The sequence below is a fragment of the Ramlibacter sp. PS3R-8 genome (genome assembly GCF_037572435.1).
Classification (GTDB): Bacteria; Pseudomonadota; Gammaproteobacteria; order Burkholderiales; family Burkholderiaceae_C; genus Ramlibacter.
Genome location: NZ_JBBHGT010000001.1, coordinates 113,081 through 568,744, shown reverse-complemented (window position 1 = coordinate 568,744; position 455,664 = coordinate 113,081). Strand labels below are relative to the sequence as shown.

Here is a 455,664-nt window from a genome sequence, read left to right as displayed (position 1 = left end):
CATTCCCTCCTGCAGAGAAGTCACCGCAGCGACGAGCCCCGGTGGCTTCCAGCCCTCGCACACCCACGATTACCAGCGGATGAACTGCACGACCAACGGGTTCATCAGCACGGAGCGACCCACCCGGGAAACCAATACAGGTGCCGGCACGTGGCGCGTGGGCCCGGGGAACACCTTGGTCATCACTCCCTCCGACGGGCCTGGAATCACCGTGTACCTCGTGCAGGGCGGGACAGTCGGTTTCAGCGTGTCCGCGCAGGACGAGTCCGACTCGCAAGCGACGGGCTCGCTGTTCGAGATGCTCGCTCTCATCAAGCAGTAGCGAGCGGCTCAGCTCGCTGCGGCCACCAGCGTCTGCGTGTACGGGTCCTGGGGATGCTGCAGCACCTGCTCCACGGTGCCGGCCTCCAGGATCACCCCGTCCCGCATCACCAGGACGTCGTGGGCCATCGCCCAGATCACGTCCACGTCGTGGGTGATCAGCAGGTAGGACAGGCCGCGCTCTTTCTGCAGCCTCTGCAGCAGCTTGAGCACCTGCTTCTGGATCGTGACGTCCAGGGCGCTGGTGGGCTCGTCCAGCACCAGCAGCCGGGGCTGCACGATCAGCGCACGGGCAATGGCAAGCCGTTGCCGCTGGCCGCCGGAAAACTCGTGCGGATAGCGACCGAGCAAGCCCGGAAACTGCGCTTCGCCCAGGCCCACTTCGTCCAGGGTCCGCAGCACCTGGACGCGGCGCTGCTCCAGGGACAGGCCGGGCTCGTGCACCAGCAGGCCCTCGCCGACGATTTCCTCCACGGTCATGCGCGGCGACAGGGAGGAGAACGGGTCCTGGAACACCACCTGGACCAGCCGGCGGATGGCACGGTTGGCCGCTGCATCGGGCCCCCATCGCTTGCCCATCACCTGGAGCTCGCCACCGTGCGGAATCAGGCCCAGGGCGGCCAGCGCCATCGTCGACTTGCCGGAGCCCGATTCGCCGACGATGCCCAGCGTGCCTCCCGCCGGCACCTGGAACTGCGCGCCGTGCACCGCCACGAATTCGCCGCGGCGGAACCAGCCTCTGAAGCCCGGGATCGGCACCGGATATCCCACGCGCAACGCGTCGGCCTGCATCACCGGCGGCTCGCCGGCACGAGGCTCCTGCACGTCGCGCACCGGGCGGCTCTCGATCAGCTTGCGCGTGTAGGGATGCTGCGGGGCGTGGAAGACCTGGCCGACCGGTCCCTGCTCCACCACGTGCCCGGCCTCCATGACCGCCACGCGGTCGGCGAAACGCCGCACCAGGTTGAGGTCGTGCGTGATCAGCAGCACCGCCATCCCGGTTTGCCGCTGCAGGTCCGCCAGCAGCTCCAGGATCTGCAGGCGCAAGGTCACGTCCAGTGCCGTCGTGGGCTCGTCGGCCAGCAACAGGCGCGGCTTGCAGGCCAGGGCCATCGCAATCATGGCGCGCTGCCGCTGCCCGCCGGACAGCTGGTGCGGGTAGCTGGCGGCGCGTCGGGCCGGCTCCGGGATGCCGGTGGCGGCCAGGGCCTCGATCGCTGCGTCCCATGCCTGCCGCGCGCTCAGAGCCTGCTTGATCTGCAGCACCTCGGCGATCTGGTCGCCGACGGTGTAGACCGGGTTCAAGGCGGTCATCGGCTCCTGGAAGATCATCGCGATGTCGCGGCCCCGGATGCCGAGCAGCTCGCGCTCGGACGCCTGCAACAGTTCGACCGGGCTGGCGCCGGGGGTGGCACTGGCCAGGCGCGCGGAGCCGGTGATGTGCGCGTTGTGGACCAGCCGCACCAGGCTCAGCGCGGTGACGGTTTTGCCCGAGCCGGATTCGCCGACCAGCGCCAGCTTCTCGCCCGGCGCGATCGACAGGTCGACGCCACGGACGACTTCCTTGCCGCCGAAGGCGACCCGCAAGTCCTTGACATCCAGCAACGGGGTCGTCATGCGATGCCCTCACCCCGGCCCACTCCCGCAAGCGGGAGAGGGAGAGAACGGCGCTGCGCGTTCTTCATGTATCGGCCTTCCGCGGGTCCAGCGCATCGCGCAAGGCATCGCCCATGAACGTCAGGAGCAGCAGCGTCATGACCAGCACGCCGAAGGTGGAAAGCGAGATCCACCAGGCATCGATGTTGTTCTTGCCCTGGCTCAGGAGCTCTCCCAGCGACGGCGTGCCGGGCGGCACGCCGAGGCCCAGGAAGTCGAGCGACGTCAGCGCCAGGATCGAGGCGCTCATGCGGAACGGCAGGAAGGTGATGACCGGCGTCATGCTGTTCGGCAGGATGTGCTTCCACATGATCCGGCCATTGCCGACGCCCAGCGCCCGCGCGGCGCGCACGTAGTCCATCTGCCGGTTCCGCAGGAACTCGGCCCGCACGTATTGCGACAGCCCCATCCACCCGAACAGCGACAGCAGGATCAGCAGCAGCGAGACGCTGGGCGCGAAGATCGCGCTGAAGATGATCAGCAGGTACAGCTCCGGCATGGAGTCCCAGATCTCGATGAAGCGCTGGAAGGCGAGGTCGGTCTTGCCGGCGAAAAACCCCTGGATGGCGCCGGTGACGACGCCGATGAGCACGCCGACGGCGGTCAGCGCCAGGGCGAACAGCACGCTCAGGCGAAAGCCGTAGATCAACTGCGCCAGCATGTCGCGACCGCGATCGTCCGTCCCCAGCAGGTTGTCCCGCGTCGGCCTGGAGGGGTTCGGTTCCTTGGCGAAATAGTTCAGCGTCCTGGGCCCATACGGGTTGGGCGCGTACAGCGCCCAGTTGTCGCCCCGTGTCAGCTGCTGCTGGATGAAGGGATCCAGGAAGTCGGTCTCGGTCTCGAAGTCGCCACCGAACGTTTTCTCCGGGTATGCCTGCAGCATCGGGAAATAGAAACGTTGCTCGTAGCGCACCAGCAGCGGCTTGTCGTTGGAGATCACCTCCGCGAACAGGCTCAGCACGACCATGGTCACGAACAGCGACAGGCTCCAGAAGCCCAGCCGGTTCTTGCGGAAGCGCCGCCAGGCGCGACGGCGCGGCGACACGTGCACCCATGGTGGCAGGACGTCTGGCCCCCTCGCGGGCGCCGGCGGAACCGGCTTTGCCGGGCCGCTCGGCGCGCCCCCCTCAGGGGGGAGGCGGCCGTAGGCCGCTTCGGGGGGGTCAGTCAAATTTGACACGCGGATCGATCCAGACGTACATGAGGTCGCTCATCAGCTTGGTGAGCAGCCCGATCAGCGTGAACAGGTAGAGGGTGCCCAGCACCACCGGGTAGTCGCGCCGGATCACGCTGTCGTAACTGAGCAGGCCCAGGCCGTCCAGCGAAAACAGCGTCTCGATCAGCAGCGAGCCGGTGAAGAAGGCGCCCAGGAAGGCCGCCGGGAAGCCCGCGATGATCGGCATCAGCGCGTTGCGGAACACGTGCTTCCACAGCACGCGGCGCTCGTCGAGGCCCTTGGCGCGGGCGGTCAGGACGTATTGCTTGCGGATCTCCTCCAGGAAGGAGTTCTTGGTCAGCATCGTCGTGACGGCGAAGCTGCCCACCACCATGGCGGTGACCGGCAGGGCGATGTGCCACAGGTAGTCGACCACCTTGCCCGCGACGCTGAGCTCCTCCCAGTTGCCGGAGGTCAGCCCGCGCAGCGGGAACCATCCCAGCTGGCCGCCGAAGATCACCAGCATCGCCACGCCGAGGACGAAGCCCGGGATGGCATAGCCGACCAGGACGATGAGGGTGGTGAGCAGGTCGAAGCGCGTGCCGGCGCGCACGGCCTTGGCCACCCCCAGCGGCACCGCGATCAGGTAACTGATGAAGAAAGTCCAGAGTCCCAGGCTGATCGAGACCGGCAGCTTCTCCCGGATCAGCGTCCAGACGTCCTTGTTCTGGAAGAAGCTCCTGCCCAGGTCGAAGCGGGCGTACTGGCCCAGCATCTGCAGGAAGCGTTCGTGCGGCGGCTTGTCGAAACCGTACAGGGCCTTGATCTGCTCGATGCGCTTGGGGTCGACGCCCTGCGCGCCGCGGTAGCTGAAAGCGCCGCCGCCCTCCCCGCCACTGCCGCCGCTTGCGCCGGCCCGGGCTTCCGCCATGTACTGCTCCACGGGCCCGCCGGGAACGAACTGGGTGACGATGAAAGTGATCAGCAGCACGCCCAGCAGCGTGGGCAGCATCAGCAGGAAACGCTTGAGGATGTATGACGCCATCAGTGGCTGGCCTGCTGCGGTTTGGCCCACCAGGTGTCGATGGCCCAGCCTTCGCCTTGCGCGTACGCGGGCATGCTGGCGGTGGGCTGCAGGCGCCAGGCGTTGTAGACCAGGCGGTGCGTGCCGGCCGTCCACTGCGGGATCAGGATGTGCGAATGCATGATCACGCGCTCCAGCGCGCGGCATGCGGGCAGCAGCTCCGCCTTGGTCTGCGCGCTGGTCATGCGCCGCAGCAGTTCATCGACGGCGGGATTCTGGATGCCCGTGAGGTTTCCCGAGTCCTCGACTTCGGCCGACTTGCTGCCGAACAGGTCCACGTAATCCTGTCCCGGCGTGTTCGTCCCCGGGTAGTTGATGGAGATGATCTCGAACTGCTTCTTCTGGAAGCGCTGCTGGTACAGGGCGAAGTCCACCGGCCGGAAGGTCAGGCCCACGCCGAGTTTTTCGAGGTTGCGCATCCAGGGGGTCACCACGCGCGCGCCGGTCTCCGCGCTGTCCAGGTATTCCAGCACCAGCGATTCGCCCTTGGCATTGCGCAACTTGCCGTCCGTCACCACCCAGCCCGCCTCCCGCAGGAGCTCTCGCGCCTTGCGCAGGTTCTCGCGCAGGGAACTGCTGCCGTCGGTGCGCGGCGGCACGTAGGCGGGGCCGAAGGCGGCCTCCGGTATCTTGCCGCGCCACGGCTCCAGCAACGCCAGTTCCTCCGCCGAGGGCAAGCCGGACGACTTGCAGTCGGTGTTGCCGAACAGGCCCGTCACCCGCTGGTACGAGTTGTAGAACATCTGCCGGTTCATCCACTCGTAGTCCATGGCCAGCCCGAGCGCCTCGCGGACGCGCGGATCCTTGAGCTTGGGATTGCGGATGTTCAGCACATAGCTCTGGAAACCGGAAGGCAGCTGGTGCCGGAACTCGCCCTTGACCAGCTCGCCGCTCTTGAAGCGGCGGCCGTTCACCCGGCGGGCCCAGTCGCCGGCGGAGAAAAAGCGCATGAGGTCGAACTCGCCGGCCTTCACGGCCTCCAGCCGCGCCGTGGCGTCCTTGTAGATCTTGACGGTGATGCGATCGAAGTTGGAGGTGCCCTTGCGCACGTTCAGGTCGCGCGCCCAGTAGTCCGGATCGCGCAGGTAGGTGATGTCACGACCGAAGACGACCGGCCCGATCTTGTACGGGCCGCTGCCGATCGGCAGGTCCATCACGACTTCGTCGAAGCGCTTGGCCTTGCCGTCCACCATCCCCCACTTGCGGCTGAAGATCGGCACGCCTCCCACCGTCAGGGGCATCTCGCGGTTCTTGCGCTTGAAGCGAAAGCGCACCGTGCGCTCGTCCACCACGTCCAGTCCGTCCAGGTCTTCCAGCGCCGTCTTGTAGGAAGGCGAGGTGTAGGGCCCGAGCAGGGTGTCGAACGTGTGTTTCACGTCGGCGGCCAGCACCGGGTCGCCATTGTGGAAGCGGGCCTGCGGACGCAGCCGGAAGGTGGCCGACAGGCCGTCCGCCGGCACGTCCACGTCTTGCGCGAGCAGTCCGTAGCCGGAGCCGACCTCGTCCTGGGCGCCCGCCAGCAGGCTGTCGAACATCAGCGCCGACAGGTACGCAGGCGGCGAGCCCTTGATGGTGAACGGGTTGTACTTGTCGAACGTGGAGTACCGCAGGTTGCTCACCAGCCGCAGTTCGCCGCCCTTGGGGGCCTGCGGGTTCACATAGGAGAAGTGGCCGAAACCGGGCGGATATTTCAGGTCGCCCCAGAGCGCATAGCCGTGGGCTGCCCAGGCGGCCGGGGCCAGCACCCAGGCCAGCAGGAGAAGCAAACCTCGCATGCGACAATTCTGCCGAGTTTTTACTTGCGAGAGTTCCATGGGCTTCCTGTCTGGAAAGAAATTGTTGATCACCGGGGTGTTGTCGAACCGGTCGATAGCGTATGGAATCGCCAAGGCGTGCCACGCACAGGGCGCGGAACTGGCGTTCAGCTACGTGGGCGAGCGCTTCAAGGAGCGGATCACGGAGTTCGCGGCGGATTTCGGCTCCACCCTGATCTTCGACTGCGACGTCGGCGACGACGCGCAGATCGCGAAGCTGTTCCAGGACCTGTCCGCCACCTGGCCCAAGATCGACGGGTTCGTCCACAGCATCGGCTTCGCGCCGCGGGAGGCGATCGCCGGTGACTTCCTGGAAGGCCTCTCGCGTGAATCGTTCCGCATCGCCCACGACATCAGCGCCTACAGCTTCCCCGCCATGGCCAAGGCGGCCCTGCCCTACCTGAATGACAAGTCGGCGCTGCTCACCCTCACCTACCTGGGTGCGCTGCGGCTGGTCCCCAACTACAACACGATGGGCCTCGCCAAGGCCTCGCTGGAAGCGAGCGTGCGTTACCTTGCCGGCTCCCTCGGGCCCAAGGGGATCCGCGTGAACGGCATCAGCGCCGGCCCGATCAAGACGCTGGCGGCCAGCGGCATCAAGGATTTCGGCAAGCTCCTGTCGATCGTCGCGAGCGCGGCGCCCCTGCGGCGCAACGTGACGATCGAGGACGTCGGCAACGTGGCCGCCTTCCTGCTGAGCGACCTGGCGGGCGGTGTCACCGCGGAGATCACCTACGTGGACGCCGGCTTCAGCCAGACCGCCATCGCGCTCGACGCGTGAAGCGGGCGGGCCGTGCCCGCTGGACCTAGCGCTCGACGCAATCCGCGTAGTACTCGACCTTCCCCGCGTCGTCCACCACCGAGACCAGGCCGTGGATGTCGGTTTCGAAGCCGGGGCATTCCAGGTTGAAGGCGCGGGCGAACTTCAGGTAATCCACGATCTTGCGGTTGAACACTTCGCCCGGGATCAGCAGCGGGATGCCGGGCGGGTACGGCGTGATCAGGGCCGTGGTGATGCGGCCTTCCAGGTCATCGATCGGCACCCGTTCGACCTTGCGGTGGGCGATGTGGGCGAAGGCGTCGCTCGGTTTCATCGCCGGCTGCAGGTCGCTCAGGTAGATGTCGGTGGACAGCCGCGCGATGTCGTACTTGGCGTACAGCTCGTGGACGTACTGGCACAGGTCGGCCAGGCCCATGCGCTCGTAGCGCGGGAACTTCTGGCAGAACTCCGGCAGGATCTTCCACATCGGGTGGTTCTTGGCGTAGTCGTCCTTGAACTGCTGCAGCGCGGACAGCAGCGTGTTCCACCGGCCCTTCGTGATGCCGATGGTGAACAGGATGAAGAAGCTGTAGAGGCCCGTCTTCTCGACGATGACGCCGTGCTCCGCCAGGAAGCGCGTGACGATCGAGGCCGGGATGCCGGTCTTGGCGAACTTGCCGTTCAGGTCGAGGCCCGGGGTGACGATGGTGGACTTGATCGGGTCCAGCATGTTGAAGCCTTCGGCCAGGTTGCCGAAGCCGTGCCACTTGGCGGTGCGGGCCTCGCCCTTGATGATCCAGTCGTCCGGCTTGCCGATGCCCTCGTCGACCAGCTTGTCGGGGCCCCAGACCTTGAACCACCAGTCCTTGCCGTACTCCTGGTCCACCTTGCGCATGGCGCGGCGGAAGTCCAGCGCTTCCATGATGGATTCCTCGACCAGCGCGGTGCCGCCGGGTGGCTCCATCATGGCCGCCGCCACGTCGCAGCTGGCGATGATGGCGTACTGCGGGCTGGTGGAGGTGTGCATCAGGAACGCCTCGTTGAACATGTGGCGGTCCAGCTTGTTCTCCACCGCGTCCTGCACCAGCACGTGGCTGGCCTGGCTGATGCCGGCCAGCAGCTTGTGGATGGACTGGGTGGAATACACCAGGGACTTCTGCGGCCGCGCCCTCTTCTTGCCCATCGCGTGGAAGTTGCCGTAGAAGGGATGGAAGGTCGCGTGCGGCAGCCAGGCTTCGTCGAAGTGCAGCGCCTCGACGTAGCCATCCAGCATCCCCTTGATGGTCTCGGTGTTGTACAGGACGCCGTCGTAGGTGGACTGGGTCAGGGTCACGATGCGCGGCTTGACCGTCTCCGGGTCGACGCCGGCCAGCAGCGGGTTGGCCTTGATCTTGGCCTTGATCGCCTCGGGCGAGAACTCGCTCTGCGGAATCGGGCCGATGATGCCGAAGTGGTTGCGCGTGGGCTTCAGGAAGACCGGGATCGACCCGGTCATGATGATCGCGTGCAGGATCGACTTGTGGCAGTTGCGGTCCACCACCACCACGTCGCCCGGCGCCACCTCGTGGTGCCAGACCATCTTGTTCGACGTGCTGGTGCCGTTGGTGACGAAGAAGCAATGGTCGGCGTTGAAGATGCGGGCCGCGTTGCGCTCGCTGGCTGCCACCGGGCCGGTGTGGTCGAGCAATTGCCCGAGTTCGTCCACCGCGTTGCAGACGTCCGCCCGCAGCATGTTCTCGCCGAAGAACTGGTGGAACATCTGGCCCACCGGGCTTTTCAGGAAGGCCACGCCGCCGGAGTGCCCCGGGCAGTGCCATGAATAGGAGCCATCTTCCGCGTAATCGAGCAGCGCCTTGAAGAAGGGAGGCTGGATCCCCTCCAGGTAGGACCGGGCTTCGCGCAGGATGTGGCGCGCCATGAACTCCGGCGTGTCTTCATACATGTGGATGAAGCCGTGGAGCTCGCGCAGGATGGCGTTGGGCAGGTGCTGCGACGTCTTGGTCTCGCCGTACACGTAGATCGGGACGTCCGGGTTCTTGCGCCGCACCTCGGAGATGAAGTTGCTCAGGTTCAGCACCGCCGGGTCGAGGTCCGGACCCGGGGTGAACTCCTCGTCGTCGATCGACAGGATGAAGGCGCTGGCGCGGCTTTGCTGCTGCGCGAACTGCGACAGGTCGCCGTAGCTGGTGACGCCCAGCACCTCCGAACCTTCGGCCTCGATCGCCTGCGCCAGGGCGCGGATGCCCAGGCCGGACGTGTTCTCCGAGCGGTAGTCTTCGTCGATGATGACGATGGGGAAGCGAAACTTCATGGGCAGGCGGTCCAGGGGCTAAAAGGCGAACGAAGGGGCGAAGTGTATGAAATCCGGGGCGGCGGATGCGCCGCCCGACGGGTTTTCGCCCACAATCCGCGCAAAGGGGACTTATGGCTGACTCCACGCTCTGGTGGCTGCTGGCTGGCGGCGCGGTGGCCGCCGAACTGCTCACCGGCACTTTCTACCTGTTGCTGCTGGCGCTCGGGGCTGCCGCCGGCGCCCTGGCGGCGCATGCGGGCGGCGGGCTCGCGACCCAGCTGGTCGCCGCGGCGGTCGTCGGCGGCGGCGGCGTGGCGGTCTGGCACGCCGTGCGCAGGCGCGGCCCGGCCGGCGCAGGCGAGAACACCAACCTGAACCTGGACGCCGGCGAGCCGGTGCACATCGACGCCTGGGGCGCGGACAACACCGCCACCGTGCGCTACCGCGGAACGGTGTGGATCGCCGTCCCCGCCGGCGGCGTGCCGGGCGGGACCGGCGCCCACCGGGTGCGCGAGGTCAGCGGCAGCCGGCTGGTGGTCGAGAAGATCTGAACAAAACCAAAAGAGGGAACCCGGCATGACGTCCATCGGCATCGTCCTGATCATCATCGCGGCCATCTTCACCTTCCGGGCGCTCAAGGTGGTGCCGCAGCAGAACGCCTGGGTGGTGGAGCGCCTGGGCAAGTACCACAGCACGCTCACGCCGGGGCTGAGCATCCTGATCCCGTTCGTGGACCGGGTGGCCTACAAGCACAGCCTGAAGGAGATCCCACTGGACGTCCCCAGCCAGGTTTGCATCACCCGCGACAACACGCAACTGCAGGTGGACGGCATCCTGTACTTCCAGGTGACCGATCCGATGCGGGCGAGCTACGGCTCGTCCAATTACATCGTGGCCGTCACGCAGCTCGCCCAGACCTCGCTGCGCAGCGTGATCGGCAAGCTGGAACTGGACAAGACCTTCGAGGAGCGGGACATCATCAACGCGCAGGTCGTGCAGGCCATCGACGAGGCGGCGCTGAACTGGGGCGTGAAGGTGCTGCGCTACGAGATCAAGGACCTGACGCCGCCCAAGGAGATCCTGCACGCCATGCAGGCTCAGATCACGGCGGAGCGCGAGAAGCGCGCCCTGATCGCGGCCTCGGAAGGCCGGCGCCAGGAGCAGATCAACATCGCCACCGGCGAGCGCGAGGCCTTCATCGCGCGGTCCGAGGGCGAGAAGCAGGCCCAGATCAACAAGGCACAGGGCGAGGCGGCGGCGATCATCGCCGTGGCCGAGGCCAACGCGGATGCGATCCGCAAGGTGGCCGAAGCGATCCGCCAGCCCGGTGGCGAGCTGGCGGTGCAGTTGAAAGTAGCCGAACGCGCCGTCGACGCGTTCGGCAAAGTGGCGGAGGACTCCACCACAACCTTGGTGATTCCAGCCAACATGAGCGAGGTCTCCGGGCTCATTGCGTCGGCGATGAAGATGATTTCCGGCACGCGCGGCCCCTTGGTCGCAGGCGAACCCGCTCAGTCGTCGGACTCGCGGTTCGGGCGGTAGTGGCCCAGCGGGCTGGGGCGCGAGCGCAGCCCGGCCGGCAGCAGGTCCGTGAACATCGAACTCAGTTCCTCCACCTTTTCGAACGCGGCGGCTTCCCCGTGGATGCGCGCCAGCAGCCCCATCAGCTCGCCGCGCATGAACCAGAGCGACTCCAGGTCGGCCGCATAACGGATCCGGCGGGCCAGCCGCAGTGACCTCTCGCCGCTGTCCTGGGAAGCCAGCTCCAGCATGTTCTGGCGGATGTCTTCCAGGTTGATCGGCTGTTCACCGTGCGAGCGCGGCGACTCCGTCGGTGCGTGCACGCTGCTCAGCATCGCGTAGATGCTGTTCCTGAGTTTGGGCATGAACCAGCGCATGGGGGAGTCCTTTCGAATCAGCCTGCCCCGCCGGGGCTGGTGAGGGGGGTCGGGGGGGTGAGGTCGAGGAGTTCGGCCACGGCCACGTCGGCCAGCCGGGGGGGAACAGGCGCGCCCGCTGCGATGTCCTGCAGCCGGTCGAAGGTGAAGAGCACGCGGGCGCCGCTGCCGTCGCGGCGCGGCACGCCGTAGGTCACGCGCTGGCGCTGGACCGGCGGCAGCTTGCCCAGGAGGGTGCGCGTGGACAGGATGGTCCCCATCCGGCCGCAGCGGGACAGCTGCTCGGCGCGATCCGCTGCTTCGCCCAGCACGCGCAGTTCCGCCGGTGCCCCGACGGCGCCGATCCACTCGCGGCCCTCGTCGACACCCACGTTCATGCACAGCTCGACGTCCCAGCCCTTGCGGGCCTGCCAGCGGCGGCTCACGCGGCGCATGGCTTCGCGCGCCTGCTGGGCGGCGGCCAGTGCGTTCCACAGGTAGCTGGTGTCCGAGTCCGAAGCGAAATACCAGACCAGCACTTCGCCCGGCTGCCGACCGGGCCGGCCGCCATGGCTGCGGTAGATCTGCTCCAGCTCCGCCCACACTTCGTTGAGCAGCTCGAAATACTCCTGGGCCGTCAGCTTCACCCACAGGCTCGTGGCGTCCTGCAGGGTGGCCACCAGCACCGCCAGCGGCATGTTGGTCAGCGAGCCGGGCTGCGGCGCCGCTGCCGCCGTCGCAGCCGTCGGGCGCCCAGCGGCGGCAGTTCTGCCCGCGGCTTCGCCCGGCACGGTAGCCGGCGCGGGGCCGAAGGCGAACAGCACCGCCTCGCGAAAGTGCACCGCATAGAGCAGCCGCGCGGGCAGCGTGCCCGTGGCCGCAAGGCGCGCCTGCGTCACCAGGCCCGCATCCGCGCGCCGGGTGGCGGCGTAGAGCGAACGCAGTTCCTCGGCCTGGTCCTGCAACAGCCCGCGGAACAGTTCCTCCGTGCGGTGCGCGCGGTCCTTGGCGACTTCCAGGTGGAAACGAACGATGGCGTCGCGGCCGCTGTCCGCGTCCAGGTCCATCAGATGGCGGAAGACGTTGTCGGTGGAATCGTCGGACGCGCCGAGCGGCGACAGGGGGCTGGTGTGCGTCTGCTCGTTCTGCCAGACCAGGCGAAAGCTGTCGTCCACCAGGTAGGCCGGGTAGTGCACGTCTCCCACGAACATGGTGAGCGTGGGGTCTCCCGCGAACACTGCGGCGCGCGATACGGGAGGCGGCGGCAGCGCGCGCGTGGGCGGCGCGTCCGGCAGCGCCGGGGGATCGAGTGTTTCTGCGCCGGGCTGGGCGCCGAAGTGACCGGAGATCCGCGTGATGCTCCAGCCTTCTCGCTTCAGCCGCTGGATGGTCTCGATGCGCGTGATCGTGTCATCGGGGAAATAGCCGATGCGGGGCGCGTCGCCGTGCTCAGGACCTGGCGGCAGGACCTGTGGCCGCGGCACGAGGCCGCTGGCGATGTAGTTGTTGAGCGTGGCACGCGAGATGCCGGTCCGCTCGATGATCTCCTTGCTGGTCAGCAAGAGCGCCCCTTGGTTATCTGTCTAAGACAGAGAGTACATCTGTCTAGACACACATGCAACTGTCTAGACAGTTATGTGTCCGAGTGACAACGAGGGTTAACACTGGTGCTGAGTCATATTTGGACAGTCCTATTTGGTGGCTTGGACAGTTCATTCTTGAAGCGGAGCACCTGTCGAAATGGCAAGATCCGGTTGCCTCGCTCAAGGAGAAGTCGATGGACCCGCAAACCATGCTTCGCACCGCAATCGTGTTGCTTGTCCTTACCGCTGTCGGCGGCTTGGTGATGGCGGGAATTCGCTTCAGCGGCCGGCCGAATCCACCCAGCGCGATCGCGATGCTCCACGGCTTGCTGGCGGCAGCAGGCCTCACCCTGGTGCTTTACGCCGGCCTCACCGCCGGCATGCCTGCGGGTGCGTGGGCCGGAGTCGCCCTCCTCCTTGCCGCGGCGCTCGGGGGGATGGTGCTGAACCTGCGCTATCACGTGGAGCGCGTCGCCCTGCCGATCTGGCTGGTTCTGGGGCATGCGGCGGCCGCGGCCGTCGGCCTGGCGGTGCTCGGAATTGCCGGGTGGAACGTGGGCGCAGGTTGACCGGGACGCTTGGTGCAGGCGAAGGCTGTTCAAGCAATGTGCGATGGCGCACCGCCATGCAAAAACCCGCCAAGGGCGGGTCTTCGTGGAGCAACTGGCGGAAGGGGCGGGATTCGAACCCGCGGAGGGCTATTAACCCTCACACGCTTTCCAGGCGTGCGACTTAAACCGCTCATCCACCCTTCCTACAGAGGCCGCGATTGTATCAGCGCGGCACCCGCGGCCGGACCGGTTGGCCCCGCGGCGTCACACGGTGGCGACCGACTTGCGCGCCTTGTTCGGGTCCGCGATCATCGTCAGCAGCAGGTCCACGTCGGCGGGCTTGACCATGTGGAAGTCGAACCCCGCCTGGGCCGAGCGCGACCGGCTCTCGGCCTCGCCATACCCCGTCAAGGCGATCAGCAGCGCATCTCGTGACTCCGGCTGCGCGCGCAATCCGTGCGCCACCTCGAAGCCGTTCATCCCGGGCAGCCCGATGTCCAGCAGCACGACGTGGGGGCGAAACTCGCGCGCGAGCGCCAGAGCCGACTGGCCTTCGTGCGCCACCTTCACTTCGAAGCCTTCCATCTCCAGCAGCGTCATCAAGGTTTCCGCGGAGGCCGCCAGGTCGTCGACCACCAGGATGCGGGAGGAGGTCCCGCGCGGCCCGGCCGGCCTGTGCGTGACCATCGGCGCGGCGCCAGTGCCCTCCTCCGTGCCCAAGCGCGCCGGCAATGCCACAGACACCCGCGCACCCTTGCCCAACCCTTCGCTGGTGGCCCACACCCGGCCACCGTGCAATTCGACCAGGTGCTTGACGAGAGTGAGGCCGATGCCCAGGCCGCCCTGGGAACGATCGAGCGACTGGTCGGCCTGGGCGAACAGGTCGAACATGTGCGGCAGGAACTCGGCCTCGATGCCGGCGCCCTCGTCCTGCACGGAAACCTGGAGTTCCCCGTCCGCGAAGGCCGCCTCCAGCCGGATGCGGCTGCGCAGCGGTGAAAACTTGCTGGCGTTGTTGACCAGGTTGGACAGCACCTGGGACAGCCGGTCCGGGTCGCCATCGAGCTCCACCGGCACCTGCGGCAGGACGACGTCGAGCACCTGCTCGCGCGCGCCCAGGCGCGGCGCACTGGCCTCCACCGACCGCTCGATCCAGGTCCCCAGCTGCAGGACCTCCGGCTTCACGGCCACCTTGCCCTGCACGATGCGTGACACGTCCAGCAGGTCGTCGATCAAGCGCGCCATGTGGTCCGCCTGCCGGCCGATCACGTCGCGCGCCCAGCCCAGCTTCGGCGGCAGCGATTCCGCGCTGGCGAGGATGTGGACGGCGTTGCGGATCGGGGCGAGCGGGTTGCGCAGCTCGTGGGCGAGCATCGCCAGGAACTCGTTCTTGCGCCGGTCCGCCGCCTGCACGGCGGAATACAGCCGCGCGTTTTCCATGGCGATCGAGGCGCGGCTGGCGAATTCGCGGATCAGCGCCTGGCGGGTCGCGCCGAACTGCTCCGCGTTGCCCAGCAGCGCCAGCGCGCCGCGGATCTCGTCACCGGCCATCAGCGGGCAGATCACCGCCGCGCGACCGTCGTCCTTGCGCCAGAACCTGAACTGCTTCTCCCGGACGACCGCGTCGGCCGCCGCCCTCAACTCGGGAGTGAAGACTTCGGGGTCGTCCGCGCGGGGCGCCGGATGCATTTCCAACCGGCGCACGCCGCCATCCTTGTCGGGAATGCCCAGGATGGCGCGATCCGCCAGCGCGGGCACACACAAGTCGAGCATCGCTGCGATCGTGTCGTCCAGGTTCAGTGAGCGGGACAGCACCTGGCTGGCTTCGGCCAGGAAGTCCGCACGCCGGATCGCCGCTTCGGCAGCGGTCCGGGCGGCCTCGGACCGCGCGAGCTCCTCGCGCTGCAGCGCCTGCTTTTGCAGCTGGCGGTTCATGCGGAACAGCTCCACGAAGACGCGCACCTTGGAGCGCAGCACCTCCGGCACGACCGGCGACGGGATGTAGTCGACGGCGCCCAGCGCGTAGCCGCGCCGCGCCTGCAGCTCGTCCACGTACGCCGTGATGAAGACGATCGGCGTCTGGGCCGACTTCTTGTACTGCCGGATGAGGCTGGCCGTTTCCAGCCCGTCGATGTCGGGCATGTTCACGTCCAGCAGGATGACCGCGAATTCCATCTCCAGGATGAATTTCAGCGCTTCCTGTCCCGACCGGGCGCTCACGATGTTCTGGCCGAGTTCCTCCAGGATGGTGCTGAAGACGACATGCTTTTCCGCCAGGTCGTCCACCACCAGGATGTTGACCTTTTCGGTCGGCTCCTCTTGGCCCGTGCTACTCGCCACCAGGTGTCCTTTGATCAGTCGGGGACAGGGCACGCTTCGCCGTGGTCTGTCCCCAAAGCCCTTGGATTATTGCTGCAACCACGCCCGCAGCACCGCCAGCAGGTCCGGCGTGTTCACCGGCTTGGCCAGGTAGTCCCAGGCGCCTGCCTCGATGCACTTCTCGCGGTCGCCCTTCATCGCCTTGGCCGTCACGGCGATCATCGGGAGATTGCGGCCCTGGGGCAACTTGCGGATCTCCTTCATCGTGGCCATGCCGTCCATCTCCGGCATCATGATGTCCATCAACACGACCTCGATGCCGGGATCGTTGGCCACCCGGTTGATCGCCTCGCGCCCATTGTCCGCCCAGACGATGTCCATGCCGTGCTCTTCCAGCACGGTGGCGAGGGCGAAGATGTTGCGCATGTCGTCGTCCACGATCAGCACCCGCTTGCCGGTGAGCGGCTTGGCGGACTCGTAGACGTGGTCGATGACAGTGCGCTTGGCCTCCGGCAGGCGCGACAGGTTGCGATGCAGGGCGATGAGCGCGGCGTCGAACAGGCGGGCCTCGCCGTGCACCTCGTGGACGGTGACGCTGTCGTCGGAATGCCACTGGTGCCGGGCGCCGCCCTCCCCTCGATACAGGATCAACGGCAAGGGCCCGATGCCGGCCTGGCCGCTGATGGCGCGACGGAAGTCGCGCGGGTCGACGCCGGCGAACCCATCCTGCAGCACCACCGCGTCATAGCGGTTGTCGTCCAGCGCCTGCAGCAACTGTTGCGGGCTCACCACCTGGGTCACGTCGATCTGCTCGCCTTCGATCTGCGCCAGCAGGCCACTGCGGACTTCCGGGTCGTCCACGGCCAGCAGCAGCGTCTTCTGGGGGCGGGCCACGTATTCGTGCAGCTTCTCGAGCATGCCGTCGAGCACTTCCTTGGAGCGGATCGGCTTCTCGAGGAAGGCCAGCGCCCCCGACTTGAAGGCGCGGTCCTTGCTGTCGTCCGTGGAGATGACGCACACCGGCACATGGCGCAGCGCCAGGTCGTGCTTGATGCGGTCGAGCACGCGCCAACCGGCCATGTCCGGCAGGTGCATGTCGAGCGTCACCGCCGACGGCTTGTGCTGGCTGGCCAGGGTCAGCGCGCCCGCACCCACCGTCGACACCAGTCCCTTGAACCCCTTGCCGCGCGCCGCATCCAGCAGGAAGCGGGCGAAGGCCAGGTCGTTCTCGACGATCAGGAGCACCTGGTCGCTGGACTCGATGTTGTCGCGGTCGTCATTGGCGACGTTGTCCGAGACGACCTCGTCCTCCTCGTCCGCCACTTCCCTCGAGCCGAGGTCGGCCGCACGCGCCGCGGGTTGCGGCGGCGGCGACAGGCGCTTGGGCGTCGTCGTGATCGTCTGGTCGGACCGGAAGTCGGTCGACACCCGCCGCGCCGTGCGGGTGGCCATGTAGACCAGCGGCAGGAACAACGTGAACGTCGAGCCCTGTCCCGGTGCGGAGACGAGGCGGATCTCGCCGCCGAGCAGCTTGGACAGCTCGCGCGAAATCGCCAGGCCGAGGCCGGTGCCGCCGTACTTGCGGCTGGTGGAGCCGTCGGCTTGCTGGAAGGCCTCGAAGATGATCTGCTGCTTGTCCGGCGAGATGCCGATGCCGGTGTCGGACACCGAGAACGCCAGCACCTGCTGGGCGCGGTTCAGGTCCTCGTTGTCGTTGCTCCAGCCGGCGAACACCTCCTCGACCTGCAGCGTCACGTGGCCCTGGTGGGTGAACTTGAAGGCGTTGGACAGCAGGTTCTTCAGGATCTGCTGCAGGCGCTTGGCATCCGTGACCATCGAGCCCGGCAGGTTGAGGCCGGTGCGGACGGTGAAGTCCACGTTCTTGGCTTCGGCCACGTGGCGGAAGGTGCGCTCCACGTACAGCTGCAGGTCGGACAGGCGCAGGTCGTTGACGTCCACGACCACCGTGCCGGACTCGATCTTGGACAGGTCCAGGATGTCGTTGATCAGCATCAGCAGGTCGTTGCCGGACGAGTGGATCGTCTTGGCGAACTCCACCTGCTTGGGCGTGAGGTTGCCCTCGGGGTTCTTGCACAGCTGGTCGGACAGGATCAGCAGCGAGTTCAGCGGCGTGCGCAGCTCGTGCGACATGTTGGCCAGGAACTCGGACTTGTACTTGGACGTCAGGGCCAGCTGCTTGGCTTTCTCCTCCAGGGCCTGACGGGCCTGTTCCACTTCCGCGTTCTTGCGCTCCACCTCCTGGTTCTGGTGGGCCAGCAGGCGGGCCTTCTCCTGCAGTTCCTCGTTGGTCTGCTGCAGTTCTTCCTGCCGCGACTGGAGCTCCTGCGCCAGCGACTGCGACTGGGCCAGCAGGTCCTCCGTCCGCATGTTGGCCTCGATCGTGTTGATCACGATGCCGATCGATTCCGTCAACTGGTCCAGGAAGGCCTGGTGGGTCGGATTGAAGCGCTCGATGGAAGCGAGCTCGATCACGCCCCGCACCTGCCCTTCGAAGATGATCGGCAGCACCAGCACGTTCAGCGGCGCCGTCTCGGTGAGGCCGGATGCGATCCTCAGCGTCTCGGGGAAGCTGGAAGTCAGCATGATCTTCTTCTTGTCGAAGGCGGCCTGGCCGACCAGGCCCTGGCCGAGATCGACTTCCTTGCCGTACGCGCCGTGGCCGTCGGAGGCATACGACGCCATCAGGCGCAGCTTCGGCTGCTCCTGCGTGTAGCGCAGCACGTAGAACTCCGCCTGCTGCGCGCCCACCACGGGCGCCAGCTCGGACAGGATCAGGTGGCCCACCGCGACCAGGTCGCGCTGGCCCTGCAGCATCCGCGAGAACTTGGCCAGGTTGGTCTTCAGCCAGTCCTGCTCGGTGTTGACCTGCGTGGTGTCCTTCAGGTTGCGGATCATCTCGTTGACGGTGTCCTTCAGCGCGGCCATCTCGCCCAGAGCCTCCACCGTGATCGAACGCGTCAGGTCACCCTGCGTCACGGCCGTCGCCACCTCGGCGATCGCCCGCACCTGCGTGGTGAGGTTGGCGGCCAGCTGGTTCACGTTTTCCGTCAGGCCCTTCCAGGTGCCCGCGGCGCCCGGCACCTTGGCCTGGCCGCCCAATTTGCCTTCCACGCCCACTTCGCGCGCGACGGTCGTCACCTGGTCGGCGAACGTGGCCAGCGTGTCGGTCATGCCGTTGATGGTGTCGGCCAGCGCCGCCACCTCGCCCTTGGCCTCCACGGTCAGCTTCTGCTCGAGGTCGCCGTTGGCCACCGCGGTCACCACCTTGGCGATACCACGCACCTGGGAGGTCAGGTTGCCGGCCATGAAGTTCACGTTGTCGGTCAGGTCCTTCCAGGTGCCGGCGACGCCCTGCACATAGGCCTGCCCGCCCAGTTTTCCTTCGGTGCCCACTTCCCGCGCCACCCGCGTCACTTCGGAGGCGAACGACGACAGCTGGTCCACCATCGTGTTGATGGTGTTCTTCAGTTCCAGGATCTCGCCCTTCACGTCCACCGTGATCTTCTTGGACAGGTCGCCGGCCGCCACCGCCTTGGTCACGTCCGCGATGTTCCGCACCTGCGAGGTCAGGTTGCCGGCCATGAAGTTCACGTTGTCGGTCAGGTCCTTCCACGTGCCGGCCACGCCCTGCACGTAGGCCTGGCCGCCCAGTTTTCCTTCGGTGCCCACTTCCCGCGCCACCCGCGTCACTTCCGAGGCGAAGCTTCGCAGCTGGTCCACCATGGTGTTGATGGTGATCTTCAGCTCCGAGATCTCGCCCTTCACGTCCACCGTGATCTTCTTGGACAGGTCGCCGGCGGCCACGGCCGTCGTCACCTCGGCGATGTTCCGCACCTGCGCGGTCAGGTTGCCGGCCATCGAATTCACGTTGTCGGTCAGGTCCTTCCAGGTGCCGGCCACGCCCTGCACGTCGGCCTGGCCGCCCAGTTTTCCTTCGGTTCCCACTTCCCGCGCCACCCGCGTCACTTCGGAGGCGAAGGAGCGCAGCTGGTCCACCATCGTGTTGATGGTGTTCTTCAGTTCGAGGATTTCGCCCTTCACGTCCACCGTGATCTTCTTGGACAGGTCACCTGCCGCCACGGCCTTGGTCACGTCCGCGATGTTCCGCACCTGCGCGGTCAGGTTGCCGGCCATCGAGTTCACGGAATCCGTCAGGTCCTTCCACGTGCCGGCCACACCCTGCACGTCGGCCTGGCCACCCAATTTGCCTTCGGTACCCACTTCGCGCGCGACCCGCGTCACCTCCGAAGCGAACGAGCGCAGCTGGTCCACCATCGTGTTGATGGTGTTCTTCAGTTCGAGGATTTCGCCCTTCACGTCCACCGTGATCTTCTTGGACAGGTCGCCGGCGGCCACGGCCTTCGTCACATCGGCGATGTTCCGCACCTGGCCCGTCAGGTTGCCGGCCATCGAGTTCACGGAGTCGGTCAAGTCCTTCCACGTGCCAGCCACGCCCTGCACGTCGGCCTGCCCGCCCAGCTTGCCTTCGGTACCCACTTCGCGGGCCACCCGCGTCACTTCCGAAGCGAACGAGGACAGCTGGTCCACCATGGTGTTGATGGTGTTCTTCAGCTCCAGGATTTCGCCCTTCACGTCCACCGTGATCTTCTTGGACAGGTCGCCGGCGGCCACGGCCGTCGTCACCTCGGCGATGTTCCGCACCTGGGAGGTCAGGTTGCCGGCCATGAAGTTCACCGAATCGGTCAAGTCCTTCCACGTGCCGGCGACGCCCTGCACGTCGGCCTGGCCGCCCAGTTTTCCTTCGGTACCCACTTCCCGCGCCACCCGCGTGACTTCGGAAGCGAAGGAGGACAGCTGGTCCACCATCGTGTTGATGGTGTTCTTCAATTCGAGAATTTCACCTTTCACGTCCACGGTGATCTTCTTGGACAGGTCACCGGCGGCCACGGCCGTCGTCACCTCGGCGATGTTCCGAACCTGCGACGTCAGGTTGCCGGCCATGAAGTTCACCGAGTCCGTCAAGTCCTTCCAGGTGCCGGCCACGCCCTGCACGTCGGCCTGGCCGCCCAGCTTTCCTTCCGTGCCCACTTCGCGCGCCACCCGCGTCACTTCGGAGGCGAAGGAACGCAGCTGGTCCACCATCGTGTTGATCGTGTTCTTCAGCTCGAGGATCTCGCCCTTCACGTCCACCGTGATCTTCTTGGACAAGTCACCGGCGGCCACCGCCTTGGTCACGTCGGCGATGTTCCGCACCTGGGCGGTCAGGTTACCGGCCATCGAGTTCACGGAATCGGTCAGGTCCTTCCAGGTGCCGGCAACGCCCTGCACGTCGGCCTGGCCACCCAATTTGCCCTCGGTGCCCACTTCGCGCGCCACCCGCGTCACTTCCGAAGCGAAGGACCGCAGCTGGTCCACCATCGTGTTGATGGTGTTCTTCAGTTCCAGGATTTCGCCCTTCACGTCCACCGTGATCTTCTTGGACAGGTCACCTGCCGCCACGGCCTTGGTCACGTCGGCGATGTTCCGCACCTGCGAGGTCAGGTTGCCGGCCATGAAGTTCACCGACTCGGTCAGGTCCTTCCAGGTGCCGGCCACGCCCTGCACGTCGGCCTGGCCGCCCAATTTGCCTTCGGTGCCCACTTCGCGCGCCACCCGCGTCACCTCCGAAGCAAAGGAGCGCAGCTGGTCCACCATCGTGTTGATGGTGTTCTTCAGTTCGAGGATTTCGCCCTTCACGTCCACCGTGATCTTCTTGGACAGGTCACCCGCGGCCACGGCCTTGGTCACCTCCGCGATGTTCCGCACCTGGGCGGTCAGGTTGCCGGCCATCGAGTTCACGGAATCGGTCAAGTCCTTCCACGTGCCGGCCACGCCCTGCACGTCGGCCTGCCCGCCCAGCTTGCCCTCGGTACCCACTTCCCGCGCCACCCGCGTCACTTCCGCGGAGAAGGTGCCCAGCTGCTGCACCATCTTGTTGATGGTCATGGCGGTGCGCAGGAATTCGCCTTCCAGCGCGCGGCCGTCGGCCTCCAGGGCCATGGACTTCGACAAGTCGCCCTGGGCCACCGCGCCGATCACGCGCGCCACTTCGGACGTCGGGTGCACCAGGTCGGAGATGAGGGAGTTGATCGACTCGGCGGAGTCGCGCCAGAAGCCGCCCACGCTCGGCATGGCGGCGCGTTCCTTCAGCTTGCCTTCCTTGCCCACCACCCGCGACAGGCGCGCCAGTTCCTGCGAAATCCGCACGTTCTCGGTGACGACGTCGTTGAAGACATCGGCAACCTTGCCGAACAGCCCGGACCAGTCATGCGGCAGTTCCGCGCGCATGCTGCCCTTCTTCAGGTCGGTCAAGGCCGCCAGCATGGTGCGCGTGCGCTCGGCGCCGAGTTCCACCTCGTCGAGCAATGCATTCACGCTGCCCACGCTCTCCTGCCAGAAGCCCGTGAGCTTGTCGTCGTTGACGCGGCGGCCGGCGCGGGCACCGCTGTGCGGGCCGCCGGCGACGGACTTCAGCTTCTGGATGGAGCGGGCGGTCTGGGCAGAAAGGTCGTTGAATTCAGCCGCGATCTTGCCGAACAGCCCGTCCCATTCGGTCGGAAGGCTCACACCCTGCTCGCCCCGCCTGAAGGCGGACAGCGCCTTCAACACCTGCTTCAGATGGTCCCCGTCGCGATGCTCGGCAGCAGGCAGTTTCGCGAGTACTTCCATGTCATTCCCCCATTGGTAAGCAACTGTTGGCGGAACCAACAGGACGAGGGAGGGTACCGGTTTCGACGCGCACCTTCAACCCGACAGGAAAGCGCGATGGCCCGCAAACCCAATGCTGGCGCGGGCTGTAGGACCACGCGCACACGATGAGTTGGGCTGGGCCTACGCGCGCGCGGCGCGCGAGCGACAGGTATCCATCAGTGAAGCGGAAACAAGAAAGCCGCCCGAAGGCGGCTTTGGCCGATACACCGCGTTACCGCGGATCAGCAGATTACATCGGGTTCTTCACGCCGCCCTTGTACGTGTAGAGCGTGGTCGAGGCGTTCTTCAGCTCGCCATTCGACTCGAAAACGATCGTCGATGTCACGCCCTTGAAATTGGTCTTGGCCAGTTCCTTGGTGTAGACCTTCGGGTCGACCGAGTTGGCGCGCTTCATCGCGTCGACCAGGACGAACGTGGCGTCATAGGTGTAGGGGCTGTACACCTGGAACTGGTTCGGGTACTTCTTGTCGTACTTTTCCTTCCAGGCCTTGCCGCCGGGCATCTTGGCCAGGGAGGCACCGCCTTCGGCGCAGATCACGTTGTCCAGCGTCTTGGCGCCCGCTGCCAGCTTGATGATCTCGCTGGTGCAGATGCCGTCGCCGCCAAAGTACTTGACGTTGGCCAGGCCCAGCTGCTCCATCTGGCGCAGCATGGGGCCGGCTTGCGGGTCCATGCCGCCGTAGAAGATGGCGTCCGGGTTCTTGGACTTGATGGTGGTCAGGATCGCCATGAAGTCGGTGGCGTTCGTGTTGGTGAACTGCTCGTCGACGACCTGCATGCCCTTGGACTGGGCGGTCTTCTTGAACACTTCGGCGACGCCCTGGCCGTAGGCAGTGCGGTCATCGATGATCGCGACCTTCTTCAGCTTCAGGGTGTCGGCCGCGTACAGGGCCAGCGCGGCGCCCAGGGCGTTGTCGTTGGCGATGATGCGGTAGGTGGTCTTGTAGCCGGGCTTGGTCAGGCCGGGGTTGGTGGCCGCGCCGGTGACGTGGGGGATGCCGCAGTCGTTGTAGACCTTGGAGGCGGGAATCGTCGTGCCCGAGTTCAGGTGGCCGACCACGCCGGCGACCTTGGCGTCGCACAGCTTCTGGGCGGCGGCCGTGCCCTGCTTCGGGTCGGCGGCGTCGTCTTCAGCCTGGATCTCGAACTTGATCGTCTTGCCGCCGATCTTGATCTTCTGCGCGTTCAGGTCCTCGATGGCCATGCGGACGCCGTTTTCGTTGTCCTTGCCATAGTGAGCTTGCGCGCCGGACAGCGGGGCGACGTGACCGATCTTGACGACCTGCTCCTGGGCCGCGGCCAGGCCACTGGCCGCTGCAATGGCCATGGCGACCGTCAGTTTCAGTTTGAATTGCATGAGAACCTCCAGATATAGGATTTAGTTGAGAGCCATTGCATGCTCAACGGGTGGCGACGTTATCGCAATTTCCAGGCCCGGGCCATAGGGAAAGGTCTAGGTCGTCAGCGATTTGCAGTCTTGGCGATCTCTTCGGCGACAGCTTCGGCCACCAGCTGGCGCACCGCCACCTCAAGCCGCTCACGCAGCAGGGGGGTCAGTTGTGCGGTCTGTTCGACGACCACGGAGGCGATCGCCTCCCGTACGCGCCGGTCGAGCGCCAGGTCGACCCGCTGCAGCACGCGCTGCACAAGCTGGTCCTGGGACAGCGCAGGCGACGACGAGGGCCCCAACGGGGCCGGGCCCGAGTGCACGACCTGGGTCAGTGTCGGCACGAAGCGCGGCGGGGTGCGATTGGCCATCAGCTCGACTCCCGTGTCACCGCGTCGTACTTCCGGATGGCGTAGCCCCGGGAAGCGTAGTGTTTCCAGCGCGTTCGCGCTTGCTGGCGGTCGGTCTCGTCCTGGGTCACGATTTCGTTGAGCCTCTCGAATTTCTCGAATCCCTCGGGCACGGCCCCTCCCAGGTTGACCAGGATGTCCTGGTGGGGAGCACCCCGCACCTGGTCCGCCAGGACCACCGGCGAGGCCTGCAGCACCTGCGGCTCCGCGGTCGCCGCGTGGCAATGGGGGATGAAGTCGGTCGCGGAGAAGCGCCACAGCTCCTCGTCCAGCTGTTGCAACAGCGGGCCGCCGCCGGTCACCACCACCTTCGCGCCGGTGCCGGTGGCCCGGCGGACCAGCCGGCACACATACGCCAGCGGGTCCGGCACGTTGAAGTGGAAGGTGACCTCCGTCATGCCTTGGCGCGCGACCGGCCGCCCTTGGCGGCGGCCTTCCGGGGCGTCGCTGTGACGGCCCTGCCCTCCTGCGCCAGCAGGAATTCCAGCAGCAGCCCGACCGGCCGGCCGGTGGAGCCCTTCGACGCGCCGCCCTTCCAGGCGGTGCCCGCGATGTCCAGGTGGGCCCAGGGATAGTTCTGGGCGAAGCGATGCAGGAACTTGGCCGCCACCACCGCGCCGGCGGCGCGGCCGGCCACGTTGGCAACGTCGGCGAAATTGGTCTTCAGCCCTTCGGCGTATTCGTCGTCCATCGGCAGGCGCCAGCACGGGTCCAGCGCCGCATCGCCGGCGGCGAGCAGCTGGTCGGCCAGGTCGTCGTCGGTGGCGAACATTCCGCTGCGCACCCCGCCCAGGGCGACTACGCACGCGCCCGTTAGCGTGGCGATGTCGATCACCGCGCGCGGCTTGAAGCGCTCCGCGTACGTCAGGGCATCGCAGAGGATCAGGCGGCCCTCGGCGTCGGTGTTCAGCACCTCGATGGTCTGGCCGCTCAGGCTGGTGAGGATGTCGCCGGGCTTGTAGGCGCTGCCGTCCGGCATGTTCTCGCAGCTGGGAATCAGGCCCACGACATTCAGCTTCGGCTTCAGTTCGGCCAGCGCGCGGAAGGTGCCCAGCACGCTGGCCGCGCCTCCCATGTCGTACTTCATCTCGTCCATCTCGGCGGACGGCTTGATCGAGATGCCGCCGGTGTCGAAGGTGATGCCCTTGCCGACCAGCACCACGGGCGCCTCGCCCTTGCCGGCGCCGTCGTAGCGCATCACGATGAAGCGCAGCGGCTCGGCCGAGCCCTTGGCGACGCTGGCGAAGGAGCCCATGCCGATCCGGGCCACTTCCTTGGGTCCCATCACTTCCACCGCGAAACCGTGCGCCTTGCCCAGGCGCTGCGCCTCCTCGCCCAGCCGCGTGGGGGTCGCGTAGTTCGGCGGCAGGTTGCCCAGTTCGCGGGCGAACTCGATGCCCACCGCGGCGGACCGTGCACGCTGGAACGCCTGCCGGTGCGCGGCAGCGTCGGCGACCCCGATCACCACTTTCTTCAGCTCGCGCCCTTCCGGCTTGGACTTGGTGGCCACGTACACATAGCTGCTTTCGGCGGTGCCGCAGACGGCGGCGCGGACGGCGGCGTCGCCGCTGCCCGCCGGCAGCACGATGACCAGCTTCTTGGCCGCGGCGGAGCGCAGGGCGCCCGCTGCCGCCTGCACCGCGGCATGCACGCGCTTGCCGGAGCCGTCGCCAGCGCCGACGAACATCACCCGGGTGGCGGCCACGCCTTCGGGCCGGTAGGCATGCAACATCTTCCCGGGCTTCGGCTCCAGGTCGCGCGCGGCGAGCGCGGCGGACACGAGGCGGGAGACCGGATCACGGCCCTTGGCCTGGAAGCCCTCCGTCACCACCACCAGCAGCACGTCGCATTTCTCCGCGGCTGCGCCGGCGAGGTCGAGGGTCTTGAGTTCGAAGTCCATAATCCGTTGTTGTTCACGGCGCAAGGCGCCTCGGCCGCCGATGTTATTCCATTCAACCGTCCGCAAGGAGCTGGCGCGCAGTTTCGGCGCCTCGCTCGTGGTGCTGGTCACCATCGTCATGACCATGACCCTGATCCGCACGCTGGGCCTGGCCAGCCGCGGCAGCGTGAACCCGGAAGAAGTATTGATGGTGATGGGCTACGTCGTGCTCGGCTACCTGCCCACCATCCTGACGCTGTCGCTGTTCATCGCCATCGTCGGCACGCTGTCGCGCATGTACCGGGACAGCGAGATGGTCATCTGGTTCAGCGCCGGCCGCGGCTTGTCGGCCTTCGTGCGGCCGCTCTTCGGCTTCGCCTGGCCGGTGTTGCTGGTGATCGCCCTGCTTTCGCTGGCCATCTGGCCGTGGGCCAACCAGCAGACCCAGGAACTGAAGGACCGCTATGGCAGCCGGGGCGACCTGGAGCGGGTGGCGCCGGGCCAGTTCCAGGAGTCGGCCAGCGGGCGGCGGGTGTTCTTCCTGGACAAGGACACGCCGGACAACAAGTCGGGCCGGAACATCTTCATCTCCAGCGTCGAGAAGGACAAGGAGACGGTCACCTCGGCGCGCACCGGCCGGGTGGAAACCGTGGGCGACAGCCAGTTCCTGCTGCTGTCCAATGGCCAGCGGCTGGAAAACTCGCTCAAGGGCGAAGGGTTGCGCATCAGCGAATTCGAACAGCACGGTACCCGCGTGGACAGCGCCAAGCTGGCCGTGCAGGCCGACAGCCCCATCAAGACGCGGACGACGCTGCGGCTGATCCGGGAGCCCACGCCCGTGAACCAGGGAGAGCTGGCGTGGCGCCTGGGCATGGCGCTGGCGGCGCTGAATTTCGTGATCCTGGCGGTGACGGTGTCCAGCGTGAATCCGCGCGTGGGCCGCAGCGGCAACCTGGTGTTCGCCCTCTTCGCTTTCGTCGTCTATTTCAACCTGCTGAACCTCGGGCAAAGCTGGATAGCCGGCGGCCGCGCGGGCTTCTTCACGTTCATCCTGCTCCTGCATGGGGGCATCTTTGCCGCCGCCGCCCTCTGGCTGGCCAAGCAGCACAACAACTGGATGGTCGCCCCACGCCTGCGCCGGTTGCGAGGTCGCGCCGCATGAGGACCATCCGCCGGCTGGTGTTCGTCGAGGTGGTGCAGGCCGTGGCCTTTGTCAGCCTGGGATTCCTGGCGCTGTTCTTCTTCTTCGACTTCGTCGAGGAGCTGGGCAACCTGGGCCGGGGCATCCAGGCCTATCGCATGACGCAGGCCCTGGCCTATGTCGCCCTGCGCGTGCCGAACCACCTCTACGAACTGCTGCCGATCGCCGTGCTGATCGGCACCATCTTCGTGATGGCGCGCTTCGCGCAGAGCTCCGAGTACACCATCCTGCGCACCAGCGGCCTGGGTCCGTGGCGCGCGCTGCGGGCCTTGCTGCTGCTGGGCCTGGGCTTCACCGTGCTCACCTTCGCCACCGGCGACTACCTCGCTCCGCTCAGCGACCGGACCGCCCAACTGCTGAAAGCGCGCCTGAGCGGTGGTGTTTCGGTCGGCAGCACCGGCGCATGGCTGAAGGAGCGCCAGCGCTACTTTTCCTACAACGTGAACGTCGGCGGGCTCAATGCCGACGGCCAGATGCGCAACGTGAGGATCTTCGAGGCCGACTCCCGCGGCTTCCTGGTGTCCCTGACGCAGGCGCCGCGCGGTCGGTTCGACGAGGGCGCGTGGATCCTGCAGGACGCGGACCGGACCGAATTCACCAGTGCCGAGGTCGAGCCGGCGCGCGTGCTGCGCGTGAAGTCGCCGACGCTGCGGTGGCCCACCGAGATCACCCAGGAGATGGTGTCGGTGGCGCTGCTCAAGCCGGACCGCATGAGCACCATCGCCCTGTTCCAGTACGTGCGGCACCTGGAGGCGAACTCGCAGACTTCGCAGCGTTACGAGATCGAGTTCTGGCGCAAGGTCTTCTATCCGCTGTCGTGCCTGGTGATGGTGGTGCTGGCGCTTCCCTTCGCCTACCTGCACTTCCGCCAGGGCGGCATCACCACTTACGTGTTCGGCGGGGTGCTGATCGGCATCAGCTTCTTCCTGCTGAACAACGTGTTCGGCTACATCGGCAACCTGCAGAACTGGCGGCCCTGGGTCGCTGCGGGGGCGCCGGGATTCCTCTACACGCTGTTCTCGCTGGGCGCGTTCGGCTGGCTGGTCCTGAGGCGCTAGTGACGCAGGCCGTCATCCTGTTCGGGCACGGATCGCGCGACCCGTTGTGGCGGCTGCCGATGGAAGCTGTGGCCGCGCGGCTTCGGGCCATGCAGCCGAAAGTGCCAGTGCTCTGCGCCTATCTCGAACTGGACACGCCCACGCTGCCGGAAGCCGCGACGCAGCTGGTGGCGCAAGGCGCGCGCGACGTCAGGATCGTCCCGATGTTCCTGGGCACCGGCCGGCACGCGCGCGAAGACCTGCCCAGGCTCCTGTCACAGGTGCAGGCCGAGCACCCGCAGGTCACGTTTTCGTTGCAGAAGTCGATCGGAGAAGACGCTCGCGTGATCGACCTGATCGCAAGGATTGCATTGGAATAAGAGAGATTGGCATAATGAATCTCTTTCTTAGAATAAATCCGGTATGAATCTGCATCAGTTTCGCTTCGTCCAGGAGGCGGTACGGCGGAACCTGAACCTCACCGAGGCGGCAAAATCGCTGCACACCTCGCAGCCGGGCGTGTCGAAGGCCATCATCGAGCTGGAGGAAGAACTCGGCGTCGAAATCTTCGCCCGCCATGGCAAGCGGCTCAAGCGCGTGACCGAGCCGGGCCAGCACGTGCTCAAGAGCATCGAGCTGATCATGCGCGAGGTCGGCAACCTCAAGCGCATCGGCGAGCAGTTCAGCGCCCAGGACAGCGGCACCCTCTCCATCGCCACCACCCATACGCAGGCGCGCTATGTGCTGCCGGTTCCGGTGGCCAAGCTGCGCGAGGCTTATCCCAAGGTGAGTGTCAGCCTGCACCAGGGCTCGCCGGACCAGGTGGCGCGGATGGTGATGGACGAAGTGGCGGAAATCGGCATCGCCACCGAATCGCTCTCGGATTACGGCGACCTCGTCACCCTGCCGTGCTACGAGTGGCAGCACGTGCTGGTGCTGCCGCAGTCGCACCCGCTGGTGAAGAAGGAACGCATCACCATCGAGGACATCGCCGCGGAACCGCTGGTGACCTACCACCCGTCCTTCACCGGCCGCACCCGCATCGATGCCGCGTTCGCCCAGCGCAAGCTGACGCCGCGCATCGCGCTCGAGGCGATCGATTCCGACGTGATCAAGACCTACGTCCGGTTGGGCCTGGGCATCGGCATCGTGGCGGAGATGGCGGTGCGCGACGACGGCAGCAACAACGACCTGGCGGTGCGGCCGCTGGGCACCCTGTTCGGGCACAACCTGGCGCGCGTCGCCTTCAAGCGCGGCGCCTACCTGCGAAACTTCGTTTACCGCTTCGCCGAGCTGCTGTCCGATCGCCTGGACCGCAACCTCATCGCCAAGGCGATGACGGGCCAGGGCACCGACTTCGACATGTGACTGTCGAACCGCTGCGATTCGGCGTCGCAGCGGTCGCCATCACAGCGGATCGACGAGCCAGGCGCGGACGTGCTTTGCCTTCAGTTTTTGCTTGAGCGCCTGCTGCACGGGGGCGTGGCGCAACACCTCCCCCTGGATGATGAACAGCTTCGCCTCGACCGGCGCTTCGTCGACGATCATGGCGCAAAGCTCGTCGACCAGGTTGTTCTCGACCAGGTAGTCGCCGAGCTTGGCGATGTTCAGCGGCCAGTTCTTGCCGAACTGGCCCGTGAGCGCCTGTGACATCGGCCGCCATTGCTGGGCCTCGTCGAGGATGAGCCTCTTGAGGACCGCATCGGTCGGATAGGCCGGAACCCCTTTCGCCTCGAACTGGAACGAGAGACTGGACTTGCCCTTCTTGGAGCGGCCGCCGATGAGCATGGCCACCGACTGGTGCGGCGTGCAATGGAAGACGTACCGGTTCACCGGATCGCCCTTTTGATCCACGCTGCGACCGACCGCCCGCACGGCGTAATCCTGCAACAGATCGTTCAGGAGGTAGTCGCGCGTCGGATAACGTTTCACGCCATCCCAGCGCTTGACGGTACGCCACGCCCGCACCCCAGGCTCGTTCATGAGTCCGCACTCGAGGACCAGCACGCCGTTGGGGTTGAGGTGGGTGGCGAGCTTTTTCAGCAGCGCCAGCTGCTCGCGCTCGTAGTGGATGGCCGAGAGGAAGAAGATGACATCGAACTTCTCGTCCGGGATGTCCCACCAGGACGCCTTCATGAATTCGGCCTCGGGACAACGCTGCCGGGCGCTCTCGACCGCCTCCTGCTTGAAGTCGACGCCAAGCACGCGGCGCGCGCCCTGGCGCACCGCCTCCATGCAGAAGAAGCCCTCGTTGCAGCCGATGTCGAGAACCGCCTTGTCCTTCAAGGGGGGCTGGGCCGGATCGGGCCGCGGCAGGTCGCCGAGTCGCAGCGCCTCGAGCTTTTCGTTCGACTTCGACCCGCCGGTGCCGTCGAAGTCCTGGTACGAACGCTTCGGCTTTGCCGCCCCGGACTTCGCCACCTTCGACTTCGCCGCCGCGGGCTTGGCCGCCGCCGGCTTCGGTGCACGGGCCGGCCGTTGCAGCACTGTCAGCGCGTTCCAGCCTCCGGCCTTGGACGAGGACACCTTGAGGTTTGCCAGTTCTGCCGGATCGATCTGGTTCGAAAGCTGGATGTCGAAACCATGCGTGCCTTCCGACTTCAGGACAGCGGCAACGTCGGCGCGATGGATGTCGGCCACGCCTTCCGCGACGACGGTGTCGCCCAGCGAGACACGCACGGTAGCTGGACCTTTTCGCGCTGGATCGTGCGGGGCCCAGCCCTTCACACGTTGTTGCGAAACAAGCTCAACGCAGCCAGCCATGTCAATCCTCTGAAAATCAAAACCGTCAATTCTAGCCCGAACGCATTGCCTGCCTCCGTGCGGATTCCCGCCTCGGTGCGCAGGGACAGCCGCGGGATGAACAAGCGCACGATTCATGCGGAGAACAGCGATCCGATTAGCTCATACACTTGGAAAGACCCGCCGAATCGACAAAGCCCATGAGCACCCTGGACCGCACTCCGCCCCTGCAGACCAAGTTCCCCACCATCGGGACCACCATCTTCACCGTGATGTCCGCCCTCGCCGCCGAGAAGGGCGCCGTGAACCTGGGCCAGGGCTTCCCCGACTTCGACTGCGACCCGAAATTGCTGGATGCGGTGACGGACGCCATGCGCAAGGGCCTGAACCAGTATCCGCCGATGACGGGCGTGCCCGCGCTGCGCGAAGCCGTGGCGGCCAAGATCGAAGCCCTGTACGGCCGCAAGTACGACGCGGCCACCGAAATCACCATCACGGCGGGCGCGACGCAGGCCATCATCACGGCGGTGCTGGCCATCGTGAAGCCCGGCGACGAGGTGATCGTGCTGGAGCCCTGCTACGACAGCTACGTGCCCAACATCGAGCTGGCCGGCGGCGTGGTGGTCCGCGTGCCGCTGACGCCCGGCACCTTCCGCCCCGACTTCGCGAAGATCGGCGCCGCCATCTCGCCGCGCACCCGCGCGATCATCGTCAACTCCCCGCACAACCCCAGCGCCACCGTCTGGACGCGCGCGGAGATGCTGCGGTTGCAGGACCTGCTGGCGCCCACCGACATCTTCGTCATCAGCGACGAGGTGTACGAGCACATGGTGTTCGACGGCCAGCTGCACCAGAGCGCCGCCCGCTTCCCCGGCCTAGCGGCGCGCTCGCTGATCGTCTCGAGCTTCGGCAAGACCTATCACGTGACCGGCTGGAAGATCGGCTACGTGGCCGCACCGGCGGCGCTGACGGCGGAATTCCGCAAGGTGCACCAGTTCAACGTGTTCACGGTGAACACGCCGATGCAGTTCGGCCTGGCCAGCTATATGGCTTCGCCCGAGCCTTACCTGCAGTTGTCGGCGTTCTACCAGCGCAAGCGCGACCTGTTCCGGGAGGGCATCGCACGCACCCGGCTGAAGCTGCTGCCCAGTGAAGGCACGTATTTCCAGTGCGTCGACATCTCCGGTGTCAGCGACCTGAAGGAAGCCGACTTCTGCAAGTGGCTGACCAACGAGTTCGGCGTCGCCGCCATCCCGATGTCCGCGCTCTACGTGGACGGCGATGACCAGGGCATCGTGCGGTTCTGCTTTGCCAAGAAAGACGAGACGCTGCGCAGCGCGCTGGACCGGTTGGCCAAGCTCTGACCGCCAAACCCGAACAGCCGGACGCAGAAGGCGCAAAAGTTACGCAGAAGGCGCAGAAGGCGCAGAAGGACATCCAAAACCTTTTGTTGGTTTTCCTTTTTGCGTCTTCTGCGTAGTTTCTGCGCCTTCTGCGTCCGGTTGTTGGAAGTTCCTCAGCACTGGATCGCATTGCGGCAGAACTTGTCCAGTTCCCGCACCACCGACTGACCGCGCACCGCGTTCTTCGCTTTCGCGCCCACGTCCAGCGAAAGCTTCATCTCGTACTTGCGGAAGAATTCGTCGAACAGCTCGCCGCCGAGCGTGCCGTAAGCCGTCAGGGTGTCGGCCTTCGGTTCATGCGCCAGGAGCACCGCGCACAGCGGCTGCTTCGCCGGCCCGGACAGCACTTGCGCCCCCTTGGCGGGGTCGTACTGGCTGTGCTCCGCGCAGCAGTGGATCAACCCGTCCTGCACCCCGCGCTGCGCCCGCGTCTTGCGAAAGCTGATGAAACTTACCTCCCGCGTCGGGTACACCAGCTGGTGCGCGCAGATCGCCGAGAACGCGACGATGCTGCGTTGGCGGCCGACGCCGCCCGGCCAGTTGTAGGCGCTGCGATCCTGCGTCACCAGCGCGTGCGGCGCGACCGGCCGTCCCAGGTCCAGCAGGAACACCGGCGTGGCCTCGAACGGATAGTGAAAGACGTAGTTCAGCTGCGGCTTCAGCTCCGACGCCCGCAGTGGATCCCCGCGCTCGTTGACCAGCATCGCGCGCCCATACTCCTTGGGCACCGCGTTGGCGGCCCAGGCCGGGACACCAGCCACCGCGCCGGACAGGCCGGCGGCACCGGCGGTGCAGGACTCCAGGAAACAGCGTCGATCCATGGCAAACCTCTCGTGATCCCACACGGTAGCCCGCCAGGCGGGCCGCAGGATATCGGGCTTTGTACCGACGACCAAGGTTCGCGCGGCAGTCCCGTCAGCTTTGCAGCTGGTCCCAGACCTTTTGGAGGCGCTTCAGGCTGACAGGTTGGGGCGTGCGCAATTCCTGCGCGAAGAAACTGATGCGCAATTCCTCCAGCAGCCAGCGGAAATCCTCCATGCGCTCGTCCACGGCCCCTTTGCGCTCGGCCACCAGCCGCCAGTAACGCTGCTCCTGCGGCCGGAGTTCGGCCAGCCGGGCGGCGTCGCGCGCGGGGTCGGCTCGCAACTTGTCGAGCCGCAGCACGATGCCTTTCAGGTAGCGCGAAAGGTGCTGCAGCCGCAGCCATGGCGTGCTCGACAGGAAGCGTTTCGGCACCAGCCGCTGCAGTTGTTGCGCGGCATCCGCGGTGGCTTCCGGCTGGATCCTGGTGTCCTTGATCTTGCGTGCCGCTGCGGCGTAGTCGGCCAGGACGACGCCGGCCAGCCGCGCGACCTCGTTGGCAATCAGCGTCAGCCGGCCCCGGCCCTCGTCCAGCCGCCGCTGGAAATCCGCGGCGTTCGCCGGCAAGGGGTCGAGCATGAAGGCGCGATCGAGCGCCACCTCGAGGACTTGCTCCCGCAGTTCCTCCAGCGTGCCGAGCGGCATGAAGGCCACCGCCATCTTCTGCAGGTCCGGGAGGTTCTTTTCCAGGTACTTCAGGGCGTCGCGCAGTTGCAGCGCGAACAGGCGCCGCAGGCCGGCGCGGTGTTTCGCCGCGGCAACGTCAGGCTCGTCGAACACCTCGATGGCCACGGCGTCGCCCTTGTCGATGAGCGCCGGGAAGCCGACCAGGCTGGTGCCGCCCTTGCGAACCTCCATGAGCTCGGGGAGTTCGCCGAAGGTCCAGGCGGTGTACTTCTGCTCGGCGCTCGCTGCGGAAGTTCCTCCTCCCCCCTTTGGGGGGAGGCCGGGAGGGGGGCGCCGCGTGTCAGCACTCGACGAAGTGCCTCCACCCTGCCCTCCCCCAGAGGGGGAAAGGACAGAGGTTACCTTCAACCCCGCCAACGCCTGGAACGCGCCGCGCGCCTGTGCGCCCAGCTCCGCCTTCAGCGCACCGAGGTTGCGGCCCATGCCGAGTTGCCGGCCATTTTCGTCCACCACCCGCAGGTTCATGAACAGGTGTGCGGGGACCATGTCCAGCTTGAAATCGGTGCGCTTGACGTCCAGGCTGGTCGCATCGCGTACCACCTTGAGCAGGACGTCCGTCAACCCGCCGTTCGCCCAACGCTCGGGGGTCGATAGTTCCGCGGCGATGCGCGCCGCGGACTCCGGCAGCGGCACGAAGCGCGAGCGCGGCTTTTGCGGCAGGCTTTTCAGCAGCGCCTGCACCTTGTCCTTCAGCATGCCCGGCACCAGCCATTCCGCGCGTTCCTCGCTCACCTGGTTCAGCACGAACAGGGGGACCGCCACGGTCAGGCCGTCGCGGGCATCGCCGGGCTCGTGCAGGTAAGTGGCCGAACAGTCGACGCCTCCCAGCTTCACGATCTTCGGGAACGCGTTGCTGGTGATGCCGGCCGCCTCGTGCCGCATCAGCTCGTCGCGCGTCAGTTTCAGCAGCTCCGGCCGGCCGCGCGCCGCCTCGCGGTACCACGCCTCGAAGGTGGCGCCGCTGTGCACGTCCCGCGGCACCTGCTGGTCGTAGAAGGCGTAGATCAGTTCCTCGTCCACCAGCACGTCCTGCCGGCGCGCCTTGTGCTCCAGCTCCTCCACCTGCTTGACCAGCTTCTGGTTCGCGGCCAGGAAAGGCAGCTTCGTTTCCCACTGCCCCGCGACCAGGCCTTCGCGGATGAAGATCTCGCGCGCGCCGTGCAGGTCCGCACGGGCGAACGGCACGCGGCGGCCGCTGTAGATCACCAGGCCGTACAGCGTCGCGCGCTCGAGCGAGACGACCTCGGCGGCCTTCTTCTCCCAGTGCGGGTCGAGCAACTGCTTTTTCAACAGGTGGCCGGCGACCTCCTCCACCCACTGCGGATCGATGTTGGCGATGCCGCGGCCGAACAGGCGCGTGGTCTCCACCAGTTCGGCGCACACGATCCAGCGGCCGGGCCGCTTCTTCAGGTGCGCGCCGGGGTGCCGGTAGAACTTGATGCCGCGCGCGCCGAGGTAGGCCTCGTCGTCCTCCAGCTTGAAGCCGATGTTGCCGAGCAGCCCCGACAGCATCGCCTTGTGCAGCTGTTCATAACTGGCGGGCTGGCCGTTCAGCCGCCACTTGTGCTCGGTGACCACCGTCAGCAACTGGCTGTGCACGTCGCGCCATTCGCGCACGCGCCGGACGTTGATGAAGTTCTGGCGCAGCAGCTGCTCGTACTGGCGGTTGGAGAGCTTGTGGTGCGCGCCCTCGAGCGAAGTGCCCCCTCTCCCGCTTGCGGGAGAGGGTTGGGGTGAGGGCCTGCCCCCCCGCGCCTCATCCAGCCATTGCCACAGCCGCAGGTAGCCCGAGAACTCGCTCTTCTCGTCGTCGAACTTCGCGTGCTGCTGGTCCGCCTGCGCCTGCAGCTCCATGGGGCGGTCGCGCACGTCCTGCAGCGCGAGCGCGGAAGCAATGACCAGCACCTCGTGCAGCGCGCCGCGCTCGCGCGCTTCCAGGATCATGCGTCCCACGCGCGGATCCAGCGGCAGGCGGGCCAGCTCGGCGCCCATGGTCGTGAGTTCGTTGTCGTCGTCCACGGCGCCCAGCTCGTTGAGCAACTGGTAGCCGTCGGCGATGGCGCGCCGCGAGGGCGGGTCGAGGAAGGGGAAGTCCTCGACCACGCCCAGGCGCAGCGACTTCATCCGCAGGATCACGCCGGCCAGCGAGGAGCGCAGGATCTCGGGATCGGTGAAGCGCGGGCGGCCGGCGAAGTCCTGCTCGCCGTAGAGGCGGATGCAGATGCCGTTGGCGACGCGGCCGCAGCGTCCGGCCCGCTGGTTGGCCGCCGCCTGGCTGACCGGCTCGACCAGCAACTGCTCCACCTTGCTGCGAAAACTGTAGCGCTTCACGCGCGCCGTTCCCGTGTCGATCACGTAGCGGATGCCCGGCACCGTGAGCGACGTCTCGGCGACGTTGGTCGCCAGCACGATGCGCCGCCCGGCGTGGCTGTCGAACACCCGCTCCTGCTCCGCCTGCGACAGGCGGGCGAACAAGGCCAGCACTTCCGCATTGCGTGTCAGCGGGTCGTGCGCAAGGTGCTTGCGCAGGTGGTCGGCCGCCTCGCGGATTTCGCGCTCACCGGGAAGGAAGACGAGGATGTCTCCTGGCGCATTGCCGCGCCAGAGTTCGTCGACCGCATCGGAAATGGCGTCGTTCAGGTCGAAGTCGCGCGACTCCTCGAAGGGGCGCCAGCGCTGCTCCACCGGAAACATGCGGCCCGAGACGTAGATGACCGGCGCGGGTCCCTCGGCGGACGCGAAGTGCTGGGCAAAGCGCTCGGCGTCGATGGTCGCGGAGGTCACCACGATCTTCAGGTCCGGCCGGCGCGGCAGCAGCTGGCGCAGGTACCCGAGCAGGAAGTCGATGTTCAGGCTGCGCTCGTGCGCCTCGTCGATGATGATCGTGTCGTAGGCCTTGAGCAGCGGGTCGGACTGCGTCTCGGCCAGCAGGATGCCGTCGGTCATCAGCTTGACCGAGGCGTCGCGCGCCAGCCGGTCCTGGAAGCGCACCTTGTAGCCGACCACTTCGCCCAGCGGCGTCTGCAGTTCCTGCGCAATGCGCTTGGCCACGCTGGATGCGGCGATGCGCCGCGGCTGCGTGTGGCCGATCAGCCGGCCCTTGCCCTCCGGCGCGTTCAGCCGGCCGCGGCCCATCGCCAGCGCGATCTTCGGCAGCTGCGTCGTCTTGCCCGAGCCGGTTTCGCCGCAGACGATCACCACCTGGTGCGCCGCCATCGCGGCCATGATCTCCTCGCGCCGCGCGGAGACGGGCAGGCTTTCGGGAAAGGTGATGTTCAACGGAGCGGGCAAGACGGCACGGCGGGCAAAGTCCGTGATTATCCCGCGCCGGCGGGCGCCTCAGGCCGCGGAGGCTGTGGCCGCGCCCGCAGGACCGGGCCGTTCGGTGTCGCCGGGCAGCAGCTCGGCGATCTGGCCTGACGCCGGATCGAAGAAGGCCAGGCGGCTGGGGTAGCTCCAGGCCGTGCGCGCCATGGCCCGCGCGGTGGCGACCGCGTGCGAGGGCCGCACCTGCGTGTTCGTCAGGAGCACGCCGACACCGGCTTCGGCGACCCAGGAGGTGTTCGGCCCGTCCAGGCCGGCGGGGTCGCTGCGCGTGCTCAGGGTGACGGGCCGGACCAGCCGCTCGCGGATGCTGCCGGCCAGCTGGGCCAGGTTGTCCAGCCGCGCCGGGCTGCGCACCAGCAGCAGGAAGCCGTCTTCGCCGAGCCTGCCCATCTCCACGTTCTGCGGGACGCAGCGGCGCAGGCGTCCGGCGCAGACGAACAGCGCGTGGTTGAAGGCGGCGCGTCCGTGCAGGTTCTCCAGTGCATAGAGATTGCCGATGCAGATGGCAATCACCCCGATGGGCCGCGCGTCCGCCCCGCGACCGAAGAAGGCCTCCCCCACCATCTGGCCGGTTTCGCTGTGCGAGCGCATGCGCGTGACCGGGTCGTAACTGGGGCCGTGGGACATCACCTCGGCGAGCTCCAGCAGGTAGGAGTAACGCGCCCAGAGCACGGCCGCAATCACGCAGAGATACGCCACGCCCGAGAGCGCCGCCACCGCGTGGACCGGCCAGGCCGTCGGCCGGGTGAGCGCGATCCAGCTCAGCGACGCAATGGCCACCAGCATGAACACGAGTCCGGCGACGAAGGACCAGCCGCCGCGATCGCCGCGGCGGGCGCCGCGCACGGTGACGACCAGCATCGCGCTGCCGACGCCGAAGGCCGCCATCGAGCTGATGGCCAGCGCCTCCCCCGGTTCCAGCATCCAGCCGGCCAGCAGCACCACCGCCGCCGCCGCGAACAGCAGCAGGAGAGCCACGCGGCCCACCGCGCGCTGTCGCAGCATGCCGAAGGTGGCCATCAGCATCAGCGCCAGCAGCACGGCGCTGGCCACGGCGACGTGCGCCAGCACGCGCGCTTCCACGGCGCCTTCGATCGGCAGCCAGCCCAGGTAGGCGACCACGAAGCCGGCGGAAGTCAGCGACGTCAGGCCCGCCATGAGCGCGACGCGCCGCTGCGAGCGGGCGAATGCGGCGAGCGAGATCACCAGCATCAGCGTCGCCGTGCAGAAGAACGCTCCCCAGAAACCTGCCGCCACCCTGTCCATGCGGGGAAGATAGCGCAAAGGGCCGCGCGCGTCGCGTGGCTAGGTGCCGGGAACCAGACTTCCCGGCTGGGTGGTGAGTTCCGCGATCCGGCCGGCCTGCGCATCGTAGAAAGCCAGGCGGCTCGGATACGTCCAGGCGGTGCGCGCCATGGCGCGTGCCGTCGTCACGGCCTGCGAAGGGCGCACGCCGGTGCTGGTGGCCAGCACCCCGATGCCGATCTCGGCCACCCACGCGGTGCCCCCCGCCTCCAGCCGCGCGGGCTCGCTGCCGGTGCTCAGGGACACCGGCCGCACCAGCCGGTCGCGGATGTGCCGGGCCAGCGCGCGCAGCTCCGTCAGGTCCGAAGTGGTTCGCACCAGCAGCAGGAAGCCGTCGTCGCCCAGGCGCCCCATCTCCACGGCCTGCGGCACGCAGCGCCGCAGGCGTCCGGCGCACACGAACAGGGCATGGTTGAAGGCGGCGCGGCCGTGCAGGTTCTCCAGCGCATACAAGTTCGACACGCAGATCGCCAGCACGCCGATGGGACGCGCTTCGCCGTCGCGGCGGAAGAAGACGTCGCCGACCAGCTGCCCCGTTTCGCTGTGCGAGCGCATGCGGGTCACCGGGTCGTAGCTGGGTCCGTGCGCCATCACCTCCGCCAGTTCGAGCAGATAGGAGTAGCGCGTCCACAACGCCAGCGCCATGACCGACAGGTACGCCATGCCGGCGAGGGCGCTGGCCGCGTGCACCGGCCACGGCGCGCCGCGGTCCATCGCGATCCAGCTCAGGCCCGCCACGGCGATGAGCATGAAGGAGACGCCCGATACGCTGGTCCACGCCAGGCGATCACCGCGCAGGGCGCTGCGCAATGCAACCACCAGCATGACGCTGCCGACACCGATGGCCACCACGGAACTCAGGGCCAGCGCCTGGCCGGCATCCAGCAGCCAGCCCGCGCCGATGACCGCGGCCCCCAGCAAAGCCAGCCCGGTCGCCACGCGGCGCGCCGCGCCCGCCTGCCGCAACAGGCCCAGCAGGGACAGCAGCATCAGGGACAGCGTGGTCGCCGCGACGATGGCCACGTGCGCGAGCACGCGAGCCTCCGCCGCGCCGGCGACCGGAAACCAGCCGAGATACGCTGCGACGAAGGCGGCCGATACCATGGCGGACAGGCCCGCCATCAGCGCCACGCGGCGCTGCGAGCGCAGGAAGACTGCCAGCGCGGCCAGCAGCATCAGCGTCGCCGTGCCGAAGAATGCGCCCCAGAACCCCGCCGCCAGACTGTCCATCCCCGCACGATAGCGCAAAGCCCGCGCGGCGGCCTCGGCGATCGCAGGGGGGCTCCCTTACACTGTGCCGTCCCTATCGCCCGAGCGCCGACCTGCAACGATGTCAGCCATCTTCAATTTCACCTTCGTGCCCTGGTTCCGGTCGGTGGCGCCGTACATCCACATGCACCGGGGCAAGACCTTCGTGGTGGGGCTGGCCGGCGAAGCCGTCGCGGCGGGCAAGCTGCACCACATCGCGCAGGATATCGCCTTGATCCAGAGCATGGGCGTCAAGGTGGTGCTGGTGCACGGCTTCCGTCCGCAGGTGAACGAACAGCTCAAGGCCAAGGGCCACGCCGCGCGCTATTCGCATGGCATGCGCATCACCGACGAAGTGGCGCTGGACTGCGCGCAAGAGGCCGCCGGGCAGCTGCGCTACGAGATCGAGGCGGCTTTCAGCCAGGGCCTGCCGAACACGCCGATGGCGGGCTCCACGGTGCGCGTGATCTCCGGCAACTTCATCACCGCGAGGCCGGTGGGCATCGTCGATGGCGTGGACTTCCAGCATTCGGGGCTGGTGCGCAAGGTGGACGTCGGGGGCATCAGCCACTCGCTGGACTTCGGCGCCATGGTGCTGCTGTCACCCTTCGGTTTCTCGCCCACCGGCGAGGCCTTCAACCTGACCATGGAGGAGGTCGCGACCAGCGTCGCCATCGCCCTGCAGGCCGACAAGCTGATCTTCCTCACCGAGATTCCCGGCGTGCGCGCGCAGCCGCTGGAGCCCGAAGGCGAGGACAACCCGATCGACACCGAGCTGCCCCTCGCCGCCGCCGAGCAGCTGCTGGCCAGCCTGCCCGCCGCGCAAAATCCTTCCGACACCGCGTTCTACCTGCAGCATTGCGTCAAGGCCTGCAAGGCGGGCGTGGAGCGCAGCCACATCATCCCGTTCTCGGTGGACGGCTCGTTGCTGCTCGAGGTCTACGTGCACGACGGCATCGGCACCATGGTCGTCGACGAGAAGCTGGAGGAACTGCGCGAAGCCACGGCCGACGACGTCGGTGGCATCCTGCAGCTCATCGAACCGTTCGAGAAGGACGGCACGCTGGTCAAGCGGGACCGCACCGAGATCGAGCGCGACATCGCCAACTACACGATCATCGAGCACGACGGCGTGATCTTCGCGTGCGCGGCGCTCTACCCCTACCCCGAGGCCCGCACCGGCGAGATGGCGGCGTTGACGGTGTCGCCGCAAAGCCAGGGCCAGGGCGACGGCGAGAAGGTGCTGCGGCGCGTGGAGCAGCGCGCCAAGGCGATGGGGCTGGACAGCATCTTCGTGCTCACCACCCGCACCATGCACTGGTTCCTCAAGCGCGGTTTCGTCCAGGTGGACCCGGACTGGCTGCCCGAGGCGCGCAAGCGCAAGTACAACTGGGACCGCCGCAGCATGGTGTTCGTGAAGAAACTCACCTAGACCGACAGCGGCAGCGCCGCCGTCCGACACCGGCTGGCCCGCACCGCCCTTAGCTTGGGCGCATGGACCGATCCTCCCTGCGCGACGAAGCCCTGCTGCGTGACCTGCGCGCGCACCTGCGTGCCCTTCCCTCTTCGGCTGCGGATGACCCGGCGCTGGTGCAACGGCTGGCGCGCGCCCGGCTGGCCCTGCTCGGCGAAGCTTCGCACGGCACCCATGAGTTTTATGACGAGCGCGCAGCGCTCAGCCGCAAGCTCGTGACCGAGCATGGCTTCCGGGCCGTCGTCGTCGAGGCGGACTGGCCGGATGCCTGGCGCGTCAACCGCTACGTCCGCGGCGTGTCCGGCGATCCGGACGCCGGCTCCGCGCTCTCCGGCTTCGAGCGCTTTCCCACCTGGATGTGGCGCAACACCGTGGTGCGCGACTTCGTCGAGTGGCTGCGCGAACACAACCGCGCCCTGCCCGCATCACGGCAAGTGGGCTTCTACGGCATGGACCTCTACAGCCTGTTTGCTTCCAGGAAGGCGGTGCTCGACTACCTGGACCGCATCGATCCGGAGGCTGCGCGGCGCGCGCGCAGCCGCTACGCCTGCTTCGATCATTTCGGCGAAGACAGCCAGGCCTACGGCCATGCCGCCAGCTTCGGCCTGAAGCCGAGCTGCGAGGACGAGGTGATCCAGCAGCTGCGCGAGATGAACCGGCGCGCCGCCGAACTGCTGGCGGCCTCGCGCGAGGACCGCGCCGACGCCTTCCACGCGCAGCAGAACGCGCGCCTGGTGCGCAACGCGGAGGAGTACTACCGCACCATGTTCCACGGCCGCGTGTCCTCGTGGAACCTGCGGGATAACCACATGGTGGAGACCCTGCAGGCGCTGGAAAAGCACCTGGCCACCGGCGGCGGCTCAACGAAGATGATCGTGTGGGCGCACAACTCGCACCTGGGCGATGCCAGCGCCACCGAGATGGGCGACCGGGGCGAATGGAACGTCGGCCAGCTCGTGCGCGACCGCTGGGCAGGAGACGCGGTGCTGGTGGGCTTCAGCACCCACCACGGCACGGTCACGGCGGCTTCGGAATGGGACGGCGTCGGCGAGCGCAAGCGGGTGCGGCCGGGGCTGGAGGGAAGCTATGAAGACCTGTTCCATCGCGTGGACGTGGAGCGGTTCTGGCTGCCGCTGGACCAGCCGGCGCTGGCGCGGTTGCTGTCCCAACGTCGCCTGCAGCGCGCCATCGGCGTCATCTACCAGCCGCGGACCGAGCGCATGAGCCACTACTTCCACACCCGGCTGCCTGCCCAGTTCGACGCGATGATCCACATCGACGAAACGCGGGCGCTCCAGCCGCTGGTGGCCGAACCCGCCTGGCATGCCGGCGAGCCGGCCGAGACCTGGCCTTCGGGACTGTGATCAGGCCGCGAGCGGCGCGCTGGCCACCCGGGGCGCGGGTCGCCGCCATTGGCGCAGGAACACCAGCGCGCCCACCACCACGAAGATGACGAACCACACGAAGGACCAGTTGGCGATCGAGCCGCCGAGGAAGGTCCAGTCGATCTTGGTGCAGTCGCCGCTGCCGCGGAAGATCATGGGGATCGCGCGCTTGAGCGGAAAGGTCTCGATCATTCCGTAGAAGTCCCGCCCGCAGGAGGCTATCTCCGGGGGATACCACTGCAGCCAGCTCTGGCGGGCGGCGACGAAAGCGCCGAAGCCCGCCGCCAGCACCATCAGCAGCCCGCCGGCCATGTGCGCCAGGCGCCCGCGCAGCGCGGCGGTGACCGCGGCGACGAGGGCGACCAGGACCAGCGCATAGCGCTGCACGATGCACATCGGGCAAGGCTCCAGGCCCACCACGTGCTGCAGGTACAGGCCGAACGCGAGCATGGCGACGCAGGCGAGCGCCACCGCAGCGAGCACGCGGCGCGGCGCCGTCTCGAACCATCCCATCACATTCGCGCTCATCGTCTTTCGCCCTCCCGGCAACTCGTTTGCGACTCAGATGCCGGCGCCGGTCTCCACGAACACCCGCGCCCGGCGCGGCGTCACCACCAGCATTTCGCCTTCGCGCAGCCCCATGTCCCGGAATTGCTCCGCGGAAATCTGGGCTTCGATGATCGATTCCGCCGCGGCATTGTCCCCTGCTTTGTTCTCGTCGGCCTGCAGGAGTTCCAGCCGGGCCACCGGGCCGACGACGATCGCCCGCGTCAGCCTGGCCACGATGCCGCGCGACTTGCCCGCGGCGTCGATGCCCGCGCCGGGCGCGTAGCGCTGCACCTCCAGGTCGTGCGGCCGCACATAGGCGGATGCCTTGGCATTCTGCGCATCGGCGTGCTCGGGGGAAGCCAGCTGCAGGCCGTCCAGGTGCACCTCGCCCTCGTGGGCGCGGCCGCGAAACAGGTTGACGTCCCCCAGGAAGCCGTAGACGAAGGGGCTGGCGGGATGGTCCCACACCTCCTGCGGCGAGCCGACCTGCTCGATGTCGCCGGCGTTCATCAGCACCACCCGGTCGGCCACCTCCAGCGCTTCTTCCTGGTCGTGCGTCACGAAGATGCTGGTGACGTGCAGTTCGTCGTGCAGCCGGCGCAGCCAGCGGCGCAGTTCCTTGCGCACCTTGGCGTCCAGCGCGCCGAAAGGCTCGTCCAGCAGCAGCACGCGCGGCTCCACCGCCAGCGCGCGGGCCAGTGCGATGCGCTGCCGCTGGCCGCCCGAGAGCTGCGAGGGAAAGCGGTCGGCCAGCCAGTCCAGCTGCACCAGCTTGAGCAGGTCGTGCACCTTCTGCTGGATCTGCGCCTCGTTCGGGCGCTGCCCACGCGGTTTGACGCGCAGGCCGAAGGCCACGTTCTCGAACACCGACATGTGCCGGAACAGCGCGTAGTGCTGGAACACGAAGCCCACCTGCCGTTCGCGCACGTGGACATCGGTCGTGTCCTCGCCGGAAAACAGGATGCTGCCGGCATCGGCGGTCTCGAGGCCGGCGATGATGCGCAGCAAGGTCGTCTTGCCGCAGCCCGATGGCCCCAGCAGCGCGACCAGTTCGCCCGACGCGATGTCCAGGGTCACGTCCTTCAGGGCCTTGAAGTCGCCGAAGTTCTTGCTGACGTTGCGGATTTCAATGCTCATGATGTGAGGGGCTCCAGCGCCCGCGGGCGCTCCGGCGGCAGCTCGGACGCCGCCTTCATGTCTCGTTCCTGCTTCCACTCCGCCACCGACTTCACGGCCAGGGTCACCACGGCCAGCAGCGCCAGCAGCGACGCCACGGCGAAGGCCGCCACCGACTGGTATTCGTTGTAGAGGATCTCCACGTGCAGCGGCATCGTGTTGGTCTGGCCACGGATGTGGCCCGAGACCACCGACACGGCGCCGAACTCGCCCATGGCGCGCGCGTTGCACAGGATCACGCCGTAGATCAGGCCCCACTTGATGTTGGGCAGCGTCACGTACCAGAAGGTCTGCCAGCCGGTGGCGCCCAGCACGATGGCGGCCTGCTCCTCGTCGTTGCCCTGCGCCTGCATCAGCGGGATCAGCTCCCGCGCGATGAAGGGGAAGGTGACGAAGACGGTCGCCAGCACGATGCCGGGCACGGCGAACACGATCTTGATGTCATGTTCCGCCAGCCACGGGCCGAACCAGCCTTGTGCACCGAAGACCAGCACGTAGATCAGGCCGGCCACGACCGGGGAGACGGAGAACGGCAGGTCGACCAGCGTGGTGAGGAACGCCTTGCCCTTGAATTCGTACTTGGCGATGGCCCAGGCGGCGGCCACGCCGAACACCAGGTTCAGCGGCACGGCGATGGCGGCCGTGATCAGCGTGAGGCGGATCGCGGACCAGGCCTCGGGCTCCTTCAGCGCCTCGAAGTACGCCCCCGCGCCCTTGCGCATCGCCTCCGTGAACACGGCAGCCAGGGGCAGCAGCAGGAACAGGAAGAGGAAAGCGAGCGCCACGCCGATCAGCGTGCGGCGCACCCAGGGCGCCTCGGTGGTGGTGACGCGCCGGCGCGTGAGATCGGTGGCCATCCGTTCAGCCTCCCGAGCGCTTGCGCTGCCAGGACTGCAGCGCGTTGATCACGAGCAGCATCAGGAAGGAGAACAACAGCATCACCGTGGCCACCGCCGTGGCGCCCGCGTAGTCGTACTGTTCCAGCTTGCTGATGATGATCAGCGGCGTGATCTCCGACACCATCGGCATGTTGCCGGCAATGAAGATCACGGAGCCGTATTCACCGATCGCCCGCGCGAACGCCATCGCGAACCCGGTCAGCAGCGCCGGCGCGATCGCCGGGAAGATCACCTTGGTGAAGGTCTGCAGCCGCGTCGCCCCCAGGCACATGGCGGCCTCTTCCAGCTCCTTCTCGGACTCCTCCAGCACGGGCTGCACCGTCCGCACCACGAACGGCAGGCCGATGAAGATCAGCGCGATGACCACGCCGTTGCGATTGAAGGCGAGCTGGATGCCCAGGGGCTCCAGGTACTGGCCGATCCAGCCGTTGCCGGCGAGCAGCGCCGTCAGCGAGATGCCGGCCACGGCGGTGGGCAACGCGAACGGCAGGTCGACCAGCGCATCCACGATCCGCTTGCCCGGAAAGGTATAGCGCACCAGCACCCATGCCACCAGCAACCCGAACACCACGTTCACCAGCGCGGCAATGAAGGAGGCGCCGAACGTCAGGCGGTACGAGGCCAGCACGCGCGGCGAGGTGACCGCCATCCAGAACTGGTCCCAGCTGAGGGTGAAGGTCTTCAGGACCAGCGCCGACAGCGGGATCAGGACGATCAGGCCCAGGTAGAAAAGCGTGTAGCCCAGCGTCAGGTTGAAGCCGGGCAGCACCTTCCGGTTGGTCCCGCGGGTGGACCCCGCCGCGAGGGGCAGCGGCGCGGCGATGCTCGCGCCGCTCATCTGACGGTGTAGATCTTGTCGAACTGGCCGCCGTCGTTGAAGTGCACCTTCTGCGCATCCGTCAGGGAGCCGAACAGCTCCTGCACGGTGAACAGCTTGATCGCCTTGAACTTGTTGCCGTTCTTCTTCAGCACCGCCTCGTTGGTCGGGCGGATGTTGTGCTTCGCGGCGATCTCCTGGCCCTCGTCCGAGTACAGGAAGTTCAGGTAGGCCTTGGCGAGGTCCGCCGTGCCCTTCTTGGCGACGGTGCGCTCCACGACCGCCACCGGGTTCTCCGCGATGATGCTGATCGAGGGATAGACGACGTCGACCTTGGCCTCGCCGAACTCGCGGTTGACGGACTCCACTTCCGATTCGAACGTGATGAGCGCGTCGCCGATGTTGCGCTGCAGGAAGGCCGTGGTCGCATCGCGGCCGCCACGCGCGAGCACCGGCACGTTCTTGAACAGCTTGGCGACGAAGTCCGCCGCCTGGGCGTCGGTGCCGCCCTTCTTCTTGACGTAGCCCCAGGCCGCCAGGTACGCATAGCGCCCGTTGCCGCCGGTCTTCGGGTTGACCACCACCACCTTGACATCCGGCTTGAGCAGGTCGTCCCAGTCCTTGATGCCCTTGGGGTTGCCATTGCGAACGAGGAACAGCATGGTGGACGTGGTCGGCGCCGCGTTGTGCGGGAAGCGCTTGCCCCAGTCCTTGGCGACCACGCCGCGCTCGGCGAGGAACTCGATGTCGGTGGTGGTGTTCATCGTCACCACGTCGGCATCCAGCCCGTCGGCCACCGCGCGGGCCTGCGCGCTGGAGCCGCCGTGCGCCTGCTCGATCTTCACGTCCTTGCCCGAGGTTTTCTTGTACCAGGGGACGAAGGCGGCGTTGATGTCCTTGTAGAACTCGCGCGCGACGTCGTAGGAGACGTTCAGCAGCGTCTGCTGCGCGGAGGCGAAACCGCTGGCCGCGAGGGCGATGGAGGCGAGGACGATCTTGAACTTGTTCATGCTTTTATCGGTTCGGCTGCGGCGTCATGCGCAGGTAGGGACGGACGGCCCGGAAGCCCTTGGGGAAGCGCTCGGCCAGCTCCTTCGGGTCCTGGATGCTGGGCACGATGACCACGTCGTCGCCCTGCTTCCAGTTGGCGGGCGTGGCGACCTTGTGGCTGTCGGTCAGCTGCAGGGAGTCTATGACACGCAGGATCTCGTCGAAGTTGCGGCCGGTCGAGGCCGGATAGGTCAGCGTCGTGCGAATCACCTTCTTCGGGTCGATGATGAACACGCTGCGCACCGTGGCATTCACCAGCGAGTTCGGGTGGATCATGTCGTACAGGGTGGCGACCTTCCTGTCGGCGTCCGCGAGGATCGGGAAATTGACCGTGGTGTCCTGCGTCTCGTTGATGTCCTTCACCCAGGCGTGGTGCGAAGCCACCGGGTCGACGCTGACGGCTATCGGCTTGACGCCGCGCTGGGCGAACTCGCCGGCCAGCGCGGCGGTCTTGCCGAGCTCGGTGGTGCACACGGGCGTGAAGTCGGCAGGGTGCGAAAACAGTACCACCCAGGAGTTGCCCGCCCACTCGTGGAAGCGGATCGTGCCGGCCGTGGAGTCCTGCGTGAAATCGGGCGCGGTATCGCCCAGGCGCAAGGTGCTCATCTTCTGTCCTTCGGGAAAGAGTGATTGTCCAACGCGCTCCTTACTCCACCAACGAATATCTCGTTGTTTGTTTATACCCGGATCGTCTAAGGCCGGTCACAGGAGCGGGCGCAGCTCCCGTGCCGCCTCCAGCAGGACGGGCAGCAATTCATTCTCGACGGTCCTCGGGTCGAGCCGCCGCCGCGTGGTGACCACGTTGAGCGCGGCGACCGCCTGCCCTTCCATGTTCCGCAGTGGCACCGCCGCGGCATGCACGCCCAGCTCATGCTCTTCGTCCGCGACGCAGTAGTCCTGGCGCCGCACTTGTTCGATCAGCGCGCGAAAGCTGCGCGCATCCACTACCGTGTGCGACGTCATGCGGGCCAGCTCGCGCCCTTTCATCCAGTCGTTGAAGTCGCGCCGGGACTTGGCTGCCAGCAGGATCCTGCCGGTCGAGGTGGCGTGGGCCGCCATGCGGGCGCCCAGGTGCAGCCCGTAGGCCATCAGGGCCGAGCCGCTGCGCGCCACGATCACCACCTGGTCGCCGTCCAGCACCACCGCCGAAAAGGACTGCCCGGTCTGGCCGGCCAGCCGATTCAGCGTGGGCTGGATGATGCGGGGCAGGCGCGAGGAGGCCAGGTAGCTGCCCGAGAAGCGCAGCACCTTGGGCGCCAGCCAGAACCAGCTGCCATCCGTCTCCAGGTAGCCCAGGTGCGCCAGGGTCAGCAGGTGCCGGCGCGCGGCGGCGCGGGTGAGGCCGGCGCGCTCGGCGGCCAGGGTGGCATTCAGCCGCTGCCGCTGCGTGTCGAAGCTCTCCAGCACGGCCAGTCCCTTGGCCATGCCGGCGATGAAGTCGGCGCGGGCGATCGGCATGTGCTGGAGCGAGTGCGCGATGATCGCACAACGTGCGCAATCATCGCACAACCGCCGCGCCGCGCCCCTGTTCGCGCCCGGCCCCAGCGCCTAAGCTGGGGGCAGGAGACCACACCATGAAGACGCGCACCCAGGTTGCCATCATCGGCGCCGGCCCCTCCGGCCTGCTGCTGGGCCAGCTGCTGCACAAGGCAGGCATCGACAACATCATCCTGGAGCGGCAAAGCGGCGCCTACGTGCTGGGCCGCATCCGCGCCGGCATCCTGGAACAGGTCACGGTGGACCTGCTGAAGGAAGCCGGCGTGGGCGAGCGGGTGCAGCGCGAAGGCGTGGTCCACCACGCCATCGAACTGGTGTTCGCGGGAGCCCGGCATCCCATCGACGTACACGGGCTCACGGGCGGCAAGGTGGTCACGGCGTATGGGCAGACCGAGCTCACGCGCGACCTGATGGATGCGAGGCAGGCGCAGGGCCTGCCCACCGTGTACGAGGCAGGGGACGTCAGCGTGCACGGCTTCGACGGCGACCAGCCCGTCGTGCGCTATCGCAAGGACGGCGCCGACCACGAAGTGCAGTGCGACTTCATCGCCGGCTGCGACGGCTTCCACGGCGTCTGCCGCGCCAGCGTGCCCAAGGACGCGATCACCGAGTACGAGAAGGTCTACCCGTTCGGCTGGCTGGGCGTGCTGGCGGACGTGCCGCCCGTGTCGCCCCATGCCATCGTGTACGGCAACAGCGACCGCGGCTTCTCGCTGTGCTCCATGCGCAGCATGACGCGCAGCCGCTACTACGTGCAGTGCCCGCTGGAGGACAAGGTGGAGGAATGGAGCGACCAGCGCTTCTGGGACGAATTGCGGCGCCGGCTGGACCCCGAGCTCGCCGCCAGGGTCGTGACCGGCCCCAGCATCGAAAAGAGCATCGCGCCGCTGCGCAGCTTCGTGGCCGAGCCGATGCGCTTCGGCCGGTTGTTCCTGGCCGGTGACGCGGCGCACATCGTGCCGCCTACCGGCGCCAAGGGACTGAACCTCGCGGCGACGGACGTGAAATACCTGGCCGGCGCCTTCATCGAGTATTTCGGTGACAAGAGCGCGGCCGGCATCGACACGTACTCACAGCGCGCCCTGCGCCGCATCTGGAAGGCGGAACGCTTCTCGTGGTGGCTGACCAACCTGATGCACCGCTTCCCGGACACGCAGGGCTTCGGCCAGCGCATGCAGGAAGCGGAGCTGGACTACCTGGTCAACTCCAGGGCGGCTTCGACGGCCCTGGCGGAGAACTACGTGGGCCTGCCGCTCTGACGGAACGTTCTACGGACGGGAGCCGAAGCCGGACGCAGAAGACGCAGAAGCTGCGCACGCAGAAGACGCAAAAGATCCTTTGGATGTCCTTCTGCGTCTTCTGCGCAACTTCTGCGCCTTCTGCGTCCGGATGTCCGCTTTCCGGATGTCCGCTTTCCGGATGTCCGCCTCAATCCGCGAACTTGCCACCCGCCCGGATCACCGGACCCCACTTGTCGATCTCGTTCTTCAGGTGCGCCTGCAGTGCCTCCGGCGTGTTGGTGCGGTCTTCGACGATTTCCGCACCCAGGTCGTCCATGCGCTTGACGACGTTCGGGTCCTTCAGCGCGGCGCGCACGGCCAGGTTCATGCGGTCGACGATGGCCTTGGGCGTGCCCTTGGGCGCGTAGATGCCGTGCCACACCACCACCTCGAAGTCCTTCAGGCCCTGCTCGTGCAGCGTCGGCGCCTGCGGCAGCACCTTCACGCGGCTCTTGGTGGTCACGCCATAGAGCTTGACGTTGCCGGCCTTGATCTGCGGCACGGTCTGCGTCGTCTGGTCGCACATCACGTCCACCTGGCCGCCGAGCAGCGCGTTCATCGCGGGGCCGGTGCCCTGGAACGGCACTTCCGTCAGCTGCACGCCGATGGCGCGCTGGAACATCATCCCGCACAACTGCGACACGGCCCCGAGGCCGGCGGTGGCCAGGTTGATCTTTTCCTTGTTGGCCTTGATGTACGCGACCAGCTCGTTGAAGTTGTTGGCCGGGAAGTCCTTGCGGGCCAGCAGCGTCATGGGCACTTCGACGGCTTGCGACACGAACTCGAAGTCCTTCATCGCGTCGTAGGAGAGCTTGCGGTACAGCGCGGTGGAAGTCGCCATGCCGTTGTGGTGGATGAAGAACGTGTAGCCGTCCGCCGGCGACTTGGCCACGTGGGCCGCGGCGACGTTGCCGCCGGCGCCCAGCTTGTTCTCCACGACCACGGTCTGGCCGAGGCTCTGGCTCATGGTGGCGGCCAGCGTGCGGGCCACCACGTCGGTCGGCCCGCCGGCGGCGAAGGGGACGACCAGCGTCACCGGCTTGGTCGGCCAGGCGCCTTGCGCCTGGGCAAGGGCCGCCGAGGCCAGGCCCAGCATCGTGATCATGGTGCGCTTGAACTGCATCGAATGTTCTCCTGTGGATGGCGGCGCCGGGGGCGCCAGCCGTGAAGCGAGCGTAGCGGCGCGGGCTGCGCACTGCATCGGGATGTACCCCAGCCGGGGCTCTGCTAGCCTTGCGGGCCATGACCCAAGCCTTCTCGCCGCTGCACGGAGTGCGCATCGTGAGCCTCGCGCTCAACCTGCCCGGGCCGGCCGCGTTGATGCGCTGCCGCCGCATGGGCGCGACGTGCACCAAGGTGGAGCCGCCGTCGGGGGACCCCATGGGGCACTACAACCCGCAGGCCTATGCGCAACTGCACGAGGGCGTGAAAGTCCTCAGCGCGGACTTGAAGACGGCCCAGGGGCAGGCGGCGGTCCACCGCACGTTGTCGCAGGCCGACGTGCTGCTGACGTCGTTCCGGCCTTCCGCGCTGCAAAAGCTCGGCCTCGGCTGGAAGGAACTGCACGGGCGCTATCCGGGCCTCAGCCAGGTGGCGATCGTGGGCGCCCCGGGTGCGAGGGCGGAAGAGCCGGGTCACGACCTCACCTATCTCGCCGACAACGGGCTGGTGCCGGGCCTGGAGCTGCCCGCGACGCTCTATGCCGACATGTCCGGATCGGTCATGGCGTCGGAGGCGGTGCTGCAGGCTGCGATGCGCAAGCATGAACGCTACGCCGGCAGTGGCGACCCGCACCCGGAAGGCGTGTATCTCGAAGTCGCGCTGTCCGATGCTGCCGCGTACCTGGCGCTGCCGCGCACGTGGGGGTTGACGCAGCCGGATGGCTCCGTCGGTGGAGCGCACGCGGGCTACCGGGTCTATCCCTGCAAGGATGGAAGAGTCGCGGTGGCCGCGCTGGAACCGCACTTCGCGGCGGGGCTGTGCGCGGCAGCAGGCGTTGCGGCAGCGGACATGAAGGCGATGTTCGCAAAGGACACGCATGCGGCGGTGGCTGCGTTCTTTGCAACCAGGACGTGCGCGGAGCTGGATCGGCTGGCGGTGGAGAAGGACCTGCCGATCCATGCGATGACGGCCTGAGGGTGGCGGGGTCGCTGGCGCGAACCCGCCCTACGCGACGGCGGGATTCGCCGGCGCGAACCGCCCGACGCGACGGCGGGATTCGCCGGCGCGAACCGCCCGACGCGATGGCGGGATTCGCCGGCGCGAACCGCCCGACGCGATGGCGGGATTCGACGGCGCGAACCGCCCGACGCGATGGCGGGATTCGACGGCGCGAACCGCCCGACGCGATGGCGGGATTCGACGGCGTGAACCGCCCGACGCGGATGGCGGGTCGACGGCGTGAACCGCTCGACGCGGATGGCGGGTCGACGGCGTGAACCGCTCGACGCGGTGACCGTGGCTTTCGTAGGGCGGGTTCGCGCCAGCGACCCCGCCGTTCCACTTATTTGCTCTTGCGCGGCGGCAGGCCGGTGTGCTGCGTCAGGACGCGGCCCTTGACCGGCTGACGCGAAGTCGAGTTCTTCCGCCGCGGGCTCGCATAGCTCCCGTCCGTCATCGGCTGGTACGTCGGGATCAGGTGGTGCTTGCCGTTGCCGATCAGGTCCGAGCGACCCATCGCCTTGAGCGTGTCGCGCAACAACGGCCAGTTGTTCGGGTCGTGGTAGCGCAGGAAGGCCTTGTGCAGCCGCCGGCGGCGGTCGCCCCGCACGATGTCGACCGTCTCGCTGTCGCGCGTCACCTTGCGCAGTGGGTTGCGGCCCGAGTGGTACATGGCCGTGGCCGTGGCCATCGGGCTGGGGTAGAAGGTCTGCACCTGGTCGGCGCGAAAGCCATTGCGCTTGAGCCACAGCGCCAGGTTCATCATGTCCTCGTCGCTCGTGCCCGGGTGCGCAGCGATGAAGTACGGCACGAGGTACTGCTTCTTGCCCACTTCTTCCGAAAACTTCTCGAACATGGCCTTGAAGCGGTCGTAGCTGCCGATGCCCGGCTTCATCATCTTGGTCAACGGGCCCTGCTCGGTGTGCTCCGGAGCGATCTTCAGGTAGCCACCCACGTGGTGCTGCACCAGTTCCTTCACGTACTCGGGCGACTGGACGGCCAGGTCGTAGCGCAGGCCGGAGCCGATCAGGATCTTCTTGATGCCCTTGAGCGCGCGGGCCCGCCGGTAGATGTCGATCAGCGGCCCGTGGTCGGTGTTCAGGTTCTGGCAGATGCCCGGGTAGACGCAACTCGGCTTGCGGCAGGCCGCCTCGATCTCGGGCGTGCGGCAACCGATGCGGTACATGTTGGCCGTCGGGCCGCCGAGGTCGGAGATGACGCCGGTGAAGCCTTCGACCTTGTCGCGGATGTCCTCGACCTCCTGGATGATCGAGTCCTCGCTGCGGCTCTGGATGATGCGGCCTTCGTGCTCGGTGATCGAGCAGAAGGTGCAGCCGCCGAAGCAGCCGCGCATGATGTTCACGCTGAAGCGGATCATCTCCCAGGCGGGAATCTTCGTCGGGCCGTCGTGGCGCCCGTTGGCGTCGGCGTAAGCGGGATGCGGCGAGCGTGCGTACGGCAGGCCGAACACGTGGTCCATCTCCGCCGTGGTCAGCGGGATCGGCGGCGGCGTCAGCCACACGTCGCGTCCCGCGTGCGCCTGCACCAGCGACCGCGCGTTGCCCGGGTTCGTCTCCAGGTGCAGCACGCGGCTGGCGTGCGCATAGAGAACGGGGTCCGACTTGACCGCTTCGTAGGAGGGCAGGCGGATGACGGTGCGGTCGCGGTTCAGGCGGATGCGCGGGTTCGGCATGAACTGCAGGGGCTGCGCTCCACCGCCCTCACCCCTGCCCTCTCCCGCAGGCGGGAGAGGGAGCGAGGTGCCCTCTTCCTTGGCGCACGTCTCACCCTGCGCCTTCGCTGCATCTGCAGTGGTCAGGTAGGGATTGACGTGATCCTCGACTCGGCCGGGCGTGTCAACGCTGGTGGAATCGATCTCGAACCAGCCCTCGGGCGTCGACCGGCGCACGAAGGCGGTGCCGCGCACGTCCGTGATGTTCTCCACCGGCTCGCGCGCGGCGAGGCGGTGGGCCACCTCCACGATCGCGCGCTCGGCGTTCCCGTACAGCAACAGGTCGCACTTGGCGTCCAGCACGATGCTGTGGCGGACCTTCTCCGACCAGTAGTCGTAGTGGGCGATGCGGCGCAGGCTGCCTTCGATGCCGCCGAGGACGATGGGCACGTCCTTGAAGGCTTCGCGGCAGCGCTGGCTGTACACGATCGCGGCGCGGTCCGGCCGCTTGCCGCCCACGTCGCCCGGGGTGTACGCATCGTCGCTGCGAACCTTGCGGTCGGCGGTGTAGCGGTTGATCATCGAATCCATGTTCCCGGCGGTGACGCCCCAGAACAGGTTCGGTTTGCCGAGCGCCTTGAAGGCCTCCGCGCTGTGCCAGTCCGGCTGCGCGATGATGCCCACGCGAAAGCCCTGCGCCTCCAGCACGCGGCCCACGACCGCCATGCCGAAGCTCGGATGGTCCACGTACGCATCGCCCGTCACCAGGATCACGTCGCAGCTGTCCCAGCCGAGCGCATCCATTTCCTTCCGGCTCATCGGAAGGAAAGGGGCCGGGCCGAACCGATGCGCCCAGTACTTGCGATAGCTGGTGATCGGTTTTGCGGCGCGCGCGAAAAAGGAAACGTCGACGGGGGCGTTCATGCGATTCGTGGGGGGAACCGCGCATTTTAGGTGGCGCGCGCTCTCCGGCTGTCCGCAAGGCTATTCCTTTCGGCTGAGGCAGGGCCTTCAGAGAGGCTCCGACGCCACACACAACTTGCAACAACCAGGGCCCGCTGTCATCCTGACCACCTCAACCGTGGAGAGGCAGCCGCATGCGGAATCTGAAGGTCGTCGCCAGGCTGGCATTGGCGTTCATCGTCCTGCTGGTCATCTCGCTGGTCAACATGGGGGTGGCTTTCAACGGCCTGCGCGAGCTGGAGCGGCATGGCAGCCAACTCGAGCGCGAGAACATCGCGCTGCTGAATGCATCGGCAGCCATGCGCACGGCGCAACTCAACCAGGCCGTGGCGATCCGCGATTACGTGGGCCAGGCCGACTCCGAGCGGCAGGCTACCGCCTTCAAGGCGCTGCAGGCGAGCGACAAGGCCTATGCGGAAGCCGCCGCGACATTGCAGCGCCTGGGCGAGGGCGAACAGGCCGACAAGCGCATTCGCGAACTCGCCAGGAAATTGAAGGGCGCCAACGCGCCCGTCTCGGCCAAGCTGCGGGAGGCCATGGACCAGTCGGACCAGGCCGAGTACGCACCGGCGCAGGCGATTCTCTACAACGAGATCCGCCCCCTCCAGGCCGCCATCGGCGCCGACCTGAACGGGCTGGTGGAGATCACCACCGCGCTCGCGCACGAGCGGGCGGAGGCCGGCCGGCAGCAAGCCGCGAGCACGGAGTTGCGGCTGGTCCTGTTCATCGTGTTCGGCATCGCGCTGGGCGTCGCCGCGACCTGGCTCATCACGCGCGGCATCGTGCGGCCGCTTCACTTCGCCGTGCGCACGGCCGAGCGCGTCGCCGAGGGAGACCTGCGGCAAACCGTCACCCGCTTCCACCGGGACGAGACCGGGCGGCTGCTGATGGCACTCGGGAGCATGCAGGGCCGCTTGAACACCCTCGTGCGCGGCATTCGCGACAGCGCCGGCGCCGTGAGCGGCGCATCCAACCGCATCTCGGCGGGCAACACCGAACTGGCAGCGCGCACGGAGGAGCAGGCGGCGTCGCTGGAGGAAACCGCGGCCAGCACCGAGCAGTTGACGGCCATCGTCAAGCAGAACAGCGAAGGCGCCACCAAGGCCAGCCAGCTCGCACAGGAGGCCTCCGCCCTGGCCGAGGGCAGCGGCCAGAAGGTCCAGGGCGTGGTACGGACGATGGAGGGCATCCACCAGTCCTCCCGCAAGGTGGCCGACATCGTCGGTGTCATCGACGAGATCGCGTTCAAGACCAACCTGCTGGCGCTGAACGCGGCGGTGGAGGCGGCCCGCGCCGGCGAACAGGGGCGCGGCTTCGCAGTCGTGGCCGCCGAAGTGCGGATGCTGGCGCAGCGCAGCGCCGAGGCCTCCCGGGACATCAAGCAGCTGGTCGCGGCCGCCGTGGGCCAGGCCCAGCAAGGCAGCGCGGCGGCGACGCAGGCCGGGGATTCGATGGCCAGGGTGGTCCAGGTGGCGCACGAAGTCGCGCAGCTGGTCTCGGACATCGCGCGAGCCAGCAGCGAGCAGCGCGCCGGCATCGAACAAGTCAACTCCACGATCGCGCAGATGGACTCAGCCACGCAGAGCAATGCCGCGCTGGTCCAGGACATCAACGGCACGATCGAATCGCTGCTGGCCGAGGCCTCCGAACTGGTCGCCGCCACCCATCGGTTCCGCCTCGACGAACAAGACGGCGGCGTCGATGCGGACGTGACCGTGATGGAGCTCCCGACCCTGCAGCCGCTGGCTTGGCAGGGCTCGTGAACGGCTAGCCGTCGGCGGCTTCGTCCTGCAGCCGCTGCTGCGAACGGGCGATCAGTTCCAGCACCGGGGCGGCCTGGTCGCTGCGCGCCATCAGCGCGACGCAGACCATGGACAGCATGAGCTCGCTGCGCTGCGGCCCGACGGCGTCGAGCGCGTTGCACAGCGCGGTGTAGCTGATGTCGAGTTCGGCGTCGGTCATGGTGAAAGTCCTTTGCGCCGCAGGGCGTCGAACAAGTTCCCCGGATCCAGCCCGCGCCAGCGCCCGAGCACGTAGCCGTCGGGCCGCACCAGGACCAGGCCGGTGGCCCCGGCGTCGGGCAGGCCGTAACGCTCGCGCGCCTGGCCGCCGGCATCGGCTTCGGGCGGGATGTCCAGCACGGCGATGCCGCGCCCGGCGAGATCGGCCAGCGCCTGGGGCAGCGGTCCGTCGCCGAACACCAGGCAGGTGAAGTCGGTGCCGAAGCATTGCGTCAGGTGCAGCGGTCCCCGCGGCCCGTTCACCAGGGCTTCCGGCGCGGGCATGCCGGGCGCGGCGGCGTCATGCGCCCAGGTCCCCTGCTGCGCTTCGTTCAGGCCGGAGGCGAGGTAGGCGACCGGCGCTGACTGCCGGGGGTTGATCAGCGGCCGCACCGCAGGCTCGTCCAGCGCCACCCGCAGGGTGGCTTCCCGCAGCAGGCGGAAAGCGAAGTTGGGAGGCGCCATGAATTCCGTGCTCTTGGCGCCGTACGCGATGTTCTCGTGCGCGGCTTGCACGCGCTCGGACGAATAGGTGTCGAGCAGCGCCGGCGACGCGCCCCCGCCGAGCACCAGCGCCAGCTTCCAGGCCAGGTTGGCCGCATCGTCCAGGCCCGAGTTGAGGCCGCGCACGCCGAAGATCGGCACCAGGTGGGCCGCGTCCCCGGCGAACAGCACGTTCCGTTCGCGATACGAGCGCAGCGTCAGGCACTTGGCGTTGTACATCGAGGCCCACTGCAGCTCCCACGGCTCGTGCTCGCCGATCATGGCCAGGTGGCTCTGCACCCTCGGCAGGATGTTGTGCGGCTGGAGCGCCTCGTCGGCGTCCTCCCCGTCACGCAACTGGTAGTCGATGCGCCAGATGTCGTCGGGCTGGCGGTGCATCAGCAGGGTCGAACCGGGGTTCGAAGGCGGATCGAACCACGCCAGCCGTTCCACCGCGCGATGGGTCTTCTGGCGGATGTCGACGATGACGTAGCGGCCTTCGTACTGCATGCCTTCGAATTGCAGCCCCAGCAGGTCGCGCACCGTGCTGCGGCCACCGTCGCAAGCCGCGACGTACCCTGCCCGCACCCGCGACCGGCCGGCGGCCGTGTCGACGTCCACGACGACACCGTCCCTCACCTGTTCGACACCGGCCACGCGGGCCGACCAGGCCACCTGCACCAGCTGCGGCACTTGCTGCAGCGCCTGGTGCACGAAGGCTTCCACGTGGAACTGCTGGATGTTGACCATCGGTGCGAAGCGCTGCGTCGGCTCGCTGGGCATCTCGAAGCGAAGCACTTCCTGGTTGCGCCAATAGCTGCGTCCGCCGGTCCATGGCAGCGCCTTGGCTTGCAGGGCGGCGCCGGCGCCGGCCGTCCACAGGATTTCCTGCGAGCGGCGCGAGATGCAGATCGCGCGGCTGCCGGTGCAGTAACCCGGATCCGCCTCGACCACCAGGCTGCGCACGCCGTGCCGCGCAAGCAGCGCCGCCAGGGTCAGGCCCACCGGCCCGCCGCCGGCGATGAGCACCGGCACCGATGCCGGCAACGCATCCGATGCTTCCACGCGCCCTCCTCAGTCAGGTCCGGGCGCAACTCTAAGCCACTCGCCGGCCGGGCGGGGCTCGTGCCGTTCAGCGGTCCTTGGGCAGCTTGCCGCGCGCGGCTTCCAGCTCCCAGGGGCTGGCTTCCACATTCGGGCCGTCGGGAAACGACTGCGCGCCCTGGTCGACGCCGGGCCGCGGACGTGCGCCCGGCACACCCGCCGGCACCTGGGCGCCCGCTTGCCCCACGATGCTCTCCGCGCCGGTGGGCGGCTGCTGCGTGGCCTGGTCTCCCAGAGTCTTGTTGCCGCAACCGTCGGCGTTGCCCGGGTTGTCGTTGCTGCCCCGGTCGGGATTGGGGCCGATGCTGGTGTTGGTGCTCATGCCCGAACTCTAGGGAGGCACGCGAGGGCCGGTTGCAAGCTGGCCCGCCGGCCAGCTGTAGGACGTGCCTGCGCTTCGCTAGACTGGCCCGGGACGACACGGAGAACGCGATGCCCAGCTACAGCACCCTGCAGATCGAGAAGGACGCCAAGCAGCCGCGCGTGGCGCGCCTGCTGCTGAACCGGCCCGACCGGTTGAACGCGATCAACGAGGAGATGCCGCGCGAAATCCGTGCCGCGGTGGACTGGGCCAATGCCGACGACGAGGTGCACGTCATCGTCGTGGAAGGCGCGGGCAAGGGGTTCTGCGGGGGCTACGACCTGGCGCAGTTCGGCCAGGGCGAGATCGACCATCCCTGCCAGCAGGAACGCACGCCCTGGGACCCGATGGTCGACTACGCGTACATGAAGCGCAACACCGAGGACTTCATGAGCCTCTGGCGCAGCCCGAAGCCCACCATCGCCAAGGTGCACGGCCACGCAGTCGCCGGCGGCAGCGACATCGCCTTGTGCTGCGACCTGCTGGTGATGGCGGAGGATGCCCGCATCGGCTACATGCCCACGCGGGTCTGGGGCTGCCCCACGACGGCGATGTGGACGTACCGGCTCGGCCCGACCCGCGCCAAGCAGATGATGTTCACCGGCGACACCATCGACGGCAGGACCGCATTGGCTTGGGGTCTCGCCAACGATGCGGTGCCGGCCGCCGCGCTCGAGGGCGCGGCGATGGCGCTGGCGCAGCGCATCGCAGGGGTGCCGCGCAGCCACCTCGCGATGCACAAGATGGTGGTCAACCAGGTGATGCTGAACATGGGGCTGGAGCAGTCGCAGGGCCTGGCCACCTTGTTCGACGGCATCACCCGGCACAACCCGGAAGGCCTCTGGTTCCGCCGTTATGCGCAAGCCGAAGGGTTCAAGGCCGCCGTGGCCTGGCGCGATGGCGGCCAGCCCATCCCCGAGGGGGACGAAGCGCGCCAGCGCATCCGCGACCTGGAGCGCGAGCGCAAGCCCCGCTGAGTTTCGCGAGCGCTACAGGTAAAGGTCGAGATCCCCGCCGGGGTGGTCCAGGGCCAGCGTCGACATGTCGCGCTCGGAATCCTCGAAGTCGGCGTCGGCGCCCAGCCCGGCCGGCCGGGTGTCAGCCCCCGCGGTGTAGGCCTCCGGCGAAACCACGATGCCCCCGATGACGGCGGTCGCGGCCACGTCGGCTGCGCGCGCCGGCTGGGAGCCCAGCGGGGTGCACCACAGGCGCCCTTGCGCGCGGAAAAAGGCCAGCGTGCATTGGCCGCTGACGATGCCGATGCGCAGGCGCACGTCGCCGGCGAAGCGCTGCAGTTCCATGGCCATGCTCATGGCCGCGCCCGGTTCCTCGAACGTGACCAGCGCGGCCGCATCGACATAAGGGTCGAGGTGGCCATCGTGGCGCGCATTGATGCGCTGCAGTTCCTGGTAGAAGCCTTCGGTGGCGCTGCCCGGCTGGCCTACCGGCGTCTGCGCATCCACGTGGACCAGCGTGAGGTGCCGCTGCTCGAAACGGATGCTGTCCCGTCCGGTGCCGAGGATCAGTTCCTTCCAGACTTTCGGCGGCAACTGGTGCAGCACCTTGTCCGAAAGCGCTTCCAGCAGGAAAGCGTTGCCTTGGGTCTGGTCCATTTGTTGGCTCCCGTATCCGACGTAACCAGATGAAAACAGAATGAGCTCATCTGCGGAATAGGGAAAAGTGGACGCAACCCTAGGGAATACACCTATGCAGGACCCCTTGGCGGACGGACGGTTTTACCTCCCCAGGTCCAGGTCCACCCAGGTCGGCGCGTGGTCGCTCGCTTTTTCCTCCCCCCGGACCCACTTGTCGACGCCGGCACCGCGCAGCGCCGGCGCCAGTGCGCGATTGAGCAGGAGATGGTCGATGCGCAGCCCGGAGTCGTGCTGCCAGTGCTGGCGGAAGTAGTCCCAGAAGGTGTAGATCGCCGCGTCGGGGTGCAGGTGGCGGATCGCATCGGTCCAGCCCTGCGCCAGCAGGCGCTGGTAGCACTCGCGGGTTTCCGGCTGCAGCAGCGCGTCCTTTTTCCAGGAGCGCGGGTTGTAGATGTCCCGGTCCGTCGGCACCACGTTGTAATCGCCGCACAGGATGACCGGGTGCTTCGAGTCGACCAGCGTTTTCGCATGCGCGATGAAGCGCTCGAACCACGCCAGCTTGTAGTCGAACTTGGGGCCCGGTTGCGGGTTGCCGTTGGGCAGGTACAGGCAGCCCACCACGATGCCGTTGATGGCCGCTTCCAGGTAGCGGCTCTGCTCGTTGTCTTCATCACCCGGCAGGCTGCGCCGGATCTCCACCGGCTCCGTGCCGCGTGCCAGGATCGCCACGCCGTTCCAGGAACGCTGGCCCTTCCACAGGGGGTGGTATCCGGCCTGCCGGATTTCGTCGGCGGGAAACGCCTCGTCGAGCGCCTTGAGCTCCTGCAGGCAGGCGACATCGGGCTGTTCGCGCTCGAGCCAGCGCAGCAGGTGCGGCAGGCGGGTCTTGATGCCGTTGACGTTGAAAGTGGCGATCTTCATCGGTGCGGCTCGATCCTACAGAGGCGAGGCCGGCCGCGGGGTAGATTGCCGCTCAGCGCTTGCCCAGCCGCTTGCGGCTGAAGGCCTCGGCGCCGCCGCTGCCACCACCATCCGGGAAATCATGCGCATCCAGCTTCTTCCTGCGCTTGGAGATCGGCGCTTCGACGAGCGTGCTCGACGAGTTCTCGCCGTGATCGGGCTTCGCCGGGACGGACGACGTCGGGCGTTCGCCGAGCTTCGCGCGGCTGGAGCGGGTGTCGCTGGATTTCATGCCCCCAACTTAAACGTTGCTGCCCGGATGCCGATGTCGGACAAGCCCGCGAAGCGCGCCATGAACACGGCCCGTGCCTGCCTGCTCGCCTGCATCGCCGCGGCCGCTGCGGCGCAGGCCGACGACCCGCTGAAGTCGCCCGCGTGCGCGCAGGCCATCGCGAGCCTGCAATCGGCCCGCAACGCCGGCGCGGAGACCATCGCGATCGAGGAAAGGCGCAGCGCTGCGGCAGCCATCTGCCTGGGCAGCGCAGCGCCGCCGCAGCGGCCCGGACGCGTGATGCAGCCACCCGTTGCGGTGCCGCCGCCGCAGATCGATCTGCCGGTGCCGGTCGCACCGCTCCCGCCCCTGGTGCCGGCCCCGCCGCCCGTGGCGATCGGCAGGCCCCCTGCGCCGGCCCTGTGCGATGCGGGCGGCTGCTGGTCCAGCGACGGCACCCACCTGCGGCACGTCGGCCCCAACCTCATCGGCCCCAACGGCCTGTGCACCCAGCAGGGCGTGCTGATCGCCTGTCCCTGACGCGCCCTGCACGGGCTGCCTGCGCCGTCCTACAGGCCCGGGCCAGCCGCTTGCCTACCTTCGATGGGTTGCCCCCTGGGCGAAGGAATCCGCATGCCCGCACCCACAAGTTCACGCACCCTCTGGAAGGGCGCCATCAGTTTCGGCCTGGTCCACATCCCGGTGACGCTGCACTCGGCCACCGCCGAGAACCGCATGAAGTTCAACCTCCTGGACAAGTCCACCATGACCCGCGTGGGCAACCAGCAGGTGAACAAGGGCACCGGCGAGTCCATGCAGCGCGAAGAGATCGTCAAGGGCTTCGAGGTCGAGAAGGACCAGTTCGTCGTGCTCTCCCCCGACGAGATCAAGGCGGCCCTGCCGCGCTCGACGCAGACGATCGACATCGAGGCTTTCGTCGACCGCGAGCAGATCGCCAGCGTCTACTTCAACAAGCCGTATTTCGTGAGTCCGGCGGGCAAGGGCGGACAAAAGCCGTTCGCGCTGCTGCGCGAAACGCTCAAGCGCACCGGCAAGGTAGGCATCGCCAAGGTGGTGATCTCGACCAAGCAGCACCTCGCCATGTTGATTCCGCACGGCAACGGACTGGCGCTGAACCTGCTGCGCTGGTCCGACGAAGTGCGCGACACCGCGGGGCTGGCGTGGCCGGGTGAGGACGTCACCGTCAGCGCGGCCGAACTCAAGATGGCCGAGCAATTGGTGGATGCCATGGCGGGGGACTGGCAGCCGGACCTGTTCCACGACGAGTTCCGCGAGAAATTGATGGCGCTGGTGGAGGAGAAATCCAGGGAGGGCGGGCTGCGCACCGTCGCCCCGCTGCCGGGCGAAGATGTGCAGACGACGGCCGAGGTCATCGACCTGACCGAGCTGCTGCGGCGCAGCCTGAAGGGCAACGCCAGGACCGCCGCCGCCCCGGCTGCGCCGGCCGCCGCGAAAAAGGCCTCCGCCAAGCGCGAGGAAGCCGCGGCCAACGACGAAGCGGCGCCGCTCAAGAAAGCAGCCGCGCGCAAGACCCCGCCGACGGCGCGAGCCAGCGCCAAGCCGGCGACGCGGCGCAAGACGGGCTGACCTCGGCGGCCATGCGGGTGCGGCGCGCCGTGCTGACGCTCGCTGCGGCGGCGGCATGCGGCATCGCGGGCTGCAGTGACGACGGCGGCGGCGCTGGCGCGCGCACCGCGGTGATGGGAGGCAGCGATGGCAACGGCCGGCAGGAGCGCCGGCCAGTCACCGATGGGCGCGGCCGGGAGATTCCGCCGCCGCACCTGCCGGCCACGACCGCTGCGCGCGTGGTGGCCGCCGGCCAGGAGAACGCGCTGGCCGTGTGGATCCAGGACGGCCGCCCGTTCGGCGCAGCCTACGCCCCGGGCACCGGCTGGTCCGCGCCACGGCCACTGGAACAGATCCACGGCCACGCGAGCGATCCGGAACTCGTGGCCAATGCCGCCGGCGCCGGCATGGCGGTGTGGCGTCAAACCGTGGGCAGCATCCTCAGCCTGCGCTTCAGCCGCTTCGATCCGGTGGCAGGCTGGAGCGTTCCGGACGTCATGCCCGGCGCCCTGCCCCGTCCACCGGGCCAGGCTTCACCGTTGCGGCTGCACATGGACGCGGCCGGCGACGTCACCGCGCAGTGGCCGAGCGGCTTCGATGCCAACGAGATGCAGCTCTCCCGCTACACGGCGGCTCGGGGCTGGTCGCCCGCGGTCAGCGAGCGCGTGGCGACCGAGTCGCCTGCGCCGGCTGGGTCGCGCCGGACTGCCGCGCCTCCGTGACGAGCCAGTCGGCAAAGGCGCGTGCCGCGGGATTGTGCTGCGCTTGCGGGGCGAGCGTGACGAAATAGCCGCGCCGCGAGGCCGCCGGCGTGCGGAAGGGGGCGACCAGCCGCCTTTCGCGCACCAGGTCGGCCAGCAACGGCAGCCGGCCGATCACCACCCCCTGCCCCGCCACGGCCGCCGCGACGGCGTCGGTGTAGTGGGTGAAGCGCACGGTGTGGGCCAGTTGCACGCTCGCCAGTCCCATCAGTTGCAGCCAGGGTTCCCAGTCCACCGTCAGCGAGCCGTCGTGCATGTCGATGGTGAGCAGCGTGTGCTGCTCGAGGTCCGCCGGCGTGCGCAGCGGCCGTGCGCGATCCTTGAGCAGTTGCGGCGCGCACATCGGCTGCACCTCCTCCTCGAACAGCACCGGCCCGACGCCCTGCCCGGCAGGCATGAAGCGCACGGCGAGATCGACGTTGCCGCGTTCCAGGTCCACCAGCTCCAGCGTTGCCGCCACCCGCACTTCCACCTCGGGCTGCGCCGCGGTGAAACGCGCCAGCCGCGGGATCAGCCAGAACGAGGCGAAGCCGGGCGTGCACGTCACGGTGACCTGGCGGCGGGCGGACTGGCTGCGCACGCGCGCGGCGGCGTCGCGCAGCCGCTCCAGGCTGTCCTCCACCGCGCGGCGCATGATGCGGCCCGCTTCGGTGAGAGCCAGCGCGCGATGACGCCGCTCGAACAGCGCCGCGCCGACGCTTTCCTCGAGTTGCTGCACCTGACGGCTGACCGCCGACTGCGACAGCGCCAGTTCGTCCCCGGCGCGCGTGAAACTCAGGTGCCGCGCGGCCGCCTCGAACGTCTGCAGCAGGTCCAGCCGCAATTGCCGCGAGCGCGGCACCGGCGCCGCGTTCGCATTCCCGTCACGCATGCGTGGCATGCAAATTCACCGTTTCTGCCATGGGGGCCGGGGCAGTATATTCATTCGCAGGTTGCATGCAAAGGAGCCCGCGATGAACCTCACCACCACCCATGCCCTGCCCGCGCGGCAGCTGTTCAGCGTCGCCGATGCATCGGCCGTGCGCATCGTCTGCACGGCAGGCTCGCTGTGGCTCACGCTCGACCATGACCAGCACGACGTGGTGCTGGAAGCCGGCGACGCCTACGAAACGGGCGACCGTCGCCGGGCGCTCGTCTACGCTTTCGAGCCCTCCACCTTCGAGCTGGTGCCGCAGCCTCAGCCGAGCATGCGCCGCAAGCTGGCGAAGAACAGCTCCGACTGCAGCCGCTCGCCCAGCGTCTGGGCGGCCACGCGGGCGGCCAGCTCGGTCTGAACCGGCAGCAGCGGCCGCCCCGTGGACTGCGCGAGCACCTGCGCCTGGCAGGCGCGCTCCAGGTAATAGAGGTCGTCGAACGCGTGATCCACGCGTTCGCCGCACACGATCACCCCATGGTTGCCCAGGAAGGCGACGTCGGCGCCGTGCATCGTGCGGGCGATGCGCTCGCCTTCCGAGGCATCGAGCGCCAGGCCGTTGTAGTTGGCGTCGATCGCCACCCGCCCATGAAAGCGCATGGCGCCCTGCGACAGCGTGGTGTCCAGCCCGCGCAGGTCGGTCAGCGTGAGCGCGGTCGCGTATGGCATGTGGGTGTGCATCACGCAAACCTTGCCCGCGATGCGATGGACGGCGGCATGGATGAACATGGCCGTGGGTTCCACCGGATGCCGGCCCGCCAGCTGGCGGCCTTGCGCGTCCACCAGGACGATGTCGTCCTCCCGCACCTCGCTCCAGTGCAGCCCGCGCGGGTTGAGCAGGAACCAGTCGGGCTGCTGCGGCAGCGCGACGCTGAAATGGTTGCAGACCCCCTCGCCCAACCCATGGTGCGCGGCGGCGCGCAGCGCCAGCGCGAGGTCGGCTCGCAGGCTGCGCACGGCAGGGTCCAGGAACAGCGATGGGGCGGCAATGTCGGGCATGGTGTCCTCCTCCCGCGCATGGTAGCCCTGGCGCCGGGGCGCGCGTTCGCAGGGATGGGGCCTTGTCCTACCCAGGGACGGGACGCCCGGCTGACATGCAAGTCCTGGCCCAGCCGTAGTCTCTGCCGGACACACAAGGCAACCGTGGCCAAACGCAGCATCAAGGCAGCACCCGAGAAGGTGCCCCGCCCGCCGGAGACAAAGCCCGCATGGGCGGCCGATCGTCATAGCGGCGAGGGTGCGGCGAGCGCCCTGGAAACCCTGCAGAAAATGGAGAAGAGCCGGGTCGCCGGCCAACCCGCGGAGCCGCGGGTCGATCCTTTGCAAGACTGACTGCCTTCAAGCCCGCGCCACGGGCAGGTCCTGCCAGCACGTCGTGTACTGCGGCGTGCGCCGTTGCTGCTTCATCGTCCAGCTTCGCGCGTCCCCGCCGAGCCCCGCACTTGCCACCTGCACGGTGCCGCGGCCATAGCGATCGTTCAGGCGATCCAGTGCCGCCATCAGCCGCCCGCCCGCCTCACGTTGCGCATCCGCCTCCAGCCCGAGCTCGCCCTGCTCCACGCCGGCGTCCTGCAGGTCCAGCAGCATGACGCCGGCCTTGTGGATGCGGTAGCCGGGCTGCCAGATGGACACCAGTGCCCGCAGGGCAGCCTGCGTGATGCTGGCCGTGTCGTCGCTGGGGCGCCGCAGGGGCACCGTGGCGCTGCGCGCGTACTGCCTTTCGGAGCGGCGGAACGGATTGGTGTGGATGAACACCAGCACCTGCCCCGCGCGCCCGTGTTGCAGGCGCAGCTTGAACGCGGCGCGGCCTGCGTATTCGCTCACCGCCTCCTGCAGCGGGCCCAGGGTTCGCACCGGCTCGCCGAACGCGCGCGTGCATGCGACCTCCCGCTTGCGCGGCGGGACGTCCTCGAGACCGATGCAGGACACGCCATGCAGCTCGCGCACCGTGCGCTCCACCACCACGCCGAAACGGCGCCGCAGCGAAACAGCGTCGGCGCGCGCCAGGTCGAGCGCGCTGCGGACGCCGTCGCCTTCGAGCTGGCGGCCGATCCGCGGGCCGATGCCCCACACGTCGCCCACGGCGGTGGCCGCGAGGACGTGGTCGCGCGTGCAGCCGGCCGGCAGCCGGCCCAGGTCGCACACCTGCGCCAGCGCGGCCGGGTAGCTGGCCCCGGGCCGGCGTTCGGCGTCCTTGGCAACGTGGTTGGCCAGCTTGGCGAGCGTCTTGGTCGGCCCGATGCCGATCCCGCAGGGGATGCCGATCCACTGCACGAGCCGTTGCCGCACGCGCGACGCGCGCTCGAGGAGGTCGCCGCGCACCCCGTCCAGGCTGACGAAGCATTCGTCGATGGAGTAGATCTCCTGCGCCGGGCCGAGGCCGGCCGCGATCGCCATCAGGCGGTTGCTCATGTCGCCGTAGAGCGTGAAGTTCGCCGACAACGCCACCACGCGGTCTTCGCCGAGCCTGGCGCGGATCTCGTGGAACGGCGTTCCCATGCGGATGCCGAGCGCCTTGGCCTCGTTGCTGCGGGCGATGGCGCAGCCGTCGTTGTTGGACAGGACCACCACCGGCCTGCCGTTGAGGCTGGGCCGGAAAACGCGCTCGCAGCTCACGTAGAAGTTGTTGCCGTCGAGGAGTGCGTACATGGTCGCACTGTATATGTACACAGCCCGCCGGGGCGTCTGTGCCAGTCCATTCCAACGTGATCTTGCTGCCGTGTCCTACAACGCGCCTGCGCCGAGTCTGACAGCATCCAGCTCATCCAATTTCCTGCGTCGAACGCCCCTCGCGTCTCCTGAAGTTTGCAATTCGCCGAACCTGCCCTGCTGGAGCCCGGTCTCCATGCCCCGCTGGCCGCCCTGCGCGCCGCCACCCGCGACCATCACCTCCGACTCGACCGCCTGATGGACTTGCGTCTGCTCGGCGACGCTGCGCGTTATGCGACGGTGCTGCAGGCGTTCGACGGCTTCCTGTCCGCGTGGGAGTCGACGGTGGCGGCGGGCTTGCCGGCCGCCCGGCAACCCTGGCTGCAAGCCCGGTCGCGCCGGCATTTCGTGGCGCGCGACCTGCAGGTCCTGGGCATCGCGGCGTCGACGCTGCCCGTGCAACTCACTCCCATCGCCACCGGGGCCGCGGCCTGGGGCTCCCTCTACGTCATGGAAGGTTCGGCCCTGGGCGGGCGGGTGATCGCGCGCGCGCTGGCGGCACAGGGCCTGCGGCCCGACACGGGGGCCGCCTACTTCCACGGATGGGGCGAGTCCACCGGCCCCATGTGGCGCGAATTCCGCCAGCTGCTCGAGCAGGAACTGGCGACGCCTGCGGCGGTCTCGCTGGCTTGCGCCGGCGCGTGCGCGACTTTCGACGACTTCTCCGCCCTGCTGGAGGGCGCACTGGCATGAGCGCGCTCCCGCTGCCCGACTTGTCGCAGTGCGCCGACGAGCCGATCCGGCTGCCCGGCGCGATCCAGCCCCACGGACGCATGGCCGTGCTCCACGCGCACGACGGACGCCTGCTCGCCTACAGCGCCAACTGGCCAAGTGCCGCCGCGGCCCGCGATGCGCTGCGCGCCCTGGCGCCGGATGCGGCCCGGCTGCCATCCGGCCACTCGCCCGCGTGGATCGGCACGGTGCCGCTCGACGGGTGCACCTTCGACGTCGGCGCGCACCGCCAGGGCGACACGCTGGTCCTGGAGTACGAGCCTGCCGGCCCGGCCGCCAGCATGGACGCGCCCATCTACTCCGTCGCACGCGACTTGTTGCCGCGCCTGCAGCAGGCGGACTCGGTCGTGCGACTGTGCGAGATCGTCGCGCAGGAAATGAAACGCCTGACCGGCTTCGGCCGTTGCCTGGTCTACCGTTTCGACTCCGACGGTCACGGCGAAGTGCTGGCGGAGCGCGCCGATCCCGGCTACCCGTCGTACGCCGGCCACCGCTTCCCCGCGTCGGACATTCCGCAGCAGGCCCGCGCGCTCTATCGCATCAACCACGTCCGCGTGATCCCGGACGCAAACTACGACCCCGTCCCGCTCGTGCCGGCGAGCGACGGGGTGGAAGCAGGCGCCCTGGACCTGAGCTTCGCCGCGCTGCGCAGCGTCTCTCCGGTGCACCTGGAGTACATGCGCAACATGGGCACGCTGGCGTCGATGTCGGTCTCCATCGTCGCCCGCGGACGTCTCTGGGGACTGGTTTCCTGCCACGACCACGAGGCGAAGCACCTGACACTGCAGACGCGGGTGGCGTGCGAGCACCTCGGGCGGCTGCTGTCGCTGCAGATCCAGGCGCAGGAAGCCAATGCGGACGTGGCCCAGCGCCTGTCGCTGCACCAGCGCGTGCTGCGGCTGGTGGCGATGATGGCCGAGACCGACGGGACGCTGCAGCAACTCGTGGAACCCGACCACAACCTGCACGCGCTCGCGGATGCCGCAGGTGCGGCCGTCGTGCTGAACAACAGTTGCTGGACGGTCGGCCAGACACCGGCTGAGGACGAGGTGCGCAAGCTTGCGCACTGGGTGGTGGAGCGGGGACAGGACGTGTTCAGCAGCGACCGCCTGGCCGAGGTCTATCCCGGCGGCGCCGGCCTCTTGCCGGGCTGCGCGGGTGCGCTGGCAGTGTCCATCTCGCAGGTGCATCGCCACGTCGTGCTGTGGTTCCGACCCGAGCTGGTGCAGACGATCCAGTGGGCCGGCGACCCCCGCAAGACGGTGCCTTCGGACGGCCGCATCCATCCCCGCAAGAGCTTCGAAAGCTGGCAGGAACGCGTGCGCGGGCGCAGCGCGCCCTGGCTGGTGGCGCAGCACGCCGCCGTGCTGGAACTGCGCCAGGCGCTGCTCGCGCTGGTGCTGCGGCGGGCAGAGGAGATGGCGGGCCACGCCCTGGAACTGGGACGCGTCAACAAGGAACTGGAAGCCTTCAGCTACACCGTGTCGCACGACCTGCGGGCGCCGATGCGTCATATCGCGGGTTACGTGGACCTGGTGGTCGGGGACAACCCCCAGCTCGACGAGCGCGCGCTGCGCTACCTCCAGCATGTCAAGGGCGCCGCCTCGTATGCCGGCCAGCTGGTCGATGCATTGCTGGATTTCTCCCGCCTGGGTCGCGCTGGCATGCGGCCGGCCTGGGTGGACACCGGACCGCTGGTGGAGGACCTGATCGCCGAAATCCGGGCACAGGAAACGGGCCGCCGCATCGAATGGCACCTGCAGGCCCCGCTGCCGCGCCTGTGGGCCGATCCGCTGCTGCTGCAGCTGGCGCTGCGCAACCTGCTGTCCAATGCCGCCAAGTACACCCGCCATCGCGAGACGGCGCAGATCCGCGTCGCGGCCGTCTCGGTGCCGGCCGGCACCGGGCTGGAAATCCAGGACAACGGCGTCGGCTTTCCGATGAAATATGTGGGCAAGCTGTTCGGGGTGTTCCAGCGGCTGCACGGCACCGAGGAGTTCGACGGCACCGGCATCGGCCTGGCCAACGTCAAGCGGATCGTCGAGCGCCACGGCGGCAATGTCTGGGCGCGCGGCGAAACGGATGCCGGGGCCACCTTCGGCTTCGTGCTGCCCGCTCCCGCTTCCACCAGAAGCGACGCCGCAAGCGTCTTGAAGAACGAGGAAGGTTCCTGATGCTCAAACCCATCCTGCTCGTGGAGGACGATCCTCGCGACCTGGAACTCGCGCTGGTGGCGCTGGAGCGCAGCCAGCTGGCCAACGAGGTCATCGTGGTGCGCGACGGCGAGGCGGCGCTGGACTACCTGATGCGAAGCGGCGAGTACGCGCAGCGCCCGGAGGGCAATCCTGCCGTCATCCTGCTGGACCTGAAGATGCCCAAGGTGAACGGCCTGGAGGTGCTGCAGACCGTCCGCAACACCGATCGGCTGCGCAGCGTGCCGGTGGTGATGCTGACTTCGTCGCATGAGGAAACCGACGTCCTGCGCAGCTACCAGCTGGGCGTGAACGCGTATGTCGTCAAGCCGGTGGAGTTCAAGCACTTCGTCGAGGCGATCGCCGACCTGGGCATCTTCTGGGCCGTGCTCAACGAACCGCCGCCGGGATCCTTGCGTTCGGCGAGGCGCCGGCATGAATGAGGCGGCGGCCGATCCGCGCGCCCTGCGCGCCCTGCTGGTGGAAGACTCGCGGCTGGACGTGGAACTGCTGCGCGTCCAGCTGGAACGCGCCTACCCCAACGTGGATCTGCAGGTGCTGCGGCAGGAGGATGCCTTCTGCCAGGCCCTGGACCGCGCGTCCTTCGACGTGATCCTGTCGGACTACGAGCTGCCCGGCTTCACCGGCGCCGACCTGCTGGATCACCGCAATGCCCGCGCGCCGGACACGCCGTTCATCTTCGTGTCAGGCGTCATCGGCGACGACAATGCGGTGGAACTGCTCAAGCGCGGCGCAACCGATTACGTGAGCAAATCGCGCCTGGCGCGCCTGGCTCCGGTGCTGCGCCGGGCCCTGCGCGAAGCGGACGACCGGCGCGGCCGGGACGACGCCGAGCGGCAACTGCGCCGCGCGGGCATCACGTTCGCCAAGGTCGTCGACAGCCTGCGCGACTACGCCGTGATCCTGCTGGACGACGCCGGCCGCATCCACTTCTGGAACCAGGCGGCGCGCGACGTCTTCGGCCACGAGGCATCCGAGGTGCTTGGCCGCTCGGCTGCGCTGCTCTTTCCGCCCGAGGACAGCCCGGAGGAGGCCTGGCGCGCCGAGATGCAGCGGGCGCGCGAGCAAGGCAAGGCGGGCGACGACCGCTGGCTCGTCGCGCGGGATGGGCGCCGGTTGTGGGCGGAGGGCGTGCTGACGGCCCTGGAGGACGACAAGGGGTTGCGCAGCGGGTTCTGCAAGCTGGTGCACGACCGGACCGAAGGCTACCTGGCGGAGCAGGCGCTGCGCGCCGCCAAGGAGGAGGCCGACCGGGCCAACCAGGCCAAGGACCGCTTCCTGGCCGTGCTGTCGCACGAACTGCGCACGCCGCTGGCGCCGATCACCACCGCCGTCCACGTGCTGGAGAAGGCCGCCAAGGTCGACGAGCGCCATCGCGACCTGCTGCCGATGATCCGGCGCAATGTCGCGCTCGAGGCGCGCCTGATCGACGACCTGCTGGACCTGACGGCCATCAGCGCGGGCAAGGTCAGCCTGCATCCCGCACGCGTCGACATGCACCAGCTCACGCACGCCGTCGTCGAGATGGTGGCCCAGGCGCTGCAGGACAAGGCGATCGAGCTGGAACTGCGGCTCGAGGCGCCCGCGCCGTGGGTCGATGCGGACCAGGCCCGCATGCAGCAGGTGCTGTGGAACATCGTCCGCAACGCCATCAAGTTCACGCCGGCCGGCGGCCGCGTGGTGCTGCGGTCGTGGGATGACGGCGGGCTCTTCACCCTCGCCTGCACCGACTCGGGCATCGGCATCGCGGCCGAAGCGCTGCCGCGCGTCTTCAACCCCTTCGACCAGGCCGACGAAGAAGTGTCGCGCCGGCATGGCGGCCTGGGCCTCGGCCTGGCCATCGCGCAAGGGTTGATGCACCAGCATGGCGGCGGCATCCGCGCCGAAAGCGACGGGCGCGGCCACGGCGCCACCTTCACCATCACCCTCCCCCTCGCCAACGCCGGGTCGGTCGCGTCCCCGGCGCCGCGCGCGGAGAGCTCCCTGGTCGCGGCGGCGCGGACGCGGCTGCTGCTGGTGGAGGACAACGAGGATGCGGCCATGGTGCTGGCCTTGTGCCTGCAGGAGTACGGCTACATCGTCCACCACGTGAGCACCTGCGCCGATGCCCTGGCCACCGCGCGGGCGTCTTCCTTCGATGCGGTGCTCACCGACCTGGGCCTGCCGGATGGCAGCGGGATCGATGTCGGCAAGGCCCTGTCCCGCGAACTTCCGGTCGTCGCGCTCAGCGGCTACGGCAGCGAGCAGGACCTCGTGCGTTCGGCGCAGGCGGGATTCGCCGCGCACCTGGTCAAGCCCGCGGATCCCGCGCAGGTGCACGCCACCCTCACGGAAGTGCTGTCGCGTCCCGGCGACGCCTGAGTTTCGTAGGGCTTCGCAAGCACAGCGGGAAGCGCACGTCGGACGGCCGTTGCCGTCCGGGTCTTACAGCCGGGCTTTCACGGGCCTCCCACAATTCGCAGCACCAAATCAATCAAGGGAGTCTAGCCATGCGTAAATCTGCTTTCGTGATCGCCGGCATCGTGTCCGCCGCCTCCATCGCCCTCGTCGGCTGCGATGTCCAGAAGACCCAGGAAGGCAACGTGACGGCGCCGAAGTTCGAAGTGTCCAAGACCAAGGAAGGCGACGTGACGCTGCCGAAGTACGACGTCACCGCGCCGAAGGTGGACGTGACGACCGAGCAGAAGACCGTGGACGTGCCGAAGGTCGGCGTGTACACCGAAAAGGAAACGCTGACCGTGCCGAAGGTCAACGTGACCCCTGCCAATGAAGTGAAGGCCGCCGAGAAGAAGTAAGCAAGTCTTGCGGCATGGCCGCAGGGTTTCCGAGGGCCGCGTTGCGGCCCTTTTTCATGCTGGGGGAAAATGGGGCATGTGCAACCGTTACCGGCCCGTCAGCGTGACCGTCGTGCGCGACGTGTTCGGCTTCACCCTGCTCGAAGAGCCACAGCCCCTGTATGCCACCCAGGGCATCGGCCCCTGGCAGCAAGGACCCTTCATTCGCGCCGGCTCGGCCGTCGTCGGCCAATGGGGGCTCATCCCCTGGTTCAGCCCCGCGCGCCGGCCCACCGGTCGCGGCGGGCGGCCGATCAGCACCAACAACTGCCGCATCGAGACGGTGGCCACCGCACCCAGCTTCAAGGGGCCCTGGTCGCGCGGCCAGCGCTGCCTGGTGCCCGCGGTCGACTACGACGAGCCTTACTGGGGCAGCGGACGCAACGTGTGGTGGCGCTTCGCGCGGCGCGACCAGGCGCCGTGGGCACTGGCCGGACTCTGGAACGAATGGACCGATCCGCAGACCGGCGAGGTGGTGGCGAGCTACACGCTGCTCACGCAGAACTGCGACGCGCATCCGCTGCTCAGTCGCATGCACAAGCCGGACCCCGCCTTGCCGGCCCACGCGCAGGACAAGCGCTCCGTGATCCCGATCGAGCGGGAGCACTGGGACCAGTGGCTGAACGGCAGCGTCGAGGACGCGATGGCGCTGGTGCGCCTGCCACCGCCGGAACTGTTTGCGCACGGCCCGGCGGACCCGGCGCTGCAGGCCACGCTGCCGCTGCTCAGCGAAACTTCTTGACCGCTCCGGTCACGACGCCGCAGATCGACAGCGTCTGGCCTTCGCGCAGCAGGATGTCGGGAAAGGTGGGATCGGCCGCCACGAGCTTGATCCTGCCGGCGCGCTGGTGCAGGTACTTGACCGTGAAGTCGTTGTCGATCTCCGCCACGACGATGTCGCCGTGAACCGGATCCAGCGCGCGATTGACGATCAGGATGTCGCCGTCGGCGATGCCGGCGCCCAGCATCGAACTGCCGCGCACCCGCCAGAAGAAAGTGGCGGCGGGATGCGTGATGAGAAGGTCGTTGAGGTCGTGGCGCTTGACCGAGAAGTCGTCCGCGGGCGACGGGAAGCCTGCCCGCACCGTGCCTTGCACCATCGGCAGCCGCAGCGCGGGTCCGGCGCGATAGAGCCAGGGCGCTGCGCCGGTGTCACTGTTCATTTATCCAGTATAGCGGCCGCCTTGCACGCCGTGGTTGCGAACCGGCAAAACGTTCGCGTGTAGGACCGCGCGCCGACTCGCGCAGGACAACTCCGGCAACTCGGCACCTGCGCCCCGACGAGGTTGGATGCACCTTAGACTTCCGCCCAGCGCGCCTTGTGCGTTTGCCTGCCGGTCCCCGTGCCACACAACAATTTTCCCGCCCACATCCTCCTCGTCGACGACCAGCCCGCCAACCTGCTCGCGCTCGAAGCCGCGCTGGGATCGCTGGGCGTCAACATGGTGCGGTCGATGTCGGGCCCACAGGCGCTGAAGGAACTCGAGACCCGGGATTTCGCGGCGGTGCTGCTGGACGTGCGCATGCCCGGCATGGACGGTTTCGAAGTGGCGCGGCAGATCCGCGCGCGGGCGCGGACGCGCTTCACGCCGATCCTCTTCGTCACCGCCGGCGACGATCCCGACGAGGCGATGCTGTCGGCCTATGCGCTCGGCGCCGTGGACTTCCTGGCCAAGCCGCTGCGGGCCGAGGTGCTCAAGGCCAAGGTGAGCGTGTTCGTGGAGCTGTATCGCAGCAAGGAAGAACTGCGCGCCCGCGACCGCCGCGACTTCGAGCAGCGCCTCGAGGCCAAGGAGGAGCGCTATCGCGCCCTGTTCGAGTCCATCGACGAGGGCTTTTGCGTCATCAAGCTGCAACGCGATGCACGCGGCAAGGTCGTGGACTACCAGTTCGAGGAAGCGAACGAGGCGTTCAGCATGCATACCGGCTTCCAGGATGCCGTGGGCAAGCGCATCAGCGAGCTCGTCCCCGATCACGAGGACGATTGGTTCGGTGTCTATGACCGGGTGGCGCAGACCGGCGAGGCGACCCGCTTCGTCCAGGAGGCCAAGGCCTGGAAGCGCTGGTTCGACATCTACGCGAGCCGCCTGGGGGGACCGGGCAGCGACCTCGTGGCCGTGCTGTTTTCCGACATCACGCAGCGCCTGCTCGCGGAGCAGGACATGCGGCGGCTCAACGAGGAACTCGCGCAGTCCAACCGGCGCAAGACCGAGTTCCTGGCGACGCTGGCGCACGAGCTGCGCAACCCGCTGGCGCCGCTGTCGAACGGCCTGCACCTGATGCGCATGGCGTCCACCAAGCCGGAACTGTTGGAGAAAACCCGGCAGATGATGGAGCGCCAGGTCCAGCACATGGTGCACCTCGTCGACGACCTGCTGGACGTCGCCCGCATCAGCACCGGCAAGGTGGAACTGCGCCGGCGCATCATCGACCTGAAGGAGGTGGTGGCCACGGCCGTCGAGACCAGCGCCTCGCTGATCAACTCCGGCGGCCACACGCTGTCGGTGGACCTGCCGCCGCAGCCGCTGCCGATGGACGCCGACCCGACGCGCATCGCGCAGGTGGTGAGCAACCTGCTGAACAACGCCGCCAAGTACACGCCGGAAGGCGGGCGCATCGCGCTGCGCGTGCGGACCGAAGGCCAGCAAGCGGTGCTGTCGGTCACCGACACCGGCGTCGGCATCGATGCGGATGCGATCTCCAAGGTCTTCGAGATGTTCGCCCAGGTGCCTGGCGGCGCCAGCAAGCCGCAGGGCGGGTTGGGGATCGGCCTGTCGCTCGTGCAAAGCCTGGTCGGCTTGCACGGCGGCACGGTGTCGGCTTCCAGCCCGGGCACCGGCCAGGGCAGCACATTCACGGTGCGCTTGCCGCTGGCCCCCGCAGTCGCACCCAGCGCGGGCGTCGCACCGCCGGTCGAAGGCGACAAGCCGGACCAGCTGCACGTGCTGGTGGTGGACGACAACACGGACGCCGCCGAAAGCCTGGGCGTGCTGCTGGACATCGAAGGCCATGCGGCGCATATCGCGCACACCGGCGCAGAGGCGTTGCAGGTTGCGCAGTCGCAAGCCCTCGACGTCGTGTTCCTGGACATCGGGCTGCCGGACATGAGCGGCTACGACGTGGCGCGCCGCCTGCGCATGCTGCCCGGCATGCAGAAGACGCTGCTGGTGGCGCTGACCGGTTGGGGAACGCAGGACGACCGGCAGCGCACGCGCGACGCCGGCTTCGACCGCCATCTCACCAAGCCTGCGGAACTGCCCGCGGTCGAGGAACTGCTGCGCGTCGCGGCGCAATCGCGCTGCGCCTAGGCAGGTTCCTGCCGCGCCTCACAGGCGCGGCAACAGCCCGCGCACCATCTCTTGCAGTTCGGACGCCACGGGCGGCACCGCCTCGGCGCCGTCGGCAGCGGAGCGCGCCTTCCGCCAGAACTCCTGCAGCGCTTCGCGGCGCGCTTCGACGGCGGCGATGACGTCGCTGCGCCAGCCCGCCGGCGGCGCTGACTCGCCCTGCCGGATGCCGCGGTGCGCGACCGCCAGGTACGCCAGCAGCAGGCTCTCGGCCACGTTCTGCAGCAGCTCGTCGCCGAGCTGCACGTGCGGCTGCCCGCCCGGCGCGGTGCGGTTCTTCCACGCTGCCGCCACGTAGGCGGCCCCGCCGCCGATCACCGCTCCCAACGCGGCCGCGGCACCCAGGGTGAGTCCGCCGGTCAGCAGGTCGATCCCCGCGCCCATGGCCGCTCCGGTCGCTGCGCCGGCCATTCCCGCTTGCGGCGTGTCGACCGTGCGTTGTTCGGTGAAGCCGCTCTCCAGCCGGGCCGCCGCGACGACGGCGACCGGGCTGCCGGTGCGGTGCAGCTGCACCAGCCGCGCGAACACGTCGGCCTCGCCGGCGCGCACGCGCTCGAGCAAGGCCGCGCGCGCCGCTTCGCGCGCGCGTTGCGCCGCCTCGCGCTCGGTGGTGTTCACCAGGTGTCGCAGGCCCACTGGCGCGTTGCCCACTTCCTCGGTGTCGCGCGCCGCGCGCACCAGCTCGGTGGCCAGCACCCGCATGGCCTCGCCGAAGCGCACGGCATGGCGATCGTGCCAGGTGGCGGCCAGCCGCTCGAACCCGGCGCGCTTGCTGGTGGCGATGCGGGCCGCGGCGGCATCCAGCAGCAGCGCGTCGCACATCCAGTGCGAGGTGCTTGCCTCCAGCGGCAGCACGTCGGCCGCGATGCCCAGCCGGCGCACGGCGTCTCGGTACAAGGCCGCGTCCGCCGGCGCCAGCACCAGCGCGGGTTGCGCCACCCAGTGCAGCAAGCGCGTGGCGGCTTCCATGTCGCCGACGCGCTGCGGCAGCAGGATCATCAGGTCGGTCTCCGCCAGCGAAGACTGCACCGCGTCCGGGAGTCGCGCGGGCGCGGGTGCCTTGAAGCGCGCCAACAGGTCCTGCAGCCACGCCTGGGCCGCCATCGCGCTGCCCGCCACGGCGGTGGCGGCGGGCGCCGGCGGCCGGAAGCCGTCGGGCACGTCGAAGACGCGCAGCACGTCACCCTTGGCGGTGCTCAGCACCGTCCACGCGGACCCCGGCTCCGGCGGCGCACGGTCGGCGACCTCGTGCAGCATCCGCATGAGCGGCTCGCGCGCCGGACCGGCGCCGAGGATGCCGATGGTGATGCGCGCCGGACTCACCCGGGCCAGCACCTGCACGAAGTACGGGTCGCGCAGGTCGATCCGCACCGCCCGGCCCTGGCTGCGGCGCCGCCACGCAGCCACGGACGCCAGCAGCAGGCGCGGCAACACCACCAGCAGAGCCAGCAGCACGACGTACATCCAGACCCAGCGCCTGGCCTCTTCCACGCCGATGGCGGCACCGGAGCGGAAGGCCATGCGCTGCAGGTCGGCCACGCTGAAGGCCTCGAACGGCAGCCACGCCACGACGGGAGCAAACAGCAGCTGCAGGAAGGCGTGGACCTGCTCCACCCCGAGCAGCGTGCTTTCCCAGCCGACCCGGTACTCGCGCACCACGCCGCCGGCGACGATGGAGATCATCAGCCCCACCGCCCAGCCGGCCGCACAGAGATGCATCAGCTGCTTCCACCAGAGCCATTGCTGGGCGCTGGTGGCCTGCAGCCATTGGTGCTGGAAGCGGGCCAGGACGTCCGTGCGCAGGCGCCCGGTGCGGCGGCCGTTGCCTCGCACCCCGCTGGCCCAGCGCTGCAGGCGCGCCAGCGGGAACTGCGGCGCGATTCGCGCCGGCAGCAGCACGGAGACGACGAGGAGCAGGTAGATGGCCAGGTTCCACGCGATCACGCCCAGCAGCGGGGGCGACAGCATGTTCACCTGCTGCGGGTTGTCGATCCGGTCGATCGCCGCGCCCAGCACGCACACCGCCAGCGGCAGGCCCGCCATCAGCCAGTTGCGCCAGGGCTCCGGGTCCTGCAAGGCGGCGACGCGCGGGTTGCGGTTTTCCACCGCCGCCAGCATGCGGCGGGCGCGCTGCTGCAGGTATTCGGCGTGATCCACACCGCCGGTCGACGGGCGGATGGCGGCGAGCGCATCCCGTTCCAGCTGGTCCCGCTCCACTTCGCTCAGCAGCTTGCCCTGCGTGTCGACGTCCTCGATCGCACGTACCAGCACCAGCTGCCGCGCGCTGGCTTCATCGAGATGCAGGATGCCGTCTTCCACGTCACCCCGAGTCTAGGCGCATCCGCGCCGGCCGGGTCAGCGGGCCTGGCGCAGGAACCGGCGAACGTTGTCGGGGTCGTGCCCGACGTACGCGACGGCATGTTCCAGCTCGGCCTCGCTGCAGCCCAGCCAGTTGCACCAGTTGCGCCGCTCCCAGGCGGGCTCCAGGTGGATGAGCAGCTGGTCGCTGTCGGTGCTCTTGCCTGCGTCTTCGGACATGGTGGAATCCTCCTTGGCCTTTGAATGCAGGGTAGGCTGGCGTCATCGCTGGCGCGGCAAGACAAGCGAGCGCGCTGCCGTGCGACGCCGGTTTCGCTGGATGTAGGACGCAATGAAGGGCCAACGACCGTCACGGGTGGTTACGCCGCGCGCAGCGGCTAAACTGGTCCGATGTTCCAGAAAACCCTGCTGATCCTCGCGATCGCCGTCGCCTGCACCAGCGTGCAGGCCCAATCCACCCCCGCCAAGAAAGAGCTCGCCGCCCGCATCGTGAAGGCGCAGCAACCCGGCATCGACCAGCTCGCCCGCGGCCTCGTCGAGGAGCCGGCGCTCGAGATGATGGCGCGCGCCAGCGCCGCCCTCCCCGCCCGCGTCGCGGCCGACCGCCGCGAGGCCGTGGCCAAGGACATCCAGGCCGATGCGCGCAAGTTCGTGGACGAGACCATGCCGATCGTGCGCGAGCGCGCGGCGCGGCTGGCGCCCTCCACCGTCGGCGCGCTGCTCGAAGAGAAGTTCACCGAAGACGAACTCAAGCAGATCGCCACCATGCTCGAATCGCCGGTCTTCGCCAAGTTCCAGCAGCTCGGTGGCGACATGCAGAAGGTGCTGGCCGAGAAGGTGGTGGCCGAAACCCGTCCCCAGATCGAGCCGCGCGTTCGCGCGCTCGAGGAAAGCATCGCCCGCCGCCTGGGCATCACCCCCAACGCAGCCGGCGGCGCCGCGGCACCGGCGCCGCAAGCCGGCGCCAGGCCGCCCGTCCCCAAGAAGTAACCGGCAACGTTCCAGCAAAAAGGCGGCCTGCGGCCGCCTTTTTTCATGCGCCGGGGGTGCTCAGGCCGCGTCGGGCGCCGGCGTCTGTGCCGCCGCGCCGTTCAGCCCCACCTTCGAATCGAAGTTGAAGCACGCGGCCTCGAACGAGCGGATCTCGAACAGCGCGTCCTTCAGGCTCATCTCGCCCTGGTCCATCAGCTTGCCCGCCAGGTGTTCGGTCAGCGGCTTCAGTCGCGCCAGCGTGGCCTTGGTTTCGCTGTACAGGCGCTCGCTCTGCAGCTCCATGATGGAGCGGGTCTCGTCATCGACGGTGCGCGAGGCCGACTCGTTCAGGGCGCCGAAATTCAGGCGCGTCTTGCGGTACATGCCCATCTCGGCGACCGCGTGGTGCAGCAGCTTGGTCACGCGGGTGATGTCGTTGTGGGCCCCGTTGGTCGTGCCTTCCTCGCCGAAGAACAGCTCCTCGTTGGCCATGCCCCCGAGCAGCACGCGCACGTCGTGCTCGATGTCGGACTTGGTCTTGAGCAGGTTGGACCCCTGCTTGTGGAACACGAAGCCGAGCGCGTTGTTGCGCGGATTGGCCTTCAGCGAGATCTTGATGGTCTTCATCTCCGCCTGCAGCTTTTCCCAGTCGCTGCCGGCGCGCTTGCGCTCCAGCTCGAAATCCACCAGGAAGTGGCCCCACTCGTGGATGGCGATGATGCGGCGGTCGCGCTCGCGCTCCTTGGTGGTGTTGGTGTTGACGTTGCCCACCATCACGCGCTCCGCGGCCCGCATCAGGGTCTCGGTGTCGATCAGCTCGCCGGCCTGCACCGCGGTGATCCCGGCCTGGTTGACGATGGTCTCCAGGTCCGCCGGGCTGCGGCCCTCGGTGACCTCCACCAGGTGGCGCATGTCCAGGGTGTTGACGACCTTCTCGGAGCGCTGGCTCAGGTAGTGCTCGATGATCGAGCGGCGCTCTTCCTTGTTGGGCAGGCGGAAATCCACCTTCATCTGGAAGCGGCGCAGCATCGCCTCGTCCATCGGCATCGTTTCGCTGTTGAAGTTGGAGGCGACGATCCAGATGATCTCGGCCTCGGCCTTGGTGCGCACGCCGTCCAGGATGGCCAGCAGCATGTTCTGCGTGTCGTCGTCGAACTTGCGGTTGCCCCCGCGCTTCATGAACAGGTCCTGCGCCTCGTCCAGGAACACGATGCAGCGCTTGCGGCGCTTGGCCATGGAGACGATGCGCGACAGCGTGTTGGCGCCGCCGCCGACGAAGCCCGTCTCGAGGTTCACCGCCGAATGGAACAGGATCGGCAGGTTCAGCTCCTTGGCCAGGTAGCTCGCCAGCTTGGTCTTGCCGGTGCCGGCCGGGCCGCTGAACATCACGTTGAACGGCTTGTTGATGCCGTACTCGGCGTACGCGGCGCGCCGCTCGTACTGGTCCTTGATCTGCCGCACTTCCTTCTTGATGTCGTCCATGCCGACCAGGTCGCCGATCGAGCCATGCACCTGGCTGGGTTCGATGAAGCGCAGCGACTTGAACTGGCCCTTCAGGTGGAAGGCGAGGAAGCCGAGCAGGCCCAGCGTCAGGGCCGCCGACAGCGCGCCGCTCACGCCGGCCTTCCAGCCGTCCTTTTCGGACTGCGGCCTGGCGCCGGCAAAGCGTTCATCCAGCTTTTCCAGCATGCCGAGGCTGGTGGCGGTGAGTTCGCCGCGCGGGATGAAGACCAGCTTGCCGCCCCAGCTGGCGGTGACGGCCTTGTCCGCGAAGATCTTGGTTTCCATGTCGCTCGGGTAATAGGCGTACTGCTTGCCGCCCGACTCGATCAACAGGATGCGCTCCGAGATGTTCCACATCAGCGGCTTGTAGACCACCGTTATGCGCTCCACCGTGTTCTGTTCCAGGAAGCCCAGCACCGAACCCGTGCCGAACACGACGGGCATCGCCTCGTCCAGGGTCCACAGGGATTCGCCGCCGGACTGTCCGGCCATCGTCTTCACCTGCTGGGCCACCGCGGCCTGGCGCTGCCAGAGCACGAAGGAATAGGTCCCCGTCACGGGGATCAGGACCGCCACTGCGAGCACCAGCGCCTTCATGCCGATGGACTGGATCGAGAACCAGTCCGACAGCCGGGCCGCCAGTTTCCTGATGCTGAGCCAGACGTTCGGGTTGCCGGCAGCTGCGCCGGAGGTGTCGGCGGCGTCTTCCTTGGCGGTGAGTTCGGACATGGTCTTCCTGTCGAAGAGGCCGTCGCGCAACGCGCGCCGGCGGGCAAGATGGGTCTGGCAAGCGACCCGATGCAGAGGGCCTCTCTTGTCAGAGTCATCCTACAGAAAGGGTTCCGCAGACGCGATAAGAGATGTCAGCTTCGCGTTGGGCTGACTTCCAGCTCGTGACAAATTCACGCAGGGTGGTGTTGGCAAAGCGCTGCACCGCGCGCGGGCCCGCCGATTCACGGGAACCCGGCACGCTCCGTGCACTCTCACACTGTGAGCCGGGTTCTTTTTCAAGTTTCTTTCCCGGCTACTTATCCCCTCGGGCAGCAGTGCCCCAGGGGATTTTTTATGCCTATTCCATGACGACCAGGTTGCGGGTCTGCGGGTCGGTCGTGATCTCCCTGACGCGATCGTCGGGGCCGAAGACCACCTGGAACTCGGCGAAGCTGCTCAGCCAGTAGCGCCAGACCCGCGCATCCAGGTGCGGGTTCTCGCTGGCCATCGGATAGCCCAGCGACATCAGCACCTGTTCGCGCGTCATGCCCGGCATCACGCGTGCCGTCTCGACGGCCCTGCGGACCTTCGGCGCGTAGCCGGCCATCTTGCGCTTCGGATCTTCGGCGACGACGTAGCGCTGCGCGAACGAGGTCAGGTCGAGGCTGCGGCTGTAGTCATTGCCGATCGCCTGCTTGCCGTCGGGAAACTCCACCAGCACGCGCTGGCGCCCGAAGCCGGTCACCTTGATGGGCGTGCCGGCCGGGATCATCCGCTTGCCACCCTCGGCGTAATTGGAATCCGAAATCCACTTGCCATCGGTGCGCATGTTGCAGCACAGGAAGCCTTCGGCTGGCTGCGGCAGCGGCTGCGCGAGGGCAGCCAGGGGGGCGGCAGCCAGCAGGCCGGCCAGGGCGATACGAGCGATCACGGGATCCTCCTCCGGTCATTCTTGAGCCGCCATCGTGTCTGCCGCTGACAAGAGTGGTCAACAACTTTGGCACCGTGCGTCGCGCGCCAGTCACTCCCCCACGCGCAGCGGCTCGGCCCGGGACCCGGCCGCGAGCTTTTCGGCTGCTTGCCAGAAAGCCTCGGCGTGGACTCCCAGGGGCGCCGCATCGCGGTACAGGCGAATCTCCACGGGGATGCGCCAGTGCGCCGGTCCGCTCACCTGCAGGCGCTGCGCCTGCAGGTCCTCGTGCACCAGCGACTGCGGCAGCCAGGCGAGGCCCCGCCGATCGAGCGCCATGCTTCTGAGCACCGAGGCCAGGTGCGCCGTGAACACCGGCTGCAACCCGGCGTGCGCGAGCTCCGCCCCGAGCACCTGCCGCACGATGCGACCAAGGCCTGACTCGTCGCTGAAACCGAGCAAGGCACGGGCCGGCGCGCCCGGCGCATGCAGCGGCAGCAGCCAATCGCTGCCGATGGCCAGCGAGCGGGCGCCCGCGGCGTCGAGCCCGCCGGATGCGCCGGCGAGGCCATGCGCGATGACGAACTGGACCTGCCGCTGCGCCAGCAGCGCCTCGCAATGCTGCAGCACGTCGGACACCAGGCGGACCTGGCCGAGCACGGCATGCGGCTCCAGCGACTGCAGCCAGCGTGGCACGAAACTGAAGGACAGCATGTGCGTGGCCGCCAGGCGCAGGGTCGACGCGTTCGCCTCGGCAGTCGCGCGCGCCTGTGGCGGCAGTCGGCCCACGCGCGCCAGCAGGTCCTCGGCCTGCGGCCGGAACCATTCGCCGGCGGCGGTGAGGCGGGCCGGCTGCGTGCTGCGGTCGAACAGGTCGGCGCCCAGCCACTCCTCCAGGGCGCGCACCCGGCGGCTGAACGCCGGCTGGGTCATGTGCCGCTCTTCGGCCGCGCGCGAGAAGTTGCCGCTGGCGGCGAGCGCGAGGAAATCCTCGAGCCAGGAGAAGTTCATGACCGGTGCCCTGCCGGCATGGAAGGCGAGAAAACCGGCATTGGCGCGGTCAGGCGCGATTCGCGATGATCCCTGCTCCAAGGAGCCACCATGAAGATCGTCGAAATCCGCGAGAAGACCGTCCCCATCAGTTCCCCCATCCGCAATGCGTACATCGACTTTAGCAAGATGACGCTGAGCCTCGTCGCCGTGATCACGGACGTGGTGCGCGACGGCAAGCCGGTGGTCGGCTACGGCTTCAATTCCAACGGCCGCTACGGCCAGGGCCAGCTGATGCGCGAGCGCTTCCTGCCCCGCGTGATGGAGGCCGAGCCCGATGCGCTGCTCGACGCCCGCGGCGTGATCGACCCGCACAAGGTGTGGGACACCATGTTCAGGAACGAGAAGCCGGGCGGCCATGGCGAGCGCTCGGTGGCGATCGGCACCATCGACATGGCGGTCTGGGACGCGGTGGCCAAGATCGAGGGCAAGCCGCTGTTCCAGTTGCTGGCCGACCGTTACGGCGACGGCAGCGTCGACCGCAAGGTGTTCGTGTATGCGGCGGGCGGCTATTACTACCCGGGCAAGGACGATCGCCAGCTGAAGGACGAGATGCGCAGCTATCTGGACCGCGGCTACTCGGTCGTCAAGATGAAGATCGGCGGCGCCTCGCTCGACGACGACCTGCGCCGCATCGACTCCGTGCTGTCGATCCTGCAGGACGGCCAGCGCCTGTGCGTCGACGCCAACGGCCGCTTCGACCTCGACACGGCCATCGCCTATGCGAAGGCGCTCTCGCAATACAACCTGTTCTGGTACGAGGAAGCAGGCGACCCGCTCGATTTCGAACTGCAGGCGGCGCTGCGCAACTACTACAAGAATCCGATGGCCACCGGGGAGAACCTGTTTTCGATGCAGGACGCGCGCAACCTGGTGCGCTATGGCGGCATGCGCCCGGACCGCGACTGGCTGCAGTTCGACTGCGCGCTCTCGTACGGCCTGGTGGAATACCTGCGCACGCTGGAGATGCTCGCGCAGCACGGCTGGTCCGCCAGCCGCTGCGTGCCGCACGGCGGCCACCAGATGTCGCTGAACATCGCCGCCGGCCTCGGCCTGGGTGGCAACGAGTCCTATCCCGACCTGTTCCAGCCTTACGGCGGTTTCCCGGACGGCGTGAAGGTGGAGGACAGCTACGTGACGATGCCGGACCTGCCTGGCATCGGCTTCGAGGGCAAGTCCGACTTGATCCGCGAGATGCGCGCGCTGTCGGATTGAGGTCGGGCGACCGCGAAAAGCGGATGCGCAGGAAATATTCCTAGCCACCCCCGGCAACGCCTTAGGGCAGGCGGGGCCGCTGCCGCTCGTCCTCGTCGAATGACCGGTCGCACCGCCGAGCCGGTGCCATGTGTCAGCCGAGGTAGGTGCATGTGACGACGTGTCACCGGAATCGCTGCTGTTCGCGGCCAAACAACGGTCGCGTGCGGCCGGCCTGCTTGCCGCCGACGCCGTCTTCTTCCACAGTCCGCCGCAACAAGACGAACGGGAGAAGGAATGACGACAAGCAGGCACCCAGCGCTTGAATGCGGCGCCGACATCCGTGCTGCGCGACGCGCATTCCTGGGGCTGCTTGGCGCGGGTGGCATGGTGGCCGCGTGCGGAGCCGTCGCCGCCGGCGACGCCCGCAAGCAGGCCGAAAGGCCGTGGCGCATGCTCGTCAACGAAGCGGTGACGGGCGAGTCCAACATCTTCGTACTCACGTCGCGCTACCAGCCGCTGTCCGAATACATCACCGGGCAACTGCGCGCCCACCCCGTCATCAACGTCGAGCCGACGGTGGACATCCAGCGCTTCCTCACCATCGCCCGCTCGCCCGTGAAGCCCGAGCTGGTCTTCGGCAAATCGGTGAACCAGCTGGCGAAGCTGGTGCGCGACGAGCACTACCAGCCGCTCGTGCGGCGCGCCGATGCCTACAAGGCCGCTTTCATCGTGTCGAAGGACTCGGCCATCCTCACGCTGGCCGATGTCGGCCGCACGCGGGCCAAGGTGATCATGCCGGACGAGTTCGCGGCGACGACCGCGGTCGCGCGGGCGGAATTGCGCCGGGTCGGGGCAGACGGCGCGCAGGTGGTGCACACCCGCTACCAGGAAGCAGTGGCGCAGCAGATCACCCATGGATTCGCGCAGGTCGGCGTGGTCAATCCCACGATCGCGCGCAAGTGGGCCGAAGGCGGCGGCCGCGTGCTGGCCGAGACGCAGCCCGTCGTGAACTGGTCGATCCTCGCGGCTCCCACGCTCGCGGACGCCGACGTGGCGCTCCTGCGCACTGCATTGCTGGCCATGAACACGCAGTCCCCCGCATTGCTCGCCACGCTGGGCATCAAGCAATGGGCGGCCGCCGAGAGGCAGGACTACCTGGCCTTGCTGGATTACACGAAGGAGTGAGAAGCATGAACCGCAATCGAACCTTGCCGCGCCTGCTGGCCGGCGCGCTGGCGGCGGCCGCCTGGTGGACCGCGCTGCCGGCCGCCGCGCAGCAGCCGGCGCCGGTGCCGCCCGAGATCCAGTCGATGGCCGCGGCCATCGCAGGTGAACTGGCGGCGCGCTGCCCGCTGGCGGAGGCGAACGACGTCGCGGCATTCGAACACTGCCGCTCCGCGCTGTATGGGGACAGCAAGCTGCGCAGCCACCTGCAGCCGGTGGTGCTGTGGGGCCGCCAGAGCACCAATGCAAACGCCACGCTGCGCCAGACCAACCTGACGCAGTTCGCGCCCGACACGTGGACCCACCTGTACGCGCCGCTGTTCATGTTCAACGGCCGCTACCAGGTGGAGTGGGTGCCGCACGAGCGGCAGTACGTGGTGCGGCTGGAGGCGGCCTTCCGCAACCGGCTGGCGCCGGGCCAGTTCCCGTACCCCTTCTGGCACGAAGAGGCGAAGTGGTCGATGTACCAGAACGCCAACGGCTTCCTGCTGTGGGTGCATCCGCACACCGGGCGCATCCAGGCGGCCCAGTTCACCGACCGCGCCGCCAACCCGCCGCTGCACGCCGTGCGGCCGGTCCAGCACAAGTTCGAAGGGAAGTGGCTGTGGACCGACGGAGGCGGCCGCGTGCAACCCGCGGTGACGCTGTTCGACGGCCTGTACCGGCCCGAGAACCCGTACCTGCCCGCGCTGGACCGGCAGTACCGCGACCTGGCGCTGCAGATGCGCGAGTCGCAGTGCACCAGCTGCCACGTGCCCAACAACCCGGACAAGATGAGCCGCCTGGTGCTGCTGTCGACGCCCGCCCATGCCGCCGGCGAAATCGACCGCCTGATCAAGTCCGTGCGCGAGGACAAGATGCCGATGGACGAGTTCCGCAACAGCTATGCGCTCAAGCCGGAAGACAAGAAGTGGCTGCTCGAGAGCGCGGAGGTGTTCAAGTCCACCGTGCAATCGGCGCGTGCCTGGGAAGCCGAAGCGGCCGGCCGCGACCGCCCGGTCGCGCTGAAGCCCGCTCGCGCCATGCAACGCCCGGAGGTGTCCCAATGAATGCCCTGCCCCCGTCCCCCCGCCTGCATCGGCGCGACGTGCTGCGCGCCCTCGGCGGCGCCGCCCTCTGCGCGGTCCCCGCGGGGTGGGCGCAGTCCCCCACCAGCACCCGCCTGCTGATCAACGAAGCCGTGACGGCGGACCTGAGCATCTCGATGCTGGCGGTGCGCTATCGCAACTGGGCCGACTACCTGTTGCCGTCCCTGAAGACCCGCAGTGTGATGATCGATCCGATCATCGACATCCGCCGCTTCGTGCAGCAGGCGGTGGCTGACGAGAAGCCGATGGTGGTTTTCGGCAAATCGGTCAACCAGCTATCCAAGCTGGTGCGGGACCACGGCTACCAGCCGCTGGTGGCGCGTTCCGATCCGTACCGCTCCGCCTTCATCGTGCCGAAGGACTCCACGATCCGCGACCTGCACCAGCTCGGCGGCCGCAAGTTGCTGATGCCCGACGAGTCCTCCGCCACGGCGGCGGTGGCCAAGGCCGAACTGCGGCACCGCGGCGTGCGCGACCCCTTCATCTCCTACACGCGCTTCCAGGACAGCGTCGCGGCGCAGGTGGCCAGCGGCCTGGCCGAAGCCGGCGTGGTGAACCCCACCATCGCGCGCAAGTGGCGGGAGGCCGGCGGAATGGTGATCGGCGAGACGCAACCGGTGGTGAACTGGTCGGTGCTGGCGTCCCCGAAAGCGCCACCCGAACTGGTGGCGAAGTTGTCCGAGATGCTGCTGGCGATGAACTCGCAGCCGGCGCTGCTGGCCGACATCGGCGTGAAGCAGTGGCAGAAGGCCGATCGCAAGGAGTACCTCGCCCTGCTGGAGTACACCGGCGAATGAAACCCGCGCTGCGCACCACCCTCGGGGCAGCCGCGGTCGTCGCCGCCGCGATCGCCGCCGCTTACGCCACGCCCGCTGCCGCGCAGTTCGCGCGTCCGGATGAAGCCGTCAAGTACCGCCAGGGCGCCTGGCTGGTGATGAATCACCACTTCACGCGCATCGGCAACATGGCCCGCGGGCGGCTGCCCTTCGACCCGCGGACCGCCTTGCAGGACGCGGAAATCGTGGCGGCGCTGGCGCGCACGGCACCCACCGCGTTCGGTCCGGGCACCGACACCCCGGGCGACCACGCCCGCCCGGAGATCTGGAGTGAAACGGCGCGCTTTCGCGAACACGGCGAGCGCCTCGTCGCCGAATCGGGCCGCCTGCTCGCCGCCGCCAAGACGCAGGACCTGGCGCAGATCAAGGCCGCCTTCGGGCCCGCTGCGAATACCTGCAAGGAGTGTCACGATGCCTATCGCAGTCAATAACGCCGGCTACGGCGTCCTCGTTCCCCTCGCCCCGCCGTCGACGGCACAGCCGGAGGCGCGCAGCGCCGCGGGCGGTCTCGTGCGCGTCCGTGTGTGGGATCTGCCGACCCGCACCTTCCACTGGGCCCTGGCCGCGTCGCTGGCGGGCCTGGCCGCCACCGGTTACGCCGGCGGCGCCTGGATGGAGTGGCATGCGCGCCTGGGCAGCGTCACGCTGGCGCTGCTGCTGTTCCGCATTGTCTGGGGCTTCATCGGGGGCAAATGGTCGCGGTTTGCCAGCTTCCTTCCCACGCCGGGCCGCGTGCTCGCCTACCTGCGCGAGCAGGACGATCCGCGCCAGCACGCCGGACACAATCCGCTGGGCGCGCTGTCGGTGCTGGCGATGCTGGCCGTGGTGATGGCGCAGCTGCTGACCGGCATGGCCGGCGACGACGGCGGCGGCTTCACCGGCCCCCTGAACGACCGCGTCTCCCAGGCAGTCGGCGCGATCGCGAACGTGCTGCACAAGCAGATCGGCCAATGGTTGCTGCTGGCGCTGGTGCTGCTGCACGTGGCAGCGATTGCTTTCTACCGCATCGTGCGCCGGCAAAAGCTGGTGCAGGCGATGGTCGACGGCGACCGGCTGCTGCCGGCGCGGGCCTCGGTGCCTGCGTCGCGAGACGACGCCGTGACGCGCGCCAAGGCCTTCGCGGTGCTGTGCGCGTGCGCGGCGCTGGTGGGCTGGCTGGTCGGCTACTGAAGCGGCAAGCCGCTCAGGCGCCGGTCGACCGGAACAGCACCAGCGACAGGGCGATCGCCGCCGGCAGCGCCTGTACGAACAGGATCTTGCGGCTGGCCGTGGCCGCGCCGAACAGGCCGGCCACCAGCACGCACACCAGAAAGAACACCTTCACCGGCTGGTTGTCGGCGACCAGCCCCCACATCAGGCCGGCCGCCAGGAAGCCGTTGTAAAGCCCCTGGTTGGCGGCAAGCACCCTGGAGGCCCTTGCCGCTTCCAGCGTCTGCCCGAACGCGCGCAAACCCGCCGGCTTGTCCCAGAGGAACATCTCCAGCACCAGGAAGTACAGGTGGAGCGCGGCGACCAGCGCCACCAGGATGTCGGAGAGCAGGTTCATGGGGGGATTATCGGCACGCGGCGCCCACAACTGCCGAGCATCCACTGTCGAGCACCCCCTCGGGGCGCCCTTGCCAAGGCCGGGCATGTAGGACCTCGCCGCAATCGTGTAACGCGCCGCCACAGCGGCCCCGCGCCGTCGCACACTCCCGCCCAAGCCAGCAGCACAGGGAGTGCACATGGAAAGGATCTGGGGGCCCGTCAACGGCTTCTACCTCGCCGCCTACGCAGCGCCAGTGGGTGATGGCGACCGCTATGCCAGCTATGCGAAGGTGTGCTGGACGCAGCCGGACAGCTACTGGGACGGCGACTGCGCCTTCAAGGTGTTCGGGGGCGAGAACCATCGTTCGCAAGAGGAGGCGCTGGCGGCGGTGGCACGGGACGCGCGCAACGAGATTTCATGCCTGCCGCGGCACGCCAGGGCGCTCGCCGCGCAGCGCCAGCGCGACCAGGTTCCGATCCCGCGACTGTTCGTCACGTCCTTCTTCCGCCACCGGATGGCATGAGCGCGCTGCTCTTTTTGTAGCAGCAGCCCCACATCCGCCTGCAGCATGCAGCCATTTGCTGGACGCCCGGGGGGCGAAGCTATGAAAATCGTAGCGATGGCCGAGACCATGCCCACCTACTACGACCTGCTGCAGGTCGAGCGCGACGCGACACCCGAGCGCGTGCGCGCCGCCTACCGCAAGCTGGCGCAGAAGTACCACCCCGACAAGATGCCGGACAACGTGAACGCGGTCCGCGCGATGGCGGCGATCAATGCCGCTTATGAAGTGCTGTCCGACGGGCAACGCCGCGCGGAGCACGACTTGTGGATCCGGCGGGCCGGGCGCACTGCGGCGCCGCTCCCATGCGCACCCGAAGTGCCCAAGGACCTGTGGGACGTCCTGCATCCGGCGACCAGCTGGCCCTGGTACCTGCTGTTCGGGACATTCGTGGTGGCGTTCGGCACCGTGGCCACCGCCGTCTACCTGACGGCCATGCCCGCGCGGGCGGCGAGCGTGCCGTCCGCCGATTCCTGCCGCGCAGCCATCACCGCGCCGACGCAACCCTGCCGGCCCCGCTCCTGAGGCGTGGCTGGGTCACGGCGCGCCCAGGCCCGCCGCCTGGCGCGCATGCAACTTGGCCGCGATGTATTCACCGTGGGTGACGTGCAGCAGCCCGGCGACCTTGGAGATGACGTGGTTCTCGTTCGCATCGAGCGCGCCGTCGGCGAACGCCACCGACCACATGAGCTCGACGATCCGGACCTTCTGCGGATGGCTGAACCTACCATTGAGCGTGGAGGTGAAAGCGAAGAAATCGTTGGCCGTGCGCGCGTGGCTCTCGGCCAATTCGACCAGGCGCGCGAGTTCGTCGGGCCCCAGCGTGAACTTGCGCCGCAGCGCGGCCTGCACGGCCTCGCGCTCCCCGGGGCGCACTTGCGGATCCGCCCGCATCACCTCCACCAGCAGCACCGCGGTGGCAAGCTGCAAGGCATGTTCCTCGTCCGCCGGGGAAGCGGCCGCGGGGGAAGCGAAGGCGTTGAACAGGTCCTGGAGCGCGCGCAGCATGGCGGCATTCTGCCCGCTGGCAGGCAACCTTCAGTGGGAGAGGGTTCGCCAGAACAGCCGCGTCGCCTCCAGTCCCGCGGGCGTCCAATGCTGCGCGGGTGACATCGCGCGAACCAGCATCGCGCTGCGGCCCGCATCGTCGGCGTCACGCAGCTGCCGGCGGAAAATCTCCAGGTCCGGATCGAGCGTGTCGATGTCGTCCTCCGGCAGCGGGCGGGCGTTGCGGACCACCGCGCGAAAGGTCGCGCGGCGGCGCGTGGCGCCCTCGGGCGCCGCTTCGGTGTAGGGACGGCCGTCCGCGCTGGCGGCGCCCCGGATCCAGTCGTGCAGCACCTGCAGCTCGTAGCTGCTGAAGACGCCGAACATCTCGGCGCGCTCGCCCTGCAGCAGCGACCAGAAGCGGCTGTTCTCGACCGGCTCGCCGAAGCGGATCCAGCCGGCCTGCCGCAGCGCCTGCACGAAGTCGCCGATCTCCTGCGGCTGGCGCAGCCAGTCGTTGACGCTGCGCCCCGCCACCCGGCAATAGTCGGAATGCGCGCCACCGCCCGCCCTGGACTTCTGCGCCAGGATGCGCAGCGCCTCCTGGCCGATGTGGAAGCTTTCGATGACGTCGCCGGTTCCCAGGCCCGCATCCGCCAGCTTGCAGCCCGCCTGCACGCGGCGCCAGAAGGCGCCCCCATCCTCCAGCTTGGGCAGCATGTCCAGCACGGCCTGGCAGGCCCGGCGCGCGTGGCCGGTGTCGCCGTTGTCGACGGTCACGTGCAAGGTGAAGTAGTAGGGGTCGATGCCGAGTTCGTTGAGCTCGTACGCCGTCACCAGCAGGTGCAGCGGCAGCTGTTCGTAGCCGAGGTTGAAGCCGATCACTTCCGGCAGGAAGTCTTCGGCATTCCAGCCCAGCGCCAGCTGGATCACGCCCTGTTCGTACAGCGCATCGGGCAGGTCATCGAGTGGATCGAGCGCGTGGCGCGCCAGCAGGCTGCGATACAGCACCACGTGGTTCTTGTCGATCGCGCCTTCGCCCAGTTCCTCCACGTACGTGCGCACCAGGTCCGACAGCCTCGGGTTGCGCCAGTGCGCCAGCAGGCCGTAGAGCCAGGCGCCGTCCACCAGCTTGGTCGGGGCGACGCAGCGCAACACGTACAGTGCGTGCGCGCGATTGGTGAAGAAGCGGCGGGGGCCGCCGGCCTTGCGCTCCTTCAGGTAGGCAGCGTAGCTCTCGTGCACGCGTTGTGTGTTGCCCTCCATCCAGGCGAGCAGGTCATCCGGCGAGGCGGGCAGGCCGGAGTCGGCCGCTTCCAGCGCGTTCAGCTTGGCTCGCAGGACTTCCGCTGCAACGTGCCGGAGTCCGGCGTCAGGTTCGCGCGCAGCCAGTTCCTGGTAGAGCGCCTTGTAGCCGGTGAGGTGGTGACCGCCGGGGGCCGCCTGCAGCTGGCGCCATTCTTGTTGTCCGATATGCATGCGACCACTCTGGCGGTTGTGGGGGGAATAGGTATCGGGACGCGGCGCGGTGTGCCGTGGGGAGGCTCCTACGCTCGTGCAGGATAGTCGTCCGTCAACCGCCTGGCGCTACCGTTGGACCACCAGGGCTACCGCGGCTATGCGCTCCGCATCCGCGTACGCTGGCTCTTCCAGCTCCTCGCCGAACACGTCGGGATCCATCTCCCGATAACTCCACGGATGACCCGCGGCTTCGAGCTCCGGACGCAGCGCGTCGAACAGCGGATCGCCGCCCTCCCCCATCACCGCACCGGTGTACAGCACCAGCCGCCCGCCGGGTGCGAGCTGCTCCACGCCCTCGCGCACGATGCGAGCCGACAGCGCCTCGCCCCAGCGGCCGCCGCCGTGGCGGTACAGCCGTTGCTTGTCGTCGTTGAGGTACGGGGGATTGGCGATGATCAGGTCCCACGGACCCTGAATCGCGTGGAACAGGTCGCCCTGCGCCAGCGCGGCCTCGCCGCACCCCGCTGCCGCGGCATTGGCGCCCGCGAACGCCAGCGCGCGATGGTTGATGTCGGTGAGGGCGAGGCGTGCCTTGGCGTCGCGCGCGCAGAGCGCCGCCGTGATGCCGCCGGCGCCCGTGCCGCACCCGACGTCGAGGATGCGCGCGCCCGCGGCCAGCGGCTGCCTGCGCAGTTCCTGCTGCACGAGGTCGACGAACCGATAGGTGTCCGGTCCGAAGAACACCGCGTCTTCCTCCAGCGTCGGAAACGCCGAATGCGCGAACAGCTCATCGCCCAGCGTCGAGAAGCGCACCGCGCTGCGCAGCAGGCCGCCCGGCGCCGGCTGCAACAGGCCGGCCGCACGCAAGGGGTCGGTGGCCGCGGCGGGGAGCAGCGACGCCGGGAATGGCCGGCTCCAGCCGAACACGTCGCGCAAGCTGCGGGCGACGCGGTTTTCGGCGCGGGCGTTCACGCGCGCGTGCGTCGCCGGCGTGACGGTGGTGAAGCGGTAGCCTTCGCCTTGCAGCCAGCCGGCCAGGCGCAGCAGCGCGGGCTGGAGCGCGGGATCGGCTGCGGTGGGTGCGGACATGGCCACTTATTTCCCGCCCAGGCCCATGGCCCGCGTGATCACTTCCTTCATGATCTCGTTGGTGCCGCCGTAGATGCGCTGCACCCGTGCGTCCGCATAGGCCCGCGTGATCGGGTACTCCCACATGAACCCATAGCCGCCATGCAGCTGGACGCATTCGTCCATGACCTTGCATTGCAGGTCGCTCGTCCAGTACTTGGCCATGCTGGCCGTCGCGGTGTCCAGCTGGTCCGCCAGTACCAGCTCCAGGCACTTGTCGACGAAGACGCGCGCGACCTGGACTTCGGTCTGCAGTTCGGCCAGCTTGTAGCGCGTGTTCTGGAACGCCGCCACCGGCTGGCCGAAGACGCGGCGGTCCTTGACGTACTGCACGGTCCAGTCGATCGCCGCCTGCGCCGCGGCGACCGCGGTGATGGCGATCTGGATCCGCTCCCAGGGCAGCTGCTCCATCAGGCAGACGAAGCCGCGGTTTTCCAGCGGCGCGCCGCCCAGCAGGTGCGTGGCCGGCAACTTCACGTCGTTGAAGAACAGCTCGGAGGTGTCCTGGGCCTTCAGGCCCAGCTTCTTCAGCCGCTTGCCGGTCTCGAAGCCCGGCATGCCGCGCTCCACCACCAGCAGGCTGGTGCCCTTGGCGCCGGCCTCCGGGTTCGTCTTGGCAACGACGATCACCAGGTCGGCGTGCCAGCCGTTGGTGATGAAGGTCTTGCTGCCGTTCAGCAGGTAGCTTCCATCGGGTTGTTTCAGCGCGGTGCTGCGGATGCCTTGCAGGTCGCTGCCCGCGGCCGGCTCGCTCATCGCGATGGCGCCCACCATCTCGCCGCTCGCCAGCTTCGGCAGCCAGCGTTGCTTCTGTTCCGGCGTGCCGTAATGGAGGATGTACGGGGCGACGATCTCGCTGTGCAACCCGAAGCCGACACCGGTGAAGCCGCCGCGGGCGAGCTCCTCCATCTGGATCACCGAATAGAGCTTGTCCACGCCCGAGCCGCCGTACGCCTCGGGCATCGTCGGGCACAGGTAGCCGTTGGCGCCGGCCTTGCGCCACAGCTCGCGGTCCACGTAGCCGGCCTCTTCCCAGGCCTCGTGATGAGGAGCGACTTCCTTGTCGACGAAACGGCGGAAGGCGTCGCGGAAGGCATCGTGTTCCGCGGAAAAAAGGGTTCGTTCGATCATCTGGATTCCAAAATGAAAACCGCCGCCCGGAGGCGGCGGACTCGCGCACTTTAATGCCTTACTTCTTGGTCGACACGGGTGCGGGTGGCAAAGGCTGGCCGCCGGGGCCGGCCTTGAAGGTCAGCGGGCTTTCGGCCAATTGCTGGCCTACGCCGGGCCTGGACCAGTCGCAAACGCCGGTGGAAAACAAGGCGTTCAACCGGCTCCACTGCGTCGCGCTGAAGACCACGTCGCCATAGTCAGCTGCCGCAAGCGGCTTCAGCTGGCACTTCAGGACATCTTCTGCGCGGGGCCCGCCGGCGACCTGGCGTGGCGACAGCGACGGCTTCAGGAACGGGTCTGCGTCGCACGCTGCCTGGTCGTAGACCTTGCTGGCTTGCGTGGTGTCGTTCGAAAGGAGGCAGAAATCCTTCGTGCCGTCCGGACGCGTGGCGCGCACCTTCTGTTCGACGGAGAGCGTCGACGTGTCGGCCACGAGCGCGTTCAGCCATTGGTCCATCTGGTTGAACGCGTCCAGGGCCACTGCTGCCGTTGGCGACAGGCCGGTACGGGCGAAGCGCCAAAGGGCCTGGTTGCCGTAGTCACCGTAATCGCGCTGGATGCGGTCGCGCACGGCGAAGCTGAACCACTGGTGGTGAATGGGAATCGAGCTCGGGCCAGTCGTCGGGAAGGTGATGTTGGAGTCGTCCCAGCCCCGCATGTCGATGATGGCGGTCTTGGCCAGCTGCTTGCCGGACGCCACGATGCCGGCGCGGTAAGCGGTCTCGAGCGCGACCGTATCACCGGTGCTGCGGGCAGCCCGCGCAGTCGAGTCGCGGTCGATGCCTCCCACCAGTTCGTTGAGGGTCACGAACTCCTCGGCAGTGATCACGTGGTCCTTCAGCGCCTTCAGGCCGTACTGCACGCCTTCGTTGTCACGCGTATCGTTCGCGGCGGGACCGCTGCCGGCCTTGCCCCAGATGGACTCGGCCCAGGACCACGCGTTGCAACGCGGCAGGTGCGCCGTGTTGACCGGATCGGCCGGGTTGTACACCGCACTGTTGGGCAGTTCGCAGTTGTTGGTGGGCGCGCCGCTGTTGAACGGAATGCCGTTGGCGCCGACGAGGCGGGGCGTGAAGATGCCCGCCCTGCCGTTGTTGCCGAATGCATTGAACCAGCCATGGCAGGCGGAGGGATCGACGTGGCCGTTGATGGCTGCCTTCTTCGCGTTGACTTGCGCTGGCGTCAGGCCCGTCCACAGGGCCGACATGGGCGGCTTCACGTAGGCGTCGATCAACAGCACGCAATCGCCGACCTCCATCGAGGTGGTCTCCGAGTCGGGATACGTGCAGGTCGTGATCACGCCATCCAGCAAACCGGGGCTGATGGAGGCGTTCATGTTCGAGTTGATCGAACCGCCGGAGCAGCCGTTGCCGAGTGTGTACTTGATCTCGCCGTAGGTGTCGGCGATGTGCTCCTTCATCATCATCGTCGTCTCGCTCATCAGCACCCGGTTGGAGTTGCGGGAGGAGTCCGTCATGCTGTTGGAGACGATCAGGAAGCCCCGCTTGAGCTGTTCTTCCTGCGAGGCCCAGTTGGTCGCGGGGCGCGCCTGGCGACGCGGCTGGCCGGTGCTGGCGCCGAAGGTGTAATACACCTTGCCGTTCCACTGCGCCTGGGGAGCCACCGGGTCCCACGGCTGCGCCGGGTTGTACAGGACCGCGAGGTCATAGATGCCGCGGTTCATGGTGCCGCGCTCCAGCCTGACGATGAACGGAACGGTCTGGCCGTTGTCGGTGGTCGTGGTCGCGATGCTCGCCGCCGGTGTTGCCGGCGTGTACGGCTGCCAGCAGGAGTTTGCCGGCGGCGTGGCCGTGGGCAGCGACGTGGAGCACGTGCCGGCCGCGGCGGTCGTCCGGTAATACAGCTTCGTCTCGGTCGGGATGTTGCAATGCGGGTCCGGGTCGCCGCTCAACCCGCTGGCGAGCGTCGTCGGCGTATTCCCGACGCCGGGAACAGGAACCGGGGTGGCGCAATAGAACGGCGTGATATGCGCCCCCGACAGCACCGGCCCCTGCCTGGGCGCATTGGTCACCACCAGCCGCGCGCCCGGCCCGCCGCGCACGGTGGCCTCGATGACGTTGTCGCCATTGACCAGGCCCGTGACCAGGCCCTGCACGGTCCGCTTGCCCGTTTCGGCGAACGCGCTCGTGACGTCCGTGCCGTTGCGGGTGATCTTCAGGACGCCGGAGTTGATGGTTCCGGGCGGCGCCGTCACCTCGATCATCGCGTCGCCGCCGCTGACCAGGTCCGCGCGGTTGTTGACGGTGCGGATCCTGAACGGCGTGTTGTCGTTCCTGTCGTTCCTGGGCGCCATGGAGGCCGTCGGGCCCGGCGGCGCCGCGGTGTCGCCACCGCCTCCGCCGCAAGATACGAGAACCAGGGTGGCGAGCGCGACGGCGCCAAGCCGCCATGCACCGATGCGCGGCGCAGCGTGGATTGCAAGCAAGGTTTGTCTCCTGAGGGGGGGACCCGCTCGGGACGGCGGGCTGCGTCCATTTGGAACGCTTTTCGCAAGCGGCGCGCATGCGAAAAACCCGCAAGTCGTCACCTGCGCGACACGCAGCGTGCGAATTTCACCTATTGCGCGAACGGGCTTCCGGACTCACGTCCGCGCATTGGCCATGCACTGTCGCACCACGCGCACATAGTTGCCGAAGAAAACCTGCTCCAGCGTCGCAGCCGGCAATCCACGCCGCACCAGGTCGTTCGCCACGTCGCGCAGGTCGTCGTAGTCGTTCATCATCCGGTTCGGCCACACCCCCTCCATGTCGGTGCCGAAGGCGACGTGTTCGGGCTCCAGCAGCTCGCACATGCGCAGGATCTCGTCCGCGTAAGTGCTCTTGCTGTTGACGGGGTAGCCGGCGGAGGAGCGCAAACACCACAGGCCGACCACGCCGCCGCGCGCCGCGATCTTGCGCGCGTGCGCGGGAGACAGCGAGCGCGCGATGTAGCCCGGGTCGGCAAACGTACCGCCGGCTGGCGACACCCACGAATGGGACCAGACAGGCGCTGCGTCGCTGGCATCCAGCGCCGCATCCACCAGCGCCGGCGTGCCGTGGGCGAGGTCGACGACGATGCCCAGCCGCCGACATTCCGCCACCACCTGGGCGCCCAGCGGCGTGAGCCCGCCGTGAGACGGCGCCGCCGTCTGGTGGTCGCCGAGCGGGCTGCGGATGTAGTGCACCAGTTGCAGGTGGCGCACGCCGCGCGCGTGCGCCGCGGCCAGCCGCTGCACGTCGCCTTCCAGGAAATTCGCGGACTCGCACGCCAGCAGCACGCGGGCCTCGCCCATTCGTGCGGCATCCAGGTCCGCCACGCCCAGCGCCTTGGCAAGTTTCCATTCCGCCAACCGGGCTTCGTAGCCATTCACCAGGCCGTTCCAGTACTCCCAGATCGCGCCGGGCTTCGGCTCCGAGACCTGCCGCAACGGCCCGCTGCCAGTGCTGATCCACGGGCGATCGTCGACCACCGACCAGGCCAGCAGCGCGATGCCGTTGTCCTTCATGTGCCGCGCGAGGTCCAGGCCGAACAGGCGCGGCAGGAACATCCCGTAATGGGAGTGCATGTCGGCCAGCAAGTGGCGGCCGGCGGCGGGGGTGCCCTGGGCGACGGCGGTCCCACCCAGCGCCGCGGCAGCCAGCATGCCGAACTGCCGGCGCCGCATCGGAAAGTCACGCATGGCAAAGTCCTCCTCGACTGTCGCCATTCTTGCAGAGCATGGCGGGAGGCGCTGCATATACTGCGACGAAAGCTGGAGACCCCCATGACCGAAGCCTATGTTTACGACGCCATCCGCACGCCGCGCGGCAAGGGCAAGAAGGACGGCAGCCTGCACGAGGTGAAGCCCGTCAACCTGCTGGCCGGCGTGCTCGCCGAGCTGCAGCGCCGCAACGACTTCGACACCGGGCAGGTGGACGACGTCGTGATGGGCGTCGTGTCGCCGATCGGGGAACAGGGATCGGTCATCGCCAAGGTCGCCGCGCTCAAGGCGGGCTGGGACTGGCGCTGCTCCGGCGTGCAGCTGAACCGCTTCTGCGCCTCGGGGCTGGAAGCAGTGAACATGGCAGCGCAGAAGGTTCGCTCGGGCTGGGAAGACCTGGTGGTCGCCGGCGGCGTCGAAAGCATGAGCCGCGTGCCGATCGGTTCCGATGGCGGCGCCTGGGCGCAGGACCCGGAAACCAATTCGGCGACTGCCTTCGTGCCGCAGGGCATCGGCGCCGACCTGATCGCCACGCTGGAAGGCTTTCGCCGCGAGGACGTGGATGCCTTCGCGCTCGAATCCCAGAAGCGCGCCGCGCGTGCCCGCGAAGGCGGCTTCTTCGCCGGCAGCGTGGTGCCGGTCAAGGACTTCCTCGACCAGACGATCCTGGACAATGACGAGTTCATCAAGCCGCACACCACCATGGAAGGCCTCGGCTCCCTGAAGCCTGCCTTCGAGCAGCTCGGCGCGATGGGCTTCGACCAGGTGGCGATCAGCCGCTACCCCCAGGTGGAGCGGATCGTGCACGTGCACCACGCCGGCAATTCCTCCGGCATCGTGGACGGCGCCGCCGCGGTCCTGATCGGCAGCGAGGCCGCGGGCAAGACGCACGGCTTCAAGCCGCGCGCACGCATCGTGGCCGCCGCGCTGTCCGGCGCGGACCCGACCATCATGCTCACCGGGCCGATGCCGGCGGCGCGCAAGGCGCTGGCCAAGGCGGGCCTGACCATCGACCAGATCGACCTGTTCGAGGTCAACGAAGCCTTCGCGGCCGTGCCCATGCGGTTCATGAAGGAGTTGGGGGTGCCGCACGAGAAGGTCAACGTCAATGGCGGCGCCATCGCCATGGGCCACCCGCTGGGGGCCACCGGCGCCATGATCCTCAACACCCTGGTCGACGAACTGCACCGCCGCAAGCTGCGTTACGGCATGGCCACGCTGTGCGTGGGCGGCGGCATGGGCATCGCCACCATCGTGGAGCGCATCTGATGGCCGCGATGAAGACCATCCGCTACGAACTCGCCGACGGGATCGCCACCCTCACCTTCGACGAGCCCGGCTCGCCGGTGAACACGATGTGCGAGCAGTGGCAGCACGACCTCGGCGCCGCCGTGCGGCAGGTGCTGGCGGACAAGGACGCGATCCGCGGCGTCGTGCTGGCATCGGCCAAGACGACGTTCTTCGCCGGCGCGGACCTCAAGGGAACGATGCGCCTGCAGGCGAGCGACGGGCCGCGCGTGTTCCGCGAGATCGAGGAGATGAAGCGCAACTTCCGCACCCTCGAGACGCTGGGCAAGCCGGTGGTCGCGTGCCTGAACGGAGCGGCACTCGGCGGCGGCTGGGAGGTCGCGCTGGCCGCGCACCATCGCGTCGCGGTCGACAACCCGAAGATCCAGTTCGGCCTGCCCGAGATCACGCTGGGCCTGATCCCCGGCGCCTCCGGCATCACCAAGATGACGCGCCTGCTGGGCCTGATGGGGGCGCAACCGCACATCCTGGAAAGCAGGCTGTTCTCGCCGCGCGAGGCGATGGAGCTGGGGCTGGTGCACGAACTGGTCGACACCGCGGAAGGCCTGCGCCCCGCCGCGCTCGCCTGGATCGCTGCCCATCCGCAGGCGCAGCAGCCGTGGGACGCCAAGGACTACCGCATGCCCGGCGGCACGCCGAGCAACCCCAAGATCGCCGGCATGCTGGCGGTGGCGCCCGCCGCGCTGAAGCAGAAGACCCGCGGGCTCTACCCCGCACCGGAATACGCGCTGGCCTGCATGGTGGAAGGCGCGCAGGTGGACTTCGACACCGCCCTGCGCATCGAAAGCCGCTACCTGGCGCGCTTGATCACGATGCCGGTGGCGAAGAACATGATCAACACGTTCTTCTTCAACATGAACGCGATCAAGTCCGGCCAGTCGCGCCCGCGCTGGGAAGGCCGCTTCAAGCCGCAGAAGGTGGGCATCCTGGGCGCCGGCATGATGGGCGCGGGCATCGCGTATGCGCAGGCCGGCCGCGGCATCGCGACGGTGCTCAAGGACGTCTCGCAGGACAAGGCCGAAGCGGGCAAGGCCTACAGCCTGAAGCTGACACAGGCGCGCGTGGAGAAGGGCCGCATGAGCCCGCACGACCAGGCCGCCCTGCTCGCGCGCATCACCGCGACCGAATCGACGAAGGACCTTCAGGGTTGCGACCTCGTCATCGAGGCGGTGTACGAGAACCGCGAGCTGAAGGCGAAAGTCACCAAGGAGGCGGAGCCGATGCTGGCGCCGGTCGGCTTCTTCGCCAGCAACACCTCCACGCTGCCGATCGGCGGACTGGCCAAGGCCAGTGCGCGCCCGGAGAAATTCGTCGGCATCCACTTCTTCAGTCCCGTCGACAAGATGAAGCTGGTGGAGATCATCCGCGGGCCGTCGACGGACGACGAGACGGTCGCCCGCGCCTTCGACTACGTGCAGGCGCTCGGCAAGATCCCCATCGTGGTGAACGACGCGCGCGGCTTCTTCACCAGCCGGGTGTTCGGCACCTTCGTGATGGAGGGCGCGGCCATGGTGGGCGAAGGCATCCCCGCCGCGGTGGTCGAACAGGCCGGCTTGCAGTGCGGCATGCCGGTGGGACCGCTCGCCGTGCTGGACGAGACGGCGCTGTCGCTGTCGGTGCACGTGCTGGACCAGACGCGCGCCGACTACCGCGCCGAGGGGCGCACCTACATCGCCGCGCCCGGCGAACTGCTGGTGGAACGCCTGGTCAAGGAGTTCGACCGCAACGGCCGTGCGGCCGGCGCGGGCTTCTACGAATACCCCGAAGAAAAAGGCGCGAAGAAGTTCCTGTGGCCCGGGCTCGCCGAGCTGTTCGGCAAGCCGGGCGTGACCTGGAACATGCAGGACCTGAAGGACCGCCTGCTGTTCCGCCAGTCGGTGGAGACGGCGCGCTGCCTCGCGGAGAACGTGCTGACCAGCGTGCACGACGCCAACATCGGTTCGATCTTCGGCATCGGCTTCCCGGGGTGGACCGGGGGCGCGATGCAGTTCATCTACGGCATCGGGGTCGATGCGTTCCTCCAGCGTGCGAAGGAGCTGGCATCCCATTACGGGCCGGGCTTCGCGGTATCGCCCGAAGTGGAAGCGGCGATTCGCAAGCACCAGCCGAAGTGGTGAGCCTCAGCGGGTGGCTTGCTCGATGTAGCGGGCCAGCAATTGCACCTGCGCTTCCGTCAGTTGCGGGAAGGCCGGCATCTGCCCGATGCCGTTGCGCAGGGCCTTCACCACGCGCGCGGCGTCCGGCTTGAGTTCATCGAGCGATGGGCCGACCGCGCCCGCGGCATCCGCGTCCTTGAGCGTGTGGCACACGGCGCACGACGGCACGACCTCCTTGAACAGTCGCCGCGCCTGGTCGTCGCCGAAGGCCGGGCCGGCAAGGCCCAGTGCCACCAGGCAGGCGGCCCCGGTAGTGCGAACCCGCATCACGCCACGGTGATCGGAAAGGCGTGCGAGCGCCAGCCGCTGTTCAGGTAGCCGCCGGCGTTCGACGGCGTGGTTTCGACCTGCCAGTTGAACCGCGAGTCCTGGGCGCGTGACGCCAGCATGTACTGGCCGGGCTGCAGCTGGATCGGCAGCACGAATTGCCGCCAGGCAAAGCGTCCGAGGTCCGGCCCGACGAAGCGCGCCTCGTGCCAGGTCTGGCCGCCGTCGAGGGACACGTCCACGCGGCGCACCGGGCGCGTCGCACCCATCGCGACGCCGTGCACCTGCACCAGGCCGGCCTTGACCGGGCCGCCGTCGGAGGTGGGTCCGTTGATCCAGGACTTCACGTCCATTTCCCAGACGGCCGGCTGCGAGGGGTCGCCCTTCACGCCGGGGGGCGACATGCGATAGCCGGTCTTCTGGATGGCCGCATCCGACTCGGTGGCCCCGAAGGCCAGCCGCTTGACGTACTTGATGTTGTTGACGCCGCTGTAGCCGGGAACCACCAGCCGCAGCGGTCCGCCATGCGCATGCGGCAGCGGCTGCCCGTTCATTTCCCAGGCCAGCATGGCGTCATCCATCGCCTTCACCGGCACCGAACGCTCCACCATCACGCTCTTGGGGTCGATCCCCGCCGGCAGCGTTTCGCCGCCGGTGCCCGTCATGAAGCGCGCGCCGTCGGCCAGCCCGCCCAGGGCAGCGACGACGCTGCGCACCGGGACACCGCTCCAGATCACGCAGCCCGCCGCGCCAACCGTCCACTTGGTGCCGCTCGGGCTGTCGGCGAAATAACCGCGTCCATTGCCGGAACACTGCAGCACGGTGGCGACGGTTTCCAGGCCCATGCCCTTGAGGTCGGCGACGCTCAGCGTGCGCGGCTGCCGCACGCCCTCGACGGACACTTCCCAGGCATCGCGGTTCGCGACGATGGAGACGTCCGGGGCCGGCAGGTTGTTGCGGATGTAGAGCCGATCGGACGGCGTGATGATGCTGGTGCCGAACGCGGACTTCTTCGTCTCGATGGTCGTGGCCGTGTGCACGATCATCTGGTTGGGATCCTTCCAATTCACGTACGGCGGCAACGGTCGCGGCTGCGCGGCGGTGGGCGTGCCGGCGGGGGCGGTCTGTGCGTGGCCAACGCGGGCCAGGGTGGCGCCGGCGATGGCGGACGCGGTGCCGGCCAACAGGCCCCGGCGGGACCAGCGGGGGGTATTGCTCATTTGGCTCGTCTCCTCTCCTGTTTCGTACCCCGCGAAGCATAGGGCGGTTGCGATGGCCGTCCTTAGGGAAAAACACCATTCCTTGACTCAGGCAACTAATTGCACCGACACTTCCTGCATGCCTCACGGTGCCCGTTCGATCCCGCCGGCCGACGTCAAGGCGGTTCGCGCGTTCAACCGTTTCTACACGCAACGCATCGGGGTCCTCAAGCGCTACCTGGACACGGACTTCACGCTGACGGAAGTACGGGTGCTGTACGAACTGGCGCACCGGCCGCCGCTGGCTGCGCGCGACCTGGTGCGGGAGCTGGAGCTCGACGCGGGCTACCTGAGCCGGATCCTGCGCCGCTTCGACGACAAGGGCTGGGTGCAGCGCGAGCCGGCGCCCCACGACGGCCGCCAGAGCCTGTTGCGGCTGACCGAGACGGGCCACGCGATCTTCGCGCCGCTGCAGCAGAAATCGCGGGATGAAGCCGCGGCGCTCCTCGCAACCATCGCACCTGACCAGCGTCCGCACCTGATCGACGCGCTGCAGACCGTGCACCGGCTGCTCGAGCCGAAGGCCGCCACCGCGCCCCAGGTGGTGCTGCGCGACCCGCGCCCGGGGGACCTGGGCTGGGTCGTGCAGGTGCACGGCGAGCTCTATGCGCGCGAGTACGGCTTCGACGCCACGTTCGAGGCGCTGGTGGCCGACATCGCCGCGAAGTTCCTGCGCAACTTCGACCCTGGCTGCGAGAAAGGCTGGATCGCGGTGGTGGACGGCAGGCGCATGGGGTGCGTATTTCTCGTGCGCAAGTCAGCGACGGTGGCGCAGTTGCGGCTGCTGATCGTGCGGCCGCAAGCGCGCGGCCTCGGCCTCGGCGCCACCCTCACCGACGCCTGCATCGCATTCGCGCGCGCCAGGGGCTACCGCAAGATCATGCTGTGGACGCAGAGCAACCTGGTGGCCGCCCGCGCGATCTACCAGGCACGGGGCTTCGTGCTGAAGCAAAGCGATCCGAACAGCGCGTTCGGCCAGGAGCTGGTGAGCGAGGTCTGGGAGCGCAAGCTCTGAACGCCGCCCTGCTCGCAGCCGCCGGCGCCGGCGTGCAGGTCGGCGCGGCCATCGTGGCCTCGCGCTTCGTCGTCGACACCGTGCCGCCGCTGACGCTGGCGATGCTGCGCTATGCCATCGGCTTCGCCTGCCTGCTGCCGTTCGCGCTGCTTGTCCTGCGGGGGCCGCGACCGGCGCCGCCCGTGCGCGACCTGTTGGCGATGGCGGCGCTCGGCACGGGGCAGTTCGGCATCCTCATCGCGCTGCTCAATTTCGGGCTGCAGCATGTCGCAGCCGCGCCCGCCGCCCTGATCTTCAGCCTGTTCCCGCTGCTGACGCTGCTGCTCGGCGCAGCGCTGGGCCGCGAGCAGGTGCAGCCACGGCTGCTGGCCGGCGTGCTGGTCTCGATCGCCGGCGTGGCGCTGGCGCTGGGTCCCAAGCTGCAGGCCGCCTCCGGCGGTCATTGGTGGGGCGAGGCCGCGGTGTTCGCTTCGGCATGCGTGGGCGCCCTGTGCAGCGTGCTGTACCGGCCTTACCTGCAGCGCTATCCGACGGTGCCGGTGTCGGCCTTCGCGATGCTCGCGTCGGTGCTGTTCCTCGCGTTGGCCGCGCTGGCCGAAGGCTGGCCGGCGCGCGTGACCGCCGTGCCCGGCGTGGCCTGGGCCGCGGTCGCCTTCATCGGGGTGTCCAGCGGCGTGGGCTACTTCTGGTGGTTGTATGCGCTCAAGCACGAGTCGCCGACACGGGTCACGGCCTTCCTGGCCCTCAACCCGGTGACCGCCGCCGTGCTGGGTTGGCTGCTGCTGCGCGAGCCCTTGCCGCCCCGATTGCTGGGTGCGGTGGCGCTGATCGCCGCCGGCCTGGTGCTGGCGACCCGCGCGCCGTCCGGTGAACGACAGGCACGGGCGGGATAATCGGCGCATGTCTTCCCCGATCGACGCCGGCGCCACGCCGCCGCCCGCCGCCGGCCGGCCCCGCTCGCTGACCGATCTGTTCGTCTCCTTCACGCTGCTCGCCCTGCAGGGCTTCGGCGGCGTGCTGGCCGTCGTCCAGCGCGAACTGGTGGAGAAGAAGCGCTGGCTGACGCGCGAGGAATTCATCGAGGAATGGTCTGTGGCCCAGATCATGCCGGGCCCCAACGTGATCAACCTGTCCATCACCCTGGGGGCGCGCTACTTCGGCCTGCGCGGGGCGCTGGTGGCCCTGGCGGGAATGCTCACCCTGCCCCTGCTCGTGGTGCTGGGACTGGCGCTGGTCTATGCCGGGTTCGCCGACAACCCGCACGTGGGCGGCGCGTTGCGCGGGATGGGCGCGGTGGCCGCAGGGCTGATCATGGGCACGGGCCTCAAGCTGATGTCCGCCCTGCAGAAGAACGTGCTCGGCATTCCGCTGTCGGCGCTGCTGGGCGTGCTGACCTTCGCCGGCATTGCGCTGCTCAAGCTGCCGCTGGCGTGGGTGCTCCTCCCGCTGGGCGCGATCGGCTCCTTCCAGGCCTGGCGGATGCTCCGATGAACCCGATCGTCATGCAGGCCGGCGACTGGGTGGCGCTGCTGGTCCACTACCTGTCCCTGTCGCTGCTTTGCGTCGGCGGGGCCATCAGCACTGCGCCGGACATGCACCGGTTCCTGGTCCAGGAGAAGGCATGGCTGACGGATCCGCAGTTCAGCGCCTCGATCGCCATCGCCCAGGCCGCGCCGGGGCCCAACGTGCTCTTCACCGCCCTGATGGGATGGAACGTCGGCCTCAATGCCGGCGGCCTGGGCGCCGCGGCGCTGGGCATGGCGCTCGCGTTGGGCGGGATCATGCTTCCCAGCTCCGTGCTGGTGTACCTCACGGCGCACTGGAGCCATCGCAACCGCGACCTGCGGGCCGTGCGGGCGTTCAAGCAAGGCATGGCGCCCCTGGTGGTCGCCTTGCTGGTGGCAACGGGCTGGATCCTGGCGACCGGCAACGGGTACGCACTGGCCAACTGGCCGGGCTGGGCCATCACCATCGTCACGGCCTTGCTCGTCTGGCGCACCCGCCTGCACCTGCTCTGGCTGCTGGGGGCCGGAGCGGTGCTGGGCTGGATGGGCTGGGTGTAGCGTCCCCGGCTACAGCGGCCGGACCTCGACCTTGCGCCACTTGATGGTGCCGCGGCCCCATTGCAGCGCGATCGGCCCGCTGGCGAACTTGCTGTCGCGGATGTCCACGGTCTTCACGCCGTTGAAGACCACCACCAGGTGGTCCCCCCGCGCGGTGAGCTCGAAGGTGTTCCACCTGCCGCCCGCGCGGGCGAAGGGCTGCGCCACGGGCGCGAACCTCACGATGGCGCCGGTGGCATACGTCGGGTCGGGCCGCTGGTCGAAGATGTTGGCCTCGTAGCAGCTCTCGTCCGTGATCTGCACGGGGTTCTGGCAGCGCAGGAAGATGCCGCTGTTGGCGTCGTCGCTGGCCCAGAATTCGGCGCGCAGCATGAAGTCGCGGTACGAATTGCGTGTCACGAGGTAGCCGGGGTTGCTGCCACCGGACATCGCCTGGATGGCGCCGTCGGAGGCCGTCCAGTTGGTGTCGCCGACGCGGTTGAAGTTTTCCATGCCGCGCGTGCCGTCGACCAGCGACGTCCACCCCGTCATCGAGCCTGTCGCCGCGCAACCGCCAAGGGCCGCGGCAAGCGTCGTGGCCGCCAGGGACGCGAAGGTGCGTTTGCTCATCGTTGTCTCCTTTCGGTGGACCCATGCGCCTCGGCCTGGGGGCAACATCTTGCGGGGCTTTGGGGGGCAGCGCAAGCGGGGCTCAACGCGGGTTCTCGAAGAAGACGTAGCTGCCGAAGCCGCCGATTTCGAAGTAGACCTTCTTCTCGGTGGGGTCGGCCACGAAATTCAGGTTCTCGTCCAGCACGCCGTAGCCGTAGCGATAGGCGCGCGATTCGTTGTCGCTGGTGCCGAGGGCGGTGCTCAACTTGTCGACGCGAATGAACCGTCGCACCACCTTGTCACCCGCATACACCTCCAGCACGCCGTTGGTCCCGGTCCAGTTCTGCACGCCGCGGCCGAACTGGTTCTGCTGCTCCTGGGTGCAGCCCACCGCCAGCGCGGCGGCGCCAAGTGCCCACCATGTCCTGTTCATTTCATTCCTCCAGCAAATCAGGCAACAACAGGGCCGACGTCCCGCGCAGTACAGCGTCCGCTGCATCGTCGAGGGCGCTCGGTTCCGGATTGATCACGACGACCCGCCCCCGGGTGGCGCGGGCCAGGCCGGCGGCGGGGTAGACAACGCCGGACGTGCCCACGACCAGCATCAGGTCGCAGGCCCCGGCGGCGGCTTCCGCGGCTGCGAGCTCCGCCTCCGGCAGCATCTCGCCGAACCAGACCACGGCAGGCCGCCGCTGGTTGCCGCAGGCCGGGCAGCACGGCGGCCGGCCCTCCTGCAGGCGGGCCGGGTCGCAACAGCGCCGCGGCGGCTCCAGCCACTTGTCCTGGGCCAGGTTGCCGTGCAGCGCCAGCACGCCGGGCGAGCCGGCGCGCTGGTGCAAGCCGTCGACATTCTGGGTCACCACCAGGAGCCGTCCGGGATGGCGCTGCTGGAAGGCCGCCACCGCGAGATGGCCCGCATTCGGCTGCACCCGGGCCACGCCTTCCCGGCGCGACTGGTACCAGTCCCACACCAGGCGCGGGTCGGCGCGGAACCCTTGTTCGGTGGCCAGGTCCTCGGGCCGGAAGTCGGCCCAGAGACCGGCCTGCGCATCGCGGAAGGTGGGCACGCCGGACTCGGCGCTCATGCCCGCGCCGCTGAGCAGCACTATGGTGCGCGCGGCGCGCAGCCACTGGCGCACCTCGGCGGTGTTCACGTGCGCTGCCGGACGGCCTCGTACAGGCAGATGCCGCTGGCGACGGACACGTTCAGGCTCTCCACGGCGCCCAGCATCGGGATCGACACCAGCGCGTCGCAGGTCTTGCGCGTGAGCTGCCGCAGGCCCGTGCCCTCGGCGCCGAGCACCAGCGCAGTGGCCACCTTCAGGTCGGACTGGTACACGGTGTGGGTGGCGTCGTCGGACAGCCCCAGGCACCAGATGCTGCGCTCCTTCAATTCGCCCAGCGTGCGCGCGAGGTTGGTCACCATGAAGTACGGCACCGTCTCGGCGGCGCCGCTGGCAACCTTGGCGACCGTGGCATTCACGCCGACCGCATGGTCCTTCGGCGCGATGACCGCGTGGGCGCCGGCGCCGTCGGCCACGCGCAGGCAGGCGCCCAGGTTGTGCGGATCGGTCACGCCGTCCAGCACCAGCAGCAGCGGCGGCCCGGAAACGGTGTCGAGCAGGTCGTCGAGCGAGGTGCTCATGGCGACCGCCTCCGCGCGCGCCACGACGCCCTGGTGGCCGGCGCTGCCGGCCAGGCGCGACAGCCGCAGCCCGTCGGATTCGATGGTCTTGATGCCCGCCTCCTGCGCCTTCTGCAGGAACTGGCGCATCCGCGCGTCGCGCCGCGAGGCATCGACGTACAGCTCGATGATGGAATGGGGAGCGGTGCGCAGGCGCACGCCGACGGCGTGGAAGCCGAACAGGACCTTGGGGGCGGACATGCGGCGATTATCCGGCGACGGCCTGGCTGTCCTGGCTGGCGATGCGCCCCGCCTCGATGGTGATGCGGCGCTCGCAGCGCGCCGCAATGGCCTGGTCGTGCGTGACCAGCACGAGGGTGGTGCCCTGTTCGCGGTTCAGGTCGAACATCAGCTGCATGACTTTTTCGCCGGTGGCGAAGTCGAGGCTGCCGGTCGGTTCGTCCGCCAGCAGCACCGCCGGCTGCACGACGAACGCCCGGGCCAGCGCCACCCGCTGCTGCTCACCGCCCGAAAGGACTTTCGGATAGTGGCCCAGCCGTTCGCCCAGGCCGACCCGACCGAGCATGTCGCTGGCTGCCTTGCGAGCGTCGCGCCGCCCGGCCAGTTCCAGCGGCAGCATCACGTTCTCCAGGGCAGAGAGATTGCCCATGAGCTGGAAGCTCTGGAACACGAAGCCGACCTGCCGCGCCCGCAGTTCCGCGCGGGCGTCTTCATCCAGGGCGAACAGGTCGTGGCCGGCCAGCCTGACCGTGCCCCGGGTGGGCGTGTCCAGGCCCGCGATGATCGACAGCAGCGTGCTCTTGCCCGAGCCGGAGGCGCCGACGATGGCCGCGGTTTCCCTGGCCGACAGGGAGAAATCGATATCCCGCAGAATGTCGAGGGTGCCGGTGGAATCGGTCACCGATTTGTGGACGTGATCGACGGAAATGATGGATTCAGACATGCGGGTTTCGAAGTGGACGCGGCGTGATTTCGTCGCCGCCGGCCTGGTGGCCTGTCATGGCGGCTGGGCGGCGGCGGCTGGCACCCCGGTGGTCCTGGTGGTGGGCGACTCGCTGAGTGCGGAGTATGGCCTGAAGCGCGGGACCGGGTGGGTGGCCCTGCTGGAGCAGCGGCTCGCCAGCGACAAGATCGCGGCCAGGGTGGTCAACGCCAGCATCAGCGGGGACACCACGTCCGGCGGGCGGTCGCGCCTGCCTGCGCTGCTGCAGCAGCACAAGCCGACCCATGTGGTCCTGGAACTGGGTGCCAACGACGCCCTGCGCGGACTGCCGCTCGCCGGCACCGAGGACAACCTGGCCGCGATGACGCAAGCGGCGCAGACAGCCGGCGCGCGCGTGCTGCTGGTGGGCATGCAGGTGCCGCCGAATTACGGCACCGATTACACCAACCGATTCTCGGGGCTGTTCGCGAAGGTCGCGAAGGAGCGCAAGGCGGCGCTGGTGCCCTTCCTGCTGGCCGGTGTCGCGGATGTCGCGGACCCGACCAGCATGTTCCAGGCCGATCGCATCCATCCGAAGGCCGAGGCGCAGCCGCGCATGCTGGACAACGTCTGGCCGGAACTCAAGAAGCTGTTGCGATGAGCGTGCGCCCCATCAGTGCGGCGGACGCCATCGGCCGCCTGCAGGACTTCGACGCCGTGATCGATGCGCGCAGCGAGAGCGAATACGCGGAAGACCGCCTGCCCGGCGCGATCAACTGGCCGTCGCTGGACGACGCGCAGCGGCACGAAGTGGGCACGCTGTACAAGCAGGTGAACCCGTTCGAGGCGCGCAAGCGCGGAGCCTCGCTGGTCGCCGCCAACATCTCGCGCCACATCGCCCGCGACGTGATGGACAAGCCCAAGGGCTGGAAGCCGCTGGTGTACTGCTGGCGCGGCGGCCAGCGCAGCGGGTCGCTGTCGCTGGTGCTGGGCCAGATCGGCTTCAATGTGCACATCGTCGAGGGCGGCTACAAGGCGTTCCGCGCGGCGGTGCTGGCGCAGTTGCCCGAGCTGGCGCGCTCCCTGCAGTACCGCGTGGTGTGCGGCCCCACCGGCTCCGGCAAGACGCGCTTGCTGCAGGCACTGGAGGCCGCCGGGGCGCAGGTGCTGGACCTCGAGGGACTGGCGAGTCACCGCAGCTCCGTGCTGGGCATCATTCCCGGGCAGCCGCAGCCGACGCAAAAGCGCTTCGACACGCTGGTGTGGGAGAAGCTGCGCAGCTTCGAACCGGCGCGCCCCGTGTTCGCGGAGAGCGAGAGCAAGAAGGTCGGCAACCTGGCGGTGCCCGATGCGCTGATGGAGGCGATGCGGGCCAGCCCGTGCCTTCGATTGGACCTGGCCGACGACGAGCGCGTGCGGCTGCTGCTGGAGGACTACGCCTTTTTCAGCAGCGACCGCGACCTGTTCTGCGGCCGGCTCGACGCCCTCGTGCAGATCCGCGGGCGCGAGCAGGTGCAGGCGTGGCAGGCGCAAGTGCGTTCGGGGGACATCGAAAGCGTGGTGCGCGAGCTGCTCGTGAAGCACTACGACCCGGGTTACGCCAGTTCCACGAGCCGCAATTTCAAGGCGTTCGGTCAGGCGCAGCCGATTGCGCCGAAGGACAGGTCGCCGGAGGCGATGGCGGAGCTGGCGCGGGAGTTGGTGGCGTCGTGACATATGCCGGGGTCGCTTCGCGAACCCGGCCTACGGGCACGGTTACGGCCACGCAATCCGTCTCCGAACCCGCGTCGTGACACATGCCGGGGTCGCTTCGCCAACCCGGCCCACGAGGTCACGCCGGATTCGTAGGTCGGGTTCGCGCAGCGACCCCGACACCACGGCTCACCCCCGCAACGCCCCCATCGCCTGCTCGAGATCCGCCCGCAGGTCCTCCACGTCCTCCAGCCCCACCGAAAACCGCACCAGCGTCCCCTTGTGCGGCCATGCCCTGCGCATCGACGGGATGTCGTACGGCACCACCAGGCTGATGGGTCCGGCCCAGGAATAACCCAGCTTGAACAGCTTCAGCGCGTCGCAGAACGCATCCACTCGCGCACTGCCGTAACGCGCGTCGAACACCACCGAGAACAAGCCTGCGGCCATCCCGTCCTCGCCGCACAGCGCCCGCCAATGCTCGTGCCCCGGCGATGAGGGAAAGGCCGGATGCAGCAACTGCGCGATCTCGGGCCGTGACTGCAGCCAGCCAGCCAGCGCGCGCGCGCTGCGGTCATGGGCGCGGTAGCGCACTTCGATGCTGGGCAGAGACCGCAGCACCGCCTCGACATCATTGGCGCCGACACCAAAGCCCAGGCGCATGTGCGTGAGCTTGATCTTCTGGTGCAGCGCATCGTCGCGCGTGACGACGCTGCCCATCAGCACGTCGCCGCCGCCGCTCGGGTACTTGGTCAGCGCCTGCACCACGATGTCGGCGCCGCTGCCGGCAAGGAAGCGGTCGCCGCGTCCCAGGTCGAAACCGTTGAAGGCCAGTCCGGCGCCCCACGTGTTGTCCAGCGCGGTCGTCACGCCGCGCTGGCGGCACACCTGCGCGAGATGCGCAAGCGGCGCGAACTCCATCGTCACGGAGCCCGGAGCCTCCAGCCAGACCAGCTTCGTGCCGGGACCGATGCGCGCCTGCAGGTCCGCGGGATCCATCGGGTCGTACAGGGCGTAGCGGATGCCCCAGCCCTTGAGTTCCGCCTCGGCCAGGGCCTTGGAAGGTCCATAGGCATTGTCCGGGAGCAGCACCTCGTCGCCACTTTTCAACAGGGCCAGGTTGACGGCGGCGATGGCGGCCAGGCCGCTGGGCACCAGCACGCATTGGCTGCCGCCTTCCAGCGCCGCGATCCGCTCCTCGAGCATGAAGGTGGTCGGCGTGCCGTGCAGCCCGTAGGTGTAGCCCGTCTTGTGCTTCCAGTCGCGCGCGCGGATGGCGGCGACGTTCGGGAAGATGACGGTGGACGCCTTGAAGACGCCCGGCTGCGGCGCGGCGAACCCGGCGGGCGGGACGTAGGGATGGTGGATGAGGTCGGTGACCGGCTTGCTCATGGCTGCATGGTACCTATGCGAATGAAAGCGGACAGCCGGACGCAGAAGGCACAGAAATTACGCAGAAGGCGCAAAAGAAAACCAGATTGAATGTTCTGCGTCTTCTGCGTGGCTTCAGCCTTCTGCGTCTTCTGCGTCCGGCAATCCGGCTTTCAGACTTTCCACTTCTCGAGCAGCTTCTCCGGGCGCATGGAGTCGTAGCTCTCGAACGGCTGGTGGATCCACGGGTTGGTCGGCAGGAACTCCACCGAATAGTCGGAGGTGAACTTCGACAGGCCCTTGGTCCACAGCACCGCGGTGCGCAGCTCGGTCACCTTGCTGTACTTGGTGCGCACCATCTCCACGACCTTTTGCAGCGTCAGGCCCGAGTCCGCGAGGTCGTCGACCAGCAGCACCTTGCCGGCGATCTCGCCCTTCGGCGTGGTGATGTAGTGGGCGATGTCCAGGTGCCCTTGCACCGTGCCGGCCTCCGCGCGGTACGAACTGGTGGACATGATGGCCAGCGGCTTGTCGAAGATGCGCGAGAGGATGTCGCCCGGCCGCATGCCCCCGCGCGCCAGGCACAGGATGGTGTCGAACTCCCAGCCGGACTGGTGGATCCTGATCGCGAGCTTCTCGCAGAGGTTGTGGTACTCGTCGTAGCTCACGTACAGGTGCTTGCCGTCTTCCGTCAACATGCTCAAGTTCCTCTTCAGTCCGCCAGGTAAGGATGGCGCTTCATGATCGTGTGGTCGCGATCGGGGCTGGTCGAGATGATATCGACCGGCACGCCGGTCACCTGCTGGATGCGCTGCAGGTACAGGCGCGCGTTCAGCGGCAGCTTGTCGTACTGGGTCACGCCCACCGTGGACTCGCTCCAGCCGTCCATCTTCTCGTACACCGGCTTGCAACGGCTGATCTCGTCGGCGCCGAGCGGCAGGATGTCGATGTGCTCGCCGTCCAGCTCGTAGCCGGTGCACAGCTGCAATTCGGCGATGCCGTCCAGCACGTCGAGCTTGGTGATGCACAGGCCGGACAGGCCGTTGACCTGCGCGCTGCGCTTGAGCAGCGCGGCGTCGAACCAGCCGCACCGGCGGAAGCGCCCGGTCGTCACGCCCTTCTCCGCGCCGACGGTGGAGAGGTGGTAGCCGACCGTGCCGGGGGTCGCCCAGTCCAGTTCGGTGGGAAACGGGCCGCCGCCGACGCGCGTGCAGTAGGCCTTGGTGATGCCCAGGATGTAATGCAGCATGCCCGGCCCGACCCCCGCGCCGGCGGAGGCATTGCCGGCCACGCAGTTGCTGGAGGTGACGTACGGATAGGTGCCGTGGTCCACGTCCAGCAGCGTGCCCTGCGCGCCCTCGAACAGCAGGTTGTCGCCGTGCAGGTGCGCCTCGTTCAGCTCGCGCGACACGTCCGCCATCATCGGCCGCAGGATCGCCGCGTGGCGCATCGCCTCGTCGAACACCTCCTGGTAGTCCAGCGGCGGGGCTTGCAGGTACTGCGTGAGCATGAAGTTGTGCAACTCCATCAGCTCCTTGAGCTTCTCGCCGAAGCGCTGCGGGTGCTTGAGGTCCTGCACGCGCAGGGCCCGGCGCGCGATCTTGTCCTCGTAGGCCGGTCCGATGCCGCGGCCGGTGGTGCCGATCTTCTCGGTGCCGCCCTTCTCGCGGAAGGTCTCCCGCGCGATGTCCAGCGCCGCATGGAACGGCAGGATCAGCGGGCAGGCTTCACTGATGCGCAGGCGCGAGCGCACCTCCACGCCGGCCTTCTCCAGCCCCTCGATCTCTTCGAGCAGCTTGGCCGCCGACAGCACCACGCCGTTGCCGATGTAGCACTTCACGCCCGGCCGCATGATGCCGCTCGGGATGAGGTGCAGCGCGGTCTTCACGCCGTTGATCACCAGCGTGTGGCCGGCGTTGTGGCCGCCCTGGAAGCGCACCACGCCCTGCGCCATCTCGGTCAGCCAGTCGACCAGCTTGCCCTTGCCCTCGTCGCCCCACTGGGTGCCGACCACGACCACGTTGCGGCCCTTCGTCTTCGTCATGACTTGCTCTTCGCAGAAAAAATGATTCGGGAGGTTCAGAGGGGGCGCACGGCCCAGCGGCCGCCGGCGTCGCGCGCCAGTTCGCGGTCGCAGTGGAACTCGTCCACTTCGCTTTCGTGGCCCGGCAGCACGCACACCACGGTCTCGCCGTCGCCGCGCAACGCGGCGATGGCGGCACGCAGGGCGACGGCGTCCTTGCCCGTGTCGAGCCACGGCGCGCGGATCGCCGCCTTCAGCGAGCGGGTGGCCGCCACGCCCACCAGTTCCTTGACGTCCAGGCTGAAGCCGACGGCGGGCCGGTTGCGGCCGAACACGGCGCCGACCTCGTCGTAGCGTCCGCCGCGCACCAGCGCGTCGCTTGCGCCGGGCGTGTAGATGCCGAAGCGCATGCCGCTGTAGTAGGCATAGCCCCGCAGGTCGGCCAGGTCGAAGCGGATGGACGCGCCTTCGACATGCGCGGCGAGCCAGCGCAAGCTGTCCAGCGCCTGCTGCGTGAGCTTGGACTTCGGCAGCACGCGGGCCGCCTCGTCGAGCACCTTGTCGCCTCCGTACAGCCCGATCAGGGCCTGCAGGCCGTCGCGCGACGCGGCGGGAAAGTCCTTCGTCAGCGTCGCCAGGCCGGTGGCGTCCTTCGTGGCGAGCGCCGCGTGCACCTGCGCGAGCCGCGAGGCATCGGCATCCACGCCGGACAGCAACGAACGCACGATGCGCGCGTCGGCCATGTCCACCGTCAGCGGGCCGACCTTGGTGGCCTTCAGGCAGTCCAGCGCCAGCAGCAAGGTTTCGAGGTCGGCTTCGAGGCCGGCGTGGCCGTAGATCTCCGCGCCGAACTGCACCGGCTCGCGGGTGGCGTGCGGGCGATCCGGGCGGGTGTGGAGCACGGGCCCGCAGTAGCACAGGCGGGTGACGCCCTGGCGATTGAGCAGGTGGGCGTCGATGCGGGCGACCTGCGGCGTGGTGTCCGCGCGGATGCCCAGCATGCGGCCGGAGAGCTGGTCGACCAGCTTGAAGGTCTGCAGCCCCAGCGCCTCGCCCGTCCCCGTGAGCAGCGACTCCAGGTGTTCCAGCAGGGGCGGCATCACCAGCTCGTAGCCGTAACCACGCGCGGTGTCCAGCAGTTCGCGGCGCAGTTCTTCGATGTGCCGGGCCTCGGAAGGCAACACATCGGCGATGTGATCCGGCAGGAGCCAGGCGGACATGGAGGAACGGGAGGCTGTTAAAACGGTGATTGTACCGGGGCTGAATTGCGTTGCCGGGCAAGCTCATCCACCGGGACTGTCCGTGCAGATGAATGCAGAGGACGCGGAAGTGCGCAGTCCTCTGCGTTCCTTTTCGCTGGGCGTCTCGCCTAGCTAACGAACCAGAGCGTGATCACGCCCAGCAGGATGCTGGTGAGCCCGAAGAAGCGCAGTTGCCCGTCGCGCAACTGCAGCAGCTTCAGGAAGGTCTGGCGCCAGCCCTGCGGCGACAGGAAGGGGAACAGCCCTTCCAGCACGAGCACCAGGGCGCACGCGGACCAGAGAACATTCCAGTCCACGCGCGCTACCGGCGCGGAGCCTGGGCCGGTGCCGCCGCGCCGCCGCTTCCGCTGCCGCCGCTGCGGAACGCCCGGAAGAACTCGGTGCCGTTCGGGTCGATCACCAGCACGTCGCTCTTCTTGCTGAAGCTGGTCTTGTACGCCTCGAGGCTGCGATAGAACTGGGCGAACTGCGGATCGCGGCCAAAGGCCTCGCCGTACAGGGACGCGGCCTGCGCATCGCCCTCGCCCTTGACCTTCTGGGCGTCGCGGTAGGCGTTGGCGATGGCGACCTCGCGCTGCCGGTCGGCGTCGGCGCGGATCTTCTCGCCCTCGGCCGCGCCGGTGGAGCGCAGCTCGTTGGCCACCCGCTTGCGCTCGGCCTCCATGCGGCGGTACACCGACTCGGTGATCGCATCCACGTAGTCGGCGCGCGTGATGCGCACGTCGATGACGTCGATGCCCCAGGGCTTGGAACCCCCCTTGACCACCTCGATCACCTCGCGCCGCACGTCCTGCATCAGCTGCTCGCGCCGGGACGACAGCAGCTCGCGCACGGTGAAGCGGTTCACCTCTTCCTGCAGCGCGTTGCGCACCACGCGATTGAGCTGGTTGTTGCCCGCGGCCTCGTCGAGGCCCACGTTGCGGATGTAGGCCAGCGGGTCGGTGATGCGCCAGCGCACGAACCAGTCGATGACCACGCGCTGCTTCTCCGCGGTGAGCATGGGTTCCGTGTCCGCGCTGTCCAGGGTCAGCAGGCGCTTGTCGATGTAGCTCACGTTCTGCAGCGGGGGCGGCAGCTTGAACTTCAGGCCGGGTTCGCTGATGACCTCCTTGACCTGCCCGAGCGCGTACACCACGCCGAACTGGCGCTGGTCGACGACGAAGAGCATGGAGCTGAGCAGGGCCAGCAGGACCAGCAGCGACGTGATGATGAAACCGATGCGGTTCATGGCAGCCTCCGCCGAGCCGCCTCAAGGAGGCTGGGCGCCCCCCTGGGGGGCCGCGGATTCACGAAGTGAGGAGCTTGGGGGGTCACTTATCTTCCTTCGCGGTCGCGGTTGCGGCCGGTGTCGCGGGTGCGCGCGTCCGCGGCGGATGGGGGCACCGGCACCGGCACCACGGCGGGCGCGGCGGGTTCGGCGGGCGAGGCGGGGCCGGCCTGGGCCGCCTGCTGCATGATGCGGTCGAGCGGCAGGAACAGCATGTTGCCGCCCTGGCGCGATTCGACCAGGACCTTGGTCACGTTGCCGTAGATCTGCTGCATGGACTCGATGTACAGGCGGTCGCGCGTCACCTGCGGCGCGCGCTGGTATTCCGCCAGCAGCAGCTTGAAGCGCTGCGCATCGCCCTGGGCCTGCGCGACGATGCGGGCCTTGTAGCCCTCGGCCTCCTGCGCCAGCCGCGACGCCGCGCCGGTGGCGCGCGGCACCACGTCGTTGGCATACGCCTGGGCCTCGTTCTTGGCCCGCTCGCGCTCCTGCGCGGCGCGCAGCACGTCGTCGAAGGCGGCCTGCACCTGCTCGGGCGGACGCACGCCGCCTTGCTGCAGGTTGATGCCCACGACCTCGGCGCCGATCTTGTATCGGTCCAGGATGGTCTGCATCAGCACCCGTACGCGCGGGCCGATCTGGTCGCGCTCCTCGGCCAGGGCGGTGTCCATGCGCATCTTGCCCACGACCTCGCGCACCGCCGTTTCGGCGGCCTGCACCACGGCTTCCTGCGGGTTCTTGCTTTCGAACAGCCACGCGCGGGCGTCGTTCAGCCGGTACTGGACGCTCATCTTGATCTCGACGATGTTCTCGTCCTCGGTCAGCATCGCCGACTCCTTGAGGCCGGTGGCCCGGATGACGGCGTCGCGGCCGACATCGACCGAGCGGATCTGCGTGACGTTCACCACTTCATGGCGCTCGATCGGGTACGGCAGCCGCCAGTTGAAGCCGGCGCCGACGGTGGAGTTGTAGCGCCCGAAGCGGGTGATGACAGCCTGCTGGCCTTCCTGCACGATGAAGATGCCGGTGCCCATCCAGATCACCACCACCACCACCGCGATGAGGCCGGCGCCGACGCCGGCGCTCTTCATGTCGGGCTGGAAATTGCCGTTGCCTCCGCCGCCGAAGCCGCCGCCGCCGCGACGGCCGCCGAACAGCCCGCCGAGCTTGCGGTTGAAGTCACGCCACAGCTCGTCCAGGTCGGGCGGGCCCTGCTTCGGGCCCTTGTCCTTGCCGTCGGGGCGCTGGCTTTCGTTCTTGTCGTCGCCACGGCCCCAGCGCGGGTCGTTCAGGTTGAACATGCCCCGGATGCGGCCGGCGGCGACGGCCAGGCTGCGGGAAAAAAGGTTCATGCGTTCGGGTCTCTCTCGGTAGTCGGCTGCCGCATTGTGCCCAATCGGCCGGTGGTCAGGATGAGGTGGGGGTTAGGGGGGCGGGTTCGGCCGGCTCCGCCGGGGGCCGGGCCGCGGCGACGATGCGCACCAGTTCGCGCCGCAGTTCCGGCAGGCCCGTGCCCGACTTGCTGCTGGCGAACACCCGCGGGGACTGCGTGCCCTCCACCTCGAAGCGGTCCACCAGGTTGCGCGGCTGCTGCTCCGGCGCAAGTGCGTCGATCTTGTTGAACACCAGCAGCTGCGGCACGTCGCCGGCGCCGATCTCGTGCAGCACGCGCTGCACTTCATCGATCTGTTCCGGATGGTGCGGGTTGGAGGCGTCCACCACGTGCAGCAGCAGGTCGGCATCGGCGGCTTCCTGCAGCGTGGCCTGGAAAGCGTCGATCAGGCCGTGCGGCAGGTCGCGGATGAAGCCGACCGTGTCCGACAGCGATACCGACCGGCCGCCGGTGCCGGCGCCGTCCGCATCCTGCAGGAACAACTGGCGGGTGGTGGTGTCGAGCGTGGCGAACAGCTGGTCGGCGGCATACGCGCGCGCCTTCACCAGCGCGTTGAACAGGGTGGACTTGCCCGCGTTGGTGTAGCCGACGATGGAGATGGCGAACGTGTCGCGGCGCTCGCGCTGCCGCCGCTGGGTGGCCCGCTGGCGCTTGACCTTCACGAGCCGCTCGCGGGTGCGCTTGATCGAGTCGTCGATCATCCGGCGGTCCAGCTCGATCTGCTTTTCGCCCGGGCCGCCGCGCACGCCGGCGCCGCCGGTCTGCCGCTCCAGGTGCGACCAGCGCCGCACCAGCCGCGTGCTCAGGTAGCGCAGGCGCGCCAGTTCCACCTGCAGCTTGCCCTCGTGGCTGCGCGCGCGCTGGGCGAAGATCTCCAGGATCAGCATGGTCCGGTCGTTGACCGGCATGTCCATGTGCTTTTCCAGGTTGCGCTGCTGCGCGGGGCTGAGCGACTGGTCGAACAGGATCTCGCTGGCGCCGGTTTCCTCGGCCAGCGCCTTGATCTCGTCGGCCTTGCCCTTGCCGACGAACAGCGCGGCATCGGGCGCCTTGCGCTTGCAGGCGACGCGGGCGACGGGGTCCATGCCCGCGGTCTGGGCCAGCTGGCCCAGCTCCTCGAGTTCGGCGTCGAAGTGGGGAAATCCGAGGTCCACCCCCACCAGGATGGTGGCGGCGGCCGGGCGTTCAGGCGATGCGGTCAATCCGGCAACCAGGAGGGAAAGAGGATGCGCCCCGCGCAGCGGGACGGTCGGGGCGGCCGGTTCAGGCGGCGGGGGCTTCGCCGGGTTCGGCGGCCGAGAAGTTCACGGCGCGACCCGGAACGATGGTGGAAATCGCATGCTTGTAGACCATCTGCGTCACGGTATTGCGCAGCAGCACGACGTACTGGTCGAAGGACTCGATCTGCCCTTGCAGCTTGATGCCATTGACGAGGTAGATGGACACCGGCACGTGCTCGCGCCGCAGCGTGTTCAGGAAGGGGTCTTGCAGCAGCTGCCCTTTATTGCTCACGATATTCTCCGTGTTCCGGCGTTGTTGGAACTTGCACATTACCACAGCAAGCAGGATGCCGGGAACGCTCCAGTTGCAGCCGTCCGAGCGGAAAACAAGACCGCCAGGCGGTGTTTCCGCCGGATGCGCCTATTCCTTGTCGGCGTACGGATTCTTGGAGGTGCGCAGCTCGATGCGCAAGGGCGTCCCGACGAGGTTGAACTCCTTGCGGAAGCGCCCTTCCAGGAAGCGCTTGTAAGCGTCCGTCACGTGCTCCAGCGAGTTGCCATGCACCACGATGACCGGCGGGTTCATGCCGCCCTGGTGCGCGTAGCGCAGCTTGGGGCGGAACATGCCCGCCCGCTTGGGCGACTGGAACTGCACCGCCTCCGCCAGCAGCCGGGTGAGCACCGGCGTGGTCATCTTGGTCATGGCGGCCTTGTGGGCCTGGGCGATGGAAGCCCACACCGGACCGAGGCCCTGCCGCTTCTTCGCCGAGATGAAATGCATTTCGGCGAATTTCAGGAACGGCAGGCGCTGCTCGATCTGCCGCCGCACCAGTTCGCGGTTGTAGTCGTCGATGGCGTCCCACTTGTTGACGGCCAGCGCCACCGCGCGCCCCGACTCCAGGATGTAGCCGGCGATGTGGGCGTCCTGGTCGGTCACGCCCTGCTCCGCGTCGAGCAGCAGCAAGACGACGTTGGCGGACTCGATCGCCTGCAGCGTCTTGACCACCGAGAACTTCTCGATGGCTTCGAACACCTTCCCCTTGCGGCGCAGGCCGGCGGTATCGATCAGTTCGAACTTCTGTCCGTTGCGCTCGAAGGGCACGGAGATGGCGTCGCGCGTGGTGCCGGGGAGGTCGAAGGCCACCAGCCGCTCCTCGCCGAGCCAGGCATTGATGAGCGTCGATTTCCCCACGTTGGGGCGGCCGGCGACCGCCAGCTTGATGATGCCGCTTTGCTGCTGCTCCGTGGACTCCTCGTCTTCCGGCAGGTCGAGCGGCTCGAACGCGGCATCCACCATGCTGCGGATGCCCTGCCCGTGCGCCGCCGAGACGGCGTGGACCTCGCCGAGCCCGAGCTCGTAGAACTCCGCCAGCTGCACGCCTTCCAGCATGCCTTCGGCCTTGTTGGCGACCACCAGGGTCGGCTTGCCGAGCTTGCGCAGGTAGTTGGCGATGTCGTGGTCCTGCCCGGACACGCCGGCACGGGCATCGACGACGAACACCACGACGTCGGCCTCGGCCACGGCCTGCTGCGTCTGCTTGGCCATCTCCTTGTAGATGCCCTCCTCCGCCTTCGGCTCGAAGCCGCCGGTGTCGATGACGATGAACTCGTAGCGGCCGTGGTGCGCGTTGCCGTAGTGGCGGTCGCGCGTCAGGCCCGCGTAGTCCGCCACGATGGCGTCGCGTGACTTCGTCAGCCGGTTGAAGAGCGTCGACTTGCCGACGTTGGGGCGGCCCACCAGGGCCATCACCGGCTTCATGCTTTGCCTCGTTCCGTCTTACTGCGGCGCGAAGCCGTAGACGCCGCCATTGCGCGTGACCACGACCAGCGTGTTGCCGGCGGCGGTGGGCGCGGCGGCCATGCCCGACCCGTCCGTGGCCAGGCGGTTCAGCAGCGTGCCGTCTTCCCGCGACAGCAGGTGGACGAATCCGAAGCTGTCGCCGACGACGACCGAACGCCCGAGCGCCAGCGGCGTCCCGACGCCGCGATGCAGCAGCGTGTCGTTGGTCCAGGTGCGCTGGCCGTTGTCGCGGCGCCAGCCGACCACGATGCCCGTGCTCTCGGTGCCGTAGATGGCGGCGGCGTCGCCGTGGATGCCCGCGGAGCCGCTCGCCCGCTGCGTCCACACGGCACGGCCGGCCGCGGCGTCCACGCACCCGACGGCGGCCTGGAAGGCCCGGGCGCAAATGGAGTCGTCCACCCGGCTGACGCGGCCCACCAGGTCCACCAGGCGCTCGACGTCGTTGATGCCGCGGGCCGTGGCGATCGGGGCATCCCAGCGGGCCGTCCCGTTCAGCGGGTTCAGCCCCGACAGGCGCCCGCCCTGCCCGACCACCAGCGTGTCGCGCACCGCGAGCAGCACGCCGGGTTCGCGCAGCACCAGCGGCTCGCCCTGGCGCTGCTGCGTCCACAGGCGGCGGCCCGTGGCGCCGTCGAAGGCGCTGATGGTGCGGTCGCCGCCCAGCACGAAGACGCGGGCGCCCGCCACCAGCGGCGGCGTGTACGACAGCGCATTGAGCTTCTGGCGCCACAGTTCCTTGCCGGCCGACAGCGCGACCAGTTCGTTGTTGCGCGTGACCACGGCGGCCGTGGTGCCGTCGCTGCCCACGCCCGCGGCCAGCGGCGCGCCGGCACTGGCGCGCCACAGTTCGCGTCCGGTGTCGGCGTCCAGCGCGATCACGGCGCCGCCGCTGTCGGCGACCATCGCGGTGTTGCCATGGACGGCGACCACCAGCGGGAAATCGATCTTGCCGATGCTTGCCTTCCAGGCCTCTCGCACCCCGATGAGGTTGGGATTCGGCCTGAGTTCGGCCGGCTTCGGCTTTTCGGGGCCCGTGAAAGGCACCCAGGACGGCAGCACGGAGCAGCCGGCGAGCACGGCGGCCGCGGCCAGCAGCGGGAGCACGCGGGTGCCCATCATGGCTTGGCCGCTGTGTCGGCAGCCTTGAGCGACTTCGCGTCCACGCCCAGCGCGGTCAGCTTCACTTCCACCAGGTTGCGGTAGTCGGTGTCGGCGGCGAAGCCGCGCCAGGCCTTCGTGTACTCCGCCTTCGCCTCGTTCTTCTTGTTCTGCAGGTTGTAGATGTCGCCGCGGCGGTCGGCGGCGAGCGCCTCGAACTGCTTGGGCATGCCGGCGGCGAGCTGCTTCAGTGCCTCGTCGTAGGCCTTGGTCTCCACGAGCATCGCTGCCAGCCGCAGGCGGGCGATGGCCTGGTAGCCCTCGTCCGCGGCATCCTCGGCCACCCACTGGAGGGCGGCGCGGGCGGCATCGGGCTTGCCCTTTTCCGCCAGGGTGCGTGCCGCCAGCAGCGCCGCCTGCTGGGCGTAGCTGGTGCGGCCGAACCTGTCCTGCATGTCCTTGAGCGCCTGCTCGACGCGCGCCGTGTCGCCGCCGACGGCGGCGCGCTCCACTTCGTCGTACAGCGCCGACGCCTGCACCGCCTGGCGACGCTCCCAGTATTGCCAGCCGTTCCATGCGGCGAACGAGCCGAATACGGCGATCAGGAACCAGCTGATCAGGTTGCCGTACTGGTTCCAGAAGTGCTTGAGGTCGTCAAGCTGCTCCTGTTCTTCGAGGTCGAGTTGTCTTGCCATGTGCTGCCCGGTTTGCGGGCGATTGTAGTTAGGTCAGGGCCGAAGCCCACGAGGCGATGTCATCGAGCGGCCGCAGTTGCTGGGCGCCGGCGCCGTCGCGCAGCGCCTTGACGGTCACCATGCCCTGCGCCAGCTCGTCCGCGCCGAACACCAGCGCGAAGCGCGCGCCGCTGGCGTCCGCGCGCTTGAACTGGGACTTCATGCTGCCGGGGCCGTCGCTGCCGCCGGCATGCTGCTGCACGCCGACGCCCGCGGCGCGCAGGGCTTCCAGGGTGGCCACCACCTGCGGCAGCGGCGCTCCCGGCGGTACGACGGCGTAGGCGCTGGGCCCCGCCGGCGGCACCGGGACCTTCAGCTCCTGCAGCAGCAGCAGCAGCCGCTCGATGCCCAGGCCGAAGCCGACGGCGGGCGACGGCTTGCCGCCCAATTGCTCGATCAGCCCGTCGTAGCGGCCCCCGCCGCAGACCGTGCCTTGCGCGCCGAGCTGGTCGGTCACCCACTCGAACACCGTCAGGTTGTAGTAATCCATGCCGCGCACCAGCCGCGGATTGACCCGGTAGGCCAGGCCCACGGCATCCAGCACCGCGCGCACCGCGTCGAAGTGCGCGAGCGATGCCTCGCCGAGGAAATCGATCAGCTTGGGCGCGGCCTCCACCATCGCCTGCATCGCCGGGTTCTTGCTGTCCAGGATCCGCAGCGGATTGCTTTGCAGGCGGCGCCTGGAGTCCTCGTCGAGCAAGCCTGCATGCTGCTCGAAGTAACGCACCAGCGCCTCGCGGTGGGCGCGGCGCTCGTCCGGCTGGCCGAGGCTGTTGATCTCCAGCCGCACGTCGCGGCCCTCGACCAGCCCCAGCTCGCGCCACAGCGCGCGCGCCACGAGGATCATCTCGGCGTCGACGTCCGGGCCGGCGAAGCCCAGCGCCTCCACGTCCAGCTGGTGGAACTGGCGGTAGCGGCCCTTCTGCGGCCGCTCGTGGCGGAACATCGCGCCGATGGTCCACAGCCGCAGCGGGCCGTTGTACAGCGCGTTGTGCTCGATCATCGCGCGCACGATGCCGGCGGTGGCCTCGGGGCGCAGCGTGAGCTTGTCGCCGTTCATGGCGTCGGTGAAGGAATACATCTCCTTCTCGACGATGTCGGTCACTTCGCCCAGGCCGCGCACGAACAGCGCGGTGGGCTCGACGATGGGCGTCAGCAGGTACTGGTAGCCGTAGCGGCCCAGCACCGTCCGCACCGTCGACTCGAACCATTGCCACAGCCCCGAGTCCGGCAGCTTGTCCGTGCGCGGCACGGAGGCCGGCAGGATGTCGTTCATGCCCTTGACGGCAACGAGCTTTTCCGCCTTCCGCGCGGCGGGGCTGGTCTCAGTGGTCATGTCTCAGGCGGTCTCGGCGACGTGGCCGAACCGCTTCTCGATGTAGTTCTCGACGATCTGGTGGAATTCGGCGGCGATGTTCTCGCCGCGCAGCGTCAGCGCCTTCTGGCCGTCGATGAAGACGGGCGCGGCCGGCGCTTCGCCCGTGCCCGGCAGGCTGATGCCGATGTCGGCGTGCTTGCTTTCGCCGGGGCCGTTGACGATGCAGCCCATGACGGCCACCTTCATCTTCTCGACCCCGGGATATTTGGCGCGCCACACGGGCATCTGCGCGCGCAGGTAGTCGTCGATCTGCTTGGCCAGCACCTGGAAGGTGGTGCTGGTGGTGCGGCCGCAGCCGGGGCAGGCGGTCACGCTCGGCACGAAGCTGCGCAAGCCCAGCGCCTGCAGGATCTCGGCGGCGATGACCACCTCCTGCGTGCGCGACTCGCCCGGCTGCGGCGTCAGCGACACGCGGATGGTGTCGCCGATGCCCTCCTGCAGCAGCAGGCCCAGGGCCACGGACGATGCAACCGTGCCCTTGGTGCCCATGCCGGCTTCGGTCAGGCCCAGGTGCAGCGGGTAGTCGCAGCGGCGCGCGAGTTCGCGGTACACCGCCACGAGGTCCTGCACGCCGCTGACCTTGCAGGACAGCAGGACCTGTTCGTGCCGCATGCCGAGTTCCTCGGCCAGCTTCGCGGACCCGATGGCGGAGGTGATCAGCGCCTCGTACATCACCTGCCGGGCCTCCCAGGGGGCGGCGCGCGCGGCGTTCTCGTCCATCAACTGCGCCAGCAACTCCTGGTCCAGGCTGCCCCAGTTGACGCCGATGCGCACCGGCTTGTCCCACTTCAGGGCGGCCTCGATCATCTGCGCGAACTGGCGGTCCTTCTTGTCGCCCTTGCCCACGTTGCCCGGGTTGATGCGGTACTTGGACAAGGCCTCGGCGCACGCCGGGTAATCCGTGAGGAGCCGGTGGCCGTTGTAGTGGAAGTCGCCAATGAGCGGCACGGCGATGCCCATGCGATCGAGCTGCTCGCGGATGTAGGGCACCTGCGCGGCCGCCTCCGGCGTGTTGACCGTGATGCGCACCAGCTCGGAGCCGGCCAGCGCCAGTTCCTTGACCTGGATGGCAGTGCCGATGGCGTCGACCGTGTCCGTGTTGGTCATGGACTGCACGCGCACCGGCGCGGCGCCGCCCACCGTGACCACGTTCGTCCCCCAGGCGACGCGGGCCTGGCAGGAACGGCGCGCCGCGGGGGCGGCCGGTGCCACGGGGAGACAGGGATCCAGCATGGAAGGCCTACTTCACCTCGAAGCGGGCGACGTTGTCCCGCGCCAGGGGCGCCAGGTCGTACGGCTTGCCGCGCACCTGCACCTCCGTCTGCTTGGCGTCGCCCACCGTCACCGACAGCGGCAGCTTGCCGGTGGCGGCGGCGCTGTCGCCCGCGGTCATCAGCTTGCGCAGCACGGTGGCGCCGCCGGCATCGGTCACGTGCACCCAGGAGTCGCCACGGGTGCGGAAGACGATGATGCCGTCGGCGACAGGCACGCCGGCCGCAGGGCCGGTGACGACGGCAGCGGCACTCGCGGGCGCCGCGGGACCCTGCGCAGCGGCGGTGACGGAGGTCCGGGCGGCGCCCGGCGCAGGCGCAAGCGACGCTGCAGTCGCCGGTGCCGCGGCGGAAGCCGATGCCGGCAACGCGGCGGGGCTGGCGGGAGCCGGCGCGCTGAGGGAATTGGTGACCTGGGGTTCGGCCGGTGCCGCAGCGCCCGCCGGAGGCATCACCGGATCCGTGCTGGCCGACGGGCTGGCCGTGCCGCCCTCCTCGCGCGCGATCGGCAGGAAGATCAGCACCACGGCGCCAAGCAGCAAGGCGATGACGGCGAGCACCACCGGCCGCTGGAGCTGGTCGAGCACACCCGGATTGGGCCCGTCCCCCGGCGCGCGGAACGGCGCGTTGATGCCTTCGCGGTCCTGCACCAGGCGGGGCTGCGCCGTCTGCGGCAGGCGCTGCAGCACCGGCTGGGGATCGACCTTGAGCGTGCGGCACACGCTGGACGCCAGCGCCCGGACGAACACGGCGTCGGGCAGCAGGTCGTAGCGGTCCTCTTCCAGGGCCTCGAGCTTGCGCGCGGGCACCTTCAGGTTGGCCGCGAGGGTGGCCAGGTGCAGGCCCGCGGCCTCGCGCGCCTCGCGCAGCAGCGTTCCCGCCGTCACCGTATCGGTCGCCGCCCCGGCTTCACTCATCGAACGCCCTCCGCTCGAGCGACGCCCGCTCGCGCGACTGCGGGTAGCGCTTGCGCAACTGCTCGCTCAGCTGGTTCAGGGCCGCCATGTCGTTCATCCGCTGCTCCACCTTGATGCCCAGCCACAGCGACTCCGCGTTGGCCAGGTCGGTGTTGTTCAGCCGCCGGATGTAGAACTGGGCGCGCTCGTATTCGCGGCGCTGGTACAGCAGCTGGGCCAGGTTGTAGCCGGTGATCGGGTTGCCGGCGTCCAGCTCGTAGGAACGCGCCAGGCTGCGCTCGGCTTCGGCGCGATTGCCGGCCCGGGCCTGGCACAGGCCCTGCGCCATCAGCGTCTTGGAGCGGCCCGGGTACAGCGGGTTGGACAGCGCCGTGTCGAAGGAGCGCTGCGCCTCGACGTGCCGGTTGGACTGGCACAGCATCCAGCCGTAGTTGTGGTGGACGTCGGCGTCGCGCGGGTTCAGCGCCAGCGCCCGGCGGAAATTCTCCTCCGCCAGCCGGTTGTCGCCCAGGCGCATGTAGACCAGGCCGCGCAGGTTGTAGGCATCGGGCAGCGTCGGGTCGATCGCCACGACCTGCTTGATCTCGTCGAGCGCGATCTCCGTCTTGCCTTCGCTGAAGTAGCCGGAAGCGAGCTCCATGCGGATGCGCGCGCGGCGGCGGTTGTCGGGTTCGTCCGAGGGCGTCACGACCTCCACCCCGGTTTGCTGACTCTGTGGTTGCTGCGGCGCCGCGCAGCCCGCCAGCAGCGCCATCGCCACCGAGCCGGCCGCCGCGGCAGCCAGCAGGCTGGCCCTCCAACGGCATTGCGCCGCCATGGCATTGGTCATGTTTCCCTCGCCTCCTTCTGCGTCTCCATCGGCACTGGCTTGAGCATCACAGTGCGTTGCTGTGCGATGCGGCGGTCCACGCGGGTACGGTCCTGGACGTCACCGGCCAGCTGCCCGCAGGCAGCGTCGATGTCGTCGCCGCGCGTCTTGCGCACGGTGGTGACGATACCAGCATCGTTCAGGATTTTCGCGAAAGCCTGCACGCGCTGTTGCGGCGAACGCACCAGCCCGGACGCGGGAAACGGGTTGAAGGGGATCAGGTTGAACTTGCAGGAGATGCCCTGCCCGCCGTGCGACTGCACCAGCCGCGCGAGCTGCTCCGCGTGCTCGGGCTGGTCGTTCACGCCATCGAGCATGCAGTACTCGAAGGTGATGAAGTCGCGCGGTGCGTGCTGCAGGTAGCGCTGGCAGGCATCCAGCAGTTCGGCGAGCGGATACTTCTTGTTGAGCGGCACGAGCTTGTCGCGCAGTTCGTCATTCGGCGCGTGCAGCGACACCGCCATCGCCACCGGGCAGTCTTCCCCCAGGCGGTCGATCATCGGCACCACCCCGGAGGTCGACACGGTCACGCGCCGGCGCGACAGGCCGTAGGCGTGGTCGTCGAGCATGACGCGCAGCGCGGGCACCAGCGCCGCGTAATTCTGCAGCGGCTCGCCCATGCCCATCATCACCACGTTGGAGATGACCCGCTGCCCGCCGGTCTTCAGGTGGGCGCGCAGGAAGTGCTCGGCGAACCAGAGCTGCGCGACGATCTCGCCGGCGCTCAGGTTGCGGGAAAAGCCCTGGTGGCCGGTGGAGCAGAAGCGGCAGCCGACCGCGCAGCCGGCCTGCGAGGAAATGCACAACGTGCCCCTGTCGTCCTCGGGTATGAAGACCGATTCGACGGCGTCGCCGTTGCCCACGTCGAACAGCCACTTGATGGTGCCGTCGGCGGATTCGTGCTGGGTGATCACCGGCAGGCCCTCGATGCGGGCGCTGCCTTCGAGCTTGTCGCGCAGCGACTTGGCCAGGTCGGTCATCTGGCCGAAGTCACGGGCGCCCTTCTGGTGGATCCACCGGAACAGCTGGGTGGCGCGGAACCGCTTTTCCCCCAGCGAGGCGCAGAAGGCGGCCAGACCCTCGAGGTCGTATTCGAGCAGGTTGGCCGTCATTTCATCTTCAGCGGGAATAGATGCTCATCGCCGGGAAGAAGAAGGCGATTTCGTTCTTCGCGGTCTCGGCGGCGTCGGAACCGTGCACCGCATTGGCGTCGATGCTGTCGGCGAAGTCGGCGCGGATGGTGCCCGGAGCCGCCTTCTTGGGATCGGTCGCGCCCATCAGGTCGCGGTTCTTCAGGATCGCGCCCTCGCCTTCCAGCACCTGGATCATCACCGGGCCGGAGATCATGAACGTCACCAGGTCCTTGAAGAAGGGACGCTCCTTGTGCACGCCGTAGAACTGCTCGGCTTCCTGGCGCGACAGGTGCGCCATGCGGGCGGCGATGACCTTCAGGCCGGCGGCTTCGAAGCGCGCATAGATCTGGCCGATCACGTTCTTCGCCACGGCGTCGGGCTTGATGATGGAGAGGGTGCGTTCGATGGCCATGCTGGGATTTCCTGAGCTTGATGTTTTAGGGTTTTGCCGGAAGCAAAAAGTTCGGCAAAGCCCGCAATTCTAGCGGGCGGCGGTGTTCCGGTCGTGATGAAGGGCTGCTTCAGCCGCGGCCGCGGCCGCCGCCGCCACCCCCGCCGCCGCCGCGGCGGGGACCGCCCCTGCCACCGCCGCCGCCGCCACCACCGCCGGGCATGCCGCCCGGACCGCGACGCTGCCGGTTGAAGCTGTCGGCGCCGATGTAACCCAGCGACGTCTTCATCGGGTCGGGTTGGTTGGCGCCACCGCCGCCACCGCCGCCTGCGTTGCCGCCGCCCGGGCCCGACTTGCGCCGGCCCTGGCCTGGCTGCCCCTGGCCCTGGCCCTGGTACTGGCGCGGAACCGGCCCGCCCTGCGGCCGCGGACCGTCGCCACGCGGAGCGCCGCCCCGGCGCTTGTTGCGTCCGCCGCCCCGGCCGCCTTCGTCGCGGCCCTGCTCGCGCGGCTGGGGCCGCCCCAGCCCGGGGGCGCCGACGGCGCTGCCCAGCGCGCCGATGTCGCGTTCATCAAGCTCGAGCCAGGAGCCGCGCTTCAAGCCGCGCGGCAGCACCATGGCGCCATAGCGGATGCGGATGAGGCGGCTGACGGCATGGCCGACCGACTCGAACAGGCGGCGCACCTCGCGGTTGCGGCCTTCGTTGATCGTCACGCGGTACCAGACGTTGGAGCCTTCGCCGCCGCCGTCGTCGATGGAGCCGAACTGGGCCCGGCCATCGTCGAGGTTCACGCCCTCCAGCAGGCGCTGCTTCTCGTCGTTCGACAGCGCGCCGAGGACCCGCACCGCGTATTCGCGCTCCAGGCCGAAGCGGGGGTGCATGAGCTTGTTGGCCAGTTCGCCCGAATTGGTGAACAGCAGCAGCCCTTCGGTGTTCAGGTCCAGCCGGCCGACCGATTGCCACTTGCCCTGCTGCAGCTTCGGCAACTTGCGAAACACCGTGGGGCGGTTCTGCGGGTCGTCGGTCGTCACGACCTCGCCGACGGGCTTGTGGTACGCGATCACGCGCGGCGGCGGCGGCGCGATGCGCACGCGGATCGGCTTGCCGTTGATCTTGATCTGGTCGCCGAACTGGATGCGCTGGCCGATGTGCGCCGGCTCGTTGTTGACCGAGATGCGGCCTTGCGTGATCAGCTGTTCCATCTCCAGCCGCGAGCCCAGGCCGGCCTGGGCCAGCACCTTGTGCAGCTTGGGCGTCTCCGGTTGCGGTGACAGCACGCGCTTGGCCGCGCCGGCTTCGGGCGCTTCTTCCTCGGCGTCGAAGCGGCCGGTGACGATGTCCTCGAAGCGTTCCTGCGGTGCCACTGCCGGCAACGCGGACGCCTCCGCCTCGGGGTCCGGTCGGCGTCGCATGCGCTGGCCCGGCGCCGTGTTGCCGTCGACGTCGGAGTCGGCCTCGTCATCGTCCTCGTCGTGGTCCGCCGCGCCCTCCCGCCGGCCGTCCTCGGGGAGATCGTCGGAAGGCGTGCGGGCGATGGCGTCGTCGGGGTGGGTCATGCTTCGGGTCTCGTTTCCGGGTCGGCTGCGGTGTCTTCGATCGCCAGTTCCGGCTGGGGCATCACGGACTCGGCCAGCGCCTCGAAGACGCCTTGCTGGGCGGGACTCTGCAGCTCCGGCAGCTGGTCCAGCGACGCCAGCCCCAGGTCGTCCAGGAACTGCCGCGTGGTGGCGTACAGGGCGGGGCGGCCGGCCGCCTCGCGGTGGCCGATCACCTCGACCCATCCACGGTCCTCGAGCTGCTTGAGGATCTGGGTGTTGATCGTCACGCCGCGGATGTCTTCCATGTCGCCGCGCGTCACGGGCTGGCGGTAGGCAATGATGGCCAGGGTTTCGAGCACGGCACGGCTGTAACGCGGCGGCTTCTCGGGGTGCAGCCGGTCCAGGTACTCGCGCATCTCCGGCCGGCTCTGGAAGCGCCATCCGGTGGCCACGCACACCAGCTCCACGCCGCGTTGCGCCCACTCGTCCTGCAGCTGTCCCAGCAGGTCCTTGATGGTGTCGGCCCCGAGTTCGTCACCGAACAGCACGCGCAGCTCACGCACTTGCAGCGGCTGGTGCGTGCAGATCAGGGCGGTTTCGAGGACGCGCTTGGCATCCGTCGTATTCATGGTTTCGTCGTGAAAGTGGCGCCGGGGTGGCGCGGCTTTTCTGGGCCTGGGCTGTTCTGGTGGTCATCGCCGCGGCGCGGGCGCTCGAGCGGGTCCGCGGCGGGACGCGCCATCGTGGGCGACCACCGCAGGCTGGCCGGTGAGCCATTCGGGTTCATTGTAACGCAGCCCCCACGCGGCCCAGCCGGGCTGCAGGTCCGGCGGCAGCGGCGCGTGGAAGCTGTGCGCCGCGCCCGTGACGGGATGCGCGAAAGCCAGCCGGAATGCGTGCAGCGCCTGGCGCGGCACGGCCGCGGACACGGCCCCGCCGTACAGGACGTCGCCCACGAGGGGATGGCCGATGTGCGCCATGTGCACGCGGATCTGGTGGGTGCGCCCGGTCTCCAGCGTGCAGACCACCGCGCATCCGGCTTCGGCCTGCTGCCACAGGCGCACCCCGGTGGCCGCCGTCTTGCCGGGGTGCCGCTGCAGGTCGACCACGGCCATGCGCAGGCGGTTGCGCGGGTCGCGTCCGATCGGGGCTTCCACGCGGCGCTGGTCCGCGCCCTGCCACGGCCGATGCGCAAGCGCCAGGTACTGCCGCGCGACCTCGCGCGCGGCGATCATCTCGACCAGCCGGTCCATCGCGGCGCGCGTGCGCGCGACCACCATCAGGCCGCTGGTGTCCTTGTCCAGGCGGTGCACGATGCCGGCGCGTGGCAGGTTGCGGGCGCCGGCATGGCGGGCCAGCAGCGCATTGAGCAGCGTGCCGCTCCAGTTGCCCGGCGCCGGGTGCACCACCAGGCCCGCCGGCTTGTCGACCACCAGCAGGTGTTCGTCCTCGAAGACCACCGGGATCGGCAGGTCCTCCGGCTGGAAGGCCTGGCTTTGCGGCGTGGGGCGCAGCTCGATTTCCAGCCGGTCGCCGGCGCGCACGCGCTGCGAGGGCTTGGTCACCACCGCGCCCTGCAGGCGCAGCGCGCCGGCCTCGATCAACTGCTGCAGGTAGCTGCGCGAGAACTCCGGCAGCAGCAGGGCCAGCGCGCGGTCGAGCCGCTCGCCATGCTGCGCGCGCTCGATGGCGAGCGCGCGCATCTCGGCATCGGCAGCGGTCTCGTCGACGAGTTCGTCGGCGGCTGGCAGGAGGTCGGTCGATATAATGGTTTGTTCCTGACTGGAGAGTAGCGCGTGGAGTTTCGAGGCAAATTATCGGTGGTCCCCGCCCTGCTCGCCGCATCCGTGCTGGCGGGTTGTTCCGCCCTGAAGGAAGAGGACAAGACGGCCTCCTGGAGCCCGAACCGCATCTACGCGGAGGCCAAGGACGAATTGAACTCGGGCGCCTACGACAAGGCGATCCCCCTGTACGAGAAGCTGGAAGGCCGCGCGGCCGGCACGCCGCTGGCGCAGCAGGCGCAGCTGGAGCGCGCCTACGCGCAGTACAAGGCGAACGACCAGGCGCAGGCCATGGCCACGCTGGACCGCTTCATGAAGCTGCACCCGGCAAGCCCGGCGATGGACTATGCGCTGTACCTCAAGGGCCTGGTCAACTTCAACGACAACCTGGGCATCTTCTCCAGCCTGACGCGGCAGGACCTGTCCGAGCGGGACCAGAAGGCGGCCAAGGAATCGTTCGAGGCCTTCCGCGAGCTGACCACCCGCTTTCCGGATTCGCGCTACGCGCCGGACGCGCGCGCCCGCATGACGTACATCGTCAATTCGCTGGCGCAATACGAGGTGCACGTCGCGCGCTATTACTTCACCCGTGGCGCCTACGTGGCGGCGATCAACCGCGCCCAGTCCGCGCTGACGGATTACCGCGACGTGCCGGCGCTGGAAGAGGCGCTGTACATCATCGTGCGTTCGTACGATGCGCTGGGGATGCCGCAGTTGCGCGACGACGCGCGCCGGGTGATGGAGAAGAACTACCCGGGCAGCGAGTACCTCAGCAAGGGGTTCAAGTCGAGCCAGCCCTGGTGGAAGTTCTGGTGAGCTGAAGGCGTCGGGGTGCGGCTGTCGCCGCAACCCGGCCTACGGGTGGGCGGCGAGCATCGCCAGCGCGTCCTCGAAATCCGCCTCGTCGTTCAGGCGGCGCATCGGCGGCAAGGCATTCACCAGCCGCTTGCCGTATCCCATCTGCACCAGCCGCGTGTCGCAGACCACCAGCAAGCCCTGGTCCGTCTCGCGCCGGATCAGGCGGCCGGCGCCCTGCTTCAGCGCCACGGCCGCCTCGGGCACGAAGTAATCGTTGAACGGGCTGCGGCCCTGCGATTCGAGGCGCAGCCCGCGCGCCTCCACCAGCGGGTCACCCGGCGGGGGGAACGGCAGCTTGTCGATGATCACCAGCTGCAGGGCCTCTCCCGGCACGTCCACGCCTTCCCAGAACGACGCCGATGCGACCAGGATGCAACCGGGCCGCCCCTCGCCCTCGCCCTCGCGGAAACGCTCGATCAGGCGCCGCTTGGGCCACTGGCCCTGCACCAGCACCTCGATCTCGCGCGAGCCGTCGAAGCGCGCCTGCAGTTGTTCGCCGATGGCGCGCAACGCCCGCAGCGTCGTGGTCAACACCATCGTGCGCCCCCCGATCCGCTGCGCGGCGCCCGCCGCGAGCGCGCCGACGGCCTGGCTGTGCCCAGGATCGTTGGGCCGCGGGATCTGGCGCGGCACGTACAAGCCCGCCTGCGATGGATAGTCGAACGGGCTGGCCACGCGCAGCACCTCGGCCTCCGCCAGGCCGCACGGCTCGGTGAACCAGGACAGCCGCGCATCGTCCCCCAGCGTCGCCGAAGTGAAGATCCAGGCGCGCTGGGCCGCGGACGCGTCGTCGCTGCCCGCCTTGAGCAGCTTGTGCTGCACGGCCTTCGCGATGTCCAGCGGCGACTCGACCAGCCGCAGGTGCGTGCCGGCGTCCAGCCAGCGCACCGAGCCCGGCTCGGCCTCGTGCTCGAAGGCCTGCACCCGCTGCGCCAGGCCCATCGCGCGCTCGTGCAGGCGAACGAAGTCGGGCGCGATCTCGCTCACCGTGGCCAGGCCCTCGGCGGCGTGCTGCAATGCGGTCGACAAGGTCGCAAGCGCATCGAGCCAGCTCGCTGCGTGCACGCCTTCGGGCGCCGGCCCCGTCCAGCGCACGCGGCTTGCCGGGGGCGTGCGCCCGATGGCCAGGCGCAGGTCGCGCGCGGCCCGTTCGGTCCCGGCCGCGAGCGCCTGCCAGTCCACCAGCCCGCGCGCGAATTGCAGGCCGGCGCCCAGCATGTCGCGCGTGAAGTCCAGCACCTGCCCGGTGCCCACCTGCTGGCCGAGGAACTGCACGCCCGTCTCGTTCAACTGGTGCGCCTCGTCGAACACCACCACCCGCACGGAGGGCAGCAATTCGGCCATGCCGGACTCGCGCACCGCCAGGTCGGCGAAGAACAGGTGGTGGTTGATGACGACGACGTCCGCGGCCAGCGCCTCGCGCCGCGCCGCGTTGACGTGGCAGTTGCGGAACTTCGGGCACTGCGAGCCCAGGCAGTTCTCGCGCGTGGACGTCACCAGCGGAATCACGGCGGAGCGTTCGTCCAGCCCCGGCATCTCGGCCAGGTCGCCGCTGCGGGTGGCCTGCGCCCATTCCTCCACCTTGGCCAGCGTGCGCACGGCGGTGCGGTCCGGCAAGGTCGCGTCCTGGCGCGCGAGTTCCAGGCGGTGCAGGCACAGGTAGCTGGCGCGCCCCTTCAGCAAGGCCATGCGCACGGGCAGCCCCAGCGCCTCGGCCAGGCGCGGCAGGTCGCGGGCGAACAGCTGGTCCTGCAGCGTCTTGGTGGCGGTGGACAGCAGCACGCGCTCGCCGCTCAGGAGGGCGGGCACGAGGTACGAGAAGGTCTTGCCGACGCCGGTGCCGGCCTCCACCACCAGCGCGCCACCATCGGCGATGGTGCGGGCCACGGCCATCGCCATCTCGGTCTGGCCGCCGCGCGGACGGAAAGCCTCGGCCGCGCGCGACAGCACCCCGCCCGGCACGAAGGCCTCGCGCGTGAGATCCTCCAGGCGCTGCGCGTCGGCAGCCGTCCAGCCGGGCGCCGCGCCGGCGTCCTCGTGGCGGCCGGGCGACGCAACTGCCGATTCCGTCATCACGCGGGTTCTTTGGGGTCGAGGGCGAGTTCGAGCCTGGCGATCTGGTCGCGCATCGCCAGCCGGCGCTTCTTCAGGCGGCGCATCATCAGTTCGTCCACGGGTTGCTGCTGCGCCGTGCGGTCGATCAGCGCGTTCAGGTCGGCATGCTCCATGCGCAGCTCGATGAGGCGCCGTTCTGGGGAATGCAGGTTCGAGTCCAAAATCAAAAACCGGGGCGCCGCTTGCGGGATCATTCGATAATACGTCTTTCGAACGAAATGATCGAGCGCATGCCCAGTGCCGCCACCACGGATTCCACGTCCAGCAAAGGCTACCGCCTCACCGCCTCCACCGGCATCCACAAGGGTGACCGGGAATACCAGCAGGACCAGATAGCGCTGCTGGCGCACCCGCGCATCAACGGCTGCGTCCTCGGCGTGGTGGCCGACGGCATGGGCGGGCGCAGCGGCGGACGCAAGGCATCCGACCAGGTGATGATGACCTGCAAGCAGCTGTTCGACCGCTATTCCCCGGACCACGACGACGCGCCCTCGCTGCTCAAGCAGATGGTGCAGGAGTCGCACCTGGTCATCAAGCTCACCGCGATCTCCTCCGAGCAGGAGCCGCACAGCACCATCGCCGCCTTCCTGATCAATCCCAACGGCGAATGCCACTGGGTGCACGCCGGCGACTCGCGCATCTACCACTTCCACAGCAACCGGCTGGTCAAGCGCACGATGGACCATTCGTACGTGCAGACGCTGGTGGAACGCGGCGAGCTCACCGAAGACGAAGCCAACGTGCACCCGCAGTCCAACATCCTCATGGGCTGCCTCGGCGCGGAGGACGATCCGCCGGCGGACCTGCACTTCATCGAGATGCTGCGCCCCGGCGACACGCTCCTGTCGTGCAGCGACGGCGTGTGGCACTACTTCAGCCCGGAAGAACTGGGCTCGGTGCTGTCCTCGCTCTCGCCGCGCGAGGCGACCGAATTCCTGATCGAGAAGGCGCGCGCGCGCGCGCACGGCGGCGGCGACAACCTGTCGCTCGTGATCGTCAAGTTCGAACCCCTAGGAACCTGAGGCCGGCAGCTCCGGCACCGGCAGGGCCGAAGCCGCCGGCCTGGAGCGCTTGGCGTTGCGCGCGCGCACCACGGCCTTGTGCGCCTCGGCTTCGCGCAGCCGCTGCTCGTAATCCTGCCGATTCTTCGCGGCCTCTTCGGGCGTGGGCCCCGATGGGTCCGGCAGCACCTGCTTGCGAGGCGAGCCCTGCGGCCCCGACGGGCCCTTGGGCGCCCGCTCGGCCTGCGGCTGCGATGCGCGCGCCGCTTCGGCAGCGCGCTTTTTTTCCAGCGCGGCGGCGCGCTCCTCGCGCTCCTTTTGCTCGCCGGCCGCGCGCTCGCGCCGCTTCTCGTCGTCCCGCTCCTTCTGCGCCTGGCGCTCCGCGAGGTCGCGCTGGCGCTGCTCCTCGCGCCGCCGCCGCTCCATGTCGTTCACCGCGTTTTCCTGCCGGCGCAGCTCCGCCAGCCTGGAATTGCGCTCGCCCGTGACGCGACGCATGCAGTCGGTCACGGCGAACTTCGCCCGGCAAGCCTTCTGCTCCTCGGAAAAGCGCGACTCCACCGCGGCACGCTCTGCCTTGATGCGCTCGCGCTGCACGCCGAACTCCTGTTCCTGCGCGCACGCGCCACCCGCGGCGACCATGACCATGGCGGCGGCGAGGCAGGGCAGGAACTTCATGTCAGGCGGGTGTCGACGGTTCGGTGTTCCAGGGCCAGGAATTCGGCGGACTGCATTTCGTTGAGGCGGGACACGGTGCGCGGGAACTCGTGGGCCAGCGGGCCTTCGGTATACAACGCCTCCGGGGGCACCTCGGCCGACAGGATCAATTTGACCCGCCGATCGTAAAGGACGTCCACCAGCCAGGTAAACCTGCGCGCCTCCGATGCCAGCCGCGCCGACATGCGCGGCACGTCGCTGAGCAGCACCGTGTGGAACTGCGTGGCGATTTCGAGGTAGTCGTTCTGCGAGCGGGGCCCGCCGCAGAGCGTCCTGAAGTCGAACCACACCGCGCCACCCGCCTTGCGGCGCGCGAGGATCTCGCGGTGCTCGATGTGCAGCACGCGGTCCTCGTCGTGGGACTCGGCCAGCCGCGAGAACGCCTCGTTCATTTCCGCATCCGCCTTCGGGCCCAGCGGCGTGTGGTACAGCTTGACCTGCTCCATCGTGCGGCGCCGGTAATCGGTGCCGTTGTCCACGTTGATCACTTCCAGCTTGTCGTTCAGCAGCGCGATGGCGGGCAGGATGCGGTCGCGGTGCAGGCCATTGGGATACAGGTCGTCGGGGCGGAAGTTGGAGGTGGTGACGAAGCCGACGCCATTGTCGAACAGCGCGTCGAGCAGCCGGTGCAGGATCATCGCGTCGGTGATGTCGGCGACATGGAATTCGTCGAAGCAGATCAGGCGATAGCGTTTCGCCATCCGTGCGCCGAGTTCGTCGAGCGGGTTCACGGTGCCCTGGAGCTCGGCGAGTTCGCGGTGCACCTCGCGCATGAACTCGTGGAAGTGCAGGCGGGTCTTGCGCACCACCGGCACCGCCTGGAAGAAGCAGTCCATCAGGAAGCTCTTGCCGCGCCCCACCCCGCCGAACATGTAGACCCCGCGCGGGATGTCGGGGCGGTTGATCAGCTTCTTGAATGCGTTGGAGCGCTGCTCCTTGTACGCCGTCCATTCGCTGCAGCAGCGGTCGAGCGCCTCGACCGCGCGCAGTTGGGCGGGGTCGCTCTGGTAGCCACGAGCTTTCAGTTCAGCGTCGTAGACGGAACGGACGCTCATCCGAACTCCCAACAACCGGACGCAGAAGGCGCAGAAGTTGCGCAGAAAACGCAGAAGGACATCCAAAACCTTTCTTTGGTTTTCTTTTGCGTCTTCTGCGTCACTTCTGCGTCTTCTGCGTCCGGCTGTCTGGTTTTCAGAAGTTGAGAGTCCGTTTATCGACTGCCAAAGCCGCTTCCTTCGTCGCTTCGGACAGCGAAGGATGCGCATGGCAGATGCGGGCGATGTCTTCGGCGGAGGCCTTGAACTCCATCGCCACCACGGCTTCGGAGATCAGTTCGCTGGCCATCGGGCCCACGATGTGCACGCCCAGGATCTCGTCGGTCTTCGCATCCGCCAGGAACTTGACCATGCCGGTCGTGTCGCCGAGCGCACGCGCCCGGCCGTTCGCCAGGAAGGGGAAGGTGCCCGCCTTGTACTGCACGCCGTCCGCCTTGAGCTGCTGCTCGGTGCGGCCGACCCAGGCGATCTCCGGGCTGGTGTAGATCACCCAGGGGATGGTGTTGAAGTTCACGTGCCCATGCTGGCCCGCGATCCGCTCGGCCACGGCGACACCTTCTTCCTCCGCCTTGTGCGCCAGCATCGGCCCGCGCACGACGTCGCCCACCGCCCAGACGTTGGGCAGGTTGGTGCGGCACTGGTCGTCCACCGCGATGGCGCCTCGCTCGTCCAGCTTCAGGCCGACGGCTTCGGCGTTCAGGCCGATGGTGTTGGGCACCCGCCCGATCGACACGATCAGCCTGTCCGCCTGCAGGGTCTGCGCTTCGCCCTTGGCCGACGTGTAGGCGACGGACACGCCGGTCGAGGAAGTCTTGACTTCGCCCACCTTGACGCCCAGCTCGATCTTCAGGCCCTGCTTGTCGAACGCCTTCTTCGCTTCCTTGGCGATCTGTTCGTCCACCGCGCCCAGGAAGGTCGGCAGCGCTTCCAGCACCGTCACCTCGGCGCCGAGTCGGCGCCACACCGAGCCCATTTCCAGGCCGATCACGCCGGAGCCGATCAGCACCAGCTTCTTCGGCACCGCGGGAATGCGCAACGCGCCGTCGTTCGACAGCACCTTGTCCTCGTCGAAGGGAACGCCGGGCAGCGCGCGGGCGTTCGATCCCGTCGCCAGGATCACATGCTTGCCGACGACGGTTTCTTCACCGACCTGGATCTCGTAGCCTTGCGCTCCCGCCTTGGCGAAGGCGCCGCGGCCATGGAAGAACGCGATCTTGTTCTTCTTGAACAGGTACAGGATGCCGTCGTTGTTCTGCTTCACGACGGCGTTCTTGCGGCCCAGCATCTTCGCCAGGTCGAGGCCGAGGCCGGACACGTTGATGCCGTGCTCGGCGAAGTGCTTGCCGGCGTGCTCGAAGTGTTCGGACGACTGCAGCAGCGCCTTGGACGGGATGCAGCCGACGTTGGTGCAGGTGCCGCCCGGGGCGGGGCCGCCCTTTTCGTTCTTCCACTCGTCGATGCAGGCGGTGTTGAAGCCCAGCTGGGCCGCGCGGATGGCGGCGATGTAGCCGCCGGGGCCGCCGCCGATGACGACCACGTCAAACTGTTTGGACATCTTCGTCTCCTCAGATGTCGAAGAGGAGGCGGGCCGGGTCTTCCAGCGCTTCCTTCATCGCCACCAACCCCAGCACGGCTTCGCGGCCGTCGATGATGCGGTGGTCATAGGACATGGCCAGGTAGTTCATCGGGCGGACGACGACCTGCCCGTTCTCCACCACCGCGCGGTCCTTGGTGGCGTGCACGCCCAGGATGGCCGATTGCGGCGGGTTGATGATGGGCGTGGACAGCATCGAGCCGAACACGCCGCCGTTGGAGATGGAGAAGGTGCCCCCGGTCATCTCCTCGATGCCCAGCTTGCCGTCGCGCGCCTTGGCGCCGTACTCCGCGATCTTCTTCTCGATGTCGGCAAAGGACATCTGGTCGGCATTGCGCAGGATCGGCACCACCAGGCCGCGCGGCGACCCCACCGCGATGCCGATGTCGAAGTAACCGTGGTAGACGATGTCGTTGCCGTCCACCGACGCGTTGATCACCGGGTACTTCTTGAGCGCGTGCACGGCCGCCTTCACGAAGAAGGACATGAAGCCGATCTTGACGCCGTGTTCCTTCTCGAACTTTTCCTGGAAGCGCTTGCGCATCTCCATCACCGGCGCCATGTTGACCTCGTTGAAGGTGGTCAGGATGGCGTTGGTGGACTGCGACTGCAGCAGGCGCTCGGCGATGCGGGCGCGCAGGCGCGACATCGGCACGCGCTGCTCGGGGCGATCGCCGAGGTCCGGCTGCGCCGTCGGCGAGGCCACCTGCTGCAGCGCCGGCTTCGCGGCGGCCGCTGCGGGAACCGGTGCAGCCACGGCCGGCTTGGCGCCACCGGCCAGCGCGCCGATCACGTCGCCCTTGGTGACGCGGCCATCGCGGCCCGTGCCGGCCACCGACCCGGCCGCCAGGCTGTTGTCGGCCATCATCTTCTGCGCGGCCGGCATCGCGAAATCCGACTTGGAGCCACCGGTGGCCGCCGCGGGCGCGGCCGTCGCTGCGGCGGGTGCCGCTGGCGCCGGCTTGGCGGCGGCAGGCGCGCCGGCGGCGGCCTTGCCTTCGGTGTCGATCCGGGCAATCAATTGTTCGGCGACCACGGTGCCGCCGTCGGCCACCACGATCTCCGCCAGCACGCCCGCGCTGGGCGCCGGCACCTCGAGCACCACCTTGTCGGTCTCGATCTCGATCAGGATCTCGTCCTGCGCCACGGCCTCACCGGCCTTCTTCTTCCACTGCAGCATGGTCGCTTCGGCAACCGATTCGGACAGCTGCGGGACCTTGACTTCGACGATTGCCATTTGTTGTTCCTTGATTTCACGCGCGCGCGGTGACCGGCCGTTCAGGTCCGTGTCGACCGCGCGCAGATATTTCCGCGCAACGCGTCGGAAATATCGCTATTTGGAAAGAATGAAGCCCTTCAGCTTCGCAAACGCCGCATCGACCAGCGCCTTCTGCTGCTCGGCATGCAGATGCGAGTAACCGACGGCGGGGGACGCGGAGGCGGCGCGGCCCGCATACCCCAGCTTCTGCCCTTCGTTCATGTTCTCGTGGATGTTGTGCTGGATGAAGAACCACGCCCCCTGGTTCTGGGGCTCGTCCTGGCACCACACCAGGTCGGTGGCGTTCGGGTACTTCTTCAGCTCCGCTGCGAAAGCCTTGTGCGGGAAGGGATAGAGCTGCTCGACGCGGATGATCGCCACGTCGTCGCTGTCCTTCTCCTCGCGCTTCTTGGCCAGGTCGTAGTAGACCTTGCCCGAGCACACCACGACGCGCCTGACCTTGTCGCCCTTGAGCTCCTTCTGGTCCGGGATGACCGTCTGGAAGGCGCCCTTGGTGAACTCGGACAGCGGCGAGGTCGCGTCCTTGTTCCGCAGCAGCGACTTGGGCGTCATGATGATCAGGGGCTTGCGCAGGCTGCGGATCATCTGGCGGCGCAGCAGGTGGAAGATCTGGCTGGCCGTGGTCGGCTGGCAGACCTGCATGTTGGTGTCGGCCGACAGCTGCATGAAGCGCTCCAGGCGCGCCGAGCTGTGCTCCGGCCCCTGCCCTTCATAGCCGTGCGGCAGCATCAGCGTGATGCCGTTGACGCGGCCCCACTTCACTTCGCCGGAGGCGATGAACTGGTCGATGACGACCTGCGCTCCATTGGCGAAGTCGCCGAACTGCGCTTCCCAGATCACCAGCGTGTGCGGGTCGTTGGAGGCGTAGCCGTACTCGAAGCCGAGCACCGCCTCTTCCGACAGGATCGAGTCGATGCAGACGAAGGGCGCCTGGTTCTCGGCCACGTGCTCCAGGGGGATATAGGTGCCCACGTCCCACTTCTCGCGGTTCTGGTCGTGCAGCACGGCGTGGCGGTGCACGAACGTGCCCCGTCCCACGTCCTCGCCGGACAGGCGCACCGGATAGCCCGACGCGACGAGCGAGGCATAGGCCATGTGCTCGCCCATGCCCCAGTCGACGTTGACGTCGCCCCGGCCCATGGCGGCGCGGTCTTCCAGCACCTTCTTCACCAGCGGATGCACGGTGAAGTTCTCCGGCACCGTGGTGATGCGCTCGGCCAGGCGCTTCCACTCGGCCAGCGGAATGGCGGTGTCGGCGGCATCGGTCCACTTGCGTCCCAGGAAGGGCGCCCAGTCGACGGCGTACTTGCTCTTGAAGTTGGACAGCACCGGATCCACCGTGTGCTTGCCCTGGTCCATGGCGGCGCGGTAGGCCTTGGCCATGTCGTCGCCCAGCGTGTCGCCCATGCCCTGCGCGGACAGCTTGTCGGCGTACAGGCGGCGCGTGCCCGGGTGGGCGGCGATCTTCTTGTACATCAGCGGCTGGGTCAGGGACGGCGTGTCCTGCTCGTTGTGGCCCAGCTTGCGGAAGCAGACGATGTCGATGACGACGTCCTTGTTGAACTCCATCCGGTATTCGAGCGCCAGCTGCGTCGCCAGCACCACGGCCTCCGGGTCGTCCCCGTTCACGTGCAGCACCGGCGCCTCGATCATCTTGACGATGTCGGTGCAGTACAGCGTGGAGCGGGCATCGCGCGGGTCCGATGTGGTGAAGCCGATCTGGTTGTTGATGACGATGTGCACCGTGCCGCCGGTGTAGTAGCCACGCGTTTCGGCCAGCGCCAGCGTCTCCTGCACCACGCCCTGGCCGGCGATGGCGGCGTCGCCGTGCACCAGCACCGGCAGCACCTGCGAGCCGCGCGCATCGGCGCGGCGGTCCATCCGCGCGCGCACGGAACCCTCGACCACCGGATTGACGATCTCCAGGTGCGAGGGATTGAAGGCCAGCGACAGGTGCACCGGGCCGCCGGGCGTGCTGACGTCGGAGCTGAAGCCCTGGTGGTACTTCACGTCGCCGGCGGGCAGGTCTTCCTGCGCCGTGTGGTCGAATTCGGCGAACAGGTCCTTGGGCATCTTGCCCAGGGTGTTGACCAGCACGTTCAGGCGGCCGCGGTGCGCCATGCCGATCACGATCTCCTGCACGCCCTTGGCGCCGGCCTGCTGGATCAGTTCGTCCATCGAGGCGATGAAGCTCTCGCCGCCTTCCAGCGAGAAGCGCTTCTGGCCGACGTACTTGGTGTGCAGGAACCGCTCCAGGCCCTCGGAGGCCGTCAGCCGGTCGAGGATGTGGCGCTTCTTCTCGGTGTTGAACTGCGGCTTGCTGCGGATCGACTCCAGCTTCTGCTGCCACCAGCGCTTGTGGCCCTGGTCGCTGATGTACATGTACTCCGCGCCGATCGTGCCGCAGTAGGTCTCGCGCAGCGCGTTGAGCAGCTCCCGCAGGGACATGCTGTCCTTGCCGAAGAAGGTGTTGCTGGTGTTGAACACCGCTTCCTGGTCGGCGGCGCTGAAGCCGTAGAACGCCGGGTCGAGCTCCGGGATGTTCTCGCGCTCGGTGCGCTTGAGCGGGTCGAGGTCGGCCCAGCGGCAGCCGACGTTGCGGTAGGCGGCGATGAGCTGCTGGACGGCGGTGCGCTTGCGGGCCAGCTCGAGGTCGGCGCCGGCGGCCACCACCACACGGGTGCCGCCTTCCTTGGCGCGCTGGGCGAAGGCGTTGATGACGGGCAGGTGAGGCACGTCCTTGGCGTTGCTGCCGTCCACCGCCGCGACGTGCTGGAGCGCGTCGAAATAGTCGCGCCAGTTGTCGGGCACGCTGCCGGGATTGGCGAGGTAGTTCTCGTACATCTCCTCGACATAGGGCGCGTTGCCGCCGAAGAGATAGGAATTGCCGTTGTAGGCCGTGTAGACGGAGCTTTGGTCGCTCATCGGTGCGCTACTTTCCGCTTCCCTGCAGGAAGCTAGAGCTGGTTTAAGAAACCTTCCGCGACACGGCTGGACCGGTTAGCGGATGCGACTGTGGGAGGAAGGCCCTGGTTGCGAACGAGATTGTGCCACCGAATCCGGGGGCCGTAGGTCGGGTTCGCGCAGCGACCCCGACAGCACTATTGCAACAGGTCCCGGATCTGCTGCAAAGCCGCCGGGTCCTCGATGGTGGTCAGGTCGCCCGGGTCGCGGCCCTCGCAGACGGCCTGGATGGCGCGGCGCAGCAGCTTGCCGCTGCGCGTCTTGGGCAGCAGGGTGACGAAGCGCACCCGGGCCGGGCGCGCCACCGAACCGAGCGTATCGTCCACCCGCTTCATCACTTCGCCTTCGAGCTTCAGCCGCGCCGCAGCGTCGGTCAGCAGCGAGGTGTCCCTGACCACCGCGAAGGCCATGGCGACCTGCCCTTTCAGGGCGTCGGCGACACCGACCACCGCGACTTCGGCGATGTTCGGGTGGCCGGAGATGCTCTCCTCGATCTCGCGCGTGCCCAGCCGGTGGCCCGCTACGTTGATGACGTCATCCGTGCGGCCCAGGATGTAGAAGTAGCCGTCGGCGTCGCGAATGCCCCAGTCGAAGGTGCTGTAGACCTGCTGGTTCGGGATGCTCGACCAGTAGGTCTGCACGTAGCGTTCGTCGTCCCGCCACACGGTCTGCATGAAGCCGGGCGGCGTCGGACCCTTGATCACCACCACGCCCTTCTCGCCCGCCTTCGTGAGTTCCTCGCCTGTGCCTTCGTGCACCAGCCGTACGTCGAATCCGTACATCGGCACGCCCGGGCTGCCGAACTTGCTGTCCTGCCGGTCGACTCCGTTGGCAATGGTCAGGATCGGCCAGCCGCTTTCCGTCTGCCAGTAGTTGTCGATGATCGGGACGCCCAGGCCGTCGCTGATCCAGCGGGCGGTGGGCTCGTCCAGGGGCTCGCCGGCCAGGAACAGCGCCTTCAGGCTGGCGAGGTCGTATTTCTTCAGGAACGCCGGGTCCTGCTTCTTCAGCACGCGCACCGCCGTCGGCGCGCTGAACATGCCGGTCACCTGGTACTTCTCCACCAGGCTCCACCAGACGCCGGCGTCCGGACGGATCGGCAGGCCCTCGTACAGGATGGTCGCCATGCCCGCGATCAGCGGCCCGTAGACGATGTAGCTGTGGCCCACCACCCAGCCGATGTCGCTGGTGGAGAAAAAGGTCTCGCCCGGCTCGCCGAGGAAGATGTGCTTCATGCTCGCCGCCAGCGCCACGGCGTAGCCGCCCACATCGCGCTGCACGCCCTTGGGCCGGCCCGTGGTGCCGCTGGTGTAGATGGTGTAGCTGGTGTCCGTGGCATCCAGCCACTCGCACGCCACCTGGTCATGCCGGTGGCGGTCCGCCAGGGTCGCCCAGTCCTGGTCACGCCCGGCCACCTTGTCCATGGGCGCGAGGCCGCGATCGACCAGCAGGACCGACTGCGGCTTGTGCTTCGACAGCCGGATCGCTTCGTCCAGCAGCGGCTTGTAGGCGATGACCTTGCCGGCGCGCGATCCGGCGTCGGCGCTGACCACCACGCCGGGGGTGAAGTCCTCGATGCGGGAGGCCAGCGACACCGACGCGAAGCCGCCGAACACCACCGAGTGGATGGCGCCCAGCCGGGCGCAGGCGAGCATGGCGAACACCGCCTCCGCGATCATCGGCATGTAGATCAGGACCCGGCCGCCCCGCCCGACGCCCAGCGAGCGCAGCACCGCGGCCATCCGCTGCACCTCGTGGTGCAGTTCGCGGAAGTTGTAGACCCGCTCTGCCCCGGTCTCGGTGGAAACGTAGATCAGCGCCGGCTGGTCGGCGCGCGCGGCGAGGTGGCGGTCCACGGCGTTGTGGCACAGGTTGGTCGTGCCGCCCGCGAACCAGCGGTAGAACGGCGGCCGGCTGGCATCGCACACCTGCCGCGGCGCCTCGCGCCAGTCGATCAGCCCCGCCTGCTCGGCCCAGAAGGCGTCGCGGTCTTCCAGGGAGCGGCGGTAGAACTCGGCATAGCCCATCGGATGATCTCCTCGGCCTATTTGACGATGTCCAGCACGTCCCTGAAACGGGGATGTCCCGCATCCTTGAGCCATTCGAAAGCCACCATCTCGGTGGTGACCAGTTCCGCGCCCGCTGCCGCGAGCCGGTCGAAGGCGGCGTCACGATTGCGTTCGCTGCGCGAGCTGCACGCGTCGGTGACCACCCAGACATCGAGCTCCTCCTCGATCAGCCCCAGGGCTGTCTGCATCAGGCACACGTGGGCTTCGCATCCCGCCAGCACGATGGTGTCACGCGATGCCGGTGCCGGCGCCGCCTTCTGCAGGTGCCTGGGCAGGCTGCGGGCATTGCCGCCGGCCGGCCCGGCCTTCGCGGCCGGACGCAACCGCGGCAACAGGACCTGCGAGCCGTCGAAAGCCATCTTGGACAGCAACCGGCCCGCCACGAAGGGCTGCAGCGATTCCACGGTCCCGCCGAGCCCGGACGGGTTTTCCTCGGTGGCCCACAGCGGCACCTGCAACAATTGCGCAACGCGCGCCAGCCGGATCGCGTTGGCGAGGACGCGTTCGCCCTCGTGGATGGCGGGCATGAGCTTGTGCTGGTAATCGACCAGCACGAGTTGCGATTCTTCGGCTTCCAGCAGCATGGGCATTCCTTTGCCCGCCATTATTCCCCCCCATTAGGGAACTGCCCTCATGCGACGGCGGGACACGAAGATACACTCTGCGACCGATACCCATGCCCAGCCGTGCCGTCAGTGATTCCTCCCCCGTCCGGCTGCTTTGCGTTGAGGACAACCCCGACGACGTGGAGCTGATGGGCATCGCGCTGGAACGCGCGGATCCCCATCGCCGCTACGAACTGCAACGGGTCGACAACGCCGCCAGCTTCGTGGCCGCCCTCGATGGCGACTGGGACGTGATCCTGTGCGACTTCAACCTGCCGCGCTTCTCGCCGTATGCGGCCTTGCAGATCCTGGTCACGCGCCGCTCCAGCCTGCCGCTGATCGTGCTGACCCGCGCGATCGGCGAGGAAGCCGCCGTGCACGTGTTGCGTTGCGGCGCCAAGGACTACCTCACCAAGGACAAGCTGGGCACGCTGCCGCAGATCATCGGGCGGGTGCTCGAGGAACGCCGGCGCCAGCGCGAAAAGGAGCGGCTGGACGCCGAACTGCAGGGCGCCTATGCGCGGCTGAAGGAGCTGTCGGCGCGCTTCGTGCTGGCGCAGGAGCGCGAGCGCTCGATGATTTCACGGGAGCTGCACGACCAGCTCGGGCAGACGCTGACGGCGGTCGTGATCCACCTCCATGCGGCGGAGCGCGCCCCGGAGCGCGAGGTCGCGCGCAAGCACGGCGCCACGGCCGCGGAGCTGGCCGGCGGCGCGCTGCAGCAGTTGAAGACGCTGTCGTTCTCGCTGCGGCCGGCTCAGCTCGACCTGCTGGGGCTGGTCCCCGCGGTGCAATCGGCCATGCAGCGCATCGCGGAGCCGGCCGGGCTGGCCATCGAGCTCACCACGCGCGGCAAGGAGCCCAAGACACTGGAGGAAAATGCTGCCGTCGCCGTGCGCCTGGTGCAGGAGGCCCTGACCAACACCGTGCGGCATGCGGGGGCGACGCAGGTGCGCGTGCGGCTTCGCTTCCTGCCGCGCGGTCGCATCAGCGTGCTGATCGTCGACGACGGCGCCGGCTTCGACAAGGCGGCCATTCTCAACGGCCGGCAGAGCGAGAGAAACATCGGTCTCTACGGCATGATCGAACGCACGGAACTCGCCGGCGGCACGCTGCACATTCGCACGCGGCAGGGGCGGGGCGTGGCTATCCGCGCCGTGCTATGACAACTAGAATCACAAGGCTTTCATGATCCAGAACATCAACCCGCCCTTCCCCATCCAGGTGGTGCTGGCGGACGACCACGACCTGGTGCGATCGGGCATCAAGGCGCTGTTGTCCACGGTGGAGGGCGTGCAGGTGATCGCGGAAGCCCGCAACGGTACCGAACTGCTCGCCTTGCTCGACTCGGTGAAGCCGGACGTCGTGATGACCGACATTTCCATGCCCGGCATGGACGGCATCACCGCCATCGCCGAGATCCACACCCGGCATCCCCAGGTGAAGGTGCTGGTGCTCTCGATGTACGACACGGTGGACTTCGTCAAGCGCGCCGTCGCCAACGGCGCCTGCGGCTACCTGATGAAGGACGCCCCGCCATTCGAGCTGGAACAGGCCCTGCGCAGCGTGATGGCCACCGGCAGTTATTTCAGCGCCGCCGTGGCGCAGCGCCTGCTGCAGCCCTCCGAACCCACGGTCGACGATGAACTGACGCAACGCCAGGTGGAGATCCTCACGCTCATCGCGCAGGGCAAGTCCGCCAAGGAGATCGCCTTCGAACTCGGCCTGAGCCCCAAGACCGTGGACGTGCACCGCGCCCGCATCATGGAGCGCCTGCGCCTGAACGACATCGCGTCGCTCACGCGGTACGCGGTGCGCAAGGGCCTCATCAAGGCGTAGTCAGGCTTCGTTCAAGGCAGCACCCGCACCAGCTTGCCGTCGCTCGCATCCGTCAGCAGGTACAGCAGGCCATCGGGGCCTTGCCGCACGTCGCGCACGCGCCCGATCCCTTCCAGCAGCTTGTGCTCGCGCAGCACCTTGCCGCCGCCGAGTTCGATGCGGTCCAGGTAGCCGAACTTGAGCGAGCCGACGAACAGGTTGCCGCGCAGCGCCGGTCCATAGCGGTCGCTCGTGAGGAAGGCCATGCCGGAGGGCGCGATCGAAGGCACCCAGTAGTGCAGCGGCTGCTCCATGCCCGCCTTCTGCGTGCCCTCGCCCATCTTGCCGCCGCCGTAGTTCTCGCCATGCGTGATGACCGGCCAGCCGTAATTGCGGCCCGGTTGCGCCAGGTTGATCTCGTCGCCGCCCTGCGGCCCGTGCTCGATCACCCACAACGCGCCATCCGGGCCGAGGCTGGCCGCCTGGGCGTTGCGGTGACCGTAGCTCCAGGTTTCCGGCAGCGCGCCGGCGCGTCCGACGAAGGGGTTGTCCTTCGGCACCCCGCCGTCCTTTTGCACCCGCACGACCTTGCCGTGGTGCGTGTCGAGCCCCTGGGCGTCGTCGCGCCGCGAATTGCGCTCGCCCAGGGCCAGGAACAGCGTGCCGTCGCGGGCCTCCACGATGCGGCAGCCGAAGTGCATCCGGCTCTCCACCTTGGGTTTGGCGCTGAAGATGACCTGGACGTCCTGCAGCGAACGCTGGTCGTCGGCCAGCCGGGCCCGGGCCATCGCCGTGCTGTTGCCGCCGGCGCCGGGCTCGGAATAGCAGAAATACAAGGTGCGGTTGGTCGCGAAGCCGGAATCCAGCACCACGTCCAGCAAGCCGCCCTGCCCGCCTGCAGCGACTCGCGGCACCCCCGCCAGAGGCTCAGACATCCGCCCTTGCGGGTCGACCACCCGCATGCGGCCGGGCCGCTCCGTGACCAGGAACCGGCCCTCCGGGAGAAAGGCCACCGCCCACGGGTTTTCGAGGCCCGTGGCGATCGTCTGCGCCCGCAACGGCTGGGCCTGCGCCCCAAGAGCCGCCAAACCTGTGAAAATGACCGCGACGGATGCCAGCGAGCCCCAGAGCCTGCGGCGAATGAATCGGGAGTGGCCTTGCATGGTGGCGACCATTGTTGCCTGAACGCGCGGACCACGGGGCCACGCGGTTTTGTGCAGCATTCCCGATACAAATCAAGAACTTGGAATGCATTGTTCACTTGACTCCCGGCTCAACCGGAGACTACTCTCCAGCTTCATGAGCCGATGGCTGAGCTTGATCTTCGTGCTGGCCGCTGCCAGCGCACAAGCATCGCCGTCCTCCGCGGAGGACGACGTCGGACGCTTCATGGCCGAAAAACGCCTGGTCGACCGGCTGGAGGAAGCCCGCCAGGTGATGGGCGAGCGCGTCACGGAACGCGCCAGCCAGGTGGCCCACCGGGCCTCCGAACTGGTGGTCACGGCGATGGGATTCCTGGGCGTGCCCTATCGGCGCGGCGGCAACTCCGTGGACGGCGGCGGTTTCGACTGCAGCGGCTTCGTGAAGGCGATCTACGAGCAGACCGTCGGCCTGGTGCTGCCCCGCCGCGCGAACGAGCAGGCGGCCGCCACCCTGGCCATCGAGCGGCGCGAGCTGCAACCGGGCGACCTGGTGTTCTTCAACACCCTGCGGCGCACCTTCAGCCATGTGGGCATCTATATCGGCGACAACAAGTTCATCCACGCCCCCAAGCCGGGCGCCCAGGTGCGCGTCGAGGACATGGACGTGAGCTACTGGGCCAGCCGGTTCGATGGCGCGCGCCGGGTCGTCACCCGGCAGGAGCCCGCGGCTCCGCGCACGCCCTGAGGCAATTGCGCGATTCCCGCATGGGCCGCGCCAGGCCGCTGCGCCGGCGGGGCTTCACCCTGATCGAACTGCTGGTCACCCTGTCGGTGGTCACGATCCTCATGCTGGCGGCGCTCCCCAGCTTCATCGACAAGACCGTGCGCGCCCAGGTCGCGGAGGCGCTGCCCCTCGGTGAGCTCGGCAAGCCGCCGGTGCAGGCTGCCTGGCTGGCGTCGACGCCGCTGCCGGCGGACAACGCGGCAGCAGGCCTGCCGCCGCCCGAGAAGATCGTCAACGAACGCGTGCAGTCGGTCACCCTGGAAAACGGCGCCATCCACATCGCCTTCGGCAACCGCGCGCACAAGACGCTGCAAGGCAAGGTGCTGACGCTGCGGCCGGCCGGCGTGGACGAGGCCCGCGTCGTGCCGCTGGCATGGCTGTGCGGCCGGGCGCCCGCGCCGGACAAGATGATCGCGTTGGGGCAGGACCGCACCACCGTACCGGTGGGGATGCTGCCCGTGCGCTGCCGCTAGCAGCGCCGCGCAGCGTTCACTTGCGCGCCGGCGGGACGTCGGTGCAGGTGCCGTGGGCGATCTCGGCGGCCATGCCGATGCTTTCGCCCAGCGTCGGGTGCGGATGGATCGTCTTGCCGATGTCGATCTCGTCCGCGCCCATCTCGATGGCCAGCGCCACCTCGCCGATCATGTCGCCGGCATGCGTGCCGACGATGCCGCCGCCGACGATGCGGTGCGTCTGCGCGTCGAACAGCAGCTTGGTGAAGCCCTCGTCGCGGGTATTGGCGATTGCCCGGCCGGAGGCCGTCCAGGGGAAGTGGCCCTTCTTGATGGCGATGCCTTCCGCCTTGGCCTGGTCTTCGGTGAGGCCCACCCACGCGACCTCGGGGTCCGTGTAGGCGACGCTGGGGATCACGCGGGCGTTGAACGTGCTCTTCTCGCCGGCGGCGGCTTCCGCGGCGACGTGGCCCTCGTGCACCGCCTTGTGCGCCAGCATCGGCTGGCCGACGACGTCGCCGATGGCGAAGATGTGCGGCACGTTGGTGCGCATCTGGATGTCCACCGGGATGAAGCCGCGGTCCGTGACGGTGACGCCCGCCTTGTCCGCGCCGATCTTCTTGCCGTTGGGGCTGCGGCCCACGGCCTGCAGCACCAGGTCGTACAGCTGCGGCTCCTTGGGCGCCTGTTCGCCCTCGAATCGCACCAGGATGCCGTCCTTGGTCGCCTCCGCGCCGACGGTCTTGGTCTTCAACATGATGTTGTCGAAGCGCGGCGTGTTCATCTTCTGCCACACGCGCACCAGGTCGCGGTCCGCGCCCTGCATCAGGCCGTCGAGCATTTCCACCACGTCGAGCCGCGCGCCGAGCGTGGAGTACACCGTGCCCATTTCCAGGCCGATGATGCCGCCGCCGAGGATCAGCATGCGCTTCGGCTCGGTCGCCAGGTCGAGCGCGCCGGTGGAGTCCACCACCCGCGGGTCCTGCGGCATGAACGGCAGGCGCACGGCCTGCGAGCCGGCGGCGATGATGGCGTTGCGAAAGCGGATGACCTGCTTCTTGCCCGTGGTCTCGGCGCCGGTGCCCGTCGTTTCCTGCACCTCGAGGTGGTGGGCATCGAGGAAGCTGCCGTTGCCGCGCACCACCGTCACCTTGCGCATCTTCGCCATGGCCGCCAGGCCGCCGGTGAGCTTGCCGACCACCTTGTCCTTGTGCGCCTTGAGCATGCCGCGGTCGATGGTCGGCTTGCCGAAGCTGATGCCCAGCTTGTCCATGTGGCTCGCCTCGTCGATCACGGCGGCCACGTGCAGCAGGGCCTTCGACGGGATGCAGCCGACGTTGAGGCACACCCCGCCGAGCGTGGCGTAGCGCTCGACGATCACCGTCTTCATGCCGATGTCGGCGGCGCGGAAAGCGGCGGAGTAGCCGCCGGGCCCGGCGCCCAGGACGAGCATGTCGCATTCGAGGTCGACGCCGCCGCTATAGCTCCCCGCAGGGATGGGCGCGCCACCGCCCTCACCCCGGCCCTCTCCCGCTGGGGCGGGAGAGGGGGTTTTCTTCTCTCCCTGGGGAGAGGGTTGGGGTGAGGGGCTGGCCGCGGCGCCGCTGACTTCGACCGTCAACAGCACCGTTCCCTCCGCCACCTTGTCCCCCACCTTCACCCGCAATTCCTTCACCACCCCCGCATGGGTGGAAGGAATTTCCATGGAGGCCTTGTCGCTTTCCACGGTCACCAGGGACTGTTCGAGCTTGACGGTGTCGCCGGGCTTCACCAGCACCTCGATCACGGACACGCTCTCGAAGTCCCCGATGTCGGGAACCTTCACTTCCGTCGCGGCGGTCATTTTTGTTCTTTCGCTTTCACCGTGAAGAGGTCGCACGGCAGCGCCGAGTTGCGGTCGAACTCGCAACCGGCGTCGATGCCCGCTTCCGCCACTTCCTTCGCGGTTTTCGCCTTGGCGTAGGCGGCATGCATCGCACCCAGCGCAAAGCTGCGGCCGGACCCGATGCCCCAGAATTCCTTGAACTCGAACACCTCGCGGTAGCTGTACAGCCCGTAGATGCCGCTCGGATTGGCGATCACCACGCTGAACTGGCTGGACTCGTACGGATCGCTGTCCTCTTCCTTCGTCTGCAGGAAGAAGTTGTCCTTCAGGTACGGGTGCAGCTTGGTGAACGTGTCGAAGACATCGTCCTTGCTGCTCAGGCGCAGGATCTCGCGCGGCATCGAACCCATCGCCTTGCGCAGCACCGGGAAGTGGGCCACCGTCCCGGCCATGCCGATGAAGCTGGTGCCCTCGTCGGTCTCCACCTTGAAGATCTTGGTGTTGTTCTCGAAACGGTGCGCCAGGCGGGTGTCGCCGAAGGTGACCAGGGTATCGGCCGCGATGGCGATCTGCCCCGCTTTCTTCACCACCACTACAGTTGTCATCGACTTTTTGTTCTTAGAGAAGGACGCGACGGAAGTCCGCCAGGATCTGCCCCAGGTAGGCGTTGAAGCGCGCCGCCGACGCGCCGTCGATCACCCGGTGATCCCACGACAGCGACAGAGGCAGCATCAGCCGCGGCTGGAACTGCTTGCCATCCCACACCGGTTCGGTCTGGGACCTGCACACGCCAAGGATAGCGACTTCCGGCGCGTTGATGATGGGCGTGAAGTACCGGCCGCCGATACCGCCGAGTGACGAAATAGTGAAAGTGGCGCCCGACATTTCGGCAGGGCTGAGCTTGCCGTCGCGCGCCTTCTTCGCCAGCTCGCCCATTTCCTGGCTGATCGCGAGCACGCCCTTCTTGTCGGCATCCCGGATCACCGGCACCACCAGCCCGTTGGGCGTGTCCGCCGCGAAGCCGATGTGGTAGTAGCCCTTGACCACCAGGTCCTCGCCGTCGAGCGAACTGTTGAAGTCGGGAAACTTCTTCAGCGCCGCGACGCAAGCCTTGATCAGGAAGCCCAGCATCGTCACCTTGACGCCGGACTTCTCGTTCTCCTTGTTCGTGAGGACGCGGAAAGCTTCCAGCTCGGTGATGTCGGCGTCGTCATGGTTGGTGACGTGCGGGATCAGCACCCAGTTGCGGTGCAGGTTGGCCCCGCTGATCTTCTTGATGCGCGACAGCGGCTTGCGCTCGACGGGACCGAACTTCGTGAAGTCGACCTTCGGCCACGGCAGCAGGCCCAGCGCCTCGCCGCCCCCGCCGCCGGCCGGCGCCTTGGCCGCGGCAGCCTTGGTGCGCGCATCGCCCGCCATCACCGACTTGGTGAAGCCCTGCACGTCTTCCTGCGTGATCCGTCCTTTCGGGCCGGTGCCCTTGACTTCCTGCAGCGGCACGCCGAGTTCGCGCGCGAACTTGCGCACGGAAGGCGACGCGTGCGGCAGCGTGCCGGTGGGGGTGGCGGGTTCGTGCGGCGGGAGGGCGGCGGTGGGAGGCGTGCGGCTGCCCTCAACCCGGCCCTCTGCCGCTGCAGCGGGAGAGGGCGCAGGGGAAGCAACCGGACTTCCTCCCTCTCCCCTCGGGGGAGAGGGTTGGGGTGAGGGGCCGGCCGCGGCACTGCCCTGACCCTGCAACACCGCCAGCAGATCCCCGATATTGATCTTGTCGCCGACCTTCACCTTCAGTTCCTGCACCACGCCGGCCGCGGACGACGGGATCTCCATCGACGCCTTGTCCGACTCCACGGTCACCAGCGACTGCTCCGCCTTCACGGTGTCGCCCGGCTTGACGAGCAATTCGATGACGGCGACGTCCTTGAAGTCGCCGATGTCGGGGACCTTGATCTCGATCCTCTGGCTCCCTCCCCCACCGGGGGAGGGTTGGGGTGGGGGCGCTGGGGGCGCTTGGGGTGCCGGGGCCGCTGCAGCTTTCGACGGCGCCGCTGTCGCAGGGGCAGGGGAAGAAGATGCCGCAGCACCCTCCGCCTCCACCATCGCAATCACCGTCCCCTGCTTGACCTTGTCACCGATCCTGACCTTCAGCTCCTTCACCACGCCGGCGTGGCTGGAGGGGATTTCCATCGACGCCTTGTCGGACTCCACGGTCACCAGCGACTGCTCCGCCTTGAGCGTGTCGCCGGGCTTGACCAGCAGTTCGATGACGGCGACTTCCTCGAAGTCCCCGATGTCGGGGACCTTCACTTCGACGAGGGCCATGTTTCTTGTTCTCCGTGGCCCGAGCGCGGGCCTTCTCGTTGTTCGGGGGGACGGGCGTCAGGCGTACAGCGGGTTCAGCTTGTCGGCCTTGATGCCGTAGCGGTGGATGGCTTCCGCCACCTTCGCCACCGGCACCGCGCCGTCCTCGGCCAGCGCCTTGAGCGCCGCCACCACGATGTAGTGGCGGTTGACCTCGAAGTGCTCGCGCAGCTTGCTGCGGAAATCGCTGCGGCCATAACCGTCGGTGCCGAGCACCTTGTACGCGCGGCCCTTGGGAATGAAGGCGCGGATCTGGTCCACGTACTGCTTGATGTAGTCGGTGGAGGCCACCACCGGGCCGGCATGGCGCTCGAGCTGCTGCGTCACGAAGGGCACGCGCGCCGCCGCCGTCGGGTGCAGCAGGTTGTGGCGATCGCAGTCGAGGCCGTCGCGGGCCAGCTCGTTGAAGCTCGGGCAGCTCCACACGTCGGCATGCACGCCCCACTCCTTGGCCAGCAACTCCTGCGCGGCGATGGACTCGCGCAGGATGGTGCCCGAGCCGAGCAGCTGCACGCGCAGCTTGCCGGCGTCGCCGGGCTTGCACAGGTACATGCCCTTGACGATCTGCTCCTCGGTGCCGGGCTGCAGGCCGGGCATGGGGTAGTTCTCGTTCAGCAGGGTGATGTAGTAGAAGACGTTCTCCTGCTTCTCCACCATGCGCTTGAGGCCGTCCTGCATGATCACGGCGACTTCGTGCGCGAAAGTCGGGTCGTAGCTGACGCAGTTGGGGATCGTCCCCGCCATCACGTGGCTGTGGCCGTCCTCGTGCTGCAGGCCTTCGCCGTTGAGCGTGGTGCGGCCCGACGTGCCACCCAGCAGGAAGCCGCGCGCCTGCATGTCCCCGGCGGCCCAGCACAGGTCGCCCACGCGCTGCAGCCCGAACATCGAGTAGTAGATGTAGAACGGGATCATCACGCGGTTGCTGGTGCTGTAGCTGGTCGCCGCGGCGATCCAGCTGGCCATGCCGCCGGCTTCGTTGATGCCTTCCTGCAGGATCTGGCCGTTGACCATTTCCTTGTAGTAGGAGACCTGGTCGCGGTCCTGCGGGGTGTAGTTCTGCCCCTCGTGGTTGTAGATGCCGATCTGGCGGAACAAACCTTCCATGCCGAAGGTGCGCGCCTCGTCCACGAGGATCGGCACGACGCGGGGGCCAAGCTCCTTGTCGCGCAGCAGCGCGGTGAGGAAGCGCACGTAGGCCTGCGTGGTGGAGATCTCGCGGCCTTCCGCGGTCGGGTCCGTGACGGCCTTGAAGGCGTCGAGCCCCGGCACCTTGAACTGCTCGTCGGACTTCGCGCGGCGCTTCGGCAGGTAGCCGCCCAGGGCCTTGCGGCGCGCCTGCAGGTACTGCATCTCGGGCGTGTTCGCGTCCGGCTTGTAGAACGGGATGTCGGCCAGCTTGTCGTCGGGGATCGGGATGTTGAAACGGTCGCGGAAGATGCGGATGTCGTCGTCGTCCAGCTTCTTGGCCTGGTGGGCGATGTTGCGTCCCTCGCCGGCCTTGCCCATGCCGAAGCCCTTGACCGTCTTGATCAGCAGCACGGTCGGCTGGCCCTTGGTGTTCACCGCCTTGTGGAAAGCCGCGTACACCTTCTGCGGATCGTGGCCGCCGCGGTTCAGGCGCCAGATGTCCTCGTCGCTCATCTTGGCGACCATCTCCAGCGCCTTCGGGTGCCGGCCGAAGAAGTTCTTGCGCACGAAAGCGCCGTCGTTGGCCTTCATGGCCTGGTAGTCGCCGTCCAGCGTCTCCATCATGATCTTGCGCAGGATGCCATCCTTGTCGCGGGCCAGTAGCGGGTCCCAGTAGCTGCCCCAGATCAGCTTGATCACGTTCCAGCCGGCGCCGCGGAACTCGCCTTCGAGCTCCTGGATGATCTTGCCGTTGCCGCGCACCGGGCCGTCCAGGCGCTGCAGGTTGCAGTTGACGACGAAGATCAGGTTGTCCAGCCCTTCGCGCGCAGCGACGCCGATGGCGCCCAGCGATTCCACTTCGTCCATCTCGCCGTCGCCCAGGAAGGCCCAGACCTTGCGGTTCTCGGTGTTGGCGATGCCGCGGGCGTGCAGGTACTTCAGGAAGCGGGCCTGGTAGATCGCCATCAGCGGGCCCAGGCCCATGGAGACCGTGGGGAACTGCCAGAAGTCGGGCATCAGCTTCGGGTGCGGATAGCTCGAGAGCCCCTTGCCGTCCACTTCCTGGCGGAAATTCAGCAACTGCTCCTCGCTCAGCCGGCCTTCCAGGAAAGCGCGGGCATAGATGCCGGGCGAGCTGTGGCCCTGGATGTAGAGGCAGTCGCCGCCATGGTCCGCGCTCTCGCCGTGCCAGAAGTGGTTGAAGCCCGCGCCGAGCATGGTGGCCAGCGACGCGAAGGAACTGATGTGGCCGCCGAGGTCACCGCCGTCGGCGGGATGCAGGCGGTTCGCCTTGACCACCATCGCCATCGCGTTCCAGCGCATGAACGCGCGCAATCGCTCCTCGATCTCCAGGTTGCCGGGGCAGCGTTCCTCGTCCTGCGGCTCGATCGTGTTGACGTAGCCGGTGGTGGCCGAGAAGGGCATGTCGATGCCTTGCTGGCGCGCCTCCTCGAGCAGTTGCTCCAGCAGGAAGTGCCCGCGCTCGCGGCCCTCCGCGGCGATGACGGCCGACAAGGCATCCACCCATTCGCGCGTCTCCTGCGCGTCTGCGTCGTTGGCTGCCGAGCCGAACAGGTTGTCGGGCTGTGCGGACATGTTGTTTGTCTCCTGGGGTTCGTGAATTTAGTACGGCCAGCCCGCACGCGGCGGGAGTGTCGCATAACTTCCGCTAGATTTCAAATGGTGCCACTCAGTTTCATAATGTGAATTGCCTTGGACGGCACCTTTCATGCGTGCGTTGCAGGCATGCGCGCCTCCCCGCCTAAACTACCACCACTGATGCAAGACTCTCCCGCCTCGGAACTGCCCTCCGAGGAACCCATCCCCGACTGGTGGCGCCACTGGTGGCGCCGGCAGACGCCGACCCGGCAGGATCGCTTCGCGATGCTGGCGCCGCTGGCGGCGGTGGTGCTGTTCCTCGCCGCCATCATCTCCGCGTTCTGGTACTTGAGGCTGGAGGAAATGGACCGCGAGCAGGAGGCGGTCCGCCGGGACGTCGAGTACGCCCAGCAGCGGCTGAGGTTGCGGCTGCTGGAGCGCCAGGAGCAGCTGATGCGCATCGCGCGCGACATCTCCAACAAGGAGGTCGACGCCGAGGAGTTCGTGGTGCGCTCGGAGTCGATGCTGGCCCAGTACCCCGAGCTGCTCATGCTGACCTGGATCGACGAGCGGCGCCGCGTCAAGGCGGGCTACGCGGCGCCGAGCCTGAGCTCCAACCAGACCCGCAACAAGGGCGAGGTGCTGCGGCCGGGCGAAACCGAAACCATCTACAGCCTGGCGCGCGACCTCCAGCAGCCGGTGTACTCGCAGCCGGTGGCCGGGCCCGACAGCTCGGGGCTGCTGCAACTGCACGTGCCGCTGGCCGACCAGGGCAAGTTCGCCGGCATCATCCTCGGCGAGTACTCCATCGACGGCCTGCTGCGCTACGGGGTGCCGGCCGAAGTGTCGGCCAAGTACGCGGTGGCCTTGCTGGACGCCAAGGGCCGCATCATCGCCGGCAATTCGGTGCCGCCACGCAACCCGGCCACCCAGTTCCTGCCGTGGGCCGCGCAGCCGAACGAATACGAAGTGCCGGTCTCGCCGGTGGGTAACGGCCTGCTCGTGCGCGCGCAGGCCTACCGCACCGGCCTGGGCGTGATCGGCAGCGGCCTGTTCTGGCTGGTGGGCGCCCTCTCGGCGATGACCGCCTGGATGCTCATCGCCAACTGGCGCCACACGCGACGGCGCATGCAGGCGCAGCAGGCGCTGATGGCCGAGACCAACTTCCGGCGGGCGATGGAGAACTCGATGCTCACGGGCATGCGGGCGCTCGACATGCACGGCCGCATCACCTACGTCAACGCCGCGTTCTGCCAGATGACGGGCTGGAGCGAGGCAGAGCTCGTGGGCCGCACCCCGCCCTTCCCCTATTGGCCGGAAGAGGACCGCGAGCTGCTGGCAGCGCGGCTGGACGACGAGCTCAAGGGCCGCACGATCCAGGGCGGCTTCCAGGTGCGCGTCAAGCGCAAGGAAGGCAGCCTGTTCGACGCGCGGCTGTACGTCTCGCCGCTGGTGGACGCCAAGGGCCACCAGACCGGCTGGATGACGTCGATGACCGACATCACCGAGCCCACCCGCATCCGCGAGCAGCTGCAGGCTTCGCACGAACGCTTCACGACGGTGCTGGAAGCGCTGGACGCCTCGGTGTCGGTGGCGCCGCTGGGCAGCGAGGAGCTGCTGTTCGCCAACAAGCTGTACCGGCTGTGGTTCGGCGGCCGCGCCGGCGGCCACCTGCAGATGGTGGCCCAGGCCGGCACCAGCGAGCACCCCGCGGCCACGCAGGATTCGCTCGACAACGTGGACTCGCTGGTCGGCCTGCCGACGAACACGTTGATGACCGCGGCCTCCGAGAACGCGGAAATCTTCGTGCCGGAACTCGGCAAGTGGCTGGAGGTGCGGTCACGCTACCTGAACTGGGTGGACGGCCGGCTGGCGCAGATGGTCATCGCCACCGACATCACTTCGCGCCGCGTGGCCGAGGAACTGGCGGCCGCGCAGGCGGAACGCGCGCAGTCCGCCAGCCGCCTGATCACCATGGGCGAGATGGCGTCCAGCGTGGCGCACGAGCTGAACCAGCCGCTGACGGCCATCAGCAATTACTGCAACGGCCTCATGTCGCGCATCAAGGGGCGGCAGATCAGCGAGGAGGACATGCTGGCGGCGCTGGACAAGACGGCGCGCCAGGCGCAGCGCGCGGGCCAGATCATCCAGCGCATCCGGTCCTTCGTGAAGCGCAGCGAGCCGAACCGCACTCTGTCGGACGTGAGCGTGATGGTCAGCGAGGCGATGGAGCTCGCCGACATCGAGCTGCGGCGGCGCAACGTGCGCATGTCGCACTACGTGGCCGCGCGCCTGCCGCACCTGATGGTGGATCCGATCCTGATCGAGCAGGTGCTGATCAACCTGCTGCGCAATGCCGCGGAAGCGATCGAGCAGGCGGGCCGCCCGCCGGGCCGGCGCAGCGTGGAACTGCGCGTGGTGCCCAAGCAGGAAGGCGTGCAGAGCGTCGTCGAATTTTCGGTGCTCGATTCCGGCGCAGGCCTGGCTCCCGAAGTGATGGAACGGCTGTACGAAGCGTTCTTCTCGACCAAGGCCGAGGGCATGGGCATCGGCCTGAACCTGTGCCGCACCATCGTGGAGTCGCACCACGGCAGGATGCAGGCGGAGAACATCTACAATGGCAGCGAAGTCTCGGGGTGCCGCTTTTCCTTCTGGATACCGGTCTCGGGTGCTACCAATCCGATAGTGGGCAAGGACGCCGGGGTGACAACGATATGAGGCGCCGGGCCGCCCCAAGCCGAATTGAACCGGAGCGCGAAGTGCGGAGGTTTTACGAATGTCTCTGATTCCCAAGAAGGGCACCGTGTACGTTGTCGACGACGACGAAGCCGTGCGCGACTCCCTTCAATGGCTGCTCGAAGGCAAGGATTACCGCGTCCGCTGCTTCGACTCCGCCGAGTCCTTCCTGGCCCGTTACGACCCGCGAGAGGTGGCCTGCCTGATCGTCGACATCCGCATGGCCGGCATGACCGGCCTCGAGTTGCAGGACCGGCTGGTCGAACGCAAGTCTCCCCTGCCCGTGGTCTTCATCACGGGCCATGGCGACGTGCCGATGGCGGTGAACACCATGAAGAAGGGCGCGATGGATTTCATCCAGAAGCCCTTCAAGGAAGACGAGCTGGTGAGCCTGGTCGAGCGCATGCTGGAGCGGGCCAAGGACACCTTCGCCGATTTCCAGAGCGCCGCCAGCCGCGACGCCCTGCTGTCGAAGCTCACTTCGCGCGAAGCCCAGGTGCTCGAGCGCATCGTGGCCGGCCGCCTGAACAAGCAGATCGCCGACGACCTGGGCATCAGCATCAAGACGGTGGAAGCGCATCGCGCCAACATCATGGAAAAGCTGAACGCCAACACGGTGGCCGACCTCCTCAAGATCGCCCTGGGACAGCAGCCGCCCAAGGGTTGAGAATCGGATACCGGACGCAGAAGACGCAGAAACTGCGCAGAAGGCGCAGAAGGCGCAGAAGAATCCATCAAGGTTTTTTTGACTCTTCTGCGTCTTCTGCGTAACTTTCGCGCCTTCTGCGTCCGGCTGTTTTGACTTGATTTTCATGACTGCGCAAATCATCGATGGCAACGCGCTTGCCAAGCAGGTCCGCGCCGAAGCCGCGGGCCGCACCCAGGCCCTGAAGGCGCGCGGCATCCAGCCGCACCTGGCGATCCTGCTGGTGGGCGACGACCCGGCCAGCCAGGTGTACGTGAAGCACAAGGTCGCGGACAGTGAGCAGACCGGGCTGCACGCGGCGCTGGAGCGCCACCCCACCACGCTGCCCGAAGCCGACCTGCTGGCCCGCATCCGGGCGTTGAACGACGACCCGTCGGTGCACGGCATCCTGGTGCAGTTGCCGCTGCCCAGGCACATGGACAGCCACAAGGTGATCGAGACGATCTCGCCGGCCAAGGATGTCGATGGCTTCCACGTCGCCAGCGCCGGCGCGCTGATGGTCGGCCAGCCGGGCTTCTGGCCCTGCACCCCCCATGGCTGCCTGAAGATGCTCGACTCCATCGGCTACGACCTGAAGGGCAAGCACGCGGTGGTCATCGGCCGCAGCAACATCGTGGGCAAGCCGATGGCGATGATGCTGCTGGGGCGGGATGCGACCGTGACGATATGCCATAGCCGCACCAGGGACCTGAAGGCGATGACGCTGCAAGCGGACGTCGTCGTGGCGGCGGTCGGCAAGCGCAATGTGCTGACGAAGGACATGGTCAAGCCGGGCGCCGTCGTGATCGACGTGGGCATGAACCGCAACGACGAAGGCAAGTTGTGCGGGGATGTCGACTTCGAAGGCGTCAAGGAAGTCGCAGGCTGGATCACCCCGGTGCCCGGCGGCGTGGGCCCGATGACCCGGGCGATGCTGTTGATCAACACTTTGCAAGCAGCGGAACGCGCCAGCGTTTAAGGCCAACAACCGGACGCAGAAGGCGCAGAAGTTACGCAGAGGACGCAGAAAAAGCCAAAAGGGTATTTGGGCTTCTTTTGCGTCTTCTGCGTAACTTCTGCGTCTTCTGCGTCCGGATGTTGGGTTTGATCGCCGCCATCACGATTGCCAATCGGTGGCTGACATTGAAGAGCGCCCATCTGTCGCAAAATGACCAGCATGAGCAACCCCCTCCTCGACTTCAAGGACCTCCCCCTCTTCGACCAGGTGCGCCCCGAGCACGTCGCCCCGGCCATGGACGAACTGCTGGGCCAGGCGGACCAGGCGCTGGCCGCTGTCACGCAGGCTGACTTTGCCGCCGACTGGGGCGCCATCGCCCGCGTGCTCGACGTCGCCACGGAGCGCTTGAGCCGCTCCTGGGGCATGGTGGGTCACCTCAACGCTGTCGCGGACACCGCGGAGCTGCGCGCCGCCTACAACGAGGCGCTGCCCCGCGTCACCGAGTTCTGGACGCGCCTGGGCTCCGACGAGAAGCTCTACGCCAAGTACAAGGCGATCGACCCGGCCAAGCTCACGCCGGAGCAACGCCAGGCCCACAAGAACGCCTTGCGCAATTTCACCCTGTCCGGCGCCGAACTCGTGGGCGCCGCCAAGGAGCGCTTCGCGCAGATCCAGGAGCGACAGGCCGAGCTGAGCCAGAAGTTCAGCGAGAACGCCTTGGACTCCACCGACGCCTTCTCCTACTACGCGGGCGAAGACGAGCTCGACGGGGTGCCCGCGGACGTCGTGCAGGCCGCCCGCGCGGCGGCGGAAACGGAAGGCCGCGAGGGGTACAAGCTGACGCTGAAGATGCCCAGCTACCTGCCCGTGATGCAGTTCGGCCGCAACCGCACGCTGCGCGAGCGGCTGTACCGCGCCTACGTCACGCGCGCCAGCGACCAGGGCGACCCGAAGTTCGACAACACACCGCTCGTGCGCGAGATCCTGGCGCTGCGGCGCGAGGAAGCCAGGCTGCTCGGCTTCGACAATTTCGCCGAAGTCTCCGTGGTCGCCAAGATGGCGGAGTCGCCCAAGCAGGTGGTCCAGTTTCTGCGCGACCTCGGGCATCGCGCCCGTCCTTACGCGCAGAAGGACGTGGACGACATGCGCCAGTTCGCGCTGCAGGAACTGGGCATCGCCGATCCGCAGGCCTGGGACTGGGCGTTCATCGGCGAGAAGCTGAAGGAAGAGCGCTACGCGTTCAGCGAACAGGAGGTCAAGCAGTACTTCACCGCGCCGAAGGTCATGGCCGGCCTGTTCAAGATCGTCGAGACGCTGTTCGAGGTGGTGATCCGCCGCGACCACGCGCCCGCGTGGCACCCGTCGGTGGAGTTCTACCGCATCGAGCGGGAAGGAGAACTGGTCGGCCAGTTCTACCTGGACCCCTCCGCCCGCACCGGCAAGCGGGGCGGCGCCTGGATGGACGACGTGCGCGCCCGCTGGCTGCGCCCCGACGACGGCCGGGTGCAGACGCCCATCGCGCACCTGGTATGCAACTTCGCCGAAGGCGTGGAAGGCAAGCCGCCGCTGCTGACGCACGACGACGTGATCACCCTCTTCCACGAATGCGGCCATGGCTTGCACCACATGCTGACGCGCGTGAACGAGCGTGACGTCTCGGGCATCAGCGGCGTGGAGTGGGATGCGGTGGAGCTTCCCAGCCAGTTCATGGAGAACTTCTGCTGGGAATGGGGCGTGCTGAAGCACATGACGGCGCATGTCGACACCGGCGAGCCGCTGCCCCGCGACCTGTTCGACAAGATGCTGTCGGCCAAGAATTTCCAGAGCGGCCTGGCGACCTTGCGGCAGATCGAGTTCGCCTTGTTCGACATGCTGTTGCATTCTGAACACGATCCGGCCGGCGATTTCATGGCCCTCATGCAACAGGTTCGCGACGAGGTTTCCGTGCTGCATCCGCCGGCTTTCAACCGCATGGCGCACACTTTCAGCCACATCTTCGCCGGCGGCTACGCGGCAGGCTATTACAGCTACAAATGGGCCGAAGTCCTCAGCGCCGACGCCTATGCCGCTTTCGAGGAAACAGCCGGTAAGGACGGTATGCCGAGCGTTGCCACCGGCCGAAAATACCGGCAGGCCATCCTGGAGGCGGGCGGCAGCCGGCCGGCGATGGAGTCGTTCAAGGCCTTCCGCGGCCGCGAACCGACGCTCGATGCCTTGTTGCGGCACCAGGGGATGGCCTGACACAATGAGGTGAAGAACGGGGGGTATCAGATGCTGTCTGTGCAACTGGCCGCAGGGGCCGCGATCCTGGGCTGCGCCGCGCTGTGCGCCTTGCCGGCTTCGGCGCAGGTTTTCCGCATCGTCGGGCCCGACGGCAAGGTGACTTTCTCCGACCGGCCGCCGCCGGACGGCAAGGCCAAGGCGGGCAACTCCGTCCAGATGCCGGCCGCGCCGGGCTCCAGCACGGCGACCTTGCCGCTGGACCTTCGCAACGCCGCCACCCGCTTCCCCTTCACGCTGTACACCAGCCGCGATTGCTCGCCGTGCAACTCGGCGCGCAGCTTCCTGTCGCAGCGGGGCGTTCCCTTCACCGAGCGGACGGTCACCACGCAGGAGGACATCGACGCCCTGCAGAAGATCGCCGGCCAGCCGCGCGTGCCGTTCGCCACCCTGGGCGGGCAGCACCTGGCGGGTTTTTCCGAATCCGAGTGGACGCAGTATCTCGATGCGGCGGGCTATCCGAAGACGTCGCAATTGCCGCCGACGTTCCGCAACCCGCAGCCCTCGGCGCTGGTGCCCGTGCAGGTGCGGGAGGCCGCGGCGCCCGAGGCGCCCGCTCCGGCGCGCGCCGAACTGCCGTCGCGGGATTCGACCCAGTCGCCGGCCAACCCGACCGGCATCCGCTTCTAGTACGCGATCGTCTGCACGCCGCCAGGGGTGGCGAGCAGGCACACCGCGGCCTTCTGGTGGGCGAACACGCCCACCGTGACCACGCCGGGCCATTGGCTCACCTGCGTCTCGAACGCCAGCGGCTCCCGCACCTGCAAGCCGGTCACGTCCAGGATGTGCTGCCCGTTGTCCGTGACCAGCGGCTGGCCGTCCTTCAGGCGCACTGTGGCGGTGCCGCCTTGAAGCGCGAACTGGCGCACCAGGCGTTGCGTCGCCATCGGGATCACTTCCACCGGGATGGGGAAGCGGCCGAGCACCTCCACCCGCTTGGAGTCGTCGGCGATGCAGATGAAGCGCCGCGACTGCGCGGCGACGATCTTCTCGCGCGTGAGCGCCGCGCCGCCGCCCTTGACCATGTGGCCGCGCCCGTCGATCTCGTCGGCGCCATCGATGTAGACCGCCAGCTCGCCCACCTCGTTCAGGTCGAACACGCGCACGCCGATCGCCTGGAGCCGCTCCGTGGACGCAACGGAGCTGGACACGGCGCCGGGCACCTGGTCCTTCATCGTGGCCAGGGCCTCGATGAACTTGTTGACCGTGGAGCCGGTGCCGACGCCCACGATCTCCCCCGGCACCACGTACTTCAGCGCCGCCCGGCCCACCAATGTCTTGAGTTCATCCTGCGTCACGCACAATCCCCGGTTGACTGTCGAAGCCGGAATTATCGGATGTCCCTCCTCCCCTACGCCCTCGCCCGCCCCTTCCTGTTCGGCCTGGAGCCGGAAACCGCGCACGAACTGACCCTCGGCTCCCTCGAGCGGATGCAGCGCACGCCGCTGCAATGGGCCTACCGCAACGGCTTCGTGCCCGACCCGATCGAGCTGGCCGGCCTGCGCTTCCCCAACCGCGTCGGCCTGGCCGCCGGGCTGGACAAGAACGCCCGCTGCATCGATGCGCTCGGGGCCATGGGCTTCGGCTTCGTCGAGGTCGGCACCGTGACGCCCCGGGCGCAGCCGGGCAACCCGCGGCCGCGCATGTTCCGCCTGCCGGACGCCAACGCGCTGATCAACCGCCTCGGGTTCAACAACGAAGGCCTCGACGCCTTCGTCGCCAACGTGCAGCGTTCGTCGTTCCGCGCGCAGGGGCGCTTGCTGGGACTGAACATCGGCAAGAACGCGGCCACGCCCATCGAGGACGCCACCGGCGACTACCTCGCCTGCCTGGAGGGCGTCTACCCGCACGCGGACTACGTCACCGTCAACATCTCCAGCCCGAACACGAAGAACCTGCGGGCGCTGCAGGGCGACGAGGCGCTCGATGCGCTGCTGTCCGCGGTCGCGGGACGGCGCGAGCAACTGGCGGCGCGGCACGGCCGCCGGGTGCCGGTGTTCGTCAAGATCGCGCCCGACCTGGACGCGACGCAGGTGGAGGTGATCGCCGCGACGCTGCGCCGCCATGCCATGGACGGCGTGGTCGCCACCAACACCACCATCGCGCGCGACCGCGTGCAGGGCCTGGCGCACGCGCAGGAAGCCGGCGGCCTGAGCGGCGGCCCGCTGCTCGATGCCAGCAACCGCGTGATCGCGCAGTTGCGCGCCGCGCTCGGCAGCGATTTCCCCATCATCGGTGTCGGCGGCGTGCTGGGCGCGGCCGACGCCTTGTCGAAGCTGCGCGCCGGCGCGGACGTGGTGCAGGTCTACACCGGCCTCATCTACCGCGGCCCGGCGCTGGTGGACGAGATCGCCCGCGCGTTCAAGCTGGACGCAGCAACCCGGCGGTGACTTCGGCGATCGCGAGCGCGCTGGTCAGGCCGGGCGATTCGATGCCGAACAGGTTGACGAGACCGGGCACGCCGTGCAGGGCGGGGCCGTCGATGCGAAAGTCCGCGGCCTTCTCGTGCGGCCCGTGGATCTTCGGCCGCACGCCGCTGTAGCTGGGAGCCAGCGCGCCATCCGGCAAGCCGGGCCAGTAGCGCCGGACCTCGGCATAGAAGGCATCGGCGCGTGCGGGATCGACGCGCCAGTCGATCTGCTCCGGTGAGCCCACGTCGAGCCATTCGAGGTCCGGCCCGAATTTCGCCTGCCCCCCGAGGTCCAGCGTGAGGTGCGTGCCGAGGTGCGCATCGGAAGGGGCCGGATAGATCAGGTGCGTGAATGGCGCCTTGCCGGACAGCGCGTAGTAATTGCCCTTGGCGAACCATTCGCGCGGGACGAAGCGGGCGTCCAGTCCTTCGAAGCGCCGCGCCAGTGCGCAGGCGTGCAGCGACGCCGAATTGACGACCACGCCGGCGGCCAGCTCGGCGCCGTCGGCGAAGCGCAGCACGTGCGGCTGCCCCGCGCGCGCGGACAACGTGGCGGACACCACCTGCGTGCCCAGCGCCACCATGCCGCCGGCGCGCTCCAGGTCACCCTGCAAGGCCAGCATGAAGCCATGGCTGTCGACGATGCCGGTGGTGGGTGAATGCAGCGCCGCAATGCAGCGCAGCGCGGGCTCCATGGCCTGCGCCTGCTCCTTCGACAACCAGGCGACGGGCACGCCGTTCGCGGCGGCGCGGTCCTGCAAGCCGCGCAGCGCCTGCGCCTCTTCCTCGCTGTTGGCCACCGTCAGCTTGCCGCAGCGGCGATGGTCCACGCCATGCGATGCGCACAGCGCGTAGAGCAGGTCCTTGCCCCGCACCGACAGCCTGGCCTTCAGCGAGCCGGGCGTGTAGTACAGCCCGGCGTGGATCACCTCGCTGTTGCGCGAACTCACGCCTTGCCCGATGCCGGGCTGCGCCTCCACCACGATCGTCTCGCGGCCGCCTTGCGCCAGCGCGCGGCCCGCGGCCAGGCCGACCGCCCCCGCGCCGATCACGACGGCATCGACCCGGTCCATCAGCGCAGCGTCCGCGGGTCCGTGGTGAGCAGGCGCTGCACGATCTCGCGCAGGTGGCCATGCAGGCGGTCGAAACCGGTGTGGGTCTGCAGGGTGGCCTCGTCCATGTACAGCTTGCGGTTGATTTCCACCTGGATGCTGTGGCGGCCGGCCTCCGGCTTGCCGTAGCGGCGCACCAGCTCGACGCCCTTGTACGGGTGGTTGTATTCCACGTCGTAGTCCAGCGCGCGCAGCCAGTCGCACAGCAGCCGCGACAGGGCCGGCGACGCGGTGGTGCCGTCGCGGTCGCCGATCACGAAGTCGGCGTGCACGAGCCCCGGAAAGTCGGTGGAGTGGCTGGTGGACACGGCCGGCATCGAATGGCAATTCAGGTGGATGCTGTAGCCGTGCCGCGCGTGGGCCGCTTCGATCGCGCCGGCCACGGCGGCGTGGTACGGCTGCCAGCAATCGGCGATGCGCTGCCGCACCTCGGCGGCCGTGAGCTTGCGGTCGTAGATGTCCAGGCCCTCATCGGTGCAGCGCCAGATGAGCCCCTTGCCGAGGCGGATCTTCGACAGCACCGCGGGGTCGTCGGACAGCGGTTCGTTCCATGCGTCGGCCAGCAAGCCGACGTCGAGTTCGGTGGTGTTGCGGTTGGCGTCGAGGTAGCTGCGAGGAAACAGCGCTTCGATCCAGGCGACGCCGAGCGACGGCGCGAAGTCGTAGAGCTTTTCGACGTGGGTGTCCTCGGCGCGCCGCAGCGTGGCGAGATCGACAGCGGGCCGAAAATCTGCCGGATAGTCCACGCCGCTGTGCGGCGAATCGAGCACCACGGGGGCGCTGCCCGGCAGGTAGCGGATCAGCGAAGCAGGCATGCCCCGATTGTCCCCGACAAACATGCCTGGGACCGCCGGAGGGAATCAGCCGCCGTATTCCTTGCGCAGCAACTGCGCCGCCTGCACCATGGCACTGAGCTTGCCCTGGGCCACCGCGCGCGGCAGGTACTTCATGCCGCAGTCGGGCGCCAGGACCACCTGCTCGGGCGCCACATGCTCCAGTGCGCGGCGAACGCGCTTGGCGACTTCCTGCGGCGACTCGACGTGCTCGTCGGACAGGTCGAGGCAGCCCACCAGCACCTGCTTGCCTTTCAGCTCACGCAGCACCTTGGTGTCCAGGTGCGACTGCGCGGTTTCGATCGACACCTGCTTGCAGCTGCAGCCGGCCATCTCCGGCAGGAAGGAGTAGCCGGTCGGCCGCTGGTGGATGATGGCGGCATAGCCGAAGCAGATGTGCACGCAGGTCGTGCCTTGCACCCCCTCGAGTGCGCGATTCAGTGCGGCCAGCCCGTACTGCCGCGCCTTCTCCGGCCGCGCCTGCATGTAGGGCTCGTCGATCTGCACCACGTCGGCGCCCGTCGCGAACAGGTCCTTGATCTCGGCGTTGACGGCGACGGCGTAGTCCATCGCGGCCTCCGCCTCGTCCTTGTAGAAGTCGTTCTGCGCCTGCTGCAGCATCGTGAAGGGGCCCGGCACCGTGATCTTCGTCATGCGCGTGGTGTTCGCCTTCAGGAAGCGCAGGTCGTCCACCTCCACGGGCCGCCGCCGGCGGATGCGCCCGACGATGCGTGGAACCGGGTTGGGGTGGCCGGAACGGTCGAGCGCCGTGCCCGGGTTGTCGAGGTCCACGCCCTCGAGCGCCGTTGCAAAGCGGTTCGAATAGCTCTCGCGGCGAATCTCGCCGTCGGAGACGATGTCCAGGCCGGCGTCCTCCTGCGCCCGGATGGCGATGAGCGTGGCGTCGTCCTGCGCCTGCGACAGGTACGGCTCCGGCAGCCGCCACAGTTCACTCGCGCGCACCCGGGGCGGAAAGCGGCCGGCCAGCTTGGCGCGGTCGATCAGCCAATCGGGCTGGGGGAAGCTGCCGACGATCGTTGTGGGAAAAAGCAAGGCGTCTCCTTGGGGGTGGGTGGCTCCAATCTGGCACAGTGCACGGTCCGGCGCAATGCCGCCTGCGCTAATGACATGTGCCGCCAGAGGTGCATATCGACTGCGGACTACACAAGCTTCGTCCGTTTGGGGCGATGCGAAGCCCAGCCGGTGGGTAGAGTTCGCGCAAGGAACAAAGCCACGATGCGCACACCCCGCAAAAGAACCTACGCCCTGGCCGTCCTGCTTGCCGCCCTGATCGCCGCGGGCGCGCTGGTGCCCCTGGCCTGGCAGGATCGCCAGGCACAGCCGCTCCCAGCCACCGTCACGACCTCCGACCCGGCTGCGGCCCCGTCTGGGGCTCCAGCGCCGGCCGTGTCGCCGGACAACCAGGCTGCCGCCCCGGCGGCCGGGACCGAGGAGGTGCCGGCGGAAGAGGCGGAAACCGACCGCAGCAACAACGCGGTGGGCCCCTCCGGCCCCACCTTGTCTTTCGGCCGCGCTGCCGGGCTGCACCTGGCGCCGGACCCCCTGAAGCTCAGCTCCAGCGCCGCGCTGGTGGTCGACCGCACCACCGGCGAAGTGCTGGTGCGCAAGAACGACCAGGCGATCCTGCCCATGGCATCGCTGACGAAGCTGATGACCACCCTGCTGGTGGTGGAAGCCAAGCAGCCCATGGACGAAGTGCTGACCATCACCGATGACGATGTGGACCGGGAACGCCACAGCCGCTCGCGCCTGCGCGTGGGCACCAGGCTCACGCGCGAGGAGGCTCTGCGCCTGGCGTTGATGTCCAGCGAGAACCGCGCCACCCACGCGCTGGGGCGGGCCTACCCCGGCGGCTTGCCCAAGTTGCTGGAAGCGATGAACGCACGGGCCCGCAAGCTGGGCATGGCGAACACCACCTACGTCGACCCCACCGGCTTGTCCAACGGCAACCGGTCCACGGCGCGCGACCTGGCGCTGCTGGTCGGCGAGGCCTCGAAGGTCCCCTTGCTGCGCGAGTTCTCCGTGGAAGAGGACCATGTCGCGACGCTGGGCGGCCGCACCTTGCAGTACCGCAATTCCAATCGCCTGGTGCGCAACGATGCGGCGGGCTGGGACATCGAACTGCAGAAGACCGGCTACATCGTCGAAGCCGGGCGCTGCCTGACCATGCTCACCAAGGTGGCGGGGCACGAACTGGTGATGGTGATGCTGGACGCCGACTCCAACGGCGCGCGGCTGGCCGATGCGCAGAAGCTGCGCCGCTGGGTGGTGGCACAGAACGGCTGGCACGACACCCTGGCCGCCGAGAGGCCGCGGGCCGCGCCGCGCCAACGGGTCATCGCTTCGCGGAAGAAGCCCGAGGCCTCCGCCAAGGGCAAGACCGCCATCGCCAGGGCCGAACCGAAGACCGGAGCCAAGAAGCGCAGCGCGCGAACCGCGGTGGCGAAGAAGGAGCCGTCGCCCAAGGAAGGCCGCGTGCGCCACACCTTTGCCTCTGACAAGGACGAACCGAAGAGCTAGGAGGAATTTTCTTAAGGGGATACGGTTCACCGCTTATGGCCGGGCTGCGCCCGTTTCCCGAAACTGGGCTTTCGTTACGGGAGACCCCATGATTCCTGCCAAGACTGCTTCCGGCCACCAGGTGTTGAAGGACCGCTCGGTCAGCCTGACCCCGCGCCAGCGCGCCGCATTCATCCTCATCGACGGCAAGCGCAGCGTCGATGACGTGTTGACGGCGACCAGTGCCGCGGGGGTGACCCGGGCCGACATCGAACTGCTGTTCCAGCTCGGCGTGGTCGCTGCCGGCGGCACCCAGCCCGTCACGCCGTCCGCCAATGACGAGACACCGCGGCACGCCACTGCGCAAGAGCGCTACACCGCGGCCTACCCGGTGGCCGCCAGGCTCACCGCCGGGTTGGGCCTGCGCGGCGTGCGACTGAACCTGGCCGTCGAAGCCGCGGGCAGTTTCGAAGCCTTGCGGGCGCTGGCGCCGAAGATCCTCGACGCTGTCGGCACCGAAAAGTTTGCCGAGCTCGACGCCGCGTTGCGCGGCCGCTAGCGCGTCCGGCCTTCCCGTTCGTCGCCCATTCGGCGCAAGCGCGCGCGCTGAAGCCCGCAATCCTGAAAAAGTCCCTGCCTGAGCTTCGAACTTAGAGGTTTCCTACATCTCCATCGGAAGCCTCCTACACAAGTCAGCCAACAGGGACTCATGCATATCCATACCACCGCCGCCTGGACCGCCGTCATGCTCTCCGTGATCGGCGTGGGTGGTTTTGCCGGCGAGTGGTCTCAGGTTGCCGTCGATGGGGTCGCCCCCGTCGTCGCGGTTGCCACGGCGGCCGCGACGCCTGCCGGCACCACCGCCGCCGCGGCTGTCGCCGCGGTGAAGCCGGCCGTGGTGTCGATCGCCTTCAACAGCGAAGAAGAGCTGCGCGCGAAGATGAAGTGGGTCGCGGTGAAGTACGGCGGCGAGCGGGTGCAGACGCTGGACGAAGAGTCCTGCCTCCTCCTGGCCCAGGCCGCGGCGGAGCGCGCAGGATTGCACAAGGTGGGCCTGTCGTACGAAGACGTCTACGGCCTGATCAACGCAGAGACGTCGTGGATCCCGCGCAGCGGCATGGGCAAGAACGGCGTCGCCAGCATGGGCCTGGCGCAGTTCGAGCCGCGCACCGCCAAGGGCCTGGGACTCAAGGACCCCAACGACCCGGTGCAGGCCGTGTACTTCGCCGCCATCAACATGAAGCACGGTGCGCAGTGGGCCTCGGACCGCATCGCCCACCTGAAGCTGACGCCGGACCAGTACGCGCTGAAGATGCGCGAAGGCGTGTCGATCTACTACAACCTCTCCGTCAAGGGCCGCAACAAGTGGGACGGTACCAACACGACCGACCTGCCCATCGAAACGCAGCGGCACATCCAGAACGTGCGTACGGGCGCCGAGAAGGCCGCCGACCTGGCCGAAGAGATCTGGAGCTAAGCCCAGCGGCTTAGACGACGTGCCACCTTCGGGTGGCGTTTTTCATTCCGCCGACGCCGGGAGCGAGAAGCAGAACCGCGCGCCTTCGTCGCGGCGCGACCGGGCCCACACCCGGCCGCCGTGCAGGGCCACGATGCGCTGCACCGTCGCCAGGCCGACGCCGGTGCCGGGGAACTCTTCGCGATCGTGCATGCGCCGGAACGGCTGGAACAGGCCGGGCGCCTGGTCGCTGTCGAAACCCTGGCCATCGTCCTGGACGACGAACACCGTTTCGCCCGGCGTGGCGGCGCCGGGGTCGCGGTGGAACGCGATGTGGGCCTGGGCTCGTTTCGACGAGAACTTCCAGGCATTGCCCAGCAGGTTCTCCAGCACCTGGCGCAACAGCGCCCGGTCGCCGTGCGCCGTGAGGCCGCGCTCGATCTCGGTGACGACGTTGCGCTGCGGCTCTGTTTCCCGCAGGCGATCGAGCACTTCGCCCGCCAACGCGCTCAGGTCGACCGGCTGGCGCTCGATCGGCAATCGGGTCAGGCGCCCCAGTTCCAGCAGGTGTCGGGTGAGTTCGTCCATGTGCGCCGCGTTCGACTGGATGCGCCGCAGGTAGTGCTGGTGCTTCTCGTTGCCGTCGGCGGCCAGGCCGGCCTGCAGCGCGCCCGCGAAACCGGCGATGCTGGCCAGCGGCGCGCGCACGTCGTGCGCCACGGCGTAGGAGAAGGTTTCGAGGTCGCGATAAGCGTGCTCGAGCTGCGCGGTGCGCTCCTGCACCTCGCGATCGAGGCGTTCATTGGCCTGCTCCAGGTCGCGGCGGGCCTGGAACAATGCCCGCGATCGCCCGATGCCCTCGGCCTGCATGCGCGCGAGCAGGTGGTACACACCGGCGAGCCCGATCGTCACCAGCGCGCACAGGGCAAGCAGCCGCGCACGCCGGGCGTGGAAACCGCCCAGCGCGTCGTCGCTGGCGGAAGCCACTTTTACCTGCAGTCCACCCGGCCCATCCGTGCGCGTGGAAACCAGGTACGTCCGGCCATCGATCTGCGCGCGCGTGTCGCGCCGTACCAGGTCCGCCAGCGCGGCAAAGCCATCCGCTTCGGTGACGTGGCCGCTGCGCGATCTCCACGCCGCCCGCGGCAGTCCGTCCGCACCCAGGACGAGCACCACCGTATCGTCGTGCAGCACCACCGACTGCATCACGCGCAGCATGGACTCGGCCGGCGACAGGGCCACCGCGACGGCCAGCCGCTTGCCGTTGGCATCCGCAATGGGCAAGGCCAAGGGAACCAACAGCCGGGTGGCGGTCTGAAGCGTGGGCAGGACCGCAATGCCGGGCGCCGCGGGCGTGTTCGCGAGCATGCCCGCGCACGCTGCTGCCGACAGGCGCGGCCCCGAGCGTGCATGGGTGAGTACCCGGCCATCCGCCAGGCACAGGCCGAGTTCGAAGAACACGTCGTTGGCCCGCAGACGGTCGGCCACCATCGCATCGATGGTCTCCATGTCGCGACGCTGCACCACCTGCTGCCCCAGCAGCCGGTTGACCGCTTGCGCCGTGCCCAGCACCCGCACCGCATAGTGTTCGACGGCGGTGGCGAGGTTGGCGTCCCGCCCGGCCACCGCGCTCACGGCCTGGCGATGCTCGTGTGACGCGTCCTCGAGGAATGCCACCCAGAGCAGCACCGCCAGCACGATGAACAGGGTGCGCAAGACAAACCGCCAGCGTGCCGCCAGCCGGTGCAACTGCGCTTCCTGCGCGTCCGGCTTGCTGGGCGGGGCTAGCTCGCCGGCGGATTCGGAGGTCATGGCAAGTTCAACCGTTGGCGCTGGGGAATCTTACCCGTCAAGCGAATTCCACCCGCCCGTGCCAGCTAGCGCCCTGCTCCTACAACCCGGTTCGGCCGGAACGTGGAACAGTCCCACCATGCCCACCTACGAATACGGCTGTGCGGACTGCGGCGAGTTTGCCGTGCTGCGGCCCATGTCCCTGCGGCACGAACCCGCCGAGTGCCCGGCGTGCGGCCAGCCGGCCGCGCGCGTCATCGGCGGCGTGCCGGCGCTCGCGGGCACCGCCGCTTCGACCCGCCGCATGATGGCTGCCACGGAGCGCGCCTCGGGCGGCAACGGCGCCTACCCCCGCATGCGGTGCGGCGGCGGGTGCAGCTGCTGCTAGCCGTCGGCGGCATCACGCCGAAATCGTCGGAGAAATTTCCGCGTCGCATCCCGATACCCGCCTGGCCCCACCCCTGACGTCTGCGCGATACGTCCGTACGCTATCGGACAGACCGGCATGCCCGCGCCCTGCATAAGCAGGTCATCACCACGAAAAGGCAGTTGGCAATGGATCGCGGGAATCAACTGGTCACCAAGGCGCCCACGGGTATCTCCGGCTTCGACGAGATGACCGGAGGGGGACTGCCCCTGGGACGGACCACGCTCCTGGTCGGCGGTCCCGGATCGGGCAAGACCATCTTCGGCCTGCAGTTCCTCGTCCACGGCGCGGAGACCCACCGGGAACCGGGCATCTTCGTCGCCTTCGAGGAGGCGCCCGGGCGCCTGGTCAAGAATTTCGAAAGCTTCGGACGCGACCTGGCGGCCCTGCAGCCCGACAGCCTGTTCCTGCTGGATGCGCGGCCGGCACCCGACCTCGTCCACGACGGCAGTTTCGACCTGGGCGGGATGCTCGCCGCCCTGGGCGCGCAAGTCGCCAGGATGGGCGCGCGCCGCATCGTGTTCGACGCGCTCGACATCCTCCTTTCCCTGTTGCCCGACGCCGCATCGAGGCGACGCGAGGTCTACCGATTGCACGACTGGCTCCAGCAGCATGGGCTGACGGGGCTGATCACGGCCAAGAACGACGGTGATGGGGAAGGCCTGGCTGCGCGGGAATTCGGGTTCATGCAGTTCATGGTGGATTGCGCCGTGCTGCTCAATCACCGGGTGATGCTGGGCGTTTCCCAGAGAAACCTGCGCGTGCAGAAATACCGCGGTTCGGGTTTCGATGAAAACGAGTCGCCGTTCGTGATCGGGGCGACCGGATTCAACGTCGCGATCGCGCGCAAACTCGGCCGGGCCGATGCGAGCGTCACCCATGAACGGGTGACCAGTGGCGTGGAGCGCCTGGACACCATGCTGGGGGGCGGCTATTACCGTGGCGCCAGCGTACTGATCACCGGATTTCCGGGCACCGCCAAGACAACGCTGAGTGGCGCCTTTGCGCAGGCCGCCTGCGCGCGCGGGGAGAAAACGCTGTTCGTGAGCTTCGATTCGGACGGGGCGGAGATCATGCGGAATCTGGCATCGGTTGGAATCCTGCTGGAGCAGTACGTCGCCAACGGCCTCCTGCGGATGGTTTCAGCCCGGACGATCACCGGCAGCGCCGAGACGCTGCTGGTCCGGATCAAGGCCCTGACCCAGGAGCACGGGGCACGCTGCGTCGTGATCGACCCGGTGTCGACGCTGTCCAAATCCGGCAACGAGTTGACTGCGCACGGTGTCGCGGAACGGCTGATCGACTGGACCAAGGCGGACGGCATCACCTTGATGTGCACCAGCCTGCTCGACGAGATGACCGGAGCGGGACACGGTGCCAGCACGCCACTGCAGATCTCGACGCTGGCGGACACCTGGATCCACCTGAGCTACCTCGTGCAGGCAGGCGAGCGCAACCGTGGCATGTCCATCATCAAATCGCGCGGAACGGCCCATTCCAACCAGGTGCGGGAACTGATCCTGAGTGATGCGGGCGTGACGCTGGCGGACATCTATACGGCTGGCGGGGAGGTCCTCATGGGCACCATGCGGTGGGAAAAGGAAAGCGCCGAACGCGTGGCCCAGGAAGTGGCGGAGGTGGCCGGGAAATTGAACCTGGTGCGGCTCGACGCCGAAGAGGCGGTGCTGGAAGTACGCGCCAAGTCATTGCAAACGGAATTGCTGGCCAAGCAGGTCGAGAAGACCCTGCTGGCGCGCACCCGGGAAAGCCGGGAGGGCGAACTGCTGCGGCGCCGCGCGCGGATGCGCGAACTTCGCGGGGGTGACGTGCCGGAAGGAGGCGCCCGATGAAGCTGGCCACCACAATGGCGCCGGTGCCCGTCGTCCGCTTCCGCCTCTACGTTGCCGGCGACACGCCGAATTCGGTGCTCGCCCTGGCAAACCTCAACGCCTTCTGCGACGACCGATTTCCGGGGCGGTACGACATCGAGATTGTCGATGTGTTCGATCGGCCCGAGGAGGCCCTGAGGGAAGGTGTCTTCATGACGCCACTGCTGGTCAAGCTCAGCCCCCTGCCGCAAAAAAGAATCGTCGGCACGCTCGGCAGTCCGGCCGTGGTGATGCATGCGCTGGTGCTGTCCGACTGAGCGCCGGCCGGGTCAGGGTTGGACCAGGTTCATCCGAATGGCATAGCGGGTCAGGCCGGCCACGTCGTGCACTCCAAGCCGCGCCATCATCCGGGCGCGGTGCACGTCGACGGTCTTGGAGGAAAGCCCGAGCTGGTGTGCGATCTGCTTCGACGCCATGCCGCGCGCCAGCAGTCCCAGGATCTCGACCTGCCGCTCGGTCAACTCGTCGCCCGCGGTCGGTTCGGCGGGCTGCAGCAACTGGCGCGTGATGAAGCCGCTGAAGTAACTGCCGGTGGCCATCACGCTGCGCACCGCGTTCGCCAACTCGGTCGAGGAGGCATCCTTGGTCAGGTAACCGCAGGCACCGCTTTTCACCGCGCGCCTGACGAAGCTGACCGTGTCATGCGCCGACACGACAACCAGCCGCACCTTGGGGTGCCGCTGGTGGAGTTCCGCGATGGCAGTGAGGCCATCCATGCCGGGCATGCTGATGTCGGTCAGCACGATGTCCGGCCGGAGGCTGTCGACAGCGGCAACCAGTTCCGCGCCATCCCTCGCCTCGGCGACGACGACCACTTCCGGAATCTGGCAGAGCAGCGCCTTCATCCCGAACATGACAAGGCCGTGGTCATCCGCAAGAACGATCCGGATCGGCGGCGCGTCGGCAGCGGGTGATGGCATCGGGTCCTTTGGCATGCCGCAGAGGCGGATTGCATCGAGTATGGACCTGCCCCGCGCAGGAATGCTTGCGGGTTACATCAACCGCTGTAGGCAGGATGCCCGATTCCCTACGCCGGCTGCAGTCATCGAAGTAGTTTCCACATGTACACGCGTGTTCTCATCAGTTCGCCCCACCCCAGCGGGCGACAACGCGAACACTACCGGAGCCCCGACGATGCCCTGCAAGAACCTGAGCTTCCTCGTCGTCGAGGACCACGAATTCCAGCGACGCGGACTCGTGCAGCTCCTGGCCAGCCTGGGCGCGACCGCAGTGCACGGCGCGCAGGATGGGGAAGCAGCGCTGAAGCTGATCGCCGATGCGAGCCAGCCGGTGGACATCGTCATCTGTGACGTCAACATGCCCGGCATGGATGGGATGGAATTCGTCCGGAGGTGGAGCGAAAGGGGGGACCCGAGCTCGCTGATCCTGATGAGTGCGATCGAGCCGGAGCTGTTGGGGACGGTGGCCAACATGGCGCTGGCCTACAAGGTGCGCCTGCTGGGGGTGACGTCCAAACCGGCCACCGCAGCCAAGCTCACGCCGCTGATCGAATTGCATCGGTCGCAACAGCGCCTCCCGTTGCCCAAAGACCACTCGTTCTCCTTCGACGAAATCACGGCCGCCTGGGTCGGCGAGGAGTTCGAATGCTGGTTCGAGCCCCGGATCAACCTCGCCACCGGGGCGCCGAGGGCCATGGCCGCCGTGCCCCGATGGCGCCACCTGGCCGAGGGTGTGCTGGAGGCCGACGCTTTCATGCCATCGATCCGGGCCCGCGCGCTCGACGACTCCTTTACCTGCCTGCACGTCCAGCAGGCTGCCGCGGCCTGCCGTCGCTGGCAACTCAAATGCGAGGGCATCCCCGTCTCCGTGAACCTCGGCTTCCACTCACTGGCCGACGTCAACCTCTCGCCTCGCATCCACCACATCCTGCAGCGCGAGGGCCTCGATCCGCGCTTGATGATCCTCAGCGTCAATGAAGCGGCCCTGGACACCAACCAGCTTGCGCAGGTGCTCGAGAACCTGGCCCGCTTGCGACTGCTCGGCTTCGGCCTGGCCATCAGCGACTTCGGCATGGGGCCGACGGCGCTGGATCCGCTTGCCCTGGCTGCGTTCACCGAGCTGCACATTCCCAGCAGGTTCGTGGTGGGATCCGACCGTGACCCATCGGCCCGCGCCGGCCTGGCCGTTGCACTGGAGGCTGCGCAGCAGTTGAAGGTGCCGGCCGTTGCCACGGGCATCGCCTCCAAGTACGAATGGACCCAGCTGCATGAGTGGGGTTGCCGATTCGGGCAAGGGCCGTTCATTGCCCCCCCGATGTCCCGCTCCGCGGTCCCGCGCTGGCTGGCGAACCGGCAGAACGCGGAACTCAGCGAAGCATGACGCCGCCGAAAGCCGGTATGTGTACACGCCGGCGTGGCGCGATTGCATCCGCAACGCGAGGTCCGGGATGGAGGACCCACTCGCGCCACCCTTTCGTGCTACTTTGCTAGATGACAGCACCAGCCTTCAGCGCACCGGCCTTCGACCGCGCCCGGCTCGAGGATGTCGCGAACGGCAACCCGGTTGTCGCGGCGGAATTCCTGGCTGAATTCCGGCGCACGACCGACCGGGACACCGCAATGCTCCTCAGCGCCGCCACTGCGCGCGAGCCGGCGCAGGTCATCGAGTCCGCGCACCGCATCGAGGGAGCCTGCAGGATGATTGGCGCGGCGGAACTGGCCGGCGCCTGTTCGGGGATCGCAAAGGCAGTCTCGTCCGGCAACGCTGCGGCCCTGCGCACCGCGCTGGCGGTCTTCACCCAGAGCCGGCATCGCCTTCATGCTTTCATGGATGCGCCTGAAGCGGGCAAGCCGCCACCGGCCGGCGGGAGCGAGGGCGGCCTGCTCTGCTCCGGCCTGGCGTTCCTCGTGGTGGAAGACCACGAATTCCAGCGCGGCGTGATCATCCGCACGCTGCAGCGCCTCGGCGCCGCGCGGGTTCACGGCTTCGCGGAGGGGGCCGGCGCCCTGGAAGCGGCGAGGATCCTGCCGCGGTCGGGCGCGATCCTGATGCTCGACCTCGGCATGCCGACGCTCAACGGCAGCGACATCGCGCGCATCGCCGGCGAGGAGCAGCTGGCGGTGTCCGTCATCCTGCTCAGCGCGCAGCCCGACGATGTCCTGCTGTCGCAGGTCGAACAGGCGCGCTCCGGTGGAGTCGAGGTCCTCGGGGCCATCGGCAAGCCCCTCACGGCCATCAAGCTGACCCCCTTGATTGCCCGCCACCGAGACCGGGTCGCACGGTCTGCTGCCGGACTTGCGGACCCAAGGTGACCGGCACGCCCGCGTCGGCTGTCCAGGCCGAGGTCCTCGCCTTGATCGAGAGCATCAGCGCCGCGGATGCGCGGATCGAGACGCTTCTCGACGGCGGCGTCGATTCCGTGACGGACCAGGCGGGAAACACCTTCTTGCTGCGGCGGGCGCAAGAGGGCCTGCGCCGCAGCCAGGCGGCACACCAGGTGGCCATCCTGGAAGCGCTGCCCGCGCACATCGCCCTGCTGGACCGCAAGGGCGTCATCTTCAACGTCAATGCGCGCTGGGATGACTTCGCAGCCGAGAACGGAATGCAAACGCCGTTGCACGGCCTGGGCACCAGCTACCTGGACGTCTGCGATGCCGACGACGGCCCGGATGCAGCCTATGCCGCCCAGGCAGCGAGCGGGCTGCGTGCCCTGCTCGGCGGCGAGGTGCGCACCTTCACGATGGAATACCCGTGTCATTCGCCGACCGAGGAGCGCTGGTTCCTGCTGCGCGCCGCAGCGCTGGGCAATGGAATGGCCGGCGCGATCGTCCTGCACTTCGACATCACGGCGAAGGTCCGCGCCGCATCCGACCTGGCCCGCCTGTCCCTGGACACCGCACGGCGAGAGCGGATGATGAACAAGGCGCTGTCCACCATCACCGACTTCAGCTACCTGATCGACGCCCAGGGCCGCCTCCTTTTCGCCAACCAGAAAGCCCTCGATGTCTGGGGCATGAGCCTCGAGCAGGCCATTGGCAAGGACGCTCACGACCTCGGGTACCCGGCCGAGTCCGCGCAGAAGATCCAGGCCCAGATCCTTTCGGTCTTCGCCACGGGCAAGAGCGTCAAGGACGAAGTCTCCTTCGCCAATCCGGACGGAACCTGCGACGTCTTCGACTATGTCTTCTCAGCCGCCTTGGGCACCGATGGGAGGGTCGACTTTGTCGTGGGCTGCGCCACGGACATCACGGACAAGAAGCGCTCCGACATTGCCTTGCAGGAAAGCGTCGCCGAGTTCCGCGCCCTGGCTGCGGCAATACCGCAGATCGTCTGGGCGACGACACCGCAGCGCGAGGCGATCTACACGAACCAGCAATGGATGGACTATACGGGCCTGAGCCTCGGGGAGGGCATGGGGAAAGGTTGGCTCGAACTGGTTCATCCGGAGGACCGGGAACGGGCGCTGCTGGCGTTCCACGAAGCGGCCGGCGAGTACTCGTACGAGGCCCGGTTGCGCCGGAAGGACGGGGTTTACCGGTGGTGGCTGGTACGGGGCGTCGCCCTGAAGGATGACGCCGGCAACGTCCTGAAATGGATCGGGAGCAGCACCGACATCGATGACCTGAAGCGCGCCGAAATCGAAGTGTCCCGGACCAACCGCCAACTGCAGCGGCAACACACCGAGCTCCAGATCCTGCTGGACCTGGTCCCCGCGCGGATCTGGTTCAAGGACACCAGGAACAATGTCATCCGCGTGAACGAACGCGCGGCCAGCCGGTTCGGTCGCACCGTGGCCGAGATGGAGGGCGCCCGTATCGAAGACTTGTTCCCGCCGGAGACAGCGGCGCGGTACCAGGCCTCGGACCTCGAGATGATCCGCACCGGTCATTCCGTCATTGGCGTGGTGGAGCGGCAGGCCGACGCCGACGGCCGCGAGCTCTGGACGCAGAAGGACAAGGTGCCGTTTCGCGATGAAAGCGGCCAGGTCACCGGCATCGTCGTGATGGAGATGGACATCACGGAGCGCAAGCGCGCCCAGGACGCGCTGCGCCAGCTGAACGTCGAACTCGAGGACCGGGTGTTGCGCCGCACCGCGGAACTCGAGGCCGCCCGGGGCGAAGCGGAACGGGCGAACCTCGCCAAATCGGAATTCCTGGCCACGATGAGCCACGAGATCCGCACACCCATGAGCGGCCTGCTCGGACTGCTCGAACTGGTGTCGCTGGACCTCAACCAGGAGCAGCGATCGAGTCTCGCGGTCGCCCGCGAATCCGGCACTTCGCTGATGCGGATCATCGACGACATCCTCGACTTCTCGAAGATCGAGGCGAACAGCCTGGAGCTGAACCTCGTGGCGTCGTCGGTCCCGACAATCATCCAGAGCGTCACCAACCTTCATGCACGCGTGGCCGCCAGCAAGGGCCTGGCGCTGCGGGTGGACGTGTCACAGGACATCAGCCCGCTGCTGTCGTTCGACCCGCTGCGCCTCGGCCAGATCCTGAACAACTTTCTCAACAACGCCATCAAGTTCACCCGCGCGGGCGGCATCGACATCTCCGTGCGACTGCTCGCGCGACAGGCAGACACGGAGAAGCTGCAGTTCGTCGTCCGCGATACCGGGATCGGGATGACGCCGGTGCAGGTGAGCCGACTGTTCCAGCCCTTTGTCCAGGCGGCCGCCGAAACCAGCGCCCAGTTCGGCGGCACCGGCCTGGGCCTGGTGATCTCCAGGCGTCTGGCGGAATTGATGGGCGGAACGGTGGAAGTCACCAGCGAGCTCGGCGTCGGAACAGCCCTCTCGCTGACCCTCGCGCTCGAGGTATGCGACGGCACGCTCACCGCAGGGGGGGAGCCGCCGGACCAGCAGGCACTGCAGGCCTTCATCGCCGGTCGCCGCACCGCGCCGACCCTCGACGAGGCACAGGCGGAGGGCACGCTGCTGCTGATCGTCGACGACCATCCGACGAACCGCATGGTGCTGATGCGGCAGGTCGCCTTGCTCGGGTACGCCGCGGAGGCGGCTGCCGACGGCATGCAGGCGTTGCAGGCATGGCAGGCGGGGCAGTTCGCGGCCGTGGTCACCGACTGCAACATGCCCGAGATGACTGGCTACGACCTGGCCAGGGCGATCCGCAGCGTCGAGAGGGAACGAGGCCGCGGCCGGATCCCGATCATCGCCTGCACCGCGAACGCACTGCCGGCTGCGACGCAACGCTGCATCAGCGTCGGGATGGACGACTGCCTGGTCAAGCCGGCCAACCTGGCGCGGCTCGGCGCGATGCTCGATCGCTGGGTTCCGCTGGCACGCAACGTCCCACGAGGGCTGCCAGCGCCGGACCCCTTGCCGCCAGCAGCTGCCGCCAGGGGCCGGGGGCTGCTCGACCTGGTCCTGCTGGCCGAGATCTCGGGCCACGATCCGCTGGCCCAGGCCGAAATGCTGCTCGATTTCCGCCGGACCAACAAGCTCGATGCCGAGAAGTTGCGCGAGGCGATCACCCATGGGGATTTGGCGCAGGTTGCGGAGTCGTCCCACCGCATCAAGGGCTCCTGCCAGATGCTGGGAGCCACTTTGCTGGGCCAGTCCTGCTCTCGCATCGAGTCTGCCGGCGAGGCGCGCGACGCGAGGGAGCTGGCCTCGGCGATGCGCGAATTCGAAGTGGAATTGCTGCGGCTGAACGAGTACCTGGACATGTTTCCGACCCTGAAGCAGGAAACAAGGTGACCGCGAGCACCTTGCTGGCGGGACGGGCGACGCGGTTCACCATGCGCTCCCGGCTGATCGCGTTCGCCCTGCTCTGCGCGCTGCCGGTGTTCCTGCTGACGGTTCTCCAGTTCGTTCGCGAAACCGAGCGCAGCCGAGACGACGCCGTCCACCAGATGCAGGACGACGCGGACAGGCTGGTTCGCCGCCTGCAGCAAGACCTCGTCAGCGCGGAAACGGTGGCTCAGGCAGTCGGCGCACTGGACCTGGCGCAGCCGGGCGCCGCCGAGGCCTGTTCCCGCGCCCTGGAGCGCGCCGTCGCCGTGGCCGGGACCCGGGTCACGAATTACATCGTCATTTCGCCGGCCGGGGACGTGCAGTGCAGCGGCAAGCCGCTGCCCCGCGCGATCAACGTGGCCGACCGGCCGCACGTGCGGCAGGCCCTGCAGACCGGACGCCCCGCGCTGAGCGACTTTGCCGTCGGCCGGGTGAGCGGGGTGGACAACCTGCAGCTGGTCGTTCCCATCCTGGGTGCCGACAAGCGTGTCACCGCCATGGCGGTGGCGGGCCTGACCGCTGCTTCGCTGGTCCCCAGGTTGCCGCATGCCTCGCACCTGCCGGTCACGCTGGCGCTGTTCGACCGTGCCGGGGTGCTCGTCGGCCGCAGCATCGACAACCCCTCCCTGCGCCGCGGGCAGACTTTTGCCGAAAGCGAACTGTTCGCCAACCGGCAGGCTCTCGCCCGCGCGCCTGCCCAGCTGAGAGGCCTGGATGGGGTCTCCCGGCTTTACATTGCCCGCCCCGTCATTTACCAGGGGGAGACAGTCCTTTGGGCCACGAGTGGGGCGGATGTCGCGGCCCTCGAAGCGTCCGCAGCCACAGCCCTGCGCCGGGACCTGTTCATCGTGCTGCTGGTGGCGCTGGCCGTCACGGGCGTCGCCGTGCTCGCCACCCGGCCCCTGGTGCTGCAGCCGCACCAGCGGGAGCTCGAACATGCGAGGCGACATGCCCGACTGGGGACGTGGTTCCGTGACAACCGCAGCGGCCGCGCGGAATGGTCCGAAGAAACATTCGAACTCTTCGGGATGGACCCGGCACTCGGCGCTCCTGGGGTGGGTGCGCGCGAATTGGCGCTGGCACCGGGGAGCGTGGCGCTCATGGTCGATGCGCACCGCAAGCTGCTGGAGGAAGGCAAGCCGTTCGAGATCGAGGTCGAAGTTGCGCGCCCGGATCGCAAGGATTGCTGGGTTGTCATCCGCGGCGAGGCGGTGCGGGACGCGTTCGGCCGCATCACGGGCGAGCGCGGGACGGTCTATGAGAGCACGGAGAGAAAGCTCGCTGCGCAAGCCGTGCAGCGCAGCCAGCACCAGTTGCGCAGCCTGATGGACGGGCTGGCGCCCTCCGTGTTCGTGGCGCTGCTGACGCCGGAGGGAGTCCTCGTGGAAGTCAACCGGTCACCCCTGGACGCGGCCGGGCTCGAGGCGCAGGACGTGCTGGGCCAGCTCTTCCCCGACACCCCATGGTGGCGGCGCTCCGAGCACGCGCGGGACCAGTTGCGGACCGCCATCGGCCGCGCGGCGCAGGGAGAGGCGTCCCGGTTCGAGTTGCGGGCGCAGGGCGCGACTGACGAGGAGATCGTGCTCGACTTTTCCCTGCAGCCGCTGCGTGACGACACCGGCCAGGTGATCTTCCTGATCCCGTCGGCCGTCGTCATCACCGAGCGCAAGCGTGCCGAGACCGCGCTGCGCGAAAGCGAGTCCGAATTCCGGGCGCTGGCCGAGTCGATGCCGCAGATCGTCTGGATGACGCGCCCCGACGGCTGGAACATCTATTTCAACCAGCGCTGGGGCGATTACACCGGCCTGACGCCGCAGGAGAGCCGGGGGCATGGCTGGAACAAGCCCTTCCATCCTGAGGACCAGCAGCGTGCCTGGGACGCCTGGCAGGAGGCCACGGCGAAGGGCACCACGTACATGCTGGAAAGCCGGCTGCGCCGCGCAGACGGCGTGTACCGCTGGTGGCTGTTGCGGGCGGTTCCCCAGCACGACGCCGCCGGCGTCCTGGTCAAGTGGGTCGGCACCTGCACCGACGTCCACGACCTGAAGCTCGCCGAGCTGGAGATCTCGCGGGCCAACCGCGAGTTGTTGCAGCAGCAGACGGAACTGCGGGTGCTGTTCGACCTCATGCCGGCGCTGATCATGTTCAAGGACACCGAGAACCGGATCCTCAGGATCAACAAGCGCGGTGCCGCAGCGGAGGGACTCCGGGTCGACGAGATCGAAGGACGGTCGGCGTTCGACATCTACCCCGACGCGGCGCGCGAAGCCCATGCTGCGGATCTCGAAGTGATACGGACCGGGCAGCCGCAGCTCGGTTCCATCCAGAAAATCCGCACCCGGCTCGGCCAGGAGATGTGGGTCCAGCGGGATCGCGTGCCCTATCGGGACGAGACCGGAAAGGTCATCGGCATCGTGCTCATGGCGCAGGATGTGACCGGGCGCAAGCGCGACCAGGACGCGCTCCAGGAGCTCAACGCAGACCTGGAGTCGCGCGTGCGCCGCCGCACCGCGGAGCTCAACCTGGCGCGCTCCCAGGCCGAAGCAGCCAGCCGCGCCAAATCCGATTTCCTGGCGTCGATGAGCCACGAAATCCGCACCCCGATGAGCGGGCTGCTCGGCCTGCTGGAACTGCTGGAGCTGAGCGCGCTGGATGACGACCAGCACCTGACGATCGGCCTGGCGCGGGAATCCGGCCTGTCGCTCCTGTCCATCATCGACGACATCCTGGATTTCTCGAAGATCGAGGCCAATCGGCTCGACCTCAACCTCGTGGCCGGCTCGGTCAGGGACATCGTGGAGAACATCACCAGGCTGCACGGCCAGGTTGCGTCGGGCAAGAATCTCACCCTGCACCTGGACATCGATCCGCAGGTCAGTCCCCTGCTGGCGGTCGATCCGTTGCGCCTCGGCCAGATCCTGAACAACTTCCTGAGCAACGCCATCAAGTTCACGGAACGCGGCGGCATCGAAGTCCGGGTCGAACTGCTGGAGCGCTCGCAGGAAACGGAGCACCTGCGTTTCGTGGTGCAGGACACCGGCGTGGGAATGTCGGCGCAGCAATTGGAGCGCTTGTTCAAGCCTTTTGTCCAGGCAGACGCCGCCATCAGCGCGAAATTCGGGGGCACCGGCCTCGGCCTGGTGATCGCGCGCCGCCTGGCCGAACTGATGGGCGGCAGCGTGGAAATCGCCAGCGAGCCGGGCCGGGGAACCACCTTGACGCTGCTGCTGTCGCTGGAGATCTGCGATGTGCCGGTTGCGGCGCTGCCGGCTGCCCGCAGCCGGCGTGAAACCCTGGCTGCGCTGGTGGAGGGACGGCGCCGGACGCCGGCACCGCTGGAGGCGGAGGCCGAGGGGACTCTGGTGCTGCTGGTCGACGACCATCCAACCAACCGGCAGGTGCTGTTGCGGCAGCTTGCTTCCCTCGGCTACGCGGCCCTGACGGCCAGCGACGGGGTGGAGGGGCTGGCCCTGTGGCGCAGCCGCCGATTCGGCGCGGTCATCACGGACTGCAACATGCCGCGCATGAACGGCTACGAGCTCGCCGGGGAAATTCGTGAACTGGAGCGGCTCGCCGGTTCGGGGCGGGTCCCGGTGATCGCCTGCACCGCCAACGCGCTGCCGGCCGCGGTCGAACTCTGCCTGGCCGCCGGCATGGACGACTACGTGGTCAAGCCTGCCGCACTGAAGGAGATGAGCAGCAAGCTCGCGCGCTGGCTTCCGCTCCCCGAGGCCGTCATGGCACCGGCTCCGTCAACGGCTGCGGCGATTCACACCCCGGGCGCGGGGGGCTTCATCGATCTGGAATTGCTGGCGGAAGTCTCCGGCGGGGCCGTGCTGGTCGAAACGGAAATGCTGGCCGACTTCCGCCGCAACAACGATCGCGACGCGGCGAGCCTGCGCGCAGCGGCGGCAGCGGGCGACATGGCCGCGGTGCGGACCTGTTCGCATCGGATCAAGGGTGCGGGCCTGATGCTGGGGGCGACGGCCCTGGCCGCCGCGTGCTCCCGGATCGAGGCCGCCAGTGCAGGCGAGGAACCGCACGCGCTTGCCGCGGCGGCCCTCGGTTTCGAGAACGAGTTGATGCGGCTCAACAGCTATCTGGACGGCCTCGCGCGCACCTCGGCAGGTTCACGCGGCTGACAGCAGGGCGGATCTCGTCGTCGGAAGATGCGATTCCCGCTCGCGCCGCAGGTAGTCCCGATGGCGCCGCACGGATTGCTGCTGGTCGGCGATTTCACCGAGCATCTGCCGATGCAGCTGGCCGACGCGGTGCAAGGAGTCGCCCGAGGGGCGGATGAGGAAATCCGGCACCACCACGATCTCCTCGCCATGCCAGTCGCTTTCGATCGCAAGCGTCTCGCCGAGGGCCTGGCGGACCGCCGCATTGGCCGACTCCACGTCGTAGCCGTGCAGCAGGACCGCGAATGTCGTGGCGGTCGTGCGCGACACGCGTCCCGCGATCGGGTCGATGCGTTGCAGCGCGCGCTGGATGGCGGCCACGGTGTGGCGGGCCGCGCCATCGCCGAAGATCTGGCGCAGTTCGGGCAGTTCGCCCACGTCGAAGACGGCCAGGCTGGTCGGCCGGCATGCGCGCGTCCGCGCCCGCGCGCCCAGACCGCAGGCGAGCGCGTCGCGTGCGGATCGCCCGAGTCGCACCAGGGCCCGGGTGGCAGCGTTGTTGCCGGGCAGTAGTTGGTTCAGTGCCAGTGCCATGGATGTCCTCGTCGATGGCGTGATCAGGCCACGAACGAGGACGATCACCATCAGCCTGTGGACGCACAGGGTTAAGCCAATGACGCCCCTCGCACACTCAGCCGACCGCAGGTAGGAAATCGACCTAGCACGCAAGCGCCACAGGCGTAGCCGGGGACCGCCGCCAAAAGCGTCAATACGGGCATGCTGAAAATGTTCGCGATGGCTCTGATCGGTGGGGTGGTTGGCGGCACGGCGCTCGGTGCCGGCATCGGAACGGAACACGCCGACAGACTCGAGCAATGCAACGCATCGATGGCGCGTCCCCGCGCAGTGGACGCGCCCGCGCAAGCGGAGCTGAAACGGATGGCCGCTGCACCCGCGGTGCCTGTCCCGGAAGCAGTTCAGCAGGTCTTCAGGCGGCTCAGTGCAGCGGCGCGGCTGACCAACGTTTCCAGGAAGGCGAGACTGGTCGCTGTCGACAGTGAAACTCCGGCTTCGGTCAACAGTTCTGGCACGGTGTTCCTGTCTTCCCGGCTCTGGACCGGCGAGCTGCCCTTGAACGGCGACGAGATTGCGGCGGTCATCGCCCATGAGCTCGCCCACCTCGAGGAGGCCGACCCTCACCATCAGTTGTGCGAGGCCGTTGCGGCCATCCGCGACGTGGGCCTGTCCTCATCCCAGATTTTCGCGCGGGCGCGGCAAGCCATGGCGGGCGATCCGCAGCTGGCGATCTGGATGATCAGGCGCAACCATTTGCGCGAATTGCACGCGGATCGACGGGGAGCCGACCTGCTGGCGGCAGTCGGCATCAACCCTGGCGCCATGGCGCGCATGCTGATCAAGATCACTCCCGCGGGTCAGGGCGACTACTCCGGCTCGCATCCCGCCATCGAGGCCCGCATCGAGAACCTCACGGCTCCCCTGGAGTAGGCACGCCGGACGGCGGGCGAACCGTCCACGCCTTGCAGGGGCGCTGGGGTCGCGTTGGGGCGCGCCCTTCGGCTTCGGGGACAATGCAGGTTTTCCCGTCCCTGTTCGCGCATGCCCCCGGACCCGATTTTTCCCGAACCCCTCGTCTCCCGGCGCTCCCTGCTCCAGGGCGCGCTGGCCTCCGCCCTGCCCCTTGCGGCGGGCACGGCCAGCGCCGCCAACCCGCTGGTGGTCGGCGGCCTGGCGGTCACCTGCAACCTGACCCTGCCGGTGGCCTGCGTGGCCCGCGGCGGCGGCGTGTTCGAGTACAGCCGGTACAACGGCTGGCCGGAAGTCAAGGAGTCGCTGATGACGGGCGGGATCCAGGCGGCCTTCATGCTGGCCCCGCTGGTGATGGACCTGGCAGACAAGCGCATCCCGGTGAAGATCGTCTCGCTCGGCCATCGCTCCGGCGCAGTGATCATGGTCCGCACGGACTCGCCGTACAAGACCTTCCGCGAGCTGGCGGGCAAGCGCATCGCCATTCCCAGCCGCTTCGCCGTGGACTTCCTGTTCCTTCGCAAGATGCTGGCCCAGGAACGCATGGCACCCAAGGACATCGTGCTGATCGAGATGGCGCCCGCGGACATGCCGGCGGCGCTGTATGCGAAGGCGGTGGACGCCTACTGCACGGGCGAACCGTTCGGGGCCGCGGCCCAGCGCGCCGGCTACGCGCGCCCCCTGCGCATGACGCGTGACGAATGGCGCAACTACATCTGCTGCGTGCTCACGGTGCGCGAGGAGCTGATCGCGAAGAACCGGCCCCTGGTGCAGGACCTCGTCAACCACATCCTGGGCGCGGGCATCTGGCTGGACCAGAAGCAGGAAAACCGCAACAAGGCGGTGACCATCGCAGCCGGGCGCAAGTTCTTCAACCAGGATCCCAACATCATCCGGTTCGTCATGGAGAACCCGGTAGACCGCGTGACCTACGGCGACCTGCGCATGATCCGGGCCGAGTTCGACGAACTGATGCAGCTGTCCGTCGAGGCCGGCACCCTGAAAGCACCCGTCGCCTACGAGAAATACATGGACGAGAGCTTCGTGAAGGCGGCGCGCGCGGCGCCGATCACGCTGTGAGGCGCGCGCGACGCACTGTCGTGGCGATCGCACTGCTCGCCGCGGTTGCCGCCCATGCCGCCACCGGACTCAAGGCCGGCGTGTTCGAGCCGCCGCGCATGGCGCCGCAAGTGGCCCTGTCCGGCTCGGACGGGCGCGACTTCGAGCTGGCCCGCCTGCGCGGCAAAGTGGTGCTGCTGTCGTTCGGCTTCACCAGTTGCCCTGCCGTGTGCCCCACGACGCTGGCCACGCTCGCACAAGCGCGCGCCGCGCTCGGCGCCGCGGGCGCCGATGTGCAGGTGGTCTTCGTCTCCGTCGACCCGGAGCGGGACACGGTGCCTCGGCTGAAAGCCTACGTGTCCGCGTTCGACCCCACGTTCCTGGGCGCCACGGGCAGCCCGGCCGCCGTGGCGCGTGCGCTCGCCGGCTTTGGCGCTTCCGCCAGCAAGGTGGCGTCCGGGGCGGGGTATGGGTACGACCACACTTCCTCTGTGTTCCTGATCGACCGGCAGGGCCGGCTGGTCGGCATGATGCCGTTCGACCACCCGGTGCAGAACTACGTGCACGACCTTCGGCTGCTGCTCGCCGCGCGATGAACCGGCCGATGCCTGTCCCCGGCCGCACACGCTGGATGCGTGGCCTTGCCGTCGTCGGCGCATTGGTGCTGCTGGCGCTGGCGGCTGCCGCGGTCGTGCCGCCCGCAGCGGCGGCACGGGAGGAGCTGTTCGAGATCCCGCGAGGCACCTGGTCGCAGCGCATGGCGGGCAAGGACGTCGCCATCCTGCCGGACACGATCCACCTCACGCTGGGCACCCGCGACGTGCTGCTGCTGCGCAATGCGGACGACGTGCCGCAGACCTTCGGGCCGGTACTGATCATGCCCGGGCAGAGCTTTCGCCTGCCCTTCGAAAAATCTTCCACTTACCATTTCGCCTGCACCGCCCACGCCAACGGCCAGCTGACGATCGTCGTGGATCCACCCCTCACGCCCGGCTGGTCCACCTTGCAATGGCGCTGGCGGCAAATGCAGAAATTGATGGCATGACCTTACCCAGCCAGATCCAGGAACCCATGGCGGAGACGGCCGCCGCGCCGCCTTCAGGCGCCAGCGTTGCCATGCAACGCTGGCAGCGCGCGTGGCCGCCGCTGGTGTTGATCACTGCCCTCATCGCGCTGTGGTGGGCGCTCGTGATCGCCACCGACAGCCTGATCTTCCCGACACCGGCCCAGGTGGTCACCGGCGCCATGGAACTGGTGGCGGACGGCACGCTGTGGGAGCACATCACGGCCTCGCTAATGCGCGTGGGCATCGGGTTCGGGCTGGCCGCGGTCATCGGCGTGCCCCTCGGACTCTGGATGGGATGGGTGGCCGGCGCCTACCGCACCCTCAATCCGATGTTCCAGATGCTGCGTCCGATCTCGCCCATTGCCTGGATCCCCATCGCGATCCTGTGGTTCGGCGTCGGCAACGCATCCCCGATCTTCCTGATCTTCCTGGCCTCGGTGTTCCCGCTGGTGTTGCAGACGACCGCGGGCGTGCACACCATCGAGCGCCGGTACCTGCGCGCGGCCGCCAACTTCGGCGTGCCGCGCAGCACCCTGTTCCGGCAGGTCGTCATCCCCGCGGTGCTGCCCGAAATCATCGTCGGCATGCGCATCGGCATCGGCGTGGCCTGGCTGGTGGTGGTGGCGGCCGAGATGATCGCGCTGCGCTCGGGCCTGGGCTATCTCATCATGGATTCCCGCAACGCCGGCAACCGCTACGACCTGGTGGTGGCCAGCATGATCATCATCGGCGCGATCGGCCTGCTGCTCGACAGCGCCACGCGCATGCTGGAAAGGCTCAAGTTCGTGAGGTGGCGCTATGTCCGCTGACCGCAAGATCGCCGTGCAGCGCGTGAGCAAGGGCTTTGCGTCCGCGCAAGGCGCCCTGCCCGTCGTCTCGGATGTCAGCTTCACGGTGGCCGACGGCGAGTTCGTGGCCATCGTGGGGCCGTCGGGCTGCGGCAAGAGCACGCTGATGAACATCATCGCCGGCTTCGAGCAGGCCGACGAAGGCGCGGTGCTGGTGGACGGCCTGCCCAAGCGCGCGCCCAGCCCCAAGGGCATCGTCATCTCGCAGCACGGCTCGGTGTTCCCGTGGCTGACGGTGCGGCAGAACCTGATGTTCGGCCTGAACGACCACGAGAAGGCCGACAAGGCCGGCGTGGCGGACCACTACGCGGAGATGGTGGGCCTGAAGGGCTTCGAGGGCGCCTACCCGCACGAACTGTCCGGCGGCATGCTCAAGCGGGTGGAGATTGCGCGGGCGCTGGTGGTCAAGCCGGACATCCTGTTCATGGACGAGCCGTTCTCGGCGCTGGACGCGTTGATGAACCTGCGCATGCGCAACGAACTGCTGCGCGTGCTGCAGGAGGAGCGCCACACGGTGCTGCTCATCACGCACGACGTCGATGAAGCCGTCTACCTGGCCGACCGCATCATGGTGCTGTCGCCGCGGCCGGCCCGCATCCAGGCCTCGTTCGCGATCGACCTGCCCCACCCGCGCAGGCTCTCCAGCCCCCAGGCTCAGCAATTGAAGGAGGCGGTGCTTTCCGAGCTGGGAATTTAGGAGTCTGCGCGGCAAACAGACGGGCAGGCTCCTAGGGGCACGCGTGATCCGGCACAATCCGGCGGTCACGCTGTACGTCCAGGAGCCGCCCTTGCGCGCCCCCCTTCACCTGTCCCGCTTCACCGCCGCCAGCTGCCTCGGCAGCGGCCTGGAGGCCACCCGTGCCGGCCTCGCCGGCCGGCGCAGCGGACTCGCGCCCTGTGACTTCGACGACGTCCGCCTGCCCACCTGGACCGGCACCGTGCCTGGCGTGGATGACCAGGTGCTGCCCCCCGCGCTGGCCAACTTCGACTGCCGCAACAACCGCCTGGCGCAACTGGCCCTCGAGCTCGACGGCTTCGCCGCGGGCGTGCATGAAACGGCGCGCCGGGTCGGGCGTGGGCGCATCGGCGTGTTCATCGGCACCACGACGTCCGGGATCCACGAGACGGAGCAGGCGTACCGGCACCGTAACGTGGAGACCGGCGCCCTGCCGGCCAGCCTGGACTACCGCGGCAGCCACAACCTGTATTCGCCGGCGGCTTTCGTGCGCCGCTACCTCGAGCTGGAAGGGCCTGCCGCCACCGTGTCGACCGCCTGTTCCTCCAGCGCGAAAGTGTTCGCCACTGCCTGGCGAATGATCGACGCGGGCCTGATCGACGCGGCCGTGGTGGGCGGCGTCGATTCGCTGTGCCTCACGACGCTCTATGGCTTCGGCTCGCTGGACGTGCTGTCGGATCAACCCTGCCAGCCCTACGACGCGGCGCGCAAGGGCATTTCCATCGGCGAGGCCGCGGCCTTTGCCTTGCTGGAGCGGCCAGGGCCGGAGACAACCCCTGGCGCGATCCTGCTGCGCGGAGTCGGCGAGTCCAGCGATGCCCACCACATGTCGGCGCCGCGTCCGGACGGCCTTGGCGCGCGAATGGCCATGGAGCAGGCGCTCGCGATGGGCGGGGTCGAGCCGCGATCGGTGGGCTACATCAACCTGCATGGCACCGCGACGGTGGCCAACGACGCGGCCGAAGGCAAAGCGGTCGCGGCGCTCTTCGGCGACGGGCAGGTTCCCTGCAGTTCCACCAAGGGGGCCACCGGCCATGCGCTCGGCGCGGCCGGCGCCCTGGAGGCAGTGATCAGCGCCCTGGCGCTGCGCCACGGGACGGCCTGGGCCGGCGTCCACACGCAGCAGCGCGACGCGGAGATTCCGGTGGACTACCGGCTCGACAACACATCGGCGCCGATCGAGCTGGTCCTGAGCAATTCCTTCGGTTTCGGCGGCACCAATTGCAGCCTGCTGCTGGGACGGGCGGCTTGACCCGGCTGCTGCATGCGGGCATCGACGCCATAGGACTGCTGGGTCCCGGGCTGCACCACTGGGAGCAGGCGCGGCCGATCTTCGCCGGCCTGGCCCCCTGGCACCCCGAAACCACGCGCGTTCCGCCTCCGGCGGCCTTGCCGCCCGCGGAACGGCGCCGCTGCGGCATCGCCACCAAGGCCGCCTTGGGCGTGGCACAGCAGGCATTGGCGACCGCCTCCGCGCCGGACAGCCAGCTCGCGACGGTCTTCACGTCCTCCGGCGGCGACGGCGTGAACTGCCATGAGATCTGCGCGGCGCTCGCCTCCGAGGACCGGTCGATCTCACCGACACGGTTCCACAACTCGGTGCTCAATGCACCGGCCGGCTACTGGAGCATCTCCACCGGCACCATGGCGCCCGCCACCGTGCTGTGCGCGCACGATGGCAGTTTCGCCGCGGGGCTGCTCGAGGCCATGACGCAGGTGCAGGCCGATGAACGCCCGGTGCTGCTGCTGGCCTATGACACGAGCTATCCGGAACCCTTGTTCGGGCTCCGGCCCATCCCGGATGCTTTCGGCGTCGCACTGTTGCTCACCCCCGCGCCGGGCACCTCGCGCATCGGGCGCATCACGCTCGACCCGGCCAGCTGCCTGACGGATCGGCCGGCGGACACGTGCCGCGACGCGGGAATGGAACAGCTGCGCGCCAGCATTCCGGCCGCGCGCTGCCTGCCGCTGTTGCATGCGCTCGCGCGCAGCGGCACCACGAACATTACGCTCGGTTACCTCGACGGCCTGCAGATGCAGGTCAGTGTGGACGCCAACGCCGACTGAGAGCCCGTTGCTACGTGGTCCGGTGCTGCGCGATGTGGTCCGCCAGCGAGCGCAGCGACGTGAAGATGCGGTGGTTGTCCTCGTGCTCCGCCCGCAGCTCCAGGCCGTACTTCTTGGATACCACCAGCGCCAGCTCCAGCATGTCGATCGAGTCGAGCCCCAACCCGTCTCCATAGAGCGGGTCGTCCGCGCCAATGTCGGCGGGGGCGACTTCGAGATTCAGCGCGGCGACCAGCAGCTTGGCCACTTCGGCAAGCAAGGCATCGTCGGCTTGGGCGGCGCCCGGTTGCGGAGCAGAGAGGGATGGGTTCATGAAAATCCGCAAGGGCGGCAGTTGGCTGCAAGGGAGTCTTGCGTCTGGTAGTGTTGCGCTTTTCATTCTACGCAGACCCCATGGCCGACCGCTCGACTGGTTCTGTTACCAACGCCGATCCCGGCCATCCCGTGGTCATCCTTGGCGGTGGCCTGGCAGGGCTGAGCCTTGCGCTGCAACTGCGCCAGCGTTTTGCTGAGCTTGACATCGTGGTGCTGGAGCGCCGCACCCATCCGGTGCCGCATGCCGCCCACAAGGTGGGTGAGTCCACCGTGGAAATCGGCGCCCACTACTTCGCCGAAATCCTGGGGCTCAAGCCGCACCTGCAAACACAGCAGCTGAAGAAATTCGGCTTCCGTTTCTTCTTCAACGACGGGCGCGACATCGACAGCGTGACCGAGCTGGGCGCCAGCACGTTCCTGAGCACCCCCGCCTACCAGATCGACCGCGGCATCTTCGAGAACGAGCTGGGCCGGCTGGCGCTGGAACGCGGCATCCGCTTCGAAGACGGCGCCGTGGTCCGGCAAGTGGACCTCGCCACGGAGCCCTCCGGGCCGCGCGCGCACCGCGTGCGCTACGAGCGCAATGGCCAGCCGCACGAGATCGCCTGCAGCTGGCTGGTCGACGCCAGTGGCCGGGTCGGGCTGCTCAAGCGCAAGCTGGGGCTGGCCAAGGCCAACGCGCACCGGGCCAACGCGGTATGGCTGCGCATCAGCGACCGCCTGGACATCAACGAGTGGTCCAGCGACCCCGAGTGGCTGGCGCGCTGCAACCCGCCGCATCGCTGGCTTTCCACCAACCACCTCTGCGGCGACGGCTACTGGGCCTGGCTGATCCCCTTGTCCTCCGGCTCGCACTCGGTGGGAATCGTCTGCGATGCAGACGCGCACCCGATCGAGGGTATGAACACCTTCGACAAGGCGATGGAATGGTTTGCGGTGCACCAGCCGCAGCTGCACGCGCAGCTGGACCAGCGGCGCGACAAGCTGCAGGACTTCGCCTTCTTCAAGAATTTCTCGTACGGCTGCAAGCAGGTGTTCGACGGCGGCAACCGCTGGGCGATCACGGGCGAGGCCGGCCTGTTTCTCGATCCGTTCTATTCCCCCGGCAGCGACTTCATCGCGATCTCCAACACGTTCATCACCGAATTGATCGCGCAGGACCGCTCGGGCCGGCCGGCCTCGATGTACGCGGACATCTACCAGTCGATCTACTTCCTGCTCTACGAGAACATGCTGCCGATGTACACCGGCCAGTACCGGCTGTTCGGCAATCCCGAAGTCATGCCGATCAAGGTGCTCTGGGACTACACGTACTACTGGGGCGTGATGTGCCACCTGTACTTCCAGCAGAAGCTGTGGGACGTCGGCGCGATGGGCCGGTTGCAGAAGGGACTGGCTGCGTCTCAGCGCCTGAACGTGGCCGTGCAGGACTTCCTGCGCGCCTGGGATGCCGCCGGGCGCTCCGGCGACGAGCCGCGCATGCTGGACCAGGCGTCGATCCCCTGGTTCGCCGAATTGAACCGCGGCCTGACCGACGAACTGGACAAGGAAGCCTTCCAGGCCCGGCTGGTGACGAACCTGGAACGACTGGACCAGCTCGCGCTGCAGATTGCTGCCAGGGCGCGATCGGAGTATCCGGCGCTGGACGACAACGCCATTCGCGCCAGCTTGACCGATCCGGCCCTGGCGGATGCGGCGCCTGGAGAGGATCTGCTGTTTGCGCAGCTTCACGCTGCTGTTTGAGGCGCGTTGCGGGTCCGGCGCTCAGACCGCAGGGTCAAGCGGCGAGAGCAAAGCGGTCGTCCGTGGCGGCAAGTTGCGCCACAGTCGGAACTTCTTTTGCGATCATCTTGCCGCTCTCGCGAGAAGCAATCTTCAGGTCGTACGCGAGCTGGAGATTCAACCAGGACTGAGGATCTCCGCCGAAAAACCGCGCCAGGCGAAGCGCGGTGTCCGGAGAGATGCCGCGCCGCTCCAATACGATGTCGTTGATCCGACTGGGCGGCACCTTCAGGTGCTTGGCAAGCGCATTCGCGCTAAGTCCGTAGACCGCCAGATACTCTTCCCGAAGAATTTCCCCCGGGTGGATGGGTCTCATGCCGTTGTTGCTCATTGCACGGCCTCCTTGGCGTGAGCAGAACTCAGTGATAGTCGCAAATTTCCACCGACTCGGGTCCTCTGTCGGTCCAGACGAAGCACAGCCGCCACTGATCATTGATACGGATACTGTGTTGGCCAGCGCGATCACCGGCTAGCCCCTCCAAACGATTGCCCGGCGGAGATCTCAGAAATTCCAGCGTCACGGCAGCGTCCAGCATCTGCAGCTTTCGCTCCGCGACCGCCTTCAAATTCGCAAACTTCTTGCTCTTCCCCGTCGTAAACAGCTCTTCCGTCTGCGCGTTGGCGAAAGACTGGATCGACATTGGGGGGATTATAGCCGTTTACCGGTAAACGGTAAACACGCAGCCGATCCGCAGCGCAGGCTGCGGTTTGAGGCGCTGGGCGGACCCGGTCAGCAACCGAGCCACGCAATGGCTTCGGAAAGGTCCGTGAACGTGCGGAAGCGCAGGCCCATCTGCTGCGCCGCCTTCTCGCTGGTCCCGACCCGGAATTTCGGGGCCACCACGGAGGCGACGCGACCCATGCTGCGAAGGGCGCTTGCCGCGTGAGCGCCGAGGGCGAGATGGTCCGTGAACGCGAACTGGATTTCCACCTGGCGCAGGTCCAGCAACGCGCGTGTGTGGCCATGCCGCTCGCAGGTCACTCGCACCAGGTCGAACAGTCCGCAAAGGTCAGCGAGGGCGGCGAAGCCTGCGCTGGTGACGGTCACGTACTCGGGCCCGTGCTCGACAGTAAAGGTGAACGGCATCCGGAAGTCTAAGCGGGGCCGCGCACCCATTTCGTATCAGTGCAGAATCAGGAACTTGCAACGTCGGGGCCGGCCAACGCTGCGCCTTCGGAAATCGGTCGATCATGCCCATCAGGTTCGCCGTCGAACACCGCGCCACACATTGCGTCGTGCGCGTCGACGGTGACCCGACGCTCGCGGAATTCGTCGCGTTCATCGAGCGCCTGGGGATCGAGGCACGCAGCTGGCCGACGCGGCGTGCCTTGGTCGACCTTCGCGCCGTCCGCACCCTGACCACCGCGGAGCATCACCGGGCCGTCGGCCAAGCAGTCTGCGCCCACCTGGCCAGCCTGGAGCGCCTCGCGTCCGTCGTACCCGCAGACCGGATGACGCGCAACAGCGAACGCGTGGCGCAGGCCGGCGGCGTGAACCTGCGGGTGTTCAGCAGCGAAGGAGACGCGCTGTCGTGGCTGGCTTGAGGGGGTGGCAACGTGCGCGGGATCGTGCGGTCTGGACCCGAGGCGCGAAGTCGCGCCGGTAGTGTCAGGGCGGCATCACATAGCGAAAGCGGCACCCGAGGGGGTGCCGCAACGCATTGATTCGTATGGTGGGTGATGCAGGGTTTGAACCTGCGACCCCTGCCGTGTGAAGGCAGTGCTCTACCGCTGAGCTAATCACCCGTCTCCCCTGTGCGGGAAGCCTTCGATTATGCCATAGGGGAAAAGGGGATCTGCCGCCAGACCGTCTTGCCGCCGGATGCCTTGTCCAACTGCTTGAGCACTTCCTCGTGGGCCGCGGCCTCCTGGTCGCTGGCCAGCAGCACGGGCAGCGTGAACTGGCGCAGGTCCACGCGCGTGACGATGCCCGCCATCGTGCCGGCATGCGACTCGTCGATCAGCAGCGCGTCCTGGCCGCGCGTGAGGTTGATGTAGACGTCGGCCAGCAGCTCCGCGTCGAGCAGCGCGCCGTGCAGCGTGCGCGCCGAGTTGTCGACGCCGAGGCGGTCGCACAGGGCATCGAGGCTGTTGCGCTTGCCGGGGTACATCTCCTTGGCCATCGCCAGGGTGTCGGTGACCTTGCCCACGTGCCGTGTGAAGGGGGTGCGGCCCGCCAGCTCCAGCTCCTTGTTCAGGAAGCCGATGTCGAAAGCCGCGTTGTGGATGATGATCTCGGCGCCGGCCACGTACTGCATCAACTCGTCCGCGACGGCGGCGAACTTCGGCTTGTCGCGCAGGAAGTCGTTACTGATGCCGTGCACCTTCAGCGCGTCCTCGTGCGAGTCGCGCTCCGGGTTCAGGTACCAATGCTTGTTGTGGCCGGTCAGCTTGCGGGCGACCAGCTCCACGCAGCCGATCTCGATGATGCGGTCGCCGGCCTCTGCGGACAAACCCGTGGTTTCGGTATCGAGGACGATCTGGCGCATCGCCGGGATTATGCTTGAGCGCATGTTCGATCTCACCTCGAAAATCGCGCTGGTCACCGGCGGCAACGGGGGCATCGGCCTCGGGATGGCGCGGGGGTTGGGCCAGTCCGGCGCCACCGTGCTGATCGTGGGCCGCAATGCGGAAAAATCCGCATCGGCGTTGCGCGAACTTCAGTCAGTGGGGGTGCGGGCGGAATCGCTGGCCTGCGACGTCACGGACGAAGCGGCGGTGCAGGCCCTGTTCGCGCAGGTGCGCAACCGTCATGGGCGGCTCGACATCCTCGTCAACAACGCCGGCAGCACGGTGCGCAAGCCGCCGCAGGACTTCACCCTGGCGGAGTGGAACCAGGTGATGGACGTCAACCTCACCAGCGCCTTCCTCTGCGCCCGCGCCGCCCACCCCTTGATGGTGCAGGCCGGGGCGGGCAAGATCATCAACATCGGCTCGATCATGTCCATTTTCGGCGCGCCATATGCGCCGGCGTATTGCGCCAGCAAGGGTGCGATGGTGCAGTTCACCAAGTCGCTGGCCACCGCCTGGGCCAAGGACAACATCCAGGTGAACACCGTCCTGCCCGGCTGGATCGACACCGAGCTGACACAGGGCGCGCGAGCCCAGGTACCGGGCTTGAACGAACGCGTGCTGGCACGCACCCCGGCGGCGCGCTGGGGCGTGCCGGAGGACCTGGCAGGCGTTGCCGTCTTCCTCGCCAGCAAGGCCAGCGACTTCGTCACGGGGACAGCCATCCCCGTGGATGGCGGCTACGCTTCCGCCTGAGGCGACTTGTCCCATCACTTGTCCCATTGACAGGACAAGACGGCCGCCTGACCATGCGCTTCCATGGCGCACACATTGCCCCTGCCCAAATACCACCAGATCTACCTGGTGCTGCGGGAGCAACTGCACGAGGGCCTGTTTGCCCAGGGCGTGCCGGGCGAGCACGCCCTGATGCGGCAGTTCGGCGTGGCCCGCGTCACCGTGCGCCGCGCGCTGCAGGAGCTGGCGGGTGAAGGGCTGATCGCGCGGGAGCGCGGACGCGGTACGCGGGCCTTGTCCTCCATCACCCGTCCCGCCACGGCCGGCGGCAACGGGCGCACCAAGACCACCCGGCTCACCGGCCTGCTGGAAAACCTGGTCAGCACCAGCCTGAACACCACGGTGCGCGTGCTCGAGGTCACCAGCGTCGGCGCCAGTGCCGACGTGGCGCAGGCATTGCGCGTGATGCCCGGCGACACGGTGCAAAAGGCGGTGCGCGTGCGCTCCACGCGTGAAGGCCCGCTGTCGCACATCACCACCTGGGTCCCCGGCGACCTGGCCACGCAGTTCGGCAAGCGCGAGCTTGCGAAGAAGCCGATCCTGATGCTGCTGGAGGAATCCGGTGTGCGCGTGGGCGGCGCCCGCCAGACCATCTCGGCGCGCCTGGCGGATGCCCAGGTGGCCTCGCACCTCGGTATCGCCGTCGGTTCGGCGCTGCTGGCCGTGCGCCGCCTGATCCACGACGAACAGGGCCGGCCGGTGCAATGGCTGCACGGCCTGTACCGGCCCGACCGCTACGAGTACCAAATGCAGTTGTCCCGCGTCGGCGACATCGCCGCCAAGGTGTGGGTCAGCAGCGAGCTGTCCGCCCAATTCCATTGAACCCCTGAAGGAGAACCCCGATGAGTGCACCCTCCGTGAATCGCCGCCGCTTTGTCGCGCAGGCCGGCGCCGCCGCTTCGGCGCTGGCTTTCCCCATCGTCGGCGGCGCGCAGCCGCGCACGGTGCGCATCGGCGTGCTGCACCCGGTGACGGGCGCGCTGGCCTACTCCGGCGCGCAGTGCCGCGAGGGCGCGCTGATGGCCATCGAGGACATCAACAAGGCGGGCGGCATCAAGTCACTGGGCGGCGCGAAGATCGAGGCGCTGCTGGGTGACGCCCAGTCCACGCCGGCGGCGGGCACCGCGGAGATCGAGAAGATGAACGAGGCCGGCGTGAGCGCCGTGGTCGGCGCCTTCGCCTCGGCGATCTGCCTGGCCACCACGCAGGCGGCCGCCAAGTACAACCTGCCGCACGTCGTGGATGTCGGCGTGGCCGACCAGATCGTCGAGCGCGGCCTGAAGAACACGTTTCGCTTCGGCCCGGGCTACCGCAAGTCCGCCGAGATCGCGATGGCCAACCTGCACGTGCTGAACACGGCAGCGGGCAAGCCGGCCAAGTCCGTGATGATCATCCACGAGGAGTCGCTGTTCGGCACCGGCACGGCCAACCTGCTGGCGCGCGAGCTGCCGGGCTACGGCTACGAGGTCAAGGAGGTCATCAAGCACGCCAATCCGACGCGCGACTTCAACAACATCGTGCTGCGGATGAAGTCCGTCAACCCGGACATCGTGATTCCCGCCAACTACTACAACGAGTACGCCCTGCTGGTGCGCACCATGCAGCAGCAGAAGGTGACGCCCAAGGCGATCTACTCGGTGCTCGGCGGCGCGGCCTCCAGCTACAAGTTCGTCAAGGAATTCCCGGACGCCGCCAACGGCATCATCGACTGCAACCACTGGTTCAATCCCAAGGACAAGCGCAGCATCGACATGCGCAAGCGGGTCGAGGCCAAGGGCCTGTTCTTCAGCTACGAGATCTTCATGACGTACACGGCGATGCGCCTGCTGGCCGACGCCATCGACCGGGCGAAGTCCACCGACCGCGCCGCCATCATCGCGGCGCTGGAGGGCAGCACGTTCAGCGACCACATCATGCCGTACGGTCCGACGAAGTTCGTCAATGGCCAGAACCAGGGCGCGCAGCCCCTGATGACGCAGGTGGTCAAGGGCGACATCAAGGTGATCATCCCGCGCGACTTCCGCGAGGCCGAGCCCATTTTCCCGCTGAAGGCCTGACCCTCAGTCTTCCCGGGTCCGCATGTTCGACTCCGGCATCCTGTTTTCCGCCGTGCTCAACGGCCTGACCACCGGCGCGGTGTACGCGCTGGTGGCGCTTGGCCTCACGCTGATCTACGGCGTGCTGCACATCATCAACTTCGCCCATGGCGCGGCGCTGATGATGGCGCTGTACGGCGTCTATTTCCTCAAGCAGTCGCTGGGCCTGGACCCCTACTTCGCCGTCCTGCCCATGGTGGCGGTGATGTTCGCCGCCGGCTACGCCTTGCAGCGCGGCATCATCAACCGGGCCAGCCACGGCAAGGACGAGAACATCCTGCTGGTGACACTGGGCCTGTCCATCGTGCTGGAGAACGTGGCGCTGCTGGCCTTCAAGTCGGACACCCGCAGCATCGAGACCCCGTACACGCTGGCCACGGTGGCGATCGGGCCGGCGATGATCGCCGTGCCCAAATTGGTGGCGTTCGCGGGCGCACTGGCGGTGTCCGCAGTGCTGCTGTGGATCGTGCGGCGCACCGACCTCGGCCGCGCCATCCGCGCGGTGGCACGCGAGAAGCACGGCGCCCGCCTGGTCGGCATCGACGTCGATCACGTCTACGCGATGAGCTTCGGCATCGGCCTGGCGTGTCTCGGCGCGGCCGCCTGCTTCCTGCTGCCGGCGTACTACGTGAATCCACAGGTCGGCAACGGCTTCGTGCTGGTCGCCTTCACCATCGTCGTGCTGGGCGGCATGGGCAGTTTTGCGGGCGCACTGCTCGGCGGGCTGCTGATCGGGGTGGTCGAGTCGCTGGGCGGGTTGTGGTTCGGCGAGTCCCTGGGACAGGTCGGCATCTTCCTGCTGTTCATCGCCGTGCTGCTGTTCCGGCCGCAGGGACTGTTCGGGGCGAAGGCATGAAGCCCATCACGTGGCAGCGCGACCTGCTGCAGATCGCCGTGTTCGCGCTGCTGGTGGCGATGCTCGCGCTCGTCACGCGTTCCGGCGTGCTCCTGAACTTCCTGATGACGGCCTTGTTCGGCTGCCTGATGGCGCAGGCGTGGAACCTGCTGGGTGGCTATGGCGGCCAGTTCTCGTTCGGCCATGCGCTCTTTTTCGGGACCGGTGCGTACGTGCAGGCCATCGCGCAGGTCCAGGGCGGACTCAGCCCGTGGGTCGCGTTGCCGCTGGCCATCCTGGCAGCGGCATTGGTGGGGCTGATGGTGGGCGCCCTCTCCTTTCGCTACGGCCTGCGCGGCTCCTACTTCGCGCTGGTGACGCTGGCCTTCGCCGAGGTGTTCCGCATCCTCGCGCTGTCCGTGCCCTTCACGGGCGCCGGCGTCGGCTTGATGCTGCCGCTGAAACCCGGCGTGGCGAACATGCAGTTCCCGGACCGGATGGGCTTCGTCTGGCTGGCGCTCGGCCTGGTCGTGCTGGGACTGCTGGTCACCGCCTGGCTGCGGCACTCCCGCTTCGGCGCGTGGCTGCAGGCCGTGCGCGACAACGAGGATGCGGCCCGCGCGATCGGCGTCGACCCCTTCCGGGTGAAGCTGGGTGCGATCGGCTGGTCCGGCGCGTTCATGGGCTCGGCCGGCGCACTCTACGTGCAGGTGTTCCAGTACATCGACCCGGCGATCGCGTACGGACCGCATACCTCGGTGGAGGCGCTGGTCGCAGCCATCGTCGGCGGACTCGGCACGCTGTGGGGGCCGGTGGTGGGCGCGCTGGTGCTGCACCTGCTGGCCGACTTCACGCGCAGCCTGTTCGGCGGCTTGCCCGGCATCAACATGATCATCTACGGCGTGGTGCTGATCGTGATCGTCATGTTCGCGCCGCGTGGGGTGCTGGGGCTCGGCCAGTCGGTCTGGCGCTTGTGGTCGCCGCGCGCCGCGCCTGCGTCGCAAGCCGTCGAGCCGAAGGAGGCACCCCGTGGCTGAGCCGCTGTTGCGCCTGCGCGGTGTGTCGAAATCGTTCGGCGGCCTCGCCGCGGTGCAGGACGTGTCGCTGGACGTGCCGGCCGGCAGCATCAGTGCCCTCATCGGCCCGAACGGCGCCGGCAAGACCACGCTGTTCGCCCTGGTGTCGGGGTTCATCCGGCCGGACCGGGGAACGGTCGCTTTCGATGGGCAGGACATCACCGGGCGGCCGCCGTACATGAACGCCCGGCGCGGCATGACCCGCACCTTCCAGATCGTGCAGCCCTTCGCGGCGCAGACGGTGCGCGAAAACATCGCGGTGGGCGCGCACCTGCATTGCGCCGACCGTCACACCGCACTGGCTCAAGCCGATGCGGTAGCGCGGAGACTCGGACTTGCGCCGCAACTCGACAAGCCCGCCGGCGACCTCACGGTGGCCGGCCGCAAGCGCCTGGAGCTGGCGCGTGCGCTGGCCACGCAGCCGCGCCTGCTGCTGCTGGACGAAGTACTGGCGGGACTGAACCCGCAGGAAGTGGCCGAGATGATCCCCGTGGTGCGCGACATCGCGGCCGGCGGCGTGACCGTGCTGATGATCGAGCACGTCATGCAGGCGGTGATGCATCTCGCCGCGCACGTCTGGGTGCTGGCGCAGGGGCAACTGATCGCCGAAGGCTCGGCGTCGCAGGTGACGCAGGATCCGCGCGTCATCGAGGCCTACCTGGGGCACGGTGCGGCGCAACGGCTCGGCCGGCTGGCCGCGGCGGCGCGGGAGGCGGCAGCATGAATGCCCCGTTGCTGTCCGTGCGCGGCCTGCGCAGTGGCTACGGCGCGGTGGAAGTGCTGCGCGGCATCGACCTCGACGTGGCGCCGGGCGAGATCGTCGCCTTGCTTGGCAGCAACGGCGCCGGCAAGAGCACGTTCAACCAGACTGTCAGCGGGCTGGTCGCCACCCGCGCGGGCAGCATCCGCTTCGATGGCCGTGACACCAGCCACGCGCATTACCGCGACATCGTCGGCGCCGGGCTCATCCACGTCCCGGAAGGCCGCCGCATCTTCCCCAACCTGTCGGTGCTGGAAAACCTGGAGCTGGGCTCCTTCGCGCGCGCGCGCGCCAACCGCAGCGTCAACCTCGAGCGGGTCTTTGCCATCTTCCCCCGCCTGAAGGAACGCACCGGGCAACTCGCCGGCACCATGAGCGGTGGCGAACAGCAGATGCTGGCCATCGGCCGCGGCCTGATGGGCGAGCCGCGCTTGCTGATCCTGGACGAACCGTCGCTGGGACTCTCGCCGCTGCTGGTGGAGGAACTGTTCGGGCTGATCGCGCAACTGCACGCCGAAAACCTGTCGATCCTGCTGGTGGAGCAGAACGTCGCGCAGTCGCTGGAGATCGCGCAGCGCGCCTACGTGATGGAGAACGGGGCGATCCAGTTCTCCGGCAGCAGCGCGGAGTTGCTGGCCACCGACCGGCTGCGCCAGGCGTATCTTGGAGTCTGAATGAGCATGAAGAATCCCGATCGATGGTCACGTCGTGTCGTCCTGGTTGCGGGCGCGCTCGCCGCGCTGCGCGTGCAGGCGCAAGGATCGCAACAGGCCGTTCGCATCCTGGTCGGCGCGCCTCCCGGTGGCACCACGGACACCATGGCGCGGGCGCTGGCCGCGGAGCTGGGTCGCGTCCTCGGGCGCACCGTCGTTGTCGAGAACCGCCCCGGCGCCGGCGGCAACATCGCAGCCGAACTGGTGGCCAAGGCCGCCCCAGACGGCAACACGCTTCTGATGAGCTTCACCAGCCATGCCATCAATGCGTCCCTCTACCCCACGCTGCCTTTCGACCCGGTCAAGGACTTCACGCCGCTGACGATGGTGTCCACCACGCCCGCGCTGCTGGTCGCCCACCCGTCGGTGCCGGCCAACAACCTGAAGGAACTCATCGCGCTGCTGAAGGGCCGCCCGGGCCAGCTGAACTTCGCGATCGGTGCGCTGGGGTCCTCGGTGCACCTCGCGGGCGAGGCGTTCAAGATGATGTCGGGCACCTATGTCGTGAACATCCCGTACAAGGGGACCGCGCCGGCTATCCAGGACGTGCTGGCCGGCCAGGTGCAACTGATGTTCGCCAACATCGGCAACGCGCAGGCCCACGTGCGCGCGGGCAAGCTCAAGGCACTGGGGGTCACCAGCCCCGCGCGGCTGGCTGCGTTTCCGGACGTGCCGGCGATCGCCGAGGCACTTCCCGGCTACCAGTCCAGCGCCTGGTTCGGCCTGTTCGGCCCTGCCCGCATGCCGGCGGACCTGGTCAAGCGCACCAGCGACGCGGCGCGGCAAGCGGTCGGCTCGGCCGAGGTGAAGCGGCGCATCGAGTCCGAAGGCGCAACGCCGGTCGGCAACGCGCCGGAGGAGTTCGGCCGCTTCGTGCAGGAGGAGATCAAACGCTGGGCCAAGGTGGTGAAGTACTCGGGGGCGAAGCCGGAATGACCGCGCAGTCCCTCGCCCAGAAGCTGCTCGCGCGCGCGTCCGGGCGGGATGCTGTGCGCGTGGGCGAGATCGTCACCTGCAAGGTGGACCTGGCGATGTTCCACGACTCCTCCGGCCCGCGTCGCCTGCAGCCGATGCTGGAGGAACTGGGCGCGCAGCTCTGGGACAAGTCGAAGATCGTGCTGGTGATGGACCACTACGTGCCGGAGCGCAGCGACGACGCGCGGCGCATCGTGCGCATCGCGCGCGACTGGGCACGCGACCAGCAATTGCCGCACGTGTACGACTCCATCGGCATCTGCCACGTGGTGGTGCCGCAGCACGGCCACATCCGGCCCGGCCTGTTCTGCGTCGGTGGCGATTCGCATTCGCCCACCGGCGGTGCTTTCGGCGCCTACATGTTCGGCGTGGGCAGCACCGAGATGCTGGGCGTGGTGACGACGGGAGAGATCTGGGTGCGGGTGCCGCGCACGATCCGCATGCGCTGGGACGGCAGGCTCGCCGCGGGCGTGGCGGCCAAGGACATGATGCTGGCGCTGATCGGCCGCTTCGGCATGAACGGCGGCGGCTACCAGGCCGTGGAATTCGCTGGCGACGCGGTGCGGGCCCTGCCCATGCACGAGCGCATGACCCTGGCGAACATGAGCGCGGAGCTCGGCGCGCAAGTGGGACTGATCGCGCCCGACGAAGTGACGCGCGACTGGCTGGCGGCGCACGGCGCGCCCGACGTCGACATCGCAACCTGGTCCTCGGACGAAGGCAGCGCGGACGAGGAACACGTCTTCGACGCCGGTGCGCTGCAACCGCAAGTGGCTGCGCCGTTCAGCCCCGCCAACACGCGAGCCGCCAGCGAGCTGTCGGGCGTCGCCATCCAGACCGCCTACATCGGCGCCTGCACCGGAGCCAAGCTCGAAGACCTGCGTTATGCCGCACAGGTGCTGCGTGGCCGCCACGTCGCAGCGGGCGTGCGACTGCTCGTCGCGCCCGCCAGCCACGCCGACCGCGACGAGGCGCAGCGCGAAGGCACCTGGCAGGTGCTGGCCGACGCCGGCGCCGAGTTGCTGCCCAGCGCCTGTGGTGTCTGCGCCGGTTATGGCGACAGCTTCGGCCCCGATGAAACCGTGATCTCCAGCACCGCGCGCAACTTCAAGGGGCGCATGGGCCCGCCCACCACCCAGGTCTACCTGGCCTCGGCATACACCGTTGCGGCGTCGGCGCTGGCCGGCCGCATCAGCGACCCGCGCGAGGTGCTGCAGTGACGCTGCATCGCGCCTGGCGGTTGGGTGCCGAGGTCGACACCGACGCGCTCGCTCCAGGCGCTTGGATGCAGCACGGCGTGGACGTGATCGCGCAACATTGCCTGGACGCGCTGCGGCCGGAATTCGCGGGCGCCGTACGACCGGGCGACGTGATCGTGGCGGGCCGCGACTTCGGCATCGGCTCCTCGCGCGAACAGGCCGCGGCCGCACTGCGTCATCTCGGCGTGGCCGCCGTCATCGCCCCTTCCTTCGCCGGCCTGTTCTTCCGCAACGCATTCAACCTGGGCCTGTTGCTGCTCACATGCGCCGATTGCGAGCGCATCGTGGAAGGCGAACGCATCGCTTTCGACCCGGAGGCCGGCACCGTCACCCGCCCGAACGGCGAGGTGCTGCCGGCCGATCCCATCCCCGCCTTCCTGCTCGACATGGTCGCGGCCGGCGGGCTGCTGCCACAACTTCGAACCCGCTTCCACCGGAGGACCTCCCCGTGACCGCTCCCCTCTACGACCTGCTGATCCGCAACGTGCGCGTGGTCCGCCCGCATGGCAACACGGTGCACGCATCCGACATCGCCATCCGCGACGGCAAGTTCGCCAAGGTGGCGCCGGCCATCGACCCCACCCAGGCTCGACAGGTGCAGGAAGGCCGCGGACTGCTGGCCTTCCCCGGCGTGGTGGACGCGCACATGCACGCGGGCATCTATTCGCCGCTGGCGGAGGACGCGGTCACCGAGTCCAAGGCCGCGGCCATGGGCGGGGTGACCTCCAGCCTGAACTACTTTCGCACCGGCCAGTACTACCTGAACAAGGGCGGTCCGTACGCCGAGTTCTTCCCCGAAGTGCTGGACATCAGCCGCAACCGCTTCCACGTGGATTACGGCTACCACCTCGCCCCGATGGACAGCACGCACATCGACGAGATCCCGATGCTGATCGAGAAGCACGGCGTCGCCAGCTTCAAGATCTTCATGTTCTACGGCTCGCACGGCCTGCACGGCGCCAGCGATTCGCAGCGGCAGTTCCTGATGATCGGCGAGGACCAGCGCTACGACTACGCGCACTTCGAGTTCATCATGCGCGGCATCCAGGCGGCGCGGGAGAAGATGCCGGAGCGGGCCCACCAGATCTCGCTCTCGCTGCACTGCGAGACGGCCGAGATCATGACGGCCTACAGCAAGATCGTCGAGAAAGACAAGTCGTTGTCGGGCCTGGCGGCGTACAGCGCGTCGCGCCCGCAGCATTCGGAAGGCCTGGCGGTGTTCATCGCCAGCTACCTCGCCAACGAAACCGCGCTGCCCAACATCAACCTGCTGCACCTCAGCTCGCGCAAGGCGGTGCAGGCGGCGCTGATGATGGCCGACGTGTTTCCGCACATCGATTTCCGCCGCGAAGTGACGATCGGCCACCTGATGCTGGACATCCACTCCAAGGCCGCGGAGCTTGCCAAGGTGAATCCACCGATCCGGCCGCGCGAGGACGTGGAGTTCCTGTGGCAGGCGCTGCTGGAAGACGAACTGGACTGGGTGGTGTCCGACCACGCCTGCTGCCGCCAGGAACTGAAGGTGCCCAAGCACTACTTCGGCAACATCTGGATGGCCAAGAGCGGCTTTGGCGGCACGGAATACCTGCTGCCGTCGCTGGTGAGCGAAGGAACGCGGCGCGGCATGGGCTACAACCACATGGCCCGCGTGACCAGCTGGACGCCCGCGCAGCGCTTCGGCCTGAACCGCAAGGGCGACATCGCCGAGGGTTATGACGCCGACCTGGCGCTGGTGGACCCCGCGAAGACCTGGACCATCCATGCGAAGGACTCGCCGTCGACGCAGGGGTACACGCCCTTCGAAGGCATCGAATTGTCGGCGCGGGTGGAGGGGACCTGGCTGCGCGGCGAACAGATCTACGCCCAGGACAGGGGCGTGATCGGCCAGCCGCGCGGGCAGTACCTGTTCCGCCCGACGGACTGAGCATGGCCGCGAAGCCGCGGGTCGTGCGTACCGGCCGCTTCGATGCCGAAGTGCACGTGCCGGTGGCCATCGTCGGCGGCGGCGCCTGTGGGCTGGTGGCGGCCGTGGCGTTGAAGGAGGCCGGCATCGATGGCCTGGTCGTGGAACGGGACGCGACGCCCAGCGGGTCGACCGCGCTCTCCTCGGGATTCATTCCTGCCGCCGGCACGCGGGTGCAGGCCGCGCAGGGCATCCAGGACAGCATCGAGCTGTTCGCGCAGGACATCTCGCACAAGGCCAAGGGCACCGCGGCGCAGCACCTGGTGCAGGCGTACACGCGGGCGGCAGGGCCTGCGATCGATCGTCTCGCCGGCCACGGCCTGCAGTTCGAAGTGCTGGACAAATTCCTCTATCCCGGACACCGCGTCCATCGCATGCACACCCTTGCGGAGCGCACGGGCGCGGCGTTGGTGGGCGCCTTGCTCGCTGCCGCACGCCGCAGTGGCGTGGACCTCTTGACATCGGCGCGCGCGGTGGAACTGCATGCGGACGCAGGAGACCGCATCCTCGGCATCGGTGTGGAGCGGCCGGACGGCGTGATCGAGCGCATCGGCTGCGACGTCCTCCTGCTCGCCTGCAACGGCTTCGGCGGCAACCCTGCGCTGGTCGGCGAGCTGTTGCCGGCGATGCGCGAGGCCACCTTCGCCGGCCATGCCGGCAACGACGGCAGCGCCATCCTGTGGGGCCGCGAACTGGGGGCCGCTGCCGCGGACCTGGGCGGCTACCAGGGCCACGGATCGTGGGTGGTGCCGCAAGGCGCGCTGATGACGTGGGCGGTGATGATGGAAGGCGGCGTGCAGCTGAACGCGCGCGGCGCGCGGTTCCACGACGAGACCCAGGGCTACTCGGAAGCGGCGGTGGCTGTCCTTGCGCAGCCGGGGGGCACGGCCTGGAACGTCTTCGGCGACCGGCAGCTGTCGCTGGCGCGCGAATTCCCGGACTTCCGCGATGCCGAGGCGGCCGGCGCCTTGCGCACCGCAGCGGGCCGGGACGAACTTGCGGCCATCATCGGCTGCGACGCCGCCTCGCTGGCGGCCGAGATCGCCCGCTTCGGACCCCCGTTCCACGCAGTGCGCGTGACGGGCGCGCTGTTCCACACCCAGGGCGGACTCGACATCGACGCGGAGTGCCGCGTGCGGAGGCCCGATGCCACCGTGTTCCCCAACCTGCTGGCTGCGGGCGGTGCTGCGCGTGGCGTCAGCGGCAACGCGGTGTGGGGCTATCTCTCCGGCAACGGGTTGCTGAGCGCCGTGGCCGGGGGCTGGATCGCGGCGCACACGGCGGCACGGCAACTCGGAACAGGAACATCGTCATGAGCACTCCTTCCTTGAAATCCCTGCTGCAACGGCCGCAGCCCTTGCTGGCGCCTGGCGTGTACGACGCACTGAGTGCCCTGGTGGCGGAACAGGCCGGGTTCGAGGCGCTGTACCTCTCCGGGGCTTCCATCGCCTACACGCGGCTGGGCCGCTCCGACATCGGCCTGACCACCGCGACGGAAGTGGCGCAAACCCTGGCGCACATCACCGACCGCGTGGACCTGCCCGTGATCGTGGACGGGGACACCGGCTTCGGCAACGCGTTGAACGTGCAGCGCACCGTGCGCGAATTCGAGCGCGCGGGCGCCGCGATGATCCAGCTGGAAGACCAGGGCTTCCCCAAGCGCTGCGGGCACCTGGACGGCAAGACGGTGATCGGGGTCCGGGAGATGTGCGGGAAGTTGCGGGCGGCGCTGGATGCGCGGCGCAGCAGCGAGACACTGATCCTGGCGCGCACGGATGCGCTGGCCGTAGAAGGCCTGCAGCCGGCGCTGGAACGCGCCGAGCGTTACCTCGCATGCGGTGTCGACGCCTTGTTCATCGAGGCGCTGCGCACGCCGGAGCAGATGCGAGAGGCCTGTGCGCGGTTTGCGGCGCGCGTGCCACTGCTGGCGAACATGGTGGAAGGCGGCAAAACCCCGGTGCTGGGCGCGGAAGAGCTCGGCAAGCTGGGATTCCGCATCGTCATCTTCCCCGGCGGCACAGCGCGCGCCGTGGCGCATACGCTGCAGCGGTACTACGGAAGCTTGAAAGCAGAGGGAACGACCGCAGGCATGCGCGGGGAGATGCTGGATTTCGACGGGCTGAATGCCGTCATCGGGACGCCGGAGTTGCTGGCGCGGGGGAAGCAGTACGAATGAATGGCGGGGTCGCTTCGCGAACCCGCCCTGCGGGAACCGATCGTAGGGCGGGTTCGCGGAGCGACCCCGCCGTCCACGACCTCAATGCTTCTCTTTCGCGTGGTTGATCGAATACTTCGGGATCTCGACCACCAGGTCCTTCTGCTCCAGGATCGCCTGACATGACAGGCGCGAGTTCGGCTCCAGGCCCCAGGCGCGGTCCAGCAGGTCTTCCTCGCCCTCTTCCATCTCGTTGAGCGAGGCAAAGCCCTCGCGCACGATGATGTGGCAGGTGGTGCACGCGCAGCTCATGTCGCAGGCGTGCTCGATCTCGATGCCGTTGTCCAGCAACGCCTCGCAGATCGAGGTGCCCGCGGGCGCCTTCACTTCGGCGCCATTCGGGCAGTACTCGGGATGCGGCAGGATCTTGATGACGGGCATGGGTGGAAGGGTCAGATTTCTTCGAGGCTCTTGCCGGCCAGCGCCCGGCGGATGCCCTCGTTCATGCGGTCGGCCGCGAACGCTTCGGTGCCTTTCGCCAGCGACTGCACCGCAGCCTCGACGACGGCCGCATCGTGGCTCTGCGCCGCGGTCTCGCGCAGCGTCGCCATCAGCTGCTCGATGCGCTTGCGTTCGGCAGCCGCGAGCAGGTTGCCGTCCGCATCCAGCGCGCTCTGGGTGGCCAGGATCATGCGCTCGGCGTCGACGCGCGCTTCGGTGAGCGCGCGCGCCTTCATGTCGGCTTCGGCGGTGGTGAAGCTCTCGCGCAGCATGGTGGCGATCTGCTCGTCGGACAAGCCGTAGGAAGGCTTGACGTCGATCTGCGCCTCGACGCCGCTGCCCTGCTCCCGGGCCGACACGTTCAAAAGGCCGTCGGCGTCCACCGTGAACGTCACGCGGATGCGCGCGGCACCGGCCACCATGGGCGGGATGCCGCGCAGCTCGAAGCGCGCCAGGCTGCGGCAATCCGCCACCAGGTCGCGCTCGCCCTGCACCACGTGGATCGCCATCGCGGTCTGGCCGTCCTTGAAGGTGGTGAAGTCCTGCGCCTTGGCGGTCGGGATGGTCTCGTTGCGCGGCACGATGCGCTCGACCAGGCCGCCCATGGTCTCGATGCCGAGCGACAGCGGGATCACGTCCAGCAGCAGCAAATCGCCGGCCGGGTTGTTGCCCGCCAGCTGGTTGGCCTGCACAGCGGCGCCGAGCGCCACCACCTCGTCGGGATTCAGGTTGTTCAGCGGCGGTCGGTCGAAGAACTCCGCCACCGCCTTCTGCACCTGCGGCATGCGGGTGGAACCGCCGACCATCACTACGCCCTGCACTTCGTCCTTGCGCAGCTTGGCATCGCGCAGCGCCTTGCGCACCGCGCCCATCGTGCGCGCCGTCAGTTCGCTGGTCTGCGCCTCGAAATCGGCACGGGTGACGGTCACGTCCACCGAGCGGCCGCCAACGTTCACCGAAGCCGTGACAGTCGCCTGGCCGGTCAGCTGCTCTTTCACTTGCCGCGCCAACATCTTGACTGCAGCCTTTTCGCCCGGCGTCTCCGCCTGCATGCGCGCCAGCTTCAGCATCCAGTCGGCCAGCGCGCGGTCGTAGTCGTCGCCCCCGAGCGCCGAATCGCCGCCGGTGGCCACCACTTCGAACACGCCTTGCGACAGGCGCAGGATCGAGATGTCGAAGGTGCCGCCGCCCAGGTCGTAGACGGCATAGAGGCCCTCGCTGCCGTTGTCCAGGCCGTAGGCGATGGCGGCAGCCGTCGGCTCGTTGATCAGCCGCAGCACGTTCAAGCCGGCCAGCTGCGCGGCGTCCTTCGTGGCCTGCCGCTGCGCGTCGTCGAAATACGCCGGCACGGTGATCACCGCGCCATGCAGGTCGTCGTTGAAGGTGTCTTCCGCGCGATGCCGCAGCGTCGCCAGGATTTCCGCGCTGACTTCCACCGGGGATTTCTCGCCCTCGCGCGTCAGCAGCGTGACCATGCCGGGCTGGTCGCCAAAGCGATACGGCATCTTTTCGCGGTTGGCGATGTCCGCCAGGCCGCGGCCCATGAAGCGCTTGGCCGAGGCGATGGTGTTCTCGGGATCGGTGGCTTGCGCGGCCTGCGCGTCGTGCCCGATCTGGCGCCGGCCCTCTCCGAGGTAGCGCACCACGGACGGCAGGATCACGCGGCCGGAGTCGTCGGGCAGGCATTCGGCGACGCCGTTGCGCACGGCGGCCACGAGGGAATGGGTGGTGCCGAGGTCGATGCCCACCGCGATGCGGCGTTGGTGGGGGTCGGGCGAGGCGCCGGGTTCGGAGATCTGCAGCAGGGACATGGCGTGAAAAGCGTTGCGCCTATTGTCCCAGTTGTGCGAGGCGCGCTTCGACGTCCTCGGCAAAGCGCTCGATGAACATGAGGGCTCTCACGTCCTGCGCGGCCGCCGGCGCATCGCCCTCGAGGTCGAGCAGCTGGCCGATGCGGGCCAGCATCTCGCGCCGCCGTTCAGCCACGCGCCCGGAGATCTCTTCGAGGTCGCCCTCCCCCTGCGCTTCGTCCAGCGCCTCGCGCCATTCCATCTGCTCCATCAGGAACTCGGGGGGCATGGCGGTGTTGTTCTCGGAGTCGATGGGCGCGCCGCGCAGCTCGCACAGGTAGGCCGCGCGCTTGAGCGGGTCCTTCAAGCGCTGGTAGGCCTCGTTGATGCGCACCGACCACTGCAGCGCCGCACGCTGGGCGGCGGCCCCTTCGCCCGCGAACTTGTCCGGGTGCGCTTCGCGCTGCAGGTCCTTCCAGCGGGCGGCGATGGCCGCCGGCTCCTGAGCGAAGCGCTGCGGCAGGCCGAACAGGTCGAAGTCGCTGGACTGCAGGTTCACGCGCGGCACGCTAGACGCGGAAAGACTCTCCGCAGCCGCAGCGATCCCGCTCGTTGGGATTGTTGAAGCGAAAGCCCTCGTTCAGGCCCTCGCGCACGAAGTCGAGCTCCGTGCCGTCGATGTAGGCCAGGCTCTTCGGGTCGATCAGCAGCTTGACGCCGTGGTTCTCGAAGACGATGTCCTCGGGCGCCATGTCGTCCACGTATTCGAGCTTGTACGCCAGGCCGGAGCAGCCGGTCGTCTTGACGCCGAGGCGCACGCCCACGCCCTTGCCGCGCCTGGACAGGTACCGGGTGACGTGCCGTGCCGCGGCTTCGGTCAGGGTCACAGCCATCGGGTCAGTTCGCGTGCTTTTTCTTGTAATCCTGCACCGCCGCCTTGATGGCGTCCTCGGCCAGGATGGAACAGTGGATCTTCACCGGCGGCAGCGCCAGTTCCTCGGCGATCTGGGCGTTCTTGATCGAAGCCGCCTCGTCCAGCGTCTTGCCCTTCACCCACTCGGTGACCAGGGAGCTCGACGCGATGGCGGAGCCGCAGCCGTAGGTCTTGAAGCGCGCGTCCTCGATGACGCCGGTGGCCGGGTTCACCTTGATCTGCAGCTTCATCACGTCACCGCAGGCGGGCGCGCCCACCATGCCGGTGCCGACGCTCTCGTCACCCTTCTCGAAGGATCCGACGTTGCGGGGGTTCTCGTAATGCTCGACGACTTTTTGCGAATAGGCCATTTGGTACTCCGATTCCGTGTTTCTTTGTCAGTGAGCCGACCACTGGATGGTGCTGATGTCGATGCCGTCCTGGTACATCTCCCACAACGGGCTGAGCTCGCGCAGCTTGGCGACGTTCTGCTTGATGGTCGACACCGCGTAGTCGATCTCTTCGGCGGTGGTGAAGCGGCCGATGGTCATGCGCAGGCTGCTGTGCGCCAGTTCGTCGCTGCGGCCCAGGGCGCGCAGCACGTAGCTGGGTTCCAGCGAGGCGGAGGTGCAGGCCGAGCCGGACGACACGGCCAGGCCCTTGATGCCCATGATCAGCGACTCGCCTTCGACGAAGTTGAAGCTCATGTTCAGGTTGTGCGGCACGCGGTGTTCCACGTTGCCGTTGATGAACACCTGTTCGATGTCCTTCAGGCCGTCGAGCAGGCGCTGCTGCAGTGCGCGCACGTGCTCCCGGTCCTTCTGCATCTCTTCGCGGGCGATGCGGAAGGCCTCGCCCATGCCGACGATCTGGTGCGTGGGCAGCGTGCCCGAGCGCATGCCGCGCTCATGGCCCCCGCCATGCATCTGCGCTTCCAGCCGCACCCGCGGCTTGCGGCGCACGTACAGCGCGCCGATGCCCTTGGGACCATAGGTCTTGTGCGAGGCCAGGCTCAACAGGTCCACCGGCAGCGTCTTCATGTCGATCTCGACCTTGCCCGTGGCCTGGGCCGCGTCCACATGGAACAGCACGCCCTTTTCGCGGCAGATGTTGCCGATGGCCGTGATGTCCTGGACGACGCCGATCTCGTTGTTGACGAACATGACCGAGGCCAGGATCGTGTCCGGGCGAATCGCCGCCTTGAACTTGTCCAGGTCGAGCATGCCGTCTTCCTGCACGTCGAGGTAGGTCACCTCGAAGCCTTGCCGCTCCAGCTCGCGCATGGTGTCGAGCACCGCCTTGTGCTCGGTCTTCACCGTGATCAGGTGCTTGCCGCGGGTCGAATAGAAGTTCGCCGCGCCCTTGATGGCCAGGTTGTTCGACTCGGTGGCGCCGGATGTCCAGACGATCTCACGCGGGTCCGCGCCGATCAGGTCCGCGACCTGCTGGCGGGCCTTTTCGACGGCCGCCTCGGCTTCCCAGCCCCACGCATGGCTGCGCGATGCGGGATTGCCGAAGTGCTCGCGCAACCACGGGATCATGGCGTCGACCACGCGCGGGTCCACCGGCGTCGTCGCGCCGTAGTCCATGTAAATCGGGAAATGAGGCGTCATGTCCATTGCTGGCGTCTTCTGCTGGCGGTTGGAATTACTGCTTGGCGAACGAGTTGCCGAGCGCGAACACCGAGTTCGGCCCGTTCACGCGGATCGGCTTGACCACGGGAGCGCTGGAGATCGCGCGCTTGGGCGTCGGCTTGTCTTCGATCTGCATGCCCTTGGCAAGCTGGTCGTCCACCAGCTTCTGCAGCGAGACGGAGTCGAGGAACTCGACCATGCGCTGGTTCAGCGCCGACCACAGCTCGTGCGTCATGCAGCGGCCGCCGTCGCCCTGGCAGTTTTCCTTGCCGCCGCACTGCGTGGCGTCGATCGGCTCGTCCACCGACACGATGATGTCGGCCACGGTGATTTCGGCCGCCTTGCGGCCGAGCGTGTACCCGCCGCCCGGGCCGCGGGTGGACTCGACCAGCTCGTGCCGGCGCAGCTTGCCGAACAGCTGCTCGAGGTAGGACAGGGAAATCTGCTGGCGCTGACTGATCGCCGCCAGCGTGACGGGGCCATTGTTCTGGCGCAGTGCCAGATCGATCATTGCAGTGACCGCAAAGCGGCCTTTGGTCGTGAGACGCATCGCTAGCTCCTTGTGTTGCTGGCTTGCTTTTCCATACCCGGCGCGGCACCCGCCGCACGCGGTCGTCTCCCACCCATGGGGTTCCTGACTATTTCCGTCAAGTATAGCAGAAAACCCCACTGGCCCGCTCGGGTACTCAGGTCTTTCTGCAGTGCAGCATCTCGCGACGGGACGGGGCGCGCTTCGGCCAAAGCCCACAGCCGGACGCAGAAGGCGCGGAAGTTACGCAGAAGGCGCAAAAGGAACCGAATCCAAATCCTTTTTTCTTGGTTTTTTCTGCGGCTTCTGCGTAACTTCTGCGCCTTCTGCGTCCGGAAGTTCTATCCCTTCTTCTTGCCCGCGTCGATCGGTACCACGTTGTCGTGCACGACGGCGCCGAAGGCTTGTTCCTTGAGGATGGCAAGCTGGTCGCGGACGCGGGCCGCCTTCTCGAATTCCAGGTTGCGGGCGTGCTCCAGCATCTGCTTTTCCAGCTGCTTGATGCGCTTGGAGATGTCCTTCTCGGTCATGTCCTCGACCATCGCGCGCTGCAGTTCCTGCTTTTCCTTCTCCTTGCTCGCCTTCTCGCTGTAGACCCCGTCGATCATGTCGCGGATCTGCTTCTGGATGCTGCGCGGCGTGATGCCGTGCGCCAGGTTGTGGGCGACCTGCTTGGTGCGGCGGCGATCGGTTTCGTCGATCGCCTTCTTCATCGAGTCGGTCACGCGGTCCCCGTACAGGATCGCCTTGCCGCTCAGGTTGCGCGCAGCCCGGCCGATGGTCTGGATCAGCGAGCGCTCGGCGCGCAGGAAGCCTTCCTTGTCGGCGTCCAGGATCGCCACCAGCGACACCTCCGGGATGTCCAGGCCTTCGCGCAGCAGGTTGATGCCCACCAGCACATCGAACTGGCCCAGGCGCAGGTCGCGGATGATCTCCACGCGCTCCACGGTGTCCACGTCGCTGTGCAGGTAGCGCACCTTCACGCCGTTGTCGCTGAGGTAGTCGGTGAGCTGCTCCGCCATGCGCTTGGTCAGCGTGGTGATCAGCACGCGTTCGTGCTTTTCGACGCGGATGCGGATTTCCTGCAGCACGTCGTCCACCTGGTGGGTGGCCGGCCGCACCTCGATCTCCGGGTCGATCAGGCCGGTGGGGCGCACCAGCTGCTCGACCACCTGGCCGGCGTGCGTCTTCTCGTAATCGGCGGGCGTGGCCGACACGAAGATCACCTGCCGCATGCGCGTCTCGAACTCCTCGAACTTCAACGGCCGGTTGTCCATGGCGGAGGGCAGGCGGAAGCCGTACGCCACCAGCGTCTCCTTGCGCGCGCGGTCGCCCGCATACATGCCATTGAGCTGCCCGATCATCTGGTGGCTCTCGTCCAGGAACATCAGCGCGTCCTTGGGCAGGTAATCCGTCAAGGTGGATGGCGGTGCGCCGGGCGGCGCGCCGGAGAGGTGGCGCGTGTAGTTCTCGATGCCCTTGCAGTGACCCAGCTCGGCAAGCATCTCCAGGTCGAACCGGGTGCGCTGCTCCAGCCGCTGCGCCTCCACCAGCTTGCCTTCCTTGACGAAGAAGTCCAGGCGTTCCCGCAGCTCCTGCTTGATCGACTCCACCGCCCCCACCACCTTCTCGCGCGGCGTGACGTAATGGCTCGAGGGATACACGGTGAAGCGCGGCACCTTCTGCCGGATGCGGCCGGTGAGCGGGTCGAACAGCTGCAGCGACTCGACCTCGTCGTCGAACAGCTCGATGCGGATCGCCAGTTCGGAGTGTTCCGCCGGGAAGATGTCGATGGTGTCGCCCCGCACGCGGAAGGTGCCGCGGGCGAAATCCTGCTCGTTGCGGTTGTACTGCATGCGGATCAGCTGGCCGATCACGTCGCGCTGACCGATCTTGTCGCCCACCCGCAAGATGAAGCGCATCTGGGTGTAGTCCTCGGGGGCCCCGATGCCGTAGATCGCCGAGACGGTCGCCACGATCACCGTGTCGCGCCGCTCCAGCACGCTCTTGGTCGCCGACAGGCGCATCTGCTCGATGTGCTCGTTGATCGAACTGTCCTTCTCGATGAACAGGTCGCGCTGCGGAACGTACGCCTCGGGCTGGTAGTAGTCGTAGTAGCTGACGAAGTACTCGACCGCGTTCTTGGGGAAGAACTCGCGGAATTCGGAATACAACTGCGCCGCCAGCGTCTTGTTCGGCGCGAACACGATCGCCGGCCGCCCGAGCCGGGCGATGACGTTGGCCATGGTGAACGTCTTGCCGGAGCCGGTGACGCCCAGCAGGGTCTGGAAGACCTCGCCGTCCCTGACGCCTTCCACGAGTTTCTCGATGGCCTGCGGCTGGTCGCCGGCGGGCGGGTAAGGCATGAACAGCTCGAAGGGGGAGTCCGGGAACGTGAGGAATTCGCCTTTTTTCTCTTCCTGCTGGGCCTCCGTGGCCCCGGGTATTGCACTCATTCGGGAAGTCCCTGATACGACACATTAAAATTGCGGGCAGCCGGCCAGCGTACAACAGGCCGGGCGATCGTGCCACCGCAGCCAAGGAACCCCATGTCTCTCTTCACCGCCGTCGAAATGGCGCCCCGCGACCCGATCCTGGGCCTGACCGAACAGTTCGTCGCCGACACCAATCCGAAGAAGGTGAACCTCGGCGTGGGGGTGTATTACGACGACAACGGCAAGCTGCCGCTGCTGGAGTGCGTGCAGAAAGCGGAAGAAAAGATGATGGCCGCCCACGCGGCCCGCGGCTACCTGCCCATCGACGGCATTGCCGCATACGACGCCGCCATCAAGAGCCTGGTATTTGGGGCCGATTCCGAGCCGGTCAAGGCCGGCCGTGTCGCGACCGCGCAGGCGTTGGGTGGCACTGGAGGCCTGCGCGTCGGCGCGGACTTCCTGAAGAAGCTCAATCCCGGGGCGAAGGTCCTGATCAGCGACCCGAGCTGGGAGAACCACCGCGGCATTTTCACGCAGGCCGGCTTCCCGGTTGAAAACTACCCCTATTACGACGCCGCCAAGCGCGGCATCGACTTCGACGGCATGCTGACGGCGCTGGATACCGCGGAGGCCGGCACCATCGTCGTGCTGCACGCCTGCTGCCACAACCCGACCGGCTACGACCTGACGCCCGCCCAGTGGGACCAGGTGGTCGCCGCGGTCCAGCGCCGCAAGCTGGTGGCGTTCCTCGACATGGCGTACCAGGGCTTCGGACAGGGCATCGTCGAGGACGGGGCGGCCGTGCAGAAGTTCATGGCGTCGGGCGAGGACTTCTTCGTCTCCACCTCCTTCTCCAAGAGCCTGAGCCTGTATGGCGAGCGCGTCGGCGCCCTCTCGGTGCTGTGCCGGAACAAGGAGGAAGCGTCTCGCGTGCTCTCGCAGTTGAAGCTGGTCATCCGCACCAACTACAGCAACCCGCCCACGCACGGCGGCCAGATCGCCGCCACCATCCTCAATACGCCGCAACTGCGCGCGCTGTGGGAGCAGGAGCTGGCCGGCATGCGCATGCGCATCAAGCAGATGCGCACTGCGCTGGTTGCCAAGCTCAAGGAAAAGGGGGTGCAGCGCGACTTCAGCTTCATCACGCAGCAGGTCGGCATGTTCAGCTACTCGGGCTTGACCAAGGAGCAGATGGTGCGCCTGCGCGATGAATTCGGCGTCTACGGCATCGACACCGGCCGCATCTGCGTGGCGGCCCTGAACACGAAGAACCTGGACTACGTGACGGAATCGATCGCCAAAGTGGTCCAGTAACGACAGCGCTGGCACAGCCTGACGCCTGGCCGAAGTTCCTGGCTCATCGGTAGTTCCACGTGCACCAGCCTGGGGGCCAGGCTGGTATATTGCACTGCAACAACCCGGATCGCCCATGCTCTACCAGATTTACGAAGCGCAACGCTCCCTCATGGAGCCGTTCGCCGATTTCGCCCTGGCGGCCTCCAAGCTCTACAGCAATCCGCTTTCGCCCTTCGGGCAGCATCCCCTCGCGCAGCGCATGTCCGCCGGCTACGACCTGGTCTACCGCCTGGGCAAGGACTACGAGAAGCCGGTGTTCGGCATCACGACGGTCACCGTGGACGGCGTCGAACTGGCGATCCACGAACGCGTCGAGATCGACAAGCCGTTCTGCGAACTGCGCCGCTTCAAGCGCTTCTCGGACGATGCCAAGATGCTGGACCGCCTGAAGGGACAGCCTGCGGTGCTGATCGTGGCCCCGCTCTCCGGCCACTACGCCACGCTGCTGCGCGACACCGTGCGCACCATGCTGCGCGACCACAAGGTCTACATCACCGACTGGCGCAACGCCCGCATGGTGCCGATGGAGCAAGGGGAATTCCACCTCGACGACTACGTCAACTACGTGCAGGAATTCATCCGCCACCTGCAAGGCGAGTACGGCAACTGCCACGTGATCAGCGTGTGCCAGCCGACGGTGCCGGTGCTGGCCGCGGTGTCGCTGATGGCCAGTCGCGGCGAGAAGACGCCCTTGACGATGACGATGATGGGCGGCCCCATCGACGCCCGCAAGTCGCCCACCGCCGTCAACAACCTGGCGATGAACAAGAGCTTCGAGTGGTTCGAGTCGAACGTGATCTACCGGGTGCCGACCAGCTTCCCGGGCGCCGGCCGCCGTGTGTACCCCGGCTTCCTGCAGCACTCGGGGTTCGTCGCCATGAACCCGGACCGGCACCTGTCCAGCCATTACGACTACTTCAAGCACCTGATCGCGGGTGACGACACCAGCGCCGAGGCGCACCGGCAGTTCTACGACGAGTACAACGCCGTTCTCGACATGGACGCGGACTACTACCTGGAAACCATCCGGGTGGTGTTCCAGGAATTCCAGCTGGTCAACGGCACCTGGGATGTCATCAGCCCCGAGGGCGACCTCGAGCGCGTGCGGCCGGAGGACATCACCACCACGGCGCACTTCACCATCGAGGGCGAGCTGGACGACATCTCCGGCTCCGGCCAGACCGAGGCGGCGCACGGCCTGTGCGTCAACGTGCCGAAGGCGCGCCAGAAGCACCTGGAAGTGGCGGGCGCGGGCCACTACGGCATCTTCAGCGGCCGGCGCTGGCGCGACGTGGTCTATCCGCAGGTCCGCGACTTCATCCTGAAGTTCAACGAGACCGGCCCCGCCACCCCCGCCAGGTCCCCGGCCCGCAAAGCCAGCGTGGCTGCCGCCCGCCGCACGCCGGTCAAGGCGCGCACCACGGCATCGGCGCGCGCGCCCCGCAAGTGAGCCCGCAGGCGGCGCGCCTGCACGCCGCCCTGCCCCAGACCCAATGCACGCGCTGCGGCTACCCGGATTGCGCCGGGTACGCGCAAGCCATGGCCGAGGGTGAAGCCGACATCAACCAATGCCCGCCGGGTGGCGCGCGTGGCATCGTGCGGCTGGCCGCGATCACCGGCCGTCCCCCCCGCGCGCTGAACCCCGACAACGGGATCGAGGGCCCGCGACTCATGGCGGTGATCGACGAGGCCTGGTGCATCGGCTGCACGCTGTGCCTGGACGCCTGCCCCACCGATGCCATCCTCGGCGGCAACAAGCGCATGCACACCGTGATCGAGCCGTACTGCACCGGTTGCGAACTGTGCGTGCCGGTATGCCCGGTGGACTGCATTTCGCTGGAGAACGTCACGGGCGAGCGCACCGGCTGGAATGCGTGGTCGCAGCCGCAGGCCGACGAGGCCCTCGCGCGCTACGAGGCGCGCCAGGCGCGCAAGCTGCGCGAAGCCGTCGACCACGACGAACGGATGGAGCAGAAGGCGCGCGCCAAGCTGGCCGACCTGCCGGCGCTGACGCACGGCGCCGAAGGCGCGGAACTGGCTCGCAAGAAGTCCGTGATCGAGGCGGCGCTGGCCCGCGCGAGGGCGAAGCGGACCCCGTAGTCCGGTGGTGAGCGCGCAGCCGAACCCCGAGCCTAACCCAGCGCGTCGTTCACCTGTTCGTTGAATTCGGCCTGGTTCAAGGCCGTGCCGATCTCGCGCGGCAGCGCATCGCGCACCGAGAACACGCCCAGGATCTTACGGTCCGGCCCCACCACCGGGAGGTGGCGAAAGCCGCGCTCGATCATGATCAACACCGCATCGGAAACCTTGGTCTCCGGAGGCACGCATTGCGGGTTGGGCGTCATCACCTGCGCCAGCGTGGTCTGCTTGGGCTCCAGCGCCTTGGCCAGCACGCGGGTCATGAGGTCCCGCTCGGTGACGATGCCCAGCAGGCGATCCGGCGGCTCCATCACCAGGATGCTGCCGCAATTGGCCCGCGTCATCGCGCACGCGGCCTCCCACACGCTGTGCTGCGGCCCGAGGCTCAGGACGTGCTTCTTCGGGATCGACTGGAACACCGTGCGTTCGGCCATTGCGGTCTCCGTCCCGCCGCTAGCGCAGCGAGTGGTTGATCTTCGCCAGAACCGCGGCTCCTGGACAGAGCGAGGGCGCTTCCAGCGCGTTGAGCGGACGAGCGGTCGTGTTCAGCGCCGTGTGCAGGTCGGTCGCCAGCGGGTCGACGTACAGCAGGCCCGTCACCACCTCGCCACGCGCCTGGTGCGCCTGCATGAAGGCCATGGCGGCGGCACGGTCGGTCGGGTCGTAGTCCGCATGCCGGGTTCGCAGGCGCAGCAGCGTTCCGTCGTGCTGGCGCACGTCCACCACCTGCCCCGGCGGGGCCTGGGCCGTGATCTCGTCGCGCTTCGAGATGAAGTCGATGCGGCTGACGGACTCGTTGTGTTCCCGGATGTAGTCGTAGCTCTTGGTGCTGCCCGGGTGGTTGTTGAAGGCCACGCACGGGCTGATGACGTCGATGAAGGCCGCGCCGCCGTGCGTCATCGCGCCCTTGATCAGCGGCACCAGCTGCTCCTTGCTGCCGGAGAAGCTGCGTGCCACGTAGGTCGCACCCAGTTGCAGCGCCATGGCGACCAGGTCCACCGGGCTGTCGCTGTTGGTCACGCCTTTCTTGCTCTTGCTGCCGCTGTCGGCGGTGGCGGAGAACTGGCCCTTGGTCAGGCCGTACACGCCGTTGTTCTCCACGATGTAGGCCATCCGTACGCCGCGCCGCATCGCGTGCGCGAACTGGCCCAGGCCAATCGAGGCGGAATCGCCATCGCCGGACACGCCGAGGTACAGCAGGTCGCGGTTGGCCAGGTTGGCGCCGGTCAGCACCGACGGCATGCGGCCGTGCACGGTGTTGAAGCCGTGCGAGGCGCCGAGGAAGTAGTCGGGGGTCTTCGAGCTGCAGCCGATGCCCGACAGCTTGGCCACCCGATGCGGCTCGATGTCCAGCTCCCAGCACGCCTGGATGATGGCCGCCGAGATGGAGTCGTGCCCGCAGCCGGCGCAGAGGGTGGAGATCTTGCCCTCGTAGTCCCGCCGGGTGTAGCCCACCCGGTTCTTCTCCAGCGACGGGTGGCGCAGCTGCGGCTTGGCGATGTAGGTCATTGCACTTTCTCCCGCTGCGCCTGGACATGCGTGGTGATGGCCTGGGTGATGAAGCGCGCCGTGATCGGCGTGCCGTCGTAATGCAGCACCTTCACCAGCTGGCGTGGCGAGATGTCGAGCTCGTTGACCAGCAGGCTGCGCATCTGGGCGTCGCGGTTCTGCTCCACCACGAAGACGCGCTCGTGCCTGGCGATGAAGTCCGCGACACTCGCCGGGAACGGAAAGGCGCACAGCCGCATGGCGTCGAGGTGGATGCCCTGCGCCGCCATCACGCCCAGCGCTTCCTGCATCGCCGGGCTGGTGGAGCCGAAGTAGATGACACCCAGGGGCGTCTCGGCGGCGGCGCGCTGGATCACGGGCTGCGGCACCAGCGCGGCCGCCGTCTCGAACTTGCGCAGCAGCCTTTCCATGTTGTACACATAGTCGGGACCGCGCTCGGAGTAGCGCGCGTACGGATCGCGGGTGGTGCCGCGCGTGAAGTACGAACCCTTGGTCGGATGCGTGCCCGGCAGCGTGCGCCAGGGCACGCCGTCGCCGTCCACGTCCTTGTAGCGGCCGAAATCGCGCCCCGCCTCCAGCTCCGCGGCGCTCATGACCTTGCCGCGATCGTATTGCGCGGCGTCATCCCAGTGGAACGGCCGGCACAGGCGCTGGTTCATGCCGATGTCCAGGTCGGTCATCACGAACACCGGCGTCTGCAGGCGTTCCGCCAGGTCCAGCGCGCGGGCGGCGTGCTCGAAGCATTCGTGCGGGTCCTGCGGGAACAGCAGCACGTGCTTGGTGTCGCCGTGCGATGCGTAGGCGCACGCCACCACGTCGGCCTGCTGCGTGCGGGTGGGCATGCCGGTGGAGGGGCCGCCGCGCTGCACGTTGATGATGGTCACCGGGATCTCGGCAAAGTAGGCCAGCCCGATGAATTCGGTCATCAGGGACACGCCGGGGCCGGAGGTCGCGGTGAATGCGCGCGCGCCGTTCCAGCCAGCGCCCACCACCATGCCGATCGAGGCGATCTCGTCCTCGGCCTGCACGATCGCGTAGCGATGCTGCCCGGTGTCCGGATCCACGCGCAGCTTGCTGCAATAGCGCTCGAAGGCTTCCGCCACCGAGGACGACGGAGTGATCGGGTACCACGCCGCCACCGTGGCGCCGCCGTACACACAGCCCAGTGCGGCCGCGGCGTTGCCGTCCACGAAGATCTGGTCGCCCACGCGGTCGGCCTTGCGCACGCGCAGGCCCAGCGGCCAGTCGAGGTGCTCGTGCGCGAATTCGCGACCGAGCTGCAGCGCCTGCACGTTGGAGGCCAGCAGCTTTTCCTTGCCCTTGTACTGCTCGCCGAACAGCTTCTCGATCTCGGCGGGGTCGATCTCCAGCAGCACCGACAAGGCGCCGACGTACACGATGTTCTTGAACAGCTGGCGCTGGCGCGGGTCGGAGTAGACGGCGTTGCAGATTTCCGTGAGTGGCATGCCGATGACGTTGATGTCGGCGCGGAAGGCGGACGGCGGCAGGGCACGCGTGTTGTCGTAGAAGAGGTAGCCGCCGGGCGACAGCTCCGCCACGTCGGCGTCCCAGGTCTGCGGGTTCATCGCCACCATCATGTCCACGCCACCGCGCCGGCCCTGCCAGCCCTGCTCGCTGACGCGCACTTCGTACCAGGTCGGCAGGCCCTGGATGTTGCTCGGGAAGATGTTGCGCGGGCTCACCGGCACGCCCATGCGCAGGATGGCCTTGGCGAACAGCTCGTTGGCGGACGCCGAGCCGGACCCGTTGACGTTGGCGAACTTGATGACGAAATCGTTGACGGCTTCGATCCTGCTCATGCCAGGGCCTCCTGCGGCGCGCGCTGCGGCCGGCCCAGGCCCGCCACTGCCGTCTTGAACAGGAACTTCTGCATGTCCCAGGCGCCGGTGGGGCAGCGCTCGGCGCACAGGCCGCAGTGCAGGCAGACGTCCTCGTCCTTCACCATCACGCGGCCGGTCTTCAGCTGCCCGGACACGTACAGGTCCTGCGCCAGGTTCAGCGCGGGCGCCTTCAGGCGCTGGCGCAGGTCCGGCTCCTCGCCGTTGGCCGTGAAGGAGATGCAGTCCATCGGGCAGATGTCGACGCAGGCGTCGCATTCGATGCAGGTCGACTGGTTGAACACCGTCTGGACGTCACAGTTCAGGCAGCGCTGCGCCTCGTTGAATGCGGTGGCGGCGTCGAAGCCCAGTTCCACCTCCACGCGGATGCTGGCCAGCGCCATCTCCGCCTTGGCCCACGGCACCTTGTGGCGGTTGTCCAGCGACGTGGCGTTGTCGTAGCTCCATTCGTGGATGCCCATCTTCTGGGACATCAGGTTGACGATGGGACCGGGGCGGGCGCGCGGGTCCTGCCCCTCCAGCAGCAGGTCGATCGACACCGCCGCCTCGTGGCCGTGGGCGACCGCCGTGATGATGTTCTTGGGACCGAAGGCAGCGTCCCCGCCGAAGAAGACGTTCGGCACGCTGGACTGGTGGGTGCCCTTGTCCAGTTCCGGCAGGCCCCAGCGGTCGAAGGCGATGCCCGAGTCCCGCTCGATCCAGGGGAAGGAGTTCTCCTGCCCTACCGCGATGAGCACCGAGTCGCAAGGGAACAGCACGTCCGGCTCGCCGGTGGGCACCAGGTTGCGCCGGCCCTGCGCGTCGTATTCGGCGCGCACCACCTCGAACGTCATGCCGGTCAGCCGGCCGGACTCGTGCACGAACGATTTGGGCACATGGAAGTTGATGATCGGGATGCCCTCGTGCATGGCATCCTCCTTCTCCCAGGGCGAGGCCTTCATCTCCTCGAAGCCGCTGCGCACGATGACCTTCACGTCCGCGCCGCCGAGCCTGCGCGCCGAGCGGCAGCAGTCCATCGCCGTGTTGCCGCCGCCAAGCACGATCACCCGCTTGCCGATCTCGGTGATGTGCCCGAAGGAGACGGATGCCAGCCAGTCGATGCCCACGTGGATCTGCGCCGCCGCTTCCTGCCGGCCCGGCAGGTCGAGGTCGCGGCCGCGCGGCGCGCCGCAGCCGACGAAGATGGCGTCGTACCCTTCCGCCATCAGGGCCTTCATCGACGTGATGGAGCGGCCGGCGACGAAGTTCACGCCGAGATCGAGCACGTAGCCCGTCTCCTCGTCGATCACCTCCTCCGGCAGGCGGAAGTGCGGGATCTGCGTGCGCATGAAGCCGCCCGCCTTCTGCTCGCCTTCGAACACGGTGACTTCATAGCCGAGCGGCGCGAGGTCGCGAGCGACCGTGAGCGATGCAGGACCGGCGCCGACGCAGGCGATGCGGCGGCCGTTGCTCGGGGCCCGGCCCGGCATGCGGCTTTGCACGTCCCCCTTGTGGTCGGCCGCCACGCGTTTGAGGCGGCAGATGGCCACAGGTTCGGGGGCGCCGGTGTTGCTTTCTTCGACCCGCCCACGCCGGCAGGCGGGTTCGCAAGGCCGGTCGCAGGTGCGTCCGAGGATGCCGGGGAAGACGTTGGACACCCAGTTGACCATGTAGGCATCGCCGTAGCGGCCCTGGGCGATCATGCGGATGTATTCGGGGACAGGGGTGTGCGCGGGGCAGGCCCACTGGCAATCCACCACCTTGTGGAAGTACGCCGGATCGGCGATGTTCGTCGGCTGCAAGGACGGGCCTCCTGGACTGCGGGCCCAAGGGGCCGCCGGTTCAGTCTACGCCCGCCCCGGGGCGCTTCGCCCCGTGGATTCCACTAGGCCGGGGAACGATCAAGCGTCACCGGCGACAGGCACGCGCTGGGGCTTGCCGGTCCGGGTCAGCCAGCGCGCCGCGAAATTCAGCCCATTGAGCCGGTCGCCAAACAGGGGGCCCTGCCCCTGGTCCCAGCCGTTTTTCTTGAGCACCGACAGCTGCTGCGCAGTGGTGATGCCGGGAGCGACGCAGTTCAGCTTCAGCCGGCGGGCGAGGTCGCCCATGCCGAGAACGATCCCCTGCACGAGGGCGTCGTTGTCCATGTCGCGGATGAAGCTCTCGTCCACCTTGACCTCGTCGCAGGCCAGCCTGCGCAAGTGGATGGCGGACGCCGAGCGGCCGAACCGGTCCAGGGACACGCGCACGCCGCTCTTGCGCAGCAAGGCGATGGCCGCCGTGTCCTTGGCGGGCAGGTTCTCGAGCGCCGCCACTTGCTGCAGTTCCAGTGACAGGTGGCGCGGTTCGATGCCGCCCGCGAGCGCCGCGTTCACCAGGTGACTCAGGTCGCGCGGATGCAGGTTGGCCATGGACGCCTTGACGCCCACCGGAACCGCCTGCAGGCCGGCCGCCTTCCAGGTCTTCATGCTCTTGCGCAGTTGCTCGAACACCCATTCCATCAGGGCGACGTCCATCTCGGAGGTGCCGGCCAGGTCCATCAGCTCGTCGCCCTCGATGACCCTGCCGGAGGCATGGCGCCAGCGGACGATCGCCTGGGCGGCGACCATCCTGCTGGTGGCGAGCTCGACCCGCGGCTCGTACATCAGTTCGATCTCGTCGCGCCCCAGCGCGTGCCTCAGCTCCGCGCCGAGGTCGAGCCGGCTCAGGGCCTGTTCGTTGAACTTCGGCGAAAAGAACTCATACCGGTGCGGGCCGGCCTGCTTGGCATGCCGCAGGGCCAGGCCTGCATTGCGCGTCAGCAGGTCGATGTCCATGCCATCGCCGGGAAACACGGAGACGCCCACGCTGCATGTGACGAGGACCTCGGGGGAGCCGGAGCGGTGGAAGCTGGCCGTGGCGTCTTCGAGCACCTTGCTCATGAAGGCGGCGGCACTGTGCACGCCGTCCATGGCGGGGATGATCACGGCGAACTCGTCACCGTCGAAGCGAAACAGCGTGGGATTGTGGTGCTCCGAGGCCAGCTCGCCCTCGGCTTCGGTCTGCACGCCGCTGGCCAGCCGCTTGGCAAGCCGCTGGAGCATCTGGTCCCCGACGACGCGGCCCAGCGCATCGTTGATCCTGCCGAGGCCATCCACGCCGATGTGCAGGAAAGCCCCGCTGGTGCCGCTGTCCCGCGCGTGCGCCAGCACCTCCGAGGCGACCTTGCGGTACCGCAGCTTGTTCGGCAGCCCGGTCAGCGCGTCGTGCTGGCCGAGGTATTCGCGGTAGGCGCTGGCCGCCAGCGTGTTGCGGATGCGCAGTCCCAGTTCACTGGGGTCCACCGGCTTCGACAGGAAGTCCATCGCGCCCAGGGCCAGCGCCTTGAGCTTCACCTGCGGGTCCGTGCTGCTGGTGAGCACGATCACCGGCACGTGCCGCAACGAGGGGTCTTCCCGCATCGTTGCCAGGATGTCCAGGCCGCTCACCCTGGGCATGCTCAGGTCCAGCAGCAGCACGCCAGGCATTTCGCGCCGCATCATCGCGACCGCCTGCTCGGGCTGGTCGGTCTGCACGAACTGCTTGTAACCCGCTTCCGTCAGGAAGGCCTGGGTCATCTCGATGTTCAGCATCTCGTCGTCGACCATCATGATCAACGCCTCTGACAACGCGGCCACCGTGCGGTTGCGCCAGATCAGCTCCTGTGGCGACAGCGCCCGCAGCTCCTCTTCCGAAAGCCTGTCCTCGCCCGGCGCGAACACGGTCGGCTGGGTCGAGAGCGAGTCCCCCTCCATGGCACGTCCCTCCTTCATTGCGTCACCATTTCCGGCAATTCCAGCTGCCCTGCCATCTGGAACAGCCGTTGCAGCACCACTTCGACGGCGGCTGCGTCATTGTCCTTCGCCGTCGCCTCCAGCTCGCGCGCTGGCGCGGTGAAAGCGTCGTAGCCAACCGTGCCCGCCGCGCCCGCCAGCCAGTGGGCCAGCCGCTCCACCTCGGTGAGGTCACCGCCGCGCAGGGCGATGCGAACCTGCTCGAGTTGCTCGTCGAGCCGCGCGGCAAATTTCCGCACGATCGGGACCAGCTTGGCATTCGAGGCGAAACGCGAGCGGATCGGCCCCTCGGCCGGCAGGTCGTCGCCGAGGTCCGCGAAGACCGAAGTGACGAGGTCCGCGGGCCGCGTTTCCTCGGCGGTGCCGCCCAGCAACAGCGCCACCTGCTGCAGCAGGATGTCGATGTCCACCGGCTTGGTCAAGTAGGCCGTGCAGCCTGCCCGCAGCACGTCCTCCTCGTAGCCCTTCATGGCGTGCGCCGTCAGAGCGACCACCGGCATCTTGTCGCCGCGGGCCCGCAGCGCCTGCGTGGCCGCGTAGCCGTCCATGACCGGCATCTGCATGTCCATCAACACCAGGTCGAAGCTGCCGGCGGCCAGCTTGTCCAGCGCCTGTTGCCCGTCGGCGGCCTCTTCCACCCACAGCCCGTTCTCGGCCAGCACCAGCGAGAGGAGTTCGCGGTTCTCCGCGCCGTCGTCCACCACCAGGACGCGCGCCGGGGGAATGAGCCAGCGCGTTCGGCGCAGGGTTGTTTCGGCCGCTTGCGGTGCGGCCAGCTGGCCGGCGTCGAGCATCCGCACGCCCTGCAGCGGGCCGGTGGCGAACGTGAAGATCATGGTCGTGCCCACGCCGGGCTGGCTGGTCGCCACCAGGTCGCCGCCCATGGCGCGCGCCAGCCGCCGGCTGATGGCCAGTCCCAGGCCCGTGCCGCCGAAGCGGCGATGGATGGAAGTGTCGGCCTGGGTGAACGGGTCGAACATGGACTCCACCTTCGACGGCTCCATGCCGATGCCGGTGTCGTTCACCTCCACCGTATAGACATTGCCAGTGCATCCCAGCACCAGTTCGATGCCACCCTGTTCGGTGAACTTCACCGCATTGCTCAGGAGGTTGAGCACCACCTGGCGCAGCCGGGCCGGGTCGGACTGCACGCGCTCGGGCACCGGGGTGAGCAGGCGGATCGAAAGCCGGATGCCTTTTTCCTGCGCCTTCAGCCCGAGATCCGCCAACGCCCCCTGGATCACGGCATGCGGCGCGCAGCCGATCTTCTCCACGGTCAGCTGCCCCGCCTCCACCTTGGAAAGATCCAGGATGTCGTTGATCAGCCCGAGCAGGTGCTTGCCGCTCTGGTGGATGGTGTCGAGGTAATGGGATGACTCGCGTTCGTTCTTGCCGAAGCCGCGCCGCAGGAGCTCCGTGAAGCCGAGGATGGCGTTCATCGGGGTGCGGATCTCGTGGCTCATGTTGGCCAGGAATTCGCTCTTGGCGCGGTTCGCCGCTTCGGCCTCGTCCCTGGCCGAACGCAGTTCGACCCGGCTTTCCTCCAGCAGCGTGATGTCTTCCAGGCTGATGAGCACCCCGCCCGGCCGCGGGCCCGCCCCGTTGACAGGTGCGCAGTTGACGATGAAGCTGCGCTCCCGGCCGTCAGCGGCGCGCAAGCGCAGCCGCTCGTTGCGCTGGGTGCCGCCCGACCGGAGGGCGGCCGTCCACGGCGCGGACTCCGCCGGCAGCGGCTGGCCGGCGTCATCGAGCCAGGCGATGGTGGAGACGGCCGTGCCGACCAGTTGCTCGTTGGACCGTCCGAGCAGCCGGACGAATGCTTCGTTCGCCAGCACGACCTGCTGCTTCTGGTCGATGACCAGCAGGCCGCCCGCCAGCGAGTCCAGCGCCGAGCGCACGCGTCCTGGAATCGCCTTCGCCGGATCCAGGTGCCGCAGCACGCGCGACAGGTAGACGTGGAAGCCGAGGAACGACAGGGTGGCGCAGAACGCGAGCAGCAATACCAACGGCGAAAGCAGGATGCCGGCCAGGCCGGGACGGGTGAGCGGTTGGAAGCGCAGTTCGAGCTGGCCCCACGGTTGGCCGCCGGCGAGCAGGTTCACCTGGATCTGGGCGTCGCGAGCGCCCTCGCTGTCCATCGGCATCCAGTGGCGCGCATGCTCGCCTGCCGTCACCACCAGCCTTCCGTCCTTCGACCGCAGGCCGATCGAACGCAGCGCGTCGTTGCGCTTCTGCACGAATCGGTACATGTCTTCCAGCGGCCGCGCGTCGGAGGTCCCCAGGATGGCGGTGCTGCCGGCAGCGAGGGACTCCGCCAGGGCGATGCGCCCCTCGCGTTCCGCGCCGACGCGGTCCGGCACCAGCCCGAGGAAGGAGGCCGCCAGCAGCGTGGTGCTGACCAGCGAAACCAGGCCCAGGGAGATGTAGGTGCGCGTGCCGATCAGCTTCATCCGAATCCCCGCAGCACGTTGCGCCCCGTGTCCAGCGCGCCTTCCATGTCTTCCTCGTCCGCTTCCTCATCCTCGCCGCGGCGCGCCAGCACCGGAAGCGGGTCCAGGATCCGCCAGGCGGGCAGCGCCGACAGGTAGCTTCCCATCAACACGCCGCCGCGAATCAGCCAGAGCACGTAGACCAGGGACAGGCCCAGCGACACCCCCGCGACCGAGACGGAGAACGACTGCTCCAGCGAAACGTTCTCGCGCACTTCCTCGCGCAGCCGGTTCAAGTTGTCGGCGAAGCTGCCGGAACGCAGCGACCGCTGCAGGTCCTCCATCTGCGTCGCCTCCACCCGCGCCGAGACGCCGAAACCGGAAACGGACATCCCCGGTGCATCGACACTGGCGAGCAGCATGCCGTCGCGATCGAAAACCACGGTCCGCACGGCGTTCGGTCCGACGCTGCTGATCTCCGGCAGCGGCGACACGGTGAGCGTGGGCAGCGGCGACACGGTGAACGTGGGCGGCGCAGGCGGCGGGGGCAGCCCCGGCCCATCTCCCGGCGGTTGGCCGACGATCACCGGCGGCGGACCCGGCGGCGGCGGCGGGGGCGGCGGGGGCGGTGCCGGCGGCCCCGGTGGCGGCGGAGGAGGTGGCGGCGGCGGTTCCGGCGTCGGGGGCGGCGGTGGGGGGGTCGGCGTTTCCACCACGTCCTGCACGCGCACGGTGAAGGTCTGCGTCGTGGCGAGCACCCCGTCGCTCACCTGCACGGCGACCGTGTAGACGTTGTCGCCGTCGGCGTCGCCAGGCGCATCGTAGTCAGGCCCGGCCCGGAAGATCAGTTGCCCTGTGACCGCGTCGATGACGAAACGGCCGCCGTCGGCGCCGCCGGCGATCGAAAAGCGCAGCGTTTCTCCGGGGCTGTCCACGTCCGTGGCGCCGATCCGTCCCACGCTGGTTTGTCCCTCCAGCACCGGCATGTCGGGATTCATCACCAGCACCGGCGCATCGGCCACAGGTGCGACGCGCACCGTCACCGACGCGGTCCGCGAACGGGCGGTGTCGTCGCCCACGGTGTAAGTGAAGGTCGCGTCGCCGTTGAAGTTCGCGTCGGGCACGAAGGTGACGGAGCCGTCGGCGTTCAGGACCGCGGTGCCGCCGCTGGCGCTGGTCACGCTGGAGATGGTCAATGCGTCGCCGTCGATATCGCGGTCGTTGCCCAGCAGATCGGCTGGGCTCCAGGTGATGCCGGTGTCCTCGACGCCCTGCAGCAGGTCATCCTGCGCGACTGGCGCATCGTTCACCGAGGCGACGTTGACGGTCACCGTGACCGGCGCCGAAGTCGTGATGCCGTCGGTCACCGTATACGTGAAGGTCGCCACGCCACTGAAGTTCGTCGCCGGGCGGAAGGTGATGCTGCCGTCCGGGTTGAGCACTGCGGTGCCACCTGCCCCGCTGGTCACACCCGCGATCGTCAGGGAGTCGCCGTCCGCGTCGGTGTCATTGCCCAGCAGTTGCGCCGGAGTGAAGGTGACGGCCGTGTCCTCGGTGGCATCCACCGTGTCGCGGCGCGGGGCTGGCGCATCGTTCACCGGCGTGACCTGCAGGGATGCCGTGCCCGAAACGGCTGCGGTGCCATCGCTGATGGAATACGAGAAGGTGACGGCGCCGTCGAAGTTCGCGGCCGGCCGGAAAGTCCAGGTGCCGTTGCCGTTGTTCACGAGCGTGCCGTTGCCGGACGTGACGGCCAAATTCGTTGCGGTCATGGCACTGCCGTCGGCATCGCCCGCGTTGGCCAGCAATTGCGCCGCCGTGATCACCAACGCCCCGCTGTCCTCCAGCACCGGGCCCAGCGTCACTTCGGATGTCGTCGGGACGTCGTTCACGGGCGGCACGGCCAGGCTCGCCGTTCCTGCGATGGTGTCGCCGCCGGAGGTGATGGAATAGCCGAAGGTGACGGCCCCGTTGAAGTTCGCAGCCGGCGTGAAGGTCCAGGTGCCGTTGCCGTTGTCGGTCAAGGTGCCGCTGCCCGCTGCGCTGGTGAGCGTCACGCCCGACAGCGTCAGCGGCGTGCCGTCTCCATCACTCGCATTGGCCAGGAGCTGCGCCGTGGTGATCAACAGTGCGCCGCTGTCCTCCGCCACCGATCCGAGCGTGACGTTCGAAGTCGTCGGCAGGTCGGCCACCGGCGTCACCGCCAGGGTTGCAGTCCCCGCCACCATGTCGCCGCCGGAGCGCACGTTGTAGTTGAACGTGACCGTGCCATTGAAGTTGGCTGCCGGCGTGAAGGTCCAGGTCCCGTTGCCGTTGTTGACCAGCGTGCCGCTGCCAGGCGTGACAGACACCGCGCCCACGGTCAACGCGGTGCCGTCGCCATCGGCCGCGTTGGCCAGCAATTGAGCCGCGGTGATGAGCAGCGCGCCGCTGTCCTCGGCCACCGGGCCCAGCACCACGTTGGAGGTCATCGGAAGATCCGCGACCGGCGTCACCACCAGGCTGGCCGTCCCTACGATGGTGTCGCCGCCGGACGTGATGGAATAGCCGAAAGTGACCGTGCCGTTGAAGTTCGCCGCCGGCGTGAAGGTCCAGGTGCCGTTGCCGTTGTCCGTCAATGTGCCGCTGCCCGCCGCGCTGGTGACCGTTACGCCAGACAGCGTCAGCGGCGTGCCGTCCGCGTCGGCCGCATTGCCCAGCAGTTGCGCCGTGGTGATCAACAGTGCGCCGCTGTCCTCCGCCACCGGGCCGAGCGTAACGTTCGAAGTCGTCGGCAGGTCCGCCACCGGCGTCACCGCCAGGGTTGCAGTCCCCGCCACCATGTCGCCGCCGGAGCGGACGTTGTAGTTGAACGTGACCGTGCCATTGAAGTTGGCTGCCGGCGTGAAGGTCCAGGTCCCGTTGCCGTTGTTGACCAGCGTGCCGCTGCCAGGCGTGACAGACACCGCGCCCACGGTCAACGCGGTGCCGTCGCCATCGGCCGCGTTGGCCAGCAATTGCGCCGCGGTGATGACGAGCGCGCCGCTGTCCTCGGCCACCGGGTTGAGGACCACGTTGGACGTCGTCGGAAGATCCGCGACCGACGTCACCACAAGGCTGGCCGTCCCTACGATCGTGTCGCCGCCGGACGTGACGGAATAGCCGAAAGTGACGGTGCCGTTGAAGTTCGCCGCCGGCGTGAAGGTCCAGGTGCCGTTGCCGTTGTCGGTCAAGGTGCCGCTGCCCGCCGCGCTGGTGACCGTCACGCCCGACAGCGTCAGTGGTGTACCGTCCCCATCACTCGCATTGGCCAGGAGTTGCGCCGTGGTGATCAACAGCGCGCCGCTGTCCTCCGCCACCGGGCCGAGCGTGACGTTCGAAGTGGTCGGCAGGTCGGCCACCGGCATGACGTCGAGGCTCGCCGTTCCGGCGATCGTGTCGCCGCCGGAAGTGATGGAATAACCGAAGGTGACCGTGCCGTTGAAATTCGCCGCCGGGGTGAACGTCCAGGTGCCGTCACCGTTGTCCGTCAACGTGCCGCTGCCCGCGCCACTGGTGATCGACACGCCGGAAAGCGTCAGCGGCGTGCCATCCTCATCCACCGCATTGCCAAGCAGCTGCGTGGTGGTGATCGACAGGGCGCCGCTGTCCTCGGTCACCGGGCCCAGCACCACGTTGGACGTGGCCGGCAGGTCTGCGACCGGCGTCACGACGAGGCTGGCCGATCCGGCGATGGTGTCGCCGCCGGAGGTGATGGAATAGCCGAAGGTGACGGCCCCGTTGAAGTTCGCAGCCGGCGTGAAGGTCCAGGTGCCGTCGCCGTTGTCGGTCAACGTGCCGCTGCCCGCTGCGCTGGTGATCGTCACGCCCGAGAGCGTCAGCGGTGTACCGTCCCCATCACTCGCATTGGCCAGGAGTTGCGCCGTGGTGATCAGCAGCGCCCCGCTGTCCTCCGCCACCGGTCCGAGCGTGACGTCCGAAGTCGCCGGCAGGTCCGCCACCGGAGTCACATCCAGGCTCGCCGTTCCGGCGATCGTGTCACTTCCGGAAGTGACGGAATAGCCGAAGCTGACCGTGCCGTTGAAGTTCGCCGCCGGCGTGAAGGTCCACGTCCCGTTCCCGTTGTCGACGAGCGTGCCGCTGCCCGAAGTGATCGAGACTGCCGACACGGTGAGCGGCGTGCCGTCGGGGTCCGCCGCGTTCGCCAGCAGTTGCGCGGCCGTGACCAGGAGCGCGCCGCTGTCCTCGGCCACGGACCCCAGTGCGACGTTGGACGTGGTGGGGAGGTCGTCGCCTACGGGAGTGACAGTGATGGCGACCCTGTCGACGGTCGGCCGGCCTGGTCCGTCCGCCGATCGCACCGTCAGGGTGTCCGGACCGAAGTAGTCCTGGTCGCCCAGGTATTGCAGTGTCGCCAGCGCCGCGTTGATCTGGGCCTGGGTTCCCGCGAGTGTCAACGAGCCCCTGCCGTTGCCCCCCGCGACGATCGTTGCCCCGCCGGAGAGATCCACGGTGAGGTTGCCGTTCGAGACGCGCACGCGGGTGGTCGTGAGGTCCCCGTCCGGGTCGTCGACGCTGATGCCCCCGATGGCCAGCAAGGTGTCTTCAGCGACCGTCAGCGGGCCCGGCACCGTGTGGACCGGGTCGTCGGAGAGCGCCGTCACGACCAGGCTTGCCGTGCCCGCGATGGTGTCGCCGCCGGAGGTGATCGCGTAGCCGAGCGTGGCGGTGCCGCTGAAGTTCGCCGCCGGCGTGAAGGTCCACGTCCCGTTGCCGTTGTCCAGGAGGGTCCCGCTGGCCGCGCCGCTGGTGAGCGTGACACCCGAGAGGATGAGGGGCGTACCGTCGCCATCGGCCGCATTGCCCAGCAACTGCGCCCTGGTGACCAGCACGCCGCCGCTGTCCTCGGCCACCGGGCCCAGCACCACGTTGGACGTCGTCGGCAGGTCTGCGACCGGCGTCACGACCAGGCTGGCCGATCCGGCGATGGTGTCGCCGCCGGAGGTGATGGAGTAGCCGAAGGTGACCGTTCCGTTGAAATTCGCAGCCGGCGTGAACGTCCAGGTGCCGTCGCCGTGGTCGACGAAGGTCCCGCTGGCCGCGCCGCTGGTGAGCGTCACGCCCGAAAGGCTCACGGGCGTACCGTCGCCATCCGCCGCATTGGCGAGCAACTGCGCGGTGGTGATCAACAGGCCGCCGCTGTCCTCCGCGACGGGTCCGAGCGCCACGTCGCTCGTGACGGGGAGGTCCGCCACGGGCGTGACGTTGAACGTCAGCAGGTTCGCCGTGGGATCTTCGTCCACCCCTGCGTCCGCCGTCCCGCCGGTGTCCACGACCTTGAAGCCGAACGAGGCATACGCGTTCCCGTTCGCATCCGGGGCGGGCGTGAAGACCAGCTTGCCCGAAGCGATGTCCGCAGCCGACACGACGCTGCCGGCCGTGACCGCCACTCCGTCGCCGGCGAGCGTGCCGCCTCCGGCCAGTGAAGTGATCCGCACCGCGCCGAGCGCGTCGCCGTCCGCTGTGTCACTGAAGCCGAAGTCGGCGACCGTGAGGACGCGCGGCGCATCCTCGTTGATCGCGATGGTGTTGTCCGTTCCCTGCGGTGGATCGTTCACCGACGTTACCGTCAAGGTGAAGGTCGTGCTGCTGCTGCGTGAGCCATCCGAGACGGTGACCGTGACGGTCGCCAACCCCCGGCCGTTCGTGACGGGGGTGAGCGTGAGCGTCCGGTTCGCGCCCGAACCGCCGAGCACCATGCCGGCGGAAGCCAGTACCGCCGCATTCCCCGAGGTCACCGTGACGACGAGGGCGGCGGCCGCCGTCTCCGCGTCGCCCACGGTGAAGTTGATGACGGCCGCGGGAGTGTCTTCCGGCGTCGTCTGGTCCGCGATCACGCTGATCGTCGGCGCGGCGTTGGCAAACTCGAAGGACCCGATGTCGGCTGCCCCGCTGCGGGCCTCTCCCCGCTGATCCGTCGCGGGCGCGTCCGCCGCACCGGCATCCCGGGCGACCGATCCCGCGAGCAAGGCGTGCGTCGGTGCGAAGCCGCCGTTATCGGCGAGGGACGCGATGCCGGCCGAGGCCGGATGCAGGTCGGTGGCCTGCAGCAAACCGGCGGAGTTGTCGGTGTCGATGTTGTGGCCCATCGACTGCTGCGCCGCATTCGCGTTGCCGCCGGTGTTGTCGGCGAGGATCGTTCCCTTGAAGATGAAGCTGCCAGCGGCATCCGCGTAGACGCCGCCACCCACCGGCGCGGTGTTGAACGCGATCGTGGAGCTGATGATCTGGTTGCCGCCGAACTTGGTGTAGAGGCCGCCACCGGCCGAAGAGGCCGTATTGCCGCTGATGGTGCTGTTCTCGATCGTGATCGGACCATTCTTGCTGTAGATGCCGCCGCCGTCGACGGCCTGGTTTCCGCTGACCGTCGTGCGAAGCACGGTCGCCGTGCCTTCGTTCTGCAAACCGCCGCCGGTGCTGTTGCTTCCGGTCCCCACGTTCGCGTCGAGATGAACGTCGCGCAGGATCAATGTGCCGCTGCTGAAGATGCCGGCTCCGGCGTTGGCACGGTTGCCTTCGACCACCACGCGGTCCAGCGTCACGGTGGATCCGGCCGCGAAGACGTGGATGCCGCCGCCCTTGGACACGCTTCCGCCACCGCTGATGGTGAGATCCTTGAAATCGACGTCACCGCTGCGCACGTCGAACACCCGATCAAGCCCGTTGCCCTGGACAATGGTGTTGCCGGAACCATTTCCCTGGATCGTGACGTCGCCATTGATGTCCAGGTCGCCCAGCAGGCCCGTATCGTCTCCGCCCGGCAAGGCGACCGCGAAGTTGCCGGAGGGCAGGACGATCGTGTCGGCGCCGGGGTTGCTGTTCGCCTGCTGGATCGCCCAGCGCAAGGTGCCGGGAACCAGCGTGACGTCCAGCGTCGTGGAGACGGTGTAGGTGGCCAGCAGCCCCTGCCATTCGGCCTGCGCCCCCGAACTGATGGCGCCGACCGCATCGATGCGCCCGGTGCTGGCTTCCAGCAGCCAGTCCCCCCCCGATCGCTGCGCGCCCGTCACGTCCGTGCTGCCCGCGACGTCGGCGCCGGTCAGTGCGCCGAGGTCCGCGAGCAGCCTTTCGCCGGTGGCGCTGCCCGCAACCTCGCATCCATACAGCAGCAAGTCGGCATCCAGGCCGAGCGCAGCGCGCCAGCCTGCGATCTCGCCGCCGCGAGCGCTCAACGCCGCTGCGTCCAGCCAGGCTCCACCCAGCTGGATGCGCCCTTCCGTTCCGTGGCTGAGGATATGCACCGCCGTGATGCCGCTGCGCGCGGCCAAGGTGTCCGAAATCAACGCGATGCCGTCGTCGCCGGCCTCGATGCGCACGATGTCGATCAGCCGTCCCGCGTCTCGCTGGTCCTGCAGGTCCTGCAACAGGCGGTCCGCGTCCGGCACTCCCATGTCGACGAACACCACCTCGTTGGCGGGAAGCGCGACCCTCTCGACGGCGTTCGGCTGCACGTATTCGCCGTCGGGTGCCAAGGTGCGGTGCTCCGCCGGCGCATCCATCGCCGCGGCGAGCGTGAAGGCGCCCGCGAGATCGGCGGAGTAAAGCAGCCGCGGCTCCATCGGCTCCGCCACGGGCCCCACCCGTTCGTTCTTTTTCGTGAGGAGTCCTTGCAGCCAGCCCATCGGCGGAACCTAGTGCTTGAAGGCCGGTTGCGGGACCGGCGCCGGGCTGCCGACCAGGCGCAGGCTCGACGGCAGGACAGCGGCCGGCTGCGGCGCGGCGGATCTCTGCGGGGCGGCGCCCGGGCTGACGCCGAGGTCTGCCTTGCAACGCAAACCTGCGGGCAACGAGAGATCCGGGTTCGGCAATTCCAGGCGGATCCGGAAGGTGTTGCTGGCGCCGTCGATCACCTTGTCCACCAGGGTGACCTTCGCCGTGCGCGCCGTGGCGCCCGGGAAGTCCGGCGTGATGGTCACCGGCATGTTCAGACGCACCGTGGCATAGAAAGACGACGGCAACACGACCTCGACCCGCAGCGGGTTCACCATGGCGACGCGGTACACCGGCTTTTCCTCCACCCGCTCGCCGGTGGAAAGGTAGCGGTCGACGACGACGCCCGCGATCGGGCTGCGGATGGTGCGCAAGCCGAGCTGCGCCTGCGCCATCTCGTGCTCCCGCATATAGACACCGCGCTGCTCGCGGACCTGCGCCAGCCGGTGTTCAGCCACCGCGGCTTCGGCCCGGGCCTGCTCGAGCGCCTGGCTGGAGATGAATTCCTGGTTGGCCAGGTCCTGCGCCCGCGCCAGCTTCTGGCGGGCCAGCAGTGCGTTCGCTTCCGCCGCCTGCAGCTCGCCGACGGCCTGGGCCTTGCTCAGCGCAACCGCGACCGACTGCCGTTCGACGTCCGAGCGCAGCGTGGCGAGGGCCTGCCCGACCGTGACGCGATCCCCCCGCTCGACCAGGGTGGACTCGATGACACCGATGACCTGGCTGCCCACCTCCGATACCCGGAAAGGCTCGATCAGGCAACCGAGCGGTTGGGCGGCGGGCGCCGCCAGGGGGAACAGGACCAGCGCGGCCATCCCCCAACGACGATAACTGTTCATGATTTCACCTGTCGGCTGAACGTCAGGTCGCGCTCTTCGAAGGCCGCGATTTGACACAGTTTGACACGATCTTTACGCTGAGCAAAGGATTCCCGGCTTTGCGCGACCTTGATCGTGAGATTTGCCACGATTGGCGAAACTCCGCGTGACAGCCAGCGCAGCCACCAGCGCGGCCACCATTTCTGGAACAGGGCGAAGTCCACGGCAACCATCCGCTGGACGCTGCCTGGCTGCCCTTGTCGACCCGCACGCCCCAGGAATTGGCGGTCGATCCTTGCCGATGCGTTCACCTGGCACAAGATGACATGCAATCCACCTTGATGCACCACTTGCGGATGGCACACGATGTCCGTTCCGCGCCCTGCCATGCTGGTGGCCACCGTCACTGTCCCCGGCTGTCCAGCGGCAGCGATCAGCTCGCTTTCATCCCTGTCCTGCCGCGCATTGAGCACGCGGTGGGCCAGCTTCCGGGCGGCCAGGAACGCGGACAAGGCCTCGGACTGCGCGACAGTTTCCGTGCCAATCAACACCGCGCGGCCCTGTGCTGCGATCCGCTGCGCCTCGTCGGCCACCACGCACCAAAGCGCCTCGCTGTCCGGCAACAGCTTGGGCAGCCGATGGTCTACCTTCGACGCCGTCCGCGGCGGGATCACCTCCACGCGCAGCCCGTACACATCCCGCAGTTCCCGCCGCGACTCGCCCAGGGTGCCGCTCGCGCCCGCGAGGCGCAGGTACCGGGGGAAAAAGCGCTGGAAAGTGATCTGCGTCACCGTGGAATTGCGGCGGGTCGCGGCCACCCCTTCCTTCCACTCCACCAATTGATGCAGGCCGGCCGACCAAGCGCGGCCTTCGGCGGGACGGCCCGTCGTCTCGTCGATCAGGGTCACCTCGCCATCGCGCACCACATATTCGTGGTCGCGCCGCAGCGCCAGCAAGGCGACCAGCGCCATCTCCACGGCCGCCTCTCGGTGGGCGCGATGCCCAAGCAGCGGATGGTCCGCCGCGGGCCACGCGGCCAGGCGCTGCCGGCCTTGCGGCGTCAGCTCGAAGCGGGGGCCGCCGGTGCGCGCCAGGTAGTCCAGCCCGGGAGCGAGCGAGCGCGCGGCACGCAAGGCCTGCTCGTAGAAAGCCGACTCCTGCGCCGACCCCTCGGACTGCGCCAGCACCAGCGGCACCCGCGCCTCGTCGATCAGCACCGTGTCGGCCTCGTCGAGGATGGCCATGCACAGGCCGCGCAGGACGGGAGCGTCGGCCTGGCGTCCCGGTGCCAGCCTGCGGGCCCGCTGCTCCAGCGCCGAGAGGTCGGTTTCGCGGCCGAGGCTGTCGCGCAGGTAGTCGAAGGCCAGTTCCTTGGCCGTGCAATAGGTGACGTCCGCGCCGTAGGCTTCGCGCCGGCGCGCGGCCAGCATCGGCTGGGTGACGCAATCCACGCGCAGCCCGAGGCGCTCGTAGAACGGCCGCAGGGCGTCGGCATCGCGCTGCGCCAGGTAATCGTTGGCCGTGATGACGTGCACCGGCGTTCGCCCGAGCGCGGCCACGGCGGCCGCCATGGCGATCGCGGCGGTCTTGCCCTCACCGGTGGCCATCTCCGCGAGACGGTCTTCCAGCAGCACCCGGGCCGCGAGCAATTGCTGGCGGTGCGGGGGAAAGCCGGTGCCGGCCAACGCCGCCGCCGCCAGCACCATCGCCTCGTGCAGCCAGCCTTCCGGATTCTTGGCCATGCCGCGGAGGCGTTGCAAACGCGGCGCCAATGTTTCGGCGTCCACCGCAGCGGCGGCCGCAACGCCGTCGGCGAAGCGCTCCAGCGCGGAGCGTGACGCCGGCGGGCGCCGCGCGCGCGTGCGCGGCTCGGGTGCGCGTTCCGGGTACTCGCCCCAGACCACGCCCGGAAACGGCCACTGGCTGACCGAGTTCACGCCTGCCCCGTGGGACTGAACTGCCGCACCAGCAATTGCCGCAAGACGCGCAGCGCCTGCAGTCCGACGGGTTCACTGGGCAGGGCCAGCTTCACCCACGCGCGGCCGCCGATGCGCTCGGCGGAGATGTCCGGCACCTGCACGTCCAGCAGGAACACCGGCGCCTGGCTGCGCACGCCGTCCTTGTCGGCCGGGTCCACCGCGATCGGCCCGCCGTGGCGGTCACCGAGCGCGGCGCTCGGCAACTGCCGGGTGGCGGCGGGCGTTTCGTTCAGCAGGTGGCCGGTGCGCGGGGTCCAGGGCGTCTCCGCCAGCCGTACCTCGATGCCCTGGACGCGGCCGCGCACGCGCAGCAGGTCCTCGTCCCGCAGGACCACCCTCACCTGCGCCGGCTCGGCCGCCATCACGTAACCCAGCATGTCGCCACGCCGCGCGTAGCTGCCGGGCATGTCGCGCTCGCGCGGCCACACCGCCCGCCCCGCCGCCCGCGCGCGCAAGGCGAGGTTGTCGATCTGCTGCTCGGTGCGCTCCATCTCGGCTTGGTTGCGCTCGAGGTGCGCGTTCAGGTCGCCGGCCCGCGAAGGGTCCTTCAGAAGCGCCTGGTACTGCTGCGCGAGCAGCCCGGTGCGCTCGCTGCCGGTGCGCTCGCGCTGGGCCTCGAGGGTGGGATCGGCCAGCATGACCACCGTGTCGCCGGGCGCCACCGTTGCGCCGTCGGGCACCTGCCCGGCCTGGACGAAACCGGCGGACTCGGCACGCAACTGGGCGCGCTCCGGCGGCCAGACGATGCCCCGGGCCACCACCGTCGCCGGGGCCGGAACCATGAACAGCACGACCAGCGCCACCGCGCCGAGGACGGCCGTAGCGGCGAATGTGCGGCGGCGGGCCGATGTGTCGCCGCTCGCCGCTGCGGTGCGCAGGAAGCCCTTGATCGCGCCGGAGAGCAGCCAGGCCACCAGCGCCAGCGCGGCCAGCCACCCGAGCAGCCAGGACTGGCGTCCGACCCAGAACACCAGGGCCGCCATCAGCCCGATGCGATAGACCAGTGCCGCCGGCGCGTGGAACACCAGCCACTTGGTCTCGCCGGACGCCAGCACGCCGGGCGGCAGCGCCGGGGCGGCGCCGACCATCCGGCGCCAGTGCGTCGCCCACCAGGCCTGGCTGCGCACCGCCAGGTTCGGCAGTTGCAGCACGTCGCACAGGAAGTGGTAGCCGTCCAGCCGCAGCAGCGGGTTGGCATTGAACAGGAGGGTGGAGACGGCGCCGATGAGGATCACCACCGTCGCTGCGTCGCGCAACAGCCCAGGCGCCAGCGCCAGCCACGCCAGCACGCCCGCGGCGGCCAGCGCGAGTTCGACCATGATGCCGGCGGCACTGACGATGGCGCGCTCGCGCGACGAGGAAAACGCGTTGGCTGCACTGGCGTCGACATAAGGCGCGGGAGTGAGGAACACCAGCGACAGTCCGACCTCGTGCACGCTGCCGCCGAAATGCCGCACCGCCATGCCGTGGGCCAGTTCGTGCAGCGCCTTCACCAGCGGATAGGCCAGCCAGGCGATGGCGTAGCTGGAAGGCGTGGCCAGCACCCGCAACGCGTCGGCCTTGAGGGCGGCGAACTGCATGGCCGCCGCCACCACGGCCAGCACGATCGCGATCGTCCACAGCGGCAGCAGCGGCCAGCGCGAGGCCGCGCGCACGGCGGGCGCCAAGGCGTCGAGCAGGCGCGACGGGTCGAACAAGCGCACCCGCAGGAACAGCGGGTTGACGAACGCCCGGCGCGTGCGCTCCTCGTCCTCGTCGCGGCGGGCGAACAGCAGCGACAGGTTGGGCGCGGTATCGAACTGCACCAGGCCGGCCCGCGACAGCTGCGCGAGCAGCCGCAGGATCTCGTCTTGCGTAGCGGCCTGCTCACCGTCCCGTTCCAGCAGCAGGCGCCAGATCTCTTCGACCGTGGTGCGTCCATCGCAGCGGCCGGCGAAGGCATACGCCGCCGGATTCAGCCGCATCTGGCGGCCGGTGCCGGGTTCGACGAGCAGGCGCCAGACCTGGTCGCGCACCTGCTGCCGCACGATCCTCAGCCCCCCGACCAGGCTGGGCTTGAGGGGCGCCACGCGGTACCAGGAACTGCTGACCAGGGATTGCGTCATCAGGGTGACAGGGTCCAGACGGCCAGGCGCAGCCAGGTCGTAAAGCGATGCAGCAGCAGCCAGGCCAGCGGCTTTTCACCGACCTCGATCTTGGCCACGCCGCTCAGGCCGGGCCGCAGGTTGGCCTGCGCCTGGTCCGGGCTGGCTTCCACTTCGAAATAGTTGCGGCCGTCCGTGGTGGTGGCCACCGGCACGATGCGGCGGGTGGTGAAGCGCAGCGGCTCCTCCGGACGCGCCGCGAGCGCGAGTTGTCCGTGCTGTCCGGGCTGCACCGCGGCGATGTCCGATTCATCGACTTCCACGATCAGGCGGTAGCTGTCGCTGGGCGCCAGCACCAGCAGGACTTCCCCCTTCTGCACGGGCGCGCCGAGGTTCTGCGCCAGGTCCCCGCGGATCACGATGCCGTCGAACGGCGCGGTGAGCTGGCTGCGTTCGAGCTGGCCCTCGGCCAGTGTCAGCAGCGCCTGCGCCTCGGCAGCGCGCGACTGGCTGATCACCATCTGGGTCCGGTCGTTGCGGGCCTCCGCCCCGCGCAGCGCGTTCTCGTGCTGGCGCAGCTCGCTCTCGCGGCGCTTGCGTTCGAGCTCCAGGTCCTGCGACGACAACTGCGCGAGCACCTGGCCTTGCTTGACGCGATCGCCCGGGCGCACGTTGGCCTGCTGCAGGAAGCCATCCGTCGCCGCGACCACCGCGCGCTGCACGGAGCCTTCCAGCCGCGCCGGCGCGCTCACGCGCCAGGGCAGCGGCACGGCAAGCAGGACGATCACGGCCAGGGCGGCCGAAGCCCAGGCCATCTGGCGGTCGCGCGGCCCGGCCAAGCGCTCACGCAGGCGGTCCCGCACGCGGGCATGCCAGGGTGTTTCGGCGGCGCGCTGCAACTGCAGCACCGGGCCGGCGAAGCTGGCGATGTCCTCGCACAGGGCCAGCTCCGGCAACGTGAACGGCGGGCCCACGCGTTCCAGGGTGATTGCGCCGATCAGGTGCTGGCCCGCGACGATGGGCACGGTGCAGGCCTGGCCGGCGCCGGCCAGCTCCCGCTGCGCGAGTGAAACCGGCGGGTTGGCGATCACGGGCGGCCAGGCGACGCTGAGGCCCTGGTCCACCGCTTCGTGCATGGCGGCCAGCAGGGAAGCCGCAGCATCGCGGCGCTGGTCGATGGGCGACGACAGGGTGCTGCCCGCGATGCGCATCTGGTCCCGTTCCAGCAAGCCCACGCTGACGCGGCGGCACTGCAGGAGCTGCGCGAGTTCGACGGCCAGGGCAGTGGCCCCTTCGGCCAGCCGGTGGCGCGCCAGGATCGCCGCCTGGCAACGCAGGACGGCGTCCTGCACCGGCTGCGTGGCAACCGAAAGGAGGGGCGGCGGTGCTTTGTCCATGGGGATGCGGGGTGCCGGGAATTGTCCGCGCTGCCTCTTCCGTATGCCATCCGGATTACAACGAAGGAACGACAGGCGTGCCTTGCAGCACGCCCGAAGGCTTGGCGAGGGGCCCGGGCGGTGTGCCGGAGCAACAGGTCAGGCCCCGCCGGGCGCGTTGGCGAGGGCGCGGAAGGCCCGGGTGACTTCAGGCGGCGCCTGGACCAGCTCGATCAGCACCCCTTCGCCGCCCACCGGGAATTCGTCGCTTCCCTTCGGATGCACGAAGCAGATGTCGAAGCCGGAGCCACCACGGCGAACGCCGCCCGGCGCGAAGCGCACGCCCTTCGCCGTGAGCCACTCCACCGCCCTGGGCAGGTCGTCGATCCACAGCCCCACGTGGTTCAGGGGCGTGGCATGCACGGCGGGCTTCTTCTCCGGATCCAGCGGTTGCATCAGGTCCACTTCCACTTTCAGGGGACCGACGCCGAGCGAGCAGATGTCCTCGTCGACGTTCTCGCGCTCGCTGCGGAAGGTGCCGGTGACCTCCAGCCCGAACAGGTCGACCCAGAGCTTTTGCAGTTTCAGCTTGTCGGCGCCGCCGATGGCGATCTGCTGGATGCCCAGCACCTGGAACGGCCTGTCGTGCATTGGATAACCTCCCCCAGGATTGCCCGCTGCGCGGGCTGCTCCTCCCCCCTCCGCAAGCGGAGGGGGCTGAGCGCCTTCGGGCGGCCGTGCGGCGCTCGTCATTGGAACTCCACGATCGGCTGGTCGACCGCGAGCGATTCGCCCTTGGCCGCCAGCACCTTGCCCACCACGCCGTCCGCCGCGGCGAACAGCACGTTCTCCATCTTCATCGCCTCGATCACGGCAAGGCGTTCCCCGGCCTGCACCTTCTGCCCGGGCTGCACCGCCACGTCCACCAGCAATCCGGGCATGGGCGACAGCAGGAAGCGGCTCATGTCCGGCGGCGCCTTGTACGGCATCAACGCGTGCAGCTGCGCGCTGCGCGGCGTGAGCACCAGCGCGTCGAGCCGCGTGCCGTCGTGCGAGATGCGCAGGGCCAGCGGATTGCGCGGAACGCCGCGTTCCAGTTGCGCCGTGAATGGCTTGCCGTCCACGGTGCCGCGGATGCGCGCGCCGCCCAGGTGCCAGTGGCTGCAGATCGCGTACTTCCTGCCGTTGGTCTCGACCACGCTGGAACCGGACTGCGCCTCGTAATCGCGCACCGTCGCCGGCTGCTGCCGGTGCTTGCCCGCGGCGTCAAGGCAGACCACGACGAAGTCCTCGCCCACCTTGAACTCGTGCCCGCGCATCTGGCCGCTGATGCCGGCGGAGCGCTGCAGCGCCCGCCGGTTGGCATAGGCCGCCAGCGCCACCAGGAAGTCCGGATCTGCATGCGGCACGTCCTCCGCGCGGAACCCGCTGCCGTAGTGCTCGGCGATGAAGCCGGTGTTGAAGTCGCCGGCCACGAACTTCGGGTGCGCCAGCAGCGCCGCCTGGAACGGAATGTTGCTCGAGATGCCGCGGATGACGAAGCCGTTGAGCGCGTCGCGCATCTTCGCGATGGCGTCGTTGCGGTCCGTGCCGTGCACGATCAGCTTGGCGATCATCGAGTCGTAATACATCGGGATCTCGCCGCCCTCCCCGACGCCGGTGTCGACGCGCACGCCCTGCAAGTGCTCCACATCCGAAGACCACATGCTCGCCTTCGGCGGCTGGAAGCGGACGAGCCGGCCGGTGGACGGAAGGAAGTTGCGGAACGGATCCTCCGCATTGATCCGGCATTCGATCGCCCAGCCGTTGCGCTGCACCTCCTGCTGCGCCAGCGGCAGCTTCTCGCCGGCCGCCACGCGGATCATCAGTTCCACCAGGTCCAGGCCGGTGATGCATTCGGTGACGGGGTGCTCCACCTGCAGCCGCGTGTTCATCTCCAGGAAGTAGAAGCTCTGGTCCTTGCCCACCACGAATTCCACCGTCCCGGCGCTCTGGTACTTCACGGCCCTGGCCAGCGCCACGGCCTGCTCGCCCATGGCCTTGCGGGTCTTGTCGGTGATGAAAGGCGACGGCGCCTCCTCGATCACCTTCTGGTGGCGGCGCTGGATGGAGCATTCGCGCTCGTTCAGGTAGATCACGTTGCCGTGCGAATCCCCCAGCACCTGGATCTCGATGTGGCGCGGCTCCTCGACGAATTTCTCGATGAAGACTCGGTCGTCGCCGAAGCTGTTGCGGGCTTCGTTGCGGCAGGAGGTGAAGCCCTCGAAGGCCTCCTTGTCGTTGAAGGCGACGCGCAGGCCCTTGCCGCCGCCGCCGGCCGAAGCCTTGATCATCACCGGGTAGCCGATGTCCCTGGCGATGGACACCGCCTGCTCCGCCGACTGGATGGCCTCGTTGAAGCCGGGGATGGTGTTGACGTTGGCTTCCTTCGCCAGCTTCTTGGACGCGATCTTGTCGCCCATCGCCGCGATGGAGTAGTGCTTGGGGCCGATGAAGACCAGGCCCTCTTCCTCGACCCGGCGCGCGAAGTCCTCGTTCTCGGACAGGAAGCCGTAGCCGGGGTGGATGGCTTGCGCGCCGGTCTGCTTCGCCGCCGCGATGATCTTGTCGGCCGACAGGTAGCTCTCGCGGGAGGGCGGCGCGCCGATGTGCACGGCCTCGTCCGCCAGCGCGACGTGGCGGGCGTCACGGTCCGCGTCCGAATAGACGGCGACGGTCTGGATGCCCATCTTGCGGGCGGTGGCGATGACACGGCAGGCGATTTCGCCGCGGTTCGCGATCAGGATCTTGGTGAACATGGGTGTCCTTAAAACCAGACATCCGGACGCAGAAGCCGCAGAAGTTGCGCAGAAGGCGCAGAAGAAAACCGAAAGGAATTTTTCATTGCTTCTTTTGCGTCTTCTGCGTCATTTCTGCGCCTTCTGCGTCCGGCTGTCCGTATTCAGCATCTCAGAGAGGAATGTTCCCGTGCTTGCGCCACGGGTTCTCGAGCTTCTTGTCGCGCAGCATCACCAGCGAGCGGCAGATGCGCTTGCGGGTTTCGTGCGGCAGGATCACGTCGTCGATGTAGCCGCGCGCACTGGCGATGAAGGGATTGGCGAAGCGCTTCTTGTACTCCGCCTCGCGCGCCGCCAGCTTGGCCGGGTCGCCCTTGTCCTCGCGGAAGATGATCTCCACCGCCCCCTTGGCGCCCATCACCGCAATCTCGGCGTTCGGCCAGGCGAAGTTGACGTCGCCTCGCAGGTGCTTGGAGCTCATCACGTCGTACGCGCCGCCATAGGCCTTGCGCGTGATCACCGTGATCTTCGGCACCGTGCACTCGGCATACGCATACAGCAGCTTGGCCCCGTGCTTGATGATGCCGCCGTACTCCTGGCTGGTGCCGGGCATGAAGCCGGGCACGTCCACGAAGGTGACCACCGGGATGTTGAACGCATCGCAGAAGCGCACGAAGCGCGCCGCCTTGATCGAGCTCTTGATGTCCAGGCAGCCCGCCAGCACCAGCGGGTTGTTGGCCACGATGCCTACCGACTGCCCCTCCATGCGGCCGAAACCGATCACGATGTTCTTGGCGTTCTCGGGTTGCAGTTCGAAGAAGTCGCCGTCGTCCACCGTCTTGGTGATCAGCTCCTTCATGTCGTAAGGCTTGTTCGGGTTGTCCGGGATCAGCGTGTCCAGCGAGAAATCCATGCGGTCGGCCGGATCGTTGCTCGGGCGCAGGGGCGGCTTCTCGCGGTTGTTCAGCGGCAGGTAGTTGTACAGCCGCCGCAGCATGATCAGTGCCTCGACGTCGTTCTCGAAGGCCAGGTCGGCCACACCGCTGCGGGTGGTGTGCGTGGTGGCGCCGCCCAGTTCCTCGGCCGTCACTTCCTCGTGGGTCACCGTCTTCACGACTTCCGGGCCGGTGACGAACATGTACGAGCTGTCCTTGACCATGAAGATGAAGTCGGTCATCGCCGGCGAATACACCGCGCCGCCCGCGCACGGGCCCATGATCATGCTGATCTGCGGCACGACGCCGGAGGCCATCACGTTGCGCTGGAACACGTCGGCATAGCCTCCCAGCGATGCCACGCCTTCCTGGATGCGTGCGCCGCCGGAATCGTTCAGGCCGATCACCGGCGCGCCGACCTTCATGGCCTGGTCCATCACCTTGCAGATCTTTTCGGCATGCGCCTCCGACAGCGCGCCGCCGAAAACGGTGAAATCCTGGCTGAAGACGAACACCAGCCGGCCATTGATCATCCCGTAGCCGGTGACGACGCCGTCGCCCGGCACCTTGTTGTCCTCCATGCCGAAGTCCGTGCAGCGATGCTCCACGAACATGTCCCATTCCTCGAAGGTGCCTTCGTCGAGCAGCAGCTCCAGGCGCTCGCGCGCCGTCAGCTTGCCCTTCTTGTGCTGCGCCTCGATGCGGCGCTCGCCGCCTCCCAGGCGTGCGGCGGCGCGCTTTTTCTCAAGCTGCTCCAGGATGTCCTGCATCTGTCTCTCCGTTGGGGTTCATGGCGTCGAGCAATCGGCGGGCGGCGGTCGAGGCCGCCACGCTGCCCTGCTCCACGTCCTTGGTCAGTTGCGGCAGCAGTGTCTTCACTCCAGGGTGCTGGCGGAAGGCCTGCTTCAGGCCGGCGTCGATGCGCTCCCACATCCAGGCCAGTGCCTGGTGCCGGCGACGCGCCGCGAGGCGACCGCTTTGCTGCTGCAGCTCGCGAAAGCGCAGGACCGTGGTCCAGAAATCCTCGATGCCCTCGCCCTTGAGTGCGCTGAGTTGCAGCACCTGCGGGTGCCACAGCGCGGCGTCATGGCGGGCGTGGTCCGGGTGCCCGTGCTGGCCCAGGATGCGCAGCGCGCCCGTGATCTGCGCGCGCGCGCGCGTCGCCGCATCGGGGTCGATGTCGGCCTTGTTGATGACGACCAGGTCCGCCAGTTCCATCACGCCCTTCTTGATGGCCTGCAGGTCGTCGCCGGCATTGGGCAACTGCATCAGCACGAACATGTCCGTCATGCCGGCCACCGCGATTTCGCTCTGGCCGACGCCGACGGTCTCGACGATGACGATGTCGTAGCTGGCGGCTCCGCACACCAGCATCGCCTCGCGCGTCCTGGCAGCCACGCCGCCCAGCGTGCCGCTGGCCGGGCTGGGACGGATGTACGCCTGCGGATGGACCGACAGGTGCTCCATGCGTGTCTTGTCGCCCAGGATCGATCCGCCCGAGACCGAAGACGAGGGATCGATCGCCAGGACCGCCACGCGGTGGCCCTGGGCGATGAGCGACAGGCCGAGCGCTTCGATGAAGGTGCTCTTGCCGACGCCGGGCACACCCGAGATGCCGAGGCGAAACGACTTGCCGGTGTGAGGCAACAGCTCCGTCAGCAGCGCGTCGGCCTGCGTGCGATGGTCCGCGCGGGTCGACTCGAGCAGGGTGATCGCCTTGGCGATCGCGCGGCGCTGCGGCGCGCCAGGCGAGCCGAGGATGGCGGGCAGCAGGTCCATTGAATTGGGGTCAGATTCCAATTGATTTCAATGAATCGGGTTCTGACCCCAATTAGTTGATGGCCCGTCGGATCTGCTCCAGCACGTCCTTCGCGCTGGCCGGGATCGGCGTGCCGGGGCCGTAGATGCCCTTGACGCCGGCGTTGTACAGGTACTCGTAGTCCTGCTGCGGGATCACGCCGCCGACGAACACGATGATGTCGGTGGCGCCTTGTTTCTCCAGCTCCGCGATGATCGCCGGGACCAGCGTCTTGTGGCCCGCAGCCAGCGTGCTGATGCCCACGGCGTGCACGTCGTTCTCGATCGCCTGCCGCGCGCATTCTTCCGGCGTCTGGAACAGCGGGCCCATGTCGACGTCGAAGCCGAGGTCGGCATATGCGGTGGCCACCACCTTGGCGCCGCGGTCGTGGCCGTCCTGCCCCAGCTTGGCGATCATCACGCGCGGTCGCCGGCCGTGCTGATCGGCGAAGGCGGCAATCTCGCCCTTCAACTTGTCCCAGCCCTCGGCGGAATCGTAGGCAGCTGCATACACACCGGTCACCTTTTGCGTATCGGCGCGATGGCGCCCGAACACCTTCTCCAGCGCATCGCTCACCTCCCCCACCGTCGCCCGCAGCCGCACCGCGCGGATGGCCAGGTCCAGCAGGTTGCCCTGCCCGGTGCGCGCCGCGGTCGTCAGCGCCTCCAGCGCCGCATGCACGGCGCCGGCGTCGCGCGACGCCTTGATCTTCGCCAGGCGCGTGATCTGCTGCTCGCGCACCATCACGTTGTCGACTTCGCGGGCGTCCAAGGCGTCCTCGCGTTCCAGCCGGTACTTGTTGACACCCACGATCACGTCGCGGCCGGAGTCGATGCGGGCCTGCTTCTCGGCCGCCGCCGCCTCGATCTTCAGCTTGGCCCAGCCCGAATCGACGGCGCGGGTCATCCCGCCCATGGCTTCGACTTCCTCGATGATCTTCCACGCGGCGTCGGCCATCTCCTGCGTCAGCTTTTCCATCATGTAGCTGCCGGCCCAGGGGTCGATCACGTTCGGGATGTGCGTTTCCTCCTGGATGATCAGCTGCGTGTTGCGGGCGATGCGGGCGCTGAACTCCGTCGGCAGCGCCATCGCCTCGTCGAAGCTGTTCGTGTGCAGCGACTGCGTGCCGCCGAACACCGCCGCCATCGCCTCGATGGTGGTGCGCACGATGTTGTTGTAGGGGTCCTGCTCGGTCAGCGACCAGCCGGAGGTCTGGCAGTGCGTGCGCAGCATCAGGCTCTTGGCGTTCTTCGCGCCGACGCCCGACATGATCCGCCACCACAGCAGCCGCGCCGCCCGCATCTTGGCGATCTCGAGGTAGAAGTTCATCCCGACCGCCCAGAAGAAGGACAGGCGCCCCGCGAACTCGTCGACGTCCAGGCCCTTGGCCAGCGCCGTCTTCACGTATTCCTTGCCATCGGCCAGCGTGAAGGCCAGCTCCAGCGCCTGGTTGGCGCCCGCCTCCTGCATGTGGTAGCCGGAGATCGAGATCGAGTTGAACTTCGGCATGTTCTTCGCCGTGTACTCGATGATGTCGCCCACGATCCGCATGGAAGGCTCCGGCGGATAGATGTAGGTGTTGCGGACCACGAACTCCTTGAGGATGTCGTTCTGGATGGTGCCGCTCAACTGGTCCTGCTTCACGCCCTGCTCTTCGGCCGCCACCACATAGCCGGCCAGCACCGGCAGCACCGCGCCGTTCATGGTCATGGACACGGACACCTTGTCCAGCGGAATGCCGTCGAACAGGATCTTCATGTCCTCCACCGAATCGATGGCGACGCCGGCCTTGCCCACGTCACCCACCACGCGCGGATGGTCGCTGTCGTAACCGCGGTGCGTGGCCAGGTCGAAGGCGACACTCACCCCCTGCCCGCCGGCGGCGAGCCCCTTGCGGTAGAAGGCGTTCGATTCTTCCGCGGTCGAAAAGCCGGCGTACTGGCGGATGGTCCAGGGGCGCGCCGCGTACATGGTGGCCTGCGGGCCGCGCACGTAAGGCGCGAAGCCGGGCAAGGTGTCGACGTGCGGCAGCCCCTGCACGTCGGCGGCCGTGTACAGCGGCTGGACGGTGATGCCGTCGGGCGTCAGCCACCCCAGCGCCTCCACCTTCCCGCCGGGGGCGGATTTGGCTGCGGCTTTGCGCCAGTCCTCGACCGAGGCCGGCTTGTATTCGGGCGTGGGCGTGCTCATGGCGCTGATCTTACATCATTCATAATTATTGATAAAAAATGCGGGGCGACCTAGAATCGGCGGCATGTCTGCCATCTCGCTGGCCCCCCGCGCCCTTTACGAAGAGGTGGCGGAGCTATTGCGCCAGCGCATTTTCCGCCGCGAACTCGAGCCCGGAAGCTGGATCGACGAAGTGAAACTCTCGCAGGAATATGGCATCAGCCGCACGCCGTTGCGCGAAGCGCTGAAGGTGCTCGCGGCCGAGGGTTTGGTGACGATGAAGGTGCGGCGGGGCGCCTACGTCACGGAAGTCTCCGACCAGGACCTGACCGAGGTCTACCACCTGCTCTCGCTGCTCGAAAGCGACGCCGCCGCAGCGGTGGCCACGCGCGCCAGCGACGCCGAGCTGAAGGAATTGCAGAAACTGCACCGGGAGCTGGAAGGCGCCGTCCGGGACCGGGAGCGCTTCTTCGCCCTCAACGAAAGCTTCCACCTGCGCCTGCTGGAACTGGCCGGCAACCGCTGGCGCAACCAGATGGTGGCGGACCTGCGCAAGGTGATGAAGCTCAATCGCCACAACTCGCTGCTCAAGGCGGGACGGGTGGAGGAGTCGTTGCAGGAACATCGGGCGGTGATGGACGCGCTGGCCGTCCGCGACGCGGAAGGGGTCCGCCTGCGGATGCAGGAACATTTCAGGAACGGGCTGGAGGCCGCGGCTTAGCGCGTTTCACCGGGGTTCGGCTTCGCGCTCCCTGCCGGCCTGCGAAGAGGCCGCAATCCTCATGACGGTCTTGCTTGCGGCTGCGCCGCCGCGATCATCTGCTCCAGCGCCTCGCAGCGGGCTTGCAATGCCTCGATGCCCTCCTCGGGCGCTGCGCGTTCGAGGTCCAGGCTGGCGCGGCTGGCGTCCTTGAAGCCGTACATGGCCAGGCTGCCGGCCAGCTTGTGCGCGGTCACCCGCACCTGCTCGCGCTCACCCTGCCGCGCCGCCGCCGCCAGCGCCTGGGCCAGGCTGCGCCGCGTGCTCAGGAACTCCGGCATCAGCGACATCAGCGCCGGCTCGACCAGCACCGGGCCATCGGCAGCCGGCTCGCGGTGGCCGACCGTCTCGGGGTCCTGGCGGTGCAGCACGGCAAATACCTCCTCGCGGGATGCCGGCTTGGCCAGGTAGACGTCGAAGCCCGCGGCCAGGCAGCCGGCCCGCGTTGCGTCGTCGTCATGCGCGGAAAAGGCGGCGATGAAGCTGGGGGACTCGGCGCGATCGGCCTGCAGCGCGCGAATGCCGCGCACCGCTTCGATCCCACCCATCACCGGCATCTCCACGTCCATGAACACGATGTCCGGACGGCCTTCGCGCACGCATTCCAGCGCGCCGCGGCCGTTGACCGCCATGCGCACGGTCAACGGCGGCGAGGGCAGCAAGGTCTTGAGCACCACGACGTTGAATTCATCGTCGTCCACCACCAGCACCGACAGCGCCGGCAGCGATTCGGGACGCACCGGCTCGCGTACGATGATCGGCCCCGGCACGGCGCGCACCGGGCCGGCGGAATGCCACAAGGGCAGGCGCAGGGACAGCGTCGTGCCCTGCTCGCCGGACTGCATGCGCAGCGAGCCGCGCTGCACCCGCGCCATCAGCCGCGCGGAATAGGCGCCCAGCCCCGTGCCGCCTGCCTTGCCGTGGGTGGCGTACTTCTCGAAGAAGCGGTCGCGCAGTTCGGGCGGAACCTGACCCGCGTTGTGGATGTCCAGCGCCACCGCATCGCCGTCGCCGTCGCTCGAGCGGCGCAGCGTGATGCGCACCTCCGCGCCTTCGGGTGAGGCCTCCAGCGCGTTCTTCACCAGGTTGGCCAGCGTGGAGTAGCAAAGCAGCTCCTCGCCCTGCGCGTGGAGCGGCTGCTCGGGCAGGTCCAGCACCAGGCGCAGCTGCTTGGACCGCGCGTGCGCCTGCAGCTCGCCCATGACGGTCTGCGCCATCGCGCCCAGGTCCACGGCCTGCGCCCGCAGCCGGTAGGTGCCCTCTTCCATGCGGAACAGGTCGAGCGACAGGTTCACCATGCTCAGCACCCGTTGCGCCGCGCGTTCCACCATCCCCAGGAGTTCGTCTTCCGTCGGGTCCAGGGCACGGCGCTCGCGCAGCAGGCGCGGCACGGAAGCGATGCTCGCCATCGGCGTCTTCAGGTCGTGCCGGGCGATGCGCTCCACCTCTTCGCGCAGCCGGAAGGCCTCGCGCAGCGCGGTGTTCTGCGCTTCCAGCTGGCGCACCAGCGCATCGAGCCGCTCGCGCTGCTCGGCCTCCTTGGCCTGCTGCGTCTCGGCGATGTGGGAAAAGATGTTGCTGAAGACGACCAGCAGGCACAGCGTCACGGCGACGCGCGCGGTCAGCTGCGGGCCCAGGTGCATCCAGGCCATCGGAATGGTCACCAGGATCAGCAGCCCGTTGAACAGGTTGGCCTGACGCCGCGGCAACATGAAGTGGAACAGCATGATGCCGGGATAGACCCACAGGATCCCGACCAGGCCGATGTTGTACATGGCCGTCGCCAGGCCGGCGAGCGAGGCGAGGAAGATGGCGGTGGCGGGAACGACGGGCGCGCGTCCGCGGGCGATGGCAACAGCGTTGGCCAGCAGGCAGATCACGAAGGCGCTGGTGATGACACCCAGCAGCAGGCGGCCCTGGAAGAAGTTGTTGACGGAAAAAGGCCCCAGCAGGAGCGTCCCCGCCACGGACAGGCCCAGGAAGATCTTCCGCCGATGCGCCTCGATGAAAGCGGCGCCGAACTCGCGCACCGGTCGGTCGTGCGCGTCGTCGGACGGCCGCCTCGGCTGAAGGTCGTCGGTCACGGCCACGCTGTGTGTCCTCCTGCGACGATTATGCGACGCGCGTCGCGAAGGCAGCTATCGGAACGACCAGACGGCGCCGAAGTTGAGTCCGAGCACGTCGATGCCGGGGTTGGGCGAGGTCATCCCGAGGTTGGAGTGGTGCGTGAAATACACCGAGGCGGTCAGCGCGAACCTGTCCGTGAGCTGGCGGCGCACGCCGCCCTGCGTGTACCAGTTGAAGGTCAGGTCCTGGCCCTGGCCACCGGCCACGCCCCGCGAATCGATGAAGCCGAAGCCGCCGCCGATCTCGAAGAAGGCGGCGGTGCGGCTGTCGGCCGTCCAGAGCTCGAACGTCGGGGCGCCGGACACGGCGATGTAACGGCTTTCCGGTCCCTGCACGATCGCCTCGGCGATGAGGGCGAAGCGATTGCGCACGGCCAGCCGCATCCCGTCTTCGGAGCGCCAGAGATCGAACACGGCCGGACTGCGCCACGCCACCTGCAGCGGGACGATGCGGTAGTCATGGGGCGAGTTGTTCCGCACCTTGGCGAGGTAGCCCGCCTCGAGGGCGTACTCCCAGCGGTCGGCTGGATGCGGCGCCTGGGCCCGGGCCGCACCGGTGGCAGCGAGCGCCAGGGCGAACGTGGCCGCGGCGATGTTCCAGCGATTTCCCTTCATGGACCTTCTGCTTTCTTCATGCGCCGTAGGCGCGGTACTCCGAAAAGATGCCGACCTCGACATGGCGCTCGACACCGGCCAGGCCGGCATTGCGCAGCGTCTGCATCACCTCGGCCGGCGGCGCGCAGGCCTCGATGGTGTCCCAGTAGTAGCGCCACAGCATCGGCGTCGCGGGCGATCTCGACACCACGCGGGCGACGGCCGGGACCAGCCCGCGCATGTACGCCTTGAGGAGCAGGTTGGCGATGCGCCCTTCGGCGCGGGTGATCTCCAGCACCAGCAGCCGGCCGCCGGGCCTGAGCACGCGGCGGAATTCGGCCGCCGCCGCGGCGAAATCGGCGACGTGGCGCAGCGCATAGCCCATCACCAGGAAATCCGCGCTGCCCGACGCCACCGGGATTTCTTCAGCCCGGCCGATGCGGCAGTCGACTGCCTGGTCGAAGCGGGCCTGCTCCATCATGCCGGGGCTCGGGTCGACGCCCACCAGGCGGTGCGGTTCGCCGGTGATCTTCAGGATCTCCCGCGTCACAAGGCCAGTGCCCATGCCGACGTCCACCACCTGCATGCCGGGGCGCAGGCCGGCGCGCAGCAGGGCCAGCCGGCGATAACGGGAGCCGGTGCCCAGCCCGAGGATCTTGTCCAGCCGGTTGTAATCGATGGCGGTGGAGTCGAACGTGTCGCGCAGGAATGCCTCCCGCGCCACCGCGTCGTCACTGCGGTAATAGGCGGGAAGCGGCGCGTGCGGAAGGCGGACCGAGGCGCCGGGCGCCTCGTCCTGCCGTGAAAGATCGGACATCTGGGGACTGCTTCCTGGATGAAGCGTGGCGAATCGCTCACGTCGCCGTGATTGTCCACGGTCCCGCTGGGCGCCCTCGCATAAAATCGCAGCGTTCCACCTGCCCTGGGGTTTGGGCACAACAATGACCGCCAACAAAGAACTGCTTCACGAAGTGGCCAGCCTGCTGGTCGAAGCCTTGAACCTCGACATCAAACCCGAGGCCATCGCGCCGGATGCGCCGCTCTACGGCGACGGCCTCGGTCTCGACTCCATCGACATGCTGGAAGTCTCCCTCGTCGTGTCCCAGCGCTACGGCGTGCAATTGCGATCCGATGACGAGAACAACGACAAGATCTTCGCCTCCCTCGCCAGCCTGGCCGACCATATCGCCACCCACCGGACATCCTGAGATGCGCGACGGATTCGCATCGTCCCGCTCGCGCTGGGTCGCGACCGCGGTGGCGGTCGGCGCGCTGGCGTATGCGGCCGCCTGCTATGCCCTGATGACCCGCGCGCAGGATTCCGCCTGGTCGCTGGCGATCACGATCGGGCCGCTGCTCGTGGTGAGCGCGGCCTGGGCCTGGAATGCCGGCCACCGCGTGCTCGCCGTCGCCGGCGGGTTGGGCGCCGTGCTGCTCGGCGGCGTACTGCTGGGCCTGCAGGGCGCCGGCGGCCAGGGCATTCCCTCCCGCTGGCTGTACCTGGCCCAGCACGCGGGCGTGCACCTGGCGCTGGGGGCCTGGTTCGGCGCCACGCTCTGGCCGGGCGCCACGCCCCTGGTGACGGCGCTCGCGCGCCGCGTCCACGAAGTCACGCCAGCCATGGAGCAATACACGCGGCGCGTGACACTGGCGTGGACGCTCTATTTCGTGGTCATGGCCGTGACGTCGCTGGTGCTGTTCGCGCTGGGAGATTTCGCCCACTGGTCGCTGCTGGCCAACATCCTCACCCCGGTCTTCACCGTCGCCTTTTTCGTCGGCGAGTACCTCCTGCGCTACCGCCTGCATCCGGAATTCGAGCGCGTGAGCCTGCAGCGGGCGCTGCACGCCTACCGCAGCCACACCGGGCGCTCCGCGAAAGCGCCGCAGGGCGATTCCCGCACATGAACGCTTCCACCGCGCTGGAGGCAGCGTTGCCTCTCCTGGCCGGCCACGCCTCGCTGGACGAGCCGCTCGCCTGGCGCGCGGGCCAGCCGCTGTCGCGGCGGGGCTTCCTGCAGGACGCGCGGGCGCTCGCGCCCTCGCTGCCGCAAGGCGGCCCGGTGCTGCCGATGACGGCCGACCGCTACAACTTCGCGCTGGCCCTCGGCGCAGCCGTGGCGCGGGGCCAGGCCGCCCTGATGCCGCCGAACCACACGCCCGACATGGTGCGGCGCCTGCAGACGCTGTTCCCGTCCGCCTATGTGCTCGGCGACGCCGGGCAGCCCCAGCTCGCGCTGCCGACCCTCGCCTATCCCGGGTCGGCTCCCGCAGCCGGCGATCCGGCGCCGATGATCATGGTTGCCGCTTCCCACGAGGTGGCCCAGGTGCTCACCTCGGGGTCGACCGGCGAGCCGATGCCGCACGGCAAGCGCTGGGGGCAACTGGTGGTCAACATCGCGGCCGAAGCCCGGCGCATTTCCGAAACGCTGGGGCGCGCGGACCTGCGCGGCGTGACGATCGTGGGCACGGTGCCGGCGCATCACATGTACGGTTTCGAATCCACCGTGCTCATCGCCATGCTCGGGGGCGCGGCCTTCGCGAGCGAGCGCCCCTTCTTCGCGCGCGACATCGCGCGCGTGCTGGCCTCCGTGCCGCGGCCCCGCGTGCTGGTCACGACGCCACTGCACCTGAAAACGCTGCTGGACGCCGGCATCACGCTGCCGCAGGTGGACCTGGTGGTCAGCGCCACCGCCCCCTTGTCGCCGCAGTTGGCGGCGCGGGCGGAAGCGGCGCTGGCAGCGCCGCTGATGGAGATCTACGGCTGTACCGAGGCCGGCCAGGTCGCCACGCGCCTGACCACGCAGGCGCCGGAGTGGCGCACCTTCGACGGGCTGGTGCTGTCGGGCGACGGCGAACAATCCTGGGTGAGCGGGGGCCACGTGCCCGAGCCGACGCGGCTGGCCGACATCCTGGAGGTGCTGGAGCCCACGCGCTTCCGGCTGCTGGGTCGCAGCAACGACCTGATCAACGTCGCCGGCAAGCGCAGCTCGCTGGCGCACCTGAACCATCACCTGAACAGCATCGAGGGCGTGCAGGATGGCGCTTTCTGGTTGCCCCCCGAGGGCCGCACGGAAGCGGTGGTGCGGCTGGTGGCGATCGTCGTCGCGCCGGATCTGGACCGGCAGGCCCTGTTGGCCGCCTTGCGGGAACGGGTCGATGCTGCCTTCCTGCCCCGGCGCATCCTGCACGTGGACAGCCTCCCCCGCGACCCCACCGGCAAGCTGCCGTCGGGCCGGCTGGCGGAGCTTGCGACGCGCCTGCTGGCAGAGTCCGGCCATGACTGACATGCGCAGCACCCGCATCGAAGTGCCACGCGACCACCCCGCTTTCGCGGGCCATTTCCCGGGGCATCCCCTGTTGCCCGGCGTGGTGCTGCTCTCGGAGGTGCTGGAGGTGCTGTTGCGCCAGGAGCCCGGGGCAGTGGGCACGCAGCCGCGCATCAGTGCGGTGAAGTTCCTGGCGCCGGTGCGTCCGGGCGCGAGCCTCGAAATCCGCTGGAACGCGCCAGGCGAGCCGCGCCTGCGCTTCGAGGTCCTTCGACTCGCGGCGGGCGACCCGGCCGAGGGCGTGCTTGCCGCCAGCGGACAGCTGGAATGGGGCGAAGCTTGATGAGCGCCACGCGGGAGTCCGCCGACAACACGGCGGCCTGGGTGACGCAGGCGGAGCGCAGCAACCCGCTGGCCTTGCGCATGATGCGCTGGATCGCGCTCACGCTCGGGCGGCGCCTGTCGCGCCTGCTGCTGCACCCGATCACGCTGTACTTCGTGCTGGCTGGCGGGCCCACGATCGAGGCCTCGGCCGACTACCTCCAACGCGTGCTCGGGCGGGCGCCGCGCTGGCGCGATCGCTACGGCCACGTCCACCACTTCGCCGCGACCATCCTGGACCGCGTGTACCTGCTGCGCGGCGATTACGAGCGCTTCGACATCGACGTCGTCGGCATCGAGCACCTCGACGCCGTCCTGCGCTCGGAGCGCGGCGCCTTCCTGCTGGGTGCGCATCTCGGCAGCTTCGAGGTGTTGCGCGCGATGAGCGTGCAGCGGCCTGGTGCCCGCGTGGCCATGCTCATGTACGAACAGAATGCGCAGCTGCTCATGCAGATCCTGCGGGCGATCGCCCCCGATGCCACGCAGCGCATCATCGGCCTGGGCCGCATGCAGGCCATGCTGGAATTGCGCGACTGGCTGGATGCCGGGGGTGTCGCCGGCCTGCTGGCGGACCGCACGCTGCACGGGCCCGACCAGCATGCCGGCGCGGCCCGGTCCCGCATGCACTGGATCGACTTCATGGGCCGGCCGGCCGCGTTTTCGGACGGTCCGTTCCGGCTGGCTGCGCTGCTGCGGCGGCCCGTCCTGTTCATGACGGGCCTGTACCTGGGCGGCAACCGCTACCAGATCCATTTCGTGCCGCTGGCGGATTTCAGCGACGCGGTCGATCCTGCCACCGGCGGCAAGCGCGCGCCCTACGATGCCGCCGTCGACGCGGCGATCCTGCGCTACGCGCGGCTGCTCGAACAGCATTGCCGGCTGGCGCCGCGCAACTGGTTCAACTTCTTCGATTTCTGGGCCGGCAGCCGCGGCCCGCAGAATGCACCCCATGCGAGTTCCGACACACCCTGACGCCCACAAGGCCCTGCGCATCGCGCTGCTGGCGCTGTGCCTGGCCGCCACCGGCGCCGCGCGCGCGGCGGGCTTCGACCTGCAGGCGCTCACCCAGCAACTGGCGCAAACCCGATCGGGGCAGGCGGTGTTCGTGGAGGACCGGCGCGTGCAGCAACTGGACCAGACCCTGCGCTCCAGCGGCCGCCTGAGCTTCACAGCGCCCGACACTTTCGTGCGCGAAACCCTCAAGCCCAGCCACGAGCGCCTGGCGGTGGTCGGCAACCAGCTCACGATGAGCCGCGGCAGCCGCTCCCGCACCGCCATGCTGGACTCGGTGCCCGAGGCTGCGGTCATCGTCGAGGCGATCCGGGGCACCCTCACCGGCAACCGTGAAACGCTGGAGCGCTATTTCGACACCACCGTGCAGGGCAGCGCGCAGCAATGGCAGCTGGACCTGGTGCCGCGTGAGGCGCGCCTGCGCGGGCAGGTGGCCCACCTGCGCCTGAGCGGCCGGCAGGGCCAGGTGCGCGAGGTGCGCATGACGCTGGCCGACGGCGACACCTCCGTGATGCGCATCGAGCCCGAGCCCGGCGACGCGCCGGCCAAGCCTTGACCGACACGCGCATGCCGCCGCGCTGGCGGCACCCGGTTCCTTGGATCTGGCTGGCCGCCATGGCACTGGGCCTGTGGCTGTGCGCGCGCGCCACCTACGTGGCCGACCTGTCCGCTTTCCTGCCTTCCGCGCCGACGGCCGAACAGCGCGTGCTGATGGCGCAGTTGAAGAACGGCGCCGTCGGCCGCGTGCTGATGATCGGCATCCGCGGCGGCACGCCGCAGGCGCGCGCCGACGCGTCGCGCCGCCTGGCGGCGGGCCTGCGCGCCAGCAGCGCCTTCGACGCGGTGCACAACGGGGAAGATGGCGACCAGGAAGCGCTGGGCCGCGTGCTGTTCGAACGCCGCTACCTGCTGAGCCCGGGCGTCGATGCGCGGCGATTCAGCGTGGACGGCCTGCGCGAAGCCATCGACGAGACCGTGGGCCTGCTGGGAACCCCGGTGGGTTCCCGCATCAAGCCCCTGCTCTGGCGCGATCCCACCGGTGAAACGGTGCGGATGGCGGAGTCGATGCTGCCGGCGAGCGCGCCGCGGGTGGACGACGGCGTCTGGGTCTCGCGCACGCAGCCGCGCGCCGTGCTCGTGGCCACCACCCGTGCGGACGGCGGCGACCTCGACGCCCAGGAGGAGGCGCAACGGCAGGTGCGCGCGGGCTTCGCGGCACTCGGTGCTTCGGGACTGCAGCTGGAGCTGACCGGCCCCGGCGTGTTCGCCGTCGATTCGCGCGCGACCATCAAGTCGGAGGTCGAGCGGCTCGCCGTGGCCGGGACCATCGCCATGGTGGTGCTGCTGGTCCTGGCCTTCGGTTCGCTGCGCCCGCTGGGCATCGCCACGTTGCCGGTCGCCAGCGGCATCGTCGCCGGCATCGTCGCCACGAGCTTGGTGGCCGGGCAGGTGCACGGCCTCACGCTCGGATTCGGCACCACGCTGATCGGGGAAGCCGTGGACTACGGCATCTACTACCTGATCCAGGCGCGGGCCATGGGCCACGGCGGCTGGCTGCGCGAGCAGTGGCCCACCGTGCGCCTGGGCGTGTGGACCTCGGTGGCGGGCTTCGCGGCGCTGGTCATCTCGGGCTGGGACGGGCTGGCGCAACTGGGCATCTTTGCCGTCAGCGGCCTGCTGGCCGCGGCCCTGACCACACGCTACCTGCTGCCGGTGCTGGCCCCCAACGGCGCCGCCGGCGCGGGCATGCGCGAGCGGCTGGGCCGCCTGACGCAGTCGCTGACGCTCGCCCTGCCCCGCCTGCGCGTGCCGCTGCTGGCGCTGACCATCGCCGCGGCCGTGGCGCTCGCCTGGCTGCCTTCGCCCTGGCGCGGCTCGCTGTCCACGCTCAGCTCGGTGCCGCAGCAGGAGCTGGACCTCGAGGCCTCGCTGCGCGCCGACCTGGGCGCCGCCGACACCGGCGTGCTGGTGGCCGTCGAGGCCGCCGACGAAGCAGGCGCACTGGCCGCAGCCGAACGCATCGGCCAAAGGCTCGATGCGCTGGTGCAATCGGGAAAGCTGGCGTCCTACCAGTCGCCGGCGCGCATCCTCCCCAGCCCCGCGACCCAACTGGCGCGGCGCGACGCGTTGCCCGATGCCGCCGTGCTGCAGCAAAACCTGGCCGCCGCGACGCGCGATGGACCGCTGCCGGCGGCGAAGCTCTCGCCTTTCGTGCAGGACGTGCAGGCGCAGCGCACCGCGCGCCCGCTCACGCGGGCCGACCTCAAGGGCACCCCGCTGGCCGGCGCGCTCGATGCGCAGCTGCTGGCCGGCGCGGATGGCGCCCCGTGGACAGCGCTCCTGCTGCTGCAGGGGCCTGCCGGCGGGGACCTGCCGCTGGCGGAGCTTCGACAGGCCGCGGCCGACCTGCCCGGCACGCGCATCGTGCAGGTGCAGCCGGAACTCAATCGCATCTACGCCGGCTACCTGCAACAGGCCCGCTGGCAGGCGGCGGCCGGCGCGCTGGCGGTGCTGGCCCTGCTGGCGTGGCATCTCCGCTCGCTGCGGCGGCTGGCCGGCGTGCTGCTGCCGCTGGCAGCCAGCGTGGTCCTGGTGCTGGCGGGGTTCGCGCTGGCCGGCGCCGCGATGGGCGTGCTCCACCTGATCGGCCTGCTGCTGGTGGCGGCCATCGGCTCGAACTACGCGCTGTTCTTCGACTACCTGCGCCAGCGCGGCGACGCCGACACCGACACGCTGGCCTCCCTGATGCTGGCGAACCTGACCACGGTGGTCTCCTTTGCGCTGCTCGCCACGGCCAAGGTGCCCGTCCTGGCGGCGATGGGCTGGACCGTGGCGCCCGGTGCGCTGTTGTCGCTGTTGCTGGCCGCCGCCTTTTCGCGCGCCCCATCGCGGGGCGGGACGGCCCCTGTGACACAATGATCGACGCATGAGCTGGCTCGCATTCCGCCACGCCTTTCCATCTTTCACGTGAGCGCCGTTCCTTCCCCTCCGGATGTATCCCGCTGGCCCCTGACCCCGCTGCTCTGGGCGACGGTGGGGCTTCACGCCGCCGCCGCCGTCAGCCTGCTGGCCATGCCGGCGCAGTGGCCCTGGGCGCTCGCCGCGATCGCCCTGAACCATGCCTTGCTGACCGGGCTCGGTCTCTGGCCGCGCTCGACCGCGTTGGGAGCCAACCTGCTGCGGCTGCCGGATGCCGCTGCCGCCCGCAGGGAGGTCGCGCTGACCATCGACGATGGGCCGGAGCCCGAGGTCACCCCTGCGGTGCTGGACCTGCTGGCGGCCGCCGGTGCGCGCGCCACCTTCTTCTGCATTGCCGAGCGCGCGCGGCGACACCCGGAGCTGGTGCGCGAGATCGTGCGGCGCGGCCACAGCGTGCAGAACCACAGCCATGTGCACAGCCACAGGTTCTCGCTGCTCGGCCCGCGCGGCCTGGCGCGCGAGATCGAGGCTGCCCAGTCCGTGCTGTCCGAGATCACCGGCGAGGCGCCGCGCTTCTTCCGCGCCCCGGCCGGCCTGCGCAACCCGTTTCTCGCGCCGGTGCTGCACCGGATGGGAATCGCGCTGGCCAGCTGGACCCGGCGCGGTTTCGACACGCGCGAGCGCGATCCGCAGCGCGTGCTGCAGCGCCTCACGCGCGGCCTGGCGGCCGGCGACATCCTGTTGCTGCACGACGGTGGCTGCGCGCTCGACGCCCACGGCCGCCCCGTCGTTCTCGCCGTCCTGCCCGCCCTGCTGGCCGAACTGCGTCGCCAGGGGCTGGTGACCGTCACCTTGCCGCAGGCGCTGGCCCCGGCCCGGAGCCCCGCCCCATGACCAAGGACATGGCCACCGAGCGCGCTGCGTGGTCCCGCCTGCTGGACCGCGCCAGCGAGCCGTACCGCGGCGCCGGACGCTTCGCCTGGCACTTCGCGCGCGGCAAGCTCGGCCGCGATCCCGTGTTCCGCCACCTCCTCAAAAACGGACTCATTGCCCCGGGGGCGCGGGTGCTGGACGTGGGCTGCGGCCAGGGCTTGCTGGCCAGCCTGCTGCGTGCCTGCGCCGCCATGCGCGCGGCCGGAGAGTGGCCGCCGTCGTGGCCGGATGCGCCGACGGGCACGCAGCTCACCGGCATCGAATTGATGCAGCGCGACGTGGAGCGCGCCCGGGCGGCCCTGGGCGTTGGCGGAGACGCCCGGTTCGTCTGCGGCGACATGCGCAGCGAACCCTATCCTTCCTCGCACGCGGTCGTGATCCTGGACGTGCTCCATTACGTGACGCACGAGGAGCAGGACGCCGTGCTGCAGCGCGTGCACGATGCGCTGGTGCCCGGCGGCCGCCTGCTGCTGCGCGTGGGCGATGCCGACGAGCGCCGCGGCTTCGCCGTCAGCCAGTGGGTCGACCGCGTCGTCACGCGGGTGCGCGGGCACACCGTGGCGCCGGTGTACGGCCGCCCGCTGGCCGACTGGATCGCGCAGCTGCGCAAGCTCGGCATGCGGGTGGAGCCGCATCCGATGAGCCAGGGCACGCCGTTCGCCAACGTGCTGCTGGTGGCGCAACGCAGTGAAGCGGAGGGCGCATGACGCCTTTGCCCATTACCCACGCCACGCTCACCACGGCCCTGGGCGCGGGGCTGTCCGCGCATCTGGAGGCGCTGGGAGACCAGCGCTGCGGCCTCACCGCCTGCTCCTTCGATGACGTGGACCTGCCCGGATGGATCGGCCGCGCCGCGGGGCTGGAGGATGTCACGCTGCCCGCTGCCCTGCGCGAATACGACTGCCGCAACAACCGGCTGGCCTGGCTCGCGCTGCAGCAGGACGGCTTCGTGCAGGCCGTGCAGGCGGCGCGCACGCGCTGGGGCGCCCACCGCGTCGCGGTGCTGCTCGGCACCAGCACGTCCGGCATCCTCGAGACCGAACGGGCCTACGCCCATCGCGACGAAGCCGGCGCCCTGCCGGCGGCTTTCCGCTACGAAAAGACCCACAGCACCGCGTCGCTCGCGCGCTTCGTCGCCGAAGCGCTGGCCCTGACGGGTCCGAGCTGGGTGGTGTCCACCGCCTGCTCCTCCAGCGCCAAGGTGTTCGGCGACGCCGCCCGCCTGATCGACGCCGGCTGGATCGACGCCGCGATCGTCGGGGGCGTGGACAGCCTGTGCCTCACCACGCTGTACGGCTTCCACTCGCTGCAGCTGTTCACCGCCGACATCTGCCGCCCCTGGGACGCGCAGCGCATGGGCGTGTCGCTCGGCGAAGGCGCGGCCTTTTCCCTGTTGCAGCGCGAACCGGCCGCCGGACAGGCGCCGCTGGCGCGCTTGCTGGGCGTGGGCGAAAGCAGCGATGCCCACCACATGAGTTCCCCGCACCCGGAGGGCGAACTCGCCGCCGCCGCCATGCGGCAGGCGCTGGCCGGCGCCGGCCTGGCGCCGGAGCAGATCGACTACATCAACCTGCATGGCACCGGCACGCCGAGCAACGATGCCGCGGAAGACCGCGCCGTGCAATCGGTGTTCGGCCGGGAGCTGCCTTGCAGTTCCACCAAGGGTGCCACCGGCCACACGCTGGGCGCGGCCGGCGGCGTCGAGGCCGTGATCAGCATGCTGGCCCTGCGCCACGGGCTGATGCCGGGTGGCCTCAACGTGCGCGAGCGCGACCCCACGCTCGGCGTGAACTACCTGCAGGCCAACCGGCAGCAGCCCGTGCGCCATGTCCTGACCAACTCCTTCGGTTTCGGCGGCTCCAACGCCAGCCTGGTGCTGGGCAAGGAATGAGCGGCGCCATCGAATTCAGCGTGCTGGGCATCGGGCTCCTGGGTCCGGGTCTGGTGTCGTGGGACGAGGCGCAGCCCGTGCTGCGCGGCGATGCGCCGTACCTGGCCGTGCCGTCGGTGGTGCCCGCGCCCCTGCGGCTGCCTGCGGCGGAGCGGCGCCGCGCGGGCACGGCCGTGAAGGTGGCGCTGTGTGTCGCCGACTCGGCGTGCATCGCGGCGGGATGCGACCCGGCAGCGATGGCGACGGTGTTCACCTCCTCCAGCGGCGACGGCGTCAACTGCCACATCCTTTGCGAGACGCTGGCGCGTCCGCCCGGCCCCGACCGGCTGGTGTCACCGACCCGTTTCACGAATTCGGTGCACAACGCGCCGGCAGGCTACTGGCATATCGCCGTGGGCGGCCGCCACGCCTCCACCAGCGTCTGCGCGCACGACGACAGTTTCGGCGCCGGCCTGCTGGCCGCGCTCGCGCAGCTCCCCGGCTCGGCCGCGCCCGTGCTCCTGGTGTCCAGCGAGACCCCCTATCCGGAACCGCTCAACGCCACCCGGCCGCTGCCCGACGCGATGGGCGTCGCGTTCGTGCTGGGCGCCGCCGGCGATCCGACCCACGCCGGCGCCCGCCTGAAGGCGCGGCTGCTGCCCGGCGCGCCGGCAGGCACCGCCACCCGATGCCGCGACGCCGCGCTGGAAGACCTGCGCGAACGCATCCCTGCCGCCCGCGCCCTGCCGTTGCTGGAAGCCATCGCGCGGCGCCAGGCGGCGCGCGTGGTGCTGCCCGCCTCGCCGCAGCTGGCGCTGGAAATCGCGCTGGAGTTCGCGCCATGACGCTGGACCATGGCGAGATTGCCGGCCTGATCCCGCACGCCGGCCGCATGTGCCTGCTGGCGCGCGTGGACGCCTGGGACGCGCAGCAGATCCGCTGCACCGCCACCAGCCACACCGCAGCCGACCATCCCCTGCGCAGCGCCAGCGGCCTGCTGGCCTGCACCGCCGTCGAATACGCCGCGCAGGCGGCGGCGGTTCACGGCGGCCTGAAGGCCCGCGCTGCCGGCCGCTCCGCCTCGCCCGGATTCCTGGCCAGCGCCCGCGGCGTGCGGTTGCACCGGCTGCGGCTGGACGACCTCGCCGGGGAACTGGCCGTCGACGTCGAGCACGTGGCCGGCGACGACCGCCAGCTGCTGTACGCCTTCACGGTGCGACACGCCGGCCAGACTGTGGCCGAAGGGCGCCTCGCGGTCGTGCTGGACACGCCCTTGCTGCAATGAAGCGCGCGCTCGTCACCGGCGGCAGCGGCGACCTGGGCAGCGCGATCGCCCGTCGCCTCGCGCGCGACGGCCTGCACGTGATCGTGCATGCGAATGCGCGGCTCGCGGCGGCCGAGGAAGTCGCGCAAGCCATCCGCGCCGGCGGCGGGTCCGCCGAGGCCGTCGCCTTCGACGTGACCGATCCGCAGGCCACCTCCGCCGCGCTGGAGCGCCTGCTGGGAGCCGGCGCCATCCAGGTCCTGGTCAACAACGCCGGCATCCACGACGACGCCGTCTTCCCCGGCATGCGCGCCGAGCAATGGCACCGGGTGATCGACGTGTCGCTGCACGGCTTCTTCCACGTCACGCAGCCGCTCAGCTTGCCGATGGCGCGCACGCGCTGGGGACGCATCATCAGCATCAGCTCGGTGGCGGCCGTCATGGGCAACCGCGGACAGGCCAACTACGCAGCGGCCAAGGCCGGGTTGCACGGGGCGAGCAAGTCGCTGGCGCTGGAGCTGGCCAGCCGCGGCATCACGGTCAACGTGGTGGCGCCGGGCATCATCGCCTCGGCGATGGCCGACAAGGCGTTCGACAAGGACATGATCGCGCGGATGGTGCCGGCCAAGCGCGCCGGCCATGCGGACGAAGTCGCCGCGCTGGTCGCCTTCCTGGCAGGCGAGGAAGCCGGCTACATCTCCGGCCAGGTCATCTCGATCAATGGCGGGATGGCCTGACGGCCACCTGCCTGGGGCTGCTAGCGCCGCCCCAGGTACTGGAACGGCGGCAGTCCGCGCAAGCGGCGCAGCAGCAGCCCGGGCAAGCGCACCAGGGTCTCGGCGAGCAGGCGCGCATGCATCCACGTCAGCAGGATGTTGTCGCGCACGTAATTGAAGTGCGACACGCCGCCTTCATCCGCCCGCAGGTACTTCACCGGCGCGTCGATGTTGATCGGGGCCACCCCGCCCCAGGCCAGCCGCACGACGGCTTCGGTATCGAAGTCGAAGCGGCGCATCCAGGGCTGCCGGTGCATCACGTCGACCAGCTCGACGATCGGGTACACCCGAAAGCCGAACAGCGAATCGCCGATGCCGGCGCCCAGGGTCTCGAGGTAGGTCCAGCCGTTGGACAGGCGCCGGCCGCGCACGCGCAACATCGGCGCCGACGCGTCGAACACCGGCTTGCCGAGGATCATCGCGTCCGGCCGGGCCTGGGACTCGCGCATGAAGGCGGGGATCAGGTCCGCCGGATGCTGGCCATCGGAGTCCATTGCGAGCGCATGCGTGAAGCCGGCCTGGTGCGCGGCCTCCAGTCCCGCCAGCATGGCGCTGCCCTTGCCCCTGTTTTCGGGGAGCACGATCACCCGAAGGTGCGGGTCCTGCGCAGCCATGCGCTGCAGTTCGTCGCCGGTGCCGTCGGTGCTGCCGTCGATCACCACCCACACGGGCGCCCAGCGCTGGCGCGCATCGCGGACCGTTTCGAAGACTTTCGTGCCAGTGTTGTAGCTCGGGATCAGCACCAGGTGCGTGTGCGAAGCGTCCTTCAACGGGCCAGCTCCTGGCGGAAGTGCTCTTCCAGGCGGGCGGACAGCTGGTCGGGGTCGTCGCCCGGCTCGAAGCGTTCTCCCAGGCGCGCGCGGAACAGCACCGGGATCGGCGGCAGTTTCCACAGCGGCCAGCCCTTGCCCAGGTAGGGCGAGGAGGTTTCGATCACCACCGTCTGGACCGGCACGCCCGCCCGCACCGCGATCAACGAGATGCTGCGGCTGAAGGGATGGATCTGGCCGGGCGCCGGGCTGCGCGTGCCCTCGGGAAAGGCCACCAGCTGGCAGCCCTCCTCCAGGCGTTCGATGGACGTGCGAACCATCGTGCGGATGGAGTCGTTGACGACGTAACCCGCGAAACCGGCGCCGATGCCGAGAAAGGGGTTGCGCATCAGCGAACCCTTCATGATGCACGCGCTGCGCGGCAGCCGTGCCACGATCATCAGGGCGTCCAGCAGGCTGGGATGATTGGCGGCGATGAGCAGCCCGCCGGGCAGGTCACGCAGCGTGTCCAGTGATTCCGCCTCCAGCCGCATCAGGCCGCTGGCCCGGGCGCAGGCCCAGTAGAAGCGATAGCCGTACGCGATGCCGGCGCGGCCGACCCGGCGCCCCAGCGCGCCCCGCAGGAAGAACCTCAGCACGAAGGCGATGGCATTCCACGTCAGCGAGATCACCCCCAGCCACGCCAGCAGCACCAGCAGCCAGGTCCGCAGCAGCCCGCGCACGAGCCACGCAGCGCCGGTGTCGGCTGCCGGCACGCCCTCATTGACCTCGATGGAAACCGGCTTCACGAAATCGCCGTGTCCAGTTCACGGATGTTCTGGCGGCGGCGCCGCCAGGACTTCCAGGTGCGTACCGGGTGCGCGAGCGACACCGCGTAGTACATGCCCTTGAACAGGTTGAGCGGCAGCCGGTAGGGCGTACGGCCGTGGACGTCACCCGCCAGCACCGAGAGCACGGCTTCCTTCACGCGCAGCGGGTTGGCGGGATGCATGAAGAAGCCGCGCATGGCCGGATTGGTGACGCGGTAGATGAACCAGCTGAACTCCCGGGGCCCCTGCCGCGTGAAGCGGTCGAACTCGGCGCGTTGGCGCGCGACGGCGGCCGGCCCTTGCTGCAGCGTCGCCTCCACCAGCGGCAGCGCGGCGAAGGCGGAGCTCATCGCCAGGTAGACCCCGGAGGAGAACACGGGGTCGACGAAGGCGTACGCGTCGCCCAGCATCGCGTAGCGGTCGCCCACGCAATGCGTGCCGACGTAGGAGTAGTTGCCGGTGGCGTACACCTTGTTGTCGACCAGCGTGGCGTCGCGCAGCCGCTCCGCCAGCGCCGGGCAGGCGGCGATGGTGTCATGGAAGAACTCGGGCAACGGCTTGTTGCGCGACTTCAGGTAATAGGGCCACACCACGGCGCCAATGCTGGTGGTGCCGTCGGCCAGCGGGATGAACCAGAACCAGCCGTGGTCGAACCAGAAGATGGTGATGTTCCCTTCCAGCTTGCCTTCCAGCCGGCGCGCCCCGGTGAAGTGGCCGAACAGGGCCGAGCTGTTGTGGTCCGGGTGCTTCTGCTTGGTCTTGAGCTTGTTGGCCAGCAAGGTGTCGCGGCCGCTGGCATCCACCAGATAGCGGCAACGCCAGGTGGCCCGGCTGCCGTCGTCGCGCTCGACCTGCACCAGGGCGCCATCGGCGTCGAAGTGCACCTCGCGTGCCCGGTGGCCCTCCAGGGTGCGGGCGCCGGCCTCGCCGGCCGTGCGGAACAGCAGGTGGTCGAGGTCGGAGCGGCGCACCTGCCACGCATAGGGCTGCGACTTGTCCATGGCCTCGGCGAATTCGACGAAGCCCTGGCCCGCGTGATCGGGCGAGACGAACTCCACGCCCCACTTGGCCATGCCCATCTTCTCGACCTCCGCCCGCACGCCGAGTTCGTCGAACAGGCGCGCGTTGGCCGGCAACAGCGACTCGCCGATGTGGAAGCGGGGGTGGTGTTCCTTCTCCAGCACATGCACGTCGTGGCCGCGGCGCGCCAGCAGCGTGCCCAGCGTGGACCCGGCGGGACCCCCGCCGATGACCAGCACGTCACAGGAAAAACTGGGCGGGGAGTTGGGAGCCGGCGCGGCGTTCGAGGACTGCATCAGGATTGGGATTGGTCGGCATGATTCTAGCGACGGCGCCGCCGCGCACGCCCCCAGCGAGGGAAGGCGGCACGGAAAAGGTCACGCGCCGGGCCGGGAGCGTTGCATCCGCGCCAGCGGGGCGTGTAAAGCTCAGAACGCCGCGATCCCCGTCTGCGCCCGCCCCAGGATCAGCGCGTGGATGTCATGCGTGCCTTCGTAGGTGTTGACCACCTCGAGGTTGACCAGGTGGCGGGCGACGCCGAATTCGTCGCTGATGCCGTTGCCGCCCATCATGTCGCGGGCCACGCGGGCGATGTCCAGCGCCTTGCCGCAGGAGTTGCGCTTCATGATGGAGGTGATCTCCACCGAGGCGGTGCCCTCGTCCTTCATGCGGCCCAGGCGCAGGCAGCCCTGCAGGCCCAGCGTGATCTCGGTCTGCATGTCGGCCAGCTTCTTCTGCACCAGCTGGTTGGCCGCCAGCGGCCGGCCGAACTGCTTGCGGTCCAGCACGTACTGCCGGGCGCGGAACCAGCAGTCCTCCGCCGCGCCCAGCGCGCCCCAGGAGATGCCGTAGCGGGCCGAGTCCAGGCAGGTGAACGGGCCCTTCAGGCCGCGCACCTCGGGGAAGGCGTTCTCCTCGGGGCAGAACACGTCCTCCATCACGATCTCGCCGGTGATCGATGCGCGCAGCCCGACCTTGCCGCTGATCTTGGGCGCGGACAGGCCCTTCCAGCCCTTCTCCAGCACGAAGCCGCGGATCGAACCCTCGTCGTCCTTGGCCCAGACCACGAACACGTCGGCGATCGGCGAATTGGTGATCCACATCTTGCTGCCGGTCAGCTTGTAGCCGCCGTCGACCTTGCGGGCGCGGCTGATCATGCTGGCGGGGTCCGAGCCATGGTTGGGCTCGGTCAGGCCGAAGCAGCCGATCCACTCCCCGGTCGCCAGCTTCGGCAGGTACTTCTGCCTGGTCGCCTCGTTGCCGAACGCGTTGATCGGCACCATCACCAGCGACGACTGCACGCTCATCATCGAGCGGTACCCGGAATCGACCCGCTCCACTTCACGCGCCACCAGGCCGTAGCAGACGTAGTTGAGGCCGGCGCCGCCGTACTGCTCGGGGATGGTGGCGCCGAGCAGGCCGAGGGACCCCATCTCGCGGAAGATGCCGGCGTCGGTCGTCTCGTGGCGGAAGGCCTCGGTGACGCGGCTCAGCAGTTGTTCCTGGCAATACGCATGGGCGGCGTCGCGCACGGCGCGCTCGTCGTCGGTGATCTGCGACTCCAGCAGCAGCGGATCGGCCCACTGGAAGGCGGCTTTGGTTTTGGCGTTGGCCATGGTTGGAGGCTCCGGTGCGGGTGGGGCTCAGGACGGCAGGACGGCCGTGGCTTCGATCTCGACCTTGGCGCGGTCCTCGATCAGGGCCTTGACTTCCACCGCCGTCATGGCGATGTCGTAGTGGCCGATGATCTCGCGGAACGCCCGACCCACCTCGCGCCCTGCGGCAAGGTATTCGCGCTTGTCCGTGACGTACCAGGTCATCCGGACGATATTGTCGCCGCTCCCGCCCGCCGCCTTGAGCACGTCGGCGACATTCTGCAGCGCCTGCCGGGCCTGGCCGCCGAAGTCATCCGTGTGGAAGCGGCCGTCGGCGTCCCAGCCGATCATGCCGGCGATGAACAGCATGCGGCCCTGGGCCACCACGCCGTTCGCATAGCCCTTGGGGCGCGGCCAGCCTTCGGGCAGCACCGCCTGGGCCGGGTTGTCACCGTTCATGCCTTCATCTCCTTGAGCAGTTCGCGCGCGATGATGAGCTGCTGCACCTCGGTGGCGCCTTCGTAGATGCGCAGCGAGCGGATCTCCCGGTACAGCTGCTCCACGGGCTCGCCGCTCTTGACGCCGAGGCCGCCGAACATCTGCACCGCGGCATCGATGACCTGTTGCGCGCCTTCGGTGGCGGACAGCTTGGCCATGGCCGCTTCCTTGGTGACCGTGCGGCCCTGGTCGCGCTGCCAGGCCGCGCGGTACACCAGCAAGGCGGCGCTGTCGATGGTGGTGGCCATCTGCGCCAGCCTGGCCTGGGTCAACTGGAAGTCCGCCAGCGTCTGGTTGAACATGCGCCGGGTGGTGGCGCGTTGCAGCGCCTCGTCGAGGGCGCGGCGCGCGAAGCCCAGGGCGGCAGCGGCCACCGACGTGCGAAACACGTCGAGCGTGCGCATCGCCACCTTGAAGCCTTCGCCGGGCGCGCCGACGCGCTGCGACAGCGGGATGCGGCAATTGCGAAAGCGCAGGCGCGCCAGCGGGTGCGGCGCGATGACGTCGATGCGTTCGGCGATCTCCAGGCCGGGCGTGTCCGCATCCACGATGAAGGCGGAGATGCCGCGCGGCCCCGGCGCTTCGCCGGTGCGGCAGAACACCACGTAGAAGTCGGCGATGCCGCCGTTGGAGATCCAGGTCTTCTCGCCTTCCAGCACCACGTGATCGCCCTCCACGTGGGCAGCGCACTGCAGGTTGGCCACGTCCGAGCCGGCGTCCGGTTCGGACAGCGCGAAGGCCGCGATGGCCTCGCCGCTGGCCACGCGCGAGAGGTAGCGCTCCTGCTGCTGCGGCGTGCCCTGCAGGCTGATGGCGCCGGAACCGAGCCCCTGCATCGCGAAGGCGAAGTCGGCCAGGCCGTTGTGGCGGGCCAGCGTCTCGCGGATCAGGCAGATGGCGCGGGTGTCGATGCCTTTCTGGTGGCCGTAGGGCTGCACGCCGACGGCGTGGCGCAGCCAGCCGGCGCCGCCGAGGCTGCGGACGAATTCGCGGCAGGCGGAGTCCACGTCGCGGCCATGCAGGTGGGACACGTTGGCGACGGCCCAGGCGTCGAGTTCGCGTGCCAGCACGCGGTGCCGTTCCTCGAAGAAGGGCCACTGAAGGTAGGCGGTATCGCTCATGGGCCCTCACCCCGGCCCTCTCCCAGGGGGAGAGGGTGAGAACGGTGCTTCGCATTCATTTCAGTTCCCTTCGAACCTGGGCTTCTGCTTGGCGACGAAAGCTTCGTACGCCCGGGTGAAGTCGCCCGTCAGCATGCAAAGCGCCTGCGCCTGCGCCTCGGCCTCGATCGCCTGCTCCAGCGTCATCGCCCACTCCTGGTGGAGCATGGTCTTGGTGATGCCGTTGGCGAAAGTGGGCCCTTCAGCCAGTTGCAACGCCAGCGCCTGCGCCTGCGCCAGCAGCGCATCCGGTTCGCACAGCCGGTTGAAGAAGCCCCAGCGCTCGCCCTCCTCGCCGCCCAGCGAACGGCCGGTGTACAGCAATTCGCTGGCACGCCCTTGCCCGATGATCCGCGGCAGCATCGCGCACGCGCCCATGTCGCAGCCGGCCAGCCCCACCCGGTTGAAGAGGAAGGCTGTCTTGCTGCGCGCGGTGCCGAGGCGCAGGTCGGACGACATCGCCACGATCGCGCCGGCGCCGGCGCACACCCCGTCCACCGCGGCGACGATCGGCTGCGGGCAGCCACGCATCGCCTTCACCAGGTCGCCCGTCATGCGCGTGAACATCAGCAGTTCCGGCGCGCGCAGCCTGACCAGCGGCCCGATGATCTCGTGGACGTCGCCGCCGGAGCAGAAATTGCCTCCCGCGCCCACCACCACCACGGCATGCACGTCGGTCGCATACTTCAATTGCCCGAACAGGTCGCGCAGTTCCGCATACGAGTCGAAGGTGAGCGGGTTCTTGCGCTCCGGGCGGCTCAGCGTGACGGTGCCGACACCGTCCTGCACCTGCCACAGGAAATGTTCGGCGCGGTAGCCGGCCAGCTGCTTGCGGTTGCCCGCGGCAAGCGCGGGGTCCACCCGCTCAGTTGAATCGTTCATTCTTCGTCTCCTGGGCCTGGGTGGCGCGCTCGCGCTCCAGGTTGCGTTCGAGCTGGATCTTGCCGGACAGGTATTGCCTGGGCCACGGCACGTCGCGGTAGCCAATCTTCGCTGCTTCCAGCAGCGACCATGCGGGGTTCGCCAGGTGCGGACGCGCGATCGCGCACAGGTCCGCGCGGCCGGCGGCGATGATGCTGTTCACGTGATCCGCCTCGGAGATTGCGCCGACCGCCATCGTGGCGATGCCGGCTTCGTTGCGGATGCGGTCGGCAAATGGCGTCTGGTACATGCGACCGTACACCGGCTGCTGCTTCTTGCTCACCTGCCCCGACGAGCAATCCACCAAATCGCAGCCCGCTTCCTTGAACGCGCGCGCGATGGCCACGGCGTCGTCCGGGGTGATGCCGCCTTCCACCCAGTCGTGCGCCGAAATCCGCACCGACATGGGCTTGTCGGCGGGCCAGGCCGCGCGCATCGCCGAGAAGACCTCCAGCGGCCAGCGCAGCCGGTTGGCCAGCGACCCACCGTATTCGTCGGTCCGCTGGTTGGTCAGGGGGGAGATGAAACTGGAAAGCAGGTAGCCGTGCGCGCAGTGCAGCTCCAGCCAGTCAAAGCCCGCCTCGGCGGCATGGCGCGTGCTGCGCACGAAGTCGTCGCGCACGCGGTCCATGTCGGCGCGGGACATCGCGCGGGACCAGTCGCTCACGCCGTCCAGGTACTGCTGCGGCGAGGCGGACAGCAACGGCCAGTTGCCCTGCGCCAAGGGCAAGTCTTCGCCCTCCCAGGGTACCCGCGTCGAGCCCTTGGGGCCGGCGTGACCGAGTTGCAAGGCGATCTTCGCGTCGCTGTTGGCGTGGACGAAGTCGACGATGCGCTTGAAGCCGTCACGCTGCTGCGCATTCCAGAGGCCTGGGCACCCGGGCGTGATGCGAGCGTCCGGGCTGGTGCAGGTCATCTCCGCCACCACCATGCCGGCGCCGCCCATTGCACGGGCGCCCAGGTGCACCAGGTGGTAGTCGGCAGGCAGTCCGTCGACGCAGGAGTACTGGGCCATCGGCGACACCACCACCCGGTTCTTCAGGGTGATTCCGCGCAGGGTGAAGGGCGTGAACATCGGCGGGATCGGCTGCTGCTGCGGCGCGCGATGGCTGCCGGACCGCTCGGCGATCCAGTCCTCGAACTGCTCCACGTAGTCGCGGTCGCGCACGCGCAGGTTCTCGTGGCTGATGCGCTGGCTGCGCGTGAGCAGCGAGTAGGCAAATTGCTGCGGCGGAAGGTTGACGTAGCGCGCCACGTTCTCGAACCACTCCGTGGAGTTTCGCGCCGCATTCTGGATCTTCAACACCTCGACGCTGCGCACCGCCTCGTACTGGCGCAGTGCTTGCACCAGGTCCGTCGGCGTGCGGCCGATGCAGCGCGCCAGCTCGATCGCATCCTCCAGCGCCAGCTTGGTGCCGGAGCCGACGGAGAAATGCGCGGTGTGCGCCGCATCGCCCATCAGCACCACCGGCGCGCGGCCGTTGTGGTGCACCCAGGTGCCGCAGACCACGCGCGGGAACTTGATCCACTGGGCCGAGCCGCGCAAGTGCGACGCGTTGGACATGAGCGAATGGCCATCGAGCACCTTGGCGAACAGGCGTTCGCAAAAGGCGATGGCCTCTTCCTTGGACATCGTGTCCAGCCCCGCCTTGCGCCACACCGCGTCCGGCGTCTCCACGATGAAGGTGGAGGTGTCGACATCGAACTGGTAGGCGTGCGCCTGGAACCAGCCGTGCGGTGTTTCCTCGAAGGCGAAGGTGAAGGCGTCGAACTTCTTGTGCGTGCCCAGCCAGACGAAGCGGCAATCGCGCAGGTCGATGTCGGGCTTGTAGGTCTCGGAGTACTTGGTGCGGATGCGGCTGTTCAGTCCGTCGCTGGCGATGACCAGGTCGGCGCCGGGATAGTCCTCGTCGCCCTGCGCGTTGGTGTCGAACACCAGGTCGACGCCCAGTTGCTCGCAGCGTCGCTGCAGGATGTTGAGCAGGCGCTTGCGGCCGATGCCGATGAAGCCGTGGCCGCCGGAGCGCACCTTGTGGCCGCGGATGTGGACCTCGATGTCGTCCCAGTGGTTGAAGGCCTCCAGGATCTCGGCCGCGCTTTCGGGGTCGGCTGCCTGCAGGTTGCCGAGCGTCTGGTCGGAGAACACGACCCCCCAGCCGAAGGTGTCGTAAGGCTTGTTGCGTTCGATGACCCGCACGCGGTGCGAGGGATCCTGCTTCTTCATGAGCAACGCGAAGTACAGCCCCGCCGGGCCGCCGCCGATGCAGACGATGTCCATGGTTGCTCCAGGCCTAGATAGTTTAAGTTTAAAGCATCTGGGCGGGATCGTCATCCCCTGGGCGCGGGACTTGATCCGTAGGCTGGGGTGACGCAGGAACCCCAGCGAGCGCCACCGCCGGTGCTGGGGTTCGGCTTCGCGCTCACCACCAGCCTACGAATTCGCCTCCGCCGTGATGACAATCCGGTGCGCCAGCCGCATCACCTCCCGCGGCCTTTCTACCTTCAGCTTGTGGTCGCTCCACACCTGGCGCCAGCGCCGCGCGCCGGGCAGGCCGTTATAGAGCCCCATCATGTGCCGCGCGATGGAATGCCAGGGCGTGCCGCGCCGCGCTTGCTCGCGCTCCATGTAGGCCACCATCTGCTCTTCGACTTCTTCCCGCGCCAGGCCGGAGGGAGCGTCGCCGTGGAAAAGCTCGTCCCACCGGGCGAGCCACCACGGATGGTGGTACGCCTCGCGACCCACCATCACGCCATCGAGGGCCTGCAGCTGCTCGTGCACGACGGCATCCGTCGTGATGCCGCCGTTGATTCCGATGACCAAGTCCGGAAACTCCCGTTTCAGGCGATGCACCATCTCGTACCGCAATGGCGGCACCTCCCGATTCTCCTTCGGCGACAGCCCCTTCAACCAGGCGTTGCGGGCGTGGACCATGAAGACGTTGCAGCCGGCCTCGGCAACCGTGCCGACGAAGTCCCGCACGAACGCGTAGCTCTCCACCTTGTCGATGCCGATGCGGTGCTTCACCGTCACCGGCACGGCGACCGCATCGACCATCGCCTTGACGCAGTCGGCCACCAGCTTCGGCTCCGCCATCAGGCAGGCGCCGAAGGAGCCGCGCTGCACACGCTCGCTGGGACAACCGCAGTTGAGGTTGATTTCGTCGTAGCCCCACTGGGCGCCCAGCCTGGCGGCGTGCGCCAGTTCGGTCGGCTCGCTGCCGCCCAGCTGCAGGGCTAAGGGATGCTCGGTCTCGTCGAAGTCGAGGTGGCGCGGCACATCGCCGTGCAGCAGCGCGCCGGTGGTCACCATCTCGGTGTACAGCCGCGTGCGGCGGCTCAGCAGCCGATGGAAGTAGCGGCAGTGGCGGTCCGTCCAGTCCATCATCGGAGCGACGGACATGCGCCATGCGGTCGGCTCTTGCTTCATCCGGCCATTTTCTCACCCGAAGGAGCAATAATCTTTCGCATACAAATGGAGATCCATGATGCGCACCGCCCTTGCAACCACCGCCCTCCTGCTTCTCTTCGGCGCGGCACAGGCCCAGACTTCGACTTGCGCCGCTTCGGCGACCGAGAAGAAGCTCGCCGGCGCCGCGAAGAGTTCCTTCCTGAAGAAGTGCGAGACGGACACTTGTGAAACGCAGGCCGCGGAGAAGAAACTTGCGGGCGCCGCGAAGGACAGCTTCACGAAGAAGTGCGTGACGGATGCGGCCACCACCACTTGCGACGCAGCGGCCAAGGAAAAGAAGCTCGCGGGTGCCGCCAAGAACAGCTTCACGAAGAAGTGCGTCACCGATGCCGGGGGAGCGGTTTCGTAGGTCGCGGTCCCCATGGCCAAGCGACCCGGAATCTTCCCCACCTTCTTCCTGTCGGGCTTCGAGTGCTCCACTTTCTTGTGGAGGGACCGCAAGCGGCGCGACCTGGTTGCCGAGACGCGCCACCGCGAGCACGCGCTGGAGGACTACCGGATCCTGCATGACCTGGGCATCGCCGTCGCGCGCGAGGGCATCCCCTGGCCGATGGTCGACACGCCATCGGGCTACGACTTCCAGACGATCGCCCCGATGCTGGACGCCATGCGCCAGACGCGCATCACGCCGATCTGGGACCTGTGCCACTACGGGTACCCGGAGGAACTCGACCCGTTCTCGGAAGAGTTCTGCACGCGCTTCGCCAACTACTGCCGCGCAGCGGCACAGCACGTCTCGCGGCACCTGCCCGGTCCCTACTTCTTCACGCCCATCAACGAGATCACGTTTTTCTCTTTCTGCGGCGGCGAGTGGGGTTGGGTCGCGCCGTACCGCAACACCCGTGACGACCGGATGAAGCTGCGTGTCGCCTTGTGCAAGGCGGCGATCTGCGGGGTGAACGCCATTCGCGAAGTGTTGCCGGACGCACGGATGGTGCACGTCGATCCACTGGTGCAGGTGATCGCCCCGCCCGACCGCCCGGACCTGAAGGAGGCTGCCCGCCACGAAACCTTCGTCGACACCTTCGTGGCCTGGGACATCCTGTTCGGCAAGAGCCACCCGGAGCTGGGTGGCTCGCCGGAAGTCCTGGACATCGTGGGCGTCAACAACTACTCGTTCGGCCAGATGGAGTACCGCGAACAGGGACCGCACCAGGCGCTCGACCCCGGGCACCCTGGCATCCTGCCGCTGTGCACGCTCATGGCGCGCGTGTGGGACAGGTACCGGCGGCCCATCGTGATCGGCGAGACCAGCGGGATGAACCAGGGGCGCACCGAGTGGCTGCGCGACGTGATGAACGAAGCGATGGCCGCCGTGAACCAGGGCATGGACCTGCACGGCATCTGTCTGTTCCCCGGCATCGACATGCCCGACTGGCACACGGGACAGTGGCTGCACAACGGCATCTGCGACCTGGTGGAGGACAACGGCGACCTGCGGCGCGTGCCCTTCGCGCCTTATGTCGACGAGCTGCGCCGCTGGCAGAAGGAACTGAACCGGGTGACCGCCGTCGACGAGGATCCCTACAGCGACCCGGTCGAACTGCAGGACGTCATCGACGCGGCCAGGCGGTTGCGCCCGGCGCCGGACGCGGACTGGCACTAGCCGGTGGTCGACGAATCAGGGTGTGATGTCACCGCCCGCTCGTTGCGTGCACTTGAGAGTCGGGAAACAATCGGCTCATGAGGCTCTTGGTCGCGAGGGAAACGTGGCGTCGCAGGAGGACGTCCGCCAGTTCCTCGTCCCGGGTCAAGGCCGCCTGCATCAGCTGCTCGTGGCCGGTGAAGACGTCAGTGTGAACGTCCACCGCCTGCGCCAGGTTGCGATACCGGGCCGCATGATTCCAAACTGACTGGTGGAACTCCTCCAGCATTGGAAGGCGTGCGGCGGACAGCAGCGCTACATGGAACTCTCGGTGTGCCGCTTCCCAGTCCACCGTATAGGGTCCCAGGTTCGGCTTGTAATCCGCGACCCGCTGCAGCTGGTGGAAGGCGGCGACGACGCGCTTCTCCCATGCAATGTCAGCATGCCGGAAGGCACTGCGAAGCAGCAGCGCCTCGGTTTCTCCACGCAGGTGGATCACTTCGGCCAGGTGCTCCGGTGAAATCGGCGCGACGCGAAACCCCCTGCGGTCCTCCAGCGTGACGAGCATGGACGAGGACAGCCGATAAAGCGCTTCCCGCAGGGGTGTCATGCCCAGGGAATACCGTTGCATGAGCGACTCGAGAGTCAGCTTCTGCCCCGGCTGCAGCACGCCGAGCACGATGTCGTCCCGGAGGCGGTCGTACACGCGTGCACCGAGCGTTCCCCTGTCGCGCTCGGGAAGGGCGGTCACTCGGTCCAGTACGGCGGTCATATTATCGAAAGTTTAAGGCGTAAGCCGCAAAAGTTTTTGGGGATTACCCTTGGATGATTCTTTTGGCGGTCAGTCAAAATCTGTTTTCTCGAAAATTCATAGCTTCATGCAAAGTTCGAGATCGTCCAACCGACCCCAAAGGAGCTTAACCTTGTCCATCCATCTCGAGCGCGGAGTCTTCCAGCGCTTCGATCCCACCACCACGCCGCTGCCGCTGGTCGTGGATGTTTCGCGCAGCGGCCGTGAGTATCCAGAGCAATTCCGCTCGATGGTTCCCTTCACCACGCTGCATGACAACGTGTCGATGTACGTGGATGAAATCTGGCAGGGCACGGCGGCCCTGGGCGGCACACTTCTGTACGCGTGCTTCCCGAGCTTCTGGATCGACACCAACCGCAGCGAACTCGATATCGATCCGGACCTGATCGAGGGCGAGTGGCCTGTCCCGTTGGAGCCGACGATCTCGAAGCTGGGCCTCGGCCTGCTCAAGACGAAATCGCGCTACGGCGAGCCGGTGCACGAGCGCAAGCTGAAGGTGTCCGAAGTGATGGAGCGTCTGGACGGCTATTACCGCCCGTATCACGCCGAACTCGCGCAGATCATCCAGCGCCAGAAGTCCGCCTTCGGGCTCGTGTACCACCTGAGCTGCCATTGCATGTCCGCCGTGGGTGCACCGACGCACCCGGACCCCGGCCAGGAACGGGCGGATTTCTGCATCGGCAACATCAAGGGAAAAACCTGCTCGCCGGAAGCCCTGGAGTTCGTGCGTTCCCTGATCGAGGGGTTGGGCTACTCGTGCTCGGTCAATTTTCCCTACGTGGGCGCGGAACTCAATGCCCGGCACGGGGACCCGGCCGCGGGCGTGGAGAGCATCTTCATCGAGATCAACAAGAAGCTGTTCATGGACACCAAGACCTTCCGCAAGACGGAAGGCTTCGCCCGGGTGCAACAGAGCGCCACGCACATCCTCCAACAGCTCGCCGCCCGTGCGCGCAAACAAATCACTGCCTGAGATTGCCAATGAAAAAGCTGATCGAAATCGCCCTCGGACTGATGGTGATCGCTGGCGCGGTCCTTCCCGCCCATGCCCAGTCGCCTGCCAAACCCATTACCTTGATGATCCCATTCACTGCCGGCGGCGCGACCGACGTGATCGGGCGCACCCTCGCCCAGTCGCTCTCGGAGACCCTGAAGCAGACCGTGATCGCCGAGAACGTCCCCGGCGCCGGCGGCACGATCGCCGGGCGAAGGCTGCTGGAGTCGCCGCCCGACGGTTCCACGCTGTACATGGCGTCTCCGAGCCAGCTGGTCCTGGCGGGCCTCGTGAACCGTGAACTGAAGATGAAGGCCGAGGACTTCCGTCCCATCCACATGATCGGGACCCTGCCCTATGTGATCATGGCGCGCAGCGACCTGCCGGTGCGCACCGCCGACGAGCTGGCCGTCCTGGCCCGTGAGGCTGCCAGGAAGGGCATGCCCCTCACGTACGCCAGTGTCGGCGCGGGGACGCTGAATCACCTTCTGGGTGAGGAACTGGCGCGCCGGATCAAAGCGCCCCTTGTCCACGTGCCGTACAAGGGTGGCGCCGAGGTCATGCGTGACCTGATCGGGGCGCGGGTCGACATCTTCATCAACATCTACACCGCGCAGCAGATCGCGTTGGCCCAGGAGGGACGCTTCAAGTTCCTGGCCGCGCTCTCCGCCGCTCGCCAGCCGCTGCTGCCCCAGGTGCAGACGGTCGACGAGGGGAATGTGCTCAAGGGATGGCATACGGAAGTCTGGAGCGGACTCTTCGTCAGGACCGACACGCCCGAGCCTGTGGTGCAGAACCTGAACAAGGCAATGGCCCGTGTCCTCTCTGACGAGAAGGTGCGCAAGTTCCTGCTGGATCAAGCCGGGTTGCGCGCTGCGACGCCACGCACTTCGACTGCCGACGTCGACAAGGAGTACGCCGCCGGCGTTGAAGAATTCCGCACCCTCGGCAGGAACGCCGGCTTCAACTGACGAACCGACGCCAGGCCGCAGTGCGGGTGACGAGCCCCGGTCCGCAAGGTCCGGGGCTATTTTGTTCGGTCCGGCCACTGGGCGTGGCACCGGAAGCAACGGATTCACCAGGCATTCGTCGCGTCGTACACCTGGCCTTCCTTCCTACCCGCGGGTGCTTCGCCCGACTACATGCCAGGCCCGGCGCCTGCGTTGCAATGCCCACCAGAGCTACAACAAGGAGCGTCGATGAAGCCATTCCAACTCGACCCGGGCATGCGGACCATGCGCGGCGTGTTCTATCCCACCGGCTGGCTGGTGCTGATGTTCGCCGGCGAACAGCAGGCGCGGGAAGCCGCGAAATTGCTGTCGGACCAGGGTGGTGTCGCCGATACGGACGTGCTGCTGGTGACCCCGGAGGACTTCCGCCGCGACATCGTCGGCGCCACCGGTGACGACGACATCCTGCCTTCCGCCGGAACCGAAGGCGACACCGTTCGCAAGTTCGCGCAGTTCGCCCGGGAAGGGCACTACGGGCTGATGGTGCACGCCCCGAAGGGCGACGACTCGGACCGCATCGTTGAACTGCTGAGAGGCAGCGGCATCACCTTCGGGCAGAAGTACCGGCATCTCGTCATCGAGGACGTGGAGGCGTAAGCCCCCGCGCCTGCCCGGCGCTCCCCTTCCGCGGCAAGGGTCAAGCCTTTCGCCGCGGCGCCCGCGAGCCTATTCTTGGCTTCGCATGCGTCAAGGAGCAGCCGATGAAACGCTTCCACCTCGACCCCGGCATGACCAACATGCGCGGCGTGTTCTATCCCAAAGGCCACATGGTGCTGATGTTCCCCACGGCGCAGGACGCGCTGCACGCGGCCGAGCTGCTGCGGCAGGATGGCGTCGCCGAGAACGACCTGTGCCTGGCCGACCCCGGTGAATTCGAGGCCCAGGTCGCCGATGCCAGCGACGACGATGACGACCTGCTGCTGCCTTCGGTGGGCACCGAGGGCGAGACGGCGCGGCGCTTTCGCCAACTGGCCCGCCAGGGACACCACGCCCTGATCGTGCACGCCGCCGCCGGCCTGTCGTCGGACCACGTGCTCGAGGTGCTGCGCGACACCCACATCAGCTACGGGCAGCGCTACCGCTTCCTCGTCATCGAGGACCTGGTCTAGAAAAGAAAAAGGCCCCGGAACGGGGCCTCGGACTTCTGCGGTGGGGCGTCGACCCTGCCGTGTCAACCCATGTGCAGGCCACCGTTCACCGAGAAATCGGCGCCAGTGGTGTAGCCGCTTTCGTCCCCCGCCAGCCAGGCGATGATCGATGCGATCTCGCTCGGCTCGCCCAGCCGCTTGACCGGGATGGTCGCCACGATCTTGTCCAGCACGTCGGCGCGGATCGCCTTGACCATGTCGGTGCCGATGTAGCCGGGGCTCACCGTATTGACCGTCACGCCCTTGTTGGCGAGCTCTTGCGCCAGCGCCATCGAAAAGCCGTGCATGCCCGCCTTGGCTGCCGAGTAATTCGTCTGCCCCGCCTGGCCCTTCTCACCGTTGACCGACGAGATATTGACGATGCGGCCCCAGCCTTTCTCGACCATGTCGCCCACCACCTGCTTGGTGACGTTGAACATGGAGTTCAGGTTGGTCTCGATCACCATGTCCCAGTCCTCGCGCGACATCTTCAGGAACATGCGATCGCGCGTGATGCCGGCGTTGTTGACCAGCACGTCGATGCTGCCGTGCTCGGCCTTCGCCTTGCTGAAGGCCGCCACGGTGGAGTCCCAGTCGCCAACGTTGCCGACGGATGCGTGGAACGAGTAGCCCTGCGCCTTCTGCTCGTCAAGCCACTTGGTGAAGTCCCGCGTGGGGCCGCAGCCGGCGATGACGGTGAACCCCTCCTTGTGGAGGCGCTGGCAGATGGCGGTTCCGATGCCACCCATGCCGCCGGTGACGTATGCGACTTTTCCCTTGGCCATATCGATCCCCTTGTCTCGGTTGCGTTCGATTCATTCTGCGCGCTTACGCACGCTCGACTGCGAGGGAAACTCCCATGCCGCCGCCGATGCACAGCGCGGCCACGCCCTTCTTTGCCTCGCGCCGCTGCATCTCGTGCAGCAGGGTCACCAGGATGCGGGCGCCGGATGCACCGATCGGGTGCCCGATGGCGATGGCGCCACCGTTGACATTGACCTTGGCCGGGTCGATGTCGAGCGCCTTGTTCACGGCACAGGCCTGCGCGGCGAAGGCTTCGTTCAGCTCGAACAGGTCGACCTGCGAGGCTTTCCAGCCGGCGCGCTCCAGCGCCTTCTTGGTGGCCGACACGGGACCCATGCCCATGATCTTGGGGTCGAGGCCGGTCGTCCCGAATGCGCGGATGGTGGCCAGCGGCTTCAGGCCGAGTTCTTTCGCCTTCTTCGCGCTCATCACCACCACGGCGGCCGCGCCATCGTTGAGGCCGGAGGCATTGCCCGCGGTCACCGAACCGGCCTTGTCGAAGGCCGGACGCAGGCCGGCCAGCGCCTCGGCATTGGTCTTCTTGTTGATGAACTCGTCCGTGGAAAACTGGATGGGATCGCCCTTTTTCTGCGGAATGGAAACCGTCACGATCTCATCCTTGAAGCGGCCGGCGTCCTGCGCCGCCGCGGCCTTCTGCTGGCTGCCGAGCGCGAGCGCGTCCTGCGCCGCGCGGTCGATGCCGTTTTCCTTGGCGACGTTTTCGGCGGTCACGCCCATGTGGTACTGGTTGTAGACGTCCCAGAGGCCGTCGACGATCATCGTGTCCTGCAGCTTCCAGTCGCCCATGCGCTGGCCGTCACGGGAATTCGGCAACACGTGCGGGGCGGCGCTCATGTTCTCCTGGCCGCCGGCGACCACGATCTCGGCATCGCCCCACGCCACGGCCTGCGCCGCCAGCATCACGGCCTTGAGGCCCGAGCCGCAGACGGCATTGATGGTGAGGCCCGGCACCTCCTTGGGCAGCCCGGCTTTCAGCAGCGCCTGTCGCGCGGGGTTCTGCCCTGCCCCCGCGGAGAGGACCTGGCCCATGATCACTTCGCTCACTTGCGACGGATCGATCTTGGCGCGCGCCAGCGCCTCCTTGATCACGATGGCGCCCAGCTCCGTGGCCGGGATCTTGGCGAGCGAGCCGCCGAACTTGCCGACGGCGGTGCGGACGGCGGAAACGATGACGATGTCTTCCATGGGGTGCTCCTTAGGGTGTCTGCTCACTATCTAACTCCCTCCCCCTCCGGGGGAGGGTTGGGGTGGGGGCGCTGGGGGCGCTGGGGGCGCCGCGGCGCTACGCTTTCGCCTTCACATACCGGCCTGGCGCGGGCTCGATCGCCTTGTACTTCGCGCCCTTGCCGTAGGCCTTGGGCGCGGGAACCTGCTTGCCGCCATGGCTCTTCAGCCAGGCAGCCCAGTCGGTCCACCAGCTGCCGGGGTGCTCCTTCGCGCCTTCGAGCCAGGCTTCATGGCTCGCGGGCAACTTGTCGTTGGTCCAGTAGGACCGTTTCTTCTTGACCGGTGCATTGATCACGCCCGCGATGTGGCCGGAAGCGCCCATCACGAAGCGCTTCTTTCCGGGCAGGTGCTTGACGGACGCGTAGGCGCCGGTGATCGGCACGATGTGATCCTCGCGCGAGCCGTAGATGTAGACGGGAATGTCCACCTTGCGCAGGTCGACCTTCTCGCCGCACACCACCGCCTTGCCCGGCTTGACCAGGTTGTTCTCGTGATAGGTGTTGCGCAGGTACCAGGCGTACATCGGCCCCGGCAGGTTGGTGGAGTCGCTGTTCCAGTACAGCAGGTCGAAGGGCGGCGGCGTCTCCCCCTTCAGGTAGTTGCCCACCACGTAGTTCCACACCAGGTCATTCGGGCGCAGGAAGCTGAAGGTGGAGGCGAGCTCCTGGCCCTTGAGCAGCCCGCCCTTGCCCATCTGCATCTCGCGGTACTTGACGAAGGACTCGTCGATGAACAGGTCCAGGATGCCCGTGTCGCTGAAATCGAGCAGCGCGGTCAGCAGCGTGGCGGACGCCACCGGCTTCTGCCCGCGCGCAGCGGCGACGGCCAGCGCCGTGCCGAGGATCGTGCCGCCGACGCAGAAGCCCAGCGCGTTGATCTGCTTCGCCCCCGAGATCTCCTGCACCACCGAGATCGCCTTCAGCGCGGCGTCCTCGATGTAGTCGTCCCACGTCTTGTCTTCCAGCGACGCGTCGACGTTGCGCCAGCTCACGACGAAAGTGCGGTGGCCCTGCTCCACCAGGTAGCGGATGAGGGAGTTTTCCGGCTGCAGGTCGAGGATGTAGAACTTGTTGATGCACGGCGGCACCACGAGAAACGGACGCTCGTAGACCTGCTTGGTCAGCGGCTTGTATTCGAGCAACTGGAACAGCTCGTTCTCGAACACCACGGCGCCTTCGGTCGTGGCCACGTTGCGGCCGACGTCGAATGCGCTCTCGTCGGTCATCGATACGTGGCCTTGCTGCAGGTCCGCCAGCAGGTTCTGCAGGCCCCTGGCGATGCTCTCGCCCTTGGTCTCCACCGCCTTCTGCTGGGCCTCGGCATTCAACGCCATGAAGTTGCTGGGGGCCGAAGCGGCCATCCATTGCTCCACCGCGAAGCGCAGGCGCGCCTTGGTCTTGGCGTCGGTGTCGGCCGCTTCGGCCAGCCCGAGCAGGGTGCGCGCGTTCAGGAGATAGATCGCGGCGGTGAAGGCCGCCACCGGATTGCGTGCCCAGGCATCACCGGCGAATCGCTTGTCGGCACCGACGGGCTTGGCCCCCAGCCCGGAATTCCACAATTCGCAGGCTTCCCGCACGTACGCTTGCTGCAGGGCCTGCAGCTTGTCGGGAGCGAAAGAGAGCTGCGGGGGTGCACCGGCGCCGTTGGCGACGGGCTGCAGGTGCTGCAGCGCCTTGGTCCATTGCTGCGTCAAGTCCTGCTGGAAGCGCTGGGCCTGGCCGGCCCAGTCCACGTCAGAATTCATCTTTGTCTCCTTCGTCTCATGTCGAAGCTTTTCTCGAGTATCCCACCTGTAATGCTGCACTGCAACATCAACCATCCGGGAGGCCCGTGCTCCTGGTCGTGATCGCCTGGATGTACGTCGCCTTGATGATGGCGGTGGCGGAGGCGACGCATCCCGGCGGCACGCTGCTCGGCGCCGTGTTCACCTTTGTACTCTATGGCGTGGGTCCCGTGGCTCTTGTGGTCTACCTGATGGGACGGAAGGCGCGTCGCACGGCGCGGGCCCGGCGCGATGCCGCGGCTTCAGGTTCGCCAGACGGCGGCGGCGAAGCGGCCGCTGACGCGGTCCCTCCGGTGCGAAAAGAACCTTGACGGGTTGGCGACCGTGCACCATGCGCGGCTGCCGTCGTTGCCATGGATGCGGGTGATCCCCAGCGCGGCAAGGCGCAGCCGCGCCAGTGCCGGAAGGTCGGCCAGGAACTTGCCGTCGCCGTGGGGTCGGAAGCACTTTGCAGCGCCAGCAGTGCTTGCGGTGAAAGCCGTGCGCACTTCCGGCCCCACTTCGAAGGCGTCCGGCCCGATGCAGGGTCCCAGCCACACTTGCACCCGCGCCGCATCCCCCGCCGCCGGTGCGATGGCGGTCCAGAGCGCTTCCAGCACCCCGGCGCCCGCGTCTCCCGCCAACCCGCGCCAGCCGCAGTGCGCCGCCGCCACCAGCGAGCCGGCAGCGTCCGCCAGCAGGACCGGCAGGCAGTCGGCCACCATGATGGTGCAGGCGACGCCGCGCTCGGTGGTCCAGCAGGCGTCGGCTTGCGTCCCGTCCGGCGTATGTCCGGTCAGTCGCACGACTCCGCTGCCGTGGACCTGCTGCAGGAACACCGGACGGGCTTGCAGGTCGCCCGCGAACCGGCGCCGGTTCTCGGCGACGAGGTCCGGGTCGTCACCGACGTGGTCACCGAGATTGAGGGTGTCGTAGGGCGGCGCCGAAACGCCGCCGCCGCGCTCGCTGCACCAGGCGTGCACGCCCGAGACAGCGGGCCACTGCGGCGTCACGGTTCAGCCTTCGTTGTCGGGGCAGTTCGCCGGCTGCGCCCGCTGGAAGGCCGGCAGCTTCATGCAGGCCTCGAAAGCCGCCATGGTGCGCGTGAGCCCGCCGAAATCGACATGGAAGCGCTGGCCGTTGAACACCTGGGGCACCAGGCAGCAGTCGGCCAGCGTCGGCGTGTCGCCGTAGCAATAGGTAGCTGCGGGCAGGCGCCGCAGTTCCTGCTCGAAGGACTCCAGCCCCGAGCGCACCCAGTGCCGGTACCAGGTGTTCTTGGCTTCCTCTTCCACCTTCAGCTCGCGCACCAGGTACTTCAGCACCCGCAGGTTGTTCAGCGGGTGGATCTCGCAGGCGATCGACTGGGCCAGCGCCCGCACGCGCGCGCGGCCGAGCGCATCGGCCGGCAGCAAAGGCGGTTGGGGGTGGGTCTCGTCGAGGTATTCGATGATGGCCATCGACTGACCGATGAGCTCGCCCTGGTCGGTCTCGAGCGTCGGCACCAGCCCCGCCGGAGAGATGGCGCCGTACTGCTCCAGCTTCTGTTCGCCCTTGACCAGGTGCACCGGCAGGTACGCGTAGCCCAGCCCCTTGAGCTCCAGCGCGATGCGCACGCGGAACGAAGCCGAGGAGCGGAAGTAGTTGTACAGCTTCATGCCGCGAAGCATAAACCGATGTCCCCTACACTGGCGTGAAAACACAGGAGACCCCATGCTGCATCCCCAGGCCCAGGCGCTGATGAAGCTGATGGAAGAACGCGGCGTGCCGCCCATGCACACGCTGTCGCCCGCCGAGGCTCGCACCGTCTACCGCCAGCGCCGCACGTTCACCCAGCCCGAGCCTCCGGAAGTCGGCGCGGTGCGCGACCTCGAAGCGCGCGGCCCCGCCGGCCCCATCCCCTTGCGCAGCTATCGGCCGGCGGGCTCATCGGCCGACGCAGTGCTGCCGGTGCTCGTTTATTTCCACGGCGGCGGCTGGGTGATCGGCGACCTCGACACGCACGACGTCCTGTGCCGCCAGCTTTGCAACCTGTCCGGCTGCGCCGTCATCGCGGTGGACTACCGGACGGCGCCGGAAAGCCGCTTCCCCGCGGCGGTGGACGATGCCGTCGCTGCAACGCGCTGGGTACGCGCCCAGGCGGCGGCGCTGAAGGTCGACGCAGCGCGGCTGGCGGTCGGCGGGGACAGCGCGGGCGGCAACCTCGCCGCCGTCGTGGCGCTGGCCGCTCGCGAGGCCGGCGACCCGGCCATCGCCTTCCAGCTGCTGATCTATCCCGCGACCGACCAGCGCCGCGGCTGGCCTTCGCACACCACCAATGGCCAGGGCTACGTGCTGACGAAGGACAGCATGGATTACTACCATGACCACTACATTGCCGACCGCGCGCAGGACCTCGACTGGCGCGCCTCGCCGCTGCTGCACCCCGACCTGTCGAGGCTGCCACCGGCCTTCGTGCTCACCGCGGGCTACGACCCGTTGCGCGACGAGGGCCTGCAGTACGCACATGCCCTCACCGTCGCCGGCAACCGGGCGACGCTGGTCAATTTCGAGCGGCAGATCCACGGCTTCATCACCATGGGCCGCGTGATCGACGAATCCAATGTCGCCGTCCAGCTTTGCGCGGCGCAACTGAAGCAGGCGCTGGCCTGACCCTTTCCACCTTCCCCCCCTTAATACCCATGAACAAATCCATCTCCCGCGGCCTGGTCTGCGCCGCAGTGCTCACGGTCCTCGCCGGCTGCGCCAACATGCGATCCGGCCCTGCCGCCACCGCCACGCTCACGCCGACCACCGGCAGCAGCACCTCCGGCAGCGTGCGCTTCGTACAGGCCGGCGAGCGCGTGCAGGTCAGCGGCGAGATCCGCGGCCTGAAGCCGGGCGCCGAACACGGCTTCCACGTGCACGAGAAGGGTGACTGCTCCAGCGGCGACGGCATGAGCACCGGCGGCCACTTCAATCCGGCCTCGGCCCCTCACGGCAGGCACGGCGCCGGCACGCACCACGTCGGCGACATGCCCAGCCTGCGGGCCGACGCATCGGGCACCGCCCGCTTCAGCTTCGACTCGACGTCATTGCGCGTAGGCAGCGGAGCGAGCGACATCGTGGGCCGCGGACTGATCGTGCACCGCGATCCCGACGACTACACGACGCAGCCGACCGGCAACGCCGGCCCGCGGCTGGCCTGCGCCGTCATCACCCGCTCCTGAAGCCGGCGCCATGCGGTCCGAGCAGAACGAACTGGTCACCCGCATCGGCCCGGGCACGCCTTGCGGCGCGGTGCTGCGAAGCTACTGGCAGCCGGTGGCACTGGCCGACGAATTCGATGCCCGGCTGGATGCGCGGATGGCGCAGCGGCCGCTGAAGGCAGTGCGCGTGATGGGGCAGGACCTCGTGCTGTTCCGCGACCAGGCGGGACAGTGGGGGCTGCTCGATCGCGACTGCCCGCATCGCGGCGCCGACCTGTCGTTCGGCCGGCACGAGGGCGATGGCCTGCGCTGCCCGTTCCACGGCTGGAAGTTCGATGCCGCGGGCCGCTGCCTGGAAACACCGGCGGAGCCGGCAGGCAGCAAGCTGTGCGACCGCGTGCGGCAGCGCAGCTACCCGGTCATCGAGAAGAGCGGCATCCTGTTCGGCTGGTTCGGGGAGGATGGCAAGGCGCCGCCGTTTCCCGCGTTCGACTGCTTCACCGCCCCTTCGACGCACACCTTCGCCTTCAAGGGCCTGTGGAACTGCAACTGGCTGCAGGCCTTCGAGGTCGGCATCGATCCGGCGCACCCGTCCTTCCTGCATCGCTTCCTGAGCGACGCGGCGCTGGATGCGGTCGGCGAGAACGCGGCCGGCCGCCAGTTCCGCAGCGCCAGCGCGGGCGATTTCGGCGGCGAGAAGTGGCCGATGACGCGGATCATGCGGGAGTTCCACCAGCCCGAAATCTCGTTCGAGCCCAAGCCCTGGGGACTGCAACTCACCGCGCTGCGGCCGATGACGGACGAACTCACGCACGTGCGCATCACCCATGCGATCTTCCCGCACACGTTCGTGATCCCGTTGTCGGAAACCATGACCATCACGCAGATGCACGTGCCGGTGGACGACGTGCGCACCTACTGGTACTCGGTGTTCACCAGCTTCGCCGGGCCCGTGGACCGGGACGCCATGCGCAACCAGCGCCTGCAGTTCATCTCCCTGCCCGACTATGTCCCCAAGTCCGGCCGCCACAACGGCTGGGGCTTCAATCCCGACGAACAGAGCGCGCAAACCTACCTCGGCATGGGCGAGGAGGACATCAACGTGCACGACCAGTGGGCCGTGGAAAGCATGGGCGCCATCCAGGACCGCACGCGCGAGCACCTCGGCACCAGCGACAAGGTCATCATGGCCAACCGCCGGCTGCTGCTCAAGGCGATCGAGACGGTGCAGGCCGGCGGCACCGCGCCCGGCGTGGCCGACCCCGCGCTGGCGCCGCAGATGCAGGGCCCCGACACCGTCGACGGCATCGCGCCGGCGGGAACCTGGGGAACCTGGTGGCAGGAGCGGGTGCAGGCCAAGCGCGCCGGCGCCGCCTGGCTGCCGCAAGGTGCGCCGGCGTCGGAAGCGCAAGCGACGTGAGTGCCTTCGCCGAACGCTGCGGAATCCACGACGCCGCGCGCGACGCTTCGCTGCAGCGGGTGGGCCGGCTGGTCCAGGCGCAGGGGCTGGAACTGGTGCGTTTCGCCTGGTGCGACGTGCACGGGGTGCAGCGCGGCAAGACGCTGGTGGCCGCTGCAGTGGAGCGCGCCCTGCGGGAAGGCATCGGCATGGTCAGCACGCTGATGCTCAAGGACACGTCGGACCGCACGGCCTTCAAGGTGTTCGAGCCCGGCGGCACCGCTTCGCTGCCGGGCTTCGGCTTCGCCAACAACCTGCTGCTGCTGGCGGACCCCGACAGCTTCCGGCAATTGCCGTGGGCGGATGCGACCGGCTGGATGCGCGCCCAGCCTTTCTTCGAGGATGGCACGCCGGTCGAACTGGACACGCGCCGGGTGTTGCAGCGCGCGCTGGCCAGGCTCGCCGCGGCGGGCTACACGCTCAAGTGCGGACTGGAAGTCGAGTTCCATATCTACCGCATCGACGGCGCCCAGCCGCAGGACGACCCGATGCTGGCCGCCTGGCCGGGGCCGCCGCCCTCGGTGCGCCTGGTCCACCCCGGCTACAACCTGCTGTCCGAAGCCTGGTACGACCTGGCCGAGGAGCCGCTGCGCATCGTGCAGCACACGGCGCAGGCGCTCGGCCTGCCACTGCTGTCACTGGAAATCGAACTCGGCCCGAGCCAGGTCGAGGCGGTGTTCGACGCCACCGATGCGCTCGCCGCCGCCGACAACATGGTGCTGTTCCGCAATGCCGTGAAGATGGCGCTGCGGCGCGCCGGCTACCACGCCACCTTCATGTGCCGCCCGCCGTTCCCGAACATCATGTCGAGCGGCTGGCACCTGCACCAGTCGCTGCTCGACGCTGCGACGGGGCGCAACGTGTTCCGCCGCGAGTCGCCCGAGCAGGGCACGGATGCGTCGCATGCGGGGCACACGCTGTCCCCCGTGGGCGAGCAGTTCCTGGCCGGTTTGCTGCAGCACGCGCGCGGCATGACGGTCTTCTGCACGCCCACTGCCAATGGTTACGGCCGCTTCCGGCCCAACGCGCTGGCGCCGCAGTCGGTGCTGTGGGGCCGCGACAACCGCGGCGCCATGCTGCGCGTGATCGGCGGCTGCGGCGACGAAGCCACGCGCATCGAGAACCGCATCGGCGAGCCCGCCGCCAACCCGTACCTCTATCTCGCCTCGCAGGTCTACGCCGGACTGGACGGCATCGCGCGGCAACTGAAGGCCCCGCCGGCGACCGGTGCGCCTTACGGCGGCGCCGGCGAAAGCCTGCCGACCAGCCTGGGCGAAGCACTGGCGGCGCTGCGGTCGGACAGCGTGCTGTGCGACGCGTTCGGCGCCGGTTTCATCGACTACTTCACCCGCATCAAGCAGTCCGAGCAGCAGCGTTTCGACGCCGCCGAGGACCGCGACGATTTCGAGCGCCGCGAATACTTCTCCCGCATCTGATGATCAAAGTGCATGTCCACGGCCCCGCCTCCGCGCCGGGCGAAACCGTCATCGAAGGCCGCCCGGGCGAAAGCCTGATGCAGGCGGCCATCGCCGCCAACGTGAAAGGCATCGAGGCCGACTGCGGCGGGCTGCTCACCTGCGCCACCTGCCACGTGTACGTGCGCGAGCCGTTCGCCGCTCGGCTGCCGCCACCGCAGGAAGACGAGCTCGGCATGCTGGAGTTCACGGCGGCCCCGCGGCGCCCCACCAGCCGATTGAGCTGCCAGGTCCAGCTGGGACCGGAGCTCGAGGGCCTGCAGGTAGACTTGCCCGAGAACCAACATTGAGGAGCGCAGACATGGTCCTGGAGATCGCCGACATCCGCATCCAGCCCGGCAAGCAGGCCGAATTCGAGGCCGCCATCGAGCGCGGCCTGCGCACCGTCGCCAGCCGGGCCGAGGGCATGCAGGGCTACAAGGTGAACAAGTGCATCGAATCGCCCGAGCGCTATGTGCTGCAGATCTTCTGGGACACGTTGGAAGCGCACACCGTCGGCTTTCGCCAGGGCCCGCTGTTCGCCGAGTGGCGCGCCATCGTCGGCCCGTTCTTCGCGCAGCCGCCGCTGGTGGAGCATTTCACGCTGCTGGTGAAGAGCGGAGCTTGATGATGCCGGGGTGCGGCAGCCGCCGCAACCCGGCCTACCGGCCCCGGGCGGGCGATGACCGTAGGCCGGGTTGCGGCGCAGCCGCACCCCGGCGCGCACCGAGACGCTGTACCAAATGACCAAGACGCTTCCAGAGCCAGCCCGCCAGACCGAAGTGCACGGCGAGTACGACGTCGTCGTGCTCGGCGGCGGACCGGCGGGCATGGCGGCGGCGGTGGCGGCGGCGCGCGCGGGCCGCAGCACCTTGCTGGTGGAGCGCTACGGATTCCTCGGCGGGATGGGCACGGCGGCCGGCGTCACCAATTTCTGCGGGCTGCACGCCAACGTGCACGGCGACATCCGCCAGGTGGTGCATGGCGTGGCGGACGGCCTGCTGGAACGCATCGCCCGGCTGGGCGGCCTGAACGAGCCGCACGCGCTGTTCGGCAAGACAGTGGCGCAGGCCTACGACACCGCGGCCTACAAGATCGCCGCAGACGACCTGCTGCTGTCGTCCGGCGTGCAGATCCTGTTCCATGCGCTGGCCGCCGGGGTCCTGATGCAGGATGAGCGGCGCGTTGGCGCCTTGCTGGTCGAGACCAAGTCCGGTCGCCGCGCGGTCGTCGGTCGCATGTTCATCGACGCTTCGGGCGACGGCGACCTGGCGGCCTGGGCCGGCGCGCCGTACGAGATCGGCGACGGCCGCGGCAACATGCTCTACCCCTCGACCATGTTCCGCATCAACGGCGTCGACCCGGCCCGGGCCGGCAAGGCCTGGGAAGTCATTCCGAAGCTGATGGCCCAGGCCGAAGCCGAGGGCCGCTACAAGTTTCCGCGCAAGGGCGCCATCGTGCGGCCGCAGAAGAGCGGCATCGAGTGGCGCGTCAACCTGACGCAGCTCGCCAACCGCGACGGCAACGCCATGAACGGCGTCGATGCGCTGGAGTTGTCGGAGGCCGAGATCCTCGGGCGGCGGCAGATCGCCGGCGTGGCCGGTTTCCTGCGCGAAGTGCCCGGCTTCGAGAGAAGCTACATCTCGGACATCGCCCCGCAGGTCGGCATCCGCGAAACGCGGCGCGTGCGCGGACTGTACGAACTCACCGAATCCGACGTGCTGGAGTGCGCCAGTTTCGACGACACCATCGGCGTCAACGGCTGGCCGCTCGAGCTGCACCTGAAGGGCGACGTCGAGTTCCGCTGGCCGCAGATCCCGCAAAGCCGCGGCTTCAACCACCTGCCGTACCGGATGACGGTCCCGCCGTCCCTGGACAACGTGTGGGTGGCGGGCCGCTGCGCCTCGATGAGCCATGAGGCGCAGTCCGCGGCGCGGGTGACGGGGGCCTGCTTCGTGATGGGCGAGGCCGTGGGCAACGCTGCCCACCTCGCATTGCTGGCCGGCAGCACGGCAGCCGCCATCGACGTCGCGGCGCTGCAATCGCGGCTGCATGACAATGGCGCTTACCTGGGCCGCACCTGGTAGAGGACCCCCATGAACGCACCCCACCCCATGGCGCAGGCGCGCCAGCAGCTTTACGGCGACATGCATCCGCACAACCTGACGCCGTTGTGGGAGGTGCTGCATGCGCTGGTGCCGCCGAAGCCGAACACGCCCTGTGTGCCGGCCCTCTGGAAGTACGCCGACGTGCGCCCGTTCCTGCTGCGCGCCGGCGAGACCATCACCGCCGAAGAGGCGGTGCGCCGCGTGCTGATCCTGGAGAACCCGGCGCTGCGCGGCCAGTCGGCCATCACGCAATCGCTCTACGCCGGCCTGCAGCTGATCCTGCCGGGTGAAATCGCCCCGAGCCACCGCCATACGCAAAGTGCGTTGCGCTTCATCGTGGAAGGCGCGGGCGCCTGGACGGCCGTGGACGGCGAGCGCACGACGATGCGCCCCGGCGACTTCATCATCACGCCCAGCTGGACGTGGCACGACCACGGCAGCCAAGCCGATGGCCCCGTGGTGTGGCTCGACGGCCTGGACATCCCGATGATCCGCTTCCTCGACGCCGGCTTCGCGCAGAACAACCCCGAGCGCTCGCAGCAGGTGACGCGCCCCGAGGGCACCAGCTTCGCCCGCTACGGCCACAACATGGCGCCCGTGCGCCACGACGCGCCTTACGGCGCGACGTCGCCGATCTTCAGCTACCCGTACGAGCGCAGCCGCGCGGCGCTGGAGGAACTGGAGCGCCATGCGCCGGTGGACGCCTGGGATGGCGTCAAGCTGCGCTACGTCAACCCGCTCACCGGCGGCTGGACCATGCCCACCATCGCGACCTTCATGCAGCGCCTGCCGGCCGGTTTTGCCGGCAAGGCCTGGCGGCAGACCGACGGCGCCGTCTACAGCGTGGTCGAGGGCGAGGCGGAAGTGATCGTGGGCGAAGGCGACGGTCAACAGCGCTGGCGGGTGGGTCCGCGCGATCACTTCGTGGTGCCGTCGTGGCACACTGCCCGGCTTTCCTCCGGCCGCGGTTGCGTCCTGTTCAGTTTTTCCGACCGGCCCGTGCACCAGGCACTGGGCGTCCATTTCGAAGAAAGGTTGTCATGAGTTACGTCTTCACCCCCGCGCCGACCGTCGGCGTCCCCATCGTTGGCCGCACCGAGCGTTTTCCCGTGCGGCGCATCTACTGCGTCGGCCGCAACTACGTCGAGCACGCCAAGGAGATGGGTTTCACCGGACGCGAGCCGCCGTTCTTCTTCCTCAAGCCTTCGGACGCCGCGGTGGTGGTGAACGCCGGCCAGACCGCGACCATCACGTATCCCAGCCTCACCAAGGACCTGCACCACGAGATCGAGCTGGTGGCCTGCATCGGCACCGGCGGCAGGAACATCCGGGCGGCGAACGCGAAGAAGCACATCTTCGGCTACGCCGTCGGCCTGGACATGACCCGCCGCGACCTGCAGGGCGAGATGAAGAAGCAGGGGCGGCCGTGGTGCATCGGCAAGGGCTTCGACCAGTCGGCCCCCATCGGGCCCATCACTCCGGCTGCGCAGGCCGGCGACGTGGAGAAGGCGCCGATCTGGCTGCAGGTCAACGGCAAGGACCGCCAGCGCAGCGACGTCTCCAAGTTGATCTGGAGCATCGGCGAAGTCATCGAGCACCTGTCCGCGGCCTGGGAACTGCAGCCCGGCGACCTGGTGTACACGGGCACGCCCGAAGGCGTCGCCGCGGTGGTGGCGGGTGACACGCTGGTCGGCGGCGTCGGCGGCCTGACGGACATCTCGGTGAAGATCCAGCCCGCTTGACGGGCGCGACCAGGAGGCGACGCCTTTGCGGGTACTGGAACAACTGGCGAAGCTGTCCGCCATCCTGGCCGGCGTGCTGCTCACCGGCATCACGCTGATGACCTGCGGCAGCCTGATCGGTCGCAACACCACCGGCCACTCGATCGTCGGCGCCTTCGAGCTCACCGGCGTGGCAGCGGGTGCGGCCATCGCGCTGTTCATGCCGTTGTGCCAGGCCCGGCGCGGCAACATCATCGTGGACTTCTTCACCGCGAAACTGCGACCCGAAGCGAACGCCCGCATGGACCGCTTCGGCGCCCTCCTCCTGGCGGCCATCTTCGGCCTGCTCGCCTGGCGCAGCACGCTCGGCGGCCTGAACAGCTACTCCTCGAACTCCGAGACGCAGATCATGGGCTTTCCGGAATGGGTGGTGTACGCGACGATGGTCCCCGCCTTCGTGCTGGCCGGGCTGATCGCGCTGCACCAGGCGGCCTTCGGCTTCGCCCACGCCGACGAAGTCGAGGCCGCGATATGAGCCGCCGGGCCGTCCCAAGGCGAATCCCGCAGCGCGTAGCGCGGAGGGTAGTCCAGTGAGCCGCGCCGAATGAGCCCGCTCGGCCTCACGGCCCTCATCTTCGGCTCGATGCTGGCCCTGATGGCCATCCGCGTGCCCATCGCGGTCAGCATGTTCAGCGCCGGCGCCATCGGCTATGTCGCCCAGACCGGGTGGCTGCCCTTCGCGAACTTCCTGAACACGCAGGCGTTCGCGCGTTTCGCCAGCTACGACCTCTCGGTGATCCCGCTGTTCATCCTGATGGGGCATTTCGCCACCAAGGGCGGCATCAGCAAGTCGCTGTTCGAGTTCGCCGCCGCCGTGATGGGTCGCTTCAAGGGCGGCCTGGCCATGGCGTCGCTGCTCGCCTGCGCTGCTTTCGGCGCCATCAGCGGGTCGTCCGTCGCCACCGCCGCCACCATCACCAGCGTGGCGCTGCCCGAGATGCGCCGGCACGGCTATTCGGGCCGCATCGCCACCGGCACGCTCGCCGCCGGCGGCACGCTCGGCATTCAGTTGCCGCCCTCCATCGTGCTGGTGATCTACGCGATCCTGACCGAGCAGAACATCAGCAAGCTGTTCGCCGCGGCGGTGATTCCCGGGATCATCGCGATGGTCGGGTACATGATCGCGGTGGCGATCTACGTGCGCGTCGCCCCCGGCCATGCACCCGAAGTCGAGACCGCGCCGCCAAGGATGACGCCGCGTGCGGTGGCCGGCGTCCTGCCGATCCTGGTGATCTTCATGCTGGTGTTCGGCGGCATCTATGGCGGCTTCTTCACGCCTACCGAGGGCGCGGCCGTCGGTGCGGCCACCACCTTCCTCACGGCGCTGGGCAAGGGCGAGATGACGCTGGCCAAGCTGAAGGAATGCTTTTACGGCACCGCCGTCAGCGCGGCCATGATCTTCCTGATCTTCCTCGGCGCCGACCTCATGAACTCGGCGCTGGCCCTCACGCAGGTGCCCAACCAGCTCGCGGCCGTCGTCGGCAGCTGGGGCGTCTCGCCGCTGCTCGTGGTCGTGGCCATCCTGCTGTTCTACGTGCTGCTCGGCGCGGTGATGGACGAACTGTCGATGCTGCTGCTGACCATCCCCATCTTCTTCCCGATCGTCATGGGTCTGGACTTCGGCATGCCCAAGGAGTCGGCGGCCATCTGGTTCGGCATCATGGTGCTGATGACGGTGGGCTTCGGGCTGATCGCCCCGCCGGTGGGCTTGAACGTCTACATCGTCAACGGCCTGGCCAAGGACGTGCCCATGGGCGAGACCTACCGCGGCGTCATGCCCTTCCTGGTGAGCGACGTGCTGCGCACGCTGCTGTTCCTGTTCTTCCCCATCATCCCGCTCTGGCTCGTCGGCTTCATCAAGTAGCGCCGTCCTGCGGGAAAGTCCCCTAGCTGCGCCGGGGCACGCCGCGTTCTACTCGGCACCAAAAGGAGATTCCATGATCCATCGCCGCACCCTGCTGAAGACTGGCGCCGCCGTCGCGCTCGGCGCCCCCGGCCTGTCCGGCCTTGCCCAGCAGGCCGTCACGTTGAAGTTCCACACCTTCATGGCGCCGCAGTCGAACGTGTGGCTCACCATGCACAAGGCGTGGATGGAGAAGGTCGAGAAGGACTCGGGCGGCAAGATCAAGTTCGAAGGCTATCCCGCCATGCAGCTCGGCGGCACGCCGGTGCAGCTGTACGACCAGGCCAAGGACGGCGTGGTCGACATCGTCTGGACGCTGCCCGGCAACACCGCCGGCCGCTTCCCGCGCATCGAGGTGTTCGAGCTGCCGTTCATCATGAACAACGCCGAGGCGACCTCGAAGGCGTATTGGGAATACGTGCAGACGGTGGCGCCGGACGAATTCAAGGACACGCAGGTGCTGGCGCTGCACGTGCACGGCCCGGGCATGTTCCACACCAAGGAAAAGCTGATCAAGACCGCCGACGACCTGCGCGGCCTGAAGGTGCGCGGCCCCACCCGCCAGATCACCAAGATGCTCGGCTACCTGGGCGCCACGCCCGTGGGCATGCCGCTGCCGCAGATCCCCGATGCGCTGTCCAAGGGCACCATCGACGGCGCGGTGATCCCGTGGGAAGTGGTGCCGTCGGTGAAGGTGCAGGAGCTGACGAAGTTCCACAGCGAGTTCGATCCCGCCGGCGGCGCGCTCTACACCACCACTTTCGTGATGGCCATGAACCGCAACAAGTACAACTCGCTGTCGCCGGAGCTCAAGAAGGTGATCGACGCCAACTCCGGCATGGCCACGTCGGGCTGGCTGGGCAAGACCCAGCAGGGCAACGACGGCATCGGCCGCAAGACGGCCGTCGACCGCAACAACACCATCCACACCATCTCCGCGGCCGACGCGCAGGAGTTCAAGCGCAAGGCGCGGCTGGTCGAAGTGGAGTGGGTGGAGGACATGAACAAGCGCGGCCACGACGGCAAGAAGCTGCTCGAAACGGCGCGGGCGCTGATCGACAAGCACGGCAAGGCCGGCCCGGCGCCCGCCCCCGCGAAGAAGGCCTGATAATCCAGCGGTAGCCAGCTGCCAACACAAGGGCTCCCTCGGGAGCCCTTGCTTGTATCCGTGACCGTCCTTCGCACACCCATCAAGCACTGCCGCAACTGCGGAGCCTCCGTGGTCTACCGCGTGCCCGACGACGGCGACACGCACCAGCGCGCCGTCTGCCCGGCCTGCGACACCATCCACTACGAGAATCCGCTCAACGTGGTCGGCACGGTGCCGTATCTCGGCGACCGCGTGCTGCTGTGCAAGCGCAACATCGAGCCGCGCTGGGGCAAGTGGACGCTGCCGGCCGGCTTCATGGAGCTGGGGGAATCCACCGGCGAGGGCGCGGCGCGCGAGACCCGCGAGGAGTCGGGTGCGCAGTTCGAGCTGGAGGGGCTGTTCTCGGTGCTGAGCGTGCCGCGCGTGGGACAGGTGCACCTGTTCTACCGGGCCCGGCTGCTGAGCGACGTGTTCGACCCGGGCTTCGAGACGATCGAGGCGCGCCTGTTCCAGCAGGATGAGATTCCCTGGGAAGAGATCGCCTTTCGGACGGTCAAGGAAACGCTGGAGCGCTACTTCGAGGACCGCGCGCGCGGGGCATTCTCCGTGCACACCTTCGACGTCACCTAGGCAACCAGCACGCGCTCAGCGGGACTGCAGCTTGCTGTCCTCGCGCAGGCGCACTTCCTCCCGGTAGCGCACGCACAGCGGGTGGTTGCGCGCGGCGGCCTTGGAGCAGTTGTCCTTCAGGCAGATCTCCCGGGTGATGAACATCTTGTCCCGGCACACGTCCACGGCGGCCATCGCGGCCGAATTCGCCACGGCCAGGGCCGCGGACGGCGGCGGCGCGGGACGCTGCGCAGGCTCGGGCTCGACCCGGGCCGCCGGCGCCGCTGGCGGCGGACGCGGCGCCTCCACGGGCGAGGTCGCGGCGACAGTGGTCCGGGGGCGAGGCGGCGGCGCGGCCTTCTTCACCGGTGGGGCGGAGGCCGCACCCACCTGTGCAGCGGCAGGCGTGACGAGCAGCGGGTTGGGCGGCGGAGGCACCGGCTTCGGGGCAACCGCCGACGTCGCGGCCCCGGCGGCCGTTGAGGTGGCCACGGCCGCCGTCGGCGAGGCCACGACCGGTGCCGGGGCGATGGCAACGGCCGACGCGATGGCAGGAGGCGTCGCGGCAAACTCGGGCGGTGGCGTGGTGCCGCGACCCATGACCAGCGCCACCAGGCCGGCAAGGGCCAGCACGCCGACAGCGGCCAGGGCCGCGATCGGCCGCTTCTTCCGGGGTGGCGGGGGCGCGGTCGTATCGTCGTCGTCGACGATGCGCGCCCTGGCCGGTGCGGCAACCGCGGCGGCCGGCGCGGCCGCCACAGGCGTTGCCGCTGCAACGGGGGCGATTGCCGCTGCTGCGGGCGCGGGCGCCGGCTCCACCGGCGGTGCCGCGGGTGGCGCCAGGGGCGTGGTGCTCGGATCGCTCGGGGACGCGCCTGACAGCGCCGCAGCCAGCGCCGCTTCGCCCGCCGCCATGAACGGCGCCGCCGGCGCGGCGGAAACGGTGGCGGCGGGTGGCACCGCCGCCGGCGCCGCCGGCGCCGCGGACGCCTGCGCCTGGGTCTTGGTGTACTCCTCCTCGATCCACTGCGCCGGCCGCATGTCGGGCGCGGCCGGCCCGCCATGGCCCGGTGGGCGGGTCGGCGGCACCGAGGGGTCGCGCAGGCGCGTGGCCTCGGGGTCGTGCATCAAGGGGGCCGTGATCGAATGGACCGTGTTGGTGGGGTCGCCGGCCAGCTTGCGCAGGCGCCGCCGCGCGAGGTCGGCATAAATGCCCGCCGGAAACTTGTCGAGGAAGCCTTCCAGGTCCTCCGCATCGGCGGAATCCTTGATGTCCTTCCAGTAGACCAGCTCGAGCTCCTGCGTGACCGAGCTGATGGTGCCGGAACTGGGCGTCGTGCCGGCGCCGCCGCCGCCGGGGGAACTGCCGGGGCGCGTCAGCGGCCGCGACGACGCGCCGGGCTCGACGCGCTTGTTGGGGTTCACGGGGGGCACCACCGTCTGGTCCTCGGCCCGGCGGATGGCTGCCTGCAGCGCCACCGCGAAGTCGCGTGCGGTTTCGAAGCGCTCCTCGCGCGACTTGGCCAGCGCGCGGGCCACCACGGCATCCAGCGCTCCGGGCAGGCGCGGATTGATGGAACTGGGCGCCGGCGGGTGGTGGCCGATGATCTGGTGGATGATGGAGAAGTCGTTGTCCCCGTCGAACGGACGCTTGTCCGTCAACAACTGGTACAGCACCACGCCGACGGAGAACAGGTCGGCGCGGGAGTCGATCTTCTGCCCTTGCACCTGCTCGGGCGCCATGTACTTCAGGGTGCCGACCATGCTGCCCTGGGTGCGCGTGGCCTCGCCCGAATCCTGGATGCGCGCCACGCCGAAGTCGGTGAGCTTCACGCGGCCGCCCGGCTCGATCAGCAGGTTGGCCGGCTTGATGTCGCGGTGCACGATGCCCTGCTTGTGCGCGTAGTCGAGCGCGCTGAGCAGGTCGCGGATGATCTTGAGCGACTGCTCCAGCGAGTACCGCACACCGCGGTCCAGGTGGTGCTTCAGGTCGTCGCCCTGGATGTACTCCATCACCAGGAACGCCACGTCGGCGTCGCGGTCGGAGTCGTACACGCTGACGATGTTGGGATGCTGCAGCCGCGCGGCGGAGCGCGCCTCGGTGCGGAAGCGGTGCTCGTACTCGGCCGCGGCTTCCTCGGACAGGTTCTCGACCTTGACGGTCTTGATCGCGACGCGCCGGTCCAGGTTGGGATCGCGGCCCTCGTACACCACGCCCATGGCCCCCTTGCCAAGGACACGGAGGACTTCGTACCGCCCCAACTTTTTCAGAGTCACGTCAGCATTGTCGCGAGTAACAGGTGGAAACCCATTCTAGCCCGCACCCCGCCTGCCGGCACCGTTCGTCAGCCGTGGGTGCGAGCCGATGTGTTGCGTTTCGCCCGCAACAGCGCGTTCACATAGGCCTGCGTGAAATGCCGGTCCAGCAACTGCTGGACCCACTCCGGCTGCCTGGCCTTGTGTTCGGCGTAATCCTTCGTGAACGCGTCCCACGCGCGCGCCGACTCGAACAGGCGCACGCCGCTCCCGAGCAACCGGGCCTTCAGCGCCTCGGGCTCGAAGTCCTCCAGCAGGCCTTCGATGGCCTCGCGGACCGCCTCGCTCATGGCCTGCTGGTGCGCGGCCAGCTCGGTGGCCACCTGCGCCACGGCGCGATCGGGCGGCAGGAACCCGGCGGCGGCGGCCTGGCCGCCGAACAGGAAATACAGCTTGGTCTCCAGCGGCGAGTCCATGCGCAGCGGATTCGTCTCGCGCGCCTCCACCACCGTGCGCTCGTCGGCGCGCACGTCGTGCCGCGAAAGCGCCGCGGCTTGCGACACCTGCAGCAGCGCCTGCATGGCGATGCGCGTGAGGCGGCCGATCGTTTCCAGCTCGCCCTGGGTGAAGGCGGCCTCGCCCGCGGCCTCCATCCCGAGACCGGCGAAGAAGGGTTTCAGGTCCGTGGCGGGGGCCAGTGCGTCGGCGCGCAGGACGCCGCCGGGAGAACCGGGGCCGAAGGTGCTGTTGAAACCCCAGTCGCCGAAGGGATCGTCGTCGGGCTGGAAAGGCACGGTTTCCGGTCCCGTATCGGCCGTCAAGCCGGCGGCCTGGCGTTCGAATTCGGCCCACGGGTCGGCGCCCCCGGCGGTGGCGGATGCCGGCGGTGGCTCCGGCAGGGTGTCGTCGCCGGCCGCCTGCGCCATCACCCGGTAGGCCGAGAGGTACATCGCATGGCCAGGCGCCAGGATGCCGCGCGCGCCGGGCGGCAACTCGCCGGCGGGGATCTCGACGCCGTTGACCACGGAAAGCACATGGAAGTGCAGTTGCTCCTGCTCGTTCCACACGCTCAGGTGACGGCGCGACACGTTGCGTTCGGGGTCGGGCAGGCAGATGCTGCAGTCGGTGTCGCGACCCAGGATGAGCGCCGGGTCGCCGTGCTTGAGGCGACGCGTCACGTCGAACCCCGGCCCCGAGATGTGGAGGTCCAGCGCCATGCGCTCAGCCGCGAATCGAGAAGCTCGCCAGCGGGGCCGCGTCCGCGTCCCGGTCGCAGCCCAGCGCTATCTGGCCCTGCCCCGCGAGGTAGCACTCGGTGCGCCGCAGCACCACCGGCTCGGTCTGGCCGCCGAAATACACCCAGGTGCCGAAGCTGGAGGCGTCCGACAGCACGAACTGGCCGCCGCGCCATTCGATGGCGGCATGGATGCGCGACACGCGGGAGTCGTTGACGGGAAGGTCGGCCGTGACCGCCCGGCCCAGGGTGATGCGCCCGCCCCGCGGCTGCAGGCGGCGGGTCTGGCCGCCGATGGTGATCTCCAGCGCTGCCGTCTCCACGCCCGACTTGAACATCGACACTCCCATCACCGTGGCTTCGGCGTCGCGCTCCGGCTGCCATTCGACGCGGAACACCTCGGTGGCTTCCGCCTTGCCGCGCAGGAAGATGGGGCCGAGGCTGCGCAGCTTGCCCTGCAATCCGGGCGAGATGGCGTCGCGAACGCGCTGGGTGGTGAGGATCTGGTCCGCGCCCGCCAGGTCCGCCAGGCGCGCGGCGCTGTTGACGGCGTCGCCGTAGCAATCGCCCTCGATCTCGACGACTTCGCCGGATTCGATGCCCATCTGCATCTGCACGGGTTGGCCGGTGCCGCCGGGGCGCACGGGTTTTTGCTGCAGCCTTTCCTGGATGGCGATGCAGGCGACAAGGGCCTGGTCCTCCCGCGAAAACACGGTGAAGAGGCCGTCGCCGAGCAGCTTGACCACGCGGCCGTCGTGCTGCTCGAAGATCTTGGCCAGTGCCGTCGTCAGCTGCGTGACGAAGAGCCCCGCGGTCTCGTCACCGAGGCGCTCGAAAATGCCGGTGCTCCCAACGAGGTCAGCGAATACGACGGAGGCCATGCGCGGCCATTGTATGCCGCCCGACTCAGCGGCCAAGCGGTGGAACCCGGGGCCGGGGCATGTCGCCTCAGGAAAAAGCCCGCCGGACTTTGCGCATCCGGCGGGCTTCGTCTGTCGTTGGTCGGCGTGGCGGGATTCGAACTCGCGACCCCTTGCACCCCATGCAAGTGCGCTACCAGGCTGCGCTACACGCCGAGCCGATCATTATAGCCCGAGGGAAATACCGATTTCGCCGGGCTAGTGGATGGAACTGAGCAGGTCGCGGATCTCGAACAGCTCGCGCTTGAGCAATTGCAGCTTCTGCGACATCACGTCGCGCTCCTCGGGCGGCGCGTCCTCGAACTGGCTTTCGCCGAAGGACGATTCCTCGACCTCGATCACCTCGACGCCATCGAGCATGACTTCGCCGGCACGGCGCTTGTCACGCTCCACCTGCACGATTTCCTGCAGCTTGTTGCGCGCGCCGCTGATGGTGAAGCCCTGGTCGTACAGCAGGTCCCGGATGCGCCGGATCATCAGCACCTCGTGGTGCTGGTAGTAGCGCCGGTTGCCGCGCCGCTTCATGGGCCGCAGCTGCGTGAACTCCTGCTCCCAATACCGTAGCACGTGAGGCTTGACGCCACACAGCTCGCTGACCTCACCGATGGTGAAGTAGCGCTTGGCAGGGATCGCCGGGAGGGCTTTCTCCATTGAAATCAATCCACTAGGAGAGAAAGCTTCGAGGTTACTCTAAGAGGTCGGAAGTGCAAAGCCCGGCAAGGGAGCTGCTCGCGGCCGCCGCAAAAACCCAACAACCGGACGCAGAAGGCGCAGAAACCACGCAGAAGCCGCAGAAGAACTTCAAGGATTCCTTTTGCGACTTCTGCGCAACTTCTGCGCCTTCTGCGTCCGGCTGTCCGGTGTTCCTCAGCCTTCCGACGGCCCATTCCCCTGGATCTGTTCCTTGAGCTTGTGGCTGGCGTGGAAGGTCACCACGCGCCGCGCCTCGATGGGGATGGCCTCCCCGGTGCGGGGATTGCGGCCCGGCCGCGGCGCCTTGGTGCGGATCTGGAAATTGCCGAAGCCCGAGATCTTGACGTCCTGGCCGTCGACCAGGCTGCCGGAGATCAGGTCGAAGAAGGCATCGATCATGTCCTTCGACTCGCGCTTGTTCAGCCCGATCTGCTCGAACAGCAGTTCGGCCAGCTGCGCCTTCGTCAATGCGGGCGTCTCGAGGCTCTCGACGGCAAATTCCATGATGTCCTCAGTTTTGAGCGCTGTAGTTGTCGTCGCGAGGCCTGCCATGGTCTTCATCATCCCCTCAGGCGGCCGCCCAGCTGCGTGGAGACCCGCTCCACCACCGCGCGCACCGCTGCTTCGATCTGCTCGTCGGTCAGTGTCGCGTCGCTGCGCGCGAGCGTCAAGCGCACCGCAAGGCTTTTCTCGTTCAATGCCAGGCCGGCAGTGGCCTGCTGGGGCTTGTAGACGTCGAACAGCATGGCGCCGCGCAGCAGCCCGCCCGTGTCCGCGGACCGGATGGCGCCCAGCAGCTGGTCGTGGCTGACCTTCTCCGACACGATCACGGCGATGTCGCGCTCGGCCGGCTGGAAGCGCGGCACGGGCTCGAAAGCAGGAACTTCGCGGCCGGTGACGGCATCGAGGTCCAGCTCGAACAGCAGCGGCGTGTGCGGCAAGTCCCATTGCTGGCGCCAGCGCGGGTGCAGTTCGCCGACCACGCCGACCTCCCGCCCGCCGACGCGGATGGCCGCGCAGCGGCCCGGGTGCATCGCAGGGTGCGCGGCCGGCGCGAACTCGGCCTGCAGCGGCGCCAGCAAGGCCTGCACGTCGCCCTTCATGTCGTAGAAATCGCCGTGCCCGGCCTTGCGGGCCCACTGCAGACCGTCAGGGTCGCCATAAGCGAGGCCCGCCACCTTCATCGGCTGGCGCACGCCGCGCACCGTGGTGTCGGTGGTCTGCACGCCCGCGTCGCGCAGGAACACGCGGCCCAGCTCGAACACGCGCACGCGTTCGGCCTTGCGGTCCAGGTTGAACTTCAGCACCTGCAGCAGCGAGCCGAGCAACGAAGAGCGCATCACGCTCATCTGGCTGGCGATCGGGTTCAACAGCTTGATGGGATCGGCGTTGCCGGCAAGGTCCTTTTCCCAGTGCGCCTCGACGAAGCTGAAGTTGATCGTTTCCTGGTAGCCCAGCGCGGCCAGCAGCCGGCGCACCGCGAAGCGGCTGCGGCGGGCCTCGGGCGGCAACTTGGCGGTGATCGGCGCCAGCGGCGGCGTGGTCGGCAGGTGGTCGTAGCCGACGATGCGCACCACCTCCTCGATCAGGTCCTCCTCGATCGACAGGTCGAAGCGGTACGCGGGCGGCGTCACGGTGATCAGGCCGTCCGCGGCTTTCGCCGGCAGGCGCAGGCGCGCGAAGGCGTCCACGCACTGCCGCTCGGTCACCGGCATGCCGATCACCTTGGCCGCGCGGGCCACGCGCAGCGTCACCGGCTTGCGTTCGGGCAGCTTCACGACATGGTCGTCCATCGGGCCGGCCTCGCCGCCGCAGATGTCCAGCACCAGCCGCGTGATGTGCTCGATGTGTTCGACCGTCAGGTCGGGGGCCACGCCGCGCTCGAAACGATGACCGGCGTCGGTGGAGAAGTTGAAGCGGCGCGAGCGCCCCTGCACCGATTCGGGCCACCAGAACGCGGCCTCGACGTAGACGTTCTTCGTGCTGTCCGACACGGCCGTGGCGTCGCCGCCCATGATCCCGGCGAGCGACTCCACCTGCCGGTCGTCCGCGATCACGCCGACCTTTTCATCCACCTCGATCGTGTTGCCGTTCAGCAGCTTGAGCTGTTCCCCGGCCTTGGCCCAGCGCACGTCGAGGCCCCCGTGGATCTTGTCCAGGTCGAAGATGTGCGAGGGCCGTCCGAACTCGAACATCACGTAGTTGGAGATATCCACCAGCGGCGTGACGCTGCGCTGGCCGCAGCCGGCGAGACGCTCGACCATCCACTGCGGCGTCTTCGCCTTCGTATCCACGTTGCGGATGACGCGGCCGGAAAAGCGGCCGCACAGGTCGGGCGCGCTGACCTTCACCTTGAGCTTCGCGTCGTTCCTGGCCACCACCGGCTCGAATTTCGGTTCCTGCAGCGGCGCCCCGGTGAGGGCCGAGAGCTCGCGCGCCACGCCGTACACGCTGAGGGCATGCGCCAGGTTCGGCGTGAGCTTCAGGGTGAAAACGTGGTCGTCGAGGTTCAGCACCTCGCGGATGTCCTTGCCGATCGGCGCGGACGCGTCCAGTTCCAGCAGGCCGCCGTGATCGTCGGAGAGCTTCAGCTCGCGGGCCGAGCACAACATGCCCTGGCTTTCGACGCCGCGCAGCTTGCCCAGCTTGATGGCGAACGGCTTGCCGTCCTCGCCGGGCGGCAGCTCCGCGCCCACCAGCGCCGTCGGCACGCGGATGCCGACCCGCGCGTTCGGCGCCCCGCACACGATGCTGAGCAGCGCGCCCTGCCCCACGTCCACCTGGCACACGCGCAGGCGGTCGGCGTTGGGATGCTGCGCGGCTTCCTTGATCTCGCCAACCACCACCTTGCTGAACGGCGGCGCGGCGGGCCGCAGTTCCTCCACCTCCAACCCGCCCATGGTGAGCGTGTCGGCGATCTGTTGCGTGGTCAGCGGCGGGTTGCAGAACGCGCGCAGCCAGGACTCTGGGAATTGCATGTCTTTACCGGAATTGCTTCAGGAAGCGGATGTCGCCGTCGAAGTACAGGCGCAGGTCGTTGATGCCATAGCGCAGCATGGTCAGCCGGTCCGGGCCCATGCCGAAGGCGAAGCCGATGTAGCGCTCGGGGTCCAGCCCCATGTTGCGCACCACGGCCGGATGGACCTGGCCGGAGCCGGCCACTTCCAGCCAGCGGCCGGCCAGCGGCCCGCCCTGGAACTGGATGTCGATTTCGGCGCTGGGTTCGGTGAACGGGAAGAAGCTGGGACGGAAGCGCAGAGCCAGGTCGTCGCTTTCGAAGAAGGTGCGGCAGAAGTCGGTGAACACGACCTTGAGGTCCTTGAAGCTCACGTTCTCGCCGAGCCAGAGGCCTTCGCACTGGTGGAACATCGGCGAGTGCGTTGCGTCGCTGTCCACCCGATACGTGCGGCCCGGCGCGATCACGCGAATCTCCGGCATCGGCCCGCCGCGCTTGACCGCATCGGCGTAGCGCTTGATGTGCTGGTGCGCATACCGCACCTGCATCGGGCTGGTGTGCGGCCGCAGGTTGTAGGGGATGCCATCGTCGCCGTCGATGTCCACGTAGAACGTGTCCTGCATCGAACGCGCCGGGTGGTTGGGCGGGTTGTTCAGCGAGGTGAAGCTGTGCCAGTCGCTCTCGATCTCCGGGCCGTCGGCCACGTCGAAGCCCATGCTGGAGAAGATCTGCTCGATGCGCTCCATGGTCAGCGACACGGGGTGCAGGCCGCCCGGCTCGCGCACGCGGCCTGGCAGCGAGACGTCCAGCGCCTCGGCCTTCAGCTGGGCTTCGAGTTCGGCATCCGCCAGCGCCTGGCGCCGCTCGGCCAGCGCGGCCTCGATGGCCTGCTTGGCCTGGTTGATCGCGGCGCCGCGGGACTTCTTCTCCTCCACGGCAAGCGTTGCCAGGCCCTTCATCAGCTCGGTGATGCGGCCGGACTTGCCGACGTACTGCGCCTTGGCGTTTTCCAGGTCGGCCGGCGTCCGCGCCTTGGCAAAGGCGTCGCGCGCGCTGCCGACCATGGATTCGAGTTCTTGGGTCATGGAGTAAAAAAACAGGGCTAAAGCTTCACAGCCCTAGCCCTGTTGGATGGGTTTGCACCGGACACCGCCCCTCGCGGGGCAGCGTCCATCGCGAACTCAAGCAGCCAGCTTGGCCTTGACCTGGTTCACGATTCCGGTAAACGCCGCGGGGTCGTGATAGGCGATATCGGCGAGGACCTTGCGGTCGATGTCGATGCCGGCCTTGCGGATCCCGTTGGCGAACTGGCTGTAGGTCAGGCCGTTCGCACGCGCGGCGGCGTTGATACGGGCGATCCACAGCTGGCGGAAGACGCGCTTCTTGGCGCGGCGATCGCGGTAGGCATATTGCCCGGCCTTCATGACCGCTTCTTTGGCGACCCGGAAGACGTTGCCGCGGCGGCCGCGGAAGCCCTTGGCCAGGGCGATGATTTTCTTGTGGCGGGCGCGTGCCGTTACACCACGTTTGACGCGAGGCATGTGTGTTCTCCTTCTTCGTCTACGTTAGATGCCCGCAAAGGGCAGCATCTGCGCCATGTGACCCATGTTGGTCTCATGCACAGCGGTCGGCCCACGCAGGTGGCGCTTGTTCTTGGTGGACTTCTTGGTCAGGATGTGACGCTTGAAGGCCTGGCCTCGCTTGACCGTCCCGCCGGGACGAACGCGGAAGCGCTTCTTGGCTCCGCTCTTGGTCTTCATCTTGGGCATGTGAATGCTCCTTCTTCGTTTGTGCTCGTGAGGCGTCGCGAAGAACTCTTCGCGCCTTGATGGCCCCGAGCCACTTTTGTTTCGGAATCCTCGCGGATTCCGGGAAGGCCATGGGCCTCCCCTCCAGCGCCACCGCGGCGACCAACCGTGATGGCTTTGAAACTGTCCTTACGACGACGTCGTGGTCGTCGCTGCCGGCGCCGACGCAGCCTCTGCGGGCTTGGCAGGCGCGATCTTCTTCTTGCCCGGCGCGATCATCATGATCATCTGCCGGCCTTCCAGCTTCGGGAACTGCTCGACGAGGATCGTGTCGCCGAGGTCGTCCCGGATGCGCTGCAACAGCGCCATGCCGATTTCCTGGTGCGTGATCTCGCGGCCGCGGAACCGCAGCGTGATCTTGCACTTGTCGCCTTCCGCCAGGAACTTGCGGATGTTGCGCATCTTGATGTTGTAGTCGCCGTCGTCCGTGCCCGGGCGGAACTTGATTTCCTTGATCTCGATGACCGTCTGCTTGGCCTTCGCCTCCGCCGCCTTCTTCTGCTCCTGGTACTTGAACTTGCCGTAGTCCATCAACCGGCAGACCGGCGGAGTGGCAGTGGCGGCAATTTCGACCAGGTCGACGTCGGCCTCGCCCGCCAGGCGCAGGGCCTCGGCCAGGCTCACGATGCCCAGGGGCTCGTTGTTGGGCCCGCTCAGGCGGACTTCCGGGGCCATGATCTCCCGGTTCAGGCGGTGCTTGCGCTCCTCGCGTTGGCGGCGGTCACGAAATTCAGTAGCGATGGTCCAGATCCTTCAGTCAATAAGGCTACAAAAATTGTAGCAACACCGGCAATGCGTGCGCGGCCTGCAGCTTCCTCGGTGAGATTCAGCGCTTGCCCGCGATGTCCGCCGCCAGGCGTTCGGAAAACGCCTCGAGGGTCATCACGCCGAGGTCCTTGTTGCCCCGGGCCCGCACTGCGACGGCACCAGCCGCCTTCTCCTTGTCGCCGACGACGAGGAGATAGGGCGGCTTTTGCAGCGAATGCTCGCGTATTTTATACGTGATCTTCTCGTTGCGCTGGTCGACCTCCACCCTAACCCCTTGATTCCTCAGCGCTTTGGCCACGGATTCGGCGTATTCCGCCTGCTGGTCGGTGATGTTCAGCACGATCACCTGGGTGGGGGCCAGCCAAGCCGGCAGGGCCCCGGCGTGGTGCTCGATCAGCATCCCGATGAAGCGCTCGAGGCTGCCAACGATGGCGCGGTGGAGCATGACCGGGTGGGCGCGGCCGCTCGTCTCCGTGACATATTCCGCCCCCAGCCGCTCCGCGGTGTTGAAGTCGATCTGCATCGTGCCGCACTGCCACTGCCGGCCCAGCGCGTCCTTCAGCGTGTATTCGATCTTCGGCCCGTAGAAGGCGCCGTCGCCCGGCGACACCACGAAGTCCACGCCGGAACGGCGCAGCGCCTCCATGCAGGCGTGTTCCGCCTTGTCCCAGAGATCGTCGGCGCCGACCCGGTTTTCCGGCCGCGTGGCCACCTTGTAGAGGATGTCCGTGAAGCCGAAGTCGGTGTAGACCTGCTGCAGCTTGGCCGTGTAGTCGACGCATTCCTGCAGGATCTGGTCCTCGGTGCAGAAGGCGTGGCCGTCGTCCTGGGTGAAGCCGCGCACCCGCATGATCCCGTGCAGCGCGCCGGAGGGCTCGTTGCGGTGGCACTGGCCGAACTCGCCGTAGCGCAGCGGTAGGTCCCGGTAGCTGCGCATCTGGGACTTGAAGATCAGGACGTGGCCCGGGCAGTTCATCGGTTTCAGCGCGTATTCCCGCTTTTCCGACTCCGTGGTGAACATGTTGTCGCGGTAGTTCTGCCAGTGGCCCGTCTTCTCCCACAGGCTCTTGTCCAGGATCTGCGGCCCCTTGACCTCCTGGTAGCCGGTGTCCTTGTAGACCTGGCGCATGTACTGCTCCACCGCCTGCCAGACGGCCCAGCCCTTGGGGTGCCAGAACACCACGCCCGGCGCGACGTCGTCGATGTGGAACAGGTCGAGCTCGCGGCCCAGCTTGCGGTGGTCGCGTTTCTCGGCCTCCTCCAGCATGGTCAGGTACTGCTGCAGTTCCTCCTTGGTGGCCCAGGCGGTGCCGTAGATGCGCTGGAGCATCTCGTTGCGGTGGTCGCCACGCCAGTAGGCCCCGGCCACCTTCATCAGCTTGAAGTGCTTCAGCTTGCCCGTGCTGGGCACGTGCGGGCCGCGGCACAGGTCCTCGAAGCCGCCTTCGGCATACAGCGACACGTCCTCGCCGGCCGGGATGCCGCCGATGATCTCCGCCTTGTACTTTTCCCCCATCTGCAGGAAGTGCTGCACGGCCGCGTCGCGCGGCAGCACGCGGCGGGTGACCGGCTCGTCCTTGGCCGCCAGGTCGGCCATGCGCTTTTCGATGGCGGCGAGGTCCTCCGGCGTGAAGGGCCGCTTGTACGCGAAGTCGTAATAGAAGCCGTTTTCGACCACCGGGCCGATGGTCACCTGAGCTTCGGGATAGAGCTGCTTGACCGCGTAGGCCAGCAGGTGCGCCGTGGAATGGCGGATGACATCCAGGCCTTCGGGGTCCTTGGCCGTGACGATCGCGAGCTTCGCGTCCTTCTCGAGCCGGTAATTGGTGTCGACCACCCTGCCGTCCACCTTGCCGGCCAGGGCCGCCTTGGCCAGGCCGGCGCCAATGGAGGCGGCGACGTCGGCGACGGTGACGGGAGCGGGAAACTGGCGTTGCGAGCCGTCGGGGAGCGTGATGTTGATCATGGAATGCGCGGGCTTGCAGGAAACAGAAAAGCGCGGGACCAGCCGCGCTTTTGTGGGGACGAAACGAATCGTGGAGTGCGCGCGACTACCCGGCCGCTAGGGGGCCGAAAAACCTTCCGTGGTAGTTCGCGGTGTCATAACCATGATGCCTTTCTCGCTCTTGTAGCTGGGTCCTGCGCCAATTCTAACCTTTGGCCACGAAGCCCGTGCCCGAGCAGCGCGGGCACTCCGTGATGACCGTCTGCTTTTCGACCTCGAAGGTTTCGGTGATGTTCTCGCTGTCGATGCGCAACTCGCCCGTGCCCGAGCAATCGGGGCAACGGGTCGCGTCCAGGTCGCGCGCATCGAATGCGCCGGTTCGTTCCTCGGTGGCATCGGCCATGGTCGCCCTCCTCGTCGTTCGGTGACTCGACTGTAAGAGGGTTGGGGGAAAAAACAAAGCCCGCGAGCGCGGGCTTTGTCTGCCTCAGCGCACCGGCGCTTACGCGGCCTTCTTCTCCTCGAAGAACTGCTCGTCCTCGGTCGACCCCTTCAGCGCCGCAGTCGATGCGTTGGCTTCGATGGTGGTCGTCACCGCGTCGAAGTAGCCCGTGCCCACCTCGCGCTGGTGCTTGACGGCGGTGAAGCCCTTGTCGGCGGCGGCGAACTCCTTTTGCTGCAGTTCGACGAAGGCGCTCATGTTGCTGCGGGCGTAGCCGTAGGCCAGCTCGAACATCGAGTAGTTCAGGCTGTGGAAGCCGGCCAGCGTGATGAACTGGAACTTGTAGCCCATCGCTCCCAGCTCCTTCTGGAACCGGGCGATGGTGGCGTCGTCCAAGTTCTTGCGCCAGTTGAACGACGGCGAGCAGTTGTACGCCAGCAGCTTGCCCGGGAACTTCGCGTGGATCGCGTCGGCGAAGTCCTTGGCGAACTTCAGGTCCGGGGTGCCCGTTTCGCACCAGATCAGGTCGGCGTACTCCGCATAGGCGAGGCCGCGGCTGACGGCCTGGTCGAAGCCCTTCTTGGTGCGGTAGAAGCCTTCCACCGTGCGCTCGCCCGTGCAGAACGGCAGGTCGATCGGGTCGACGTCGCTGGTCACGAGGTCCGCGGCTTCCGCATCGGTGCGCGCCAGCAGGATGGTGGGCGTGCCCATCACGTCGGCGGCCAGGCGCGCGGCGACCAGCTTGGCGACCGCTTCGCGCGTCGGCACCAGCACCTTGCCGCCCATGTGGCCGCACTTCTTGACCGAGGCCAGCTGGTCCTCGAAGTGGACACCGGCGGCGCCCGCTTCGATCATCGCCTTCATCAGCTCGAAGGCGTTCAGCACGCCACCGAAGCCGGCTTCGGCATCCGCCACGATGGGGGCGAAGTAGTCGACGTAACCCTCGTCGCCCGGCTGCTTGCCTTCGCTCCACTGGATCTGGTCGGCGCGCTGGAAGGTGGCGTTGATCTTCTTCACGCACTTGGGCACCGAGTCCACCGAGTACAGCGACTGGTCGGGGTACATCTCGCCGTTGCTGTTGGCGTCGCCCGCCACCTGCCAGCCGGAGAGGTAGATCCCCTTGAGGCCGGCCTTGACCTGCTGCATGGCCTGGTTGCCGGTCAGCGCGCCGAGCGTGTTGACGAACGGCTCGGTGTTGATCAGGGTCCACAGCTTTTCGGCGCCCCGCTTGGCCAGCGTGTGCTCGATGGCAAGCGAACCGCGCAGCTTCACCACGTCGGCGGCGCTGTATCCACGCTTGATGCCCTTCCAGCGCGGGTTCTCCGCCCAGTCCTTTTCCAGCTGGGCGATCTGCTGTTCGCGCGTGAGGTGGGTCCAGTTGCTCATGTTCACTCCTAGTCGATGGTCGAAAAAACCGGGGCGGTGGTCGGTGCCGCGCTGGACTGAACTTTAAGTCTTGTAGAAGACTTCGTGTGGCTCTTATGTCTTATACAAGACTAAATTTAATGATGAACAAAATCAATGGCTTACGAGCAATGTTTCGCAATACGGAAAGTTATTTCTTGTATTGAGAAATTTTGCGGCGGCGCACCAACCTCACATTTCGCAATGCGAAATGCAAATCACGCTGGATGAAAAAGGATCCAGTCGCCGTGGCCGATCACGCTGCGGCCGCGAACGCGCTGCGGGTTCACCTCGTACAGCAGGCAGTGCATCATCCGGCCCTCCACCGCGATCTCCACCTCGCGCTTGAAGTACTCGCTGTCGGCGCTGTCTTCGATCCGCTCGATGCCATCGAGCACTGCCTCCAGATCCGGCGTGATGCGGTACACCTCGCCCACCACCGTGACCGCCTCCTCGCCGCCCAGCGTGAGGCCCGGGTACCAGTCGATGTGGTACAGCACGCCCCGCACCTCCCCCATGCCGACGTACTCGGGTGCGGGGACGAGGTGGTTGATGTCGTTGCGCCCGCCACGGCGCAGCGTGCCGTAGACGAAGACGTGGCGAACAGGGGCTTCAGGCATGATGCGGCGGCTTCGCCACCGTGCTGCGGCGGCTCCACCAGCCGCCATTGTCGATGAGCTTCGTCCCCAGCCGCCCTGTCGCCTATGCCTGCCTCGCGCTGAGCATGTCGCTCGTGGGCAGCTATGTGGCCTTGTCCAAGCCGCTGGCTGCCGCCTTCCCCATCTTCCTGCTGGCGTGGCTGCGCTTCGGCATCGGCGGGCTCGCGATGGCGCACTGGCTGCGCAAGCCGGCGAACGAGCCGCCCCTGACCCCGCGCACGCGGCGGTTGCTGTTCCTCGAGTCCTTCCTCGGCAATTTCCTGTTCTCCATCTGCATGCTGTACGGGGTGAGCCTGACCAGCGCCGTTTCCGCCGGCGTGATCATGGCCGCCATCCCCGCGACGGTGGCGCTCCTCAGCTGGCTGCTGCTGCGCGAACGGATCGTCGGCCGCACCTGGGCCGCCATCGCGCTGGCCGCCACCGGCATCGGGCTGCTGGCATTCGCGCAACCGCAGGCGCGCAACGGCGCCGCCGCGGCGGCGGACCTCGCCTGGCTCGGCAACCTGCTGGTGTTCGGCGCGGTGCTGTGCGAGGCCGCGTATGCAGTCATCGGCAAGGCCCTGACGGGCGCCCTGGGCCCGAAGCGGATCACGTCGCTCATCAACCTCTGGGGCTTCGCGCTCGTCACGCCCTTCGGCCTGTACGCGGCGCGCGGCTTCGACTTCTCCGCGGTCGCCGCTTCTTCGTGGCTGCTGCTGGTGTTCTACGCGCTGGCGGCGAGCGTCTGGACGGTGTGGCTCTGGATGACGGGCCTGAAAGTCGTGCCCGCGTCGCAGGCCGGCGTCTTCACCGCGATGCTTCCCGTTTCGGCCGCGGCAGTGGGCGTGCTGGTGCTGGGCGAACAGCTGGGATCGATGCAGGTCCTCGCCTTCGCCGCCGCGCTTGCGGGCGTGCTGCTCGCGACCGCGCGCGCGCCCTCGCCGCCCTCCGCGTGAGCCTCCGCCAGAGGAGAAAGACGAACGCTGGCGCGATGTTGATCGCGTTTTCTCTCGCGATGCGTGAGCACGCGCGCAGGCCGGTGCGCAGCGATTTTTGCGCTTCCCAGAGGGGAAATCCGCGCCGCGCGTGACACGCGATCGGCACCACGATGGGCCTCGCCAGAGGGAAAACAGCGTTCTCGGCCCGATCAAAAAGCAACATTTCCCAATGAAAAAACCCGTTTTTCGCTTTCACGCGAGGTTTTTCTCCATTAGCATCCGCTTTGCCAGTGCGAGGGCAGTTTTCCACTGGTGGTACATCAACTTCTAGAAGGAAATCGAATCATGGCAACTGCGAAAAAATCGACCGCGAAGAAGACGACGGCGAAGAAGGCGGCACCGGCCAAGAAGTCGGCTGCCAAGAAGGCGCCGGCGAAGAAGGCCGCCGCGAAGAAGGCCCCGGCGAAGAAGGCTGCTCCGGCGAAGAAGGCCGCTGCGAAGAAGGCCGCTCCCGCCAAGAAGGCCGCGAAGAAGGCGCCGGCGAAGAAGCGCACCCCCAACGCGGCGTTCATGAAGCCGCTGCAACCCGACCAGTCCCTGGCCGCGGTCGTGGGTTCCTCTCCCCTGCCGCGCACGGAAATCGTGAGCAAGCTGTGGGCGTACATCAAGAAGAACAAGCTGCAGGACCAAGCGAACAAGCGCATGGTCAATGCCGACGACAAGCTGCGCGTCCTGTTCGGCAAGGGCCAGGTCTCGATGTTCGAGATGGCCGGCCTGATCGGCAAGCACGTCAAGTAAGCAGCCGTCGGACTGAAGCCGATAGCTGAAGGCCCGCGAAAGCGGGCCTTTTTCATTTCGATGCCAGAGTGCGGCTGCGCCGCAACCCGGCCTACGGGGGCAGCCGGATTCGTAGGTCGGGTTGCGCGCGAAGCCGCACCCCGACTCCCGTCCCCTACCCCTTCTTCAACGCCGCATCCCGGATCCCGCTCAACGTCCCGCGCGTCGTGATCACCTCCGGGTCGAGCATCACCTCGATCAAGGTCCCCTTCCTGCTCGCCAGCGCGGCACCCAACGCCGGCTCGAACTCTTCGGTGCGGGTGATGCGCGTGCCTTCGTAGCCGTACGCCTTCGCCAACGCGACGAAATCGGGGTTCGCCAACTCCGTGCCCGCGCCCTCCACGCGCTTGGGAAAATCGCGCTCCTGGTGCATGCGGATGGTGCCGAACATGCCGTTGTTCAGCAGCACGATGATCGACTTCGCGCCGCACTGCGACGCCGTCGCCAGCTCCTGCCCGTTCATTAGGAAGTCGCCATCGCCCGCCATCGTCAAGGCGATGCGGCCCGAGACGATGTTGGCGGCGATGCCGGCGGGCACGCCGTAGCCCATCGATCCCGCCGTCGGCGCGAGCTGCGTCTTGTGTCCCTTGGCCAAGCCGTGGTGCTTGAAGAAGCGGTGCGTCCACGACGCGAAGTTGCCGGCCCCATTGGTGATGAGCGCATCCTCGGGCAGCAGCTTCTGCAGCACGGCCACGATGGCCGGCATGTCGATGGAACCCGGCAGCTTCTGCGGCACCATGTTGCCCAGGTAGTCGGCGTTGGCGGACTCGGCCCAGCCGGCACCCCACGGCACGTCCGGCGGCGCGGCCAGTACCTCGAGCGACCGCGCGGCGGCGTTCATGGTCGCGTGGATCGCGAGGTCGGCCTGGTAGACGCGGTTCAGCTCCTCGGCGCTGGCGTGGATGTGCACCAGCTTCTGCTTCGCCTTCGGCGGCGTCAGCAGCGTGTAGCCGCCGGTCGTCATCTCGCCCAGCCGCGGACCGATGGCCACGATGAGGTCGCTGTCCTTCACGCGCGCGGCGAGCTTGGGATTGATGCCGATGCCGACGTCGCCCGCATACAGCGGATGGTGGTTGTCGAAGGTGTCCTGGAAGCGGAAGGCGTTGCCGACCGGCAGCTTCCAGTTCTCGGCGAAGCGCTGCAGCGCCTGCGCGGACTGCGGCGTCCAGCCCCCGCCGCCGGCGATCACGAAAGGCTTCTTCGCAGCCAGCAGCATCTCGCGCAGCGTGCGCAGCGCGCCCGGGTCGCTCCATGCCTGCGCCGGATCCACTTTCGGCATCGGGCGTGCGGCGCTGGCCTTCACCAGCATGTCCTCGGGCAGCACCAGCACCACCGGCCCGGGGCGGCCGTTCATGGCCGTGGCGAAGGCCCGCGCCACATACTCGGGGATGCGGTCCGGCTCGTCGATGCGCTCCACGCGCTTGGCCATGCCCTTGGTGCTGGGGCCGAAGAAGCTGCCGTAGTCGACTTCCTGGAAAGCCTCGCGGTCACGCTGGTCGCTGGCGACATCGCCGACGAACAGCACCATCGGCGTGGAATCCTGGAAGGCCGTGTGCACGCCGATCGACGCATTGGTGGCGCCGGGTCCCCGCGTGACGAAGCAGACACCCGGCCGGTTGGTCATCTTGCCCACGGCTTCGGCCATGAAGGCGGCGCCACCCTCCTGCCGGTTGATGACGAACCGGATCTGCTCGCGGTATTTGTGGAAGCCATCGAGCACCGCGAGATAGCTCTCGCCCGGCACGCCGAAAGCGTGCGTCACGCCCTGGGCCACCAAGCATTCGACGATCAGGTGGCCGGCGAGTTGCGTATCCTGCGACATGTGCTTGACTTGATTAACTGTTTGGTGAATTATTGGCCATGGCCAAAGAACCGACGGGTGGCGGCGAAGAGCGGTTGCGCGATGCGGATCGCTCGCAGAGCACCATCCTAGCAGCGGCCCGCGACGAATTCGCCGAGTACGGGCTGGCAGGCGCGCGCGTCGATCGCATCGCCGAACGCGCCGGCCTGAACAAGCGCCTGATCTACTATTACTTCGCCGACAAGGAGCAGTTGTTCCAGGCCGTGCTGGAGCAGGCGTACAGCGACATCCGCGCCGAAGAGGCCACGCTGCACCTGGCCGAGCTCGATCCCGCCACGGCCGTGCGCCGGTTGGTCGAATTCACCTGGGATTACTTCATCGCGCACCCGGAGTTCCTCACCTTGCTGAACAGCGCCAACCTGCACAAGGCGCGTCACCTCGTGGACCCCGATCGCGCCCGGCAGCTCAACTCGCCCCTGATCGAGTCGCTGGCCACCGTGCTCGAGCGCGGCCGCCGCGACGGAATCTTCCGGGGCGGCGTCGACCCGGTTCAGCTCTACGTCTCCATCGCCGGCCTGGCGTATTTCTACCTGTCCAACAGCCACACGCTGTCGGCCGTGTTCGGCCGCGACCTGCTGGCCGCCAAGGCCCGCAGCGAACGCCTGTCGCACATGACGGACGTGATCCTCGGCTACCTCTTCCTGCACGATTGACCTGCCGTCGGCGCGGGGCTTGCCAGCGGCGTGGCGCGCCCTATAATTCACCAATCAGTGAATTGACCCCTCCATGAAAGAGCAGAGACAAGCATGACGTTCACCCGCCGCACCCTCGTCGCCACCCTCGCCGCCATCGCCGCCGCCGCACCCCTCGCCGCCTCGGCGCAGGCCGGCTACCCCACCAAGCCGATCCGGGTGATCGTGCCCTTCGCGGCCGGCAGCACCACGGACATCATCGCCCGCGCCATTTCCGACAAGATGGGCCAGAGCATGGGCCAGACCCTGGTGGTCGAAAACCGCGGCGGCGCCAGCGGCACCATCGGCCAGGCCGCGGTGGCCACGGCGGCGCCCGATGGCTACACGATCATGATCCACTCGTCGTCGCACACGGTCAGCCCGCACACCTTCGCCAAGCTGCCGTTCGACACGCTGGCGGACTTCGTTCCCGTCACGCCGATCTCCTCCACGCCGAACGTGCTGGTGATCTCGCCTTCCAAGAACATCAAGACGCTGCAGGAGCTGCTGGCGGCGGCGCGCGCCAAGCCCGGCAGCATGAACTTCGCCTCCGCCGGACAAGGCAGCGCCACGCACCTGAACGCCGAGAAGTTCAAGCTGGCCGCGAAGATCGAAGCGCAGAACATCCCCTTCAAGGGCTCGGCTGAAGCCGTGACGGAGGTGATGGCCGGCCGCGTCGACTACTACTTCTCGCCGATCGCACCGGTGATCGGGCAGATCCGCCAAGGCCAGCTGGTCCCGCTGGCCGTCGGCTCGCCGCGCCGCGCTGCGGCCCTGCCGCAAGTCCCGACGACCGCCGAAGCCGGCGTCCCCGGCTCCGAGTTCAACTTCTGGATCGGCATGTTCGCCCCCAAGGGCACGCCGCCGGCGATCGTCAACCGCCTGCAGGACGAAGTCGTCAAGGCGCTGGCCACGCCCGAGGTCAAGGAACGCTTCCTGACCCTGGGCGCCGATGCCTGGACGCTGGAGCCGGCGCAGTTCGACGCCTACGTCCGCGAAGAGGTCAGGAACAACGCCGCGCTGGTCAAGGCCGCCGGTCTCGAAGTGCAGAAGTAAGCAGGCAAGACACAAGGAGTCCCCCATGCCCACGCAACGTCTCGGAATCATCATGCACGGCGTCACCGGACGCATGGGCATGAACCAGCACCTGATCCGCTCCATCGTCGCGATCCGCAACCAGGGCGGCGTCACGCTCTCCAACGGCGACAAGGTGATGCCGGACCCGATCCTCATCGGCCGCAACGCCGAAAAGATCGAGGCGCTTGCCAAGGCGCACAACATCGCGCGCTGGGGCACCGACCTCGATGCGGCGCTGGCGAATCCCGAAGACACCGTCTTCTTCGACGCCGGCACCACGCAGATGCGGCCCAAGCTGCTGGCCAAGGCCCTGCGCGCGCGCAAGCACGTGTATTGCGAGAAGCCGATCGCCACCACGCTCGGCGAAGCGGTGGAGATCGCGAAGATGGCCGAGAAGTCCGGCATGAAGCACGGCGCGGTGCAGGACAAGCTGTTCCTGCCCGGGCTGCGCAAGCTGGACATGCTGCGGCGTGCGGGCTTTTTCGGCCGCATGCTGTCGCTGCGGCTGGAGTTCGGCTACTGGGTGTTCGAGGGCGACCTGCAGCCGATCCAGCGCCCCAGCTGGAACTACCGCTCCGAGGACGGCGGCGGGATGATCCTGGACATGATGTGCCACTGGCGCTACGTGCTGGACAACCTGTTCGGCGAGGTCAAGTCGATCAGCTGCCTGGGCGCCACCCACATCCCGCAGCGCTGGGACGAGGACGGCAAGTCTTACCAGGCCACTGCGGACGACGCGGCCTATGCCATCGCCGAACTGGTCGGCCACAACGGCGAGCCGGTGATCGCGCAGCTGAACATGTCGTGGGCCACCCGCGTGAACCGCGAAGACCTGGTCACGTTCCACGTCGACGGCACCCACGGCTCCGCGGTTGCCACGCTGACCGAGTGCAAGGCGCAAAGCCGCGTCAACACGCCGCGCCCCGTCTGGAACCCGGACGTGAAGAACACGATGAACTTCAGCGAGCAATGGCAGGAAGTGCCCGACACGCAGATCTACGACAACGGCTTCAAGATCCAGTGGGAGGCCTTCATCCGCCACGTGGTGGAAGACGCGCCCTGGAAGTGGACGCTGCCCGAAGGCGCCAAGGGCGTGCAGCTGGTGGAAGCCGCGCTGCAAAGCTGGAAGGAACGGCGCTTCGTCGACGTGCCTCCGCTGAAAGTCTGAGGGGCATCGCGATGGCCCTGACCTTGAAGCTGCCCAGCGCGCGCGGCGCGCTCGAGACCTACACCTTGCGCGGCACCTCCCCGGTGAAGCCCGCCAGGGGCGTGAAATTCAATCGGATCGCCTACTCCGCCGCGCACGTGGTGGCGGACCCGCTGGCGGCCATCGACCCCTGGCTGCAAAGCGCGGTGGACTGGGACGCGACCATCGCGTACCGGCAGTACCTGTGGTCGCTGGGCCTCGGCGTCGCCGAGGCGATGGACACGGCGCAGCGCGGCATGGGCCTGGACTGGCCGACCTCGCTGGAGCTGATCCGCCGCTCGCTCGATGCGGCGCGTGACGTGCCCGGCGCGCTGGTCGCGTCCGGCTGCGGCACCGACCACCTGGCCCCCGAGGACGCGAAGACCGTCGACGACGTGATCCGCGCCTACGAGGAGCAGATGGCCGCCATCGAGAAGCTCGGCGGCAAGTTGATCGTCATGGCGTCGCGCGCCCTGGCGAAGGTGGCGAAGGGACCCGCCGACTACGAGCGTGTCTACGACCGCATCCTGTCGCAGGCGAAGCAACCGGTCGTGCTCCACTGGCTGGGCGACATGTTCGATCCCGCGCTGGCGGGCTACTGGGGCACGAAGGACGTCGATGCTGCCATGGCCACGGCGCTCGGCATCATCGCCGCGCACCCGTCGAAAGTGGACGGCATCAAGATCTCCCTGCTGGACAAGGACAAGGAAATCGCGATGCGCCGCCGCCTGCCCGCCGGCGTGCGCATGTACACCGGCGACGACTTCAACTACGCCGAGCTGATCGCGGGCGACGGTTTCGGCAGCACGCCGGTGCAGGGCAAGAGCGACGCGCTGCTGGGGATCTTCGACGCCATCGCGCCCGCCGCGAGCGCCGCGCTCGGCGAACTGGCGCAGGGCAACATCGACAAGTTCCACGCCATCCTCGGCCCGACGGTGCCGCTGTCGCGCCACATCTTTGCCGCGCCCACCCGCTTCTACAAGACCGGCGTCGTCTTCATGGCCTGGCTGAACGGCCACCAGAAGCACTTCGCGATGGTCGGCGGGCAACAAAGCACGCGCAGCCTGCCGCACCTGGCGGAGCTGTTCCGGCTGGCCGATGCGGCCAACCTGCTGGAGCAGCCGGAGGCGGCCGTCACACGCATGAAGACGCTCGCGGCACTGCACGGCGTGTAGGGTGGGTTCGCGCAGCGACCCCACCGAGTGAGGATCAACCCGAGGAGAAAAGCATGCTGAAAGCGACGACAAAGCTGGCTCTCGCCACCCTGCTGACTGTCGCCAGCCTCGCGGCCACGGCGCAAGCCTGGCCGAACCGCCCGGTGAAGGTGATCATCCCCTTCCCGCCCGGCGGCACGCTGGACGCGGTGGGCCGGCAACTGGCGCAGAAGCTGGGCGACCAGCTCGGGCAGCCCTTCGTGGTGGAGAACCGCCCCGGCGGCAACGGCACCATCGGCGCCGATGCGGTGGCCAAGGCGCAGGCCGACGGGTACACGCTGCTGTTCAACGCATCGACGTTCGTCAGCGCGCCGATGACGATGAAGTCGGTGCCCTACGCCGTGGTGCGCGACTTCCAGCCGGTGGCCCTGGTCGCCAAGGCGCCGCTGTCGGTGGCGATCAACAAGAACCTGCCGGTCACCGACGTGAAGTCGCTGCTGGCCTATGCCAAGGCCAATCCGGGCAAGATGACTTTCGCGGTCGGCTCCATAGGCTCCGCGGGCCACTTGTCGACAGAGCTCCTCAAGCGCAGCGGCGGCATCGAATACATGGTGGTGCCGTACAAGGGCACGGCGCCGGCGTTCCAGGACCTCATCGGCGGCCAGATCCACGGCTTCATCGACCCGATCCTCGGCTCCCTGCAGTACCACAAGAGCGGCTTGCTGCGCGTGGTCGCGGTCACTTCCGACAAGCGCGTGCCCAACCTGCCGGACGTGCCCACCGTGGGCGAAACCATTCCCGGCTACGAGTTCTACAGCTGGTACGGCTTGTGGGGCCCGGCGAAGCTGCCCGCCGAGATCACGCAGCGCCTGAACGCCGAAGTGAACAAGGCGCTGGCGGGCGAGATGAAGGACAAGCTGGAGCAGCAAGGCCTGCTGCTCACGCCCGGCTCCGTGGATGACTTCGCGAAATTCCAGGCGACCGACATGGCGCGGGCGCAGAAGATCATCACGGAGGGCAACATCCGTGTCGAGTGAGGCCGGCCGCGCGCTGGTCACCGGCAGCAGCTCGGGCATCGGCCTCGCCGTGGCCCGCCGGCTGCTGGCGAACGGCTGGCGCGTGCGCGGCTTCGACATCGCGGCGCCGGCCATCGAGGACGCGCGCTTCGATTCCGTGACGGTCGACCTGGCCGATCGCGCCGCCCTCGACGCGGCGCTGGCGCAGGTCGGGCCGCTGCAGGCGGTGGTGCATGCGGCCGGCATCCTGCGCCCGGCCTCGCTCGGCGGCCTCGATGCCGCGAACGGGGAAGCGATGTGGCGGCTGCATGTCGAAGCCGCCACGCGGCTGGCCGACGCGCTGCTGCCGCGGATGGCGCAAGCCGGCCACGGACGCATGGTGCTGGTCGGCAGCCGGGTGGCCCACGGCGTGGCCGGCCGCAGCCAGTACGCGGCCACCAAGGCCGCGCTCCATTCCCTGGCGCGCAGCTGGGCGGCCGAGGTCGTGACGCAGGGCGTGACCGTCAACGTCGTCGCGCCCGCCGCCACGCGCACCGGCATGCTGGCGGACCCGGCGCGCAAGGACACGCCGTCCCGCATTCCGCCGATCGGCCGGCTGATCGAACCCGAAGAAGTGGCGGCGCTGGTCGCCTACCTGCTCTCCCCGGCGGCGGCCGCGATCACGGGGCAGGAAATCCAGATCTGCGGCGGCACCTCGCTCACGCCCTGAGGCCATGGACGCCATCGGCATCATCGGACTCGGCCTGGTCGGCACCGCCCTCGCGCGTCGCTTGATGGCGGCCGGGTTCGCGGTGCATGGATTCGACCTGGAACGGCAGGCGCTCGCGGCGCTGCAAGCCGCCGGCGGCTCGCCCGAACCCTCCGCCGCGTCCGTGGGCACGCGCTGTACGGTCGTCGTCCTCGCGGTCTTCGACACCGGCCAGGTCCGATCGGTGCTGGACAGCCTGCTCGTCCCACGCCACGCGGTGCGCACCGTGATCGACTGCTCCACCGGTGAGCCCGAAGCGCTTGGCGAGCTCGCGGCCAGCCTGCGCAGCCGCGGCATCGACTTCATCGAGGGGCCGCTTTCCGGTTCCAGCCAGCAGATCGCCGCGGGCCAGGCAACCCAGCTCCTCGGCGGCGACGAAGAAGCGATCACTCGCGCGCGTCCGGTGCTGGAGGCGATCGCACCGCAACGCGTGCACGTCGGCGGCGCCGGCATGGCGGCGAAGGCCAAGCTCGCGACCAACCTGGTGCTGGGCCTGAACCGCGCGGTGCTCGCCGAAGGCATGGCCTTCGCCGAAAGCCTGGGCATCGCGCCGGACGCCTTCCTGCAGCTGGTGCTCGCCACGCCGGCAAGGTCGGCGGCCGCGGAGGCCAAGGGCCCGCTGATGGTGTCCGGCCACTTCGAGCCGCAGTCGCGCATCCGCCAGCACCTCAAGGACGTCGGCCTGATGCTCGAGGCCGCACGCGCCTCGGGGCAACCGTTGCCGCTGTCCGAAACGCATGCCGGCCTGATGCGCGACGCGGTCGCCGCGGGCGACGGCGACCTCGACAACGCGGCGATCGTTCGCCAGTGGCGGCGCGTCCGCCGCCCTTCCACCTGACCCACGACATGCGCGATTTTTCCCAAGACCACCGCTGGCTCTCACTCAACACGGCGACGATCCGCAAGAGCGGCGGCAAGGACCTGCCGCTGCCCGACATCATCGAAGCCTGCGTGCGGCGGGGCATCCGCGCGATCTCGCCCTGGCGCGACCAGGTGCATGCCGCGGGCCTGGCCGAAGTGTCGCGGCTCGTGCGCACGCACGGCCTGGAGCTCTCAGGCTACTGCCGTGGCGGCATGTTCCCGGCGGCGGACGCGGCAGGGCTGAAGGCGGCGCGCGACGACAACCGCCGCGCCGTCGACGAGGCGGCCGAACTGAACGCGAAGTGCCTGGTGCTGGTGGTGGGCGCCCTGCCCGGCGCCTTGCAGGGCAAGCCGGCGCACAAGGACATCGCCCTCGCGCGCTCGCAGGTGCGCGACGGCATCGCCGAACTCCTGGATTACGCAAGGCAGGCGCGCATGCCGCTGGCCATCGAGCCGCTGCATCCCATGTACGCCGCCGACCGCGCCTGCATCAACACGATGGAGCAGGCGCTGGACGTCTGCGATGAACTGGATCCCCGGCGCACGGGCGAGCCAGCGTCGTTGGGCGTCGCAGTCGACGTGTACCACGTGTGGTGGGACCCGAAGCTGCAGGCGCAGATCGCGCGGGCCGGCCGCGACCGCCTGCTGGCGTTCCACGCCTGCGACTGGCTCACGCCGACCACCGACCTGCTCAACGACCGCGGGATGATGGGCGACGGCGTCATCGACATCCCGCGCATCCGCGGCTGGGTGGAGGCGCAGGGCTTCGACGGCTACAGCGAGGTGGAGATCTTTTCCACCGGCAACTGGTGGCAGCGGCCGCACGAAGAGGTGCTGGACACTGTCATTGCGCGGCACAAGACCGCCGTGTAGCAGCGCTGGCCAAAGCCAACAACCGGACGCAGAGGACGCAGAAGTTACGCAGAAGACGCAAAAGGGAATCCAACTGGATTTTTCTGCGTCTTTTGCGTGCGCAGCTTCTGCGCCTTCTGCGTCCGGAAGTCCGGCTTTCTTCTTACTGCACCGGCTGCAGTGCCGGCCTGGCGGACGCTGCCGTGGCCGTGGCGGCGGCAGGGTTGGCGGCCTTGGCCTGCCCGCCCGTGCCGGCTTCGATCTCGCCGGAGAGCTGGCCGCCCTCCTCGACCACCAGCTTGCCGTAGCGCACCTTGCCCGAAACCTTGCCGGTGGAATAGATCACCAGCTTCTGGCGCACGGTGAGGTTGCCCTCGAACAGGCCGCGGATCTCGGCGACGTCGATCTCGGCCGAGCCCTTGAAGGCGCCGCGCTCGGAGATCTGGATCACGCGCGAGTCCATCGTCGCTTCGACCGAACCTTCCACCACCAGCGTGTCGCAGTCCGTGATCTCCACGCCCTTGAGCTTGATGTTCGGGCCGACGGTCAGCTTGCTCTCGCCTTCCTTCACGCCCGCGTTCGCGGGAACGGCGGTGGCGGCCGTGGCGGCGGAGGCCGTGGCGGCCTGCGCGTTCGCCTGGGCCGCGGCATTGGGGCTCACGCCGCCGCGGGGATAGGTGTCTTCGCGCTTTGCGCTGTTGTTGTTGAAGAAGGGGGATTGCAATGCCATGGAGCGAGCCTCTGAGAGTGGAAGTGAAGAGCTGCCGATGCTACGCAGCCGATCGATAACAGAAAAGCCGCTTGACGCAAGAAGGGTAACGAATGGCGTTGCGCGCAGCCGACGTGGTGCGCGCGGTCGCCACCGTGCATGCACGACGTCCTTGCGCGGCGCGGGTGGGCGCTGCACGATGGAGCAGGACGGAGGGACACGATGAAGCACTCGCTGCGATCGCTGTGCGCCTGGGGCGCGTTGCTGGCTGCCACCGCCGGCGCGCCGGCCGCCGACAGGGAGTCCGAGCGCTTCGACGTCAGCGAGCGCAACCTGCTGGTGGTGCTGCGCGAATCGCCCGGCGCGAACAAGCAGGACGAGGCGCTCGCGCCCTTCGGCAAGATCAAGGCGAAGCTTTCCGACGGCCGCGAGATCGAGTTCGAGGCCAGCTGGTTCCAGTATCTCGGCGACATGCACCTGCGGCTGGTGTTCGACGGCGAGCGCCGCGTGCAGAGCGCCTCGCCCGAAGACCTGGAAATGCTGCGCCTGTCGCCCGAGCAGGCGCTGTCCCGCGCCGTCAACAACCTGCGGCGCCGCTACGGGCAGCCGGTCGCCGCGCCCTGGTCCGGCGGCCTGATGCAGGTGCATGGCGGCTCGCCGGACCTGGACAGCAGTTACTTCCTGGATCGCGCGTTCTGGCTCGACCAGCTGCGCGCTTCGCCGGCCGGCCTGGTCGCGGCGGTGCCGACGCGCGGCGGCCTGGTGTTCGCCAGGGCGGACGACGCGGCGGCCGTCACCTCGCTGCGCTTCAGCGCGGCCGCCTTGTTCGCGAGCAATGACCGCACGCGCATCTCCTCCGGCCTGTACCTGTTCAAGGACGGCCGCTGGAGCGTCTTCCAGCCGCCGCAGGCGGTGAACGACTGAGGGCAGCGCGCACCGCTGGGGTTCCTGCCGCCACCCCAGCCTACGGCACGCGCAAGCGCCCCGCCACCTTGAATCCGCCGCCCGCCTGCGGCGTCAGCACCACCATCTCCGCCGTCGCCGGCGACACCCCGGTCAGCGCCAGCGTGGTGGATCCATGCGTCACGAGGAACAGGTTGCCGCCGCCGGCCGGCGCCTGCACCAGCCGGCGCAGGTCGGCCACCTGCTGCGCCTCGCGTTCCGGCCGGCCGAACAGGTTGCCCAGCGCCGGCTGCGCCTGCGCGGCGCGGCGGAACGCCAGCTGCGCGGTCTCCATGCTGCGGCACCACGGGCTGGACTGGACGCCGGCCACGGGCACGCGGCGCGCGCGCAGCGCATCGCCGAGGCGGCGAGCCTCGCCGCGGCCTTCTTCGCTCAGGTTGCGTTGCGTGCGGCACTCCCCCAGCTGGAAGCCCGGCGGGTCGCCGACGCCGGGATCGGTCAGGGCATGCCGGATCACCACCACCTGGCCGCCTTCTCGCAGCAGCGCCCACAGGGCGTCGTCGGCCTGCGCCACCGTCGCGGCGATCGCCAGCACACCGGCCAGCAGCCAGCGCCACGTCCTTGCCTGGGTCATGCGCACCTCCATGTGCCGGCCATCCTAAACGCTGCCCCGCGTGCTAGGCTGAAGCGATGAAGCGCTGCACCTTGCTGCAGTGGTCTTCCCTCGCCGCCGCCGGCCAGGCAGCGGCCCAGCCATCGCTGCTCACGCGTGCGATCCCTTCCAGCGGCGAGGCCGTGCCCCGCATCGGCCTCGGCACCTGGATCACGTTCAACGTGGGACAGGATCCGCCGGCACGCGCCCAATGCGCACAGGTGGTGCGGGCCTTCCTGGAGGGCGGCGGGCGCGTCATCGACTCCTCGCCCATGTACGGCTCCTCCCAGGGCGTGGTGGGCGATGCGCTGGCCACGCTGAAGGCGCAGGAGCGGGCCTTCTCCGCCGACAAGGTCTGGACCGGCGGCGACGGCGCCGCGCAGGTCGAAGCGTCGCGCGTGCTGTGGAAGGTGCCGCGCTTCGACCTGCTGCAGGTGCACAACCTGCTCGCCTGGGAAAAGCAGCTGCCGCTGCTGCAGCGGATGAAGGCCGAGGGCCGGCTGCGCCACGTCGGCATCACGACCTCCGAAGGCCGGCGGCACCGCGAGTTCGAGGAGCTCCTGCGCACGCAGCGGCTCGACTTCGCGCAGTTCTCGTACAACCCGGTGGACCGCGAGGCGGAGCAGCGGCTGCTCCCGCTGGCGGCGGAACGGGGCATCGCCGTGCTGGTGAACCGCCCGTTCCAGGAGGGCGCGCTGCTGCGCAAGCTGCAGCGGCATCCGCTGCCGGCGTTCGCCGCGGACATCGAATGCACCAGCTGGGCCCAACTGGTGCTGAAGTTCATCATCAGCCATCCGGCGGTCACCTGCGCGATTCCCGCGACCCGCCGCGTCGAGCACGTGCGCGAGAACCTGGCCGCGGCGCGGGGCCGCATGCCGGACGAGGCGATGCGGCGCCGCATCGCCGGCCACATCGCCGGCCTATGACGGAGTGGTGGACCTACGGGCTGTCCGACTTCCTGATGTTCTCGCCGCAGGCCTACTGGCGGCTGGTGGCGCGACACAACGAGGCCGGCTGGCCCGTACAGGTGCTCGGGCAGGCCGCCGTGCTCGCGCTCCCCCTGCTGATGGCGCGGGATGCGGCGGCGATGCGCCGCGTTGCCCTGCTCCTGCTTGCGCTGGCATGGGCCGCCGTTGGCTGGTTCTTTCATGCCAAGCTCTACGCGGAAATCTTCCTGGGCGCGCCGTGGGTGGCTGCCGCGTGCGGCGTGCAGGCGCTGCTGCTGTTGCTCGCGGCACTGGCGCCCTGGCATGGCACAACGAGCGCAGCAGTGCGCGCCTTCGGCCTCGCGCTGCTCGCGGTGGCGGCGCTTTACCCGCTGCTGGCGCCCATGACGGGCCATGCGACGCGCGAGGCGGAGGTGTTCGGCTGGATGCCGGACCCCACCGCACTTGCAACCATCGGCGCGCTGTGCGTCATGCCGATGCACGCCGGGACGCGCACCGTCCTGTGCACGCTGCCGGCGCTCTCGCTGGCCCTTGGGATGGCGACGCGCTGGCTGCTCGCCTGACCGATGCGGCGCTAGAAGCTCACGCTGTAGCGCCAGCCCTTGAAACGCAGCACCGCGGAGCTGGCGCGGATCTGCTCGAGCACCAAGCCCGGCGCAAGTTCGGCGCCTTCGGAGCGAACTTGCCCGCCCACGATCAGCATTCGCTGCGAGGGGTTCTCCGAATGCACGCCGCCGGCGATCACGAGCTTGGGCAACTCGCGCTGCACATCGGCCGGCAGCTCGGACACCGCGACGATGCGTCCCGCCGGCGCGGCGCTGGCGGGGGCGGCGGCGCCCGATGGAGCGGCGGAGGGCCCGGTGGTGGGCGCGGTGGATGGCGCGGCGGACGGGCCGGCCGCTGGCGCGGTCGAAGGCGCGGCTGCGGGCCGCGCCGCCGGCGCCATGGCGGGCGGGGCGGATGGCGCAACGGACGGCGGGGCGGCGGGCGGCGCGGATGGCGCGGCGCCTGGCGGGGCGGTATCGGACGAGGTGACGCCCGGCTGTGGCGGCGTGGGCGCCAGCCGCGCGAAGACCGGTGCCTTCACCACCACCCGCTCGTCGCTGGTCCCTGCGGGGCGCTGCGCGGTTCGTGCCGGCGCCGGGGGTGGCGGCGGCAGCACCACTGCGGCGACGGGCACCACTTCGGGGGCCGCCGGGGGAGTCACCGCAACCGGTGCCGGCTTCACCGCCTCGACGCGGGCCACGGGCGCATCGGCCCGCTGTCGATCCGGGCCCACCAGCAGGTACCCACCGGCGACGGCCACCACCACGGCCACGCCCGCCAGCACCCACGGCTCGCGCGGCGGCTGGGCATCGCGCGGCAGCACGGCGGCCGGCTGCGCATGGATGCCGCGCGAAGGATCGCGTTCGCGCTCGGCATCGGCGCGGCGCAGGGCGTCGAGGATGTAGGACATGGGTGTGCCTAAGGCTCCTGGCGCAGGCGCGGCTCGTCGACCCCGCTCGCGCGATTGAGTTGCATGATGGTCAGCGGTCCCGGATGGCCGTCGACGGGCAGGCCCTGGGCCCGCTGGAAAGCGCGGACGCGGGCCCGCAGGGCCGCGTCGAGCGCCGCGCCGGGTTGCGGGGCCTCGGCCCCCGTGGCGGACGCGAGCCGATGCGCCACCCAGTCAACGACCGGGCCCTTGTCGCCGTCGCGCGGGCTGTCGCGGTAACCCTCGGGCGCCCGCCACAAGGTGGCGAAATCGCCTTGCCAGCGCTGCGCCAGCGCAGCGAGCGTCACGGTCTGCTCCGTGCCCGCGGCGCGCAAGGTCGCGGTCTGGTCCGTCAGCGCCGAAAGGATGGCGTAGGAAGGCTGGCCGGTGCCGGCGTCGAGCGTCACGATGCCGGGCCGGGCCAGCTGCCGGATCACCGACAGGTCGAGCGGCTTCGCGAAACACTGCACCCGCTCGCGCGCCAGCAGGTCGCACGGGCGGCCGTCGGCGACCGGCAGCTTCCAAGCCTGCGCCAGTTCGCGCCAGGCCTGCTGCTCGTCGCGCAGCAACACCGGCGCGGTGGCGGTCTTGATGGTGGCCGGCGCGGCGGCGGGCGGCGTGGGCACCGCGACGCGCAGCGGCTGCGCCACGGCGGCCGGCGGCGCTTTCAGGGTGGCGCGCTCGGCGACGACGCCCATGTGCTCCACCCCGCGCGTCGCCGCGAACAGCAGGCCGGCGCCGGCCAGCACGCCGACGCTGCCCGCCAGGGCCATGCGCGGCCAGCCAGCCGGTGCGCGCGCCTCGCGCGGGAACACTTCGGCCACCGACTGGTCGATGGTGCGGCGGGTCACCTGCGCCTCGCCGTTGCCATACGCGCCGAGCAGCGCGCGGTCGCACAGCAGGTTGATGCGGCGCGGCACCCCTCCCGTGGCGGCATGCACGCGGGCCAGCGAGCGCCGGTCGAACGGCAACGGCCCCTGCAGGCCGCACACTTCCATGCGGTGGCGCACGTACTGCGAGGTTTCGCCTTCGCGCAGCGCCTGCAGGTGGTAGCGCGCGATGACGCGCTGCGCCAGCTGCTCCAGTTCCGGGCGGGCGAGCATCGTGCGCAGTTCCGGCTGGCCGATCAGGATGATCTGCAGCAGCTTGCGCTCGCTGGTCTCCAGGTTGGTCAGCAGCCGCAACTGCTCCAGCACCTCGGCCGACAGGTTCTGCGCCTCGTCGATCACCAGCACGCTGCTGCGGCCGGCGGCGTGCGCCTGCAGCAGGAAGGCGTTCAGCGGATCGAGGGAGTCCTTCACCGTGGCCGGCCGGTGGGTCGGCAGCTGCACCGCGATGCCGAATTCGTGGCACACGGTCTCCAGCAGTTCCAGCACGGTGAGCTTCGGATTGAAGATGTAGGCCAGGTTGACGTGGTCCGGCACCTGGTCCAGGAAGGAGCGGCACACGGTGGTCTTGCCGGTGCCGATCTCGCCGGTCAGCAGCACGAAGCCGCCGCCGCCCTGCACCCCGTACAGCAGGTGCGCCAGGGCCTCGCGGTGCTGCTCGCTCAGGAACAGCAGGCGCGGGTCCGGGGCGATGGAGAACGGCTCCTGTTTCAGCCCGAAATACGCGGCATACATGGCGCCAAGCATACAGGCCGCATGTAACCCGGTGACACACGACAGCCCTGGCGGACCGCTGGCTGTGCACCAATTGGCGGCGGCCCGCTGCCGAGCAACCGGTTGTCCCTGCGCCCCCGCCGCCCGGCGTCCGCTCTGTACGGAACCGGGCATAGGAGGACAATGCCGCCACCCCCCAACAACAGCGCATCGCGCCGGTTTCCGTGTCCGCCGCCCTGGACTTTGCATTCCCGCTCCTGATCGTGACGGTCGCGCTCGCGGTCGCCTTCGTCCTGTGGCGGCTGCGCGTGGCGTTCGCGAAGCGGGTGGCCCGCCGGCGCACGGCCGGCTACCAGTTGATGGACTGCCTGAAGGCGTACACGGTGTGGGTCGACTGGCAGCGCGACGAGCCGCTGATGCATGCCAAGGCCGACGCGCTGACGGTGCCGCCGCCGCTGGAACAGGCCGTGCGCATCAAGGACGCGCATTTCCCCGAACTGTCACCCTTGATGCTCAAGCTGCTGCAAACGCACCGCGAGTTGATGCAGTACCTGTGGGAACAGCACATCCTGCGGCTGACGCACGCCGGGCTGCCGCCGCACTACGCGGACCCGCGCTACCACCAGCTGCGCGACACCCAGGATGCCGCGCTGGACAGCCTGTTCATGCGCTGCCGCCAGCTGATCGGCGACGACGGCAGCGAATGGAAGCGCACGCGCAGCGACTTCAGCTTCTCGGGCGACATGAACCTGCCGTCGCGGCCGTTCAACTCGCCGTGATCGCTTGGCGGGGTCGCTTCGCGAACCCGCCCTACGTGAAACGCCGCCTGGTAGGGCGGGTTCGCGAAGCGACCCCGCCACAAGCTCAAGCCGCCGGGAGGAAGCCTTCCACCGACAGGTAGCGCTCGCCCGTGTCGTAGTTGAACCCGAGCACCGTGGCGCCCGCCGGAATGTCCTTGAGCTTCTGCGCGATCGCGGCCAGCGTGGCGCCGGAGGAAATGCCGACCAGGATGCCCTCTTCGCGCGCCGAACGGCGCGCCATCTCGCGCGCCGGCTCGGCGTCGACCTGGATCACGCCATCGAGCAGCTCGGTGTTCATGATCTTGGGGATGAAGCCCGCGCCGATGCCCTGGATCGGGTGCGGCGACGGCTGCCCGCCCGACAGCACCGGCGAGGCCACCGGCTCCACCGCGAACACCTTCAGCTTCGGCCATTTCTGCTTGAGCACGCGCGCGCACGCCGTGATGTGGCCGCCGGTGCCGACGCCGGTGATCAGGTAGTCCAGGCCCTGCGGGAAGTCCTCGACGATCTCCCGCGCCGTGGTGCGCTCGTGCACCTCCACGTTGGCCTGGTTCTCGAACTGCTGCGGAATCCACGCGCCGGCGGTCTGCCCTGCCAGCTCCTGGGCCCGGGCGATCGCGCCCTTCATTCCCTTCTCGCGCGGCGTCAGGTCGAAGCTGGCGCCATAGGCGAGCATGAGGCGGCGACGCTCCACGGACATGCTGTCCGGCATCACGAGCACCAGCTTGTAGCCCTTGACGGCGGCGACCATGGCGAGGCCGATGCCGGTGTTGCCGGAGGTGGGCTCGATGATGGTGCCGCCCGGCTGGAGCTTGCCGCTGCGCTCCGCGTCTTCCACCATCGCGAGCGCGATGCGGTCCTTGATCGAGCCGCCGGGATTGGAGCGCTCCGACTTCACCCACACCTGGTGGCTGTCGCCGAACAGGCGGTTGATGCGGATGTGCGGGGTGCGGCCGATGGTGTCGAGGACGCTGTTGGCTTTCATGGGAGTCTCCTTCGCCGGTGAGGGAGCCATTCTGACGCAGGCCCGCGGCGAGCGCGCAACCGAACCCCGGTTCAGACCCAGGGCATCGCCTCCAGCACCCTGCCCCACTCGGCGTCGCTGCGCGCGGCGCACGGATCCCGCGGCGGCACCACGGCGGGCGCGCAAAGCAGCGTGCCGCCATCCCATCGCATGCTGCGGTCCGGGGTCAGCAGGATCCATCGCATCGCCGGATCCCGCCGCGCCAGCCACGCGCCCACCGTTTCAGCGACGTAATGCGTGGGCTCGTACCATGCCACCGGAACTGCTTCGCCCTTGAGCTGCAGGGGGCGGAAGGCCAGTTTCGATTTCATCTTCTGGATGTCGCGGCGCACCGCCTGCGCCATCTGCCGCAGGCGCGCGAGGTCGTGGTCTTCCAGGTGGTGCCGCAGCTCCGGCTCGTACACCAGCCGCCAGAGGGAGCGGTACAGCAAGTCGAAGCGTTGCGGATCGCGGTGCAGGACCACGAGCTCGCTCATGCGGATGAAGGACTGCGGAATGATCGCGCGGGCGGCGCGGTTGTGGATGAGGGCCCGGGTTGCATCCACGGCCTCCTTGCCCACGGTCTGCGCCGGGGCCGCGCTCCACTGCACGGTTTCCGGCGGCACCAGCTGGGCGAGCAAGCGCGTGGCTTCGCTGTGGAAACCGGCAATGTCGACCTGGTGGGACAACGGGACTTGCAAGGACGGCACGCGAATGGAATCCATCGCATTGTGACGCCGTTCGGCGGCGCGTGCGGCGGCCGAGGAACCTTTTATTCGCTCGACGGTCGCTGCCGATCAGACAGCTTCGAGGGAAGACTCCGCCAGCTCCACTGCCAGGTCGTGCCACTTCTCATCGTTCATCGCGCGCGCCTGCACGGCGTCCACCCCGGGGCCACAAAGCAGCTGATCCCCGGTCCAGAGCACGCAGCGGTCCGGGCTGGCCAGCAGCCATGCCGGCGCCGGCTGCGTGCGGGTCAGTGACTCGGCCACCACCTCGGTCACCCGATGGTGCGGATCGCACCAGGCGTAGGCGAGCGGCACGCCGGCCAGCGGAGCCAGGGCCCGCAGGCGCAGCCCATTGCGCACCTTCACGACGTCGCGCCGCACTCCCTGCGCCATGCTCTGGGCCAGCGCCATGTCCCGGTCGCCGCTGGCGCCGGCCAGCTCGGGTTCGTGCACCAGGCGCCAGAGCAGGCGGTACAACAGTGCAAAGCGGCCGGCGTCGCGGTGCAGCACCACCAGTTCGGTCAGTCGAACGAACGAGCGGGGCACGATGGAATGCAGGGCGGACGGCCGCATCGGCGTGCCTGCACCCTTGCCGTGGACCACGCAGCCGCTGGAAAGGGAAGCATCCGCATGCCAGTCGATATCCGCCGGTAAGACCTGGTGCGCAAGCAAGTCATTCGCCCGCAACCGGAAGTCGCCGACGTCGATGGGGCTGGCAAGATCGATGCGCATGGGGCAGTCTGGGCGCGCCGGACAAGCGCGACTGTAGGACCTCGCCCCGAGCAGTGCGGGTGTTTCAGGCCGCAGGCATGAGCTGGAAGCAGCGCTTCGACAGGCGCTGGACGGAGTCGCGCAGCTGCGCGTGCAGCTCCTGCAGAGCGACGGCTTCGGGCTCGCGTTGCGCTCGCCACAACCCGTGCGTCAGTTCGAAATGCCGGATCAGCACCTCGACCCAGGCCCCGGAGAGCGTGGGCAGCGCGGCGGCGTACATGCGCATCTGGTCGATTTGCGCGCTCACGCGGCGGTAGAGGTCGGGATCCAGCGGCGCCGCCAGCATGGCGACGACGGCCTCGTCGTACGCTTCCAGGGTGGCCGCCAGTTGGAACGCGATGGCGCTGAGCGCCTGGCTTTGCGGTGCGGACATTTGCCGGAGCAGTGTAAAACGATTCGGGGGGCGCGGAAGCCGGGCCTTGCAGAAACAGCTGGCCCGCGAGTCGCCGCACCCCGCCGCATAATCGCGCTGCCACGAAGGGAACGGGATGAGCGCAGCGGTCAATGCGGAAGGCAGCGAGCGGGACGCGACGGACGACGTCATCCCGAGCGACGGCGACCGGAAGGTGCCGCTGGTGGGCCTGGGCGGCTCGGCCGGCAGCATCGAGGCGTTGCAGGCCTTCTTCAACACCATGCCGGCGCGGTCCGGGCTGGCCTTCGTGGTGGTCATCCACCTGGCGCCCGACCACCACAGCATCCTGGCCGAACTGATCCAGCGCTGCACCCCCATGCGCGTGGTGAAGGTGGAGCACACGCTCACGGTCGAGCCCGACGCCGTCTATGTCATCCCGCCGGGCAAGCTGCTGCAATCGGACGGGGACGAACTCAAGCTCGTCGACATCCCGGAGGGCCGGGCGCGCCACGTGACGGTGGACATGTTCTTCCGCACGCTGGCGGACAGCCACGGCGCCCACGCGGCGGCGGTGGTCCTGTCCGGCATGGACGGCGACGGCTCCATCGGCATCAAGCGCATCAAGGAGCGCGGCGGGCTGACCGTGGCACAGGACCCGGGCCAGGCCATGCACGCCAGCATGCCGCGCACGGCGATCGACACGGGCATGGTCGACTGGGTGCTGCCGGTCCAGGACATGCCGGCGCGGCTGCTCGCGTACTTCCGGCTGGAAAGCGCCATCACCTTGCCGCCGGAGGAGCCGCCGCGGGACCCATCCGCGGCCGGTGCCGAGGAGACCGGCCTGCGTGACGTGCTGAACTTCATGCAGGCCCGCACCGGCCGTGACTTCAGTTTCTACAAGCGGGCGACGATGCTGCGCCGGCTGGCACGGCGCATGCGGGTCAACGGCGTGGACAACCTCGCGGGCTATCTCATCTGCCTGCGCACCCGGCCGGGCGAGTGCCAAGCCTTCGTGCAGGACCTGCTGATCAGCGTCACCAACTTCTTCCGCGACCCCGAGTGCTTCGCGGCCCTCGAAACCCAGATCCCGGCGCTGTTCGCCGGCAAGGGGCCGGGCGACGCCGTGCGGGTGTGGGTGGTGGCCTGCGCAACCGGCGAGGAGGCCTACAGCATCGCCATGCTGCTGAGCGAACATGCCCGCACGCTGGACGCCCCGCCGCTGGTGCAGGTGTTCGCGACGGACCTGGACGAGCGGGCGGTCCAGGTCGCGCGCGACGCCGTGTACCCGCCGGCGATCGAGGCCGACGTGAGCGAGGAGCGCCTGCGCCGCTTCTTCATGCGGGAGTCCCGCGGCTACCGCGTGCGGCGCGAACTGCGGGAGACGGTGCTGTTCGCGGCGCACGACGTGCTGCACACCTCGCCGTTCTCGCGCCAGGACATGGTGTCCTGCCGCAACCTACTGATCTACCTGAACCGCGAGGCGCAGCAGCGCGTGTTCGAGACCCTGCACTTCTCGCTGCTGCCGCATGGCAAGCTGTTCCTCGGCTCCTCCGAGTCGATGGACGAGGGCAGCCCCCTCTTCAGCGTGGTGGACAAGAAGCACCGGATCTACCAGCAACGCCCCAGCACGCGCAACGGCATTCCCTTGACGGATGCTTCCGAGACCCTGGCCAAGGCCCTGGAAAGCCAGAACCTCGTGCGGGCCCCGCTGGTCACGGGCCACGTCTTCGACATGCCGCCGGCTGCCGGCGCCGACCGGCCGCCGCGCGGCCACGACATGCCCCGCGCGCCGTCGGCGTGGAGCGAAACGCACCTGCACCTGCTGGAGCGCCTGGCGCCGCCTTCGCTGGTGGTCGACGCCGACTACGACATCGTCCATCTCTCCCCGAGCGCGGGCCGCTTCCTGCAGCTGGCCGGCGGCGCGCCGAGCCACAACCTGCTGCACGCCATGCAGGCGGACGTGCGGCTGGAATTGCGCGCCGCCCTCCTCCAGGCGGCGCAGCGCGGCGTCGAGGTGCGGATCCCCGTGGTGAACCTGGCGGTGGCGGGCGGCAACGTCGCCACCGCGATCCGGGTGGTGCCCGCGCGCGAGGTCGGGGAGACGCTGTTCGTCGTGTTGTTCGAGGTCGAGGCCGGCCCGGAGACGGCGGAAGCCCGCGCGGCGCGGCTGGAATCCGACCCGCTGGCGCGGCACCTCGACGCGGAGATCGAACGGCTGAAATCGCACCTGCGCGAGACCGTGGAGCAGTACGAGGCGTCCTCGGAGGAACTCAAGGCCAGCAACGAGGAGCTGCAGGCCATGAACGAGGAGATGCGGGCCGCGACGGAAGAACTGGAAACGAGCCGGGAGGAACTGCAGTCCATCAACGAGGAACTCGCCACCGTCAACCAGGAACTGAAGACCAAGGTCGAGCAGCTGAGCCACTCCAACAGCGACATGCAGAACCTGATGGACGCGACCCAGATCGCGACCATCTTCCTGGACCGCGAGCTGCGCATCACGCGCTTCACGCCGGCTGCGGTGCAGCTGTTCAACCTGATCCCCGGCGATATCGGCCGGCCGCTGACGGACATGGCGGCGCAGATCGACTACCCCCAGCTCGGCGCGGACGCGCGCAGGGTGCTCGGCAAGCTGGTCCCCATCGAGCGCGAAGTGGGCCACGCCGACGGCAGCTGGTTCCTGGCGCGGCTGATGCCGTACCGCACGGTGGACGACCACATCGCGGGCGTGGTGTTCACGTTCATCGACATCACCGAGCGCAAGCAGGCCGAGGAAGTGCGCATGTGGCTGTCGGCGGTGGTGACCTCCACCTCCGATGCGATCATCAGCTTCGGACTGGACGGCACCATCGTCAGCTGGAACAACGGCGCGCAGCGCCTGTTCGGCTACACGGTGGAGGAAGCCGTCGGCCGGCCGATGGCGATGCTGTCGGGTGAAGGGGCGGATGGACACGACGTCCTGATGGGCCAGCTGGGCGCCGGGCTGTCCATCAACAATTTCGAAACCGTCCGGCGGCGCAAGGACGGCAGCCAGGTCCACGTCGCCCTCACGATGTCCCCGATCCAGGACGCGGAAGGCCGCGTGCTGGCCGGCACGGTGATCGCACGCGACATCACCGCCACGCGGGCGGCCGCGGAAGCCCTGCGCCAGAGCGAGGAGCGGCTGCGGCTGATCCTGGAGAACGCGGTCGAGTACGCGATCTTCTCCACCGACCTCGAGCGGCGGGTCACCAGCTGGAACACGGGCGCGGAGCGGCTTCTCGGCTTCCGCAGCGAAGAGATGCTGGGCGATTCCGCCGACGTGATCTTCACACCGGAGGACCGTGCGGCGAGGGGGCCGGAGAAGGAAGCGGCGACGGCCCGGCGCGAGGGACGCGCGGCGGACGAGCGCTTCCACCAGCGCAAGGACGGCAGCCGCTTCCGTGGCACCGGCATCATGATGCTGATGCGCAACCAGGCCGGCGAGGCGGTGGGTTTGGTGAAGATCCTGCGCGACCTCACCCGCCCGGAGCCCGATCCGGAGTGATCCGGCAGGCCGGCGGCCGCCGATCAGTTCGAGAGGGGCCGCTGCGGCTTGGAAACCATGCGCAGGCAACTGCTGCGCAAGGCGGCGACCGAGTCCGTGTGGTGCAGGCGCGCGTGGAGCGTGTCGTCCAGCGTCACGCCGCCGTGCCCGTAATGTGCCCGCCACAACAGGTGCACCAGTTCGGCATGCGCGATCAGCAGCTCCACCCACTGCACGCGGGCTTCTGGCAACCCCGAGACAAACAGGCGGATCTGGTCGATCTGCTCGCTGACGGAGCGGTAGCGCTCCAGGTCGGGCCAGTTGGCGACCAGCTGCGTGGTGTCCGCGGCATAGCGTTCGAGCGCGTCGACCAGCTGCAGCGCGATGGCTTCGACGGCACTCTTGTCTAACGCGGACATGGATGTGACTTCACGTAGATGGCCAGTCTACGCCGCGTTTCCAGATGTGAACAGGTCCTTCCGTCCTGGCAGCGGAATTGCTAGCGCCGACGCAACGTTCAGGCGAAAAGTTCCTTGTGCTGCTCCCGCAACAGGTTTTTCTGCACTTTGCCCATCGTGTTGCGGGGCAACTCCTGGACGACGAAGCAGCGCTTGGGAATCTTGAAGTTCGCCAACTGGGACTTCAGCGACGCGATCAGCTCCTCCGGCTGCACCGCGGCCCCCGGCTTCGCGATGACGACGGCCACGCCGACCTCGCCGAAATCGCGGTGCGGCACGCCCACCACGGCGCTTTCCGCCACGCCAGGCATGTCGTTCAGGTAGCCCTCGATCTCCGCCGGGTACACGTTGTAGCCGCCGCTGATGATCAGGTCCTTGCTGCGCCCCACGATCGTGACGTAGCCACGCTCGTCCACCTTGCCGACGTCCCCGGTCTTGAACCAGCCATCCTCGGTGAATTCCTCCTTCGTCTTTTCCGGCATGCGCCAGTAGCCCTTGAAGACGTTCGGCCCTTTCACCTGGATTGCGCCGATCTCCCCGGCCGGCAGGTCCTGTCCCTGGTCGTCCCGCACCCGCACGCCAACGCCTGGCAGCGGGAAACCGACGGTGCCGCCGCGACGCTCGCCGTCCCTGGCGTCGTACGGATTGGAGGTCAACATGATGGTCTCGCTCATGCCGTAACGCTCCAGGATGGTGTGGCCCGTACGCTCCTGCCACGCCTGGAAGGTTTCCAGCAGCAGCGGCGCCGAGCCGGAGATGAACAGGCGCATGTTGCGCGCCACCACCTTGTTCAGGCGCGACTCTGCGAGCATCCGCGTGTAGAGCGTGGGCACGCCCATGAAGACCGTCGCATCCAGCATCCGCTCGATCGTCTTCTTCGGGTCGAACTTGCCGAACCAGATCATCTTGCTGCCATTGAGCAGCGCCCCGTGCAGCGCGACGAACAGGCCGTGCACGTGGAAGATGGGCAGCGCGTGGATCAGGACGTCGCCTTCCCGCCACCCCCAGTACGCCTTGAGCACCTGCGCGTTCGACAGCAGGTTGCCGTGCGTGAGCATCGCGCCCTTGCTGCGCCCCGTGGTGCCGCTGGTGTACAGGATGGCCGCGAGGTCGTCGTCGCGCCGGGCCACGGGCTCGTGCTGGTCGGAATGCCGCGCGGCGCGCTCCAGCAGCGACCCATTGCGCTCGTCGCCGAGCGTGAAGACGTGGTGCGTGCCGGCCTGGAACGCGATCTTGCTGACCCAGCCGAAGTTGGCCGGGCTGCACACCACCACCGCCGGTTCGGCGTTGCCGACGAAGTATTCGATCTCCGCCTTCTGGTAGGCGGTGTTGAGCGGCAGGAAAACGTAGCCGGCGCGCAGGGTCGCGAGGTACAGCAGCATCGCCTCGACCGACTTCTCCACCTGCACCGCGATGCGGGCGCCCTCCTCCAGTTTCAGCGACGCCAGCAGGTTGGCGATCATCGCCGTGGCGCGCTCGAGGTCGCTCCAGCTGTAGGCCAGGCCCGTGTCCGTCTCGACGGCGACGGCATCGAGGTTGGCGGGGAAGGCGGCGCGCAGCGCCGCGAACAGGTTGCGGTTGTCCATCGTCGAACGATTGTCCTAGGGAAAGCGGGGACGCCGTTTTTCGAGGAAGGCGGAGATGCCTTCGCGATGTTCGGCACTGGTTGCGTAATCGTAGGCGCGCTGCGCCAGGTCGGCGGGCAGCGCCGCGTCGGCCGGCTGGCCGGCGAGCCGGCGCAGCATGCGCTTGTTCATGCGCGCCGCCTGCGGCGCCAGTTGCGCGACGCGGCCGGCGGTGGCCTCGCATTCATCCGCCAGCAGCTCGTTGGGCACGACGCGCTGCAGGAAGCCCCGCGCCTTCATCTCGGCGGCGTCCAGGATCGCCGCTTCCAGCAGCATCTCGCGCAGCGTCGCCTCACCGGCGACGGCCGCCACCAGTTGCAATTCGCGCGGCGCCATGGGGAAGCCGAGCCGGGCGATCGGCGCGCCGAACCGCGCGGAGTTGCCGGCGATGCGGATGTCGCAGCAACTGGCGATCTCCAGCCCCGCGCCCATGCATGCGCCCTCGATCTCCGCCACGATGGGCACTTCGCAGGCCAGCATGGCGCCCAGGCCGCCCCACACCTCCTCCTCGTGGAAGAGGCGCAGCGACTCGGGATTGAAGCGGAAGGACGGGTATTCCGCGATGTCGCCGCCGGCGCAGAAGCCGCCGTTCTCGCCGCGGATCACGACGCAGCGCAACGTGCGTTCTTCCTGGATGCGCAGGAAGGCGTCGCGCAGCTCGCCCCACATGGCGCGGGACATCGCGTCGAGCTTGCCGGGGTGCGAGAGCGTCACCCGCCCCACCGACCCCAGCAATGCCAGCCGCACCTGTCCCGTCATGGCGTGCTCAGTCCGCCTTCACGTGACCCCAGCAATGCCAGCCGCACCTGTCCCGTCATGGCGTGCTCAGTCCGCCTTCACGTTCGAAGCCTTCACCACCGTGGCCCAGCGCTTGATCTCGGAGTCGATGAAGCCGGCGAACTGCTGCTGCGACAGGTTGGGGAACTCGGCGCCCTGCGCGGCCCACACGCCCTTGAGGCGCTCGGACTGGATCGCCTTGCGGATCTCTTCGGCCATGCGCTGCTGCACGTCCGCCGGCGTGCCCTTGGGCGCCCAGACACCGTACCAGGTGGTCACGGTGTAGTCGGGCAAGCCCATTTCCGCCGCGCAAGGGACATCCGGAAGCGCCGGATTGCGCGCGCTGCCCGCCACCATCAGAGCCTTGATGCGGCCGCCCTTGATGTGGGCGGCCGAGGAGCCGAGGCCGTCGAACATGAGGTCCGCGCTGCCCGTGATCAGGTCCTGCAGCGCGGGGCCCGCGCCGCGGTAAGGGATGTGGGTGATGAAAGTCCTGGTCTGCAGCTTGAACAGCTCGCCCGCGAGGTGGTGCGAAGTGCCATTGCCGGCCGAGGCGTAGTTGTACTTGCCCGGGTTGGCCTTCACCATGGCGAGGAATTCCTTGAAGTCCTTCGCCGGGATGCGCGTGGGGTTGACCACGATCACCTGCGGGACGCGCGCCACCAGCGAGATCGGGACCAGGTCCTTCTGCAGGTCGTAGTCCAGCTTGGGATAGATCGACGGTGCGATGGTGTGGTGCACCGCGCCCATGAAGAAGTTGTACCCATCCGGCGCAGCGCGCGCGGCCAGGGTGGCGCCCACGGTGCCGCCGGCGCCGCCCTTGTTGTCGATCACCAGCTGCTGCTTGGTCTGCTCGGCGAACTGCGCCGACAGCGGTCGCGCGAAGGCGTCGGTGCCGCCGCCTGCGGGGAAGGGCACGATGATCTGGACCGGCTTGGCCGGCCAGGCGGACGACTGCGCATGGACGAAGGGAACGGCTGCGGCGGCAGCGCCGGCCGCGGCCACGCGCAGGACGTCGCGCCGGGTGGGGCGGGAGGAATGCATGTCTTTGTGTCTCCTTTGGTTTTCTGGACTGCCGGGGGAAGCGCTAACGGTACAGGTCCTCGATGGCCGCAGCCATGGGGATTACTCCCTGCGACAGCGTGGCGCGATGCTTGTCCAGCCGCTTCGGATCGTACAGATAGTTCACCATGAGCCCGAAGGACTGCTTGAGGCCTTTCGGGGACGGATCGCCCGCCCAGTTGAGGCGCTCGACGCGCGCCCCGTTGCCGAGGTGGAATCGCGCCACCGGGTCGAGGGGCTTGCCGTCCTGCAGCTCCCGGCCGAGGTAGCGGGCGGCCCAGGACAGCAGCTCCTGGCGCTGCGGCGCCTTGGCGTCGAGCTCCAGCGGCTTTTCCCAGCTCGCGAGCTTGTCGGCCGGCGCGTGCCTGGCCAGCCAGGCGCGGAAGCCGGGGATCGGCGACAGGGTCGCGAACGTCTTGAGCCTGGGGAATTCGGCCTTGAGCGTCTCGACCACGTGCTTGATGAGCGAGTCACCGAAGCTGACGCCGCGCAAGCCGGCTTGCGTGTTGCTGATGGAATAGAAGATGGCGGTGGTTGCCTTGTCCATGTCCGAAACGGCCGCCGACTCGTCGAGCAGCGGGGTGATGCAGTCGGACATGCTGTCCGTCAGCGCCACCTCGACGAAGATCAGCGGTTCGCCGTCCAGGCGCGGGTGGAAGAAGCCATAGCAGCGGCGGTCGCTGTCCAGCCGGTTCTTCAGGTCGCTCCAGCTGCGGATGTCGTGGACCGCCTCGTACTTGATCAGCTTTTCCAGCAGCGACGCCGGCGAGTCCCAGCTCAGCCGCCGCAGCTCGAGGAAGCCCACGTCGAACCAGGTCGAGAACAGCGTCTCGAGCTCCGCGTCCAGCGGCAGCAGGCGCTTGTCGCCGCGCAGGTGCGGCAGCAGCTCGGCACGCAGGTCCACCAGGAAGCGCATCCCGGCGGGAAAAGCGGCAAAGCGCTGCAGCAGCCGGGTGCGGGCGGAGACCAGCGCGCGGCGCAGGCGGATTTCGGCCGCGCCCTCTTCCGGCGTGCCCTGCACCGCTTCGTAATGCTCGCGCGCGGAATGGATCTTCTTCGGGTCCGCGCCGAATTGCTCGCTCATCAGCAGCCAGGCATCGCGGCGCTGTTCCGCCGGGGCGCCTGCGTACCAGTCGGCGAAGGCGCGGGCGCGCCGGCCGCCCTCCACCTCGCTGGCCCGCGGGTCGACGATGGCCTGCAGTTCCGCCAGCGTGCGGCGCAGCACCCGGGGGGACAGCGCCTCCGTGTCCTTGCGCCAGGTCGCCGCCAGGCGCTCGCGCGTGGACCGTGGCGGTGCCTTGGCCGGAGCGGTGATTTCGGTCATGCCAACCTCGAACGCTGGGCGCGCGCCAGCTCGCGCAGGGCTTCGCGCTGGCGTTGCAGGTGGGTGCGCATGGCGGCCTCCGCGCCGTCGGCATCGCGAGCCTTCAGCGCGGCGAACACGGCCAGGTGTTCCGAGAGGCTCTGGTCCAGCCGCCCGGGCGCGTGCAGCTGCTGCAGGCGGGCCAGCCGCAGGATCTTGCGCAGGTCGGCGATCACGCTGGCCAGCCAGCGGTTGTCGGCCAGCCGGATGATCGCCTCGTGGATGGCGAAGTTGGCTTCGTAGTACTCGTTGATGCGGCGCGCCCTGGCGTGCTTCGCCAGTTTCTGGTGCAGCACCTCCAGCGTCTGCAGGTCGGCGTCGGACGCATGCTGCGCGGCCTCGTAGGCACAGCGCCCTTCGAGCAGCCCGATCACGGGGAAGATCTCGTCCAGGTCCTGCTCCGTCACCTCGTTGACGAAGCAGCCGCGGCGCGGCTCGTGGCGGACCAGCCCTTCCGCGGTGAGCACCTTGAGCGCCTCGCGCAGCGGCGTGCGCGAGATGCTCATCTCCTCGGCGAGCCGGACCTCGTCGAGGAAGGTGCCGGGGGGCAGCGCGCCCGCGAAGATGCGCTCGCGCAGCTGCGCAGCCACGTCGTCGTGCAGGGAGCTCTGGACCACTCGCATGTTGGCGCCGCCGTAATTTCCTGTAATTACGGATAATTATGCATGGAGCGGCGGGGTGTGTCGAGTGCACAGAAAAAGACGGACAGCCGGACGCAGAAGACGCGGAAGTTGCGCAGAAGACGCAAAAGGACATCCAGAAGGCTTTGTTTTTTTCTGCGCCTTCTGCGTAACTTCTGCGCCTTCTGCGTCCTGTACCCGCTCCCGCTTTCCAGCCTCAGCGAGCCGCGGTCCGGTTCGGCCGCACCGGAACGTCCCGGGTCTCCGCCCAGACCCACAGCAGCACGCCGCCCAGGATCATCGGGATGCACAGCCACTGGCCCATGCTCATCTTGAAGGCCAGGATGCCCAGGTGCGCATCGGGCTCGCGGAAGTACTCCGCCGTGAACCGCGTCACGCCATAACCGATCAGGAACATGGCCGACACCTGCGCTTCCTTGCGCTGCCTGCGGGCATACAGCCACAGCAGGACGAACAGCACCAGGCCCTCCAGCAGCAGTTCGTAAAGCTGCGACGGATGGCGCGGGATGGCGGTGCCGCTCTGCGGAAAGACCATCGCCCACGGCAGGTCCGGGTCCGCCGCGCGGCCCCACAGCTCGCCGTTGATGAAATTGCCCAGGCGGCCCGCTGCCAGCCCCAATGGGACGCAGGGCGCGATGAAATCCATCACCTGCCAGAACGGCTTGCCGCGGCTGCGCGCGTACCAGACCTGCGACAGGATCACCCCGATCAGCCCGCCGTGGAAACTCATGCCGCCCTGCCAGACGAAGAAGATTTCCAGCGGATGCTGCAGGTAGTAGCCCGGCTTGTAGAACAGGCAGTAGCCCAGGCGGCCGCCCAGCACCACGCCGAGCACGCCGACGAACAGCATGTCCTCGATGTCCTTGCGGCTCCACGCACCGGGGCCATCCCCATGGAGCGAACGGAAGGGCTCGTGCCGCAGCCGCAGGTGCGCCAGGGCGATGAACAAGCCGAAGGCCAGCAGGTAGGTCAGGCCATACCAGTGGATGGCGACGGGCCCGATCTGCAGCGCGACGGGATCGATCTTGGGGTGAATCAGCATGGGCGGATATTGTGGCGCACGTCAGGCGTGCGCACGGACGCAGGCGATGAACCTCTCCAGCGCGGGCGAGGCGCGGGACCACACAAGGCTGGTCTCGCAGCCCGGAACGCCCGCGGCCTGCCTGCCGCCGAGCTGGCGGTAGGTGACGCCGTCGCGCTGGAACTGGCGCACGCTGTCCGGCACCCACGCCAGCCCCAGCCCGGCTGCCACCAGGTTGACGATGGTCTGCATCTGGATCGCCTCCTGCGCGATGCGGGGCTCGTGCCCGCCGGCGTGGTACATGCCGAGGATGGCATCGTGCAGCGAAGGCACCACCCGGCGCGGAAACAGGACCAGCGGCTCGGCGAGGGCGGCCGCCAGCGACAGCCGGGTCGCGCTGGCGAGCGCATGGGACTCCGGCAACGCCAGCACCAGCGGCTCGCGCGCCACGCGCAGGTGGGACAGGCCGGCGGGCGCGAAGTGCGGCGAGTGCAGCATGCAGCCAGCATCGACGTCGCCGCGTTCCAGCGCCTGCAACTGCACGTCACCCGTGGCCTCCACCAGCTCCAGTTGCACCTGCGGATACTGGCCGCGGAAGGCGCGCACCCACTGCGGCAGCAGCGAGAACCCGACGGTGGAAACGAAGGCGATGCGCAGGCGGCCGAGCGCGCCGCCGGCTGCGGCACGCGCCTGGGGAGGCAGCGCCGCGGCGCGCGCCAGCAGTTCGCGGGCCTGCGGCACCAGGACCTCCCCTGCGGCCGTGAGCTGGACGCTGCGCTTGGTGCGATCGAACACACGCACGCCGATCAGCCTTTCCAGCTGCGCGATCGCCTGGGTCAGCGGGGGCTGCGTCATGTGCAGCCGCCGGGCCGCGCGGCCGAAATGCAGCTCTTCGGCCACGGCCAGGAACTGGCGCCACAACCGCAGTTCGACGAGAGATTCACTCATACGCCGCGCATATTACTGCGGCGGGAATGAAGGATTGGAAAGAATCACTGCGCCGGCGCATACTCCGGCCCTTCCCCGCCACGCCCCACCGAGACCATGGACAAGAAGACCATCCCCATCCAGCCGCTGCGCAGCTCCAACATCACCGAGGGCAAGTCCCGCGCTCCCAACCGCTCCATGTACTACGGCATGGGCTACAAGGAGACGGACTTCGGCAAGCCCATGGTCGGCGTGGCCAACGGCCACAGCACCATCACGCCGTGCAACAGCGGCCTGCAGAAACTGGCGGACGCGGCGGTGCAGGGCATCGAGGAGGCCGGCGGCAACGCGCAGATCTTCGGCACGCCCACGATCAGCGACGGCATGGCCATGGGCACCGAAGGCATGAAGTATTCGCTGGTCAGCCGCGAGGTCATCTCCGACTGCATCGAGACCTGCGTGCAGGGCCAGTGGATGGACGGCGTGCTGGTGGTCGGCGGCTGCGACAAGAACATGCCCGGCGGCATGATGGGCATGCTGCGCGCCAACGTTCCGGCCATCTACGTCTATGGCGGCACGATCCTGCCGGGCAAGTGGCGCGGCCAGGACCTGAACATCGTCAGCGTGTTCGAGGCGGTGGGCCAGAACGCCGCCGGCAAGATCAGCGACGCCGACCTGCGCGAGATCGAGCAGGCCGCGATTCCCGGCACCGGTTCCTGCGGCGGCATGTACACCGCCAACACCATGTCGTCCGCCTTCGAGGCGCTCGGCCTGTCCCTGCCCTATTCCTCCACCATGGCGAATCCGCACGACGAGAAGCAGAACTCGGCGAAGGAATCGGCCAAGGTGCTGATGGAGGCCATCCGGAAGGACATCAAGCCGCGCGACATCGTCACGCGCAAGGCGCTGGAGAACGCGGTGGCGGTGATCATGGCCACCGGTGGCTCCACCAACGCGGTGCTGCACTTCCTGGCCATCGCCCACGCGGCGGAGGTGGAGTGGACCATCGACGACTTCGAGCGCATCCGCAAGCGCACGCCCGTCCTGTGCGACCTCAAGCCCTCCGGCAAGTACCTGGCGGTGGACCTGCACGAAGCGGGCGGCATCCCGCAGGTGATGAAGATCCTGCTGGAGGCCGGCCTGTTGCACGGCGACTGCATGACGATCACCGGCAAGACCATCGCCGAGACGCTCGCGGACATTCCCGCGCAGCCCAAGGCCGGGCAGGACGTGATCCGGCCGATCGGACAACCCATGTACAAGCAAGGGCACCTGGCCATCCTGAAAGGCAACTTGTCACCGGAAGGTGCGGTCGCCAAGATCACCGGCCTGAAGAACCCGGTGATGACCGGCCCCGCCCGCGTGTTCGATGACGAGCAGTCGGCGTTGCAGGCGATCCTGGCGGGCAAGGTCAAGGCCGGCGACGTGATGGTGCTGCGCTACCTGGGTCCCAAGGGCGGCCCCGGCATGCCCGAGATGCTGGCGCCGACCGGCGCGCTGATCGGCGCGGGCCTGGGCGAGAGCGTCGGCCTGATCACGGACGGCCGCTTCTCGGGCGGCACCTGGGGCATGGTCGTGGGCCACGTGGCGCCGGAAGCGGCGGCGGGAGGCACGATCGCCTTCGTGAAGGAAGGCGACTCGATCACCATCGACTCGCACCAGCTCAAGCTGCAGTTGAACGTGGACGACGCGGAGATCGCGAAGCGCCGCGCCGGCTGGACGGCGCCCGCACCGCGCTACACGCGCGGGGTGCAGGCGAAGTTCGCGTTCAATGCGAGCAGCGCGAGCAAGGGCGCGGTGCTGGACCTCTATTGAGGGGGTGGCCGGGGTCCGCTTTGCGGAACCCGGCCTACGGGCAGTCGTGTGGCGCCGTGTGGCCGAGTCGTCGTGCAGGCCGGGTTCGGCGCAGCCGACCCCGGCGTCAGCCGACCTACTTGCGCTTCTTGATGCCCAGCCCGAGCGCTTCGCGGCTCTTGTCGATGCGCGCCTGCTTGCGCACGTTCTCGCGGTCCATCGCCCTCTTCTTGGTGTAGCCGGACCAGTCGGCCCACGTCCACCAGGCCACCGCCACCGCGAAGGGCGACAGCACGATCCACCAGGACCATTCGGCCACGGCCCCGAACTCGAGGTACTTCAAGGCCAGCAGGATGATGCCCAAGCCCAGGAACAGCATGCGCCCTCCGATTGTTTCGATGCGATGAACACGACGCGGCAGCGTCAACGCCGGTCCGTACAATGGCGTTGAAGAAATGTACCCGAACCGAGAGGATGCCCTTGATGAAACGAGCCCTGTTCGCACTGGCCGCGCTGGTTGCAGTCTGCGCGCCCGCGCTGGCGGACCAGGCGCTGGCCCATGCCAAGAATTGCATGACCTGCCACGCCATGGACCGCAAGCTGGTCGGCCCCGCCTACAAGGAGGTCGCGCTCAAGTACGCCGGGCAGAAGGAAGCCGTCAACAAGCTGGCCGTCAAGATCCAGAAGGGCGGCGCCGGCGTCTGGGGTCCCGTGCCGATGCCCGCCAATCCGCAGGTGAACGAAGCCGAGGCGAAGAAGCTTGCGGCGTGGGTGATGTCGATTAAATAAGCCCACCCCGGCAATGAAAAGGCCTGCTTGCGCAGGCCTTTTGCTTTGGCGGGGTCGCTGTCGCGAACCCGCCCTACAGGTCACCACGCGTCTCGGGCATCGGCGTAGGGCGGGTTCGCGAAGCGACCCCGCCATTACCATCAATTCGTCTCCGACAACTGATCCAGGATGGCTGGATTTTCCAGCGTGGTGATGTCCTGCGTGATCTTCTCGCCTTTGGCGATGGACCGCAGCAGCCGCCGCATGATCTTGCCGCTGCGCGTCTTGGGCAGGTTGTCGCCGAAGCGGATGTCCTTGGGCTTGGCGATCGGGCCGATTTCCTTGGCCACCCAGTTGCGCAGCTCGGTGGCGATCTTCTTCGCCTCTTCACCGGTCGGGCGGGAGCGCTTCAACACCACGAACGCGCAGATCGCCTCGCCCGTCAGGTCGTCGGGCCGCCCCACCACCGCGGCCTCGGCCACCAGGTCGGTCTTCGACACCAGCGCCGACTCGATCTCCATCGTGCCGAGCCGGTGGCCCGACACGTTCAGCACGTCGTCGATGCGGCCGGTGATGCGGAAGTACGCCGTCTTCGCGTCACGCACCGCGCCGTCGCCCGCGAGGTACAGCTTGCCGCCCATTTCCTCCGGGAAATAGCTTTTCTTGAAGCGCTCCGGATCGCCCCAGATGGTGCGGATCATCGACGGCCAGGGCCGCTTGATCACCAGCATGCCGCCGGAGCCGTTGGGGACGTCCTTGCCGGCCTCGTCGACGATGGCGGCCATGATGCCCGGCAGCGGCAGCGTGCACGAACCCGGCACGGTGGGCGTGGCGCCGGGCAGCGGCGTGATGACGTGGCCCCCCGTCTCGGTCTGCCAGAACGTGTCGACGATCGGGCAGCGCTCGCCGCCCACGTTCCGGTGGTACCACATCCACGCTTCCGGATTGATCGGTTCCCCGACGGTCCCCAGGATGCGCAGCGACGTCAGGTCCCAGTTCTTCGGGTGCACCTTGGCGTCCGTCTCGGCCGCCTTGATCAGCGAGCGGATGGCCGTGGGCGCCGTGTAGAACACGCTCACCTTGTGCTTCTCGATCATCTGCCAGAAGCGGCCCGAGTGCGGAAAGGTGGGGATGCCCTCGAAGATCAGTTGCGTGGCGCCGGCGGCCAGGGGCCCGTAGGCGACATACGTGTGGCCCGTGATCCAGCCGATGTCCGCCGTGCACCAGAACAAGTCCTTCGGCGTGATGTCGAAGGTCCAGTCCATGGTGAGCTTGGCCCACAACAGGTAGCCGCCGGTGGAGTGCTGCACGCCCTTGGGCTTGCCGGTGGAGCCGGAGGTGTAGAGGATGAACAGCGGGTGCTCCGCGCCAACCGGCTCGGGCTTGCACTCGCTGGACTGTCCCTCCAGCGCCTGCTGGAAGGTCTTGTCGCGCCCCGCCACCATGTTGCACGGCGTCGGCGTGCGCATGTACACCAGCACGGTGCGGATGGACTCGCAGCCGCCCATGGCCAGCGCCTCGTCGATGATCGACTTCAGGCCCAACTCCTTGCCGCCGCGCATCTGGAAGTTGGCGGTGATCACCGCCACCGCGCCGGCGTCGATGATGCGTTCCTGCAGCGACTTGGCGGAGAAGCCCCCGAACACCACGCTGTGCGTCGCGCCGATGCGCGCACAGGCCTGCATCGCCACCACGCCTTCCACGCCCATCGGCATGTAGATGACGACGCGGTCGCCCTTGCGGATGCCCTGCGCCTTGAGCGCATTGGCGAACTGGCTGACGCGCGCCAGCAGTTCCTTGTAGGTGATGCGACTCACTTCGCCGCCGTCCGACTCGAAGACGATCGCCGTCCTGTTCTCGACTGGCGTGCCGATGTGCTTGTCCAGGCAGTTGGCGCTGGCGTTGAGCTCGCCGTCCTCGAACCACTTGTAGAACGGCGCCTTGGACTCGTCGAGGGTCTTCGTGAACGGCTTGATCCACTGGACGTTCTCGCGCGCCAGCCGCGCCCAGAAGCCCTCGAAGTCCCGGTCCGCCTCGCGGCACAGCGCCTCGTAGGCCGCCATGCCGGAAATGCGGGCCGCCTTGATCACGGCGTCGGTGGGTGGGAACAAACGGTTCTCGACCAGGACGGACTCGATGGCGCTCATGGACTTGTCTCCTCAGGGGGCAGATGATCGTTGGCGCTACTGTCAGGCGAAGCACTTACAAGCCACTGACGCAGCGCCGATGCGCCCCAATCTAACCTTTCGCGGGCGGAAACTACAATCGCGCGGACCCTAGGAATCCCCAGCTCCATGCGCAAAGACCATCCGCCTTCCATCGGCCCCGTTTCTCCCCTGCGGCCGCTCCCCAACCTGATCTTCGCCAGCCGCTGGCTGCAACTGCCCCTGTACCTGGGACTCATCGCGGCGCAGGCCGTGTACGTGGTGCACTTCCTGCTGGAGCTCTGGTACCTGGTGCTGGCCGCCGGCGGCGCGCAGGACGCGTTGCAGCACCTGGTCCACAGCATCGGCTATACCGGCCAGGCCGTCACCGCGCTGAACGAGACCATCATCATGCTGGTGGTGCTGGCGCTGATCGACGTGGTGATGATCTCCAACCTGCTGATCATGGTGATCGTGGGCGGCTACGAAACCTTCGTCAGCCGCATGGGCCTGCAGGGGCACCGGGACCAGCCGGAGTGGCTGAGCCACGTGAATGCGTCGGTGCTCAAGGTGAAGCTGGCCACCGCCATCATCGGCATCTCGTCGATCCACCTGCTCAAGACCTTCATCAATGCGGGCAACTACACGGACAAGGTGCTGATCGCGCAGACGGTGATCCACATCACCTTCCTGCTGTCCGCCATGGCCATCGCGTACACCGACCGCCTGATGTCGGCGCCGGCGCACCGCAACACAGAGGAGCTTTGAGGGCGGAAAAGCCGCGAAGTGTCGACACTCCGGATGACAAAGTCGACAGAATTTCTATAATTGCCGACATCGCCCTCCTGGCGATGCCGCATGAACGCCGTCCCTCCCATCCAGACCACCGAAGGCCTGCCCCGCAGCATCGCGGAGCAGCTCAAGCAGCTGATCTACGCCGGGGAGTTCCGCGCCGGCGACCGGCTGAACGAGGCGGCCCTGGCCGTGCGCATGGGCACCAGCCGCGGCCCCATCCGCGAAGCGATCCGCATCCTGACCGGCACGGGGCTCGTCACGCCCGTGGTGAATCGCGGCGTCTTCGTCCGCAAGGTGTCGGTCAAGGAGATGCTGGAGATCTACGACCTGCGGGCCCTGGTCTTTGGCTTTGCCGCCGAGCGCGCCTGCGAGCACATCACCGATACGGAGCGCGCCCGCTTCGAAGCGCTGCTGGACGGCATGGACCGCGCGGCGCAGGCCGGCGACGGTGGCTCGTATTACGAACAGAACGTCGAGTACCACGAGCTGGTGCTGGAGCTGTCCCGCAGCGAGCGGGCGCACCAGCTGTACGACAGCTACGTGAAGGAGCTGCACCTGTACCGGCGGCAGAACTTCAATGCGCCGGGCAACATGCGCCGGTCCAACGTCGAACACCGCAAGCTGTACGACGCGATTTCAAAAGGCAATGCGACCCGGGCGAAACAGTGCGCCGAGGAGCATATCCAGTCGGGGCGGCAGCGTTTGCTGGTTGCAGCGGATACCTGAACGTGCCGCACGGGGGGCCGGAACGCTCGCCGGTCTTCAACGCAGAAGGGATGCAAAAGGAATTCAAAAGACGCAAAAGGACTCCGGATTTCCTTCTGCGTCTTTTGGCTTCCTTTGGTCTTCCTTCTGCGTTGAAAAACCGATGCCCGAAACGGTTCTAGCGCCGCGCCACCGCCATCCGCGCCGCGATCCGCAGCGCCTGTTCCAGCGCCCCCGTGTCCGCCTTGCCCTGCCCGACGATGTCGTAGGCCGTGCCATGCGCCGGCGTCGTGTACACCGTGCGCAGGCCCGCCGTCACCGTGACGCCCTTGTTGAAGCCGAGCAGCTTGGTCGCGATCTGGCCCTGGTCGTGGTACATCATCACGACGCCGTCGAATTCGCCCTTGAGCGCCTTCAGGAAAATGGCGTCGGAGGAGATGGGGCCGGACACCGTGATGCCCTCCTCCGCCAGCCGGCGCACGGCCGGGGCGATCAGGCGGATTTCCTCGTCGCCGAACAGGCCGCCTTCGCCGCAATGCGGGTTGAGCGCCGCCACGCCGATGCGCGGTTTGGCGATGCCCGCGGCGCGCAGGCTGTCGTCGGCCAGGTGCACGGCGCTGGCGATGCGCTCGGGCGTGATCATCTCCAGCGCCTGCCGCAGCGCCACGTGCGAGGTGACGCGGAAGGTCGAGAACTGTTCGATGACGTTCATCTCGCCGAAGAAGCCCTGGTGCTGGTTCCACGCGGCGAACATCTGGTGCTCGTCCAGGTACTTCCAGCCGCCCTTGTGCAGGGCGCCCTTGTTCAGCGGCGCGAAGGTGACGCCCTCGATGTCGCCGGCGTGCGCCAGTTCCGTCATCCGCTGCAGCGTCTCGCCGGCCAGCCGCCCGGCCTCCGCCGATGCCTGGCCGCGCGCGATGGCGGAAGGATCGACGTTGCCCAGGTCCACGATCGGAATCTCGTCGCGCGACCAGTCGATCGCCGCCACGCTGGCATAGGAGCGCCGCGCCGGCTGCAGCCCGGCGTCGCGGCAACCCAGGTCCAGCACGCGGGCATCGCCGATCACCGCGATCCGCGCCACGTCGCGCAGCAGGCCGCTCGCGAGCAGCTTCACGCTGATCTCGGGGCCGATGCCGGTGACGTCGCCGAGCGACAGGCCCAGGAGGGGCAAGCCTTCGTTCTTGCTCATACCGCCAGCTTGTCCATCAGCGTGGCGATCGACGGCAGCGTATCGAGCGTGCGCACCATCGCCACCACTTCCTCGGCGCGTTGCTTCGGGAACTTCGCGAACTCGCAGTTCTCGCGGAACTTGTCGGCCACGTCGTCGTAGCTCATGGGCATGGCGGGGCTGCCCTTGCCGAAGTCGGCGCGGCCGGACACCTTGCGGCCCCCGGCCAGCTCGATGTCGATCAGGGTCGTCATCTTGTGGTACCCCGCGGCCTCCGCCTCCTTGTCGACGACGAAGTCGATCTTCTCGATCATCTTCTTCACCTCGGGGCGCATCACCACTTCGTCGGTGAACTCGTTCAGGCCGGCGCGTCCTTCCAGCAGCAGGATCGCCATGCAGAATTCCATGGAGAACTTGGCCTGCAGTTCATTGGTCGGCCGATGGTGGATCAGCGCGTTGGGCATGTTGTGGTTGGTGCCCACGCGCACCCGCACCACGTCCCTGGCCTGGATCTTGTTCTCGCGGATCAGCCGCGCCATCTCGGTCATGCCGGGGTGCGTGAGCGAGCCGGACGGATGCGGCTTGATCGAGATGCCCGGCTCGACGAAGGTCCACGGCTTGCCCAGTTTGCCGGCGATGGCCTCGGCGTCGTAGCCGCCGCCGGCGGCGCTGAAGAAGCCACGCGGCGCTTCCAGGATCTTGTCCGTGGCCGTCCAGCCGTAGGAGGCGAACTGCGCCGCCGCCACGCCGCTCTCGGAGGAGCGGCCCGCGTGGAACGGCTTGGTCATGGTGCCGAAGTTCTCGCGCAGGCCGGCCGACTGGCTGCCGGCGATGGACAACGCGCGGGACGTCGTCTCCTCGTTCAGCCCCATCAGGCGCGATGCGGCCGCGGCGGCGGCAAAGGTGCCGCAGGTGGCGGTGGAATGGAAGCCCGTCTGGTAATGCCGCGGGTTGATCGCCTCGGAGATCTTGCATTCCACCTCCACCCCCAGGTGATAGGCCAGCATGGCTTGCGCACCGCTGGCCCCCAGCGCTTCCGCCATCGCCAGCGCGGCGGGCAGCGCCGGCGCGGTGGGGTGCGTGAGCAGGCCGTAGACCCGGTCGGCGGCCACCGCCAGTTGCGTGTCGTCGTAGTCGTCCGCGTGGATGCCCACGCCGTTGGCAAAGGCCGCAAACCGCGGCGCCACCTTCAGGCGCGTGCCGATCACGGTGGCCGGGCCCGTGCCCAGGTTCAGGTCGCCCAGGTGCTTGCGCACCAGCCCGCCACAGTGGCTGGCGCCGCCGGACAGCGCCAGGCCCAGTCCGTCGAGGATGTGCTTCTTGCCGAGCGCCACCACCTCCTGCGGCAGGTCCGACAGCTGGGTCGTGCAGATGAAGTCGGAAACGTAGCGGGTCAGTTGCTCCGTTGCCTGCTGGTCGGTCATGCTCACTCGGGTACTCCTTGTTGAAATGGTGTGTTCTGTTCAATGCGCCAGGGCGCGGCAGTGTTCGGGCGGCAGGTGCAGCCACACGGTCTCGCCCGGCGGGATGCTCACGTTCGCCGGCGCCAGCGCGCGCACGGTTTCGCCGTCAGCCAGGTTCACCAGGTAGTCGCGATGCGAGCCCAGGTAGATCTGGCGCGCCACGGTGCCCTGCACGCTGTTGGTGGCGCCGTCGGGCCGCGAGGTCGCCAGGCGCACGTCGTGCTGGCGCACCGACACCGCCGTGTCGCCCTGCGCCGTGTAATCGCCAGAGCCGCAGCGCAGCACGAGGCCATTGCCCGCCGCCACGCCGTCCCGTCCGTCCCAGCGGCCCCGGAAGATGTTGGTGCCGCCGATGAAACGCGCGACGAATTCCGTGCGCGGCCGCTGGTAGATGTCCTCGGGCGTTCCGGCCTGCTCGATCACGCCCTGGTTCATGACGACGATCATGTCGGCGGCCGTCATCGCCTCGGACTGGTCGTGCGTGACGTACACGGTGGTGTAGCGGAACTTGTCGTGCAGGCGGCGGATCTCGAAGCGCATCTCCTCGCGCAGGTTCGCGTCCAGGTTGGACAGCGGCTCGTCGAGCAGCAGCGTCTCCGGTTCCACCACGAGGGCGCGCGCCAGCGACACGCGCTGCTGCTGCCCGCCGGAGAGCTCGCCCGGATAGCGCTGCGCGAGTTGCGACAGCTTGGTCGCCGCCAGGATGGTGTCGGCGCGCTGCTGGATGTCGGCCTTGGTCAGGCCGCGCAGCTTGAGGCCGTAAGCGACGTTGTCGTACACCGTCATGTGCGGCCACAGCGCGTAGCTCTGGAAGATCATCGACATGTTGCGGCGCTCGGGCGCCTCGCTGTTGCCGGGCGACGAGACCCGCCGGCCGCCGACGCTGATCTCGCCCTCGTCGGGCTCCACGAAGCCGGCGATCAGCCGCAGCGTCGTGGTCTTGCCGCAGCCCGAGGGCCCCAGCAGGCACACGAGTTGCCCCTTCTCCACCGACAACGACACGTCCTTGACCACCGCCGCGCTGCCGTAGCGCTTCGTCAGTCCCTTGAGTTCCAGGAATCCCATGCTTGTTCTTCTTATCGGAGCGCCGGCAGGCGCGGGCCGCCGAGCAGTGGCAGGCGGTTGGCGATGATCACGACGGTGAAGGAGACGAGCAGGAGCATGAGGCCCAGCACCGAGATCGCGCCCATGTCGCCGCTTTCGTTGAGGTCGTAGATGATCACGGACACCAGCTTGGTGTTGGCCGTGGTGAGCAGGATGGTGGCGCTGAGCTCGCGGATGGTGCCGATGAAGACGAAGCACCAGGTGGCGATGACGCTGGTGCGCAGCAGCGGCGCGGTGATCAGTCGCAGCGTCTTCAGGCGCGAGGCGCCGAGGATGCGGCTGGCCTCCTCCAGTTCCGGGTGGATGCCGTGGAAAGCCGCGGACATCTGCTGGTAGCCCACCGGCATCTCGATGGTGAGGAAGGCGATCAGCAGGATCCACAGCGTGCCGTAGAGCATCAGGTACGGATGCGAGTACGTGAGGAACAGCCCGACGCCGAGCACGATGCCGGGGATGGCGACCGGCGCCGTTGCCAGCAAGCCGAGCACCGGCGAGCCGCGCACCGGTGCGCGCGACACCATGTACGCACAGACCAGCGCGACCCCGGTGCCGAGCGTGGCGGTGGCGAAGCCGAGCAGGAAGGTGTTCTTCATGGCCAGCTGCGTGGCCGAGAACTCGAAGAACACGAAGTGGAAGTTGGCCAGCGTCAGGCCTTCGATGCCGTGTTTGGTGACCGCCGTCTTCAACAGCGCTGCGTACGGCAGCAGCACGGTGAGCGACAGCACGACCAGGGCGAACAGCACGCCGAACGGCATCCACTTGCCCAGGTAGGTGATGCGCGGCGCGCCGCTCTTGCCGCCCAGCACCGTGTAGCCCTTGCGGCCCAGGATCCAGGACTTGCCTTGCAGCAGCAGCACCGTGATCAGCAGCAGCGGCAGCGCCGCGGCGGCGGCCAGACCGGGCTTGGGCGGGAACTGGAACAGGCTCCAGATCTTGGTGGTGATGACGTGGAAGCCGGCGGGCAGCGCCAGGATCGCCGGGGACCCGAACATCGTCAGCGCCTGCAGGATGGCGATCAGCGAGCCGGCCAGCACGGCGGGCAGCACCAGCGGGAAGGTCACCTTGCGCAGCGTGGTCCAGGCCCGCGCGCCGAGGATCGATGACGCGTCCTCCAGGTCCGACGGCACCCGGTCCAGCCCGTTGGCCACCAGCGTGAAGACGTAGGGAAAGGTGTAGCAGGCGATGGCGAACACCAGCCCGCCGAAACTGTAGATGTTGACCAGGGGTGCGTCGTAGGCCTGCCCTCCGGCAACGTGGCGCCAGAACACGTTGATCAGGCCGCTGTTCGGTGCGGCGAGGATCTCCCAGGCGATCGCGCCCAGGAACGGCGGCGTCACGAAGGAGGCCGTCACCAGCGCCCGCGCCAGCCGGCGTCCCGGCAGGTCGGTGCGCGACACCAGCCAGGCCAGCGGTGTCGCGACGGCGGCGGACAGCACGCCGACGCCCAGCGCCATGCCGATCGCCAGCAGGTAAGGCCGGCGCAGCGTGGGGTCGGTGACCAGCGCCGCGAAGTTGCCCAGCGTGAAATGGCCGTCCTTGTCGACGACGCTGTAGTACGCCAGCCAGGCCAGCGGCAGCACCACCAGCACGGCCAGCAGCACGGCCAGCGCGTAGAACGCTGGCCGGAGCAGGTCGATGCGGAAGGGGGGCTTGGCGAGGGTTTCGGCGGCGGGGACGGCGACCGTCATTCAGCGGCCTCAGGTCCCGAAATACTCTTCGTACTTCTTCTTGATCAAGTCCGGGTCGAGCTTGGACGGGTCCGAGTGCAGCAGCTTGATCTGCGACAGCGGCGTGCGGCCGGCCTTCTCCTTCACCTCGGGGTGGAAGGAACGCAGGCCGCCGACATCGCTATTGAGCTGCTGCGCTTCCCTGGTGAACATGAAGTGATAGAACAGCTTGGCCGCGTTCGGGTTGGGCGCGTTCTTCAGCAGCGCGGCGTTGCCTTCCACCAGCGGCGTGCCTTCCGGGGCGTAGACGGGCTCGATGGGTACGCCGCTTTCCTTGAGCAGGAACACGTTGTACTCGTTGCCGTCGGCCATGACCGGGCGCTCGCCGGCGGCCAGTTTCTTCGGCGGCTCGGTGGAGGACTGGACCTGCATCACCTTCTGCTTGCCCAGCTGTTCGAAGTACTTCCATCCCAGCGGCGACTGCGACAGCGCCTGCGTCCCGGTCATGATCGTGCCGCTGTACCCCGGGTGCGCCTTCACCATCTTGCCGCTCCACTTGGGGTCCAGCAGGTCGGCATGCGACTTGGGCGCCTGCTCCTTCGGAATCAACTTGCTGTTGTACGCGATGACGGAGAGGTGGGCCCGGTACGTGGCGAACTGCCCGTCGGGATCCCGCTCGTCCTTGGGCCAGTGCTTCGCCACTTCGGACGGCACGGCGGCTTGCAGCCAGCCCTGCTTCTTGAAGTGGAGGAAGTGCACGGCGTCGGACGTCTCGATCACGTCCACGGCGTGGATCTTGCTGCCGTATTCCTGGTTGATGCGCTGGAAGATGCGCTCCGACCCCGAGCGCTCCACCTGCACCTTGACACCGGGGTACTTGGCTTCGAAGGCGCGGGCGAGTTTCTCCGCCACCTGCACGTCGGTGGCTGAATACCAGACGAGCTTGCCCTCCTTCTGCGCGGCGGCAATGAGTGCCGGCGACGCGTCGTACGGCGCGGGAGCTTGGGAATGGGCGACACCCGAGGCGAGTGCGGCCACGAGCGCCAGGACGGCGGCAACGGGCTTGGCTGACATGCTTGTCTCCTGAATGAATCGGCTTCTGACGGCGCTGGCCATTATTGGAGGCGCAATTTCAAAGTGTCAACAGTTCAGACCATAACGTCGACACTGATGGGAAAGGATTAAGGGGGCGCGGCGTCGGGGTGCGCTGCGCGCAACCCGACCTGCGAACTGCGCTTCCGTAGGCCGGGTTCCGCCGCCGGCGGACCCCGGCGATCCGCGTGGGGATGACAACTAGACCATCTTCTCCGGCCGCACCCATTGGTCGAACTGTTCGCCGGTGAGATGCCCGGAGGCGACCGCGGCTTCGCGCAGGCTGGTGCCTTCCTTGTGCGCCTTCTTGGCGATGGCCGCCGCCTTGTCGTAGCCGATGTGCGGGTTCAGTGCCGTCACCAGCATCAGCGAGCGGTCCACCAGCTCCTGGATGCGATCGCGGTTCGGCTCGATGCCCACCGCGCAGTGGTCGTTGAAGCTGCGCATGCCGTCGGCCAGCAGGCGCACGCTCTGCTGGAAGTTGTGCGCGATCATCGGCCGGAAGACGTTCAGCTCGAAGTTGCCCGAGGCGCCGCCGAAATTGATGGCGACGTCGTTGCCGAACACCTGGCAGCACAGCATCGTCATCGCTTCGCTCTGCGTCGGGTTCACCTTGCCCGGCATGATCGACGAGCCCGGCTCGTTCTCGGGGATGCTGATCTCGCCGATGCCGCTGCGCGGGCCGCTCGCCAGCCAGCGCACGTCGTTGGCGATCTTCATCAGGCTGGCCGCCAGCGTCTTGAGCGCGCCGTGCGCGTGCACCAGCGCATCGGCGGCGGCCATGACCTCGAACTTGTTGGCGGCGGTCACCACCGGCAGCCCCGTCAGCCGCGCGAGCTCGGTGGCCACCTGTTCCGCATAGCCCTTGGGCGCATTCAGACCGGTGCCCACCGCGGTGCCTCCCAGCGCCAGCTCGCACAGGTGCGGCAGCGCGCCGTGCAGGTGGCGGTCGGCCTGTTCCAGTTGCGCGACGTAGCCCGAGAACTCCTGCCCCAGCGTCAGGGGCGTGGCGTCCTGCAGGTGGGTGCGGCCGATCTTGACGATGTCGCGGAAAGCCTCGGACTTGGCCGCCAGCGTTGCCTTCAGGCGCGCCAGCGACGGCATCAGCCGGTTGCGGATGGCATCGACGGCGGCCAGGTGCATCGCCGTCGGGTAGACATCGTTGGACGACTGGCTCTTGTTGACGTCGTCGTTCGGGTGCACCGTGCGGCCCTCGCCGCGCGTGCCGCCGAGCAGCTCGCTGGCGCGATTGGCCAGCACCTCGTTGACGTTCATGTTGGTCTGGGTGCCGGAGCCGGTCTGCCAGACCACGAGCGGGAATTCGTCCTCGTGCTTGCCTTGCAGCACCTCGTCGGCCGCGGCCACGATGGCCGCCGCCTTCTGCTGGTCCAGCAGCCCGAGCAGGTGGTTGACGACAGCCGAGGAGCGCTTGATCTGCACCAGCGCGCGGATCACCTCCCGCGGCTGCCGCTCGCCGGAGATGTCGAAGTTCTGCAGCGATCGCTGCGTCTGGGCGCCCCACAGGCGGTCCGCGGGGACCTGGACGGGGCCGAAGGTGTCGTGTTCGATGCGGGTGGACATGATCCCCGCACCCTAGCAGTTTTGCGGCGCCGTGTGCTGGCTCAGGCCGTGTACGCGTAGACCAGGTAGACGTGCACCAGCCCGGACGCGACCACGGCACACGACAGGCCGATGTGCACGGCCAGCAGCACCACGCAGCCCTTCGGGCCGATGCGCGGTCCCAGCACGGCGCGCAGCGCGCCCGCGGCGATGGCCAGCGCCATCCCATGGAACACGAAGGACAGGTAGCCGAGCGGAACGTTCACGAGGTGCAGCGCCAGCAGGGCCAGGATCAGCAGTCCCGAGACCAGGTGGGCCTCCTTCAGCAGTGCCTGCTTGCCGGCCAGCAGGGGCAGTCGCCGCAGCCAGCCGAACGACATGGCGAAGGCCATCAGCACCAGCATCGAATAGCCGGACAGCTGCTTGAAGCCGACCGAACTCTGCAGGGGATGCACTTGCAGCGCCTGCGGCCGCACCAACGCGGTGGCCTCGAGCAGCACGACGATGAACAGCACGAACAGCGGCAGCCATGCGATCGGCCGGCGGGCGGGCCGCTTGGCGATCCGCCGCGTGCGGACGGCGCCGCCAGGAAGGAGGACCGCGCTCATTTCTTCGGCTCCGGTGCGCGCGGCGGGGACACGGCTGCCAGCACGCCGTTGAGCGTGCGCATGGAGTTGGCCGTTTCCACCGCCTTGCGGAAGGTTTCGACATCCGGCAGGTAGTTGCCCTCCCGGGGCCACTTGTCACCCACCGTCGGGCGCGTCGCGCCCTCGAACCGGGTCACCTTCTGCAGGTACGACCCATACGCGTCCACCGCGGAGACGCGCAGTTGCGCGATCATCCGCAGCATCGTCTCGGACGGCACCTGCTTGCCGGCGTACGACCAGGTGGTCGCGCCCATCGGCTCGTCGAGCACCCAGTCTTTCTTGGGCGTGTTCGGGTGCTCGTTGTGGCAGGTGACGCAGGCCTTGGCGCTGGCGCGGTCGGGGAACATCGCCGTCGTGCGGCCCTGCGCGGCGTCGAAGAAGAACTTCGGCTGCATCGTCTTCTTGACCTCCTGGTAATACACCGCCTGCTGGCCGGTGAAGAGGTTCTCCTTCACCAGCGGATAGTCCGAGCCGAGGAACAGCGCCAGTTCGGGCACCCGCATCTGCAGGCGCGCGGAGGTCTCGCGCAGCAGCAGCGCGGGCAGCGGCCCGGCCTTGACCTCCTCCTTCTTCCAGTCCTCCCGGAAAGCCAGGCCGTGCTTGCCGCCTTCACCGACGATTTCGCGCGTGTACATGGCGCGGATGGAGGCGCTCTCCGCATCCAGCAGCGCCAGCGCGGTTTCCGCGGGCACCATCTGGCCGCCGCCTTGCCGGTCCGGCAGCGCCGGTGGCGCCGACACGAACAGGTAGATGGCCGCCAGCAAGAAGGCGCCAACGCTGGCAGCAGCGGGTGCGCTGATCTTCACGGGGTCAGCTCCTGTTTCGCCTTGATCAGCGGGCTGCCGAAAGGCGAAGGCCCGGTCTTCATGTATTTCTCCAGCACGTCCACCGTGGTGGCATCCACCAGGCGCAGCGGCGCGCGCCACTTGTGGTTGCCGTGATAGTCGTGGCACTGCATGCAGGTGTCCCAGCGCTTCTCACGCACCAGGTGGTCGTGGGTGGGCGAGGCCTTGTCGTCCTTCACCTTCAGGTCGGAGTGGCAGCTCACGCAGTAGCCGGTGCTGGCCGCGGTGATGCGCACGCCCGAATGCTCGCGGTGGCAGCTGACGCATTGCTGCGCGCCGGTCTCGGCACGCGCCTTCTCGAAGCGCGGCTCCAGGAAGCGGTGCGGCGCGTGGCGATCGCCCGGGTTGGCATGGCACTGGGTGCAGGTGGCCGTGGTGACGGGCTGCATGCCGAGCACGGCGCCGGTTTCACGCAGCCCGATGGTGTGCTTCACCTTCGCCTGCAAGGTCTGGCGCAGCGAAGCGGGCGTTTCGGCATGGCAGGACACGCACTTGAGCTGCTCGTGGCCGACGTTCGGGTGGCCGTGCGGGCGCATGTCCTGCAGCGCCGGCAGCAGCACCAGCAGCGGCAGCAACGTCATCAGCGCACCGGCCACGTAGGCCTTGAAGCGAAACGACCGGGTCTGCCTCTTCTCGGCCGACAGCGCGAACAACTCCACGTGGATGCGCTGGCGCTCCACGCCCGACTTGCGCAGCGCGCGCAGCACGTATTCCACGTAGCCGTGCGGACCGCAGATGAAGAACTTGGCCGCGGGAAAGCGCTCGGCCAGCACGCGCACTTCCTTTTGCCGGATGGTCCCCGACACGGAGGTTTCGCGCAGCGCGTAGGTGAAGCCCGCGCGTTCCTTGCAGCGGTTGTCGAACCGCGGCAGGAATGCCGCGTCCTCGGCACCCGACACGCTGTAGTCCAGGTGCATCGTGGCGCTGGAGCCGAGGGCGCTGGCCATCGCGACGGCCGGCGTCACGCCCACGCCCGCGGCGAAGAACACCGCCGAGCGATAACCCGCCGTCGCCAGGCCGGGCCCGCCAGGAACGGACACGTCCACGCGCCGTTCCACGGTGTCGTTGCACAGCAGCCAGGGCGTAAAGCGCCCTTCCGGCTTGCGGCGGATGGCCACGGTGAGCCTGCGACCGGGGACGTCCTGCGACACCACGGTGTACGTCCGCTCGACGACGCCCTGGTCGTCCTCGGCGCGCAGCACGACGTGCTGGCCGGGCTGCACCACCGGGTAGTCCGGGCCGTCCTGGAGCGACAGTTCCACCCGGAAGATCAGGCGGTCCGCGCCCTTCAGGTCACCGGCCGTGGTGATGGGCTGGACGGCCACGCGCGCCGGGAACCAGGCGAGCTCGCCCAACGCCTCGCGAATGGCCGGCACGCAGCTGCCGCACTGCAGGCCGCAGCCGAGCGTCGCGCCCAGGGATTCCAGCGTGGCGTCCGGATCGGAGGCGACAGCCTCCGTGAGTTCGGCATGGCTCACGTTGGCGCACAGGCAGGCCACCCCCGGACGTGCGGACACGTCCCGGCGCGGTTCCTGCGGGTGCAAGCGGACCTTCACGACGACACGCCGTCGTTCAGGACGCTTTGTCGGCCAGCGGGTAGAGCTCGTTGTTCTCCCGCTCGATGCGCTTGGCCAGCGCACCGAACACCTTGCGGGTTTCGTTGGCGAAGCCGTCGAAGTCCGCGCGGATGGCCGAGGTCTGCCACTTGTTGTTGTAATCGGTGAAGACGCGGCCCAGCCCGCCCATCTCCTCCTTGAACTTGGTCGCCTTCGTCTTCACGGCGGCCGTGCCGCCCGTCATCAGCCGCGGATAGAGCGCCTCGTCCTCCATGGCCAGGTGGAAGTTCACCTTGCCGGCCAGGTTGGACAGCATCTTGCGCACGGCGGCCGGATCACCGTTGGCCTTGAGTTGCGCAGTGATTTCGCCGGCAGCCTGGAGGATGTCGTCGTGCTGCGCCTTGAATTTGTCGGTGAAGCCCATGGTTGATACCAAAGTCGTTTCGGTGAAACGATTTGTAACCACCTTGGTGCGCGAACGCCAGATGCGGAACACCACCGCGGTGCACGCTCCGTGAGGAAGTTGCGTCCGCTGCGACCCGGGGCCGATAACCGGTGTCCGCTTGGGCCTGAACGGCTCCCCGATTTGCAACAGGCCGCAGCGGGAAGGCCCCTACGGAAGTGCCCGTGCATGGAAGGCCCTCCTGCCGACCTGCCTGCGACATAGCGCGCATGCTCGCAGTTACCGGGGCGCACGTCGGCGGCCTCCGGCCGGAAATTCGCTTGCGAAGGCTTCCGCAACGTTCCTACAAGCTGTGCCGCGCCCCAAGGCCACAGTGAAACCTTGGCAAGGACAAGCAACCGTCATGGCGAAGACCCCAAAGCCGCCCCCGCCTCCTGACACCGGAGGCGGCCCCGAGTCCGTGCTGCCCGGCGAGCGGTCGGGCGAGGGATCGGAAGACATCTTCCAGCACATCCAGCGCGACATCCGTCGCAAGGCAGCCGGCGTGCCGGTCAAGCGCAAGCCAGAAGACAAGCAGGAACAATGATTCGCCTCGAGTACCTCGTCAACCTCAGTTATGACATCCGGGATCCCGCAGGCGCCGATTTCGTCTTCAACATCCACGCCGCCCAGACCGAGCGGCAGACGGTTGAACAGGAACGGCTGGCGCTCAGCCAGCCGGTGCACGCCGAAGTGGCGATGGATACGGCGACGTCCACCCGCCTGATGCGCCTGCATGCGAACCCCGGCGAATTGCAGGTGAACTACACGGCGACGGTGTGCATCGATCACCACCACGCCGACCCCGCGACCTTGAACGAGGTGCCCGTGCGGCGCCTGCCGCTGGACGTGCTGCCCTACATCTATCCCAGCCGGTATTGCCAGTCCGACCGCCTCCTTCGGCTGGCGTCCAACACGTTCGGGCACCTCTGGCAGGGCTACAGCCGGGTCCTGGCGGTGCAGCACTGGGTGCAGCGGCACGTGACGTTCGCGTCGAACACCAGCAACTCCAACACCTCGGCGGTCGACACGCTCATCGAGCAGGTGGGGGTGTGCCGCGACTTCACGCACCTCATGCTGGCGCTCTGCCGGGCGCTGAACATCCCCGCACGCGTTGCCACCGGCACGGACTACGGGGCCGACCCGGCGCTCGGCCCGCCCGACTTCCACGCCTACGTGGAGGTGTACCTGGGTGACCGCTGGTACATCTTCGATGCGTCCGGCACCGGCATCCCCATGGGGTTCCTGCGCATCGGCACCGGCCGCGATGCCGCCGACGTGGCGTTCGCCACGATCTTCGGCAGCGTCACGGCGATGGCGCCCTACATCCGCGTCCAGGCGCTGGAGGGCCCCGGTTTGGAGGTGCCCCACCATCGATCGGACGCGGTCTCCACGTCCGCTGCAACGATGTTGGCGGCAAGCTGACACAGGGCGCGACTAAAATCGCTTCGAATGCCCCACACGCCCCACCTGGCTGAATTCCGCGCCGCCTTGCGTGGCGGGCTGCCCTCGGCGCTGCGCTACCTCAATGGCCGCACGCCGCATCGCTTTACCGGCGTGTACCGCTTTGACGGCGAGTTGCTGCGCAACATGGCCCTGTTCGACCGGTTCGAGCCGGAGCTTCAGCGCGGCAGCGACGTCCCGATGGCGGACGCCTATTGTGCGAACGTGGGCCGCAGCCGCCAGCCGCTGGAGTTCGCCGATGCCCAGGGCGACGGCCGCTTCCCTTACCTGTCCGGCAGCCCGGTGGTGTGCTACAGCGGCGTGCTGATCTCGAGTCCCGCAGGCGTTCCGTACGGAACGCTTTGCCACTACGACGTCCAGCACTGCGAGACCCGCACCAGTGACATCCCCTTGCTGCAGGCGGCCGCTCCCTTCATCTACGACGCATTGGAAGGCCAGCGGCAGTTGGCCTGAAGCGCGCGTGCTGGACCCGTACTTCTGCCAGCGCTGAAACCCGGTCCATCAGCGCAACGAGTGCGAAGGCGGCGTCGAGGGCTCCGGTAAAATCGACGTCCGCCTTTCGACCGCACCCCATGCCGACCACCATCCGCCAAGCCGACCTGATCGAATCCATCTCGGCGGCCCTCCAGTACATCTCGTACTACCACCCCGCCGACTACATCGCCCACCTCTCCCGCGCGTACGAACGTGAGCAGAGCTCCGCGGCGAAGGACGCCATCGCGCAGATCCTGACCAACAGCAAGATGAGCGCGACGGGCCACCGTCCCATCTGCCAGGACACCGGCATCGTCAACGTGTTCCTGAAGATCGGCATGGACTGCCGGCTCGAAGGCTTCACCGGCAGCCTGGAAGACGCCGTCAACGAAGGCGTGCGCCGCGGCTACCTGCATCCGGACAACACGCTGCGCGCCTCCATCGTGGCCGACCCGCACTTCGCGCGGAAGAACACCATCGACAACACGCCCGCGGTGGTGAACGTGGAACTGGTGCCGGGCAACAAGGTGGACGTGACCGTGGCCGCCAAGGGCGGCGGCAGCGAGAACAAGAGCAAGATGGCCATGCTCAACCCCAGCGACTCCATCGTCGACTGGGTGCTCAGGACGGTGCCCACCATGGGCGCCGGCTGGTGCCCGCCCGGCATGCTGGGCATCGGCATCGGCGGCACGGCGGAAAAGTCCGTGCTGCTGGCCAAGCAGGCGCTGATGGAAGACATCGACATGTACGAGCTGCAGGCCAAGGCGGGCCGCGGCGAGAAGCTGTCGCAGGTCGAGGAAATGCGGCTGGAGCTGTACGAAAAGGTCAACGCACTGGGCATCGGCGCGCAAGGCCTCGGTGGCCTCACCACCGTGCTGGACATCAAGATCAAGCTGTATCCCTGCCACGCCGCCGGCAAGCCGGTGGCGATGATCCCCAACTGCGCGGCGACGCGTCACGCGCACTTCGTGATGGATGGTTCCGGCCCGGTCTACCTGGACCCGCCCAGCCTCGACCTGTGGCCGCAGGTGGCGTGGAAGTCCGATCCGCAAAAGAGCAAGCGGGTGGACTTGAACACGCTGGACAAGGCCGAGATCGCCACCTGGAAGGCAGGCCAGACGCTGCTGTTGAACGGCAAGATGCTCACCGGGCGCGACGCCGCGCACAAGCGGATCCAGGACATGCTGGCCAAGGGCGAGAAGCTGCCGGTGGACTTCACCAACCGGGTCATCTACTACGTGGGTCCGGTGGACCCGGTGCGCGACGAGGTCGTGGGCCCCGCCGGCCCGACCACGTCGACGCGCATGGACAAGTTCACCGACATGATGCTGGGGCAGACGGGGCTGATCGGCATGATCGGCAAGTCCGAGCGCGGCCCGGAAACGATCGCGTCCATCCGCGAGCACAAGGCCGCCTACCTGATGGCCGTCGGCGGCGCGGCTTACCTCGTCTCCAAGGCGATCAGGAACTCACGGGTGCTCGGGTTTGCCGACCTGGGCATGGAAGCGATCTACGAGTTCGACGTGGTCGACATGCCGGTGACGGTGGCGGTGGACTCGCAGGGCACCAGCGTGCACACCACGGGCCCGGCGGAATGGTCCAAGCGCATCGCCACGGGCGAGTTCAAGAAGATTCCTGTCGCGGCCGCTTGAAGCTGTCTGGCCCCGGCTGCACTCCCGCAGCGGTAGAGTCGGTAAATGGACCGTGATCGCCCCATCGGAATCTTCGACAGCGGCGTCGGCGGGCTGAGCATCCTGCGCGCCCTGCGGGCCGAGCTGCCGGCCGAGGACTTCGTGTACTTCTCCGACGCGGGCCATGCCCCGTACGGCGAGAGGGAGGAGTCCTTCGTGTCCGACCGATCGCTGGCCATCGCGGTGGACCTGCTGGAGCAGCATCGCATCAAGTCCCTGGTGATCGCCTGCAACACGGCCACCGCCGCGGCCGTGCACCTGGTGCGCGCCCGGCACATCCACCTGCCGGTCATCGGCGTGGAGCCGGCGCTGAAGCCCGCCGCTGCACTGACGAAGACGGGCCATGTCGCGGTGCTCGCCACGCGCGGCACCCTGGCCAGCGCCAAGTTCAAGGCGCTGCAGGATGCGCTGCGCGGCCAGGCCGAGTTCGTGCTGGTGCCGTGCGACGGCCTGGCGGCCGCGATCGAGAACGACGACCAGCCGCAGGTGCGGACGCTCTGCGCGCGCTACACGAAGGAGGTCTGCTGCTTCGGCAGTGGCCCGGGCGAGATCGACACGCTGGTGATGGGATGCACGCACTACCCGTTCGCCGCGGACGTGTTCCGGGAATTGCTCGGGCCGGAAGTGCAGTTGGTGGAGACGGGGGTGCCCGTCGCGCGGCAGGCACGGCGGCTGCTGGAGGCGCAGGGCTTGCTCAATCCCGCGGGGAGCGGGCAGGTGCGGTGGCAGACGACGGGGGACGAACAGGCCTTGCGTGCGGCGGCGGCGAGGTGGTTGGGGTTGTGAGGTTGTCGGGGTGCGTTCCGCAACCCGACCTGCGCAGGCCGGGTTGCGGAACGCACCCCGGCGTCACGTGGCCAACGCTGCCGCGCGGCCCCGAGCCACATCCACCTTCGTCAACAACAACATCCCGATGATGAACATCGCGGCCGTGGACAGGATCGCCATCCGCTGGTTGCCGCCCGTGCCCCACGTGATCGCGCCATACGTGAGCGGGCCGACGATGCTGGAAAGCCGCACCGCAAAAGTCCACAAGCCGTAGAACTCCGCCAGCTGCCGCGGCGGGGCGAACAAGCCCGCCATGGCCCGGCCGGCGGACTGGCTGGAGCCCATGCACAGCCCCGCGATCGCCGCGGCCCACCAGAACTGGCCCTTGGTCTGCGACAGCGCCGCGATGACGCACACGAGGATCCAGCCCACCAGGGTGCTGCCCAGCGCGAGCTTGTGGCCGACGCGGTCCTGCAGGTAACCCCAGGAGAAGGCGCCGCCGGCCGCCGCCAGGTTCAGCACGAAGATCAGCACCATCGTTTCCTGCGGCTGGAAGCCGATCACCGTCTCGGCATAGATCGCCGCCAGGGTGATCGCCACCGCCACGCCGCCCTGGTAGAAGACGGCGCAGGCCAGCAGCCACATGAAGTCCGAGTAGCGGCGCGCCTGCGAAAAGGTGGCGCGCAACTGCCGCAGCGACGCCCGTACGCCGCCCTCGCGCAGCGCGGTCGGCCGAGGCTGCGCGCGCTCGCGCAGCAGCCGGAAGGTGACCGTGGACGCGAGGCCGTAGACCACCGCGGTGATCAGCATCGTCACCGGCACGAAGGTGGACGCGGGCACCTGCTGCGCCTGCGACCAGAGCACGTACGCCAGGCAGATGCCCAGCGTCAGCATGCCGCCGAAATAGCCGAAGCTCCAGCCCCAGCCACTGACCTTGCCCATGGACTCGGCCCGCGCCAGCTCCGGCAGGAAGGCGGCGGTGAGTGACTCGCCATAGCTGTAGAAGACGTTGGACACGATGATCAGCAACATGGCCAGCACCACCCCGCCCGGCCGCGCCAGCGCCAGCGCCGCCGTGCTGAGGACGCAGCCCAGGGTCACCAGGGCCAGGATGCGCTTCTTGGCGGCCCGCAGGTCCGCATAGGCGCCGATGGTGGGCATCGTGAGCATCACGATCGCGTAGGAGATGCTCAATGCCGCGGTCCACGCGAACGTGGCCCATGCCGCCTTGCCGGCGATGCCGCCGACGAAGTAGGCCGCGAAGACGGCCGTCAGGACGACCGTGGTGTAGCCGGAGTTGGCGAAGTCGTACATCGCCCAGCCGAACACCTCGCGCTTGCGGACGCCGGGGTTCAAAGCCTCCTGGGAAAACAACGCCATGGTTACTCCCTCCTTGCTTCTTTTCGTCATCCCCGCCCCCGCCTACGCGAGGGCAGGCTCCGGCGGGGACCCAGGGCGTCCAGGCTCGCCGCGCAGCAGCGAGCTCCATGCGGGAGCTCTGGATTCCCGCCTGTGCGGGAATGACGGGGACTTAATGCAGGTGCCGCGGCCGGCGGCCGCCGCCGTGGCCGCCCGCGCCGGGGCCGCCGCCGCTGCCGCGCGGCGGCTTGCCCAGCTCCAGCGAGCTCACCAGCGCGTCGAAGCGCTGCGCGAACAGCTTGTCGATCTCGCCGACCACGCCATTGAGCTCATTGGCGTCGAAGTGCCGCTCCATCAGGTTCACCACGTCCTGCACCAGCAGGTCGCGCTGCACCTGCATGATCGCCGCCGGCGTGGGGCCGACGAAGAGCATGAGGAAGTCGTCGCGCGACTCCTCCTCGGGCTCGGCCTCCTCCTCGTCGAACTCGGCGTCGTAGAAGGTGACCTCGATGGCCGCGCCTTCCTCCGCCAGTTCGTTGAGCGACATGCACATCTCGTCGAGCTGCTGGCGGAAGTCCTGGTCGCCGGCGACCGTCCAGCACATGGTGAGCAGGCGCTCCTGGGCGTCGAACTTGATGCCGGGCTCCTCCTCGTACGCGCTTTCGGCGCCGTCGGCCAGCGACTTGGCGCCGGCGTACGTCCACAGCGGCTTCAGGGCGTCCTGGAGTTGCGCATAGGTGACCCCCGTGCGCAGCGGCACGTCGCCGTGGACGTGGATTTCGAAGGGGGCGTCGTATTGGGACATGGGTGCTCTGGGGCCCTATTCTGGACCGTCCGGGCCGGGTTGTCGGTGGTGCCTCGAACCGGACTCGAACCGGTACGCTCCGGTCAGGGAAGCGGCGGATTTTAAGTCCGCTGTGTCTACCAATTTCACCATCGAGGCCCGGGCCGACTTTAAGCCATCAACGAAAAAGCCCCGGAACTCGCGTTGCCGGGGCTTCGTCGGTCTGGAGGCGCGAGGCGGAGTCGAACCGCCCTAGACGGATTTGCAATCCGTTGCATAACCGATTTGCTATCGCGCCGGGTCACAAGAAAAAGGGAAGCCAATGCTTCCCTTTTTTGAATATGGAGCGGGAGAAGAGTCTCGAACTCTCGACCTCAACCTTGGCAAGGTTGCGCTCTACCAACTGAGCTACTCCCGCATCGATCTCAAATTATAGCGAAGTTTTCGGGGCCCTCTTCCGTGGCCCCGGAAACTCGCTTTCAACTGTCAGTGTTTGACAGCAACCGGCGTGACACCCTCCACCACCGGGGCGGCCGCGGCGGTTTCCTCGTCGGGCAGCGGGGTCGGCTCGCGCTCCAGCGCGAAGGCCAGCACCTGGTCGATCCACTTGACCGGCACGATCTCGAGGTCGTTCTTCACGTTCTCGGGGATGTCCTGCAGGTCCTTGGAGTTCTCCTCGGGGATCAGCACCGTCTTGATGCCGCCGCGCAGGGCCGCCAGCAGCTTTTCCTTCAGGCCGCCGATGGCCGTGACCTCGCCGCGCAGCGTGATCTCGCCGGTCATCGCCACGGTGGCGCGCACCGGGATGCCCGTCATGGCGGACACGATGGCCGTCGTCATGGCCGCGCCGGCGGACGGACCGTCCTTCGGCGTGGCGCCGTCGGGCACGTGGACGTGGATGTCCTTCTTCTCGAACACGTCGTCCTTGATGCCCAGGCGGCGCGAGCGGCTGCGCACCACGGTGCGCGCGGCTTCCACCGACTCCTTCATCACGTCGCCCAGCGAGCCGGTGCGCAGCACGTTGCCCTTGCCGGGCATCAGCGCGGCCTCGATCGTCAGCAGGTCGCCGCCCACTTCCGTCCAGGCCAGGCCGACCACCTGGCCCACCTGGTTCTGCGCCTCGGCGCGGCCGTAGGAGAACTTGCGCACGCCCAGGAAGTCGTTCAGGTTGCCCTCGTTCACCCGCACCAGCGGCGTCATCTTGCGCAGCTGCAGGCCCTTGACCACCTTGCGGCAGATCTTGGACAGCTCGCGCTCCAGCGAGCGCACGCCGGCTTCGCGGGTGTAGTAACGCACGATGTCGCGCACCGCCGATTCCTCGACCAGCAATTCGTCTTCCCGCACGCCGTTGTTCTTCATCTGCTTGGGCAGCAGGTAGCGCATGGCGATGTTGGTCTTCTCGTCCTCGGTGTAGCCCGAAAGGCGGATCACCTCCATCCGGTCCAGCAGCGCCGGCGGGATGTTCATCGAGTTCGAGGTCGCCACGAACATCACGTCCGACAGGTCGAAGTCGACCTCGACGTAGTGGTCGCTGAAGGTGTGGTTCTGCTCCGGGTCCAGCACCTCGAGCAGGGCCGAGGCGGGGTCGCCGCGGAAGTCCTGCCCCAGCTTGTCGATCTCGTCGAGCAGGAACAGCGGGTTGCGCGTGCCCACCTTGGACAGCGACTGCAGCACCTTGCCCGGCATGGCGCCGATGTAGGTGCGGCGGTGGCCGCGGATCTCGGCCTCGTCGCGCATGCCGCCCAGCGCCTGCCGGACGTACTTGCGGCCGGTGGCCTTGGCGATCGACTGGCCCAGCGAGGTCTTGCCGACGCCCGGGGGGCCGACCAGGCACAGGATCGGCGCCTTGACCTTGTCCACGCGCTGCTGCACAGCGAGATATTCGAGGATCCGGTCCTTGACCTTTTCCAGGCCCCAGTGGTCCTCGTTGAGCACCTGCTCCGCGTACGCGAGGTCGTGCTTGATCTTGGTTCGCCTGGCCCACGGCAGCCCGGTGAGCACGTCGATGTAGTTGCGCACCACCGTGGCCTCGGCCGACATGGGCGACATGAGCTTGAGCTTCTTCAGTTCGGCGTCGGCCTTCTTGCGGGCGTCCTTGGGCATCTTGGCGAGCTTGATCTTCTTCTCGATCTCCTCGATGTCCGCGCCTTCCTCGCCTTCGCCGAGCTCCTTCTGGATCGCCTTGACCTGCTCGTTGAGGTAGAAGTCGCGCTGGTTCTTCTCCATCTGGCGCTTCACGCGCCCGCGGATGCGCTTGTCGACGTTCAGGATCTCGACTTCGCGTTCGATCTGCTCGAAGAGGTTGTCCAGCCGCTCCTTGACGTCGGCGAGATCCAGCACGACCTGCTTGTTGTCCAGCTTCAGCGGCAGGTGCGCGGCGATCGTGTCGGCCAGGCGGCCGGGGTCGTCGATGCTGGCGATGGACGTCAGGATCTCGGGCGGGATCTTCTTGTTCAGCTTCACGTACTGGTCGAACTGCTGCAGCACCGCGCGGCGCAGCGCCTCGATCTCGGCCGACTTGCCGTCGGTGCTGCCGGACTCGACCGGCGACACCGTGGCGGTGAAGTGGCTGGCGCCGTCGGCGATGCGGCTGACGCGCGCCCGCTGCTGGCCTTCGACGAGCACCTTCACGGTGCCGTCGGGCAGCTTGAGCATCTGCAGGATGGTGGAGATGCAGCCCACCTCGAACATGTCGGAGACCGAAGGCTCATCCTTGGCGGCGGCTTTCTGGGCCACCAGCATGATGCGGCGCTCGGCTTCCATCGCGGCTTCCAGCGCCTTGATGCTCTTGGGGCGGCCGACGAACAGGGGGATGACCATGTGGGGGAACACCACCACGTCCCGCAGGGGCAGGAGCGGCAGGTCCATCGGGTCGGAAGGCAACGGGGTATGTCCGGACATGGAGATCCTCAGGAGTGACCAGCCATAGATGGCCGGCAATGGGGCATTTTCAACCCGGCCGCACCCGCGCGGGGTGCGACTGGCTCCAATGGCTCAAAAAAAGGAGGGGGACACAGGACGGAGGCCGGGGTGGCCTGGGGGGCGAAGGTCCTGTTCCAGGTCATCAGGCCTTCTTGGCTGCTTCGCGGTACACCAGCAAGGGTGGCTTGCTTTCCTCGATGGTGCTCTCTTCGACCACCACCTTTTCGACGTTGCTGATGTTGGGCAGTTCGAACATCGTGTCGATCAGCGACTGCTCCAGGATCGAGCGCAGGCCGCGGGCGCCCGTCTTGCGGTTCAGCGCCTTGCGGGCGATGGCCTTGAGCGCGTTGGGCCGCACTTCGAGATCCACGCCCTCCATGGCCAGCAGCTTGGCGTACTGCTTGACCATCGCGTTCTTCGGCTCGGTCAGGATCTGCACCAGCGCGTCCTCGGTCAGTTCCGCCAGCGTGGCGACCACGGGCAGCCGGCCGACCAGCTCGGGGATCAGGCCGAACTTGATCAGGTCCTCGGGCTCCACCTCGCGGAACATGTCCGACAGGGTGCGCTCCTTCTTGCTGCGCACGCGCGCCGAAAAGCCGATGCCCGAAGCCTCCGTGCGCTGCTCGATCACCTTTTCCAGCCCCGAGAAGGCGCCGCCGCAGATGAACAGGATGTTGGTAGTGTCGATCTGCAGGAAGTCCTGGTTCGGGTGCTTGCGTCCGCCCTGCGGGGGCACGCTGGCCATGGTGCCTTCGATCAGCTTGAGCAGCGCCTGCTGCACTCCCTCGCCCGACACGTCGCGCGTGATCGACGGGTTGTCGGACTTGCGCGAGATCTTGTCGATCTCGTCGATGTAGACGATGCCGCGCTGCGCCCGCTCCACCTCGTAGTTGCAGTTCTGCAGCAGCTTCTGGATGATGTTCTCGACGTCCTCGCCGACGTAGCCCGCTTCCGTCAGCGTGGTGGCGTCGGCCATCACGAACGGCACGTCGAGCATGCGCGCCAGCGTCTGGGCCAGCAGCGTCTTGCCCGAGCCGGTGGGGCCGATCAGGAGGATGTTGCTCTTGGTGAGCTCGACTTCGTCCTTCTTGGCCTTGTCCTTGTGGCGCAGGCGCTTGTAGTGGTTGTAGACGGCGACCGAGAGCGCGCGCTTGGCGGGCTCCTGGCCGATCACGTAGTTGTCGAGGTTGGCCTTGATCTCGCCGGGCGTGGGCAGGTCGCCGCGCGCCTCGCGCTGCTCGTCACCCGCGGGTAGCTCGTCGCGGATGATCTCGTTGCACAGGTCGATGCATTCGTCGCAGATGAAGACCGAAGGTCCCGCGATGAGCTTCTTCACCTCATGCTGGCTCTTCCCGCAGAACGAGCAGTAAAGCGTTTTCTCGCTGGAAGAGCCTTTTCGGTCGGCCATGTGTCCGTGTGCTTTCTTGACTGGTCTCAATGATAACCATACAACAAACGGCGCCCCGGTTTCCCGAGGGCGCCGTCGTTGCTGTACCGCAACCGCGGTGATGCGGGACTAAGGCCGTTTGGCGATGACCTGGTCCACGATGCCGTAGGCTTTCGCCTCCTCGGCCTCGAGGAAATAGTCACGATCAGTGTCGCGCTCGATCTTTTCCAGCGGCTGGCCGGTGCGCTCGGCCAGGATCCTGTTCAACACGCCCTTGGTCTTGAGGATGTCGCGCGCGTGGATCTCGATGTCCGTCGCCTGGCCCTGCATGCCGCCGAGGGGCTGGTGGATCATGATCTTGGAGTTGGGCAGCGCGAAGCGCTTGCCCTTCTCGCCCGCGGCCAGCAGGAAGGCGCCCATCGAGGCCGCCATGCCGGTGCACAGTGTGGACACCGCAGGCTTGATGAAGTTCATCGTGTCGTAGATCGCCATGCCGGCGCTGACGCTGCCGCCGGGGGAGTTGATGTACAGCGAGATGTCCTTGTCCGGATTTTCGGACTCCAGGAACAGCAACTGCGCGACCACCAGGTTGCCCGTCTGGTCGTTCACGGGGCCGACCAGGAAGATCACGCGCTCGCGCAGCAGGCGCGAGTAGATGTCGTAGGACCGCTCGCCGCGGCCCGACTGCTCGATGACCATGGGAATCAGGCCCAGGCCCTGGGTTTCAAGTGCGCTCATGGGGAATTCTTTCGGGGTGTTGGCTGTACTTTAGCCTGAATGGAAATGGGGCCCGGGTCGCGGAACGCAAGACCCAGGCCCCATTGTGCGATGTCGGGGTTCGCGTTCGCGAAACCCGACCTACGGGACGTTGGCATCGATGACCAACGGCGGCACCCGTAGGGCGGGTTGCCGAAGGCACCCCGCCGTTGGCTCTACGCCTGTTGCTGACCCATCAGCTCGTCGAACGCGACATTCTTCTCGACCGTCTTGGCCTTCGAAAGGATGAACTCGGTGACGTTGTTCTCGATCACGATCGCCTCGACCTCGGCCAGGCGGCGGTTGTCGCCGTAGTACCAGCGCACCACGTCGGCCGGGCGCTCGTAGCTCGCCGCCAGTTCCTCGATGTGCTGCTTGATCTGCTCCGGCTTGGCATCCAGCCCATTGGTGCGCACCAGCTCGGCCACCACCAGGCCCAGGCGCACGCGGCGCTCGGCCTGCGGGCGCACGATGTCCTCGGGGATCGGCAGCTTCTCGACATCCTTCAGGCCGCGCTTCTTCAACTCTTCGCGCTGGCTCTCGATCAGGCGGTCCATCTCGTTCTGCACGATCGACTTGGGCAGGTCGAGCTCGGACTTGGCCACCAGCGCGTCCATGGCGGACTGCTTGTTGCGCGCCAGCAGGCGGAACTTCACCTCGCGCTCCAGGTTCTTGCGGATGTCGGCGCGCAGGCCGTCGACGGCGCCTTCCTGGATGCCCAGGGACTTGGCGAACGCCTCGTTGATTTCCGGCAGGTTGGCGGACTCGATCTTCTTGACGGTGACCATGAAGTCGGCGGTCTTGCCGGCGACGTCCTTGCCGTGATAGTCGGCGGGGAACGCGAGCGGGAAGGTCTTGCTCTCGCCGGACTTCATGCCGCGCACGGACTCGTCGAACTCCTTGAGCATCTGGCCTTCGCCGACCATGAACTGGAAGTCGTCGGCCTTGCCGCCCTCGAAGGTCTCGCCGTCGATCTTGCCTTCGAAGTCCACGGTCACGCGGTCGCCTTCGGCCACGGCGGCGTCGTGCGCGCGCTGCGCGAAGGTGCGGCGCTGCTTGCGCAGGATGTCCAGCGTGCGGTCGATCGCGGCGTCGGTCACTTCGGTGCTGATCTTCTCGACTTCGGCATCGGCCAGGTCGGCGATCTTCACCTCGGGGTACACCTCGAACACGGCGTCGAAGGCCAGCTCGCCTTCGGGCGCGCCTTCCTTCTCGGTGATCTTGGGCTGGCCGGCCACGCGCAGCTTGGCCTCGTTGGCGGCGGCGGCGAAAGCCTCGCCCACCTTGTCGTTCATCACCTCGTACTGCACCGAATAGCCGTAGCGCTGGGCGACGACCGACATCGGCACCTTGCCGGGGCGGAAGCCGTCCATCTTGACGGTGCGCGCCAGCTTCTTCAAGCGGGAATCGACTTCGGACTGGATGGCGTTGACGGGCAGCGTCAGCGTCATCTTGCGTTCCAGTTTGTCCAGGGTTTCTACGGTCACGGCCATGATCAATCTCGGTTGCAACAAAAGGGTGGTGCGCGGGGGGGGACTCGAACCCCCACACCATTGCTGGCGTCAGGACCTAAACCTGGTGCGTCTACCAATTTCGCCACCCGCGCGGTCGCCTGAAAGGGAAAACGGGCCGCCAGGAGCACCCGGCAGCCCGCTCGAATCCGGTGAACCGGCGATTTTACCCGACTGCGAAGGCGGGAGGCCAAAGCCAACAGCCGGACGCAGAAGGCGCAGAAGTTACGCAGAAGACGCAAAAGGAGCCAGAGAAAAAAACAAGGATTGGATTACCGGCCTTCTTCTGCGCCTTCTGCGTCACTTCTGCGCCTTCTGCGTCCGGTTGTTGGGTTTAAACAGGAGCTAGCGCAATCGGCAGCGGGTCGCTGGAAGGCTCGCGGCGCACCCGGAACCAGGCCGCATACATCGCCGGCAGAGCCAGCAGGGTCAGGACGGTGGCGACGACCAGGCCGCCCATGATGGCGACGGCCATGGGGCCCCAGAACACCGAGCGGGACAGCGGGATCATCGCCAGCACCGCTGCCGCTGCCGTCAGCACGATGGGGCGCGCGCGGCGAACGGTCGACTCGACGATGGCCTCCCACGCCGGCACCCCGCGCGCCCGGTCCTGCTCGATCTGGTCGATGAGGATCACCGAATTGCGCTGGATCATGCCCATCAGCGCGATCACCCCCAGCAACGCGACGAAGCCGAAGGGCCGGTCCAGCAGCAGCAGCGCGCCGGCGACGCCGGCGATCCCCAGCGGGCCGGTCAGGAACACCAGCATCGCGCGCGAGAAGCTATGCAGTTGCAGCATCAGCAGCGTGAACGTGATGAACAGCATCACCGGCACGCCGGCCGAGATCGACGACGAGCCCTTGCTGCTCTCCTCCACCGTGCCGGCCACCTGGATCGCATAGCCCAGCTGCCACTTCGCCTCCAGCGCCTTCAGCTTCGGCATGAGCTCCTCGGTCACCGTCGCGCCCTGCAGGCCTTCCACGATGTCCGACTGCACGGTGATCGCGTAGTTGCGCCCCTCCCGCCACATCACGCCCGGCTCCCAGGTGAACACCGGCTTGGCGATCTGCGTCAACGGGATCGACTTGCCCGACGCGGTGGGCAGGTAGGCGTTGCCGATGTCGGTGATCGCGCTGCGCTCGTCCAGCGGCTGGCGCAGCACGATGTCGATCAGCTTGTCGCCCTCGCGGTAGTGGCCCACGGTGGTGCCGGCCAGGATGGTGCGGCTGGCCTGCGCGATCGACTGGCTGGTGACGCCCAGGGCGCGCGCCTTGGCCTGGTCCACCTCCAGCCGCAGCACCTTGACCGCCTCGTTCCAGTTGTCGTTGACGCCGCGCGTGTTGGGGCTGCCGCGCAGCACCGCCTTCACCTCGTCGGCATACCCGCGCAACTTCGCCGGGTCGGACCCGACCACGCGGAACATCACCGGGTACGGCACCGGCGGGCCGTTCGGCAGCAGCGTCACGCGGCCGCGCACCTCCGGGAACTCCTGCGCCAGCAAGGCCGGCAACTGGCGCCGCAGCGACTCCCGCGTCTTCAGGTCCTTGGGGATCACGATCAGCTGCGACACGTTGGTCTGCGGGAACACCTGGTCCAGCGGCAGGTAGAAGCGGGGCACGCCCGAGCCCACCCAGGTGCTGACGCTGTTGACGCCCGGTTCGCGCAACAGGCGCTGCTCGACGCGCTTGGCGGCGTCCTCGTTCGCGGTGAACGACGTGCCTTCCGGCGACCACAACGCCACCAGGATCTCCGGCCGGCTCGAGTCCGGAAAGAACTGCTGCTGCACCCGGCCCATGCCGACGATGCCGAGGGCGAAGATGGCCAGCGTGGCGCCGATGGTGATCCAGCGGTGCTGCACGCACCAGTCCACGGCGCGGCGGAAGCTGCGGTAGAAAGGCGTGTCGAAGTGCTCGTGGTGCTCGCTGGAGACGGGGCGCGACTTCAGCACCAGCGTGCCGAGGTACGGCACGAAATAGACCGACACGAACCAGCTGAGGACCAGGGCGATCACCGTCACCGCGAAGATCGCGTACGTGTATTCGCCCACCGTGGACCTGGCCATGCCGATGGGCAGGAACCCGGTGGCCGTGATGAGGGTGCCGGTGAGCATCGGCATCGCCGTGACTTCGTAGGCGAAGGTGGCGGCGCGCACCTTGTCGTAGCCCTCCTCCATCTTCCGCACCATCATCTCCACGGCGATGATGGCGTCGTCCACCAGCAGGCCCAGCGCGATGATCAGCGAGCCCAGCGAGATCTTGTGCAGCCCGATGTCCAGGTAGTTCATGGCCAGGAAGGTGACGGCCAGCACCAGCGGGATGGTGATGCCCACCACCACCCCCGGGCGGATGTCGACGTACCAGCGCTTCCACAAGGGCAACGTCGCGGCGTCCGGCCGCTTGTGCAGGCCGAGCGCGATGAAGCTCACCGCCAGCACGATCACCACCGCCTCGACCAGCGTGCGCACGAATTCGTTGACCGAAGTCGACACCGCCCTGGGCTGGTCCTGCACCTGCACCAGGCGGATGCCGGCCGGCAGGTGGTCGTCGATCTTGTCCGTGGCCGTGTGCAGCGACTGTCCCAGCCGGATGATGTCGCCGCCCTTGGCCATGGACACGCCCAGCGCGATGACTTCCTTGCCGCCGTGGCGCACCTTCACCTGCGGCGGATCGACGTAGCCGCGCTTGACCTCGGCCAGGTCACCGAGCCTGAGCTGGTTGCCGCCGGCGCCGCGGATCGGCATGTCGCGGAGCTGCTGCACGGCTTCGAACTGGCCGCCCACGCGCACCTGCACGATGTCCAGCGGCGTCTGCACGGCGCCGGCGGACTCCACCGCATTCTGTTGTCCCAGCTGCGCCAGCACCTGGTTCAGGTCCAGCCCGAGCTGGGCCAGGCGCTTCTGCGAGATCTCGACGTACAGCTTCTCGTCCTGCACGCCGAACAGCTCCACCTTCGCCACGTCGGGCACGCGCAGCAGCTGCTGGCGCACGTCGTCGGCGAAGGTCTTGACTTCCGCATAGCTGTAGCCGCTGTCGGCTTCGAGCGCGTAGATCACGCCGTAGACGTCGCCGAATTCGTCGTTGAAGAAGGGACCGACCACGCCGGGCGGCAAGGTGCCGCGCATGTCGCCGACCCTCTTGCGCACCGAATACCAGACATTGGGCACCTCGTTGGGCTTCGACGAGTCCTTGATCTGCAGGATGATCAGCGCCTCGCCGGGCTTGGAGTAGCTGCGGATCACGTCCGAGTACGGCACTTCCTGCAGCGTGCGCTCGATCTTGTCGGTGACCTGCTCGGCCACCTGCTGCGCGGTGGCGCCCGGCCAGAACACCCGGACCACCATGGCGCGGAAGGTGAACGGCGGGTCCTCGTCCTGCCCCAGCTGGAAATAGGCGGCGGTGCCCAGCACCATCAGCACCACCATCAGGTAGCGCGTGAGCGCCGGGTGCTCCAGCGCCCAGCGCGAAAGGTTGAAGCGCTCGCGCTCCGGTGCGTCTTGCATGGAGAGCCCCTCAGCGCTTGACGGGAAGAGTCGCCGCCTGCGCGTCACCGGCTGCGACCTTGCCGGTCGCGGCCTGCGCGGCCACCGGCGCAAGAGCCGAGCCCTTGTCCTGCCAGATCGAGACCTTCTGCCCCGGCGACAGCACGTGAACGCCGGCGGAGACCACGGTCATGCCGGGCAACAGCCCGGCGCCGATCACGGCGTCGTTGCCGTCGGCGGTGGCGATCTGGACGGGCTGCGACTTCACCGTCATGGAGGCCCTGTCCACCACCCACACGGCGGTGCCCTGCCCCTCCTGCCGCAACGCGCTGGTCGGCACCTTGATGACCGGCGTGCCGGCCACGTTCAGGGACTGCGGGACCACGGTGACGGTGGCGCCCAGCGGCGGCTGGGTTTCGCCTTGCAGCGACACCTTGACCGGATACGTGCGCGTGGCCGGGTCGGCGCTGGCGGCGACTTCGCGGACGCGGCCCGTCAACTGCAGCGCGCTGGCCCAGGGCTTGACGCTGACTTCCGTGCCGGCGCGGATGGCCGCGACCTTGTCCTCCGGCACCGAGAACACCACGTCGCGCGGCCCATCCGCGGCGATGCGCACGACGGGCGAGCCGGCCGACACCACCTGGCCCGGCTCCGCTTCCACCGCCGTCACGACGCCGGACACATCGGCGACCAGGCTCGTATAGCGCGCCTGGTTGCCTTGTGAGGCGAGCTGCGCCTGCGCCTGTTCGACCTGGGCCTGCGCCGCCTTCAACGTGCTTTCGCGCCGCTCGAGCTCGGCCCCGCTGATGAAGTTCTGCTCGCGCAGCGTCGCGTACCGCCTGAAGTCGGCCGCTGCGAGGTCGCGGCTGGTCGCGGCGGCGGCCACCTGGGCCCGCGCGGCGTCCGCGGCCAGCCGGTAATCCTGCGGATCGAGCAGGGCCAGCACGGTGCCGGCCTTCACGTGCTGGCCGACCTCGGCGCTGCGCTGCGTGATCTTGCCGCCCACGCGGAACCCGAGCCGGGATTCGACCCGGGGACGCACTTCGCCGGCGAACTCGTGCGTGGACTGGAGGGCCGCCACGCCGATGGTGATGACCTTGACGGCGCGGACCGGCTCTGCCGGAGGCTCGGTGCGGGCACAGCCCAGCAGGACGAGGGAGGTTGTCGCGGCAACTGCCCACGCGGGCGCGCGCTGCAGGAAGGGAACGTTCATCGCAGGTGGCACCGTGAAGTCGCTATGGGCGGCAGGATAGACAGGAAGTCTTAGCGGGGAGTTAATGACTGACCGGTTAGTAATCTAAAAAAAGGGGCTGAGCTTGTCAAGCGACAATCCCGGCGGTGACCCCGCCTCCCGACAACCGGCGCGACCCCGCCGAGCATTACGAAAACTTCCCCGTCGCCTCCTGGCTCTGCCCGCCGCATCTGCGGCGGCCGATTGCCGCGATCTACTGGTTCGCGCGGACGGCGGACGATATCGCCGACGAAGGCCAGGCGAGCGCGACCCAGCGGCTGCAAGACCTGGAGGCCTACCGGGGTGATCTCTCCGGCGCCCTGTCCGGTGGCGCGGCTTCGCGTCGCTGGCCCACGGTGTTCGGCGCGCTCGCGACGGCGGCGCGCGACTTCCAGCTTCCGTCCCAGCCGCTTTTCGACCTGCTGGACGCCTTCACGCAAGATGTATGCAAGACGCGCGACGGCGCCGGCTATGCCGACCGCGCCGAATTGCTGGCGTATTGCGCGCTCTCCGCCAATCCGGTCGGCCGCCTGTTGCTGCATCTCCATGACGTCACGGACGAAGCTTCGCTGGCCCGCAGCGATGCCATCTGCAGCGCATTGCAGTTGATCAACTTCTGGCAGGACCTGGGCGTCGACGTGCCGCGCGGGCGCTACTACCTGCCGGCCGACGACTGCCACCGCTTCGGCATCGACCCTGCGGCGCCCCAGGGCTGGGCCTCGCACCCCCGCGCGCCCGATCTCGTGGCGCAGCTTTGCGGCTGGTCACGCCACATGATGCTGGCCGGCGCGCCTCTGGTTCACAGCGTTCCGGGGCGCGCGGGCTGGGAGCTGCGGCTGGTGGTGCAAGGCGGGCTGCGCATCCTGGAACGCATCGCCCGGTTGCGGTACCGGACCCTGCAGCATCGGCCCAGGATCGGTCCCCTCGATGCCCTGCCGATGCTGTGGCGCAGCGCGCGGATGTGAGAATCACGGTCGCATGACGCCAGAACAGTACGTCCAGCAGAAGGCCGCCGCCTCGGGCAGCAGCTTCTACTACGCCTTCCTCTTCCTGCCGGCGCCGCGCCGTGCCGCCATCACCGCGTTTTATGCCTTCTGCCGCGAAGTCGACGACGTGGTGGACGAAGTCTCCGACCCCAGCGTGGCCCGGACCAAGCTGGCGTGGTGGCAGGTGGAAGTGGCCAAGGCCTTCAGCGGCCAGCCGTCCCACCCCGTGATGAAGGCCCTGATGCCGCACGTGCCCGCCTTCGGCATCGAGCAGCAGCACCTGCTGGCGGTGGTCCGCGGCTGCGAGATGGACCTGGAACAGACGCGCTACCTCGACTTCCCGGCCCTGCAACGTTACTGCCACCTGGTGGCCGGCGTGGTCGGCGAAGTCGCCGCGCGCATCTTCGGCCAGACGCAGTCGGCCACCACCGACTACGCACAGAAGATGGGGCTGGCGTTCCAGCTCACCAACATCATTCGCGACGTCGGCGAGGACGCGATGCGCGGGCGCATCTACCTGCCCGTCAACGAGCTGCAGCAGTTCGAGGTGAAGGCGCACGAGATCCTGCAGCGCCAGCACTCCGATCGCTTCGTCGCGCTGATGCGGTTCCAGGCGCAGCGGGCGCACACGCTGTACGACGAAGCGCTGGCGCTGCTGCCGGCGCAGGATCGCAGGGCGCAGAAGCCCGGCCTGATGATGGCCAGCATCTACCGCACCTTGCTGCGCGAGATCGAGGCCGAGGACTTCCAGGTGCTCAAGCAGCGCATCAGCCTCACCCCGGTGCGCAAGCTCTGGCTGGCGTGGAAGGTGCAAGCGCTCGGAAAGTTCTAGTGCGCCGCCGCGTGGCCATAGTCGGCGCCGGCTGGGCCGGTCTCGCTGGCGCGATTGCAGCGGTGGAGCGGGGATGCGACGTCACCCTCTACGAAGCCACGCGTGCGCCGGGCGGCCGCGCGCGCACGCTGGCGCTGCAGATGCCGGACGGCAGCACGGTGCGGGTCGACAACGGCCAGCACATCCTGATCGGCGCCTACGTCGAGACATTGCGGCTGATGGAGCGCGTCGGCGTGCGCCCGTCCGACGTGCTGCTGCGCTTGCCGCTGGTGCTGCGCGATGCGCACGGACGCGGCCTCGCCTTGCCGGACTGGCCGGGTCCGCTCGACGCGGCGGCCGGCATCCTTTGCGCCAGCGGCTGGGGCTGGCGCGACAAGTTCTCGCTGCTGCGCGCTGCCGCGGGCTGGCAGCGTGCGCGGTTCACTTGCGCGCCCGAAGCGACGGTGGACGACCTCACGCGCACGCTGACGCCGCGGGTGCGCGCGGACCTGATCGATCCCCTGTGCGTGGCGGCCTTGAACACGCCGGCGGCGCGGGCGAGCGGCCAGGTGTTCCTGCGCGTGCTGCGTGACAGCCTGTTCGGCCGCGGCCACGCGCCCTGGCGCGGTTCGAACCTGTTGCTGCCACGCAAGGACCTTGGGCGCGTGTTCCCGGAGGCCGCGATCGCGTGGCTGTCATCGCACGGCGCGCAGTTGCGCATCGGCGAGCGGGTCCACGCCGTGCAGCGCGATGCGGCGGGATGGCGCGTCGAGGGTGCCGCGTTCGACCACGTGATCCTGGCATTGCCGTCCACGGAAGCGGCGCGGCTGGTCGCCGACAGCGGTGCCGATGCGGCGGCGTGGGCGCACACCGCGCAGGCGCTCGTTTTCGAGGCCATCGCCACCGTCTATGCCACCGGCGGACCGCGCCTTGCATTGCCGATGCTGGCCCTTCGCACCGCGCCGAACGCGCCGGCGCAATTCGTCTTCGACCGCAGCCAGCTGGGTGGCCCACCGGGCCTGCTGGCCTTCGTGGTGAGCGCGAGCGCGGCGGACAAGGCGACGATCGAAAGCCAGGTCATCGCGCAAGCTCGCGCATCGGGCTGGAACGTGCAGCCCCTGCAGACCGTCGTGGAGAAACGGGCGACCTTCGCCTGCACGCCTGCCTTGCAACGGCCCGCCGCACCGATCGCTCCGGGACTGTGGGCTTGCGGCGACTATGTGGACGGGCCTTATCCGGCAACGCTGGAAGGCGCGGTGCGTTCGGCGCTCCAAGTCGTCGAGCAGCTGGGATAGGACTTCCTCCCTCTCCCCCTGGGAGAGGGCCGGGGTGAGGGCCGGCGCGCCGAACGCTCAGCCCAGCAACCCGCGCAGCTCCCCGAGTTCGGTCAGCATCACCTGCGGCTCCTGCTCGTGCGGCCAGGGCTGGTCCGCCCGGTTCAACCACGCCGCCTGCATGCCGGCGTTCAGCGCCCCCAAGGCGTCGAGCGTCGCATCGTCGCCGATATGCAGCACGTGTTCCGGCTGCACGTCCACGGCGCCCGCGGCGGCGTGGAAGATGCGCGGGTCCGGCTTGCCGACGCCGAATTCGCGCGAGTGGATGGCGGCGCGGAAAAACCGCGACAGGCCGATGCGTTGCAAGTCCGCGTTGCCGTTGGACAAGGCGACCACCGGAAAGCGTTCCGAGAGGAATTCGAGGGCGGGCAGCGCGTCGTCGAACAGCGTCACCCGTTGCCGCTCGGCGAAGAAGACCTCGAAAGCTTCTTGCGCCAGCAGCGGGTTCTCGCCGGCGCGGTACAGCGCCAGCCGGATCGACTCGCGGCGCAGCGCGCTCATGTCGTGCTTCAGCTCCGGGCGCGAGTTGCCCATCTCGGTGCGGATCTCGCGCAGGGCCGCGGGGTTGGCGAACAGCGCCGATGCCATGGGGGCATGCGCCGCGAGCCAGTCGTGCAGCGCCTTCTCGGCCCGTTCGATCACGGGCCAGATGGGCCACAGCGTGTCGTCGAGATCGATGGTGATGGCCTTGATTTTCCCCGGTTCCAGCATGGCGGCGAGAATACCTCATGCCTTCGTCCGACCGCCCTGCCCCGGCCCGCGTCCATGCGCATGGCCAGGCGCCCGTCACCGCCGTCCTGTTCTGCAACCTCGGCACGCCCGACGCGCCCACGCCCGGGGCCGTCCGGCGCTACCTCGCGGAGTTCCTGAGCGACCCGCGGGTGGTGGAGATCCCGCGCGCCGTGTGGCTGCCTCTGCTGCACGGCGTGATCCTGCCCTTCCGGTCCTCCCGGTCCGCGGCGAAATACGCGACCGTGTGGACGAAGGACGGCTCGCCGCTGAAGGTCTGGACCGAGCGCCAGGCCAGGCGGCTGCAAGGGTGGCTGGGCGAGCATGGACACAATGTGCGCGTGGCGTATGCGATGCGGTACGGCAACCCGTCGATGGCGAGCCAGCTCGATGCGCTGGCCGACGCGGGCGCGACGCGCATCCTGGTGCTGCCGGCCTACCCGCAGTATTCGGGCACGACGACCGCCAGCGTGATCGACGCGGTGGCGCAGTGGAGCGCGACACGCCGGCACGTGCCGGAGCTGCGCTTCGTCAACCGCTACCACGACGACCGCGGCTACCTGCAGGCGCTGGCGCAGCGCATCCAGCGCCACTGGAATGAACACGGGCGCGGCGAGCATCTCGTCATGAGTTTCCACGGCGTGCCGGAGCGCACGCTGCATCTGGGCGACCCGTACCACTGCGAGTGCCGCAAGACGGCCCGCCTGCTGGCGGAATGGCTGGGGCTGGAGCCTTCGCAGTACAGCGTCACGTTCCAATCGCGCTTCGGCAAGGCCAAGTGGCTGGAGCCGTACACCGAGCCGACGCTGGTGGCGATGGCCCGCAAGGGCACGAAGAGCGTGGACGTGGTGTGCCCCGGCTTCACCAGTGATTGCCTGGAGACACTCGAAGAGATAGCGCAGGAGGCCCGCGATGCCTTCCTGCATGCAGGTGGCCAGGCGTTCCGGTACATCCCGTGCCTGAACGACGACGATGCCTGGATCACCGCGCTGGGCAAGATCGCGCAGCAGCACCTGGCGGGTTGGCCGACGCAGGCGGCGCCGGATGCGCAGGCGCTGGCGGCGCAGCAGCAACGGGCGGTGGCGCTAGGCGCGGCGTCATGAAATGTCGGGGTGCGCTTCGCGCAACCCGACCTACGAAAGTCGCGCCAGTAGGCCGGGTTGCGTGAAACGCACCCCGGCATCCCGTTCACGTCCAGCGTTCGCTCACCTCGATGAATGACCGCACCAGGCGGAACGCCGGGGTGCGCTTCGCGCAACCCGACCTACGAAAGTCGCGCCAGTAGGCCGGGTTGCGTGGAACGCACCCCGGCATCCCGTTCACGTCCAGCGTTCGCTCGCCTCGATGAACGACCGCACCAGGTCCAGTTGATCCGGCACGTTCAAGGCCGGCGCGTGGCCGCAGCCTGGCACTTCGACGACCCGTGCCATCCCCCGCCTGCCCGGTCCGCGCTCCAGCATCTCCGCCGCCGCGTCCGCCAGCACCAGGTCCGACTCGGCGCCGCGCAGCAGCAGCACGGGCGCCTGCAAGACGTCGTAGTGCTCCCAGAGCTCGTAGTCGTGCGGGTGGTCGATGAACTGGCGCACCATCGCGGGGTCGTAATGCGGCGTGACGCGGCCGTCGGGCAGGCGCCGCATGGAGGTCTCGGTCAGGCGGCGCCACTGCGCGTTGGTGAGCCAGCCAAAGGGCTTGTAGACCCGGCGGTAGAAAGCCTCCAGTTCCGCCATGGTCGCGAATGTCGGCGGATTGCCCGCGTACTCGCGAATCCGCTGCACCGCCGCGGCGGCGAGCCGCGGGGCGCTGTCGTTGAGCACCAGGCTCTGGATGCGATCCTTCAGCCCCGGCTGGAACAGTCCCGATGCGCACACCAACCCGACGGCGCCGCCCATGGACGTGCCGACCCAATGCGCGCGCTGGATCTGCAACTGGTCGAACAGGTCCGCGGCCAGTCGCGCATAGAACTCCAGCCGGTACTCGTTGCCGGGGTCGGGGCTCCACTGGCTGTAGCCGCGCCCGAGGGTGTCGGGGCAGATCACCCGGTACCGGTCGGACAAGGACTGCGCCAGTTCGTCCATGTCGCGCCCGGTGCGCGCCAGGCCGTGCCAGGCGATCACCGTGCGCTCGTGCTGCGCGCCCCACTCCGTGTAGTGGATCTCACGCCCCGCGCACGTCACATAGTTCGAACTGAACGCCATCATCCTGCTTCCTTCCGGTGCCCCGGCGTCACTCGACGCTGATCGCCTTCGTCGTGAGCGTCGCGTCGAACACCAGCTTGCCCGGCCAGGCGGGCCACGACACCCCGAGGGCGGCGTTGTTCGGGTCGCCGTTGAGCGCGAACGTGGCGACCGTGCGCATCATCGCGTCCGAAAGCTCCAGCCGTCCGGGCTTGTTGGCTTCGTTGAACCAGACGTTGCCGAACAGCGAAGGCCCGAAGTTGCCGAAGATGAACGGCAGGTCGACGACGTGCACGGCGCCGTAGATGTCGTTCCAGGGGGCCGGCTGTTCGTCCCAGTCGAAGCGGTAGTACCAGACGTTGGGCTGCTTCGCCTTCAGCGCGTTCAGCACGTTGTCGCGGCTGGCGAGGAAGAAGATGCTGTTCAGCTTCTCGGCGCGGGCGGTGAAACCCGTGACCGGCGCATTGACCGGCAGGTAGGACGGCGCGATCCACTGCTCGATGGTGGTCTGCGGCGCCGCGTCGGGGTCGTACGAGAAGTGGTTCGTGAACAGCTGCGCATCCGTCACCAGCCGCGCATTGCCCGTTCCGCCCACTTGCGGCAGCCCCAGGAAGGCGGAGAACAGCTTGCCTTCATCGCGCGTGTTGCCGGCCAGCACCGGAACCTTCACGTAGCTGCCGGCGTTGATCGCGGCGATCGGATCCGCGGCAACGATCGTGCCGTCCGGAATGGGCCCCGAACCCGCCAGGCCCAGCAAGGACAGGCGCGTGAGCAGCGTCGTGAACAGCTCGGAGGTGGACTTGCTTCGCAGGTACGCCGCCAGCTGCGCTGAAGTCTTGCTCGCGATGTAGGCCGCTGCGCTCGCGGCGTCCGTTGCGAGCCCATCGGCGATCACCTGGTTCTGCAGGAGGAAGCTGCCCTGCAACTGGTAGACGATGGGAGGCGACAGCGTGGCAATGCTGCCGGCCGGCAGGTTGCTCGCCAGCGAGATGCCGCCCGACAGCGGCACCGTGCGGTGGAACAGCTTCGGGCTGCGCGCCGTCATCGCAGGAGAGGTCTGCAGCGCCCACACGTTGATGGCGCCGGCGGACTGCCCCATGATCGTCACGTTGTCCGGGTCACCGCCGAAGGCGCGTGCGTTGGTCCGCACGAACTCCAGTGCCTTGATGCTGTCCAGCATCGTGAAGTTGCCCGAGTCGGTCGCCGGGTCGCCCGTCTTCAGCGGCGCGGCGCTCAGGAAGCCCAGGATGCCGAGCCGGAAATTGGGCGTGATCACGACTGCGTTGGCCGCCTTGGCCAGCGCGGCGCCGTCGTACACCGGATCCGCCGTGTAGCCGGACACGTTGCTGCCGCCGTGGAAGAACACGATCACCGGCAGGTCGCCCGCCGAGCCCGTGGGCCGCCACACGTTCAGGTACAGGCAGTCCTCGCTGCCGACCGACTGGTTCAGCGTGGTGCCGATGGTTTCGTCATAGCGATTGTTGGAGCCGGGACCGTAGACGCGCCCGTACTGCGCGCAGGCGGCGCCGAATTCCTGGGTGTCACGAATGGAGGCCCAGGCTGCAGGCTCCACCGGCGGCTGCCACCGCAGCGCGCCCACCGGCGGCTGGGCGAAGGGGATGCCTTTCCACGACAGCACACCCGCGTGCGCCGAGCCGCGCACACGGCCCAGGTGGGTGGTGCGCACGACGCCGGCCGGCGTCGATGGCATCGCCGCGGCCTGCGGGCCGCTCGCCGAGGCGGCGAAGTCCCCGCCGCCGCCGCCGCACGCAGCCAGCAGCAACGGCAGCACCATCGTCGTGGCCAACGCGCCCATCCGTCCGCGCCATCGCGTCGAGTGTTCCCGGTGGGATGCCGATGTCGTCTGTTCAGTTTTCAACATAGTCTCCTTCGATGGGTTGGCGGGAACCGGCCGGGGCCGAGGGGGGAAGCGAAGGCGATCGGGAGGCCGCGCGCAGCGCGCGCAGGCGACCCACCACGCCGGTGGGGAAGTAGTACACCGAGAGCACGAACAGCAGGCCCATCCAGAGCAGCCAGCGATCGGGCGACAGCAGCGCCGCGAGCCACGGCACGCCGGACAGCGCTTCGTTGGCGAGTTTCAACAGGTCCTGCAAGTAGCTTTGCGCCACCATGAACAGGCCGGAACCGATCGCCGCGCCGTAGACCGTGCCCATGCCGCCGATGACGACGATCAGCAGCACGTCGAGCATGATCTCGAAGGACAGCGTGGTGTCCGGCCCGTTGTAGCGCAGCCAGATCGACAGCATGGCGCCGGCGAGCGTGGCGAACAGCGCGGAGAGGACGCTGGAGACGGTGCGGTACACGACGACGCGGTAGCCGATGGCCTCGGCACGGAACTCGTTTTCGCGGATCGCCTGCAGCACGCGGCCGAACGGCGAGTTCACGATGCGCAGCATGGCCAGGAACAGCACCAGCGTCACGAAGAACAGCAGGTAGTAGCAGAGCAGCCGGCCGTCCAGGGTCACGCCCAGGAACGGCGTCTCCGAGAGCCGGAAACCGGGCGACAGCACCTCGGGCATCTTGAACGTGAGGCCGTCCTCGCCGCCGGTCACTTCCGAGAGCTGCGAGGCCAGCGTCTGGAAGGCCGCCGCGAACGCGAGCGTGATCATCGAGAAGAAGATCGCGCGCACCCGCAGCGAGAACAGTCCGATGGCGGCCGCCAGCACGAAGGAGAGCACCAGCGCGCCGCCGATGCCCACCAGCAGCGACGTCCAGCCCGCGCCCATGCGCGTCGATGCGATGGCCACACCATAGGCGCCGATGCCGAAGAACATGGTGTGCGCGAAGCTCACGATGCCGGTGTAGCCGAGCAGCAGGTCGAAGCTGGCCACCAGCACGATGAACACCAGCACCTTGGCGGCCACGTTGAGCGCCTTGACGCCGGGGATCAGGAAGGGCGTCAACGCCAGCGTGAGCAGGAGCAGCACGAGGATGATCGCCAGCGGGCGGCTGCGCGGGAAGTCGTTGGACAGCAATCGGGTCAGCAGCATGGCGTGCTCATTTGTTCAATGCGTACACGCCTTGCGGGCGCCACAGCAGGATGGCCATCATCAGCAGGATGTTGGAGAACAGCGCCATCTTCGGCACCAGGAAACCGGTGTAGTTGGCCATCAGCCCGACCAGCAAGGCGCCGACCAAGGCGCCGGTGGTGGAACCGAGGCCGCCGATGATCAGCACGATGAAGATCAGCACGTTGACCTGCGCGCCCATCTGCGGCACCACGTTCTGCTGGTACAGGCCCCACATCACGCCGCCCAGGCCGGCCAGCGCGCTGCCGACCATGAACACGCCGACGAACAGCACCTTGATGCGGTAGCCGAGCGACTCAACCATCTCGCGGTCCTGCACGCCGGCGCGGATCAGCAGGCCGATCTTGGTGCGCGTCAAGGTCCACAGCAGCAGGCCGAACACCGCCAGGCCGACGACGACTGCGATCAGCCGGTACTTCTCGATCCCCGCATCACCGATGAAGAGGCTGCCGCGCATGCCTTCGGGCAGCGGCAGCGGGATCTGCAACGGGCCCCAGATCACCTTGATCAGCTCTTCGCCGATGATCATGCCGCCCATGGTGATGAGGATCTGCTTCAGGTGGTTGCCGTACACCGGCCGCACGATGAAGCGCTCGAAGGCCAGGCCGACGGCGCCGGCCACCAGCATCGCCACCACCATCGCAGGGAGCACCGCCAGCAGGTTCACCCACAGGCTCTTGGAAGCGGTGTAGTCCCCCATCGACCCGAGCACGCTGGTCGCCACGAAGGCGCCGAGCGCGATGAACACGCCATGGCCGAAGTTCAGCACGTCCATCAGTCCGAACACCAGCGTCAGGCCGGAGGCGATGATGAAGATGATCATGCCCATGGCCAGCCCCGCCACCGTCAGCGTCACCCATGTCGAGGGCGAACCGATGAAAGGCAGCACCAGCAGGGCCAGCACCGGCACCAGCGCCAGCGGCTTCCAGTCGAAGTCTTTCAGGAAATTCATAGGGCCAGCCCCAGCAGCGAATGCTGCAGTTCCTCGTTCTCGGCCAGTTCCTTCATGGCGCCGGAGTGCACGACCACGCCGTTGTCCATCACTGCGACGCTGTCGCCCAGTCGCTTGGCGAAGTTGATGTTCTGCTCCACCAGCAGGATGGTCACGCCGCTGGCCTTGAGCTGCTCGAACGCGCCGATCATGTTGTTGATGATCGCGGGCGCCAGGCCCTTGCTGGGCTCGTCGACGATCAACAGCTCGCGCGGCTCCACGATGGAGCGCGACACGGCCAGCATCTGCTTCTGGCCGCCCGACAGCTTGCCGGCGGGGTGGTTCCAGAACTTCTCCACCGCGGGAAACAGCGAGAAGATCCACTGCAGCCGCTTCTCGTCCATCTGGCCCGCGTGCTTGGCGCCGCGCGCGGCCAGCAGCATGTTCTCCTTGACGGTGAGGTCGGCGAAGATGCCCATGTTCTCGGGTACATAGGCGATGCCGCGGCCCGCGATCTGCGGCGTGGCCGCTTGCGTGATGTCCTGGCCGTCGAAGGCGATGCGGCCTTGCGAAGCGCGCCACAGGCCCATGATCGTGCGCAGCGTGGTCGTCTTGCCTGCGCCATTGCGTCCCAGCAGCATGGTGAGCTGGCCGCGCGGCACGGCGAGGTCGACGCCGTGCAGGATGTGGTACGCGCCGATGTGCGTGTGCACGCCGGAGAGGGTAAGGAGGTTGTCGCTCATGCCGGCTCCCTGGTGGCCGCCACGCCCAGATAGGCTTCCTGCACGATGGGCGACGCGATCACTTGCGCCGGCTCACCATCGGCCACGAGCGAGCCGTTGTGCAGCACGATGATGCGGTCCGCCAGCTCGCGCACCACGTCCATCTTGTGTTCGACCAGCAGGATGATCTTGCTGCGGTCGGCCTTGAGCTTGCGGATCAGGTCCAGGATCACCGGGGCCTCGGCGTGGTTCATGCCGGCCGTGGGTTCGTCGAACATGTAGACCTGCGGCTCCAGCGCCATCAGCAGCGCGACTTCCAGCTTGCGCTGGTCGCCATGCGGCAGGTTGGCGACGAGCTCATGCTCCTTCTCCTTCATGGCGGTCTCCGCCAGGATCTGGTCGGCGCGCGCCACCAGGCCCGCGTGGTCGCTCCACACGCTCCACAAGTTCAGGCCGCGCAGGTGCTTGCCCTCGCGGGCGGCCTGCACGGCCAGGCGCACGTTTTCCAGCACCGACAGGCGCGGGAACAGGTTGGTCAGCTGGAAAGCGCGGCCGAGGCCGGCGCGCGTGCGCTGCGAAGCGGACTCACTGGAGAGGTCGCGGCCGCCGAGCGTCACCGTGCCCGACGTCGCCTTGAGCTGGCCGGAGATCAGGTTGAAATAGGTCGTCTTGCCGGCGCCGTTGGGGCCGACGATGGCCGTCAGCGTGCCGGGCTCGAAGCTGCAGGTGACGCCATTGACCGCGACGTGTCCGCCGAAGCGCACCGTCAGGTCGTGGGTGGCGAGTTGGCTCATGGCTTCCTCGGGGTGAGAGATGCCCGCACCGCAGGCTGCGGAGGATGAAATCGGGATCGGGTACCGGACGCAGAAGACGCGGAAGTCACGCAGAAGTCGCAAAAGACATCCAAAACCTGTATTGGTTTTTTCTGCGTCTTCTGCGCAACTTCTGCGCTTTCTGCGTCCGGCTGTCCGTCTTCAGCGTCTTAGCGCTTGTTGCGGATCGGCACTTGCATCTCTTCCGGCTTGATCTCGCGGACCAGCTCGGGGACGCCCCAGGCGAACGCCGGGTCCACCTTGATCTTGAAGTGGTACATGCTCTGCAGGGCCTGGTGGTCTTCCTTGCGGAAGGTCATCTTGCCCTTGGGCGTGTCGAAGCTCATGCCCTCCATGGCGGAGATCAGCTTGTCGGTGTTGGTGTCGCCGTTGGTCTTCTTCAGCGCCGTGACCAGGGCCATCGCCGCGGAGAAACCACCCGCGGTGAAGAAGTCCGGCGGGGTCTTGAACTGCTTGTAGTGCTGGGCGACCATCGCCTCGTTCACCGGGTTCTTCGGGATGCCGAAGTAATAGTAGGTGGCGCCTTCCATGCCGGGGAACTGCTTGTAGGCGGCCATGGCGGGCAGGATGTTGCCGCCGGTGGCGATCTCGATGCCATAGCGCTTCAAGTCCATGTCGGCGATCTTGAACGGGTTGCCGGCGCCGGCCCAAATCACCCAGATCACCTTGCGGCCCGGCACGTCCTTCAGCTTCTCGATCAGGCGCTGCGCACCGGCGGTGAAGTCGGTGGTGGTGGCAGGCAGGTATTCCTCGTGGACGATCTTGGCGGTCTTGATCGACTCCTTGAACGCCTTCACGCCGTCACGGCCGAACGCATAGTCCTGCGCCAGCGTCGCGATGGTCACGCCCTGCTTGTCCAGCGCCACGGCGTTGGAGATGGCGTCCTGCGAGCTGTTGCGGCCGGTACGGAAGATGTACTTGTTCCACTTGTCGCCGGTGATGGAGTCGGCCACGGCGGGCTCCACCAGCAGGATCTTCTTGTATTCCTCGGCGACCGGCAGCATGGCCAGGGCGACGCCGGAAGACGACGGGCCGACGGCGACATCGGCCTTGTCGTCGGAGTAGGCGGTGGCGAGCAGCGACTTGCCGAGGTCCGGCTTGCCCTGGTCGTCCTTCTCGATCACGACGATCTTCTTGCCGTTGATGGCCATCGTGCCGCCGGTGGCGTAGTCGAGGCCCATCATGAAGCCGGTCTGCGTCTGCTTGCCGTAGGCCTCGAGCGGGCCGGTGCGGCTGTACACGTGGGCGATGCGGATTTCCTTGGCCTGCGACCACGCGAGGGGGGTGGCGAGGGAACTGGCGGCCACGGCAACGGCGGCGACCCAGATTCGTCTTTGCATGAATGTCTCCTGTTTTTGGGGGTACGGCTACGCGGGACTTATTGCACAGGTTGTGCCATGGAGCGAAGCCTTGATTCCAAAGGAATTCTTGGCTGCGACCTGCATGCATTGTCTGGATTCCAGGCAATCTTCTGACTGATTTCCGGACAAATGACTGGAAATCAGGCAGTCAGTTCGAGCCGCTCGTACAGCTTGGCGCGCGAAATCCCGAGCAGCCTGGCGGCGGCCAGCTTGTTGCCACCGGTGGCAGCCATCGCGGCCCGGATGGCTTGCTGCTCGAGCTCCGCCACTTGTTCGGCCAACGGACGCAGCACGCCGGCGCCGGGCGCGCTGCCCCCGGCGGCGGGCATGGGCGCGGGCGGCATGCGTTCGATGCCCTCGTCGCGCAGCACCTGTTCGAGCTGCCGTTCCTCGATGCGCTGCCCGTCGCTGCGCATCGCAGCCTGCTCCAGCACGTTGCGCAGCTCGCGGATGTTGCCGCGCCAGCGTTGCGCGCACAGCAGTTCCAGCGCGCCGGTGCCCAGGTCGAACGGGGCCGTGCCGTTGCGGATGGCGATGTCCTCGACCAGCACTTCGGCCAACCCGGCGATGTCGGCGCGCCGCTCGCGCAGCGGCGGCACCTTGATCGGCAGCACGTTGAGGCGGTAGTACAGGTCTTCCCGGAACTTGCCTTCGCGCACCAGCGCCCCGAGGTCGCGCGAGGTTGCCGCGATCACCCGCGCATCGAAGGACACCACCTTGTTGGATCCCAGCGGCTCGATCTCGCCTTCCTGCAGCGCCCGCAGCAGCTTGGGCTGCAGCACCAGCGGCATGTCGCCGATCTCGTCCAGGAACAGCGTGCCGCCGTCGGCCAGCTTGAACTTGCCGTCACGCCCCTTGCGGTCGGCGCCGGTGTAGGCGCCGGGCGCCACGCCGAAGAACTCCGCCTCCAGCAAGGTGTCCGGCACGGCCGCGATGTTGACGCTGACGAAGTTGCCGCGGGCGCGGGCGGATGCCGCATGGATCGCATGCGCCAGCAGTTCCTTGCCGGTGCCGGTTTCGCCCAGCAGCAGCACCGGGCTGGACGATTGCGCTGCCTTGCGCGCCTGGCGCTTCACCTCCACCGCGGCGGGGCTGGTGCCGACGAAACTGGCCAGGGTGTACTTGCTGCGCCGCTGGCTGGCCAGCTCGCGGCGCACGTCGTCCAGGTCGCGGTGCAATGCCGCGAACTTCTGGATCAGGGGCTGGAGCGTCGTTTCGGGGTGGTCGAACAGCACGATGCCGAGCGCGCCGATCACGTCGCCCGCTTCGTCGCGCAACGGAATGCGACTGACGACGAAGGTGCCGGCCTTGTTGGACAGCAAGTCGATGAGGATCGGCTTGCCGGTCTCCAGCACGCGGTGCATCTGGGTGTTCTGCACCACCTCCGACACCGCGTGGCCGACGAAGTCCTCCACCCGCGAGAACCCCAGCGCCGGCAGGAAGCGCTTGTACTGGTCGTTGATCCACACCACCCGCGCGTTGCGGTCCACCAGCAGCATGCCTTCGCTGGCGTTGGCGAACAGCTCGAACATGGAGCGGGCCGCCAGCTCCAGGATGCGCTGGCCGTCCAGGGGCAGCGTGGCTTCGGATGTCATGGCGCCATGGTAGCGCCTACGGTTCCACGCCCCCGTGCGGCAGCGGCACGGCGCCGCGCCGCGACCGCATCATCTTCCACAGCCGCGGCAGCAGCAGCACGGCGACGATCACCACCAGCAGCGCGATCGACATCGGGCGCTCGACGAACACGCGCGCACTGCCCTCGCCTATCGACACCGCGTTGCGCAGCTGCGCTTCCGCCAGCGGTCCCAGGATCATGCCGATCACCACCGGCGCCGTGGGAAAGTCGAAGCGCCGCATCAGCACGCCCACCAGGCCGATGACCCAGAGCAGCACCAGGTCGAAGGCGCTCTGTCGCATGCCATAGGCGCCGACGGTGGCGAAGATCAGGATGCCGGCATACAGCTGCGGCTTGGGAATCTTCAGCAGTTGCACCCACAGCTTCACCAGCGGCAGGTTCAGGATCAGCAGCATCAGGTTGCCGATGTACAGCGAAGCGATCAACGCCCAGACCAGCGCGGCCGAGGTGGTGAACAGCTGCGGCCCCGGCTGGATGCCGTAGTTCTGGAAGGCGCCGAGCAGGATCGCCGTGGTGTTGGACGTCGGGATGCCCAGCGTCAGCAGGGGGATGAGCGCCGTGGTGACGGTGGCGTTGTTCGCCGATTCGGGGCCGGCCACGCCCTCGATGGCGCCGACGGAACCGAACTCCTCCTGGTTGGCGCCCTTGGCCAGCTTCTTCTCGACGGCATAGCTCAGGAAGGTGGGGATCTCCGTGCCGCCGGCGGGGATGCAACCGAAGGGGGCGCCGATGGCCGTGCCGCGCAGCCAGGCCGGCACCGAGCGGCGCCAGTCGCGTGCGCTCATGTAGACGCGGCTCATCTTGTTCTGCGTCTCGACCTCGCGCCCTTCGTACAGCGCGAAGTACAGCACCTCCGCGACGGCGAACAGGCCCACCGCGATCAGCACGATCTCGATGCCGTCCAGCAATTCCGGCACCCCGCCCGTGTAGCGCGCCTGTCCCGAGATCTGGTCCATGCCCACCAGCCCGAGCGCGAGGCCCAGGAACAGCGAGGTCATGCCGCGCAAGGTGCTCTGCCCCAGCACCGCGCTCACGGTGGTGAAGGCCAGCACCATCAGCAGGAAGTACTCGGGCGGGCCCAGCTTCACGGCGTACTCCGCCACCACCGGGGCGAACAGCGTGACGAACACGGTGGCGATGGTGCCGGCCACGAACGAGCCGATGGCTGCCGTTGCCAGTGCCGCCCCGGCGCGGCCGCTCTTGGCCATCTTGTTGCCCTCCATCGCCGTCACCATGCTGGCGGTCTCGCCGGGCGTGTTCAACAGGATCGAGGTGGTGGAGCCGCCGTACATGGCGCCGTAATAGATGCCGGCGAAGAAGATCATCGACGCGGTGATGTCCACCTTGGCGGTGATCGGCAGCAGCATGGCCACCGCCACGGCCGGGCCGATGCCGGGCAGCACGCCGACGGCGGTGCCGAGCACGCAGCCGACGAAGGCCCACACCAGGTTGATCGGGCTGATCGCCGTGGCGAAGCCTTGCAGGAGCGCGGAAAAGATGTCCATTTCAGATCCAGCCCGTGCCGGTGAGGCCCGGAAGGTTGATCGCGAGGAACTTCGTGAACAGCCAGAACACCGGAGCCGAGATCGCCAAACCCGTCACGATGTCGACGAGCATCGTGCGCGGTCCCGGCCGCTCACCCTGCGCCCGCCGCAAACCCTGCACCGCCAGCAGGTAGCACAGCGTGCAGCCGAGGATGAAGCCGATGGTGGTGATGAGCGCGGCGTTCGCCAGCATGCCGGCAGACACCCACACCACGCCCGGCCACCACGCGCGCTCCCCGCCCGAGGGCTCGGCCATCTCGCGGAAGCCGCCGGTGCGCGCCTCGCGCACGATCAGGATGCCGCAGACCAGCAGCGCCGCTGCCACCACCCACGGCAGGAAGTTGGGGCCGACGCCGCCATAGCCGGCTTCGCCGGGAATCCTCAACGCGCCGAAGGCCAGGCCCAGCGCGGTGAGCACGACGGCCGCACCCACCAGGGTCTGCACCCCGCGCGGGGAAGTTGCTTCTCGTGTCATTTCCGCTCTCCTGTGCCACCTGGCCCGAAAATAGAAACGCCCGGCAAGCCGGGCGGATCACTGCGAAAGCGCAGCGTCAGACCATCCCGGCCTTGACCATCGTAGCGCGCAGCATCGCGAACTCGTCGTCCACGAACTTGTCGAACGCCGGGCCGCTCAGCACCGCGGGAGTCCAGTCGTTCTTCTCCATGGCTTCCTGCCACGCCTTCGTCTTCAGCGCGGCCATCACCATGTCCGTCAGCGCCTTGCGCTGCGCGTCGTTGATGCCGGGCGCGCCATACACGCCGCGCCAGTTGCCCAGCTCGACGTTGATGCCCTGCTCCTTCAGCGTCGGCACCGCGATGCCCTTCAGGCGCGTCGGCGAGGTGACGGCGATGGCCCGCATCTTGCCAGTCTTGATGTATTCCGCGAACTCGCTGTAGCCGGAGCCGCCCACCGTGACGTTGCCGCCCAGGATGGCCGCGGTCGCCTCGCCGCCGCCACGGAAGGCCACATAGTTGATCTTGGCCGGATCCACGCCGACTTCACGCGCCAGCATGCAGGCGGCGATGTGCTCGGTGGACCCCCGCGAACCGCCGCCCCACTTGACGCTGCCGGGGTCTTTCTTCAATTGCGCGACCACGTCGGCCATCGTCTTCATGGGCGAGTCCGCCGGCAGCACGTACACGTTGTACTCGCTGATCAGGCGGGCGATGGGCGTGGCCTGCGACAGGTTCACCGGCGGCTTGCCGGTGATGATGCCGCCCAGCATGACGGCGCCCATCACCATCAGGGCGTTCGGGTCGCCCTTGCTGCCGTTGACGAACTGCGCCAGGCCCAGCGCGCCGGCGGCGCCGCCCTTGTTGTCGAACGAGACGCTGTCGGCCACCTTGGCTTCCTGCAGCGCCTTGCCCAGTGCACGGCCGGTGGTGTCCCACCCGCCGCCCGGGTTGGCGGGAATCATCATCTTCAGGTTGGCGGCGGCATGGGCCGACAGGGGCAGCGCCCCCACGGCGGCCAGTGCGGCCAGGGATTTGAGGAATTCGTCGCGACGCATGGTCAGTCTCCTGATTTTCAGAACCTGCCAATGGTGCGTCCGCCCGCTGTCATTCGGCTGTCGGGGCACCTAGGGAAAGTACGAGGTGGCAGCCGATGTATGGTCGCTTGATGAGATTGCTGCTGGTCGAGGACGACCCGTCGATGCAGACCGCGCTCCAGCGCACGCTGCGGAACCGTGGCATGGAAGTCCAGGTCTGCGGCGACGGCCCGACTGCGCTTGCGCGCTGGAAGGCGGCCCCGCCGGACGTGGTGATGCTCGACCTCACCCTGCCCGGCATGGACGGGCTGCTGGTGCTGGAGAAGGCACGGCGCAGCGGCCTGCGCACGCCGGTGCTGATCCTCACGGCGCGCGGAACCGTCGGCGACCGGATCATGGGACTGAACAGCGGCGCGGACGATTACCTGCCCAAGCCGTTCGACCTGGACGAGCTGGAGGCTCGGCTGCGCGCGCTGCACCGGCGGCACGGCGCCGGGGGCGCCTCCGCGCCGGAACCGGCGATGGGGGGCCTGCGCTGCGACCGTGAAAGCGGCGCCATCCACTGGAACGACGAGGTCATGGAGCTGGCGCCGCGCGAAACGGCGCTGCTGCAGGCGCTGCTGGCGCGACCGGGCCACGCGGTGCCGAAGGAGCGCCTGTTCGAGCTGGTCTTTCCCGGCGAAGCCGACGTGCAATACGAGGCCATCGAGGTCGTCGTCTACCGCCTGCGCAAGAAGCTCGCGCACACCGGGGTGAGGCTGGTGACGCTGCGCGGGCTGGGCTACCTGCTCAAAGCGGGCGAATGAACTTGCGCCAACCGCGTCGCGCCGGGCCGCCCCAAGCGGCGAGCGCCCCCCTGGGGGGCAGCGCAGTTCACGGAGTGACAAGCCTGGGGGCCAACATTTCCCTGCGGACCTTCCTGCTGGCCGGCATCCTCCTGCCGGTCGGGCTGATCATCGCGATCAATGCGGTCTCGCTGTACGGCAAGACGCTCGATGCCGTGAACACCGCGTACGACCGCACGCTGCTCGCCTCCGCCAAGTCGATCGGCGAACAGCTGGACGTGACCGGCTACGACGAGGACGCGGTGCTGCGTGCCACGGTGCCCTACTCCGCGCTCGAAGCGTTCGAGGCCGACGTGCAGACGCGCATGTTCTATCGCATCTCCGACCTGCATGGCAGGTCGGTCTCCGGCTTCGCCGACCTGCCGCCGTGGAAGGGCCGCATCCCGGTGCAGCCGCCGTATGCGGCGCTGGTCGACTTCTATGACACCAGCTACCGGGACAGCGACGTGCGCGTCGCGGTGCTGCTGCAGCCGGTGGCCAGCCCGCGCGGCCGGGGCATGGCCGTGATCCAGGTGGCCGAGACGCTGGAGCTGCGCCTGCGGCTCACGCGCCGCATCCTGCTGGACTTCCTGTGGCAGCAGGCCGCGCTGGTGGGGCTGATCGTCCTGGTGGTGGTGGTCGTCGTGCAGCGCGCCACGCGCCCGGTGCGCCGCCTGAGCGAGGAGCTGCAGGCACGCAACGAAGGCGACCTGACGCCGCTGTCCGCGGCCGGGGCGCCGCGCGAGCTGCGGCCGCTGGTGGACGCCACCAACGGCGTGATGTCGCGGCTGGCGCATTTGCTAGAGAACCAGAAGCGCTTCGTCCGTGACACCGCGCATCAGTTGCGCACGCCGCTGGCGGTGCTGAAGACGCAGGTGCAGTCCGCCCTGCGCGGCGACGTCGAGCCGCGCCAGGCACTGGGTGAGATCAACGATACGGTCGAACGGGCCACCACGCTGGCCAACCAGATGCTGTCGCTGGCCAAGGTGGAGCAGTTGCGCCAGCAAGGCGAGGACACCGTGAGCGACCTGTCCGAGGCGGTGCGTGCGATGGCGCTGGAGCTGGCGCCGCTGGTGGCCGACAAGGACATCGACTTCGACATCGAGACGCAGCCGGCGCCGGTGCTGGCGCACGAGTGGATGCTGCGCGAACTCGCTCGCAACCTGCTGCACAACGCGATCAAGTACACGCCGGCCGGCGGTGCGCTGTCGGTGCGGGTGATGGCGGACGAGCGGACGGCCGCGCTGGTCGTCACCGACAGCGGGCCCGGCATTCCGGCCGAGCTTCAACCCCGGCTGTTCCAACCCTTCTCGGCCGGGGACGTGCGCAGCGGCTCCGGCCTGGGGCTGGCCATCTGCCACGAGATCGTTCGCGCGCTCGGCGGCACCATCGAATTGCAAAACCGTGAAAAGGACCGGCGCCGCGCCGGCCTGGACGCCACCGTGCGGCTGTCGCTGGCGCAGAATCGTTCCTGAATGGAAAGACTGCGGATCGACAAATGGCTGTGGGCGGCGCGTTTCTACAAGACGCGCAGCCTGGCCACCGATGAGATCGACAAGGGGCGGGTGGCGATCAACGGCCAGGACGTCAAGCCTGCGCGCGAGGTGAAGGTGGGCGACACCGTTGCGATGCGGCGCGAGGGCGTGACGCGCACGGTGGTGGTCAAGGGCGTGTCGGACATGCGCGGACCGGCCCCCGTGGCCCAGCAGATGTACGAGGAAACCGCCGAAAGCGTGCAGGAGCGGCAGAAGTCGGCCGACCAGCGCCGCTATGCGCGCGAGCCTGCCTTGTCCATCGAGAACGGCCGGCCCACCAAGCGAGGCCGCCGGGAGCTGGACGCGGCCAAGGGGTGGGGGGATCGCTGGAGCGCTTCGGTGGACGACCCCAAGAAATAGATCCTTGCACGGCGGGGTCGCTGCGCGAACCCGCCCTACGCGGCCGCCGTGCCTCCCGCAGGGCGGGTTCGCGCATGCGACCCCGCCATGCGCGGCCGCCGTGCCTCTCGTAGGGCGGGTTCGCGCATGCGACCCCACCGTGCGCGGCCGCCGTGACCCTCGTAGGGCGGGTTCGCGCATGCGACCCCGCCATGCGCATCTTGTTGGTGCTTCCACTATGCGACTTCTCCCGCCGAGGTGGTCTACTTCTTGCCTTGCATTCCTGTCCGACAACGAGGAGCCTTTCCATGAGCATCAAGAAGTGGGCCGCGGTCACCGCCGCCGTCCTGGCCTTTGCCGGCGCCGCGCACGCGCAGCAGTTCTTCCGCATCGGCACCGGCGGCACCGCCGGCACCTACTACCCGGTGGGCGGCATGATCGCCAACGCCGTGTCGCAGCCGGGCAAGATCGTCGCGACGGCGCAAGCCAGCAACGGCTCGCTCGCCAATGTGAACGCCATTGCCGGCGGGTCGATGGAAGCGGGCCTCACCCAGTCCGACGTGGCCACCTGGGCCTTCACCGGCACCGGCGCCTTCGAGGGCAAGCCCAAGGTCGCGGACCTGCGCATGATCGCCAACCTGTATCCCGAAAGCATCCACCTCGTCGTCAAGAAGGGCTCGGGCATCCGCTCGGTCGCGGACCTGAAGGGCAAGCGCGTGGCGCTGGACGAGCCGGGCTCGGGCACGCTGATCAACGCGCGCATGGTGCTGGCGGCGTACGGGGTGAAGGAGTCCGACATCAAGCCGGACTACATCAAGCCGAACCAGGCCGGTGACAAGCTCAAGGACGGCTCGCTCGACGCCTTCTTCTTCGTCGGCGGCGCCCCGGCTGGCGCCATCGCCGAACTGGCCTCCAGCGGCACGGGCATCGAACTGGTGCCGCTGGCCGGCCCCCAGATCGACGCGTTGCGCAAATCCAGTCCTTACTTCGCGGTCGACACCATCGCCGCCAACACGTACAAGGATGTCGCCGCGGTGCAGACCCTGGCGGTCGGTGCGCAGTTGGTGACCAGCGCCAAGGTGGACACCGAAACGGTCTACCAGATCACCAAGGCGCTGTACTCGGACGCCACCCAGAAGACGCTGGCCGCCGGCCACGCCAAGGGCAAGTTCATCACCAAGGAAAACGCCGTGCAGGCCGTGGGCATCCCGTACCACCCCGGCGCGGAGAAGTTCTACAAGGAAGTGGGCCTGCTGAAGTAAGGCCCCGGGGCGCGAGGTCGACAGGGAGGCAGCACCTCCCTGTTTTTGTTTGGAGCGAGGGATGACGACGATGACGGAAACGGTGCTCGACGAGCGCAAGGTGCAGGAGCTGGAGGAGAAGTTCGACCCGGAGATGCGGTTCCGCACCACGGTGCCGCCGGCGACGTGGATCGTCACCGCGCTGCTGATCGGGCTGTCCTGCTTCCACTACTACACCGCCGGTTTCGGGCTGCTGCGCGAGACCACGCATCGCGGTATCCACCTGGCCCTCGTGCTGGGCCTGATCTTCCTCGTCTTCCCCCGCACCAAGCGCGACTACGACCGCGAGACCGTCGTGAGCAGCTGGCACTCCCCGGGCGGCGTGCCGCTGACGGACTGGCTGCTGGCCATCGGCTGCGCGCTGAGCGTGCTGTACATCCCCTGGGTGTTCGACGACCTGGCCTTCCGGGTCGGCAACCCGAGCACCACCGACGTCGTGTTCGGCTCCATCCTGTTCCTCACGCTGCTGGAAGCGACGCGGCGCGCGATGGGTTGGCCGCTGCCGCTGATTGCCATCGGCTTCACGGCCTACGCGATGGCCGGCCCCTACTTCCCCGGCTTGCTCAAGCACGCGGGTTCGTCGTGGAGCCAGATGATCAACCACCAGTACCTCACCAGCCAGGGCATCTACGGCGTGGCGATCGGGGTGGTGGCCACGTACGTCTTCCACTTCGTGCTGTTCGGCGTGATGGCCACGCGCATCGGCCTGGGCCAGCTGTTCCTGGACATTGCCTCCACGGTGGCCGGACGCTACGCCGGCGGCCCGGCCAAGGTCAGCGTGTTCGGCTCCGCCATGTTCGGCATGCTGTCCGGGTCCTCCGTCGCCAACGCGGTCACGGTGGGCTCGCTCACCATTCCCGCGATGATCCGCGTCGGCTACAAGCGTGAATTCGCCGGCGCCGTCGAAGCGGCCTCGTCCACCGGCGGCCAGATCACGCCGCCGGTGCTGGGCGCCGCCGCGTTCCTGATGGTGGAGTTCCTCGACGTCTCCTACCAGACCATCATCGCCGCCGCCGTGGTGCCTGCCTTCATGCACTTCTTCGGCGTGTTCATGCAGGTGCACTTCGAGGCCAAGCGGCACGGCTTGCGCGGCCTGACGCCGGAGGAGATGCCGAAGCTGCGCGCGTCCTTCCGGCAGCGCTGGCCGACGCTCATCCCGCTGTTCCTGCTGATCGCCATCCTGATTTCCGGGCGCACGCCCTACCTGGCCGCTTTCACGGGCATCAGCTCGTGCGCGATCGTCGGCCTGACCACGCGCACCAGCGGCAACACGCCGGCCAACTGGACGCTGTGCATCCTTTTGCACCTGATCCTGGCGGTGATCGGCTTCGTCGACCTGGGCGCCAACACCGACGACATCAAGCTGGGCCTGTTCGCGGCGGCGGTGGCCATCGCGCTGGCGGGCTGGAAGCTGGCAGGTATCACCGGCCGCATCAGCCACGGCGTGCTGGTCGAGGCCTTCCACACCGGCGCGAAATATGCCCTCGCGGTCGGCGCGGCAGCCGCCACCGTGGGCATCGTCATCGGCGTCGTCACCCTGACGGGCGTGGGATTCAAGATCAGCTTCATCATCACGGGATGGGCGCAGGCCATCGCCGGCGGCATCGGCTCGGTGCTGCCGGCCGTCCTGTACGACCCGAAGGCGCTGACGCTGTTCGCCGCGCTGGTGATGACCGGCATGGTGTGCATCCTGATGGGGTGCGGCATCCCGACCACCGCCAACTACATCATCATGGTCACGGTGGCCGCGCCCACGCTGGTGCAACTGGGCGTCGAGCCGCTGGTGGCGCACTTCTTCGTCTTCTACTACGGCGTGCTGGCGGACATCACGCCGCCGGTGGCGCTGGCGGCGTATGCGGCCGCGGGCATGGCCGGCAGCGACCCCTTCAAGACCGGCAACATGGCGTTCCGGCTCGGCCTGGCCAAGGTGCTCGTGCCGTTCGTGTTCGTGTTCTCGCCGTCGCTGCTGCTGGTGGCCAAGGGCTTCACCTGGTACGACTTCAGCGTCACCTTCATCGGCTGCGTGCTCGGCATCACCGTGCTGGCTGCCGCGCTGAGCCGCTTCTTCCTGGTCGAGATGAAGCGCTGGGAACAGGCCGTGTGCCTGGCCGCCGCCTTGCTGCTGATCGCGCCGGGGCTGTGGGTCACGCTCGTGGGCGCCGCGATGGTCCTGCCTGTCCTGCTGCGGCAGATCGCCGCCCGCAAGCTGGCGCGCAAGCCGGTTGCGGCCGAGCTGGATGTCAGATACCGCTGACCTGAGTTGATGCTGCGCGCCGTCATGGTGCAGGGCCGGGCCCACGGATACTTTCGTCACTGCAGTCACACAGCGAAAACGCAAGCAGGGAAGTACAGGGACAACAACGATGAACGAGACCAGGACGACGTCGATGCTGCAACGGGTGCCGGTGATCCTGGCGGTGACCGCGAATTCGTATGGCCTGGAGCTGAAGGCCAACGGGACGCGCAAGCCCCAGGCCCACGACCGCCGCCGCAACGACCAATCCAAAGCCGACGGCAAGCCATCGGCACACAGATAAGACCAGGACGTCAGGGAGAGAAAAAGCCGCCTTCGGGCGGCTTTTTCATTGGCGAATGACAAAGCCCGTCAGGGCTTTGTCATTTGGTGCGCCGCTCGCGCGCCCGTCGAACCTGCCGGCTCTCATTGGCGCGCTTCGCCGCGTCTTCGCGCTCGCGGCGCTTCTTGCGCCAGTTGCGCGACAGCAGCCTGGCGAGGGTGAAGGTGATGGTGGAGGTCACCACCAGCAGCAGGATGCTGGCGATATCGGTGGGCATGGCGGTGTGTGGGCTCGAAGCCCATTCTACCGATCACGGCACCGTGACCGCCCCCCGGTCGTTCACCCAGGCGACCAGCTGGGTGTAGGTCACCGCCAGCACCACCGGGCCGATGAACAGGCCGACGACACCGAAGGCAACCAGGCCACCGATGACGCCCGCGAAAATCAGCACCAGCGGCAGGTCGGCGCCGCGCTTGATCAGGATGGGCTTGAGGAAGTTGTCCATCACGGTGACGAACAGGGCCCACGGGATGAACAGGCTGCCCGCCAGCGTGTTGCCGCTCCAGAACAGCCAGGCCAGCGCCAGCAGGAGCACCGGCGCCGCGCCGATCTGCGCGATGCCCAGCACGAACATCGCCAACGTCAGCATGCCGGCGAACGGCACGCCCGCCACAACGAGGCCGATTCCGCCCAACAGCGACTGCGTGAGCGCGGTGACGATGACCCCAAGGGCGACCGCGCGGATCGATGCGCCGGCCAGCGCCACCGACTGCTCGCCGTTCTGGCCGGCGAGCCGGATGGCGAACGCACGCACGCCTGCCGCTGCGACCTCCCCGTTGGAATACAGCAGCGCCGCCAGGATCAGCGTGAGCAGCAGGTGGAGGAGAAATCCGGCCAGCCCACCCGCCGTGCCGATCACCCACGCCGCTGCCGACTTGAGGTGGGGTCCCGCGCGGACCTGCAGCTGCTCCGGGTCCAGCGCCGCCACCTCTTGCCACCGCGCCGCGACTTTCGGTCCGACCAGCGGAAGCTTCGCCACCCATGCCGGTGGCGCCGGCACGCCCGCCTGCACGAGATCGCGGAGCTTTCCCCCGGCGTCCTCCGCGTGGTCGGCCAGGGCCACCCCCCCGGCGCCGAGCGGCAGGATCACGATCAGGAGCATCGCGCCCGTCATCAGCAGCACGGCCAGGCTGCGCTTGCCCCACAAACGCCTTTGCACGGCCAGCATCAGCTGCCAGGTGGACACCACGATCAGCGTGGCCCAGACCAGGGCCGAAAGAAAGGGCCGCAGGATCCACAAGGACACCGACAGCAGCAGCAGGATGAAGAGGATGGCGAGCAGGAAGCGGGGCAGCTCGCGAAAGGCGGGGCTGGTGGTCATCGCCCGAGGTTAGCGGCGACAGCTCTGCTGCCCATGGGACTTAGGTCCCATGCCGCTCGCCCGCCGGCGGCCCTACCCTGCGCAGCATGGCCCTACGGAGCTGACATGAAACTGCAAGGCAAGACCGCCATCGTCACCGGCGCCGCCAGCGGCATCGGCAGGAGCATCGCGCTCGCTTTCGCCAGGGAAGGCGCCAACGTCGCCATCGCCGACCTGAACCAGGGCGCCGCCAACGATGCGGCTGCGCAGATCGCCCGGGACGGCGGCAAGGCGATGGGTGTGGCGATGGACGTGACGGACGAAGCCGCGGTGGACGCCGGTGTCGCCGCGGTGGTGAAGGCGTACGGCGGCGTCGACGTGCTGGTGAGCAACGCCGGCATCCAGATCGTCCACCCGCTGGAAGAGTTCACCTATGCCGAGTGGAAGAAGATGATCGCGATCCACCTGGACGGCGCCTTCCTCACCACCAAGGCATGCCTGCCGCACATGTACAAGGCGGGCCGCGGCGGCTCGATCATCTACATGGGATCGGTGCATTCGAAGGAAGCCTCGTTGCTCAAGGCGCCTTATGTCGCGGCCAAGCACGGCCTGATCGGCCTGGCCAAGGTGGTGGCCAAGGAAGGCGGCAAGCACGGCGTGCGCGCCAACGTGGTCTGCCCCGGTTTCGTACGGACCCCCCTGGTGGAAAAGCAGATCCCGGAGCAGGCGCGGACGCTGGGAATTTCGGAAGCGGACGTCATCAGCAAGGTGATGCTCAAGGACACGGTGGACGGCGAGTTCACCACGGTCGACGACGTGGCGCAGGCCACCGTCTTCTTCGCCGCATTCCCGACCAACGCCCTCACGGGCCAGTCTCTCATCGTCAGCCATGGCTGGTCGATGGAATAGCGACATAGGACCTCCATGACGGAAACCTTGAAGACAGAGGGCAAGGCGGCGCGCGAGCCGGTGCTCAGCCCCGTCGATCGAATCTCGGAACTGCTCTTCGGCTTGCTGATGGCGGTCAGCTTCACGGGCGCCGTTTCCGTCGCCGACGGCGGCGCGGAGATCCACGAATTGTTCATTGCCGCCTTCGGCTGCAACCTCGCGTGGGGGATCGTCGACGCGGTGATGTACCTGGTGCGGGTCGTCACGGACCGCGGGCGGGCCCTGACGCTGGCGCGCACGGTGCGCGCCGCGCCCGATGCGCAGGCCGGTCGCCTGGCGATCGAGAACTCGCTGTCGCGCGTGGTGGCCGGGCTGCTTTCGCCGACCGAGATCGAAGCCATCCGCGGCCGCGTCGTGGCGCTGCCCTCGGTCCCGTCCCGCCCCACGCTCGGCTGGAGCGACCTGGGCGCCGGGCTGGCGGTGTTCGCCCTCGTGGTGCTGGCGACCTTTCCGGTGGTGATTCCCTTCGCGCTGATGCAGGAAGTCGCGGCGGCCAAGTACTGGTCGAACGGGATCGCGGTCGTCATGCTGTTCCTGGGCGGCCTGGGCCTGGGCAAGTACGCGGGCTACGGCAGCCTGAGGGTCGGCTTCATCATGATGGTCCTCGGCCTGCTGCTGATCGCCGCAATCATGGCGCTGGGCGGATGAAAGTTGCTCCCCACCTTCTTCCGCTGGCTGCACTGCTGGCCTGTGCTTTCCCGGTAGCCGCCCAGGAGGCGGCCAAGGAGGCGCCCGCCGACCCGGAACCCGCATGGACGTTTGGCGTCACTGCCTATCACACCGATGTCCGGGCCGGCAGCAACTACGGTTCGGGCATCGCCGTGGCCGACCGCGGGCCCCTGCACTTCGAGGCCCGCATCAACTACGAATCCGTCGGCGCGCGCTCGGCCTTCGTCGGCTGGTCGTTTTCGGGCGGCGATGAGTTCAAGTGGATGTTCCGGCCGCTGGTCGGCGGTGCGTGGGGCGACATCAAGGCGTTCGTGCCCGCGCTGGAAGCCAGCCTGGGCTACAAGCAGTTCGACTTCTACACCGAGGCGGAATATGTCCGCCTGAAAAACGACAAGGAGAGCCGGTACCTGTACGCGTGGACTGAAGTCGGCTACAAGCCCCTCGACTGGCTGCGCCTGGGCCTGGTCGTGCAGCGTACCCGGGCCTACGGCGGCGATCGCGACATCCAGAGCGGACCGTTCGCGCAGGCGACCGTGGGCCAGTTCACTTTCGGCGGCTTCTGGTTCAACCCGGGGTCCGGCGACCAGGTGTTCGTCGCATCCGTCGGCGTGGCGTTCTGAGTCTTTCAGGCTGAGCTGCGTCCACACATCAAAGGAGCCAAAACATGGCACGTCTCCTTCTGGGCAACCTGGCACCCGGCACCACGGACGAAGAGATCCGGGATTTCCTGGTCAAGTACGGATTCCCTCCGTTCGATTCCATCGAGCACGAGCCGGGCGACGGATCGCGGCCCGCCGTGGTGCTGTCGTTTTCGGGATTGGACGCGACCAGCATGTTCAACCTCCAGGAGCGTGTCCACGACATGTTCTGGAAGAGCCGCAAGCTCACCGCGCGCATCATGCAGGACCGCTTCGCGTGACGCCCTCGTCGATCAGCGTATAGGACCTTGGTCCAATGCTTGCGTTGACGCCTTGATCCGAGAATGGAAGCCACGATGGAGAAGGTGCGATGACCGTCAAGCACGAGAAGTATCAACGCCTGATAGACGCCTGCAAGGCGATGCCGCCCACGCCGACCGCGGTGGCGCACCCGTGCGATGCGTCGTCCCTGGAGGGCGCCATCGAGGCCGGCAGGCTGGGTTTGCTGGTGCCGATCCTGGTGGGGCCGCGCGCACGGATCCAGGAGGTCGCCGCCAAGGCCGGCATCGACCTGGGGAGCGTGCAAATCGTGGACACGCCGCACAGTGAAGCGTCGGCCGCGATGGCGGTGCAACTGGTGCGCGAGGGCAAGGCCGAAGCCCTGATGAAGGGCAGCCTGCATACCGACGAAATCATGGCGGCCGTGGTGAAGCGCGACACCGGCCTGCGCACGGCGCGGCGCGTGAGCCACTGCTTCGTGATGGACGTGCCGGGGCATCCCGACGCGCTGATCATCACCGACGCCGCCGTCAACATCTTTCCGACACTGGAGGACAAGGTCCACATCGTGCAGAACGCGATCGACCTGGCGCATGCGATGGGCATCAAGGACGTGCGGGTGGCCGTGCTGTCAGCCATGGAGACGGTCAACCCCAAGGTGCCGTCCACCGTCGAAGCGGCGGCGCTGTGCAAGATGATGGACCGCGGGCAGATCACCGGCGCGGTGATCGACGGCCCGCTGGCGCTGGACAACGCCATCAACCTGGACGCCGCCAGGATCAAGAAGATCAATTCCCCCGTGGCCGGCCGCGCCAACGTGCTGCTGGTGCCCGACCTGGAAGCCGGCAACATGCTCGCCAAGAGCCTGTCGTTCCTGGCCGGCGCCGACGCGGCGGGCATCGTGCTCGGCGCCAAGGTGCCCGTCATCCTGACCAGCCGGGCCGATTCGGTGCTGACCCGCCTGGCGTCCTGCGCCGTCGCGGCCATGGTGGCGCGGGCCCGCCGGGAATCGGCCAAAGCCGTTGCGTGAACCCATGGCCGACATCATCCTCGTCCTCAACGCGGGTTCCTCCAGCCTGAAGTTCAGCGTGTTCGACGCGGCGGGCGACGCCATGCCGCTGAAGCTGAGCGGGCAGATCGAAGGCCTGTACACCGCCGCCAGGTTCAAGGCCAAGGATGCCCGAGGCCAGGAGATCGGCGTCAAGGCGTGGGAAGGCACGGGCTTCGGCCACGCCGAGGCGCTGGCCTACCTCATTGAATTCCTGCAGGGCCATGCCGGCAACGACAAGCTGGTGGCCGTCGGGCACCGCGTCGTGCACGGTGGCGTCACCCACAAGCAGCCGGTGCTGATCAACCGCTCCATCGTGGCGGAGCTGGCCAAGCTGAGCCCGCTGGCGCCGCTGCACCAGCCGCACAACCTGAAGCCGATCGAGATCGTCGCGCAGCTGCGTCCGCAACTCCCGCAGGTCGCCTGCTTCGATACGGCGTTCCACCGCGCGCAGCCCGAAGTGGCGCAGGCGTTTGCCCTGCCGCCTTCCATCACCGACCTGGGCGTGCGCCGTTACGGGTTCCATGGCCTCTCCTACGAATACATCGCCAGCGTGCTGCCCGGCATCGATGCCAAGGCGGGCGCCGGCCGCACGGTGGTCGCGCACCTGGGCAACGGCAGCAGCATGTGCGCGATGGTCGGGGGCCGCAGCATGGCCAGCACGATGGGCTTTACCGCGGTCGACGGCCTGCCGATGGGAACGCGCTGTGGCAGCCTCGACCCCGGCGTCGTGCTCTACCTGCTGGACACGCTGGGCATGGACGCACGTGCCATCGAAGACCTGATCTACAAGAAGTCGGGCCTGCTCGGCGTTTCCGGCATCTCGAGCGACATGCGCACCCTGCTCGCCAGCGAAGACCCGCGGGCGCGGCAGGCCGTGGGCCTCTTCACCTACCGGCTGGCGCGCGAGCTGGGTTCGCTGGCAGCCGCGGCGGGTGGGCTCGACGCGCTGGTGTTCACCGGCGGCATCGGGCAGCACGCACCGGCGATCCGCGAAACGCTCTGCCGCTCCGCGGAGTGGCTGGGCATTGCGCTCGACCCGGCGGCCAACCAGGCGGGCGCCCAGCGCATCAGCACCCCCGGCAGCAAGGTGTCGGTCTGGGTGATCCCCACCAACGAGGAATTGATGATCGCGCGGCACACCGCCAAAGTCATCGGAGGGGCCTCATGAATTCGACCTTGTTGCAAGGCCACAAGGTGCTGGTTTGCGGCATCGCCAACGAGCATTCGATCGCCTACGGGTGCGCCAAGGCATTCCACGAGCTCGGCGCCGAACTGGCCATCACCTATCTCAACGAGAAGTCCAAGACGTACGTGGAGCCCCTCGCCCGCGAGCTCGGCGCCAGCATCTTCCTGCCGCTCGACGTCGCCAGGCCCGGGGAACTCGAAGCCGTGTTCGCCCGGATCGGCAAGGACTGGGGCCGGCTCGACTCGCTGGTCCACTCGATCGCCTGGGCGCCGTACGAAGACCTGCGCGGCGGCTTGCTGAATTGCTCGGCCGACGGCTTCGCCAAGGCCATGGACGTCTCCTGCCATTCCTTCGTGCGGATGGCCCGCCTGGCGGCGCCCCTCATGGACAAGGGCGGAACGATGTTCGCCATGAGCTACTACGGGGCCAACAAGGTCGTCTCGAACTACAACGTGATGGGGCCGGTGAAGGCCGCACTCGAAGCGTCGGCGCGCTATCTCGCCTTCGAGCTCGGTCCGAAGAACATCCGGGTGCACCCGATTTCCCCGGGCCCCTTGAAGACGCGCGCTGCCTCGGGATTGAAGGACTTCGACCTGTTGCTCAATGAAGCCGCGCAGCGCGCGCCGCTGGGCGAACTGGTCGACATCATGGATGTGGGATTCACCTGCGCTTTCCTGGCGACGCCCTATGCGCGGCGGCTGTCGGGCGAGACGGTGTATGTCGATGGAGGCGTGCACATCATGGCGTAGGGACGCAGTGGGCAGGCAAAGCCCACGCGGACGTCAGGTGTGGAGCGCAGGCAAGAGGGGACTGGACATGCCTCGAATCAAAGCAGGCGACTTGTCGCTCAACTACGTCGAACACGGCAGGGGCGACAACGTCGTGCTCGCCGTCCACGGCAACCTGGGCTGCGCGGACTGGCTCGCCCTGGTGCTGCCCCTGCTGCCGCCCGACCTGCACGTGATCGCCCCGGAATGGCGTGGCTGCGGCGACTCCGACAAGCCGGAACCTGCGAGCGACTATTCCAACTATTCCATGGCCACGCATGCGCAGGACATGCTGAACCTGCTCGACGCGCTGGGCATCGAAAAGTGCCACCTCTACGGGCATTCGACCGGTGGAATCATCTGCTCCTACATGCTCGTCATGCAGCCCGAGCGCTTCCGCAAGGTGCTGATGCTCGACCCGGTCACGCCGCTCGGGCTCCAGCTCGCCCCCGGCCAGATCGACGTGCTGGCGCAGATGAAGAGCAGCTACGAGACCTGCTTCGCCGGCATGGCGAGCGCCGCACCGACGCTGTTCCGCCCCGAATCCCTCACCAGCGTCCCGCAATTCGCGGACACCACGTCAGCGGTGCAGCGCGCCCTGTTTGAACGGATCATCGAGCGCACCACCGTGCTGTCCGACGGCATCTGGTTCGGCACGCCAAGCAACCTGGCCAAGGAATGGGAGTCGAAGGCGCTCGCCGCCCGGATGCCGGCCATGACCCACGAGCACCTGCTCCTGTGCGGCGGGCTCGACTCCTGGGTGCCGCGCGAGCATTTCGAAGAGATGGCGGCGCGCCTGCCCAACGCGAGGCTCGAGATGTCGCCCTTCATCGGCCACTCGATGAACCTGGAAGCGCCCGCCGTGTTCGCGCAGACGTTCGCGAACTACTTCAAGCCCGACTGAGCCGTGGCGCGGCATCGGGGCGATCGCAACAACGGAGACCGATCATGCTGAAGATGTTCAAGGCGTTGTGCAGTGCCGGCGTGCTCGCCGCCCTGCTGGCAGCCGGCGGCGCCGCGGCGCAGCAGCCGTTGACCCCCCGGTCGGTGGTGATGGCGATCGACGGCCAGAAGCGGACGTACGAGGTGCCCAACTTCCGCATCGGCGGCAAGTACGACCTTTCGCAACCCGCCGCGTGGGCCGATGGCGGCGTGGGTGGAACCACGCTCGAATCCCTGGGCGCCAGGCCCGCCTACACCTCGTACATCGCGGTGGGCACGCCCAGGCGCAATGCCAAGGGCGAGATCGTCAACGCCATCGTCATCAACTCGTACTACTCGGGTGACGCGACCGCGATGGTCAACAACTGGGTCCCGGGCAACGCCGGCAACACCTTCTCCGGCGGCGCGCTGGTCGGGCCGGGCCTGCTGTTCGACACCAACCGCTTCTACGTCGTGTTCCTGGACGCCCTGGGGCTGTACGGCAGCTCCAAGCCCTCGGACGGGCTGGGCCGCAAGTTCCCGGTGTACAGCTACTACGACGTGGTGCACCTGAACTACCGGATGCTGCGCGACCACCTGAAGATCGGCAAGGTCGTGCTGGCCACCGGCGTCTCGATGGGTGCCACGCAGTCGTACTACTGGGGCCTGATGTACCCCGACTTCGTGCAGGCCGTGATGCCCGTGGGCGGCGCGACCGCGACCGACGGCGAGGGCCAGGTGGCCGCCTGGACCTTCCAGCTCGCCAAGGCGGCGCTCGAGGCCGATCCGGTATGGGTCAAGACCAAGGGCAACTACTACAACCTGCCCAAGGACCAGCATCCGAACAAGGGCGTGGAGTACCACTGGTCCGTGCTGTCGCTGACCGGCTACGACCTGGGGCATCGCCAGAGCCTGGGCTGGGACGCCGTGTCGCGCGAGGTGTTCACCTGGGAACCGGATCCGCGCATGGGCAAGACGGCGGGCGCCAACCTGGCGAGCCTGGCCAAGGTCTTCGACGCGGTGGACCTCTGGTACCGCGACACGGTCGGCGAGATCCACAACATCAACGCGTTGCTGCCCTCCATGAAGCCGCGCACGCTGATCGTGCACGTCGACAACGACCAGTGGCTGATCTCCGACAAGGCGCGCGCCGCTGCAGAAGCCATCCCGGGCGCGCAGTACGCCAGCCTGTCCAGCCCCATCGCGCACTACGCCGTGTTCAGCGCGCTCAACACGCTGGCGGATGACCCGATGCTCAACACCTTCGAGCGCGACATCGGCCTCATCGAAGACAAGACCAAGGTCTGCGACGCCGCCAATTACCGCACTCCGCGGATCAACATGAAGCCTTCTCCCGGCAAGTCGTTCTGGAAGGACGAGATGGTGTCGCCCTTCCCGGTGAAGTACGCCAAGGCCCGTGACAAGCGCGGCGTCGAATGGGAAATCGGCTACATCGACGAGTACTGCGGCAAGGACAGGAATCCGCCCGTGCTCGTGGTGGTGCACGGCAAGGGCGCCTTCGCCGCGCACTACGGCTACCTGATCAAATACGCGGTGGAACGCGGCTACCGCGTGATCGCTCCCGACATGCCGCAATGGGGCACCTCCGGCCCCGGCAACCTCGACAAGCCGATGACGCGCACGCTGGACGACGTGCGCGACACGTTCCATTCGCTGATCGTCGGCAAGCTCGGTGTGAAGAAGGCCATGTACCACGGCCACTCGCTGGGCGGCGCCACCGTGCTGGGCTATGCGGTCCGCTATCCCGAGGCCGTGAGCGGCCTGGTGCTCGAAGCCCCGGCCGGCCTCGAGGAGTACCCGCGGGAAATCCAGCTCGGCGACAGGAAGCTGCCGCTGTGCGACCGCTCCTTCGCCTATGACCGAACGCGCTGGGAAGCAGCCTACGCCCCCACCGGCATGATCGCCGCCGAGTCGAAGCGCGACGAGCAGGGCGTGCGCGACTTCTTCTATTTCAAGCAGCGCGACCCCAAGACCGGCGCCGTCTCGCCCAGCTTCAACGGCTACTTCAAGGAAGACACCGAGTACGCCCGGCTGCACACCGACCAGCGCATCGCGATGATCGGCGGCAACCAGCGCGAACTCGACCAGTGGGTCTTCATGTTCATCTACGACCTGTACTCGATCTGCTCCGAGGTGGCCGTCGACGACCCGAACAGCCTCTACAAGCAGTTGACCAAGATCAAGGCGCCGATCTTCCTGGCCTTCGGCGCCCAGGAGCCGTTCATTCCCGGCACGGCGCTCAATGGCCTGACGGACCTGGGCAAGGACATCGTCACCCCCTTCATGAAGCGGATGACAGCCGCCGGCAACAAGCCGGTGCTCAAGGTCTATCCGGGCGTGGGCCACTTCATCCACACCGACGTGCCCTACGAGTTCGCGCGCGACACGGTGGACTTCATGCGCACCGGGCGGGTCGATGCCTTCTCGCCCCTGACCGTGGAAACGCTGATCAAGGGCACGCCGGCCGGCGGCGGTGACTCGGCCGCGGTGTCCAAGCCCAGCGGACTCGCAAAGTGAGGCTCACCATGAACAGGCAACACATCCTGATCGCGCTGAACGCCCTGGTGCTCGGCGCCGCGCTGGCACAGACTCCGGTTCGGGAGATCACGGAGAGCCCCGCCAGGCCGGTGATCACGCCCAACTCCAACGTGCCGGAGCAGGACAAGCACAAGCGCTACTACACCATCCCCAACTTCCGCATCGGCGGAAAGTACAACCTCGACGCGCAGCCCGACACCTGGCGCAACGGCGGAGAAGGCGGCACCACGCTCGAATCGCTGGGCTCGGGCCCGCTGCAGGTGGCCTACATCGCCGTGGGCACGCCCCAGCGCAATGCCAAGGGCGAAATCATCAATGCGGTCATCGTCAGCACTTTCTATTCCGGCGACTCCACCTACATGTACAACACGTGGTACGAGAACCAGCCGGCCAACGCCTTTTCGGGCGGGGCGGTGGTGGGACCGGGGCGGACCATCGACACCGACAAGTACTACGTGGTGTTCCTCGACGCCATCGGCCTGTGGGGCGCCTCCAAGCCCTCGCACGGCCTGGGCCGCAAGTTTCCGCAGTACAACTACATGGACATGGTGGTGGCCAACCAGCGCATGCTGCGCGACCACCTGAACGTCGCGCAGGTTCTGGTGGCGACGGGGGCGTCCATGGGGGCCACGCAGAGCTGGGTGTGGGGGGTGATGTATTCGCCCAGCGGCTACGTCAAGGCGATCATGCCGATCGGCGGCACCACCGCCTCCGACGGTGACGACCCGGTCGGCCAGTGGACCTTCCGCCTGGGCCAGGCCGCGATCGAGTCCGACCCCAACTGGCGCGCCACCAACGGCAACTACTACCACTTGCCGAAGGAGCAGCATCCCAACCAGGGCATGCAGATGATGTGGTCCACGCTGCAGCTCACCGGCTACACCTTCCCGGTCCGTTCGGCGACACCGTGGAAGACGCTGCAGCGCGAAGTCTTCTACTGGGAGCCCAAGGGTGACGAAACGGCTTCGTGGATCAGTCGCGTCAAGAACGAGGACGCGGTCGACTACTGGTACCGCAACAACGCCGGCTTCAACTACAACATCAACGCCGAACTCAAGCGCATCAAGGCGCGCACCCTGGTCGTGCACGTCGAGACCGACCAGTGGCTGATCGTGGCCAACGCACGCAAGGCCGCGGCGGCGGTGCCCGGCGCGGTCGTCGCCACGCTCACGGACGCCACTGCCCACTATGGCGTTTTCAAGGCGCCCAACGTCCTGCGCGACACCATCAAGGCCTTCGTCGACGACAACTTCACGGTCTCGCTGCCCGGTGTCGGAGGAGGAAACAGTTCCAGCAGCGGCGCCGCCCCATCCAAACCCACCGGACTGGCCAAGTAAAACGAGGAGACAACATGCGAAAGAACAACGAAGCTTCACGGAACTTCCAATGCGCGCCGGCCGCTGCCTGCGCCCTGGCGGCCAGCATGGCTTGCGGCGGCGCCCTCGCCCAGGCGACGCCCGCGCCATCCGACGGCCCGATGGCCAACGACTTCTTCGGCAAGGCCAAGGCCGGAGTGATGCTGCGCTCCTCGTACTTCGAGCGCACCAAACCAGTCGACACCGACCCGCACCCGGACGCCTGGGGCGTCGGGGGTTGGCTCTGGGGCGAGACTGGCGAACTCAACCAGATCTTCTCGATGGGTGGCGCCTACTATTTCGTCGGCAAGTTGTACAGCCCTGCGGATGGCGGCGGCAGCTTCATCCTCGACGACCAGAACAGCGGCTACGGCGTCCTGGGCGAGGGGTGGGGCCGGGCTCGCTTCGGTGACCATGCCGTGACCGTCGGCCGGCAGGCGCTGTCGTACAACTGGAGCCTGGACGGCATCTACCGCACCTACAACCGGTACGACGGCGCCTTCATCGGGCGGCGCGACGTGCGCGCCATGGTGCCCCTGGACTTCGAGTCGGCCACGGTGAACGGCAAGTTCGCCGGCGACACCGTCCGCTACTACGGCGGTTACGCGTGGAAGATGCGGCAGGTGAACAGCCCGAAGTTCTACGACCTCGCCAAGGCAGCCCTGCTGCCCGGCGACTCCGACGGCATGGCCTATGGCGGCGCGCAGTGGAAGATCACCAACGACCTGATGCTGCAGGGTGCGTACCACAACGTGCAGAACATCATGAACGTCGCCTGGGTCGACCTCGACTACGTCTGGCGACTCGGCAGCGACCGCTACGTCCGCTTCGACACCCAGTACATCTACCAGAACTCCAGTGGCGCGGCCAACCTCGGCGAGTTCAACACTTGGAACTGGGCCGGGTACCTCGAAGCCCGCCCCGTTCCCTGGTGGATTCCCTATGCCGCCATCGGCTTCAACGGGGACGGCGACGAATTGCGTTCGCCCTACAGCCTGGGCCCGTCCTACCTGGTGCAGCGCGTCGGCGAGAACGCCAAGGCCGGCGAGAAGACGCTGATCCTCGCGTCCACCTTCGACTTCAGCACGCTCGGCGCCCGTGGACTTTCGTTCGACATCAGCTACGGCTGGCGCCGGGACCGCCACGTGAAGGGCAACAGCGCGCAGCCGTTGTCCGACATGAACGAGCTGGCGCTCGACCTGATCTATTCGGTGCCCAAGGAAGCCGGCCTGCCCGCGGGCACGCGCACGCGGCTGCGTTGGGCCAAGGTCAACGAGAAGGGCGACCGGTTCGCCGGCGGCGCCATCACGACCGTGAACGAGAAGTACACCGACATCCGTTTTGACATCCAGATCCCCTTCAACTTCTGAGGCGGGGCGCTCGGGCTTCGCCAACGTCAACGGTCACCGCATCCGCTATGAATTGCAGGGTGAGCCGGGGCGTCCCCTTGTCACGTTCATCAACGGGCTGACGCAGAATGCCGACCTGTGGACAGCGTATGCAGCCACCCTGTCGGAGCGTGGCTACCGGGTGCTGGCGTACGACATGCTCGGGCAGGCGCAGTCGGCCAAGCCGGTGCTGGGCATCGAGTTCACCGAACACGCGGACCTGCTGGCCGGTCTGCTCGACCGCTTGCAGGCCGGCCGCACGCACTTGGCAGGCATCAGCTTCGGCGGCGTGGTCGCCCTCGACTTCGCCATCCGGCACCCGCAAAAGGTAGCCGGCCTCGCTGTCATGAGCGCGTTCGCCGAGCTGTCACCGCAGCTCGAGCTGCTGGGCAACGTGATGTACGAGGGGCTCACGCAATGCGGCCTGCCCTACCTGCAAAGCATGCTGTACCCCATGAACATGAGTTCGCGCTGGCTCGCCGCCAACCGCGCCCGCCTGCCCGCGATGATGCGAGGCGGCTACATCAGCAACGACCTTTATGCCTTGCAGAACCTGATGGAATCCTTCATCCGGTTCGAGCCGCTCACGCCCCGCCTCAAGGAGATCCGCGGGCCCGTCCTGCTGATGAACGGGGAGCACGATTTCTTCACGCCGCGCGAATGCCACGAACTGCTGCGGCGCGAATTGCCGAACTGCCGGCTGGTGATCATCCAGCACGCGTACCACGCGTTCACGGTGGAATTGCCCGACATCACCCTGCGCCAGTTGCACGAATTCTTCCGTGCCGTGGACGAGAGGCGCTGGGTGGGGGACGGCTCGGTGTGGGTGGCGGCCGATCGTGCGGATGCCACCCCGCACGTGCTGCCTTTTCACGGTGACCACACGAGAGCGATCCAGTTGCCGCTGGCGTCCGCCGCGGCCAGGCGGGCGCCGCGCCGCACGGTGGCGGCAACCGGGGGGCGCCGGCGATGAAGCCCACCCTAAAGCTCTATGACGACGCCCGGGCGGCCATCGCGGCGGGCGGATTCGGCGCGGACACGCAGACCCGCATCTCGCTCTTCCTCGGCGCGGCCAGGCAGGTCAACGCCGCGATCCTCGGCGCCGTCGAACTCCAGCCCCAGGTGACCGTGGCGTATCCCTTCGTCCACGGCCAGTACTACCGCGAGGTCGAATTCGCGACCCTGCTCATGCGAGCGACGCGCTGGTCCGGCAACTGGGCGCTCTATGCCCAGGGTGCGCAGCACACCACGCCCCTGTGGGCGCAATGGTGGCGCATCCAGTTGCCCGCCGGACCGGCCTTCGACCCCCGCGCGGCATTCGCCGCCCTTGCGCTGGGGCACGCGTTGCTCGCGCGGATCCGCCTTGCGCCGGTGATCCCCGAGAACGTGGACGAGCAGTCCGCTTTCGTGGCGGCGCTGCGCCGGATGGAACAGGAATCGGGCCGGATGATCCAGACGCAGATCCGGCTGCTCAAGGACGGCGACAGCCCGCTGCCCCTGGCCGAGCGCGAAGAGATCATCGAAACGAAGCAGGAAGCCGTCGATGAAGCCTTCCGCTGCTTCCTGGAGTGGCTGGCCGGAAGTTCGACCCCTAATCGGATGTGAGACCCCATGAAAATCGCCGTCTTCAGCGCCCAACCCCATGACCGGGAGTTCCTCGACGCAGCCAATGCCGCCGAAGGGCACGAACTCGAGTACTTCGAGGCGGCCCTGGGCCCCGGATCGGTCGCGCTGGCCACCGGCTACGAGGCCGTTTGCGTCTTCGTCAACGATGTCGTCGACGCAGCCGTGCTGGGCGCGCTGCGAGCGGGGGGCACGGGGTTGGTGGCGCTCCGGTGCACCGGCTTCAACAACGTCGACCTGGCGGCCGCGGCGCGCCTGGGCGTCAAGGTGGTCCGGGTGGTCAACTACTCACCCAACTCGGTGGCAGAGCACGCCGTCGCATTGCTGTTGGCGATCAACCGCAAGACGCACCGGGCCTACAACCGGACACGGGATTCCAATTTCTCGCTCAACGGGCTGATGGGCTTCGACCTGCACGGAAAAACCGTCGCCGTGGTGGGCACCGGCAAGATCGGCTGCGTCTTTGCCCGCATCATGCTGGGCTTCGGATGCAAGGTCATCGGCCATGCCCCGATCGTGTCGCCGGAGTTCGAGGCGATGGGCGCACGGTATGCGGCGCCCGGGGAGATCGGCGCGGACGCCGACATCATCTCCCTGCACTGCCCCCTGACGCCGGAGACCCACCATATCGTCAACGCGGGCACGCTGGCAAGAATGAAGCGCGGCGCCTTGTTGGTGAACACGAGCCGTGGCGGCCTGGTGGACACGGATGCCGCCATCAACGCGCTCAAGAGCGGCCAACTGGGCGGGCTGGGACTGGACGTCTACGAGCAGGAGGCCGGCCTGTTCTTCCGCGACCTGTCCAACACCATCGTGACCGACGACGTGCTGCAGCGCCTCATGGCCTTCCCGAATGTCATCGTCACCGGCCACCAGGCCTTCTTCACGCGCGAGGCCATTGCCACGATCAGCGAGACCACCCTGCGCAGCGCGACCGAATTCGCCACCAAGTCCCCCCTGTCGAATGAAATCAAGCTGGCTTGATGCCAGCCCGGAGAATCGATATGCCGAAGACCATTCCTTCCCTGACCGACTTCACCCAAGCCGGTGGGCCGATCGCCGAATACATGACCGATGTCATGCAGCGCACGGTGCTGTATTGGGACGTGATGCGCCAACGCAGCGACCAGTACTACGAGCAGAAGGACAAGGACGTTCCGCATGTGCTGCGCTTCGACGGCGAACTGGTGCTGGACGGTCGCACGTTCGAACGGCCGTGCAATTACCTGCTGGCGCGCGTGAGGCCGCCGGCCGGCCTGAAGGTCGATCCGCGCAAGCGCCCCTTCGTCGTGGTCGATCCGCGTGCCGGGCACGGGCCGGGCATCGGCGGCTTCAAGGCCGACAGCGAACTGGGCGTGGCCATGAAAGCCGGCCACCCCGCCTACCTGATCGGCTTCACCCCGGAGCCGATGCCGGGCCAGACCATCGAAGACGTCATGCAGACCGAAGCAGTGTTCCTGGAGAAGGTCATCTCGCTGCACCCCGGTGCCGAAGGCAAGCCCTGCGTCGTCGGCAACTGCCAGGGCGGGTGGGCCGTGCTGCTGGTGGCGGCGATCCGGCCCGAGCTGTTCGGGCCGATCATCGTGGCCGGCTCGCCGCTGTCCTACTGGGCGGGCATCGAAGGCGAGAACCCGATGCGCTACACCGGCGGCCTGGCCGGCGGCAGCTGGATGACGGCGCTGGCCGGCGACCTGGGCGCCGGCAAGTTCGACGGCGGCATGCTGGTCGAGAATTTCGAGAACCTGAATCCATCCAACACCTTGTGGACCAAGAAGTACAACCTCTGGTCCAAGGTGGATACCGAAGGACCCCGCTACATCGAATTCGAAAAGTGGTGGGGCGGCCACATCGACCTCAATGCGGAGGAGATGCAGTGGATCGTCGACAACCTGTTCGTCGGCAACAAGCTCGCCACCGCCGAGATCGTCACGCGTGACGGACAGCGCATCGACCTGCGCAATATCCGCTCGCCGATCATCTGCTTCTGCTCGAAAGGCGACAACATCACCCCGCCGCAGCAGGCGCTCGGGTGGATCCATGACCTCTACGGCAGCGACGACGACATCCGTGCCTGCGGCCAGACCATCGTCTACGCCGTGCACGACACCGTCGGCCACCTCGGCATCTTCGTCTCGGGCGGTGTGGCCAAGAAGGAGCACAACGAGTTCGCCTCCAACATCGACCTGATCGATGTGCTGCCGCCCGGCCTGTACGAGGCTGTCATGACCCCGAAGACCGCCGAATCGCTCAACCAGGATGCGATCGACGGCGACTGGATCGTGCGCTTCGAGCCGCGCAGCCTGGAGGACATCCGCGCCATCGTCCAGCCCAGCCCGGAGAACGAGCGGCGCTTCGCCACGGTGCGCAAGGTCTCCGAGACCAACCTCGCCCTCTACCGCAGCATGGTCCAGCCTTTCGTGAAGGCGTTCGTCACGCAGCAGTCCGCCGACAAGCGCAAGAGCAAGAAGTCCAGGCGCACCGAACTTCCCTACGAGATCTTCTCGGGTCGCAACCCGATGATGAAGCAGGTCGCGCGACTGGCGGACCAGGTACGGGCGCAGCGCCAGCCGGTCGCGCCGGACAACCCCCTCGTGCAATGGCAGGCCATGGTCTCGGACGGCATCGTCGCCGCCCTCGACGGCTACCGCGACCAGCGCGACGCCCAGATGGAAAAGATCTTCCTGGCGATCTACGACTCACCCGTGCTGCAGGCGATGGTGGGCACGGCGCAGGCCGAGCCCAGGCCGCGCCCCGGCATGGCGCCGGAGCGCGTCGCCCTCATCAAGGACCGCATCGCCGAATTGAAGGCCGGCATCACCAAAGGTGGGGTCCGAGAAGCGGCGGTCAGAGCCTTTCTCTATGTCAGCATGGCGGATCCAGGCGTCGACGAGCGTGCGTTCAACACGCTGCGCGAGATGCGCAGGGAGAACGACGGCCTGACCCTGGAAGCATTCAAGCAGTTGGTGCGTGAGCAGTATTTCAGCCTGGTGCTCGATCCGGAAGGAGCAGTCGCCGCCATCCCCGGGATGCTGCCGGCCGATGCCGGCAAGCGCGCACGCCTTCTGGCGGCCATCCGCCGCACCGCGGCTGCCGACGGCGACACTTCCGATCTGCAGGCGGAGCGGCTGGAGCAGCTCGAGAAGCTCTTCCAACCCCAGACACGCCGCGTCCCGGCCAAGAAGGCGCCGCGCAAGGCCGTGCGGCGGCTCAAGTCTTGAAGACGCGAGAGTACGTTGCTTCGACCGGCGCGCCCAGGCGTTTGCCGCGTGACCGAGTGATTGACAGTGCCATGGCGCCCGCCTACGATCAGTTCGGCGTCAGAGAGGCACATAGCGCGATTTCGCGCCATGGAGGAATGGATGGACAGACCACAGCAGCCTTTCACGAAGGCGCAGGAGTTTCGCAGCTTCCTGTTTCTCTCGGTCGTCATGGCGCCCGTGCTGGCGGTCATCGTCGTTTCCGGCTATGGGTTCCTCGTCTGGATGTACCAGCTCCTGGCTGGTCCACCGGTCCGTTGAGCGACCCTTCAATGATTTCGCGCGCCACTTCAAGGAAGCCACGTGACTGAAGAAGTGCACATCAGCAGCCTGGTGGTACTCACCGCTCCCGTCCGCTTGCGGGACGTCGAGGAGGCCATCGGCGCCATGCCCGGCGCGATGGTGCACGGCACCTCCCCCGCCGGAAAGATGGTGGTCACGCTGGAAGCGGAAACCACCGACGCCATGCTGGCCATGGTCAACCGGATCCAGCGCACCGATGGTGTCTTGTCCGCCGCCATGGTGTATCAATGCTCCGACAGCCTGGCCGCAATGAACGAGGAGATTCCGGATGCCCACTGATCGTCGGGAGTTCATGCGGCGAACGGCCGCTGCGACAGCAGGGGCGGTCGCCGGCATCCCGCTTCCGGGCATCGCTCAAGCCGTTGCCCCCGGAGCCTCCGGCCTGAAATGGTCGAAGGCACCTTGCCGGTTCTGCGGCACCGGTTGCGGCGTGCAGGTGGCCGTCAAGGACAACCGCGTCGTCGCGACGCGTGGAGACCCCGAAGCGGAGGTCAACCGTGGCCTCAACTGCGTCAAGGGCTATTTCCTGTCGAAGATCATGTATGGGGAGGACCGTCTTCTCACTCCGTTGCTGCGCATGAAGAACGGCCAGTACGCGAAGGACGGAGAGTTCACGCGCGTATCGTGGGACCAGGCCTTCGACGTGATGGCCGCGCAATTCAAGCGCGTACTCAAGGAGAAGGGTCCGACCGCGGTGGGCATGTTCGGTTCCGGCCAGTGGACGGTGTGGGAAGGCTACGCCGGCCTCAAGCTGATGAAGGCCGGGTTCCGTTCGAACAACCTGGACCCCAATGCGCGGCACTGCATGGCCTCGGCCGCCGTGGGCTTCATGCGCACCTTCGGAGCCGACGAGCCGATGGGTTGCTACGACGACATCGAGGCCGCCGACGCCTTCGTGCTGTGGGGCTCCAACATGGCGGAGATGCACCCGATCCTGTGGACACGGGTGACCGACCGCCGCCTGAGCAGCCCCCACGTGAAGGTGGCGGTGCTTTCCACCTTCGAGCACCGTTCCTACGAACTGGCCGACATCGAGCTCACCTTCACGCCCCAGTCGGACCTGGCGATCCTCAACTACATCGCCAACCACATCATCAAGACGAACCGCGTGAACCGCGAGTTCGTCGACAAGCACACGTCGTTCCGCCTGGGTAACGCCGACATCGGCTACGGGTTGCGCCCGGAACACCCATTGCAGAAGGCCGCCAAGAATGCGGGCAATGCGGGCGGATCCAAGCCGATCAGCTTCGACGACTTCGCCAGGTTCGTCTCGACTTACGACCTCGACTACACCGCCAGGTTGAGCGGCGTGCCGAAGAACCGGCTGGAGGCGTTGGCCGAGCTCTATGCCGACCCCAAGACCAAGGTGATGTCGTTCTGGACCATGGGTTTCAACCAGCACACCCGCGGTGTCTGGTGCAACAACATGGTCTACAACATCCATCTGCTCACCGGCAAGATCTCCACGCCAGGCAACAGCCCTTTCTCGCTCACGGGCCAGCCTTCCGCGTGCGGGACGGCGCGCGAGGTCGGCACGTTTGCGCACCGCCTGCCGGCCGACATGGTCGTGACCAACCCGAAGCATCGCGCCCACGCCGAGGAGATCTGGAAGCTGCCCGCGGGCACCATCCCCGACGTCCCCGGCTACCACGCCGTGCTGCAGAACCGGATGCTCAAGGACGGAAAGCTCAATGCCTACTGGTCCATGGTCAACAACAACATGCAGGCGGCCGCCAACCTGATGCAGGAGGGCTATCCGGGCTACCGGAATCCGGACAACTTCGTCGTCGTGTCGGACGTCTATCCCACCGTGACCGCGCTGAGCGCCGACCTGATCCTGCCGGCCGCGATGTGGGTAGAAAAAGAAGGCGCGTACGGCAACGCCGAGCGTCGCACCCACTTCTGGCACCAGCTGGTGAAGGCACCCGGGGAGGCACGGTCCGACCTGTGGCAGCTGATGGAATTTTCGAAGCGCTTCACGGTCGAGGAAGTGTGGCCGCCCGAGCTGATCGCGAAGAAGCCGGAGTACCGCGGAAAGACCTTGTACGACGTGCTCTTCCGAAACGGCCAGGTCGACAAGTTCCCGGCGTCGCAAATGGAGGCCGGCTACGACAACGCCGAGGCGAAGGAGTGCGGCTTCTACGTGCAGAAGGGCCTGTTCGAGGAGTACGCCACTTTCGGGCGAGGCCACGGGCACGATCTGGCCCCCTTCGACACCTACCACCAGGGACGCGGATTGCGCTGGCCCGTGGTGAACGGCAAGGAGACCCTGTGGCGCTACCGGGAAGGCGCTGACCCCTACGTGAAGGCGGGCACCGGCTACCAGTTCTACGGCCATCCCGACGGCAAGGCGCTGATCTTCGCCCTGCCCTACGAGCCCCCTCCGGAAATACCGGACAAGGAATACCCCTTCTGGCTTTCGACCGGACGGGTCCTCGAGCACTGGCATTCAGGCTCCATGACGCGCCGCGTGCCCGAATTGCACAAGGCCGTGCCGAACGCGGTGTGCTACATGCACCCGGAAGACGCGGCGGCATTGGGCGTCAGGCGCGGCGTCGAGGTGGAAGTGAGCTCGCGGCGCGGCAGCATGCGCACGCGGGTGGAAACGCGTGGCCGCAACAAGCCGCCCCGCGGACTGGTCTTCGTGCCGTGGTTCGATGCGAGCCAGTTGATCAACAAGGTCACGCTGGATGCCACGGACCCGATCTCGTTCCAGACGGACTTCAAGAAATGCGCCGTGAAGATCACCAAGGTGTGAGCGGGCGGAAGGCAGCGCCACCATGACCCACCTTCGCAAACTCCTCCCGCTGCTTGGCCTCGTGGCCGTCCTGGCCTGGGCCCAGCCTGCGACCAAGCTGCAGGATGCGGCGCGCGGCCCGGCGGCGGTGCCTGATACCACCCGGCCACCGATGCTGGGCAACGCGGTGAACGACGATGTCCGGCGACCGCGCAACTACGACACGCAGCCGCCCACCATTCCGCACCGCGTGGACGGCTACCAGGTCGACAGGAACTTCAACAAGTGCCTGGACTGCCACGCGCGCGGCAAGGCCAGTTTTTCCCAGGCCATCCCGGTGAGCGCCACCCACTACTTCGACCGCAGCGGCAAGGAACTGCCGCACATTTCGACGCGGCGCTACTTCTGCATGCAGTGCCACGTGCCGCAGGACAGCGTGCCTCCGATCGTGGGCAACTCCTTCGGGGCCGCACCTCCCGTGTCCCTGCCAGCCAACAAATAGCAGCGGAAGACACCATGCGATTGATCGACCGCTTCAAGCGTTACTGGACCATCGTCCGCCGGCCAAGCGTTCACTTCAGCCTGGGCTTCCTCACGCTGGGCGGCTTCATCGGGGGCATCCTGTTCTGGGGCGCTTTCAACACGGCGATGGAAGCCACGAACACCGAGAAGTTCTGCACCGGCTGCCACGAGATGCGCGACAACGTGTTCGTTGAACTCAAGAGCACCATCCACTACACCAACCGCTCCGGTGTGCGCGCGACGTGCTCCAACTGCCACGTACCGCACGACTGGACCGACAAGATGGCCCGCAAGATGCAGGCGTCCAAGGAGGTCTGGGGGAAAATCTTCGGCACCATCTCCACCGAGGAGAAGTTCCGTGCCAAGCGCCTCGAGCTGGCCCAGCACGAATGGGCGCGCTTCAAGGCCAACGATTCGCTGGAATGCCGCAATTGCCATGACTACGAATCCATGGATTTCACGCGGCAAAGCGTGCGCGCGCAGAACATGCACACGACCTACCTGGCCAGCAAGGAAAAGACCTGCATCGACTGCCACAAGGGCATCGCCCACAAGTTGCCGCACATCCCGCCCGGACAGGCTCCGACGGACACGCCCGGCCAGGTGGTGCCCAAGGACGGTAGCGCTGCGACAGGCACCACCAAACCGGGGGGTTGATGGGCCAAGGATTGACGGTTCGCGATGTGCAATGCACGCGGGCCGGCCGGATCATCTTCAGCGGAATGAGCTTCGCAGCCATGCCGGGAGATGTCGTGCAGGTGCGCGGGTCCAACGGCAGCGGCAAGAGCAGCCTGCTTCGGCTGCTGTGCGGCCTGTTGCAACCTACCCGCGGCGACGTGCGTTGGTGCGGCCAGTCCATCGGCCCCATCCCATCGGAATCCCTCGGAAGCATTGCCTACATGGGGCACGCCAGCGGGATGAGCGGCGAATTGACCGTGCTGGAGAACCTTCGCTTCTCCTTGCACGTCGCGAATAGCGCTTTTGCTCAGACGGAGTGCCGTGAAGTCCTGGGGCGACTGGGGCTGGCCCGACGCAGCGACACCTGCGTGCGCTTCCTCTCGCAAGGACAGCAGCAACGCCTGAGCCTGGCGCGCGTCATCCTGAGCCGCCGTCCGCTGTGGCTGCTCGACGAACCCAGTGCGAGCCTGGACGAGGAAGGCGAGGAGCTTTTCGACGAGTACCTCTCGGAGCACGCGCGCGGTGGCCGGATTGCGGTGGTGGCGACCCATCGCGACCTCGGTGACGGCCCTGGTGCGCTCTCCATCGACATGGATGCATTCGGTGATGCTGGCAGCCTCGATTCCGTTCATCACCCGTGAAGTGCGGTCGGCCTGGCGCCGGCCCATGGACGCGCTCGGTGCGCTGTTCTTCTTCGTGGTGGTCGGCAGCGTGTTCCCGCTCGCGCTGGGACCGGACCCGGCGCTGCTGGCCGCCGTCGGGCCCGGCGTCGTGTGGGTGGCCGCGCTGCTGGCGGTGACGGTCTCGCTGCACCGCCTGTTCCTGCCCGACCTCGAAGATGGCGCCCTGGAACAGCTGTTGCTGTCGCCTCGCTCGCTGGCGGGCATCGTCGGCGCCCGCGTGGCGGCGCATTGGCTGCTCACCTGCCTGCCGCTGGTGGTGGTTGCGCCTTTGCTGGGGTTGCAGTTCGGCCTGTCCGCGCAATCATTGGCCGTCCTGCTGGCCTCCCTGCTTCTCGGAACGCCGACGCTGGTGCTGCTGGGCGCGCTGGGCGCCGCCCTCACGCTGGGCCTGCGTGGCAACGTGCTGCTGGCCCTGATCGTGCTGCCGCTGTCGGTGCCGGTGTTGATCTTCGGCAGCGGGGCCGTGGCGGCGAGCCGCGTGGGCATGCCGGCCGGACCGCACCTGTCCCTGCTCGGTGCTTGCTTGCTGGCTGCGGCAGTCCTGTGTCCCTGGGCCACAGGAGCCGCCTTGCGACTGGCTGTCGAATGAGCGACCGCGGCATGAACCCGGCTCGAGGGGCCGACGGCATCGGTCTGGCGCTCCCCTCGCACGGGAACTGGCGGCGCCTGGCTTCTCCGGTGGTGTTCCATGCCTGGGCCGGGCGGGCCGTGCCCTGGTTCGCGGCCCTGGCGTGCGTGCTGGCTCTTGCGGGGCTGGCGGTCGGCTTCTTCGTGGCCCCCACCGACCACCAGCAGGGCGAGGTCTACCGCATCATCTTCATCCATGTCCCAGCCGCCTGGATGTCGATGTTCCTCTACCTCGTGGCGGCGGCACATGCGGCCTGGGGATTGATCTTCAACACGCGCCTGTCGGCCCTCATGGCACGGGCACTGGCGCCGACGGGCGCGCTCTTCACCGTCATCGCGCTGTGGACGGGCGCCGTCTGGGGCAAGCCGACCTGGGGCACCTGGTGGGTGTGGGACGCGCGCCTGACGTCCGAGTTGGTCCTGCTGTTCCTTTACCTCGGGTACCTCGGACTGGTTTCCGCCATCGACGATCCTCGCCGCGCCGACCGGGGCGGAGCCATCCTGCTGCTGGCCGGGGTGGTCAACATCCCCGTGATCTACTTCTCCGTGCAGTGGTGGAACACGCTGCACCAGGGCGCGTCGATCAGTCTCACCGCGGCGCCTGCGATGGCGCACACCATGTTGGCCGGCCTGTTGCTGATGGTGGGTGCGTGCTGGGCGTATTCGGTGGCGGTGGCCCTGGCGCGGGTGCGCTGCCTGATCGTCGATCGGCAAGCATTGGACCGGCGGCGATGATCGCTTCGGACCCCACCTGGTTCATCGTTGGCGCCTACGGCGTCACCCTGGTCCTGCTGGCCGCCGAAATCTGGCAACTGGCGCATCGCAGCCGGGCCCAGGCCCGTTCCCCCACGCGGGAGCCGGACGATGAAGCCTAGGCACCGCCGCATCGCCATCGTCGGCGCCGGCCTGGCGGCCCTGGGGCTGGCGGCGCTGCTGGTGCTCAATGCGCTGCAGTCCAACCTGGTGTTCTTCTTCAGCCCGAGCCAGGTCGCGGCCAAGGCTGTGCCGCGCGCGGAAGCGTTTCGCATCGGCGGGTTGGTGGAGGCCGGCTCGGTGCAACGAGGCAGCGACGGGCTGACTGTGCGTTTCGTCGTCACCGACCTGGCGCAACGGGTCCCCGTGAGCTACAGCGGCCTGTTGCCCGACCTGTTCCGCGAAGGCAAGGGCGTGGTGGTGGCCGGCCGGTTGCTCGCCGACGGATCGTTCCAGGCCACGCAGGTGCTGGCCAAGCACGACGAGAACTACATGCCACCCGAAGCGGCCGCGGCCCTGGAACAGGCGCGCAAGTCGCCGGCGCCCTTGCCGATGGAGGCGCAGCCGTGATCCCCGAGATGGGCGTCTTCAGCCTGGTGCTGGCCTTGCTTGTCGCCGTGGTGCAGGGCAGCCTGCCGATGGCCGGCGCGCACTGGGGCGTCGCCCGCTGGATGCGGGTCGCACGCCCCGCCGCCCTGGGACAGTTCCTTTTCGCCAGCCTGGCGTTCGCGTGCCTGGCCTGGTCCTTCGTGGACAACGATTTTTCGGTGCGGTACGTGGCGTCCAATTCGCATGCCGACCTGCCTGCCATCTACCGATTCGCCGCGGTGTGGGGTGGCCATGAGGGCTCGATGCTGCTCTGGCTCTGCCTGCTCACCGGCTGGACGCTGGCTGTCGCGCTGTTCAGCCGCCAGTTGCCCGAACCTTTCGTGGCGCGCGTGCTCGCATTGATGGCGTGGTTGAGCGTGGGCTTCCTGCTGTTCCTGCTGTTCCTCTCGAATCCGTTCACGCGGCTTGTTCCCGCTGCCCTGCAAGGTCGCGACCTCAACCCATTGCTGCAGGACCCCGGCATGGTGGTGCATCCGCCGATCCTCTACATGGGCTACGTGGGTTTCTCGGTGGCATTCGCCTTCGCGATCGCCGCGCTGCTGTCGGGGCAACTGGACGCGGCATGGGCCCGCTGGTCGCGCCCCTGGACCGTGGCGGCCTGGGCCTTCCTCACGCTGGGCATCCTGCTGGGCAGCGCATGGGCCTACTACGTCCTCGGCTGGGGCGGCTGGTGGTTCTGGGACCCGGTGGAGAACGCCTCCTTCATGCCCTGGCTCGTGGGCACGGCGCTGATCCACTCGCTGGTGGTCACCGAAAAGCGCGGCGCCTTCCGCAGTTGGACCGTGTTGCTGGCCATTTGCGCTTTCTCCCTCAGCCTGCTTGGCACCTTCCTCGTCCGCTCCGGCGTCCTCACATCGGTCCATGCGTTCGCCGTCGATCCGGGCCGCGGCCTGTTCATCCTGGCCTTCATGACGGCGGTGGTGGGCGGTTCGCTGCTGCTGTTTTGCTGGCGCGCGCCGCGCATCGGGCTGGGTGGACGCTTCGAGGTGCTGTCGCGTGAGTCGCTGCTGCTGGCCAACAACGTGGTGCTGGCCGCCGCGGCCATGGCGGTGTTGATCGGCACCCTGTATCCGCTGGCGCTCGACGTGCTCACCGGACAGAAGATCTCCGTCGGACCGCCCTACTTCGAAGCTGTGTTCGTGCCGATCATGGTTCCGGCCATCTTCCTGATGGGCGTTGGTCCGATGGCTCGCTGGAAGCAGGCGCCGCTGCCCGAGCTGGCCATGCGCCTGCGCTGGGCCATGGCTGCCAGCGGCGCGGCCGCGCTATTGCTGCCGTTCGTGCTGCCCGCCGGCCAGCGCGGATGGTCCGCGCTGTCCACGTTTGCGCTGCTGCTGGCCGCATGGGCCGTCGCAAGCGCCATCGCCCACGCGTGGCAGCGGCTCGCCGGCGGAGCTGGCGGCTGGGTCGAGCGAGCCGGTCGCCAGCCGCGCGGTTGGTACGGAATGTTGGCTGCGCACGCCGGCATCGGCGTTTTCATCTTCGGCGCGACGATGGCCAACGGCTTCGAAAGCAAGCAGGAATTGCGGCTTGCCCTGGGTGCGCGGGTCACCCTGGCCGGCTACGAGTTCATCTTCCAGGACATCGTCCCGTCCAGCGGGCCGAACTACGATGCCCAACGCGCCACCGTGCTGGTCATGCGCGACGCACGCCTGGCGGCCACCCTGCATCCCGAGAAGCGGGTCTACCGTGCCCAGCAGATGCCATTGAGCCAGGCGGCCATCGACGTCGGGGCGACGCGGGACCTGTTCGTCGCGCTGGGCGAACCGGCCGGTGAGCGGGCATGGACCATGCGCCTGCACGTCAAGCCCTTCATGGCCTGGATCTGGGCAGGCTGCGTGCTGATGGTCCTGGGTGGCCTGCTCGCGGCCACGGACCGCCGCTACCGGCTGCAGCTCGCCACGCGCTCCTCCGAGGTCACGGTCCGGATGCCCGCGACCGCCATCGTCGCCACGGGGCCGCAAGGGGGGGCGTGATGCGCTTCATGCTGCCCTTTGCGGTCTTCATCGGCCTGGCCATCGTGCTCGCGCTGGGATTGACGCGCGACCCGAAAGTACTGCCGTCCGCCCTGATCGAGAAGCCCGCGCCGGCCATCGACCTGCCGTTGTTGCACGATCCGCAGCAAAGGCTGCAGATCGGCGCCTTGCGGGGCAAGGTCTGGGTTCTGAACGTGTGGGCATCGTGGTGCGCGCCTTGCCGGGAAGAGCTGCCGGTCCTGGCGGAGTTCAGCCGCAAGGACGGCGTTGCGCTCTACGGGCTGAACTACAAGGACCAGGACGATGCGGCGCGCACCTGGCTGCAGCGGCATGGCAACCCCTACTTGGCTTCAGCGAGCGACAGCGACGGCCGCATCGGCATCGACTACGGGGTCTATGGCGTGCCCGAGACTTTCGTGATCGATCAAACCGGCCTCGTGCGCTTTCGGCACGCGGGGCCGCTCACGGCCGACATCTGGCGCAGTCAACTGATGCCCGTGGTGCGGAGCCTCCAGTGAGCTTCATGGTCATGCTTCGGCCGGTGATCGCCGCACTGTTGCTGGGCTCGGCGCTGCTGGGCGCGGCAACAGCCGATTCCCTTCACGCCAGGGAAGCGAACCTGGCGGCCAGCATGCGGTGCCCGGTGTGCCAGAACCAGACGCTGGCGGAGTCGAATGCGCCGCTGGCGGCCAGCATGCGGCAGCAGATTCGCGAGCAACTGGCACAGGGCAGATCCGACGCGCAGATCCGGGATTACTTCGAGCAGCGCTATGGCGCGTTCGTCCGTTATGACCCGCCATTCACGCCCTCGACCTGGCTGCTATGGCTCGGACCGTTCCTTTTGCTCGCGGCGGGCTTCGCGGCCCTGTGGCGCCTGGTGTCGCGGCGTGCCCGGGCGATGACCGAGCCCCTGACCGAAGAGGAACAAGCACGGGCGGACTCCTTGCTGGAAGGAAGGACGCCGTGACGGGCCTGTGGCTGGCCGCCGTGGCGCTGTTGGTGATTGCGCTGTTGTTCGTCGTCCCTCCGCTGCTCGGGACATCCCGCCGTTCCACTGTTGCGCGGCAATCGGTTGCCCGCCATCTCCATGGCGATCAACTGGCGCAGATCGAGCAGGACCTCCAATCCGGCGCGCTCGACGAACATCACCGGGAGCAGGCGGTGAACGACGTCCGCCTGCAGGCGCTGGAGGAGGCATCCCAGCCCTCCTCGCGCGCACAGCTTGCACCGCGCCCATGGATGGGTTGGGGAGTGGCCGCGGCCTTGAGCATTGGTTTGCCGGCCGCCGCGCTGGCCTTGTACCTGCAGGTCGGCAACCCGCGGGCCGTCGCCGTGCTGGCGGCCAACCAGCCCGAAGCCCATGAAAGCGGGGGCGTCGAGATGGAGGTCGCGGTCAGCCGCCTCGCGGCCCGCTTGCGCACGCAACCTGACGATCTCGAAGGTTGGACCGTGCTGGCGCGCTCCCTCGAATTCTTGCAACGCTACGACGACGCGGCCGCGGCTTACCAGAGGGCGCTTGCGATTGCGCCGAATCAGCCGCAACTGCTCGCCGACTACGCGGATGCCCTGGGTTCGGCACGTTCCGGCGACCTGTCAGGGCCCGCGCAGGCTGCCATCGACGCTGCCTTGGCCATCGACGCCGACCACCCCAAGGCGCTAGCGCTCGCCGGCGCGGCCGCATTCAAGCGGGGCGATATCGCAGTGGCGCGCCAGCATTGGGAGCACCTCCTCTCGCGGCTGCCGCCGGATTCCGAATTGGCCCAACTGATCGGGGCCGACCTGGCAAGGTTGGAATCACCGAACACTTCCAACCATGCCGGCGTCCCATCTCGCAAGCACGTCGGCGGCCAGGTCGCGATCGCCCCTTCACTCCAGGACAAGGTCGCTCCCGATGACACGGTCTTCGTCATCGCCAGGGCGCAGGCCGCGGGGCCCATGCCGGTTGCGGTGCTGCGCCTGCGGGTCAAGGACCTGCCCGCGAAATTCGTCCTCGATGACAGCCTCGCCATGTCCCCTGAACGGCCGATCTCGCGCTTTGGCAAGTTGACGATCGATGTGCGTGTCTCGCGATCCGGCCAAGCCGCACCGCAGCCGGGCGACCTGGCAGGTTCGATGGTCGGGGTGTCGCTGGGCCAGGAAGGCATCGAGCTACGGGTGGACAGACTGATCCCGTAGACTTCGTGCTTGCTCGGGCGTTGCTCTGGCGCAATTCAGCTTCTGGAATACCACCCTTACGCAGGCTCAACAGAGGACCGTGGAATTGTGCGCGCTTAGAATCGAGTTGCCTTTGGAAGCCCCTGGTGACATTCGTCTGGGGAAGCGCGGACGCAGAAAACGACTCTGTTATTCGGAAAAAAAGTCGTTTTGAACCGTTGACTCCACGCGCTAAGTTCCGTCGGGCATGCAGCCTGACAAATCTCTCCCCGCCTTGAACTCCTCCGACGGCCCGTTGGACGGAATTCGCATCATTGACTTGTCCACGGTGATCATGGGCCCGTACGGCAGCCACATCCTGGCCGACCTGGGCGCCGACGTGATCAAGGTGGAGCCCCCGGAGGGGGACCCGTACCGGCGCTACAAGCCGCAACGCAATCCCGGCATGAACGGCGCGGTGCTCAACCTGCACCGCAACAAGCGCAGCGTGGTGCTGGACCTCAAGACGGCGTCCGCGCGCGCCGCCCTGGACCGCCTGCTGGGCAGCGCCGACGTGTTCATGCACAACCTGCGGCCGAAGGTGATCGAGCGCCTAGGCTACGGCTACGAACGCGTGAAGTCGCTGCGCCCTGACATCGTGCACTGCGGCGCATATGGCTTCGGCGCTGCCGGCCCCTACGGCGACAAGCCGGCGTACGACGACATGATCCAGGCCGGCTCCGGCATTGCGGCGCTGTACGAGCAGGTGCACGGCACTCCCAAATACGTGCCCAGCGTCATCTACGACAAGCTGGCAGGACAGACGATCGCCTACGCGATCCTGGCCGCACTGGTGCAGCGCGGTCGAACCGGCCGCGGTTCAGCAGTGGAGGTGCCGATGTTCGAAACGGCGGTGGAGTTCAATCTCGTCGAGCACATGTCCGGTACGGCGTTCGTGCCGCCGCTTGGTCCGATGGGCGCTTCGCGCGTGCTGACGGAGCGGCGCAAGCCCTACCGCACCCGTGACGGATACGTTTGCATCATGCCGTACTCGGACCGTAACTGGCAGGACTTCTTCGAGTTCGCCGGCCTGCACGAGAGCAGCCGGGACCCGCGGTTCGCCACTTTCGCCGGTCGCGCCGAACACGCTGACACCATTTACGGCCAGGTGGAGGTCGCCGCGTTGAAGCACACGACGGCCGAATGGATCGCGTTCGGGGACAGTGCCAACGTGCCCTGCATGGCCGTCGCGCGGCTGGACCAGTTGGCCGAAGACCCGCACCTGCAGGCCGTGGGCTTCTTCCAGGAGATGGATCACCCCAGCGAGGGTCGCTACCTGTCAGTGCGGCCGCCCGTCTCCTTCGGCGGCCAGGCCCCGCCCGTGCGCCGGCACGCGCCCACGCTGGGCCAGCACACCGAGGAGGTGCTGCGGGAAGCCGGCGTAGCGCAGGACACCATCGACCAGCTGATGGCAGCACGCTCGCTGTCGCCGCAGGACTGAAGCGCGCATGATCGCGCTCGATCGCGAGCACGCCGCCCTGCGCGACGAAGTGCGCGCCTTCATTGCGCTGCACGGGCACGTCGCGCCACGCGGCTTGGCTCGCCACCGCAAGGACCCACAGGTGCTGGAATGGCAGGCGCTGCTGCTGGCCCACGGCTATGCGGGGCGCGAAGTGCCGCGCGAGTACGGCGGCTTCGGCGCCGCACCGGACCCGATTGCGCGCGCGATCATCGGTGACGAGTTCGCGCGGGCCGGCCTGCACCCGGGCCTGGGCAGCCAGGGCATCGAGATCGTCGTCCCCACGCTGCTGAAGATCGGCACCGAGGCGCAGCGCAGGGCCTATATCGCGCCGACCCTGCGCGGCGAATACATCTGGTGCCAAGGCTTCTCGGAACCGAACGCGGGTTCGGACCTCGCGTCGCTGGCGACGGCCGCACGCGAGGAGGGCGACGCGCTGGTGATCGACGGCCAGAAGATCTGGACCTCCTCGGCACACGAGGCCGACTACATGCACTGTCTGGTGCGCACCGCGCGCGGCGAACGCAAGAGCGACGGCATCACTTACGTCATCGTGCCGATGCGCGCACCAGGCATCGAGGTGCGCAACATCACCAGCATGGTGCGCAAGGACTTCTTCGACGGCCGCCCGTCGTTCAACGAAGTGTTCTTCACCGGCGTGCGCGTGCCCAAGGCCAACGTCGTCGGGGAGATGGGCCACGGCTGGTCCGCCGCGATGAAGGCGCTGGGCAGCGAGCGCGGCATGCTGGGCGACGCCGGCCGGCTGGAGCGCCGCCTGCACGAGATTTCGCAATTGTTCCAGCAGGAGTTCGACAGCCGCCGCGCGATCGACGACGCGGTGCTGGTGGACCGGCTGGCCGCCCTGTCCTGCCGCGTGGCGGCGATGCGCGCCCATGCCGACCGCATCCTCGCGGCAGACCTCGCCGGCGAGGACGCGCGGCTGGCCGCCATGGTGGTCAAGCTGGAGGGCTGCGAGCTGAACCTGCAGCTGTCTACGCTCGCAGTGGACGCGATGGGCGACGAAGGCCCCTTGTACGGGGACAGTCCGCGCCTGCACGAGGAAGGCGTCTGGCCGTTCCGCACGATGTTCGATCTGGCGCTGGTGATCGGCGGCGGCTCCGCCCAGATCCAGCGCAACATCATCGCGGAGCAGGGTTTGGGCCTGCCGCGCGAGCCTTCGAGCGCGGCGAAATGATCGATCTTGCCGCCAGCCAGGCTGGGACCGGCCTCAGCGCCGACCAGCGCATGCTGCAAGAAGCGCTGGACCGATTGCTGGCCACTTCCCCCCCGCTGGAGACGACGCGCATCTTCGCGCGCAGCGGCAGGGGCGCGGTGAAGGCGACCGAGGCCACATTCGCTGCGTTCGGCGCGCCGGCGATGCTGGTTCCCGAAGCCTTCGGCGGCCACGGGCTGGGCCTCCTGGAGGTCGCCATCGTGGCGCGGCTGCTGGGCCAACATGCGAGCCCCTTGCGCTTCATGGGCTGCCATGCGCTGGCCCCATGGGCGATCGCGCTGGGCGGTGATCCGGCGCAACATCACCGGTGGCTGCCTGCCATCGCGGCCGGCGGATGCCGGCTCGCAGCGTCGCTGCGGCCGCATCCGGGCCTGTCCTGGCGCGGCAGAGTGCTCCAGGGCGCCGCGCGCAACATACCTGAAGCACCCGACTGCGACGCGGCCCTGCTCGTGGATCGCGACGGAAAGGCCTTCCTGGTGCCGGCGCAGCCGGGGCTGCGATGGACCGCCCTGGAAACGGTCGACGCGACACGGCAGTTCGCGGACGCGCAACTCGAAGATGCGCAGGCCGAACCGCTGGTCCTCGATGCGCAGGCGTGGCAACAGCTGACCGCGCTGGAGCGCCTGCTGCTGGCGGCCGACAGCCTGGGGGCCTGCGAGTCCCTGCTGGACCTGGCCGTCGCCTATGCGAAGGAGCGGCGGCAATTCGGCCGTCCCATCGGCTCGTTCCAGGCCATCAAGCACCTGTGCGCCGACCTGGTCGCGGCGCTGGAACTCGCGCGCTCGCTGTTCTGGCGAGCCGCACGCAGCTTGGACGCGGGCACGGGCGAAGCCGCCCTGCTGTGTGCCCAGGCCAAGAGCCAGCTGGATGAAGTCTCGCGTGCCGTCGCGCGCGGAGCCATCGAGGTCCATGGCGCGATGGGTTTCACCGACGCGTCGGGCCTGCACTTCTGGGTCAACCGTACGGTGGTGAACCGGTCGCTGCGCGACCCTCCGACGCAACTGCGGCGCGAGATCGCCGCCCTTTCCGGCTGGCTGCGCCCGCCCCAGCCCTCCGAATCCACCCCCAACGAGCATTGACCCACCATGAACACTTCTGTCTGCAAGATGTTCGGCCTGCAGGCGCCGATCTTCGCCTTTTCCCACTGCCGCGACGTCGTCGCCGAGACCTGCCTGGCGGGCGGCATGGGCGTCTTCGGCGGATCCACGTTCACGCCCGAGCAGCTGGAGCAGGAGCTCTCCTGGCTGGACGCGCACACCGGCGGGCGGCCCTACGGTGTGGACCTGCTGATCCCCAACGCCGAGTACCGGATTCCTGACAAGCTCAAGGCCGATCCGAAGACGCTGCTGCCGCGCGAGCACACGGAGTTCATCGAGGAGCTCATGCGCGAACACAACGTGCCTGCGCTCAAGGACGGCGAGTCCGAACAGATCCGCCTCGAGTACATCCGCAGCCTTGCCTTCACGCGCGAGGAGGCGGAAGTGCGACTGGAGGTGGTGTATCGCCACAAGATGGCCCAACTGATCGTCAGCGCGCTCGGCATCCCTTCGCCCGCGACCATCGAGCGGGCGCACGGACTGGGCTTGAAGGTAGGCGCCCTCATCGGCAAGCCCGAGCATGCACGGCGCCAGGTGGCGGCCGGCGTGGACCTGATCATCGCCCAGGGCCATGAAGCCGCGGGCCACACGGGCAACCTGACCACGATGATCCTCGTGCCGGAGGTGGTGGACCTGGTCGCACCGGTGCCGGTACTGGCGGCGGGTGGCATCGGTCGAGGCCGGCAGATGGCCGCGGCACTCGCGCTGGGAGCCGAGGGCGTGTGGTGCGGCACCATCTGGCTGGGCACCGTGGAAAGCGAGGTATCCCCCGAGATCCGCAAGAAGCTCTATGCGGCGACCTCCGCCGACACCATGATCAGCCGGTCCGACAGCGGCAAGCCGGCCCGCCGGCTGACCAGCGCCTGGATGCAGGCCTGGAACAGCCCCGAGGCGCCCAAGGCGCTGGAGATGCCGCTACAAGGCCTGCTGGTCAGCGATGCGCGAGTGCGCATGGCCCGGCACAAGGCCGAAGACCTGCTCACCTACCCGGCCGGGCAGGTGGTGGGCCTGGTCAACGAGCCCACCACCGTGCGGCAGGTGTTCTATTCGCTCCTCGAGGAGTTTGGCGAGACCGTCGAGCGGCTCTCGGCCATGACCGCCGACAGGGACTGAGGTCCACCCGGGTGCACCGGGTGACCGCACCGAGTGCACACCGCAGCGTTCAGGTCGCCTTGAGGTTGCGCTCCTTGATGATGCGGCGCACGGTCTCGCGCGACGCATACACCATCTCGGTGAAAGCTGCCGGCTCCATCGGCGCCGGCGTCAGGTCGGCGGCGATGCTGGTGCGGAACTTCTCGCTGGCGACCAGCGGCAGCAGGGACGAAGCCAGCTTGTCCACCACCGTCTTGGGCGTCCCCTTCGGCACCATGAGGCCGTGGAACCAGCGGTACACGGTGTTGTTAAGGCCCAGTTCCTTGAACGTCGGCACGTCCGGCATCGCGCGGTTGCGCTCGGTGGACGAGACGGCGAGCACGCGCATCGTTCCGCCGCGAACCTGCGGCAGCAGGGTGGCGGTGGTGCCGAAGAACGCCGGCGCGATGTTGGCGACGACATCGCGGACCGCCTCGGCCTCGCCCTTGTAAGGCACCATGTTCATCTTCACGTTGGCGTCGGCCATGAACATCTCGGCCGACAGGCGCGTGGAGCTCACCGTGCCGAAGGTGGCGCAGTTGATGTCGCCGCGCTTGCGCACCTCGACGACGAACTCCTGCAACGTGCGAGCCGGGAAGTCCTTGTGCACGGCGAGCGCCATGCCGCCGGTGTAGAGCGGCGTCAGCAGCTCGAAGTCCTCCAGTTGGTATGTGATGTCGGGCAGCACCAGGGGGTTGATCAGCACCGACGAGTCGGTGGCCATGCCGATCACGTGGCCAGTCTTCTCAGCGCGAGCCACCATGCTGGCGGCCACTGAGCCGGCGGCACCGGCCTTGTTCTGGATCACGATCGGCTGACCGAGTACCGGCGACAGCATCTCGCCGATGCGGCGCGCGCCGAGATCCGCACCGCCGCCCGCTGTGGCCGGGACGATGATCTCGATCGGCTTGCTCGGGAAGGTGGCCTGGGCTCGAAGGACGGCGGGGGCCGCCAGGGCGGAAAGGCCCGCCAGGACTTCACGTCTGTTGATGTTCATCGCTGTCTCCTTGGTGATAGTTGGGCCTGCAGGCTGGCGCGCACCAGCGGCAGGTGGTCGTTGCCGAAATACATCTCGTCGCCGCGCACGAAGAAGGTGGGCGAGCCGAAGCCGCCACGCGCGATCAGTTCATCGGTGTTGGCGCGCAGCACGTCCTTGATGGCCGGTCGGGCAATGGCATTGAGCAGTGCGTCGGCGTCGACGCCGGCCGTCGCGCAGATTCGGCGAATCACGTCGTCCTGCGCAATGTCCAGGTCGTCGCCCCAATAGGATTCGAACGCGGCCCGCGCGAACTCGACCAGCTTGCCTTGCGGCTCCAGCGCCAGGCAGCCGCGCATGACCTTGACGCTGTTGACCGGGAAGACAGTAGGCGCCGGGTTGATCGCGATGCCGGCGAGGCGCGCCCACGCCTGCAAGCTTCTCGCCGAGTACGCCATCTTCGCCGGCACCGGGTTGCTGCGGGTGGCATAGACGGTGGGGTTCACCGCGTTGAACACACCGCCCACGAGGATCGGCCGCCAGCGGATCTGCACGCCCAGTTCGCGTGCCAGCGGCTGCACGTTGTGGAAGGCCAGGTAGGTCCAGGGGCTGGAACAGTCGAAGAAGAACTCGAGGTCGGCCAAGCGATTCACTCCCGCACTGGCGCGGCTTGCGTGCCGGCGAAGAGGCTGCGCCGCGTTTCGTCGTCCATCGCCGCCGCCGCCGGCTTGCGCAGCGACTTGCCAACCGCCAGCCCCGCTTGCACCTGCGGGCGCTCGCGCACCTCGGCAAACCAGCGCTTGAGGCCCGGCCAAGCGTCCAGCGTCAGCTGCTGCGCCTTGTGCGTCATGACCCAGGGGAAGGCCGCCATGTCGGCGATCGAATAGTCGCCGGCGAGATATCGGCCGGTTCGCTGCAACTGCCCGTCCATTACCGCGTACAGGCGGCGGACCTCGGCGCCATAACGGTCGATGGCATAGGGGATCCTCTCCTGCGCGTACAGCAGGAAGTGGCCGTTCTGCCCGGCCATCGGACCAAGTCCGCCGACCTGCCAGTAGAGCCACTGCAGCACCTGGTACCTGTCCGCGACTTGCGCGGGCAGGAAGCGACCGCACTTCTCGGCAAGGTACTGCAGGATAGCGCCGCTCTCGAAAATGGAAACAGGCTCGGCGCCGCCCGGCGGACCATGATCGACGATCGCGGGGATGCGGTTGTTCGGGCTGATCTCCAGGAACGCCGGCTCGAACTGGGCGCTGCGCGTGATGTCCACCGGCACAAGCCGGTAGGGCAGGCCACACTCTTCCAGCATGATGGAAATCTTCCACCCGTTGGGGGTGGGCCAGTAGTGCAGGTCGATCACTTGGCCGCGTGCCGGTCTTCGGACGTCATTGCAGGATCGTAGGCACGCGGCGCCGCCAGGGAAAGCGAGTTCTTTTCCAGCCGACTGATGCGCTTTCCGACTGCGCCTGCCCCGGCGTTCTACGGCGCCAGCCGGAAGAGGTTGATGGCGCCCTCGCGGCGCACCGTGCCCCCGCGGCCCACTGCATCGGCGGCGACGATGGCGTCCAGCACCTCCGGCTCGAAGTTGGCGATGAAGCGCTCGCCGGTTGCGGACAGCCGGCCCAGCAGGATGCCGCGGTCGGGCCTGCCCTTGAGGTGCATGACCGTGTAGCTCTCCACGGTAGCGTCACCGGCCGGCGCATCGCTGAAGGGCACCTTGGCCTGGGCGTCGATCCTCCGCTGGATGGGCTCGGTTTCCCGCAACAGCCACTCGCCGGTTGCGGGCTGCGCGGAATAGACGCCGATGGACTCCTTGGTCATCAGACCGCCGTTGGCCAGCACCATGCCGAAGGCGGAAGGCGCGCGGCGCAGCCGGCTCACCATCTCCGCGATGGCGTGCGTCGAGTAGTTGTTGCCGGGACCGCCGAAGAACGCGAGCCCGCCGGTCACCGTCAGCGGTCGCGGGTCGTGGCTCGACAGCCCCAGTTCCCTGCGTGCGATCTGCACCGCGCTGGGAAAGCAACTGTAGAGGTCGAGCAGGTCCATTTCCGCGAGGGTGCGCCCGGCCAGGGTGAGCGCGCTGCTCGACGCGAGCCGCACCGCCAGAGAGTCCGCCAGGTTCTGCCGGTCGCTCATGAACCATTCGTCATGCGCGGCTGCCGCCCCGTGCAGGTACACGCGCTGGCTCGCGGGCACGCGTATTTCGTCCGCCCTGGCTTGCGAACACACGATCACGGCCGCGGCCTGGTCGACGAAGGCACTCGCGGTCATCAGCTTGGTGAACGGAAAGCCCACCATGGGGTTCTCCGCGCTCACCGTGCCGATCGCGGCGGCGGTATAGCCTTGTCGGCGTGTGGCCAGCGGATTGTCACGGGCGACGCCAGCGAAGCGCGCGAACAGGCTGGCACTGTCCTCGCGGTATTCGTCGAGAGTCTGCCCGGCCGCCACGCGCACCGCCTGGCCGATGATCCCGTACATCGCGCTGGGTGCGCGCAGGCCGTGGTCCACTTCCACCGGCTTGAAGTAGGTGGGAAGCGCACCCAAGGTGTCCGGCGCGAAAGGCGCGGACTCCGACCAGTCCAGCTGCAGGCCGGCGCGCCGAGCCAACAGTTCGCTGCGCATGGCCTCCGCTCCCACGACCAGGGCTGCCGCCGACTCGCCGCGGGCGATGCGGCGGCAGGCACGCGTGACCAGCGTCTGCGGCGAGTCGCCACCGGCGGCCGGGTACGCGTATTCGGTCGGCGTGGCGCCCAGCTGCCGGGCCAGCGACCACGGTGGGTTCGCCATGGCGCCGAAGGGCGTCGCGAACCGCGGGTTCGAGTCCGAGTACAGCCGCACCACCACCACCGAGTCCAGGCTCGCCAGCAGCGCGTCCGCCGGAGCACCACTGTCGCGCGCTGCGGCGCGGGACACCTCGGCCAGGAAGGACCGCGGCGAGCGCCCGTCCGGCGGCTGCGAGTCGGTGTCGGTGATCTGCGCGACGCCGACGATGACGGGGATGCGGCTCGCGTCGACCATGGACGTCAGGCCAGCACTGCGGTGCCGGCGATGCAGCGCTCGCCGTCCGCGCGGCGCAGCTCCAGCCGCAGCTTGTCGTTCTCGGGCCAGGCCGCAGCAACCATGCCGTCCCGGTGGGTCGCGGAACCGAGGTTGCGAAACTCGATGGACCGCAGCCGCTTCGACGGTGCCAGCGATTCGGCCAGGCCGGCCAGCCACGTGGCCTGCAGCGGCCCGTGCACCAGCAGGCCCGCGCGGCCTTCCACCTGCGTCGCGTACTCCAGGTCGTAGTGCAGGCGGTGGCTGTTGGCCGTCATCGCGGAATAGCGAAACATCTCCAGGGGCCCGGCCGCGTGCTCGCGCTTCACAGCACCGGCCGGCAACGGCGGGGCCGACGGTGCGGCCGCCGCTGCAGCCGACGGGCTTGGCGGCCCCAGGTAGATCACGTCCTGCTCCTCGTCGATCGCCACTTCGCCGGCCACCGTGATGACCCGGTTGATCGTCAGCAGCACCATGGGGCCGGCCTTGCCATCCTTGTCGGCAATGTTCTTGATGCGGCTGGTGCGCGTGATGTGGTCGCCCACGCGCAGCGGCCGGCCGAAGCGCAACCGGCCGCCCGCGGCCACGCGCCGCGGCAGGTGGGTGAAGGGTGGCAGGAAGCCCTCGGCCCGGGCGCCGCCGTCCTCGCGCAGCGCGTTCGCACGGGCCCAGCGCTGGAACAGCATCCAGTGCCACAGCGCGGGGATCGGCTGCTCCGGTGCGAGGTCCGGGCCGATCACGGCGCAGGCGTTCGCCAGCCAGCCGGCAGTGATCTCGTCGTCGAGGGTTTCGGACTTGCCGAGGTGTTCTTCGTAGGACATCAGGTTCGCAGGAAGGCCTTCAGTTGGCACGCGACACGTTCGTTCGCTTCACGCGCCATGTCGACAGCGTGTGGCATGGAATAGAAGCCGTGCACAGCCCCGGCATATTCGACGAGTTCCGTCGGCACGCCCTCGGCGGCGAGCCGCAGCGCATACAGGCGCACGTCGTCCACCAGCGGATCGCATTCGGCGGCAATCACCAGCGCCGGCGGCAAGCCCGCCAGCCCGGGCGCGAGGATGGGCGACGCGCGCCAGTCCTGCGCATCGGTTTCGCTGGCCAGGTAGTGGCCCCGGAACCAGCGCATCGCATCGGCCGACAGCACGCCGAAGCCGCGTGCATAGGTGTCGAAGCTCGCCGCCTGCAGCCGGTAGTCGGCCACCGGGTACACCAGCACCTGCCCCTGGAGGCGCGGCCCGCCCGCGTCGCGCGCCATCAGCGCCACGACGGTGGCGAGATTGGCGCCGGCGCTCTCCCCCATCACGGCCAGGCGCGACGCGTCGAGTCCGAGCCCGGCGCCGTTGGCGTTCACCCACCGAAGCGCGTCCCACGCATCGTCCACGGCGGCGGGAAAGCGGTGCTCGGGTCCCTTGCGGTACCCCACCGACAGCACGGCAGCGCCGGACTGCAAGGCCGTGCGCCGCGCGACGTCGTCGCTGGTCTCGATGGAGCCGACCACGTGGCCGCCGCCATGGAAGTACAGCACCACGGGCGCGTGGGCCGCGTCGTCGGGAAGGTACAGGCGCGACGGGATACTGGCGCCGTCCTGCGCGGGAATGGTGAGATCGCGCGTCGTGCAGGCGCCCTCCACCGGCGGCCGCAGGCGCGCGAACTGCGCCAGTTCACCCCGCGCCTCGTCGGGGCTCAGCGTCTCGAGCGGCCGCGCCCCCAGCGCCGCCATCTTCTCGAGCACAGCGCGCATCTGCGCATGGAGCGTGGCCGGGCGGCTCAAGGCTTGAGGTTCTTGCCGCGGATGATGACCTGCACGCGCTCCCGGGTGGCGAGTGCCATCTCCGTGAACGCGGCCGGTTGCATGAAGGTGGGAGTGAGGTCCGACGCGATGCCCGCGCGGAAGCGGTCGCTCGTGACCACCTTCTGCAACTGCGCCGAGTACTTGTCGACCACGGCCCTTGGCGTGCCGGCAGGCAGCATCAGGCCGTGGAACCAGCGGTAGACGGTATTCTCCAGGCCGGCCTCCCGGAAGGTCGGGACGTCGGGCAGCGCCTGCAGGCGCTCGGTGAAAGACACGCCGAGGATCTTCAGCGTACCGGCCTTGTGCTGAGGGATGAGGCTGGCCGTGGTGCCGAAGAATGCGGGCACGATGCCAGCGACGATGTCGCGCACGCCGTCGATCTCGCCCTTGTACGCCACCGGCACCAGCTTCACGCCCGCGTCGTCAGCGAACATCTCGGCCACCAGGCGCGGTGAGCTCACGGTGCCGAACATCGCGCAGGTGATCTCGCGCTTGCGCCGGACCTCCGCGATGAATTCCTTCAGGGTGTTGGCCGGGAAGTCCTTATGCACAGCCACTGCGAACGCACCGGTGTAGAGGGGCGTGAGCAGCTGGAAGTCTTCCAGCCTGTACCCGGTGTCGGCGACCACCAGGGGGTTGATGATCACAGTCGAATCGGTTGCGAGCCCCACGACGTGCCCGGTCTTCTCGGCGCGGGCGACCGCGGCGGCGGCGATGGAGCCGCCCGCGCCGGCCTTGTTCTGGATCACGACGGGCTGGCCCCAGGCTTCCGAAAGCATCTGCCCCGCCAGGCGGGCGCCGATGTCGGTGGCGCCACCCGCGGTGGCACCCACCTGGATCTCCACCGCCTTGGTCGGGAAGCTGGTGGCCTGGGCCAGCAGCAGGCCGGGCGCGGCCAGGCCTGCGAGGCCGCCGAGGGCCTGGCGTCGATTCATGTGCATGTCGTCATCTCCAGTTTTGTTCAGGGAGCGAGGATGAAGTCGCGCTCGTCAGGCGCGCGGGTCATCGTCCAGTAGTCGACGATGCGCCAGGGAGAGTTGGTGGTCACGCGGCCCTGGCTGTTCTTGTACCAATTGCGGACGCCTTCGTGCGTCCACACCATCGCATTGTGCGCGGCGTCAACGCGCGCGTTGTAGGCGTCGTGCACCTCGTTCCGGCACTCCAGCGCGCGGCTGCTGCGACGCGCCATCAGTTCGAGGCAGCCAATGACATAGCGCACCTGGATTTCCAGGTGGAAGATCACGCTACCGCCGTGGCCCAGGTTGGTGTTGGGGCCGTACAGCAGGAAGAAGTTGGGAAAGCCCGGCACGGTGACGCCCAGGTGGGCGCGCGGGTTCTCGTCGCCCCACAGCTCGCGCACGGTCTTGCCCTCACGCCCTTTCACGTGCATCGGGTGCAGCATGCGGCTGGCCTGGAAGCCCGTGGCCAGCACGATGACGTCCACGGGGTAGCGCTTGCCGCTGCGCGTGGCGACCGCATCAGCGTTCACCTGCTCCACCGCATCCGTCACCAGTTCGACGTTGGGGCGCCGCAGCATGCCGAACCAGTTGTTGTTCAACAGCGGTCGCTTGCCAAACGGAGGGTAGTCAGGGATGACGTCGGACGCCGGCGCCGGGATGCCATGCAGCTCGTCACGCATGTACTGTTCCCACTGCTCGCGCAGTGCGGCATTGGCCGGCGAGATGGAAGAGGTTTGCGGCCATCCCGGCTGCTTTTGCAGCGCGTGGTGCAGCGCGTCGCTGTTGGCCCAGAACAGCTGGAAGCGGTACCAGGTGGCGTAGAACGGCAGCGCGGATAGAACCCATTGCAGGCCCGCGCCCACGGTGTCGTGGTAGCGCGGGCGGCTGCGGATCCAGTTGGGCGAACGCTGAAAGATCGTCAGGCGCTCGACCTCCGGGGCGATGGTGGGACCGACCTGCATGCCGCTGGCACCACTCCCGATCAGGGCGACGCGCTTGCCCGCGAGCTGCAGGCCGTCCTGCCAGGCACCGGTGTGCACCACCGGCCCCTGGAAACCATCGAGGCCGGGGATCTTCGGGATCGCAGGCCGGTTCAGCTGGCCCACCGCGGAGATGACCACGTTCACGCGGCGGCGCTGCACCTGGCCGTCAGCTCCGCGCAGCGTCACGTCCCACATGGCGTCGGCTGCCGAGTACTCGACGGACACCACCTCCGTGTCGAAGCTTGTGCGCTCGTAGAGGCGGTGCTTGCTTGCGCACTCGCGGAAGTACGCCAGCAACTCGGGCTGGCGCACGAAGAACCGCGTCCAAGCGTGGTTCTGCTCGAACGAGAAGGAATAGAGATGGTTGGGCGCGTCCACGCCGGCACCGGGGTAGCGGTTTTCGTACCAGGTGCCGCCGACGTCGGGGTTCTTCTCGACGATCTCGAAGGAGACGCCTGCCTGCCCCAGTTGCATGGCGGCGCACAGGCCGGCGGCACCGGCACCGATGATCAGCACCTTGAACCCCGGCATACGCTGGTCGAGCCTGGCCCCGAGATCATCGCGATGGGCCAGCGAAGGCGAAACAGCGAAGCCCAGGTCCTCCTGGATCATGGGCACGTACTCCGACGGAACGTCCGCACCGACGCAGGCGCACATCATGCGACGGAACATCTCGTCCGACACCGGCGGCGGCATGCCGTCGGACCCGCGCAAGGCCTGGACAAGGCGATCGTGCAACGCCTGCGCAACTTCGGGCGGCGGTGTGGTGCCCGGCGCCACGGCATCGGCGAATTCGTCGAGGTGCCGCGCATCGCCGGTCAGCTGCACCAGCACCATCAGCAGCACGGGCAAATCGGCCTCGCGCAGCGCTGCGCGCAGGTGCGCCTCGTCTTCGGTCCGCAGCGGGAGGTGGAGCGTCGCGGGTTCGCTCATGCGGACTCCCCTGCGAGCACGAGGACCGGCATGGTGAATCCCTCCTCCATGGCACGATAAGCCACCCGCACCGGCTGGCCGGTCTTCAGCGGCTGCGTGGCCGGCACCTCCAGCCGCAGGTTCACGCGGATGCCGTCCTCCAGTTCCGCGATGGCGACGACGTAGGGCACCTGCGACTTGAACTCGGGCAGGTAGGCGTGGTGGCACACCGTCCAGCTCGTGAGGGTGCCCTCGCCCGCGATCGCGACCCAGTCGGTTTCCATCGAATGGCAGGCGCTGCACACCGGCCGCGGATAATGCCGCCGCGTGCCGCAGTTGCGGCAGGACTGCACCAGGAACTGCTCGCGCACCAAGCCGTCCCAGAAAGGCGCCGAGTCCGGCGTCGGCTCCGGCTTGGTGCAAAGGTAGCCGGTGGTCATCAACCCCTCCTCATGATGGCGACGGTGCCGTCGCACATGTCGCCGAAACCCGTCACGAGGCCGAGCTCGGCGTCTTTCACCTGCGCCGCACCAGCTTCGCCACGCAACTGGCGCACCAGTTCGACGATGTGGTTCATGCCGCCTACGTGCGCCTGCGACAGCAGTCCGCCGTGGGTGTTCACCGGCAGGCGGCCGCCGAGCGAGATGCCGCCGTCCTCCACGAAACTGCCGCCCTCGCCCTGCGCGCAGAAGCCCAGTTCCTCCAGCTGGCGCAGCAGGATGTACGTGAAGCAGTCGTAGACCTCGGCCACGTCGATGTCCCGCGCGGTCACCCCTGCCATCGCGAACGCCTTGCGTGCCGCCTTGCGCGTGCCCAGGGCCAGCAGATCACTGCGCTGGCTCACCGAACTGGGGCTTTCGGGATGGCCCTCGCCGACCCCGGAGATGTACACCGGGCGCCGGGCCATGTCCGTGGCGTGGTCCGCGGCGCTGACCACCACGCAGGCGGCGCCGTCGCTTTCCACGCTGCAGTCGAACATGCGCAGCGGCTGCGCGATCATGCGCGATGCCAGGTATTCGTCGATGGTCAGCGGCTCCTTCATCACGGCATTGCCATTGAGGAGCGCGTGCTTGCGCATGGTGATCGCCACTTCGCCCAGCTGGCGCTCGGTGGTGCCGTAGCGCTCCATGTGCAGGCGCGCCATCGGCGCA

The 455,664-nt window shown here is 68.2% G+C and carries 414 protein-coding genes and 7 tRNA genes (2 of these 421 only partly in view); 194 read left to right on the top strand and 227 right to left on the bottom strand.

From position 1 onward, the window contains the following. Positions 1–322: the 3' portion of a hypothetical protein gene (locus WG902_RS02645; RefSeq protein ID WP_340058346.1), read on the top strand. Its footprint begins 446 nt before the window's first position; only the last 322 of its 768 coding nucleotides appear in the window; its start codon lies beyond the left edge, outside the window; its stop codon occupies positions 320–322. 8 nt (positions 323–330) lie between these two features. Here the strand turns inward: WG902_RS02645 and WG902_RS02640 are convergent, their stop codons facing one another. The 4 genes from WG902_RS02640 to WG902_RS02625 all read right to left on the bottom strand — a co-directional run bounded on the left by WG902_RS02640 (position 331) and on the right by WG902_RS02625 (position 5,992). Continuing rightward, positions 331–1,938 carry an ABC transporter ATP-binding protein gene (locus WG902_RS02640; protein WP_340058345.1) on the bottom strand — a complete coding sequence of 536 codons (1,608 nt, stop codon included), beginning with the start codon at positions 1,936–1,938 and terminating at the stop codon, positions 331–333. A 64-nt stretch (positions 1,939–2,002) separates the two neighbouring features. After that, complete coding sequence (locus tag WG902_RS02635; RefSeq protein WP_340059421.1) at positions 2,003–3,040, bottom strand: ABC transporter permease; 1,038 nt, start codon at positions 3,038–3,040, stop codon at positions 2,003–2,005. A gap of 100 nt (positions 3,041–3,140) precedes the next feature. Next, positions 3,141–4,178: a microcin C ABC transporter permease YejB gene (locus WG902_RS02630; protein WP_340058344.1), complete on the bottom strand. Its 1,038-nt coding sequence runs from the start codon at positions 4,176–4,178 to the stop codon at positions 3,141–3,143. Then, positions 4,178–5,992 carry an extracellular solute-binding protein gene (locus WG902_RS02625; RefSeq protein WP_340058343.1) on the bottom strand — a complete coding sequence of 605 codons (1,815 nt, stop codon included), beginning with the start codon at positions 5,990–5,992 and terminating at the stop codon, positions 4,178–4,180. The genes WG902_RS02630 and WG902_RS02625 overlap by 1 nt, the downstream gene beginning before the upstream one ends. 37 nt (positions 5,993–6,029) lie before the next feature. On the opposite strand from WG902_RS02625, the gene fabI (WG902_RS02620) reads away from it, so the two are divergent. Further along, positions 6,030–6,812: an enoyl-ACP reductase FabI gene (gene fabI / locus WG902_RS02620; protein ID WP_340058342.1), complete on the top strand. Its 783-nt coding sequence runs from the start codon at positions 6,030–6,032 to the stop codon at positions 6,810–6,812. A 25-nt stretch (positions 6,813–6,837) separates the two neighbouring features. Here fabI (WG902_RS02620) and WG902_RS02615 read toward each other — a convergent pair whose 3' ends face one another. Beyond that, positions 6,838–9,102, bottom strand: coding sequence for an arginine/lysine/ornithine decarboxylase (locus tag WG902_RS02615; RefSeq protein WP_340058341.1), 2,265 nt, complete (start codon positions 9,100–9,102; stop codon positions 6,838–6,840). Positions 9,103–9,215: 113 nt separating this feature from the next. Here WG902_RS02615 and WG902_RS02610 point away from each other — a divergent pair, with 113 nt between their 5' ends. Next, positions 9,216–9,635 (top strand): NfeD family protein, encoded by a 420-nt coding sequence (locus WG902_RS02610; protein ID WP_340058340.1) that lies wholly within the window; start codon positions 9,216–9,218, stop codon positions 9,633–9,635. A 25-nt stretch (positions 9,636–9,660) separates the two neighbouring features. Beyond that, positions 9,661–10,626, top strand: a complete 966-nt coding sequence (locus WG902_RS02605; protein WP_340058339.1) for an SPFH domain-containing protein — start codon at positions 9,661–9,663, stop codon at positions 10,624–10,626. On the opposite strand, the gene WG902_RS02600 is transcribed toward WG902_RS02605, so the two are convergent. Together WG902_RS02600 and WG902_RS02595 are read right to left on the bottom strand one after the other, a co-directional pair. Next, positions 10,596–10,970, bottom strand: a complete 375-nt coding sequence (locus WG902_RS02600; protein WP_340058338.1) for a hypothetical protein — start codon at positions 10,968–10,970, stop codon at positions 10,596–10,598. The two genes, WG902_RS02605 and WG902_RS02600, sit on opposite strands and share 31 nt — an antisense overlap. 29 nt (positions 10,971–10,999) lie before the next feature. Next, entirely contained in the window at positions 11,000–12,523 is a 1,524-nt protein-coding gene (locus WG902_RS02595; RefSeq protein ID WP_340058337.1) for a MerR family transcriptional regulator, read from the bottom strand. A gap of 215 nt (positions 12,524–12,738) precedes the next feature. Between WG902_RS02595 and WG902_RS02590 the strand changes: the two genes are divergently transcribed. Continuing rightward, on the top strand, positions 12,739–13,113 hold the full coding sequence (locus tag WG902_RS02590; RefSeq protein WP_340058336.1) for a hypothetical protein: 375 nt from the start codon (positions 12,739–12,741) through the stop codon (positions 13,111–13,113). 95 nt (positions 13,114–13,208) lie between these two features. Here the strand turns inward: WG902_RS02590 and WG902_RS02585 are convergent. From WG902_RS02585 to WG902_RS02555, 7 genes are all read right to left on the bottom strand, one after another. Continuing rightward, positions 13,209–13,299, bottom strand: a tRNA-Ser gene (locus WG902_RS02585). Positions 13,300–13,359: 60 nt separating this feature from the next. Next, positions 13,360–15,435 (bottom strand): hybrid sensor histidine kinase/response regulator, encoded by a 2,076-nt coding sequence (locus tag WG902_RS02580; protein WP_340058335.1) that lies wholly within the window; start codon positions 15,433–15,435, stop codon positions 13,360–13,362. Between the two features lie 66 nt (positions 15,436–15,501). Next, on the bottom strand, positions 15,502–21,759 hold the full coding sequence (locus tag WG902_RS02575) for a HAMP domain-containing protein (RefSeq protein ID WP_445263664.1): 6,258 nt from the start codon (positions 21,757–21,759) through the stop codon (positions 15,502–15,504). A gap of 616 nt (positions 21,760–22,375) precedes the next feature. After that, the gene (locus tag WG902_RS02570) at positions 22,376–23,503 is read right to left on the bottom strand and encodes a branched-chain amino acid ABC transporter substrate-binding protein (RefSeq protein WP_340058333.1); all 1,128 of its coding nucleotides are present in this window, start codon (positions 23,501–23,503) and stop codon (positions 22,376–22,378) included. Between the two features lie 104 nt (positions 23,504–23,607). Then, a complete protein-coding gene (locus WG902_RS02565) occupies positions 23,608–23,904 on the bottom strand; it encodes a hypothetical protein (RefSeq protein WP_340058332.1) in 297 nt (98 codons plus the stop codon). Beyond that, positions 23,904–24,341, bottom strand: coding sequence for a DNA polymerase III subunit chi (locus WG902_RS02560; protein ID WP_340058331.1), 438 nt, complete (start codon positions 24,339–24,341; stop codon positions 23,904–23,906). Before WG902_RS02560 ends, WG902_RS02565 begins: the two co-directional genes overlap by 1 nt. Next, on the bottom strand, positions 24,338–25,843 hold the full coding sequence (locus tag WG902_RS02555) for a leucyl aminopeptidase (protein ID WP_340058330.1): 1,506 nt from the start codon (positions 25,841–25,843) through the stop codon (positions 24,338–24,340). The genes WG902_RS02560 and WG902_RS02555 overlap by 4 nt, the downstream gene beginning before the upstream one ends. A 40-nt stretch (positions 25,844–25,883) precedes the next feature. Between WG902_RS02555 and lptF the strand changes: the two genes are divergently transcribed. From lptF to WG902_RS02535, 4 genes are read left to right on the top strand one after another with little or no spacing between them, the layout of a single operon-like run. Further along, positions 25,884–26,984, top strand: a complete 1,101-nt coding sequence (gene lptF, locus WG902_RS02550; RefSeq protein WP_340058329.1) for an LPS export ABC transporter permease LptF — start codon at positions 25,884–25,886, stop codon at positions 26,982–26,984. Continuing rightward, positions 26,981–28,081: an LPS export ABC transporter permease LptG gene (gene lptG / locus WG902_RS02545; protein WP_340058328.1), complete on the top strand. Its 1,101-nt coding sequence runs from the start codon at positions 26,981–26,983 to the stop codon at positions 28,079–28,081. Before lptF ends, lptG begins: the two co-directional genes overlap by 4 nt. Further along, positions 28,081–28,440 (top strand): sirohydrochlorin chelatase, encoded by a 360-nt coding sequence (locus WG902_RS02540; RefSeq protein ID WP_340058327.1) that lies wholly within the window; start codon positions 28,081–28,083, stop codon positions 28,438–28,440. The genes lptG and WG902_RS02540 overlap by 1 nt, the downstream gene beginning before the upstream one ends. A gap of 43 nt (positions 28,441–28,483) precedes the next feature. After that, complete coding sequence (locus tag WG902_RS02535) at positions 28,484–29,428, top strand: CysB family HTH-type transcriptional regulator (RefSeq protein ID WP_340058326.1); 945 nt, start codon at positions 28,484–28,486, stop codon at positions 29,426–29,428. A gap of 39 nt (positions 29,429–29,467) precedes the next feature. Here the strand turns inward: WG902_RS02535 and WG902_RS02530 are convergent, their stop codons facing one another. Beyond that, positions 29,468–30,940 carry a class I SAM-dependent methyltransferase gene (locus tag WG902_RS02530; RefSeq protein WP_340058325.1) on the bottom strand — a complete coding sequence of 491 codons (1,473 nt, stop codon included), beginning with the start codon at positions 30,938–30,940 and terminating at the stop codon, positions 29,468–29,470. 62 nt (positions 30,941–31,002) lie between these two features. On the opposite strand from WG902_RS02530, the gene WG902_RS02525 reads away from it, so the two are divergent. Beyond that, positions 31,003–32,166, top strand: a complete 1,164-nt coding sequence (locus WG902_RS02525) for a pyridoxal phosphate-dependent aminotransferase (RefSeq protein ID WP_340058324.1) — start codon at positions 31,003–31,005, stop codon at positions 32,164–32,166. A gap of 152 nt (positions 32,167–32,318) precedes the next feature. Here WG902_RS02525 and WG902_RS02520 read toward each other — a convergent pair whose 3' ends face one another. The 4 genes from WG902_RS02520 to WG902_RS02505 all read right to left on the bottom strand — a co-directional run bounded on the left by WG902_RS02520 (position 32,319) and on the right by WG902_RS02505 (position 39,615). Next, a complete protein-coding gene (locus WG902_RS02520) occupies positions 32,319–33,026 on the bottom strand; it encodes a (2Fe-2S)-binding protein (protein WP_340058323.1) in 708 nt (235 codons plus the stop codon). A gap of 94 nt (positions 33,027–33,120) precedes the next feature. Then, positions 33,121–37,044: an ATP-dependent RNA helicase HrpA gene (gene hrpA / locus WG902_RS02515; protein ID WP_340058322.1), complete on the bottom strand. Its 3,924-nt coding sequence runs from the start codon at positions 37,042–37,044 to the stop codon at positions 33,121–33,123. 48 nt (positions 37,045–37,092) lie between these two features. Then, on the bottom strand, positions 37,093–38,346 hold the full coding sequence (locus WG902_RS02510; protein WP_340058321.1) for a GGDEF domain-containing protein: 1,254 nt from the start codon (positions 38,344–38,346) through the stop codon (positions 37,093–37,095). 39 nt (positions 38,347–38,385) lie between these two features. Then, the gene (locus WG902_RS02505; protein WP_340058320.1) at positions 38,386–39,615 is read right to left on the bottom strand and encodes a GGDEF domain-containing protein; all 1,230 of its coding nucleotides are present in this window, start codon (positions 39,613–39,615) and stop codon (positions 38,386–38,388) included. A 100-nt stretch (positions 39,616–39,715) separates the two neighbouring features. Between WG902_RS02505 and argA the strand changes: the two genes are divergently transcribed. Together argA and WG902_RS02495 are read left to right on the top strand one after the other, a co-directional pair. After that, positions 39,716–41,065, top strand: coding sequence for an amino-acid N-acetyltransferase (gene argA, locus WG902_RS02500; protein WP_340058319.1), 1,350 nt, complete (start codon positions 39,716–39,718; stop codon positions 41,063–41,065). A gap of 62 nt (positions 41,066–41,127) precedes the next feature. Beyond that, positions 41,128–42,471: an erythromycin esterase family protein gene (locus WG902_RS02495; RefSeq protein ID WP_340058318.1), complete on the top strand. Its 1,344-nt coding sequence runs from the start codon at positions 41,128–41,130 to the stop codon at positions 42,469–42,471. Here WG902_RS02495 and WG902_RS02490 read toward each other — a convergent pair whose 3' ends face one another. The 7 genes from WG902_RS02490 to WG902_RS02460 all read right to left on the bottom strand — a co-directional run bounded on the left by WG902_RS02490 (position 42,472) and on the right by WG902_RS02460 (position 48,441). Then, a complete protein-coding gene (locus WG902_RS02490; protein WP_340058317.1) occupies positions 42,472–43,020 on the bottom strand; it encodes a disulfide bond formation protein B in 549 nt (182 codons plus the stop codon). 33 nt (positions 43,021–43,053) lie between these two features. Further along, positions 43,054–44,178, bottom strand: coding sequence for a sulfate/molybdate ABC transporter ATP-binding protein (locus WG902_RS02485; RefSeq protein WP_340058316.1), 1,125 nt, complete (start codon positions 44,176–44,178; stop codon positions 43,054–43,056). Further along, entirely contained in the window at positions 44,175–45,074 is a 900-nt protein-coding gene (gene cysW, locus WG902_RS02480; protein ID WP_340058315.1) for a sulfate ABC transporter permease subunit CysW, read from the bottom strand. The genes WG902_RS02485 and cysW overlap by 4 nt, the downstream gene beginning before the upstream one ends. A gap of 4 nt (positions 45,075–45,078) precedes the next feature. After that, positions 45,079–45,954: a sulfate ABC transporter permease subunit CysT gene (gene cysT / locus WG902_RS02475; protein ID WP_340058314.1), complete on the bottom strand. Its 876-nt coding sequence runs from the start codon at positions 45,952–45,954 to the stop codon at positions 45,079–45,081. After that, entirely contained in the window at positions 45,951–46,943 is a 993-nt protein-coding gene (locus WG902_RS02470) for a sulfate ABC transporter substrate-binding protein (RefSeq protein WP_340058313.1), read from the bottom strand. Before WG902_RS02470 ends, cysT begins: the two co-directional genes overlap by 4 nt. Before the next feature lie 4 nt (positions 46,944–46,947). After that, the gene (locus WG902_RS02465) at positions 46,948–47,589 is read right to left on the bottom strand and encodes a peroxiredoxin (RefSeq protein WP_340058312.1); all 642 of its coding nucleotides are present in this window, start codon (positions 47,587–47,589) and stop codon (positions 46,948–46,950) included. Between the two features lie 96 nt (positions 47,590–47,685). Continuing rightward, a complete protein-coding gene (locus WG902_RS02460) occupies positions 47,686–48,441 on the bottom strand; it encodes an IclR family transcriptional regulator domain-containing protein (RefSeq protein ID WP_340058311.1) in 756 nt (251 codons plus the stop codon). A gap of 116 nt (positions 48,442–48,557) precedes the next feature. Between WG902_RS02460 and pobA the strand changes: the two genes are divergently transcribed. Further along, positions 48,558–49,739: a 4-hydroxybenzoate 3-monooxygenase gene (pobA, locus tag WG902_RS02455; RefSeq protein WP_340058310.1), complete on the top strand. Its 1,182-nt coding sequence runs from the start codon at positions 48,558–48,560 to the stop codon at positions 49,737–49,739. A gap of 169 nt (positions 49,740–49,908) precedes the next feature. On the opposite strand, the gene WG902_RS02450 is transcribed toward pobA, so the two are convergent. After that, complete coding sequence (locus WG902_RS02450) at positions 49,909–50,883, bottom strand: tripartite tricarboxylate transporter substrate-binding protein (protein WP_340058309.1); 975 nt, start codon at positions 50,881–50,883, stop codon at positions 49,909–49,911. 119 nt (positions 50,884–51,002) lie between these two features. On the opposite strand from WG902_RS02450, the gene WG902_RS02445 reads away from it, so the two are divergent. Then, entirely contained in the window at positions 51,003–51,896 is an 894-nt protein-coding gene (locus tag WG902_RS02445) for a CoA transferase (protein ID WP_340058308.1), read from the top strand. A 367-nt stretch (positions 51,897–52,263) separates the two neighbouring features. Here the strand turns inward: WG902_RS02445 and WG902_RS02440 are convergent, their stop codons facing one another. Next, positions 52,264–54,516: a YgiQ family radical SAM protein gene (locus WG902_RS02440; protein WP_340058307.1), complete on the bottom strand. Its 2,253-nt coding sequence runs from the start codon at positions 54,514–54,516 to the stop codon at positions 52,264–52,266. Between the two features lie 173 nt (positions 54,517–54,689). On the opposite strand from WG902_RS02440, the gene WG902_RS02435 reads away from it, so the two are divergent. Then, complete coding sequence (locus tag WG902_RS02435) at positions 54,690–56,318, top strand: methyl-accepting chemotaxis protein (protein ID WP_340058306.1); 1,629 nt, start codon at positions 54,690–54,692, stop codon at positions 56,316–56,318. 4 nt (positions 56,319–56,322) lie between these two features. On the opposite strand, the gene WG902_RS02430 is transcribed toward WG902_RS02435, so the two are convergent. The 3 genes from WG902_RS02430 to WG902_RS02420 form a co-directional block, all read right to left on the bottom strand. Then, on the bottom strand, positions 56,323–56,517 hold the full coding sequence (locus tag WG902_RS02430) for a hypothetical protein (RefSeq protein ID WP_340058305.1): 195 nt from the start codon (positions 56,515–56,517) through the stop codon (positions 56,323–56,325). Continuing rightward, positions 56,514–58,103 (bottom strand): FAD-dependent monooxygenase, encoded by a 1,590-nt coding sequence (locus tag WG902_RS02425; protein WP_340058304.1) that lies wholly within the window; start codon positions 58,101–58,103, stop codon positions 56,514–56,516. Before WG902_RS02425 ends, WG902_RS02430 begins: the two co-directional genes overlap by 4 nt. Before the next feature lie 67 nt (positions 58,104–58,170). Beyond that, on the bottom strand, positions 58,171–58,464 hold the full coding sequence (locus WG902_RS02420) for a hypothetical protein (protein WP_340058303.1): 294 nt from the start codon (positions 58,462–58,464) through the stop codon (positions 58,171–58,173). Positions 58,465–58,574: 110 nt separating this feature from the next. Here WG902_RS02420 and WG902_RS02415 point away from each other — a divergent pair, with 110 nt between their 5' ends. Continuing rightward, on the top strand, positions 58,575–59,480 hold the full coding sequence (locus WG902_RS02415) for a crotonase/enoyl-CoA hydratase family protein (protein ID WP_340058302.1): 906 nt from the start codon (positions 58,575–58,577) through the stop codon (positions 59,478–59,480). Positions 59,481–59,492: 12 nt separating this feature from the next. Here the strand turns inward: WG902_RS02415 and WG902_RS02410 are convergent, their stop codons facing one another. The 3 genes from WG902_RS02410 to WG902_RS02400 form a co-directional block, all read right to left on the bottom strand. Then, complete coding sequence (locus WG902_RS02410) at positions 59,493–60,116, bottom strand: hypothetical protein (protein ID WP_340058301.1); 624 nt, start codon at positions 60,114–60,116, stop codon at positions 59,493–59,495. A 123-nt stretch (positions 60,117–60,239) separates the two neighbouring features. Next, positions 60,240–61,019 carry an exodeoxyribonuclease III gene (gene xth, locus WG902_RS02405; RefSeq protein ID WP_340058300.1) on the bottom strand — a complete coding sequence of 260 codons (780 nt, stop codon included), beginning with the start codon at positions 61,017–61,019 and terminating at the stop codon, positions 60,240–60,242. Between the two features lie 52 nt (positions 61,020–61,071). Then, the gene (locus tag WG902_RS02400; protein ID WP_340058299.1) at positions 61,072–61,290 is read right to left on the bottom strand and encodes a hypothetical protein; all 219 of its coding nucleotides are present in this window, start codon (positions 61,288–61,290) and stop codon (positions 61,072–61,074) included. Between the two features lie 60 nt (positions 61,291–61,350). Between WG902_RS02400 and WG902_RS02395 the strand changes: the two genes are divergently transcribed. The 3 genes from WG902_RS02395 (at position 61,351) to WG902_RS02385 (ending at position 63,578) form a co-directional block, all read left to right on the top strand. Next, on the top strand, positions 61,351–61,809 hold the full coding sequence (locus WG902_RS02395; protein WP_340058298.1) for a hypothetical protein: 459 nt from the start codon (positions 61,351–61,353) through the stop codon (positions 61,807–61,809). A gap of 93 nt (positions 61,810–61,902) precedes the next feature. Continuing rightward, the gene (ku, locus tag WG902_RS02390; RefSeq protein ID WP_340058297.1) at positions 61,903–62,877 is read left to right on the top strand and encodes a non-homologous end joining protein Ku; all 975 of its coding nucleotides are present in this window, start codon (positions 61,903–61,905) and stop codon (positions 62,875–62,877) included. A gap of 11 nt (positions 62,878–62,888) precedes the next feature. Then, the gene (locus WG902_RS02385; RefSeq protein WP_340058296.1) at positions 62,889–63,578 is read left to right on the top strand and encodes a hypothetical protein; all 690 of its coding nucleotides are present in this window, start codon (positions 62,889–62,891) and stop codon (positions 63,576–63,578) included. Here the strand turns inward: WG902_RS02385 and WG902_RS02380 are convergent. Beyond that, positions 63,511–64,458, bottom strand: coding sequence for a LysR substrate-binding domain-containing protein (locus tag WG902_RS02380; RefSeq protein ID WP_445263663.1), 948 nt, complete (start codon positions 64,456–64,458; stop codon positions 63,511–63,513). The genes WG902_RS02385 and WG902_RS02380 overlap by 68 nt on opposite strands. 112 nt (positions 64,459–64,570) lie before the next feature. Between WG902_RS02380 and WG902_RS02375 the strand changes: the two genes are divergently transcribed. After that, a complete protein-coding gene (locus WG902_RS02375; protein WP_340058294.1) occupies positions 64,571–64,891 on the top strand; it encodes a DUF2917 domain-containing protein in 321 nt (106 codons plus the stop codon). On the opposite strand, the gene WG902_RS02370 is transcribed toward WG902_RS02375, so the two are convergent. Next, positions 64,795–65,529 (bottom strand): aldolase, encoded by a 735-nt coding sequence (locus WG902_RS02370; RefSeq protein WP_340058293.1) that lies wholly within the window; start codon positions 65,527–65,529, stop codon positions 64,795–64,797. The genes WG902_RS02375 and WG902_RS02370 overlap by 97 nt on opposite strands. A gap of 144 nt (positions 65,530–65,673) precedes the next feature. Here WG902_RS02370 and WG902_RS02365 point away from each other — a divergent pair, with 144 nt between their 5' ends. Further along, complete coding sequence (locus tag WG902_RS02365; protein ID WP_340058292.1) at positions 65,674–65,862, top strand: hypothetical protein; 189 nt, start codon at positions 65,674–65,676, stop codon at positions 65,860–65,862. 6 nt (positions 65,863–65,868) lie between these two features. Here WG902_RS02365 and WG902_RS02360 read toward each other — a convergent pair whose 3' ends face one another. After that, on the bottom strand, positions 65,869–67,179 hold the full coding sequence (locus WG902_RS02360; RefSeq protein WP_340058291.1) for a Y-family DNA polymerase: 1,311 nt from the start codon (positions 67,177–67,179) through the stop codon (positions 65,869–65,871). A gap of 156 nt (positions 67,180–67,335) precedes the next feature. Here WG902_RS02360 and WG902_RS02355 point away from each other — a divergent pair, with 156 nt between their 5' ends. From WG902_RS02355 to WG902_RS02330, 6 genes are all read left to right on the top strand, one after another. Further along, positions 67,336–67,932, top strand: coding sequence for a biliverdin-producing heme oxygenase (locus tag WG902_RS02355; RefSeq protein WP_340058290.1), 597 nt, complete (start codon positions 67,336–67,338; stop codon positions 67,930–67,932). Then, positions 67,929–70,145, top strand: coding sequence for an ATP-binding protein (locus tag WG902_RS02350; RefSeq protein WP_340058289.1), 2,217 nt, complete (start codon positions 67,929–67,931; stop codon positions 70,143–70,145). Before WG902_RS02355 ends, WG902_RS02350 begins: the two co-directional genes overlap by 4 nt. Then, positions 70,145–70,606, top strand: a complete 462-nt coding sequence (locus tag WG902_RS02345; RefSeq protein ID WP_340058288.1) for a response regulator — start codon at positions 70,145–70,147, stop codon at positions 70,604–70,606. The genes WG902_RS02350 and WG902_RS02345 overlap by 1 nt, the downstream gene beginning before the upstream one ends. After that, positions 70,599–72,545: a hybrid sensor histidine kinase/response regulator gene (locus WG902_RS02340; protein ID WP_340058286.1), complete on the top strand. Its 1,947-nt coding sequence runs from the start codon at positions 70,599–70,601 to the stop codon at positions 72,543–72,545. Before WG902_RS02345 ends, WG902_RS02340 begins: the two co-directional genes overlap by 8 nt. A 128-nt stretch (positions 72,546–72,673) precedes the next feature. Further along, positions 72,674–72,979 carry a hypothetical protein gene (locus WG902_RS02335; RefSeq protein WP_340058285.1) on the top strand — a complete coding sequence of 102 codons (306 nt, stop codon included), beginning with the start codon at positions 72,674–72,676 and terminating at the stop codon, positions 72,977–72,979. A 76-nt stretch (positions 72,980–73,055) separates the two neighbouring features. Next, positions 73,056–73,760, top strand: coding sequence for an SOS response-associated peptidase (locus WG902_RS02330; RefSeq protein WP_340058284.1), 705 nt, complete (start codon positions 73,056–73,058; stop codon positions 73,758–73,760). On the opposite strand, the gene WG902_RS02325 is transcribed toward WG902_RS02330, so the two are convergent. Then, the gene (locus WG902_RS02325; RefSeq protein WP_340058283.1) at positions 73,744–74,181 is read right to left on the bottom strand and encodes a LexA family protein; all 438 of its coding nucleotides are present in this window, start codon (positions 74,179–74,181) and stop codon (positions 73,744–73,746) included. The two genes, WG902_RS02330 and WG902_RS02325, sit on opposite strands and share 17 nt — an antisense overlap. A 180-nt stretch (positions 74,182–74,361) precedes the next feature. On the opposite strand from WG902_RS02325, the gene WG902_RS02320 reads away from it, so the two are divergent. Beyond that, the gene (locus WG902_RS02320) at positions 74,362–76,326 is read left to right on the top strand and encodes a response regulator (RefSeq protein ID WP_340058282.1); all 1,965 of its coding nucleotides are present in this window, start codon (positions 74,362–74,364) and stop codon (positions 76,324–76,326) included. Between the two features lie 18 nt (positions 76,327–76,344). Here the strand turns inward: WG902_RS02320 and WG902_RS02315 are convergent, their stop codons facing one another. After that, positions 76,345–78,684, bottom strand: a complete 2,340-nt coding sequence (locus WG902_RS02315) for a DUF3482 domain-containing protein (RefSeq protein ID WP_340058281.1) — start codon at positions 78,682–78,684, stop codon at positions 76,345–76,347. Between the two features lie 36 nt (positions 78,685–78,720). Beyond that, a complete protein-coding gene (locus tag WG902_RS02310; protein WP_340058280.1) occupies positions 78,721–78,903 on the bottom strand; it encodes a DUF3606 domain-containing protein in 183 nt (60 codons plus the stop codon). Positions 78,904–79,074: 171 nt separating this feature from the next. On the opposite strand from WG902_RS02310, the gene WG902_RS02305 reads away from it, so the two are divergent. Next, the gene (locus WG902_RS02305; protein WP_340058279.1) at positions 79,075–79,674 is read left to right on the top strand and encodes a hypothetical protein; all 600 of its coding nucleotides are present in this window, start codon (positions 79,075–79,077) and stop codon (positions 79,672–79,674) included. Positions 79,675–79,734: 60 nt separating this feature from the next. Here the strand turns inward: WG902_RS02305 and WG902_RS02300 are convergent, their stop codons facing one another. The 3 genes from WG902_RS02300 to WG902_RS02290 all read right to left on the bottom strand — a co-directional run bounded on the left by WG902_RS02300 (position 79,735) and on the right by WG902_RS02290 (position 83,791). After that, positions 79,735–81,888, bottom strand: coding sequence for an AAA family ATPase (locus WG902_RS02300; RefSeq protein ID WP_340058278.1), 2,154 nt, complete (start codon positions 81,886–81,888; stop codon positions 79,735–79,737). Between the two features lie 340 nt (positions 81,889–82,228). Beyond that, positions 82,229–82,801 (bottom strand): outer membrane protein assembly factor BamE domain-containing protein, encoded by a 573-nt coding sequence (gene bamE / locus WG902_RS02295; protein WP_340058277.1) that lies wholly within the window; start codon positions 82,799–82,801, stop codon positions 82,229–82,231. 90 nt (positions 82,802–82,891) lie between these two features. Continuing rightward, the gene (locus WG902_RS02290) at positions 82,892–83,791 is read right to left on the bottom strand and encodes a LysR family transcriptional regulator (protein ID WP_340058276.1); all 900 of its coding nucleotides are present in this window, start codon (positions 83,789–83,791) and stop codon (positions 82,892–82,894) included. Between the two features lie 90 nt (positions 83,792–83,881). On the opposite strand from WG902_RS02290, the gene WG902_RS02285 reads away from it, so the two are divergent. From WG902_RS02285 to WG902_RS02260, 6 genes are all read left to right on the top strand, one after another. Then, complete coding sequence (locus tag WG902_RS02285) at positions 83,882–85,045, top strand: mandelate racemase/muconate lactonizing enzyme family protein (protein WP_340058274.1); 1,164 nt, start codon at positions 83,882–83,884, stop codon at positions 85,043–85,045. Positions 85,046–85,321: 276 nt separating this feature from the next. Next, positions 85,322–86,212, top strand: a complete 891-nt coding sequence (locus WG902_RS02280; RefSeq protein WP_340058272.1) for a phosphate/phosphite/phosphonate ABC transporter substrate-binding protein — start codon at positions 85,322–85,324, stop codon at positions 86,210–86,212. A gap of 5 nt (positions 86,213–86,217) precedes the next feature. Then, positions 86,218–87,300 (top strand): hypothetical protein, encoded by a 1,083-nt coding sequence (locus WG902_RS02275; RefSeq protein WP_340058271.1) that lies wholly within the window; start codon positions 86,218–86,220, stop codon positions 87,298–87,300. Then, positions 87,297–88,136, top strand: a complete 840-nt coding sequence (locus tag WG902_RS02270) for a phosphate/phosphite/phosphonate ABC transporter substrate-binding protein (protein ID WP_340058270.1) — start codon at positions 87,297–87,299, stop codon at positions 88,134–88,136. The genes WG902_RS02275 and WG902_RS02270 overlap by 4 nt, the downstream gene beginning before the upstream one ends. Continuing rightward, positions 88,133–88,606 carry a c-type cytochrome gene (locus WG902_RS02265; RefSeq protein ID WP_340058269.1) on the top strand — a complete coding sequence of 158 codons (474 nt, stop codon included), beginning with the start codon at positions 88,133–88,135 and terminating at the stop codon, positions 88,604–88,606. The genes WG902_RS02270 and WG902_RS02265 overlap by 4 nt, the downstream gene beginning before the upstream one ends. Then, entirely contained in the window at positions 88,587–89,345 is a 759-nt protein-coding gene (locus WG902_RS02260; RefSeq protein ID WP_340058268.1) for a cytochrome b/b6 domain-containing protein, read from the top strand. The genes WG902_RS02265 and WG902_RS02260 overlap by 20 nt, the downstream gene beginning before the upstream one ends. A 13-nt stretch (positions 89,346–89,358) precedes the next feature. Here the strand turns inward: WG902_RS02260 and WG902_RS02255 are convergent, their stop codons facing one another. After that, positions 89,359–89,721, bottom strand: a complete 363-nt coding sequence (locus WG902_RS02255) for a DUF1304 domain-containing protein (RefSeq protein WP_340058267.1) — start codon at positions 89,719–89,721, stop codon at positions 89,359–89,361. 178 nt (positions 89,722–89,899) lie between these two features. Here WG902_RS02255 and WG902_RS02250 point away from each other — a divergent pair, with 178 nt between their 5' ends. Beyond that, the gene (locus WG902_RS02250) at positions 89,900–90,226 is read left to right on the top strand and encodes a hypothetical protein (protein ID WP_340058266.1); all 327 of its coding nucleotides are present in this window, start codon (positions 89,900–89,902) and stop codon (positions 90,224–90,226) included. 96 nt (positions 90,227–90,322) lie between these two features. After that, positions 90,323–90,790, top strand: coding sequence for a J domain-containing protein (locus WG902_RS02245; protein ID WP_340058265.1), 468 nt, complete (start codon positions 90,323–90,325; stop codon positions 90,788–90,790). A 12-nt stretch (positions 90,791–90,802) separates the two neighbouring features. Here WG902_RS02245 and WG902_RS02240 read toward each other — a convergent pair whose 3' ends face one another. The 6 genes from WG902_RS02240 to WG902_RS02215 form a co-directional block, all read right to left on the bottom strand. Continuing rightward, the gene (locus WG902_RS02240) at positions 90,803–91,273 is read right to left on the bottom strand and encodes a tellurite resistance TerB family protein (RefSeq protein WP_340058264.1); all 471 of its coding nucleotides are present in this window, start codon (positions 91,271–91,273) and stop codon (positions 90,803–90,805) included. Between the two features lie 30 nt (positions 91,274–91,303). Continuing rightward, positions 91,304–92,731: an iron-containing redox enzyme family protein gene (locus WG902_RS02235; protein ID WP_340058263.1), complete on the bottom strand. Its 1,428-nt coding sequence runs from the start codon at positions 92,729–92,731 to the stop codon at positions 91,304–91,306. 108 nt (positions 92,732–92,839) lie between these two features. Continuing rightward, positions 92,840–93,802 (bottom strand): methyltransferase, encoded by a 963-nt coding sequence (locus WG902_RS02230; RefSeq protein ID WP_340058262.1) that lies wholly within the window; start codon positions 93,800–93,802, stop codon positions 92,840–92,842. A gap of 6 nt (positions 93,803–93,808) precedes the next feature. Next, on the bottom strand, positions 93,809–94,972 hold the full coding sequence (locus WG902_RS02225) for an acyl-CoA dehydrogenase family protein (protein WP_340058261.1): 1,164 nt from the start codon (positions 94,970–94,972) through the stop codon (positions 93,809–93,811). 58 nt (positions 94,973–95,030) lie between these two features. Next, positions 95,031–97,460, bottom strand: coding sequence for a DUF6351 family protein (locus WG902_RS02220; RefSeq protein ID WP_340058260.1), 2,430 nt, complete (start codon positions 97,458–97,460; stop codon positions 95,031–95,033). Positions 97,461–97,616: 156 nt separating this feature from the next. Continuing rightward, on the bottom strand, positions 97,617–98,693 hold the full coding sequence (locus WG902_RS02215; RefSeq protein ID WP_340058259.1) for a dipeptidase: 1,077 nt from the start codon (positions 98,691–98,693) through the stop codon (positions 97,617–97,619). Positions 98,694–98,777: 84 nt separating this feature from the next. Between WG902_RS02215 and WG902_RS02210 the strand changes: the two genes are divergently transcribed. Both WG902_RS02210 and WG902_RS02205 read left to right on the top strand, forming a co-directional pair. Further along, positions 98,778–99,983 carry an acetyl-CoA C-acetyltransferase gene (locus WG902_RS02210; RefSeq protein ID WP_340058258.1) on the top strand — a complete coding sequence of 402 codons (1,206 nt, stop codon included), beginning with the start codon at positions 98,778–98,780 and terminating at the stop codon, positions 99,981–99,983. A gap of 8 nt (positions 99,984–99,991) precedes the next feature. Next, on the top strand, positions 99,992–102,139 hold the full coding sequence (locus WG902_RS02205) for a 3-hydroxyacyl-CoA dehydrogenase NAD-binding domain-containing protein (protein WP_340059420.1): 2,148 nt from the start codon (positions 99,992–99,994) through the stop codon (positions 102,137–102,139). 3 nt (positions 102,140–102,142) lie between these two features. Here WG902_RS02205 and sorU read toward each other — a convergent pair whose 3' ends face one another. Both sorU and sorT read right to left on the bottom strand, forming a co-directional pair. Continuing rightward, positions 102,143–102,445 carry a SorU family sulfite dehydrogenase c-type cytochrome subunit gene (gene sorU, locus WG902_RS02200; protein ID WP_445263644.1) on the bottom strand — a complete coding sequence of 101 codons (303 nt, stop codon included), beginning with the start codon at positions 102,443–102,445 and terminating at the stop codon, positions 102,143–102,145. Beyond that, the gene (gene sorT, locus WG902_RS02195; RefSeq protein ID WP_340058256.1) at positions 102,445–103,665 is read right to left on the bottom strand and encodes a SorT family sulfite dehydrogenase catalytic subunit; all 1,221 of its coding nucleotides are present in this window, start codon (positions 103,663–103,665) and stop codon (positions 102,445–102,447) included. The genes sorU and sorT overlap by 1 nt, the downstream gene beginning before the upstream one ends. A 118-nt stretch (positions 103,666–103,783) precedes the next feature. On the opposite strand from sorT, the gene WG902_RS02190 reads away from it, so the two are divergent. Genes WG902_RS02190 through WG902_RS02175 form a run of 4 tightly spaced genes read left to right on the top strand, consistent with a single transcriptional unit; the run spans position 103,784 to position 106,782 of the window. Then, complete coding sequence (locus tag WG902_RS02190; RefSeq protein WP_340058255.1) at positions 103,784–104,719, top strand: bifunctional helix-turn-helix transcriptional regulator/GNAT family N-acetyltransferase; 936 nt, start codon at positions 103,784–103,786, stop codon at positions 104,717–104,719. Then, positions 104,701–105,612 carry a DMT family transporter gene (locus WG902_RS02185; RefSeq protein WP_340059419.1) on the top strand — a complete coding sequence of 304 codons (912 nt, stop codon included), beginning with the start codon at positions 104,701–104,703 and terminating at the stop codon, positions 105,610–105,612. Before WG902_RS02190 ends, WG902_RS02185 begins: the two co-directional genes overlap by 19 nt. Positions 105,613–105,619: 7 nt before the next feature. Next, positions 105,620–106,210, top strand: a complete 591-nt coding sequence (locus WG902_RS02180) for a chromate transporter (protein ID WP_340058254.1) — start codon at positions 105,620–105,622, stop codon at positions 106,208–106,210. Next, positions 106,207–106,782 carry a chromate transporter gene (locus WG902_RS02175; protein ID WP_340058253.1) on the top strand — a complete coding sequence of 192 codons (576 nt, stop codon included), beginning with the start codon at positions 106,207–106,209 and terminating at the stop codon, positions 106,780–106,782. The genes WG902_RS02180 and WG902_RS02175 overlap by 4 nt, the downstream gene beginning before the upstream one ends. A 9-nt stretch (positions 106,783–106,791) precedes the next feature. On the opposite strand, the gene WG902_RS02170 is transcribed toward WG902_RS02175, so the two are convergent. From WG902_RS02170 to WG902_RS02150, 5 genes are all read right to left on the bottom strand, one after another. Then, positions 106,792–107,391: a 3-keto-disaccharide hydrolase gene (locus WG902_RS02170; protein WP_340058252.1), complete on the bottom strand. Its 600-nt coding sequence runs from the start codon at positions 107,389–107,391 to the stop codon at positions 106,792–106,794. Positions 107,392–107,473: 82 nt separating this feature from the next. After that, a complete protein-coding gene (locus WG902_RS02165; protein WP_340058251.1) occupies positions 107,474–107,806 on the bottom strand; it encodes a hypothetical protein in 333 nt (110 codons plus the stop codon). Position 107,807: 1 nt separating this feature from the next. Further along, positions 107,808–108,527 carry an SIR2 family NAD-dependent protein deacylase gene (locus WG902_RS02160; protein ID WP_340058250.1) on the bottom strand — a complete coding sequence of 240 codons (720 nt, stop codon included), beginning with the start codon at positions 108,525–108,527 and terminating at the stop codon, positions 107,808–107,810. Continuing rightward, positions 108,524–109,258, bottom strand: coding sequence for a 23S rRNA (guanosine(2251)-2'-O)-methyltransferase RlmB (gene rlmB / locus WG902_RS02155; protein ID WP_340058249.1), 735 nt, complete (start codon positions 109,256–109,258; stop codon positions 108,524–108,526). The genes WG902_RS02160 and rlmB overlap by 4 nt, the downstream gene beginning before the upstream one ends. A 7-nt stretch (positions 109,259–109,265) precedes the next feature. Next, on the bottom strand, positions 109,266–109,961 hold the full coding sequence (locus tag WG902_RS02150; RefSeq protein ID WP_340058248.1) for an ABC transporter ATP-binding protein: 696 nt from the start codon (positions 109,959–109,961) through the stop codon (positions 109,266–109,268). Here WG902_RS02150 and WG902_RS02145 point away from each other — a divergent pair. Both WG902_RS02145 and mnmH read left to right on the top strand, forming a co-directional pair. Continuing rightward, complete coding sequence (locus WG902_RS02145; protein ID WP_340058247.1) at positions 109,960–110,601, top strand: arylesterase; 642 nt, start codon at positions 109,960–109,962, stop codon at positions 110,599–110,601. The two genes, WG902_RS02150 and WG902_RS02145, sit on opposite strands and share 2 nt — an antisense overlap. After that, the gene (mnmH, locus tag WG902_RS02140) at positions 110,598–111,653 is read left to right on the top strand and encodes a tRNA 2-selenouridine(34) synthase MnmH (RefSeq protein WP_340058246.1); all 1,056 of its coding nucleotides are present in this window, start codon (positions 110,598–110,600) and stop codon (positions 111,651–111,653) included. Before WG902_RS02145 ends, mnmH begins: the two co-directional genes overlap by 4 nt. Positions 111,654–111,821: 168 nt before the next feature. On the opposite strand, the gene WG902_RS02135 is transcribed toward mnmH, so the two are convergent. The 21 genes from WG902_RS02135 to WG902_RS02035 all read right to left on the bottom strand — a co-directional run bounded on the left by WG902_RS02135 (position 111,822) and on the right by WG902_RS02035 (position 133,002). Further along, positions 111,822–113,024 (bottom strand): PLP-dependent transferase, encoded by a 1,203-nt coding sequence (locus WG902_RS02135; RefSeq protein ID WP_340058245.1) that lies wholly within the window; start codon positions 113,022–113,024, stop codon positions 111,822–111,824. Positions 113,025–113,176: 152 nt separating this feature from the next. After that, complete coding sequence (locus WG902_RS02130) at positions 113,177–113,701, bottom strand: phosphoribosyltransferase (RefSeq protein WP_340058244.1); 525 nt, start codon at positions 113,699–113,701, stop codon at positions 113,177–113,179. Between the two features lie 14 nt (positions 113,702–113,715). Further along, positions 113,716–115,047, bottom strand: a complete 1,332-nt coding sequence (locus WG902_RS02125) for an adenylosuccinate synthase (RefSeq protein WP_340058243.1) — start codon at positions 115,045–115,047, stop codon at positions 113,716–113,718. A gap of 35 nt (positions 115,048–115,082) precedes the next feature. Further along, complete coding sequence (locus WG902_RS02120; protein WP_340058242.1) at positions 115,083–116,246, bottom strand: ATP phosphoribosyltransferase regulatory subunit; 1,164 nt, start codon at positions 116,244–116,246, stop codon at positions 115,083–115,085. 149 nt (positions 116,247–116,395) lie between these two features. Further along, entirely contained in the window at positions 116,396–116,584 is a 189-nt protein-coding gene (locus WG902_RS02115) for a DUF2065 domain-containing protein (protein WP_340058241.1), read from the bottom strand. A gap of 5 nt (positions 116,585–116,589) precedes the next feature. Continuing rightward, positions 116,590–117,516 carry a protease modulator HflC gene (hflC, locus tag WG902_RS02110; protein ID WP_340058240.1) on the bottom strand — a complete coding sequence of 309 codons (927 nt, stop codon included), beginning with the start codon at positions 117,514–117,516 and terminating at the stop codon, positions 116,590–116,592. Positions 117,517–117,602: 86 nt separating this feature from the next. Then, positions 117,603–118,907, bottom strand: coding sequence for an FtsH protease activity modulator HflK (gene hflK, locus WG902_RS02105; protein WP_340058239.1), 1,305 nt, complete (start codon positions 118,905–118,907; stop codon positions 117,603–117,605). Between the two features lie 55 nt (positions 118,908–118,962). Further along, positions 118,963–120,108, bottom strand: coding sequence for a GTPase HflX (hflX, locus tag WG902_RS02100; RefSeq protein ID WP_340059418.1), 1,146 nt, complete (start codon positions 120,106–120,108; stop codon positions 118,963–118,965). A gap of 103 nt (positions 120,109–120,211) precedes the next feature. Further along, a complete protein-coding gene (gene hfq, locus WG902_RS02095; RefSeq protein ID WP_340058238.1) occupies positions 120,212–120,460 on the bottom strand; it encodes an RNA chaperone Hfq in 249 nt (82 codons plus the stop codon). Positions 120,461–120,589: 129 nt separating this feature from the next. Continuing rightward, complete coding sequence (gene der, locus WG902_RS02090) at positions 120,590–121,927, bottom strand: ribosome biogenesis GTPase Der (RefSeq protein WP_340058237.1); 1,338 nt, start codon at positions 121,925–121,927, stop codon at positions 120,590–120,592. A gap of 18 nt (positions 121,928–121,945) precedes the next feature. Further along, positions 121,946–123,088 (bottom strand): outer membrane protein assembly factor BamB, encoded by a 1,143-nt coding sequence (bamB, locus tag WG902_RS02085; RefSeq protein WP_340058236.1) that lies wholly within the window; start codon positions 123,086–123,088, stop codon positions 121,946–121,948. Then, a complete protein-coding gene (locus tag WG902_RS02080; protein WP_340058235.1) occupies positions 123,085–123,762 on the bottom strand; it encodes a YfgM family protein in 678 nt (225 codons plus the stop codon). The genes bamB and WG902_RS02080 overlap by 4 nt, the downstream gene beginning before the upstream one ends. Positions 123,763–123,790: 28 nt before the next feature. Further along, positions 123,791–125,137 (bottom strand): histidine--tRNA ligase, encoded by a 1,347-nt coding sequence (gene hisS, locus WG902_RS02075; protein WP_340058234.1) that lies wholly within the window; start codon positions 125,135–125,137, stop codon positions 123,791–123,793. A gap of 3 nt (positions 125,138–125,140) precedes the next feature. After that, the gene (ispG, locus tag WG902_RS02070; RefSeq protein ID WP_340058233.1) at positions 125,141–126,412 is read right to left on the bottom strand and encodes a flavodoxin-dependent (E)-4-hydroxy-3-methylbut-2-enyl-diphosphate synthase; all 1,272 of its coding nucleotides are present in this window, start codon (positions 126,410–126,412) and stop codon (positions 125,141–125,143) included. Positions 126,413–126,419: 7 nt separating this feature from the next. Further along, positions 126,420–127,367, bottom strand: coding sequence for a helix-turn-helix domain-containing protein (locus WG902_RS02065; protein ID WP_340058232.1), 948 nt, complete (start codon positions 127,365–127,367; stop codon positions 126,420–126,422). Then, on the bottom strand, positions 127,360–128,196 hold the full coding sequence (gene pilW, locus WG902_RS02060) for a type IV pilus biogenesis/stability protein PilW (protein WP_340058231.1): 837 nt from the start codon (positions 128,194–128,196) through the stop codon (positions 127,360–127,362). Before pilW ends, WG902_RS02065 begins: the two co-directional genes overlap by 8 nt. After that, entirely contained in the window at positions 128,193–129,347 is a 1,155-nt protein-coding gene (gene rlmN, locus WG902_RS02055; RefSeq protein WP_340058230.1) for a 23S rRNA (adenine(2503)-C(2))-methyltransferase RlmN, read from the bottom strand. Before rlmN ends, pilW begins: the two co-directional genes overlap by 4 nt. 7 nt (positions 129,348–129,354) lie before the next feature. Further along, entirely contained in the window at positions 129,355–129,780 is a 426-nt protein-coding gene (gene ndk, locus WG902_RS02050; RefSeq protein ID WP_340058229.1) for a nucleoside-diphosphate kinase, read from the bottom strand. Between the two features lie 109 nt (positions 129,781–129,889). Beyond that, positions 129,890–131,317: a pseudouridine synthase gene (locus tag WG902_RS02045; RefSeq protein WP_340058228.1), complete on the bottom strand. Its 1,428-nt coding sequence runs from the start codon at positions 131,315–131,317 to the stop codon at positions 129,890–129,892. Further along, positions 131,314–131,928 (bottom strand): SMC-Scp complex subunit ScpB, encoded by a 615-nt coding sequence (gene scpB / locus WG902_RS02040; RefSeq protein ID WP_340058227.1) that lies wholly within the window; start codon positions 131,926–131,928, stop codon positions 131,314–131,316. Before scpB ends, WG902_RS02045 begins: the two co-directional genes overlap by 4 nt. Before the next feature lie 63 nt (positions 131,929–131,991). Beyond that, positions 131,992–133,002, bottom strand: coding sequence for an RluA family pseudouridine synthase (locus WG902_RS02035; protein WP_340058226.1), 1,011 nt, complete (start codon positions 133,000–133,002; stop codon positions 131,992–131,994). Between the two features lie 93 nt (positions 133,003–133,095). On the opposite strand from WG902_RS02035, the gene WG902_RS02030 reads away from it, so the two are divergent. Further along, positions 133,096–133,896 carry an outer membrane protein assembly factor BamD gene (locus tag WG902_RS02030; protein WP_340058225.1) on the top strand — a complete coding sequence of 267 codons (801 nt, stop codon included), beginning with the start codon at positions 133,096–133,098 and terminating at the stop codon, positions 133,894–133,896. A gap of 39 nt (positions 133,897–133,935) precedes the next feature. On the opposite strand, the gene WG902_RS02025 is transcribed toward WG902_RS02030, so the two are convergent. Together WG902_RS02025 and WG902_RS02020 are read right to left on the bottom strand one after the other, a co-directional pair. Beyond that, on the bottom strand, positions 133,936–136,011 hold the full coding sequence (locus WG902_RS02025) for an ATP-dependent DNA helicase (RefSeq protein WP_340058224.1): 2,076 nt from the start codon (positions 136,009–136,011) through the stop codon (positions 133,936–133,938). Next, positions 136,011–136,214 carry a YdcH family protein gene (locus tag WG902_RS02020; RefSeq protein ID WP_340059417.1) on the bottom strand — a complete coding sequence of 68 codons (204 nt, stop codon included), beginning with the start codon at positions 136,212–136,214 and terminating at the stop codon, positions 136,011–136,013. The genes WG902_RS02025 and WG902_RS02020 overlap by 1 nt, the downstream gene beginning before the upstream one ends. A 69-nt stretch (positions 136,215–136,283) precedes the next feature. Here WG902_RS02020 and WG902_RS02015 point away from each other — a divergent pair, with 69 nt between their 5' ends. Continuing rightward, entirely contained in the window at positions 136,284–137,075 is a 792-nt protein-coding gene (locus WG902_RS02015) for a PP2C family protein-serine/threonine phosphatase (RefSeq protein ID WP_340058223.1), read from the top strand. Here the strand turns inward: WG902_RS02015 and WG902_RS02010 are convergent. The 7 genes from WG902_RS02010 to WG902_RS01980 form a co-directional block, all read right to left on the bottom strand. Beyond that, complete coding sequence (locus tag WG902_RS02010; protein ID WP_340058222.1) at positions 137,064–137,732, bottom strand: hypothetical protein; 669 nt, start codon at positions 137,730–137,732, stop codon at positions 137,064–137,066. The two genes, WG902_RS02015 and WG902_RS02010, sit on opposite strands and share 12 nt — an antisense overlap. After that, positions 137,729–138,826, bottom strand: a complete 1,098-nt coding sequence (gene zapE / locus WG902_RS02005; protein ID WP_340058221.1) for a cell division protein ZapE — start codon at positions 138,824–138,826, stop codon at positions 137,729–137,731. The genes WG902_RS02010 and zapE overlap by 4 nt, the downstream gene beginning before the upstream one ends. Before the next feature lie 136 nt (positions 138,827–138,962). Then, complete coding sequence (gene lpdA / locus WG902_RS02000) at positions 138,963–140,381, bottom strand: dihydrolipoyl dehydrogenase (RefSeq protein ID WP_340058220.1); 1,419 nt, start codon at positions 140,379–140,381, stop codon at positions 138,963–138,965. Between the two features lie 10 nt (positions 140,382–140,391). Continuing rightward, the gene (gene odhB, locus WG902_RS01995; protein ID WP_340058219.1) at positions 140,392–141,657 is read right to left on the bottom strand and encodes a 2-oxoglutarate dehydrogenase complex dihydrolipoyllysine-residue succinyltransferase; all 1,266 of its coding nucleotides are present in this window, start codon (positions 141,655–141,657) and stop codon (positions 140,392–140,394) included. Positions 141,658–141,753: 96 nt separating this feature from the next. Continuing rightward, on the bottom strand, positions 141,754–144,624 hold the full coding sequence (locus WG902_RS01990) for a 2-oxoglutarate dehydrogenase E1 component (protein ID WP_340058218.1): 2,871 nt from the start codon (positions 144,622–144,624) through the stop codon (positions 141,754–141,756). 176 nt (positions 144,625–144,800) lie between these two features. Further along, positions 144,801–146,690, bottom strand: coding sequence for a propionate--CoA ligase (locus WG902_RS01985; protein WP_340058217.1), 1,890 nt, complete (start codon positions 146,688–146,690; stop codon positions 144,801–144,803). 17 nt (positions 146,691–146,707) lie between these two features. Beyond that, positions 146,708–147,316, bottom strand: coding sequence for an isochorismatase family protein (locus WG902_RS01980; protein WP_340058216.1), 609 nt, complete (start codon positions 147,314–147,316; stop codon positions 146,708–146,710). A gap of 92 nt (positions 147,317–147,408) precedes the next feature. Between WG902_RS01980 and WG902_RS01975 the strand changes: the two genes are divergently transcribed. Together WG902_RS01975 and WG902_RS01970 are read left to right on the top strand one after the other, a co-directional pair. Further along, positions 147,409–148,503, top strand: a complete 1,095-nt coding sequence (locus tag WG902_RS01975; RefSeq protein WP_340058215.1) for an ATP-binding response regulator — start codon at positions 147,409–147,411, stop codon at positions 148,501–148,503. 22 nt (positions 148,504–148,525) lie between these two features. After that, positions 148,526–149,176, top strand: a complete 651-nt coding sequence (locus tag WG902_RS01970; protein WP_340058214.1) for a response regulator transcription factor — start codon at positions 148,526–148,528, stop codon at positions 149,174–149,176. Between the two features lie 11 nt (positions 149,177–149,187). Here WG902_RS01970 and WG902_RS01965 read toward each other — a convergent pair whose 3' ends face one another. Continuing rightward, positions 149,188–150,318: a PQQ-dependent sugar dehydrogenase gene (locus tag WG902_RS01965; RefSeq protein WP_340058213.1), complete on the bottom strand. Its 1,131-nt coding sequence runs from the start codon at positions 150,316–150,318 to the stop codon at positions 149,188–149,190. A 136-nt stretch (positions 150,319–150,454) separates the two neighbouring features. Here WG902_RS01965 and WG902_RS01960 point away from each other — a divergent pair, with 136 nt between their 5' ends. Both WG902_RS01960 and WG902_RS01955 read left to right on the top strand, forming a co-directional pair. Next, positions 150,455–151,042, top strand: coding sequence for a C40 family peptidase (locus tag WG902_RS01960; protein WP_340058212.1), 588 nt, complete (start codon positions 150,455–150,457; stop codon positions 151,040–151,042). Positions 151,043–151,047: 5 nt separating this feature from the next. Continuing rightward, positions 151,048–151,554, top strand: coding sequence for a pilin (locus tag WG902_RS01955; RefSeq protein WP_340058211.1), 507 nt, complete (start codon positions 151,048–151,050; stop codon positions 151,552–151,554). 16 nt (positions 151,555–151,570) lie between these two features. On the opposite strand, the gene lpdA (WG902_RS01950) is transcribed toward WG902_RS01955, so the two are convergent. From lpdA (WG902_RS01950) to aceE, 4 genes are read right to left on the bottom strand one after another with little or no spacing between them, the layout of a single operon-like run. Next, positions 151,571–153,376 carry a dihydrolipoyl dehydrogenase gene (gene lpdA / locus WG902_RS01950; protein ID WP_340058209.1) on the bottom strand — a complete coding sequence of 602 codons (1,806 nt, stop codon included), beginning with the start codon at positions 153,374–153,376 and terminating at the stop codon, positions 151,571–151,573. Beyond that, positions 153,373–153,963, bottom strand: a complete 591-nt coding sequence (locus tag WG902_RS01945) for an MFS transporter (protein WP_340058208.1) — start codon at positions 153,961–153,963, stop codon at positions 153,373–153,375. The genes lpdA (WG902_RS01950) and WG902_RS01945 overlap by 4 nt, the downstream gene beginning before the upstream one ends. A 13-nt stretch (positions 153,964–153,976) precedes the next feature. Next, positions 153,977–155,677, bottom strand: coding sequence for a dihydrolipoyllysine-residue acetyltransferase (aceF, locus tag WG902_RS01940; protein WP_340058207.1), 1,701 nt, complete (start codon positions 155,675–155,677; stop codon positions 153,977–153,979). A 57-nt stretch (positions 155,678–155,734) separates the two neighbouring features. After that, positions 155,735–158,440, bottom strand: coding sequence for a pyruvate dehydrogenase (acetyl-transferring), homodimeric type (gene aceE / locus WG902_RS01935; RefSeq protein ID WP_340058206.1), 2,706 nt, complete (start codon positions 158,438–158,440; stop codon positions 155,735–155,737). A 183-nt stretch (positions 158,441–158,623) separates the two neighbouring features. On the opposite strand from aceE, the gene WG902_RS01930 reads away from it, so the two are divergent. The 5 genes from WG902_RS01930 (at position 158,624) to WG902_RS01910 (ending at position 165,732) form a co-directional block, all read left to right on the top strand. After that, a complete protein-coding gene (locus WG902_RS01930; protein ID WP_340058205.1) occupies positions 158,624–161,161 on the top strand; it encodes a PAS domain S-box protein in 2,538 nt (845 codons plus the stop codon). A gap of 58 nt (positions 161,162–161,219) precedes the next feature. After that, positions 161,220–161,846, top strand: coding sequence for a response regulator transcription factor (locus WG902_RS01925; protein ID WP_340058204.1), 627 nt, complete (start codon positions 161,220–161,222; stop codon positions 161,844–161,846). Between the two features lie 145 nt (positions 161,847–161,991). Next, a complete protein-coding gene (gene folD / locus WG902_RS01920; RefSeq protein ID WP_340058203.1) occupies positions 161,992–162,843 on the top strand; it encodes a bifunctional methylenetetrahydrofolate dehydrogenase/methenyltetrahydrofolate cyclohydrolase FolD in 852 nt (283 codons plus the stop codon). Positions 162,844–163,041: 198 nt separating this feature from the next. After that, the gene (locus WG902_RS01915; protein WP_340058202.1) at positions 163,042–165,063 is read left to right on the top strand and encodes a M3 family metallopeptidase; all 2,022 of its coding nucleotides are present in this window, start codon (positions 163,042–163,044) and stop codon (positions 165,061–165,063) included. A gap of 30 nt (positions 165,064–165,093) precedes the next feature. Further along, entirely contained in the window at positions 165,094–165,732 is a 639-nt protein-coding gene (locus tag WG902_RS01910; protein ID WP_340058201.1) for a glutaredoxin family protein, read from the top strand. On the opposite strand, the gene rpiA is transcribed toward WG902_RS01910, so the two are convergent. After that, positions 165,729–166,400 carry a ribose-5-phosphate isomerase RpiA gene (rpiA, locus tag WG902_RS01905; RefSeq protein WP_340058200.1) on the bottom strand — a complete coding sequence of 224 codons (672 nt, stop codon included), beginning with the start codon at positions 166,398–166,400 and terminating at the stop codon, positions 165,729–165,731. The two genes, WG902_RS01910 and rpiA, sit on opposite strands and share 4 nt — an antisense overlap. Before the next feature lie 39 nt (positions 166,401–166,439). Here rpiA and WG902_RS01900 point away from each other — a divergent pair, with 39 nt between their 5' ends. Continuing rightward, positions 166,440–167,492, top strand: coding sequence for a quinone-dependent dihydroorotate dehydrogenase (locus WG902_RS01900; RefSeq protein WP_340058199.1), 1,053 nt, complete (start codon positions 166,440–166,442; stop codon positions 167,490–167,492). On the opposite strand, the gene WG902_RS01895 is transcribed toward WG902_RS01900, so the two are convergent. From WG902_RS01895 to WG902_RS01885, 3 genes are read right to left on the bottom strand one after another with little or no spacing between them, the layout of a single operon-like run. Then, entirely contained in the window at positions 167,464–168,585 is a 1,122-nt protein-coding gene (locus WG902_RS01895; RefSeq protein ID WP_340058198.1) for an NAD(P)/FAD-dependent oxidoreductase, read from the bottom strand. The genes WG902_RS01900 and WG902_RS01895 overlap by 29 nt on opposite strands. After that, positions 168,585–169,439 (bottom strand): N-formylglutamate amidohydrolase, encoded by an 855-nt coding sequence (locus WG902_RS01890; protein WP_340058197.1) that lies wholly within the window; start codon positions 169,437–169,439, stop codon positions 168,585–168,587. The genes WG902_RS01895 and WG902_RS01890 overlap by 1 nt, the downstream gene beginning before the upstream one ends. 45 nt (positions 169,440–169,484) lie before the next feature. After that, on the bottom strand, positions 169,485–170,510 hold the full coding sequence (locus tag WG902_RS01885) for a uroporphyrinogen decarboxylase family protein (RefSeq protein WP_340058196.1): 1,026 nt from the start codon (positions 170,508–170,510) through the stop codon (positions 169,485–169,487). 183 nt (positions 170,511–170,693) lie between these two features. On the opposite strand from WG902_RS01885, the gene WG902_RS01880 reads away from it, so the two are divergent. The 3 genes from WG902_RS01880 to WG902_RS01870 all read left to right on the top strand — a co-directional run bounded on the left by WG902_RS01880 (position 170,694) and on the right by WG902_RS01870 (position 173,454). Continuing rightward, a complete protein-coding gene (locus WG902_RS01880; RefSeq protein WP_340058195.1) occupies positions 170,694–171,998 on the top strand; it encodes a D-alanyl-D-alanine carboxypeptidase family protein in 1,305 nt (434 codons plus the stop codon). A gap of 88 nt (positions 171,999–172,086) precedes the next feature. After that, the gene (locus WG902_RS01875) at positions 172,087–172,536 is read left to right on the top strand and encodes a hypothetical protein (RefSeq protein WP_340058194.1); all 450 of its coding nucleotides are present in this window, start codon (positions 172,087–172,089) and stop codon (positions 172,534–172,536) included. A gap of 150 nt (positions 172,537–172,686) precedes the next feature. Continuing rightward, positions 172,687–173,454 carry a hypothetical protein gene (locus tag WG902_RS01870; protein ID WP_340058193.1) on the top strand — a complete coding sequence of 256 codons (768 nt, stop codon included), beginning with the start codon at positions 172,687–172,689 and terminating at the stop codon, positions 173,452–173,454. Between the two features lie 42 nt (positions 173,455–173,496). Here the strand turns inward: WG902_RS01870 and WG902_RS01865 are convergent, their stop codons facing one another. Continuing rightward, positions 173,497–175,245 carry a sensor histidine kinase gene (locus WG902_RS01865; protein WP_340058192.1) on the bottom strand — a complete coding sequence of 583 codons (1,749 nt, stop codon included), beginning with the start codon at positions 175,243–175,245 and terminating at the stop codon, positions 173,497–173,499. Positions 175,246–175,363: 118 nt separating this feature from the next. On the opposite strand from WG902_RS01865, the gene WG902_RS01860 reads away from it, so the two are divergent. The 3 genes from WG902_RS01860 to WG902_RS01850 all read left to right on the top strand — a co-directional run bounded on the left by WG902_RS01860 (position 175,364) and on the right by WG902_RS01850 (position 177,797). Beyond that, the gene (locus tag WG902_RS01860) at positions 175,364–175,612 is read left to right on the top strand and encodes an FmdB family zinc ribbon protein (RefSeq protein ID WP_340058191.1); all 249 of its coding nucleotides are present in this window, start codon (positions 175,364–175,366) and stop codon (positions 175,610–175,612) included. 167 nt (positions 175,613–175,779) lie between these two features. Then, the gene (gene kaiC, locus WG902_RS01855; RefSeq protein WP_340058190.1) at positions 175,780–177,501 is read left to right on the top strand and encodes a circadian clock protein KaiC; all 1,722 of its coding nucleotides are present in this window, start codon (positions 175,780–175,782) and stop codon (positions 177,499–177,501) included. Continuing rightward, positions 177,498–177,797, top strand: a complete 300-nt coding sequence (locus WG902_RS01850; protein ID WP_340058189.1) for a circadian clock KaiB family protein — start codon at positions 177,498–177,500, stop codon at positions 177,795–177,797. The genes kaiC and WG902_RS01850 overlap by 4 nt, the downstream gene beginning before the upstream one ends. 12 nt (positions 177,798–177,809) lie before the next feature. On the opposite strand, the gene WG902_RS01845 is transcribed toward WG902_RS01850, so the two are convergent. Then, positions 177,810–178,475 carry a response regulator transcription factor gene (locus tag WG902_RS01845; RefSeq protein ID WP_340058188.1) on the bottom strand — a complete coding sequence of 222 codons (666 nt, stop codon included), beginning with the start codon at positions 178,473–178,475 and terminating at the stop codon, positions 177,810–177,812. Positions 178,476–178,674: 199 nt separating this feature from the next. Here WG902_RS01845 and WG902_RS01840 point away from each other — a divergent pair, with 199 nt between their 5' ends. The 4 genes from WG902_RS01840 (at position 178,675) to WG902_RS01825 (ending at position 188,400) form a co-directional block, all read left to right on the top strand. Continuing rightward, on the top strand, positions 178,675–179,880 hold the full coding sequence (locus WG902_RS01840; RefSeq protein ID WP_340058187.1) for an EAL domain-containing response regulator: 1,206 nt from the start codon (positions 178,675–178,677) through the stop codon (positions 179,878–179,880). A 110-nt stretch (positions 179,881–179,990) separates the two neighbouring features. Then, positions 179,991–180,812, top strand: coding sequence for a response regulator (locus WG902_RS01835; protein WP_340058186.1), 822 nt, complete (start codon positions 179,991–179,993; stop codon positions 180,810–180,812). Then, positions 180,809–184,222, top strand: a complete 3,414-nt coding sequence (locus WG902_RS01830) for a PAS domain-containing protein (RefSeq protein WP_340058185.1) — start codon at positions 180,809–180,811, stop codon at positions 184,220–184,222. Before WG902_RS01835 ends, WG902_RS01830 begins: the two co-directional genes overlap by 4 nt. Continuing rightward, positions 184,219–188,400, top strand: a complete 4,182-nt coding sequence (locus WG902_RS01825; protein ID WP_340058184.1) for a PAS domain S-box protein — start codon at positions 184,219–184,221, stop codon at positions 188,398–188,400. The genes WG902_RS01830 and WG902_RS01825 overlap by 4 nt, the downstream gene beginning before the upstream one ends. Here WG902_RS01825 and WG902_RS01820 read toward each other — a convergent pair. Beyond that, entirely contained in the window at positions 188,389–189,024 is a 636-nt protein-coding gene (locus WG902_RS01820; protein ID WP_340058183.1) for a hypothetical protein, read from the bottom strand. The two genes, WG902_RS01825 and WG902_RS01820, sit on opposite strands and share 12 nt — an antisense overlap. Positions 189,025–189,156: 132 nt before the next feature. On the opposite strand from WG902_RS01820, the gene WG902_RS01815 reads away from it, so the two are divergent. The 8 genes from WG902_RS01815 to WG902_RS01780 all read left to right on the top strand — a co-directional run bounded on the left by WG902_RS01815 (position 189,157) and on the right by WG902_RS01780 (position 195,700). Next, the gene (locus tag WG902_RS01815; protein ID WP_340058182.1) at positions 189,157–189,885 is read left to right on the top strand and encodes a M48 family metalloprotease; all 729 of its coding nucleotides are present in this window, start codon (positions 189,157–189,159) and stop codon (positions 189,883–189,885) included. A gap of 111 nt (positions 189,886–189,996) precedes the next feature. Continuing rightward, positions 189,997–191,004 carry an ABC transporter substrate-binding protein gene (locus tag WG902_RS01810; RefSeq protein ID WP_340058181.1) on the top strand — a complete coding sequence of 336 codons (1,008 nt, stop codon included), beginning with the start codon at positions 189,997–189,999 and terminating at the stop codon, positions 191,002–191,004. 20 nt (positions 191,005–191,024) lie between these two features. Further along, a complete protein-coding gene (locus tag WG902_RS01805) occupies positions 191,025–191,579 on the top strand; it encodes an SCO family protein (RefSeq protein WP_340058180.1) in 555 nt (184 codons plus the stop codon). A 35-nt stretch (positions 191,580–191,614) separates the two neighbouring features. Next, complete coding sequence (locus WG902_RS01800) at positions 191,615–192,028, top strand: cupredoxin domain-containing protein (protein WP_340058179.1); 414 nt, start codon at positions 191,615–191,617, stop codon at positions 192,026–192,028. Further along, a complete protein-coding gene (locus WG902_RS01795; RefSeq protein ID WP_340058178.1) occupies positions 192,025–192,858 on the top strand; it encodes an ABC transporter permease in 834 nt (277 codons plus the stop codon). The genes WG902_RS01800 and WG902_RS01795 overlap by 4 nt, the downstream gene beginning before the upstream one ends. Beyond that, positions 192,848–193,594 (top strand): ABC transporter ATP-binding protein, encoded by a 747-nt coding sequence (locus WG902_RS01790; protein ID WP_340058177.1) that lies wholly within the window; start codon positions 192,848–192,850, stop codon positions 193,592–193,594. The genes WG902_RS01795 and WG902_RS01790 overlap by 11 nt, the downstream gene beginning before the upstream one ends. 91 nt (positions 193,595–193,685) lie before the next feature. Beyond that, positions 193,686–194,885 (top strand): beta-ketoacyl-[acyl-carrier-protein] synthase family protein, encoded by a 1,200-nt coding sequence (locus tag WG902_RS01785; RefSeq protein ID WP_340058176.1) that lies wholly within the window; start codon positions 193,686–193,688, stop codon positions 194,883–194,885. Continuing rightward, positions 194,882–195,700, top strand: coding sequence for a beta-ketoacyl synthase chain length factor (locus tag WG902_RS01780; protein WP_340058175.1), 819 nt, complete (start codon positions 194,882–194,884; stop codon positions 195,698–195,700). The genes WG902_RS01785 and WG902_RS01780 overlap by 4 nt, the downstream gene beginning before the upstream one ends. 10 nt (positions 195,701–195,710) lie before the next feature. Here WG902_RS01780 and WG902_RS01775 read toward each other — a convergent pair whose 3' ends face one another. Further along, positions 195,711–196,013: a phosphopantetheine-binding protein gene (locus WG902_RS01775; RefSeq protein WP_340058174.1), complete on the bottom strand. Its 303-nt coding sequence runs from the start codon at positions 196,011–196,013 to the stop codon at positions 195,711–195,713. 80 nt (positions 196,014–196,093) lie between these two features. Here WG902_RS01775 and WG902_RS01770 point away from each other — a divergent pair, with 80 nt between their 5' ends. Next, a complete protein-coding gene (locus WG902_RS01770) occupies positions 196,094–197,758 on the top strand; it encodes an NAD(P)/FAD-dependent oxidoreductase (protein ID WP_340058173.1) in 1,665 nt (554 codons plus the stop codon). Between the two features lie 34 nt (positions 197,759–197,792). Here the strand turns inward: WG902_RS01770 and WG902_RS01765 are convergent, their stop codons facing one another. The 3 genes from WG902_RS01765 to WG902_RS01755 all read right to left on the bottom strand — a co-directional run bounded on the left by WG902_RS01765 (position 197,793) and on the right by WG902_RS01755 (position 198,884). After that, positions 197,793–198,128 carry a HigA family addiction module antitoxin gene (locus WG902_RS01765; RefSeq protein WP_340058172.1) on the bottom strand — a complete coding sequence of 112 codons (336 nt, stop codon included), beginning with the start codon at positions 198,126–198,128 and terminating at the stop codon, positions 197,793–197,795. A 28-nt stretch (positions 198,129–198,156) separates the two neighbouring features. After that, positions 198,157–198,438 (bottom strand): type II toxin-antitoxin system RelE/ParE family toxin, encoded by a 282-nt coding sequence (locus WG902_RS01760; RefSeq protein WP_340058171.1) that lies wholly within the window; start codon positions 198,436–198,438, stop codon positions 198,157–198,159. An 89-nt stretch (positions 198,439–198,527) separates the two neighbouring features. Next, positions 198,528–198,884 (bottom strand): SpoIIAA family protein, encoded by a 357-nt coding sequence (locus WG902_RS01755; RefSeq protein WP_340058170.1) that lies wholly within the window; start codon positions 198,882–198,884, stop codon positions 198,528–198,530. Between the two features lie 104 nt (positions 198,885–198,988). Between WG902_RS01755 and WG902_RS01750 the strand changes: the two genes are divergently transcribed. After that, positions 198,989–199,342: a SpoIIAA family protein gene (locus tag WG902_RS01750; RefSeq protein ID WP_340058169.1), complete on the top strand. Its 354-nt coding sequence runs from the start codon at positions 198,989–198,991 to the stop codon at positions 199,340–199,342. Positions 199,343–199,468: 126 nt separating this feature from the next. On the opposite strand, the gene WG902_RS01745 is transcribed toward WG902_RS01750, so the two are convergent. Then, positions 199,469–199,543 (bottom strand) — tRNA-Val (locus WG902_RS01745). A 26-nt stretch (positions 199,544–199,569) separates the two neighbouring features. Continuing rightward, positions 199,570–200,286 (bottom strand): DNA polymerase III subunit epsilon, encoded by a 717-nt coding sequence (gene dnaQ, locus WG902_RS01740; RefSeq protein ID WP_340058167.1) that lies wholly within the window; start codon positions 200,284–200,286, stop codon positions 199,570–199,572. A 22-nt stretch (positions 200,287–200,308) separates the two neighbouring features. Between dnaQ and WG902_RS01735 the strand changes: the two genes are divergently transcribed. The 13 genes from WG902_RS01735 to WG902_RS01675 all read left to right on the top strand — a co-directional run bounded on the left by WG902_RS01735 (position 200,309) and on the right by WG902_RS01675 (position 212,956). Continuing rightward, positions 200,309–201,064 carry a glucose 1-dehydrogenase gene (locus WG902_RS01735; protein WP_340058166.1) on the top strand — a complete coding sequence of 252 codons (756 nt, stop codon included), beginning with the start codon at positions 200,309–200,311 and terminating at the stop codon, positions 201,062–201,064. 63 nt (positions 201,065–201,127) lie between these two features. Further along, entirely contained in the window at positions 201,128–201,925 is a 798-nt protein-coding gene (locus tag WG902_RS01730) for a GntR family transcriptional regulator (RefSeq protein WP_340058165.1), read from the top strand. A 20-nt stretch (positions 201,926–201,945) separates the two neighbouring features. After that, positions 201,946–203,160: an ABC transporter substrate-binding protein gene (locus tag WG902_RS01725; protein WP_340058164.1), complete on the top strand. Its 1,215-nt coding sequence runs from the start codon at positions 201,946–201,948 to the stop codon at positions 203,158–203,160. Between the two features lie 22 nt (positions 203,161–203,182). Further along, the gene (locus WG902_RS01720; protein WP_340058163.1) at positions 203,183–204,055 is read left to right on the top strand and encodes a branched-chain amino acid ABC transporter permease; all 873 of its coding nucleotides are present in this window, start codon (positions 203,183–203,185) and stop codon (positions 204,053–204,055) included. Beyond that, the gene (locus WG902_RS01715) at positions 204,052–205,071 is read left to right on the top strand and encodes a branched-chain amino acid ABC transporter permease (RefSeq protein WP_340058162.1); all 1,020 of its coding nucleotides are present in this window, start codon (positions 204,052–204,054) and stop codon (positions 205,069–205,071) included. Before WG902_RS01720 ends, WG902_RS01715 begins: the two co-directional genes overlap by 4 nt. Continuing rightward, positions 205,064–205,834: an ABC transporter ATP-binding protein gene (locus WG902_RS01710; RefSeq protein WP_340058161.1), complete on the top strand. Its 771-nt coding sequence runs from the start codon at positions 205,064–205,066 to the stop codon at positions 205,832–205,834. Before WG902_RS01715 ends, WG902_RS01710 begins: the two co-directional genes overlap by 8 nt. Then, positions 205,831–206,544, top strand: a complete 714-nt coding sequence (locus tag WG902_RS01705) for an ABC transporter ATP-binding protein (RefSeq protein ID WP_340058160.1) — start codon at positions 205,831–205,833, stop codon at positions 206,542–206,544. The genes WG902_RS01710 and WG902_RS01705 overlap by 4 nt, the downstream gene beginning before the upstream one ends. After that, positions 206,545–207,519, top strand: coding sequence for a tripartite tricarboxylate transporter substrate binding protein (locus WG902_RS01700; protein ID WP_340058159.1), 975 nt, complete (start codon positions 206,545–206,547; stop codon positions 207,517–207,519). After that, positions 207,516–208,778 (top strand): 3-isopropylmalate dehydratase large subunit, encoded by a 1,263-nt coding sequence (locus WG902_RS01695; protein ID WP_340058158.1) that lies wholly within the window; start codon positions 207,516–207,518, stop codon positions 208,776–208,778. Before WG902_RS01700 ends, WG902_RS01695 begins: the two co-directional genes overlap by 4 nt. Then, complete coding sequence (locus WG902_RS01690; RefSeq protein WP_340058157.1) at positions 208,775–209,269, top strand: LeuD/DmdB family oxidoreductase small subunit; 495 nt, start codon at positions 208,775–208,777, stop codon at positions 209,267–209,269. Before WG902_RS01695 ends, WG902_RS01690 begins: the two co-directional genes overlap by 4 nt. After that, entirely contained in the window at positions 209,266–210,741 is a 1,476-nt protein-coding gene (locus WG902_RS01685) for a dihydroorotase (RefSeq protein WP_340058156.1), read from the top strand. Before WG902_RS01690 ends, WG902_RS01685 begins: the two co-directional genes overlap by 4 nt. Before the next feature lie 2 nt (positions 210,742–210,743). Next, positions 210,744–212,096 (top strand): FAD-dependent oxidoreductase, encoded by a 1,353-nt coding sequence (locus WG902_RS01680; protein ID WP_340058155.1) that lies wholly within the window; start codon positions 210,744–210,746, stop codon positions 212,094–212,096. After that, on the top strand, positions 212,093–212,956 hold the full coding sequence (locus WG902_RS01675) for an isocitrate lyase/PEP mutase family protein (RefSeq protein WP_340058154.1): 864 nt from the start codon (positions 212,093–212,095) through the stop codon (positions 212,954–212,956). The genes WG902_RS01680 and WG902_RS01675 overlap by 4 nt, the downstream gene beginning before the upstream one ends. A gap of 81 nt (positions 212,957–213,037) precedes the next feature. Here WG902_RS01675 and fdx read toward each other — a convergent pair whose 3' ends face one another. From fdx to uvrB, 8 genes are all read right to left on the bottom strand, one after another. Beyond that, positions 213,038–213,376: an ISC system 2Fe-2S type ferredoxin gene (gene fdx, locus WG902_RS01670; RefSeq protein WP_340058153.1), complete on the bottom strand. Its 339-nt coding sequence runs from the start codon at positions 213,374–213,376 to the stop codon at positions 213,038–213,040. 11 nt (positions 213,377–213,387) lie between these two features. After that, positions 213,388–215,247, bottom strand: a complete 1,860-nt coding sequence (gene hscA / locus WG902_RS01665) for a Fe-S protein assembly chaperone HscA (RefSeq protein ID WP_340058150.1) — start codon at positions 215,245–215,247, stop codon at positions 213,388–213,390. 19 nt (positions 215,248–215,266) lie between these two features. Then, positions 215,267–215,785: a Fe-S protein assembly co-chaperone HscB gene (hscB, locus tag WG902_RS01660; protein ID WP_340058149.1), complete on the bottom strand. Its 519-nt coding sequence runs from the start codon at positions 215,783–215,785 to the stop codon at positions 215,267–215,269. Between the two features lie 10 nt (positions 215,786–215,795). Then, complete coding sequence (iscA, locus tag WG902_RS01655; RefSeq protein ID WP_340058148.1) at positions 215,796–216,119, bottom strand: iron-sulfur cluster assembly protein IscA; 324 nt, start codon at positions 216,117–216,119, stop codon at positions 215,796–215,798. A gap of 4 nt (positions 216,120–216,123) precedes the next feature. Further along, entirely contained in the window at positions 216,124–216,510 is a 387-nt protein-coding gene (gene iscU, locus WG902_RS01650; RefSeq protein ID WP_332824296.1) for a Fe-S cluster assembly scaffold IscU, read from the bottom strand. Between the two features lie 27 nt (positions 216,511–216,537). Beyond that, a complete protein-coding gene (locus WG902_RS01645) occupies positions 216,538–217,758 on the bottom strand; it encodes an IscS subfamily cysteine desulfurase (RefSeq protein ID WP_340058147.1) in 1,221 nt (406 codons plus the stop codon). A gap of 28 nt (positions 217,759–217,786) precedes the next feature. Next, the gene (gene iscR / locus WG902_RS01640) at positions 217,787–218,323 is read right to left on the bottom strand and encodes a Fe-S cluster assembly transcriptional regulator IscR (protein WP_340058146.1); all 537 of its coding nucleotides are present in this window, start codon (positions 218,321–218,323) and stop codon (positions 217,787–217,789) included. Positions 218,324–218,643: 320 nt separating this feature from the next. After that, on the bottom strand, positions 218,644–220,758 hold the full coding sequence (gene uvrB, locus WG902_RS01635) for an excinuclease ABC subunit UvrB (protein ID WP_340058145.1): 2,115 nt from the start codon (positions 220,756–220,758) through the stop codon (positions 218,644–218,646). A gap of 93 nt (positions 220,759–220,851) precedes the next feature. On the opposite strand from uvrB, the gene WG902_RS01630 reads away from it, so the two are divergent. The 3 genes from WG902_RS01630 to rsxB all read left to right on the top strand — a co-directional run bounded on the left by WG902_RS01630 (position 220,852) and on the right by rsxB (position 224,193). Next, complete coding sequence (locus WG902_RS01630) at positions 220,852–222,051, top strand: amino acid aminotransferase (RefSeq protein ID WP_340058144.1); 1,200 nt, start codon at positions 220,852–220,854, stop codon at positions 222,049–222,051. Positions 222,052–222,166: 115 nt separating this feature from the next. Beyond that, positions 222,167–223,543: a polyhydroxyalkanoate depolymerase gene (locus WG902_RS01625; RefSeq protein WP_340058143.1), complete on the top strand. Its 1,377-nt coding sequence runs from the start codon at positions 222,167–222,169 to the stop codon at positions 223,541–223,543. Beyond that, on the top strand, positions 223,540–224,193 hold the full coding sequence (gene rsxB, locus WG902_RS01620; RefSeq protein ID WP_340058142.1) for an electron transport complex subunit RsxB: 654 nt from the start codon (positions 223,540–223,542) through the stop codon (positions 224,191–224,193). Before WG902_RS01625 ends, rsxB begins: the two co-directional genes overlap by 4 nt. Positions 224,194–224,225: 32 nt before the next feature. Here rsxB and WG902_RS01615 read toward each other — a convergent pair whose 3' ends face one another. From WG902_RS01615 to scpA, 16 genes are all read right to left on the bottom strand, one after another. Beyond that, entirely contained in the window at positions 224,226–224,666 is a 441-nt protein-coding gene (locus WG902_RS01615; protein WP_340058141.1) for a CBS domain-containing protein, read from the bottom strand. Between the two features lie 19 nt (positions 224,667–224,685). Continuing rightward, positions 224,686–225,741 carry a 2-oxoacid:ferredoxin oxidoreductase subunit beta gene (locus WG902_RS01610; protein WP_340058140.1) on the bottom strand — a complete coding sequence of 352 codons (1,056 nt, stop codon included), beginning with the start codon at positions 225,739–225,741 and terminating at the stop codon, positions 224,686–224,688. Continuing rightward, a complete protein-coding gene (locus WG902_RS01605; RefSeq protein WP_340058139.1) occupies positions 225,738–227,561 on the bottom strand; it encodes a 2-oxoacid:acceptor oxidoreductase subunit alpha in 1,824 nt (607 codons plus the stop codon). The genes WG902_RS01610 and WG902_RS01605 overlap by 4 nt, the downstream gene beginning before the upstream one ends. Next, on the bottom strand, positions 227,558–229,381 hold the full coding sequence (locus WG902_RS01600) for an FAD-dependent oxidoreductase (protein WP_340058138.1): 1,824 nt from the start codon (positions 229,379–229,381) through the stop codon (positions 227,558–227,560). The genes WG902_RS01605 and WG902_RS01600 overlap by 4 nt, the downstream gene beginning before the upstream one ends. 99 nt (positions 229,382–229,480) lie before the next feature. Further along, positions 229,481–231,352: a putative bifunctional diguanylate cyclase/phosphodiesterase gene (locus WG902_RS01595; protein WP_340058137.1), complete on the bottom strand. Its 1,872-nt coding sequence runs from the start codon at positions 231,350–231,352 to the stop codon at positions 229,481–229,483. A gap of 14 nt (positions 231,353–231,366) precedes the next feature. Continuing rightward, the gene (locus WG902_RS01590; RefSeq protein WP_340058135.1) at positions 231,367–233,841 is read right to left on the bottom strand and encodes a hybrid sensor histidine kinase/response regulator; all 2,475 of its coding nucleotides are present in this window, start codon (positions 233,839–233,841) and stop codon (positions 231,367–231,369) included. Further along, positions 233,838–241,481 carry a cadherin-like domain-containing protein gene (locus WG902_RS01585; protein ID WP_340058134.1) on the bottom strand — a complete coding sequence of 2,548 codons (7,644 nt, stop codon included), beginning with the start codon at positions 241,479–241,481 and terminating at the stop codon, positions 233,838–233,840. The genes WG902_RS01590 and WG902_RS01585 overlap by 4 nt, the downstream gene beginning before the upstream one ends. A gap of 9 nt (positions 241,482–241,490) precedes the next feature. Then, on the bottom strand, positions 241,491–242,405 hold the full coding sequence (locus WG902_RS01580) for an efflux RND transporter periplasmic adaptor subunit (protein ID WP_340058133.1): 915 nt from the start codon (positions 242,403–242,405) through the stop codon (positions 241,491–241,493). Beyond that, a complete protein-coding gene (locus tag WG902_RS01575; RefSeq protein WP_340058132.1) occupies positions 242,402–244,321 on the bottom strand; it encodes a preprotein translocase subunit SecA in 1,920 nt (639 codons plus the stop codon). The genes WG902_RS01580 and WG902_RS01575 overlap by 4 nt, the downstream gene beginning before the upstream one ends. After that, complete coding sequence (locus tag WG902_RS01570) at positions 244,318–246,468, bottom strand: PqqD family peptide modification chaperone (RefSeq protein ID WP_340058131.1); 2,151 nt, start codon at positions 246,466–246,468, stop codon at positions 244,318–244,320. Before WG902_RS01570 ends, WG902_RS01575 begins: the two co-directional genes overlap by 4 nt. Then, positions 246,468–247,844, bottom strand: coding sequence for an HlyD family efflux transporter periplasmic adaptor subunit (locus tag WG902_RS01565; protein WP_340058130.1), 1,377 nt, complete (start codon positions 247,842–247,844; stop codon positions 246,468–246,470). The genes WG902_RS01570 and WG902_RS01565 overlap by 1 nt, the downstream gene beginning before the upstream one ends. 138 nt (positions 247,845–247,982) lie before the next feature. Further along, positions 247,983–248,474: a VOC family protein gene (locus WG902_RS01560; protein WP_340058129.1), complete on the bottom strand. Its 492-nt coding sequence runs from the start codon at positions 248,472–248,474 to the stop codon at positions 247,983–247,985. 98 nt (positions 248,475–248,572) lie between these two features. After that, a complete protein-coding gene (locus tag WG902_RS01555; RefSeq protein ID WP_340058128.1) occupies positions 248,573–250,621 on the bottom strand; it encodes an acetyl/propionyl/methylcrotonyl-CoA carboxylase subunit alpha in 2,049 nt (682 codons plus the stop codon). Positions 250,622–250,772: 151 nt separating this feature from the next. Beyond that, a complete protein-coding gene (locus WG902_RS01550) occupies positions 250,773–252,305 on the bottom strand; it encodes an acyl-CoA carboxylase subunit beta (RefSeq protein WP_340058126.1) in 1,533 nt (510 codons plus the stop codon). Then, positions 252,280–253,314: a methylmalonyl Co-A mutase-associated GTPase MeaB gene (gene meaB / locus WG902_RS01545; RefSeq protein WP_340058125.1), complete on the bottom strand. Its 1,035-nt coding sequence runs from the start codon at positions 253,312–253,314 to the stop codon at positions 252,280–252,282. Before meaB ends, WG902_RS01550 begins: the two co-directional genes overlap by 26 nt. A 52-nt stretch (positions 253,315–253,366) precedes the next feature. After that, the gene (gene scpA / locus WG902_RS01540; protein ID WP_340058124.1) at positions 253,367–255,523 is read right to left on the bottom strand and encodes a methylmalonyl-CoA mutase; all 2,157 of its coding nucleotides are present in this window, start codon (positions 255,521–255,523) and stop codon (positions 253,367–253,369) included. A gap of 64 nt (positions 255,524–255,587) precedes the next feature. On the opposite strand from scpA, the gene WG902_RS01535 reads away from it, so the two are divergent. After that, entirely contained in the window at positions 255,588–256,223 is a 636-nt protein-coding gene (locus tag WG902_RS01535; protein ID WP_340058122.1) for a GntR family transcriptional regulator, read from the top strand. A gap of 59 nt (positions 256,224–256,282) precedes the next feature. Here the strand turns inward: WG902_RS01535 and WG902_RS01530 are convergent, their stop codons facing one another. The 3 genes from WG902_RS01530 to WG902_RS01520 are packed head-to-tail and all read right to left on the bottom strand — an operon-like array spanning position 256,283 to position 259,799. After that, positions 256,283–258,346, bottom strand: coding sequence for a response regulator (locus WG902_RS01530; protein WP_340058121.1), 2,064 nt, complete (start codon positions 258,344–258,346; stop codon positions 256,283–256,285). A 54-nt stretch (positions 258,347–258,400) separates the two neighbouring features. After that, positions 258,401–259,003: an acyloxyacyl hydrolase gene (locus WG902_RS01525; RefSeq protein ID WP_340058119.1), complete on the bottom strand. Its 603-nt coding sequence runs from the start codon at positions 259,001–259,003 to the stop codon at positions 258,401–258,403. 16 nt (positions 259,004–259,019) lie between these two features. Beyond that, complete coding sequence (locus tag WG902_RS01520) at positions 259,020–259,799, bottom strand: class I SAM-dependent methyltransferase (RefSeq protein WP_340058118.1); 780 nt, start codon at positions 259,797–259,799, stop codon at positions 259,020–259,022. Positions 259,800–259,923: 124 nt separating this feature from the next. On the opposite strand from WG902_RS01520, the gene WG902_RS01515 reads away from it, so the two are divergent. The 13 genes from WG902_RS01515 to fabG are packed head-to-tail and all read left to right on the top strand — an operon-like array spanning position 259,924 to position 271,363. After that, a complete protein-coding gene (locus tag WG902_RS01515; protein WP_340058117.1) occupies positions 259,924–260,190 on the top strand; it encodes a phosphopantetheine-binding protein in 267 nt (88 codons plus the stop codon). Position 260,191: 1 nt separating this feature from the next. Next, complete coding sequence (locus WG902_RS01510) at positions 260,192–260,887, top strand: hypothetical protein (RefSeq protein ID WP_340058116.1); 696 nt, start codon at positions 260,192–260,194, stop codon at positions 260,885–260,887. After that, positions 260,884–262,266, top strand: coding sequence for an AMP-binding protein (locus WG902_RS01505; protein WP_340058115.1), 1,383 nt, complete (start codon positions 260,884–260,886; stop codon positions 262,264–262,266). The genes WG902_RS01510 and WG902_RS01505 overlap by 4 nt, the downstream gene beginning before the upstream one ends. Beyond that, the gene (locus tag WG902_RS01500; protein ID WP_340058114.1) at positions 262,259–262,591 is read left to right on the top strand and encodes a hypothetical protein; all 333 of its coding nucleotides are present in this window, start codon (positions 262,259–262,261) and stop codon (positions 262,589–262,591) included. Before WG902_RS01505 ends, WG902_RS01500 begins: the two co-directional genes overlap by 8 nt. Next, the gene (locus WG902_RS01495; protein WP_340058113.1) at positions 262,591–263,601 is read left to right on the top strand and encodes an LpxL/LpxP family acyltransferase; all 1,011 of its coding nucleotides are present in this window, start codon (positions 262,591–262,593) and stop codon (positions 263,599–263,601) included. Before WG902_RS01500 ends, WG902_RS01495 begins: the two co-directional genes overlap by 1 nt. Further along, on the top strand, positions 263,579–264,196 hold the full coding sequence (locus tag WG902_RS01490) for a LolA-related protein (protein WP_340058112.1): 618 nt from the start codon (positions 263,579–263,581) through the stop codon (positions 264,194–264,196). The genes WG902_RS01495 and WG902_RS01490 overlap by 23 nt, the downstream gene beginning before the upstream one ends. Then, complete coding sequence (locus WG902_RS01485; protein WP_340058111.1) at positions 264,193–266,559, top strand: MMPL family transporter; 2,367 nt, start codon at positions 264,193–264,195, stop codon at positions 266,557–266,559. Before WG902_RS01490 ends, WG902_RS01485 begins: the two co-directional genes overlap by 4 nt. A gap of 48 nt (positions 266,560–266,607) precedes the next feature. Then, entirely contained in the window at positions 266,608–267,453 is an 846-nt protein-coding gene (locus WG902_RS01480; protein ID WP_340058110.1) for a polysaccharide deacetylase family protein, read from the top strand. Continuing rightward, positions 267,450–268,199 carry a class I SAM-dependent methyltransferase gene (locus WG902_RS01475; RefSeq protein ID WP_340058109.1) on the top strand — a complete coding sequence of 250 codons (750 nt, stop codon included), beginning with the start codon at positions 267,450–267,452 and terminating at the stop codon, positions 268,197–268,199. The genes WG902_RS01480 and WG902_RS01475 overlap by 4 nt, the downstream gene beginning before the upstream one ends. Beyond that, the gene (locus WG902_RS01470) at positions 268,196–269,383 is read left to right on the top strand and encodes a beta-ketoacyl-[acyl-carrier-protein] synthase family protein (protein ID WP_340058108.1); all 1,188 of its coding nucleotides are present in this window, start codon (positions 268,196–268,198) and stop codon (positions 269,381–269,383) included. The genes WG902_RS01475 and WG902_RS01470 overlap by 4 nt, the downstream gene beginning before the upstream one ends. Next, positions 269,380–270,207, top strand: coding sequence for a beta-ketoacyl synthase chain length factor (locus WG902_RS01465; protein WP_340058107.1), 828 nt, complete (start codon positions 269,380–269,382; stop codon positions 270,205–270,207). Before WG902_RS01470 ends, WG902_RS01465 begins: the two co-directional genes overlap by 4 nt. Next, positions 270,204–270,647 (top strand): hydroxymyristoyl-ACP dehydratase, encoded by a 444-nt coding sequence (locus WG902_RS01460; protein ID WP_340058106.1) that lies wholly within the window; start codon positions 270,204–270,206, stop codon positions 270,645–270,647. Before WG902_RS01465 ends, WG902_RS01460 begins: the two co-directional genes overlap by 4 nt. After that, positions 270,644–271,363: a 3-oxoacyl-ACP reductase FabG gene (gene fabG, locus WG902_RS01455; RefSeq protein ID WP_340058105.1), complete on the top strand. Its 720-nt coding sequence runs from the start codon at positions 270,644–270,646 to the stop codon at positions 271,361–271,363. The genes WG902_RS01460 and fabG overlap by 4 nt, the downstream gene beginning before the upstream one ends. A gap of 20 nt (positions 271,364–271,383) precedes the next feature. On the opposite strand, the gene WG902_RS01450 is transcribed toward fabG, so the two are convergent. The 9 genes from WG902_RS01450 to dusA form a co-directional block, all read right to left on the bottom strand. Then, entirely contained in the window at positions 271,384–272,172 is a 789-nt protein-coding gene (locus WG902_RS01450; protein WP_340058104.1) for a glycosyltransferase family 2 protein, read from the bottom strand. Beyond that, positions 272,169–272,960, bottom strand: coding sequence for a lysophospholipid acyltransferase family protein (locus WG902_RS01445; RefSeq protein WP_340058103.1), 792 nt, complete (start codon positions 272,958–272,960; stop codon positions 272,169–272,171). Before WG902_RS01445 ends, WG902_RS01450 begins: the two co-directional genes overlap by 4 nt. Next, positions 272,957–274,297 (bottom strand): NAD(P)/FAD-dependent oxidoreductase, encoded by a 1,341-nt coding sequence (locus WG902_RS01440; RefSeq protein WP_340058102.1) that lies wholly within the window; start codon positions 274,295–274,297, stop codon positions 272,957–272,959. The genes WG902_RS01445 and WG902_RS01440 overlap by 4 nt, the downstream gene beginning before the upstream one ends. 132 nt (positions 274,298–274,429) lie before the next feature. Further along, positions 274,430–275,617: an acyl-CoA dehydrogenase gene (locus tag WG902_RS01435; protein WP_340058101.1), complete on the bottom strand. Its 1,188-nt coding sequence runs from the start codon at positions 275,615–275,617 to the stop codon at positions 274,430–274,432. Positions 275,618–275,644: 27 nt separating this feature from the next. Beyond that, a complete protein-coding gene (locus WG902_RS01430) occupies positions 275,645–276,055 on the bottom strand; it encodes a RidA family protein (protein ID WP_340058100.1) in 411 nt (136 codons plus the stop codon). Continuing rightward, entirely contained in the window at positions 276,052–277,215 is a 1,164-nt protein-coding gene (locus WG902_RS01425; protein ID WP_340058099.1) for an acyl-CoA dehydrogenase family protein, read from the bottom strand. The genes WG902_RS01430 and WG902_RS01425 overlap by 4 nt, the downstream gene beginning before the upstream one ends. 60 nt (positions 277,216–277,275) lie before the next feature. Next, the gene (locus tag WG902_RS01420) at positions 277,276–278,136 is read right to left on the bottom strand and encodes an enoyl-CoA hydratase family protein (protein WP_340058097.1); all 861 of its coding nucleotides are present in this window, start codon (positions 278,134–278,136) and stop codon (positions 277,276–277,278) included. After that, complete coding sequence (locus WG902_RS01415; RefSeq protein ID WP_340058096.1) at positions 278,120–280,453, bottom strand: bifunctional salicylyl-CoA 5-hydroxylase/oxidoreductase; 2,334 nt, start codon at positions 280,451–280,453, stop codon at positions 278,120–278,122. The genes WG902_RS01420 and WG902_RS01415 overlap by 17 nt, the downstream gene beginning before the upstream one ends. Positions 280,454–280,606: 153 nt before the next feature. Next, complete coding sequence (gene dusA, locus WG902_RS01410; protein WP_340058095.1) at positions 280,607–281,602, bottom strand: tRNA dihydrouridine(20/20a) synthase DusA; 996 nt, start codon at positions 281,600–281,602, stop codon at positions 280,607–280,609. A gap of 55 nt (positions 281,603–281,657) precedes the next feature. Between dusA and WG902_RS01405 the strand changes: the two genes are divergently transcribed. Together WG902_RS01405 and WG902_RS01400 are read left to right on the top strand one after the other, a co-directional pair. Next, a complete protein-coding gene (locus tag WG902_RS01405) occupies positions 281,658–281,993 on the top strand; it encodes a hypothetical protein (RefSeq protein ID WP_340058093.1) in 336 nt (111 codons plus the stop codon). Positions 281,994–282,005: 12 nt separating this feature from the next. Beyond that, a complete protein-coding gene (locus tag WG902_RS01400) occupies positions 282,006–283,250 on the top strand; it encodes a b-glycosidase (protein ID WP_340058091.1) in 1,245 nt (414 codons plus the stop codon). Positions 283,251–283,278: 28 nt separating this feature from the next. Here WG902_RS01400 and WG902_RS01395 read toward each other — a convergent pair whose 3' ends face one another. Beyond that, complete coding sequence (locus WG902_RS01395) at positions 283,279–284,001, bottom strand: GntR family transcriptional regulator (protein WP_340058090.1); 723 nt, start codon at positions 283,999–284,001, stop codon at positions 283,279–283,281. A 151-nt stretch (positions 284,002–284,152) separates the two neighbouring features. On the opposite strand from WG902_RS01395, the gene WG902_RS01390 reads away from it, so the two are divergent. The 4 genes from WG902_RS01390 (at position 284,153) to WG902_RS01375 (ending at position 287,153) form a co-directional block, all read left to right on the top strand. Next, complete coding sequence (locus WG902_RS01390) at positions 284,153–285,013, top strand: N-formylglutamate amidohydrolase (protein WP_340058089.1); 861 nt, start codon at positions 284,153–284,155, stop codon at positions 285,011–285,013. Between the two features lie 8 nt (positions 285,014–285,021). Continuing rightward, a complete protein-coding gene (locus WG902_RS01385; RefSeq protein ID WP_340058088.1) occupies positions 285,022–286,005 on the top strand; it encodes a Bug family tripartite tricarboxylate transporter substrate binding protein in 984 nt (327 codons plus the stop codon). A gap of 228 nt (positions 286,006–286,233) precedes the next feature. After that, positions 286,234–286,641 carry an RNA-binding protein gene (locus WG902_RS01380; protein ID WP_340058087.1) on the top strand — a complete coding sequence of 136 codons (408 nt, stop codon included), beginning with the start codon at positions 286,234–286,236 and terminating at the stop codon, positions 286,639–286,641. 104 nt (positions 286,642–286,745) lie between these two features. After that, entirely contained in the window at positions 286,746–287,153 is a 408-nt protein-coding gene (locus tag WG902_RS01375; protein WP_340058086.1) for an RNA-binding protein, read from the top strand. A gap of 62 nt (positions 287,154–287,215) precedes the next feature. Here WG902_RS01375 and phbB read toward each other — a convergent pair whose 3' ends face one another. The 3 genes from phbB to WG902_RS01360 form a co-directional block, all read right to left on the bottom strand. Next, a complete protein-coding gene (gene phbB / locus WG902_RS01370) occupies positions 287,216–287,956 on the bottom strand; it encodes an acetoacetyl-CoA reductase (RefSeq protein WP_340058085.1) in 741 nt (246 codons plus the stop codon). 43 nt (positions 287,957–287,999) lie between these two features. Next, on the bottom strand, positions 288,000–289,181 hold the full coding sequence (locus WG902_RS01365) for an acetyl-CoA C-acetyltransferase (RefSeq protein ID WP_340058084.1): 1,182 nt from the start codon (positions 289,179–289,181) through the stop codon (positions 288,000–288,002). Positions 289,182–289,278: 97 nt separating this feature from the next. Further along, complete coding sequence (locus WG902_RS01360; RefSeq protein ID WP_340058083.1) at positions 289,279–290,967, bottom strand: PHA/PHB synthase family protein; 1,689 nt, start codon at positions 290,965–290,967, stop codon at positions 289,279–289,281. A gap of 128 nt (positions 290,968–291,095) precedes the next feature. Here WG902_RS01360 and WG902_RS01355 point away from each other — a divergent pair, with 128 nt between their 5' ends. Further along, complete coding sequence (locus WG902_RS01355; protein ID WP_340059416.1) at positions 291,096–291,317, top strand: hypothetical protein; 222 nt, start codon at positions 291,096–291,098, stop codon at positions 291,315–291,317. Here WG902_RS01355 and pgeF read toward each other — a convergent pair. Beyond that, positions 291,249–291,998, bottom strand: coding sequence for a peptidoglycan editing factor PgeF (gene pgeF, locus WG902_RS01350; RefSeq protein WP_340058082.1), 750 nt, complete (start codon positions 291,996–291,998; stop codon positions 291,249–291,251). The genes WG902_RS01355 and pgeF overlap by 69 nt on opposite strands. A gap of 3 nt (positions 291,999–292,001) precedes the next feature. Next, positions 292,002–292,643, bottom strand: a complete 642-nt coding sequence (gene maiA, locus WG902_RS01345; RefSeq protein ID WP_340058081.1) for a maleylacetoacetate isomerase — start codon at positions 292,641–292,643, stop codon at positions 292,002–292,004. A gap of 55 nt (positions 292,644–292,698) precedes the next feature. On the opposite strand from maiA, the gene WG902_RS01340 reads away from it, so the two are divergent. The 13 genes from WG902_RS01340 (at position 292,699) to WG902_RS01280 (ending at position 304,598) form a co-directional block, all read left to right on the top strand. After that, positions 292,699–293,637: an alpha/beta hydrolase gene (locus tag WG902_RS01340; protein ID WP_340058080.1), complete on the top strand. Its 939-nt coding sequence runs from the start codon at positions 292,699–292,701 to the stop codon at positions 293,635–293,637. A gap of 29 nt (positions 293,638–293,666) precedes the next feature. After that, the gene (locus tag WG902_RS01335) at positions 293,667–294,194 is read left to right on the top strand and encodes a superoxide dismutase family protein (RefSeq protein ID WP_340058078.1); all 528 of its coding nucleotides are present in this window, start codon (positions 293,667–293,669) and stop codon (positions 294,192–294,194) included. A gap of 10 nt (positions 294,195–294,204) precedes the next feature. Continuing rightward, entirely contained in the window at positions 294,205–295,593 is a 1,389-nt protein-coding gene (locus WG902_RS01330) for a Rieske 2Fe-2S domain-containing protein (RefSeq protein WP_340058077.1), read from the top strand. After that, on the top strand, positions 295,590–297,068 hold the full coding sequence (locus WG902_RS01325; protein ID WP_340058076.1) for a glutamine synthetase family protein: 1,479 nt from the start codon (positions 295,590–295,592) through the stop codon (positions 297,066–297,068). The genes WG902_RS01330 and WG902_RS01325 overlap by 4 nt, the downstream gene beginning before the upstream one ends. Next, positions 297,068–297,397: a 2Fe-2S iron-sulfur cluster-binding protein gene (locus WG902_RS01320; RefSeq protein ID WP_340058075.1), complete on the top strand. Its 330-nt coding sequence runs from the start codon at positions 297,068–297,070 to the stop codon at positions 297,395–297,397. The genes WG902_RS01325 and WG902_RS01320 overlap by 1 nt, the downstream gene beginning before the upstream one ends. A gap of 11 nt (positions 297,398–297,408) precedes the next feature. Beyond that, the gene (locus tag WG902_RS01315) at positions 297,409–297,714 is read left to right on the top strand and encodes an antibiotic biosynthesis monooxygenase family protein (protein WP_340058074.1); all 306 of its coding nucleotides are present in this window, start codon (positions 297,409–297,411) and stop codon (positions 297,712–297,714) included. A 115-nt stretch (positions 297,715–297,829) separates the two neighbouring features. Then, positions 297,830–299,173, top strand: a complete 1,344-nt coding sequence (locus WG902_RS01310) for an FAD-dependent oxidoreductase (protein ID WP_340058073.1) — start codon at positions 297,830–297,832, stop codon at positions 299,171–299,173. A gap of 9 nt (positions 299,174–299,182) precedes the next feature. Next, complete coding sequence (gene gtdA / locus WG902_RS01305) at positions 299,183–300,238, top strand: gentisate 1,2-dioxygenase (RefSeq protein ID WP_445263643.1); 1,056 nt, start codon at positions 299,183–299,185, stop codon at positions 300,236–300,238. Further along, on the top strand, positions 300,235–300,936 hold the full coding sequence (locus WG902_RS01300) for a fumarylacetoacetate hydrolase family protein (protein ID WP_340058072.1): 702 nt from the start codon (positions 300,235–300,237) through the stop codon (positions 300,934–300,936). Before gtdA ends, WG902_RS01300 begins: the two co-directional genes overlap by 4 nt. A 25-nt stretch (positions 300,937–300,961) precedes the next feature. Further along, on the top strand, positions 300,962–301,450 hold the full coding sequence (locus WG902_RS01295) for a TRAP transporter small permease (protein WP_340058071.1): 489 nt from the start codon (positions 300,962–300,964) through the stop codon (positions 301,448–301,450). A gap of 69 nt (positions 301,451–301,519) precedes the next feature. Further along, positions 301,520–302,839, top strand: coding sequence for a TRAP transporter large permease (locus WG902_RS01290; protein WP_340058070.1), 1,320 nt, complete (start codon positions 301,520–301,522; stop codon positions 302,837–302,839). 73 nt (positions 302,840–302,912) lie between these two features. Beyond that, positions 302,913–303,986 (top strand): TRAP transporter substrate-binding protein, encoded by a 1,074-nt coding sequence (locus tag WG902_RS01285; RefSeq protein WP_340058069.1) that lies wholly within the window; start codon positions 302,913–302,915, stop codon positions 303,984–303,986. Positions 303,987–304,046: 60 nt separating this feature from the next. Next, on the top strand, positions 304,047–304,598 hold the full coding sequence (locus WG902_RS01280) for an NUDIX hydrolase (RefSeq protein ID WP_340058068.1): 552 nt from the start codon (positions 304,047–304,049) through the stop codon (positions 304,596–304,598). A 15-nt stretch (positions 304,599–304,613) separates the two neighbouring features. Here the strand turns inward: WG902_RS01280 and WG902_RS01275 are convergent, their stop codons facing one another. From WG902_RS01275 to WG902_RS01205, 15 genes are all read right to left on the bottom strand, one after another. Next, positions 304,614–306,854 carry a serine/threonine-protein kinase gene (locus WG902_RS01275; RefSeq protein WP_340058067.1) on the bottom strand — a complete coding sequence of 747 codons (2,241 nt, stop codon included), beginning with the start codon at positions 306,852–306,854 and terminating at the stop codon, positions 304,614–304,616. 68 nt (positions 306,855–306,922) lie between these two features. Next, entirely contained in the window at positions 306,923–308,050 is a 1,128-nt protein-coding gene (locus tag WG902_RS01270; protein ID WP_340058066.1) for a type VI secretion system-associated FHA domain protein, read from the bottom strand. Between the two features lie 4 nt (positions 308,051–308,054). Continuing rightward, positions 308,055–308,948, bottom strand: coding sequence for an adenylate/guanylate cyclase domain-containing protein (locus tag WG902_RS01265; protein ID WP_340058065.1), 894 nt, complete (start codon positions 308,946–308,948; stop codon positions 308,055–308,057). Positions 308,949–309,066: 118 nt separating this feature from the next. Further along, a tRNA-Pro gene (locus WG902_RS01260) sits at positions 309,067–309,143 on the bottom strand. A 42-nt stretch (positions 309,144–309,185) separates the two neighbouring features. Next, positions 309,186–309,638: a MerR family transcriptional regulator gene (locus WG902_RS01255; RefSeq protein ID WP_340058064.1), complete on the bottom strand. Its 453-nt coding sequence runs from the start codon at positions 309,636–309,638 to the stop codon at positions 309,186–309,188. Positions 309,639–309,854: 216 nt separating this feature from the next. Then, positions 309,855–310,184 (bottom strand): integration host factor subunit alpha, encoded by a 330-nt coding sequence (locus WG902_RS01250; RefSeq protein ID WP_340058063.1) that lies wholly within the window; start codon positions 310,182–310,184, stop codon positions 309,855–309,857. 56 nt (positions 310,185–310,240) lie between these two features. Continuing rightward, positions 310,241–312,658, bottom strand: coding sequence for a phenylalanine--tRNA ligase subunit beta (gene pheT, locus WG902_RS01245; protein ID WP_340058062.1), 2,418 nt, complete (start codon positions 312,656–312,658; stop codon positions 310,241–310,243). A gap of 4 nt (positions 312,659–312,662) precedes the next feature. Further along, complete coding sequence (pheS, locus tag WG902_RS01240; protein ID WP_340058061.1) at positions 312,663–313,721, bottom strand: phenylalanine--tRNA ligase subunit alpha; 1,059 nt, start codon at positions 313,719–313,721, stop codon at positions 312,663–312,665. A 96-nt stretch (positions 313,722–313,817) separates the two neighbouring features. Further along, positions 313,818–314,177 carry a 50S ribosomal protein L20 gene (gene rplT / locus WG902_RS01235; protein WP_340058060.1) on the bottom strand — a complete coding sequence of 120 codons (360 nt, stop codon included), beginning with the start codon at positions 314,175–314,177 and terminating at the stop codon, positions 313,818–313,820. A 24-nt stretch (positions 314,178–314,201) separates the two neighbouring features. Next, complete coding sequence (rpmI, locus tag WG902_RS01230) at positions 314,202–314,405, bottom strand: 50S ribosomal protein L35 (RefSeq protein ID WP_171557183.1); 204 nt, start codon at positions 314,403–314,405, stop codon at positions 314,202–314,204. A gap of 168 nt (positions 314,406–314,573) precedes the next feature. Further along, the gene (gene infC / locus WG902_RS01225; RefSeq protein WP_340059414.1) at positions 314,574–315,194 is read right to left on the bottom strand and encodes a translation initiation factor IF-3; all 621 of its coding nucleotides are present in this window, start codon (positions 315,192–315,194) and stop codon (positions 314,574–314,576) included. A 76-nt stretch (positions 315,195–315,270) separates the two neighbouring features. Continuing rightward, positions 315,271–317,178, bottom strand: a complete 1,908-nt coding sequence (gene thrS / locus WG902_RS01220) for a threonine--tRNA ligase (protein ID WP_340058059.1) — start codon at positions 317,176–317,178, stop codon at positions 315,271–315,273. Positions 317,179–317,362: 184 nt separating this feature from the next. After that, on the bottom strand, positions 317,363–317,560 hold the full coding sequence (locus tag WG902_RS01215; protein ID WP_340058058.1) for a hypothetical protein: 198 nt from the start codon (positions 317,558–317,560) through the stop codon (positions 317,363–317,365). A gap of 99 nt (positions 317,561–317,659) precedes the next feature. Next, positions 317,660–318,985, bottom strand: a complete 1,326-nt coding sequence (aceA, locus tag WG902_RS01210) for an isocitrate lyase (protein ID WP_340058057.1) — start codon at positions 318,983–318,985, stop codon at positions 317,660–317,662. Positions 318,986–319,221: 236 nt separating this feature from the next. Then, on the bottom strand, positions 319,222–319,623 hold the full coding sequence (locus tag WG902_RS01205) for a gamma-glutamylcyclotransferase family protein (protein WP_340058056.1): 402 nt from the start codon (positions 319,621–319,623) through the stop codon (positions 319,222–319,224). 53 nt (positions 319,624–319,676) lie between these two features. Between WG902_RS01205 and WG902_RS01200 the strand changes: the two genes are divergently transcribed. After that, the gene (locus tag WG902_RS01200) at positions 319,677–320,597 is read left to right on the top strand and encodes a DMT family transporter (RefSeq protein WP_340058054.1); all 921 of its coding nucleotides are present in this window, start codon (positions 319,677–319,679) and stop codon (positions 320,595–320,597) included. A 327-nt stretch (positions 320,598–320,924) separates the two neighbouring features. Continuing rightward, positions 320,925–321,377, top strand: a complete 453-nt coding sequence (locus tag WG902_RS01195) for an SWIB/MDM2 domain-containing protein (RefSeq protein ID WP_340058053.1) — start codon at positions 320,925–320,927, stop codon at positions 321,375–321,377. A gap of 154 nt (positions 321,378–321,531) precedes the next feature. Here the strand turns inward: WG902_RS01195 and WG902_RS01190 are convergent, their stop codons facing one another. Next, positions 321,532–323,238 carry a thiamine pyrophosphate-binding protein gene (locus WG902_RS01190; protein ID WP_340058052.1) on the bottom strand — a complete coding sequence of 569 codons (1,707 nt, stop codon included), beginning with the start codon at positions 323,236–323,238 and terminating at the stop codon, positions 321,532–321,534. Positions 323,239–323,276: 38 nt separating this feature from the next. On the opposite strand from WG902_RS01190, the gene WG902_RS01185 reads away from it, so the two are divergent. The 8 genes from WG902_RS01185 to WG902_RS01150 all read left to right on the top strand — a co-directional run bounded on the left by WG902_RS01185 (position 323,277) and on the right by WG902_RS01150 (position 330,863). After that, entirely contained in the window at positions 323,277–323,930 is a 654-nt protein-coding gene (locus WG902_RS01185; protein ID WP_340058051.1) for a TetR/AcrR family transcriptional regulator, read from the top strand. Positions 323,931–324,023: 93 nt separating this feature from the next. Further along, entirely contained in the window at positions 324,024–325,004 is a 981-nt protein-coding gene (locus WG902_RS01180; protein WP_340058050.1) for a tripartite tricarboxylate transporter substrate binding protein, read from the top strand. A 25-nt stretch (positions 325,005–325,029) separates the two neighbouring features. Then, the gene (locus WG902_RS01175) at positions 325,030–326,193 is read left to right on the top strand and encodes a Gfo/Idh/MocA family protein (RefSeq protein WP_340058049.1); all 1,164 of its coding nucleotides are present in this window, start codon (positions 325,030–325,032) and stop codon (positions 326,191–326,193) included. Between the two features lie 11 nt (positions 326,194–326,204). Continuing rightward, the gene (locus tag WG902_RS01170; RefSeq protein ID WP_340058048.1) at positions 326,205–327,386 is read left to right on the top strand and encodes a dihydrodipicolinate synthase family protein; all 1,182 of its coding nucleotides are present in this window, start codon (positions 326,205–326,207) and stop codon (positions 327,384–327,386) included. Between the two features lie 53 nt (positions 327,387–327,439). Next, positions 327,440–328,402 (top strand): Bug family tripartite tricarboxylate transporter substrate binding protein, encoded by a 963-nt coding sequence (locus WG902_RS01165; RefSeq protein WP_340058047.1) that lies wholly within the window; start codon positions 327,440–327,442, stop codon positions 328,400–328,402. Then, positions 328,392–329,090: an SDR family NAD(P)-dependent oxidoreductase gene (locus tag WG902_RS01160; protein ID WP_340058046.1), complete on the top strand. Its 699-nt coding sequence runs from the start codon at positions 328,392–328,394 to the stop codon at positions 329,088–329,090. The genes WG902_RS01165 and WG902_RS01160 overlap by 11 nt, the downstream gene beginning before the upstream one ends. 4 nt (positions 329,091–329,094) lie before the next feature. Beyond that, positions 329,095–329,967, top strand: coding sequence for an NAD(P)-dependent oxidoreductase (locus WG902_RS01155; protein WP_340058045.1), 873 nt, complete (start codon positions 329,095–329,097; stop codon positions 329,965–329,967). Positions 329,968–329,975: 8 nt separating this feature from the next. Then, a complete protein-coding gene (locus WG902_RS01150) occupies positions 329,976–330,863 on the top strand; it encodes a sugar phosphate isomerase/epimerase family protein (RefSeq protein WP_340058044.1) in 888 nt (295 codons plus the stop codon). Positions 330,864–331,005: 142 nt separating this feature from the next. Here the strand turns inward: WG902_RS01150 and WG902_RS01145 are convergent, their stop codons facing one another. Beyond that, complete coding sequence (locus WG902_RS01145) at positions 331,006–331,572, bottom strand: bactofilin family protein (protein ID WP_340058043.1); 567 nt, start codon at positions 331,570–331,572, stop codon at positions 331,006–331,008. A gap of 201 nt (positions 331,573–331,773) precedes the next feature. Between WG902_RS01145 and WG902_RS01140 the strand changes: the two genes are divergently transcribed. Next, positions 331,774–332,475, top strand: a complete 702-nt coding sequence (locus tag WG902_RS01140) for a hypothetical protein (RefSeq protein WP_340058042.1) — start codon at positions 331,774–331,776, stop codon at positions 332,473–332,475. Between the two features lie 40 nt (positions 332,476–332,515). Here the strand turns inward: WG902_RS01140 and WG902_RS01135 are convergent, their stop codons facing one another. Beyond that, positions 332,516–333,088, bottom strand: coding sequence for a histidine phosphatase family protein (locus tag WG902_RS01135; RefSeq protein ID WP_340058041.1), 573 nt, complete (start codon positions 333,086–333,088; stop codon positions 332,516–332,518). Positions 333,089–333,144: 56 nt separating this feature from the next. Between WG902_RS01135 and WG902_RS01130 the strand changes: the two genes are divergently transcribed. Both WG902_RS01130 and WG902_RS01125 read left to right on the top strand, forming a co-directional pair. Further along, positions 333,145–334,032 carry an aldo/keto reductase gene (locus tag WG902_RS01130; protein ID WP_340058039.1) on the top strand — a complete coding sequence of 296 codons (888 nt, stop codon included), beginning with the start codon at positions 333,145–333,147 and terminating at the stop codon, positions 334,030–334,032. After that, entirely contained in the window at positions 334,029–334,616 is a 588-nt protein-coding gene (locus WG902_RS01125) for a DUF6064 family protein (RefSeq protein WP_340058038.1), read from the top strand. The genes WG902_RS01130 and WG902_RS01125 overlap by 4 nt, the downstream gene beginning before the upstream one ends. A gap of 11 nt (positions 334,617–334,627) precedes the next feature. On the opposite strand, the gene WG902_RS01120 is transcribed toward WG902_RS01125, so the two are convergent. Next, entirely contained in the window at positions 334,628–335,509 is an 882-nt protein-coding gene (locus WG902_RS01120; protein WP_340058037.1) for a general secretion pathway protein GspB, read from the bottom strand. 8 nt (positions 335,510–335,517) lie between these two features. Beyond that, the gene (locus WG902_RS01115; RefSeq protein ID WP_340058036.1) at positions 335,518–337,149 is read right to left on the bottom strand and encodes an AAA family ATPase; all 1,632 of its coding nucleotides are present in this window, start codon (positions 337,147–337,149) and stop codon (positions 335,518–335,520) included. A 203-nt stretch (positions 337,150–337,352) separates the two neighbouring features. Here WG902_RS01115 and WG902_RS01110 point away from each other — a divergent pair, with 203 nt between their 5' ends. Next, on the top strand, positions 337,353–337,907 hold the full coding sequence (locus WG902_RS01110) for a hypothetical protein (protein WP_340058035.1): 555 nt from the start codon (positions 337,353–337,355) through the stop codon (positions 337,905–337,907). Between the two features lie 85 nt (positions 337,908–337,992). On the opposite strand, the gene cysK is transcribed toward WG902_RS01110, so the two are convergent. The 4 genes from cysK to WG902_RS01090 all read right to left on the bottom strand — a co-directional run bounded on the left by cysK (position 337,993) and on the right by WG902_RS01090 (position 340,803). Next, positions 337,993–338,913: a cysteine synthase A gene (cysK, locus tag WG902_RS01105; protein ID WP_340058034.1), complete on the bottom strand. Its 921-nt coding sequence runs from the start codon at positions 338,911–338,913 to the stop codon at positions 337,993–337,995. A 71-nt stretch (positions 338,914–338,984) separates the two neighbouring features. Continuing rightward, positions 338,985–339,656: a DUF4130 domain-containing protein gene (locus WG902_RS01100; protein WP_340058033.1), complete on the bottom strand. Its 672-nt coding sequence runs from the start codon at positions 339,654–339,656 to the stop codon at positions 338,985–338,987. A 72-nt stretch (positions 339,657–339,728) separates the two neighbouring features. After that, positions 339,729–340,391: a DUF4130 domain-containing protein gene (locus WG902_RS01095; RefSeq protein ID WP_340058032.1), complete on the bottom strand. Its 663-nt coding sequence runs from the start codon at positions 340,389–340,391 to the stop codon at positions 339,729–339,731. 64 nt (positions 340,392–340,455) lie between these two features. Beyond that, the gene (locus WG902_RS01090) at positions 340,456–340,803 is read right to left on the bottom strand and encodes a hypothetical protein (RefSeq protein WP_340058031.1); all 348 of its coding nucleotides are present in this window, start codon (positions 340,801–340,803) and stop codon (positions 340,456–340,458) included. Between the two features lie 115 nt (positions 340,804–340,918). Between WG902_RS01090 and WG902_RS01085 the strand changes: the two genes are divergently transcribed. Continuing rightward, positions 340,919–344,308, top strand: a complete 3,390-nt coding sequence (locus WG902_RS01085; RefSeq protein WP_340058030.1) for a CheR family methyltransferase — start codon at positions 340,919–340,921, stop codon at positions 344,306–344,308. A 23-nt stretch (positions 344,309–344,331) separates the two neighbouring features. Here the strand turns inward: WG902_RS01085 and WG902_RS01080 are convergent, their stop codons facing one another. The 8 genes from WG902_RS01080 to WG902_RS01045 form a co-directional block, all read right to left on the bottom strand. Further along, positions 344,332–344,706, bottom strand: a complete 375-nt coding sequence (locus tag WG902_RS01080; protein WP_340058028.1) for a hypothetical protein — start codon at positions 344,704–344,706, stop codon at positions 344,332–344,334. Positions 344,707–344,804: 98 nt separating this feature from the next. Further along, complete coding sequence (locus tag WG902_RS01075) at positions 344,805–346,331, bottom strand: malonate--CoA ligase (protein WP_340058027.1); 1,527 nt, start codon at positions 346,329–346,331, stop codon at positions 344,805–344,807. 15 nt (positions 346,332–346,346) lie between these two features. Further along, on the bottom strand, positions 346,347–347,129 hold the full coding sequence (locus WG902_RS01070; protein ID WP_340058026.1) for an enoyl-CoA hydratase/isomerase family protein: 783 nt from the start codon (positions 347,127–347,129) through the stop codon (positions 346,347–346,349). Positions 347,130–347,195: 66 nt separating this feature from the next. Beyond that, the gene (locus tag WG902_RS01065; RefSeq protein WP_340058025.1) at positions 347,196–348,191 is read right to left on the bottom strand and encodes a Bug family tripartite tricarboxylate transporter substrate binding protein; all 996 of its coding nucleotides are present in this window, start codon (positions 348,189–348,191) and stop codon (positions 347,196–347,198) included. A gap of 43 nt (positions 348,192–348,234) precedes the next feature. After that, on the bottom strand, positions 348,235–349,533 hold the full coding sequence (locus WG902_RS01060; RefSeq protein WP_340058024.1) for a malonyl-CoA decarboxylase: 1,299 nt from the start codon (positions 349,531–349,533) through the stop codon (positions 348,235–348,237). Then, the gene (locus WG902_RS01055) at positions 349,530–350,195 is read right to left on the bottom strand and encodes a GntR family transcriptional regulator (protein WP_340058023.1); all 666 of its coding nucleotides are present in this window, start codon (positions 350,193–350,195) and stop codon (positions 349,530–349,532) included. The genes WG902_RS01060 and WG902_RS01055 overlap by 4 nt, the downstream gene beginning before the upstream one ends. 214 nt (positions 350,196–350,409) lie before the next feature. Next, a complete protein-coding gene (lgt, locus tag WG902_RS01050) occupies positions 350,410–351,255 on the bottom strand; it encodes a prolipoprotein diacylglyceryl transferase (protein WP_340058022.1) in 846 nt (281 codons plus the stop codon). A 21-nt stretch (positions 351,256–351,276) separates the two neighbouring features. Continuing rightward, the gene (locus tag WG902_RS01045) at positions 351,277–352,182 is read right to left on the bottom strand and encodes a LysR family transcriptional regulator (RefSeq protein ID WP_340058021.1); all 906 of its coding nucleotides are present in this window, start codon (positions 352,180–352,182) and stop codon (positions 351,277–351,279) included. A 96-nt stretch (positions 352,183–352,278) separates the two neighbouring features. On the opposite strand from WG902_RS01045, the gene ilvD reads away from it, so the two are divergent. Beyond that, complete coding sequence (gene ilvD / locus WG902_RS01040; protein ID WP_340058020.1) at positions 352,279–353,976, top strand: dihydroxy-acid dehydratase; 1,698 nt, start codon at positions 352,279–352,281, stop codon at positions 353,974–353,976. A gap of 115 nt (positions 353,977–354,091) precedes the next feature. On the opposite strand, the gene WG902_RS01035 is transcribed toward ilvD, so the two are convergent. Continuing rightward, entirely contained in the window at positions 354,092–354,334 is a 243-nt protein-coding gene (locus tag WG902_RS01035) for a TIGR04438 family Trp-rich protein (RefSeq protein ID WP_340058019.1), read from the bottom strand. 104 nt (positions 354,335–354,438) lie between these two features. Here WG902_RS01035 and WG902_RS01030 point away from each other — a divergent pair, with 104 nt between their 5' ends. After that, positions 354,439–354,744, top strand: coding sequence for a c-type cytochrome (locus WG902_RS01030; RefSeq protein ID WP_340058018.1), 306 nt, complete (start codon positions 354,439–354,441; stop codon positions 354,742–354,744). A 140-nt stretch (positions 354,745–354,884) separates the two neighbouring features. Here the strand turns inward: WG902_RS01030 and acs are convergent, their stop codons facing one another. Continuing rightward, complete coding sequence (gene acs, locus WG902_RS01025) at positions 354,885–356,870, bottom strand: acetate--CoA ligase (RefSeq protein WP_340058017.1); 1,986 nt, start codon at positions 356,868–356,870, stop codon at positions 354,885–354,887. 147 nt (positions 356,871–357,017) lie between these two features. Here acs and WG902_RS01020 point away from each other — a divergent pair, with 147 nt between their 5' ends. Together WG902_RS01020 and WG902_RS01015 are read left to right on the top strand one after the other, a co-directional pair. Beyond that, positions 357,018–357,635: a TIGR00645 family protein gene (locus WG902_RS01020; protein WP_340058016.1), complete on the top strand. Its 618-nt coding sequence runs from the start codon at positions 357,018–357,020 to the stop codon at positions 357,633–357,635. Between the two features lie 90 nt (positions 357,636–357,725). Then, on the top strand, positions 357,726–358,388 hold the full coding sequence (locus WG902_RS01015; protein WP_340058015.1) for a GntR family transcriptional regulator: 663 nt from the start codon (positions 357,726–357,728) through the stop codon (positions 358,386–358,388). 157 nt (positions 358,389–358,545) lie between these two features. Here the strand turns inward: WG902_RS01015 and WG902_RS01010 are convergent, their stop codons facing one another. From WG902_RS01010 to WG902_RS00965, 10 genes are all read right to left on the bottom strand, one after another. After that, positions 358,546–359,556 (bottom strand): PdxA family dehydrogenase, encoded by a 1,011-nt coding sequence (locus tag WG902_RS01010; RefSeq protein ID WP_340058014.1) that lies wholly within the window; start codon positions 359,554–359,556, stop codon positions 358,546–358,548. Continuing rightward, entirely contained in the window at positions 359,553–360,959 is a 1,407-nt protein-coding gene (locus WG902_RS01005; protein WP_340059413.1) for an MmgE/PrpD family protein, read from the bottom strand. Before WG902_RS01005 ends, WG902_RS01010 begins: the two co-directional genes overlap by 4 nt. Before the next feature lie 39 nt (positions 360,960–360,998). Next, on the bottom strand, positions 360,999–362,063 hold the full coding sequence (locus WG902_RS01000) for an ABC transporter ATP-binding protein (RefSeq protein WP_340058013.1): 1,065 nt from the start codon (positions 362,061–362,063) through the stop codon (positions 360,999–361,001). 11 nt (positions 362,064–362,074) lie between these two features. Then, on the bottom strand, positions 362,075–363,790 hold the full coding sequence (locus WG902_RS00995) for an ABC transporter permease (protein ID WP_340058012.1): 1,716 nt from the start codon (positions 363,788–363,790) through the stop codon (positions 362,075–362,077). A gap of 9 nt (positions 363,791–363,799) precedes the next feature. Next, on the bottom strand, positions 363,800–364,843 hold the full coding sequence (locus WG902_RS00990) for an extracellular solute-binding protein (protein WP_340058011.1): 1,044 nt from the start codon (positions 364,841–364,843) through the stop codon (positions 363,800–363,802). A gap of 219 nt (positions 364,844–365,062) precedes the next feature. Continuing rightward, a complete protein-coding gene (fumC, locus tag WG902_RS00985) occupies positions 365,063–366,442 on the bottom strand; it encodes a class II fumarate hydratase (RefSeq protein WP_340058010.1) in 1,380 nt (459 codons plus the stop codon). 41 nt (positions 366,443–366,483) lie between these two features. Continuing rightward, the gene (locus WG902_RS00980) at positions 366,484–367,029 is read right to left on the bottom strand and encodes a hypothetical protein (protein ID WP_340058009.1); all 546 of its coding nucleotides are present in this window, start codon (positions 367,027–367,029) and stop codon (positions 366,484–366,486) included. Next, positions 367,026–367,874 carry a hypothetical protein gene (locus WG902_RS00975; protein WP_340058008.1) on the bottom strand — a complete coding sequence of 283 codons (849 nt, stop codon included), beginning with the start codon at positions 367,872–367,874 and terminating at the stop codon, positions 367,026–367,028. The genes WG902_RS00980 and WG902_RS00975 overlap by 4 nt, the downstream gene beginning before the upstream one ends. Further along, entirely contained in the window at positions 367,871–369,430 is a 1,560-nt protein-coding gene (locus WG902_RS00970; RefSeq protein WP_340058007.1) for a (2Fe-2S)-binding protein, read from the bottom strand. Before WG902_RS00970 ends, WG902_RS00975 begins: the two co-directional genes overlap by 4 nt. Before the next feature lie 55 nt (positions 369,431–369,485). Continuing rightward, positions 369,486–369,893, bottom strand: a complete 408-nt coding sequence (locus WG902_RS00965; RefSeq protein WP_340058006.1) for a hemerythrin domain-containing protein — start codon at positions 369,891–369,893, stop codon at positions 369,486–369,488. Between the two features lie 382 nt (positions 369,894–370,275). Between WG902_RS00965 and WG902_RS00960 the strand changes: the two genes are divergently transcribed. The 5 genes from WG902_RS00960 (at position 370,276) to murI (ending at position 374,326) form a co-directional block, all read left to right on the top strand. Then, positions 370,276–370,458, top strand: a complete 183-nt coding sequence (locus WG902_RS00960) for a hypothetical protein (RefSeq protein WP_340058005.1) — start codon at positions 370,276–370,278, stop codon at positions 370,456–370,458. Continuing rightward, positions 370,455–371,336 (top strand): transglutaminase-like domain-containing protein, encoded by an 882-nt coding sequence (locus tag WG902_RS00955; RefSeq protein WP_340058004.1) that lies wholly within the window; start codon positions 370,455–370,457, stop codon positions 371,334–371,336. Before WG902_RS00960 ends, WG902_RS00955 begins: the two co-directional genes overlap by 4 nt. A gap of 27 nt (positions 371,337–371,363) precedes the next feature. Beyond that, positions 371,364–371,828 (top strand): hypothetical protein, encoded by a 465-nt coding sequence (locus WG902_RS00950; RefSeq protein WP_340058003.1) that lies wholly within the window; start codon positions 371,364–371,366, stop codon positions 371,826–371,828. A 119-nt stretch (positions 371,829–371,947) separates the two neighbouring features. Then, on the top strand, positions 371,948–373,501 hold the full coding sequence (locus WG902_RS00945; RefSeq protein WP_340058002.1) for a fumarate hydratase: 1,554 nt from the start codon (positions 371,948–371,950) through the stop codon (positions 373,499–373,501). Positions 373,502–373,546: 45 nt separating this feature from the next. Beyond that, positions 373,547–374,326, top strand: coding sequence for a glutamate racemase (murI, locus tag WG902_RS00940; protein ID WP_340058001.1), 780 nt, complete (start codon positions 373,547–373,549; stop codon positions 374,324–374,326). A 63-nt stretch (positions 374,327–374,389) separates the two neighbouring features. Here the strand turns inward: murI and WG902_RS00935 are convergent, their stop codons facing one another. The 12 genes from WG902_RS00935 to WG902_RS00880 form a co-directional block, all read right to left on the bottom strand. Then, the gene (locus WG902_RS00935; protein WP_340058000.1) at positions 374,390–375,688 is read right to left on the bottom strand and encodes an MFS transporter; all 1,299 of its coding nucleotides are present in this window, start codon (positions 375,686–375,688) and stop codon (positions 374,390–374,392) included. Between the two features lie 151 nt (positions 375,689–375,839). Then, on the bottom strand, positions 375,840–376,472 hold the full coding sequence (locus WG902_RS00930; protein ID WP_340057999.1) for a DUF6806 family protein: 633 nt from the start codon (positions 376,470–376,472) through the stop codon (positions 375,840–375,842). Positions 376,473–376,518: 46 nt separating this feature from the next. Beyond that, positions 376,519–376,610 (bottom strand) — tRNA-Leu (locus WG902_RS00925). A gap of 65 nt (positions 376,611–376,675) precedes the next feature. Beyond that, positions 376,676–376,749: transfer RNA gene (locus WG902_RS00920), tRNA-Cys, on the bottom strand. 44 nt (positions 376,750–376,793) lie between these two features. Beyond that, positions 376,794–376,869 (bottom strand) — tRNA-Gly (locus WG902_RS00915). Between the two features lie 68 nt (positions 376,870–376,937). Beyond that, entirely contained in the window at positions 376,938–379,352 is a 2,415-nt protein-coding gene (gene lon, locus WG902_RS00910; RefSeq protein WP_340057998.1) for an endopeptidase La, read from the bottom strand. A gap of 163 nt (positions 379,353–379,515) precedes the next feature. Continuing rightward, positions 379,516–380,781, bottom strand: coding sequence for an ATP-dependent Clp protease ATP-binding subunit ClpX (clpX, locus tag WG902_RS00905; RefSeq protein ID WP_340057997.1), 1,266 nt, complete (start codon positions 380,779–380,781; stop codon positions 379,516–379,518). Positions 380,782–380,889: 108 nt separating this feature from the next. Continuing rightward, complete coding sequence (gene clpP, locus WG902_RS00900; RefSeq protein WP_340057996.1) at positions 380,890–381,498, bottom strand: ATP-dependent Clp endopeptidase proteolytic subunit ClpP; 609 nt, start codon at positions 381,496–381,498, stop codon at positions 380,890–380,892. 194 nt (positions 381,499–381,692) lie between these two features. Next, on the bottom strand, positions 381,693–383,009 hold the full coding sequence (gene tig, locus WG902_RS00895; RefSeq protein ID WP_340057994.1) for a trigger factor: 1,317 nt from the start codon (positions 383,007–383,009) through the stop codon (positions 381,693–381,695). Between the two features lie 26 nt (positions 383,010–383,035). Next, a tRNA-Leu gene (locus tag WG902_RS00890) sits at positions 383,036–383,122 on the bottom strand. Positions 383,123–383,361: 239 nt separating this feature from the next. Next, positions 383,362–386,526, bottom strand: a complete 3,165-nt coding sequence (locus WG902_RS00885; RefSeq protein WP_340057993.1) for an efflux RND transporter permease subunit — start codon at positions 386,524–386,526, stop codon at positions 383,362–383,364. 10 nt (positions 386,527–386,536) lie between these two features. Further along, positions 386,537–387,718: an efflux RND transporter periplasmic adaptor subunit gene (locus WG902_RS00880; protein WP_340057992.1), complete on the bottom strand. Its 1,182-nt coding sequence runs from the start codon at positions 387,716–387,718 to the stop codon at positions 386,537–386,539. Positions 387,719–387,843: 125 nt separating this feature from the next. On the opposite strand from WG902_RS00880, the gene hpnC reads away from it, so the two are divergent. From hpnC to hpnE, 3 genes are read left to right on the top strand one after another with little or no spacing between them, the layout of a single operon-like run. Then, positions 387,844–388,701, top strand: coding sequence for a squalene synthase HpnC (hpnC, locus tag WG902_RS00875; protein WP_340057991.1), 858 nt, complete (start codon positions 387,844–387,846; stop codon positions 388,699–388,701). Between the two features lie 13 nt (positions 388,702–388,714). After that, complete coding sequence (gene hpnD / locus WG902_RS00870; RefSeq protein WP_340057990.1) at positions 388,715–389,554, top strand: presqualene diphosphate synthase HpnD; 840 nt, start codon at positions 388,715–388,717, stop codon at positions 389,552–389,554. 11 nt (positions 389,555–389,565) lie between these two features. Next, positions 389,566–390,828: a hydroxysqualene dehydroxylase HpnE gene (gene hpnE, locus WG902_RS00865; protein ID WP_340057989.1), complete on the top strand. Its 1,263-nt coding sequence runs from the start codon at positions 389,566–389,568 to the stop codon at positions 390,826–390,828. Positions 390,829–390,885: 57 nt separating this feature from the next. On the opposite strand, the gene WG902_RS00860 is transcribed toward hpnE, so the two are convergent. Then, positions 390,886–391,578 carry an HAD family hydrolase gene (locus WG902_RS00860; RefSeq protein ID WP_340057988.1) on the bottom strand — a complete coding sequence of 231 codons (693 nt, stop codon included), beginning with the start codon at positions 391,576–391,578 and terminating at the stop codon, positions 390,886–390,888. Positions 391,579–391,595: 17 nt separating this feature from the next. Between WG902_RS00860 and hemH the strand changes: the two genes are divergently transcribed. Further along, positions 391,596–392,699 carry a ferrochelatase gene (gene hemH, locus WG902_RS00855; RefSeq protein ID WP_340057987.1) on the top strand — a complete coding sequence of 368 codons (1,104 nt, stop codon included), beginning with the start codon at positions 391,596–391,598 and terminating at the stop codon, positions 392,697–392,699. 216 nt (positions 392,700–392,915) lie between these two features. Here the strand turns inward: hemH and WG902_RS00850 are convergent, their stop codons facing one another. The 11 genes from WG902_RS00850 to WG902_RS00800 form a co-directional block, all read right to left on the bottom strand. Further along, entirely contained in the window at positions 392,916–393,791 is an 876-nt protein-coding gene (locus tag WG902_RS00850; protein WP_340059412.1) for an alpha/beta fold hydrolase, read from the bottom strand. Between the two features lie 28 nt (positions 393,792–393,819). Beyond that, positions 393,820–395,586 carry a carboxylesterase/lipase family protein gene (locus WG902_RS00845; protein WP_340057986.1) on the bottom strand — a complete coding sequence of 589 codons (1,767 nt, stop codon included), beginning with the start codon at positions 395,584–395,586 and terminating at the stop codon, positions 393,820–393,822. Positions 395,587–395,638: 52 nt separating this feature from the next. Continuing rightward, the gene (locus tag WG902_RS00840; protein ID WP_340057985.1) at positions 395,639–396,781 is read right to left on the bottom strand and encodes a branched-chain amino acid ABC transporter permease; all 1,143 of its coding nucleotides are present in this window, start codon (positions 396,779–396,781) and stop codon (positions 395,639–395,641) included. Between the two features lie 7 nt (positions 396,782–396,788). Then, positions 396,789–397,772: a branched-chain amino acid ABC transporter permease gene (locus tag WG902_RS00835; RefSeq protein WP_340057984.1), complete on the bottom strand. Its 984-nt coding sequence runs from the start codon at positions 397,770–397,772 to the stop codon at positions 396,789–396,791. Next, complete coding sequence (locus WG902_RS00830; protein WP_340057983.1) at positions 397,769–398,494, bottom strand: ABC transporter ATP-binding protein; 726 nt, start codon at positions 398,492–398,494, stop codon at positions 397,769–397,771. Before WG902_RS00830 ends, WG902_RS00835 begins: the two co-directional genes overlap by 4 nt. Continuing rightward, positions 398,491–399,267 carry an ABC transporter ATP-binding protein gene (locus tag WG902_RS00825; protein ID WP_340057982.1) on the bottom strand — a complete coding sequence of 259 codons (777 nt, stop codon included), beginning with the start codon at positions 399,265–399,267 and terminating at the stop codon, positions 398,491–398,493. Before WG902_RS00825 ends, WG902_RS00830 begins: the two co-directional genes overlap by 4 nt. 188 nt (positions 399,268–399,455) lie before the next feature. Further along, complete coding sequence (locus WG902_RS00820; RefSeq protein WP_340057981.1) at positions 399,456–400,646, bottom strand: substrate-binding domain-containing protein; 1,191 nt, start codon at positions 400,644–400,646, stop codon at positions 399,456–399,458. Between the two features lie 161 nt (positions 400,647–400,807). Further along, entirely contained in the window at positions 400,808–402,262 is a 1,455-nt protein-coding gene (locus WG902_RS00815) for a sigma-54 interaction domain-containing protein (RefSeq protein WP_340057980.1), read from the bottom strand. Positions 402,263–402,278: 16 nt separating this feature from the next. Beyond that, entirely contained in the window at positions 402,279–403,808 is a 1,530-nt protein-coding gene (locus tag WG902_RS00810; protein ID WP_340057979.1) for a tripartite tricarboxylate transporter permease, read from the bottom strand. A 1-nt stretch (position 403,809) separates the two neighbouring features. After that, complete coding sequence (locus WG902_RS00805) at positions 403,810–404,322, bottom strand: tripartite tricarboxylate transporter TctB family protein (RefSeq protein WP_340057978.1); 513 nt, start codon at positions 404,320–404,322, stop codon at positions 403,810–403,812. 76 nt (positions 404,323–404,398) lie between these two features. Further along, positions 404,399–405,358 (bottom strand): Bug family tripartite tricarboxylate transporter substrate binding protein, encoded by a 960-nt coding sequence (locus WG902_RS00800; RefSeq protein ID WP_340057977.1) that lies wholly within the window; start codon positions 405,356–405,358, stop codon positions 404,399–404,401. 110 nt (positions 405,359–405,468) lie between these two features. Here WG902_RS00800 and WG902_RS00795 point away from each other — a divergent pair, with 110 nt between their 5' ends. The 6 genes from WG902_RS00795 to WG902_RS00770 all read left to right on the top strand — a co-directional run bounded on the left by WG902_RS00795 (position 405,469) and on the right by WG902_RS00770 (position 411,873). Further along, the gene (locus WG902_RS00795) at positions 405,469–406,143 is read left to right on the top strand and encodes a response regulator transcription factor (protein ID WP_340057976.1); all 675 of its coding nucleotides are present in this window, start codon (positions 405,469–405,471) and stop codon (positions 406,141–406,143) included. A 74-nt stretch (positions 406,144–406,217) separates the two neighbouring features. Beyond that, positions 406,218–407,636, top strand: a complete 1,419-nt coding sequence (locus WG902_RS00790; protein WP_340057975.1) for a sensor histidine kinase — start codon at positions 406,218–406,220, stop codon at positions 407,634–407,636. Beyond that, positions 407,637–408,056: an RNA-binding S4 domain-containing protein gene (locus WG902_RS00785; protein WP_340057974.1), complete on the top strand. Its 420-nt coding sequence runs from the start codon at positions 407,637–407,639 to the stop codon at positions 408,054–408,056. Positions 408,057–408,343: 287 nt separating this feature from the next. Further along, positions 408,344–409,297: a TAXI family TRAP transporter solute-binding subunit gene (locus WG902_RS00780; protein ID WP_340057973.1), complete on the top strand. Its 954-nt coding sequence runs from the start codon at positions 408,344–408,346 to the stop codon at positions 409,295–409,297. Positions 409,298–409,367: 70 nt separating this feature from the next. After that, complete coding sequence (locus tag WG902_RS00775; protein ID WP_340059411.1) at positions 409,368–411,590, top strand: TRAP transporter permease; 2,223 nt, start codon at positions 409,368–409,370, stop codon at positions 411,588–411,590. A gap of 109 nt (positions 411,591–411,699) precedes the next feature. After that, a complete protein-coding gene (locus WG902_RS00770; protein WP_340057971.1) occupies positions 411,700–411,873 on the top strand; it encodes a hypothetical protein in 174 nt (57 codons plus the stop codon). A 79-nt stretch (positions 411,874–411,952) separates the two neighbouring features. Here WG902_RS00770 and WG902_RS00765 read toward each other — a convergent pair whose 3' ends face one another. Further along, entirely contained in the window at positions 411,953–412,129 is a 177-nt protein-coding gene (locus tag WG902_RS00765; RefSeq protein ID WP_340057970.1) for a hypothetical protein, read from the bottom strand. A gap of 33 nt (positions 412,130–412,162) precedes the next feature. Next, positions 412,163–413,233, bottom strand: coding sequence for an AI-2E family transporter YdiK (gene ydiK, locus WG902_RS00760; protein WP_340057969.1), 1,071 nt, complete (start codon positions 413,231–413,233; stop codon positions 412,163–412,165). Positions 413,234–413,338: 105 nt separating this feature from the next. On the opposite strand from ydiK, the gene WG902_RS00755 reads away from it, so the two are divergent. The 33 genes from WG902_RS00755 to WG902_RS00595 all read left to right on the top strand — a co-directional run bounded on the left by WG902_RS00755 (position 413,339) and on the right by WG902_RS00595 (position 445,837). Next, positions 413,339–414,121, top strand: coding sequence for a 3-hydroxybutyrate dehydrogenase (locus WG902_RS00755; protein ID WP_340057968.1), 783 nt, complete (start codon positions 413,339–413,341; stop codon positions 414,119–414,121). 15 nt (positions 414,122–414,136) lie between these two features. Continuing rightward, positions 414,137–414,808, top strand: a complete 672-nt coding sequence (locus WG902_RS00750; protein WP_340057967.1) for a hypothetical protein — start codon at positions 414,137–414,139, stop codon at positions 414,806–414,808. Next, the gene (locus WG902_RS00745) at positions 414,805–415,449 is read left to right on the top strand and encodes a hypothetical protein (RefSeq protein WP_340057965.1); all 645 of its coding nucleotides are present in this window, start codon (positions 414,805–414,807) and stop codon (positions 415,447–415,449) included. The genes WG902_RS00750 and WG902_RS00745 overlap by 4 nt, the downstream gene beginning before the upstream one ends. A gap of 44 nt (positions 415,450–415,493) precedes the next feature. Further along, positions 415,494–415,748, top strand: coding sequence for an RNA recognition motif domain-containing protein (locus WG902_RS00740; RefSeq protein ID WP_340057963.1), 255 nt, complete (start codon positions 415,494–415,496; stop codon positions 415,746–415,748). A gap of 89 nt (positions 415,749–415,837) precedes the next feature. Next, a complete protein-coding gene (locus WG902_RS00735; protein WP_340057962.1) occupies positions 415,838–416,776 on the top strand; it encodes a phosphate acetyltransferase in 939 nt (312 codons plus the stop codon). Between the two features lie 4 nt (positions 416,777–416,780). Beyond that, a complete protein-coding gene (locus WG902_RS00730; protein ID WP_340057961.1) occupies positions 416,781–417,965 on the top strand; it encodes an acetate/propionate family kinase in 1,185 nt (394 codons plus the stop codon). After that, complete coding sequence (gene fabI, locus WG902_RS00725; RefSeq protein ID WP_340057960.1) at positions 417,962–418,732, top strand: enoyl-ACP reductase FabI; 771 nt, start codon at positions 417,962–417,964, stop codon at positions 418,730–418,732. Before WG902_RS00730 ends, fabI (WG902_RS00725) begins: the two co-directional genes overlap by 4 nt. A 67-nt stretch (positions 418,733–418,799) precedes the next feature. Further along, complete coding sequence (locus WG902_RS00720) at positions 418,800–419,654, top strand: alpha/beta fold hydrolase (RefSeq protein WP_340057959.1); 855 nt, start codon at positions 418,800–418,802, stop codon at positions 419,652–419,654. Positions 419,655–419,698: 44 nt separating this feature from the next. Next, positions 419,699–422,209: an alpha/beta hydrolase gene (locus WG902_RS00715; RefSeq protein ID WP_340057958.1), complete on the top strand. Its 2,511-nt coding sequence runs from the start codon at positions 419,699–419,701 to the stop codon at positions 422,207–422,209. A gap of 8 nt (positions 422,210–422,217) precedes the next feature. Next, positions 422,218–423,567 carry a hypothetical protein gene (locus WG902_RS00710; RefSeq protein WP_340057957.1) on the top strand — a complete coding sequence of 450 codons (1,350 nt, stop codon included), beginning with the start codon at positions 422,218–422,220 and terminating at the stop codon, positions 423,565–423,567. 14 nt (positions 423,568–423,581) lie between these two features. Further along, positions 423,582–424,955 (top strand): OprD family outer membrane porin, encoded by a 1,374-nt coding sequence (locus WG902_RS00705; RefSeq protein WP_340057956.1) that lies wholly within the window; start codon positions 423,582–423,584, stop codon positions 424,953–424,955. After that, positions 424,927–425,946 (top strand): alpha/beta fold hydrolase, encoded by a 1,020-nt coding sequence (locus tag WG902_RS00700; RefSeq protein ID WP_340057955.1) that lies wholly within the window; start codon positions 424,927–424,929, stop codon positions 425,944–425,946. The genes WG902_RS00705 and WG902_RS00700 overlap by 29 nt, the downstream gene beginning before the upstream one ends. After that, positions 425,943–426,578 carry a hypothetical protein gene (locus WG902_RS00695; RefSeq protein ID WP_340057954.1) on the top strand — a complete coding sequence of 212 codons (636 nt, stop codon included), beginning with the start codon at positions 425,943–425,945 and terminating at the stop codon, positions 426,576–426,578. The genes WG902_RS00700 and WG902_RS00695 overlap by 4 nt, the downstream gene beginning before the upstream one ends. A 6-nt stretch (positions 426,579–426,584) precedes the next feature. After that, positions 426,585–427,580 (top strand): 2-hydroxyacid dehydrogenase, encoded by a 996-nt coding sequence (locus WG902_RS00690; protein WP_340057953.1) that lies wholly within the window; start codon positions 426,585–426,587, stop codon positions 427,578–427,580. Positions 427,581–427,600: 20 nt separating this feature from the next. After that, positions 427,601–429,814 carry a TerB family tellurite resistance protein gene (locus WG902_RS00685; RefSeq protein WP_340057952.1) on the top strand — a complete coding sequence of 738 codons (2,214 nt, stop codon included), beginning with the start codon at positions 427,601–427,603 and terminating at the stop codon, positions 429,812–429,814. A 141-nt stretch (positions 429,815–429,955) separates the two neighbouring features. Further along, on the top strand, positions 429,956–430,114 hold the full coding sequence (napE, locus tag WG902_RS00680; RefSeq protein WP_340057951.1) for a periplasmic nitrate reductase, NapE protein: 159 nt from the start codon (positions 429,956–429,958) through the stop codon (positions 430,112–430,114). 42 nt (positions 430,115–430,156) lie between these two features. After that, a complete protein-coding gene (locus WG902_RS00675) occupies positions 430,157–430,435 on the top strand; it encodes a chaperone NapD (RefSeq protein ID WP_340057950.1) in 279 nt (92 codons plus the stop codon). Further along, a complete protein-coding gene (napA, locus tag WG902_RS00670; protein ID WP_340057948.1) occupies positions 430,425–432,914 on the top strand; it encodes a periplasmic nitrate reductase subunit alpha in 2,490 nt (829 codons plus the stop codon). Before WG902_RS00675 ends, napA begins: the two co-directional genes overlap by 11 nt. A 22-nt stretch (positions 432,915–432,936) precedes the next feature. Next, positions 432,937–433,395, top strand: coding sequence for a nitrate reductase cytochrome c-type subunit (locus WG902_RS00665; protein ID WP_340057947.1), 459 nt, complete (start codon positions 432,937–432,939; stop codon positions 433,393–433,395). Positions 433,396–433,409: 14 nt separating this feature from the next. Further along, entirely contained in the window at positions 433,410–434,072 is a 663-nt protein-coding gene (locus WG902_RS00660) for a cytochrome c3 family protein (protein WP_445263642.1), read from the top strand. 65 nt (positions 434,073–434,137) lie between these two features. Beyond that, the gene (gene ccmA / locus WG902_RS00655) at positions 434,138–434,734 is read left to right on the top strand and encodes a heme ABC exporter ATP-binding protein CcmA (RefSeq protein WP_445263641.1); all 597 of its coding nucleotides are present in this window, start codon (positions 434,138–434,140) and stop codon (positions 434,732–434,734) included. Beyond that, positions 434,700–435,365, top strand: coding sequence for a heme exporter protein CcmB (gene ccmB, locus WG902_RS00650; protein ID WP_445263662.1), 666 nt, complete (start codon positions 434,700–434,702; stop codon positions 435,363–435,365). The genes ccmA and ccmB overlap by 35 nt, the downstream gene beginning before the upstream one ends. Before the next feature lie 11 nt (positions 435,366–435,376). Next, the gene (ccmC, locus tag WG902_RS00645) at positions 435,377–436,138 is read left to right on the top strand and encodes a heme ABC transporter permease CcmC (protein WP_340057945.1); all 762 of its coding nucleotides are present in this window, start codon (positions 435,377–435,379) and stop codon (positions 436,136–436,138) included. Beyond that, positions 436,135–436,278 (top strand): heme exporter protein CcmD, encoded by a 144-nt coding sequence (locus WG902_RS00640; RefSeq protein ID WP_340057944.1) that lies wholly within the window; start codon positions 436,135–436,137, stop codon positions 436,276–436,278. The genes ccmC and WG902_RS00640 overlap by 4 nt, the downstream gene beginning before the upstream one ends. Then, complete coding sequence (ccmE, locus tag WG902_RS00635) at positions 436,268–436,726, top strand: cytochrome c maturation protein CcmE (protein WP_340057943.1); 459 nt, start codon at positions 436,268–436,270, stop codon at positions 436,724–436,726. The genes WG902_RS00640 and ccmE overlap by 11 nt, the downstream gene beginning before the upstream one ends. Then, positions 436,723–438,741, top strand: a complete 2,019-nt coding sequence (locus WG902_RS00630) for a heme lyase CcmF/NrfE family subunit (RefSeq protein ID WP_340057942.1) — start codon at positions 436,723–436,725, stop codon at positions 438,739–438,741. Before ccmE ends, WG902_RS00630 begins: the two co-directional genes overlap by 4 nt. Continuing rightward, positions 438,738–439,259, top strand: coding sequence for a DsbE family thiol:disulfide interchange protein (locus WG902_RS00625; RefSeq protein WP_340057941.1), 522 nt, complete (start codon positions 438,738–438,740; stop codon positions 439,257–439,259). Before WG902_RS00630 ends, WG902_RS00625 begins: the two co-directional genes overlap by 4 nt. Before the next feature lie 5 nt (positions 439,260–439,264). After that, positions 439,265–439,708, top strand: a complete 444-nt coding sequence (locus WG902_RS00620; RefSeq protein ID WP_445263661.1) for a cytochrome c-type biogenesis protein — start codon at positions 439,265–439,267, stop codon at positions 439,706–439,708. Next, entirely contained in the window at positions 439,705–440,916 is a 1,212-nt protein-coding gene (gene ccmI, locus WG902_RS00615) for a c-type cytochrome biogenesis protein CcmI (protein ID WP_340057940.1), read from the top strand. Before WG902_RS00620 ends, ccmI begins: the two co-directional genes overlap by 4 nt. A 226-nt stretch (positions 440,917–441,142) precedes the next feature. Beyond that, positions 441,143–442,375: a CaiB/BaiF CoA transferase family protein gene (locus tag WG902_RS00610; protein WP_340057939.1), complete on the top strand. Its 1,233-nt coding sequence runs from the start codon at positions 441,143–441,145 to the stop codon at positions 442,373–442,375. A gap of 7 nt (positions 442,376–442,382) precedes the next feature. Further along, positions 442,383–443,588, top strand: a complete 1,206-nt coding sequence (locus tag WG902_RS00605; RefSeq protein WP_340057938.1) for an acyl-CoA dehydrogenase family protein — start codon at positions 442,383–442,385, stop codon at positions 443,586–443,588. Continuing rightward, on the top strand, positions 443,585–444,706 hold the full coding sequence (locus WG902_RS00600) for an acyl-CoA dehydrogenase family protein (RefSeq protein ID WP_340057937.1): 1,122 nt from the start codon (positions 443,585–443,587) through the stop codon (positions 444,704–444,706). Before WG902_RS00605 ends, WG902_RS00600 begins: the two co-directional genes overlap by 4 nt. A 6-nt stretch (positions 444,707–444,712) precedes the next feature. Then, positions 444,713–445,837: a nitronate monooxygenase gene (locus tag WG902_RS00595; RefSeq protein ID WP_340057936.1), complete on the top strand. Its 1,125-nt coding sequence runs from the start codon at positions 444,713–444,715 to the stop codon at positions 445,835–445,837. Positions 445,838–445,886: 49 nt separating this feature from the next. Here WG902_RS00595 and WG902_RS00590 read toward each other — a convergent pair whose 3' ends face one another. From WG902_RS00590 to WG902_RS00545, 10 genes are all read right to left on the bottom strand, one after another. Beyond that, positions 445,887–446,852 carry a Bug family tripartite tricarboxylate transporter substrate binding protein gene (locus WG902_RS00590; protein WP_340057935.1) on the bottom strand — a complete coding sequence of 322 codons (966 nt, stop codon included), beginning with the start codon at positions 446,850–446,852 and terminating at the stop codon, positions 445,887–445,889. Further along, the gene (locus WG902_RS00585) at positions 446,849–447,475 is read right to left on the bottom strand and encodes a 2-hydroxychromene-2-carboxylate isomerase (protein WP_340057934.1); all 627 of its coding nucleotides are present in this window, start codon (positions 447,473–447,475) and stop codon (positions 446,849–446,851) included. The genes WG902_RS00590 and WG902_RS00585 overlap by 4 nt, the downstream gene beginning before the upstream one ends. A gap of 5 nt (positions 447,476–447,480) precedes the next feature. Beyond that, entirely contained in the window at positions 447,481–448,191 is a 711-nt protein-coding gene (locus WG902_RS00580; RefSeq protein WP_340057933.1) for a glutathione S-transferase N-terminal domain-containing protein, read from the bottom strand. A 119-nt stretch (positions 448,192–448,310) separates the two neighbouring features. Beyond that, complete coding sequence (locus WG902_RS00575; RefSeq protein ID WP_340057932.1) at positions 448,311–449,849, bottom strand: acetyl-CoA acetyltransferase; 1,539 nt, start codon at positions 449,847–449,849, stop codon at positions 448,311–448,313. A 5-nt stretch (positions 449,850–449,854) separates the two neighbouring features. Beyond that, complete coding sequence (locus tag WG902_RS00570) at positions 449,855–450,688, bottom strand: FAS1-like dehydratase domain-containing protein (protein WP_340057931.1); 834 nt, start codon at positions 450,686–450,688, stop codon at positions 449,855–449,857. Then, the gene (locus WG902_RS00565; protein WP_340057930.1) at positions 450,688–451,608 is read right to left on the bottom strand and encodes an alpha/beta hydrolase; all 921 of its coding nucleotides are present in this window, start codon (positions 451,606–451,608) and stop codon (positions 450,688–450,690) included. The genes WG902_RS00570 and WG902_RS00565 overlap by 1 nt, the downstream gene beginning before the upstream one ends. A 26-nt stretch (positions 451,609–451,634) precedes the next feature. Beyond that, complete coding sequence (locus WG902_RS00560; RefSeq protein WP_340057929.1) at positions 451,635–452,600, bottom strand: tripartite tricarboxylate transporter substrate binding protein; 966 nt, start codon at positions 452,598–452,600, stop codon at positions 451,635–451,637. Between the two features lie 20 nt (positions 452,601–452,620). Further along, positions 452,621–454,534: a flavin-containing monooxygenase gene (locus WG902_RS00555; protein ID WP_340057928.1), complete on the bottom strand. Its 1,914-nt coding sequence runs from the start codon at positions 454,532–454,534 to the stop codon at positions 452,621–452,623. Then, positions 454,531–454,953, bottom strand: a complete 423-nt coding sequence (locus WG902_RS00550; RefSeq protein ID WP_340057927.1) for a Zn-ribbon domain-containing OB-fold protein — start codon at positions 454,951–454,953, stop codon at positions 454,531–454,533. Before WG902_RS00550 ends, WG902_RS00555 begins: the two co-directional genes overlap by 4 nt. Then, positions 454,953–455,664, bottom strand: partial view of a thiolase family protein gene (locus WG902_RS00545; protein WP_340057926.1) — the 3' portion only. The gene runs 446 nt beyond the window's last position; only the last 712 of its 1,158 coding nucleotides appear in the window; the start codon falls outside the window, past its right edge; its stop codon occupies positions 454,953–454,955. The genes WG902_RS00550 and WG902_RS00545 overlap by 1 nt, the downstream gene beginning before the upstream one ends.

Excerpts from the sequence above, each read along its gene's own strand:
- WG902_RS02520 (WP_340058323.1), bottom strand. The coding sequence starts at position 33,026 with ATGGATCGACGCTGTTTCCTGGAGTCCTGCACCGCCGGTGCCGCCGGC.
- WG902_RS00710 (WP_340057957.1), top strand. The coding sequence starts at position 422,218 with ATGAACAGGCAACACATCCTGATCGCGCTGAACGCCCTGGTGCTCGGC.
- WG902_RS01560 (WP_340058129.1), bottom strand. The coding sequence starts at position 248,474 with ATGCACGACAGGCCGTTCCAGGTGCTGGGCATCCAGCAGATCGCCATC.
- WG902_RS01750 (WP_340058169.1), top strand. The coding sequence starts at position 198,989 with ATGCCCATCAGGTTCGCCGTCGAACACCGCGCCACACATTGCGTCGTG.
- WG902_RS02495 (WP_340058318.1), top strand. The coding sequence starts at position 41,128 with ATGGACCGATCCTCCCTGCGCGACGAAGCCCTGCTGCGTGACCTGCGC.
- WG902_RS02460 (WP_340058311.1), bottom strand. The coding sequence starts at position 48,441 with ATGCCGATCGCCCGCGCCGACTTCATCGCCGGCATGGCCAAGGGACTG.
- WG902_RS01610 (WP_340058140.1), bottom strand. The coding sequence starts at position 225,741 with ATGACCTACATCGCCAAGCCGCAGCTGCGCCACCCGTCGCTGGAGAAG.
- WG902_RS01585 (WP_340058134.1), bottom strand. The coding sequence starts at position 241,481 with ATGGGCTGGCTGCAAGGACTCCTCACGAAAAAGAACGAACGGGTGGGG.
- WG902_RS02590 (WP_340058336.1), top strand. The coding sequence starts at position 12,739 with ATGGACCCGCAAACCATGCTTCGCACCGCAATCGTGTTGCTTGTCCTT.
- WG902_RS01595 (WP_340058137.1), bottom strand. The coding sequence starts at position 231,352 with ATGGAGGGGGACTCGCTCTCGACCCAGCCGACCGTGTTCGCGCCGGGC.
- WG902_RS02190 (WP_340058255.1), top strand. The coding sequence starts at position 103,784 with ATGCCTCACGGTGCCCGTTCGATCCCGCCGGCCGACGTCAAGGCGGTT.
- WG902_RS01760 (WP_340058171.1), bottom strand. The coding sequence starts at position 198,438 with ATGTCGATCCAGTCTTTCGCCAACGCGCAGACGGAAGAGCTGTTTACG.
- aceE (WP_340058206.1), bottom strand. The coding sequence starts at position 158,440 with ATGTCCGCACAGCCCGACAACCTGTTCGGCTCGGCAGCCAACGACGCA.
- WG902_RS01265 (WP_340058065.1), bottom strand. The coding sequence starts at position 308,948 with ATGGCCTCCGTCGTATTCGCTGACCTCGTTGGGAGCACCGGCATTTTC.
- WG902_RS01970 (WP_340058214.1), top strand. The coding sequence starts at position 148,526 with ATGATCCAGAACATCAACCCGCCCTTCCCCATCCAGGTGGTGCTGGCG.
- WG902_RS00835 (WP_340057984.1), bottom strand. The coding sequence starts at position 397,772 with ATGAATTTCCTGAAAGACTTCGACTGGAAGCCGCTGGCGCTGGTGCCG.
- WG902_RS01015 (WP_340058015.1), top strand. The coding sequence starts at position 357,726 with ATGAACGCCGTCCCTCCCATCCAGACCACCGAAGGCCTGCCCCGCAGC.
- fabG (WP_340058105.1), top strand. The coding sequence starts at position 270,644 with ATGAAGCGCGCGCTCGTCACCGGCGGCAGCGGCGACCTGGGCAGCGCG.
- WG902_RS02395 (WP_340058298.1), top strand. The coding sequence starts at position 61,351 with ATGAACACGGCCCGTGCCTGCCTGCTCGCCTGCATCGCCGCGGCCGCT.
- WG902_RS01720 (WP_340058163.1), top strand. The coding sequence starts at position 203,183 with ATGTTCGACTCCGGCATCCTGTTTTCCGCCGTGCTCAACGGCCTGACC.
- WG902_RS01120 (WP_340058037.1), bottom strand. The coding sequence starts at position 335,509 with ATGTCCTACATCCTCGACGCCCTGCGCCGCGCCGATGCCGAGCGCGAA.
- WG902_RS01135 (WP_340058041.1), bottom strand. The coding sequence starts at position 333,088 with ATGACCCAGGCAAGGACGTGGCGCTGGCTGCTGGCCGGTGTGCTGGCG.
- rpmI (WP_171557183.1), bottom strand. The coding sequence starts at position 314,405 with ATGCCCAAGATGAAGACCAAGAGCGGAGCCAAGAAGCGCTTCCGCGTT.
- WG902_RS02560 (WP_340058331.1), bottom strand. The coding sequence starts at position 24,341 with ATGACGGAGGTCACCTTCCACTTCAACGTGCCGGACCCGCTGGCGTAT.
- WG902_RS02470 (WP_340058313.1), bottom strand. The coding sequence starts at position 46,943 with ATGAACAAGTTCAAGATCGTCCTCGCCTCCATCGCCCTCGCGGCCAGC.
- ispG (WP_340058233.1), bottom strand. The coding sequence starts at position 126,412 with ATGCTGGATCCCTGTCTCCCCGTGGCACCGGCCGCCCCCGCGGCGCGC.
- WG902_RS01405 (WP_340058093.1), top strand. The coding sequence starts at position 281,658 with ATGATGCGCACCGCCCTTGCAACCACCGCCCTCCTGCTTCTCTTCGGC.
- WG902_RS01695 (WP_340058158.1), top strand. The coding sequence starts at position 207,516 with ATGACCGCGCAGTCCCTCGCCCAGAAGCTGCTCGCGCGCGCGTCCGGG.
- tig (WP_340057994.1), bottom strand. The coding sequence starts at position 383,009 with ATGGCCGTGACCGTAGAAACCCTGGACAAACTGGAACGCAAGATGACG.
- WG902_RS02170 (WP_340058252.1), bottom strand. The coding sequence starts at position 107,391 with ATGAGCAAACGCACCTTCGCGTCCCTGGCGGCCACGACGCTTGCCGCG.
- fabI (WP_340058342.1), top strand. The coding sequence starts at position 6,030 with ATGGGCTTCCTGTCTGGAAAGAAATTGTTGATCACCGGGGTGTTGTCG.
- WG902_RS01755 (WP_340058170.1), bottom strand. The coding sequence starts at position 198,884 with ATGCCGTTCACCTTTACTGTCGAGCACGGGCCCGAGTACGTGACCGTC.
- WG902_RS01495 (WP_340058113.1), top strand. The coding sequence starts at position 262,591 with ATGAGCGCCACGCGGGAGTCCGCCGACAACACGGCGGCCTGGGTGACG.
- WG902_RS00965 (WP_340058006.1), bottom strand. The coding sequence starts at position 369,893 with ATGGGCTTCACCGACAAATTCAAGGCGCAGCACGACGACATCCTCCAG.
- dusA (WP_340058095.1), bottom strand. The coding sequence starts at position 281,602 with ATGAAGCAAGAGCCGACCGCATGGCGCATGTCCGTCGCTCCGATGATG.
- WG902_RS01205 (WP_340058056.1), bottom strand. The coding sequence starts at position 319,623 with ATGCCTGAAGCCCCTGTTCGCCACGTCTTCGTCTACGGCACGCTGCGC.
- WG902_RS01850 (WP_340058189.1), top strand. The coding sequence starts at position 177,498 with ATGAAGCTGGCCACCACAATGGCGCCGGTGCCCGTCGTCCGCTTCCGC.
- WG902_RS02330 (WP_340058284.1), top strand. The coding sequence starts at position 73,056 with ATGTGCAACCGTTACCGGCCCGTCAGCGTGACCGTCGTGCGCGACGTG.
- WG902_RS02210 (WP_340058258.1), top strand. The coding sequence starts at position 98,778 with ATGACCGAAGCCTATGTTTACGACGCCATCCGCACGCCGCGCGGCAAG.
- hisS (WP_340058234.1), bottom strand. The coding sequence starts at position 125,137 with ATGACCACTGAGACCAGCCCCGCCGCGCGGAAGGCGGAAAAGCTCGTT.
- WG902_RS01875 (WP_340058194.1), top strand. The coding sequence starts at position 172,087 with ATGATTCCTGCCAAGACTGCTTCCGGCCACCAGGTGTTGAAGGACCGC.
- WG902_RS00735 (WP_340057962.1), top strand. The coding sequence starts at position 415,838 with ATGACCGTCAAGCACGAGAAGTATCAACGCCTGATAGACGCCTGCAAG.
- WG902_RS01385 (WP_340058088.1), top strand. The coding sequence starts at position 285,022 with ATGAAAAAGCTGATCGAAATCGCCCTCGGACTGATGGTGATCGCTGGC.
- odhB (WP_340058219.1), bottom strand. The coding sequence starts at position 141,657 with ATGGCAATCGTCGAAGTCAAGGTCCCGCAGCTGTCCGAATCGGTTGCC.
- WG902_RS00775 (WP_340059411.1), top strand. The coding sequence starts at position 409,368 with ATGACGGAAACGGTGCTCGACGAGCGCAAGGTGCAGGAGCTGGAGGAG.
- WG902_RS00785 (WP_340057974.1), top strand. The coding sequence starts at position 407,637 with ATGGAAAGACTGCGGATCGACAAATGGCTGTGGGCGGCGCGTTTCTAC.
- WG902_RS01550 (WP_340058126.1), bottom strand. The coding sequence starts at position 252,305 with ATGCAGGACATCCTGGAGCAGCTTGAGAAAAAGCGCGCCGCCGCACGC.
- WG902_RS00955 (WP_340058004.1), top strand. The coding sequence starts at position 370,455 with ATGATTCGCCTCGAGTACCTCGTCAACCTCAGTTATGACATCCGGGAT.
- ccmB (WP_445263662.1), top strand. The coding sequence starts at position 434,700 with ATGCTGGCAGCCTCGATTCCGTTCATCACCCGTGAAGTGCGGTCGGCC.
- WG902_RS01000 (WP_340058013.1), bottom strand. The coding sequence starts at position 362,063 with ATGGGATTCCTGGAACTCAAGGGACTGACGAAGCGCTACGGCAGCGCG.
- WG902_RS02410 (WP_340058301.1), bottom strand. The coding sequence starts at position 60,116 with ATGGACCAGACCCAAGGCAACGCTTTCCTGCTGGAAGCGCTTTCGGAC.
- WG902_RS01645 (WP_340058147.1), bottom strand. The coding sequence starts at position 217,758 with ATGGACATGACGCCTCATTTCCCGATTTACATGGACTACGGCGCGACG.
- WG902_RS01625 (WP_340058143.1), top strand. The coding sequence starts at position 222,167 with ATGCTCTACCAGATTTACGAAGCGCAACGCTCCCTCATGGAGCCGTTC.
- WG902_RS01115 (WP_340058036.1), bottom strand. The coding sequence starts at position 337,149 with ATGTATGCCGCGTATTTCGGGCTGAAACAGGAGCCGTTCTCCATCGCC.
- WG902_RS01895 (WP_340058198.1), bottom strand. The coding sequence starts at position 168,585 with ATGGACCGGGTCGATGCCGTCGTGATCGGCGCGGGGGCGGTCGGCCTG.
- WG902_RS01090 (WP_340058031.1), bottom strand. The coding sequence starts at position 340,803 with ATGTCCGCACCGCAAAGCCAGGCGCTCAGCGCCATCGCGTTCCAACTG.
- fdx (WP_340058153.1), bottom strand. The coding sequence starts at position 213,376 with ATGCCCGTCATCAAGATCCTGCCGCATCCCGAGTACTGCCCGAATGGC.
- WG902_RS01910 (WP_340058201.1), top strand. The coding sequence starts at position 165,094 with ATGCTGTCTGTGCAACTGGCCGCAGGGGCCGCGATCCTGGGCTGCGCC.
- WG902_RS00555 (WP_340057928.1), bottom strand. The coding sequence starts at position 454,534 with ATGAGCGAACCCGCGACGCTCCACCTCCCGCTGCGGACCGAAGACGAG.
- WG902_RS02235 (WP_340058263.1), bottom strand. The coding sequence starts at position 92,731 with ATGCATATCGGACAACAAGAATGGCGCCAGCTGCAGGCGGCCCCCGGC.
- aceF (WP_340058207.1), bottom strand. The coding sequence starts at position 155,677 with ATGGCCCTCGTCGAAGTGAAGGTCCCCGACATCGGGGACTTCGAGGAA.
- aceA (WP_340058057.1), bottom strand. The coding sequence starts at position 318,985 with ATGAGCAACTGGACCCACCTCACGCGCGAACAGCAGATCGCCCAGCTG.
- WG902_RS01075 (WP_340058027.1), bottom strand. The coding sequence starts at position 346,331 with ATGGACAACCGCAACCTGTTCGCGGCGCTGCGCGCCGCCTTCCCCGCC.
- meaB (WP_340058125.1), bottom strand. The coding sequence starts at position 253,314 with ATGGACCTGCTGCCCGCCATCCTCGGCTCGCCTGGCGCGCCGCAGCGC.
- WG902_RS01915 (WP_340058202.1), top strand. The coding sequence starts at position 163,042 with ATGAGCAACCCCCTCCTCGACTTCAAGGACCTCCCCCTCTTCGACCAG.
- WG902_RS01470 (WP_340058108.1), top strand. The coding sequence starts at position 268,196 with ATGACGCCTTTGCCCATTACCCACGCCACGCTCACCACGGCCCTGGGC.
- WG902_RS01675 (WP_340058154.1), top strand. The coding sequence starts at position 212,093 with ATGAGCACTCCTTCCTTGAAATCCCTGCTGCAACGGCCGCAGCCCTTG.
- hflC (WP_340058240.1), bottom strand. The coding sequence starts at position 117,516 with ATGAACCGCATCGGTTTCATCATCACGTCGCTGCTGGTCCTGCTGGCC.
- WG902_RS01605 (WP_340058139.1), bottom strand. The coding sequence starts at position 227,561 with ATGAGCAGGATCGAAGCCGTCAACGATTTCGTCATCAAGTTCGCCAAC.
- WG902_RS00850 (WP_340059412.1), bottom strand. The coding sequence starts at position 393,791 with ATGGCGTTCAGTTCGAACTATGTGACGTGCGCGGGGCGTGAGATCCAC.
- WG902_RS01020 (WP_340058016.1), top strand. The coding sequence starts at position 357,018 with ATGCGCAAAGACCATCCGCCTTCCATCGGCCCCGTTTCTCCCCTGCGG.
- WG902_RS00960 (WP_340058005.1), top strand. The coding sequence starts at position 370,276 with ATGGCGAAGACCCCAAAGCCGCCCCCGCCTCCTGACACCGGAGGCGGC.
- WG902_RS00690 (WP_340057953.1), top strand. The coding sequence starts at position 426,585 with ATGAAAATCGCCGTCTTCAGCGCCCAACCCCATGACCGGGAGTTCCTC.
- WG902_RS01065 (WP_340058025.1), bottom strand. The coding sequence starts at position 348,191 with ATGCATTCCTCCCGCCCCACCCGGCGCGACGTCCTGCGCGTGGCCGCG.
- acs (WP_340058017.1), bottom strand. The coding sequence starts at position 356,870 with ATGAGCGCCATCGAGTCCGTCCTGGTCGAGAACCGTTTGTTCCCACCC.
- WG902_RS02630 (WP_340058344.1), bottom strand. The coding sequence starts at position 4,178 with ATGGCGTCATACATCCTCAAGCGTTTCCTGCTGATGCTGCCCACGCTG.
- WG902_RS02120 (WP_340058242.1), bottom strand. The coding sequence starts at position 116,246 with ATGTCCGCCTGGCTCCTGCCGGATCACATCGCCGATGTGTTGCCTTCC.
- rlmN (WP_340058230.1), bottom strand. The coding sequence starts at position 129,347 with ATGACGGCCAACCTGCTCGAATACGACCTCGAGGGTCTGGCCGCCTTC.
- WG902_RS01300 (WP_340058072.1), top strand. The coding sequence starts at position 300,235 with ATGAGTTACGTCTTCACCCCCGCGCCGACCGTCGGCGTCCCCATCGTT.
- WG902_RS01820 (WP_340058183.1), bottom strand. The coding sequence starts at position 189,024 with ATGGTGATCGTCCTCGTTCGTGGCCTGATCACGCCATCGACGAGGACA.
- WG902_RS01500 (WP_340058114.1), top strand. The coding sequence starts at position 262,259 with ATGACTGACATGCGCAGCACCCGCATCGAAGTGCCACGCGACCACCCC.
- WG902_RS01475 (WP_340058109.1), top strand. The coding sequence starts at position 267,450 with ATGACCAAGGACATGGCCACCGAGCGCGCTGCGTGGTCCCGCCTGCTG.
- WG902_RS01835 (WP_340058186.1), top strand. The coding sequence starts at position 179,991 with ATGACAGCACCAGCCTTCAGCGCACCGGCCTTCGACCGCGCCCGGCTC.
- WG902_RS02435 (WP_340058306.1), top strand. The coding sequence starts at position 54,690 with ATGCGGAATCTGAAGGTCGTCGCCAGGCTGGCATTGGCGTTCATCGTC.
- WG902_RS01440 (WP_340058102.1), bottom strand. The coding sequence starts at position 274,297 with ATGCAGTCCTCGAACGCCGCGCCGGCTCCCAACTCCCCGCCCAGTTTT.
- WG902_RS01415 (WP_340058096.1), bottom strand. The coding sequence starts at position 280,453 with ATGGACATCGTCTGCATCGGCGGCGGCCCGGCGGGGCTGTACTTCGCG.
- mnmH (WP_340058246.1), top strand. The coding sequence starts at position 110,598 with ATGAGCGTGCGCCCCATCAGTGCGGCGGACGCCATCGGCCGCCTGCAG.
- WG902_RS00765 (WP_340057970.1), bottom strand. The coding sequence starts at position 412,129 with ATGCCCACCGATATCGCCAGCATCCTGCTGCTGGTGGTGACCTCCACC.
- WG902_RS02045 (WP_340058228.1), bottom strand. The coding sequence starts at position 131,317 with ATGACCCACCCCGACGACGCCATCGCCCGCACGCCTTCCGACGATCTC.
- WG902_RS00565 (WP_340057930.1), bottom strand. The coding sequence starts at position 451,608 with ATGCGCGCTGTGCTCGAGAAGATGGCGGCGCTGGGGGCGCGGCCGCTC.
- WG902_RS01150 (WP_340058044.1), top strand. The coding sequence starts at position 329,976 with ATGCGCGATTTTTCCCAAGACCACCGCTGGCTCTCACTCAACACGGCG.
- WG902_RS00990 (WP_340058011.1), bottom strand. The coding sequence starts at position 364,843 with ATGTCAGCCAAGCCCGTTGCCGCCGTCCTGGCGCTCGTGGCCGCACTC.
- WG902_RS01430 (WP_340058100.1), bottom strand. The coding sequence starts at position 276,055 with ATGAACGGTGACAACCCGGCCCAGGCGGTGCTGCCCGAAGGCTGGCCG.
- WG902_RS01775 (WP_340058174.1), bottom strand. The coding sequence starts at position 196,013 with ATGAACCCATCCCTCTCTGCTCCGCAACCGGGCGCCGCCCAAGCCGAC.
- WG902_RS00885 (WP_340057993.1), bottom strand. The coding sequence starts at position 386,526 with ATGCAAGACGCACCGGAGCGCGAGCGCTTCAACCTTTCGCGCTGGGCG.
- WG902_RS02570 (WP_340058333.1), bottom strand. The coding sequence starts at position 23,503 with ATGCAATTCAAACTGAAACTGACGGTCGCCATGGCCATTGCAGCGGCC.
- WG902_RS02325 (WP_340058283.1), bottom strand. The coding sequence starts at position 74,181 with ATGAACAGTGACACCGGCGCAGCGCCCTGGCTCTATCGCGCCGGACCC.
- WG902_RS01095 (WP_340058032.1), bottom strand. The coding sequence starts at position 340,391 with ATGCGCATCGATCTTGCCAGCCCCATCGACGTCGGCGACTTCCGGTTG.
- WG902_RS01180 (WP_340058050.1), top strand. The coding sequence starts at position 324,024 with ATGACGTTCACCCGCCGCACCCTCGTCGCCACCCTCGCCGCCATCGCC.
- WG902_RS02265 (WP_340058269.1), top strand. The coding sequence starts at position 88,133 with ATGAAACCCGCGCTGCGCACCACCCTCGGGGCAGCCGCGGTCGTCGCC.
- WG902_RS00860 (WP_340057988.1), bottom strand. The coding sequence starts at position 391,578 with ATGCTGGAACCGGGGAAAATCAAGGCCATCACCATCGATCTCGACGAC.
- WG902_RS01290 (WP_340058070.1), top strand. The coding sequence starts at position 301,520 with ATGAGCCCGCTCGGCCTCACGGCCCTCATCTTCGGCTCGATGCTGGCC.
- clpX (WP_340057997.1), bottom strand. The coding sequence starts at position 380,781 with ATGGCCGACCGAAAAGGCTCTTCCAGCGAGAAAACGCTTTACTGCTCG.
- WG902_RS02445 (WP_340058308.1), top strand. The coding sequence starts at position 51,003 with ATGACCCAAGCCTTCTCGCCGCTGCACGGAGTGCGCATCGTGAGCCTC.
- WG902_RS00740 (WP_340057963.1), top strand. The coding sequence starts at position 415,494 with ATGGCACGTCTCCTTCTGGGCAACCTGGCACCCGGCACCACGGACGAA.
- WG902_RS01975 (WP_340058215.1), top strand. The coding sequence starts at position 147,409 with ATGCCCAGCCGTGCCGTCAGTGATTCCTCCCCCGTCCGGCTGCTTTGC.
- WG902_RS01010 (WP_340058014.1), bottom strand. The coding sequence starts at position 359,556 with ATGAGCAAGAACGAAGGCTTGCCCCTCCTGGGCCTGTCGCTCGGCGAC.
- WG902_RS01590 (WP_340058135.1), bottom strand. The coding sequence starts at position 233,841 with ATGAAGCTGATCGGCACGCGCACCTACATCTCCCTGGGCCTGGTTTCG.
- WG902_RS02350 (WP_340058289.1), top strand. The coding sequence starts at position 67,929 with ATGAGCGCGCTCCCGCTGCCCGACTTGTCGCAGTGCGCCGACGAGCCG.
- WG902_RS01565 (WP_340058130.1), bottom strand. The coding sequence starts at position 247,844 with ATGGACAAAGCACCGCCGCCCCTCCTTTCGGTTGCCACGCAGCCGGTG.
- maiA (WP_340058081.1), bottom strand. The coding sequence starts at position 292,643 with ATGAAGCTGTACAACTACTTCCGCTCCTCGGCTTCGTTCCGCGTGCGC.
- WG902_RS00930 (WP_340057999.1), bottom strand. The coding sequence starts at position 376,472 with ATGTCCCAATACGACGCCCCCTTCGAAATCCACGTCCACGGCGACGTG.
- ccmE (WP_340057943.1), top strand. The coding sequence starts at position 436,268 with ATGAAGCCTAGGCACCGCCGCATCGCCATCGTCGGCGCCGGCCTGGCG.
- WG902_RS02600 (WP_340058338.1), bottom strand. The coding sequence starts at position 10,970 with ATGCCCAAACTCAGGAACAGCATCTACGCGATGCTGAGCAGCGTGCAC.
- clpP (WP_340057996.1), bottom strand. The coding sequence starts at position 381,498 with ATGAGCGCACTTGAAACCCAGGGCCTGGGCCTGATTCCCATGGTCATC.
- WG902_RS01035 (WP_340058019.1), bottom strand. The coding sequence starts at position 354,334 with ATGCTGTTCCTGGGCTTGGGCATCATCCTGCTGGCCTTGAAGTACCTC.
- WG902_RS00715 (WP_340057958.1), top strand. The coding sequence starts at position 419,699 with ATGCTGAAGATGTTCAAGGCGTTGTGCAGTGCCGGCGTGCTCGCCGCC.
- WG902_RS02440 (WP_340058307.1), bottom strand. The coding sequence starts at position 54,516 with ATGAACGCCCCCGTCGACGTTTCCTTTTTCGCGCGCGCCGCAAAACCG.
- WG902_RS01435 (WP_340058101.1), bottom strand. The coding sequence starts at position 275,617 with ATGGCCAACGCCAAAACCAAAGCCGCCTTCCAGTGGGCCGATCCGCTG.
- WG902_RS02145 (WP_340058247.1), top strand. The coding sequence starts at position 109,960 with ATGCGGGTTTCGAAGTGGACGCGGCGTGATTTCGTCGCCGCCGGCCTG.
- WG902_RS00660 (WP_445263642.1), top strand. The coding sequence starts at position 433,410 with ATGCGATTGATCGACCGCTTCAAGCGTTACTGGACCATCGTCCGCCGG.
- hemH (WP_340057987.1), top strand. The coding sequence starts at position 391,596 with ATGCCTTCGTCCGACCGCCCTGCCCCGGCCCGCGTCCATGCGCATGGC.
- WG902_RS01340 (WP_340058080.1), top strand. The coding sequence starts at position 292,699 with ATGCTGCATCCCCAGGCCCAGGCGCTGATGAAGCTGATGGAAGAACGC.
- WG902_RS02215 (WP_340058259.1), bottom strand. The coding sequence starts at position 98,693 with ATGCGTGACTTTCCGATGCGGCGCCGGCAGTTCGGCATGCTGGCTGCC.
- WG902_RS01980 (WP_340058216.1), bottom strand. The coding sequence starts at position 147,316 with ATGCTGCTGGAAGCCGAAGAATCGCAACTCGTGCTGGTCGATTACCAG.
- WG902_RS01930 (WP_340058205.1), top strand. The coding sequence starts at position 158,624 with ATGCAAGACTCTCCCGCCTCGGAACTGCCCTCCGAGGAACCCATCCCC.
- WG902_RS01085 (WP_340058030.1), top strand. The coding sequence starts at position 340,919 with ATGAGCGCAGCGGTCAATGCGGAAGGCAGCGAGCGGGACGCGACGGAC.
- WG902_RS00780 (WP_340057973.1), top strand. The coding sequence starts at position 408,344 with ATGAGCATCAAGAAGTGGGCCGCGGTCACCGCCGCCGTCCTGGCCTTT.
- murI (WP_340058001.1), top strand. The coding sequence starts at position 373,547 with ATGGACCGTGATCGCCCCATCGGAATCTTCGACAGCGGCGTCGGCGGG.
- WG902_RS00840 (WP_340057985.1), bottom strand. The coding sequence starts at position 396,781 with ATGCTGCTGACCCGATTGCTGTCCAACGACTTCCCGCGCAGCCGCCCG.
- WG902_RS01315 (WP_340058074.1), top strand. The coding sequence starts at position 297,409 with ATGGTCCTGGAGATCGCCGACATCCGCATCCAGCCCGGCAAGCAGGCC.
- WG902_RS02400 (WP_340058299.1), bottom strand. The coding sequence starts at position 61,290 with ATGAAATCCAGCGACACCCGCTCCAGCCGCGCGAAGCTCGGCGAACGC.
- WG902_RS01375 (WP_340058086.1), top strand. The coding sequence starts at position 286,746 with ATGAAACGCTTCCACCTCGACCCCGGCATGACCAACATGCGCGGCGTG.
- WG902_RS01145 (WP_340058043.1), bottom strand. The coding sequence starts at position 331,572 with ATGGCATTGCAATCCCCCTTCTTCAACAACAACAGCGCAAAGCGCGAA.
- WG902_RS00800 (WP_340057977.1), bottom strand. The coding sequence starts at position 405,358 with ATGCGTCGCGACGAATTCCTCAAATCCCTGGCCGCACTGGCCGCCGTG.
- WG902_RS02335 (WP_340058285.1), top strand. The coding sequence starts at position 72,674 with ATGCGTAAATCTGCTTTCGTGATCGCCGGCATCGTGTCCGCCGCCTCC.
- WG902_RS02290 (WP_340058276.1), bottom strand. The coding sequence starts at position 83,791 with ATGAACTTCTCCTGGCTCGAGGATTTCCTCGCGCTCGCCGCCAGCGGC.
- WG902_RS01790 (WP_340058177.1), top strand. The coding sequence starts at position 192,848 with ATGTCCGCTGACCGCAAGATCGCCGTGCAGCGCGTGAGCAAGGGCTTT.
- ydiK (WP_340057969.1), bottom strand. The coding sequence starts at position 413,233 with ATGACCACCAGCCCCGCCTTTCGCGAGCTGCCCCGCTTCCTGCTCGCC.
- WG902_RS02230 (WP_340058262.1), bottom strand. The coding sequence starts at position 93,802 with ATGTCCGCACCCACCGCAGCCGATCCCGCGCTCCAGCCCGCGCTGCTG.
- WG902_RS02345 (WP_340058288.1), top strand. The coding sequence starts at position 70,145 with ATGCTCAAACCCATCCTGCTCGTGGAGGACGATCCTCGCGACCTGGAA.
- WG902_RS01070 (WP_340058026.1), bottom strand. The coding sequence starts at position 347,129 with ATGACGGGACAGGTGCGGCTGGCATTGCTGGGGTCGGTGGGGCGGGTG.
- WG902_RS00685 (WP_340057952.1), top strand. The coding sequence starts at position 427,601 with ATGCCGAAGACCATTCCTTCCCTGACCGACTTCACCCAAGCCGGTGGG.
- WG902_RS01965 (WP_340058213.1), bottom strand. The coding sequence starts at position 150,318 with ATGCAAGGCCACTCCCGATTCATTCGCCGCAGGCTCTGGGGCTCGCTG.
- WG902_RS00845 (WP_340057986.1), bottom strand. The coding sequence starts at position 395,586 with ATGGGCGCGTTGGCCACGACGATGGTGCTGCCGTTGCTGCTGGCTGCG.
- WG902_RS01400 (WP_340058091.1), top strand. The coding sequence starts at position 282,006 with ATGGCCAAGCGACCCGGAATCTTCCCCACCTTCTTCCTGTCGGGCTTC.
- ccmA (WP_445263641.1), top strand. The coding sequence starts at position 434,138 with ATGAGCTTCGCAGCCATGCCGGGAGATGTCGTGCAGGTGCGCGGGTCC.
- WG902_RS02130 (WP_340058244.1), bottom strand. The coding sequence starts at position 113,701 with ATGTTGACGGAAGACGGCAAGCACCTGTACGTGAGCTACGACGAGTAC.
- WG902_RS01335 (WP_340058078.1), top strand. The coding sequence starts at position 293,667 with ATGAACAAATCCATCTCCCGCGGCCTGGTCTGCGCCGCAGTGCTCACG.
- WG902_RS00805 (WP_340057978.1), bottom strand. The coding sequence starts at position 404,322 with ATGACACGAGAAGCAACTTCCCCGCGCGGGGTGCAGACCCTGGTGGGT.
- WG902_RS02370 (WP_340058293.1), bottom strand. The coding sequence starts at position 65,529 with ATGCCCGACATTGCCGCCCCATCGCTGTTCCTGGACCCTGCCGTGCGC.
- WG902_RS02430 (WP_340058305.1), bottom strand. The coding sequence starts at position 56,517 with ATGACCGACGCCGAACTCGACATCAGCTACACCGCGCTGTGCAACGCG.
- WG902_RS01680 (WP_340058155.1), top strand. The coding sequence starts at position 210,744 with ATGGCCGCGAAGCCGCGGGTCGTGCGTACCGGCCGCTTCGATGCCGAA.
- xth (WP_340058300.1), bottom strand. The coding sequence starts at position 61,019 with ATGAAGATCGCCACTTTCAACGTCAACGGCATCAAGACCCGCCTGCCG.
- WG902_RS02275 (WP_340058271.1), top strand. The coding sequence starts at position 86,218 with ATGAACCGCAATCGAACCTTGCCGCGCCTGCTGGCCGGCGCGCTGGCG.
- WG902_RS01520 (WP_340058118.1), bottom strand. The coding sequence starts at position 259,799 with ATGTCCGATCTTTCACGGCAGGACGAGGCGCCCGGCGCCTCGGTCCGC.
- WG902_RS00825 (WP_340057982.1), bottom strand. The coding sequence starts at position 399,267 with ATGAGCCAACTCGCCACCCACGACCTGACGGTGCGCTTCGGCGGACAC.
- WG902_RS01630 (WP_340058144.1), top strand. The coding sequence starts at position 220,852 with ATGTCTCTCTTCACCGCCGTCGAAATGGCGCCCCGCGACCCGATCCTG.
- WG902_RS00705 (WP_340057956.1), top strand. The coding sequence starts at position 423,582 with ATGCGAAAGAACAACGAAGCTTCACGGAACTTCCAATGCGCGCCGGCC.
- WG902_RS02575 (WP_445263664.1), bottom strand. The coding sequence starts at position 21,759 with ATGCTGGCGGCCTTGACCGACCTGAAGAAGGGCAGCATGCGCGCGGAA.
- WG902_RS02205 (WP_340059420.1), top strand. The coding sequence starts at position 99,992 with ATGAAGACCATCCGCTACGAACTCGCCGACGGGATCGCCACCCTCACC.
- lon (WP_340057998.1), bottom strand. The coding sequence starts at position 379,352 with ATGTCCGGACATACCCCGTTGCCTTCCGACCCGATGGACCTGCCGCTC.
- napA (WP_340057948.1), top strand. The coding sequence starts at position 430,425 with ATGCCCACTGATCGTCGGGAGTTCATGCGGCGAACGGCCGCTGCGACA.
- WG902_RS01420 (WP_340058097.1), bottom strand. The coding sequence starts at position 278,136 with ATGAACGATTCAACTGAGCGGGTGGACCCCGCGCTTGCCGCGGGCAAC.
- WG902_RS01285 (WP_340058069.1), top strand. The coding sequence starts at position 302,913 with ATGATCCATCGCCGCACCCTGCTGAAGACTGGCGCCGCCGTCGCGCTC.
- WG902_RS00695 (WP_340057954.1), top strand. The coding sequence starts at position 425,943 with ATGAAGCCCACCCTAAAGCTCTATGACGACGCCCGGGCGGCCATCGCG.
- der (WP_340058237.1), bottom strand. The coding sequence starts at position 121,927 with ATGAAGCCGGTGATGGCCCTGGTGGGCCGCCCCAACGTCGGCAAGTCG.
- phbB (WP_340058085.1), bottom strand. The coding sequence starts at position 287,956 with ATGGCCAAGGGAAAAGTCGCATACGTCACCGGCGGCATGGGTGGCATC.
- bamB (WP_340058236.1), bottom strand. The coding sequence starts at position 123,088 with ATGATGGGCACCCGCGTGCTCCCGCTGCTGGCCGCGGCCGCCGTGCTC.
- lptF (WP_340058329.1), top strand. The coding sequence starts at position 25,884 with ATGTTATTCCATTCAACCGTCCGCAAGGAGCTGGCGCGCAGTTTCGGC.
- WG902_RS02025 (WP_340058224.1), bottom strand. The coding sequence starts at position 136,011 with ATGACGGAATCGGCAGTTGCGTCGCCCGGCCGCCACGAGGACGCCGGC.
- WG902_RS01510 (WP_340058116.1), top strand. The coding sequence starts at position 260,192 with ATGCGCGACGGATTCGCATCGTCCCGCTCGCGCTGGGTCGCGACCGCG.
- WG902_RS00750 (WP_340057967.1), top strand. The coding sequence starts at position 414,137 with ATGACGGAAACCTTGAAGACAGAGGGCAAGGCGGCGCGCGAGCCGGTG.
- WG902_RS02610 (WP_340058340.1), top strand. The coding sequence starts at position 9,216 with ATGGCTGACTCCACGCTCTGGTGGCTGCTGGCTGGCGGCGCGGTGGCC.
- iscA (WP_340058148.1), bottom strand. The coding sequence starts at position 216,119 with ATGGCTGTGACCCTGACCGAAGCCGCGGCACGGCACGTCACCCGGTAC.
- lgt (WP_340058022.1), bottom strand. The coding sequence starts at position 351,255 with ATGCTGATTCACCCCAAGATCGATCCCGTCGCGCTGCAGATCGGGCCC.
- WG902_RS02510 (WP_340058321.1), bottom strand. The coding sequence starts at position 38,346 with ATGGACAGGGTGGCGGCAGGTTTCTGGGGAGCGTTCTTCTGCACGGCG.
- WG902_RS02280 (WP_340058272.1), top strand. The coding sequence starts at position 85,322 with ATGACGACAAGCAGGCACCCAGCGCTTGAATGCGGCGCCGACATCCGT.
- WG902_RS00770 (WP_340057971.1), top strand. The coding sequence starts at position 411,700 with ATGAACGAGACCAGGACGACGTCGATGCTGCAACGGGTGCCGGTGATC.
- WG902_RS00570 (WP_340057931.1), bottom strand. The coding sequence starts at position 450,688 with ATGTCCTACGAAGAACACCTCGGCAAGTCCGAAACCCTCGACGACGAG.
- WG902_RS02125 (WP_340058243.1), bottom strand. The coding sequence starts at position 115,047 with ATGACGAAGACGAAGGGCCGCAACGTGGTCGTGGTCGGCACCCAGTGG.
- WG902_RS02465 (WP_340058312.1), bottom strand. The coding sequence starts at position 47,589 with ATGAGCACCTTGCGCCTGGGCGATACCGCGCCCGATTTCACGCAGGAC.
- WG902_RS01815 (WP_340058182.1), top strand. The coding sequence starts at position 189,157 with ATGCTGAAAATGTTCGCGATGGCTCTGATCGGTGGGGTGGTTGGCGGC.
- WG902_RS00795 (WP_340057976.1), top strand. The coding sequence starts at position 405,469 with ATGAGATTGCTGCTGGTCGAGGACGACCCGTCGATGCAGACCGCGCTC.
- WG902_RS01770 (WP_340058173.1), top strand. The coding sequence starts at position 196,094 with ATGGCCGACCGCTCGACTGGTTCTGTTACCAACGCCGATCCCGGCCAT.
- WG902_RS01055 (WP_340058023.1), bottom strand. The coding sequence starts at position 350,195 with ATGCGAGTGGTCCAGAGCTCCCTGCACGACGACGTGGCTGCGCAGCTG.
- WG902_RS02615 (WP_340058341.1), bottom strand. The coding sequence starts at position 9,102 with ATGAAGTTTCGCTTCCCCATCGTCATCATCGACGAAGACTACCGCTCG.
- WG902_RS01380 (WP_340058087.1), top strand. The coding sequence starts at position 286,234 with ATGAAGCCATTCCAACTCGACCCGGGCATGCGGACCATGCGCGGCGTG.
- WG902_RS01045 (WP_340058021.1), bottom strand. The coding sequence starts at position 352,182 with ATGAGTGAATCTCTCGTCGAACTGCGGTTGTGGCGCCAGTTCCTGGCC.
- WG902_RS02225 (WP_340058261.1), bottom strand. The coding sequence starts at position 94,972 with ATGATCGAACGAACCCTTTTTTCCGCGGAACACGATGCCTTCCGCGAC.
- WG902_RS01130 (WP_340058039.1), top strand. The coding sequence starts at position 333,145 with ATGAAGCGCTGCACCTTGCTGCAGTGGTCTTCCCTCGCCGCCGCCGGC.
- WG902_RS00820 (WP_340057981.1), bottom strand. The coding sequence starts at position 400,646 with ATGCAAAGACGAATCTGGGTCGCCGCCGTTGCCGTGGCCGCCAGTTCC.
- WG902_RS01890 (WP_340058197.1), bottom strand. The coding sequence starts at position 169,439 with ATGCCTGCTTCGCTGATCCGCTACCTGCCGGGCAGCGCCCCCGTGGTG.
- WG902_RS01140 (WP_340058042.1), top strand. The coding sequence starts at position 331,774 with ATGAAGCACTCGCTGCGATCGCTGTGCGCCTGGGGCGCGTTGCTGGCT.
- WG902_RS02450 (WP_340058309.1), bottom strand. The coding sequence starts at position 50,883 with ATGCAGTTCAAGCGCACCATGATCACGATGCTGGGCCTGGCCTCGGCG.
- WG902_RS02605 (WP_340058339.1), top strand. The coding sequence starts at position 9,661 with ATGACGTCCATCGGCATCGTCCTGATCATCATCGCGGCCATCTTCACC.
- WG902_RS02490 (WP_340058317.1), bottom strand. The coding sequence starts at position 43,020 with ATGAGCGCGAATGTGATGGGATGGTTCGAGACGGCGCCGCGCCGCGTG.
- pilW (WP_340058231.1), bottom strand. The coding sequence starts at position 128,196 with ATGACCAATGCCATGGCGGCGCAATGCCGTTGGAGGGCCAGCCTGCTG.
- WG902_RS01250 (WP_340058063.1), bottom strand. The coding sequence starts at position 310,184 with ATGGAATTTGCCGTCGAGAGCCTCGAGACGCCCGCATTGACGAAGGCG.
- WG902_RS01255 (WP_340058064.1), bottom strand. The coding sequence starts at position 309,638 with ATGGAGAAAGCCCTCCCGGCGATCCCTGCCAAGCGCTACTTCACCATC.
- WG902_RS00730 (WP_340057961.1), top strand. The coding sequence starts at position 416,781 with ATGGCCGACATCATCCTCGTCCTCAACGCGGGTTCCTCCAGCCTGAAG.
- WG902_RS02150 (WP_340058248.1), bottom strand. The coding sequence starts at position 109,961 with ATGTCTGAATCCATCATTTCCGTCGATCACGTCCACAAATCGGTGACC.
- WG902_RS00745 (WP_340057965.1), top strand. The coding sequence starts at position 414,805 with ATGAAAGTTGCTCCCCACCTTCTTCCGCTGGCTGCACTGCTGGCCTGT.
- WG902_RS02240 (WP_340058264.1), bottom strand. The coding sequence starts at position 91,273 with ATGCTGCGCGCGCTCCAGGACCTGTTCAACGCCTTCGCTTCCCCCGCG.
- hflK (WP_340058239.1), bottom strand. The coding sequence starts at position 118,907 with ATGAACCTTTTTTCCCGCAGCCTGGCCGTCGCCGCCGGCCGCATCCGG.
- WG902_RS00665 (WP_340057947.1), top strand. The coding sequence starts at position 432,937 with ATGACCCACCTTCGCAAACTCCTCCCGCTGCTTGGCCTCGTGGCCGTC.
- ku (WP_340058297.1), top strand. The coding sequence starts at position 61,903 with ATGCCCGCACCCACAAGTTCACGCACCCTCTGGAAGGGCGCCATCAGT.
- WG902_RS01795 (WP_340058178.1), top strand. The coding sequence starts at position 192,025 with ATGACCTTACCCAGCCAGATCCAGGAACCCATGGCGGAGACGGCCGCC.
- WG902_RS01190 (WP_340058052.1), bottom strand. The coding sequence starts at position 323,238 with ATGTCGCAGGATACGCAACTCGCCGGCCACCTGATCGTCGAATGCTTG.
- WG902_RS00880 (WP_340057992.1), bottom strand. The coding sequence starts at position 387,718 with ATGAACGTTCCCTTCCTGCAGCGCGCGCCCGCGTGGGCAGTTGCCGCG.
- WG902_RS01170 (WP_340058048.1), top strand. The coding sequence starts at position 326,205 with ATGGCCCTGACCTTGAAGCTGCCCAGCGCGCGCGGCGCGCTCGAGACC.
- WG902_RS02640 (WP_340058345.1), bottom strand. The coding sequence starts at position 1,938 with ATGACGACCCCGTTGCTGGATGTCAAGGACTTGCGGGTCGCCTTCGGC.
- sorT (WP_340058256.1), bottom strand. The coding sequence starts at position 103,665 with ATGAGCAATACCCCCCGCTGGTCCCGCCGGGGCCTGTTGGCCGGCACC.
- pheS (WP_340058061.1), bottom strand. The coding sequence starts at position 313,721 with ATGACCCAAGAACTCGAATCCATGGTCGGCAGCGCGCGCGACGCCTTT.
- WG902_RS00595 (WP_340057936.1), top strand. The coding sequence starts at position 444,713 with ATGAACACTTCTGTCTGCAAGATGTTCGGCCTGCAGGCGCCGATCTTC.
- WG902_RS01730 (WP_340058165.1), top strand. The coding sequence starts at position 201,128 with ATGGCGCACACATTGCCCCTGCCCAAATACCACCAGATCTACCTGGTG.
- WG902_RS01880 (WP_340058195.1), top strand. The coding sequence starts at position 170,694 with ATGCGCACACCCCGCAAAAGAACCTACGCCCTGGCCGTCCTGCTTGCC.
- WG902_RS02080 (WP_340058235.1), bottom strand. The coding sequence starts at position 123,762 with ATGGCAAGACAACTCGACCTCGAAGAACAGGAGCAGCTTGACGACCTC.
- WG902_RS02555 (WP_340058330.1), bottom strand. The coding sequence starts at position 25,843 with ATGGACTTCGAACTCAAGACCCTCGACCTCGCCGGCGCAGCCGCGGAG.
- WG902_RS01360 (WP_340058083.1), bottom strand. The coding sequence starts at position 290,967 with ATGAATTCTGACGTGGACTGGGCCGGCCAGGCCCAGCGCTTCCAGCAG.
- ilvD (WP_340058020.1), top strand. The coding sequence starts at position 352,279 with ATGGACAAGAAGACCATCCCCATCCAGCCGCTGCGCAGCTCCAACATC.
- argA (WP_340058319.1), top strand. The coding sequence starts at position 39,716 with ATGTCAGCCATCTTCAATTTCACCTTCGTGCCCTGGTTCCGGTCGGTG.
- WG902_RS01705 (WP_340058160.1), top strand. The coding sequence starts at position 205,831 with ATGAATGCCCCGTTGCTGTCCGTGCGCGGCCTGCGCAGTGGCTACGGC.
- WG902_RS01310 (WP_340058073.1), top strand. The coding sequence starts at position 297,830 with ATGACCAAGACGCTTCCAGAGCCAGCCCGCCAGACCGAAGTGCACGGC.
- WG902_RS01365 (WP_340058084.1), bottom strand. The coding sequence starts at position 289,181 with ATGGAAGACATCGTCATCGTTTCCGCCGTCCGCACCGCCGTCGGCAAG.
- kaiC (WP_340058190.1), top strand. The coding sequence starts at position 175,780 with ATGGATCGCGGGAATCAACTGGTCACCAAGGCGCCCACGGGTATCTCC.
- WG902_RS01535 (WP_340058122.1), top strand. The coding sequence starts at position 255,588 with ATGTCTGCCATCTCGCTGGCCCCCCGCGCCCTTTACGAAGAGGTGGCG.
- WG902_RS02625 (WP_340058343.1), bottom strand. The coding sequence starts at position 5,992 with ATGCGAGGTTTGCTTCTCCTGCTGGCCTGGGTGCTGGCCCCGGCCGCC.
- hpnD (WP_340057990.1), top strand. The coding sequence starts at position 388,715 with ATGACGCCAGAACAGTACGTCCAGCAGAAGGCCGCCGCCTCGGGCAGC.
- WG902_RS02245 (WP_340058265.1), top strand. The coding sequence starts at position 90,323 with ATGGCCGAGACCATGCCCACCTACTACGACCTGCTGCAGGTCGAGCGC.
- iscU (WP_332824296.1), bottom strand. The coding sequence starts at position 216,510 with ATGGCCTATTCGCAAAAAGTCGTCGAGCATTACGAGAACCCCCGCAAC.
- WG902_RS01700 (WP_340058159.1), top strand. The coding sequence starts at position 206,545 with ATGAGCATGAAGAATCCCGATCGATGGTCACGTCGTGTCGTCCTGGTT.
- WG902_RS01195 (WP_340058053.1), top strand. The coding sequence starts at position 320,925 with ATGGCAACTGCGAAAAAATCGACCGCGAAGAAGACGACGGCGAAGAAG.
- WG902_RS01175 (WP_340058049.1), top strand. The coding sequence starts at position 325,030 with ATGCCCACGCAACGTCTCGGAATCATCATGCACGGCGTCACCGGACGC.
- WG902_RS01005 (WP_340059413.1), bottom strand. The coding sequence starts at position 360,959 with ATGACCGACCAGCAGGCAACGGAGCAACTGACCCGCTACGTTTCCGAC.
- WG902_RS01165 (WP_340058047.1), top strand. The coding sequence starts at position 327,440 with ATGCTGAAAGCGACGACAAAGCTGGCTCTCGCCACCCTGCTGACTGTC.
- WG902_RS01990 (WP_340058218.1), bottom strand. The coding sequence starts at position 144,624 with ATGAGCGACCAAAGCTCCGTCTACACGGCCTACAACGGCAATTCCTAT.
- WG902_RS02270 (WP_340058270.1), top strand. The coding sequence starts at position 87,297 with ATGAATGCCCTGCCCCCGTCCCCCCGCCTGCATCGGCGCGACGTGCTG.
- WG902_RS01200 (WP_340058054.1), top strand. The coding sequence starts at position 319,677 with ATGAGCTTCGTCCCCAGCCGCCCTGTCGCCTATGCCTGCCTCGCGCTG.
- WG902_RS02065 (WP_340058232.1), bottom strand. The coding sequence starts at position 127,367 with ATGAGTGAAGCCGGGGCGGCGACCGATACGGTGACGGCGGGAACGCTG.
- WG902_RS00935 (WP_340058000.1), bottom strand. The coding sequence starts at position 375,688 with ATGGCGTTGTTTTCCCAGGAGGCTTTGAACCCCGGCGTCCGCAAGCGC.
- WG902_RS02165 (WP_340058251.1), bottom strand. The coding sequence starts at position 107,806 with ATGAACAGGACATGGTGGGCACTTGGCGCCGCCGCGCTGGCGGTGGGC.
- cysW (WP_340058315.1), bottom strand. The coding sequence starts at position 45,074 with ATGGCCACCGATCTCACGCGCCGGCGCGTCACCACCACCGAGGCGCCC.
- gtdA (WP_445263643.1), top strand. The coding sequence starts at position 299,183 with ATGAACGCACCCCACCCCATGGCGCAGGCGCGCCAGCAGCTTTACGGC.
- fumC (WP_340058010.1), bottom strand. The coding sequence starts at position 366,442 with ATGTCCACCCGCATCGAACACGACACCTTCGGCCCCGTCCAGGTCCCC.
- WG902_RS01840 (WP_340058187.1), top strand. The coding sequence starts at position 178,675 with ATGCCCTGCAAGAACCTGAGCTTCCTCGTCGTCGAGGACCACGAATTC.
- WG902_RS02525 (WP_340058324.1), top strand. The coding sequence starts at position 31,003 with ATGAGCACCCTGGACCGCACTCCGCCCCTGCAGACCAAGTTCCCCACC.
- WG902_RS02255 (WP_340058267.1), bottom strand. The coding sequence starts at position 89,721 with ATGAACCTGCTCTCCGACATCCTGGTGGCGCTGGTCGCCGCGCTCCAC.
- WG902_RS02135 (WP_340058245.1), bottom strand. The coding sequence starts at position 113,024 with ATGAGCAAGCCGGTCACCGACCTCATCCACCATCCCTACGTCCCGCCC.
- pheT (WP_340058062.1), bottom strand. The coding sequence starts at position 312,658 with ATGCAATTCCCAGAGTCCTGGCTGCGCGCGTTCTGCAACCCGCCGCTG.
- pobA (WP_340058310.1), top strand. The coding sequence starts at position 48,558 with ATGAAGACGCGCACCCAGGTTGCCATCATCGGCGCCGGCCCCTCCGGC.
- WG902_RS02300 (WP_340058278.1), bottom strand. The coding sequence starts at position 81,888 with ATGTCCGAACTCACCGCCAAGGAAGACGCCGCCGACACCTCCGGCGCA.
- WG902_RS01100 (WP_340058033.1), bottom strand. The coding sequence starts at position 339,656 with ATGGATTCCATTCGCGTGCCGTCCTTGCAAGTCCCGTTGTCCCACCAG.
- WG902_RS01765 (WP_340058172.1), bottom strand. The coding sequence starts at position 198,128 with ATGAGCAACAACGGCATGAGACCCATCCACCCGGGGGAAATTCTTCGG.
- lpdA (WP_340058209.1), bottom strand. The coding sequence starts at position 153,376 with ATGACCGCCGCGACGGAAGTGAAGGTTCCCGACATCGGGGACTTCGAG.
- dnaQ (WP_340058167.1), bottom strand. The coding sequence starts at position 200,286 with ATGCGCCAGATCGTCCTCGATACCGAAACCACGGGTTTGTCCGCAGAG.
- rplT (WP_340058060.1), bottom strand. The coding sequence starts at position 314,177 with ATGCCTCGCGTCAAACGTGGTGTAACGGCACGCGCCCGCCACAAGAAA.
- WG902_RS02250 (WP_340058266.1), top strand. The coding sequence starts at position 89,900 with ATGGAAAGGATCTGGGGGCCCGTCAACGGCTTCTACCTCGCCGCCTAC.
- WG902_RS01125 (WP_340058038.1), top strand. The coding sequence starts at position 334,029 with ATGACGGAGTGGTGGACCTACGGGCTGTCCGACTTCCTGATGTTCTCG.
- WG902_RS00815 (WP_340057980.1), bottom strand. The coding sequence starts at position 402,262 with ATGACATCCGAAGCCACGCTGCCCCTGGACGGCCAGCGCATCCTGGAG.
- WG902_RS01865 (WP_340058192.1), bottom strand. The coding sequence starts at position 175,245 with ATGACCTCCGAATCCGCCGGCGAGCTAGCCCCGCCCAGCAAGCCGGAC.
- WG902_RS00600 (WP_340057937.1), top strand. The coding sequence starts at position 443,585 with ATGATCGATCTTGCCGCCAGCCAGGCTGGGACCGGCCTCAGCGCCGAC.
- WG902_RS01320 (WP_340058075.1), top strand. The coding sequence starts at position 297,068 with ATGATCAAAGTGCATGTCCACGGCCCCGCCTCCGCGCCGGGCGAAACC.
- iscR (WP_340058146.1), bottom strand. The coding sequence starts at position 218,323 with ATGCGTCTCACGACCAAAGGCCGCTTTGCGGTCACTGCAATGATCGAT.
- WG902_RS01060 (WP_340058024.1), bottom strand. The coding sequence starts at position 349,533 with ATGACCGAAATCACCGCTCCGGCCAAGGCACCGCCACGGTCCACGCGC.
- napE (WP_340057951.1), top strand. The coding sequence starts at position 429,956 with ATGGACAGACCACAGCAGCCTTTCACGAAGGCGCAGGAGTTTCGCAGC.
- WG902_RS01215 (WP_340058058.1), bottom strand. The coding sequence starts at position 317,560 with ATGGCCGATGCCACCGAGGAACGAACCGGCGCATTCGATGCGCGCGAC.
- WG902_RS02505 (WP_340058320.1), bottom strand. The coding sequence starts at position 39,615 with ATGGACAGTCTGGCGGCGGGGTTCTGGGGCGCATTCTTCGGCACGGCG.
- scpA (WP_340058124.1), bottom strand. The coding sequence starts at position 255,523 with ATGAGCACGCCCACGCCCGAATACAAGCCGGCCTCGGTCGAGGACTGG.
- WG902_RS01715 (WP_340058162.1), top strand. The coding sequence starts at position 204,052 with ATGAAGCCCATCACGTGGCAGCGCGACCTGCTGCAGATCGCCGTGTTC.
- ccmC (WP_340057945.1), top strand. The coding sequence starts at position 435,377 with ATGAACCCGGCTCGAGGGGCCGACGGCATCGGTCTGGCGCTCCCCTCG.
- WG902_RS02260 (WP_340058268.1), top strand. The coding sequence starts at position 88,587 with ATGCCTATCGCAGTCAATAACGCCGGCTACGGCGTCCTCGTTCCCCTC.
- WG902_RS01725 (WP_340058164.1), top strand. The coding sequence starts at position 201,946 with ATGAGTGCACCCTCCGTGAATCGCCGCCGCTTTGTCGCGCAGGCCGGC.
- WG902_RS01425 (WP_340058099.1), bottom strand. The coding sequence starts at position 277,215 with ATGAGCGATACCGCCTACCTTCAGTGGCCCTTCTTCGAGGAACGGCAC.
- WG902_RS02310 (WP_340058280.1), bottom strand. The coding sequence starts at position 78,903 with ATGTCCGAAGACGCAGGCAAGAGCACCGACAGCGACCAGCTGCTCATC.
- WG902_RS02415 (WP_340058302.1), top strand. The coding sequence starts at position 58,575 with ATGCCCAGCTACAGCACCCTGCAGATCGAGAAGGACGCCAAGCAGCCG.
- ndk (WP_340058229.1), bottom strand. The coding sequence starts at position 129,780 with ATGGCCATCGAACGCACCCTCTCCATCATCAAGCCCGACGCCGTGGCG.
- WG902_RS02010 (WP_340058222.1), bottom strand. The coding sequence starts at position 137,732 with ATGAAGTTCCTGCCCTGCCTCGCCGCCGCCATGGTCATGGTCGCCGCG.
- WG902_RS01515 (WP_340058117.1), top strand. The coding sequence starts at position 259,924 with ATGACCGCCAACAAAGAACTGCTTCACGAAGTGGCCAGCCTGCTGGTC.
- WG902_RS02180 (WP_340058254.1), top strand. The coding sequence starts at position 105,620 with ATGTCTTCCCCGATCGACGCCGGCGCCACGCCGCCGCCCGCCGCCGGC.
- WG902_RS00755 (WP_340057968.1), top strand. The coding sequence starts at position 413,339 with ATGAAACTGCAAGGCAAGACCGCCATCGTCACCGGCGCCGCCAGCGGC.
- WG902_RS01960 (WP_340058212.1), top strand. The coding sequence starts at position 150,455 with ATGAGCCGATGGCTGAGCTTGATCTTCGTGCTGGCCGCTGCCAGCGCA.
- WG902_RS02535 (WP_340058326.1), top strand. The coding sequence starts at position 28,484 with ATGAATCTGCATCAGTTTCGCTTCGTCCAGGAGGCGGTACGGCGGAAC.
- WG902_RS00830 (WP_340057983.1), bottom strand. The coding sequence starts at position 398,494 with ATGAGCGACAACCTCCTTACCCTCTCCGGCGTGCACACGCACATCGGC.
- WG902_RS02530 (WP_340058325.1), bottom strand. The coding sequence starts at position 30,940 with ATGAATCGTGCGCTTGTTCATCCCGCGGCTGTCCCTGCGCACCGAGGC.
- WG902_RS01355 (WP_340059416.1), top strand. The coding sequence starts at position 291,096 with ATGGCGGTGGCGGAGGCGACGCATCCCGGCGGCACGCTGCTCGGCGCC.
- WG902_RS00620 (WP_445263661.1), top strand. The coding sequence starts at position 439,265 with ATGGTCATGCTTCGGCCGGTGATCGCCGCACTGTTGCTGGGCTCGGCG.
- lpdA (WP_340058220.1), bottom strand. The coding sequence starts at position 140,381 with ATGTCCAAACAGTTTGACGTGGTCGTCATCGGCGGCGGCCCCGGCGGC.
- WG902_RS02285 (WP_340058274.1), top strand. The coding sequence starts at position 83,882 with ATGAAGATCGTCGAAATCCGCGAGAAGACCGTCCCCATCAGTTCCCCC.
- scpB (WP_340058227.1), bottom strand. The coding sequence starts at position 131,928 with ATGAATACGACGGATGCCAAGCGCGTCCTCGAAACCGCCCTGATCTGC.
- WG902_RS01945 (WP_340058208.1), bottom strand. The coding sequence starts at position 153,963 with ATGACAACTGTAGTGGTGGTGAAGAAAGCGGGGCAGATCGCCATCGCG.
- WG902_RS00550 (WP_340057927.1), bottom strand. The coding sequence starts at position 454,953 with ATGACCACCGGCTACCTTTGCACCAAGCCGGAGCCGACGCCGGACTCG.
- WG902_RS01580 (WP_340058133.1), bottom strand. The coding sequence starts at position 242,405 with ATGAACAGTTATCGTCGTTGGGGGATGGCCGCGCTGGTCCTGTTCCCC.
- WG902_RS01860 (WP_340058191.1), top strand. The coding sequence starts at position 175,364 with ATGCCCACCTACGAATACGGCTGTGCGGACTGCGGCGAGTTTGCCGTG.
- WG902_RS01395 (WP_340058090.1), bottom strand. The coding sequence starts at position 284,001 with ATGACCGCCGTACTGGACCGAGTGACCGCCCTTCCCGAGCGCGACAGG.
- WG902_RS01155 (WP_340058045.1), top strand. The coding sequence starts at position 329,095 with ATGGACGCCATCGGCATCATCGGACTCGGCCTGGTCGGCACCGCCCTC.
- WG902_RS01185 (WP_340058051.1), top strand. The coding sequence starts at position 323,277 with ATGGCCAAAGAACCGACGGGTGGCGGCGAAGAGCGGTTGCGCGATGCG.
- WG902_RS00720 (WP_340057959.1), top strand. The coding sequence starts at position 418,800 with ATGCCTCGAATCAAAGCAGGCGACTTGTCGCTCAACTACGTCGAACAC.
- thrS (WP_340058059.1), bottom strand. The coding sequence starts at position 317,178 with ATGATCAACATCACGCTCCCCGACGGCTCGCAACGCCAGTTTCCCGCT.
- WG902_RS00590 (WP_340057935.1), bottom strand. The coding sequence starts at position 446,852 with ATGAACATCAACAGACGTGAAGTCCTGGCGGGCCTTTCCGCCCTGGCG.
- WG902_RS01270 (WP_340058066.1), bottom strand. The coding sequence starts at position 308,050 with ATGGCGCTGGACCTCCACATCTCGGGGCCGGGGTTCGACGTGACGCGT.
- WG902_RS02420 (WP_340058303.1), bottom strand. The coding sequence starts at position 58,464 with ATGAGCACCAACACCAGCATCGGCCCCAATCCCGACCGGGGCAGCAAC.
- hscA (WP_340058150.1), bottom strand. The coding sequence starts at position 215,247 with ATGTCCCTGCTGCAGATCTCCGAACCCGGCGCCTCGCCCGACCCCCAC.
- WG902_RS02015 (WP_340058223.1), top strand. The coding sequence starts at position 136,284 with ATGCCCAGTGCCGCCACCACGGATTCCACGTCCAGCAAAGGCTACCGC.
- cysK (WP_340058034.1), bottom strand. The coding sequence starts at position 338,913 with ATGAAAGCCAACAGCGTCCTCGACACCATCGGCCGCACCCCGCACATC.
- rlmB (WP_340058249.1), bottom strand. The coding sequence starts at position 109,258 with ATGTCCGCCCCCAAGGTCCTGTTCGGCTTCCACGCCGTCGGCGTGCGC.
- WG902_RS01525 (WP_340058119.1), bottom strand. The coding sequence starts at position 259,003 with ATGAAGGGAAATCGCTGGAACATCGCCGCGGCCACGTTCGCCCTGGCG.
- uvrB (WP_340058145.1), bottom strand. The coding sequence starts at position 220,758 with ATGAGTGCAATACCCGGGGCCACGGAGGCCCAGCAGGAAGAGAAAAAA.
- WG902_RS02340 (WP_340058286.1), top strand. The coding sequence starts at position 70,599 with ATGAATGAGGCGGCGGCCGATCCGCGCGCCCTGCGCGCCCTGCTGGTG.
- WG902_RS01845 (WP_340058188.1), bottom strand. The coding sequence starts at position 178,475 with ATGCCAAAGGACCCGATGCCATCACCCGCTGCCGACGCGCCGCCGATC.
- WG902_RS02375 (WP_340058294.1), top strand. The coding sequence starts at position 64,571 with ATGAACCTCACCACCACCCATGCCCTGCCCGCGCGGCAGCTGTTCAGC.
- WG902_RS01985 (WP_340058217.1), bottom strand. The coding sequence starts at position 146,690 with ATGGGCTATGCCGAGTTCTACCGCCGCTCCCTGGAAGACCGCGACGCC.
- WG902_RS00995 (WP_340058012.1), bottom strand. The coding sequence starts at position 363,790 with ATGACGGTCGCCGTCCCCGCCGCCGAAACCCTCGCCAAGCCCCCCTTC.
- WG902_RS01925 (WP_340058204.1), top strand. The coding sequence starts at position 161,220 with ATGTCTCTGATTCCCAAGAAGGGCACCGTGTACGTTGTCGACGACGAC.
- WG902_RS01030 (WP_340058018.1), top strand. The coding sequence starts at position 354,439 with ATGAAACGAGCCCTGTTCGCACTGGCCGCGCTGGTTGCAGTCTGCGCG.
- WG902_RS01810 (WP_340058181.1), top strand. The coding sequence starts at position 189,997 with ATGCCCCCGGACCCGATTTTTCCCGAACCCCTCGTCTCCCGGCGCTCC.
- WG902_RS02485 (WP_340058316.1), bottom strand. The coding sequence starts at position 44,178 with ATGAGCATTGAAATCCGCAACGTCAGCAAGAACTTCGGCGACTTCAAG.
- WG902_RS00605 (WP_340057938.1), top strand. The coding sequence starts at position 442,383 with ATGATCGCGCTCGATCGCGAGCACGCCGCCCTGCGCGACGAAGTGCGC.
- WG902_RS00945 (WP_340058002.1), top strand. The coding sequence starts at position 371,948 with ATGCCGACCACCATCCGCCAAGCCGACCTGATCGAATCCATCTCGGCG.
- WG902_RS00810 (WP_340057979.1), bottom strand. The coding sequence starts at position 403,808 with ATGGACATCTTTTCCGCGCTCCTGCAAGGCTTCGCCACGGCGATCAGC.
- WG902_RS01800 (WP_340058179.1), top strand. The coding sequence starts at position 191,615 with ATGCGTGGCCTTGCCGTCGTCGGCGCATTGGTGCTGCTGGCGCTGGCG.
- WG902_RS01465 (WP_340058107.1), top strand. The coding sequence starts at position 269,380 with ATGAGCGGCGCCATCGAATTCAGCGTGCTGGGCATCGGGCTCCTGGGT.
- cysT (WP_340058314.1), bottom strand. The coding sequence starts at position 45,954 with ATGAGCGGCGCGAGCATCGCCGCGCCGCTGCCCCTCGCGGCGGGGTCC.
- WG902_RS01080 (WP_340058028.1), bottom strand. The coding sequence starts at position 344,706 with ATGTCCGCGTTAGACAAGAGTGCCGTCGAAGCCATCGCGCTGCAGCTG.
- sorU (WP_445263644.1), bottom strand. The coding sequence starts at position 102,445 with ATGCGGGTTCGCACTACCGGGGCCGCCTGCCTGGTGGCACTGGGCCTT.
- fabI (WP_340057960.1), top strand. The coding sequence starts at position 417,962 with ATGAATTCGACCTTGTTGCAAGGCCACAAGGTGCTGGTTTGCGGCATC.
- WG902_RS02305 (WP_340058279.1), top strand. The coding sequence starts at position 79,075 with ATGTTCCAGAAAACCCTGCTGATCCTCGCGATCGCCGTCGCCTGCACC.
- WG902_RS01570 (WP_340058131.1), bottom strand. The coding sequence starts at position 246,468 with ATGACGCAATCCCTGGTCAGCAGTTCCTGGTACCGCGTGGCGCCCCTC.
- WG902_RS02565 (WP_340058332.1), bottom strand. The coding sequence starts at position 23,904 with ATGGCCAATCGCACCCCGCCGCGCTTCGTGCCGACACTGACCCAGGTC.
- WG902_RS00610 (WP_340057939.1), top strand. The coding sequence starts at position 441,143 with ATGCAGCCTGACAAATCTCTCCCCGCCTTGAACTCCTCCGACGGCCCG.
- WG902_RS01330 (WP_340058077.1), top strand. The coding sequence starts at position 294,205 with ATGCGGTCCGAGCAGAACGAACTGGTCACCCGCATCGGCCCGGGCACG.
- WG902_RS01490 (WP_340058112.1), top strand. The coding sequence starts at position 263,579 with ATGCGAGTTCCGACACACCCTGACGCCCACAAGGCCCTGCGCATCGCG.
- WG902_RS01555 (WP_340058128.1), bottom strand. The coding sequence starts at position 250,621 with ATGTTCACCAAGATCCTGATCGCGAACCGCGGCGAAATCGCCTGCCGT.
- folD (WP_340058203.1), top strand. The coding sequence starts at position 161,992 with ATGACTGCGCAAATCATCGATGGCAACGCGCTTGCCAAGCAGGTCCGC.
- zapE (WP_340058221.1), bottom strand. The coding sequence starts at position 138,826 with ATGAGCGTCCGTTCCGTCTACGACGCTGAACTGAAAGCTCGTGGCTAC.
- WG902_RS01735 (WP_340058166.1), top strand. The coding sequence starts at position 200,309 with ATGTTCGATCTCACCTCGAAAATCGCGCTGGTCACCGGCGGCAACGGG.
- WG902_RS00640 (WP_340057944.1), top strand. The coding sequence starts at position 436,135 with ATGATCGCTTCGGACCCCACCTGGTTCATCGTTGGCGCCTACGGCGTC.
- WG902_RS02175 (WP_340058253.1), top strand. The coding sequence starts at position 106,207 with ATGAACCCGATCGTCATGCAGGCCGGCGACTGGGTGGCGCTGCTGGTC.
- WG902_RS01505 (WP_340058115.1), top strand. The coding sequence starts at position 260,884 with ATGAACGCTTCCACCGCGCTGGAGGCAGCGTTGCCTCTCCTGGCCGGC.
- WG902_RS00950 (WP_340058003.1), top strand. The coding sequence starts at position 371,364 with ATGCCCCACACGCCCCACCTGGCTGAATTCCGCGCCGCCTTGCGTGGC.
- WG902_RS00560 (WP_340057929.1), bottom strand. The coding sequence starts at position 452,600 with ATGCACATGAATCGACGCCAGGCCCTCGGCGGCCTCGCAGGCCTGGCC.
- WG902_RS02035 (WP_340058226.1), bottom strand. The coding sequence starts at position 133,002 with ATGCGCGCGCTCGCCATCGAGCGCGCGCAGCATGGCGAGCGGCTCGAC.
- WG902_RS01900 (WP_340058199.1), top strand. The coding sequence starts at position 166,440 with ATGTCCCTCCTCCCCTACGCCCTCGCCCGCCCCTTCCTGTTCGGCCTG.
- WG902_RS00980 (WP_340058009.1), bottom strand. The coding sequence starts at position 367,029 with ATGAGCGCGGTCCTCCTTCCTGGCGGCGCCGTCCGCACGCGGCGGATC.
- WG902_RS00575 (WP_340057932.1), bottom strand. The coding sequence starts at position 449,849 with ATGGTCGACGCGAGCCGCATCCCCGTCATCGTCGGCGTCGCGCAGATC.
- WG902_RS01615 (WP_340058141.1), bottom strand. The coding sequence starts at position 224,666 with ATGGCCGAACGCACGGTGTTCCAGTCGATCCCGAAGAAGCACGTCCTG.
- WG902_RS01870 (WP_340058193.1), top strand. The coding sequence starts at position 172,687 with ATGCATATCCATACCACCGCCGCCTGGACCGCCGTCATGCTCTCCGTG.
- WG902_RS02360 (WP_340058291.1), bottom strand. The coding sequence starts at position 67,179 with ATGTACGCACTCCTCGACGGCAACAACTTCTACGTGAGCTGCGAGCGC.
- WG902_RS02385 (WP_340058296.1), top strand. The coding sequence starts at position 62,889 with ATGCGGGTGCGGCGCGCCGTGCTGACGCTCGCTGCGGCGGCGGCATGC.
- WG902_RS01460 (WP_340058106.1), top strand. The coding sequence starts at position 270,204 with ATGACGCTGGACCATGGCGAGATTGCCGGCCTGATCCCGCACGCCGGC.
- lptG (WP_340058328.1), top strand. The coding sequence starts at position 26,981 with ATGAGGACCATCCGCCGGCTGGTGTTCGTCGAGGTGGTGCAGGCCGTG.